At 60.1% G+C, this 359282-nt stretch carries 305 protein-coding genes, 3 tRNA genes and 8 pseudogenes; 149 read left to right on the plus strand and 167 right to left on the minus strand.

The window, feature by feature from the left end:
- Positions 1 to 148 precede the first annotated feature (148 nt).
- The 8 genes from BFL40_RS02145 to glnE are packed head-to-tail and all read right to left on the minus strand — an operon-like array spanning position 149 to position 10101.
- Complete coding sequence (locus BFL40_RS02145) at positions 149 to 1600, minus strand: lipopolysaccharide kinase InaA family protein (RefSeq protein ID WP_071482721.1); 1452 nt, start codon at positions 1598 to 1600, stop codon at positions 149 to 151.
- Positions 1600 to 2352, minus strand: coding sequence for a lipopolysaccharide kinase InaA family protein (locus BFL40_RS02150; protein WP_071482720.1), 753 nt, complete (start codon positions 2350 to 2352; stop codon positions 1600 to 1602). Before BFL40_RS02150 ends, BFL40_RS02145 begins: the two co-directional genes overlap by 1 nt.
- Positions 2349 to 3083: a lipopolysaccharide kinase InaA family protein gene (locus BFL40_RS02155; protein WP_071482719.1), complete on the minus strand. Its 735-nt coding sequence runs from the start codon at positions 3081 to 3083 to the stop codon at positions 2349 to 2351. Before BFL40_RS02155 ends, BFL40_RS02150 begins: the two co-directional genes overlap by 4 nt.
- A complete protein-coding gene (gene rfaP, locus BFL40_RS02160) occupies positions 3083 to 3889 on the minus strand; it encodes a lipopolysaccharide core heptose(I) kinase RfaP (protein ID WP_071482718.1) in 807 nt (268 codons plus the stop codon). Before rfaP ends, BFL40_RS02155 begins: the two co-directional genes overlap by 1 nt.
- Entirely contained in the window at positions 3886 to 5010 is a 1125-nt protein-coding gene (locus BFL40_RS02165) for a glycosyltransferase family 4 protein (protein WP_071482717.1), read from the minus strand. Before BFL40_RS02165 ends, rfaP begins: the two co-directional genes overlap by 4 nt.
- Complete coding sequence (gene waaC, locus BFL40_RS02170; protein ID WP_071482716.1) at positions 5010 to 6071, minus strand: lipopolysaccharide heptosyltransferase I; 1062 nt, start codon at positions 6069 to 6071, stop codon at positions 5010 to 5012. The genes BFL40_RS02165 and waaC overlap by 1 nt, the downstream gene beginning before the upstream one ends.
- Position 6072: 1 nt before the next feature.
- Positions 6073 to 7107, minus strand: a complete 1035-nt coding sequence (gene waaF, locus BFL40_RS02175) for a lipopolysaccharide heptosyltransferase II (RefSeq protein ID WP_071482715.1) — start codon at positions 7105 to 7107, stop codon at positions 6073 to 6075.
- Positions 7108 to 7161: 54 nt separating this feature from the next.
- Entirely contained in the window at positions 7162 to 10101 is a 2940-nt protein-coding gene (gene glnE / locus BFL40_RS02180; RefSeq protein ID WP_071482714.1) for a bifunctional [glutamate--ammonia ligase]-adenylyl-L-tyrosine phosphorylase/[glutamate--ammonia-ligase] adenylyltransferase, read from the minus strand.
- A gap of 383 nt (positions 10102 to 10484) precedes the next feature.
- Between glnE and aceE the strand changes: the two genes are divergently transcribed.
- The 4 genes from aceE (at position 10485) to msrA (ending at position 18502) form a co-directional block, all read left to right on the plus strand.
- Entirely contained in the window at positions 10485 to 13130 is a 2646-nt protein-coding gene (aceE, locus tag BFL40_RS02185; protein ID WP_071482713.1) for a pyruvate dehydrogenase (acetyl-transferring), homodimeric type, read from the plus strand.
- 11 nt (positions 13131 to 13141) lie between these two features.
- Entirely contained in the window at positions 13142 to 14773 is a 1632-nt protein-coding gene (gene aceF, locus BFL40_RS02190) for a dihydrolipoyllysine-residue acetyltransferase (RefSeq protein WP_071482712.1), read from the plus strand.
- 315 nt (positions 14774 to 15088) lie between these two features.
- Positions 15089 to 17782 (plus strand): putative bifunctional diguanylate cyclase/phosphodiesterase, encoded by a 2694-nt coding sequence (locus tag BFL40_RS02195; RefSeq protein ID WP_071482711.1) that lies wholly within the window; start codon positions 15089 to 15091, stop codon positions 17780 to 17782.
- Between the two features lie 72 nt (positions 17783 to 17854).
- Positions 17855 to 18502, plus strand: coding sequence for a peptide-methionine (S)-S-oxide reductase MsrA (msrA, locus tag BFL40_RS02200; RefSeq protein ID WP_063033432.1), 648 nt, complete (start codon positions 17855 to 17857; stop codon positions 18500 to 18502).
- Positions 18503 to 18578: 76 nt separating this feature from the next.
- Here the strand turns inward: msrA and BFL40_RS02205 are convergent, their stop codons facing one another.
- The 7 genes and pseudogenes from BFL40_RS02205 to BFL40_RS33560 all read right to left on the minus strand — a co-directional run bounded on the left by BFL40_RS02205 (position 18579) and on the right by BFL40_RS33560 (position 27041).
- Entirely contained in the window at positions 18579 to 19415 is an 837-nt protein-coding gene (locus BFL40_RS02205) for a 23S rRNA (adenine(2030)-N(6))-methyltransferase RlmJ (RefSeq protein ID WP_071482710.1), read from the minus strand.
- 86 nt (positions 19416 to 19501) lie between these two features.
- Positions 19502 to 20221: a DUF4123 domain-containing protein gene (locus BFL40_RS02210; RefSeq protein WP_071482709.1), complete on the minus strand. Its 720-nt coding sequence runs from the start codon at positions 20219 to 20221 to the stop codon at positions 19502 to 19504.
- Positions 20222 to 20279: 58 nt separating this feature from the next.
- Complete coding sequence (locus tag BFL40_RS02215) at positions 20280 to 20615, minus strand: hypothetical protein (RefSeq protein WP_071482708.1); 336 nt, start codon at positions 20613 to 20615, stop codon at positions 20280 to 20282.
- 922 nt (positions 20616 to 21537) lie between these two features.
- Complete coding sequence (locus tag BFL40_RS02230; protein WP_139213520.1) at positions 21538 to 21936, minus strand: hypothetical protein; 399 nt, start codon at positions 21934 to 21936, stop codon at positions 21538 to 21540.
- A 981-nt stretch (positions 21937 to 22917) separates the two neighbouring features.
- A pseudogene (locus BFL40_RS02235) lies at positions 22918 to 24921 on the minus strand (type VI secretion system Vgr family protein); the annotation flags it as partial.
- Between the two features lie 204 nt (positions 24922 to 25125).
- Positions 25126 to 26610: a sodium/proline symporter PutP gene (gene putP / locus BFL40_RS02240; RefSeq protein ID WP_071482704.1), complete on the minus strand. Its 1485-nt coding sequence runs from the start codon at positions 26608 to 26610 to the stop codon at positions 25126 to 25128.
- Positions 26607 to 27041 (minus strand): hypothetical protein, encoded by a 435-nt coding sequence (locus BFL40_RS33560; protein ID WP_139213519.1) that lies wholly within the window; start codon positions 27039 to 27041, stop codon positions 26607 to 26609. Before BFL40_RS33560 ends, putP begins: the two co-directional genes overlap by 4 nt.
- 29 nt (positions 27042 to 27070) lie before the next feature.
- On the opposite strand from BFL40_RS33560, the gene putA reads away from it, so the two are divergent.
- Complete coding sequence (putA, locus tag BFL40_RS02245) at positions 27071 to 31024, plus strand: trifunctional transcriptional regulator/proline dehydrogenase/L-glutamate gamma-semialdehyde dehydrogenase (RefSeq protein WP_071482703.1); 3954 nt, start codon at positions 27071 to 27073, stop codon at positions 31022 to 31024.
- Positions 31025 to 31249: 225 nt separating this feature from the next.
- Positions 31250 to 33052, plus strand: coding sequence for an acyl-CoA dehydrogenase (locus BFL40_RS02250; RefSeq protein ID WP_071482702.1), 1803 nt, complete (start codon positions 31250 to 31252; stop codon positions 33050 to 33052).
- Here BFL40_RS02250 and BFL40_RS02255 read toward each other — a convergent pair.
- Together BFL40_RS02255 and BFL40_RS02260 are read right to left on the minus strand one after the other, a co-directional pair.
- Entirely contained in the window at positions 33049 to 33342 is a 294-nt protein-coding gene (locus tag BFL40_RS02255; protein ID WP_071482701.1) for a cell division protein ZapA, read from the minus strand. The two genes, BFL40_RS02250 and BFL40_RS02255, sit on opposite strands and share 4 nt — an antisense overlap.
- On the minus strand, positions 33339 to 33569 hold the full coding sequence (locus tag BFL40_RS02260; protein ID WP_071482700.1) for a hypothetical protein: 231 nt from the start codon (positions 33567 to 33569) through the stop codon (positions 33339 to 33341). The genes BFL40_RS02255 and BFL40_RS02260 overlap by 4 nt, the downstream gene beginning before the upstream one ends.
- 343 nt (positions 33570 to 33912) lie before the next feature.
- On the opposite strand from BFL40_RS02260, the pseudogene BFL40_RS34520 reads away from it, so the two are divergent.
- From BFL40_RS34520 to selO, 5 genes and pseudogenes are all read left to right on the plus strand, one after another.
- Positions 33913 to 34569, plus strand: a pseudogene (locus BFL40_RS34520) (MCP four helix bundle domain-containing protein); the annotation flags it as partial.
- Positions 34570 to 34872: 303 nt separating this feature from the next.
- Positions 34873 to 35472, plus strand: a pseudogene (locus BFL40_RS34525) (methyl-accepting chemotaxis protein); the annotation flags it as partial.
- A gap of 214 nt (positions 35473 to 35686) precedes the next feature.
- The gene (locus BFL40_RS02270) at positions 35687 to 37429 is read left to right on the plus strand and encodes a potassium/proton antiporter (RefSeq protein ID WP_071482698.1); all 1743 of its coding nucleotides are present in this window, start codon (positions 35687 to 35689) and stop codon (positions 37427 to 37429) included.
- Between the two features lie 57 nt (positions 37430 to 37486).
- Positions 37487 to 40825 carry a mechanosensitive channel MscK gene (gene mscK, locus BFL40_RS02275; RefSeq protein WP_071482697.1) on the plus strand — a complete coding sequence of 1113 codons (3339 nt, stop codon included), beginning with the start codon at positions 37487 to 37489 and terminating at the stop codon, positions 40823 to 40825.
- A 48-nt stretch (positions 40826 to 40873) separates the two neighbouring features.
- On the plus strand, positions 40874 to 42337 hold the full coding sequence (gene selO / locus BFL40_RS02280; RefSeq protein ID WP_071482696.1) for a protein adenylyltransferase SelO: 1464 nt from the start codon (positions 40874 to 40876) through the stop codon (positions 42335 to 42337).
- A 5-nt stretch (positions 42338 to 42342) separates the two neighbouring features.
- Here the strand turns inward: selO and BFL40_RS02285 are convergent.
- Positions 42343 to 42615 (minus strand): annotated as a pseudogene (locus tag BFL40_RS02285) (helix-turn-helix domain-containing protein); the annotation flags it as partial.
- Positions 42616 to 42804: 189 nt separating this feature from the next.
- Between BFL40_RS02285 and trxC the strand changes: the two are divergent.
- Positions 42805 to 43239, plus strand: a complete 435-nt coding sequence (gene trxC / locus BFL40_RS02290; protein ID WP_071482695.1) for a thioredoxin TrxC — start codon at positions 42805 to 42807, stop codon at positions 43237 to 43239.
- Between the two features lie 269 nt (positions 43240 to 43508).
- Here the strand turns inward: trxC and BFL40_RS02295 are convergent, their stop codons facing one another.
- Positions 43509 to 44279: a ParA family protein gene (locus BFL40_RS02295; protein WP_071482694.1), complete on the minus strand. Its 771-nt coding sequence runs from the start codon at positions 44277 to 44279 to the stop codon at positions 43509 to 43511.
- A gap of 348 nt (positions 44280 to 44627) precedes the next feature.
- On the opposite strand from BFL40_RS02295, the gene BFL40_RS02300 reads away from it, so the two are divergent.
- Genes BFL40_RS02300 through BFL40_RS02395 form a run of 20 tightly spaced genes read left to right on the plus strand, consistent with a single transcriptional unit; the run spans position 44628 to position 61885 of the window.
- The gene (locus BFL40_RS02300) at positions 44628 to 45347 is read left to right on the plus strand and encodes a beta-ketoacyl synthase chain length factor (RefSeq protein WP_071482693.1); all 720 of its coding nucleotides are present in this window, start codon (positions 44628 to 44630) and stop codon (positions 45345 to 45347) included.
- Positions 45323 to 46135: a lysophospholipid acyltransferase family protein gene (locus BFL40_RS02305; RefSeq protein ID WP_071482692.1), complete on the plus strand. Its 813-nt coding sequence runs from the start codon at positions 45323 to 45325 to the stop codon at positions 46133 to 46135. Before BFL40_RS02300 ends, BFL40_RS02305 begins: the two co-directional genes overlap by 25 nt.
- Entirely contained in the window at positions 46113 to 46382 is a 270-nt protein-coding gene (locus BFL40_RS02310) for a phosphopantetheine-binding protein (RefSeq protein ID WP_071482691.1), read from the plus strand. The genes BFL40_RS02305 and BFL40_RS02310 overlap by 23 nt, the downstream gene beginning before the upstream one ends.
- 9 nt (positions 46383 to 46391) lie before the next feature.
- Positions 46392 to 46646: an acyl carrier protein gene (locus BFL40_RS02315; RefSeq protein ID WP_016979215.1), complete on the plus strand. Its 255-nt coding sequence runs from the start codon at positions 46392 to 46394 to the stop codon at positions 46644 to 46646.
- Positions 46643 to 47188 carry a COG4648 family protein gene (locus tag BFL40_RS02320; RefSeq protein WP_071482690.1) on the plus strand — a complete coding sequence of 182 codons (546 nt, stop codon included), beginning with the start codon at positions 46643 to 46645 and terminating at the stop codon, positions 47186 to 47188. The genes BFL40_RS02315 and BFL40_RS02320 overlap by 4 nt, the downstream gene beginning before the upstream one ends.
- Positions 47185 to 48855, plus strand: a complete 1671-nt coding sequence (locus tag BFL40_RS02325; RefSeq protein WP_071482689.1) for an acyl-CoA synthetase family protein — start codon at positions 47185 to 47187, stop codon at positions 48853 to 48855. Before BFL40_RS02320 ends, BFL40_RS02325 begins: the two co-directional genes overlap by 4 nt.
- Positions 48848 to 49582 carry a glycosyltransferase family 2 protein gene (locus BFL40_RS02330; RefSeq protein WP_071482688.1) on the plus strand — a complete coding sequence of 245 codons (735 nt, stop codon included), beginning with the start codon at positions 48848 to 48850 and terminating at the stop codon, positions 49580 to 49582. The genes BFL40_RS02325 and BFL40_RS02330 overlap by 8 nt, the downstream gene beginning before the upstream one ends.
- Complete coding sequence (locus tag BFL40_RS02335; protein ID WP_071482687.1) at positions 49579 to 50514, plus strand: lysophospholipid acyltransferase family protein; 936 nt, start codon at positions 49579 to 49581, stop codon at positions 50512 to 50514. The genes BFL40_RS02330 and BFL40_RS02335 overlap by 4 nt, the downstream gene beginning before the upstream one ends.
- Entirely contained in the window at positions 50498 to 52039 is a 1542-nt protein-coding gene (locus BFL40_RS02340) for an HAL/PAL/TAL family ammonia-lyase (RefSeq protein ID WP_071482686.1), read from the plus strand. The genes BFL40_RS02335 and BFL40_RS02340 overlap by 17 nt, the downstream gene beginning before the upstream one ends.
- On the plus strand, positions 52032 to 52457 hold the full coding sequence (locus BFL40_RS02345) for an acyl-CoA thioesterase (RefSeq protein WP_071482685.1): 426 nt from the start codon (positions 52032 to 52034) through the stop codon (positions 52455 to 52457). The genes BFL40_RS02340 and BFL40_RS02345 overlap by 8 nt, the downstream gene beginning before the upstream one ends.
- Positions 52454 to 53044, plus strand: a complete 591-nt coding sequence (locus BFL40_RS02350; RefSeq protein WP_071482684.1) for an outer membrane lipoprotein carrier protein LolA — start codon at positions 52454 to 52456, stop codon at positions 53042 to 53044. The genes BFL40_RS02345 and BFL40_RS02350 overlap by 4 nt, the downstream gene beginning before the upstream one ends.
- Positions 53034 to 55346: an MMPL family transporter gene (locus BFL40_RS02355; RefSeq protein WP_071482683.1), complete on the plus strand. Its 2313-nt coding sequence runs from the start codon at positions 53034 to 53036 to the stop codon at positions 55344 to 55346. The genes BFL40_RS02350 and BFL40_RS02355 overlap by 11 nt, the downstream gene beginning before the upstream one ends.
- A gap of 33 nt (positions 55347 to 55379) precedes the next feature.
- Positions 55380 to 56627, plus strand: coding sequence for an NAD(P)/FAD-dependent oxidoreductase (locus BFL40_RS02360; protein WP_074851667.1), 1248 nt, complete (start codon positions 55380 to 55382; stop codon positions 56625 to 56627).
- Positions 56624 to 57358: a class I SAM-dependent methyltransferase gene (locus BFL40_RS02365; protein WP_071482681.1), complete on the plus strand. Its 735-nt coding sequence runs from the start codon at positions 56624 to 56626 to the stop codon at positions 57356 to 57358. The genes BFL40_RS02360 and BFL40_RS02365 overlap by 4 nt, the downstream gene beginning before the upstream one ends.
- Positions 57355 to 57837, plus strand: coding sequence for a hypothetical protein (locus BFL40_RS02370; RefSeq protein ID WP_071482680.1), 483 nt, complete (start codon positions 57355 to 57357; stop codon positions 57835 to 57837). Before BFL40_RS02365 ends, BFL40_RS02370 begins: the two co-directional genes overlap by 4 nt.
- Positions 57834 to 59000 (plus strand): beta-ketoacyl-[acyl-carrier-protein] synthase family protein, encoded by a 1167-nt coding sequence (locus BFL40_RS02375; protein WP_071482679.1) that lies wholly within the window; start codon positions 57834 to 57836, stop codon positions 58998 to 59000. Before BFL40_RS02370 ends, BFL40_RS02375 begins: the two co-directional genes overlap by 4 nt.
- Positions 58997 to 59458, plus strand: a complete 462-nt coding sequence (locus BFL40_RS02380) for a hotdog family protein (RefSeq protein ID WP_071482678.1) — start codon at positions 58997 to 58999, stop codon at positions 59456 to 59458. The genes BFL40_RS02375 and BFL40_RS02380 overlap by 4 nt, the downstream gene beginning before the upstream one ends.
- Complete coding sequence (gene fabG / locus BFL40_RS02385) at positions 59455 to 60183, plus strand: 3-oxoacyl-ACP reductase FabG (RefSeq protein ID WP_071482677.1); 729 nt, start codon at positions 59455 to 59457, stop codon at positions 60181 to 60183. Before BFL40_RS02380 ends, fabG begins: the two co-directional genes overlap by 4 nt.
- Positions 60183 to 61409: a beta-ketoacyl-ACP synthase gene (locus tag BFL40_RS02390; RefSeq protein ID WP_071482676.1), complete on the plus strand. Its 1227-nt coding sequence runs from the start codon at positions 60183 to 60185 to the stop codon at positions 61407 to 61409. Before fabG ends, BFL40_RS02390 begins: the two co-directional genes overlap by 1 nt.
- 26 nt (positions 61410 to 61435) lie before the next feature.
- A complete protein-coding gene (locus BFL40_RS02395) occupies positions 61436 to 61885 on the plus strand; it encodes a hypothetical protein (protein ID WP_071482675.1) in 450 nt (149 codons plus the stop codon).
- A gap of 204 nt (positions 61886 to 62089) precedes the next feature.
- On the opposite strand, the gene BFL40_RS02400 is transcribed toward BFL40_RS02395, so the two are convergent.
- Entirely contained in the window at positions 62090 to 62476 is a 387-nt protein-coding gene (locus BFL40_RS02400) for a type II toxin-antitoxin system PemK/MazF family toxin (RefSeq protein ID WP_071482674.1), read from the minus strand.
- An 86-nt stretch (positions 62477 to 62562) separates the two neighbouring features.
- Positions 62563 to 63456, minus strand: a complete 894-nt coding sequence (locus tag BFL40_RS02405; RefSeq protein WP_071482673.1) for a LysR family transcriptional regulator — start codon at positions 63454 to 63456, stop codon at positions 62563 to 62565.
- 172 nt (positions 63457 to 63628) lie between these two features.
- Between BFL40_RS02405 and BFL40_RS02410 the strand changes: the two genes are divergently transcribed.
- A complete protein-coding gene (locus tag BFL40_RS02410; RefSeq protein WP_408003980.1) occupies positions 63629 to 64855 on the plus strand; it encodes an MFS transporter in 1227 nt (408 codons plus the stop codon).
- Positions 64856 to 64930: 75 nt separating this feature from the next.
- Here the strand turns inward: BFL40_RS02410 and hemE are convergent, their stop codons facing one another.
- The 10 genes and pseudogenes from hemE to pilM form a co-directional block, all read right to left on the minus strand.
- Entirely contained in the window at positions 64931 to 65998 is a 1068-nt protein-coding gene (gene hemE, locus BFL40_RS02415; protein ID WP_071482671.1) for a uroporphyrinogen decarboxylase, read from the minus strand.
- A 223-nt stretch (positions 65999 to 66221) separates the two neighbouring features.
- Positions 66222 to 67640 carry an FAD-dependent oxidoreductase gene (locus tag BFL40_RS02420; RefSeq protein WP_071482670.1) on the minus strand — a complete coding sequence of 473 codons (1419 nt, stop codon included), beginning with the start codon at positions 67638 to 67640 and terminating at the stop codon, positions 66222 to 66224.
- 32 nt (positions 67641 to 67672) lie between these two features.
- Positions 67673 to 72118, minus strand: a complete 4446-nt coding sequence (gene gltB / locus BFL40_RS02425) for a glutamate synthase large subunit (protein ID WP_071482669.1) — start codon at positions 72116 to 72118, stop codon at positions 67673 to 67675.
- A 352-nt stretch (positions 72119 to 72470) separates the two neighbouring features.
- The gene (locus BFL40_RS02435; RefSeq protein WP_071482668.1) at positions 72471 to 74033 is read right to left on the minus strand and encodes an SPOR domain-containing protein; all 1563 of its coding nucleotides are present in this window, start codon (positions 74031 to 74033) and stop codon (positions 72471 to 72473) included.
- Positions 74034 to 74043: 10 nt separating this feature from the next.
- Positions 74044 to 75144, minus strand: a complete 1101-nt coding sequence (gene aroB / locus BFL40_RS02440) for a 3-dehydroquinate synthase (protein WP_071482667.1) — start codon at positions 75142 to 75144, stop codon at positions 74044 to 74046.
- Between the two features lie 124 nt (positions 75145 to 75268).
- Complete coding sequence (gene aroK / locus BFL40_RS02445; protein WP_071482666.1) at positions 75269 to 75787, minus strand: shikimate kinase AroK; 519 nt, start codon at positions 75785 to 75787, stop codon at positions 75269 to 75271.
- Between the two features lie 4 nt (positions 75788 to 75791).
- Positions 75792 to 77045 (minus strand): annotated as a pseudogene (locus BFL40_RS02450) (type IV pilus secretin PilQ); the annotation flags it as partial.
- A gap of 141 nt (positions 77046 to 77186) precedes the next feature.
- A complete protein-coding gene (locus BFL40_RS02455; RefSeq protein WP_071482664.1) occupies positions 77187 to 78158 on the minus strand; it encodes a pilus assembly protein PilP in 972 nt (323 codons plus the stop codon).
- The gene (locus BFL40_RS02460; protein WP_071482663.1) at positions 78155 to 78706 is read right to left on the minus strand and encodes a PilN domain-containing protein; all 552 of its coding nucleotides are present in this window, start codon (positions 78704 to 78706) and stop codon (positions 78155 to 78157) included. The genes BFL40_RS02455 and BFL40_RS02460 overlap by 4 nt, the downstream gene beginning before the upstream one ends.
- Positions 78706 to 79359, minus strand: coding sequence for a type IV pilus assembly protein PilM (pilM, locus tag BFL40_RS02465; RefSeq protein WP_071482662.1), 654 nt, complete (start codon positions 79357 to 79359; stop codon positions 78706 to 78708). The genes BFL40_RS02460 and pilM overlap by 1 nt, the downstream gene beginning before the upstream one ends.
- Positions 79360 to 79577: 218 nt before the next feature.
- Between pilM and BFL40_RS02470 the strand changes: the two genes are divergently transcribed.
- Positions 79578 to 82043, plus strand: coding sequence for a penicillin-binding protein 1A (locus tag BFL40_RS02470; RefSeq protein ID WP_071482661.1), 2466 nt, complete (start codon positions 79578 to 79580; stop codon positions 82041 to 82043).
- Positions 82044 to 82150: 107 nt separating this feature from the next.
- Here BFL40_RS02470 and BFL40_RS02475 read toward each other — a convergent pair whose 3' ends face one another.
- Both BFL40_RS02475 and rpmE read right to left on the minus strand, forming a co-directional pair.
- Positions 82151 to 83419 (minus strand): malic enzyme-like NAD(P)-binding protein, encoded by a 1269-nt coding sequence (locus BFL40_RS02475; RefSeq protein ID WP_071482660.1) that lies wholly within the window; start codon positions 83417 to 83419, stop codon positions 82151 to 82153.
- Between the two features lie 288 nt (positions 83420 to 83707).
- Positions 83708 to 83941 (minus strand): 50S ribosomal protein L31, encoded by a 234-nt coding sequence (rpmE, locus tag BFL40_RS02480; RefSeq protein WP_071482659.1) that lies wholly within the window; start codon positions 83939 to 83941, stop codon positions 83708 to 83710.
- 226 nt (positions 83942 to 84167) lie between these two features.
- Here rpmE and BFL40_RS02485 point away from each other — a divergent pair, with 226 nt between their 5' ends.
- From BFL40_RS02485 to BFL40_RS02530, 10 genes are all read left to right on the plus strand, one after another.
- The gene (locus BFL40_RS02485) at positions 84168 to 86387 is read left to right on the plus strand and encodes a primosomal protein N' (protein ID WP_071482658.1); all 2220 of its coding nucleotides are present in this window, start codon (positions 84168 to 84170) and stop codon (positions 86385 to 86387) included.
- Positions 86388 to 86583: 196 nt separating this feature from the next.
- Entirely contained in the window at positions 86584 to 88320 is a 1737-nt protein-coding gene (gene argS / locus BFL40_RS02490; RefSeq protein WP_071482657.1) for an arginine--tRNA ligase, read from the plus strand.
- Position 88321: 1 nt separating this feature from the next.
- Positions 88322 to 89023: an SPOR domain-containing protein gene (locus BFL40_RS02495; RefSeq protein ID WP_016972721.1), complete on the plus strand. Its 702-nt coding sequence runs from the start codon at positions 88322 to 88324 to the stop codon at positions 89021 to 89023.
- 245 nt (positions 89024 to 89268) lie between these two features.
- Complete coding sequence (gene hslV, locus BFL40_RS02500; protein WP_017738857.1) at positions 89269 to 89799, plus strand: ATP-dependent protease subunit HslV; 531 nt, start codon at positions 89269 to 89271, stop codon at positions 89797 to 89799.
- 38 nt (positions 89800 to 89837) lie between these two features.
- Positions 89838 to 91175, plus strand: coding sequence for an ATP-dependent protease ATPase subunit HslU (gene hslU, locus BFL40_RS02505; RefSeq protein WP_071482656.1), 1338 nt, complete (start codon positions 89838 to 89840; stop codon positions 91173 to 91175).
- 94 nt (positions 91176 to 91269) lie between these two features.
- Positions 91270 to 91647, plus strand: coding sequence for a gamma-butyrobetaine hydroxylase family protein (locus BFL40_RS02510; protein WP_071482655.1), 378 nt, complete (start codon positions 91270 to 91272; stop codon positions 91645 to 91647).
- 249 nt (positions 91648 to 91896) lie between these two features.
- A complete protein-coding gene (phaC, locus tag BFL40_RS02515; protein WP_071482654.1) occupies positions 91897 to 93576 on the plus strand; it encodes a class II poly(R)-hydroxyalkanoic acid synthase in 1680 nt (559 codons plus the stop codon).
- Between the two features lie 104 nt (positions 93577 to 93680).
- The gene (gene phaZ, locus BFL40_RS02520) at positions 93681 to 94526 is read left to right on the plus strand and encodes a poly(3-hydroxyalkanoate) depolymerase (protein WP_071482653.1); all 846 of its coding nucleotides are present in this window, start codon (positions 93681 to 93683) and stop codon (positions 94524 to 94526) included.
- A gap of 91 nt (positions 94527 to 94617) precedes the next feature.
- On the plus strand, positions 94618 to 96300 hold the full coding sequence (gene phaC / locus BFL40_RS02525) for a class II poly(R)-hydroxyalkanoic acid synthase (protein WP_071482652.1): 1683 nt from the start codon (positions 94618 to 94620) through the stop codon (positions 96298 to 96300).
- 27 nt (positions 96301 to 96327) lie between these two features.
- A complete protein-coding gene (locus BFL40_RS02530; RefSeq protein WP_071482651.1) occupies positions 96328 to 96948 on the plus strand; it encodes a TetR/AcrR family transcriptional regulator in 621 nt (206 codons plus the stop codon).
- Positions 96949 to 97029: 81 nt separating this feature from the next.
- Here BFL40_RS02530 and BFL40_RS02535 read toward each other — a convergent pair whose 3' ends face one another.
- The 3 genes from BFL40_RS02535 to BFL40_RS02545 form a co-directional block, all read right to left on the minus strand.
- Complete coding sequence (locus BFL40_RS02535) at positions 97030 to 97992, minus strand: phasin family protein (RefSeq protein ID WP_071482650.1); 963 nt, start codon at positions 97990 to 97992, stop codon at positions 97030 to 97032.
- 12 nt (positions 97993 to 98004) lie between these two features.
- On the minus strand, positions 98005 to 98427 hold the full coding sequence (locus BFL40_RS02540; RefSeq protein ID WP_071482649.1) for a phasin family protein: 423 nt from the start codon (positions 98425 to 98427) through the stop codon (positions 98005 to 98007).
- A 105-nt stretch (positions 98428 to 98532) separates the two neighbouring features.
- Positions 98533 to 98808, minus strand: a complete 276-nt coding sequence (locus BFL40_RS02545; protein WP_071482648.1) for a polyhydroxyalkanoic acid system family protein — start codon at positions 98806 to 98808, stop codon at positions 98533 to 98535.
- A 144-nt stretch (positions 98809 to 98952) separates the two neighbouring features.
- On the opposite strand from BFL40_RS02545, the gene ubiE reads away from it, so the two are divergent.
- The 12 genes and pseudogenes from ubiE (at position 98953) to BFL40_RS02600 (ending at position 109000) form a co-directional block, all read left to right on the plus strand.
- Positions 98953 to 99723: a bifunctional demethylmenaquinone methyltransferase/2-methoxy-6-polyprenyl-1,4-benzoquinol methylase UbiE gene (gene ubiE, locus BFL40_RS02550; protein ID WP_003171186.1), complete on the plus strand. Its 771-nt coding sequence runs from the start codon at positions 98953 to 98955 to the stop codon at positions 99721 to 99723.
- Entirely contained in the window at positions 99723 to 100346 is a 624-nt protein-coding gene (locus BFL40_RS02555) for a ubiquinone biosynthesis accessory factor UbiJ (RefSeq protein ID WP_071482647.1), read from the plus strand. Before ubiE ends, BFL40_RS02555 begins: the two co-directional genes overlap by 1 nt.
- Complete coding sequence (gene ubiB, locus BFL40_RS02560; RefSeq protein ID WP_071482646.1) at positions 100343 to 101947, plus strand: ubiquinone biosynthesis regulatory protein kinase UbiB; 1605 nt, start codon at positions 100343 to 100345, stop codon at positions 101945 to 101947. Before BFL40_RS02555 ends, ubiB begins: the two co-directional genes overlap by 4 nt.
- A 41-nt stretch (positions 101948 to 101988) precedes the next feature.
- Positions 101989 to 102381 carry a phosphoribosyl-AMP cyclohydrolase gene (hisI, locus tag BFL40_RS02565; RefSeq protein WP_012721796.1) on the plus strand — a complete coding sequence of 131 codons (393 nt, stop codon included), beginning with the start codon at positions 101989 to 101991 and terminating at the stop codon, positions 102379 to 102381.
- 2 nt (positions 102382 to 102383) lie between these two features.
- Positions 102384 to 102716 (plus strand): phosphoribosyl-ATP diphosphatase, encoded by a 333-nt coding sequence (locus BFL40_RS02570; RefSeq protein WP_027605032.1) that lies wholly within the window; start codon positions 102384 to 102386, stop codon positions 102714 to 102716.
- 25 nt (positions 102717 to 102741) lie between these two features.
- Entirely contained in the window at positions 102742 to 103020 is a 279-nt protein-coding gene (locus BFL40_RS02575; protein ID WP_071482645.1) for a twin-arginine translocase TatA/TatE family subunit, read from the plus strand.
- A 10-nt stretch (positions 103021 to 103030) separates the two neighbouring features.
- Entirely contained in the window at positions 103031 to 103456 is a 426-nt protein-coding gene (gene tatB / locus BFL40_RS02580; RefSeq protein ID WP_071482644.1) for a Sec-independent protein translocase protein TatB, read from the plus strand.
- Entirely contained in the window at positions 103453 to 104241 is a 789-nt protein-coding gene (tatC, locus tag BFL40_RS02585) for a twin-arginine translocase subunit TatC (protein WP_071482643.1), read from the plus strand. The genes tatB and tatC overlap by 4 nt, the downstream gene beginning before the upstream one ends.
- Positions 104238 to 104945, plus strand: coding sequence for a 16S rRNA (uracil(1498)-N(3))-methyltransferase (locus BFL40_RS02590; RefSeq protein WP_071482642.1), 708 nt, complete (start codon positions 104238 to 104240; stop codon positions 104943 to 104945). The genes tatC and BFL40_RS02590 overlap by 4 nt, the downstream gene beginning before the upstream one ends.
- 97 nt (positions 104946 to 105042) lie before the next feature.
- Positions 105043 to 106101, plus strand: a pseudogene (locus BFL40_RS34530) (methyl-accepting chemotaxis protein); the annotation flags it as partial.
- A gap of 144 nt (positions 106102 to 106245) precedes the next feature.
- Positions 106246 to 106959: a methyl-accepting chemotaxis protein gene (locus BFL40_RS34535; protein WP_439896719.1), complete on the plus strand. Its 714-nt coding sequence runs from the start codon at positions 106246 to 106248 to the stop codon at positions 106957 to 106959.
- A 133-nt stretch (positions 106960 to 107092) separates the two neighbouring features.
- Positions 107093 to 109000 carry a HAMP domain-containing methyl-accepting chemotaxis protein gene (locus BFL40_RS02600; RefSeq protein WP_071482640.1) on the plus strand — a complete coding sequence of 636 codons (1908 nt, stop codon included), beginning with the start codon at positions 107093 to 107095 and terminating at the stop codon, positions 108998 to 109000.
- Between the two features lie 116 nt (positions 109001 to 109116).
- Here the strand turns inward: BFL40_RS02600 and BFL40_RS02605 are convergent, their stop codons facing one another.
- The 22 genes and pseudogenes from BFL40_RS02605 to hutC all read right to left on the minus strand — a co-directional run bounded on the left by BFL40_RS02605 (position 109117) and on the right by hutC (position 135507).
- Positions 109117 to 109851, minus strand: a complete 735-nt coding sequence (locus tag BFL40_RS02605; protein ID WP_071482639.1) for an amino acid ABC transporter ATP-binding protein — start codon at positions 109849 to 109851, stop codon at positions 109117 to 109119.
- Positions 109844 to 110803 (minus strand): amino acid ABC transporter permease, encoded by a 960-nt coding sequence (locus tag BFL40_RS02610; protein WP_071482638.1) that lies wholly within the window; start codon positions 110801 to 110803, stop codon positions 109844 to 109846. The genes BFL40_RS02605 and BFL40_RS02610 overlap by 8 nt, the downstream gene beginning before the upstream one ends.
- Before the next feature lie 144 nt (positions 110804 to 110947).
- A complete protein-coding gene (locus BFL40_RS02615) occupies positions 110948 to 111745 on the minus strand; it encodes a transporter substrate-binding domain-containing protein (RefSeq protein ID WP_071482732.1) in 798 nt (265 codons plus the stop codon).
- 199 nt (positions 111746 to 111944) lie between these two features.
- Entirely contained in the window at positions 111945 to 112745 is an 801-nt protein-coding gene (locus BFL40_RS02620; protein WP_071482637.1) for a transporter substrate-binding domain-containing protein, read from the minus strand.
- A 168-nt stretch (positions 112746 to 112913) separates the two neighbouring features.
- Positions 112914 to 115501, minus strand: a pseudogene (gene mdoH / locus BFL40_RS02625) (glucans biosynthesis glucosyltransferase MdoH); the annotation flags it as partial.
- Complete coding sequence (locus BFL40_RS02630; protein WP_071482731.1) at positions 115494 to 117230, minus strand: glucan biosynthesis protein G; 1737 nt, start codon at positions 117228 to 117230, stop codon at positions 115494 to 115496. The gene BFL40_RS02630 and the pseudogene mdoH, both read right to left, overlap by 8 nt.
- 267 nt (positions 117231 to 117497) lie before the next feature.
- On the minus strand, positions 117498 to 117935 hold the full coding sequence (dtd, locus tag BFL40_RS02635) for a D-aminoacyl-tRNA deacylase (protein ID WP_071482635.1): 438 nt from the start codon (positions 117933 to 117935) through the stop codon (positions 117498 to 117500).
- The gene (pip, locus tag BFL40_RS02640; RefSeq protein ID WP_071482634.1) at positions 117932 to 118903 is read right to left on the minus strand and encodes a prolyl aminopeptidase; all 972 of its coding nucleotides are present in this window, start codon (positions 118901 to 118903) and stop codon (positions 117932 to 117934) included. The genes dtd and pip overlap by 4 nt, the downstream gene beginning before the upstream one ends.
- 103 nt (positions 118904 to 119006) lie before the next feature.
- Positions 119007 to 119936 (minus strand): alpha/beta hydrolase, encoded by a 930-nt coding sequence (locus BFL40_RS02645; RefSeq protein WP_071482633.1) that lies wholly within the window; start codon positions 119934 to 119936, stop codon positions 119007 to 119009.
- A 58-nt stretch (positions 119937 to 119994) separates the two neighbouring features.
- Positions 119995 to 120942, minus strand: a complete 948-nt coding sequence (locus BFL40_RS02650) for a choline ABC transporter substrate-binding protein (RefSeq protein ID WP_071482632.1) — start codon at positions 120940 to 120942, stop codon at positions 119995 to 119997.
- 151 nt (positions 120943 to 121093) lie between these two features.
- Entirely contained in the window at positions 121094 to 121894 is an 801-nt protein-coding gene (hutG, locus tag BFL40_RS02655; RefSeq protein ID WP_071482631.1) for an N-formylglutamate deformylase, read from the minus strand.
- A gap of 11 nt (positions 121895 to 121905) precedes the next feature.
- Entirely contained in the window at positions 121906 to 123111 is a 1206-nt protein-coding gene (gene hutI, locus BFL40_RS02660; RefSeq protein WP_071482630.1) for an imidazolonepropionase, read from the minus strand.
- A 15-nt stretch (positions 123112 to 123126) separates the two neighbouring features.
- Entirely contained in the window at positions 123127 to 124536 is a 1410-nt protein-coding gene (locus BFL40_RS02665) for an amino acid permease (protein WP_071482629.1), read from the minus strand.
- Positions 124537 to 124682: 146 nt separating this feature from the next.
- Positions 124683 to 126221, minus strand: a complete 1539-nt coding sequence (gene hutH / locus BFL40_RS02670) for a histidine ammonia-lyase (protein ID WP_139213518.1) — start codon at positions 126219 to 126221, stop codon at positions 124683 to 124685.
- A gap of 115 nt (positions 126222 to 126336) precedes the next feature.
- Entirely contained in the window at positions 126337 to 127860 is a 1524-nt protein-coding gene (gene hutH / locus BFL40_RS02675) for a histidine ammonia-lyase (protein ID WP_071482729.1), read from the minus strand.
- Between the two features lie 84 nt (positions 127861 to 127944).
- Positions 127945 to 128769 carry a quaternary amine ABC transporter ATP-binding protein gene (locus tag BFL40_RS02680; protein WP_071482628.1) on the minus strand — a complete coding sequence of 275 codons (825 nt, stop codon included), beginning with the start codon at positions 128767 to 128769 and terminating at the stop codon, positions 127945 to 127947.
- The gene (locus BFL40_RS02685; RefSeq protein ID WP_071482627.1) at positions 128766 to 129617 is read right to left on the minus strand and encodes an ABC transporter permease; all 852 of its coding nucleotides are present in this window, start codon (positions 129615 to 129617) and stop codon (positions 128766 to 128768) included. The genes BFL40_RS02680 and BFL40_RS02685 overlap by 4 nt, the downstream gene beginning before the upstream one ends.
- A 71-nt stretch (positions 129618 to 129688) precedes the next feature.
- Positions 129689 to 130654 (minus strand): ABC transporter substrate-binding protein, encoded by a 966-nt coding sequence (locus BFL40_RS02690; protein ID WP_071482626.1) that lies wholly within the window; start codon positions 130652 to 130654, stop codon positions 129689 to 129691.
- A 69-nt stretch (positions 130655 to 130723) separates the two neighbouring features.
- On the minus strand, positions 130724 to 132181 hold the full coding sequence (locus tag BFL40_RS02695; protein WP_071482625.1) for a purine-cytosine permease family protein: 1458 nt from the start codon (positions 132179 to 132181) through the stop codon (positions 130724 to 130726).
- 43 nt (positions 132182 to 132224) lie between these two features.
- Positions 132225 to 133895, minus strand: coding sequence for a urocanate hydratase (gene hutU / locus BFL40_RS02700; protein ID WP_016972277.1), 1671 nt, complete (start codon positions 133893 to 133895; stop codon positions 132225 to 132227).
- A 344-nt stretch (positions 133896 to 134239) separates the two neighbouring features.
- Positions 134240 to 134800 carry a HutD/Ves family protein gene (locus BFL40_RS02705; protein WP_071482624.1) on the minus strand — a complete coding sequence of 187 codons (561 nt, stop codon included), beginning with the start codon at positions 134798 to 134800 and terminating at the stop codon, positions 134240 to 134242.
- Positions 134797 to 135507 (minus strand): histidine utilization transcriptional repressor HutC, encoded by a 711-nt coding sequence (gene hutC / locus BFL40_RS02710; RefSeq protein ID WP_173668614.1) that lies wholly within the window; start codon positions 135505 to 135507, stop codon positions 134797 to 134799. The genes BFL40_RS02705 and hutC overlap by 4 nt, the downstream gene beginning before the upstream one ends.
- A gap of 147 nt (positions 135508 to 135654) precedes the next feature.
- Between hutC and BFL40_RS02715 the strand changes: the two genes are divergently transcribed.
- Positions 135655 to 137019, plus strand: coding sequence for a formimidoylglutamate deiminase (locus tag BFL40_RS02715; protein ID WP_071482623.1), 1365 nt, complete (start codon positions 135655 to 135657; stop codon positions 137017 to 137019).
- Positions 137020 to 137148: 129 nt separating this feature from the next.
- On the opposite strand, the gene BFL40_RS02720 is transcribed toward BFL40_RS02715, so the two are convergent.
- From BFL40_RS02720 to BFL40_RS02745, 6 genes are all read right to left on the minus strand, one after another.
- Complete coding sequence (locus tag BFL40_RS02720) at positions 137149 to 137718, minus strand: lipocalin family protein (RefSeq protein WP_071482622.1); 570 nt, start codon at positions 137716 to 137718, stop codon at positions 137149 to 137151.
- A 30-nt stretch (positions 137719 to 137748) separates the two neighbouring features.
- Complete coding sequence (locus tag BFL40_RS02725) at positions 137749 to 138003, minus strand: hypothetical protein (protein ID WP_071482621.1); 255 nt, start codon at positions 138001 to 138003, stop codon at positions 137749 to 137751.
- Positions 138004 to 138179: 176 nt separating this feature from the next.
- The gene (locus BFL40_RS02730; RefSeq protein ID WP_003237460.1) at positions 138180 to 139190 is read right to left on the minus strand and encodes a class 1 fructose-bisphosphatase; all 1011 of its coding nucleotides are present in this window, start codon (positions 139188 to 139190) and stop codon (positions 138180 to 138182) included.
- A 96-nt stretch (positions 139191 to 139286) separates the two neighbouring features.
- Positions 139287 to 140636: a DUF3999 domain-containing protein gene (locus BFL40_RS02735; protein ID WP_071482620.1), complete on the minus strand. Its 1350-nt coding sequence runs from the start codon at positions 140634 to 140636 to the stop codon at positions 139287 to 139289.
- The gene (locus BFL40_RS02740; protein ID WP_071482619.1) at positions 140636 to 144190 is read right to left on the minus strand and encodes a DUF2339 domain-containing protein; all 3555 of its coding nucleotides are present in this window, start codon (positions 144188 to 144190) and stop codon (positions 140636 to 140638) included. The genes BFL40_RS02735 and BFL40_RS02740 overlap by 1 nt, the downstream gene beginning before the upstream one ends.
- 171 nt (positions 144191 to 144361) lie before the next feature.
- The gene (locus tag BFL40_RS02745) at positions 144362 to 146812 is read right to left on the minus strand and encodes a glycogen/starch/alpha-glucan phosphorylase (protein WP_071482618.1); all 2451 of its coding nucleotides are present in this window, start codon (positions 146810 to 146812) and stop codon (positions 144362 to 144364) included.
- 239 nt (positions 146813 to 147051) lie between these two features.
- Between BFL40_RS02745 and BFL40_RS02750 the strand changes: the two genes are divergently transcribed.
- Positions 147052 to 147486, plus strand: a complete 435-nt coding sequence (locus BFL40_RS02750) for a YkgJ family cysteine cluster protein (RefSeq protein WP_071482617.1) — start codon at positions 147052 to 147054, stop codon at positions 147484 to 147486.
- Between the two features lie 178 nt (positions 147487 to 147664).
- Here the strand turns inward: BFL40_RS02750 and typA are convergent, their stop codons facing one another.
- Together typA and thiI are read right to left on the minus strand one after the other, a co-directional pair.
- Complete coding sequence (gene typA / locus BFL40_RS02755) at positions 147665 to 149485, minus strand: translational GTPase TypA (RefSeq protein WP_003217997.1); 1821 nt, start codon at positions 149483 to 149485, stop codon at positions 147665 to 147667.
- A gap of 139 nt (positions 149486 to 149624) precedes the next feature.
- A complete protein-coding gene (gene thiI, locus BFL40_RS02760) occupies positions 149625 to 151079 on the minus strand; it encodes a tRNA uracil 4-sulfurtransferase ThiI (protein ID WP_071482616.1) in 1455 nt (484 codons plus the stop codon).
- Between the two features lie 333 nt (positions 151080 to 151412).
- On the opposite strand from thiI, the gene glnA reads away from it, so the two are divergent.
- From glnA to ntrC, 4 genes are all read left to right on the plus strand, one after another.
- On the plus strand, positions 151413 to 152819 hold the full coding sequence (glnA, locus tag BFL40_RS02765) for a glutamate--ammonia ligase (protein ID WP_071482615.1): 1407 nt from the start codon (positions 151413 to 151415) through the stop codon (positions 152817 to 152819).
- Positions 152820 to 152991: 172 nt separating this feature from the next.
- Positions 152992 to 153528, plus strand: coding sequence for a chorismate mutase (locus BFL40_RS02770; RefSeq protein ID WP_071482614.1), 537 nt, complete (start codon positions 152992 to 152994; stop codon positions 153526 to 153528).
- Positions 153529 to 153853: 325 nt separating this feature from the next.
- Complete coding sequence (gene glnL, locus BFL40_RS02775) at positions 153854 to 154939, plus strand: nitrogen regulation protein NR(II) (RefSeq protein WP_024072896.1); 1086 nt, start codon at positions 153854 to 153856, stop codon at positions 154937 to 154939.
- A complete protein-coding gene (ntrC, locus tag BFL40_RS02780; protein WP_071482613.1) occupies positions 154936 to 156372 on the plus strand; it encodes a nitrogen regulation protein NR(I) in 1437 nt (478 codons plus the stop codon). Before glnL ends, ntrC begins: the two co-directional genes overlap by 4 nt.
- A 122-nt stretch (positions 156373 to 156494) precedes the next feature.
- On the opposite strand, the gene BFL40_RS34000 is transcribed toward ntrC, so the two are convergent.
- Together BFL40_RS34000 and BFL40_RS02785 are read right to left on the minus strand one after the other, a co-directional pair.
- Entirely contained in the window at positions 156495 to 156674 is a 180-nt protein-coding gene (locus BFL40_RS34000) for a hypothetical protein (RefSeq protein WP_176999959.1), read from the minus strand.
- A 314-nt stretch (positions 156675 to 156988) separates the two neighbouring features.
- Positions 156989 to 157429 (minus strand): hypothetical protein, encoded by a 441-nt coding sequence (locus tag BFL40_RS02785; protein WP_071482612.1) that lies wholly within the window; start codon positions 157427 to 157429, stop codon positions 156989 to 156991.
- Here BFL40_RS02785 and BFL40_RS02790 point away from each other — a divergent pair.
- Positions 157428 to 157883, plus strand: a complete 456-nt coding sequence (locus BFL40_RS02790) for a tRNA (cytidine(34)-2'-O)-methyltransferase (RefSeq protein ID WP_003171120.1) — start codon at positions 157428 to 157430, stop codon at positions 157881 to 157883. The genes BFL40_RS02785 and BFL40_RS02790 overlap by 2 nt on opposite strands.
- 145 nt (positions 157884 to 158028) lie before the next feature.
- Here the strand turns inward: BFL40_RS02790 and secB are convergent, their stop codons facing one another.
- From secB to BFL40_RS02805, 3 genes are read right to left on the minus strand one after another with little or no spacing between them, the layout of a single operon-like run.
- The gene (secB, locus tag BFL40_RS02795; RefSeq protein ID WP_071482611.1) at positions 158029 to 158508 is read right to left on the minus strand and encodes a protein-export chaperone SecB; all 480 of its coding nucleotides are present in this window, start codon (positions 158506 to 158508) and stop codon (positions 158029 to 158031) included.
- A gap of 42 nt (positions 158509 to 158550) precedes the next feature.
- The gene (gene grxC / locus BFL40_RS02800) at positions 158551 to 158805 is read right to left on the minus strand and encodes a glutaredoxin 3 (RefSeq protein ID WP_010213876.1); all 255 of its coding nucleotides are present in this window, start codon (positions 158803 to 158805) and stop codon (positions 158551 to 158553) included.
- Position 158806: 1 nt separating this feature from the next.
- A complete protein-coding gene (locus tag BFL40_RS02805) occupies positions 158807 to 159220 on the minus strand; it encodes a rhodanese-like domain-containing protein (protein WP_071482610.1) in 414 nt (137 codons plus the stop codon).
- Positions 159221 to 159370: 150 nt separating this feature from the next.
- Between BFL40_RS02805 and gpmI the strand changes: the two genes are divergently transcribed.
- The 6 genes from gpmI to BFL40_RS02835 all read left to right on the plus strand — a co-directional run bounded on the left by gpmI (position 159371) and on the right by BFL40_RS02835 (position 167299).
- Positions 159371 to 160897 (plus strand): 2,3-bisphosphoglycerate-independent phosphoglycerate mutase, encoded by a 1527-nt coding sequence (gene gpmI / locus BFL40_RS02810; RefSeq protein ID WP_071482609.1) that lies wholly within the window; start codon positions 159371 to 159373, stop codon positions 160895 to 160897.
- 252 nt (positions 160898 to 161149) lie between these two features.
- Positions 161150 to 162445 (plus strand): murein hydrolase activator EnvC family protein, encoded by a 1296-nt coding sequence (locus BFL40_RS02815; protein WP_071482608.1) that lies wholly within the window; start codon positions 161150 to 161152, stop codon positions 162443 to 162445.
- A 30-nt stretch (positions 162446 to 162475) separates the two neighbouring features.
- Entirely contained in the window at positions 162476 to 163792 is a 1317-nt protein-coding gene (locus BFL40_RS02820; protein WP_071482607.1) for a S41 family peptidase, read from the plus strand.
- A 1-nt stretch (position 163793) separates the two neighbouring features.
- Positions 163794 to 164579, plus strand: a complete 786-nt coding sequence (locus tag BFL40_RS02825; protein ID WP_071482606.1) for a divergent polysaccharide deacetylase family protein — start codon at positions 163794 to 163796, stop codon at positions 164577 to 164579.
- Positions 164580 to 164611: 32 nt separating this feature from the next.
- Positions 164612 to 165943, plus strand: a complete 1332-nt coding sequence (locus BFL40_RS02830) for a Vps62-related protein (protein WP_256254330.1) — start codon at positions 164612 to 164614, stop codon at positions 165941 to 165943.
- 63 nt (positions 165944 to 166006) lie between these two features.
- Positions 166007 to 167299, plus strand: a complete 1293-nt coding sequence (locus BFL40_RS02835) for a Vps62-related protein (protein WP_071482604.1) — start codon at positions 166007 to 166009, stop codon at positions 167297 to 167299.
- Here the strand turns inward: BFL40_RS02835 and BFL40_RS02840 are convergent.
- The 7 genes from BFL40_RS02840 to BFL40_RS02870 all read right to left on the minus strand — a co-directional run bounded on the left by BFL40_RS02840 (position 167252) and on the right by BFL40_RS02870 (position 173051).
- Entirely contained in the window at positions 167252 to 168007 is a 756-nt protein-coding gene (locus tag BFL40_RS02840; RefSeq protein ID WP_071482603.1) for a substrate-binding periplasmic protein, read from the minus strand. The genes BFL40_RS02835 and BFL40_RS02840 overlap by 48 nt on opposite strands.
- Before the next feature lie 66 nt (positions 168008 to 168073).
- Complete coding sequence (gene hisF, locus BFL40_RS02845; protein WP_003171107.1) at positions 168074 to 168844, minus strand: imidazole glycerol phosphate synthase subunit HisF; 771 nt, start codon at positions 168842 to 168844, stop codon at positions 168074 to 168076.
- Positions 168845 to 168854: 10 nt separating this feature from the next.
- The gene (gene hisA / locus BFL40_RS02850) at positions 168855 to 169592 is read right to left on the minus strand and encodes a 1-(5-phosphoribosyl)-5-[(5-phosphoribosylamino)methylideneamino]imidazole-4-carboxamide isomerase (RefSeq protein WP_029295899.1); all 738 of its coding nucleotides are present in this window, start codon (positions 169590 to 169592) and stop codon (positions 168855 to 168857) included.
- Positions 169593 to 169631: 39 nt separating this feature from the next.
- Entirely contained in the window at positions 169632 to 169889 is a 258-nt protein-coding gene (locus tag BFL40_RS02855) for a DUF2164 domain-containing protein (RefSeq protein WP_071482602.1), read from the minus strand.
- Positions 169890 to 170528: an imidazole glycerol phosphate synthase subunit HisH gene (gene hisH, locus BFL40_RS02860; RefSeq protein ID WP_071482601.1), complete on the minus strand. Its 639-nt coding sequence runs from the start codon at positions 170526 to 170528 to the stop codon at positions 169890 to 169892.
- A complete protein-coding gene (gene hisB, locus BFL40_RS02865) occupies positions 170528 to 171121 on the minus strand; it encodes an imidazoleglycerol-phosphate dehydratase HisB (RefSeq protein ID WP_003218037.1) in 594 nt (197 codons plus the stop codon). The genes hisH and hisB overlap by 1 nt, the downstream gene beginning before the upstream one ends.
- Positions 171122 to 171389: 268 nt before the next feature.
- Complete coding sequence (locus BFL40_RS02870) at positions 171390 to 173051, minus strand: OFA family MFS transporter (RefSeq protein WP_071482600.1); 1662 nt, start codon at positions 173049 to 173051, stop codon at positions 171390 to 171392.
- Between the two features lie 325 nt (positions 173052 to 173376).
- Here BFL40_RS02870 and BFL40_RS02875 point away from each other — a divergent pair, with 325 nt between their 5' ends.
- The 4 genes from BFL40_RS02875 (at position 173377) to BFL40_RS02890 (ending at position 177099) form a co-directional block, all read left to right on the plus strand.
- Positions 173377 to 175587, plus strand: a complete 2211-nt coding sequence (locus BFL40_RS02875) for an AsmA family protein (RefSeq protein WP_071482599.1) — start codon at positions 173377 to 173379, stop codon at positions 175585 to 175587.
- Positions 175584 to 176651 (plus strand): A/G-specific adenine glycosylase, encoded by a 1068-nt coding sequence (mutY, locus tag BFL40_RS02880; RefSeq protein WP_071482598.1) that lies wholly within the window; start codon positions 175584 to 175586, stop codon positions 176649 to 176651. The genes BFL40_RS02875 and mutY overlap by 4 nt, the downstream gene beginning before the upstream one ends.
- On the plus strand, positions 176648 to 176920 hold the full coding sequence (locus BFL40_RS02885; protein WP_071482597.1) for an oxidative damage protection protein: 273 nt from the start codon (positions 176648 to 176650) through the stop codon (positions 176918 to 176920). Before mutY ends, BFL40_RS02885 begins: the two co-directional genes overlap by 4 nt.
- A 103-nt stretch (positions 176921 to 177023) precedes the next feature.
- Positions 177024 to 177099: transfer RNA gene (locus tag BFL40_RS02890), tRNA-Phe, on the plus strand.
- Positions 177100 to 177202: 103 nt separating this feature from the next.
- Here the strand turns inward: BFL40_RS02890 and BFL40_RS02895 are convergent.
- The 3 genes from BFL40_RS02895 to BFL40_RS02905 form a co-directional block, all read right to left on the minus strand.
- On the minus strand, positions 177203 to 178027 hold the full coding sequence (locus tag BFL40_RS02895) for a class I SAM-dependent methyltransferase (protein WP_071482596.1): 825 nt from the start codon (positions 178025 to 178027) through the stop codon (positions 177203 to 177205).
- Between the two features lie 192 nt (positions 178028 to 178219).
- Positions 178220 to 179860, minus strand: coding sequence for an ArnT family glycosyltransferase (locus BFL40_RS02900; RefSeq protein WP_071482595.1), 1641 nt, complete (start codon positions 179858 to 179860; stop codon positions 178220 to 178222).
- Between the two features lie 87 nt (positions 179861 to 179947).
- Positions 179948 to 180913 carry an arsenic resistance protein gene (locus BFL40_RS02905; RefSeq protein WP_071482594.1) on the minus strand — a complete coding sequence of 322 codons (966 nt, stop codon included), beginning with the start codon at positions 180911 to 180913 and terminating at the stop codon, positions 179948 to 179950.
- A gap of 171 nt (positions 180914 to 181084) precedes the next feature.
- Between BFL40_RS02905 and BFL40_RS02910 the strand changes: the two genes are divergently transcribed.
- Both BFL40_RS02910 and BFL40_RS02915 read left to right on the plus strand, forming a co-directional pair.
- Positions 181085 to 182005, plus strand: a complete 921-nt coding sequence (locus BFL40_RS02910) for an alpha/beta hydrolase family protein (protein WP_071482593.1) — start codon at positions 181085 to 181087, stop codon at positions 182003 to 182005.
- 70 nt (positions 182006 to 182075) lie between these two features.
- On the plus strand, positions 182076 to 182489 hold the full coding sequence (locus BFL40_RS02915) for a hypothetical protein (protein ID WP_071482592.1): 414 nt from the start codon (positions 182076 to 182078) through the stop codon (positions 182487 to 182489).
- A 74-nt stretch (positions 182490 to 182563) separates the two neighbouring features.
- Here the strand turns inward: BFL40_RS02915 and gabP are convergent, their stop codons facing one another.
- Positions 182564 to 183955: a GABA permease gene (gene gabP / locus BFL40_RS02920; RefSeq protein WP_071482591.1), complete on the minus strand. Its 1392-nt coding sequence runs from the start codon at positions 183953 to 183955 to the stop codon at positions 182564 to 182566.
- A 555-nt stretch (positions 183956 to 184510) separates the two neighbouring features.
- Here gabP and BFL40_RS02925 point away from each other — a divergent pair.
- The 5 genes from BFL40_RS02925 to BFL40_RS02945 all read left to right on the plus strand — a co-directional run bounded on the left by BFL40_RS02925 (position 184511) and on the right by BFL40_RS02945 (position 188671).
- Positions 184511 to 185284, plus strand: coding sequence for an ABC transporter ATP-binding protein (locus BFL40_RS02925; RefSeq protein ID WP_017138656.1), 774 nt, complete (start codon positions 184511 to 184513; stop codon positions 185282 to 185284).
- Between the two features lie 13 nt (positions 185285 to 185297).
- On the plus strand, positions 185298 to 186050 hold the full coding sequence (locus BFL40_RS02930; RefSeq protein WP_071482590.1) for an ABC transporter substrate-binding protein: 753 nt from the start codon (positions 185298 to 185300) through the stop codon (positions 186048 to 186050).
- 71 nt (positions 186051 to 186121) lie between these two features.
- On the plus strand, positions 186122 to 186814 hold the full coding sequence (locus BFL40_RS02935) for an ABC transporter permease (protein ID WP_071482589.1): 693 nt from the start codon (positions 186122 to 186124) through the stop codon (positions 186812 to 186814).
- Positions 186814 to 187503: an ABC transporter permease gene (locus BFL40_RS02940; RefSeq protein ID WP_071482588.1), complete on the plus strand. Its 690-nt coding sequence runs from the start codon at positions 186814 to 186816 to the stop codon at positions 187501 to 187503. Before BFL40_RS02935 ends, BFL40_RS02940 begins: the two co-directional genes overlap by 1 nt.
- A complete protein-coding gene (locus tag BFL40_RS02945) occupies positions 187484 to 188671 on the plus strand; it encodes a methyltransferase (RefSeq protein WP_071482587.1) in 1188 nt (395 codons plus the stop codon). The genes BFL40_RS02940 and BFL40_RS02945 overlap by 20 nt, the downstream gene beginning before the upstream one ends.
- Positions 188672 to 188912: 241 nt before the next feature.
- On the opposite strand, the gene bcsQ is transcribed toward BFL40_RS02945, so the two are convergent.
- Entirely contained in the window at positions 188913 to 189818 is a 906-nt protein-coding gene (gene bcsQ / locus BFL40_RS02950; RefSeq protein WP_071482586.1) for a cellulose biosynthesis protein BcsQ, read from the minus strand.
- Positions 189819 to 190279: 461 nt separating this feature from the next.
- Between bcsQ and BFL40_RS02955 the strand changes: the two genes are divergently transcribed.
- Both BFL40_RS02955 and BFL40_RS02960 read left to right on the plus strand, forming a co-directional pair.
- Positions 190280 to 190355 (plus strand) — tRNA-Thr (locus tag BFL40_RS02955).
- A gap of 207 nt (positions 190356 to 190562) precedes the next feature.
- Positions 190563 to 190817, plus strand: a pseudogene (locus BFL40_RS02960) (DUF3077 domain-containing protein); the annotation flags it as partial.
- A 47-nt stretch (positions 190818 to 190864) separates the two neighbouring features.
- Here BFL40_RS02960 and BFL40_RS02965 read toward each other — a convergent pair.
- The gene (locus BFL40_RS02965) at positions 190865 to 191350 is read right to left on the minus strand and encodes a hypothetical protein (protein WP_071482584.1); all 486 of its coding nucleotides are present in this window, start codon (positions 191348 to 191350) and stop codon (positions 190865 to 190867) included.
- Positions 191351 to 191484: 134 nt separating this feature from the next.
- Between BFL40_RS02965 and BFL40_RS02970 the strand changes: the two genes are divergently transcribed.
- Positions 191485 to 192390 (plus strand): AraC family transcriptional regulator, encoded by a 906-nt coding sequence (locus BFL40_RS02970; protein ID WP_071482583.1) that lies wholly within the window; start codon positions 191485 to 191487, stop codon positions 192388 to 192390.
- 103 nt (positions 192391 to 192493) lie between these two features.
- Positions 192494 to 194623 (plus strand): M48 family metallopeptidase, encoded by a 2130-nt coding sequence (locus BFL40_RS02975; protein ID WP_071482582.1) that lies wholly within the window; start codon positions 192494 to 192496, stop codon positions 194621 to 194623.
- 73 nt (positions 194624 to 194696) lie between these two features.
- Here the strand turns inward: BFL40_RS02975 and BFL40_RS02980 are convergent, their stop codons facing one another.
- Complete coding sequence (locus tag BFL40_RS02980) at positions 194697 to 195983, minus strand: OprD family porin (RefSeq protein ID WP_071482581.1); 1287 nt, start codon at positions 195981 to 195983, stop codon at positions 194697 to 194699.
- A 410-nt stretch (positions 195984 to 196393) separates the two neighbouring features.
- Here BFL40_RS02980 and BFL40_RS02985 point away from each other — a divergent pair, with 410 nt between their 5' ends.
- A complete protein-coding gene (locus tag BFL40_RS02985) occupies positions 196394 to 198481 on the plus strand; it encodes a TonB-dependent receptor (RefSeq protein ID WP_071482580.1) in 2088 nt (695 codons plus the stop codon).
- Positions 198482 to 198542: 61 nt separating this feature from the next.
- Here the strand turns inward: BFL40_RS02985 and BFL40_RS02990 are convergent, their stop codons facing one another.
- The 3 genes from BFL40_RS02990 to BFL40_RS03000 form a co-directional block, all read right to left on the minus strand.
- Positions 198543 to 198755 (minus strand): hypothetical protein, encoded by a 213-nt coding sequence (locus BFL40_RS02990; RefSeq protein ID WP_071482579.1) that lies wholly within the window; start codon positions 198753 to 198755, stop codon positions 198543 to 198545.
- 235 nt (positions 198756 to 198990) lie between these two features.
- Complete coding sequence (gene aguA / locus BFL40_RS02995; protein ID WP_071482578.1) at positions 198991 to 200097, minus strand: agmatine deiminase; 1107 nt, start codon at positions 200095 to 200097, stop codon at positions 198991 to 198993.
- A gap of 121 nt (positions 200098 to 200218) precedes the next feature.
- Positions 200219 to 203122: an aminotransferase gene (locus BFL40_RS03000; RefSeq protein ID WP_071482577.1), complete on the minus strand. Its 2904-nt coding sequence runs from the start codon at positions 203120 to 203122 to the stop codon at positions 200219 to 200221.
- Positions 203123 to 203273: 151 nt separating this feature from the next.
- On the opposite strand from BFL40_RS03000, the gene rfbB reads away from it, so the two are divergent.
- From rfbB to BFL40_RS03020, 4 genes are all read left to right on the plus strand, one after another.
- On the plus strand, positions 203274 to 204356 hold the full coding sequence (gene rfbB, locus BFL40_RS03005; protein WP_071482576.1) for a dTDP-glucose 4,6-dehydratase: 1083 nt from the start codon (positions 203274 to 203276) through the stop codon (positions 204354 to 204356).
- A 61-nt stretch (positions 204357 to 204417) separates the two neighbouring features.
- Positions 204418 to 206226 carry a sensor histidine kinase gene (locus BFL40_RS03010; RefSeq protein ID WP_071482575.1) on the plus strand — a complete coding sequence of 603 codons (1809 nt, stop codon included), beginning with the start codon at positions 204418 to 204420 and terminating at the stop codon, positions 206224 to 206226.
- Positions 206223 to 207608, plus strand: a complete 1386-nt coding sequence (locus BFL40_RS03015; RefSeq protein WP_071482574.1) for a sigma-54-dependent transcriptional regulator — start codon at positions 206223 to 206225, stop codon at positions 207606 to 207608. The genes BFL40_RS03010 and BFL40_RS03015 overlap by 4 nt, the downstream gene beginning before the upstream one ends.
- A gap of 26 nt (positions 207609 to 207634) precedes the next feature.
- Positions 207635 to 208090 carry a YiiD C-terminal domain-containing protein gene (locus BFL40_RS03020; protein ID WP_071482573.1) on the plus strand — a complete coding sequence of 152 codons (456 nt, stop codon included), beginning with the start codon at positions 207635 to 207637 and terminating at the stop codon, positions 208088 to 208090.
- A gap of 64 nt (positions 208091 to 208154) precedes the next feature.
- On the opposite strand, the gene cysQ is transcribed toward BFL40_RS03020, so the two are convergent.
- On the minus strand, positions 208155 to 208991 hold the full coding sequence (cysQ, locus tag BFL40_RS03025; protein ID WP_071482572.1) for a 3'(2'),5'-bisphosphate nucleotidase CysQ: 837 nt from the start codon (positions 208989 to 208991) through the stop codon (positions 208155 to 208157).
- Positions 208988 to 209554 carry an ADP compounds hydrolase NudE gene (gene nudE, locus BFL40_RS03030; RefSeq protein ID WP_071482571.1) on the minus strand — a complete coding sequence of 189 codons (567 nt, stop codon included), beginning with the start codon at positions 209552 to 209554 and terminating at the stop codon, positions 208988 to 208990. The genes cysQ and nudE overlap by 4 nt, the downstream gene beginning before the upstream one ends.
- An 87-nt stretch (positions 209555 to 209641) precedes the next feature.
- Here nudE and yrfG point away from each other — a divergent pair, with 87 nt between their 5' ends.
- The gene (yrfG, locus tag BFL40_RS03035) at positions 209642 to 210304 is read left to right on the plus strand and encodes a GMP/IMP nucleotidase (protein ID WP_071482570.1); all 663 of its coding nucleotides are present in this window, start codon (positions 209642 to 209644) and stop codon (positions 210302 to 210304) included.
- Between the two features lie 109 nt (positions 210305 to 210413).
- Here the strand turns inward: yrfG and lysM are convergent, their stop codons facing one another.
- Positions 210414 to 210854, minus strand: a complete 441-nt coding sequence (lysM, locus tag BFL40_RS03040; RefSeq protein ID WP_071482569.1) for a peptidoglycan-binding protein LysM — start codon at positions 210852 to 210854, stop codon at positions 210414 to 210416.
- A 130-nt stretch (positions 210855 to 210984) separates the two neighbouring features.
- Here lysM and BFL40_RS03045 point away from each other — a divergent pair, with 130 nt between their 5' ends.
- The 4 genes from BFL40_RS03045 to BFL40_RS03060 all read left to right on the plus strand — a co-directional run bounded on the left by BFL40_RS03045 (position 210985) and on the right by BFL40_RS03060 (position 215831).
- Entirely contained in the window at positions 210985 to 211872 is an 888-nt protein-coding gene (locus BFL40_RS03045; RefSeq protein ID WP_071482568.1) for a LysR family transcriptional regulator, read from the plus strand.
- 97 nt (positions 211873 to 211969) lie between these two features.
- Positions 211970 to 212809 carry a formate dehydrogenase accessory sulfurtransferase FdhD gene (gene fdhD / locus BFL40_RS03050; protein WP_071482567.1) on the plus strand — a complete coding sequence of 280 codons (840 nt, stop codon included), beginning with the start codon at positions 211970 to 211972 and terminating at the stop codon, positions 212807 to 212809.
- On the plus strand, positions 212806 to 215154 hold the full coding sequence (locus tag BFL40_RS03055) for an FdhF/YdeP family oxidoreductase (protein WP_071482566.1): 2349 nt from the start codon (positions 212806 to 212808) through the stop codon (positions 215152 to 215154). Before fdhD ends, BFL40_RS03055 begins: the two co-directional genes overlap by 4 nt.
- A 200-nt stretch (positions 215155 to 215354) precedes the next feature.
- Complete coding sequence (locus BFL40_RS03060; protein WP_071482565.1) at positions 215355 to 215831, plus strand: glycine zipper domain-containing protein; 477 nt, start codon at positions 215355 to 215357, stop codon at positions 215829 to 215831.
- 146 nt (positions 215832 to 215977) lie between these two features.
- On the opposite strand, the gene BFL40_RS03065 is transcribed toward BFL40_RS03060, so the two are convergent.
- The 3 genes from BFL40_RS03065 to BFL40_RS03075 all read right to left on the minus strand — a co-directional run bounded on the left by BFL40_RS03065 (position 215978) and on the right by BFL40_RS03075 (position 219769).
- A complete protein-coding gene (locus tag BFL40_RS03065) occupies positions 215978 to 216409 on the minus strand; it encodes an acyl-CoA thioesterase (RefSeq protein WP_071482564.1) in 432 nt (143 codons plus the stop codon).
- A 23-nt stretch (positions 216410 to 216432) separates the two neighbouring features.
- Positions 216433 to 218370, minus strand: a complete 1938-nt coding sequence (locus BFL40_RS03070) for a RecQ family ATP-dependent DNA helicase (protein WP_071482563.1) — start codon at positions 218368 to 218370, stop codon at positions 216433 to 216435.
- A gap of 223 nt (positions 218371 to 218593) precedes the next feature.
- Entirely contained in the window at positions 218594 to 219769 is a 1176-nt protein-coding gene (locus tag BFL40_RS03075) for a tetratricopeptide repeat protein (protein WP_071482562.1), read from the minus strand.
- A gap of 175 nt (positions 219770 to 219944) precedes the next feature.
- On the opposite strand from BFL40_RS03075, the gene BFL40_RS33570 reads away from it, so the two are divergent.
- From BFL40_RS33570 to BFL40_RS03105, 7 genes are all read left to right on the plus strand, one after another.
- Positions 219945 to 220115: a YhfG family protein gene (locus BFL40_RS33570; protein WP_139213517.1), complete on the plus strand. Its 171-nt coding sequence runs from the start codon at positions 219945 to 219947 to the stop codon at positions 220113 to 220115.
- On the plus strand, positions 220115 to 220714 hold the full coding sequence (locus tag BFL40_RS03080) for a putative adenosine monophosphate-protein transferase Fic (RefSeq protein WP_071482561.1): 600 nt from the start codon (positions 220115 to 220117) through the stop codon (positions 220712 to 220714). Before BFL40_RS33570 ends, BFL40_RS03080 begins: the two co-directional genes overlap by 1 nt.
- Positions 220715 to 221014: 300 nt before the next feature.
- On the plus strand, positions 221015 to 221311 hold the full coding sequence (locus BFL40_RS03085) for a hypothetical protein (RefSeq protein WP_071482560.1): 297 nt from the start codon (positions 221015 to 221017) through the stop codon (positions 221309 to 221311).
- Between the two features lie 295 nt (positions 221312 to 221606).
- Entirely contained in the window at positions 221607 to 222089 is a 483-nt protein-coding gene (locus BFL40_RS03090) for a hypothetical protein (RefSeq protein ID WP_071482559.1), read from the plus strand.
- 4 nt (positions 222090 to 222093) lie between these two features.
- Positions 222094 to 222738, plus strand: a complete 645-nt coding sequence (locus BFL40_RS32715; protein ID WP_074851658.1) for a DUF1493 family protein — start codon at positions 222094 to 222096, stop codon at positions 222736 to 222738.
- Between the two features lie 185 nt (positions 222739 to 222923).
- Entirely contained in the window at positions 222924 to 223280 is a 357-nt protein-coding gene (locus tag BFL40_RS03100) for a DUF1493 family protein (RefSeq protein ID WP_071482558.1), read from the plus strand.
- Positions 223281 to 223297: 17 nt separating this feature from the next.
- Positions 223298 to 224161 (plus strand): EamA family transporter, encoded by an 864-nt coding sequence (locus BFL40_RS03105; RefSeq protein ID WP_235864707.1) that lies wholly within the window; start codon positions 223298 to 223300, stop codon positions 224159 to 224161.
- Positions 224162 to 224218: 57 nt separating this feature from the next.
- Here BFL40_RS03105 and BFL40_RS03110 read toward each other — a convergent pair whose 3' ends face one another.
- The 3 genes from BFL40_RS03110 to BFL40_RS03120 all read right to left on the minus strand — a co-directional run bounded on the left by BFL40_RS03110 (position 224219) and on the right by BFL40_RS03120 (position 227357).
- On the minus strand, positions 224219 to 225760 hold the full coding sequence (locus BFL40_RS03110) for a phosphoenolpyruvate carboxykinase (protein WP_071482557.1): 1542 nt from the start codon (positions 225758 to 225760) through the stop codon (positions 224219 to 224221).
- Positions 225761 to 225939: 179 nt separating this feature from the next.
- Positions 225940 to 226842 carry an Hsp33 family molecular chaperone HslO gene (gene hslO / locus BFL40_RS03115; protein ID WP_071482556.1) on the minus strand — a complete coding sequence of 301 codons (903 nt, stop codon included), beginning with the start codon at positions 226840 to 226842 and terminating at the stop codon, positions 225940 to 225942.
- A gap of 107 nt (positions 226843 to 226949) precedes the next feature.
- Positions 226950 to 227357, minus strand: coding sequence for an RNA-binding S4 domain-containing protein (locus BFL40_RS03120; RefSeq protein WP_071482555.1), 408 nt, complete (start codon positions 227355 to 227357; stop codon positions 226950 to 226952).
- Between the two features lie 299 nt (positions 227358 to 227656).
- Here BFL40_RS03120 and rimB point away from each other — a divergent pair, with 299 nt between their 5' ends.
- Both rimB and rimK read left to right on the plus strand, forming a co-directional pair.
- Complete coding sequence (gene rimB, locus BFL40_RS03125; RefSeq protein WP_032884940.1) at positions 227657 to 228139, plus strand: retropepsin-like aspartic endopeptidase RimB; 483 nt, start codon at positions 227657 to 227659, stop codon at positions 228137 to 228139.
- A complete protein-coding gene (gene rimK / locus BFL40_RS03130) occupies positions 228136 to 229041 on the plus strand; it encodes a 30S ribosomal protein S6--L-glutamate ligase (protein ID WP_003187674.1) in 906 nt (301 codons plus the stop codon). The genes rimB and rimK overlap by 4 nt, the downstream gene beginning before the upstream one ends.
- A 62-nt stretch (positions 229042 to 229103) precedes the next feature.
- On the opposite strand, the gene BFL40_RS03135 is transcribed toward rimK, so the two are convergent.
- Entirely contained in the window at positions 229104 to 230417 is a 1314-nt protein-coding gene (locus BFL40_RS03135; RefSeq protein ID WP_071482554.1) for an ATP-binding protein, read from the minus strand.
- A gap of 117 nt (positions 230418 to 230534) precedes the next feature.
- A complete protein-coding gene (gene ompR, locus BFL40_RS03140; protein WP_053255745.1) occupies positions 230535 to 231275 on the minus strand; it encodes an osmolarity response regulator transcription factor OmpR in 741 nt (246 codons plus the stop codon).
- Between the two features lie 355 nt (positions 231276 to 231630).
- On the opposite strand from ompR, the gene BFL40_RS03145 reads away from it, so the two are divergent.
- The 7 genes from BFL40_RS03145 (at position 231631) to tauD (ending at position 239781) form a co-directional block, all read left to right on the plus strand.
- The gene (locus BFL40_RS03145; RefSeq protein WP_071482553.1) at positions 231631 to 233967 is read left to right on the plus strand and encodes a Tex family protein; all 2337 of its coding nucleotides are present in this window, start codon (positions 231631 to 231633) and stop codon (positions 233965 to 233967) included.
- Positions 233967 to 234350, plus strand: coding sequence for a PaaI family thioesterase (locus BFL40_RS03150; RefSeq protein WP_071482552.1), 384 nt, complete (start codon positions 233967 to 233969; stop codon positions 234348 to 234350). Before BFL40_RS03145 ends, BFL40_RS03150 begins: the two co-directional genes overlap by 1 nt.
- Before the next feature lie 214 nt (positions 234351 to 234564).
- Positions 234565 to 236148 (plus strand): glutamate--cysteine ligase, encoded by a 1584-nt coding sequence (gene gshA, locus BFL40_RS03155; RefSeq protein WP_071482551.1) that lies wholly within the window; start codon positions 234565 to 234567, stop codon positions 236146 to 236148.
- A 176-nt stretch (positions 236149 to 236324) separates the two neighbouring features.
- The gene (gene tauA, locus BFL40_RS03160) at positions 236325 to 237302 is read left to right on the plus strand and encodes a taurine ABC transporter substrate-binding protein (RefSeq protein ID WP_071482550.1); all 978 of its coding nucleotides are present in this window, start codon (positions 236325 to 236327) and stop codon (positions 237300 to 237302) included.
- Between the two features lie 18 nt (positions 237303 to 237320).
- Positions 237321 to 238100, plus strand: coding sequence for a taurine ABC transporter ATP-binding subunit (gene tauB / locus BFL40_RS03165; protein ID WP_071482549.1), 780 nt, complete (start codon positions 237321 to 237323; stop codon positions 238098 to 238100).
- Positions 238097 to 238933, plus strand: coding sequence for a taurine ABC transporter permease TauC (tauC, locus tag BFL40_RS03170; protein WP_071482548.1), 837 nt, complete (start codon positions 238097 to 238099; stop codon positions 238931 to 238933). Before tauB ends, tauC begins: the two co-directional genes overlap by 4 nt.
- A gap of 11 nt (positions 238934 to 238944) precedes the next feature.
- A complete protein-coding gene (gene tauD, locus BFL40_RS03175) occupies positions 238945 to 239781 on the plus strand; it encodes a taurine dioxygenase (protein ID WP_071482547.1) in 837 nt (278 codons plus the stop codon).
- Positions 239782 to 239901: 120 nt separating this feature from the next.
- Here tauD and mgrA read toward each other — a convergent pair whose 3' ends face one another.
- The 4 genes from mgrA to epsC form a co-directional block, all read right to left on the minus strand.
- Positions 239902 to 240939, minus strand: coding sequence for an L-glyceraldehyde 3-phosphate reductase (gene mgrA / locus BFL40_RS03180; protein ID WP_071482546.1), 1038 nt, complete (start codon positions 240937 to 240939; stop codon positions 239902 to 239904).
- Between the two features lie 108 nt (positions 240940 to 241047).
- A complete protein-coding gene (locus BFL40_RS03185; protein WP_083374580.1) occupies positions 241048 to 242376 on the minus strand; it encodes an OprD family outer membrane porin in 1329 nt (442 codons plus the stop codon).
- A gap of 188 nt (positions 242377 to 242564) precedes the next feature.
- Positions 242565 to 244526 (minus strand): choline BCCT transporter BetT, encoded by a 1962-nt coding sequence (gene betT / locus BFL40_RS03190; protein WP_218027751.1) that lies wholly within the window; start codon positions 244524 to 244526, stop codon positions 242565 to 242567.
- 401 nt (positions 244527 to 244927) lie between these two features.
- On the minus strand, positions 244928 to 245854 hold the full coding sequence (epsC, locus tag BFL40_RS03195; RefSeq protein WP_071482543.1) for a serine O-acetyltransferase EpsC: 927 nt from the start codon (positions 245852 to 245854) through the stop codon (positions 244928 to 244930).
- A gap of 166 nt (positions 245855 to 246020) precedes the next feature.
- Between epsC and BFL40_RS03200 the strand changes: the two genes are divergently transcribed.
- From BFL40_RS03200 to BFL40_RS03255, 12 genes are all read left to right on the plus strand, one after another.
- Positions 246021 to 247016 carry a D-cysteine desulfhydrase gene (locus BFL40_RS03200; RefSeq protein ID WP_071482542.1) on the plus strand — a complete coding sequence of 332 codons (996 nt, stop codon included), beginning with the start codon at positions 246021 to 246023 and terminating at the stop codon, positions 247014 to 247016.
- Positions 247017 to 247246: 230 nt separating this feature from the next.
- Positions 247247 to 248041, plus strand: a complete 795-nt coding sequence (gene tcyJ, locus BFL40_RS03205; protein ID WP_071482541.1) for a cystine ABC transporter substrate-binding protein — start codon at positions 247247 to 247249, stop codon at positions 248039 to 248041.
- Entirely contained in the window at positions 248041 to 248706 is a 666-nt protein-coding gene (gene tcyL / locus BFL40_RS03210; RefSeq protein ID WP_071482540.1) for a cystine ABC transporter permease, read from the plus strand. Before tcyJ ends, tcyL begins: the two co-directional genes overlap by 1 nt.
- A 3-nt stretch (positions 248707 to 248709) precedes the next feature.
- Entirely contained in the window at positions 248710 to 249456 is a 747-nt protein-coding gene (gene tcyN, locus BFL40_RS03215; protein ID WP_071482539.1) for an L-cystine ABC transporter ATP-binding protein TcyN, read from the plus strand.
- A 313-nt stretch (positions 249457 to 249769) separates the two neighbouring features.
- Positions 249770 to 250540, plus strand: coding sequence for a hypothetical protein (locus tag BFL40_RS03220; protein ID WP_071482538.1), 771 nt, complete (start codon positions 249770 to 249772; stop codon positions 250538 to 250540).
- Positions 250541 to 250727: 187 nt separating this feature from the next.
- Positions 250728 to 251969, plus strand: a complete 1242-nt coding sequence (locus BFL40_RS03225; RefSeq protein WP_071482537.1) for an SfnB family sulfur acquisition oxidoreductase — start codon at positions 250728 to 250730, stop codon at positions 251967 to 251969.
- A 24-nt stretch (positions 251970 to 251993) separates the two neighbouring features.
- Positions 251994 to 253187 carry an SfnB family sulfur acquisition oxidoreductase gene (locus BFL40_RS03230; protein WP_071482536.1) on the plus strand — a complete coding sequence of 398 codons (1194 nt, stop codon included), beginning with the start codon at positions 251994 to 251996 and terminating at the stop codon, positions 253185 to 253187.
- Complete coding sequence (locus BFL40_RS03235) at positions 253188 to 254540, plus strand: LLM class flavin-dependent oxidoreductase (RefSeq protein ID WP_071482535.1); 1353 nt, start codon at positions 253188 to 253190, stop codon at positions 254538 to 254540.
- A gap of 149 nt (positions 254541 to 254689) precedes the next feature.
- A complete protein-coding gene (locus BFL40_RS03240) occupies positions 254690 to 255499 on the plus strand; it encodes a MetQ/NlpA family ABC transporter substrate-binding protein (protein ID WP_071482534.1) in 810 nt (269 codons plus the stop codon).
- Positions 255500 to 255501: 2 nt separating this feature from the next.
- On the plus strand, positions 255502 to 256617 hold the full coding sequence (locus BFL40_RS03245) for a methionine ABC transporter ATP-binding protein (protein WP_071482533.1): 1116 nt from the start codon (positions 255502 to 255504) through the stop codon (positions 256615 to 256617).
- Positions 256607 to 257251, plus strand: a complete 645-nt coding sequence (locus tag BFL40_RS03250) for a methionine ABC transporter permease (RefSeq protein WP_071482532.1) — start codon at positions 256607 to 256609, stop codon at positions 257249 to 257251. The genes BFL40_RS03245 and BFL40_RS03250 overlap by 11 nt, the downstream gene beginning before the upstream one ends.
- Before the next feature lie 39 nt (positions 257252 to 257290).
- Positions 257291 to 257917 carry a class I SAM-dependent methyltransferase gene (locus BFL40_RS03255; protein ID WP_071482531.1) on the plus strand — a complete coding sequence of 209 codons (627 nt, stop codon included), beginning with the start codon at positions 257291 to 257293 and terminating at the stop codon, positions 257915 to 257917.
- 105 nt (positions 257918 to 258022) lie between these two features.
- On the opposite strand, the gene BFL40_RS03260 is transcribed toward BFL40_RS03255, so the two are convergent.
- From BFL40_RS03260 to BFL40_RS03275, 4 genes are all read right to left on the minus strand, one after another.
- A complete protein-coding gene (locus BFL40_RS03260; protein WP_071482530.1) occupies positions 258023 to 260218 on the minus strand; it encodes a glycoside hydrolase in 2196 nt (731 codons plus the stop codon).
- A 115-nt stretch (positions 260219 to 260333) separates the two neighbouring features.
- Complete coding sequence (locus BFL40_RS03265; protein ID WP_071482529.1) at positions 260334 to 263387, minus strand: efflux RND transporter permease subunit; 3054 nt, start codon at positions 263385 to 263387, stop codon at positions 260334 to 260336.
- Entirely contained in the window at positions 263384 to 264454 is a 1071-nt protein-coding gene (locus tag BFL40_RS03270) for an efflux RND transporter periplasmic adaptor subunit (RefSeq protein WP_071482528.1), read from the minus strand. The genes BFL40_RS03265 and BFL40_RS03270 overlap by 4 nt, the downstream gene beginning before the upstream one ends.
- Positions 264451 to 265533 carry an efflux RND transporter periplasmic adaptor subunit gene (locus BFL40_RS03275; RefSeq protein ID WP_071482527.1) on the minus strand — a complete coding sequence of 361 codons (1083 nt, stop codon included), beginning with the start codon at positions 265531 to 265533 and terminating at the stop codon, positions 264451 to 264453. Before BFL40_RS03275 ends, BFL40_RS03270 begins: the two co-directional genes overlap by 4 nt.
- Positions 265534 to 265653: 120 nt before the next feature.
- Here BFL40_RS03275 and BFL40_RS03280 point away from each other — a divergent pair, with 120 nt between their 5' ends.
- Complete coding sequence (locus tag BFL40_RS03280; protein ID WP_071482726.1) at positions 265654 to 266814, plus strand: AAA family ATPase; 1161 nt, start codon at positions 265654 to 265656, stop codon at positions 266812 to 266814.
- Between the two features lie 99 nt (positions 266815 to 266913).
- Here BFL40_RS03280 and BFL40_RS03285 read toward each other — a convergent pair whose 3' ends face one another.
- The 4 genes from BFL40_RS03285 to BFL40_RS03300 are packed head-to-tail and all read right to left on the minus strand — an operon-like array spanning position 266914 to position 269849.
- A complete protein-coding gene (locus tag BFL40_RS03285) occupies positions 266914 to 267774 on the minus strand; it encodes a transporter substrate-binding domain-containing protein (RefSeq protein ID WP_071482526.1) in 861 nt (286 codons plus the stop codon).
- A complete protein-coding gene (locus BFL40_RS03290) occupies positions 267771 to 268547 on the minus strand; it encodes an amino acid ABC transporter ATP-binding protein (RefSeq protein ID WP_071482525.1) in 777 nt (258 codons plus the stop codon). The genes BFL40_RS03285 and BFL40_RS03290 overlap by 4 nt, the downstream gene beginning before the upstream one ends.
- A complete protein-coding gene (locus BFL40_RS03295; protein ID WP_071482524.1) occupies positions 268544 to 269203 on the minus strand; it encodes an amino acid ABC transporter permease in 660 nt (219 codons plus the stop codon). The genes BFL40_RS03290 and BFL40_RS03295 overlap by 4 nt, the downstream gene beginning before the upstream one ends.
- Positions 269184 to 269849 carry an amino acid ABC transporter permease gene (locus BFL40_RS03300; RefSeq protein WP_071482523.1) on the minus strand — a complete coding sequence of 222 codons (666 nt, stop codon included), beginning with the start codon at positions 269847 to 269849 and terminating at the stop codon, positions 269184 to 269186. The genes BFL40_RS03295 and BFL40_RS03300 overlap by 20 nt, the downstream gene beginning before the upstream one ends.
- Before the next feature lie 209 nt (positions 269850 to 270058).
- Between BFL40_RS03300 and BFL40_RS34240 the strand changes: the two genes are divergently transcribed.
- Entirely contained in the window at positions 270059 to 270190 is a 132-nt protein-coding gene (locus tag BFL40_RS34240) for a hypothetical protein (protein WP_256254324.1), read from the plus strand.
- A 133-nt stretch (positions 270191 to 270323) separates the two neighbouring features.
- On the opposite strand, the gene BFL40_RS03305 is transcribed toward BFL40_RS34240, so the two are convergent.
- The 7 genes from BFL40_RS03305 to BFL40_RS03335 form a co-directional block, all read right to left on the minus strand.
- Complete coding sequence (locus BFL40_RS03305) at positions 270324 to 271106, minus strand: MetQ/NlpA family ABC transporter substrate-binding protein (RefSeq protein WP_071482522.1); 783 nt, start codon at positions 271104 to 271106, stop codon at positions 270324 to 270326.
- Between the two features lie 127 nt (positions 271107 to 271233).
- Positions 271234 to 272160, minus strand: a complete 927-nt coding sequence (locus BFL40_RS03310; protein WP_071482521.1) for a sigma 54-interacting transcriptional regulator — start codon at positions 272158 to 272160, stop codon at positions 271234 to 271236.
- Positions 272161 to 272209: 49 nt separating this feature from the next.
- On the minus strand, positions 272210 to 272791 hold the full coding sequence (locus BFL40_RS03315) for an alpha/beta hydrolase (RefSeq protein ID WP_071482520.1): 582 nt from the start codon (positions 272789 to 272791) through the stop codon (positions 272210 to 272212).
- A gap of 230 nt (positions 272792 to 273021) precedes the next feature.
- Positions 273022 to 273423, minus strand: a complete 402-nt coding sequence (locus BFL40_RS03320) for an ExbD/TolR family protein (RefSeq protein WP_060755558.1) — start codon at positions 273421 to 273423, stop codon at positions 273022 to 273024.
- Position 273424: 1 nt separating this feature from the next.
- On the minus strand, positions 273425 to 274147 hold the full coding sequence (locus BFL40_RS03325; RefSeq protein ID WP_139213569.1) for a MotA/TolQ/ExbB proton channel family protein: 723 nt from the start codon (positions 274145 to 274147) through the stop codon (positions 273425 to 273427).
- A gap of 51 nt (positions 274148 to 274198) precedes the next feature.
- Positions 274199 to 275011, minus strand: a complete 813-nt coding sequence (locus tag BFL40_RS03330; protein ID WP_071482518.1) for an energy transducer TonB — start codon at positions 275009 to 275011, stop codon at positions 274199 to 274201.
- 240 nt (positions 275012 to 275251) lie between these two features.
- Positions 275252 to 276103, minus strand: coding sequence for a LysR family transcriptional regulator (locus BFL40_RS03335; protein ID WP_071482517.1), 852 nt, complete (start codon positions 276101 to 276103; stop codon positions 275252 to 275254).
- A gap of 106 nt (positions 276104 to 276209) precedes the next feature.
- Between BFL40_RS03335 and BFL40_RS03340 the strand changes: the two genes are divergently transcribed.
- Together BFL40_RS03340 and BFL40_RS03345 are read left to right on the plus strand one after the other, a co-directional pair.
- Positions 276210 to 276671 (plus strand): nucleoside deaminase, encoded by a 462-nt coding sequence (locus BFL40_RS03340; RefSeq protein ID WP_071482516.1) that lies wholly within the window; start codon positions 276210 to 276212, stop codon positions 276669 to 276671.
- Entirely contained in the window at positions 276658 to 277830 is a 1173-nt protein-coding gene (locus tag BFL40_RS03345; protein WP_071482515.1) for a CynX/NimT family MFS transporter, read from the plus strand. Before BFL40_RS03340 ends, BFL40_RS03345 begins: the two co-directional genes overlap by 14 nt.
- On the opposite strand, the gene BFL40_RS03350 is transcribed toward BFL40_RS03345, so the two are convergent.
- A complete protein-coding gene (locus BFL40_RS03350; RefSeq protein ID WP_071482514.1) occupies positions 277827 to 280142 on the minus strand; it encodes a TonB-dependent receptor in 2316 nt (771 codons plus the stop codon). The genes BFL40_RS03345 and BFL40_RS03350 overlap by 4 nt on opposite strands.
- A gap of 155 nt (positions 280143 to 280297) precedes the next feature.
- Between BFL40_RS03350 and BFL40_RS03355 the strand changes: the two genes are divergently transcribed.
- Positions 280298 to 281242, plus strand: a complete 945-nt coding sequence (locus BFL40_RS03355) for a LysR family transcriptional regulator (protein ID WP_071482513.1) — start codon at positions 280298 to 280300, stop codon at positions 281240 to 281242.
- 125 nt (positions 281243 to 281367) lie between these two features.
- On the plus strand, positions 281368 to 282975 hold the full coding sequence (locus BFL40_RS03360; protein ID WP_071482512.1) for an alkaline phosphatase family protein: 1608 nt from the start codon (positions 281368 to 281370) through the stop codon (positions 282973 to 282975).
- 25 nt (positions 282976 to 283000) lie between these two features.
- Here the strand turns inward: BFL40_RS03360 and BFL40_RS03365 are convergent, their stop codons facing one another.
- Positions 283001 to 283906, minus strand: a complete 906-nt coding sequence (locus tag BFL40_RS03365) for a TauD/TfdA dioxygenase family protein (protein WP_071482511.1) — start codon at positions 283904 to 283906, stop codon at positions 283001 to 283003.
- A 182-nt stretch (positions 283907 to 284088) separates the two neighbouring features.
- Here BFL40_RS03365 and BFL40_RS03370 point away from each other — a divergent pair, with 182 nt between their 5' ends.
- Entirely contained in the window at positions 284089 to 285009 is a 921-nt protein-coding gene (locus BFL40_RS03370) for a LysR family transcriptional regulator (RefSeq protein WP_071482510.1), read from the plus strand.
- 57 nt (positions 285010 to 285066) lie between these two features.
- On the opposite strand, the gene BFL40_RS03375 is transcribed toward BFL40_RS03370, so the two are convergent.
- Entirely contained in the window at positions 285067 to 286068 is a 1002-nt protein-coding gene (locus BFL40_RS03375; protein WP_071482509.1) for an ABC transporter substrate-binding protein, read from the minus strand.
- Positions 286069 to 286356: 288 nt separating this feature from the next.
- Here BFL40_RS03375 and BFL40_RS03380 point away from each other — a divergent pair, with 288 nt between their 5' ends.
- From BFL40_RS03380 to BFL40_RS03390, 3 genes are read left to right on the plus strand one after another with little or no spacing between them, the layout of a single operon-like run.
- Positions 286357 to 287955, plus strand: a complete 1599-nt coding sequence (locus BFL40_RS03380) for an ABC transporter permease (RefSeq protein ID WP_071482508.1) — start codon at positions 286357 to 286359, stop codon at positions 287953 to 287955.
- Complete coding sequence (locus BFL40_RS03385) at positions 287952 to 288767, plus strand: ABC transporter ATP-binding protein (protein ID WP_071482507.1); 816 nt, start codon at positions 287952 to 287954, stop codon at positions 288765 to 288767. Before BFL40_RS03380 ends, BFL40_RS03385 begins: the two co-directional genes overlap by 4 nt.
- Positions 288768 to 288797: 30 nt before the next feature.
- Positions 288798 to 290408, plus strand: coding sequence for an arylsulfatase (locus tag BFL40_RS03390; protein ID WP_071482506.1), 1611 nt, complete (start codon positions 288798 to 288800; stop codon positions 290406 to 290408).
- Here the strand turns inward: BFL40_RS03390 and BFL40_RS03395 are convergent.
- A complete protein-coding gene (locus BFL40_RS03395; RefSeq protein ID WP_071482505.1) occupies positions 290380 to 291459 on the minus strand; it encodes a fatty acid desaturase in 1080 nt (359 codons plus the stop codon). The two genes, BFL40_RS03390 and BFL40_RS03395, sit on opposite strands and share 29 nt — an antisense overlap.
- 100 nt (positions 291460 to 291559) lie before the next feature.
- Here BFL40_RS03395 and BFL40_RS03400 point away from each other — a divergent pair, with 100 nt between their 5' ends.
- On the plus strand, positions 291560 to 292564 hold the full coding sequence (locus BFL40_RS03400; RefSeq protein ID WP_071482504.1) for an AraC family transcriptional regulator: 1005 nt from the start codon (positions 291560 to 291562) through the stop codon (positions 292562 to 292564).
- An 88-nt stretch (positions 292565 to 292652) separates the two neighbouring features.
- Here BFL40_RS03400 and BFL40_RS03405 read toward each other — a convergent pair whose 3' ends face one another.
- A complete protein-coding gene (locus BFL40_RS03405) occupies positions 292653 to 293018 on the minus strand; it encodes a response regulator (protein WP_071482503.1) in 366 nt (121 codons plus the stop codon).
- A 38-nt stretch (positions 293019 to 293056) separates the two neighbouring features.
- Positions 293057 to 293743, minus strand: a complete 687-nt coding sequence (locus BFL40_RS03410) for a Crp/Fnr family transcriptional regulator (protein WP_071482502.1) — start codon at positions 293741 to 293743, stop codon at positions 293057 to 293059.
- Between the two features lie 83 nt (positions 293744 to 293826).
- On the opposite strand from BFL40_RS03410, the gene BFL40_RS03415 reads away from it, so the two are divergent.
- Complete coding sequence (locus tag BFL40_RS03415; protein ID WP_071482501.1) at positions 293827 to 294393, plus strand: Mpo1 family 2-hydroxy fatty acid dioxygenase; 567 nt, start codon at positions 293827 to 293829, stop codon at positions 294391 to 294393.
- Positions 294394 to 294446: 53 nt separating this feature from the next.
- Here the strand turns inward: BFL40_RS03415 and BFL40_RS03420 are convergent, their stop codons facing one another.
- From BFL40_RS03420 to dibA, 6 genes are all read right to left on the minus strand, one after another.
- Entirely contained in the window at positions 294447 to 295427 is a 981-nt protein-coding gene (locus tag BFL40_RS03420) for a sulfate/molybdate ABC transporter ATP-binding protein (RefSeq protein ID WP_071482500.1), read from the minus strand.
- A gap of 3 nt (positions 295428 to 295430) precedes the next feature.
- Positions 295431 to 296303 carry a sulfate ABC transporter permease subunit CysW gene (gene cysW / locus BFL40_RS03425; RefSeq protein WP_071482499.1) on the minus strand — a complete coding sequence of 291 codons (873 nt, stop codon included), beginning with the start codon at positions 296301 to 296303 and terminating at the stop codon, positions 295431 to 295433.
- A gap of 13 nt (positions 296304 to 296316) precedes the next feature.
- The gene (cysT, locus tag BFL40_RS03430) at positions 296317 to 297135 is read right to left on the minus strand and encodes a sulfate ABC transporter permease subunit CysT (protein WP_071482498.1); all 819 of its coding nucleotides are present in this window, start codon (positions 297133 to 297135) and stop codon (positions 296317 to 296319) included.
- 77 nt (positions 297136 to 297212) lie between these two features.
- Positions 297213 to 298223, minus strand: coding sequence for a sulfate ABC transporter substrate-binding protein (locus BFL40_RS03435; RefSeq protein WP_016975030.1), 1011 nt, complete (start codon positions 298221 to 298223; stop codon positions 297213 to 297215).
- A gap of 79 nt (positions 298224 to 298302) precedes the next feature.
- The gene (oscA, locus tag BFL40_RS03440) at positions 298303 to 298485 is read right to left on the minus strand and encodes a sulfur starvation response protein OscA (protein WP_010565387.1); all 183 of its coding nucleotides are present in this window, start codon (positions 298483 to 298485) and stop codon (positions 298303 to 298305) included.
- 300 nt (positions 298486 to 298785) lie between these two features.
- Positions 298786 to 300699 carry a phosphodiesterase DibA gene (gene dibA / locus BFL40_RS03445; RefSeq protein ID WP_071482497.1) on the minus strand — a complete coding sequence of 638 codons (1914 nt, stop codon included), beginning with the start codon at positions 300697 to 300699 and terminating at the stop codon, positions 298786 to 298788.
- A gap of 166 nt (positions 300700 to 300865) precedes the next feature.
- On the opposite strand from dibA, the gene desA reads away from it, so the two are divergent.
- Both desA and BFL40_RS03455 read left to right on the plus strand, forming a co-directional pair.
- Positions 300866 to 302050, plus strand: coding sequence for a delta-9 fatty acid desaturase DesA (desA, locus tag BFL40_RS03450; protein WP_071482496.1), 1185 nt, complete (start codon positions 300866 to 300868; stop codon positions 302048 to 302050).
- A gap of 333 nt (positions 302051 to 302383) precedes the next feature.
- The gene (locus tag BFL40_RS03455; protein ID WP_071482860.1) at positions 302384 to 303397 is read left to right on the plus strand and encodes a sensor domain-containing diguanylate cyclase; all 1014 of its coding nucleotides are present in this window, start codon (positions 302384 to 302386) and stop codon (positions 303395 to 303397) included.
- An 87-nt stretch (positions 303398 to 303484) separates the two neighbouring features.
- Here the strand turns inward: BFL40_RS03455 and BFL40_RS03460 are convergent, their stop codons facing one another.
- From BFL40_RS03460 to gabD, 3 genes are all read right to left on the minus strand, one after another.
- Positions 303485 to 304696, minus strand: a complete 1212-nt coding sequence (locus BFL40_RS03460; protein ID WP_071482861.1) for an HDOD domain-containing protein — start codon at positions 304694 to 304696, stop codon at positions 303485 to 303487.
- A 140-nt stretch (positions 304697 to 304836) separates the two neighbouring features.
- Positions 304837 to 306114, minus strand: a complete 1278-nt coding sequence (gabT, locus tag BFL40_RS03465; RefSeq protein WP_071482862.1) for a 4-aminobutyrate--2-oxoglutarate transaminase — start codon at positions 306112 to 306114, stop codon at positions 304837 to 304839.
- Positions 306115 to 306299: 185 nt separating this feature from the next.
- A complete protein-coding gene (gene gabD, locus BFL40_RS03470) occupies positions 306300 to 307742 on the minus strand; it encodes an NADP-dependent succinate-semialdehyde dehydrogenase (protein ID WP_071482863.1) in 1443 nt (480 codons plus the stop codon).
- Positions 307743 to 308113: 371 nt separating this feature from the next.
- Between gabD and BFL40_RS03475 the strand changes: the two genes are divergently transcribed.
- Positions 308114 to 308190: transfer RNA gene (locus BFL40_RS03475), tRNA-Arg, on the plus strand.
- A 58-nt stretch (positions 308191 to 308248) separates the two neighbouring features.
- Here the strand turns inward: BFL40_RS03475 and BFL40_RS03480 are convergent.
- Positions 308249 to 309172 (minus strand): LysR family transcriptional regulator, encoded by a 924-nt coding sequence (locus tag BFL40_RS03480; RefSeq protein WP_235864706.1) that lies wholly within the window; start codon positions 309170 to 309172, stop codon positions 308249 to 308251.
- Between the two features lie 131 nt (positions 309173 to 309303).
- Here BFL40_RS03480 and BFL40_RS03485 point away from each other — a divergent pair, with 131 nt between their 5' ends.
- Together BFL40_RS03485 and BFL40_RS03490 are read left to right on the plus strand one after the other, a co-directional pair.
- Positions 309304 to 310341, plus strand: a complete 1038-nt coding sequence (locus tag BFL40_RS03485) for an SDR family oxidoreductase (protein ID WP_139213568.1) — start codon at positions 309304 to 309306, stop codon at positions 310339 to 310341.
- Between the two features lie 17 nt (positions 310342 to 310358).
- Positions 310359 to 310901: a histidine phosphatase family protein gene (locus BFL40_RS03490; RefSeq protein WP_071482905.1), complete on the plus strand. Its 543-nt coding sequence runs from the start codon at positions 310359 to 310361 to the stop codon at positions 310899 to 310901.
- A gap of 82 nt (positions 310902 to 310983) precedes the next feature.
- Here the strand turns inward: BFL40_RS03490 and BFL40_RS03495 are convergent, their stop codons facing one another.
- The 3 genes from BFL40_RS03495 to BFL40_RS03505 are packed head-to-tail and all read right to left on the minus strand — an operon-like array spanning position 310984 to position 313823.
- Positions 310984 to 311589: a hypothetical protein gene (locus BFL40_RS03495; protein ID WP_071482865.1), complete on the minus strand. Its 606-nt coding sequence runs from the start codon at positions 311587 to 311589 to the stop codon at positions 310984 to 310986.
- Entirely contained in the window at positions 311586 to 312158 is a 573-nt protein-coding gene (locus BFL40_RS03500; protein ID WP_071482866.1) for an RNA polymerase sigma factor, read from the minus strand. The genes BFL40_RS03495 and BFL40_RS03500 overlap by 4 nt, the downstream gene beginning before the upstream one ends.
- A 21-nt stretch (positions 312159 to 312179) precedes the next feature.
- Complete coding sequence (locus BFL40_RS03505; RefSeq protein WP_071482867.1) at positions 312180 to 313823, minus strand: vWA domain-containing protein; 1644 nt, start codon at positions 313821 to 313823, stop codon at positions 312180 to 312182.
- Between the two features lie 481 nt (positions 313824 to 314304).
- Between BFL40_RS03505 and BFL40_RS34245 the strand changes: the two genes are divergently transcribed.
- A complete protein-coding gene (locus BFL40_RS34245; protein ID WP_235864705.1) occupies positions 314305 to 314892 on the plus strand; it encodes a hypothetical protein in 588 nt (195 codons plus the stop codon).
- Positions 314889 to 315629, plus strand: a complete 741-nt coding sequence (locus BFL40_RS34250) for a M10 family metallopeptidase C-terminal domain-containing protein (protein ID WP_071482869.1) — start codon at positions 314889 to 314891, stop codon at positions 315627 to 315629. The genes BFL40_RS34245 and BFL40_RS34250 overlap by 4 nt, the downstream gene beginning before the upstream one ends.
- Before the next feature lie 52 nt (positions 315630 to 315681).
- Here the strand turns inward: BFL40_RS34250 and BFL40_RS03520 are convergent, their stop codons facing one another.
- From BFL40_RS03520 to BFL40_RS03535, 4 genes are read right to left on the minus strand one after another with little or no spacing between them, the layout of a single operon-like run.
- On the minus strand, positions 315682 to 316332 hold the full coding sequence (locus BFL40_RS03520; protein ID WP_071482870.1) for a DUF799 domain-containing protein: 651 nt from the start codon (positions 316330 to 316332) through the stop codon (positions 315682 to 315684).
- Complete coding sequence (locus BFL40_RS03525) at positions 316329 to 316691, minus strand: DUF4810 domain-containing protein (protein ID WP_071482871.1); 363 nt, start codon at positions 316689 to 316691, stop codon at positions 316329 to 316331. The genes BFL40_RS03520 and BFL40_RS03525 overlap by 4 nt, the downstream gene beginning before the upstream one ends.
- Before the next feature lie 29 nt (positions 316692 to 316720).
- Entirely contained in the window at positions 316721 to 317401 is a 681-nt protein-coding gene (locus BFL40_RS03530; RefSeq protein ID WP_071482872.1) for a CsgG/HfaB family protein, read from the minus strand.
- 41 nt (positions 317402 to 317442) lie between these two features.
- Positions 317443 to 318024 carry a hypothetical protein gene (locus BFL40_RS03535; RefSeq protein ID WP_071482873.1) on the minus strand — a complete coding sequence of 194 codons (582 nt, stop codon included), beginning with the start codon at positions 318022 to 318024 and terminating at the stop codon, positions 317443 to 317445.
- 172 nt (positions 318025 to 318196) lie between these two features.
- Between BFL40_RS03535 and BFL40_RS03540 the strand changes: the two genes are divergently transcribed.
- Together BFL40_RS03540 and BFL40_RS03545 are read left to right on the plus strand one after the other, a co-directional pair.
- Positions 318197 to 318808 carry a hypothetical protein gene (locus tag BFL40_RS03540; RefSeq protein ID WP_071482874.1) on the plus strand — a complete coding sequence of 204 codons (612 nt, stop codon included), beginning with the start codon at positions 318197 to 318199 and terminating at the stop codon, positions 318806 to 318808.
- Between the two features lie 16 nt (positions 318809 to 318824).
- Positions 318825 to 319412 carry a hypothetical protein gene (locus BFL40_RS03545; RefSeq protein WP_071482875.1) on the plus strand — a complete coding sequence of 196 codons (588 nt, stop codon included), beginning with the start codon at positions 318825 to 318827 and terminating at the stop codon, positions 319410 to 319412.
- A 42-nt stretch (positions 319413 to 319454) separates the two neighbouring features.
- Here BFL40_RS03545 and BFL40_RS03550 read toward each other — a convergent pair whose 3' ends face one another.
- The 15 genes from BFL40_RS03550 to BFL40_RS03620 all read right to left on the minus strand — a co-directional run bounded on the left by BFL40_RS03550 (position 319455) and on the right by BFL40_RS03620 (position 337600).
- Complete coding sequence (locus BFL40_RS03550) at positions 319455 to 319667, minus strand: hypothetical protein (RefSeq protein WP_139213515.1); 213 nt, start codon at positions 319665 to 319667, stop codon at positions 319455 to 319457.
- A gap of 155 nt (positions 319668 to 319822) precedes the next feature.
- The gene (pgaD, locus tag BFL40_RS03555) at positions 319823 to 320305 is read right to left on the minus strand and encodes a poly-beta-1,6-N-acetyl-D-glucosamine biosynthesis protein PgaD (RefSeq protein ID WP_071482877.1); all 483 of its coding nucleotides are present in this window, start codon (positions 320303 to 320305) and stop codon (positions 319823 to 319825) included.
- Between the two features lie 2 nt (positions 320306 to 320307).
- A complete protein-coding gene (gene pgaC / locus BFL40_RS03560) occupies positions 320308 to 321648 on the minus strand; it encodes a poly-beta-1,6-N-acetyl-D-glucosamine synthase (RefSeq protein ID WP_071482878.1) in 1341 nt (446 codons plus the stop codon).
- Positions 321649 to 321650: 2 nt separating this feature from the next.
- Positions 321651 to 323648 (minus strand): poly-beta-1,6-N-acetyl-D-glucosamine N-deacetylase PgaB, encoded by a 1998-nt coding sequence (gene pgaB / locus BFL40_RS03565; protein WP_071482879.1) that lies wholly within the window; start codon positions 323646 to 323648, stop codon positions 321651 to 321653.
- Positions 323649 to 323660: 12 nt separating this feature from the next.
- Complete coding sequence (gene pgaA / locus BFL40_RS03570) at positions 323661 to 326141, minus strand: poly-beta-1,6 N-acetyl-D-glucosamine export porin PgaA (RefSeq protein ID WP_071482880.1); 2481 nt, start codon at positions 326139 to 326141, stop codon at positions 323661 to 323663.
- A 289-nt stretch (positions 326142 to 326430) separates the two neighbouring features.
- A complete protein-coding gene (locus tag BFL40_RS03575; protein WP_071482881.1) occupies positions 326431 to 327927 on the minus strand; it encodes a YdgA family protein in 1497 nt (498 codons plus the stop codon).
- A gap of 147 nt (positions 327928 to 328074) precedes the next feature.
- Positions 328075 to 328707 (minus strand): NADH:ubiquinone oxidoreductase subunit N, encoded by a 633-nt coding sequence (locus BFL40_RS03580; protein ID WP_071482882.1) that lies wholly within the window; start codon positions 328705 to 328707, stop codon positions 328075 to 328077.
- 96 nt (positions 328708 to 328803) lie between these two features.
- Complete coding sequence (locus BFL40_RS03585) at positions 328804 to 330252, minus strand: efflux transporter outer membrane subunit (protein WP_071482883.1); 1449 nt, start codon at positions 330250 to 330252, stop codon at positions 328804 to 328806.
- A complete protein-coding gene (locus tag BFL40_RS03590; RefSeq protein ID WP_071482884.1) occupies positions 330249 to 331151 on the minus strand; it encodes an efflux RND transporter periplasmic adaptor subunit in 903 nt (300 codons plus the stop codon). The genes BFL40_RS03585 and BFL40_RS03590 overlap by 4 nt, the downstream gene beginning before the upstream one ends.
- Positions 331148 to 331357 (minus strand): DUF1656 domain-containing protein, encoded by a 210-nt coding sequence (locus BFL40_RS03595; protein ID WP_003218193.1) that lies wholly within the window; start codon positions 331355 to 331357, stop codon positions 331148 to 331150. The genes BFL40_RS03590 and BFL40_RS03595 overlap by 4 nt, the downstream gene beginning before the upstream one ends.
- Positions 331354 to 333432 (minus strand): FUSC family protein, encoded by a 2079-nt coding sequence (locus tag BFL40_RS03600; protein ID WP_071482885.1) that lies wholly within the window; start codon positions 333430 to 333432, stop codon positions 331354 to 331356. The genes BFL40_RS03595 and BFL40_RS03600 overlap by 4 nt, the downstream gene beginning before the upstream one ends.
- A complete protein-coding gene (locus BFL40_RS03605; protein ID WP_071482886.1) occupies positions 333429 to 333848 on the minus strand; it encodes a MarR family winged helix-turn-helix transcriptional regulator in 420 nt (139 codons plus the stop codon). Before BFL40_RS03605 ends, BFL40_RS03600 begins: the two co-directional genes overlap by 4 nt.
- A 204-nt stretch (positions 333849 to 334052) precedes the next feature.
- On the minus strand, positions 334053 to 335522 hold the full coding sequence (locus BFL40_RS03610) for a Fic family protein (protein ID WP_071482887.1): 1470 nt from the start codon (positions 335520 to 335522) through the stop codon (positions 334053 to 334055).
- Between the two features lie 88 nt (positions 335523 to 335610).
- The gene (locus BFL40_RS03615) at positions 335611 to 335865 is read right to left on the minus strand and encodes a DUF2789 domain-containing protein (RefSeq protein ID WP_071482888.1); all 255 of its coding nucleotides are present in this window, start codon (positions 335863 to 335865) and stop codon (positions 335611 to 335613) included.
- Between the two features lie 121 nt (positions 335866 to 335986).
- Entirely contained in the window at positions 335987 to 337600 is a 1614-nt protein-coding gene (locus BFL40_RS03620) for a glycosyltransferase family 39 protein (protein ID WP_071482889.1), read from the minus strand.
- 238 nt (positions 337601 to 337838) lie between these two features.
- Between BFL40_RS03620 and BFL40_RS03625 the strand changes: the two genes are divergently transcribed.
- The 5 genes from BFL40_RS03625 (at position 337839) to BFL40_RS03645 (ending at position 342840) form a co-directional block, all read left to right on the plus strand.
- Positions 337839 to 340010: a PA5441 family protein gene (locus tag BFL40_RS03625; protein WP_071482890.1), complete on the plus strand. Its 2172-nt coding sequence runs from the start codon at positions 337839 to 337841 to the stop codon at positions 340008 to 340010.
- Positions 340007 to 340711: a DUF3142 domain-containing protein gene (locus tag BFL40_RS03630; protein ID WP_071482891.1), complete on the plus strand. Its 705-nt coding sequence runs from the start codon at positions 340007 to 340009 to the stop codon at positions 340709 to 340711. Before BFL40_RS03625 ends, BFL40_RS03630 begins: the two co-directional genes overlap by 4 nt.
- Positions 340712 to 340781: 70 nt before the next feature.
- Positions 340782 to 341471 (plus strand): hypothetical protein, encoded by a 690-nt coding sequence (locus BFL40_RS03635; RefSeq protein ID WP_071482892.1) that lies wholly within the window; start codon positions 340782 to 340784, stop codon positions 341469 to 341471.
- 14 nt (positions 341472 to 341485) lie between these two features.
- Positions 341486 to 342172 carry a hypothetical protein gene (locus BFL40_RS03640; RefSeq protein WP_071482893.1) on the plus strand — a complete coding sequence of 229 codons (687 nt, stop codon included), beginning with the start codon at positions 341486 to 341488 and terminating at the stop codon, positions 342170 to 342172.
- Between the two features lie 131 nt (positions 342173 to 342303).
- Positions 342304 to 342840 carry a protein phosphatase 2C family protein gene (locus BFL40_RS03645; protein WP_235864704.1) on the plus strand — a complete coding sequence of 179 codons (537 nt, stop codon included), beginning with the start codon at positions 342304 to 342306 and terminating at the stop codon, positions 342838 to 342840.
- A 3-nt stretch (positions 342841 to 342843) separates the two neighbouring features.
- Here BFL40_RS03645 and BFL40_RS03650 read toward each other — a convergent pair whose 3' ends face one another.
- From BFL40_RS03650 to BFL40_RS03700, 11 genes are all read right to left on the minus strand, one after another.
- Positions 342844 to 344289 carry an efflux transporter outer membrane subunit gene (locus BFL40_RS03650; protein ID WP_071482895.1) on the minus strand — a complete coding sequence of 482 codons (1446 nt, stop codon included), beginning with the start codon at positions 344287 to 344289 and terminating at the stop codon, positions 342844 to 342846.
- Positions 344286 to 345344 carry an HlyD family secretion protein gene (locus BFL40_RS03655; protein ID WP_071482896.1) on the minus strand — a complete coding sequence of 353 codons (1059 nt, stop codon included), beginning with the start codon at positions 345342 to 345344 and terminating at the stop codon, positions 344286 to 344288. The genes BFL40_RS03650 and BFL40_RS03655 overlap by 4 nt, the downstream gene beginning before the upstream one ends.
- Before the next feature lie 15 nt (positions 345345 to 345359).
- Positions 345360 to 346895, minus strand: a complete 1536-nt coding sequence (locus tag BFL40_RS03660) for an MFS transporter (protein ID WP_071482897.1) — start codon at positions 346893 to 346895, stop codon at positions 345360 to 345362.
- 134 nt (positions 346896 to 347029) lie between these two features.
- Positions 347030 to 347950, minus strand: coding sequence for a LysR family transcriptional regulator (locus tag BFL40_RS03665; RefSeq protein ID WP_071482898.1), 921 nt, complete (start codon positions 347948 to 347950; stop codon positions 347030 to 347032).
- A 65-nt stretch (positions 347951 to 348015) separates the two neighbouring features.
- Positions 348016 to 348864 carry an ABC transporter permease gene (locus BFL40_RS03670; protein ID WP_071482899.1) on the minus strand — a complete coding sequence of 283 codons (849 nt, stop codon included), beginning with the start codon at positions 348862 to 348864 and terminating at the stop codon, positions 348016 to 348018.
- Positions 348865 to 348875: 11 nt separating this feature from the next.
- Positions 348876 to 349727, minus strand: a complete 852-nt coding sequence (locus tag BFL40_RS03675) for an ABC transporter ATP-binding protein (RefSeq protein ID WP_071482900.1) — start codon at positions 349725 to 349727, stop codon at positions 348876 to 348878.
- A gap of 1 nt (position 349728) precedes the next feature.
- Positions 349729 to 350754, minus strand: a complete 1026-nt coding sequence (locus BFL40_RS03680; protein ID WP_071482901.1) for an ABC transporter substrate-binding protein — start codon at positions 350752 to 350754, stop codon at positions 349729 to 349731.
- A 14-nt stretch (positions 350755 to 350768) separates the two neighbouring features.
- Entirely contained in the window at positions 350769 to 351662 is an 894-nt protein-coding gene (locus tag BFL40_RS03685) for a TauD/TfdA dioxygenase family protein (RefSeq protein WP_071482902.1), read from the minus strand.
- A 215-nt stretch (positions 351663 to 351877) separates the two neighbouring features.
- The gene (locus tag BFL40_RS03690) at positions 351878 to 353242 is read right to left on the minus strand and encodes an HlyD family type I secretion periplasmic adaptor subunit (protein WP_071482903.1); all 1365 of its coding nucleotides are present in this window, start codon (positions 353240 to 353242) and stop codon (positions 351878 to 351880) included.
- Positions 353232 to 355388, minus strand: coding sequence for a type I secretion system permease/ATPase (locus BFL40_RS03695; protein WP_071482906.1), 2157 nt, complete (start codon positions 355386 to 355388; stop codon positions 353232 to 353234). The genes BFL40_RS03690 and BFL40_RS03695 overlap by 11 nt, the downstream gene beginning before the upstream one ends.
- A 42-nt stretch (positions 355389 to 355430) precedes the next feature.
- The gene (locus tag BFL40_RS03700; RefSeq protein WP_071482904.1) at positions 355431 to 356789 is read right to left on the minus strand and encodes a TolC family outer membrane protein; all 1359 of its coding nucleotides are present in this window, start codon (positions 356787 to 356789) and stop codon (positions 355431 to 355433) included.
- A gap of 339 nt (positions 356790 to 357128) precedes the next feature.
- Between BFL40_RS03700 and BFL40_RS03705 the strand changes: the two genes are divergently transcribed.
- Positions 357129 to 359282, plus strand: a 2154-nt coding sequence (locus tag BFL40_RS03705; RefSeq protein ID WP_143088327.1) for a retention module-containing protein, incomplete at its 3' end; no start/stop codon positions are given.

A 359282-nucleotide genomic window follows, 5' to 3' on the forward strand; every position in this document is an offset into this window, starting at 1 on the left:
TCGCAGCCCAACGCGGGCGATGCGGCGACCCGACAAGCCCGCTCGCCACAGGTTACTTATTGCCTGTTCTACCTAAAGACCTTGAAAGGGCTGGCTGTAAGAGCGAAACCATAAGCAGCCGTTACCTAAATAACGGATATGCACCCAATCAAACCGACCCACCAACCAACTTGGGCAACCGCTGATCAATCACCTGATACAACGCACTACCCACCGGCCAATTACGCATAAACCGCGCCCGGTCCCTGGCAAACGCCGGAGCAAAACTCGCAGCAGACCCATGCTGACGCATAGCATCCAGATCGATCAAAACCCATCGATCCCGATCCCAAAACAAGTTGTGCCCCTTGAAATCCCCATGGCTGATCCGCTCACGGATCAACTCCGCAAACAACCGATCCAACGCCACCAGCTCAGCCTCAGGCGCATCCCCGCCCTCAACATACGGCGCAAAACGCTCAATGAGATCCGGCCCCGGCAAATACTCAGTAACCAGATAAGCCCGACTGCGCAGCCATAAAAACCGCTTCTCCAACACCGCCAACGGCTTGGGCGTAGCAATCCCAAGAAACGCCAGGCGATTGCCCTCGTACCAGGAATGCCACGCACGGCTGGGCCGCCAGAAGCGCCTGAGCCAGTGGGTAAAACCCTTGATGTTGTAGCGTTTGATCACCAGCGGCCGACCGGCCACCTCGACCTTGGCCACAGTAGCCGAGCCACCGGTCTTATACAGATGCCCCTGGTCCAGCAACGCATCAGCACGCTCCAGCACCGGCAACATCGCAGCCTCTTCCTCGCGACGAATTGCGCGCAAGGCAAAGGCGCCACGCACCACGCTGAACAGCGTGCATTCGCGGCCGACCTTGTTCAAAAAGTCCTTCAAACGCCAGGCGCTGACCTTGCGTACCTGCTTTTCCAGGGCTTCCAGCGGCAGAGCGTGCTCGCCGTTGGCCAGGAGGTAATACACGAGCAGTTCTTCGGTAAACGGCTCAAGATTCTTCGGCAACTGGGCAAAAAATACACCGAGGTTTTCCAACACCCGGTTGCGCGACAGCGGCTTGCCCGCGTCTTCGACGCGAATCCCGGCACCATCGATCAAGTACAGCTTGCCGCCCTGGCGCAGCAGGTTGTCCAGGTGCAGGTCTTCCTGCCACAGCCCTTTGGCGTGCATCTGGGCAATCGCACCCAGTGCTTCGGCCAGTACGGCGGTCTGTTCATCCGCCAGCGGCGGCAAACCTTCGACCGCCTGCCAAGCATCGGCGAGGCTTTCAGCGCCTTCAATAAACTCAAACAGCAGCCACCCACCCTCGCCTTCCTGCAAGCCATCGGCCAGCAACAACGGCGTGATCAAGCCTTGCTCAGCCAGTAGGCGCACACCGTTGCGCTCTCGCTGAAAATGCCGCGCGGCCTTGCTGCCCACCAATAATTTGGCCAGCACCGGGCGCCCGCGCCAGACCGCCGCGCCCACATAGCGCTCGCCCGGCAATACTCGCAGCAGGCTGAGCAATTGCAACTGCCCTGGGCCTGCCGCGTCCGCCAATTCGATAGTCAGCGGCAGGCTGGGGGTGCGGCCGGCGGTTTTCAGCTCGGACAAACGCATCAGCGGTTCTCCTTGCGACTGCGGCGGGCCGTCAGGCGCTGGAACCAGGCGCCTACCAGCGAGCTGTCTTCAGGCTGTTCCAGGTAGGCTGCCAGCAGTTGCCGCACTTGGGTGTCCGACCACTGCGGCGCACGCCGCAACAGCGGCTCCAGATCCTTGACCCGATCGCGCACGCCGAACAACAGCGGGCGGGTTTTTTCCAGGTCGATCAACTGCGCGGTGTAACCGTCGCCGGCGGCCTGCAGGAAAATATGTTTAGGGTAAAAACAGCCGTGCACCTGACCCACATTGTGCAGGTGGCGAGCCAACTGACCACAAGCCAACAGGATCGCCCGGTGCTGGGCGTCGCTCAATTGCGACCACTGCTCCAGCAACGAATCCAAGTCGTTCCAGCCGTCGAGCGCGCGGGTCAACAACATCGCGCGGCGCGCGCCATTGACCTTGCGCTCACCGAAGAACGCGGCCTGCAACGCAGGGATACCGAGCTTTTGGTAACGGCTGATATTGCGAAATTCACGGGCAAAGCTGGGCTCGCCAAACGGCTTGTACAACGTACGTGTCAGGTAGTTGCTCTGGCGCTTGAGGTAGTACCCCTGGCCTTCGAGCTCCAGGCGAAACACGCTGCTCCAGCCGCCATCACTGGTATTGGGCTCATCCACCGCCTCCAGTTGCCGGGCCCACAGGGCGTCGAAGGTTGCGAGGCCGTTGCGCTCCAGCAGAGCGCGGTCTTCGGCCGCCAGAAAATCACTCATTCGCGCCCCTCGAAAAACTTCACCACGTGGCGAATTCGCTGTTTGTCCGACGCCGTCAGGTGCGTGCGTTGGCGATATTGCATGTAGAAGCGCAGGCGCTGGGTGGCCGACAAGTGATACTTGGCAACCTTGTCCAGGCAGGCCAGGTCTTTGGTAATACGGTATTTGAGCCAGAAACCGCGCCAGAAATCACCGTTGGGGCAATCGATCAGGTACAGGGTTTTCTGGTCATCGACCAAAAGATTGCGCCACTTCAAGTCGTTATGGGTGAAGCGATGTTCGTGCATCGTTCGGGTGTATTCGGCGAGCTGACGACTGACCACATTGACCCACTTTGGGTCTTTCAAGCAGGCGTCGTTACGGTCGGCCAACACTGACAAGTCTTCGGTTTTCGGCAGCTCGCGGGTGATCATCGCGCCACGGTCATAGGCCAGTCCCTTGCGCTCCAAACCCCAGGCCACCACGTCAGCGGTGGGAATACCCCACTTGGCGAAGCGCTTGAGATTCTGCCATTCGGACTTCACTCGAGGTTTGCCCACGTAGCGGCGCAAGCCTTTGCCGGCACCAATGTAGCGCTTGACGTAATAGTTGACCCCACCACGCTCCACCCGAATCACTTCCGACAACGGGTCGCGCGTCAGTTGTTCGCCTTGCAAGGCAAACACTGCCTCAAGGCTTCCAAAATCATCTGCCAGGTTGGCGTAAGCCGGTTCGAGGTTCCAACCAGCCATCAGATCGCATCCCCCAAGCGTTGCTTACGCGCGTAAAGCTTGTCGGCCTTGCGTTGCAACACGCTCAGGGACGCCGACTGCTCGGCGAGAATCTGGCGTAGCGGCTGACGGAAGTAACCTTTGAGAAAACGCAACTTGTCACGCAGGGTCAGGCCAATTTCCATCGCTGAGTAATACAGCGCGGACAGGTCTTTGTTGCGCCAGCGCAGCGGCAGATGGGCACGCAGTTGGGCGCGGTGCAGGTCGATCACCGACAGCTTGATGTCGCGGGCGTCGATCGGTTTTGCGGTGTCCAGCAGAAAGTGGCAGAGGTAGCAGTCGCGGTGATTCACACCGCCACGGTGCATATCGCCAATCATACGCGCCAGTTCCGCCGTCAATGCATGGCGCAGGGCGGGCGTGGGCGGCTGCGTGACCCAGTTGATGGTCAGGTCTTCCAGGCTGATGGTCGGGGCCAGTTCCTCGGTGATAATGAACGAGTGTTGGTTCGCCGGGTTGCTGCCTGTTTCGCCGAATGCCACGCCGGTCATGGTCGGTACGCCGAGCTGTTGCAGACGGTGGATGGCCGCCCACTCAAGGCCTGCGCCCAGTACTGGCAACTTGACAGTAATCAGATTCTTGAAAATTTCGCCCCAGCCGACGCCGCGGTGGATTTTCACGAAATACGGGCGCCCCTCCACCTCGGTGCGCAAGGTGCGACGCGCCGCCAGTTCACGAAACACTTGGCCTTGCAGTTTCTCGACTTCGGCGAAGGCATCACGCCCGGCCCATAAGGTCTTGAACGGTTCGGCAAGAATCAACTTCATCGCTTTGGCTCCGCCAGAATCACATCCGCAGCGTGCTGCGGCATGCTATAGAGGTCAGCCGTCTCGGCGAAGGCCAACCCATTGCGGCCCCAGGCCGCGCGCTGTTCAGTGTCGGAGAGCATTTGCGCCAGGTATTGGTTGAGCTGCGCTTGTTCAAACGGCTCATCCAGCACCCGACCGCTGTCGGCTTCGGCGATGTAATGGGCATAACCACACACGGCCGAAACCAGCACCGGCAACCCGGCCACCACGGCCTCGAGCAACACGGTGCCGGTATTTTCGTTGTACGCCGGGTGGATCAACAGATCGGCGCCCAACAGGAAACGCGGGATGTCGCTGCGGCCCTTGAGGAACTGCACATTATCGCCGAGCCCCAATGTGGCGCTCTGCAGTTGGAATACTTTGGGGTCGTCCTGGCCAATTACAAACAGGCGCGTACGTTTTTTTAGTTCCGCCGGTAGAGCGGCCACGGCCTTTAGGCTGCGATCGACGCCCTTGGTCTTGAAGCCGGAACCGATTTGCACCAGCAGCAGGTCGTCATCACCCAGGTTGAATTCCTTGCGGAAACCTTCGCGAATCTCGGCGGCGTTCGGCGGTGCGCGACGGTCCAGGGCAATGCCCGGCGGCAGCAGGTGGAAACGCTCAAGCGGGGTGTCGTAATGCTTGATGAACAGCGGCTGTTGCACTTCGGAGATCATCAAGACTTCGGTCTTGGCGTCCTTGGCAAACACCGCGCGCTCGTACTCGGCAAAGTGCCGATAACGGCCAAAGCTGCGGTACAGCGAGTGACGCAGGTTTTGCGCCTTGTCTTCATAGCAGCCGTCGGCGGCGTAGTACACGTCCAGGCCGGGCATTTTGTTGAACCCGATCAAGCGGTCCACCGGGCGCTTGGCCAGGTCGGCTTCCATCCAGGCGCTGAGCTTCTCGTTGCGCCGATGGTTGAAGAACGCCTTGACCGGCGCCACCAGCACTTCGAAACCGGGCGGGATGTCGCCTTCCCAGATCAGCGTGTAGACACGAATCTGATGGCCGCGCTGCTGGCACTCCAGGGCGATGCGCATGAAGTCACGCTGCAGACCGCCGAAGGGGAAATATTTGTACAAAACAAAAGCCAGTTGCATCAGTGCAGTTCCTCAGCCAGTAACAACGTGCTCAGTCGGCTTGCCACACGCTCAGGGTTCAGGCGCGTGAAGCACAGGGGCGACTCGCGCTTGATGTCGAACCGACGCAGGTCGTCGGCCGTCGGTTGATAGGTACATTGCTTTTGCAGACACGGCGCGCATGGGAAGTCGCTGGCCAGGTGAATCTGGCCCTTGCCGTAGGCACCGGTCAGGCCTGGGTTGGTCGGGCCGAACAAAGAAATGGTCGGCACATCCAACGCGGCGGCCAAGTGGCCGAGCCCCGTGTCCACCGCCACGCAGGCGCGGGCGCCCGCCAATACACGGGCGACACCGGCCAGGTTGAGCTTGGGCAGCACTTCAGCGTGTTGCAGGCCTTGGGCCAGGCGTTCGGCTCGGGCCTTTTCGGCGGCGTTGCCCCATGGCAACTTCACGTCCACACCCAGGCGTCCCATGCGTTCGGCCAGCTCGCGCCAGTAGGCTTCAGGCCAGTGCTTGGTGTCCCAAGTGGTGCCGTGCAGCAACAGAACGAAGGGTTTCGTTGGCGGCAGGCCGAGCAGCTTGTCGACGTTCAGGCCATAGTCGCCCAGGCCTTTGGGCAAGTCGTAGCCGAGGGCCACGGCGAACAGCTGGCGCAGACGCTCCACCGCATGTTGCCCGCGCGCCACGGCCAGGCGTCGCGAATAAAAGCGGGCGGCGATGGGCTCGCGGGCAGAATTTTTATCGAAGCCCGCCACCGGAGCGCGCACGTAGCGCGTCAGCCAGGCGCTTTTGAGCAGGCCCTGGGCGTCGATCACCAAGTCGTATTTGGTCGACTGGATGCGCTGCTTGAAGCGTCGCCACTCACCACTTTTGATGGTCTGCCAGATGTTTTTGCGCCAGCGACGAATCGCCACCGGGATCACCTTGTCCACCGCCGGGTGCCAAGTGGGGATCTCGGCAAAACCTTCTTCCACCACCCAGTCAAAGCGAATGCCGGGGATCGCCCGCGCCGCGTCAGTCAGTGCCGGCAAGGCGTGGATCACGTCACCCAGGGACGAAGTCTTGATTACCAGTACTCGCAAACTAACGGACCTCGACCACAGAGCCCTGCAACCGCTGCAAGGCATCGCTGACCGGTTGCGGCAGCAACTGGCGCAGACAATTGTAGTGGCCGAATCGGCAAGTGCGATCGAAACACGGGCTACATTCCAGACCCAAGCGTACCACTTCGACCTTATCAGCCAATGGCGGGGTAAAGCCTGGAGAGGTCGAGCCGTAGACCGCCACCAGCGGACGGTTCAGCGCAGCGGCCACATGCATCAGGCCGGAGTCGTTGGACACCACCGAGTCGGCACAGGACAACAGGTCGATGGCTTCAGCCAGGGACGTGTCGCCACTGAGGTTCACCGCCTCCTCGCGCAGGCCGGGAATCAAACGCTGGCGGATGTCTTCACCCACCGAATGATCGTTCTTCGAGCCGAACAGCCACACCTGCCAACCTTCGCGGATCTTCATCTCGGCGACTTTGGCGTAGTGCTCCGACGGCCAGCGCTTGGACTCGCCAAACTCAGCGCCTGGGCACAGTGCCAGCACCGGGCGGTCGAGCATCAAGCCGAACTTGGCCAGGGCCGCGTCGCGAGTCACCGGGTCGATCTGTAGGCTGGGGCGCGGGTAAGGCGTGGGCAATTCGGCACCCGGCTCATAGGCCAGAGCCATGAAGCGCTCGATCATCAGCGGGTAGCGCGCCTTGTCGAGCGTGCGCACATCATTGAGCAGGACATAGCGAAACTCGCCGCGCCAGCCGGTACGTTTAGGAATGCCGGCGAAATACGGCACCAGCGCCGACTTGAGCGAGTTGGGCAACAGGATGGCCTGGTCGTACTGCCCGGCCAGGGATTTACCGATACGACGACGGGTTGCCAACTCCAGGGCGCCATGGCCGAGCGGAAAGCTCAAGGCCTGGCGCACTTCGGGCATGCGCTCGAGGATCGGCCGGCTCCACTCAGGGGCGAGCACGTCGATTTGGCAGTCGGGATGACGTTGCTTCAAACACTGGAACAGTGTCTGTGCCATTACCATGTCACCGACCCAACTGGGCCCAACGATCAGAATATTCATCTAGTTTCCACAAACGATGCGGGGAGGCTTATGCCTCCCCGCCCTAATAGTGTTTCAGCTCAACCCCAGCTCCTGCCAGATTCGCATTACCTGACGCCGTTCGTCGGCGAACTGATCCCCGGTGACCGTACCGGCCTCATTTTGCAAAGCCTGTCGATGCGCGGCGGAACGGTAGGCCTTATACACCTCGCGCAGCAAATGGGCATCGGCGGCGGGCATCAACCCCACCTGCTCCAGGCCTTCCAGAATGCGGATATTGTCGGTATAGCGCAGCAACAATGGATGCTGCGCAGACCACGCCAAAGCCGCGTATTGCACCATAAATTCAATATCGACGATACCTCCGGCGTCCTGCTTGAGGTCGAACACGACGGTAGGTTCGAAGGCATTGGCGCCGGTACCGGCCGCCGTGCTCTTGGTCCCCAGGTTGTCGCGCATCTTCGCACGCATCTCGCTGACCTCTTGGCGCAGCTTTTCCAAGTCGCGTTCACGCCCTAACACTGTAGCGCGTACTTGCTCAAACGCATGGCCCACATCCTGACTACCCACCAGCACCCGCGCGCGGATCAGCGCCTGGTGCTCCCAGGTCCAGGCTTCATTTTGTTGATAACGCTCGAAAGCCCCCAGGGAGCTGACCAGCAAACCGGATGCACCTGAGGGCCGCAGCCGCATATCCACTTCATACAGTTGCCCGGAGTTGGTCTGGGTGGTCAGCAAGTGGATGATCCGCTGGCCCAGGCGCGTGAAGAACTGCGCACCGTCAATCGGTTTGGCACCATCGGTCTCGGCCTGCGGATCACCGTCGTGGATAAACACCAGATCCAGGTCCGAACCATGCCCCAGTTCGATGCCGCCCACTTTCCCATAACCGACAATGATGAACCCAGGGTCGCACAAGGTGCCGTCCACCCGTTGTGGCGAGCCGTGGCGGGCCACGGTCTGGCGCCAGGCCAGGGCCAGCACTTGCTCGAGAATGGCTTCGGCGAGCCAGGTCAGGTAGTCGCTGACCTTCATCAGCGGCAAGCTGCCGGCGATTTCCGAGGCAGCGACGCGCAAGCGGTGGGCCAGCTTGAAATGGCGCAGGGCTTCCATCTGCTGCTCAAGGTCATCCTCGGGGATACGCGTCAGGCGCTCGCGCAGCTCGGCGGCCAGCTCCGGCGCCAATGGCGGTTTGAACAGGCGACCTTCATTGAGCAGTTCGTCGAGCAACAGCGGAAAGCGGGTGATCTGTTCGGCGATCCAGGGACTGGCGGCACACAAGGTCAGCAAGCGACGCAGGGCGCCGGGGTTTTCCGTCAGCAGCACCAGGTAGGCGGAACGACGGGCGACCGCTTCCACCAGCGGCAGCACGCGCTCCAACACCAAGTCAGGGTTGGCGTGCTCGACGGCTTGAGCCAACAACCGCGGGATAAATGCATCCAGCCGCTCACGGCCCAGACGCTGCATGGCGCGCAATTGCGGACTGTTTCGCAGGCCGGCCAAGGCTTTGAGGGCTTTGGTCGCGTCGGTAAAACCGCCTTCGGCCAGTTGGCGACAAGCGGCCTCTTCGTCCTGAGACTCTTCCCACAACGGCAACCATTCACCGCCCACCACCAGCTCGCTTTCTTCGCCCTCTTCTTCGTCCGGATCAGCGATGACTTGGCGGAAGTGCCAGTCCACTCGGCCACGCCAGTACATCAAGCGCTCGTGGAAAGCGGCCCAATCAGCGAAGCCCAACATAAAGGCAATACGCGCCTGGTCTTCCGGGCTGTCCGGGAGCATTTGCGTCTGCCGGTCGGCAATTGCCTGGATCGCGTGCTCGGTGTAGCGCAGGAATTCATAGCCATTGCGCAACTCGGCGATCACCGCCGGTGGCAAATAACCTTGACCTTCCAAGGTGCCCAGCACCTTGAGCAGCGGCCGCTGTTGCAGGCTCAGGTCGCGGCCACCGTGGATCAACTGGAAGGCCTGGGCGATAAATTCAACTTCGCGGATGCCACCCGAACCCAGCTTGATGTTGTCGGCCATACCCTTGCGCCGCACCTCCTGCTGGATCAACTGCTTCATGGTGCGCAGCGCTTCGATGGCGGAAAAGTCCAGGTAACGCCGGTAGACGAACGGCCGCAGCATCTCCAGCAATTGCGCACCGGCGACTTGGTCGCCGGCGACTACGCGCGCCTTGATCATGGCGTAGCGCTCCCAGTCGCGGCCCTGGTCCTGGTAATACTGTTCCAGCGCGTTGAAGCTGAGCACTAGGGCGCCGGCCGAACCGTAGGGACGCAGGCGCATATCGACGCGGAATACAAACCCGTCGACGGTCATCGGGTCGAGGGACTTGATCAATTTCTGACCAAGCCGGATGAAAAACTCCTGGTTATCCAGGGCACGCTTGACCCCTACCGTCTCGCCACCTTCGGGGTAGGCGAAGATCAGGTCGATATCCGAGGACAGGTTCAGCTCCACGGCGCCGAGCTTGCCCATGCCGAGGATGACCATGTGCTGCGCTTCACCGCTGCGCCGGCCGGTGGGTGTACCGAATTGCACGCAGTGGCGCTGGTACAACCATTGGTAAGCCTGGTCGATGCTCGCGTCGGCCATGTCGGAAAGGTCACGGCAGGTTTGCACCAAGTCAGCCTGGCGTGTCAGGTCGCGCCAGATGATGCGCACTTGTTGGCGTGTGCGCTGGCGACGCAGCACACGACCCAACTCATCTTCCGTTTCAGCTTGTTGCACGACGCTGGCGATCTGCCCGCACAGCTCGCCGGGCGCAAAGCTGCGGTCCAACTCGCCCCAGGCCACCAGCTCGAGCAACATCAAAGGGTCACGAAGGCTCTGTTCAATGACGAAATCACTGGCGGCGCACACGCGGGCAAACTCAGCCCACCGTTGCGGCGTCCACGCAGAAAGGCCATGATCGTCGCCCAGCGCGGCCACTGCGTCACGAAATGACTGCTCGGCCCGCTTGGCGTATGGCAAGAGAATGGCCGGCAATTGGGCCAGTGTTGGAAGGCTCATGGTCTATCCTTGATCGGCGCGTAAATGGCTTGTTGCTGTGAACGCAAGAGGCACGCTCGGTGAAGGAGTGTCGAACAAAGGTTATAAATAGCTGAAATTAATTTAATCTTGGCAGGCAACATCAAACTTTCACCTTTTCTTGTTCGCAATAGATCAACAATAACGATTATGCTCACCAGCCAGACCGAGCCATACGCTCAGTCTTGTGTAGTTTTACTACTCGTATATACATTCGAAAGGCTGAAATGGCCGACGATTTGTAGTAAAACTACAGGACGCCGAAGCAACCTTCGGCCATCCAAGAATTTATGTCGTCTGCCCACAAGGCCAGTCGCAAACTTCAGGCAACCGATTCTGGTAGCCTTTCCGCCCTGGAGCAAGCCATGCAAGACCTCGATCCCGTCGAAACCCAGGAATGGCTGGACGCCCTGGAATCGGTTCTCGACAAAGAAGGCGAAGACCGTGCTCACTACCTGATGACCCGTATGGGCGAACTCGCGACCCGCAGCGGCTCGCAACTGCCCTACGCCATCACCACGCCATACCGCAACACCATCCCCGTTACCCACGAAGCACGCATGCCTGGCGACCTGTTCATGGAACGCCGCATTCGCTCGCTGGTACGCTGGAACGCCATGGCGATGGTAATGCGCACGAACTTGAAAGATTCGGACCTGGGCGGTCACATCTCCAGCTTCGCTTCCAGCGCAACGTTGTATGACATCGGCTTCAACTACTTCTTCCAGGCCCCGACCGACGAACACGGCGGCGACCTGATCTACTTCCAGGGCCACACCTCGCCAGGCGTCTACGCCCGCGCGTTCATGGAAGGCCGCATCAGCGAAGACCAGATGAACAACTTCCGCCAGGAAGTCGACGGTCAGGGCCTGTCGTCCTACCCGCACCCTTGGCTGATGCCTGACTTCTGGCAGTTCCCGACCGTATCCATGGGTCTGGGCCCGATCCAGGCGATCTACCAGGCACGCTTCATGAAGTACCTGGAAGCACGCGGTTTCATTCCGGAAGGCAAGCAGAAAGTCTGGTGCTTCCTGGGCGACGGCGAGTGTGACGAGCCGGAATCCCTGGGCGCCATCTCCCTGGCCGGCCGCGAGAAGCTGGACAACCTGATCTTCGTCATCAACTGCAACCTGCAGCGCCTCGACGGCCCGGTTCGCGGCAACGGCAAGATCATCCAGGAACTCGAAGGCGTGTTCCGCGGTGCTCAGTGGAACGTGACCAAAGTCATCTGGGGCCGTTTCTGGGACCCACTGCTGGCCAAAGACGTCGACGGCATCCTGCAACGTCGCATGGACGAAGTCATCGACGGCGAGTACCAGAACTACAAAGCCAAAGACGGCGCGTTCGTACGTGAACACTTCTTCAACTCGCCTGAACTCAAGGCGATGGTTGCTGATCTGTCCGACGACGAGATCTGGAAACTCAACCGTGGCGGCCACGACCCGTACAAGGTCTACGCGGCGTACCACGAAGCGGTCAACCACAAAGAACAACCGACCGTCATCCTGGCCAAGACCATCAAGGGTTATGGCACCGGTGCCGGCGAAGCGAAAAACACCGCACACAACACCAAGAAAGTCGATGTCGACAGCTTGAAGTTGTTCCGCGATCGCTTCGACATCCCGGTCAAAGACGACGAGCTGGAAAACCTGCCGTTCTTCAAGCCGGAGCCGAACAGCGCCGAAGCCCGTTACCTGAGCGAGCGCCGCACCGCGCTGGGCGGTTTCGTGCCACAGCGTCGCGCCAAGAGCTTCGACATCCCGACACCACCACTGGATACCCTCAAGGCAATCCTGGACGGCTCGGGCGACCGTGAAATCTCCACCACCATGGCTTTCGTGCGGATCCTCGCGCAGCTGGTCAAGGACAAGGAAATCGGTTCGCGTATCGTACCGATCATCCCGGACGAAGCTCGTACCTTCGGTATGGAAGGCATGTTCCGTCAGTTGGGCATCTACTCCTCCGTCGGCCAGCTCTACGAGCCAGTCGATAAAGACCAGGTGATGTTCTACAAGGAAGACAAGAAGGGCCAGATCCTCGAAGAAGGCATCAACGAAGCGGGCGCCATGAGTTCCTTCATCGCTGCCGGTACTTCGTACTCCAGCCACAACCAGCCGATGCTGCCGTTCTACATCTTCTACTCGATGTTCGGCTTCCAGCGTATCGGCGACCTGGCTTGGGCAGCAGGCGACAGCCGTACCCGTGGCTTCCTGATCGGCGGCACCGCCGGCCGTACCACGCTGAACGGCGAAGGCCTGCAACACGAAGACGGTCACAGCCACATCCTGGCTGCCACCATCCCGAACTGCCGCACCTTTGATCCAACCTACGGCTATGAGCTGGCGGTGATCATCCAGGACGGCATGAAGAAGATGACCGAAGAGCAGCAGGACGTTTTCTACTACATCACCGTGATGAACGAGTCCTACCAGCAACCCGCCATGCCGGCCGGTGTTGAAGAAGGCATCATCAAGGGCATGTACCTGCTCGAAGAAGACACCAAGGAAGCGGCGCACCACGTGCAGCTGATGGGCTCCGGCACCATCCTGCGTGAAGTCCGTGAAGCGGCGAAGATCCTGCGTGAAGAGTTCAACGTCGGCGCTGACGTATGGAGCGTTACCAGCTTCAACGAACTGCGTCGCGACGGCCTGGCCGTAGAGCGCAACAACCGCCTGCACCCAGGTCAGAAGCCTGCCCTGAGCTACGTCGAAGAGTGCCTGGCCGGCCGTAAAGGTCCGGTGATCGCCTCTACCGACTACATGAAACTGTTTGCTGAACAAATTCGCCAGTGGGTCCCGTCCAAGGAATTCAAAGTCCTGGGCACCGACGGTTTCGGCCGCAGTGACAGCCGCAAGAAGCTGCGTCACTTCTTCGAAGTTGACCGTCACTTCGTGGTGTTGGCAGCCCTGGAAGCCTTGGCTGACCGTGGTGAGATCGAACCTAAGGTGGTGGCTGACGCTATCGTCAAGTTCGGGATCAACCCGGAAAAACGCAACCCACTGGACTGCTGAGGAGATTTTTTGTGAGCGAACTCATTCGCGTACCTGACATCGGCAGCGGTGAAGGTGAAGTAATCGAGCTGTTTGTGAAGGTTGGCGACAAAGTCGAAGCCGACCAGAGCATTCTGACCCTGGAATCGGACAAGGCGAGCATGGAAATCCCTGCTCCCAAGGCCGGCGTGGTCAAGAGCCTGAAAGTGAAGCTGGGCGACCGCCTGAAAGAAGGCGACGAACTGCTGGAGCTGGAAATCGAAGGTGCCGCTGCTGCGGCCCCTGCGGCTCCTGCTACTGCACCCGCTGCTGCTGAAAAGCCAGCCGCTGCCGAGGCCCCTGCGGCCCCGGCTGCTGCACCTGCCGCAGCCAGTGTTCAGGACATCCATGTTCCGGACATCGGTTCGTCGGGCAAGGCCAAGATCATCGAGCTGCTGGTCAAGGTCGGCGACACCGTCGAAGCCGACCAGTCGCTGATCACCCTGGAGTCCGACAAGGCCTCCATGGAAATCCCATCGCCGGCTGCCGGCGTAGTGGAAAGCATTGCAGTCAAACTGGAAGACGAAGTCGGCACTGGTGACTTCATCCTCAAGCTGAAAGTACAAGGCGCTGCGCCTGCTGCTGCTCCAGCTCCGGCCGCTGCACCGGCGGCCAAGGCTGAAGCGGCTCCGGCCGCCGCTGCTCCGGCACCTGCTGCAAAAGCCGAGGCCGCACCAGCCCCTGCTGCTGCACCTGCGCCTAGCGGTGCCAAGGTTCACGCCGGCCCAGCCGTACGCCAACTGGCACGTGAATTCGGTGTTGAGCTGAATGCCGTATCGGCCACTGGCCCTCACGGTCGCGTACTGAAAGAAGACGTGCAGGCTTACGTCAAAGCCATGATGCAGAAAGCCAAGGAAGCTCCGGCTGCAGGCGGCGCTACCGGTGGTTCGGGTATTCCTCCGATCCGCACCGTGGACTTCAGCCGCTTCGGCGAAATCGAAGAAGTGCCGATGACCCGCCTGATGCAAATCGGCGCGGCAGGTCTGCACGCCAGCTGGCTGAACATCCCGCACGTGACTCAGTTCGACCAGGCCGACATCACCGACCTTGAAGCTTTCCGCGTTGCGCAGAAAGCCGTGGCCGAGAAGGCCGGCGTGAAACTCACCGTGCTGCCACTGCTGCTCAAGGCGTGTGCTCACCTGCTCAAGGAACTGCCGGACTTCAACAGTTCGCTGGCACCAAGCGGCAAAGCGATCATTCGCAAGAAATACGTGAACATCGGCTTTGCCGTCGACACCCCGGATGGCCTGCTGGTACCGGTCATCAAGAACGTCGACCAGAAGAGCCTGCTGCAACTCGCTGCCGAAGCCGCTGCACTGGCAGCCAAGGCCCGCGACAAGAAGCTCACCCCGGACGACATGCAGGGCGCGTGCTTCACCATCTCCAGCCTCGGTCACATTGGCGGCACTGGCTTCACGCCAATCGTCAACGCGCCGGAAGTGGCAATCCTGGGTGTTTCCAAGGCCACTATCCAGCCTGTATGGGACGGTAAAGCGTTCCAGCCGAAGCTGATGTTGCCGCTGTCGTTGTCCTACGATCACCGCGTGATCAACGGCGCCGCTGCTGCACGCTTCACGCAGCGCCTGAGCCAACTGCTCAACGACATCCGCACCATCCTGCTGTAAGCCACAGCGGGCCTCCCCTTCACCGGGGAGGCCTGGTTGCAACGATTTCCGAGCGCCACGCTCGTACCTCAACCCCGCCAATTGGCGGGGCTTTTTTTGGTCTATTTTCAAGCAAGAACTTGGACATAAAAAAAGAGGTTGTACACCCCCTTCACCCAGATTGTAGAAATCCCCCGCCCGGCCGATAACAGCCTTATAGCACTTAGCCTTTATCCTCTCTTGTCAGTCCGTGCTGCATGATGCAACCTTGCCGCAAACGACAGTAAAGAGGGCGTAAGCCCGGCGCCGTAGGCATCTTCCCAAGCGAGTTTCCCCATGAAAAGCCAATCCGATGTCGCCCGAATGGCGGCCGAGGTAGTGACGCAGTTACCGGTGCCTTCGCGCCTCGGTATGTTGCGTTTCGAACGGCTTAATGAGGCTAGCTGGGCTCTTTTGTACCTCGACCCCAATTGCGAGCGCCAATTCGGCCTGCCGGCGGTCGAACTGTGCGCCTTGATCGGCACGCCCTACGCCAGCCTGATGGAACCCCAGGCGCGCTATCAGTTGCACGACACCATCCAGCAGCAACTGACCCAGAGCCCGCATTACCTGGTGCGCTACACCCTGCACACCAACGACGGCCCGCTGAGCCTGCTGGAAATGGGCGAGGCCTACAAACAACACAACCGCCATCTGTTGCGCGGCTACCTGATGGTAGTCGATGGGCTGTTCAGCGAGATCCCTGCACCCGCGCCGACCGCAGACCTGGAAAACCAGAACAGCCGCCTGCAAATTGCGTTGGAACTTAATCAACGTGCCCAGCAGGAACAGTTGCAGCACCTGGAACGCGTGCGCGCCCAACAGGAGCTGATTCTGTTGCTGGCGCGCCAGCGCTACACCACCCCCAACTCGCTGCAGGAAGCTGCCGAGCTGATCACCCGTAGCGCTTGCGACATCTACCAGATTGACTGCGCCAGCATCTGGAACCTCGAAGGCCAGCGCCTGGTGCCGATCTCGGCGTACCAGCGTACCGAACAACAGCACCATCTGCCTGAACCGATCGACGCCAGCAGTTTCCCGGACTACCTGGAAGCCCTGCATTCCAGCCGCGCCATCGACGCCACCCACGCGATGCGAGACCCGCGCACCCGGGAAATGGCCGAGAGCCTGCGCGCCAAGGATGTTCACGCGATGCTCGACGCCAGTATCCGCGTCGACGGCCAAGTCGTCGGCGTGTTGTGCCTGGAACAAAGTGGTAGCCCGCGGGACTGGCAATCGGATGAGATCGCCTTTGCCGGAGAGTTGGCGGACCAGTTTGCGCAAGTGATCAACAACCACAACCGCCGTACCGCCACCAGCGCCCTGCACCTGTTCCAGCGCGCCGTGGAACAAAGCGCCAACGCCTTTCTGCTGGTCAATTGCGACGGCGTGGTGGAGTACGTCAACCCAAGCTTTACCGCAATCACCCAGTACAGCGCCGAAGAAGTCCATGGCCATCGCCTGGCGCAACTGCCGGCCCTGGAGAACCTCAGCGAGTTGCTGTTCGATGCGCCGTCGAGCCTGGCCAAGAGCAACAGTTGGCAAGGTGAATTCAAGAGCCGTCGCAAGAACCTGGAACCCTACTGGGGCCAGTTGTCGATCTCCAAGGTCTATGGCGACAACCGTGAGCTGACCCACTACATCGGCATCTACGAAGACATCACGCAGACCAAGCTGGCCCAACAGCGCATCGAACGCCTGGCCTACACCGACAACCTGACCAACCTGGGCAACCGCCCGGCATTCATCCGCAACCTCGATGAACGCTTTGCCCGAGACAGCGATACCCCGATCAGTCTGTTACTGGTGGATATCGACAACTTCAAGCGGATCAACGACAGCCTCGGCCACCAGACCGGCGACAAACTGCTGATCAGCCTGGCCCGCCGCCTGCGTAACAGCCTGAGTGCCGGTGGGAGCCTGGCGCGCTTTGCCAGTAACGAATTTGCGGTGCTGTTGGACGACGCCGACCTGGAGACGGGCCAACAAGTCGCCAGCCAGCTGTTGACTACCCTCGACAAACCGATGTTCGTCGACAACCAGTTGATCAGCGTTACCGGCTCCGTGGGCTTGGCCTGCGCTCCGCTGCATGGCCGCGACCCGCAGACCCTGATGCGTAACGCCGGCTTAGCCCTGCACAAGGCCAAGGCCAACGGCAAACACCAGGTGCAGGTGTTCACCGAAGCGCTGAACGCCGAGGCCAGTTACAAACTGTTCGTGGAAAATAACCTGCGCCGCGCCTTGACCCAGAACGAGTTGGACGTGTTCTACCAGCCCAAGCTTTGCCTGCGCAGCGGTCGCTTGCTGGGTATGGAAGCGCTGCTGCGCTGGAACCATCCGGAAAAGGGCATGATCCGCCCCGACCAGTTCATCAGCGTGGCCGAAGAAACCGGGCTGATCATCCCCATCGGCAAATGGATCGCTCGCCAGGCCTGCCGTATGAGCAAGCAATTGAGCGCCGGTGGCATGGGCAACTTGCAGGTGGCGATCAACCTGTCACCCAAGCAGTTCTCCGACCCCGACTTGGTGGCCTCGATCGCCACCATCCTCAAAGAAGAGCAGCTACCGGCCAACCTGCTGGAGCTGGAGCTGACCGAAGGCTTGCTGCTGGAAGCCACCGAAGACACGCGCCTGCAACTGGACCAGCTCAAAAGTTTTGGCCTGACCCTGGCCATGGATGATTTCGGCACCGGTTACTCGTCGCTGAGCTACTTGAAAAAATTCCCCATCGACATCATCAAAATCGATCGCAGCTTTATCCACGAAATCCCGGATAACCAGGACGACATGGAAATCACCTCGGCAGTGATCGCCATGGCCCACAACCTCAAGCTCAAGGTGGTGGCCGAAGGTATCGAGACAGGCGAGCAGCTCGCGTTCTTGCGTCGACATCGCTGCGATGTGGGCCAGGGCTACTTGTTCGACCGGCCGATCCCCGGTGCAGACCTGATGAAGATGCTTAAACGCTACCCGCGCGGGCCAATCGCCTGACAGCGCTGTAACACTCGGGCACACTGGCTACCTGACTACTTACCTAACTCAATCTGACTGAGAGGACTGATCATGGTCTTGCGCTCGGAAATTCTGGTGAACAAAAACGTGCTTCCTACTCAAGAACAGGCCTTGCCTGGCCGTGAAACGCCGATGTCTTTACCCGAGACTCATTTCGTCAACGGCAACCCGCTGCTGGGCCCATTTGTCGACAACGTAGAGTTTGCGATCTTTGGCCTGGGTTGCTTCTGGGGCGCAGAGCGCCGTTTCTGGCAGCGCGAAGGCATCGTCAGCACGGTGGTGGGTTATGCCGGCGGCTACACGCCGAACCCGACCTATGAAGAAGTTTGCTCGGGCCTGACCGGCCACAGCGAAGTGGTTCTGGTGGTGTTTGACCAGGACAAGATCAGCTACGAAGAGCTGCTGAAAATGTTCTGGGAACTGCACAACCCAACCCAGGGCATGCGCCAGGGCAATGATATCGGCAGCCAGTACCGTTCGGTGATCTATGCGGTCAAGCCGGAGCATCTGGAGGCGGCGAAAGCCAGCGCCCAGGCGTATCAGAATGAACTGACCAAGGCTGGCCTGGGCACCATCACCACGGAAATCGAAGAAGCACCGACCGTGTACTTCGCCGAGGCGTATCACCAGCAGTATTTGGCGAAGAATCCACAGGGTTACTGCGGGATCGGCGGCACAGGCGTGACCTGCCCGATCTAAGAGTGACGCTGATCTAAAAATGTGGGAGCGGGCTTGCTCGCGCCCACATTTGCTCTGTGCATGGCTGTAGATCGGATTACTCAGCGATCAACCAATCCATCTGCCACCCGCCCTGGGTCTGGCCAAGTTTCTTGGACAGCCACGGCAGCAGCTCGCGCAACTCCTCCTCCAAACCCCACGGCGGGTTGGCAATCGCCAGGCCCGAACCGGTCAAGGTGTTGGGCGTGTCCAGCGGATGCACCAATAACTCCACCCGCAACAACTTCGGCGCACCAGTACCGGCCAGGTCCTGGTAGAAGCGGCGCAACATGCGCTGGTCCTTCACCGGATACCAGATCGCCGCGACGGTCTGGCGCATGCGGCTGACCGCTTCCTTGAGGGACGCCGCGCAGCGCTGCATCTCGTCGAGCTTTTCGAACGGGGGGTCGATCAGCATCAACGCGCGCTTTTCCGGCACCGGCAGCAAGGCACGCGGAACATGCCAGCCTTCGCCCAGGTGCACTTTGACCCGGCGATCGCCTTTCATGTTGTCCTTGAGCAGCACACCGTCTTCCGGGTGCTTTTCATTGAGCAACACACGGTCCTGGGGCCGCGTGAGGCGCCGCGCCAGCTCCGGCGAGCCCGGGTAGTAGCGCAACTGGCCATCCGGGTTCATCTCATGCAGCACGCGCATGTAATCGGCGGTCAACGGCGGCAGGTCGTTCTCGCCCCACAGACGGGCGATGCCTTCCAGGTATTCACCGGTGCGATTGGCCTGGTCGCCTTGCAGGTCGTACAGACCGATCCCGGCGTGGGTGTCGAGGTAGGCGAACGGCTGCTCCTTGCGCGACATCAGGGCGATGAGACGGGTCAAGGTCAGGTGTTTGAAGACATCGGCGTGGTTGCCGGCGTGAAAGGCGTGACGATAATTCATGGTTGCTCCTGCGCAGGGGGCGAAGTTTACCTTCTACGGGGGCAAAGGTGCAGAGTTGTGGTGAGCGGGCTTGCCCCGCGTTGGGCTCACCTCAACTCTAAAGCCAGATAGTCGGTCAGCGCTTTGTGGCCGATATCCGGCATTCGCGCAAAATAGGCGACCTTGTGCTGCAAGGTCGTTGGCGTGAAGGCGGTGTACAGATCCGGGCGCTGCTCTTCGAGCCATTGCAGCAGGTTGTCGATCAGCACTTGCGGTGATTGCTCCGCCAGGTGTTCCAGAATCGGTGCCGGAACTCGCCACCATGGACTGGTTTTGGCAGCCGTAACCTCGCCCGTCGCCACCGACAGTGCCTGGCCATTGATCAGGTAACGTTGGAACACCGGCAACACCTTTCCCGCCTCATCGCCCAGCGTTTGCAACATCGGCAAAAACTGAGCGCCATCCCAGAAGCGTAAAAAGACCTGCTGGTCATCCGGCAAATACACCTTGGTCAGGCTTTGCAAGTGCGCCACCACCGTTTCCAGTGGGCTCGACGACACCGCCAGCCAGCCCCAGTCTGTCGACTCGGTCGTTGCTATCCAATCGAGAAAGGGGCTGTCGGGTTCGACGATGCCGACATAGGGCATTACTTCATCCCACTCGGCGTAGGCCGTGCCTGCCCAAATTGGTTGGGGTAGGATCCCGGCGGCTGTGCTTCGCCAGGTATCGAGAGGTTTGGCGTCGCTGGCGTTACTAAGAATGGCGAAGAGGTGTTCGGTAGACTGGAAGGAGATTAGCCACTCGCGAGGCAATAATTGTTTCGGCATTGGAGATACTCCTATTACAGTAAGACGTGAGCAAATAAAGCAAATTCAAAAATACAATCTAAAACCAGTCAACATCTTGCCACCCCATGAAATCGCCAATTGCGAGTAAGATAAAAATTCCAAAAAAAGCTCCCACCGTAGATCCACCTAAACACCTCAAATTCAGCTTTAGCCCCTTGGGAAATTCAGCATAATCTTCAGCACTGAGGCGCCCAAGATTTATCGCCTGGGTCGGAAAGGCGAAAGCACCAATCACATCCCTAACCGCCCACGATCGACTTATAGGGTCCCAACCAATACTTACATCTGCATCTATAAGATGCCCGCTACGCCTTAAATGCAGACTTATTTTTTCAACTTTGAAATAGGCAATATATAAAGCCCACACAGGCATTAAAACCACCAGCAAAAAAAACACAAACAAAAAATAGAGTATACGTCTTGCGCGCCATATATTTGCACTGTAAATCCTCCCTCCGTTAGCCTGACCTTCTTACACTTAGCCTCACGACGGACCTGCTATCAGACTGCGAAAATACTCCTCACGCTTGGGAGATAAATAATCAGCATTAATACCTGCGACCCTCGAATGGGTTACTTAATCCAACCCATATATTTACCGACGACCCATAACGTTATGGCGTACACCCCAACCAACATCAAGAAAAAACCCCACAGCCTCAACTCACGCATTAGCTTGCAGGGAACACTTTCAAGCTCCTCACGAGTAACCGCCCCATCATTAATATGTATTCTCTGGAAGACAAACATTCCCGAAACCGCATTTACGAAAAACACCCTACCGAAAAAGCTAGAGCCGACGAATCCCTTCCGATACGACACTAACTTACAGGACCCTAAACATTTAAAAATCTCGTCAACTTTAAAATAGGCAATGTAAACCTGAGCCAAAAAAACGATAACAACCAAGATAGCTAACACCCCAACGCAGTACATATAGACAGTTCGACCGTCGCCCATGACTACTGAGTCCTCTCGTAAATATATTCCCCAAAACTTTCTCCAACACTGGCCAGGCCCTTTCCGCCTAAGGCGCTGGCAGCGCCGACTACAACTAAACCGCAAACTAATCCGCCTACTCCGACCGTCGCAACCCCAATTCCGGCGCAAGCGGCTGAAGCCCCATAAGCACCCAAAGGCTTGGCAACGATGGAGCTGCTAAAAATGACGAAAATGTTTTCGGTCGATTGAATCGGGGAGTGGAATAGCCATCTGCGGGGTATGGACTGCATTAGCATTAAAGAATACTCCTTCACGATAAAATATGGGTAAATAATCCACCAATAACCGAGCCTCTAAAAATTTTTATCAAGCCACCCCATATACTTACCAACACCCCACAAAGCGATACACACTCCAACCAAGAAAAACAAAACATATACCAAAGCCTTTAGTTGAAATTTAAGCCGATAAGGAACTCCTTCAAACTCCTCACGAGTAAACCCACCGTCTTTTATATGTGTTTCAGGAAACACAAGCATCCCCGCAATCGTCAGTACAAAAAACGACCTACTAAAAAATCCTCTCCCAAGAAGACATTTACGAACTAAAACAACATTTGAATTACCTAGGCACTCCAATATCTCATTAACTTTAGAATAAGAAAAATAAACTTGAACCAAGAAGGTCAAAAAAATAAACATAAATACGCCTAACCAGCACCACATATAAAACGCGTAAAACTCACCTTTCATTACTTCCCCCCTCATAAATAAAATCTCCGATCCTCTCTCCAGCTAACGCCCCACCCGCACCACCGAGAGCAGTGCCTGCACCTATAGCAACACAAACTGTGCCCGCACTCGCCGCTGCTGAAGCACCACCTAACCACCCCCCCCAGCGCTCCCGACAAAATTGCCACCTTCTGTATATTTCACTCTTTGACAATCATCCTCACTTCCAACTCGACACGTTTCCCTCACCTTCAATGCCGAGGCTGATGCCCCTAGTCCAATTCCAACAAACCCGCCGACCTTCATATACTGACTCGCTCGAGCAACACCCCGAATGTGTGTTGCATATCCAGGAATACCTTCTGATACACCGGCCTTACTCCAATGATGAACCAAGCTGCGACTGGAAATCCCTAATACGCTTTTGAGCTTTGGGTGATCGGCAATACCAACACCTTTTCGCACCAGTGGTCCGAGGCTATTATCCAACTGAGTTAGCAATCGCTTACGCTCAGCGAGAAACTCAGCACCTTGCAAATTGCCCTGTATTTTGAAGGTTTTGACGTGCAACTTTTCGATATCCACGAGGATGGACTGGGTTCGCGTCAAGTGACTCGCAACCATTGACGACCCAACCCCCACCGCCATCGAACTCTGCGCCAAAAACGCACCAATCTCCTGCTGGTGTTCAACCATAAACGCCGCCTCGTCATCACTCATTGGCTTCAGCGCTTCATTCACCTCCTGCGCCGCTTCCATGAGCAACGCCTCTTCGCGGGTGCATTGGCTATTGAGCGGATCACTGAGTACGAGCATTTGCCCCGGCCTGGTGTATTGCGTGAGCTGTGGATTGAGGCTACGAAAACGCTCCAAGACGATCGCGCTGGGCGATTCGAACAGCGACTTTTCCAACGCATCCCGAGACATCGCACGCTGCACAATATGGAACCCCGGCTCGACGCCCGAGGTTTTACCAGCAGTGGCTCCCGCCCCCTTACCGCCGTGTTGCGTGAGATCACACTGACCGTTTTTGCAGCGCTCACATTCTTCACAAAACGGCGCGCTGCGCCTCAGGCTGGTCACTTGCACGGGGCTTAGCGGTGCAGGGATAACCGCCAGCAGCTTTTCCTTGATTCCCGGCATTACCGGGGCAGCTGTGGGAGCAGGCGCACCGCCGAGCTGGATCGGCACGCTGCTGAATATGCCGCCCGCCGACAGCGTGATCGACTGCCCGCCCGCCTGGATCGTAACGGTGGCACCCGCATCGATAACGACACTTTGCCCTGCACCTATTTGAATAGTCCGCCCGGCACGCATCTGCTGCGAACCACCGACCACCAGATGATCATCCTGCTTGAGCTCGGTCAGGCGGTTGCCATGGGTAATACGTTGCTCTTCGCCTCGCAGCTCATGGTGCGACTCCCCTCCCACCTTCACCCGACGCTGGTTATCGACCTGCACCTGCTGGTCATGCAACACATGTTGAGTCCAATCACGCTGGGCCCGCAGGTAGATTTCTTCAGCGCCCTTGCGGTCTTCGATGCGCAGTTCGTTGTAGCCACCGCCGCCGGGGCTGCTTTGACTGCGGAAAATACTGCGGGTCATGGCGGCTGGCAGGTCGAGCGGCACGGGGGTCGCCGCATTGGGCAGGCAACCCACCACCAGCGGCATGTCCAGGTCGCCATTGACGAAGCCCACCAGCACCTCCATACCGACCCGTGGAATCAGCACCGAACCGTAACGGTCATGGGCCCAGCCGCTGGCAACGCGCAGCCAGCAACTGGAGTGGTCGTCGTGCTTGCCATTGCGGTCCCAGGCCATTTGCACTTTCACCCGACCGTATTCGTCGCAATGGATTTCGCTGTTAGCAGGGCCGGTGACTACCGCGTTCTGATAGCCCGAGATAGTTGGGCGCGGCTGCTCAGGCAGTGGCGGTCGAAAGATCACGTCCCACGGTGCGGCGACAAACTCGTTGCGATAGCCCTGGCGAAAATCCCCTCCTGATACTTCGGTTACGGCCTCCTCCAGCACTTGGGGCTGCTTGCCTTCGTGGGTGACTTGCGTCACCAGCCATAAGTCATTCCAGCCCTCGCGTGAATGCCCGCTCAGCTTGAGGAAGCGGCCGCTGACCAGCGCAGGCTCGTCACCCTCGCCATGGGCAATTCGGTAGTCACTGCGATGGCGCTCCAGCCCACGTTGAGCGAGGTATTTGCCGTGGGGTCGATCGCTGAAACCACCGGGGTAATCCTGCTCTTCGAGGTTCGGGAGCTGCTCGCCAGCCACCGCACTTTCCAACCCCAGGCGCGGCTTGCGGAAGTCGTAATCGCGCAGGTTCACCGCCGTGGTGCGGGTCTGCAATTGCACGGTAAATCGCTTGATCGCCGGGGTGCCGGCCACCATCCCGGAACCGGCAGTGTAGGGGGTTGGCTGGTCGGGCTCGGCAAACACCGTCTGGTCATCGCCAAACACCAGCAGGTGTCCCTCGGGCGAATGCTGGAAGTGATAGTGGATGCCAAGCTCGGCACACAACCGCTGAATGAACGCGAGATCAGTCTCACCGAACTGCACACAGTACTCTCGCGCAGGATAAGTACCGCTCAGGCGAAACTCGAATCGGTCACTCTGAATCCCCTGCCCCACCAGCACTTGCGCGACAATCTGCGGCACCGTCTTGTGCTGGAAAATGCGCTGGTGACTGCTGTGTTTCAGATACGCCAATTGCGGCACCAGACTGATCTGATAACGCGTGAGGCGCCGCCCGGAGTCGCCTTGCGCCACTCGGCAAACCAGGCCGTGGATGCCATGGCCCTGATCATCAAAACCGAGATACGCCTGGCGATGCAGCAAGCTTTCCAGGTCGAGATCAGGCTGCTCACTGACCAGCTCAAGGTCAAAACGGTAGGGCTGACTGATGATTTCGGCCCCCTTGAACTCAAACACCTTAAGTTCAATGGGCCCCCCGTCGAGGGTCAGGGTAAAAGCACTTTGATTGGCAGGAGCGAACATCCGGTGTTTCTCTGCGAGGAGTAGGCGGCCGATTCTGCACCACTGTTCCACCCTACTGAGCACACCCAAAACAAATCAGTAAATACCTACAAATAAGCGTCCGAACTTTCTTCAGACCGGCGTAAATCACACGCAAAAAAAGGCCCGCCATCCGTAGGACGCGGGCCTTTTTTCCAACTCAGCGGGTGCTTAGCACCCGACGAATTACTTGTTGAGGTTGTAGTCTTTTTCCGCTGCATCAAAGCGCTCGACCATGCCCGCAGTCGGTGCGCCCAGCTTGCTCACGAAGTAGATCGCCAGGCTGGCGAAAATGAAGCCTGGAATGATTTCGTACAGACCCAGCAGGTTAAAGTGCTTCCAGACGATCACAGTGGTCGCGCCAACCAGAATGCCGGCGAGTGCGCCGTTACGGGTCATGCCTTTCCAGATCACCGAGATCAGCACCACAGGGCCGAATGCTGCACCGAAACCGGCCCACGCGTAGCTGACCAGGCCGAGTACGCGGTTATTTGGGTTGGCCGCCATGGCGATGGCGATCAGGGCGACCAGCAGCACCATAGCGCGGCCAACCCACACCAGTTCAAGCTGGGAGGCATTTTTGCGCAGGAAGGTTTTGTAGAAGTCTTCGGTCAGGGCACTGGAGCACACCAGCAATTGGCAGCTCAGGGTGCTCATGACGGCCGCGAGAATGGCCGACAGCAGCACACCCGCAATCCATGGATTGAACAGCAACTTGGCCAGCTCAATGAACACACGCTCATGGTTCTCGTTGACGGGGCCAGCCACTTCCGGGTGCGCCGAGAAGTAAGCGATACCGAAGAAGCCCACGGCCACGGTGCCACCCAGGCACAGGATCATCCAGGTCATGGAAATGCGACGCGCGTTGGCGATCGACTTCACCGAATCCGCCGCCATAAAGCGCGCGAGGATGTGCGGCTGGCCGAAGTAGCCCAGGCCCCAACCCATCAGCGAGATGATGCCGATGAAGCTGGTGTTTTTCAGCATGTTGAAGTTGTCAGGGTTCTTGGCTTCGATCGCCAGGAAGGTGGTGTCGACGCCGCCGGTGGCCAGCAGCACGATGATCGGCGTAAGGATCAGCGCGAAAATCATCAGCGTGGCTTGTACGGTGTCGGTCCAGCTGACTGCCAGGAAACCACCGACGAAGGTGTAGGCAATGGTCGCAGCAGCACCGGCCCACAGCGCAGTCTCGTAGGACATGCCGAAGGTGCTTTCAAACAGGCGGGCACCGGCGACGATGCCGGAGGCGCAATAGATGGTGAAGAACACCAGGATCACCACCGCGGAGATGATCCGCAGCAGGCCGCTTTTATCTTCGAAACGGCTGGAGAAGTAATCCGGCAGCGTCAGGGCGTCGCCGTTGTGCTCGGTCTGCACCCGCAGGCGACCGGCCACGAACAACCAGTTCAGGTAAGCACCGACGATCAGGCCGATGGCGATCCAGCTTTCCGAAAGGCCTGACATGTAGATCGCGCCCGGCAACCCCATCAACAACCAGCCGCTCATATCGGAAGCGCCGGCCGACAAAGCTGTCACCACGCTACCGAGGCTGCGACCGCCGAGGATGTAATCGGAAAGGTTGTTGGTGGAGCGATAGGCCATGAAGCCGATCAGCACCATTGCTGCGATGTAGATCACAAACGTGATCAGGGTTGGATTACTAACGCTCATAAGAGTGACGCCCTGGCTTTGTTTTTATGTAGCAGCGGTCTGTCAGACGACCACCCGTTGGTAACCGGGTAGACGAAACTGTGTGCCGCGCATTTATGACTGACGTTTCCCCAGGAAAGCCGCCAGCCGATGAACCGAACCTTTGAGGCGGTTGCACCTTGGGCGCGAATGCTATTCAACAAAGCAAATAAGGTGCAACCAGTTTCTTGAGAATAAGTTGCACCTAAGCGTGTTTTGCGTAAAACACCGTGTTTTTGCTCCTTTTCGGAGCAAGAACAGCCGATATAAGAAGTAAATGCACCAAGGCGAAGCGGATTCCGTCGAAGGCCGGATTTTTTCCTGTTGAGCTTCAAAAAATTCATGAACAAAAGGGTTGCACCCGGTTGCACCTCTTCATGGGCAAAGCTAATCTTGCCGCCAGCAGATGCCACTCGGTAGTGGCACCCATGAGGATAAAAAGATGGCAACGACCACCCTTGGGGTCAAACTCGATGACCCGACCCGCGAGCGCCTTAAGGCCGCCGCGACCTCCATTGATCGCACGCCGCACTGGCTGATCAAGCAGGCAATTTTCAATTACCTGGAGAAACTGGAGGGTGGTGCAACCCTGACCGAGCTCAATGGCTTGAGCACCAAGGACGCTGAAGACGCAGGCGAAGTCCAGAACGACCACGCCCACCAGTGTTTCCTGGAGTTCGCCGAAAGCATCCTGCCGCAGTCGGTACTGCGCGCCTCGATCACCGCTGCTTACCGTCGCCCCGAGCCGGAAGTGGTGCCGATGCTGATCGAACAGGCTCGCCTGCCGGCCGCGATGGCCGAAGCGACCAATAAGCTGGCCGCCTCGATTGCCGAGAAGCTACGCAATCAGAAAAGCGCTGGCGGCCGTGCCGGTATTGTTCAGGGCCTGTTGCAAGAATTTTCCCTGTCGTCCCAGGAAGGCGTGGCACTGATGTGCCTGGCCGAAGCGCTGCTGCGCATCCCGGACAAAGGCACCCGCGACGCGCTGATCCGCGACAAAATCAGCACTGGCAACTGGCAGCCGCACCTGGGCAACAGCCCGTCGCTGTTCGTCAACGCCGCCACCTGGGGCCTGCTGCTGACCGGAAAACTGGTCGCCACTCACAATGAAAGCGGCCTCACCTCGTCCCTGAGTCGCATTATTGGCAAGAGCGGCGAGCCGATGATCCGCAAGGGTGTCGACATGGCCATGCGCCTGATGGGCGAGCAGTTCGTCACCGGCGAAACCATCGCCGAAGCCCTGGCCAATGCGAGTAAGTTCGAAGCCAAGGGCTTTCGATATTCCTATGACATGCTCGGTGAAGCCGCACTCACCGAACACGATGCGCAGAAGTACCTGGCGTCGTACGAGCAAGCCATTCACTCCATCGGCAAAGCTTCTCACGGCCGTGGGATTTATGAAGGCCCGGGCATCTCCATCAAACTCTCGGCACTGCACCCGCGTTACAGCCGCGCGCAGTACGAGCGCGTGATGGACGAGTTGTACCCGCGTCTGCTGTCCCTGACCTTGCTGGCCAAGCAATACGACATCGGCCTGAACATCGATGCCGAAGAAGCCGACCGCCTGGAGCTGTCGCTGGACCTGCTGGAACGCCTGTGCTTCGAGCCGCAACTGACCGGCTGGAACGGCATCGGTTTCGTGATCCAGGCTTACCAGAAGCGCTGCCCGTATGTGATCGACTACGTCATCGACCTGGCGCGCCGCAGCCGCCACCGCCTGATGATCCGCCTGGTGAAAGGCGCGTACTGGGACAGCGAAATCAAGCGCGCCCAGGTCGAAGGCCTGGAAGGCTACCCGGTCTACACCCGCAAGGTGTACACCGACGTTTCCTACATCGCCTGTGCACGCAAACTGCTGTCGGTGCCGGAAGTCATCTACCCGCAGTTCGCCACGCACAACGCCCACACCTTGTCGGCCATCTACCATATTGCCGGTCAGAACTATTACCCCGGCCAGTACGAGTTCCAATGCCTGCACGGCATGGGCGAACCGCTATACGAGCAAGTGGTAGGCAAGGTCGCCGATGGCAAACTGAACCGTCCGTGCCGCGTGTACGCCCCGGTCGGCACTCACGAAACATTGCTGGCTTACTTGGTACGCCGCCTGTTGGAAAATGGCGCGAACACCTCGTTCGTCAACCGTATTGCCGACCAATCCATCTCCATTCAGGAGCTGGTAGCCGATCCGGTGGCCAGCATCGAACAAATGGCCACGCTGGAAGGCGGCTTCGGTCTGCCACACCCGCGTATTCCATTGCCGCGTGACCTGTACGGCAGCGACCGCGCCAACTCGGCGGGTATCGATCTGGCGAACGAACATCGCTTGGCGTCACTGTCTTGCGCCCTGCTGGCCACTGCTCACAACAACTGGAAAGCTGCGCCGATGCTCGGCTGTACATCCAGTGAGCAGCCGGCTGCACCCGTGCTGAACCCGTCCGATCTGCGCGACGTGGTCGGCCACGTACAAGAAGCCACCGTCGAAGACGTCGACAATGCAATTCAGTGCGCAATCAATGCTGGCCCGATCTGGCAGGCCACCCCGCCCGCTGAGCGCGCAGCCATCCTGGAACGCGCCGCCGACTTGATGGAAGGCGAGATCCAACCGCTGATGGGCCTGCTGGCCCGCGAGGCCGGCAAGACCTTCGCCAACGCCATCGCCGAAGTGCGCGAAGCCGTGGACTTCCTGCGTTACTACGCGGTGCAGGCCCGCAACGATTTCACCAACGACGCCCACCGCCCATTGGGCCCGGTGGTCTGCATCAGCCCGTGGAACTTCCCGCTGGCGATCTTCAGCGGCCAAGTGGCTGCTGCTCTGGCCGCCGGTAACCCGGTATTGGCCAAGCCTGCGGAACAGACTCCGCTGGTTGCAGCCCAAGCCGTGCGTATCCTGTTGGAAGCCGGTATTCCGGAAGGCGTGCTGCAACTGCTGCCGGGCCAGGGAGAAACCGTCGGTGCTCGCCTGGTCGGCGATGATCGCGTCAAAGGCGTGATGTTCACCGGCTCCACCGAGGTGGCGCGCCTGCTGCAACGCAATGTCGCCGGTCGCCTGGACGCCCAGGGCCGTCCGATTCCGCTGATCGCCGAAACCGGTGGCCAGAACGCGATGATCGTCGATTCCTCGGCACTGACCGAACAAGTTGTGATCGACGTTGTGTCGTCAGCCTTCGACAGCGCCGGCCAGCGTTGCTCGGCCCTGCGCGTGCTGTGCCTGCAGGAAGATTCGGCAGACCGCGTGATCGAAATGCTCAAGGGCGCCATGGCGGAATGCCGTCTGGGCAACCCGGAGCGCCTGTCGGTCGACATCGGCCCGGTGATCGATGCCGAAGCCAAGGCGGGTATCGAGAAACACATCCAGGCCATGCGCGACAAAGGCCGCAACGTCTACCAAGTCGCCATTGCCGATGGCGAAGAGATCAAGCGCGGCACCTTCGTGATGCCGACCCTGATCGAGCTGGAAAGCTTCGACGAGCTGCAACGGGAGATCTTCGGCCCGGTGCTGCACGTGGTGCGCTACAAGCGTAAAGAGATCGACCAATTGATCGGCCAGATCAACGCTTCGGGCTACGGCCTGACCCTGGGCGTGCACACTCGCATCGACGAGACCATCGCCAAGGTGATCGACAACGTCAATGCCGGTAACGTCTACGTGAACCGCAATATCGTGGGTGCCGTGGTCGGCGTGCAGCCGTTCGGCGGCGAAGGCCTGTCGGGTACTGGCCCGAAAGCCGGTGGTCCGCTGTACCTGTACCGCCTGCTGTCAACTCGCCCTACGGATGCAATCGAGCAATCCTTCGCTCGGGGCGACACGTTAGTCGCACCGGATGTACGCCTGCGCGATGCCATGAGCCAACCGCTGACAGCCCTGAAAACCTGGGCAGACAGCAATAAGCTCAGCGACCTGAGCGCGCAGTGCAGCCGATTCGCCGCGCAATCGCAAAGCGGTATCACCCGCCAACTGGCCGGCCCGACCGGCGAGCGCAACAGCTATGCGATCCTGCCCCGCGAGCACGTGCTGTGCCTGGCGGAAGTGGAAGGCGATCTGCTGACCCAACTGGCGGCGGTACTGGCCGTCGGTGGCTCGGCGGTATGGCCGGAAACTGACCTGACCAAGGCCTTGTTCACACGCCTGCCGAAGGAAATTCAGGCGAAGATCAAGCGTGTGGCCGACTGGACCAAGGACGAGGTGGTATTCGACGCGGTCTTGCACCACGGCGATTCCGACCAACTGCGTGCGGTGTGCCAGCAAGTGGCGCAGCGTGGCGGGGCAATTGTCGGGGTGCATGGTTTGTCGCAGGGTGAGACAGCGATTGCGCTGGAGCGTTTGGTGATTGAGCGTGCGTTGAGCGTCAACACCGCTGCGGCGGGTGGTAACGCCAGCCTGATGACCATCGGCTAACTACCCCTTCAGTGATCGTTCCCACGCTCTGCGTGGGAATGCAGCCAGGGACGCTCCGCGTCCCAAAGCGTGACGCAGAGCGTCACAAGAGGCATTCCCACGCGGAGCGTGGGAACGATCTCGTACTCTTCCTTGTTTTGCCCTTCCATCACGCAAATCAATCTTGCTATCCAGCCTCTATTCGCGCACTTAGACTCAGGCCATTCCCTTAGAAGGTAAGCCGCCATGTCCGAGACGCTGCTCAGTTCCCGCAATCTGGCTTTCGAGCTGTACGAAGTCCTCGATGCCGAGAGCCTGACCCAGCGCGAGCGGTTTGCCGAACACAATCGCGAAACGTTCGATGCCGCCATCAGCACCGCGCGCAGCATTGCGGAAAAATATTTCGCGCCCCACAACCGCAAAAACGACGAAAACGAACCGCGCTACGAAGACGGCAAGGCGATCCTGATTCCAGAAGTGAAACCGGCGGTTGATGCGTTTCTTGAAGCGGGCTTCCTCAACGCCGCTCGCAGCTTCGAAGCGGGTGGCATGCAGCTTCCGACGCTTTTGTCGCAAGCCTGTTTCGCGCACTTCCAGTCCGCCAACGCGGCCTCCACGTCCTACCCGTTCCTGACCATGGGCGCCGCCAACCTGATTGAAAGCTTCGGCACCGAGGAGCAGAAACAACGCTTCCTGCAACCGATGATCGACGGCCGCTTCTTCGGCACCATGGCCCTGACGGAGCCGCATGCGGGATCTTCTCTGTCGGATATTCGTACGCGTGCAGAACCTGCAGCTGACGGCAGTTATCGCCTCAAGGGCAACAAGATCTTCATCTCCGGCGGCGACCACCCGCTGTCGGAAAACATCGTACATATGGTGCTGGCCAAGTTGCCGGATGCACCGCCTGGGGTGAAAGGTATTTCGCTGTTTATCGTGCCAAAGTTTCTGGTCAACGATGACGGCAGCCTCGGCGAACGCAACGACGTGCTGCTGGCCGGGTTGTTTCACAAGATGGGATGGCGCGGTACTACGTCCACCGCGCTGAACTTCGGCGATAACGGTAACTGTGTCGGCTATCTGGTGGGCAAGCCGCATCAGGGTCTGAGCTGCATGTTCCAGATGATGAACGAGGCGCGCATTGGCGTGGGCATGGGCGCAGTCATGCTCGGTTACGCGGGCTACCTGTATTCACTGGAATACGCCCGCGAACGGCCGCAAGGTCGCCTGCCCGACAGCAAAGACCCAACCACCGCACCGGTCTCAATCATCCAGCACGCCGATATCAAGCGCATGCTATTGACCCAGAAAGCCTACGTTGAAGGCGCCTTCGATCTGGGGCTGTACGCCGCACGCCTGTTCGACGACACCACCACCCTGGAAACCGATACCGAACGCAAGAGAGCCCACGAATTGCTGGACCTGCTTACGCCCATCGTCAAATCCTGGCCGTCGGAGTTCTGCCTCAAGGCCAACGAACTGGCGATCCAGATTCTCGGCGGCCACGGCTACACCCGTGAATACCCGGTAGAGCAGTATTACCGTGACAACCGCCTGAACCCGATCCATGAAGGCACCCACGGCATCCAGTCCCTGGACTTGCTGGGGCGAAAGTTGGCGCAAAACGGCGGCGCAGGCTTGAAGCAACTGATCCGCCTGATCGCCGAAACCGGCGCGCGGGCACAGGAGTATCCATCACTGACTGCACTGCGAGAGCCGCTGGAGCATTTGGTCGGCCGCCTGCAAAGCGTGACGATCGGCCTGTTGACGGATCTCGCCCAAGGCAAGGTCAACAGCAGCCTGGCAAACTCGGCGCTGTACTTGAAGGTGTTCGGGCATACGGTGATTGGCTGGCGCTGGCTGGAGCAGGCGATCCGCGCCGAGGAAGGACTGGCCAAGGGCAATGCGGCCGATGTCGCCTTCTATAAAGGCAAGCTCCAGGCCGCTCGGTACTTCCTGACCTGGGAAGTGCCGAGCTGCCATCATGAACTGGCGATTCTGGAGGCACGCGACGATACGTGCCTGGGGATGCAGGACGCGTGGTTCTAAGGCTGTCCAATCGCCTTGGAAATCACATCGACCGTGGCGCTGACTTGCTCTTGGTAACGGTCGAGTTCCTGCTGGTGATGCTTTTGCATTTCGATCTGCTCGGCGCACAGGTTCAGCGCAGCCAGTACCAATAGTTTGTCGCCGATCAGGGTCGGGTACTTTTTCTTGGTGGTGGCCAGGGAGGCCTTGAGCATGGTCACGGCGTGCATCAGGGTTTGGTCTTCCCCGGCCGGTGCCTTGATCGAGTAATCCTCTCCGAGAATCGAAACGACCTTTATCCCTTCATTCATGCGCCGACAGGACCTGCGCTCACACGCTCAACCAACGCCTGGATGCGCGCGGCGGTGGCGCCGTTCTTTTCTTCCTGCTCCATCAGGTTCAATTGCAGGCTGTCATTTTCATCTTTGGCACGGGCCAGTTCTGCCTTGAGGGATTCGTTGCTGCCCAGCAGGTCCTGATTCTGCTGTACCAGGTCGCTGACCAGTTGTTCCAATTGGCTCAGGGATGTTTCTAACATTTTGATTTCTCGGGCTTTTTCAAAGGGCGGTGACGATAAAGAATATTCACCTCGGATGCCAGGGTTATCCCAGGCGCGCAGCCCGTTTTTTAAGGGCCGGGCCGCACTTTCGAGCCTTAGTGACTCCAATTCCCCCTTCTGGTTCCTGAGCCCACCCAAACCTCCGCCAGATGCGACAAAAGCGCGCACTGCCTTAAGACTTTAGTCGCATGGCCGATAGGTGACTTACACCTCGTCTCATGGCCGCACGGATCGCGCTTCCCCCCAGGACTCCAGCATGTCTCTTCGTAATATGAATATCGCTCCGAGGGCCTTCCTCGGCTTCGCGTTTATTGGCGCATTGATGTTGTTTCTCGGTGTGTTCGCCCTGAACCAGATGGGCAAGATCCGTGGTGCGACCGAAGACATCACCCTGTCCAGCGTGCCGAGTATTCGCGCCCTCGACGAATTCACCCAACTGACCCTGCGCCTGCGGGTGCTGTCGTACCGCTTGCTGACCAACCGCGAGCCGGACGTGCAGCAAAAGACCCTGGAAGCCTTCGAAGTACGCAACCAGCAAATCCGCACCGCCCAGGGCATCTACGAAAAGCTGATCGACAGCGGCGAAGAACGCGCAGCCTACGATGAATACGTGCGCCTGCTCGGCCAGTACCATCAGATCGAAGAGCGCATGAAGAGCCTCTCGCGGGCCAATCAGGTAGAGGAGTTGCGCACCCTGCTTAACACCGAACTGCTGGCCAACTCGGAGCAGGTCAACGCGGTACTGACGCGCCTGGTGGAGATCAACAACAAGGCAGCCGACGCTGCCAACCAGCAAGCCGAAGACCAATACAACATGGCGTTTGACCTGGTGGTCGGCCTGTTGATCGTGGCCACGGCGCTGACCCTGTTGTTCGCCTGGCTGCTGACCCGCAGCATCACCCTCCCTATTTCCCAAGCCCTGGAAGCGGCTGAAGAAGTGGCCGAAGGCAACCTGACGCGCCCGATCAAGGTTGACGGTAACGACGAAGCTGGCCGCCTGCTGGCCGCCATGGCCAAGATGCAGGACAAGCTGCGCGACACCCTGCAACGCATCGCAGGCTCCGCCACTCAGTTGGCGTCCGCCGCCGAGGAACTGAACGCCGTCACCGACGAAAGCGCCCGCGGCCTGACCCAGCAAAATAACGAAATCGAACAAGCCGCAACCGCCGTCAATGAAATGACCAGCGCCGTCGAAGAAGTCGCGCGCAACGCGGTAAGCACCTCCGAAGCCTCGCGTAACGCTACCACCTCCGCCGGTGACGGCCGCGACCTGGTGCAGGAAACCGTCAGCGCCATCGAGCGCATGAGCGGCGATGTGCAAGCGACCGCCACGCTGATTGGTGATCTGGCCAATGAGTCCCGTGATATCGGCAAGGTGCTGGACGTGATTCGCGGCCTGGCCGACCAGACCAACTTGCTGGCCCTGAACGCGGCGATTGAAGCCGCGCGCGCTGGTGAAGCGGGCCGAGGGTTTGCGGTGGTAGCCGATGAAGTGCGGGCCCTGGCCCATCGCACTCAGCAATCGACCAGTGAAATCGAGCGGATGATCGGCAGCATTCAGACCGGCACCGAGCACGCGGTGGACTCGATGCGTAACAGCACCGAGCGCGCCGAATCGACGTTGAACATCGCCAAAGGCGCAGGGATGTCGCTGGATACCATCAACACGGCCATTATCGAGATCAATGAGCGCAACCTGGTGATCGCCAGCGCGGCGGAAGAACAGGCGCAAGTGGCGCGGGAAGTGGACCGTAACCTGGTGAACATTCGTGATTTGTCGGTGCAGTCGGCGACCGGTGCCAGCCAGACCAGTGCGGCGAGCAGCGAGTTGTCGCGCCTGGCGGTGGATTTGAATGGGATGGTGGGGCGATTTCGTCTCTAACTCCCCTTGATCGCTCCCACGCTCCGTGTGGGAATGCCTCTTTGGATGCCCTGCGTCCGCTCCAGGGCGTGACGCGGAGCGTCACAAGCTGCATTCCCACGCAGAGCGTGGGAATGATCTTTTGACAGCGCAGCAATTCAACAGGTTAGAATCGCTGGCACGCAGACTGCATGGTCAGTTTGTGCCTGTTTTTCCTGCTCATGGAGTACTGCCTTTGAATGCGACGACCATCAACAGCCTGTTCTTGATCGGCGCGTTGCTGGTGGGTGCGAGCATTCTGGTGAGTTCTCTTTCGTCCCGACTGGGCATCCCGATTCTGGTGATCATCCTGGCTGTGGGCATGGTCGCCGGTGTCGACGGCGGCGGCATCATCTTCGATAACTACCCGACCGCCTACCTGGTGGGCAACCTCGCCTTGGCCGTGATTCTGCTCGATGGCGGTTTGCGCACACGGGTGGCGAGTTTCCGCGTGGCACTGTGGCCGGCGTTGTCGCTGGCCACCGTGGGGGTGTTGATTACCACCGGCCTCACCGGCATGGCGGCGGCCTGGCTGTTCGACCTCAATATCATTCAAGGCTTGCTGATCGGCGCCATCGTCGGCTCCACAGACGCCGCCGCCGTGTTCTCGCTGCTGGGCGGCAAGGGCCTCAACGAACGGGTGACCGCCAGCCTGGAAATCGAATCCGGCAGCAACGACCCGATGGCGGTGTTTCTCACCGTTACCCTGATCGACATGCTCGCCAGCGGCCAGACCGGGCTGCACTGGAGCCTGCTGGGCCACCTGATCCGCGAATTCGGCATCGGCGGCATCATCGGCCTCGGCGGCGGCTGGTTGATGTTGCAGATGGTCAACCGCATCAACCTGGCCAACGGCCTGTACCCGATCCTGGTGATTTCCGGCGGTCTGGTGGTGTTCGCCCTGACCAACGCCCTGCACGGCAGCGGCTTCCTCGCGGTGTACCTGTGCGGCCTGGTGATCGGTAACCGCCCGGTGCGCAGTCGTCATGGCATTTTGCATATGCTCGACGGCATGGCGTGGCTGGCGCAGATCGGCATGTTCCTGGTGCTGGGCCTACTGGTCACACCCCATGATTTGCTGCCAATCGCATTGCCGGCCTTGGGCCTGGCGTTGTGGATGATCCTGTTTGCACGGCCGCTGTCGGTAATGGTCGGCCTGCTGCCGTTCAAGGCCTTCCACGGTCGTGAAAAAGCCTTTATCGCCTGGGTCGGCCTGCGCGGTGCGGTCCCGATCATTCTGGCGGTGTTCCCGCTGATGGCCGGCCTGCCCCATGCACAGCTGTACTTCAACCTGGCGTTCTTTATCGTGCTGGTGTCGCTGCTGGTGCAGGGCACGAGCCTGCCGTGGGTGGCCAAGCTGCTGAAAGTGACCGTACCGCCAGAACCTGCGCCGATTTCCCGCGCGGCGCTGGAAGTGCACGTTACCAGCGCATGGGAGCTGTTCGTCTACCGACTGGGTGCGGAAAAATGGTGCATCGGCGCGGCACTGCGCGAACTGAAAATGCCCGAAGGCACACGCATCGCCGCACTGTTCCGTGGGCAGCAACTGCTCCATCCGTCGGGTAGTACGGTGCTGGAAGTCGACGATTTGCTCTGTGTAATCGGCCATGAACACAACCTTGCGGCCCTCGGCAAACTGTTCAGCCAGGCACCGCAACGCGGCCTCGACCTGCGCTTTTTCGGCGACTTCGTACTGGAAGGCGACGCCCAACTGGGCGCGGTTTCCGCCCTGTACGGGCTCAAGCTCGAGGGTATCGACCCGGATATGCCACTGAGCAGCTTCATCACCCAGAAAGTTGGCGGGGCACCGATCGTCGGCGACCAAGTGGAATGGAACAACACGATCTGGACCGTCGCCGTCATGGACGGGAACAAGATCGGAAAAGTCGGCGTCAAATTCCCCGAAGGGAGTCGCCCAGGTCCTGGGCTCTTCCTCTAAACTGCGGGGCTATTGGCGCCACGCCCCCACCTTCTTTGCCTAGCTAGACCGGTACCCATGACACTACTGCGCACCTTCTTAGCCACCACCTTGCTGGGCCTGACCCTTTGTGTCGGCAACGTTTACGCCGCCGACCCGCCCAGCGCCGACGCCATCCAGCAAACCCTGGACAAGCTGCCCGACCGCAAGCTGCCCGACGCCGACATGAAGGCGCTGCAAACCATCCTGCAACAGACCCTGACCTACCTGGGCAACAAGCAGGATTACGAGCAGCGCCTCGTCGACCTCAAGCGCCAGCTGGAAGACGCCCCGCGCCAGACCACCGATAACCAGCGCGAACTGGTCCGGCTCAAGGCCACCAAGGTCATCCCGGTGGCGCAGCGCTACGCCACCCTGCCGGTACCGCAACTCGAGCAATTACTGGTGCAACGCACCACCCAGCAAGGCGACCTGCAAAAAGAACTGGCCGACGCCAACAGCCTGACCATCGCCGCCCAGACCCGCCCCGAGCGCGCGCAAACCGAAATCAGCAACAGCCAGACGCGCATCCAGCAGATCAACACGACCCTCAAGCTCGGTAAAGACAACGGCAAAACCCTCAGCGGTGACCTGCGTAACCAGTTGAACGCGGAACTCGCCGCGCTGAACGCCCTGATCCCCCTGCGCCGCCAGGAACTGGCCGGTAACAGCCAATTGCAAGACCTGGGCAACAGCCAACATGACCTGGTGGTAGAAAAGACCGCGCGCCTGGAGCAAGAGATCCAGGACCTGCAAACCCTGATCAACCAGAAACGCCTGGCCCAGTCCCAGCAGACCGTTACCCAACAGTCCATCGAAGCACAGAAAGCCGGTGGCAGCAGCCTGCTGGCCTCGGAAAGCGCCGACAACCTCAAGCTGTCCGACTATCTGCTCAAAAGCACCGACCGTCTCAATGAGCTGACCCAGAAAAACCTGCAAACCAAGCAGCAACTGGACACCGTAACCCAAAGCGACTCGGCCCTGGACGAGCAGATCAACGTGCTCAAGGGCAGCCTGCTGCTCTCCAAGATTCTCTATAAACAGAAACAAGCACTGCCACGCCTCACCGTGGACCGTAACCTGGCAGACGATATCGCCAACATTCGTCTGTACCAGTTCGAGGTCAACCAGCAACGCGAGCTGATCAGCTCCCCCGCCACCTATGTGGATAACTTGCTGGCCAACCAGCCGCCGGACGACGTCACCCCGCAACTGCGGCGCACCTTGCTGGAACTGGCAGTCACCCGTAGCGATCTTCTGGAACGCCTGAGCCGTGAATTGAGCGCACTGCTGAACGAATCCATCACGTTGCAGTTGAACCAGAAACAGTTGCTCAGCACCGCCACCACCTTGCGCGCGACGCTCGACGAGCAGATGTTCTGGATCCCCAGCAACAAGCCGCTGGACACCGAATGGCTGGAAACCGTACCGGATCACCTGAGCAGGCAGGTCACTACGTTGCCGTGGGCCTCCAGCGTCAGTGAACTGTATGACGGCCTGACCCAGCGCCCGCTGCTGTTCCTGCCGTTGCTGCTGTTGATCGGTGCCCTGTTGTGGCGTCGCAGCTACCTGTACCTGCGCCTGAAAAAGATCCACCTCGATATCGGCCACTTCAAGCGCGACAGCCAATGGCACACGCCAGTGGCGATCCTGGTGAATATCCTGCTGGCGTTGCCGGTGACCCTGGGCCTGGCGCTGTGCGGTTATGCGTTGCAGATCGACGCCCGTGGGCAAAACGCCAACCTCGGCGCGGCGCTGTTGCAGATCGCCCAGGCATGGCTGGTGTTCTACACCGCCTACCGCATCCTCGCGCCGGGTGGCGTGGCGGAACTGCACTTCCGTTGGGAACGACCTCAAGTGGCCTTTCTCCAAGCGTGGATACGCAAACTCGGGTTGGTGGTCCTGGCCCTGGTGGCCGTGGTGGCCATCGCTGAACATCAGCCTGCGGCGCTGTCCGACGACGTGCTGGGCATCGGCGTGGTGCTGACCTGCTACGCGCTGATGGCCTGGCTGCTGGGGCGCCTGCTGCTGAACAGCCCGACTCACGAAAAAGCCTCGTTGTTCCGTAAAGCCATGGGTTTGCTGTTTACCGCCCTCCCGATAGCCCTGTTTATCGCAGTGTGCTTTGGCTACTACTACACCGCGCTCAAACTCAGCGACCGGTTGATCAATACCCTGTACCTGCTGATGTTCTGGCTGGTGATCGAAGCCACCTTCGTACGGGGCCTGGGGGTTGCCGCACGGCGCCTGGCCTATGCCCGGGCTTTGGCCAAACGCCAGGCCGCCAAGGAGGCCGGCGATGGCGAAGCGGTGATCGAGGAACCGACCCTGGACATCGAACAGGTCAACGAACAGTCGATGCGACTGATCCGCCTGGCCTTGCTCGGCGGCTTTATCGCGGCGCTGTATTGGGTGTGGAAAGACCTGATCACGGTGTTCTCCTACCTGGACAACATCACACTCTACGAATACACCAGCGGCACCGGCGCCAATATCAGCATGGTGCCGATCAGCATCGGCGACTTGCTCGGGGCGTCGATCATCGTCGGCATCACCTTCGCCCTGGCGCGCAACTTGCCCGGTTTGCTGGAAGTGTTGGTGCTGTCCAAACTGGACCTGGCCCAAGGCAGCGCCTACGCCACCACGACCTTGCTGTCCTATGTGATTGCCGGCGTCGGCTTTGTCTCAACCCTGTCCACCCTCGGCGTGAGCTGGGACAAGTTGCAATGGCTGGTCGCAGCGCTGTCGGTGGGATTGGGCTTCGGGATGCAGGAGATCTTCGCGAACTTTATCTCCGGCATCATGATCCTGTTCGAGCGTCCGGTACGGATCGGCGACACCATCACCATCGGCAACCTGTCGGGTACGGTGAGCAAGATTCGTATCCGCGCCACAACCATTACCGACTTTGATCGCAAGGACATCATTGTCCCGAACAAGACTTTCATCACCGGGCAACTGATCAACTGGTCGCTGACCGACACCATCACCCGCGTCACCCTGAAGCTGGGTGTGGATTACGGCTCCGACCTGGATCTGGTGAAGGAACTGTTACTTCGGGCCGCGCGAGAAAACCCGCGGGTGCTGAAAGAACCGGAACCCCATGTGTACTTCCTCAACTTCGGCGAAAGTACCCTCGACCACGAACTGCGCATGCACGTGCGCGACCTCGGTGACCGTAACCCGGTGATCGACGAGGTGAACCGCTTTATCAACCGCGAGTTCAAAAACCACCACATCAACATCTCGTTCCGCCAGATGGAGGTCTACCTCAAGAACCTTCACGGCCAGGAATACAAACTGGTGGAAGTCGACACCCCGGCCAAGCCCGCCAACGACGGCGGCGTGCAAGCACCACCGCCGAGCAAACTCGACTAAAACGCCTATCCCCAGCAGAATGCTCGGACATTCTGCTGGAGATGGCCGGTGAAAGCCCTCGACGAACTGACCTTCGACAACCGCTTCGCACGCCTGGGCGACGCGTTCTCAACCCACGTATTGCCCGAACCCCTCGACGAACCGCGCCTTGTGGTGGCGAGCAATGCCGCCATGGCCCTGCTCGACCTCGACCCGGCGGTGGCTGAAACGCCGGTATTCGCCGAGCTGTTCAGCGGACACAAGCTGTGGGCGGAAGCGGAACCGCGGGCGATGGTCTATTCAGGGCATCAGTTTGGCGGCTACACGCCGCAACTGGGCGATGGCCGAGGGTTGTTGCTGGGCGAGGTGTATAACGAAGCGGGCGAGCATTGGGACCTGCACCTCAAGGGCGCCGGGATGACGCCTTACTCGCGGATGGGCGATGGCCGCGCCGTGCTGCGCTCATCAATTCGTGAGTTTCTCGCCTCTGAAGCGCTGCAGGCGCTGGGCATCCCCAGCAGTCGCGCGTTATGTGTGATCGGCTCCAGCACCCCCGTGTGGCGTGAGAAGCAGGAACGCGGCGCGATGGTGTTGCGCCTGGCTCACAGCCATATCCGCTTCGGGCATTTCGAATACTTCTATTACACCAAGAAGCCTGAGCAACAGGCAGAGCTGGCGGAACACGTGTTGAAACTGCACTTCCCCGAGTGCCAGGAACAGCCTGAGCCGTACTTGGCAATGTTCCGTGAAATCGTCGAGCGCAACGCCGAGCTGATCGCCAACTGGCAGGCGTATGGCTTCTGTCATGGGGTGATGAACACCGACAACATGTCGATCCTCGGCATCACCTTCGACTTCGGGCCATTTGCGTTTCTTGATGATTTTGACGCGCACTTCATCTGTAACCATTCCGACCATGAAGGGCGTTATTCCTTCAGCAATCAGGTGCCGATTGGGCAGTGGAACCTCAGTGCGCTGGCCCAGGCATTGACGCCGTTTATCAGCGTCGATGCCTTGAAAGAAGCGCTTGGCCTGTACCTGCCGCTGTACCAGGCACATTACCTGGACCTGATGCGTCGCCGGCTGGGGCTGACTACCGCCGAAGAGGATGACCAGAAGCTGGTGGAGCAGTTGTTGAAACTGATGCAGAACAGCGGCGTGGACTACACGCTGTTCTTCCGCCGCCTGGGGGATGAGTCAGCGGCGTTGGCTGTGGCGCGGTTGCGTGATGACTTTGTCGACCTTGCCGGGTTTGATGCCTGGGCCGAGCTGTACAAAGCCCGCGCAGCGCGGGACGGCGATGACAGCGAAGAACAGCGCCGTGAGCGGATGCACGCGGTAAATCCGCTGTACATCCTGCGCAACTATCTTGCGCAGAACGCCATCACCGCCGCAGAGTCAGGGGATTACAGCGAAGTGCGGCGGCTGCATGAAGTGCTGTCCAAGCCGTTTGAAGAACAGCCGGGGATGGAACAGTACGCCCAGCGGCCACCGGATTGGGGCAAACATTTGGAGATTAGTTGTTCGTCGTAAAAGCCTCAGATAAAGGTTTCTACTGAAACGCCAAAACGCTCGGCTAGCCAACGAATTTGCCGCAGGTTGAGCTGGCGCTTGCCGCTCAAGACCTCAGAGACGACCGACCGGGCGCCAACGCCTGGCAGGTCGCTCTGGGTGAGATTATGTTCGCGCATCATGTAGCGCAGCACATCGACACCACTGGCGACAGGCATGGGGCGATGCTCATGATCGTAAGCCTCGATCCAGTCACTGAGGATATCCACCAGGCTCATCAGCGGGCTGTCCTCGTCCTGAATATCGCAATTTGCTATAGCTCAAAACAGACCAATGGTTCAAAACAAAACAGGCTCTAACAGCCTAGATTGGCGACTCACATCAGCACGGGCGAAACTGTGAGTGGATGAGTCATCCTCCTACACGCCTTGATAAACCCAGTATCCGGCTCCAAATACACTCCATTGGCCACATCAGAGGAGCCCTCCATGTCCGAACCTTTTGTAATCCCCTGCCCGCATTGCAACGGCCTCAACCGCATCCCCGGCGAGCGCCTGGGCGATGCGCCGAAATGTGGGCGCTGCAAACAACCAGTTTTATTGAACAAGCCTTTTGAGCTGAAACAAGGCGACTACGCCAGCCAGATCAAGGGCGACCTGCCGTTGCTGGTGGATGTGTGGGCCGATTGGTGCGGGCCGTGCAAGTCGTTCGCGCCAGTGTTCGAGCAGGCGGCTGGACAGTTAGAAGGTAAGTGCCGGCTAGCCAAGCTCGACAGCGAAGCCAACCAGCAGTTGTCGGCGCAGCTGGGGATTCGCTCGATTCCCAGTTTGATCCTGTTCAAGAACGGCCGCGAAGTGGCGCGCCAAAGCGGGGCGTTTGCGCTGCCGCAATTGATGAGTTGGCTGCGTAGCCAGGGCGTGTAAACACGGTCAAATGCGGGAGATTCTATGTTCAGTGACCGAAGAACCTTAGAAATGCCCATCCAGACGCACAAGCCGGGCGACTCTGGCTTACCTGTAGGCAACGATAAAGGCCACACCCTTCTTGCCAGATCGTTCCTACGCTCTGCGTGGGAATGCATACCGTGACGCTCTGCGTCACCCATGCGCAGATCTTAAGGTGTGCGGCGTCAGGCGGGACGCGGAGCGCCCCAGGCGGCATTCCCACGCAGAGCGCGGGAACGATCAGTGCATCAGGCGTTTTCCAGCAGGTTATGCAACTCCACAAACTGCTGTGTCAGCTTATGCCGAGGGTCCAGGTGGATCAGCGGCTTGCTCTCCTGGTGCGACTCGCGCATGCGCACGGAACTGGCCAGGTACACCGGCAGCACCGGCAGGCCTTCAGCAATCAATTCATCAAGCATTTGCTGCGGCAGGCTCGCCCGAGCCTGGAACTGGTTGACCACGATGCCTTCCACTTCGAGGCCTTCGTTGTGGTCTTCCTTCAACTCTTCAATTTCAGCCAGCAGGCCGTACAGGGCCTGACGAGAGAAGCTGTCGCAGTCGAAAGGGATCAGCACTCGATCAGCGGCAATCAGCGCTGAAACCGCGTAAAAATTCAGCGCCGGCGGCGTATCCAGGTAGATCCGATCGTAATCTTCGCTCAGCTCATCCAGCAGCTTTCGCAGCTTGTTGATCTTGTGCTTGGCCTCAAGTTTGGGCTGCAGGTCTGCCAGTTCTGCGGTAGCGGTGATCACGTGCAGGTTGTCGAACGGGGTTTCGTAGATATCCACCTGGTTTTTCTTGGAAAACGGCCCGGAAGACAGGGTTTGCTTGAAAAAATCTGCGATCCCCATGGGGATATCGTTGCCGGTCAGCCCGGTGAGGTACTGGGTTGAGTTGGCCTGTGCATCGAGGTCCACCAACAGGGTTCGATAGCCTTCACTGGCACTGACCGCCGCCAGGTTGCAGGCAATGCTGGACTTGCCAACGCCGCCTTTCTGATTGAACACCACACGCCGCATGGAAAAACCTCCGTGTATCAATGAATGTCCGAGTGTAGAGGGCAAAAGCGCCTGTTAGCTACCTCGTTCATCCATGCACTGCTGCATCACAGGCACTCTGCGCACCGACGGCGATCCGAACCCGACAAATTAAAAGGAAGAGTCCGACAATCCAACCCACCCTCCGGTAAAGGACAATCTGTAAATCTTCACCATCTATTTGTAATCAGCCGTGAACAATTCTTTACCAAAGTTTGCTAGAACCCCACAGCACCGGGATAATGCGCGCCATTCGGCCATTGTTCCCTGTCCCGGTATTCGGGGCCAACGACCGCACATGGAAGCCCGCAGGGGCGGGATAACTTCTCAGTGATCACTTTCAACATCGCCCAATGGCGTGCGTGGGCGCCTGGCCTTGACAGCGCGGACGACTGGCATGCCTGGTGCCGAGCCCCGGTGGTGCTGCCTGCCAGCGACGCCTCTCCCGACGTGTCATTCCTGCCGGCCATGCAGCGCCGGCGCCTGAGCCGCCTGGCGCGCATGGCGTTCAGCGTGGGCTGGCCGCTGGCCGAGGGGCTGGAAGACCTGCCGCTGGTGTTTATTTCCCGGCACGGTGAGACCCCGCGCACCCTCGATATCCTCAGCGACCTGGCCAACGACCAACCGCTGTCGCCCACCCAGTTCAGCCTGTCGGTGCATAACGCGGTGATTGGCCTGTGGTCGATCCTGCGCAATGAAACCAGTGAAATGACCGCCCTCGCGGCCGCCGGTGATGGCCTGGAGCACGGCATGCTTGAAGCCGCCGCACTGCTTAACGAAGGTGCTCCGGCGGTATTACTGGTGATCACCGAAGAACAGCCACCCGAGACCTATGCCAGCTGGATCCACGATGTACCGTTCCCCTATGCCCTTGGCCTGCTGCTGACACCGGGCGACGAGTGGCAACTGGAACTCACAACCGGCGCTGTCCAACCCACTCAAACCCAGTGGCCTCACGCCCTGAACCTGCTGCGCACCCTGCTCACTGAACAGGCCGCCTGCCAACATGCCTGGAAGAACCGCGTATGGAACTGGCAACGCAAGCCCTGACCGACAAGCCACGGGACGCCTATTACTGGCGCCTGTTCGCCACCGCCGCGAGCTTCTTCCTATTCGGCGTGGGCGGACTGTGCCTGCGTTTACTAGTGTTTCCATTGCTCGGTTGCCTGCCAGGCAGCGCTGAAAAGCACCAGCGCCGCGCCCGCCACACCATCAGTTGGCTGTTCTGGTGCTTTGTTCGCCTGATGCAACGCGCCGGCGTGTTGACTTACAGCGTCGAAGGCGCCGAAAAGCTTGGTCGTCCGGGCCAGATGATCATCGCCAACCACCCGTCGCTGATCGACGTGGTGTTCCTGATCGGCCTGGCGCGCCAGGCCAACTGCGTAGTTAAGCAGAGCCTGTGGCAAAACCCCTTCACCCGTGGCCCGGTGCGTGAAGCCGGCTACATCAGCAACGATGGCAGCGCCGAAATGCTCGATGCCGCCGCCGCGGCCCTGCGCGAAGGCCAAACCCTGATCATTTTCCCCGAAGGCACCCGCACCCCACCCGGCGCAGCGCCTGCCTTTCATCGCGGAGGCGCCGCCATCGCGCTGCGCGGTGCGACAATCATCACCCCCGTGGTGATCAAGGTCAGCCCCACCACCCTGACCAAGGCCGAACCCTGGTATCGCATCCCAAAATGCCGCGTGCACTTCAGTTTGCGGGTGGGTGCCGATATAGAACCACAGGCGTTTGCCGCACTCGGGCCCGCGCCCCAGGCTTCACGCAAGCTCAACGATTACCTGCACCACTATTTTATTAAGGAGCTCGCCGAAGATGAGCGACAGACACCGCCTTGAGCACGACATAAAGACGCTGATCATCGAGGCCCTGGGCCTGGAAGACATCAGCGTCGACGACATCGGTAGCGACCAAACCCTGTTCGGCGAAGGCCTGGGCCTGGATTCGGTAGACGCCCTGGAATTGGGCCTGGCGATCCAGAAAAAGTACGGCATCAAGATCGATGCCGACGCCAAGGACACCCGCAATCACTTCACCAACGTGGCCAGCCTTGCGGCGTTTGTCACGGCCAGACAGGCAGCTTGAGACCGGACCATGCAAACTCGTGACGATATTTTCAACACCCTGCGCGATGCCTTGGTGGAACTGTTTGAACTCCCCCCGGAGCGTGTCACCCTCGATGCCAATCTGTATCAGGACCTGGAAATCGACAGCATTGATGCCGTGGACCTGATCGACCATATCAAGCGCCAGACCGGCAAGAAGATCGCCGCCGAAGAGTTCAAGGCGGTGCGTACCGTAAACGACGTGGTTGAGGCGGTGTACCGTCTGGTCACGCCCGCCGCATGAGTCGGCTGATCGGCCTTGGCCTGTTGTTGGCGGGGCTGCTGTACCCCTTCGCGGTGTATTACGGCACCGAACACTTTGCACCGTGGCAATTCGGCCTGCTGCTGGGCAGCCTGTGGCTGATGCGTGCGCTGACGGGTGCACGTCGCCCCGGCAGCCGCTGGATGGCCGTGGCGGTGATCGTGTTCTGCTTGGTGCTGGCATGGTTCGATAACCCGCACCTGCTGCGTTGGTACCCAAGCCTGGTCAGCGCCTTCATGCTGGCGCTGTTCGGTTTGAGCCTGAAATACGGCCCGCCGATGGTCGAGCGCCTGGCGCGCATGACCGACCCGGTACTGCCACCGCACGCGATTGTGTATACGCGCCAGGTCACCGTGGTGTGGAGCGCGTTTTTTCTATGTAATGGCCTGCTCGCCGCCGCTCTCACCCTGTGGGCGCCGCTGAGCTGGTGGACGTTGTACAACGGCCTGATCGCCTACGGGCTGATGGGGCTGTTGTTTGCCGTGGAATGGCTGGTACGACAAAGGGTTCGAGGCCGCGTATGAATGGGTTGAAACTTGAGCACGTGTTGCTTGAGCCGCTGGAACAGCGTTTGGTCACCACCGAGCCTGCGATGAATCACGCTCAACTGTGGGCGCACTCCCTGAGCCTGGCCGCAGGCCTGCAAGCACGTGGCATCCAGCGTTTGGCGGTGCATCTGGAAGATGCCGGCTTGCTGGCCATTGCCTTGCTAGGCGCTTGGCGGGCCGGGGTCAGCGTGTTGCTGCCCGCCGACTTGCAGCCTCAGACCCGACAGCGCTGGGATGATGCCGTTGACGCATGGCTGATCGAGGCCACTGACCTCGACGCGCTGTATCAGGCACCTTTGAGCCCTGCCGAACTCGATCTGGACACTTGCCAACTGAGCCTGTGCACCTCCGGCTCCAGCGGCGAGCCCAAGCGTATCGACAAGACCCTGCGCCAACTGGCCAACGAAGTTGAGGCCCTGGAAGCCCTGTGGGGCGCGGACCTCAAGGGCGCCTGCATCATCGGCAGCGTCGCCACACAGCATATCTACGGCTTGCTGTTCCGCGTGCTGTGGCCGTTATGCGCCGGTCGCACCTTTGTGCGCCAACAGTTGGCCTTCCCTGAAGATTTACAACGCGCCAGTCGCGAACACCCGCAGTTCGCCTGGGTCGCCAGCCCCGCGCTGCTCAAGCGCATGGGCGATAACCTCGATTGGCCTGCGCTGAGCAAAGTGGCGCGGGTGTTCTCGTCTGGCGGCGCCTTGCCTATCGAGGCCGCAGGTGAGCTTTATGATCGCTTGCAACAATGGCCGACGGAAATCCTCGGCAGCTCGGAAACCGGCGGCATCGCCTGGCGCCAAGGTGCACAACCCTGGCAGCCTTTTGCTGACGTTCAACTGAGCCAGGACGCCGACGGCGCCCTGCGCATTGCTTCGCCCTACCTGCCCGACGGGCATATCGAACAGACCGCTGACGCTGCGCGCATCCACGCCGATGGGCGCTTCGAACTGCTCGGTCGCCTGGACCGCATCGTCAAACTGGAAGAAAAACGCATCTCCCTGCCGATGCTGGAACAGGCGCTGATGGCCCACCCGTGGGTCACCGAAACCCGCCTGGGCGTGGTGCAGGAAAACCGCGCTTCCCTCGGCGCGCTGGTAGTGCTCAGTGCCGACGGCCTGCATGCCTTGCGCAACCAGGGCCGCCGCGCCGTCACTCAAACCCTGCGCCAACACCTGAGCCAACACTGCGAAGCCCTGGCCCTGCCCCGCCGCTGGCGTTTGCTGCGCCAGTTGCCACTGAATGCCCAAGGCAAACTGCCCCAGGCCGATGTCGCCGCACTGTTGCTCGCGCCCCGGCCGAAAACGCCGGAAGTGCTGGAGCAGGTCGAAGCCGACGGTGAATGGACCTTGCAACTGAGTATCCCGCCGGACCTGGCCTATTTCAGCGGCCACTTCCCGGCAACGCCGGTACTTCCGGGCGTGGTTCAGGTGGAATGGGCGTTCAACCTGGGCCAACAACTGCTCGATTTGCCGGCGACCTTTGCCGGCATGGAAGTGCTCAAGTTTCAGCAACTGGTGCGCCCCGGCGACAAAATCGAGCTGCACCTGCGCTTCGACCAGGAACGCAGCAAGCTGTACTTCGCCTACCGCAACGGCGTTGCAGCTTGCTCCAGTGGTCGAATTCAACTGGTAGCCGCCCATGCATAACCCCTGCGCACTGATTCCGGTCTATAACCATGAAGCCGCCGTGCCGGCCGTGGTTCACAGCCTGTTGAACAGCGGCCTGCCGTGCCTGTTGGTGGACGATGGCAGCAGCCCGGCTTGCGCAGCGGTACTCGCACAATTGGCGACGCTTGAAAACGTCACCTTGCTGACGTTGCCAAACAACCAAGGCAAGGGCAGCGCGGTCATGGCCGGTTTCCGCGAAGCCGCGCGCCAGGGCTTTACCCACGCGTTGCAAGTGGACGCTGACGGCCAGCATGACCTGCGCGAAGTCGAAGCCTTTATCGATGCCTCGCGCACCCATCCAACCGCCATCATCTGCGGCTACCCCGAATACGATGAGAGTGTACCCAAGGGCCGTTTGTACGCGCGCTACCTGACCCACGTGTGGGTATGGATCAACACCTTGTCGCTGCAGATTCGCGACTCTATGTGTGGCTTTCGCGTGTACCCGCTCGCGCCCACGCTGGCGCTGATGGACTCGGCCTACATCGGCACGCACATGGATTTCGACTCGGACATCCTGGTGCGCCTGGCCTGGCGCAACCAACCGATGCGCTGGCTGCCGACGAAGGTGCATTACCCCGCCGACGGCCTGTCGCATTTCCGCCTGTTCCGCGACAACGTGCGCATCTCCGTCATGCACACCCGCCTGTTCTTCGGCATGTTGGTGCGCGCGCCGATGATTCTGTGGCGACGGTGGCAGGCATGAGCGACAGCACCAAGCACTGGGCCGACCGCGAGGAGCGCGGCAGTTTCTGGCTGATGAAACTCACCGCCGTCGCCGCCAAGGTGCTCGGCCGTCGACTGCTGAGCCCGGTGCTGTACGGCATCGTTCTGTACTTTTTCCTGTTCGGCCGCACCGCGCGCCAGAGCGCCTGGGAATACCAGCAGCGCCTCGCGCAATGGAGCGGTCGCGATGAGCTGCGCCCTACCCACAGAAGAGTCTTCGGCCAATTCATGGCCTTCGCCGACGCCTTGCTCGACAAGCTCGACGTGTGGAACGGCAAGCTGCGCATCGAGCAAATCGAAATCAACGACCCCGCGCAATTGCGCGGGCAACTGCGCGGCGAACGTGGGCAGATGCTGGTGGGTGCGCACCTGGGCAACCTGGAAGTGTGCCGAGCGCTCGCGGAGATCGGTGAACAAGTCACCATGAACGTGCTGGTGCACACCAAGCACGCCGAACAATTCAACCGCCTGCTGGGCGAGGCCGGGGCCACCCATCTGCGCCTGATTCAAGTCAGCGAGTTGGACCCGGCCACCATGCTGCTGCTCAGCCAGCGCCTGGACGAGGGCGAGTGGCTGGCCATCGCCGGCGACCGCGTGCCGCTGCATGGCGGGCGCACGGTGCGCGTGGATTTCCTCGGCGTTGACGCCGCCTTCCCCCAAGGCCCGTGGCTGCTGGCCGGCCTGCTCAAATGCCCGGTCAACCTGCTGATGTGCCTGAAACACAACGGCCGCTATCGCCTGAGCATCGAGCCGTTCGCCCAATTGATCGAATGGAAGCGCAGCACCCGCGAGCAGGTGATCGCCCAGTGGACCGCATGCTACGCCGCGCGCCTGGGCCAGTTCTGCCTGGAAGCGCCCCAACAATGGTTCAACTTTTACCCTTTCTGGAAGACCGATGACGACGCATCTTGAGCCGGTAACCTTTGGCGAACGCCCATTGCGCATTGAAGACGTGCTGGCCCTGGCCAACCGTCAGGCGCCCACGCAGTTGCAAGATGACGCGGCGTATCGCCAGCGCATTGCCAAAGGCGCGCAGTTCCTCGACTCGCTGCTGGACAAGGAAGGCGTGATCTACGGCGTGACCACCGGCTACGGCGACTCGTGCGTGGTGGCGGTGCCGTTGCAACACGTCGAAGCGTTGCCGCGTCACCTCTACACGTTCCACGGTTGCGGCCTGGGCAAGTTGCTCGATGCACAAGCCACCCGCGCGGTACTGGCGGCGCGTTTGCAGTCGCTGTGCCACGGCGTGTCCGGCGTGCGCGTTGAGTTGCTGGAGCGCCTGCATGCGTTTCTCGAACACGACGTTCTACCGTTGATCCCGGAAGAGGGCTCGGTGGGCGCCAGCGGCGATCTGACCCCGCTGTCCTATGTGGCCGCGACCTTGTCCGGCGAGCGTGAAGTGATGTTCCGTGGCGAGCGTCGCCAGGCCGCCGACGTGCACCGTGAGCTGGGCTGGGACCCGCTGGTTTTGCGCCCAAAGGAAGCCCTGGCGCTGATGAACGGCACCGCCGTGATGACCGGCCTGGCCTGCCTGGCGTTCGCCCGTGCCGACTACCTGCTGCAACTGGCCACACGCATCACCGCGCTGAACGTGGTGGCGTTGCAAGGCAACCCGGAACACTTCGACGAGCGCCTGTTCGCCGCCAAGCCGCACCCGGGGCAAATGCAAGTCGCCGCCTGGCTGCGCAAAGACCTGGCGATTGATGCACCCACCGCACCGCTGCATCGCTTGCAGGATCGCTACTCGCTGCGCTGTGCACCCCACGTCCTCGGCGTGCTGGCCGACAGCCTGAACTGGCTGCGTTCGTTCATCGAGATCGAACTGAACAGCGCCAACGACAACCCGATCATCGACGCCGAAGAAGAACGTGTGCTGCACGGCGGCCACTTCTACGGCGGCCATATCGCCTTCGCCATGGACAGCCTCAAGACCCTGGTGGCCAACGTCGCCGACCTGCTCGACCGTCAACTCGCGCTGCTGGTGGACGTGCGCTACAACCACGGCCTGCCGAGTAACCTGTCGGGCGCGCCGGCCGACCGCGCGATGATCAACCACGGCTTCAAGGCGGTGCAGATCGGTACCAGCGCCTGGACCGCCGAAGCACTGAAAAACACGATGCCGGCCAGCGTGTTCTCGCGCTCCACCGAGTGCCATAACCAGGACAAGGTGAGCATGGGCACCATCGCCGCGCGCGACGCAATCCGCGTGCTGGAGCTGACTGAACAAGTCGCCGCGGCCACCTTGCTCGCCGCCAACCAAGGTGTTTGGCTGCGTGCCCAAGCTGAAGATGCGCGCGCCCTACCGCCGGCCTTGGCCGCCATGCATGCAGAACTCGCCAAGGACTTCCCGCCGGTCATCGAAGACCGTGCCCTGGAAGGCGAGCTTCGCCTATGCCTGAAGCGCATTGCAGAACAACATTGGAGGCTGCATGCGTAGCCAGGGCGTACTGCACAGCGACACCGAAATCCTCGTGCCATTTTTCGACGTCGACACCATGAACGTGGTGTGGCACGGGCATTACGTGAAGTACCTGGAAGTGGCGCGCTGCGCACTGCTGGATAAGATCGGCCACAACTACACGGCGATGCTCGAGTCGGGCTACGCCTGGCCGGTGATCGATATGCAGCTGCGCTACGTGCGCGGCGCGATGTTTGGCCAGACGATCAATGTGCGCGCCAGTTTGGTGGAGTGGGAGAACCGCTTGAAGGTCAATTACCTGATTACCGACCTTGCCAGCGGCGAGCGCTTGACCCGTGCCAGCACCGTGCAGGTAGCGGTGGACGTCGCCAGCCGTGAGATGCAATTGGCGTCGCCGACAGTATTTGTGGAAGCGGTTGAGAGGGCCTTGGCATGAGAGTATTTCTCCTGTTGGCGGGCCTATTGCTGAGCCTCAGCGCCCATGCCTTCGACCTGCAACAACTCAGCGATCAATTGGCGAAACCGTCAGTGATCCACGGCAGCTTCATTCAAGAAAAACACCTCCGTGCCCTGCCCCAACCCTTGGTCAGCAAAGGCACCTTCGTGCTCGCCAAAGACCACGGCCTGCTGTGGCTGCTGAAAACCCCGCTGCAACAGGACTACCGCATCAGTGCTCAGGGCATCGCCCGCCGTGACGCCAATGGCTGGCAACTGCTGCCGAACAAGAGCGCCGGTGCCGAGCAGAATCGTCTGTTCCTCGCCGTGCTCCAAGGCGACAGCAGCGGCTTGCAGCGTGATTTCGAATTGCAGCTGCAAGGCGAAGCCAGCCAATGGAAGCTGACGCTGATCCCGCGTTCGCTGCTGTTAAAACAAGTCTTCACCCAGATCAACATCGACGGTGGCGAGCGGGTGCAAAAAATCGAACTGCTGGAGACCCAGGGCGACAGCACCGTGCTGCGTATGCAGGACAGCACTGCAGCTCTTCCACTGAGTGACGCGGAGCAACACGACTTTGCCCAGTGAGCGCCTGCTGCCGCGCCTGTTCCTGATTCTGCTGGTAGGCGTGCTGGCCCTGGCCGGCTGGCAATGGCGCCACGGTGCACCGCTGTCGGCCAACCTGATGGAGCTGGTGCCGGGCAACACGCCGGACGCTCTGGAGCAGCTAGCCGAGCAGCGCATGCAGGAACCGCTGAACCGCGAGATGCTGGTGCTGGTCGGCCATACTGACCGCCAGCAAGCAGTGTCCATCGCGCAGCAATTGAGCGAGCGCTGGCAGGCCAGTGGCCTTTTTGAAAAGGTCCAGTGGAACCTGCAAGCCGACTTGCCGGCACTGCGTGAGCAACTGCTGCGCGGGCGTCTGGCAATGCTGTCGGCCAAAGACCGCGAGCAACTGATCGACCACCCCGACGCATTCATCCAACAGCGTGTGCAGTCGCTGTTCGACCCTTTCACCGGATTCAGCCTGGTCCCGAGCCAGGACGATTGGCTGGGCCTGACCGGACGCATCCAAAACAGCCAGCCGCAGCACGGGTCGGTGCAGCTGGATATCGGCAGCGGCGCATTGATCGCCGACGCCGACGGCAAGAGCTGGGTGTTGCTGCGGGCGCGTACTACCGGCAATGCCTTCGATATGAAACTGCCGGTGCAAGTGGCGGACTTACTTAAAGCGAGCCGTGAGCAAGCCAGCCAGCAAGGCGCACAACTGCTCGCGGCCAGTGGATTGCTGTATGCGGCGAATGGTCAGCAGCAGGCCACGCGGGAAATCACCTGGGTCGGTGGCGGCGCCACCCTTGGCATTCTGTTGCTGCTGTTGTTGGCCTTCCGCCGCTGGCGCGTACTGCTGGCGTTTGTGCCGGTGTTGGTGGGCATGCTGTTTGGCGCGGTGGCCTGTGTGGCGCTGTTCGGCCATATGCATGTGATGACACTGGTGCTGGGCTCCAGCCTGATCGGCGTGGCGGTGGATTACCCGCTGCACTATCTGTCGAAAAGCTGGAGCATGAACCCGTGGCGCAGTTGGCCTGCGCTACGCCTGACACTGCCAGGGCTGAGCCTGAGCCTGGCCACCAGTTGCATCGGCTACCTGGCGCTGGCGTGGACGCCCTTCCCGGCGCTGACGCAAATCGCCGTGTTCTCCGCAGCCGGCTTAGTCGGTGCCTACCTGTCGGCAGTGTGCCTGTTACCGGCGCTGCTCAAGGGCATCGAATTGCGCCCGGCGCAGTGGCCGCTGCGCATCGCCGAATGCCTGTGGCTAGTGCGTGCTTCGTTGATCAAACGCGTGCCGAGCCCGGTGCTGCTGGCGTTGGTACTGCTGTTCTGCGCCGGTGGCCTGTGGCACTTGAACAGTAAAAACGATATTCGCCAATGGATCGGCGCGCCGCCGCAATTGCTGCAAGAGGCGCAGGCCGTAGCCCGCATCACCGGCTTCCAACCCACCAGCCAGTTCTTCCTGGTGCGAGCGGACAATCAGCAGCAGTTGCTGGAACGCCAAGCCGCCCTGGGCCAACGCCTGGACCAATTGGTGAACATGGACAAGCTTCAGGGTTACCTGGCGCTCAATCAGATCGTCAACCTCCCTGCCGAACAACAACGGCTGCGTGATGCGCTGAACACGCTGCCGCAACACTGGCAGCCGCTGCTGGACCTCGGCGTCCCCGCCAGCGCCCTGCAAGCGGAGCTTGGACACTTGCAGGCGCTGCCCATCGAAAACATCGATGCCGCGCTGATCGGCCCATTGGCCGAGCCTTGGCGCATGCTGTGGCTGGGCCCGGTGGACAGCGGCGTGGCGGCGATGGTCAGCCTGCAAGGCTTGAATAACCCGGCGCTGCTGCGAGTCCAGGCCGTGGATTTGCCGGGGGTGCAGTTGGTGGATCGCTTGGGGGACTTGAACCGGGTATTCGCCGACACGCAGATCAGCGCCGCTGAACTGAAATTGATGTCCTGCGTGCTGATCGTACTGCTGCTGATCCTGCCCTTCGGTTTTGGCGGTGCCTTGCGTATCGTCGCCCTGCCATTGCTCGCCGCACTGTGCAGCCTGGCCAGCCTGGGTTGGCTGGGCCAGCCGCTGACCCTGTTCAGCCTGTTTGGCCTGCTGTTGGTCACGGCCATCAGCGTCGATTACGCGATTTTGATGCGCGAGCAGATCGGCGGTGCCGCCGTGAGTCTTTTGGGTACGCTGCTGGCAGCGCTGACGACCTGGTTGTCGTTTGGCCTGCTGGCGGTATCGAGTACGCCGGCTGTGAGTAATTTCGGCTTATCGGTCAGCCTGGGCCTGGCATTCAGCTTTATGCTGGCGCCCTGGGCCGGGCAACAGAAACACGCCTTATGAATGAGATTATCGCCAAAGTGGCAAGGAGCCCTCGTGCCCACAGTTGAAATGGAACGTCGCCAGGTGGTGGTGATCGGTGCCGGGCCGTCCGGTGCCATCGCCGCCGCGCTGTTAAAGCGCAACGGGCATGATGTATTGATTATTGAGCGCCAGCATTTCCCACGCTTCTCGATTGGCGAAAGCCTGTTGTCCCACTGCATCGACTTTATCGAAGAAGCCGGCATGCTCGACGCCGTGCAGGCGGCGGGCTTCCAGGTGAAAACCGGTGCCGCGTTCGCTTGGGGCGAGCACTACAGCGCGTTTGATTTCGGTGACACGTTCAGCAACGGCAAGCCCACTACCTTCCAGGTGCAGCGCGGCGAATTCGACAAGTTGCTGGCCGATCAGGCCAAGTTGCAAGGTGTGGACATTCGCTACGGCGAAACCATCGTCGGTGTGGATCTGGGTGGCGAGTGCCGCTACCTGCACGTACGCCGAGAGAACGGCAGCGAGTACCACCTCAAGGCCAAGTTCGTGCTCGACGCCAGCGGCTATGGCCGCGTGCTGCCACGCTTGCTGGACTTGGACATGCCGTCGAATTTCCCGGTGCGCCAGGCGGTATTCACCCACATCGAAGACCGCATCGAACACTCAGGCTTCGACCGCACCAAAATTCTCGTAACGACCCACCCGACGAAGCGCGATATCTGGTTCTGGACGATCCCGTTCAGCAACGGCCGCTGCTCGGTGGGCGTAGTTGCCGCCAAGGAACACTTCGATGGCCGCGACAGCGATCTCGACGCCTGCCTGCGTGGATTTATCGACGAAACCCCTAGCCTGTCCGGCGTGCTACAAAACGCCGTTTGGGATACGCCCGCGCGCACCATCGGCGGCTATGCAGCCAATGTCAAAACCCTGCACGGCCCAGGCTTTGCGCTGCTGGGCAACGCGGCGGAATTCCTCGACCCGGTGTTCTCCTCCGGCGTGACCATTGCCATGCGTTCGGCGAGCATGGCCGCAGGCCTCCTGCATCGCCAGCTAAAGGGCGAAACGGTGGATTGGCAAACCGAGTTTGCCGAACCTTTGAAGCGCGGCGTCGATACCTTCCGCTGCTACGTCGAAGGCTGGTACGCCGGGACCTTCCAGGATGTGATTTTCCACCCCGGCAGCTCGCCGGAGATTCGCCGGATGATCTGTTCGATCCTCGCGGGTTACGCCTGGGATGAGCGCAACCCGTTTGTCAGCGAGCCCAAGCGGCGGCTACGGATGTTGTCGGAGATTTGTGCAGGGGATGCAGTGTGAGCAGTCAGTACCTGAGTAAAAACTACGTCGAAGAAACCAAGTTCGGTTTCTGGTTCCTGCGCAGCCACACTTGGCAGCACCACGTGTTGCGCGTGGCGATCAACGACCTGCGCAGCCTGTTCAGCGACCCGCTGCCGGTGGCGCCAGTATTGCTGGACGCCGGTTGCGGCCAGGGCAAGTCGTTCCGATATTTGCAGCAAGTGTTCACGCCAGAGCGCCTGATCGGCCTGGATGCCGACCCCCACAGCCTGGAACTGAGCAAGGCCGAAGCGGAACGCCAAGGTTTGGCCATCGAACTGATCGGCAGCGACTGCGCTACGCTCAACGTACCGGACGCCAGCGTCGATATCCTGTTCTGCCACCAAACCTTCCATCACCTGGTTGAACAGCATCGCGCACTCAAAGAATTTTATCGGGTACTCAAGCCGGGCGGCTATTTGCTGTTTGCCGAGTCAACTGAAGCCTATATCGACACCTGGGTGATTCGCTGGCTGTTCCGCCACCCGATGCACGTGCAAAAAAGCGCCGAAGAGTACCTGGAAATGATCCGCGAACAGGGCTTTGAATTCGGCCCGCAGAATGTCTCGTACCCGTACTTGTGGTGGAGCCGTTCCAGTGATTTCGGCCTGCTGGAGCGCTGGGGCCTGCGCAACCCGCCGCCGGTGGGCCAGCGCGAAGAAACCCTGGTCAACTGCGTGGCGCGTAAACCCTTGGAGAGCGTCGCCCCATGATCCGCTTGCTGTTGATGGGTTGCCTGTTGCTGCTGAGCGCTTGCGCCAGCCAGCCACCGCTGCCCGAAAAAGTCCCGGCCCTGGCCTTGCCGATGCAACTGCATGTGCAGCGCCTGGCGGACGGCCAGAGCCAGGACTGGTTGCTGGTGATCCAGCATGAAGGTGGCGGGATTCGCTGGTCGATGATGGACCCGTTGGGCATTCCCCAGGCACGGCAAAAGCTGATCAATGGCGAGTGGCAAGCCGATGGACTGTTGCCGCCCAACCCCCAGGCACGGGAGTTGTTTGCCGCGCTGCTGTTTGCCCTGACCTCGGCGGATGACGTGCCTGCGCTGTATCCGAACGCCCAGGCGATGGACCTCACACGCACCCTGCCGGGTCATTGGCAAATCGTGTATCAGTCCTCAGAGGTGTTCAGCGTGAACATGGCGGGGCAGCCGTTGAGCTATCGCATCACGCCGCTGGGTGCTGCCCGATGACCGCCTATCTGAATGCGCTCGGCGTGATTTGCGCCTTGGGCCGTGGCCAGGCCGAAGTCAGCCGCAGCCTGTTTTCCGGTGACTGCTCCGGTATGCGCGCCGAAAGCGGCTGGGTGCCGGATCGCGTGCTGCCGGTGGCCGGTGTACATGGCGAACTGGCGACCATCCCTGTGGAACTGAACCAGCAAAGCAGCCGCAACAACCAGTTGCTGCTGGAAGCGGCGCTGCAGATTGAGGATGAGATCCGCCAGGCGATCCACACCTACGGCGCCTCGCGGATCGGCATTGTGCTGGGCACCAGCACCTCGGGTATCGACGAAGCGAGCCGTGGCATCGCGCATTACCTGCGCGACAAGCAGTTCCCCGGCGACTACGACTACCAGCAACAGGAACTCAGCGCCCCGGCAAACTTCCTTGCCGACTGGCTGCAACTGAGCGGCCCGGCCTATGTGATTTCCACCGCCTGCACCTCCAGCGCTCGCGCACTGATGAGTGCCCAGCGCCTGCTGGATCTGGGCGTGTGCGACGCGGTGATCTGCGGCGGTGTCGACAGCCTCTGCAAGCTGACCCTCAATGGGTTTAGCTCGCTGGAAGCGGTGTCGAGCGAGCGCTGCAATCCGTTTTCGGTGAACCGTAATGGCATCAATATCGGCGAAGCGGCCGTGCTGTTTCTGATGACTAAACAGCCAGCACCTATTGCCCTGTTGGGCAGCGGAGCCAGTTGCGACGCGCACCATATTTCCGCGCCAGAGCCTACCGGCAAAGGCGCGTTGCTGGCGATGCGCAAGGCCCTGGCCAGCGCAAAACTTGCGCCTGAACAAATCGGTTACCTGAACCTGCACGGCACCGCGACCCAACATAACGACGCCATGGAAAGCCTGGCGGTAGCCAGCCTGTTTCCGAATGGCGTGGCCTGCTCGTCGACCAAACCCATGAGCGGCCACACCCTCGGTGCAGCCGGTGCGTTGGAAGCGGCGTTCTGCTGGCTGAGCCTGACCCACGGTGTGGTACCGCCGCATGTGTGGGACGGCAACGCCGACCCGACGCTGCCTGCCTTGCAATGGGCGCACACCGGCGACACCTTGAAAAAACGCTGCCTGATGAGCAACTCGTTTGCCTTCGGTGGTAACAACGTCAGCCTGATAATCGCAGAGGCCCCATGATCAACTGGCCACTCGCCGAACTGCTGCCCCATGCGGGCGACATGATCCTGATCGACCAGGTGCTGTCGTTCGATGAAGAGCAGATTCACACCCGCGTCACCGTCACGCCCGGCGGCCTGTTCAACCAGCCCGACGGCAGCCTGCCGGCCTGGGTCGGCATTGAGTTGATGGCGCAAAGCGTCGCCGCCTACGCCGGTTGCCGCGCCCGCCAAAAAGGCGAAGCGGTGGAACTGGGTTTCCTGTTGGGCACACGTAAGTTCGAGTGCAATGTGGAGCACTTCCCGGCAGGCGCCGAGCTGACCATCCACGGCCTGCGCTCCCTGGAAGACGATAACGGCATGGGTGTGTTCGAATGCCACCTCACCGGCGACGGTATCCAGGCCAGCGCCCGCTTGAACGTATTTCGACCGCCCCAGGCGGCCAACTATTTAGATGAATCGAAGGACGAAACGCCATGACTGAATCCGTACTGGTCACCGGCTCCAGCCGTGGCATCGGCCGCGCCATTGCCCTGCGCCTGGCCCAGGCCGGGCATGACATCGTGCTGCATTGCCGCAGTGGTCGTGCTGAAGCGGAGGCGGTGCAGGTCGAAATCGAGGCACTGGGGCGTAAGGCGCGGGTGCTGCAATTCGACGTGGCGGATCGCGCAACCTGTAAAGAAATCCTGGAAGCCGATGTGGAGCTGCATGGTGCCTACTACGGCGTGGTGCTCAATGCCGGCCTGACCCGCGACGGCGCGTTCCCCGCGTTGTCCGAAGACGATTGGGATGTGGTGATGCGCACCAACCTCGACGGTTTCTACAACGTGCTGCACCCGGTGATGATGCCGATGATTCGTCGTCGCGCTGCCGGGCGCATCGTGTGCATCACCTCGGTCTCCGGGTTGATCGGCAACCGTGGCCAAGTCAATTACAGCGCTTCGAAAGCCGGCTTGATTGGCGCCGCCAAGGCCCTGGCCATTGAGTTGGGCAAGCGCAAAATCACCGTCAACTGCGTGGCACCCGGGCTGATCGACACCGCGATGCTCGATGAAAACGTACCGGTGGATGAACTGATGAAGATGATTCCCGCGCAGCGTATAGGTACGCCGGAAGAAGTGGCCGCAGCGGTGAACTTCCTGATGTCGGCCGAAGCCGGCTATATCACTCGCCAAGTCTTGGCCGTGAATGGAGGTCTGTGCTGATGAAGCGCGTCGTAGTGACCGGCATGGCCGGCGTCACCTCCCTGGGCAGCGATTGGGACAGCATCGCGGCCAACTTTCGCGCCAACCGCAGCGGCATTCGCCGTATGGATGAGTGGGACCGCTTTACCGAATTGAACACCCGCCTGGCCGGGCCTATCGACGACTTCGCCGTGCCCGCCCACTGGACCCGCAAGCAACTGCGCAGCATGGGTCGCGTCTCGCGCCTGGCGGTGTGGGCAGCGGAGCAGGCGCTGAAGGACGCGGGTTTGCTCGGTGACGAATCGATCAAGGACGGGCGCATGGGCGTGGCCTGCGGCTCGTCCACCGGCAGCACCGACGAGATCAAGGCCTTCGGCAATATGCTGCTGAACTCGGTGGCCGAGGGGCTGAATGCCAACTCCTATGTACGGATGATGCCGCACACCACGGCAGCGAATATCAGCATCTTCTTTGGCCTCACCGGGCGCTTGATCCCCACGTCCAGCGCCTGCACCAGTGGCAGCCAGGGCATCGGCTATGCCTACGAGGCGATCAAGTTCGGTCGCCTGCCCTTGATGCTCGCCGGCGGCGCCGAAGAACTGTGCCCCACCGAAGCCATGGTGTTCGATGCGCTGTACGCCACCAGCCTGAAAAACGACGCCCCTCAAACCAGCCCGCGCCCTTACGACAGTGCTCGTGACGGCCTGGTGATCGGTGAAGGCGGCGGCATGCTGGTGCTTGAAGAACTGGAGCACGCCTTGGCGCGCGGTGCGCACATCCACGCCGAGCTGGTCGGTTTCGGCAGCAACGCCGACGGCCAGCACACCACTCGCCCTGAGCAGAAAACCATGCGTCGCGCGATGGAACTGGCCCTGGAAGATGCCGGGCTGGAGCCCTCCGCCATCGGCTACGTCAACGGCCACGGCACTGCCACCGACCAAGGCGACATCGCCGAGACCCTGGCCACCAGCAGCCTGTTTGGCAGCCGCATGCCGATCAGCTCGCAGAAGAGCTTCCTCGGCCACACCTTGGGCGCGTGCGGGGCGTTGGAGTCTTGGTTCAGCATCGAGATGATGAACCGCGATCAATACGTGCACACCTTCAACCTGGATTCGGTCGACCCGCAGTGCGGCGAGCTGGATTACCTGCAAGGTGAATTCCGCGAGATGCACCACGACTACGTAATGAACAACAACTTTGCCTTTGGCGGCGTCAACACGTCGCTGATCTTCCGCCGCTGGTCTTGAATTTTTAATCGATTGGAGAAAACGGAATGTCTTCCTTGCTACGCGCCACCCTGATCACCCTGGCCCTGCTGACCACCGCCGGTTGCACCAACAAACCGGTACTCAATACCCAGCATGAGCTGCCGGTCGATACCCAGGTCAGCGAAGAAAAAATGAAAACGGTCATCATCAACGCCCTGCAAAAACGCGAGTGGACGGTGCAGCGCCTGAGCCCGCAATTGGTGCAGGCCGAGATCAACGTACGCAACCAGTACTACGCCGCAATCGACATCCGCTACACCCGTAACAGCTACGCTATCACCTACCGCGACAGCCGCGATCTGGGCTACAAGGACGGCAAGATCCACCGCAACTACAACCGCTGGGTAAGCATGCTGGACCGCGACATCATGGCCGCGCTGCACAGCAATGGCGTGAACGAAGCGGGCTCGGCGGCGCAGTTGTTTGAGCAGACGGGGACGTCGAAGCAGAATTGAGGCTCGCTGCTCTCCAGAAACGACAAAGGGCGCCTTTCGGCGCCCTCTTCACAAACAGGTTGGCTTGTCATCGCCGCTTCCTGCCTGGCTCTGCGATGGCTGGTTGCCCAGGATCCTCAGAGTCTCACAAGCCCCTTTCGGGAACGTGGGCAGTATGCCTGAAAACGGCTTCCCTGCAATCCGTGGCAATGTGCCGCTCATTACTCATCGCAACCCTAGCGCACTGCGTACCGCCGCTTTTATCGCGAGAAACTGATCATTGGTGAGCTCAGCGATTGTGTAAGTTCGTTTGCCATGACGGTCCTTACTTTTGATTCGATCAAGTCGGCCCAAGCTGACGGTGGCGACAATGTCGCATTTTGCCCAGCAGATTGGACTCGCGCCTTGAAGATGACTGTCGAGTTGTAAATGATGCTCCAAAACCGTCTGCGGAGCGGTAGTGCTCAAGGGCACAACCGTCACCAGCAGCTTATTGGTTCGGTGCTTGCGTATCACAATGACGGGCCGGATCTTGATAATTTCCGGGACTTCATAGCCTCGAAAATCACAAATCAACACGCTGCCCTCCTTGGGCTGGTAGAGAAGTGCCATCCATATCACTCGCTTGAAAAAAGCGATTCTGCGCAAGTTTCTTGCGAATCACTAAGCCGGTTGCGTTACCTGATATGTGACGATACCTACAGCTCCGCCTTACGTGTCAGCAACTCCACAAACGCTTTCGCCATCGGCGTTTGCGCGCCCTTGCGCTGCACCAGCCAGACTGACGTCACCGCCTCCTGATCCAGCAAGGTGCGATACACCACGCCATCGATACGGATGCGCTGGTATGAGGCCGGAAGCACCGACACCCCCAAACCCGCCGCCACCAAACCGATGATGGTCATCGCCTCCCCGGCTTCCTGGGCGAAACGCGGGCTGAAACCCGCGTCACGAGCCAAGTTGAGCAGTTGGGCATAGAGACCACTGCCGTAGGTGCGAGGGAAGAATACAAACGGCTCGTCGGCCAGTTGCGCCAGGTGCAAGCCACGCTCGGTGCCCTCAACCAGCGGATGACCGGCGTTCAGCACCGCGACCAAGGGCTCACGCATCAACTCAATAACGCTCAGCGAATCCGGCAACGGCAGCGGGCGCATCAAGCCTACTTGAATCGACTCATCCACCAACGACTCTGCCACCTCAGTGCTACTCATCTCCTGCAAGTTCAGGTGCACCGCCGGGAAGGCCTGGCGAAACGCAAAAATCGCCTGCGGAATGCTGGAGTTGAACGGTGCCGACGAGGTGAAGCCAATCTTCAGCTCCCCGAGTTCCCCCAACTGCGCACGTCGGGCCACATCTGCCGCCTTGTCGACCTGCGCCAGCACCAATCGCGCCTCTTGCAAGAACAGTCGACCGGCCTCGCTCAGCTCGACCCGACGATTGGTACGCTCAAACAAGCGCGCGCCCACCTCCTGCTCCAGCGCCTGGATCTGCTGGCTCAGCGGTGGTTGCGAGATGCCCAGCACCTGTGCGGCGCGGCCAAAATGCAGTTCTTCGGCGACGGCGATGAAGTACCGCAGATGACGCAATTCCATGCAAGCCTCATTAGGTCGTAAAAGCTATCAAACAGGTCGAACAATATATTGGAAAGAATCATTAGGCAGCTATATTCTTTTTTTCATTGCCAGTCCTGGCAGGCTTTCCCTCGCCGAGGTCCCCGTGAAATCTGCTGTCGCGCCATTTGCTCAAGAAGTCCCGCCTACCGCCCTGGATGAGGTGGTGGCCCAGCTCAACGAGCAGTACATCGAAAAAGACACGCCGATGTTCATGCGCACGGTGCTGGCGCTGTTCTCCGGCGGGTTTGCCACGTTTGCCTTGCTGTATTGCGTGCAGCCGATGATGCCGGCGCTGTCCCACGAGTTTTCCATCAATGCGGCGCAAAGCAGCCTGATCCTGTCAGTGGCCACGGCGATGCTTGCCCTGGGCTTGCTGGTCACTGGGCCGATTTCCGACAGATTGGGACGCAAGCCGGTAATGGTTTCGGCACTGTTCTGCGCCGCACTCGCGACCATCGCCAGCGGCTTGATGCCGACCTGGGAAGGCATTCTGCTGATGCGGGCGCTGGTGGGCCTGTCGCTGAGCGGGCTGGCTGCTGTGGCGATGACCTACTTGAGCGAAGAGATCCACCCGCAACACATCGGCCTGGCCATGGGCTTGTACATCGGCGGCAACGCAATTGGCGGTATGAGCGGGCGCTTGATCATCGGCGTATTGATCGACTTCGTCAGTTGGCACACCGCGATGCTGATCATCGGCGCCCTGGCCCTGATCGCGGCCACGGTGTTCTGGAAAGTCCTCCCCGAATCACGCAACTTCCGCACCACCAGCCTCAAGCCGCGCAACCTGCTGAACGGGTTTGTCATGCACTTCAAAGACGCGGGCCTGCCCTGGTTGTTCCTTGAAGGTTTCCTGCTGATGGGCGCCTTCGTCACGATGTTCAACTACATCGGTTATCGCCTGCTGGCAGAACCGTACGGGTTGAGCCAAGCGGTGGTCGGCCTGCTCTCGCTGGTGTATCTCACCGGCATCTACAGTTCGGCCAAGATCGGCTCCCTGGCCGACCGCCTCGGCCGCCGCCGCGTGCTGTGGGGCACCCTCGTATTGATGCTCGCCGGCATGGCCCTGACCCTGTTCACGCCGTTGTGGCTGGTAGTGCCCGGCATGCTGATCTTCACCTTCGGTTTCTTCGGCGCCCACTCGGTGGCAAGTAGCTGGATCGGTCGCCGCGCGGTGAAGGCCAAGGGGCAGGCGTCGTCGTTGTACTTGTTCTGCTACTACGTGGGATCGAGCATTGCCGGTACGGCGGGCGGGTTCTTCTGGCACTTTGCAGGCTGGAACGGGATTGGCGGATTCATCATCGCGCTGCTGATCGGCGCGTTGCTGGTGGCGTTGAAGCTGGCGAAATTGCCGCCACTGGGAGAAGTAAAGGCCTGACGCGATCCCATATTTGTTTTGTATTAACCCCAATAAAAAGCCCGGCATTTGGCCGGGCTTTTTATTGAGCAGCGATCACTCGTGATACTGCGCCGACAACTCATGCACTGCGCGCAGGAACGCACCGGCATGTTCCGGGTTCACTTCCGGCGTGATGCCATGGCCCAGGTTAAACACGTGCCCGGTGCCCTTGCCGTAGCTGGCCAGAATGCGGCCGACTTCGGTGCGGATTGCTTCGGGCTTGGCGTACAGCACGGTCGGGTCCATGTTGCCTTGCAGCGCTACGCGGTTGCCCACGCGTTGACGGGCTTCACCCAGATCGCAGGTCCAGTCCAGGCCCAGTGCATCGGCGCCAGCGTCGGCAATGCTTTCAAGCCACAGGCCGCCGCCCTTGGTGAACATGATAACCGGCACTTTGCGGCCTTCGTGTTCGCGGATCAGGCCACTGACGATTTTGCGCATGTAGGCCAGGGAGAACTCCTGGTATGCCGCCGCCGACAGGTTCCCGCCCCAGGTATCGAAAATCTGCACCGCTTGGGCGCCGGCCATGATCTGGCCGTTGAGGTAAGAGGTGACCGACTGCGCCAGCTTGTCCAGCAGCAGGTGCATGGCTTGCGGGTTGTCGTAGAGCATGGCCTTGGTCTTGCGGAAGTCTTTCGACGAGCCACCTTCGACCATGTAGGTGGCCAGGGTCCATGGGCTGCCGGAAAAGCCAATCAGCGGCACGCGGCCGTTCAGCTCGCGGCGAATGGTGCTCACGGCGTCCATCACATAGCCGAGGTCTTTGTGCGGATCGGGGATCGGCAGGGCTTCGATGTCGGCCAGGGTGCTAACGACTTTCTTGAAGCGCGGGCCTTCGCCGGTTTCAAAGTACAGGCCTTGGCCCATGGCGTCAGGGATGGTGAGGATGTCGGAGAAGAGGATGGCCGCGTCCAGTTGTGGGTAGCGGTCCAGCGGCTGCATCGTGACTTCGCAGGCGAACTCCGGGTTCATGCACAGGCTCATGAAGTCGCCGGCGTTGGCGCGACTGGCGCGGTATTCCGGCAGGTAGCGACCGGCTTGACGCATCATCCACACGGGCGTGACGTCTACAGGTTGCTTGAGCAGGGCACGAAGGAAACGGTCGTTCTTGAGGGCAGTCATGTCGGCATCCGCAAAAAAAGTGCGGGCATTTTCTCAGAGCGCGACGCAAAAGGCACGGTATGAGCCGTGCCTTTTGTCTATCGGGTCAATTTGTCGCGGTAATGCCGCTGCAAGATCGTTCCCACGCTCCGCGTGGTAACGCCTCCTGTGACGCTCCGCGTCACGCCAGTCGGGACGCAGAGCGTCCCTGGCTGCATGCCCACGCAGAGCGTGGGAACGATCATCAGACCTGCAGGTAATCCAGGATGCCTTCAGCGGCATTACGCCCTTCGAAGATCGCCGTCACCACCAAGTCAGAACCACGAACCATGTCGCCACCGGCGAAGATTTTCGGGTTGCTGGTCTGGTGCTTGTACTGGCCTTGTTCCGGGGCCACAACGCGGCCCTGGCTGTCGGTCTGGATCTCGAACTGCTCAAACCACGGCGCCGGGCTTGGGCGGAAACCGAAAGCAATCACTACGGCGTCAGCCGGGATGATCTCTTCGGAACCCGGGATCGGCTCAGGGCTGCGACGACCACGGGCATCCGGCTCGCCAAGACGGGTCTCGACCACCTTCACGCCTTCAACACGATCTTCACCGACGATAGCAATCGGCTGACGGTTGTAGAGGAATCGCACGCCTTCTTCCTTGGCGTTCTTCACCTCTTTGCGCGAGCCGGGCATGTTGGCTTCGTCACGACGATAGGCACAGGTCACCGACTTGGCGCCCTGGCGAATCGAGGTACGGTTGCAGTCCATCGCGGTGTCACCACCGCCCAGCACCACGACCTTCTTGCCTTTCATGTCGACGAAGTCTTCCGGCGACTTTTCAAAGCCCAGGTTGCGATTCACGTTGGCGATCAGGAAGTCCAAAGCGTCATAAACGCCCGGCAAATCCTCACCGGCAAAGCCGCCCTTCATGTAGGTGTAGGTACCCATGCCCATGAACACGGCATCGTATTCGGCGAGCAGTTGCTCCATGGTGATGTCTTTGCCGATTTCGGTATTGAGACGGAACTCGATACCCATGCCGGTGAACACTTCACGACGGTTGCTCAGGACGGTTTTTTCCAGCTTGAACTCGGGGATGCCGAAGGTCAGCAGGCCGCCGATTTCCGGGTTCTTGTCGAACACCACCGGGGTCACACCACCACGCACCAACACGTCGGCACAGCCCAGGCCCGCTGGGCCCGCGCCGATGATCGCAACACGCTTGCCGGTCGGCTTGACCTTGGACATGTCCGGGCGCCAGCCCATGGCGAACGCGGTGTCGGTGATGTACTTCTCCACCGAACCGATGGTCACCGCGCCGAAGCCGTCGTTGAGGGTGCAGGCACCCTCGCACAGACGGTCTTGCGGGCACACCCGGCCGCAGACTTCCGGCAGGGTGTTGGTCTGGTGCGACAGCTCGGCGGCGGCGAGGATGTTGCCCTCGGCTACAAGCTTCAGCCAGTTGGGAATGAAGTTGTGCACCGGGCACTTCCATTCGCAATACGGGTTACCGCAACCCAGGCAGCGGTGGGCCTGGTCGGCCGAGTGCTGGGGCTTGAAGGGTTCGTAGATTTCCACGAACTCTTTCTTGCGTTGACGCAACAGTTTCTTCTTCGGATCTTTGCGCCCGACATCGATGAACTGGAAGTCGTTATTCAGACGTTCAGCCATGTTAAAACCTCATCAAACTGTTCAGGCGCATATCACTGCGGGTTGGCACGGATGCTGGAAAGCAACGATTTCAGGTTGGCAGCCTTGGGCTTGACCAGCCAGAAACGACGCAGGTAATCATCAAGGTTTTCAGCGAGGTTACGACCCCATTCGCTGCCTGTTTCCTCGACGTACTCGTCCAGCACGTGTTGCAAGTGGTTCCGGTAGGATTCCATGGCTTCGCCGCTGATCCGCTGGATCTCGACCAACTCGTGGTTGACCTTGTCGACGAAGGTGTTGTCCTGGTCAAGCACATAGGCGAAACCGCCGGTCATGCCCGAACCGAAGTTGTAACCGGTCTTGCCCAATACTGCGACAAAGCCCCCGGTCATGTACTCGCAGCAGTGATCGCCAGTGCCTTCCACCACGGTGTGAGCACCGGAGTTACGCACGGCGAAACGCTCACCGGCAGTACCGGCGGCGAACAGCTTGCCACCCGTGGCGCCGTACAAGCAGGTGTTACCGATAATGGCACTGTCCTGGGTCTTGTAGACGCTGCCTTTAGGCGGAACGATCACCAGCTTGCCGCCGGTCATGCCCTTGCCCACGTAGTCGTTGGCGTCGCCTTCCAGGTACATGTGCAGGCCACCGGCGTTCCACACGCCGAAGCTCTGGCCCGCAGTGCCCTTGAAGCGGAAGGTGATCGGCGCTTTCGCCATCCCCTGGTTGCCATGCTTGCGAGCGATTTCGCCGGAGATGCGGGCGCCGATGGAACGGTCGCAGTTGCAGATATCCAGGACGAATTCGCCACCGCTGGCGTCGTTGATCGAGGAGCTGGCCATCTCGACCATCTTCTCGGCCAACAGGCCTTTGTCGAACGGTGGGTTGCGGTCAACCTGGCAGAATTGTGGCTTGTCTGCCGGGATGTGGTCGCTGCCCAACAGCGGCGTCAGGTCCAGATGCTGTTGCTTGGCGGTCTGGCCTTCGAGGATGTCCAGCAGATCGGTACGGCCGATCAGCTCTTCCAGCGAGCGCACGCCCAGCTTGGCCAACCACTCACGGGTTTCTTCGGCGACATAGGTGAAGAAATTCACCACCATGTCGACGGTGCCGATGTAGTGATCTTTACGCAGCTTTTCGTTCTGCGTCGCAACGCCGGTGGCGCAGTTGTTCAGGTGGCAGATGCGCAGGTATTTGCAGCCCAGGGCGATCATTGGCGCAGTACCAAAACCGAAGCTTTCGGCGCCAAGGATCGCAGCCTTGATCACGTCGAGGCCGGTTTTCAGGCCGCCGTCGGTCTGTACCCGAACCTTGCCGCGCAGGTCGTTGCCGCGCAGGGTCTGGTGAGTTTCAGCCAGGCCGAGTTCCCACGGTGCGCCGGCGTACTTGATGGAGGTCAGCGGCGATGCGCCGGTACCGCCGTCGTAGCCGGAGATGGTGATCAGGTCGGCATAGGCCTTGGCCACACCGGCGGCGATGGTGCCCACGCCAGCTTCTGCTACCAATTTCACCGAGACCAGGGCCTGCGGGTTGACTTGTTTCAAGTCGAAAATCAGCTGCGACAAATCTTCAATCGAGTAGATGTCGTGGTGCGGTGGTGGCGAAATCAGGGTCACGCCCGGTACTGCATAACGCAGTTTGGCGATCAAACCGTTGACCTTGCCGCCTGGCAGCTGGCCGCCTTCACCGGGCTTGGCGCCCTGGGCAACCTTGATCTGCAACACTTCGGCGTTGACCAGGTATTCCGGGGTCACACCGAAACGGCCAGTCGCCACCTGCTTGATTTTCGAGCTCTTGATGGTGCCGTAGCGCGCCGGGTCTTCACCGCCTTCACCGGAGTTGGAACGCGCACCCAGGCGGTTCATGGCTTCGGCCAGGGCTTCGTGAGCCTCAGGCGACAAGGCGCCCAGGGAAATACCGGCGGAGTCGAAGCGCTTGAGGATCGACTCCAGTGGTTCGATTTCGCTGATAGCCAGAGGCGTGTCCAGGGTTTTCACCTTGAACAGGTCACGGATCATCGACACCGGGCGGTTATCCACCAGCGCGGTGTATTCCTTGAACTTGGCGTAGTCGCCCTGCTGCACGGCGGCTTGCAGGGTGTTGACCACGTCCGGGTTGTACGCGTGGTATTCGCCACCGTGCACGAACTTCAGCAGGCCGCCTTGCTGGATCGGCTTGCGCGCGCTCCAGGCTTCGGCCGCCAGGGCTTTCTGTTCGGCCTCAATGTCGACGAAACGTGCGCCCTTGATGCGGCTTGGTACGCCACGGAAGCTCAGGTCGCAAACTTCTTCGGACAAGCCGATCGCTTCGAACAACTGAGCGCCGCGATAGGACGTGACGGTGGAGATGCCCATCTTCGACAGGATCTTCAACAGGCCCTTGGTGATGCCCTTACGGTAGTTCTTGAACACCTCATAGAGGTCGCCCAGCACTTCACCGGTACGGATCAGGTCACCCAGCACTTCGTACGCGAGGAACGGGTACACCGCCGAGGCGCCGAAACCGATCAGCACCGCAAAGTGATGCGGGTCGCGGGCGGTGGCGGTTTCCACGAGGATGTTGGAGTCGCAACGCAGACCTTTTTCGGTCAGGCGGTGGTGTACCGCGCCGGTGGCCAGGGATGCGTGGATCGGCAACTTGCCTGGGGCGATATGGCGGTCGGTCAGTACGATCTGGGTACGACCGGCGCGCACGGCTTCTTCGGCCTGGTCGGCGACGTTGCGCACAGCGGCTTCAAGGCCGAGGCTCTCGTCGTAGTTCAGGTCGATGATCTGGCGGTCGAAGCCTGGGCGATCCAGGGTCATCAACGAGCGCCACTTGGCCGGAGAAACCACAGGCGAACTGAGGATTACGCGGGACGCATGCTCAGGCGATTCCTGGAAGATGTTGCGCTCGGCACCGAGGCACACTTCCAGGGACATCACGATGGCTTCGCGCAGCGGGTCGATCGGTGGGTTGGTCACCTGAGCGAACTGCTGGCGGAAATAGTCGTACGGCGTACGCACGCGCTGGGACAGCACGGCCATCGGCGTGTCATCGCCCATGGAGCCGACGGCCTCGTAGCCTTGCTCGCCAAGCGGACGCAGCACTTGGTCGCGCTCTTCGAACGTGACCTGGTACATCTTCATGTACTGCTTGAGCTGGTCGACGTCATAGAAAGCCGAACCGTGGTCGTTGTCTTCCATGGTCGCCTGGATACGCAGGGCGTTCTTGCGCAGCCATTGCTTGTACGGGTGACGCGACTTCAAGCGGTTGTCGATGGCATCAGTGTCGAGGATCTGACCGGTTTCAGTGTCCACGGCCAGGATCTGGCCAGGGCCTACGCGACCTTTGGCAATAACGTCTTCGGGCTTGTAGTCCCACACGCCGATTTCCGACGCCAGGGTGATAAAACCGTTGGTAGTGGTAACCCAACGCGCCGGGCGCAGACCGTTACGGTCGAGCAGGCACACCGCGTAGCGACCGTCGGTCATTACCACGCCGGCCGGGCCGTCCCACGGTTCCATGTGCATCGAGTTGTACTCATAGAACGCCCGCAGGTCGGGGTCCATGGTCTCAACGTTCTGCCACGCTGGCGGAATGATCATGCGCACGCCACGGAACAGGTCGATGCCGCCGGTGACCATCAGTTCGAGCATGTTGTCCATGCTGGAAGAGTCGGAACCCACGCGGTTAACCAGCGGGCCGAGCTCTTCGAGGTCCATCAAATCGTTGGCGAACTTGGTGCGACGGGCCACAGCCCAGTTGCGGTTGCCGGTGATGGTGTTGATCTCGCCGTTGTGGGCGAGGAAGCGGAACGGCTGAGCCAGCGGCCATTTCGGCAGGGTGTTGGTGGAGAAGCGCTGGTGGAACACGCAGATTGCGGTTTGCAGACGCTCGTCTTTAAGGTCTGGATAGAAGGCGGTCAAATCCGCCGGCATCATCAGGCCTTTATAAATAATGGTCTTGTGGGAAAAGCTGCAGATGTAGTGGTCGGTGTCGGCGGCGTTGGCCACGGACGAACGACGACGCGACGTGAACAGCTTGATCGCCATGTCCTGATCGCTCAGGCCGTCGCCTGCGATGAACACTTGTTCGATCTGCGGCAGGCGCTCGAGGGCCAGGCGGCCAAGCACGCTGGTGTCGATCGGCACTTTGCGCCAGCCGACAAGTTGCAGGCCGGCGGCGAGGATTTCGCGGTTCATGTTTTCGCGAGCGGCTTGTGCTTTAACCGGGTCCTGGTTAAAGAACACCATGCCCACAGCGTATTGCTTGGGCAGGTCGACAGCAAAATGCTCTTTTGCGACAGCGCGCAGGAACTGGTCGGGCTTTTGAATCAGCAAGCCACAACCGTCACCGGTCTTGCCGTCGGCGTTGATCCCACCGCGGTGGGTCATGCAGGTCAGGGCCTCGATGGCCGTTTGCAAAAGGGTATGACTGGGCTCGCCCTGCATATGGGCTATCAGGCCGAAACCGCAGTTATCCTTGAATTCATCGGGTTGGTACAGACCTGCTTTCATAGACACTTTCTCACCAGGCTGCCTCTTATATCGAGGCAAATTTCTTTTCAATTCAACCGGTTACCTTCCACGCCGAACGTACGCCGGCTTAGCGGGGGCAAAAGGGAGGTCATTGTACACACCGACACGGACGCTCACAAATTTAGCGACGAAATGTCGCAAATCTATGTCGCATTTATGAAAGGTTTAAAGCGATATGCTGTGCTAGTCAAAACTTTTTTAGTTCGGACCGCTACGACTCAAAAGCCACTGTGACGCAGACACCACAAAGCGCGCGGCCTTGAGGGCAGCACGCACTTGCGGATTTTTTTGAGGTGCCGGGAGAGGCGGCCTGGGTAAGGCCGCCGAATCTTCAGCGAGTTGTTGCCAGTTCCTGTTGGACGCTGGCGACAGTGCGAGGCCAAGGTTTACCAGCCTGAACCTTCGCTGGCAAGGCCTTGATAGCGGAATCGGCTGCTGCACGGCTTGGGAAGCTACCGTAGGTGATCACGTAGAGAGGCTTGCCGTTGAGCACTTTCTTGAAATAACGGTACTCGCCGCCCTGCTCTTTTACGAAGGCCTGGGCATTGGCTTCGGAACTGGTGCCGAGGATCTGCACCACAAAATGGCCAGCAGGTTGGCTGGTGTACCAGCTGCTGCCGGTAGCGCCAGCCTTGGCAACGGTGGCGGCTGGTTTTTCAATCGGCTTGGCCGCTGGAGCAGGCTTGGCCACTGGTGCAGGTGCGACAGGCTTAGCGACCGGAGCCGGCTTCGCGGCGGCGACAGTCGGTGCAGGAGTCGGCTTGGCAGCTGGGGTCGCTGCCGGGCCAGCCGGAACGCCTGCAGGCGGTGCGGTAGTGGTCACGGTCGGAGGTGTAGCACTGGAGCCTGCCACCGGCACACCGTCGTCGCCTTCGGAGATACCACCGGCTTCTTCGGCGAGCGGGCCGCGCATCACCGGTTGGCCGACCATCGGCAGGTTGGTCGGTTGGCCGGAGTTGGCGAACTCGACGTTTGGCGTAGGCTTGCCCAGTGGCAACTGCGCCTGTTCGGTTGGCGCGCCAGCGGTGGCGGGGGCCTTGCTACGACCTGGGATCAACCAGGCGGCGGCGACAGCGACCACGACAACGGCAGAAATCGCCAATACGTGCTTCTTAGGCATAGTGAACCCCATCTTTGGACGCTTGACCGCAGAGCGGCTAGCAATCATGGCTTCGATCAAGGCATCCCGGGCGACCTGGTTGATGGTGCCAGGCCAGCCGTCGGAGCTTTCGTGAATATCAGAGATCTGCGAAGCGGAGAAAAGTTCGATACCGGCCCCTGCGCCCTCAAGGCGTTGAGCCAGGTATTCGCGGGTTTCTTCCTCTTCGTATGGCTGCAATTCGATGACGTGGAACAGTTCCTGTTCGCCGCTGATCTGCTCCAGATCGGCGATCAACGACGATTCACCAAACAGGAACACGTGCGGGCGACCTTCCGGCGTGCCCGCCGCCAGCGCCAACAGCGCTTCCAGGGCAGATTCGTCGAGCTGCTCGGCGTCGTCCACCAGCAAGTAGACTTCCTGACCGGTCAAGCCAAGCTGCACGACTTGCTTGAGGATCGCGTTCGGCTCAGCCGTGGACACACTCAGGGCTTGGGCCACTTGGCGCAACACACCTGCCGCATCACCCGCACCACGGGCCGACACCACCACGCTCTGCACCGATTGCTTGTTGGTGCTGGCGACCAGCGCCTGACGCAGCAAGGTCTTGCCACTGCCCAGCGGGCCTGTCACCACCAACAGCAGCTGGCTGTAGCGCGCCAGATGGTGCAATTGGCCAAGTACCGGCTTGCGCTGGGCAGGGAAAAATTTGAAGCCCGGCACCCGAGGAGCAAAGGGGTCGTGGCTTAACTGGTAATGGCCGAGGAAGGCCTCGTCGGCATGCAAACTAGTCATCGGGATCTTATTAACCTTTAAGCTGGGCCAGGGCGCGGTAATCCGCTCCCAGCGTGGCCTGTAAAATCTCTTTCGGATAATCGTCGGTCACCACCGCTTCGCCCATATGGCGCAGCAGCACCAGTCGCAGTCGACCGTCGATCACTTTCTTGTCTATTGCCATATGTTCGAGGAAATCCGCCTCGGTCATCTCTTCCGGAGGGATGACCGGCAAGCCGGCGCGCAGGAACAGGCGGATGCCGCGATCCCGCTCCTGGGCGCTGATCCAGCCCAGGCGCTGCGACATTTCCAATGCCATCACAGTGCCAGCCGCTACGGCTTCCCCATGCAACCACACACCATAGCCCATGTGCGTTTCGATCGCATGGCCGAAGGTATGGCCCAAGTTCAAGGTGGCCCGTACGCCGGACTCCCGTTCGTCGGCATTCACCACCAGCGCCTTGGCGGCGCAAGAGCGGGAAATCGCTTCGGTCAGCGCCACCTGGTCCAGGGCGCGCAGAGCATCTACATGCTCTTCGAGCCAGGTCAGGAAGGGCTCGTCGCAGATCAGTCCGTATTTGATGACTTCCGCCAAGCCCGCCGACAGCTCGCGCGGCGGCAAGGTGTTGAGGGTCGCGGTGTCAATCAGCACGGCGTTGGGCTGGTAGAACGCGCCAACCATATTCTTGCCCAGCGGGTGGTTGATACCGGTCTTGCCGCCCACCGACGAATCGACCTGGGACAACAAGGTGGTCGGCACCTGGATAAAGTCCACACCACGCTGGTAGCAGGCTGCCGCAAAACCGGCCATATCGCCGATCACACCGCCGCCCAGAGCGATCACGGTGGTTCGACGATCATGACGAGCGGTCAGCAGGCCATCAAAGATCAGTTGCAGGGTTTCCCAGTTCTTGTGGGCTTCGCCGTCAGGCAAGATCACCGAGATCACCGAATAGGCAGCAAGGCTGCGGCTCAGACGCTCAAGATACAGCGGCGCGACCGTTTCGTTGGAGATGATCGCCACTTGCCGCCCGGCAATATGCGGTGCAAGCAACTCGGGTTGGTCCAACAAACCTTCGCCAATATGGATTGGGTAGCTGCGCTCGCCTAGATCAACCTTAAGTGTCTGCATGTGTCCCCGCGTGAAGATATATTTACGATCGGCAACGCTCGGATCTGACGTTGCCTGATGGCTCTACGCCACACCTCAAAGGGTGATGACGCGCCGCCGAGAATAGCGCATTTCTGGCCTGGCTTTAACGGGGTGGCAATTGCTGCAAGCGCTCGAGAATGTCGAGAACGACCATCCGTGGCGGCCGCTCATCGGTTTCCACCACCAGATCGGCGATTTCCCGATAGAGCGGATCGCGCAGCGCCAGCAAGTCCCGCAAGGTTTTTGCAGGGTCCGCTGTACGCAGTAACGGGCGATTACGATCACGGGCGGTGCGACCCACCTGCTGCTCAACCGAGGCATGCAGATAGACCACGCGACCACCGGCGTGCAGCGCCCGGCGGTTTTCATCGCGCATGACTGCGCCACCGCCGGTGGCCAATACCACGCCATCGCAGCCGCACAGCTCGGCAATCATCGCCTGCTCGCGGTCGCGAAAGCCCAGTTCACCTTCTTTATCGAAGATCCACGGGATATTGGCGCCCGTGCGCAATTCAATTTCCTTATCGGAGTCTTTGAATGGCAGGCGCAGCTCTTTGGCCAGCAAACGGCCGATGGTGCTTTTTCCAGCCCCCATCGGTCCTACAAGAATCAAATTTCGCACAGAATCAACGACTCACAGCAATCGCCTGGTTATTCATAATACGCGGAGTCAGGAATACCAGCAGCTCGGATTTTTTCTCCGCCAGCACATCGCGCCGGAAAAGGCGGCCAAGATACGGCACATCGCCCAAAAATGGCACTTTATCTACCACTTTGCTTTGGGTATTGGAGAAAACCCCGCCAATGACGATGGTCTCGCCATCCTTGACCAACACCTTGGCGTTGACTTCGTTTTTCTTGATCGGCGGTACGTCGTTGAGCTTGTTCAGATAATCGGGCTCATCCTTGGTGACCTTGACCTCCATGATCACCCAATTGTCGGGGGTGATTTGCGGGGTCACCTCCAGCGAGAGCGAGGCCTCTTTGAAAGACACGGAGGTGGCACCGCTGGAACTGGACTCCTGATAGGGAATTTCGGTGCCCTTGAGGATGCGCGCAGTTTCTTTGTCGGAGGTAACTACCTTGGGCTGCGAGACAATTTCACCGTTGCCGGTTTTCTCCATGGCGGTCAGTTCGAGGTCCAGCAACAGGTTGTCTGTGATAAAGGCGATGCCCACACCAGAAGTACCGGTGAGTGAACCCAAGTCGACAAACGGTGAGCTGGGCGAATTTTCCGGTGGCTGCGCACCTTCGGCCAAGGGCTTGCCGATACCACCCGCGCCCCAGTTTCCGGGATTGAGTCGCCCACCCCAGCGCACGCCCAGGCTTTTGTCGTAATCGACATTGGCTTCGACGATCCGCGCTTCGATCATCACTTGGCGCACTGGAATATCCAGTTGCGCCACGATCCGCCGCAACTCTTCCAATCGTTCGCTGGTCTGGTAGGCGATGATGTTATTGGTGCGGTCATCCACTGCCACCGAGCCGCGCTCATCGGTGACGCCTTCAAAGCCCGTCACAGATTGGAACAACTTGGCCAAGTCCGCCGCCTTGGCGTAATTGACCTGCAACAACTCCCGACGCAGTGGCGCCAACTCGGCCATCTGCTTGCGCGACTCCAGTGTCAGCCGTTCGCGAGCCGCCAACTCGTCGGCGGGCGCTACCAGCAAGACACCGGCTTTTACCCGTTTATCCAACCCCTTGGTCTGCAATACCAGGTCCAGCGCCTGATCCCAAGGTACATCCCTGAGTCGCAGGGTGATTGAACCCTGCACCTCGTCGCTGGCGACCAAGTTAAGGCCCGCCACATCGGCGATCTGCTGCAGCACCGCGCGCAGTTCGATATTCTGGAAGTTGAGGCTCAGCTTGTCGCCGGTATAAACGCCCGAAACTGCCTTGCCTGGCGGCGGCAGTTGGATCAGGTCCACACGATTGGGCACAGCAAAAGCCATCGGTGCCGTGAACGCTATCCATAGCGCCACACCGAAGGACGAGAAAGTCCTTTTCATTGTTTGATTCCGTTATGAGTTGACGTTCAACACGAGGGTTCGCGAGCGCACCAGCCATGCGCCTTGTTCATCGGGGAACAACTCGGCCAGCTCGATGTGGCCGTCATGAATAGCCGTTACTCGGCCGTGGTTCGGCCCCACATAGTCGCCGACCGCAAGCCGATGCACCGTTGAGGCTACGCGTAATAATGCGAAGGACTGCACGCCTCGGGACAACGTGCCGACCATTTCGAACTGATCGACCGCCAGACCTTCCAGCAAACCCCTTGGCCGAGTTAGATCTGGCGCAAGAGCTGGCTGGCCGCCAAGGTGCTCAGCCTGCAATGCGGGCAGCTGAAACGGGTCACGCAGGGAGGATGGGTCGTAGACAAAGCCCGACCCTTGTTTGGCGGCGTAGCCAGATTTATCGCCTAGCGAAGCACTTCGATAAATCTTGGCCAGCAATTCAAGCCGCAGTAGCGCCCCATCACGCCGAAGCGCGACATCATGCACAGTGACGATTCGCGCCAAGCCACCCAAAGCATTCACGAACGTCACCAGATCGTGAAAAGCCCCAGAAGCGCCAATCTGCATGGGTTGCTCGACATAGTACGGCCGAATCTGCTCATCCAACACCGCGATGCTCTCAACCATCAAGCCATTGGCAACGGCCAGCCGAGCAATATCTTCCAGCAAGCCCGGCACCTCGGACTCGCTCGGCAACTGCCGCAATAGCTCGGCAACCCCTGCCTGATTCAGCTGGAGCTGACGGGTGCGCTCTTCAAGGCTGGCGGACAAACCAGTTTTTTCCACGAGTTGTTGTTGCAGGGCCATTTCCTGCGCCCCTAACGCGCGCTGGCGCTCACGTGATGGGGCCAGCAGCAAACTATCGCCCACCACCAGTACCAAGCCTGCCAGCGCGCAGCCCAACAGTGCCTTGCCTGGCAAGGGCCATTTGGCAGCGTTGTGAGTCAGCGTGGAAAAATCGAGCCTGGGCAGGCTCATGGTTGGGCCTCGGTGGATTCCCCTTGGCGCACCATCAGTTGAAACCCGTTGCTACCCTGTTCATCGTCCGCCCGCACATGCTGCAACCGAGTGGCGTGGGCACCTTGCGAGGCCTCCAGACGACGCATCAGCTCGGCGATATCCTGGCTGGTTTCAGCACTGCCACTGACACTCACCGTATCACCCTTCGCTACAACCTCATGCAAATGCACCCCATCGGGAACTGCACGGGCCAATTGATCCAACAACTGGGCGCCAGCCGAGCGGGCTTCGTGGAGGTCCTGCACGACTTTCATGCGTTCCGCCAATTGCTGGCTTTGTTCTTGAAGGTCGTCGATGGTCTTGATGCGCGAATCCAGGACGCTGACTTCCTTGCCCAAGTGATTATTGCGCGTCACTTGCCGGTCGATAGCCTGGCCAATCACTTGATCCGCCAGCCACACCGCCGCGAGCGCCGCACAGGCTAACGCCAGCAGAAATATCAGGAAGTACTTGCGCCGCCGCTCCGCCAGCGCCTGGCGCCAAGGCAAAAGGTTGATTCGTGTCATCAAGCGAAACTCCTCAGGGCCAACCCGCAAGCAATTCCCATCCCTGGTGCATCCATGGCCCATTGCGTGCCATCGACTCGATGACCCGGCATGAAGCTGGCAAAATCCTGACTGCAAGCGCGCTCCAATGCAAACCCTTCGACGTCCACCACCCGTGGCACAAGCCCAGCCAGGGCCAAAACCGCTTCGCGAGCCTCTACGTGCTCCTTGAGACACGCCGCCAGCAACACCTCGACCCGAGCCGGGTCCTGGGCCGAAAGGCCGCGAACCTGAAAGTCGATAGCTACGTCATCCAATGGGTAAGGAACATACTGATCGGCTTCCATCTGGATCTTCCAGGCCATCTCTTCATCACTGAGCCCTGCCTCCATTTCGATCACCCGTGTGATGACCGACGGGCCCGCTACAGCCACCGCCGCCTGCCGCGCCGACGTACGCAACCGAGATAACGCCTGCTGCAGCGCGCGCCCTATGCCCTCGAGGTCCAGCAATGCGCCATCGACTACCGCCAGGGTTGGCAGCACCTGCGTGGCATAGCCTTCAACGGTGTACCCGCGGGCTGAGCGACTCAGCTCTATCAGCTTGATGCCTGTGCCATTGATGTCGACGCCCAGAAGGGTGTCGACTTTTCGCCTGAAAATTCCCTTTCTCATAAAACTCCCCAAAACTTTCCTTGTCATACCGGCTGATTGCCGCAGGGCGTCGTGCATTCGGTCGACTTGTTTGAGTGGCACGAATGACGCCCCAAGCCGAAAAATGCTTTAATGCCCAGCGTTTTTTCCCGCTTTTTATCTGCAGCTCGGGTCGATCCATCGTTTGCCATGCATGCCCCGACGCCTAACTCATTCTTTTCTCTGGAAATCCAAAAGCCTTGATTCGTCTGCTGAAGTTTTTCGGGTACTCCATTGTCGCGATCGTCTGCGGGCTACTGCTCGTACTCAGCGGTGCTTACCTCTACCTTAGTCCGGGTTTGCCTTCCGTAGAGGCACTCAGAAGTATCCAGTTGCAGATTCCTTTGCGGGTTTACAGCAGCGATGAAAAACTGATCGCGGAGTTCGGCGAAATGCGCCGCACCCCGATCCGTTTCGCCGACATTCCACCCAACTTCATCAGTGCTCTGCTGTCGGCTGAAGACGACAATTTCGCCAATCACTACGGCGTCGACCCTAGCAGCCTGGTGCGCGCAGCCACCCAGTTGGTAAAAAGCGGACACATTCAATCCGGCGGCAGCACCATCACCATGCAGGTGGCGAAGAACTTCTTCCTCACCAGCGAGCGTAGTTTTTCGCGTAAAGCCACCGAGATCCTGCTGGCACTGCAAATCGAACGTCAGTTGACCAAGGACGAGATCCTCGAGCTGTACGTTAACAAGATCTATCTGGGCAACCGCGCCTACGGGATCGAGGCCGCTTCCCAGGTGTACTACGGCAAGTCCATTCGTGATGCCAGCCTGGCGCAGATGGCGATGATTGCCGGCCTGCCCAAGGCCCCTTCGCGCTTCAACCCGTTGGCTAACCCGGCGCGCAGCAAAGAGCGTCGTGACTGGATCCTGGGCCGTATGTACAAGCTGGGCAAGATCGACCAGGCCGCTTACGACAGCGCCGTGGCCGAACCGCTGAACGCCAGTTACCACGTGCCGACGCCGGAAGTGAACGCACCGTACATCGCCGAAATGGCGCGTGCCGAGATGGTCGGCCGTTATGGCAGCGAGGCCTACACCGAAGGCTTCCGCGTGACCACCACCGTTCCGAGCAGCCTGCAGGACATCGCCAACAATTCGGTGCATTCCGGCCTGATCGCCTATGACCAGCGCCACGGCTACCGCGGCCCAGAATCGCGCCTGCCGGGCAAGACTCTGAGCGCCTGGACCACCGAGCTGGGCAAACAGCGTGCGATCAGCGGACTGGAACCCGCCATCGTCACCCAAGTGACGAAAGATGGCGTGCAAGTGCTGACCCGCTCCGGCGAAGCCCATGTGGCGTGGGACAGCATGAAGTGGGCGCGCCCCTTCCTGAACACCAACAGCATGGGCCCGATGCCCAAGCAGCCGTCGGACGTGGCCCAAGTGGGCGATTTGATCCGCGTGCAACGCCAGAAAGACGACAGCCTGAAATTCAGCCAAGTGCCGTTAGCCCAGGGCGCCCTCGTTTCCCTGGACCCGCAGAACGGTGCGATCCGTGCCTTGGTCGGCGGCTTTGCCTTCGAGCAAAGCAACTACAACCGCGCCACCCAGGCCAAGCGTCAGCCGGGTTCGAGCTTCAAGCCATTTATTTATAGTGCCGCGCTGGATAACGGCTACACCGCCGCCAGCCTGGTCAACGATGCACCGATCGTGTTTGTCGACGAGTACCTGGACAAGGTCTGGCGCCCGAAGAACGACACCAATACCTTCCTCGGCCCGATCCGCGTGCGCGAAGCGCTGTACAAGTCGCGTAACCTGGTGTCGATCCGCTTGCTGCAAGCGATGGGCGTAGGCAAGACCATCGACTACATCACGCGCTTTGGCTTCAACAAATCGGACCTGCCACCGAACCTGTCGCTGGCCCTCGGCACCGCGACCCTCACGCCGATGGAAATCGCCACCGGCTGGAGCACCTTTGCCAACGGCGGCTACAAAATCACGCCTTACTTGATCGACAAGGTCGAAAGTCGCAATGGCGACACCCTGTTCACCGCCAACCCGCCACGCGTGCCGGGTGACGTGGTCAACGGTGTGGCAGCCACGGATGGCCTTGCGGCACCGAGCCACGGCGGCATCACCATCGAGCCGACCCCAGGTGCAGCGCCAGCCACAAATGCCGCGGCTCCAACTGAGCCACAAGCGCCAGCGGTCGCTGAGCGTGTAGTGGATGGCCGTACCACCTATATCCTCAACAGCATCCTGGAAGACGTGATCAAGAAAGGTACCGGCCGTCGTGCACTGGCCCTGGGCCGTGCCGATATCGCGGGCAAAACCGGTACCACCAACGACTCCAAGGATGCCTGGTTCTCCGGCTACAACGGCGACTACGTGACCACCGTATGGACCGGCTACGACCAGCCGGAAAGTCTTGGCCGCCGCGAGTTCGGTGGCACCGTCGCGCTGCCGATCTGGATGAGCTACATGGGCGCAGCCTTGAAGGACAAGCCGTTGAACACCCAACCGGAACCGGAAGGCATTCTCAGCCTGCGGATCGATCCGGTGAGTGGCCGTGCAGCATCGCCAAGCACACCAAACGCATACTTCGAGCTGTTCAAGAGCGAAGACACACCGCCGTCGGTCAACGAGCTGGGCAATGGCGTTGTTCCGGGCAGCCCGCTGCCGGCGGATGAGGCGGCGCCAATCGATTTGTTCTGATGGAGTCTGTGGCCTAGCCCCCACAGGTTTCACCTTTAAATCCGGACAGCCACAAAAAAGCCCCGGCTCGTGAGAGCCGGGGCTTTTTGTTGGTGCGCTACAACGGCTTAGCCGTTGAACACATCATCCACGCTTTTCAGCGGGTAGTGCTTCGGATACGGCAGGGTAGCCACACCGGTCTCGATGGCGGCTTTGGCCACGGCATCGGAGATCAGGGTGATCAGACGCTTATCCATTGGTTTCGGGATGATGTACTCACGACCGAACTCCAGCTTGGCGCCGCCGTAGGCATCGCACACGTCCTGAGGTACCGGCAGCTTGGCCAGTTCACGCAGGGCGTTGGCGGCAGCCACTTTCATCTCTTCGTTGATGCGCTTGGCGCGAACGTCCAGGGCACCACGGAAGATGAACGGGAAGCCCAGTACGTTGTTGACCTGGTTCGGGTAGTCCGAACGACCGGTGGCCATGATCACATCGCTACGGGTAGCGTGAGCCAGTTCCGGAGAGATTTCCGGATCAGGGTTGGAGCAGGCGAACACGATCGGGTTAGCCGCCATGGTTTTCAGGCCTTCAGCGCTCAGCAGGTTCGGGCCGGACAGGCCAACGAACACGTCTGCACCGTTCAAGGCGTCAGCCAGGGTGCGCTTCTCGGTCGCGTGGGCAAACATCGCCTTGTACTGGTTCAGGTCGGTACGCTCGGACTGAACGACGCCCTTGCTGTCGACCATGAAGATGTTTTCCAGCTTGGCGCCCATGCTCACCAGCAATTTCATGCAGGAGATGGCCGCAGCGCCGGCGCCCAGGCAAACGATCTTCGCGTCAGCCAGGGTTTTGCCGGCGATTTCCAGGGCGTTGATCATGCCTGCCGCAGTAACGATCGCGGTGCCGTGCTGGTCATCGTGGAATACCGGAATGTCGCACTGCTCGATCAGGGCCTTTTCGATCTCGAAGCACTCAGGTGCCTTGATGTCTTCCAGGTTGATGCCACCGAAGGTGATGGAGATGCGCTTTACGGTGTCGATGAAAGCTTGCGGGCTCTCGGAGTCGACTTCGATGTCGAAAACGTCAATGCCGGCGAAGCGCTTGAACAGCACGCCTTTACCTTCCATGACTGGCTTGGAAGCCAATGGGCCGAGGTTACCCAGGCCGAGAATCGCGGTGCCATCGGAAATCACTGCAACCAGGTTGCCTTTGCCGGTGTACTTGTACGCCAGTTCAGGGTCGCGGGCGATTTCACGTACGGGCTCGGCAACGCCAGGGCTGTAGGCCAGCGACAAGTCGCGAGCGGTGGCAGTGGCTTTGGTGAGCTCTACACTCAGCTTTCCTGGACGAGGATGGGCATGATATTCGAGAGCGGCAGTTTTCAAATCAGACATATCGGCATTCCGCTTTTACTGTTGGTCGACGGACCGCCGAGGATACGCGTGTCGCAAAGTCCCTACAAGACTGGGCAGTCACAGGTGTCAAGGGCCCTGCACTAAGACTTTTGGCCAAGAGCCACGGGATACAAGGGCTCAACTGTTCACAATTGAATTAAAAAATGTCTACAATTTTTTCTTGAAAGTCTACTTATCCAGTCCACAGCCAAATTCCAGGTACAAAAAAGGCGTCCACTAGGGACGCCTTCTTGAACAGCAAGCAAAAGCCCAAAAGGCTTTTGAGCCTTACTCTGCTGGAGTAGCAGCAGGCTTCTTGCCGAAAGTACCGAAACGATCAGCAAAGCGCTGTACACGGCCGCCGGTGTCCAGAGTTTTCTGCTTACCGGTGTAGAACGGGTGGCACTCGTTGCATACGTCAGTACCCAGTGGCTTGCACAGGTTCGAACGGGTCTGGAACTTGTTGCCGCAGCTGCAAGTTACGTCGATGACTTCGTACGCTGGATGGATATCGGCTTTCATGGTGACTTCCTCGGGCTAGCGTGCCGCCACTCGACACTATTGTCGAATACCGCACGTAATTAGGCCGCGGATTCTACCAGACCTTTTTAAACACGCAAGCAGCCCTTGCGGCCGATTCCCCACGTAAAAGCCCCTTTCATCAGAAAACCACGGCATACCCAAGCCTTCCCCTGTCTGCTAGGCTCCCGCCCCTGCACCACCGCCTGCCTTATATGAGACCCTCCGCGTGCCCGACGCCATTTTGCGCCTAGCCCTGCCCTCGCCCCTGCGCCGCCTGTTCGACTACCGTGCCCCGGCCGGCGTGTTGCGGGCACAGTTGCAGCCGGGCATGCGTGTGCGTGTGCCGTTTGGGCGCAGGGAAATGATCGGCATCCTGGTGGAAGTCGCCGACCACAGCGAAGTCCCGGCTGAAAAACTCAAACCAGCCCTGGCGATCCTCGACGCCACGCCGCCACTGCCGCCGGCGCTGTTCAAGTTATGCCTGTGGACCGCCCAGTATTACCAACACAGCCTGGGCGATACCTTGAGCTGGGCGCTCCCGGTGCTGCTGCGCCAGGGCGAACTGGCCGAATCGCGCCAGGAACGCTTCTGGTCGACGGTGCCCGGCGCACGCCTCGACGACCCGCGCATCGCCCGCGCCCCACGCCAACGTGAAGCCCTGGCGACCCTGGCCCAGCACCCCCACGGCGTGGCGCATCAGCTATTAAGTAAGCTGATGCTGAGCAAAGACAGCCTCGACCTGTTGCTCGCCAAGGGCCTGGTACAGGTAGAAATCCGCAAGCACGCACCCGATGCTCGCCATGAACATTGGCTGGCCCAACCGGAATTGCCGCTGAACACCGAGCAACGCGCTGCGTATGAAGCGATCCGCGCAGGCTTCGACAGTTTCCACGCCTTTCTACTGGCCGGCGTAACAGGCAGCGGCAAGACCGAAGTCTATTTGCAGTTGATCCGCGAAACCCTGCAGGCCGGCAAACAAGCGCTGGTGCTGATCCCGGAGATCAACCTGGGCCCGCAAACCCTGGCGCGCTTCGAGCAACGCTTCAATGCCCGCATCGCCTTGGTGCATTCGGCGGTCAACGACCGCGAGCGCCTGGAATCCTGGCTGGCGGCGCGGGACGGCGACGCCGACATTATTATCGGCACCCGTTCGGCACTGTTCACCCCGATGAAAAACCCCGGGCTGATCATCATCGACGAGGAGCACGACGGCTCCTATAAACAGCAGGAAGGCCTGCGCTACCACGCCCGCGACTTGGCGCTGGTGCGGGCGCGCCAGGAAGACATCCCGATTGTGCTGGGCTCGGCGACCCCATCCCTGGAAAGCCTGCACAACGCCTACACCGGCCGTTACGGCCTCCTACGCCTCAACGAACGCGCAGGCGGGGCCAAGCAGCCACGTTTCCTGCGCCTGGACGTAAAAAGCCGTCCACTGGACAGCGGTATTTCCGGGCCTATGCAGCAAGCCATTGGCCAGACCCTTGCCGCCGGCCAGCAAGTCTTGGTGTTCCTCAACCGCCGCGGCTTTGCGCCGACACTGCTGTGCCACGACTGCGGCTGGATGTCCGAGTGCGAGCGCTGCGATGCGCGCATGACCGTGCACCAGCGCCACGGCGAGCTGCGCTGCCATCACTGCGGTCATGTGGAGCGGTTGCCGCGCCACTGCCCGCAGTGCGGCAAGGTGGATTTGCGCCCGGTTGGCGCGGGTACCGAACGCGCCGAAGAGCGCCTGGGCATTCTATTCCCGGATTACCCGGTGCTGCGGGTCGACCGCGACAGCACCTCGCGCAAAGACGCGATGACCCAACTGTTCGCCACCATCCAGAAAGGCCAGCCGTGCATTCTGATCGGCACACAGATGCTTGCCAAAGGTCATCACTTTCCACGGGTGACCCTGGTGTCAATTCTGGATGCCGACGGCGGCCTGTTCTCCGGCGACTTCCGCGCCAGCGAACGCATGGCGCAGTTGATCGTGCAGGTCGCAGGCCGCGCCGGGCGGGCCGAAGAACCGGGCAGAGTGATTATCCAGACGCACCTGGCCGATCATCCGCTGCTGATTCAGCTGACCGAACAAGGCTACTTTGCTTTCGCCGAACAGGCATTGAGCGAACGCCGCTCCGCCGGCCTGCCGCCCTTCTCTCATTTGGCGCTACTGCGCGCAGAAGCGCATAAGCCGGGGCAAGCCGAAAGTTTTCTCGATGAAGCGTGCAGCGCCGCCGAACGTTTGCTCGGCGAACTGAGTCTGACCGGCATCGAATTGCTCGGCCCGGTGCCCGCCCCCATGGAACGCCGCGCCGGACGTTATCGCGCTCAGCTACTCTTGCAGGCAACGTCGCGTGCACCGCTGCATCGGCTATTAAGTAGCTGGTTGCTTGCCTTGGAGCAAATGCCCAGCGGTCGGCAAGTGCGATGGTCGTTGGATGTGGACCCGGTAGATTTGTATTGATAACGATCTCAGGCAAACCAGCGCCCACATGTAGAAGTATTCACACGTTAAAATGTGGCAGCGGGCTTGCCCGCGATGAGGCCCGCAGGTCCGCCATCTGGCCTGAACGGTTGGCAAGCCCGCCCTCGCCACGGATAATGCCCAGTTTTTCCACCTGCGCATCGCGCGCCGCCGCTTGCGGTCGAAAGAGAACACCATGAAAGACACCATTCGCCAGCTGATCCAACAAGCCCTCACCCAACTCGTCAACGAAGGTGTGTTGCCTGAAGGCCTGACGCCGGCGATCCAGGTGGAGAACACCCGCGACAAGACCCACGGCGACTTCGCCAGCAACATCGCGATGATGCTGGCCAAGCCTGCGGGCCTGAAACCGCGCGACTTGGCGGAGAAAATCATCGCCGCCCTGCCTGCCGACCCACAGGTCAGCAAAGCTGAAATCGCTGGCCCTGGCTTTATCAATTTCTTCCAGAACACCCAGGCCCTGGCTTCGCGCCTGGACGCGTCACTGGCCGACGCCAAGATCGGCGTGCGCAAGGCTGGCGCGCTGCAACGCGTGGCTGTCGACCTCTCTGCGCCGAACCTGGCCAAAGAGATGCACGTGGGCCACCTGCGCTCGACCATCATTGGCGACGGCGTGGCACGCGTGCTGGAGTTTCTCGGCGACACCGTAATCCGTCAGAACCATGTGGGCGACTGGGGCACCCAGTTCGGCATGCTGATGGCTTACCTGCAGGAAAACCCGATCACCAGCAATGAACTGTCGGACCTGGAAAACTTCTACCGCGCGGCCAAGAAGCGCTTCGACGAATCCGAAGAGTTCGCCGACCGTGCCCGCGGCTTGGTGGTCAAGCTGCAAGCCGGTGACAAGGAATGCCTGGAACTGTGGGGCCGCTTCCGTGAGATTTCCCTGTCCCACTGCCAGGAAATCTACGAGCTGCTCAACGTTAAATTGACCATGGCTGACGTAATGGGCGAAAGCGCCTACAACGACGACCTGATCAACGTGGTCAACGACCTCAAGGCCAAGGGCCTGTTGGTTGAAAGCAACGGCGCGCAATGCGTGTTCCTCGAAGAGTTCAAGACCGCCGATGGCGAGCCGCTGCCGGTGATCATCGTCAAGGCCGATGGCGGCTACCTCTACGCCACCACCGACCTGGCGGCCGTGCGCTACCGCAGCGGTGTGCTCAAGGCTGATCGTGCGCTGTATTTTGTCGACCAGCGCCAGGCCCTGCACTTCCAACAGGTGTTCGAAGTGGCGCGCCGCGCCGGTTTCGTGACCCACCCGATGCACATGGAACACATGGGCTTCGGCACCATGAACGGCGCCGACGGCCGCCCGTTCAAGACCCGCGACGGCGGCACCGTGAAGCTGATCGACCTGCTGAACGAAGCCCAGGAGCGTGCCTACAACCTGGTGAAGGAAAAGAATCCGGAGCTGGCCGAAGCCGACCTGCGCAACATCGCTCGCGTGGTGGGGATTGGCGCGGTGAAATACGCCGACCTGTCCAAGCACCGCACCAGTGACTACAGCTTTAACTTCGAACTGATGCTCAACTTCGAAGGCAACACCGCGCCGTACCTGCTGTACGCCTACACCCGCGTGGCGGGTGTGTTCCGCAAGCTGGGCAAAGACTTCAGCGAAGTCGAAGGCCAGATCGTCCTGGATGCACCGCACGAACAGGAACTGGCGGCGAAACTGGCGCAGTTCGGCGAAGTGTTGAACAGCGTCGGCGAGAAAGGCACGCCGCATATCCTGTGCACCTACCTGTACGAGGTCGCCGGCCTGTTCTCCAGCTTCTACGAGAACTGCCCGATCCTCACCGCCGACGACGAAGCCCAGAAGCAAAGTCGCCTGCGCCTCGCCGCACTGGCTGGACGGACCCTCAAGCAAGGCCTGGAATTGTTAGGCCTGGAAACCCTGGAGCGTATGTAAGTTGGCTGCCAAGAAAAAACCAGCACCCAAGCGCGGCGCCAGCCGCTACCAGGCACCCGCGAAGAAGCCAATTCCGGGCTGGCTGTGGATGGCCATCGGCCTGGCGGTCGGTGCGTTTGTCGTGATTCTGATGAAGCTGGAGCCGGGCAAGGGCGATGACGTCAAACGCGTCAAGCAAGAGCAGCAGAAGGCCACAAAAATTGCCGAGGCCAACAAGACTGCGCCGAGCCCAACGGCTCCGGTGAAGCCGAAGTACGATTTCTACACACTGCTGCCGGAATCGGAAGTGATTGTGCCGCCTGACGCCGTGCCGGAGAAAACCCTGCCGACGCCGCAAGTGCCGACCACGCCGGTCACCCCAGCGGAAGCGGCAAAAATCGACACCGCACGCGCCCAAGCCGCGCTGGCAGGAATTACCCCACCGCCACCGCCGCCGGTGGCGACCACCAAGGCTGCACCGGTGACCAAGTTCTTCCTGCAAGCGGGCTCGTTCCCGAAACAGGCGGATGCGGATCGGGTGCGCGCGCAGATCATTCTGCTGGGCCAGGCCGTGACGGTGGAGTCCGGCACGGTGAAGGACGCGACGTGGTATCGCGTACTGGTAGGGCCGTTCAGCAACCGTGAACAACTGACCGTGGCGCAGAAGCAATTGGCTGGCGCAGGGTTTAGCAACCTGTTGTTACAACAACGCCAGAGCCGGTAATTTCGTAATCGCTCAATGGACGAGCAGTTGTGGCGAGGGGGCTTGTCCAGCGTTGGGCTGCGCAGCAGCCCCTCAGATCCAGCATCACCGCCTGTCTGAAAAATGCGTCGCTCCTATTCGGGCTGCTACGCAGCCCAACGCTGGACAAGCCCGCTCACCACAGTCCTACAGTTGAAATCCCCCCCGCCACCCCCATATGAGTTTCCATCAGGGCATTTTCGCCCCGCTGCGTGGAGACTCTCCCCTTGACCACCATCGTTTCAGTTCGTCGCCACGGCAAAGTCGTCATGGGCGGCGACGGCCAGGTTTCCCTTGGCAACACCGTGATGAAAGGCAACGCCAAAAAAGTGCGTCGCCTGTACCACGGCCAGGTTCTGGCAGGCTTTGCCGGCGCCACCGCCGACGCCTTCACCCTCTTCGAGCGTTTCGAAGGCCAGCTGGAAAAACACCAGGGCCACCTCGTACGCGCCGCTGTCGAACTCGCCAAAGAATGGCGCACCGACCGCTCCCTCAGCCGCCTCGAAGCCATGCTGGCTGTTGCCAACAAAGACGCCTCCTTGATCATCACCGGCAACGGCGACGTGGTAGAGCCGGAAAACGGCTTGATCGCCATGGGTTCCGGCGGTGGCTATGCACAAGCTGCAGCCAGCGCGCTGTTGAAGAAAACTGACCTGTCAGCCCGGGAAATTGTCGAGACTGCCCTGGGTATCGCCGGCGATATCTGCGTGTTTACCAACCACAATCTGACCATTGAGGAGCAGGACCTCGCCGAGTAAGCCGTAGGCTTATTCCCGCTTGAGGACCGCCAAATACTATGTCCATGACTCCCCGCGAAATCGTCCATGAACTCAATCGCCATATCATCGGCCAGGACGATGCCAAGCGCGCTGTTGCCATTGCGCTGCGTAACCGCTGGCGCCGGATGCAACTACCCGAAGAACTGCGCGTTGAAGTAACGCCGAAAAACATCCTGATGATCGGCCCGACCGGCGTCGGTAAAACCGAAATCGCCCGACGCCTGGCCAAACTGGCCAATGCACCGTTCATCAAGGTCGAAGCCACCAAGTTCACCGAAGTGGGCTACGTAGGCCGCGACGTTGAGTCGATCATTCGTGACCTGGCCGACGCCGCCCTGAAGCTGCTGCGCGAACAGGAAATGACCAAGGTCAGCCACCGCGCTGAAGACGCCGCCGAAGACCGCATCCTCGACGCCCTGCTGCCACCGGCACGCATGGGTTTCAACGAAGACGCCGCCCCAGCCTCGGATTCCAACACTCGCCAACTGTTCCGCAAACGCCTGCGCGAAGGCCAGCTGGACGACAAGGAAATCGAGATTGAAGTCGCCGAAATCTCCGGCGTGGATATCTCTGCCCCGCCTGGCATGGAAGAAATGACCAGCCAGTTGCAGAACCTGTTCTCCAACATGGGCAAGGGCAAGAAGAAAAGCCGCAAGCTCAAAGTGAAGGAAGCACTGAAATTGGTGCGTGACGAAGAAGCCGGACGCCTGGTGAATGAGGAAGAGCTCAAAGCCAAGGCCCTGGAAGCAGTTGAGCAGCACGGTATCGTGTTTATCGACGAGATCGACAAGGTGGCCAAACGCGGCAACTCCGGCGGTGTCGATGTGTCCCGTGAAGGTGTGCAGCGCGACCTGCTGCCGCTGATCGAAGGCTGCACCGTGAATACCAAGCTGGGCATGGTCAAGACCGACCACATCCTGTTTATCGCCTCTGGTGCGTTCCACTTGAGCAAGCCAAGCGACCTGGTGCCGGAGCTGCAAGGCCGTCTGCCGATTCGCGTGGAACTCAAGGCACTGACGCCGGGCGACTTCGAGCGCATCCTCAGCGAGCCGCACGCGTCGCTCACCGAGCAATACCGCGAGCTGTTGAAAACCGAAGGTTTGGGGATCGAGTTCCTGCCAGACGGTATCAAGCGCCTGGCGGAGATCGCCTGGCAGGTCAACGAAAAGACCGAGAACATTGGTGCTCGTCGCCTGCACACCCTGCTTGAGCGTCTGCTTGAGGAAGTGTCCTTCAGTGCTGGCGATTTGGCCGGTGCGCAGAATGGCGAAGTGATCAAGATCGACGCCGACTACGTCAACAGCCACCTGGGCGAATTGGCGCAAAACGAAGATCTGTCTCGTTATATCCTGTAAGCCTCACACAGGACCGCTTTGCTTTAATGTGGGAGCAAGCCCGCTCCCACATTTTTGAGCCGGTTCCTTCAGGATCATCTTTGGGCGGTTCACTATGTCTAAACTCCCTACCGCTATAAACCTGCACAAAACCTCCAACACCCTCGGCCTCACCTACGGGCCCGACGAGGTCTATCAGTTGCCCGCCGAACTGTTGCGGGTGCACTCACCTTCCGCCGAGGTCCAGGGCCACGGCAAACCCATTCTCCAGTTCGGCAAGCTCAACGTCCGGTTGACCAAGATAGAACCGGCCGGGCAGTACGCACTGAAATTGACCTTCGACGACGGGCATGACAGCGGACTGTTCACCTGGGACTACCTTTACCAGTTGGCCATGCGCCAGGATGCGTTGTGGGCCGATTACCTGGCTGAGCTCAAAGCCGCTGGAAAAACCCGCGATCCGAGTGAGTCGATCGTGCGGCTGATGCTCTAGTCCAGGCTTCTTGCTCTTTAGAGGGCATTTTCTAATTTCATCTGCTTGAATGCCCTCTCTCGTGGCCAACGATTGGCCCGCTTGCGAAAAAAATTAAACTCGGGTAACCAATGGAACTGGCAAGTTCCCTGCATTTGACGATGCGGTATCAACGGTCACCCGAGTCGCAGTACCAGGCTTGTGTTGTGTATCGAAATTGGGTGCACAGCAGTACCCGGTACTCGTCTTTCGGACAATGGAGCGTCGTAGATGAGTAACAAGAACAACGATGACTTGAAACGCCAGGCCTCAGAAAACACCCTGGGGCTGAACCCGATCATCGCGTTACGTAAAAAGGATTTACTGGCCTCGGCGAAGATGGTGCTGACCCAGGCCATCAAGCAACCGTTGCACAGCGTCAAGCACGTCGCCCACTTTGGCGTCGAATTGAAGAACGTGATGTTCGGCAAATCGCAACTGGTGCCCGAAAGCGACGACCGCCGCTTTCATGACCCTGCGTGGAGCCAGAACCCGCTCTACAAACGTTACCTGCAAACCTACCTGGCGTGGCGCAAGGAACTCCACGACTGGATCGGTGACAGCAACTTGTCGGAACAGGACATCAGCCGCGGTCACTTCGTGATCAACCTGATGACCGAAGCCATGGCCCCCACCAACAGTGCGGCCAACCCGGCGGCGATCAAACGCTTCTTTGAAACCGGCGGCAAAAGCCTGCTCGATGGCCTGTCCCATCTGGCCAAGGACATGGTGCACAACGGCGGCATGCCGAGCCAGGTCAACATGGGCGCCTTTGAAGTCGGCAAGACCCTGGGCACCACCGAAGGCGCGGTCGTGTTTCGCAACGACGTGCTGGAGCTGATCCAGTACAAGCCCATCACCGAGCAGGTGCACGAGCGCCCATTACTGGTGGTGCCGCCGCAGATCAACAAATTCTACGTATTCGACCTGAGCCCGGATAAGAGCCTGGCGCGCTTTTGCCTGCGCAACGGCCAACAGACTTTTATCGTCAGTTGGCGCAACCCGACCAAGGCCCAGCGCGAATGGGGCCTGTCGACCTATATCGAGGCACTCAAGGAAGCCGTCGATGTGGTCACCGCCATTACCGGCAGCAAGGACGTCAACATGCTTGGCGCCTGCTCCGGCGGCATTACCTGCACCGCGTTGCTCGGCCACTACGCGGCACTGGGAGAGAAGAAGGTCAACGCCCTGACCCTGCTGGTGAGCGTGCTGGACACCACTCTGGACACCCAGGTGGCGCTGTTCGTCGACGAGCAAACCCTGGAGGCCGCCAAGCGCCACTCCTACCAGGCTGGCGTGCTGGAAGGCCGCGACATGGCCAAGGTGTTCGCGTGGATGCGCCCCAACGACCTGATCTGGAACTACTGGGTCAATAACTACCTCCTGGGCAACGAGCCGCCGGTGTTCGACATCCTGTTCTGGAACAACGACACCACGCGCTTACCTGCGGCATTCCACGGCGACTTGATCGAACTGTTCAAGAACAACCCGCTGGTGCGCGCCGATGCACTGGAAGTGTGCGGCACGCCGATCGATCTCAAGAAGGTCACCGCCGATATCTACTCATTGGCCGGCACCAACGATCACATCACACCATGGCAGTCCTGCTACAAATCAGCCCAGCTGTTTGGCGGCAAGGTTGAATTCGTGCTGTCCAGCAGTGGTCACATCCAGAGCATCCTTAATCCGCCGGGCAACCCCAAGGCGCGCTACCAGACCAGTGACAGCCTGTCGGGCAAAGCGCTGGAATGGCAGGAGAATGCCACCAAGCACACCGACTCCTGGTGGCTGCATTGGCAGGTTTGGCAGGCAGAGCGCGCGGGTAAGTTGAAGAAAGCGCCGACGAGTTTGGGTAATAAAGCCTATGGCGCAGCTGAGGCGGCGCCGGGTACATATGTGCATGAACGATAAGCAAATTTTGTGGTTGAAATGAGGTCAGTGTGGGGGCCGGCTTGCCTGCTCCCACATTGACCGAGTTCCTACAGACAAGTAGTGCCACTTCACAGGGCTTGAGCATGCCGCAACCGTTCATCTTCCGTACCATCGACCTGGATGGCCAGACCATCCGCACGGCGGTACGCCCGGGCAAGCCTCATTTGACGCCGTTGCTGATCTTCAACGGCATCGGCGCCAACCTTGAGTTGGTGTTTCCGTTCGTCCAGGCCCTGGACCCGGACCTGGAAGTGATCGCCTTCGATGTGCCAGGGGTGGGCGGGTCCTCGACACCCAATCGGCCTTATCGATTTCCCGGCCTGGCCAAACTCACTGCGCGCATGCTCGATTACCTCGACTACGGCCAGGTTAACGTGGTGGGAGTTTCCTGGGGCGGGGCTTTGGCGCAGCAATTTGCCTATGACTACCCGGAGCGCTGCAAGAAGCTGATCCTGGCGGCCACGGCGGCGGGCGCGGTGATGGTGCCGGGCAAGCCGAAGGTGCTGTGGCTGATGGCAAGCCCTCGGCGCTACATCCAACCCTCCCACGTGGTGCGCATTGCGCCGATGATTTATGGCGGCTCGTTCCGCCGCGATTCGAAATTGGCCGCCGAGCACGCCAGCAAAGTGCGCTCGGCCGGCAAGCTGGGTTACTACTGGCAGCTGTTTGCGGGGCTGGGCTGGACCAGCATCCACTGGCTGCACAAGATCCGCCAACCGACCCTGGTGCTGGCGGGGGACGACGACCCGCTGATCCCCCTGATCAACATGCGCATGCTGGCCTGGCGCATTCCCAACGCACAGTTACACGTCATCGATGACGGCCACCTGTTCCTGATCACCCGCGCCGAAGCCGTAGCGCCGATCATCATGAAATTTCTCGAGGAGGAGCGCATGCGGGCAGTGATTCACCCGCGACCCGCGGTGTAAGGACCACACCGCCGCGCAACTTGCCAAGAACCGACTATGGTTCTGAATTGGCGTGCCTGTTGATGATGGCTTGACGAAGGAGTGTTGGCTCATGCGAGAAAGACCCGTGACGAACCCGGCGCCCACCCCGGCGGCGTTCATCAATGCGCAAAATGCGATCACCGGCCTGCGCGGTCGAGATTTGCTGTCGACCCTGCGCAGCGTAGCCGCCCACGGCTTGCGCAACCCGGTGCATACCGCCCGTCATGCCCTGGCCCTGGGCGGACAACTGGGCCGCGTCTTGCTGGGTGAAGCCGTGCATGAACCCAACCCCCACGACAGCCGCTTCAGTGACCCCACCTGGAAGCTCAACCCGCTGTACCGGCGTAGCCTGCAAGCCTACTTGAGCTGGCAAAAGCAAGCCCGCCACTGGATCGACGACAGTACGCTGAGTGCCGATGACCGGGCCCGTGCGCACTTTGCTTTTTCCCTGCTCAACGATGCGGTCTCTCCCTCAAACACCCTGCTCAACCCGCTGGCCATCAAGGAGCTGCTCAACTCCGGCGGCAACAGCGTGGTGCGCGGCGTGAGCAACCTGTTCGAAGACCTGCTGCACAACAATGGCCTGCCGCGCCAGGTGAGCAAGCACGCCTTTGAAGTGGGCAAAACGGTCGCTACCACCCCAGGCTCAGTGGTGTTTCGTAATGAGCTGCTGGAGTTGATCCAGTACAAGCCCATGAGCGAAAAACAGTACGCCAAACCGCTGCTGATAGTGCCGCCGCAAATCAACAAGTACTACATCTTCGACCTCAGCCCAGCCAACAGCTTTGTGCAGTTCGCCCTGAAAAACGGCCTGCAGACGTTCATGGTCAGTTGGCGCAACCCGGATGTGCGCCACCGTGAATGGGGGCTCTCCACCTACGTTGCGGCCTTGGAGGAAGCACTCAACGTATGCCGAGCCATCACTGGCGCCCGCGAGGTCAACCTGATGGGCGCTTGCGCAGGCGGCCTGACCATTGCCGCCCTGCAAGGTCACCTGCAAGCCAAACGTCAACTGCGGCGCATCTCCAGTGCCAGTTACCTGGTGAGCCTGCTGGACAGCCAGATCGACAGCCCCGCCACCCTGTTCGCCGACGAACAGACTCTGGAAGCCGCCAAGCGTCGTTCCTACCAGCAAGGCGTGCTGGACGGCCGCGACATGGCCAAGGTGTTTGCCTGGATGCGCCCCAACGATCTGATCTGGAACTACTGGATCAACAATTACCTGTTGGGCAAGGAGCCGCCGGCCTTCGACATCCTGTACTGGAACAACGACAACACGCGTCTGCCCGCCGCGCTGCATGGCGACCTGCTGGACTTCTTCAAGCACAACCCGTTGAGCCATCCCGGCGGCCTGGAGGTATGCGGTACACCGATTGATTTGCAGAAGGTCACGGTGGACAGCTTCAGCGTGGCCGGGATCAACGACCACATCACGCCATGGGACGCGGTGTATCGCTCGACCCAACTGCTGGGTGGTGACAAGCGCTTTGTGCTGTCCAATAGCGGGCATATCCAGAGCATCCTCAACCCGCCGGGCAACCCCAAGGCTAACTACGTCGAGAACCCCAAGCTAAGCAGCGACCCGCGCGCCTGGTACTACGACGCCAACCACGTCGAAGGCAGCTGGTGGCCGCAGTGGCTGGAGTGGATTCAGCAACGCTCAGGCGTACAGCGCGAAACCCTGACTGCCCTGGGCAACCAGAATTACCCACCGATGGAAGCGGCGCCAGGCACTTACGTGCGTGTGCGCTGAGCTCAACGATCACATTAAGAAGACTGGATGAAGACCCGCGACCGTATCCTTGAATGTGCCCTGCAGTTGTTCAACCAGAAGGGCGAACCGAACGTGTCGACCATGGAGGTGGCCAATGAAATGGGGATCAGCCCGGGCAACCTCTACTACCACTTCCATGGCAAGGAGCCGTTGGTGCTCGGATTGTTCGAGCGCTTTCAATGTGAGTTGGCACCGCTGCTCGACCCACCGGCGGATGCGCAGTTGGAGGCCGAGGACTATTGGCTGTTCCTGCACTTGATCGTCGAGCGCATGGCCCATTACCGGTTTCTGTTCCAGGACCTGTCGAACCTGGCCGGGCGCCTGCCAAAACTGGCCAAGGGTATTCGCAACCTGCTGACGGCGCTCAAGCGCACCCTGGCGTCATTGCTCGCGCGGTTGAAGGCATCGGGGCAGTTGGTCAGTGGCACCCAGGCGTTGGGGCAACTGGTGGAGCAGATCACCATGACCTTGCTGTTTTCCCTGGATTACCAGCGGATTCTGGACCGTGAAGGTGAAGTGCGAGTGGTGGTGTACCAGATCATGATGCTGGTGGCGCCACATCTGTTGTTGCCGGCACGGCTGGCAACCGAGAAATTCGCGCTGAAATACCTGGATGACATAGATTAAAAATGTGTGGCGTTGAAGAAGCTGCGCCATAAAAAAATGCCCGACCTTTGCAGGCCGGGCATTTTTTACGCCCTGATAAAATCAGGACTGACTGGATGGCGTCGGGGTTACCGGCGTTGCAGTCGAGGTTGCAACAGCGTGTGTCGGTGCGGAAACCGAGTTGGCTGTCGAAGCGGTTGGCGCCGAGGTAGCAGGCTTGGCCGCAACAGCAGGTTTGGCGGCTGCTGGTTTTTTGGCTACCGCTGGTTTCTTCACTGCAGCAGGTTTTGCCGCCGGCTTGGCAGCCACAGGTTTTGCCGCAGCTGGCTTGACGGCTGGTTTTGCAGCAGCCGGCTTGGCGGCAGGTTTGGCGGCGGCGGTTTTAGCCGCTGGTTTGGCGGCTGGTTTTGCAGCAGGCTTGGCAGCAGCTTTAGCGGCCACGGGTTTAGCGGCAGGCTTGGCAGCCGGTTTGGCGGCTGCGGTTTTCGCAGCAGGCTTGGCGGCAGGTTTTGCTGCTGCTTTGGCTGGAGCCTTGGCCGCAGGTTTTGCAGCAGGCTTGGCCGCGGCTTTCACCAGAGGCTTGGCCGCAGGTTTAGCCGCGGGTTTGGCAGCTGCGGTTTTAGCGGCAGGCTTGGCAGCAGGTTTTGCAGCGACAGCTTTCACGGGAGCCACTTTAGCGCCGGTGAGTTTTTCGATTTGCTTGGTCAGGGTATCGACCTTGCTGTGCAGCGTTTTGAGCTCTGCTTTGCTAGGTACGCCCAGTCGCGAAATGGCACTGTTGAGGCGCTTGTCGAAAGTTTCTTCCAACTTGCCCCAGGTGTCAGAAATGCTCGACTTGGCGGAACCGGCAGTTGCCTTGGCCGCTTCAACTTTTTTACCAACCGTGCTCTTGGTCAACTTCTCGGCCTTCTCGCCGTCCTTGACCAAAGTATCGAAGTATTTGCCGCCGTCACTGCTAACCTTCGAATACACGCCTAAACCAGCCAGCCAGATCTTACGGGAATATTTTTCAACTTCCCCGATCCACGAGCTGTTTTCTTTCTGAGTAGTCTTCTTAACAGCCATCCCGATGTCTCCTTAGTGTTTACGCGCGACACGTTCTAGCAATGCCGTCAGCTCTTCGAGCTTAGCAGAGAGTGTCTCAACGTCATGTTTAGACGCAATGCCGATCCGATTCAAGGCACTTGCAACACGCGTGTCAAAAGCTTTTTCAACTTTATCCAGTTGAACTTCAACCAAACCTTTGACGCTCGAGACGTTACTCTTTACTTGGTCAATCTGACTGTTGGCGGCATCAAGTTGTTCAACCACAACTTTTTTGCCTTTACTTTCAACATGTTGACCGGTCTTAACCAGCTCTTTGAAGTACTCGCTGCCCTCGCTGCCGACCTTGGCATAGGCGCCAAGTCCCGCCAGCCAGATCTTGCGGGCATAGCTTTTAACGTCACTCAGGGCGGTGGATTGAACGTCGATTTTTTTCTTCAAAATAACTTTGGCCATGGTGCACCTCACGCAAAATAGGGTGGAGGAACGGCCCACAGGAGTTGAGGGCTTGGGCACAAAGTAGGGTGAAAAATTAGAATCGGCACCCTAAGAACACATCGATCAGGCCAGTGCCTTATCCAGGGCCTTCTCGATTTCGGACTTGATGGTGCCACTCATGGCCGACATCAACAGGCCCAGTTCCACATCAATGCGCAGTGAGTCATCGGCGACTAATACCGTGCCTTTAACCCCCGAACGCTTGAGGTTCAAGGTATCGCCGGACCACGACGGCTCCAGGCCATATTGTTCCTTGAGTTTGTGCGCCAACTTCTCGGCCTTTGCCCGCGCGCCTTCTTTACCCAGGGTATGTGCACGCTCAACGGTAATACGGGCCATTGCTATGACTCCTCTTTATAACGACTGGAACACCTTCCGTGCGGCAAAAGGTCTCGGTGACCGCCTATCTTACCTTCAGCCTTGCCAAGACAAAGCAGGCCTTGGGGATTATCATGTCCCGCATTCTCTTTTGGTGACAGCGATATGACTGATCAGCGCAAAGGCAGCGATGCCGAACCCACCACTCACTTCGGCTTCAAGAACGTCCCGGAAAGCCAAAAAGCGGAAAAAGTCGCTGAGGTGTTCCACTCCGTAGCCGCCAAGTACGACCTGATGAACGACGTGCTGTCGGGCGGTATGCACCGCCTGTGGAAGCGTTTCACCATCGAGCTGTCGGGCGTACGCACCGGCAACCGCGTACTGGATATCGCCGGTGGTACGGGCGACCTGGCAGCCAAGTTCTCCAAGCTCGTCGGCCCCACTGGCCAAGTGGTGCTCGCGGACATCAACGGCTCGATGCTCAAGGTCGGTCGCGATCGCCTGCTGGATAAAGGCGTGGCCGGCAATATCGAATTCGTCCAGGCAGATGCTGAAAAGCTGCCGTTCCCGGACAACCATTTCGACTGCGTGACCATCGCCTTCGGCCTGCGCAACGTGACCCACAAGGAAGACGCGATCCGCTCGATGCTGCGCGTACTCAAGCCGGGTGGCCGTCTGTTGGTGCTGGAGTTCTCCAAGCCGACCAACGCGCTGATGTCCAAGGTCTATGACACCTACTCCTTTGCCTTCATGCCGTTGATGGGCAAGCTGATCACCAATGACGCCGAAAGCTATCGCTACCTGGCTGAATCGATCCGCATGCACCCCGACCAGGAAACCCTGAAGTCGATGATGGTAGAGGCCGGCTTCGACCGCGTGACCTACCACAACATGACCTCGGGCATCGTCGCCCTGCACCGCGGCATCAAGCCCTGATGCTGCTCAAAGGTCTTCTGGCCAGCGTTGAACACGGCCTCAATCGTGTACTGCGCCTGGACAGCACCGCCCTGGCGCGGCTCGCGCACTTGAACGGCAAGGTGATTGCCGTCGACTGCCGCAGTCCCGCCTTGCAACTGTTTATCCTGCCCAGTGATGAAGGCCTGCTGCTCGCGACCGACTGGGCCGCCGAGGCCGACTGCACGCTACGCGCACCGGCGTCGAGCCTGTTGCACCTGGCCCTGAGCCGCAACAAGACCGCCATACTGCACAGCGCCGAAGTGGAACTGGAAGGCGACAGCGCGGTGCTGATGGACCTGGCCGCCGTGCTGCAAGACCTGGAGTTGGACTGGGAATACGAGCTGTCACGCTGGATCGGCCCTGTGGCCACCCAGTTGATCAGCGGGCACCTGCGCAGCCGCGCACGCTGGTACCAGCAAGGATTCGCCAGCCTCAACCAGAACCTCGCCGAATACTTGAGCGAAGAATCGCGCACCCTGGTCGGAGAACGGGAAGCGCAAGCGCGCTTTCGTGAACTCGACAAGGCCAAAATCGACCTGGAACGCCTTGAGGCGCGCTTCGAGCGCCTGAGCCGTTCCCTTGATCCAAGCGATAACGCATGAAGCTGCTCGCCGTCCGCCGTTTGTTTCGTATCCAGCGCGTCGTAATCCGCTACCGCCTCGATGACCTGCTGTTCGCCCTGCCCCTGCCGTGGTTCCTGCTGGCGGTGCGCTACGTGCTGCCGTGGCGCTGGTTCCCGCGCAAACAGCTGGAGCTGAGCCGTGGTGCGCGCCTGCGCCTGGCGTTACAGGATTTGGGGCCGATCTTTATCAAGTTCGGGCAAATCCTCTCCACGCGCCGCGACTTGCTGCCTGAAGACATCGCCGACGAGCTGATGCTGCTGCAAGACCGCGTACCGCCGTTCGACTCCCAGCAATCGGTCAACCTGATCGAAGAGCAGCTTGGTAAAAAAATCAGCGAAGTGTTCAGCCGCTTCGACATCGAACCGCTGGCCTCGGCCTCCGTGGCGCAAGTGCACGCCGCGCAGCTCAAGACCGGCGAAGAAGTGGTGGTAAAGGTGATCCGCCCGGGTCTCAAGCCGATTATCGGCCAGGACCTGGCGTGGCTGTTTATCCTCGCCCGCGCCGCCGAGCGTTTCTCGGCCGACGCGCGCCTGCTGCACCCGGTGGATGTGGTCGCCGACTACGAAAAAACCATCTACGACGAACTCGACCTGCTGCGCGAAGCCGCCAACGCCAGCCAGCTCAAGCGCAACTTCGAAGGCTCGCCGCTGCTGTACGTGCCGCAAGTGTATTGGGACTGGTGCCGCCCGAAAGTGCTGGTGATGGAGCGTATCTATGGCGTACAGGTCACCGACCTCGCCACCCTGGCCGACCAGCGCACCGACATGAAGATGCTCGCCGAGCGCGGCGTGGAGATTTTCTTCACCCAAGTGTTCCGCGACAGCTTCTTCCACGCCGACATGCACCCGGGCAACATCTTCGTCAGCACCGTCAACCCGTGGAGCCCGCAGTACATTGCGATCGACTGCGGCATCGTCGGCAGCCTGACCCCGGAAGACCAGGACTACCTGGCCCGCAACTTGTTCGCTTTCTTCAAGCGTGACTACCGCCGCGTGGCGCAGTTGCACATCGATTCGGGCTGGGTGCCGGCGGAAACCAAACTCAACGAATTCGAAGCGGCGATTCGCACCGTGTGCGAACCGATCTTTGAAAAACCGTTAAAAGATATTTCCTTCGGCCAAGTGCTGATGCGCCTGTTCCAGACCGCGCGCCGCTTCAACATGGAAGTACAGCCGCAGCTGGTACTGCTGCAAAAGACCTTGCTGAATATCGAAGGCCTGGGTCGCCAGCTGTATCCGGACCTCGACCTGTGGAACACCGCCCAACCGTTCCTGGAACGCTGGATGCGCGAGCGCGTCAGCCCGAAAACCCTGATCGGCAACCTGCACAGCCAGTTCGAACAGCTGCCACACTTGGCCAACATGACCCGCGACCTGCTGGAACGCATGTCCCAGCCCCACGCCGAGGACCCTGCGCCGCCGTGGCACAAGCGCAAGGACGATTGGTTCCTGCGTCTGCTGGGCGCCGCGCACCTGGTGGGCGGCGTAATTTTGGCCATTGGCGGGCCACTGAATGAGCTGGGCCACTGGCCCGCTGGCATCATGGTCGCCGTGGGTGTTTATCTGATCGTGCGTCGATAGCCAATCCGGTTATACACTGTCGCAAATTGCCGGAGCCGAACATGAAAGACTGGCTGGACGAGATCAAGTGGGACAGTGACGGCCTGGTGCCGGCCATTGCCCAGGACTACAAGACCGGGCGTGTGCTGATGATGGCCTGGATGAACCGCGAGGCCCTGAGCCTGACTGCCACTGAGCAGCGCGCCATCTACTGGTCACGCTCGCGTGGCAAACTATGGCGTAAGGGCGAAGAGTCCGGGCACGTGCAAACCCTGCACGAGATGCGCATCGACTGCGACGCCGACGTGGTGATCCTCAAGGTCGAGCAAATCGGCGACATCGCCTGCCACACCGGTCGCCACAGCTGCTTCTATCGCGTGTTCGAGAACGGCGAATGGAAGGTTGTTGAACCGGTACTCAAAGACCCGCACGCTATCTACTCGGCAGGACACTGAACATGAGCGATACCCTGAACCGTGTGGCCCAGGTGTTGGAAGACCGCAAAGGCGCGGATGCCGACAGTTCCTATGTCGCCAGCCTGTACCACAAAGGTCTGAACAAAATTCTGGAAAAGCTCGGCGAGGAATCCATCGAGACGATCATCGCAGCCAAGGACGCGCAGATCAGCGGCGACTGCAGCGATGTGATCTACGAAACTGCCGACTTGTGGTTCCACAGCCTGGTCATGCTCGCCCAACTGGGGCAGCATCCACAGGCAGTGCTGGATGAACTGGACCGTCGCTTCGGCTTGTCCGGGCATGCCGAAAAGGCCTCGCGCCCGTCCGCCTGAATAACTTTCACAGAGGAATTGCAGCATGGGCATTTTTGACTGGAAACACTGGATCGTCATTCTGGTGGTAGTTGTACTGGTGTTCGGCACCAAGAAACTCAAGAACCTGGGCACCGACGTAGGCGAGTCGATCAAGGGCTTTCGTAAAGCCATGAACGACGATGAAAAACCTGCTGACCCCGTAGTTAACCCAGCGCCGCCGGTCCAGCCTGTGCACCCGCAGGCCGCCCAGCCAATCACCGAGCGTCGTACCTTCGACGTGCAGGCTGAGAAAGTCGAAGAGCCGACCCGCAAAGACTCGTGAGCACTGACTAATGTTTGGTATCAGCTTCTCTGAACTGCTCCTCGTCGGCCTGGTTGCCCTGTTGGTGCTGGGGCCGGAACGCCTGCCCGGTGCCGCGCGCACCGCAGGCCTATGGATCGGGCGCTTGAAGCGCAGCTTCAACGCCATCAAACAGGAAGTTGAACGGGAAATCGGCGCCGACGAGATCCGTCGGCAACTGCACAACGAACATATCCTGTCGTTGGAGCAGGAAGCGCGGAAGATTCTTTCCCCGGTCCAGGAGCCCGCCAAACCGGCCGAACCTGTGGCCGAGCACAGCATCGCGCCGACACCTGTGGTTGAAGCCCCACCTGCTGCTCCGATCCCGACCGCTCCAACCGCGACAGAGCCCGCCGCGCCGACGCCCGTTGCGTCGCCCGCGCCCCATGACCCTACATTGCCGCCGCGAGCCCCATGAGCGCTGATAAACCGGAAAACGACCAGCACATGCCGCTGGTCTCGCACCTCACCGAGTTGCGTACCCGCCTGCTGCGTTGCGTGGCGGCGATCTTCATCATCTTTGCCGGGCTGTTCGCCTTTACCCAGCAGATTTATACCTTCGTCTCCACCCCGCTGCGCCACTACCTGCCGGCCGGCGCGACGATGATCGCCACCGACGTGTCGTCGCCGTTCCTGACACCGTTGAAGCTGACCATGATGGTGTCGTTGTTCCTGGCGATTCCGGTGATCCTGCATCAGATCTGGGGCTTTATCGCACCGGGCCTGTACAAGCATGAGAAGCGCATCGCGGTGCCATTGCTGGTGTCGAGCATCCTGTTGTTCTACACCGGCATGGCCTTCGCCTACTTCCTAGTGTTCCCACTGATCTTCAAGTTCTTCGCCTCCGCCACCCCGGCCGGCGTTGAAATGATGACCGACATCACCAGCTACCTCGACTTCGTGATGACGCTGTTCTTCGCCTTTGGCGTGGCCTTCGAAATCCCGGTGGCGGTCGTACTGCTGGTGTGGATCGGTGTGGTCAACGTCCAATACCTGAAGAAGATCCGCCCATACGTGATCATCGGCTGCTTCGTGGTCGGCATGATCCTGACGCCGCCGGACATCTTCTCCCAGACCCTGCTGGCCGTGCCAATGTGGATGCTCTTCGAGATCGGTATCCTGTTCGGCAGCCTGATCAGCAAACGTGGCGATCATCCGGATGACCAACCCGACGACGACCAGCCGCCAGCGACCCAACCGTGAACCTGCTGCTGCTTGAAGAGGCCGACTTTGTTGCGGCCGACCGGGTGGTCCTGCGAGATCGGCGCCTGGTGCATATGCAGGAAGTCCACCGCGCCGTGGTGGGCGACAACCTGCGGGTTGGGCGCATCGGCGGGCTGATGGGCAACGCGCAACTGCTGCGCCTGGAAGCTCGCGAAGCCGAGTTGCAAGTCAGCTTTGACCTGCCGCCTCCGGCCAAACTGCCGCTGACTCTATTGCTGGCCCTGCCGCGCCCGAAAATGCTGCGCCGGGTGCTGCAAACCGTGGCCGCCATGGGTGTGCCCAAGGTAGTGCTGGTCAACAGTTACCGGGTGGAAAAGAGTTTCTGGCAAACCCCGTTCCTGGAGCCTGAAGCGGTTCGTGAGCAATTGATCCTCGGCCTGGAACAGGCCCGGGACACCGTGCTGCCCGAAATCATCATTGAAAAACGCTTCAAGCCCTTCGTCGAAGACCGCCTGCCGGCCATGACCGAAGGCACTCTGGGCCTGATCGGCCACCCCGGCGATTACCCGCCCTGCCCGCGTGGGCTGGATGAGCCAGTCACACTGGCCATCGGCCCGGAAGGTGGCTGGATTCCCTACGAAGTGGACCTGCTGGCCAAGGCCGGCTTACAACCGGTGCAGTTGGGTGCACGCATCCTGCGCGTCGAAACCGCCGTAACCGCACTGCTCGCGCGCCTGTTCTGACAACACGCCCACAATGGATTTGCGTCACTACAGAATCTCCCTACGCTGCCGATAACCTTTGAATAAGTCCAAGCCTTGTTCCAAAGGAGATCGCAGCATGTACCGTTGGTTAGCCGAAAATCTGGGGAATGTGAGCGTCAATCGCAAGCTGAGCATTGGCTTTGGCTTGGTGTTGATCCTGACGCTGCTGATCACCTTCACCGGTTGGACCGGCCTGGGCGACGTGACCAGTCGTGGCGACAAGCTGGGCTTTATCTCCAGCCTCAACAGCCTGACCAAAGACCTGCGCCTGGCGCGCCTGGACTTCGAAATGCGTCGCGGCGAACAAGGCACGGGCGCGGTCAACGACCTGATCACACAACTGGACAGTGGCCTGAAAACCGCCGAAGGCCTGATCGAGCAACCCGACGACAAGGCCCTGGTAGAGCAACAACTGGACGCCTTGAATCAATACAAAAAAGCCTTTGCAACCATGGTCCAGGCCGGCCTCAAGCGTGAAGGCGCGCGCAGTAAGCTCGGAGATACGGCCGATAACGCTGTGGCCAAAACCAGCGAAATTGAGAAATCTCTGCTGCAAGGCGATAGCGTCATCCAATTCAACAGCGTGGTCGACCTGAGCAAGCTGATTCAGCAAGCGCGCTTCCAGGTTCGCGGCTACACCTACAGCGGCAAGACCGAAGCCGAGCAGCCCGCGCTGGATGCCATCGACAACGCCCTGAAGAAAATCACCGAACTCCAAGGCCAACTGCCAGCGCAGTACCAGGCCAACCTGCAAGAGGCCAGCACCTCGCTGCAAGCCTACCGCGCCGCCGTCAGCCAGTACCGTGACTCCCAAGTTGCAACAGCGGCAGCCCTGAAAATCACGACCGAACAAGGCGCCATCCTGCTGGGCAACAGCGACAAACTCACGATTTCCCAGACCGTGGTGCGCGACACCGATGCCGCCCATGCCAAACAACTGTTGCTGCTGGCCACAGTATTGGCGCTGATCTTCGGCATGGTCGCCGCCTGGGCCATCACCCGTCAGATCGTCATACCGCTGAACCAGACCCTCAAAGTGGCTGAGCGCGTGGCCTCCGGCGACTTGAGCCACAACCTCAACTCCGGACGCCAAGACGAACTGGGCCAACTGCAACGTGCCATGCAGAGCATGACCGTGGGCCTGCGCGAGCTGATCGGCGGCATCAGTGACGGCGTCACTCAGATCGCCAGCGCCGCCGAGCAACTGTCGGCCGTGACCGAGCAGACCAGCGCCGGGGTCAACAGCCAAAAAGTGGAAACCGATCAGGTAGCCACCGCCATGAATGAAATGGCCGCCACCGTACAAGAGGTCGCGCGTAACGCCGAGGAAGCCTCCGAAGCCGCCGTAGCCGCTGATCAACAAGCCCGTGAAGGCGATAAGGTGGTGGGTGAAGCCATCGCCCAGATCGAGCGCTTAGCCACTGAAGTCGGCAACTCCACCGAGGCGATGGGCCATCTGAAACGCGAGAGCGACAAGATCGGCAGCGTACTCGACGTGATCAAGTCCGTAGCTCAACAAACCAACCTGCTGGCGCTGAACGCGGCGATTGAGGCGGCACGTGCAGGTGAGGCCGGACGTGGCTTCGCGGTGGTGGCTGACGAGGTGCGCAGCCTGGCCCAGCGCACCCAGAAGTCCACCGAAGAGATCGAAGAACTGATAGTCGGCCTGCAAAGCGGCACCCAACAGGTGGCGACCATCATGGACAACAGCCGTGGCCTCACAGAGAGCAGCGTGGAGCTGACCCGCCGCGCCGGCAATGCGCTGGGCAATATCACCCGCACGGTCTCGACCATCCAGGCAATGAACTCGCAGATCGCCACCGCCGCCGAGCAACAAAGCGCCGTGGCTGAGGAGATCAACCGCAGCGTGCTGAATGTGCGAGACGTGTCTGAACAGACCTCTTCGGCCAGTGAAGAAACCGCCGCGTCCAGCGCCGAGCTGGCACGCCTGGGGATTTATTTGCAGACGCTTGTAGGGCGCTTCCGCGTCTGATCGGCCCTTTGCGGCGGCTAATCGAGGCCGCCGAACACAGCACCTTGTGAAACGTCCTACGCAATTATCAGCCCGCCATGACTCCGAATCGAATTAGCGTTCCCAAGCGCTCTTTCTGATTTGGAGGCTCCTCATGTTTCCTCGGCTGACCCGCCTGCTGGGTAACACCAGCGTCACGCTTAAACTGGCCCTAGGCTTCGGCCAGGTGCTGCTCCTCAGCGTCATCATCGCAATTACCGGCTGGCAAGCCGTGAATGCTGTACTCAGCCGTTCGAACAATTTGATTGTGTTGGGGCAACTCGCCGTAGTGGCAGAGGCTATGCGCGCCGATCGCATCGTGTATCGCACCCTCACGGACACTGCCAGTCTCAGCAAGATGAGCACTCAGATTAAAAAGATCGACCAGTATCTCGCCGACCTCTCCAGCAACCTGAAAGACCCGAACAACCAACTGAGCGTCCAAGAGGCGACTCAGTCGATCAACAGCTTCAAGGCTGGGCTGGCGCAGCTGCCACCCTTGATCGAGAGACGCGAGAACACCCGCACCCTACTGAAAAATGCTGCGCTCCAGGCGGGTGATACCCTCGCCCAGCTGGCCAGCAAGTTGCCCGACCAGCAGGACCAAATGGCCCTGGATACATTAGAAAACCTGCGTCAAGCCATCGCACTGGCGCAGGACCGTACACAAAGCCCGGCCTGGTCAGCCGATTCGCTGAACGCCTACGAACAGGCCGTGAGCCAAACCCTCGACGCATTGGAAATCTCCCTGGCCGCCGTTACAACGCTCCCCGTTGACTCCACCCTGCTCAAAACCGACCTGGCGGACTATCGCGTGCAACTCAATGCCCTCAAGGAGACCCAGCTCACCACCGAAGCCGTGCAAAATCGCCTAGAGCAACAGCTCAACCAATTGCTCGAACAAAGCGACCTGCTAAGCCAGGACCAGACCCTCAAGCGCGACAACGAAGCGAGCCAAACCCGCACGCTGCTGGTGGGTGTCACCCTGACCGCGCTTCTACTAGGCAGCCTGGCCGCGTGGTGGATCGCCCGGCAAATCGTGGTGCCATTGCGTAAAACCCTGACCACCGCCAACCGTATCGCCGACGGCGACTTGAGTGACAACCCTCAGGTCGAACGCCATGACGAACTCGGTCAGTTGCAGCAGAGCATCGCGCAAATGACGCTCAATCTACGCAGCCTCATCGGGGGTATCAGCGATAGTGCCCGGCAAATAGCCGGTGCTGCCAACCAACTGTCAGCCGTCACCGAACAGACCCGCAGCGGGATCAACTATCAGAAAGAGGAAACCGACCAGATGGCCACGGCCATGAATGAAATGCTCGCCACTGCGCAAGAAGTCGCTCGTCACGCGGAACAGGCATCCACAGCCACCAGCGAGGCGGACCAACAGGCAAGCGCGGGAGAACAGATTGTCACGCAGGCCGTTGAGCAAATCGATCATCTGGCCCATGAGATGGCACGCTCCAGCCAGGCGATGCTCGCGTTGCAGCGCCAGAGCCAAAAGATCGGCAGCGTGCTGGACGTTATCAAGTCAGTGTCCCAGCAGACCAACTTGCTGGCACTGAACGCCGCGATCGAGGCGGCGCGCGCAGGCAGCGCCGGTAGAGGTTTCGCCGTGGTGGCCGATGAGGTTCGCAGCCTGGCCCAACGTACCCAAGAGTCCGCCGAAGAAATCGAAGGGCTGATCCTCCGCCTGCATAACGACACACAACAGGTCGCCGACATCATGGACAACAGTCGTACGCTGACCGACAACAGCGTCGGCCTGACCCGAGACGTCGGCGACGCGCTGGCGGCGATTGCGCGAACCGTGTCGCTCATCCAGGAAATGAACCCGCAGATTGCTGCCGCTGCCGAGCAGCAAAGTGCGGTGGCCGCGCAGATCAATCGCAGTGTGTTGACGGTGCGGGATGTGTCGGAACAAACGGCAGTCGCCAGTGAGGAAACCGCAACTGCGAGCGTTCAGTTGACGAGGCTGAGCCTGGACTTACAGACGCTGGTTGGCAAATTCAGGCTCTAGCCACCGTAGCAGCTGTCGAGCCCCAGCGAGGCTGCGTGAGGCGCGACACGCGCCTGTATCGGCAGCGCGCCCGACGCAGCCTCGCTTAAGCTCGACAGCTGCTACGGGTGAGGTGATTACAGGACTTGGCGTAGGAAGGCCTGGGCCCGTGGGTCTTTCGGCGCATCGAAGAATTCGGCTGGGGAAGCGTCTTCGAGCAGCTTGCCGTGATCGAAGAACAGCACACGGTCCGCGACTTCGCGGGCAAAACCCATCTCGTGGGTGACGCAGACCATGGTCATGCCTTCCAGGGCCAGGGTCTTCATCACGTCCAGTACTTCGCCGACCATTTCCGGGTCGAGGGCCGAAGTCGGTTCGTCAAACAACATCACCTTGGGTTCCATGGCCAGGGCCCGGGCAATCGCCACCCGTTGTTGCTGACCGCCAGACAGGCGTGACGGGAATTCGTTGGCCTTCTGCGCGATCCCGACCTTCTCCAGTAGCGCCAGGGCCTTGGCCTCGCGCTCTTGCTTGCCGCGCTTGCGCACGACTTTTTGCGCAAGGCACAGGTTTTCCAGCACGGTCATGTGGGGAAACAGGTTGAAGTGCTGGAACACCATGCCGACTTCACGGCGGTAGGCGTTCACATCGGTTTTCGGGTCGGCCAGTTGCAGGCCGTCGATGCTCACCGAGCCGGAATCGAATTCTTCCAGCCCGTTAAGGCAGCGCAGGAACGTTGACTTACCGGAACCCGACGGGCCAATCACAACCAACACTTCGCCCTTGGCGACTTGGGTGGTGACGTGGTCCACCGCGCGCACCACATGGCCACGGGTGTCGAAGACTTTTACCAGATCGCGAACTTCAATCACTTTGCGCGAGCCTCCGCTCAAGCCGGCTGGCCATTTTCGACAGCGGCAGGTTGATCAGCAGGTACAGGCCTGCCACACAGAACAGGATTTCAAACGGCGAAAACGAGGTGGTGATCACTTCGCGACCGCTTTTGAGCAGCTCAGTAATGGCGATCACCGAGACCAGGGACGTGTCTTTCACCAGACTGATAAATTGCCCGGCCAGCGGCGGTAGCACGCGCTTGAAGGCCTGCGGCAACACCACGTGGCGCATAGACTGACTGGCACTCAGGCCCAGGGAGCGCGCGGCTTCGTTCTGACCACGGGTGATGGACTGCACGCCGGCGCGGACAATTTCCGCCACGTAGGCGCCGGTGAACAGCGACAGTGCGGCGATCCCGGCGAATTCCCGAGACAGGTTGAGCACCGTGCCGATGAAGAAATAGAAAATGAAGATCTGCACCAAAAGCGGCGTGCCGCGCACCAGCTCGACGTAGATCGTCGACAGGTCGCGCAGGGTCGGGTTACTGGAGAGACGGCACAACCCCGTCGCCAAACCAATCGCCAAGCCCAGAATCCCGGACACCACCGACAGCCACAACGTGGTCCACAAGCCCCACATCAGCGGGCCCAGCGCCCAATGGCGGGTCACGCCCACCACATCGCCTTCGGCCACGTCATCGCCACGTGCAACTTGCAGACTGTTGTCGGCAACGGTCAGTTTTTGCTCCACTCCGGCGTCGTTGCGCAGGGTGACTTCGGCTACATCGCCTTTGCGTACCAACTCAACGACGGTGGAAATGTCGGCGGCACGCTGCGACGTTTCGGCCTGATAGGCGAAGTACTGCGGCACGCGGTTCCAGCGCCATTCGTAGGACATCAGCGAGGTGGCGTAGTACAACGCGCCAGCCAGGCCAACCAACACGACCACGGTCAGCAGGTGCCAGGGCCATTGGGCTTTTTTCTGTTTCATTGCGAATTCCGGGATTGATTGAGATCGTTCCCACGCTCTGCGTGGGAATGCCTCACTAGACGCTCTGCGTCCGCTTTGTGACGCGGAGCGTCACGGGCTGCATTTCCACGCAGAGCGTGGGAACGATCGACTCGATGTCAGCCCTTATTCCATGTCCTTGAGCCACTCGGAGCTCTTGAACCACTTGTCATGGATGCGATCGTAGGTGCCGTCGTTGCGGATCTGGTGCAGGAAATTATTGATGTAGTTGAGGCTGTCGTAATCGCCTTTTTTCAGGCCGAACGCCAGAGGCTCGAAAGTGAAGGGTTCGTCGAGGAACACCAGCTTGCCGTTGCCGACTTTCTTCTCAGCCACTACGTTGTACGGCGCGTCATAGACGAAGGCGTCGGCTTTGCCGTTGACCACGTCCAACACGCCTTCTTGCTCGTTGTCATAGCCGTGGTACTTGGCTTTGGAGATCATCTTCTTGGCGATCATTTCACCCGTGGTGCCAAGCTTGGAGGTCAGGCGATATTTCTCGTCGTTCAGGTCTTTGTAAGACTTGATGGTGCCTTCCAGGTCCTTGCGGATCAGCAAAGTCTGGCCGACCACAATGAAGGGTTCGCTGAAGTTCAGGCGCAGGTTACGTTCCTGGGTCAGGGTCATGCCGCTGCCGATCATGTCGAACTTGCCGGTCAGGAAGGCCGGGATGATGCCATCATAACCGGTGGACACCAGCTCCAGCTTGACGCCCATGGACTTGGCCATGGCCTTGAGGATGTCGACTTCAAAACCGATGATTTCACCGCGTTTATCTGTCATTTCGAACGGCATGTAGGTCGGGTCCATGCCGACTTTCAGCGTGCCGCGCTTGACCGCATCATCGATGGCTCCGGCTTGGGCCGCAGCTGCGGCGACCAGCGTAGTGACGCCTAGCAGCAGCATCGAAAGATACTTTTTCATCATCAAGTCCCCTGAACGATTCTTGTAAGGCCGGTGCGCAAAAGGGCTGCACCATTGCGGGGTGCGATCCTAACTCACTCGTCCCCCGTCACAAAGGTTTCACGGGTAAATGTTATCGGCGTATGTCGGAAAAGCCCCACAACGGTGCAGCCAAGAGCCTGTGTTCGGCAATTGATTGATGTGTAAGCAGTTATGACACTCAATCGATCTCCGCCATCCAGGTGGTGTCCTTAAACCACTTATCGTGCAGGCGATCGTAGGTGCCATCCTGTGCCACCTGATTGAGGAAATGGTTGATCCAGTTAAGGCTGTCGTAATCACCTTTTTTCAGGCCGAACGCCAGGGGCTCGAAGGTAAAGGGTTGTTCAAGCGCCAATAACGTGCGGTTTTCCGGCCGGGTCATCGCGATCAGGTTGTAGGGCGCGTCATGAATAAAGGCATCGGCCTTGCCCTCGACTACCTGCCGTATAGCTTCTTCCGAGGTGGTGAAACTACTTAGACGAGCCGCCCCCAGAAAGCGTTGTGCAGCAGCCTCTCCAGTGGTGCCTTCAGTGGCAACGATCCGGTATCCAGCCTCGTTCAGGTCTTCAATACTCGAAACCATGCCGGCCAGGCGGGGGTGCAACAGTACCGTTTGGCCAACCACGATGAAGGAGTCGCTGAAATTCAGCTTCAGGTTGCGCTCCTGAGTAACCGTCATGCCGCTGCCAATCAGATCAAACTTCTTCGCCATCAGACCCGGCAGCAACTCGGTATAAGGCACCGCAATCAGTTCAAGCTCAACGCCCAACGCGCGGCTCATCGCCTGGAGCAAGTCGATCTCAAAACCGACGATGCGCCCCTGTTTATCCGTCATTTCAAAGGGGACGTAAGTGGGCGTGGTGCCGACTTTAAGCACACCGCGTCGAACGGCGTCGTCAAGGGCGCCAGCATTCACCAGACCTGCGTAAATCAATACGACAGCGCCGATCAGCCATGCCAAACAATACCTTTTGCTCATGAATCCCCCGTGGCAAATCAAATTTGGGGGGCGATGCTAACCCAGGCACGGGCACGGCAATACGTCTCGAACAAAGGTCTTTTGTTTCGAAATAACAAGGAGTTAGCGTTAAATGGAAGAGGCGGGGAACGCTGTAGGATCAGCGCTTCGAACGCCCCCGAGATGAACACTCGGGGGCGTCTGAATCAGGCCGGTTGAGCCTGGGACGACAGCGGTTGCAGCGGCAGCAACGGCGCGTGAGGATCAGCTTTGATCGATTCACGCCAAGCGCCGAGCCACTCGGCATGACCTTCGCTCCAGACCTGCTCATGCAGGCGAGCCAGGGCCACCGGGTCGCTGAGCAAGGCCAGGCGCTCGCTGTTGTTGAGGCCGGCAGGGCCGACTTTCAACGCGTGGCGAACACGCTCAAGGCGCAAGTACTCGATCGGCTCCGCCTCGCGGTGACGCGAGGTCGCCAGGGCACAGGCCAAGGCGTTCTGCTGCGGATCGACTACCGAACGCACAAACCCATCATTCAGGGCGTGCCAACGATTTTCGTGGGTGTACTTCTCGGTCGACAGCAACGCTTGCGGCGGATTGTATTCCTCAGGAATCAGGAACAGGCTCTCGTCGCGAGACTTGAGGCCCAGCTTGACCCGGCTGGAAATCACCGACACCGGGATCGACAGCATCAGCGAACCGACGATCGGAATCAGCCACCACAGGAAGCTTGGGTTCAACCACACCACCAACAGCGCCCACAGGAAGCCGAGCACGGTTTGCGGACCGTGGCGCTTGACCGCTTCACTCCATGGCGTGGAGTCGTCGTCACGCTGCGGCGAGTTCCAGGTCGCAGCCCAGCCGAGGAACGCGGCGAGTACGAAGCGGGTGTGGAAGATCATCCGCACCGGCGCCAGCAGCATGGAGAACAGCATCTCCAGCAGCATCGACAAGGTCACCTTGAACTTGCCGCCGAACTCTTTCGCGCCCTTGGCCCAGATCAGGATGATGCTCAGCAACTTCGGCAGGAACAGCAGCACGATAGTGGTGGAGAACAGCGCCACCGCCTTGTCCGGATGCCATTGAGGCCACAGTGGGTACAGCTGGCGTGGTGCCATGAAGTACTGCGGTTCCATCAAGGTGTTCACCGCCAGCAACGCCGTCGACAGCACCAGGAAGAAGAACCATAAAGGCGCCGACAGGTAGGACATCACGCCGGTCAGGAACACCGCACGGTGCACCGGGTGCATACCCTTGACCAGGAACAGGCGAAAGTTCATCAGGTTGCCGTGGCACCAGCGACGGTCACGCTTGAGTTCATCCAACAGGTTCGGCGGTAGCTCTTCGTAACTGCCCGGCAAGTCGTAGGCAATCCACACGCCCCAGCCGGCACGGCGCATCAGCGCAGCTTCAACGAAGTCGTGGGAGAGGATCGCACCGGCGAACGCGCCTTTCCCCGGCAATGGCGCCAGGGCGCAGTGCTCGATAAACGGCTTCATGCGGATGATCGCGTTGTGACCCCAGTAGTGGGATTCACCCAGTTGCCAGAAGTGCAGGCCGGCCGTAAACAGCGGGCCATACACGCGGGTGGCGAACTGCTGCATGCGCGCATACAGGGTGTCCATGCCCGACGCCCGTGGCGCGGTCTGGATAATCCCGGCATCCGGCGTGGCTTCCATCAAGCGCACCAGGCTGGTCAGGCATTCGCCGCTCATCACGCTGTCGGCGTCGAGAACGACCATGTACTTGTAGTCACCGCCCCAACGACGGCAGAAGTCGTCGAGGTTGCCGCTCTTGCGCTTTACGCGACGGCGACGGCGGCGATAGAAGATCTTGCCGAAACCACCGGCTTCGCGGCACACGTCGAGCCAGGCTTGCTGCTCGGCGATACAGATATCAGCGTCGTTACTGTCGCTGAGCACGAAGAAATCGAAGCGATCCAGGTCACCCGTGGCGGCCACCGATTCGAACGTCGCACGCAGACCGGCGAATACCCGGGGCACGTCTTCGTTGCAGATCGGCATCACCAGCGCGGTGCGGGCGTCTTTCGGAATTGGCTCGTCGCCGGCACTTTTACCGGAGATTCGGTATTTATCGTGACCGGTGAGCAACTCCAGGAAGCCCATCAATGCAGTCCAGAAACCAGCCGACACCCAGCAGAACAAGATCCCGAACATGATCAGGATGCTGGTTTGCAGGGCGTAAGGCAGTACTTGGGTGGCGGTTTGCAGCAGCGTCTGGTTACGAACTTCGTCGAAGTCGACCAGCGACCAGCCTTGGTACGGCATGATGCCTTTCATGTACCAGCCGGCAATGATGGTCTGGCCGAGCATCAGCACCAGCAGGATGTAACGACGGATCGAACCCACGGTGCGCCAGCGCGCCGCCGGCAATACACGTTCATCCTTCGGCGGGGCCGGAGGGTTGGTACGACCGGTCAGCCGGCGCCAACCGCGCACCAGAATGTTGGTACGCCAAGGCTCAGGCACCACTTTGGTCCGACGAATCGGCGGCGTGGCCTTCAGGCAAACCCGACCACTGGCGTCGAGCGCCAGCATTTCCGCGTCTTGCAGCTCTTCGGCGGTGTTGAGGGTCAGCCGGCGGCCAACCGACGCTTGGGCAGCGTCGGTCGGTGCGTCGAAGGCCTTGGACGACAAGCGTTCGTGCAGTTCGCTGAAGGATGTGCAGCCCGCCAGTTCGGCGCGCTGCTCAGCAGTCATCGGGAGATGCGCCAGGTACTCGGACAGAGTCTCGGGCGTGGCTTGGGAATTACTCATCGGCAGGCAACTGATAGCTCCAGGTTTCGGTCAGGACTTGTTCTGTCTTGGCCGGCTCCGGTGTGGCTGGGGCAGCTTCTGGCTGCTTGGCTTCCTTGTCTTTCGCGTCTTTCTTGGCCTGCTTTTCGTGCTGTTTAGCGAGCACTTTGTCAGCCTTGAGCACTTGGGTCGAAACCTTCTCAGGCTCAGGCTTCACGATGTCCTGGACCAGGGCCGCACGCATTTCGGTCGGTTTGCCTGCGTCCTTGATCTTCATACGCAGGGTCAGACGCCAGCCTTTGGTGTGCTCGTTGTAGCGCACGCTGTTCTCAACGATCTCGGCGTTGTCGCCAACGCTGACCTGGCTGCGAACCGGCGCATCAGACGGCAGGGCTTTCAGGGACGGGCCCTCGAAGTCCACCAGGTAGGCCACGCTGCCATCGGGTTGACGGATCAGGTTGGACTGTTTCACGTCACCGGTGGAACGCAGGGTCTGCTTGACCCAGGCGCTGTCGGTCGGGTGCAGGGCCTTTTCGTCCATGGTCCAGTGCAGGCGGTAGCTGACGTTCAGCGGTTCGCCGACTTTAGGCAGCTCGGCCGGGCTCCAGAACGCAACGATGTTGTCGTTGGTTTCATCGGCGGTCGGAATCTCTACCAGGTCGACGGAACCCTTGCCCCAGTCGCCTTCAGGCTCGATCCAGGCGCTTGGGCGCTTGTCGTAGTTGTCGTCCAGGTCTTCGTAGTGGCTGAAGTCGCGGCCACGCTGCAGCAAGCCGAAACCACGCGGGTTCTCTACGGCGAAGTTGCTGACCGACAGGTGTTTAGGGTTGTTCAGTGGGCGCCAGATCCACTCGCCGTTACCGGCATGGATCGACAGGCCGCTGGAATCGTGCAGTTCACGACGGTAGTTGAGCACCTTCGACGGCTGGTTCGCGCCGAACAGGTACATGCTGGTCAACGGAGCAACGCCCAGTTTGGTGACCTTGTCACGCAGGAACATCTGCGATTTGACGTCGACAATGGTGTCGGTGCCAGGGCGCAGGGTCAGGCGATAGGCACCGGTAGCCCGAGGCGAGTCCAGCAAGGCAAAGATCACCAGCTGTTTTTCACCCGGTTTTGGACGCTCGATCCAGAACTCAGTGAAGCGCGGGAATTCTTCGCCGGACGGCAATGCCGTGTCGATCGCCATGCCACGGGCGGACAGGCCATAGGACTGGCCCTTGCCAACGACGCGGAAGTAGCTGGCGCCGAGCATGGTCATGATTTCGTCTTGCTTGTCAGCCTTGTTGATCGGGTACAGCACACGGAAACCGGCATAACCCAGTTGTTCGGTGGCTTTAGGATCAAACTTCACGTCGCCGAAATCGAAACGAGTCGGGTCGTATTTGATTTCCTGGACGCTGTCGGCAGTGACTTCGTTGATTTTCACCGGCGTGTCGAAGTGCATGCCCTGGTGATAGAAGGACAGCTTGAACGGCGTGTTCTGATCAGCCCACTCGGCTTTCTCGTTGCGGAAACGAATTTTTTGGTAGTCAGCGAATTTCATTTCGCGGAATTCGTTTGGCAGATTGCTGCGCGGAGCTTCGTATTTCTGCCCGGCCAGCTCTTTTGCCTTGGCCGACACATCATCCAGACTGAATGCCCACAGTTGACCCGCGCCGAACAGGCAAAACAGGGCAGAGCCCGTCACCAGTGCGTTTCGTAACCGTTTGGCAGACAATTTTGGTGCATTACAGGGACTAACAATCACGAGCAACCCTCGCCGAAAACAGATCAAAAAACCAACGGCCAGCTATCTATATGCCAGGTTGGCGAGCATTGTTCCGACTCCCCTGGGGCTAAATGATTCCCCAACGGCTGCCGGACAAGTCTCTACCTAAGTCAAAAATGGACCAAACAACGCTGATCCCCGTAGCGCGCGATTATCTAGTAGCCCGCGAGACAACGCATCAGGGACAACGAAGTATTTGTAGCGAAATCCTGCGTTTTTAGGCATTAAAAGTCGTTTTTAATACATTCACGTCTGTAAGAGGAAGGTCACAGGGCCATCATTGACCAAATGCACCTGCATATCAGCGCCAAAACGCCCCGACGCCACCTTGCCATGCAATTGTTGCGCTTGTAACAGCAAGTGATCGAAAAGCGCTGCACCCAAGGCCGGTGGGGCCGCAGTAGAGAAGCTCGGACGCAGCCCGCTTTTGGTATCCGCCGCCAGAGTGAACTGTGACACCAGCAGCAAACCGCCGCCGATGTCCTTCAAGGACACGTTCATCTTGCCCTCTTCGTCGCTGAACACCCGATAGTTAAGCAGCTTGTGCAAAAGTTTGTCGGCGCTCTCGGGCGTATCGCCAGGTTCGACGGCCACCAACACCAGCAAACCCTGATCGATCGACCCCACTACTTCGCCCGCGACCTCAACCCGGGCGCCACGCACCCTTTGCAACAGGCCCTTCATGCTTCTTCTGGCGGCAAGTCAAGCAGGCGCCGTGCCATCTCGCCGGTCGCACGCACCAACGCATCAGTGATTCCCGGCTCGGATGCCGCATGGCCAGCCTCGCGGATCACTTGCAGTTCGCTGTTGGGCCACGCCTGATGCAGCTCCCAGGCGTTATCCAGTGGGCAGATCATATCGTAGCGGCCGTGAATGATTACGCCAGGCAGATGGGCGATCTTGTGCATATCGCGAATCAGCTGGTCAGGTTCCAGGAAGGAGTTGTTGGTGAAGTAGTGGCACTCGATACGCGCGATGGACAGGGCGCGCTGGGGCTCGGCAAACCGCTCGACCTGCTGAGGGTTCGGGCACAGGCCCAACATGCGACCTTCCCAGGTGGACCAGGCCTTGGCCGCATGCATCTGGGCAATCTGGTCGTTGCCGGTCAGGCGCTTATGGTAGGCCGTGAGCAGGTCGTGGCGTTCTTCTTGAGGGATCGGGGCAAGGTAGTCCTGCCAGTAATCCGGGAACATACGGCTGGCGCCGGCCTGGTAGAACCACTGAATGTCTTGGGGACGGGCCAGGAAAATACCGCGCACGATCAGGCCATGGACCCGCTCTGGGTGGGTTTGCGCGTAGGCCAGGGCCAGGGTCGAACCCCAGGAACCGCCGAACAACACCCATTTCTCGATGCCCAAGTGTTCGCGGATGCGCTCGAGGTCGGCGACCAGGTCCCAGGTGGTGTTGTTTTCCAGGCTGGCGCGAGGGGTGGAGCGACCGCAACCACGCTGGTCGAAGGTGACAATGCGGTACAGGCTCGGATCAAAGTAGCAGCGACTGTTGGCATCACAACCGGCACCAGGGCCGCCGTGGATGAATACGACGGGCAAACCTTCGGGGGAGCCACTTTCATCGACATACAGCGTGTGGGTTTCATCGACTGCCAGATCGTGCCGGGCGTAGGGTTTGATCTGCGGGTACCAAGTCTGCATTGCGCGCTCCGTAGGGTGTCGGGTTCATCCCTGGGGGGACGTCTATTATTTTGCCGTCTGGCATCATAAACCCGAATTGTGCAATGAGCATGTCCTTGAGCGCTTAGACCTGTGTCAGCCCTTCGCTCCTCAGGTAATACAACAGATAGTCGTACAACTGATCCACCTCCGGCACTTGGCCGCGCGCCCTTAGGCAGCCATGGATCAGGCCTTTCCCGGGATAAAGCACCGCTGCTACGCCCGCCGCCTGAAGGCGTTCGGCGTAGAGCATGCCGTCATCACGCAGCGGGTCAAACTGCGCCACGGCGATCAATGCCTTGGGCAAATCGCTGAAGTCTTCAGCCAGCAGCGGCATGGCATAGGACGACGGCTGGCCCGCACCCAGCAGGTAGAGCGCCAGATAGCAGTCTGTGTCGGCGGTGGTGAGCAATGGCGCATCCCTGCAATCGCGGCGTGATGGCAAATCGGCCGGGCCACCCAAGCCTGGATAGATCAACACTTGGGCCCGGGGCCGCGGCTGGCCGTCATCCCGCAGGCCCAGGCACAACGCCGCCGCCAGATTGCCGCCCGCGCTGTCACCTGCCACCACCAGACGCCGGAGATCAATGGCGTACGGCCCCTGCCCCGCCTGGATCGCTTGCCACACCGCGCGGCAATCTTCGTAAGCCGCTGGGAATGGGTGTTCAGGCGCCAGGCGGTAATCGATGGCGATCACCAGCACCTGTAACGCGCTGGCCAGTTCGAAGCAAATGAAGTCATGGGAATCCAGCCCGCCGACCACCCAGCCGCCGCCGTGCATATAAAGGAGGCAGGGCCAGCCATCAACCGGAGTGGGAGTCGTAGGCTTATAGCTACGCACCTTCACCCCACCCAGTGAAAAGTCCGAAACTTGCAGTCCTGGCGGCTGTGGCGGGGTAAATGCTTGGCACATGCGGTCGTAGCCTTGGCGTAATCCTGCCAGCGACGAGTCGTCACTGGTGAAGGACTCGGTTTTGGCGACAAAGGCGGCAAGCTGCGGAGAGATCGAATACATGCGCAAATATCCCTGACGCTGGAGATCCAAACGTGTTGTTTTATCTGACAAGTTCGGCTCAGGGTTTGAGGCTGGCCTGCACCGCTGCCACGCCATCCTTGCCATCAAACGCCGTGACCCCGGCCAACCAGCGCTGCAAATCCTCAGGGTGATCACGCAGCCATTGCTTGGCCACATCCTGGGGCGACTGGCGCTCCATGATCGGCACCATCAACTGGCTTTCCTGGGCGGCGGTGAAGGTCAGGTTTTCCAACAGTCGATTGGCGTTGGGGCAGCGCTCTGCGAAGTCCGGCGCGGTGACGGTGGAGACCGTGGCGCGACCTTCGTCAGGGCCGAACACATCTTCACTGCCGGTGAGGTAGGCCATTTTCATGTTGATGTTCATCGGGTGCGGGGTCCAACCGACAAACACCACGAACTCCTTGCGGTTCACCGCGCGTTGCACCGCCGCCAGCATGCCCGCTTCACCCGAGGCGACCAGCTTGAAGCCGCCGAGGCCGAAGTGGTTGGTGTCGATCATTTTCTGGATATCGGTATTGGCGCCGCTACCGGGCTCGATGCCATAGATCTTGGCGCCCAACTTGTCTTTGAAGCGGGCGATATCGGCAAAGGTCTTCAACCCGGCATCGGCCACGTATTGCGGCACGGCCAGGGTGGCCTGGGCGTCGGCAAGGCTGGGTTTATCGAAGACTTTGACCTGTTTGGCCGCCAGGAACGGTGCGATGTTGTTATCCATCGCCGGTTTCCAGTAGCCGAGGAAAACATCCAGACGCTTGTCGCGGATGCCCGCGAAGATGATCTGCTGCACAGCGCTGGTCTGTTTGCTGTCGTAGCCCAGGCCGTTGAGTAACACATCAGCCATGCCCGAGGTGGCGATCACGTCGGTCCAACTGACCACGCCCATGCGCACGGCTTTGCAGGAGGCCGGCTCGGCGGCCATGGCGTGTGCACTGAGCAGTGCGGCGCCGGTGAGGGTCAACAGGTAACGGTTGAACAGTCTTTTCATGAAAGAGGTCTCACTCGGCAGCTTTTATTGTGGGGAGTGGCGTCTGACGCGCCGTACCCACAACCTTACCCAGCGAGACCTCTATCAACACGACCTGTGGCGACCGGCAGTTGCACTGCGGCGACTGTGAGGCTTGCCGGCGATAGCCATTTCAGCCGTAGCGCTTTTGCCCCCAAGCCAGGAACCCTTCCAGCAACTGCTTCAACACCACCTGGGTTGGCTCGGCCAAATCCGTCCGATAACGGAACGGCTCGAACTCTTCCATATAAGCGCTCTGGCACAACTCCAACTGCACGGCGTGGATGTCCTGCGCCGGGTTGCCGTAGTGCCGGGTGATATGGCCACCCTTGAAGCGCCCGTTCAGCACATGGGTGTACTGGGGATATTTGGCGCAGATGGCTTCGAGCTGGCTGGCCAACTCGGCGTCGCAGGCAGCGCCATTGAAGGTGCCGAGGTTGAAGTCCGGCAGTTTGCCATCGAACAGGTGCGGGATCACCGAGCGGATCGAGTGCGCATCGAACAGCAGCGCATAGCCGAACTCGGCCTTGAGCCGGGCCAGTTCCTCTTGCAGCGTACGGTGGTATGGGCCCCAGACCTTTTCCAGGTAGGTTGCGCGCTCTTCCTTTGACGGCTCCAGACCTTCGCGGAACAACGGCACGCCGTCAAACAGCGTCGCCGGGTACAAACCGGTGGTGGCGCCGACATACAACGGTTTGTCGTCGGACGGCCGGTTCAGGTCGATCACAAACCGCGAGTACTCGGCCGCCAAGGTGCTGGCACCGAGCTCTTCGGCAAAGTCATACAGCGTGGGGATGTGCCAGTCGGTATCCGGCAGGCTCTGCGCCTCGGGGATCAACCCGGCCTGCACCGCAGGCGTGAGACGCAGCCCGGCGTGGGGCATGCTGATCAGCAGCGGCACGCGGCCTTTTTTGAAGTTCAGAACCTTGTCCACAGCATTGCTCCTCAAACAGTGACGTCGACGCCGTGGCGCACGACGCGTTTATCCAGCTCGCCGCCCAGCCAGTAGGCAAGGTCGGCGGGGCGATCAATCTGCCACGCGACAAAATCCGCGACCTTGCCCACTTCCAGAGACCCATGGGTGTCACCCATGCCCAGCGCGGTGGCCGCATGCTGGGTGGCGCCGGCCAGGGCTTCTTCCGGGGTCATGCGGAACAAGGTGCAAGCCATGTTCAGCATCAAGCGCACCGACAACGCCGGTGAGGTGCCGGGGTTGAGGTCGCTGGCTATAGCGATCTTCACACCGTGCTTGCGCAGGACCTCCATCGGCGGCAACTGGGTTTCACGCAGGAAGTAGAAAGCGCCCGGCAGCAAGACGGCGACGGTGCCAGAAGCGGCCATGGCGATGGCGTCTTCTTCGGTCATGAACTCCAGATGGTCCGCCGACAACGCGTGGTAACGCGCCGCGAGGCTGGAACCGTGCAACGACGACAGCTGCTCGGCATGCAGTTTCACCGGCAGGTCCAACTGCTGGGCAACCTTGAACACGCGCTCCACCTGTTCGGTGGAAAACGCTAGGTACTCGCAGAAAGCGTCGACCGCATCCACCAGCCCTTCCGCCGCCAAGGCTGGCAACATCTCGGCGCAGATGTGATCGATGTAGTCATCGGCACGGTCCTTGTACTCCGGCGGCAACGCGTGCGCCGCGAGGCACGTGGCGCGCACGCTGACTGGCAGCGCTTCGCCGAGACGACGCGCAACCCGCAACATCTTGCGTTCATTGGCCAGGTCCAAGCCGTAGCCGGACTTGATCTCAACCGTGGTCACGCCGTCACGCAGCAAACTGCGCAGGCGCTTTTCAGCGCTGGCAAACAGTTCATCTTCTGTCGCGGCGCGGGTGGCGCGCACCGTGCTGGCAATACCGCCCCCTTTGGCCGCGATTTCGGCGTAGCTCACCCCTTCAAGGCGCTGCTCGAATTCGCCGCTGCGATTGCCGCCAAACACCGTGTGCGTGTGGCAGTCGATCAGCCCGGGGGTAACCCACGCGCCTTGCAGGTCGTGAACCTGCGCATAGTCTCCCTCCGGCAGATCGGCCAAGGGGCCGATCCACTCGATGAGCTGACCTGCGGTGACCATGGCGGCATCCTCGATGATCGAGTATTTGCCGTGGGCCATGGTTGCGACGTGGCAGTGTTGCCAAAGCGTTTTCATCAACGCCTCCCTAAGTTATCGATGAGACAAAACCGGGTCGTAATGGACCTTGGCCGCTTGCCCGGCAGCGGGTTTGACCCACAACAGGTAGGCGACGACCAACAGCACGATCCACACGGCGCCGACCAGCAATGCAGCCTGGGTGTCCGGGAAGTAGCCCAGCACGCCAAATACAAACAACATGAACACGATGGCCGCCGCAGGCGCATAAGGCCAGAACGGTACCGGGAATTTCAGCTCGGCGACTTGCTCTTTAGTCATCGAGCGGCGCATCGCGACCTGGGTGAACAGGATCATCAGCCAGACCCATACGGTGGCGAAGGTGGCAATCGAGGCAATCACCAGGAACACGTTTTCCGGGATCAGGTAATTGAGCACCACGCCGCCGAGCAGCGCCGCGCCCATCACCACCACGGTCATCCACGGCACGCCTTGTTTGGACAGCTGGGCAAAACCCTTGGGCGCCTGCCCTTGCTGGGCCAGGCCGTACATCATGCGGCCGGCGCCAAAGATGTCACTGTTGATGGCCGACACCGCCGCCGAGATCACCACGATATTGAGAATGGTCGCCGCCGAGCCGATGCCCAGGTTGCTGAATATCTGTACGAACGGGCTGCCCTGGGTGCCGATCTGCGGCCACGGGTAGATCGCCATCAACACAAACAAGGTCAGCACGTAGAACAACAGGATGCGCAGCGGCACGGCGTTGATCGCCTTGGGGATCACACGTTGCGGGTCCTTGGCTTCACCGGCGGTGATGCCGATGATTTCGATGCCGCCAAACGCGAACATCACCACCGCAAACGAGGCGATCAAACCGCCAACGCCGTTGGGCATAAAGCCGCCGTGGGCCCACAGGTTGCTGAGGCCGCTGGCTTGGGTGTCGCCGGCAGTGTGAATGCCGAACAGCATGATGCCGAAGCCGCCCAGGATCATCGCGACAATCGCGCCAACCTTGAGCAGCGACAGCCAGAACTCCATCTCGCCAAACACTTTGACGTTGCACAGGTTCAGGCCGCCGATCAAAAACACGATGCCGAGCACCCAGACCCAACGTGCGACTTCGGGAAACCAGAAGCCCATGTAGATGCCGAAGGCGGTCACGTCGGCGAGGCAGACGATGATCATTTCAAACGCGTAGGTCCAGCCGAGGATAAAGCCGGCCATGGGGCCCAGGTAGGTGCTGGCGTACTGGCCGAAGGAGCCGGCCACCGGGTTGTGCACGGCCATTTCACCCAGGGCGCGCATCACCATGAATACCGCGGCGCCGCCGATCAGGTAGGCCAACAACACGGCGGGACCGGCCATCTGGATGGCGGACGCGGAGCCATAGAAAAGCCCGGTACCGATCGCCGAGCCCAGAGCCATAAAGCGAATATGTCGGGCGTTGAGCCCGCGTTTCAAACCCTTTTCTTGCGTGTGCATTTCTCGTCCCTAATTATTTTTATAAGAAGAGGATCGTTCCCACGCTCTGCGTGGGAATGCATCCTGTGACGCTCAGCGTCACGGCTCTAAAAGTAGACGCAGAGCGTCCAGGGCGGCATTCCCACGCAGAGCGTGGGAATGATCAGTTACAGGCTTGGCAGCAACTTGGCCGGCACCAGTTCATTCAGGCAGCGGCTGGCAAGCAGCTCGCTGGCGGCGTTGATGTCAGGTGCAAAGAAGCGGTCCTTTTCATAGAACGCCACTTTGTCGCGCAGAATGCCGCGAGCCTTTTCAAGCTTGGTCGAGGTTTTCAAGCCGTCGCGCAGGTCCAGGCCCTGGCACGCTGCCAGCCACTCAACCGCCAACACACCACGGGTGTTCTCGGCCATTTCCCACAGGCGCTTGCCCGCAGCCGGCGCCATCGAAACGTGGTCTTCCTGGTTGGCGGAAGTCGGCAGGCTGTCCACGCTATGCGGATGAGCCAGCGCCTTGTTCTCACTGGCCAACGCTGCTGCTGTCACCTGGGCGATCATGAAACCGGAGTTCACCCCGCCATTGCCCACCAGGAACGGCGGCAATTGCGACATGTGCTTGTCCATCATCAGCGAGATACGGCGCTCGCTCAGGGAGCCGATTTCCGCGATGGCCAGCGCCATGTTATCAGCGGCCATGGCCACCGGTTCCGCGTGGAAGTTACCGCCGGAGATCACGTCGCCTTCGGCTGCAAACACCAGCGGGTTATCCGACACGGCGTTGGCTTCCACCACCAGCACTTCGGCGGCCTGGCGGAACTGGGTCAGGCAGGCGCCCATGACTTGCGGCTGGCAGCGCAGGGAGTACGGGTCTTGTACTTTGTCGCAGTTCTGGTGCGACTGGGAGACCTGGCTGCTTTCGCCCAGCAGGTCACGATAGGCCGCAGCCGCATCGATCTGCCCACGTTGGCCGCGAGCGGCGTGAATACGTGCGTCAAATGGCGAACGCGAGCCCAGCACCGCTTCCACGGTCAGGGCGCCGCAGGCCAGGGCGCCCGCGAACAAATCTTCGCCTTCGAACAGGCCACGCAAAGCATACGCGGTAGATACCTGGGTGCCGTTGAGCAGCGCCAGACCTTCTTTGGCGGCGAGGGTCAGCGGGGTCAGGCCGGCGACTTTCAGCGCTTCGGTGGCCTCAAGCCATTCGCCCTTGTAGCGCGCCTTGCCTTCGCCCAGCAGCACCAGGGACATGTGGGCCAATGGCGCCAAGTCACCGGAAGCACCCACTGAACCTTTCAGAGGAATATGCGGATACACCTCGGCGTTGATCAGCGCGATCAGTGCGTCGATCACCTGGCGGCGAATCCCGGAGAACCCACGGCTCAGGCTGTTGACCTTGAGCACCATGACCAGCCGCACCAGCGCATCGCTGATCGGCTCACCGACACCGGCGGCATGGGACAGCACCAGCGAACGCTGGAGGTTTTCCAGGTCTTCGCTTGCGATGCGGGTCGAGGCCAGCAGGCCGAAACCGGTGTTGATGCCGTAAGCGGTGCGGTTCTCGGCGAGAATCTGCTCCACGCAGGCAACACTGGCTTCGATCTGCGCCGTGGCGCTGTCATCCAGGCTGAGGGTTACCGGCTGCTGGTAGATGGCCCGCAGTTGGGAGAGGCTCAGTTGGCCTGGAATCAGATTTAGCGCAGTCACATTCATGCTCCTTTTGAGAGTGTTGTTAACTACCAGTCGCTCCGGATGCTTCCGTTATCCGCCGCGGTGTTCTTTTAGAACGACTCGCGGCTTGGCACGCTGGTTATTGTTGGAAAAACGTTCAGTGCAAATTCGGCAAGGTGCGGTGCAGCAGGTTGGCATCCTTGAGCAGTGCGGCCGCCGTCGCGATGTCCGGCGCCAGCCAGCGGTCTTGTTCGTAAGGCGAGACCTTTTCACGCAACAGGCGCCAGGCGCTGTCAGTACCCGCGCCGAAACGCTGGTCCTTGAGAAACTCAAACGCCTGGGCCGCCAGCAGGTACTCAATGGCAAGGATCTGGGTGACGTTGGCCAACAATTGATGCAGCTTGAGCGCGGCATTGGTGCCCATGCTCAGATGGTCTTCCTGCAGGCCCGAGGTGACAAAGTTGTCGAGCACCGCCGGTTGCGCCAACTGGCGGTTTTGCCCACACAGGGAGGCGGCGACGTACTGCACGATCATCATCCCGGAGTTGACCCCGGGGTTGCTGACCAGGAACGCCGGCAGACCACTGACGTGCGGGTTGATCAGGCGGTCCAGGCGACGCTCGGCCACGGAGCCGATTTCGGCCATCGCGATGGCGAGCATGTCGGCCGCCAGCGCCACGGATTGTCCGTGGGGGTTGGCCTGGGACACCACGCGGTAGTTGTCCGGTGTGCCGAGCACCAACGGGTTATCGGTGGCGCTGTTGAGTTCGGTCTCGATCTGACGAGTGGCGTGTTCCACCTGGTCGCGCGCCGCGCCATGAATCTGCGGGATCGAGCGGATGCTCAGCGCGTCCTGGGTACGGATGCCTTTGCTGCTGGCGATCACTTCACTGCCGTCGAGCAAGGCGCGCAGGTTGATGCCGACTTGTTGCATGCCCGGGTGCGGCTTGAGGGCGATGATGGCTTCGTCGAAGGCGTCAATCTGACCGCGCTGGGCCTCAAAGCTCATGGCACCGATCACGTCGGCCCATTGCAGCAAATGATGCGCGTCAGCCAAGGCCAGGCAGCTCAGGCCGGTCATGCACGGCGTGCCGTTGACCAGGCACAGACCGTCCTTGGCACCCAGTACCACCGGCTGTAAACCTTCGGCGCTCAGGGCCTGTTGCGCCGGGACGACCTGGCCCCGGTAGCTCACATTGCCAACACCCAGCAAGGTCACGCCGACATGCGCCATGTGGGTCAGATAACCCACCGAGCCCTGGGACGGCACTTGCGGCGTGATGCCGTGGTTGAGCAGCGCCAGCAACGAATGCACCACCTGCGGATGCAGGCCGGATTTGCCGTGGCTGTAGTTGATAATTGCCGCACAAATGATCGCACGCGTTTGCTCATCGCTGAGTACCGGACCGACGCCGCAGGCGTGGCTCAGCAAGGTATTACGCGACAGTTGGCTGAGTTGCTCGCCCTTGAGCGACACATTGCACAGCGCGCCCAGACCGGTGTTCACGCCATAGGCGCGCTCACCGCTGGTGACGATGCGCTGCACGATGGCCTGGGCATTGTCGATACGCGCCCAGGCGTGGCCCGAGAGTTCGAGAACAGCACCGTGACGGGCCACGGCGACCACGTCCTGCCAGCGCATGGGGACGTCGGCGATGATGATTTTTTCAGCCAGGGACATCTTCATACCTTCTTCAATTTGATCGTTCCCACGCTCTGCGTGGGAATGCCACCTGGGACGCTCTGCGTCCCGCTGTCATCCGGATCAGACCACCGCCGCCCGCCGCTGTACAAACCGATCCACATACTCATCCGCCGGCGAATGCAGGATCTCGCGAGGCGTGCCGACCTGGATCAGCTTGCCGTCCTTGAGAATTGCAATGCGATTGCCGATGCGCACGGCCTCGTCGAGGTCGTGGGTGATGAACACGATGGTTTTGTGCAGGGTCTTTTGCAGCTCCAGCAATTGGTCCTGCATCTCGGCACGAATCAGCGGGTCGAGGGCACTGAACGCTTCATCCATCAGGATGATGTCGGTGTCGGCCGCCAGGGCGCGGGCCAGGCCGACGCGCTGACGCATGCCGCCGGAGAGCTGATGCGGGTATTTGTTTTCGTAGCCTTTGAGGCCCACGGTTTCGATCCAGTGCAGCGCGCGTTCGGCGCAGACCTGCTTGGTTTCGCCGCGCACTTTCAGGCCGTAGGCAACGTTGTCGAGCACGCTCTTGTGGGGCAACAGGCCGAAGCTCTGGAACACCATGCTGATCTTATGTCGACGGAATTGGCGCAGGGCTTCCATGTCCAGTTTCAGGATGTCTTCGCCGTCCACCAGGATCGCGCCGCTGGTGGGGTCGATCAGGCGGTTGAAGTGACGCACCAGGGTCGACTTGCCGGAGCCCGACAGGCCCATGATCACGAAGATCTCACCGGTGCCGATGCTCAGGGACAAGTCGTTCACGCCGACCACGCAACCGGTCTCGGCCAGTACCTGGTCCTTGGTCTTGCCCTGGCCGACCATGGCCAGTGCATCCTTGGAACGGGCGCCGAAAATCTTGAAGACGTTTTTTACTTCAATTTTGCTGACAGTAGTCATTTGCTCGCCTCGTGCCGTGGACGACCATAGGCCTGGGTAATGCGGTCGATGACCACTGCAAGAATCACGATCGCCAGCCCGGCTTCGAGCCCACGGCCAACGTTGAGAGTCTGGATGCCGACGAGTACGTCTTCACCCAAGCCACGGGCGCCGATCATCGAGGCGATCACCACCATCGACAACGCCATCATGGTGGTCTGGTTGATACCGGCCATGATGCTTGGCAGTGCCAGCGGCAGCTGCACGCCGAACAGTTGCTGCCAGCGGTTGGCACCGAAGGCATTGATGGCTTCCATGACTTCGCCGTCGACTTGGCGAATACCCAGATCCGTCAGGCGAATCAGCGGCGGCGCGGCGTAGATCACCGTGGCGAAAATCGCCGGGACCTTACCGAGGCCGAACAGCATCAGCACCGGGATCAGGTACACGAAGCTGGGCATGGTTTGCATGATGTCGAGCAGCGGCATCAGCACCGAACGCAGGCGATTGCTACGCGCCGAGAGGATGCCCAAGGGAATGCCGATCAGCACCGAGATCACTGTGGCGACCATCATCAGTGCCAAGGTTTGCATCAGCTTGTCCCACAGGCCAACGGCGCCCACCAGGAACAGCAAACCGACGATCACCGCCGTGGTCACCACCTTGCGGGTGGCGTGCCAGGCGACACCACCGACGATGGCCAACATCAGCCACCAAGGCGCCGCGCGTAGCAACCCTTCCAGGTTGACGATGGCCCATAACAGGGTGTCGGAGATGTGCCGGAACACATCGCCGTAGTTGGTAACCAGTGAATCCACCCAACCGTTGACCCAGTCGGCAATGGAAAACGTAAAACGCTCAGGAAACATATCGTGCTCTCGATCCAGTGGGTTGTGGCCGGGCGCCCGGTTGCCTGTTAAAGCAACCGGGAACGCTCAACCTACAAGGCCGCGTCGATTTTCTTGGCTGCGTCGTCGCTCACCCATGCGTGCCAGACTTCAGGATGTTCCTTGAGGAAAATTTTCGCCAGTTTTGGCGATTCAATTCGCTCTTTAGCCATGCGACCGAGGTTCTGGTTCAGCAGGTCGATCGGCAGGTTGACCTTTTCCAGCACCGCCACCAGTTCCGGGGCTTGCTCGTGGAACGTCTTGGACAAGCCGACCTTGATGCTCACGCTTTTATCCACACCGGGCTTTTCTTCCAGCTTCACCAGATCAACCTGGCCCATCAGCGGGGTAGGCGACCAGTAATAGAACAGGATCGGTTCGCCACGCTTGTAGCTCGACAGCACCGCTGCATCCAGCGCCGGGCCGGTGCCAGGGCGGAAGTTGGTGTAGGTGCTTTCCAGGCCGTAGCTTTTCAGCATCTCGCTGTTGTCCAGCTCGCAGGTCCAACCGGCCGGGCAGTTGTAGAAACGGCCTTTGGAAGGTTCTTCCTGGTCCTTGAACACCGAGGCGTACTTGGCCAGGTCGGCGATGTTTTTCAGGTCCGGCGCCTTGGGTTCCAGCTTGCGCTTGGCGTCGCCTTCGATCACATAACGCGGCACGTACCAACCTTCGACAGCGCCGATAACAGGGGCACCGACGCCGACGACTTTGCCGGCCTTCTCGGCCTTGTTCCAGACTTCGCTGCGGCCGACCCACTCTTCGGCAAACACTTGAATGTCATTGCTGCTCAGGGCGTTTTCCATAGTGATGGAGTTACCCGGCAGGCTGTCGGTTTTGCAGTCGTAGCCTTTTTCCAGAACGGTTTGCAGGATGTCCGTGAGCAACATGCCGCTTTCCCAGTTCAGACCGGCAAATTTCACCGGTTTACCCGATTCGCACCAACCTGCCGCCTGGGCGCTTGCACTTGCCAGTACGCCTGCTGAGAACAATGTGGCCAACAGGGTCTTATTCATTTTCATTGTTGTGACGCTCCCAATCTTGAAATGGATTACGGCAGTCAGTAGGCATCCTGCCCTGTCCACGTCCCATCAGGCCTGTGCAGCCAGCCCGTTTGTCGTTGGTATAGCGCCCTGCTCTACCGGCAGGATCAGTTTTTCAGGTATTGCGCTGTGCCACTTTTTCGCGGCCCAGTAATAAAGCGCAGCAGGCACCACCAGGCCGATGATCCAGGAGATATCGGTGTCGCCAAGGCTGGCGACCAGTGGGCCGGTGTAGAAATGCGTGGAGATGAACGGCATCTGGATCAGCACGCCGAACACATAGATGCTGATGCCCATCAGGTTCCAGCGGCCGTACCGACCATTGGGATTGGACAGCGCCGGAATGTCGTAGCGCTCTTTGGTGATGCAGTAGAAGTCCACCAGGTTGATCGCGCTCCATGGCGTAAAAAACGCCAGCAGGAACAGGATGAACGCGGAGAAATCCTTGAGGAACGAGTCCTTGCCCAGCAACGCCAGCGCGGCGGCAATCGACACCATCAGGAAGATGTACAGCAGGCGCACCGCACTCGAAATGTGCCGGCTGCCACGAAAGCCGCTGATGATCGTCGCGATCGACATGAAGCTGCCGTAGGCATTGAGCGTGGTCACGGTGACCTTGCCGAAGGCGATGCTGAAATACAGCAGCGCCGCGACAATGCCGGTGCCACCCAGGCCGACGATAAACGAGACTTCGTGGTGGGCGAATTGCGAACCGGCCAAGGCCGCTGCGAACACACCGAACACCATCGACGCCTGCGCACCGATCACTGAACCCAGGCCAACCGCCCAGAAGGTTTTCTTGGCCTCAGTGCTGCGCGGCAGGTAGCGCGAGTAGTCCGCCACATAAGGGCCGAACGCAATCTGCCAGGACGCCGACAGCGAAATCGCCAGCAGGAAACTGCTCAGGGAAAAGTGCTTGTTGCCCAACAACGCGCCGATGTCGTTACCGGCCAACAGCTTGTAGAACAGGTACGCGAACGCAATCACGCCAAGCACGCTGGCAATGCGGCCGATGCCATGGATAACCCGGTAGCCGAAGATGGTGAACACCATGATCAGCCCGGCGAACAACACAATGCCGACCCAGTCTTCCACGTGCAGCAGCTGCGCCACCGCCTGCCCCGCCAGCAATGAGCCGCTGGCCGAGAAACCGATGTACATCAGGCACACCAGCACCAGCGGGATCACCGCTCCATACACACCAAACTGCACCCGGCTGGAGATCATCTGCGGCAAGCCCAATTGCGGGCCTTGCGCCGCATGCAGCGCCATGACGCCGCCGCCCAGCAGTTGACCGATCAACAGACCGATCAACGACCAGAACACATCACCGCCCAGCACCACGGCCAAGGCCCCGGTGACGATGGCAGTGATCTGCAGGTTGGCACCCAGCCACAGGGTGAACTGGCTCAATAGACGACCGTGTCTTTCCGCTTCCGGGATGTAGTCGATCGAACGCCTTTCGATCAACGGGGTGGTGCTTGCACGTGCGTCATTTGCAGCCATGTGTGTTCAACCTCTGATGGATTGTTTTTCGGGTGGTGCCGGCTTACTTGATCATTGGGAGATTGAGGCCCTGCTCCTTGGCGCAGTCGATCGCGATCTGGTAACCGGCGTCTGCGTGACGCATCACACCGGTGGCCGGGTCGTTGTGCAGCACGCGGGCAATCCGCTCGGCCGCTTCGTCGGTACCGTCGCAGACGATCACCATGCCGGAGTGCTGGGAGAAGCCCATGCCTACGCCGCCGCCGTGATGCAGCGAAACCCAGGTCGCGCCGCTCGCGGTGTTGAGCAAGGCGTTGAGCAGTGGCCAGTCGGACACGGCGTCGGAACCGTCCTGCATGGCTTCGGTCTCGCGGTTCGGGCTGGATACCGAGCCGGAGTCCAGGTGGTCACGGCCGATCACAACCGGCGCCGACAGCTCGCCGCTGCGTACCATTTCGTTGAATGCCAGGCCCAACTTGGCGCGCTGACCCAGCCCAACCCAGCAGATACGCGCCGGCAGGCCCTGGAAGCTGATGCGCTCGCGCGCCATGTCCAGCCAGTTGTGCAGGTGGGCGTCGTCGGGGATCAGTTCTTTGACTTTGGCGTCGGTCTTGTAGATGTCTTGCGGGTCGCCCGACAGCGCAGCCCAACGGAACGGGCCGATGCCACGGCAGAACAGGGGGCGGATGTAGGCCGGTACGAAACCTGGGAAGTCGAATGCGTTTTCCACGCCCTCTTCCTGGGCCATCTGACGGATGTTGTTGCCGTAGTCGAAGGTCGGGATGCCTTGCTTCTGGAATTCCAGCATGGCTTTTACATGCACGGCCATCGACTGCTTGGCGGCCTTGATCACGGCGGCAGGCTCGGTCTTGGCGCGGGCGCGATATTCGTCCCAAGTCCAGCCGGCCGGCAGGTAGCCGTTGAGCGGGTCGTGGGCGCTGGTCTGGTCGGTGACCATATCGGGGCGCACGCCGCGCTTGACCAGTTCCGGCAGGATTTCAGCCGCGTTGCCGAGCAGCGCGATGGAGATGGCCTTGCCTTCTTTGGTGTATTTGGCGATGCGAGCCAGTGCGTCGTCGAGGTCGGTGGCTTGCTCGTCGACATAGCGGCTGTTCAAGCGGAAATCGATACTGACCTGCTGGCATTCAATGTTCAGCGAGCAGGCGCCGGCCAGGGTTGCAGCCAATGGCTGGGCGCCGCCCATACCGCCGAGGCCGGCGGTGAGGACCCAACGGCCGGTCAGGTCGCTGTTGTAATGCTGGCGACCGGCTTCGACGAAGGTTTCGTAGGTGCCTTGGACGATGCCCTGGCTACCGATGTAGATCCAGCTGCCGGCGGTCATCTGGCCGTACATGGCCAGGCCCTTGGCATCCAGTTCGTTGAAGTGTTCCCAACTGGCCCAGTGTGGCACCAGGTTGGAGTTGGCGATCAGTACGCGTGGTGCGTTGCTGTGGGTCTTGAACACGCCGACCGGTTTGCCGGATTGCACCAGCAGGGTTTCGTCGTCGTTCAGGTTGGTGAGGCTTTCGACGATCTGGTCGTAGCACTCCCAGTTGCGCGCTGCACGGCCGATACCACCGTACACCACCAGTTCTTTCGGGTTCTCGGCCACTTGTGGGTCGAGGTTGTTCATCAGCATGCGCAGCGGCGCTTCAGTCAGCCAGCTTTTGGCGGTGAGCTTGTTACCGCGAGCGGCGCGGATTTCAACGTCACGGTATTTTGTAGGCTTGGTCACAACTCAGACTCCTCAGCGATCGATGCGCGAACATGATTGGTGCGAAGAGTACTCTTACGCACACATCTCTACTTGTACATACAAGCATATGCAATCAAGCGGCCAACTTTCTGCGCGAGCTGTTGAGAATTTTTTGGAATGGGTGTGCGAGCCTTGAAAAATAAGGCTTAGGGGTTTGATGAAATTTCTTTCGGAGGAGTTTTGCAGCAGAGGAGGTTTGTCACTTCAGCATGGTTTTGCGCCACGCTGGGGCGTTCGGTAACAAATTGGTGCGCAGGCTGGAAACAAATCGTGTGAACACCACAAAACAAATGTGGGAGCGGGCTTGCTCGCTCCCACATTTTTTAACCGCGTGTAGTCAGTTCGATAATGCAGCTGCGGCCAGCTACGGCGATGTCCAACAGCCCAGTGTTACCGTCCACCTGCAGACAGTCGTGATGGCCCAGCACCTGGTCCAACACCTTCACTTCATCAGCAACGCTGAACACCAATACAGTCTGCGCCGTGCTGAAAAAGCGCTGCACGCCATCCACCCACTGCAACCGCGCGTGGTAACGCTGCGGCGAGTAGATCAGGTTGAAATCGCGAATCGGCCCGGAGATCAAGCGGCAAGACACTTGGCTTTCACCCTTGAAGGCGAAAGGTTGCAGCGGTAACAACCCACGCTGCTCTTCGCCATCCACCGTCAGGACCATGCCCGCGCCTTTGATCACCGTGATAACGCGCTGATAGCCGGCGAATGTGGAGAACCCACCCGACTCACCAATGTCGGCAATCGACAGGCGCCAGCCAAAACCATCCAGGCCTGTGCCTGCGTCACGGGTAATTTCTTCGGTGCTGCCGCCGCCGTTTTTCCACGGCATGCGCACGTAATCGGCGGCGCGCCAGACTTTCACTGCACTCATTTACTGAAACGTCCTTCCAGGCTGTGACGGGAACCGGGGTGGATCAAACGCGCAGCGGTCACCGGCTGGCGACCCGACCAGGTACGTCGACGAATCAACAGGCACGGCTCGCTCGGCTCGATCTGCAACAACTTGCACTCGGCGGCATCGGCGAGGATCGCTTCGACCACGTGCTCGCCTTCAGTCAGCGGTGCCACTTGGTTCAAGTAGGCGTAGGGGGTTTGCTGGGTGAAATCCTGCTGCAGGTATTCCGGTGCAACCAGGGCGTTGACGAAGCGGTCTTCGATTTGCACGGGAATGTCGTTTTCGAAGTGCACGATCAGCGAATGGAATACCCGCCCGCCTTCGCGCATTTCCAGGGCAACCGCGCGCTCGGAGCCGGCGGCCTCTTCGCCCAGCGTGATGACTTGGCAGGTATGGCGATGACCGCGGGAAGCGATCTCATCGGCAATGTTGTGCACTTCAAACAGCGCCGACTGGCTCTTGGGCTCAGCGACGAACGTACCGACGCCTTGCATACGCACCAGCAAACCTTCGGCGGTAAGCTCGCGCAAGGCGCGGTTGATGGTCATGCGGCTAAAGCCCAACTGGCTGACCAGTTCGCTTTCGGACGGCACGCGGTAATGCGGCGGCCAGTTGCCGTTGAGGATCTGCTGGCTGATCATCTGTTTGACGCGGGCATACAAGGGCGCCGGACTTTCGTCCATGTGGGCAGCCAGCGAAGACTTGGCAGGCGGAGTCGGCACAGGGAATCCTTGCAGGTTGAAAAGATGCATAGATTGCCGGAGTTTACCGAGCAGGCAAACGTCTGTATATGTATATACAAATAAACACACGACCGGGGTGCCTTGATCATGTCCGCTTTCTTTGCCGAACGCGCGCTGCTGCCTAATGGATGGGCCAACGATGTACGCTTTGAAGTCAGCGCCGACGGCCTGCTGACCCACGTTGAACCCAATGCCAGTGCAGACGGCGCCGAACGGCTCAGAGGCCCGGTGTTGGCGGGCATGCCGAATCTGCACTCCCATGCGTTCCAACGCGCCATGGCCGGTTTGGCCGAAGTGGCCGGCAACCCGAATGACAGCTTCTGGACCTGGCGCGACTTGATGTACCGCATGGTCGGCAAGATCAGTCCCGACCAACTGCACGTCATCGCGCGCCAGCTGTATATCGAGATGCTCAAGGCCGGCTACACCTCGGTGGCCGAATTTCATTACGTGCACCACGACGTCAGCGGCCAGCCGTATGCCGACCGCACTGAGTTGTCGCGACAAATCAGCCAGGCAGCCGCCAGCAGTGGTATCGGCCTGACGCTGCTGCCGGTGCTCTACACCCACTCCGGGTTTGGTGGCCAGCCTGCGAATGAAGGCCAGCGACGGTTTATCAACAGCACTGAAAACTATCTGGAGCTGCAAGCGCAACTCAAGCCAATCCTCGCCGCGCAACCGACGCAGCAGTTGGGCCTGTGCTTCCACTCCCTGCGCGCCGTCACGCCGCAACAAATCAATGAAGTCCTGGCCGCCAGCGACAAGGCTTGCCCGGTGCACATCCACATCGCCGAGCAGCAGAAAGAAGTCGACGACTGCCTGGCCTGGAGCGGCAAACGTCCGCTGCAATGGCTGTATGACAACGTCGATGTCGATGAGCGTTGGTGCCTGGTACACGCCACTCACGCCAACCCCGAAGAAGTGACGCGCATGGCCAAGAGCCGCGCAATTGCCGGTTTGTGCCTGACCACTGAAGCCAACCTGGGCGACGGGATTTTCCCGGCGGTGGATTTCCTCGCCCAAGGTGGGCGTATGGGTATCGGCTCCGACAGCCATGTATCACTGAGCGTGGTGGAAGAACTGCGCTGGCTGGAATACGGCCAACGCCTGCGTGATCAGCGGCGAAATCGCCTGTATCGCAGTGATCAGCCGATGGTCGGCCGCACGCTGTTCGATGCCGCGCTGGACGGTGGTGCCCAGGCGCTGGGCCAGCCAATTGGTCGGTTGGAAGTGGGCAAGCGCGCAGACTGGCTGGTGCTGGATGGCAACGATCCCTACCTGGCGACGGCGACCGAGGATGGGATTCTCAATCGTTGGTTGTTCGCCGGTGGTGATCGGCAGGTCCGCGATGTGCTGGTAAACGGAAAGTGGGTGGTGCGGGATGGGCGCCATGCTGGCGAGGAAGAAAGCAGCCGGGCGTTCACTCAAGTATTGAGAGATCTGCTGGGCTAACAGGCAACACATAACAAATGTGGGAGCGGGCTTGCCTGCGATGCAGTTACCTCGGTACATCAGGTACACCGAGTTGATGCCATCGCAGGCAAGCCAGCTCCCACATTTTGATTGGCGGCGATCGCAAAATTACTGCGAGGTTTTGGCCATCTGCTTGTCCGACGTACGCCAGATCAAACGAGTCGTGTCATAACCCTGCTGACGCGCCCTGCTTTGCAGGTCTTCGAGGGTATCGGCGCTGACCGTCGGGGTCCGGGACAACAACCACATATAGCGCCGGTTCGGGCTGCCGACGATGGCGGTCTTGTAGTCATCGCTGACGTACAACACCCAGTAATCGCCCTTGGCGACGCCCGGCAGCAGCGACGTAAACCAGTTATTGAATTCCACCCAGAGCTTGTCGGTCTTGCCGGACACTTGCGGCGTGGCCGTGCCCTTGGCCTCTTCCCATTTCCATTCGGTCGTCAGGCAGCGGTTGAACACCGACATGTCGCCATCAGGCAGCAAGGTATAACGGGCTTCGGACTGCGCGCAATTGCGCTGGAAGTACATCGGCAATCGGGCCAACTCATACCAGGTGCCCTGGTAACGCTTGAGGTTGACGTTGCCGGCTGTCTTGGGTTGCAGATCATCGCCAGAATGGCTGGCGCAGCCCGCCAAAAACAGGCTGGCACAAAGGTATAAAACAAAACGCATCATTCTTTTTCTCCCGTAGGCTCGCGCCCCGGTTTACTTCAGGCCTTGCCCGGAAAACATCAGAACTTTGTCACCGGCGTACTGCACGCTGATAAAGCTGTTTTTATCGCCCCAGGTGCAACTGGACATGCCCAGTGCGCCGGAACAATCGCTCGGCTTGCCCAGCAACGACTCCACCTCAGCCTTGGCCATGCCAGCCGAGAGCTTCGCGTAATTTTCTTGGTTGACCTTGCTGCAAGCGGCCAATAGCACGCAAAAAGCCAGCAAAGCGAGACGGCGTAACGACATGGAAAAACTCCTGGAGAGAAGAAGCAGCTGGGGTGTCTGCCAGAAGCTTAGAAGGGAAAAGGGGTGTCTGGTTCCCGACAAGCAAAAACAAAAAAGCCCCGAAAACGCTGAAACGTTTCGGGGCTTTTTTAAGGGTGAACCGGCTCACAACAACGCCGGCCACTTATCGCACAGACTTACTTCTTGTGATAAGCCGTCACACGCTCAACTTCTTCCTTCGAACCCAGGAATACCGCCACACGCTGGTGCAGGCCTTCCGGCTGGATGTCGAGGATACGCTGGTGGCCGTCGGTGGACGCACCGCCCGCCTGCTCAACCAGGAACGACATCGGGTTGGCTTCGTACATCAGGCGCAGTTTGCCCGGTTTGGACGGCTCGCGGCTGTCACGTGGGTACATGAACAGGCCACCACGGGTCAGGATACGGTGCACATCGGCCACCATCGCGGCGACCCAGCGCATGTTGAAGTTTTTCTTCAACGGGCCTTCCTCGCCGGCCATCAGCTCGCCCACGTAGCGGGTGACGGGTTCTTCCCAGTGACGCTGGTTGGACATGTTGATCGCGAATTCCTGGGTGGAGGCAGGAATGGTGATGTCTTCGTGGGTCAGTACGAAGCTGCCCATTTCACGGTCCAGGGTGAAGCCTTTGACGCCGTCGCCCAGGGTCAGCACCAGCATGGTCTGTGGGCCGTAGATTGCGTAACCGGCAGCCACCTGCTCGGTGCCTGGCTGCAGGAAGGCCTTTTCGTTCAGGGCTTCGTTCTGGCTCAGGTATTCGTTCGGGCAACGCAGTACGGAGAAGATGGTGCCGACCGGTGCGTTGATGTCGATGTTGGACGAACCGTCCAGTGGGTCAAACACCAGCAGGTAGGCGCCTTTCGGGTATTTACCCGGGATCTGGTAGGCATTGTCCATTTCTTCGGACGCCATGCCGGCCAGGTGACCGCCCCATTCGTTGGCTTCGAGCAGGATCTCGTTGGAGATCACGTCGAGCTTCTTCTGCACTTCACCTTGGACGTTTTCAGTGCCCATGCTGCCCAGGACACCACCCAGTGCGCCTTTGGACACGGCGTGGCTGATTTCCTTGCAAGCACGCGCCACCACTTCGATAAGGAAGCGCAGATCGGCAGGCGTGTTGTTGCTGCGGGTCTGCTCGATCAAATAGCGACTCAGGGTAACGCGGGACATGGAAGGCTCCGGAAAATGGGGGGCTTAAAAACCCGCGCAGTTTAACGCGAGTCGAGGGTTATTTCCTCTAATCAGAGGATTTAACGCCAACAGAGTTCACGGTTTGACCTGTGGCTTGCGCAACAAACTGTAGGCCATGGCCCCCAGTGCCGCCACACCCAGCAGAAGCACGGCCCACAGGCCGAGTTTCTTCCAGTTGGGGCCAACCTCAGGCGATGTGGCAACGGCGAGAGCTTTCACCACTGCCTCCCCCGCGACTTTGGCCTGGCCCAACGTCTTCAGACGCTCGGTGCTGTAGTCGGGGATCAGGGTGGATAACGGCAGATTGGCAGCTTTCACCGACGCATTACCCAATGCCAGGGTGAACGGCGGCTCACCCCGCGCCAGGAACACCAACTGCGTGGAGCGCACGGCAAAGCGCAGCGCCGGCGCTTCTACACCCAGGCCACCACCGCGTTCATCTACCTGCAATTTGAGTTCAGCAACGGTTACACCGGGCAGTTGCAGTTCGTCTTGCACCACATCCTGGCCGTTCTGGGTCAGGCGGTAGAGCAAGCCATTGCTCAGCGGCTGCCAGGCTTGATTGGCTTCCCGACGCCCCGACAAGGTCACCGGCGCCAGCGTGTTCGGCTGCTTCAACTCGATACGCAAGCGCTCGACATTCAGTCCTGTAGGCAACTGCCAACTGTATTCCCCGGCCTTGAGCCGCGCACCGGCCAACGGCTGCGACCACACCAGTGGCATCGGCAAACTGCTGCTGATGGCGCTCACCAGCTTGGCCGAGGTCAGCAAAGGCGCCTCCTGGCCTTGCCACACCAGGCGCAGGTAACGCGCCGATTGCCCCGGCAGGCTCACATCATGTTGCTCGACCCGCTCGTCGGCAAACGACAGGCGCGCTACCTGGCCGTCGCCCCAAGACTCCCAGTGTTGCAGGTCATCACTGGCTTCAATGCTGAAACGCTGGAAGCCGTCTCTTTCGCGGCTCCAATCCAGGCTCAGTTGCTGCAAAGGCGCCTTGATCGCGCTGGCGTCCAGCACCCAGCCACGCAGCACTTGCTTGCCCGCCTTGGTGGATGGGCGCACTTCCAGCAACGTGCCTTCAGACGTGGACTTCATCACCACGCCAGGCAACGCGGCCTGCGTGTCGACGGCGTACAGCGGAAACCACTTCACGTCAGTAACGTTTCGGTTCTCGGAGCGTTGCGCCGATTGACGGGATAGCGCATAGGCCTGCTGCTCGCCGGCAGCGTTGAACACGCGCACGTCGCTGAGATCAGCCTGGCGTGCACTCAATTGCACCGCCAAGGGCAGCTCCAGCCGATACCAAGGGCCGCTGCCACTCACGGCCAGCGGCACTTGCGTGGTGAAGTCAGCCGGACCTTCCTGCGCGTATACCGCCGAACACACCAGCCATACCGCCCACCCGCTCAGACTCAGCTTGCCCATCAAGAAGACGCTCCCTCAGTTTCAATCACAGGTTCGGCACGTTTCGGCGGCAGCGGTGCAAAGTAACCCACCACCAGCAGCAACCCGCCCACGCCGATAAACGACACGATCCGCGCCAGGCCACCACGGTTGCTCAGCTCGACAAAGAACAGCTTGGCGACCACCACCGCAATCAACGCGGCACCGATCAGCCACACTTCGCGACGATGGCGCAGGTGGCCGCCGATCATCAGACCGAGGGCGATCAGGGTCCAGACAATCGACAAACTGGCCTGTACCAGCATGGATTCCAATAGCGCATCCAGATGAAACGGCACGTCGCCCCAATGATGAGCCGCGCGCATCACCAACGCAGTAAAGAAGGCAAACAGCGAAACACCTGCGACACCTTGGGCGACCAGCTCAGCACGCGGCCCACGCTGTGGCGCCACGCTGCGCGACCACAAATACACACCCAGCAGCGCAAACAGCAGGCCCAGATCCAACGGGTTAAGCAGCGGCACATACGGCAGTGGCTTGGCCGTGCCATCGCTGAAAATATTCGCCAGCCAGAACCAACCAAGCATCAACACCGCCAATGGCAGCGCCGCCAGCACGCGGTATTCACGCGGGTAAGCCGACACAGGCCATGGCCAACTGCGCGGCGCGGCGGCCAGCACCAAATAGACACTCGGCAGAATCGCCCAACCCAACCAGCGCCAGGCGTTGTACTCGCTCGACAGCAACAACAAGCCGTAACGCAGCTCCAGCGCCAACACACCGATCAGCATCCAGCAGCCCAGCACGTGTGCCACGCTCAGCACTTTGGCGGGAACCACCGTCGCCAAACGACGCAACGAGATGAAATGCACCCCAAACACCGCCAACCAGGCCAGCCAACCGAACTGCGCCGCCGGGTGGTAATACGCGTGGGCAGATACCAGCAATACCAACCCCGCCGCCGGCATCAGCAAGGTGCACAGCATGCCCATCGACGCCCAACGCAAGCGTTCGGCCAACAACGCCCAGATCGCCACGCTCACCGCCGCGATCGCCAGCAGGCACTGCCCTTGCAACTCATCAGGAATAAACCGCAGCACTTCACTGATCAACGCCAACGCCCACCATGCCGCCCCCCACACCAGCAACAGGTCGGACAGGCGTTGCAGTTGCAACACGGCAAACACCGGAGCATGTGGCTCACGCTGCAAGCGCCAGGCGCCGACCAAGGCGGCCAGGCCGAGCACCATTGGCGTCCAGAAACCGCTGTGCGCCAATGGGCGCAGGCCCTCGCCGGTCAACGGCCCCAACAACTCCGGCACCGCGAGCAAGAACGAGCCGCCGCCGATCAGTTGCAGCAGCAAGCCAAACACAAAACTGACGCGCTGTTGCAGGTACAGGCTCAGCCAGATGATCAACAACCCACTGGCCGCCCACACGCCGCTCGCACTCTCCCATGGCAGTACAAACAGCACGGCCAGATTGATCAATGCCAAGCCCGCGAGCAGCACCACCGACAACCCGCGCAGCAGGCGTACATCGCTGCGCACCATATCGTCGCGCGCAGCCAGCAACATGCCGCCGACCAACGCCAAGCCGATCAGGGAAGCGGTCAGCAAGCCGGTCCAACCGGCACTGAATACCGCCCCTCCTTCACCCCCTTGCAAGCGCAACAGGAACAACGCACCGCCCAACAACTGCACGGCGAACGCGCTGAACAGGAAGGTGCGAGAGCCGATACGCAGGCCGACAAACAGGGTCACCAGACCGGCGATTGCCCAACTGATGGCAGTGCCTTGGGTCAGCAACAGTAACGGTGCGAGCAGGTACAAAAAGCCCAAACCGAGACTCGCCAGCACCGGCAAGCCTTGGCGCTCCCAATCCGCCGCCTGTTCGGTCGGCGCCTTGCGCAGTTGATGGAAGCTGAACAGTAACGCCGCGCCCAGCAGCAACGCGCCCAATGGCGCACCGTCGAGCAAGGTGCGTTCGCCAACGCGTAGCTCGCTGAGGAATGCCAGCGCCGAGCCCAACTGCAACAATAAGCCGAATGCTCGCGCCAACGGCCGCTGCTGACGCAAACCGAGCCAGAAGATCCCGGCGCCTTCAACGGCCCAGGCAGCAGCGGTCCAGCGGGCATCGAGACCCAGCGGGATAGCGAGACTGGCAAAGATCACGCCCAGCGCCAGGCAGGTTTCCGCCAGCAGCAAGGCGCGCCCGCCACTCAGCAACCGCGCCAGGCCCATATAGATAATGCCCAGGCCCAGCGCACTGAACGCCGCAGCGAACTCCATGTGCTGAACCAACGCGAACTGCAATCCAAAGCCCACCAGCGGTGGCCCGAACAACATACTGCCATCGACATAATCGCCTTTGGCCGCCGACCAACGCAGCAACGCGCCACGGCTGTCATCTTCGGGTGCATCGCTCATCTCCAGCAATTTGCGCCGGGCGAACAACAGGCCGATGGCCAGGTACATCAGGAAAAACACAATCAGGAACGGCTCGGTGCTCCACAGCAACTCCGGCGTATAGGAGCGCATGCCCCAAGCGAAACCGATGCCGAAGGTGCCGACAAACCCGATCAGGTTGAGCAAGCGCCAGGCCTTGAACCAGGCGATGCCGAGGATGCCGGCGTTGAGCAGGGCAAAGTAGCTGAATAGCGCCACATGGTTACCCGCGCCGGTGGAGGTAAGGATCGGCGCCGCAAAGCCGCCCAGCGCCGCCGCGCAAGCCAACCCCAACGCATCCTGGGTGATCGCCAGAATCGCGGAAAATACTGTGACCGCCACCAACAAGCCCAGAGCGGCACCCGGATCGATCAGCGGATGCAGGCGCATCGCGGCGAACACCGTCAGGTACAACACGGCAATACCGGTGCCTTGCAGCATCAAACCGTAATTGCTGTTACGCAGCCGCAGCCACCAACCCAGACCCAACAGGCCCACTGCGGCAGCGGCAACGCCTGCATAACGCAGTTCAATCGGTACCACCATGCCTTCGGTGGCATAGCGCAGCAGGAAGGCCAGGCCGAGGAACAACAACACCACACCGACCCGCAACACGGTATTGCCGCCAAACAGCCAATTGCGCGCGCCGCTGATAGCCCGTTCGATGAAGTTGGGGCCACGGGGGACAGCAGGTTCCGTAGGGCGCGGGGTCGGGGCAGGCGCCCAGACATCAGCCGGCAGCGGCTGGCTCGGCTCGGTTTCCATGGCAACCGGTGCGGGTATCAATTCGGCAGGCAGTTCCCAGACAAGATCGGGCGCCTTAGCCTCAGGTCCAGGTTCAACGACGGGGGATTGCGCAATGGCGGGGCCGACAAACACACCGCGCGCCAGCGGCGCAGGCTCTGGTTCGGAGGTTTCCAGTTGTGCCAGGCGTTGCTCCAGCGCTTTCAACGCCTTCTGCGCGGCCTCCAACTGACGACCCTGCTGATTCGCTTGAGTCGACAGCATCGACAAGCGAATCGCCTGGCCAATGCCCAACCCCAGCAGCGCGCCGAAACCGGCCTCCATGAGCGACTCATCGAGTGTCCAGCCGAGCGCCAGGCCAATCAGCATGAAAATCCATTGCATGGTCGATATCCCTAAGCAGCCCGAAGCGGGCAAACCGAGGCCTAGTATATCGACGCGGGAGCAATGTGGGAGCGGGCTTGCCCGCGAATGCGGTGTATCAGTCGACATATTCGTTAACTGACACACAGCATTCGCGAGCAAGCCTACTCCCACATTTTGGATCTGCGGTGTTTAGTCGAGGGCTTTCCAGATCTCGGTCGCGTACTCACGGATAGTCCGGTCGGACGAGAACCAACCCATGCGCGCCGTGTTGAGCACCGCCGACCGCCACCACGCCTTAGAGTCGTGCCAATGTTTTTCGACCGCGGCCTGGGCGTCCCAGTAGGAATCGAAGTCGGCACACACCAAGAAGCGGTCGTAATCAATCAACCCGTCGATCAACCCCACATAACGGCCCGGGTCATCCGGCGAGAACACCCCACCCCGAATTGCTTGCAGCACATCGTTGAGGCGATGGGACGCAGCAATATCCGGCCCGGCGTTGAATTCGCCGGCATGCTTGCGGGCTTCCACCTGCTGGGCGCTGAGGCCGAAGATAAACATGTGCTCGGCACCCACACGCTCGTGCATCTCCACGTTGGCGCCGTCCATGGTGCCGATGGTCAGCGCGCCGTTGAGGCCGAACTTCATATTGCTGGTGCCCGAGGCTTCAAAGCCGGCGGTGGAAATCTGCTCCGACAAATCCGCCGCTGGAATAATGCTTTCCGCCAGGCTGACGTTGTAGTTGGGCAAAAACACCACCTTGAGCAAACCGCGTACGGTCGGGTCGTTGTTGACGGTGCGGGCGATGTCGTTGGTCAGTTTGATGATCAGCTTGGCCTGGTGATAACTGGCCGCCGCCTTGCCGGAGAAAATCTTCACCCGAGGCACCCAGTCGGTGCCAGGCTCAGCACGGATCGCCTGGTACAGCGCCACGGTGTGCAGCAGGTTCAGCAGTTGGCGCTTGTACTCGTGGATACGCTTGACCTGCACATCGAACATCGCCGCCGGGTTGACCGAAATACCCAGGCGCTCATGGATGATGTCCGCCAGCGCACGTTTACTGTGCAGGCGCTGATCGGCGAAGGCTTTGCGGAACGCCTGTTTCTCGGCGAAGGTTTCCAACTCCGTCAGGCGGGTTTCCATGGTGTCGAGAATGTCCGGGCCCAGCGCTTCTACCAGCATCTCGGTGAGCTTGGGATTGGCCTGGTACAGCCAGCGGCGGAAGGTGATGCCGTTGGTTTTGTTGTTGATGCGCTGCGGGTACAGCTTGTGCAACTCGGAGAACACCGTGCTGCGCATCAGTTGGGTGTGCAAACCGGACACGCCGTTGACGCTATGGGAGCCGAGGAACGCCAGGTTACCCATGCGCACGCGGCGGCCGTTGTCTTCTTCGATCAGCGACACGGCACGCAATACGTCGAAGTCATGAATGCCCTTGGCGCGCAGCGAGTCGATGTGCTGAGCGTTGATCAGGTAGATGATCTGCATGTGCCGAGGCAGCATGCGTTCCATCAGGCCGACAGGCCAGGTTTCCAAGGCTTCGGGCAACAGGGTGTGGTTAGTGTAGGAAAGGGTTTCAACCGTGACATCCCACGCGGCTTCCCAAGGGATGTCGTGCAAGTCCACCAGTTGGCGCATCAACTCGGCCACGGCAATGGACGGGTGGGTATCGTTGAGCTGGATGGCGGCGTGCTCGCCCAGGCTCAGCACCGAACCGTGCATATTCTTGTGGCGGCGCAGCAGGTCTTGCAAGGAGGCTGCGACGAAGAAGTACTCCTGGCGCAGGCGCAATTCCTGCCCCGCTTCGGTGCTGTCGGCCGGGTAAAGCACCCGCGAGATGCTTTCGGCACGGGCCACTTCGGCTACGGCGCCCAAATGGTCACCGGCGTTGAAGCGCTCCAGGTGCAGGTCTTCCACCGCCCGTGCACGCCAAAGGCGCAGGGTGTTGACGCTAGCACCGCGCCAGCCGACCACCGGGGTGTCATAGGCGACGGCGCGCACGGTTTCACCGGGCGTCCACACCTGAATCATCTTGCCGGAGGCGTCCGCCAGGGTTTCGACGCTGCCGCCAAAGCCAATCGGGTAAATCACTTCGGCTCGCTCGAACTCCCATGGGTTGCCGAAATCCAGCCAGCGCTCGGTCTGCTCCTGTTGCCAGCCATCGACAATCGCCTGGCGAAATAAGCCGTGCTCATAACGGATGCCATAACCATGGCCGGCAATGCCCAAGGTCGACATGCTTTCCATAAAGCACGCGGCCAGGCGGCCCAAGCCACCATTGCCGAGCGCCGCGTCGGGCTCCAGCAGGCGGATGCGCTCCAGGTCGACGCCCAGCTCCACCAGCGCTTCGCGGGCGATCTCCAGCAAGCCGAGATTGCTCAGGCTGTCGTAGAGCAAACGGCCGATAAGGAATTCCAGGGAGAGGTAATAAACCCGCTTCTGACCTTTGCGGTAGATGTGCCGCGTATGGTTCATCCAGTGGTCGACCATCTGGTCGCGCGCGGCCAGGGCAATGGCTTCGAACCAGTCATGGTCGAAGGCGTGATCCGGGTCCTTGCCCACCGCGTAGGTGAGTTTGGTCAAGACGGCATCGCGAAATGCGGCTACCTCTGCTTCTCGTGCAAGCGGTTCCTGAGACATCGATGCGACCTCGGGCGAGATTGAAGGAGTTGCTAGAGCCTAGTCGGTCTGACAGACGGTAGACGCTCTGGTTCGGCAGTTTTTTAACTCATTCAGGGTTGCGTGGTTTTAATGCATTGGCCGTGCCTGCTTTTCACTCACGCGCACCTTTTGGCTGAAACCCAGAAAATATTGTTCAAAAAATCACCAATCCCGGTATGATCGCGCGCCCGGATACAGCCCCACCTTTTGGAACCCTGATGAAGCCTCAACTGATCGCCGCCGCGGAACTCGACCGACTTGAAACGTGGCAGAAATATTCCGCGCATATGTGCGGTGGCTGCGTGTCCAGCTGCTGCACGCTGCCGGTCGAAGTGAAGATCAAGGACCTGATCCGCATTGGCATCGTCGATGAGTTCGAGCTCGGCGACCCGCCGAAGAACATCGCCAAGCGTTTGCAGAAAGAAGGCATCGTCGAGCGCTTCAATTCCAAATCCGAAATTTTTACCCTGCAGCGCATGAGCAACAACGACTGCCTGTACCTGGATCGTAAGACCCGCTTCTGCACTATTTATGACAAGCGCCCGGATACCTGCCGCAACCACCCGAAAATCGGGCCGCGCCCAGGGTATTGCGCGTACAAGCCGAAGGAAGTGGTGCGCGAGACCAAGTTCAAGACCCTCGATAAGTTCTGATCCGATCGTTCCCACGCTCTGCGTGGGAATGCAGCCCTGGACGCTCTGCGTCCGCTCTTGAAAGCGGGACGCGGAGCGTCCCATGAGGCATTCCCACGCAGAGCGTGGGAACGATCAGGCATAAAAAAACGCCCCCGGCCTTTCGACCGGGGGCGTTTTTCATTCAGCCTGAGTTAACTCAGTTCTTGGCTTTCTTGGCAGCGCGGGTACGCTCGCCTTCGTCCAGGATCTTCTTACGCAGACGAATGGACTTCGGCGTCACTTCGCACAGCTCGTCGTCCTGGATGAATTCCAGAGCCTGTTCCAGGGTGAAGCGAACAGGTGGAACCAGGGCGATGGTTTCGTCTTTACCCGAAGCACGCATGTTGTCGAGCTTCTTGCCTTTGGTTGGGTTGACGCCCATGTCGTTGTCACGGCTGTTCAGACCAACGATCTGACCGTTGTAGATCTCTTGACCGTGTTCAACGAACAGCTTGCCACGCGCCTGCAGAGTTTCCAGGGAGTAGGTCAGTGCCTTACCGGTTTCTACCGATACCAGAACACCGTTCTGACGGCCGGACATGTCGCCGGACTTCATGGTGTCGTAGCGATCGAAGATCGAGGTCAGGATGCCAGCACCGTTGGTCAGGGTCAGGAACTGGTTACGGAAACCGATCAGACCACGAGCAGGGATGTTGTATTCCAGACGCACACGGCCTTTGCCATCCGGCACCATGTTGGTCAGGTCGCCTTTACGCAGACCCATCTCTTCCATCACCTTGCCCTGGGATTCTTCCGGGGTGTCGATGGTGACGTTTTCGAACGGTTCCTGCTTCACGCCGTCAACCTGACGGATGATCACTTCTGGACGACCAACGCCCATTTCGAAGCCTTCGCGACGCATGGTTTCGATCAGTACCGAGAGGTGCAGCTCACCACGGCCGGAAACTTTGAACTTGTCAGCCGAGTCGCCTTCTTCAACGCGCAGTGCAACGTTGTACAGCAGCTCTTTGTCCAGACGTTCCTTGATGTTACGGGAAGTCACGAACTTGCCTTCTTTACCGCAGAAAGGCGAGTCGTTTACCTGGAAGGTCATGGAAACGGTTGGCTCGTCAACGGTCAGAGGCTTCATCGCCTCGACGTTGTCCGGCTGGCACAGGGTGTCGGAGATGAACAACGAGTCCATACCGCTCACGCATACGATGTCGCCTGCGAAAGCTTCTTCAACGTCGATACGGTGCAGACCGTGGTGACCCATCAGCTTCAGGATACGACCGTTGCGTTTCTTGCCGTCGGCGCCGATGGCGACAACTGGAGTGTTCGGCTTGACGCTACCACGAGCGATACGGCCAACACCGATAACGCCCAGGAAGCTGTTGTAGTCCAGTGCCGAGATTTGCATCTGGAACGGGCCTTCACGGTCAACTTTCGGCGCAGGTACGTTGTCGACGATCGACTGGTACAGCGGGGTCATGTCTTCAGCCATGTCGGTGTGTTCCAGACCGGCAATGCCGTTCAGGGCCGAGGCGTAGACGACTTTGAAGTCCAGCTGTTCTTCGGTAGCACCCAGGTTGTCGAACAGGTCGAAGATCTGGTCCAGAACCCAGTCCGGACGCGCGCCTGGACGGTCAACCTTGTTGATGCACACGATCGGACGCAGGCCGGCTTCGAAAGCCTTCTTGGTCACGAAACGGGTTTGCGGCATAGGGCCGTCTTGGGCATCAACCAGCAGCAGAACGGAGTCAACCATCGACATTACACGTTCAACTTCGCCGCCGAAGTCGGCGTGGCCCGGGGTATCCACGATGTTGATGTGGTAGCCGTTCCAGTTGATAGCGGTGTTTTTAGCCAGGATGGTAATACCGCGCTCTTTTTCCTGGTCGTTGGAGTCCATCACGCGCTCGTCGTTGAGCTCGTTGCGCTCCAGGGTGCCGGATTGACGCAGGAGTTTGTCTACCAGGGTGGTTTTACCATGGTCAACGTGAGCAATGATGGCGATGTTACGTAGATTTTCGATCACTTGTGTATCTCGATCAGAGGATTCGGTGTGCTGACAGGTCGTGGCAGCGATTAACAGTAGAGTCAGGCCTTGCCGTTACAGCTTGACGGCAGAGTCGGGGGGCCGGTGACGCAGGCCACAGGCAAACAGCCCCGGGCTCTTAGCTCGGTCGATAAACGCGCACATTGGCATGCCCCTCACTGAGCAAATGGTGGGCATGCAGGCGACTCATCACGCCTTTGTCGCAATACAGCAGGTACTGACGGCTGTTATCCAGTTCCTTGAAACGCGCGTTCAGTGCGTAGAACGGCAGCGTTTGCACGTCGATGCCAGCGATTTCCAGCGGCTCATCTTCAGCAGCATCCGGGTGACGGATGTCGACGACGATCTGACCCGCCAGGGCTTCGCTGACTTCTTCGATTTTCACATCCTGGCCCAATTCGTCGATTACACGATCGATCGGCACCATTTTGGCGTTCTCGAGCGCACGCTCCAGAATCGCCATGTCGAACTGTTGTTCTTCGTACTCCACGCGGTTGCGCTTGGCGTGGGTCTTGGGGTTCACCGAGATGACCCCGCAATATTCAGGCATGTGCTTGGCAAAATCCGCCGTGCCGATTTCCTCGGCCAAGTCGATGATGTCCTGCTTGTGACTGGCGATCAGCGGGCGCAGCACCAGCTTTTCGGTCACACAGTCGATCAGCGACAGGTTCGGCAGCGTCTGGCTGGACACCTGGGAAATCGCTTCACCGGTCACCAGCGCGTCAATCTGCAACTGGTCGGCGATCCTGGACGCGGCGCGCAACATCATACGCTTCAATACCACGCCCATATGACTGTTATCGACTTTGCCGAGAATTTCGCCGAGCACTTCTTCAAACGGCACACTGACAAATAACACGCGCTGGGAGCTGCCGTACTTCTTCCAGATGAAGTGCGCGACTTCCATCACGCCCAATTCATGTGCGCGCCCGCCCAGATTAAAGAAGCAGAAGTGGCTCATCAGGCCGCGGCGCATGATCTGGTAAGCGGCAACCGTGGAATCGAAACCGCCGGACATCAGTACCAGGGTCTGTTCCAGGGCGCCCAAGGGGTAGCCGCCGATGCTGTTGTGCTGGCTGTGGATCACAAACAACCGTTGGTCGCGAATTTCCATGCGCACTTCAATTTGCGGCGCTTTCAGGGAAATTCCGGCGGCGCCGCACTCGCGACGCAGCTTGCTGCCGACGTATTTTTCGACATCCATGGAGCTGAAGGTGTGCTTGCCGGCACGCTTGCAACGCACCGAAAAAATCTTCCCCTCCAGCGCACTGCCGTAGTGCTGCTTGCACTTCTCGGTGATGTCGTCGAAGTCGCCCAGCGGGTACTCATCCACCTGCAGGAAATGCGCGATGCCCGGCATGCAGCTCAGGCGCTCGGTCATGTCCTTCAAGGCTTTGGCGTCGGTGATACGGGTTTCCAGCTCGAGGTTATCCCACACACCGTTCACCACCACAGCCGGGTCCAGATCGCGGAGCACGGCACGGATGTTCTTCGCCAATTGACGGATGAAACGCGTCCGTACCGGTCGGCTTTTGATGGTGATCTCGGGGAAGACTTTTACGATTAATTTCATGGAAACAGCGCGCGCCGGGCCTGCTGAAAAAGGGGGGCGCGGATTATAGCGGAAATCGCTCAAGGTTTAACCAGTTAATATGCATCGCACTCAATGCGCACCAAAACAGGTCATTTGCACAAAATGACGCTACATTGCAGTGCGTTATTTATTCCGTTTCAACGGATTGCACCTTTATAGGGGCCATTTTGAGGCAAAAAGGCCATGTTGGCGCACTGGCATGCAATTTGCTCTCTTGTGAGGCAGGTTGCCTTGGTCGAGTATTCGCGCCGGCATCACCCACATTCTAAGGGCTAACTCCACTACCCAGCCCGAAGCCACCCGGAGGACACCATGTCGAAGTCGGTTCAACTCATCAAAGATCATGACGTTAAATGGATTGATCTGCGCTTCACGGACACCAAAGGTACTCAGCACCACGTGACCATGCCGGCTCGTGATGCTCTGGATGACGCTTTCTTTGAAGAAGGCAAGATGTTCGACGGCTCCTCCATTGCCGGCTGGAAAGGCATCGAAGCTTCCGACATGATCCTGATGCCGGACGACAGCACTGCCGTTCTCGACCCTTTCACCGAAGACCCAACTCTGATCATCGTCTGCGACGTGATCGAACCTTCGACCATGCAAGGCTACGACCGTGACCCACGTGCGATCGCCAAGCGTGCCGAGGAATACCTGAAATCGACCGGTATCGGCGACACCGTATTCGTAGGCCCTGAGCCAGAATTCTTCATCTTTGATTCGGTCAAGTTCAAGTCCGACATCTCCGGCTCCATGTTCAAAATCTACTCCGAACAAGGTTCGTGGATGTCCGACCAGGACGTGGAAGGCGGCAACAAAGGCCACCGTCCAGGCGTCAAAGGTGGCTACTTCCCAGTTCCGCCATTCGACCACGACCACGAAATCCGTACCTCCATGTGCAACGCCATGGAAGAAATGGGCCTTGTCATCGAAGTTCACCACCACGAAGTGGCGACTGCCGGCCAGAACGAAATCGGTGTGAAGTTCAACACCCTGGTTGCCAAGGCTGACGAAGTTCAGACCCTGAAGTACTGCGTACACAACGTGGCTGATGCCTACGGCCGTACCGCTACCTTCATGCCTAAGCCTCTGTACGGCGATAACGGTTCGGGTATGCACGTTCACCTGTCCATCGCTAAAGATGGCAAGAACACCTTCGCCGGCGAAGGTTATGCCGGCCTGTCCGACACTGCCCTGTACTTCATCGGCGGTATCATCAAGCACGGTAAGGCCCTGAACGGCTTCACCAACCCAGCGACCAACTCCTACAAGCGTCTGGTCCCAGGTTTCGAAGCACCGGTAATGCTGGCCTACTCGGCCCGTAACCGTTCCGCCTCGATCCGTATTCCTTACGTGTCCAGCCCTCGCGCTCGCCGTATCGAAGCTCGCTTCCCGGACCCGGCAGCCAACCCGTACCTGGCCTTCGCAGCCCTGGTAATGGCTGGCCTGGACGGTATCCAGAACAAGATCCACCCTGGCGACGCCGCCGACAAAAACTTGTACGACCTGCCGCCTGAAGAGGCCAAAGAGATCCCACAAGTGTGCGGCAGCCTGAAAGAAGCCCTGGAAGAGCTGGACAAGGGCCGTGCGTTCCTGACCAAAGGCGGCGTATTCAGCGACGACTTCATCGATGCCTACATCGAGCTGAAAAGCGAAGAAGAAATCAAAGTACGCACCTTCGTACACCCACTGGAATACGAGCTGTACTACAGCTGCTGATCCGGTAGCGCCGCTTAACGTGGCGTGATGAAAAAAGACCTCCTTCGGGAGGTCTTTTTTTGTCCGGAGTTTTTAAAAAATGCTGCAGAAGGTTTGCCCGCGATTGCGCGGCATCAGGCACCTGTTGTATTGACTGACACACTGCCCACCGCCGCCCCACAGGAGATCACCTTTGAAGCTACGACTTGCATACGCTTTGTTGTTTGTCAGCGGCAGCGCACTCGCTGCACCGCCCACCCTGGAGCCCCTGCTCAACAGCATCGCCGAACGCCTGGCCATCGCCGACCAGGTGGCCCTGAGCAAATGGGACAGCCACAAGCCCGTAGAAGACAAGAAACGGGAACAGGAAGTGATTGCCAGCGTCGTCGCCCAGGCGCTCACTTACAAATTGGACCCCGCCGCTGCCGAGCAATTTTTTTCGGCGCAGATCGAGGCCAATAAACTGGTGCAATACACCCACCTTTCCGACTGGCAGTTCCAAGGCCAAGCGCCCGACGACCCGCGCCCGGATCTGGTAAAGCAAATTCGCCCGCAGCTGGACCAACTGCAAAAGCGTCTGCTCCAGCAACTGGCCGACTTCACCCCGCAGCGCACCGACCCGCAGTGCCCCCAGTGGCTGGCCGCAGCCGTTCATGAGCCGCTGAATGACCCGACGCGCCAGCTCGCGATGATCCGCGCCACTGCCGAGCTGTGCATCTACAAAGGTTAAAGACTGCAAACCCAATCAAAACTGTGGGAGCGGTCTTGCTCGCTCCCACATTTGGATTGCGGGCATTCAGATGCGCCCTCCACGCTTTCCTGAACAATCGTCACAAAACCGCACTATATTGGTGCGACAGCCTGCACTCTTCCCACCTTCCCAGCCCATTTTGGTTCGATTCTTCCCGAGCAAGCTGGCAGAACGCCACAGTTTCGCGCCTGAAACACCCATTTCAAGGCTTTCGCGCTTCTTTTCGGAGCCTTGGTTTGGTTTTTGCATTTTCCTTGTATCAGCGTGTGCCTCAAGCCCGCGCCTTGCTCCAAAAGAGGTCCTGATGACCATCAGCGATGCACTGCACCGTTTGTTACTCGACAACCTGACCACCGCGACCATCCTGCTCAATGACGATCTGCGTCTTGAGTATATGAACCCGGCGGCGGAGATGCTCCTGGCCATCAGCGGCCAGCGCAGCCATGGGCAGTTCATCAGCGAATTGTTCACCGAGTCGGCCGAAGCCTTGAGCTCGCTGCGCCAGGCAGTGGAGCAGGCACATCCGTTCACCAAGCGCGAGGCGATGCTCACGGCCCTCACCGGCCAGACCCTGACCGTCGACTACGCCGTGACCCCAATCCTGAGCAACGGCGCCACCCTGCTGCTGCTCGAAGTGCACCCCCGCGACCGCCTGCTGCGCATCACCAAAGAAGAAGCGCAATTGTCCAAACAGGAAACCAGCAAGATGCTGGTGCGCGGGCTGGCCCACGAGATCAAAAACCCGCTCGGCGGGATTCGCGGCGCCGCGCAATTGCTCGCTCGAGAGCTGCCGGACGAGCACCTCAAGGACTACACCAACGTCATCATTGAAGAAGCCGACCGCCTGCGCAACCTGGTGGACCGTATGCTCGGCTCCAACAAGCTGCCGTCGCTGGCGATGACCAATGTGCACGAGGTACTTGAGCGCGTCTGCCAGTTGGTCGAGGCCGAAAGCCAAGGCTGCATCACCTTGGTGCGCGACTACGACCCAAGCATTCCCGACGTGTTGATCGACCGCGAGCAAATGATCCAGGCCGTGCTCAACATCGTGCGCAACGCCATGCAGGCCATCAGCAGCCAGAACGAGCTGCGCCTGGGGCGCATCAGCCTGCGCACCCGCGCCTTGCGCCAGTTCACCATCGGCCACGTGCGCCATCGCCTGGTGACCAAGGTCGAGATCATCGACAACGGCCCAGGCATTCCTGCGGAACTCCAGGAAACCATTTTCTTTCCCATGGTCAGCGGCCGTCCGGACGGTACCGGGCTGGGCCTGGCCATTACCCAGAACATCATCAGCCAGCACCAGGGTCTGATCGAATGTGAGAGCCATCCTGGCCACACCACCTTCTCGATCTTTCTGCCTCTGGAACAAGGAGCCCCATCGACATGAGCCGTAGTGAAACTGTCTGGATCGTCGATGACGACCGTTCTATCCGCTGGGTCCTCGAGAAAGCCTTGCAACAGGAAGGCATGACCACCCAGAGCTTCGACAGCGCCGACGGGGTGATGAGCCGCCTGGCTCGCCAGCAGCCGGACGTGATCATTTCCGACATCCGCATGCCCGGCGCCAGTGGCCTGGACTTGCTGGCGCGGATTCGCGAACAGCACCCACGCCTGCCGGTGATCATCATGACCGCGCACTCCGACCTGGACAGCGCTGTCGCGTCCTATCAGGGCGGCGCGTTTGAATACCTGCCCAAGCCGTTCGATGTGGACGAGGCGGTAGCGCTGGTCAAGCGCGCCAACCAGCACGCCCAGGAACAGCAAAGCCAGGAAGCCCCGCCGACGCTGACCCGGACCCCGGAAATCATCGGCGAAGCCCCGGCGATGCAGGAAGTGTTTCGCGCCATCGGACGCTTGAGCCACTCCAACATCACCGTGCTGATCAACGGCGAGTCGGGTACCGGTAAAGAGCTGGTAGCCCACGCCCTGCACCGTCACAGCCCACGGGCGGCCTCGCCGTTTATCGCACTGAACATGGCGGCGATTCCGAAGGACTTGATGGAGTCCGAGCTATTCGGCCATGAGAAAGGCGCGTTCACCGGTGCAGCCAACCTGCGTCGCGGTCGTTTTGAACAGGCGGACGGCGGCACGCTGTTCCTCGATGAGATCGGCGACATGCCGGCCGACACCCAAACCCGCTTGCTGCGCGTATTGGCGGACGGTGAGTTCTACCGCGTCGGCGGGCACACGCCGGTCAAGGTCGACGTGCGCATCATCGCCGCGACCCACCAGAACCTGGAAACCCTGGTGCACGCGGGCAAATTCCGTGAGGATTTGTTCCACCGCCTCAATGTGATCCGCATCCACATTCCACGCATGTCGGACCGCCGCGAAGACATTCCGACCCTCGCCCGCCACTTCCTCAGCCGCGCCGCCCAAGAGCTGGCGGTTGAGCCGAAGCTGCTGAAAAGCGAGACAGAGGAATACCTGAAGAACCTGCCGTGGCCGGGTAACGTGCGCCAGCTGGAGAACACCTGCCGCTGGATCACCGTGATGGCGTCCGGGCGCGAAGTGCATATCAGCGACCTGCCGCCGGAGCTGTTGAGCCTGCCGCAGGATTCGGCGCCGGTCACCAACTGGGAACAAGCGTTGCGCCAATGGGCCGACCAGGCCCTGGCACGCGGCCAATCGAACCTGCTGGACAGCGCCGTGCCGGCCTTCGAGCGGATCATGATCGAGACCGCCTTGAAGCACACAGCCGGCCGCCGTCGCGACGCCGCCGTGCTGCTGGGCTGGGGCCGCAATACCCTGACTCGCAAAATCAAGGAGCTGGGTATGAAGGTCGATGGTGGGGATGATGATGAGGGGGATGAGGGCTGATCACCGCCCGTGATCGTTCCCACGCTCTGCGTGGGAATGCCGCCCTGGACGCTCTGCGTCCGCTTTTAGAGTCATGACGCGGAGCGTCACAGGATGCATTCCCACGCGGAGCGTGGGAACGATCAAACCCGATCTTCGTGCACCGCTTCAATGCACCACGAACCGGCATCGCGCACGGATGCAATGCTTAAAATCTCGGCCACGCTGAGAAAAATCTGAAAACCAAAAACACCAAAGCCCCGTATTCCGGGGCTTTGCGCTTTCTGGGAATTTTTTTCGGTACAAATTGCAAGTTCTGGCACGCGCCCTGCAATAACCCTTGTACAACCCAGTTTCGGGGACCTTGGTACAGGCAGGCCGAGAATCCCCTCTTTACACCCGGAGTGCTTGATGCGAACCGCGTCGCGCTCCACACCGCTTTGGGGAACCTCGGTACAGGCAGGCCGGGGACTCCCTCTTTAACACCGAAGCCTTTAAAGCTTCACCCCGTTTTGGGAGCCCTGGTACAGGCAGGCCGGGAACTCCCTTCTTTACACCCGGGGCTTATGCGGCACGCCGCCCATAGCCCCAGCCCGTTTTGGGAACCTTGGTACAGGCAGGCCGGGGATTCCCTCTTTTATTGCTCTTGGAGACGGATCTCCAGCCGCCAGCGGCCATCGACCTTCTCCCCTTTCCAGTCCCCGCGCAACGGCCGAGCCGCCACCAGGTTCAGCAGCAACCCGCCGTCGGTCTTGCGCACGCGCCAGTTCACATCCTTGTCATTGACCTTGAGTTGCCCGCTGGCAGCCTTGCCTTGCGCGTCGAACAGCAGCGCCACGGTGCCGTCGATATGCTCACCGTGCAGCTTGGGTTCGCTGTTGAACCACACCATCATCCCATCCGTCGCCGTCTCTACCTGTTGCAGCTCAACCGGGTCCGGGGTGGTCAGGCGGCCGATCATCAAGCCGATCATCAGGCCGACAATCGCCAATGAGCCCATAACCCTCGGCAATAGCTTCGGCCTTGGGTCCTCTTCGGGGGTAGAATGCAGCGCATCTTTGCCTTCGGAGCCGTGCATGTTTCACGTCATCCTTTTTCAACCAGAAATTCCGCCGAATACCGGCAACGTTATCAGGCTGTGCGCCAACAGTGGCTGCCACCTGCATTTGATCGAGCCTCTGGGCTTCGACATGGACGACAAGCGCCTGCGCCGCGCCGGGCTGGACTACCACGAGTACGCCACCCTCAAGCGCCACGCCGACCTGGCCAGCTGCCTGGAAAGCCTGGGCCACCCACGCCTGTTCGCGTTCACCACCAAGGGCTCGCGGCCGTTTCATGATGCCAGCTTCGCCGAAGGCGACGCCTTCCTGTTCGGCCCGGAAAGCCGTGGCCTGCCGGCCGAAGTGCTCGACGCCCTGCCCGACGGCCATCGCCTGCGCTTGCCGATGCGCGAGGGTTGCCGCAGCTTGAATTTGTCCAACACCGTCGCCGTTGCCGTCTACGAAGGCTGGCGCCAGCTAGGCTTTAAATAACACCCTCTCACTCTGTAGGAGCCGGCTTGCCGGCGATAGCGACCTCGAACATTACATCGATTTCAAGGGCCTCATCGCCGGCAAGCCGGCTCCTACAAGGGCATAAAAAAAGCGCCGGTTATGGCGCTTTTTTTACATCGTCGGCTTACTGAACGGTCGACGAACCTTCCTGTTGCATGCGCTGCAGCTCTTGAGCGTACAGGGCATCGAAGTTCACCGGAGCCAGCATCAGCGCAGGGAACGAGCCACGGGTGACCAGGCTGTCCAGAGTCTCACGGGCATACGGGAACAGGATGTTCGGGCAGAACGCGCCCAGGGTGTGGCTCATGGACGCTTCGTCCAGGCCCTGGATCAGGAAGATACCGGCCTGTTGCACTTCAGCGATAAAGGCCACTTCGTCGCCGTTCTTGACGGTAACCGACAGGGTCAGCACGACCTCGTGGAAGTCACCTTCCAGGGCTTTTTGGCGGGTGTTCAGGTCCAGCGCAACGCTTGGAGTCCATTCCTGGCGGAAGATAGCCGGGCTTTTCGGCGCTTCGAACGACAGGTCACGCACGTAGATCCGCTGCAGCGAAAACTGTGGGCCTTGAGCTTCTGCTGCTTCGGTGTTCTGTTGGTCAGTCATCGCAGATCCTTCTTGATCTTGGGGTCTTTTAGGGTTTAGGAGTCAGACGAGCAGCAGCGCATCGAGTTTACCGGCGCGCTCCAGGGCAAACAGGTCATCGCAGCCACCGATGTGCTTGGCGCCGATCCAGATCTGCGGCACGGACGTGCGTCCCGCCTTCTGGGCCATTTCGGCGCGCACTTGAGGTTTGCCGTCGACCTTGATCTCTTCGAAGGCAACACCCTTTTTCTCCAGCAAGGCCTTGGCCCGCATGCAGTAAGGGCACCAATCGCTGGAATACACGACAACCTGGCTCATATCACTTCACCAGCGGCAGGTTATCGGCCTTCCAACTGCCGATACCGCCGGACAGTTTGGCGGCGGTGAAACCGGCCTTGAGCATTTCGCGGGCGTGGGTGCCGGCGTGCTGGCCTTGGGCGTCGACCAGGATGATGGTCTTGGCTTTGTGTTTTTCCAGCTCGGCCAGGCGTGCGATCAGCTTGTCCTGTGGAATGTTCAGGGCACCGACGATATGGCCGGCGGCAAAATCCTTGACCGGGCGAATATCAACGACAACGGCCTCATCCTTGTTGACCAGCGCGGTCAGCTCCGACGTGCTCAGGCTGCGGCCACCACGGCTCATTTCATGAGCGATCAGCAGCGCCAGCAGGATGACGAAGGCACCCGCGAGCAGATAGTGGGCAGTGGCAAATGCAATCAGGTGATCAACCATCAAGGAGGTTCCAGGGCGTTAAAATGGCGGTAAGTATACACAGCCGCCGGGGGCGGCCAACCCCCGTAAAGCGGTGACGTGGTCGGAACTTCGCTTTAAACTGCCACTCCCTTTTCAATTGTCTTCCTTATTAGCGCCGCGAGAGGATCTATGACTACTACGCCTAAACCTTTGGTCCTGATAATTCTCGATGGCTTCGGACACAGTGAAAGCCACCACGACAACGCCGTGTACTCGGCCAACAAGCCTGTACTGGACCGCCTGACCGCCACCGTGCCTAACGGTTTGATCTCCGGCTCCGGCATGGACGTCGGCCTGCCGGACGGCCAGATGGGCAACTCGGAAGTCGGCCACATGAATCTTGGCGCCGGACGAGTGGTCTATCAGGACTTCACCCGTGTCACCAAATCGATCCGTGACGGCGAGTTCTTCGAGAATCCGACCATTTGCGCGGCGGTAGATAAAGCAGTCGCCGCCGGCAAGGCCGTGCACTTCATGGGCCTGCTGTCCGATGGTGGTGTACACAGCCACCAGGACCACCTGGTCGCCATGGCCGAACTGGCCTTCAAGCGCGGCGCCGACAAGATCTACCTGCACGCCTTCCTCGACGGCCGCGACACCCCACCGAAAAGCGCGCAATCGTCCATCGAACTGCTCGACGCCACCTTCGCAGCCCTGGGCAAAGGCCGCATCGCCAGCCTGGTAGGCCGCTACTTCGCCATGGACCGTGACAACCGCTGGGACCGTGTGTCCCAGGCTTACAACCTGATCGTCAACGGCCAGGCCGAATTCAACGCCGCCACCGCCCAGGAAGGCCTCGAAGCCGCCTACGCCCGTGGCGAGAGCGATGAATTCGTCAAAGCCACCACCCTCGGCGAGCCGGTGAAAGTGGAAGACGGCGACGCCGTGGTGTTCATGAACTTCCGCGCCGACCGTGCCCGCGAGTTGAGCCATGTGTTCGTTGATGCCGGCTTCAAGGACTTCGAACGCGCACGCCAGCCGAAGGTCGAGTTCGTGATGCTCACCCAATACGCCGCCAACATCCCGGCCCCGTCGGCTTTCGCCCCGGGCAGCCTGGAAAACGTGCTGGGCGACTACTTGGCAAAAAACGGCAAGACCCAGCTGCGCATCGCCGAAACCGAGAAATATGCCCACGTCACCTTCTTCTTCTCCGGCGGGCGTGAAGAACCGTTCCCAGGGGAAGAGCGCATCCTCATCCCGTCGCCAAAAGTCGCCACCTACGACCTGCAGCCGGAAATGAGCGCGCCGGAAGTGACCGACAAGATCGTCGACGCCATCGACAATCAGCGTTATGACGTGATCGTGGTCAACTACGCCAACGGCGACATGGTCGGCCATAGCGGCAATCTGGAAGCGGCAATCAAGGCCGTGGAATGCTTGGACCTGTGCGTCGGCCGCATCGTCGACGCCCTGGAAAAAGTCGGCGGCGAAGCGCTGATCACCGCTGACCACGGCAACTGCGAGCAGATGTCCGACGAATCCACCGGCCAAGCCCACACGGCCCACACCACCGAGCCGGTGCCGTTCATCTATGTCGGCAAGCGCGACCTGAAAGTGCGTAAAGGTGGCGTGCTGGCGGATGTGGCGCCGACCATGCTGAAACTGATGGGCCTGGAGAAGCCGGCCGAGATGACTGGCACTTCGATTCTGGTGTAACCGCTGATCGTTCCCACGCTCTGCGTGGGAATGCCGCCGGGGACGCTCTGCGTCCCACTTGCAATACCAAGCCCGAATTCTGCGCATTGGTGACGCAGAGCGTCACGCGATGCATTCCCACGCAGAGCGTGGGAACGATCAATATGCCCACCACTCGGCACCTATCTTGCTCCTCCGCCCGAATTGGGCGTTTTTTTTGCCGCGCTTGGCGGGCATACTAGGCCGTCCCTTTCCCTGGTGTCGCCCGCCTCTATGCTTCGCGCCTTGATTACCCTCGCTCTTGTCTGCCTGCTCCAACCGGCTTTTGCCGATGAGCGCGCGCAAACCCAACAACAGTTGGACGCTACGCGTCAGGACATTACCGAGCTGAAAAAACTGCTCGGCAAGCTCCAGGAAGAGAAATCCGGGGTGCAGAAAGACCTGCGCGGCACGGAAACCGAGATGGGCAAGCTGGAGAAGCAGGTCCAGGAGCTGCAAAAAGAATTAAAGAAGAGCGAGTCGGAACTGGAGCGACTCGACGCTGAGAAAAAAAAACTCCAGAGCGCCCGCGTTGAACAGCAACGCCTGATCGCAATTCAGGCTCGCGCCGCCTACCAGAGCGGCCGCCAGGAATACCTCAAGCTGCTGCTCAACCAGCAGAACCCGGAAAAATTCGCCCGCACCCTCACCTACTACGACTACCTGAGCAAGGCACGCCTGGCGCAACTAAAGGGTTTTAACGAAACCCTGCGGCAACTGGCCAATGTCGAGCAAGAAATTGCCGACCAGCAGTCACAGTTGCTCGACCAGAAAAGCAACCTTGACGCCCAGCGCGACCAGTTGGACACGGTGCGTAAGGACCGCCAGTTGGCCCTGGCCAAGCTCAATAACGACGTGAAAGCCCGTGACGCCAAACTCCAGGCCCGCGAGCAGGACCAGGCCGACCTGGGCAAAGTCCTCAAAACCATCGAAGAAACCCTGGCCCGCCAGGCACGTGAGGCCGAAGAAGCGCGGCAAAAAGCGCTGGTCGCCCAGCAGGAAGCCGAAAAAAAGCGCCAGCGTGAGGCCGAACTGGCAGCCACCACCGACGCCCCGGCGCCCCGTAAACCGGCGCATGCAGCCCCTGGCCCACTGGTTTCCAGCAGTGGCGAGTCGTTCGGCGGCCCTTTTGCTTCAGCTCGCGGCAAACTTCCATGGCCAGTTGATGGTCGACTGCTGGCACGCTTTGGTGAAACCCGTGGCGATGACACCCGCGCCAAGTGGGATGGGGTGATGATCAGCGCCGCCGCCGGCAGCCAGGTCCACGCCGTTCACGGCGGGCGTGTGGTGTTTGCTGATTGGCTGCGCGGTGCCGGTTTGTTGGTGATTCTTGACCACGGTAATGGCTATTTGAGCCTTTACGGCCACAATCAGACTTTACTCAAGTCGGCAGGTGATGTTGTAAAAGCCGGTGAATCCATCTCCACTGTCGGTAACAGTGGTGGCCAGGACACTCCGGCGCTGTACTTCGCTATTCGTCAGCAGGGTCGCCCGAGCGATCCCGCACAATGGTGCCGTTCCCAAGGATAGGGTCGCATCTACATTAGGAGTTCGTTCGACATGCTGCATTTGTCCCGCCTCACTTCGCTGGCCCTGACGATCGCCCTGGTGATCGGCGCGCCTCTGGCTTTTGCCGACCAGGCCGCTGTGGCTGCACCCGCCGCCACGGCCGCGACCACCAAGGCGCCGCTGCCGCTGGACGAGCTGCGCACCTTTGCCGAGGTCATGGACAGGATCAAGGCTGCCTATGTCGAACCCGTAGACGACAAGACCCTGCTGGAAAATGCCATCAAGGGCATGCTCAGCAACCTCGACCCGCACTCCGCCTACCTGGGCCCGGAAGATTTTGCCGAACTGCAGGAAAGCACCAGCGGTGAGTTCGGTGGCCTGGGCATCGAAGTGGGCTCCGAAGACGGCCAGATCAAAGTAGTTTCGCCAATCGACGACACTCCGGCGTCCAAGGCCGGTATCCAGGCCGGCGACTTGATCGTGAAGATCAACGGCCAGCCGACCCGCGGCCAGACCATGACCGAAGCCGTCGACAAGATGCGCGGCAAGCTCGGCCAGAAAATCACCCTGACCCTGGTACGCGACGGCGGCACCCCGTTTGACGTGACCTTGGCGCGCGCGACCATCACTGTCAAAAGCGTGAAGAGCCAATTGCTTGAGTCAGGCTACGGCTACATCCGTATCACCCAGTTCCAGGTCAAGACCGGCGACGAAGTAGCCAAGGCCCTGGCCAAGCTGCGCAAAGACAACGGCAAGAAGCTCAACGGCATCGTGCTCGACCTGCGTAACAACCCAGGCGGCGTGCTGCAGGCGGCGGTGGAAGTGGTCGACCACTTCATCACCAAAGGCCTGATCGTCTACACCAAAGGCCGTATCGCCAACTCCGAGTTGCGCTTCTCGGCCACTGGCAATGACCTGAGCGAAGGCGTACCACTGGCCGTGCTGATCAACGGCGGCAGCGCCTCGGCGTCAGAAATCGTCGCCGGCGCCCTGCAAGACCAAAAACGTGGCGTGCTGATGGGTACCACCAGCTTCGGCAAAGGCTCGGTGCAAACCGTGTTGCCGCTGAACAACGACCGCGCGTTGAAGATCACCACGGCGCTCTACTACACGCCAAACGGTCGCTCGATCCAGGCCCAGGGCATCGTCCCGGACATCGAAGTGCGCAAGGCCAAGATCACCAACGAGGCCGACAGCGAGTACTACAAGGAAGCTGACCTGCAAGGTCACTTGGGCAATGGCAACGGCGGCGCCGACCAGCCGTCCGGCAGCAGCACCAAAGCCAAGCCGATGCCGCAGGACGATGACTACCAACTGGCCCAGGCGCTGAGCCTGCTCAAAGGCCTGAGCATCACCCGCAGCCGTTGATATGCGTTTTGCACTGATCATCGCTGCGCTGCTCAGCCTGGCAGGGGTCGCCCAAGCGGCCCCTGCCGATGAGCCTCACAAAGCCTACCTGACCCTCATCATCGACGACCTGGGGCAAAACCTGCCCAGGGACCGTCGTGTGCTGGCCCTGCCTGGGCCGGTGACCACGGCAATCATGCCCGACACGCCCCACGCCGCCGAATTCGCGCGTGAAGCGCACAAGGCCGGCAAAATCGTCATCCTGCACATGCCCATGGACCCGGCCACTGGCCCCTTCGCCTGGCACCCCGACCTGCCTATCGAAGAACTCGGCAAACGCTTGGACGCCGCCTTCAAGGCTGTGCCCTACACCGCAGGCATCAACAACCACATGGGCAGCCGCATGACCGCGCAACCGGCGGCGATGGCCTGGTTGATGGCTGAACTGCAACGGCGTAACAAGTTCTTTGTCGACAGCCGCACCAGCGCGCAAACCGTCGCGGCCGCCGAGGCGCAGAAGATTGGTTTGGCCCATGTCTCGCGGGATGTGTTCCTCGATGACGAACGCACTGAAGGTGCAATTACCACGCAGCTGCAAACCGCAATCAAGCTGGCCCATAAACAAGGCTCGGTGGTGATGATCGGCCACCCTTACCCGCAAACCCTGGCGGTGCTTGAGCGCGAACTGCCCAAGCTCAAGGCCCAGGGCATCGACTGGATTGATATCAAGTTGATGATCAGCGTGCGCAGTAACCAGGCGATGGCTGGACATGGGAAAAACGGCACGTATTTCCCGGTGCCTAGATAAATACCCTTCTCGGCACGCACGTTCCTGAATAGTTGGCCCTTACGGTTCACCCATTCAGGACTCGCTTTGCCATGGAATCAATCCGCTATTCAAACCTACTGATCAACTTCACCACCGAGTTCAGCCCGCTCTGGAACGACAAAGGCGCGGGCAGTGAAAACCCGGTCAGTTTCTGGCGCCCCGTCCCGTCCTCAGACTTTCTCAATGACTTTTTCCCCCTCGGGGACTTGGTGGTTGGCGGCTACGACAACGTCAACAAACACCGTATTGTCGCTGTTGTCAGCGAAACACACGTTGTCGGGCTGCAAAGGGCTCTCAGTGCGCCCGTTGAATACGACCTTGTGTGGAAAGACTCAGGCTCAAACGCCTATGCCGACGGCTCCATATGGCGCCCTATTCCGCCCCAAGGGTACGTCGCGCTTGGTCTGGTGTGCGGCATCGGTCATGACAAGCCGTCGCGCAATGCCATCCGCTGTGTCAGAGCTGACTTGGTCATCGCTTCCTACATCAGCGATCTGGTCTGGAACGACAAAGGCAGCGGTGCCCTCAAGGACTTCAGCGCCTGGAACATTGCCCCGCCAGGCGCCGCTTCAGGGGAAGCGTATTTTTCGGCAGGTACGTTTGTGGGTGCCGACAGTTACACCAAGCCCACAACCCATATTGCCGCTTACTCATTGCGCATGCAGATACAACAGACTGTCAGCAACGCACCACCCGCCCCCGCACTCCCTGGCTATCGGCAACCCTCGCCGTTCGAGGCCGCCCACCTCACACACACCTGCGAGATTGCCTGGTTTACGGTAAAAGACCCTAATTTGCACCCGATCGAACAGTTGCGCACATCGCCCACCTATCGGTTGGAGCGCTCGGACCGGTACGTGTTGGTCGGGTTCGGGCATAACCAGACTTCGGTTAACCAGACCTTTAAATGGACTGCCACCCGAGGAGAAAACGGCGCAAATTCGACGACCCTCACCAACACCACCGCGATCGAAGTCGGCGGAGAATGGCAGTTTTCACTGTTAGGCTCCTCGATAAAATTCTCAGCCAAGTTGAGCAAGAGCCTGACGCATACCGAAACGTCGTCGAATGGATGGACCACGTCAACCGCGTTCGAAATTGCCGCCGCAGTCCCGGCAAACAAAGCTGTGGCGGTTTACCTGATCCAGAGTGACTACCGACTGCTGCGACACAACGGTACTCAGGTCGCTTCTGACGTCAGCTACACCGACGGCGACAGTGTGTACTGGAGCGAATACCCACCCACCCGCGAGTGCACGGTCACCTGTACACCCTTGCCCGACCAGGCTTTACGTGGCGCAAGTAAAACGCCAACACAGGCCCCACGCCCACCCGCTATATAACTACCGCTCTGCGCCAGACGAACTACTCGATAGTTGATGCTCCAATCAACTGGAGAGCCCTCCATGAAGCCTCTGCAATTCAACGACCTGCTCATCAGCTTTACCAGCGAGTTTCTACCTCTGTGGAACGACAAGGGGTCCGGCGCGCACAAAGCCGTCGGCCTCTGGAGGCCGAGCACTGCATCCGATGAACTGAGCCCGTTTTACTCCTTGGGTGATATTGCGGTGGATCACTATCGCAATATCAACCATGACAAGATCGTCGCAGTCGTCAGCGACACGAATAAGGTCAATGGCACGGCCCTGCGTCCGCCGGTCGATTACCACTTGGTGTGGCAGGATGAAGGAACGGGCGCGCGAAGCAACGCGTCCATCTGGCGCCCGATACCGCCAGAAGGCTATGTGGCGATGGGGCTGGTGTACGGCATGAACTACGACAAACCCTCGCGCCATGCTGTGCGCTGTGTACGAGAAGACCTGGTGGTGACGGCTCAAGCGGGCGAACTGATCTGGAACGATAAAGGTAGCGGCTCCGCCAACGATTTGAGCGCCTGGTCGATTACCCCTCCCGATGCATCAGTTGGCGAACTCTACCTGGCCCCCGGCACGTTCATCGGCAGTGACAGCTACGCCAAGCCAAGCCTTGCGGTCTATTCGCTACGCCTGACGCTGTCAGCGCAATTCAGCGACCTGCCACCACCGCCCGCCCTCACCGGGCATGAAAGCCCAACCCTTGATGAAACCACCCCCACGATCCAGGTGTGCGAACTGCCGTGGTTCTGTGTAAAAGACCCGGAACTGACTGCGATCGAACAGTTTCAGTCTTCGCCCACTTATCGGCTGGAGCGCATGGATCGTCACCTTTTCACAGGCTTCGGGCATAACACCGAAGCGACCAGTCAGCCGTTCATGTGGACCGCCACTAAAGGCGAAATAGGAGGACATGCCAAAGCTCTGGCAGCTAATACCAGCATCGACCTGTGCAACGAGTGGCCTGTGAGCGAACACGCCTTCGCGTTGAATTTTTCGGCGCACTTGGGTCGTGACTTCACACACACCCAACGCTCGGCGAAAGGCTGGAGCCATTCCTCGCCGCTGGAAATCATCACTTACGTTCCGCCGAAGAAAGCCGTTGCGGCTTACCTTCTGCAAAGTGAATACCGCCTGTTGCGCCAGGACGGCAGCCAAGTGTCAGGCGCCGTCTGCTACAACAATGGCGATCACGTTTATATGAGCGAGTCTCCAAACGCTGAGCCACTAGCCGATGAGGCGCATCAACCGGTAGAACGCCCTCAAGCAGAGCCTGAGCTAGAGGTAACGAGCCATGATTTGATCGACAACACCCTCACCCCGTAACTGATCGAGTGCCGCCTGAAGCTTGGTCACCACTTCATCCGGCACGTCTTTGTTCAGGGCCAGGTACAACTGGGCACTGTTGAAACGCAGGACCGTCTTGAGCTGGGTCACGCCGACTTGGCGTGCCAGATAGCGGCCCGCCGGATCACCGGTCGCCCACAAATCTATCTGGCCATCCACCAGCTTTTGCGCATTGTCCTGGTCACGTAGCGCAATGACCGGGTTGAGGCCCTGCTTCTCGAGGGTCTCGGCAATGGCATCGCCCTTATAGGCGCCGATCTTGTAGCGGCGGGCGTGCTCGAGGTCGTCCAGTTGAATCTTGCTGTCGGCCTTGGCCAGCATCACCCAATCGTCCGGACCGATGGGGCCGACCCATTTGAACAACGCTTCGCGATCCGGTAAACGCGCCATCACGAACACACCATAGCCAGGTTTTTCCAGGGCGAGTTTGTAGATTCGTTCCCAAGGAAAACGCAGGGTCAGGTTGTAGGAAACACCGGCACGCTTGAAGGTCTCGCGCACGATGTCCACGGCGATGCCTTCGATGTTCTCGTCCTTAGCGAAGTTCTTGCCGTTTTTCGCCATGTTGTAGGGCGGGAAGTTTTCCGTCAGCAACACAAGGGAGGCTTCGGACGGTTCTTCGGCGTGGGCAGTACCGACCATAAGCACGGAGGCACTGGCGAGGGCGAGCAACAAGGTCTTGAACATGAAGGCTACCGGAATCCATGGCAAGCGCAGAGAGTGCCGCGCGCCCGCCATGGTGTCCAGCAGCGTTTAGCGAACGACGATACCGCGCGCCGCCATGTAGGCCTTGGCCTCGGGAACGGTGTATTCGCCAAAGTGGAAAATACTCGCCGCCAGCACCGCGCTGGCGTGGCCTTCGATCACGCCGTCGGCCAAGTGTTGCAGGTTACCAACGCCGCCGGAAGCGATCACCGGAATACCCAGTGCATCGCTGATGGCGCGGGTGACGCCCAGGTCGAAGCCATTTTTCATGCCGTCCTGGTCCATGCTGGTCAGCAGGATTTCACCGGCGCCCAAACCCTCCATCTTCATCGCCCACTCCACCGCATCCAGGCCGGTCGGCTTGCGACCGCCGTGGGTGAAGATCTCCCAACGCGGGGTTTCACCCGGGCCGGAGACTTTCTTGGCGTCGATGGCGACCACGATGCATTGCGAGCCAAAGTGCTGCGCGGCTTCGCCGACGAATTCCGGGTTGAACACCGCAGCGGTGTTGATCGAAACCTTGTCCGCGCCGGCATTGAGCAGGTTGCGAATGTCTTGCACAGTGCGCACGCCACCGCCCACGGTCAGCGGGATAAACACTTGGCTGGCCATGCGTTCGACGGTATGCAGCGTGGTGTCGCGGCCGTCGACGCTGGCGGTGATGTCGAGAAAGGTAATCTCGTCGGCACCTTGCTCATCGTAGCGACGGGCGATTTCCACCGGGTCGCCGGCGTCACGGATGTTCTCAAACTTGACGCCCTTGACCACGCGACCGTTGTCGACGTCCAGGCAAGGGATGATGCGTTTGGCCAGCGCCATGGTCAGTTCCTCAGCCGTTGTAGGCGTCGCAGTAAGCCTGGGCTTCAGCGACGTCCAGGGTCCCTTCGTAGATCGCGCGGCCGGTGATGGCGCCGATGATGCCGGGGGCCTTGGCGTCCAGCAGCGACTTGATGTCGCCCAGGTTGTGAATACCGCCGGAGGCGATCACTGGAATTTTGGTAGCGGCAGCCAACGCAGCGGTGAACGGTACGTTGCAGCCCTGCATCATGCCGTCTTTGGCAATGTCGGTATAAACGATGGCGGACACACCGTCGGCTTCGAACTGCTTGGCCAGGTCGATCACTTGGATGGTGCTGATTTCAGCCCAACCGTCGGTGGCGACGAAACCGTCTTTAGCGTCCAGGCCTACGATCACTTTGCCCGGGAACGCGCGGCAGGCTTCGGCAACGAAGGCCGGGTCTTTCACAGCCTTGGTGCCGATGATCACGTAGCTCACGCCGGCTTTGACGTAATGCTCGATGGTTTCCAGGGAGCGGATACCGCCGCCGATCTGGATCGGCAGGTTCGGGTAGCGCTTGGCGATCGCAGTGACCACCTCGCCATTGACCGGCTGGCCTTCGAAGGCGCCGTTCAAGTCCACCAGATGCAGACGACGGCAACCACCCTCCACCCATTTGGCAGCCATGCTCACCGGGTCATCGGAGAACACGGTGGAATCTTCCATGCGGCCTTGGCGCAGGCGGACACAAGCGCCGTCCTTGAGATCGATAGCGGGGATAATCAGCATCTGGCAAACCTTATTCGATATTCAGCAATGCTTGGGAAATCAGGGTTTCTCAAGCGACCACAAGTCGCTTTCGATGCTTTCGAACCTTTCTTTAAGGAGCGTCTGCGTGTCGAAAATCGCCTTGTTGTAATAGTGCGGCGCAACTTCGGTAGTAAACAGCTCAAGAATCTCGGCGACCTCGAACGAGCCCAGCTTGAGCTCGAAACGGTCCTCCATGAAACGCTTGATCTTGAGGGTAGCCTCACTCTCCTGTTCGGGCGTGAGGTTCAAGACCGGCAATTTCGGCTTCTTGGTCATTTACCAACGCCCATCCCAGGCGGCGAAGTTCTGCAGCAATTGCAGGCCATGGGTATGGCTCTTCTCCGGGTGGAACTGCACGGCAAAGCGCGAACCTTCGGCCAGCGCGGCGGCGAAGTCGACGCCGTAGTGCCCGCCACCCACCACCTGGCGCGGGTTACCGGCGGCGATGTAGTAGCTGTGTACGAAATAGAAACGCGCCATGTCCGGCACGTTGTGCCACAGCGGGTGATCCACGGTCTGACGGACTTCGTTCCAGCCCATGTGCGGGACTTTCAGGTGGGCACCGTCTTCATGCAGGTCCTTGCCGAAGAACTTCACCTGGCCAGGGAAGAGGCCGATGCAATCAACGCCGTCGTTCTCTTCACTGCTGTCGAGCAAGGCTTGCATGCCTACGCAGATGCCGAGGAAGGGGCGATCCTGGCTGACTTCACGCACCAGGCTGTCAAAGCCCAGGCGGCGGATTTCGGCCATGCAATCGCGAATCGCACCAACGCCGGGAAACACCACCCGGTCGGCTTCGCGAATCACCTTGGCATCGCTGGTGATCAACACCTTACCGGCACCTACGTGCTCGAGGGCCTTGGCCACCGAGTGCAGGTTACCCATGCCGTAATCGATAACCGCGACCGTCTGCATTACAAGACGCCCTTGGTCGATGGCATTTGCCCGGCCATGCGGTCATCAAGCTCCACGGCCATGCGCAGCGCGCGGCCGAAAGCCTTGAACACGGTCTCGATCTGGTGGTGGGTGTTGGTGCCGCGCAGGTTGTCGATGTGCAGACTGACGAGTGCGTGGTTAACAAAGCCCTGGAAGAATTCCTGGAACAGGTCGACGTCGAAGCCGCCCACGGTGGCGCGGGTGTAGGGCACGTGCATCTGCAAGCCAGGGCGGCCGGAGAAGTCGATAACTACACGCGACAGTGCCTCGTCCAGCGGGACATAGGCGTGGCCGTAGCGACGGATGCCTTTTTTGTCGCCGATGGCCTTGGCAAAAGCCTGGCCGAGGGTGATGCCTACGTCTTCCACCGTGTGGTGGTCGTCGATATGCAGGTCGCCCTTGCTGACGATATCCAGGTCGATCAGCCCGTGACGGGCGATCTGGTCCAGCATGTGCTCAAGAAAAGGTACACCGATATCAAATCGGGCCTTTCCGGTGCCATCCAGGTTGATCGAGGCTTTGATCTGGGTTTCCAGAGTGTCGCGCTCGACGGACGCCTTACGTTCGGCCATCACCAGCTCCGCAAAATCATTGGGCGAAAAAGGCAGCCATTATAGGGGCGCGGGCGCTAAACAGAAACATCGGAGGGGATAAGACTGACGAGTTGATTCAGGCGCCCCAGCATGGTGCACAAAGATCGCTCCCACGCTCTGCGTGGGAGTGCCACCAGGGACGCTCTGCGTCCCAGTCACATCGCAAGGTTCAAGCCTAGCGCAAGGGTGACGCAGAGCGTCACGGGAGGCATTCCCACGCAGGAGCGTGGGAACGATCAGTACGGAGTTAGTGGAACAGCACTGCCGTCTTCTGCAGGGTCACCCACACACCCCACGCCAACGGAATACCCACCACCAGCCAGGCTGCGACCGCCAACGGCACGCTACCGGACGCTGCTTTCCACTCCAGAGAAGTGGAGGCATCAGCGCCTTTGTCATGGCCCAGCGCTTGTTCAGCGGCCAATTCTGCGTCGGTCATGAAGTACTTGTCGGCCACCGGGCGAACCAGCAGGTTGCAGATGAAACCCAGTACCAGCAGGCCTGCGAGGATGTACAAGGTGATGTCGTAAGCCGCAGCGCGTTCAACGCCGATGCTCAGCTGATACTCACGCAAGTAGTTCACCAACACCGGGCCCAATACGCCCGCCGCCGCCCATGCGGTCAGCAGGCGACCATGGATCGCGCCAACCATCTGGGTGCCGAACAGGTCGGCCAGGTAAGCCGGAACGGTCGCAAAACCACCGCCGTACATCGACAGGATGATGCAGAACGCCGCCACGAACAGCGCCACGTTGCCCAGGTGCCCCAGGTTCGGGATCAGCGCATACAAGGCAAAGCCCAGCGCGAAGAACACAAAGTAAGTGTTTTTACGACCCAGGTAATCGGAAAACGACGCCCAGAAGAACCGGCCACCGATGTTGAACAAGCTCAACAAGCCGGTGAAGCCTGCGGCGATGGCCGCAATGGAGGCCAGTTGACCGGCATCCAGTTGGCCAAACGTCAGGCCATTACCCAGCAACTTGCCACCGAACACTTCCTGCAGCAGCGGCGAAGCCATGCCGAGGATGCCGATACCGGCGGAGACGTTCAGGCACAACACCAGCCATACCAGGCGGAATTGCGGGGTTTTCCAGGCCACGTTCACGTGGACATGACGATGGGTGATCATCGCGTTGCTGGCTTTTTTCGCCGGGGCGGTCCAGCCCTCAGGCTTCCAGCCGGTCGGCGGAACGCGGTACGACAGTGCACCACCGATCATGAACACGAAGTAGATCACGGCCATGACCGCGAAACTCTGCCACACGCCCACGCTGGTCGGCGAGGCGAAATGCCCCATCAGCGCTGCAGCCAGGGGAGCACCCACCATCGCGCCGCCACCGAAGCCCATGATCGCCATGCCGGTAGCCATGCCACGCTTGTCCGGGAACCACTTGATCAGGGTCGACACGGGCGAGATATAGCCCAGGCCCAGGCCAATACCGCCAATGACGCCGGAGCCGATCCACATCAGCCAAATCTGGTGGGTATAGATACCCAACGCCGAGATCAGTAGGCCGCCGCACCAGCACAACGCCGATACAACGCCAGCCTTACGTGGCCCGGCATGTTCCAGCCAGCCACCCCAGATCGCTGCCGAGCAGCCCAGGAAAATGAAGAACAGGGTGTAGATCCAGCCCAGCATGGAGATGGGCCAGTCGCATTGGGACGAGAAGATTTGCGCGATGAAGCTCATGTCCGGCGCGCAGGCGACCGGTGACGTGATACCCAACGCTTTGGACAGCGGCAGCCAAAACACCGAGAAACCGTAGGCCATGCCGATGCACAGGTGGATGGCCAGGGCGGCCGGTGGAACCAGCCAGCGGTTGAACCCCGGCTTGGCGATGATGCGCTCCTTGGACAGGAACGCAGGCTGTGCGGCGCTAATACCTGCCGCAGTGCTAGTGCTCATTGGTGTTTCCCCCAGTTATTAGTATGTGTCCGTCAGGCGCTCTCTCCCTCGGCCTTGCACGCAAAGCGTTGGCCGTTGTTGTTGAGTAAAGCTCCTTTAAACGCGACGTTGTGTCGCAGACGACAGACGAACGTGCGCAGATTAGCACCAGTGGATGACAGAAAAACCAAACTGATATCACCTTTTTCGCGCAATCTGGTTTGTTTGACGCCAAAATCCCGTTTTGCCGCGGCTAGATACAATGTAACGATGCGTGAACTGACGTAAGCCGTCGGGCGTTATACTCTGCGGCTAATTTTTGAAATCGACATACAAGGACTCGCCCATGAAAGCGTTCGGCAAAATCCTGGGTCTGGTACTTCTCGGGCTGTTGCTGATCATTGTGGCCCTGGGCTTTGCCCTGACCCACCTCTTCGATCCCAACGATTACAAAGACGAGATCCGCCAGATTGCCCGCGACAAGGCCCACATCGAGCTGACGCTCAATGGCGATATCGGCTGGAGCCTGTTCCCCTGGCTTGGCCTGGAATTGCACGAAGCCAGCGTGGCGACCCTGACCAATCCGACCAAGCCCTTCGCCGACCTGCAGATGCTCGGCCTGTCGGTGCGTGTTTTGCCGCTGCTGCGCCGTGAAGTACAGATGAGCGACGTACGTGTAGAAGGCCTGAACCTGCGCCTGAACCGCGACAAGCAAGGTCACGGTGACTGGGAAGACATCGGCAAGATCGCCCCCGTGGCGAGCGTCGATGCCCCCGCCCCGGTGGAGCAGCCTGCCGCCGAGGAGCCTGAAAAGCCGCCAAAGCCGATCCGCCTGGACATCGACAGCCTGACCATCAACAACGCCCGCGTCGAATACAACGATGAGCAGACCGGCAAGCAGTTCAGTGCCGAAAGCATCCAACTGAGCGCCGGCGCAGTACACGAAGGCGCCAGCATTCCGCTGAAACTCACCGCATTCTTCGGCAGCAACCAGCCGCTGATGCGCGTCAAGGCCGAGCTCAACGGCAACCTGCGCATCCAGCGCGCCCTCAAGCGCTATCAGTTCGAAGACATGAAGCTCAGTGGCGAAGTCACTGGCGAGCCACTGCAAGACAAGACCGTGAGCTTTTCCACACAAGGTCAACTGCTGGTGGACCTGGCGGCCAACATCGCCGAATGGACCAACCTGAAACTCTCCGCCAACCAACTGCGTGCGTTGGGCGAGCTGAAGGTCAACGACCTGAACAAAACCCCGCAAATCAGCGGCGCCTTGTCCATCGCCCAGTTTGACCTGGCCAAGTTTCTCGACAGCGTCGGCCACCCGCTGCCGGCCATGGCCGAGGGCAGCCTGAGCAAGGTCGAGTTGGTCAGCCGACTCAAGGGCACGCCCACCAGCGTTGCTCTGGAAGACCTGAACCTGAAGCTTGATGGCAGCACCTTCACCGGTCGCGTCGCGGTGGATGATTTCGCCAAGCAATCCCTGCGCGTACAGCTCAAAGGCGACACTTTCAACGCCGACAATTACCTGCCGGCCAAGTCCGAATCCGCCAAAGGTGCAGCCGCTGCCCGCCAGGCCGAAGTACAGAACAGCGAAATGGGTGCCATGGCCGCCGGTGGCACTACACCGCTGCCGGACGCCCCCACCAAAGGCGCGTGGAGCACCGACAAACTGCTGCCATTGACCCGCCTGCGCACGCTCGATATAGACGCCGACCTGGCCTTTGGCCAACTGACCCTGAGCAAGCTGCCGATCCAGAATGCTGCACTGAAAGCATCCGGCATCGACGGCCAGCTCAAGCTCGACACCCTGAGTGGCGGTCTCTACAACGGTACGTTCCAGGCCAACGGCACGCTCGATGTACGCCAGGACATCCCGGTGCTAGCGCTGCAAAGCCACATCAAGCAAGTGCCGGTTGAACGCATCCTGCAAGCCCAGGGGCAAAACCCGCCGGTGAAAGGCCAGATCACTCTGGACAGCAACCTCAGCGGCCGTGGCAACAGCCAAAAAGCGCTGATCGACAGCCTCAATGGCACGGCGAGCTTCGTGATCAACAACGGCATGTTGCTCAACGCCAACCTTGAACAACAACTGTGTACCGGCATCGCCCTGCTCAACCGCAAAACCCTGAGCAGCACGCCGCAAGGCAAAGACACGCCATTCCAGGAACTGCGCGGCAACCTGACTTTCCGTAACGGCGTGGCCAGCAACCCTGACCTGAAAGTGCGCATTCCGGGCCTGACGGTCAACGGCAATGGTGACGTCGACCTGCGCGTGCTGGGCATGGATTATCGCGTCGGCATCATCGTCGAAGGCGACCAACGCGATGTGCCGGACCCGGCCTGCCAAGTCGGCTCCAACTTCCAGGGCATCGAAGTGCCGCTGCGCTGCCGTGGCCCGCTGGAGCTGGGCGCCAAGGCCTGCCGCCTGGACAAGGACGGCTTGACCCAGGTCGCAATCAAGGCGGCCGGCAACAAGCTCAGCGAGAAACTTGAAGAGAAGCTCGACAAGGTCAACCCGCAGCTCAAAGACGCTCTGAAAGGCCTGTTTAAACGATGAGAAACGAGCAGTTTTCACAGGCGGTGCTGGACTGGTACGACCGCCACGGTCGCCATGACCTGCCCTGGCAACAGGGCATCACGCCTTACCGGGTGTGGGTCTCGGAGATCATGCTGCAACAGACCCAGGTCAGCACCGTGCTCAATTACTTCGACCGTTTCATGGCCTCCCTGCCAACGGTCGAAGCCCTGGCCGCCGCGCCGGAAGACGAAGTGCTGCACCTGTGGACGGGCCTGGGTTACTACACCCGCGCGCGCAACCTGCAGAAAACCGCCAAGATTGTCGTCGCCGAATACGCTGGCGAGTTTCCCAGGGATGTCGAAAAACTCACCGAGCTGCCCGGCATTGGCCTTTCCACCGCCGGTGCGATTGCCAGCCTGAGCATGGGCCTGCGTGCGCCGATCCTCGATGGCAACGTCAAGCGCGTGCTGGCACGCTTTACGGCGCAAGAGGGTTACCCGGGCGAACCCAAGGTCGCCAAGCAGCTGTGGGCCACTGCAGAGCGCTTTACGCCTCACGACCGCGTCAACGCCTACACCCAGGCGATGATGGACATGGGCGCCACGCTCTGCACGCGCAGCAAGCCCAGCTGCCTGCTGTGCCCACTGGAAAAAGGCTGCGAAGCCCATATGCTCGGCCTGGAGACGCGCTACCCGATCCCCAAGCCGCGTAAAACCATCCCGCAGAAGCGCACGCTGATGCCGCTGCTGGCCAATGCAGAGGGCGAAATTCTGCTTTATCGCCGCCCTTCTACGGGCCTGTGGGGCGGTTTGTGGAGCCTGCCGGAACTGGACGACCTGCAAGACCTGGAACACTTGGCCGACCAGCACGCGCTGGAACTGGGCAAGCACCAGGAACTGCCTGGGCTGATCCACACCTTCAGCCACTTCCAACTGGCTATCGAACCCTGGCTGGTGCACGTCGAGGAATCCGCCCATCACGTGGCCGAGGCCGACTGGCTCTGGTATAACCTCGCCACCCCGCCGCGCCTGGGCCTTGCCGCCCCGGTGAAAAAACTGCTGAAGCGCGCGGCCGATGTATTGAACGCAGGAGTTTTGTCATGACCCGCACCATCATGTGCCGCAAATACCACGAAGAATTACCCGCCCTGGAGCGTGCCCCGTTCCCGGGTGCCAAGGGCCAGGACATTTTCGATCACGTCTCCGCCAAGGCCTGGGCCGACTGGCAAAAACACCAGACCCTGCTGATCAACGAAAAGCGCCTGAACATGATGAACGCCGAAGACCGTAAATATCTTCAAGGCGAGATGGACAAGTTCTTTTCCGGCGAGGATTACGCCAAGGCTGACGGCTACGTGCCGCCTGCTCAATAATTGATCAAAATCCGGGGTCGGCACGTAAGCGACGGTAATAATTAAATATTTTTTGAAAACTTGCTTGACGACCCCCCGAAAAACCCGTTTAATGCGCCCCGTTGCCCAGATAGCTCAGTCGGTAGAGCAGGGGATTGAAAATCCCCGTGTCGGCGGTTCGATTCCGTCTCTGGGCACCACTAATTAGTTTCAGGTGGTGCAAATGTCATCTGAAACACACAAAAAACCCGCCTAGTGCGGGTTTTTTGTTGCCTGCGATTTGTCCTGCCGAGCAGGGGAAACTCACGAGCCCTTGATCGCTTGCAGGGTATAGCTCAGCGGCAACCGCCACGGCGCCTCATTCAGTCGCCACTCACCGTGACTGTCGCAGCTCATCTGACCCGGCAACGCCTCCCAAGGCACGCTCTGGTGCTCAGTCAGCCCAGTTATCTGCAGGCCGTGCTTGAGCAGCGCGCTGATGATTTCCCCCAACCCATGGTTCCATTGGTGAGTCACCGACGCCGTCAGCGTTTTATCGGTTTGCACATAGGTGTTCGCGTCATCCCACACCAGCGGTTCTTCTCGCTCGAAATACGGCAGCGTGAGGGACAAAAGGTCATCACGACGTTCGTCGACCGCCCACATCACCGGATGGCCTTCGCGAATGAACAACCGGCCGCCCGGCTTGAGCAGCTCACTGACGTTGCGAGCCCAGTCGTCAATGCTGGGTATCCAGCACAGTGCGCCGATGCCGGTGTACACAAAGTCAAAGCTACCGGCCGGCAGCACCGTCGAGGCGCTATAAACGTCCGACTCGACGAAGTCGATGTGCGCGCCGGCGCGCTCTGCCAGCGCACGCGCCTCGGCCAATGCCGCCGCAGAGAAGTCGAGCCCGCTCATCTGCGCGCCCAACCGGGAGAGCGACAAGGTATCGGTGCCAATGTGGCATTGCAGGTGAACACCGCGCAGGCCGGCAATACTTCCCAGCAGCGGCAGGTCAAAACGCACGACTTCGGAGAGGAAGCCTGGGTCTTCGACGAAGGCTTGAAAGGCATAGTCGGGCGACTCGGCGTGCAGCGCAGCGCGCTCATCCCAATTGGCCCGGTTCAGGTGCAGATAGTTGGTCATGTGAGTTCCCGGATTCAGGTTTGTGTCTAAACGACGCCGGGATTCTGGGACAGAGTTACGCTGCGAAAATAGGGGAGATTTGTAAGCACAGCGACTAAGGCGAAAGCATGGAGCCAGCGTCCCGTTGCGCGACAACGGGACTATTTACCCAAAGGCCTAGCCCTAACCGCCATGATGAGTACGGCGACTGACTCACTGCACCTGGAAAACCAACAGCGGATTGTCATTCAGTCGCCCATTGAATACCGGCGCAAGATGTTCCAGCGGCGTACCGCGCAGCAGCTCGGTTTCTTTGCGCGCCACAATGACCCAGGCCGGACGAGGTAATGTCTGCAACCGCTCTAACTGATTGCCACCAATAAACAGCGGCTGCTCGTCGTGATCCAGGTTCATGATGTAGCGAATCGCCCAGGTGTCTTTGTTGAGGTTGAGGAACACCAGCGTCCCCGGGTTCCCGGCCCGCAGTTTTTCTACCGCACCCACAAAGCTGCGGGTGTCGAATTGCAGGTCCTTGGACGGCTCAACCGCCTTGACCAGCACCAGCCACTGGGTGGCCAGGGCGATCAAACTGAGTATCACCAGGCGCTGCGCCACACGGCCCTGTAAACGCTGCCAGACAAGGATGGCAGCCAACTGCAAAACAATCAGCACGCCCACCAATACCGGCACGGAAACGTCAGGCCAGTAACCGTGCTTGTTCCACAAATAGCGGCAAACAAACACCGCGAGGATCGCCAGAGCCGGTAACAGCGCCACCAGCCACTCATAACCGCGGCGTACGCTAAGCAGCCAGCCTTGAGCCTGAAGCAGGCCATACGCAGCCACAGCGGCAAACATGGGCACCATGGGCACAATGTAATAGGCCCGCTTGAAGTGCGGGACCGACAACCCCAACAGAATCATCAGGCCACAGGCGCCCAGGCGCAGCATTAGCTGTACGTCGGCATCCGCATGACGCAGCGACCATTTGTGACGCAGGGCAATCAGCGTCGCCAGCGCCAGGGGTACCACCGGGAAATAGCGGTACAGGCTCAGCTTGAAGTAGAAGTAAAACGGCTCGCCGGTTTCGTCGAGGCGACCGGCCACCTGCATCCTGAGCACGTCATCGGCAAAGCTGTCACCCCCGCTGAACCGGGCCAGCTTCAACAGTACCCACCAGCAACCGGCGAGCAGGATCAGGCCGATAACACCGTGGGCAATCACCTTTTTCAGCAGGAAAATCCTGTCTTCCCGAGTACCGGCCGGGCTTAGCGCCCAATACACACAGGCAACCCCACAGACCTCGATCAACCCCAGCGGCCCACGAATAGCGAACGCCACCACAAACAAGGGGAAGACCGCATACTGCCGGAGCTTCGAGCCGGTGCGCTCACCGGTATGCAGTAGGTAGAAACACCCCAGGCACAGCAAGGAAACCATTTGATCCAGGCATACCGAGCGCGACTTTTCCAACAACTGAGCAGTCAATGCGGTAAGCAATACCGTCAGCAGCGCCCATGCTCGGCCGGAAGGCACCAGCAAGCGGTAGATCAGCGCCATCACCCCAGCAGAAGCCAAGGCGGTGGGCATGATGTTGGCCAAGACGTTGGGCGCTCCGAACAAGCGGGCGAAGAGAAAACTGAAATAGGTCGCGGTACCCGGGTAATCCGGATAAGGCTCGCCATAGGTGCTAGGAAAGAGACTCGCGCCGTGACGAAACATCTCTTGCATGAACACGGCCCAGCGGCCGTCAAAGCCCTGCGGGGCCTGATCCCAGATCCCCAGGGTAAACAGCAGCAAGGCAATCAGAAAAATACCCAGCGATTCCATTCGAAAGCGATTGTGTTGATCCATTGTTAAGCCTGTCAGGTGAAATGAGCCGCGCCATGTTGCCCGCCCCATCCCTGAATAGCGCCTGAACGAAGTCAAACATTCATCGCCCTAGCGATCGACGGGCCATACCAGCCGTGGCACCCAGCGCACGTAGATGAACTCGCCAATCAGCTCGAGCAAGGTCTGCAGGATCACCGCGGCAGCGGCCAACCCACGAATATCTTCAGGCAGCGCCAAGGCCAGTGGTAGCACCACCAGCGAGTTGCGCGTGGAAGCGCTGAACGTGACCGCCCGGGCCGTGACGGCCGGCAACTTGAACAGCCGCGCTGCCAGCGCTCCCATCAGCGGCGCCAGCAGCAAGAAGCCGACATACACCGGGATCACTGGAGCCAGCAGGGCTATATCGCGCACCACGGTAGTGATTTGCGAACCGATCACCACCACCAACACCAGCGCCATGGCCGGAACAGGCAGCCAGGCCCAGGCCTCGCTCCATGCGCCGATGACACGCGATCGCCGGGACAGGGAAGCGGTCAACACCGCCAGCACCATCGGCGCTACGATCAGCAACAGGAACGCCTCAATAAACGGCCCCGCCGAAACAACCACTTGCGACTGCGCCCCGAGCATCACCCCCAGATACACCGGCAACAGCACCAGTTGCAGCAGTAACAGAATCGGCGTCGCCGCCAGGATCAGCCGCGAATCGCCCTTGCCGATATGCGTAAACACCACCACGTAGTCGATACACGGCGTCAGCAGCACCAACAGCGCCCCCACCAGAATCGCCGGGTGGTCGACCAGCCCCCGCGTCAGCGCCCAGACCAGCAGCGGGATCAAAACGAAGTTGGCCAGCAACAATGCCGACATGAAGCGCTTGTTGCCCAAGCCTTGGCGCAGGTCCAGAAACGGGATTTGCAGGAACATCGCGTACATCAGCACCGCAATCGCGGGGGTGACCAGTACGCTCAGGCCATGCGCCAACGAGGGGGCCAGCACGCCGAACGCGACAGCCAGGAGGACTGCGACGAAGTAGATCGGGATCTGGTTGTGTTCGAGGGTGTCGCGGGTCATGGGCTGACTCTGGTCGATCAAAAGACCGTAAGCCTAAGCACCCAAGCAGATAAGGTCGAGCATCGCGACAATCCTTACGCCCACGCCGCGCTAAATTTGTTAATTTCGGTTTCTTATAAAAGCGCGCGGGCCTTCAAGCCCATACCGAAAGCGCAAGCACCGAGCCGCCCCATGAACCTGCCCACACGACCCGCTCCAGAAACATTCCGCGAGCCCGCTGCCGACGGCTACCTCCTGGGCGGCTTCACCTGGCGCCATATCAGAACCGACCCGACACGCCCCGTGGTGATCATCAACGCCGCCACCTCTGTGCGCTGCCGCCACTATTCGCGCTTCGCCGACTACCTGTTTGCCAATGGCTTCGACGTCATTACTTACGATTATCGCGGCATCGGTGAATCCAGAAGCGGTTCGCTGCGAGGCTTCAAGGCGTCATGGTCGGATTGGGGCGTGCTGGATTTCGAAGCGGTGCTGCAGCGGGCGCAACGGGAGTTTGCGGGGCAGCCAATTGACGTGGTCGGCCACAGTTTTGGTGGTTGTGCAGCGGGGTTGGGGGCGTCGGGCGCGGTGATTCGACGGATTGTGACAGTGGGCGCTCAGTTCGCTTACTGGCGCGATTACCAGGCGAGTGGGCGCTGGCGGATGTTTGGCAAGTGGCATGTGATGATGCCGCTGGTGACCGCGCTGTGCGGGTACTTCCCAGGCAAGCGACTGGGCTGGCTGGAAGATACGCCGGCAGGCGTGGTGCGCGACTGGGCAACACCGACGCCGACGTATGAAACACGCCCTAGCGGACGCACCTTGAGTGAGTTGCCATTTGGCCGCGTGAAGGCGCAGGTGCTGGCCGTCAGTATCACCGATGATCCATTCGGAACGGTGGCCGCAATTGAGCGCTTACTGAGCTATTTCAAAGGCAGCGTGCGCACTCATCTACGGATCGCCCCGGAAGATATTGGCGAAAAAGGCGTCGGACATTTTGCATTCTTTCGCAGTGAGTATCAGGACCGGTTGTGGCCGATTGCATTGGCATGGCTGCAACAAGGCGAGTTGGCGCAAGGCACACCAGGGCACCGTGTGACGGAACGCACTTAGATTCCCTTGGGATTTCCCCCAACCTGCGCTTCAATACGCCACCCAGATCCTGAACCAAGGACGTGAGCCCATGGCCTCGCCGAACAAGCAGCAAAAACGTGCCCACCGGGCAAAGGCCAAGGCCAAGCAGAACCGTACCCAGCGCGCCGTCGCGACCAAGCCGGATGCGTTTGCCGGCGATGACAGCCGCATTGACCTTGAGTCGGTGGACTTGACCGAGTTGTTTGTCGAGATGCGCACGGCGGGCGAGACCAGCCAGCAGGCGCTGTGTGCGGTATTCCTGGCGCACCCGTTGCTGGCACTGGTGCTGGAGCAGGAAGGCGAAGAGGAAGCCACCGACTTTATCCTGGCGGCGCTGATCGAATATCGGCAGTGGGCCACGGATAGCGATGATGAAGCGGCCGCGCTGGCGTGGATTGAATCGCCGCAGTTCCAGGCGGATTACGTTGCGGCGTCCCAGGCGCTGGTCAACTCGCAAGACTGACGCATAAGCAAATGTGGGAGCCGGGCTTGCCCGGCTCCCACATGGTTTAGCTGCGCTCTAACAACCGCACGCCATCAGTTCAGCACCGCAGCGCCTACTCTCTGGGCCTTGCGACGGCTCGCCACAAACAACCCCGCCAACACCACCAGCAAGCTCAGGATACCGGTTGCGATAATCTCGACCCGGTGCGCTTCCTGGAACAGCATGATGGTCAACGTGCCGACGATGAACACCATCACCGCGTAGGTCAGGCCCGGGAACAACCACATCTTGAACACAATTTTCTCGCCCGCCGCCGTGCGCTTCTGGCGCATACGCAGTTGCGATACCGCGATCACCAGGTACACCAGCAACGCGATGGCGCCGGAGCTGGCCAGCAGGAACTCGAATACCGCCGCCGGGGCCACGTAGTTAGCGAATACCGCCAGGAACGCTGCGCCAGTGGACAGCATCACCGCCCAGTAAGGTGTGCCGCTTTTGTTGGTGCGCTTGGCCACGGCCGGTGCATCACCGCGACGCCCCAGGGAAAACAGCATGCGCGAGGCGGTGTACAGCGCCGAGTTGAGGCAACTGGTCACGGCAACCAATACCACCAGGTCGACGATCAGCTTGGCATTCGGGATGCCCATGCGCTCCAGCACGGTTTGGTAGGAACCTACGGCCGCCAGGGTCGGATCGTTCCAAGGCACCAGCGACACAACGATGAAGATCGACAGCAGGTAGAACAAACCAATCCGCCAGATCACCGAGTTGGTGGCCTTGGTGATTTGCTGGCCAGGGTTCTTCGACTCAGCCGCCGCGATGGTGACAATCTCGGTGCCCATGAAGGAGAACATGGTGGTCAGGATCGCAGCCAATACTGCGCCCATGCCATTGGGCATGAAGCCTTGGGTGTCAAATAAGTGCGAAACGCCGCTGACCTGGCTGGTCGGCAGGAAGCCAAAGATCGCGGCCAGGCCAAGGATCACAAAGCCGACAATCGCCACGACTTTGATCAGCGCAAACCAGAACTCGAACTCACCGTAATTCTTCACGCTGAACAGGTTCGTCGCCGTCAGCAGCAAGGTGATGATCAGGGTAAACGCCCATATCGCCACGTCAGGGAACCAGGCATGCAAGATGGTCGCAGCGGCGTTGGCTTCCAACGGAATCACCAGCACCCAGAACCACCAGTACAGCCAGCCGATGGTGAAACCGGCCCAGTGACCGATCGCACGGTCGGCGTAGGTGGAAAACGAACCGGTGTCCGGCGAGGCCACGGCCATCTCGGCCAGCATGCGCATCACCAATACCACCAGCGTACCGGCAGCCGCATAGGCCAACAGCACAGCAGGCCCGGCGGCGGCAATCGCGTGGCCGGAGCCGACAAACAAACCGGCACCAATAACGCCGGCAATCGACAGCATGGTGACGTGACGCGGTTTGAGCCCCTGTTCGAGGTCATTGGAGCTTTGCGTACTACTCATTGACACACCTTTACGAGGAATTGCGAAAACAGTCCGCCCGGCCTGCGATCTTTCTCGTGAAAAGAAACCAACAGGGCGTTCTTTATTTTTTACGCAAGATTTGCGCCAAAATATTACAAAGCCACGATTGACGCGGGCTGTAGGACAACTCAACAGCTGTCGCAAGTCATTGAGAATAATGGCATTCCGCTATAGCGTTACCGGGCGACTCACTTTCAAGACGAGATTGCGCACCAAAAACGCACACGAAAAGTACGTGACGCTCCATAAAAGTGCTGATAAGCACCGTTTACCCGGTTAACCCTTCCAACACCCGGCCAAAGCTGGCACCATCGCGCCCTTTTTTACGCGAAGCCTGTGGATTTTCGGGTTCAAACGGCTGTTGGGTTGTTGATGGCGCGACACGCTGCTGTGCCGATGCGACACCCTGCCGCAGACCACCCGTTAACCGTCCGCAGCGCTGTTGGCTGTCATCCGAACGCTATGCTAGCTTGGCGCCTCGCCAGGAAGGCGGCCCAACAGCGTCGAACGCAATGAACACAATGAGGACCGCACATGGCCGAGGCCGCGCCCGCACTTGAAATCCGCAACTTGCATAAACGCTATGGTGAGCTGGAGGTACTCAAAGGTATCTCGCTGACCGCTCGCGACGGCGATGTGATCTCGATCCTGGGTTCCTCCGGTTCCGGCAAGTCCACGTTCCTGCGTTGCATTAACCTGCTGGAAAACCCGCACCAGGGGCAGATCCTGGTCGCCGGTGAAGAGCTCAAGCTCAAGGCTGCAAAAAACGGCGAACTGATGGCCGCCGATGGCAAACAGATCAACCGCCTGCGCAGCGAAATCGGTTTTGTGTTTCAAAACTTTAATCTGTGGCCGCACATGAGCATCCTCGACAACATCATCGAGGCGCCCCGCCGTGTACTTGGCCAGAGCAAGGCCGAAGCGATAGAAGTGGCCGAAGCCCTGCTGGCCAAGGTCGGCATCAGCGATAAGCGCCACGCCTACCCCGCGCAATTGTCCGGCGGCCAGCAACAACGGGCGGCCATTGCGCGCACCCTGGCGATGCAGCCCAAGGTCATCCTGTTCGACGAGCCCACCTCGGCCCTTGACCCGGAAATGGTTCAGGAAGTACTTAATGTGATCCGCGCGCTGGCCGAAGAAGGCCGCACCATGCTGCTGGTCACCCATGAAATGGGCTTCGCCCGTCAGGTTTCCAGTGAAGTGGTGTTCCTGCACCAGGGCCTGGTCGAAGAGCAAGGATCGCCACAGCAGGTGTTTGAAAACCCGCTTTCGGCGCGCTGCAAACAATTCATGTCCAGCAACCGCTAACGGAGCAACATGCATGCAGAACTATAAAAAATTCCTTCTGGCCGCGGCCGTCTCGATGGCGTTCAGCGCCACGGCCATGGCAGAAACCTTGAAAATGGGGATCGAAGCGGCGTACCCGCCCTTCAACAATAAAGACGCCAGCGGCAACGTCGTGGGCTTCGACAAAGACATCGGCGACGCCCTGTGCGCCAAGATGAAAATCGAGAAGTGTGAAGTGTATGTGTCCGACTGGGACGGCATCATCCCGGCCCTGAACGCCAAGAAGTTCGACTTCCTGGTGTCCTCGCTGTCCATCACCGATGAACGCAAGCAAGCTGTCGACTTCACCGACCCGTACTACTCCAACAAGCTGCAATTCATCGCGCCTAAAGCCACCAAAGACTTCAAGACCGACGCCGGTTACCTGAAAGGCAAGATCATCGGCGCCCAACGCGCGACGCTCGCCGGTACCTACCTGGAAGACAAGCTGCCGGAAACCACCGCCAAGCTCTACGACACCCAGGAAAACGCCTACCTCGACCTGACTTCCGGCCGTTTGGACGGGATCCTCGCCGACAAGTACGTGCAGTACGAATGGCTCAAGAGCAAAGACGGTTCCGCCTACGAGTTCAAAGGCGACCCGGTGGTTGAAAGCGACAAGATCGGTATCGCCGTACGCAAAGGCGACCCGCTGCGCGAGCGCCTGAACAAAGCCCTGGCAGAGATCAAGGCAGACGGCACCTACAAGAAGATCAACGACAAGTACTTCCCGTTCAGCATCGAATGATCTGAGCGACTTGCCCGGCGCGCACCTTCAGCGCGCCGGCTTTTAGCAATGCCTTGCGATATGAAAACACCATGAATTTCGATCTCTACGGGTTCGGCCCGGCGCTGCTTGCCGGCGCGCTGATGACCGTCAAACTGGCGCTCACGGCTCTGTGCCTGGGGCTGATACTCGGCCTTGCCGGCGCCTTGGCCAAGACTTCTGCGTACAAGCCATTGCAATGGCTGGGCGGTGCCTACTCGACCATCGTTCGCGGCGTACCGGAACTGCTGTGGGTCTTGCTGATTTATTTCGGCACGATCAATGCGATGCGTGAACTGGGTGAAATTTTCAACATCCCCGATCTTTCGCTCAGCGCCTTCGCTGCGGGCGTGATCGCCCTGGGGCTGTGTTTTGGTGCCTACGCCACCGAGGTATTGCGGGGCGCGATCATTGCCATTCCCAAGGGCCACCGCGAAGCCGGTGTGGCGTTGGGCCTGTCAAAGTTTCGCATCTTCACCCGCCTGATCATGCCGCAGATGTGGCGCATCGCCCTGCCGGGCCTGGGCAATCTGTTCATGATCCTGATGAAAGATACCGCGCTGGTCACGGTCATCGGCCTCGAAGAAATCATGCGCCACGCGCAGATCGCCGTCACCGTGACCAAGCAGCCGTTTACCTTCTATCTCGTCGCCGCGTTCATTTACCTGTGCCTGACGTCGCTATCGATGGTGGGTATGCACTTCCTGGAAAAACGCGCCGCCCGCGGCTTCGTGAGGACGACGTAATGGAATGGGAAGTCATCTATAAGTGGCTGCCGAAGTTTATCCAGGGCGCCGTCCTGACTCTGGAACTGGTGAGCATCGCGGTAATTCTCGGCCTGATCCTGGCGATCCCACTGGGCATCGCTCGCTCGTCCAAGCGCTGGTATGTTCGCTCACTGCCCTACGCCTACATCTTCTTCTTTCGTGGTACGCCGCTGCTGGTACAGTTGTTCCTGGTCTACTACGGCCTGGCCCAATTCGATGCTGTACGCGCAAGCTTCATGTGGACTTACCTGCGCGATCCTTTCTGGTGCGCCACGGCCACCATGACGCTGCACACCGCGGCTTACATCGCCGAGATCCTGCGCGGCGCCATCCAGGCCATCCCGCCGGGTGAAATTGAAGCGGCCCGGGCGCTGGGGATGTCCAAGCCGAAAACGCTGATCTACATCATCCTGCCTCGCGCAGCGCGCATCGGACTACCGGCTTACAGCAACGAAGTCATTTTGATGCTCAAGGCCAGCTCCCTCGCGAGTACCGTGACCCTGCTGGAACTGACCGGCATGGCCAGGACCATCATTGCGCGCAACTACCTGACGGTTGAGATGTTCTTCACCGCCGGCGTGTTCTACCTGCTGATCTCCTACCTCCTGGTGCGCGCCTTCAAACTGCTGGAACGCTGGCTGCGCGTCGATGCTTGCCAAGGACGTTGAAGCACGCTTCCAGGCGCTGGATGCGTTCCTGACTGAACATCAAGGGCTGTGGCGACCACGGCCCTTTGTTCACCTGCAATTACCCTGGGAAACCCTGCATCCCGAGCTGGCCCAGTGGCTGCGTCAGCGCTCGCTGGCTGACGCCGAAAGCAGTAACAACCTGCCCCATGACCTGCCGGCGCCAGCGCCTTTTCCACAGTTGGCCGCACAAGCCCTGCACCTCAGCGCTGTGGATAAGTTACCTGCGCATCCCCTGGAACCTGCCCGCCACCGCCTCAACGTCGATGTACCCGGCCGCAAGTGGCAACAGATCGAAGCGTTCGGCGCCGCCCTGCAGTTTGCTGAAACACCCATGCACTGGCTGGACTGGTGCGCCGGCAAAGGTCACCTCGGCCGACGCCTGCTGCAACCTGGCCAACAACTGACCTGCCTGGAATACGACCCAGCCTTGATCGCCTCCGGCCAAGCCTTAAGCGACCACCACGGTTTGCCCGTCACCCATCGCCTGCAAGACGTGATGGCCGATGTGTCGATCGGCCCGGAATACACCCCTATCGCCCTGCATGCCTGCGGCGACCTGCACGTACGCTTGCTGCAATTGGCCAGCGCTGCCGGCTGCAAACAACTGGCATTGGCGCCTTGCTGCTACAACCGCATCAACGCCGACACCTACCAAGCACTGTCCGGCGCAGGCCGCGCATCGGCCTTGCAGTTGTCGATCGACGACTTGGGCCTGCCGCTGAGCGAGACCGTCACCGCAGGCAAACGGGTGCGCCAGCAACGAGACACCTCCATGGCCCGGCGCCTGGGCTTTGATCAGTTGCAACGGCAATTGCGCAACTGCGACGAATACTTGCCCACGCCGTCCCTGCCTGCCAGTTGGCTGGATAAACCCTTCGCCGACTATTGCCGAGAGCTGGCTGGCCTCAAGGGCTTATCCACAGGTGAGCAGGATTGGCTGGCGCTGGAGGCACACGGTTGGCGCCGCCTGGCCGAAGTCCGCAATCTAGAGTTGGTACGGGGTCTGTTTCGGCGGCCGCTGGAAATGTGGCTGGTGCTGGATCGGGCCTTATTCCTGTCAGAGCAAGGCTATAAGGTCGAGATAGGCAGCTTCTGTGAACCGGCGCTGACTCCGCGCAACTTGATGGTGCTGGCCGAGCGCGATTAGGGGGCAAATTTTCCTACGCGTGCCCTGTGGATAACTCTGTTGATGAATTCTTTACAGAAGCTGTAGCAATCAACGCTACAGGCCAAAAGCCACGCTGGTCATTTTTTGTTCACAAAATAAAACGCACACAAAACAGGCAGTTGCAGCACATTGAGAACGGCTCCACAAAATGGCTGTTTCGTGACAGTCGCAACCAACCGATTGTGCATAAGCATCTGGCGTTAAGCGTATAAACCGCGCTTTATGCGTTTCTTCTCGACGCTTTCAACAGCAGGCAAATTTCGTTGAGATCGTCACTGGCCATCCGCTTCGTCACGCTGTCCAGCGGGTCGGCAGCAAACGCCAACGCCTCGTTGATCGCCATATCGCGATGAACCTCCAACGGCGCTTTTCCCAGGCGTAGTTTGAACGCGTCGACCATGTCCAGGCTAAAAGCATTGCTCTCATCCAGTTGGTTGACCACCACATGCACACTGGGTGGGCGCTCGCCCTCAAGGTGCGGGGCCAGCAATAGATCCAGAGGGTCCAGCGTGCCAAGGCACGCAGCATCAGCTTGTACGATGACCAACACCACATCGGCAACGCTCAGGGCTTGATGAAAATAGACGTTATTACCGGCGGGCGTATCGATGATCACCGTGTGCTGCTCGCTCAAGCCCAAAGACGAGAGACGCCGCGCCAGCCAGATAGGCTCATGCTTGAGCCAGCGCTCCAGGCTTTCCTGCTGCTGGACGTCGGTATCGCCGAAGGTAATCACCTGGCAACCGGCAAAGCCCTGTTGTTGCAACGGGCTCCATTGCCCATGCTCCAGGCTGGTGCGCCCAATACCGGGCAATGTCGAACTGACGCCGAAGTGACGATGCAAGGCATTTTGCGGGTCCAGATCCAGCGCCACCACCGATTCGCCATGGCGCTGCAAACCGCTGCTCAAGGCCGTGACCAAGGTGCTACGCCCAACACCGCCATTCATCGACACCAGCGCCACGACTTTAGGGCGCAGCACGACGGTATCAGTGGATTGGGATTGTGGGTGGGCGCCTTCGTCGCCAGGAACGCTGCCAAAAAAGTGCATCCGCGCATCAATCCCTTGTGCATCGTGGGTGACATTTTTGCCGAACAACGCCAAAAGTTCATCGCTAAGGCTCATAGCCTGCTCCTCACGACGCAGCTCAAAGACGTGAAGGGCGGCAAGCAGTTCTCACCGGAGGTCTTCTTGAAGGCGTCGCAGTTAAAGCATTCTGTGACAGCAATGGTAAAGTGTCATTATTTTGATGTTTTTATTGGTTATTTTTTAGATGAACGGTAAATAGTCAATTTAATGACCAGCATCCGGACAGCTGAAACCCCTCTGTCGCCACCAAACTGGGTGGATGCACAGATTCTGTAGCTGGGATTGAAGGGATGGAGCCAGATGTCAGTTTGCGGACAATTGTGGGATGGAAATTGGCCCGGTTTAAAGGCCCTCGGCACACCCGGGGCCCCGGCTGTAGAGCACCCTTATGGCGATGAAAAAGCAGCGATCGCAAAAAAACATTCATTTCTGCAAAAATAGTCAGAATTCAGGGGTTTACAGAAGCTTGCCAATCGCTATAATCGTCGCCCTAACACGCCGGTATAGCTCAGTTGGTAGAGCAACTGACTTGTAATCAGTAGGTCCCGGGTTCGACTCCTGGTGCCGGCACCATATAAGACGAAGCCCTCGCAGAAATGTGAGGGTTTTGTTGTTTCTGGCGCTTGAATCTCGATCGTGCAGTGAAGTAGACCGGTTCCCCCCCCGCAGCTACTCCCTTTCACCAACCTCTCAACCTTTATGCGAAATTATGGGTGGCCAATAATTATGGCGCCCTCATAAAACAGATAATCACATCAGCCGCTAGCTCCCCCCTCCAACACCCTCGGCGTCACCCCCTTCGCCTTTCACTCCGACCAACCTCTGTTCCGCGTCAACAGCGGTGTTTCCCTGCATGAAGCCTTGCACCACGTTTCCGATTTACTCCACGTCGCCAAGTTGCTCGCAGAAGATGCGGCGATGACGAAGGAGACGGACCGTTATGCCTGGGCGTCGCATTATTTGCAGGAGATGAGCAAGGCGGTGATTGATGATGTAGTGAAGGTATTGGAGTCGCCCTGTAATAACGGGCAATAAGCAAAACGCCCCAGCGTGTGAATGCCGGGGCGTTCTTATTGGCGGTGTTAGGCCAACCGACCGCCTTTCCTGCGCAAGTACAGCATCTGCGCGCCCAGCCCAATGACGAGCGCCAGCGCAATACTGCCTTGCGCGCCAATCAGCACTGGCGAGTGCAGGTCGGTGACTATTGGGTGGCCGTCGGGGACTCGGCGCAATGTCTCGGAGACTGTGGGCACCATCAGGAAAAAAGCGGTCAGGCTCAAGAAAATGGTTTCCAGGTACGCGCGCGCTCGCCCCAGCCAGGCGATATGCCCCACGCCATAACCGGCCAGCAGCAGTGCAAGGGTAATGACGCCAATGATGTTGCTGACGGGTTGGTGCGCGACCAGGAACACAGTGAAGGCACCGATCAGCATCGACGCCAGGTAGAGCAAACCTGGCGTTGAGCGGGGGACGATGCGTCCGTGTCGAATGAACATATAAGCCGCCAGGGGAATGGCGGGCAGGCTGCCGAGGGTGTGTATCCAGCCAAGGGCGGAGATTCCGAACATTTGATGTGTTCCCATGTGATTGGATGATGTGCATAAACGATCAGTGCCGGAAACGGCCTCGACGGTTTCGTTTTGGTTGCATCAGCACGCTATGATCTCGGGAGTCAGCTTAGAGAAAGCGTGGGCAACCAGACATGATGAATCCCCTCGAAAATTTGATCATTCATCCGGAAATGAAGCTGGAAGGGCTTGCCAAGGGTGATTTGCTGTCTCAGGTTTTGGCGCAAATTCGCCTGACTGGAGACCGTGTTTACTCAACCGCGCTGAGCAATGCGCAATGCCTCGAACTCGACCGGCAGAGCGCTCATATTTGCGTGGTTCAGCAAGGTCGGCTACATCTCGAAGACGTCGATCAGCCGGCAGTGACGCTGGAGCAAGGCGATATCATCTTGCTTCCCCACAACCCTTCAGGGGTCAGGATCACCGCCTGTGATGGGCCGGCGGCGGTTGTGATCTGTCGGTTCTGGTTCGATGCGAGCAGTTTCCAGGCAATGCTGTTTGCCCTGCCCCGACTTATCCACATCCGAAAAACCCAGGCGGCAGATTGGGCGGAAGGCATCCTGCATTTCATGTTGCTTGAAGCCAATGACACGCAACCGGGCGGAGCGCTGATGATCTCGCGCCTTATAGATCTGACGGTTATTCGTATCCTGCGAACCTGGGTGCATCAAAACGCTGCTTCCGGTTGGCTGGGCGGGTTATCGGACGCACGTATAGCTCGGGCACTGAAAGCCATTCACGAAACGCCGGGGCGGCAGTGGCGTATCGATTCGCTGGCTGAAATTGCCGGCATGTCACGGTCCAATTTCTGCGACCGATTCAGCTCGCTGGTAGGACGCTCGCCGTTGCGTTACCAAAATGAATGGCGGTTAACACTGGCGAAAACGATGCTGGCGAAACACGACAGCCGCATCGGAGAAATCGGCTTTGCCATTGGCTATGAGTCCGAAGCGGCTTTCAGTCGCGCCTATAAAGCCTTTTTCGGTCGCTCGCCACGTGATGACAACGCCCCGAGCAGTAAAGGCCGGGGCGTGCTCTGATCAGTGCCCGGCGTTTTGAATCCGCCCAGTTGCTTGCCTCCCTCTATCTGCGCTACAGACCTTTTCGGTATAACCAAGATCTCTGCGTTGTGAACGGACTCCCATGAACGCCCTGAAGCTGATTTGCCTGCTCGTCATTTTCCCGCTGCTGCTGGCCGCCCTCGGTGGCTGGGAGCGCCAGCGTGCTGCCGAGTCAAACAGCGCATTGATCGATTACAGCGCCGACGTGGTCGTCGCCAAACTCCAATTGCGGAAGCTGGCGACGCAAGACCCGGCAGCTCAGGTCGACTTGGGCAAAGAAAAAATCAGCGTGCCGCTAGCACTCTCACGGCTGGATAAAATTGAAGCCGAGTTGCCCACTGCGCATCGCGTAAACCACGCGTTGCGTGCGCTGGCGCCGTGGGTGATTGGCCTTGGGCTGATCGCGGCCTTCATCGGTGTGGCCGCGCTGGCCGGCACGCACTGGGCGGGTTTGCGCGCGCAACAGTCGCGGGAAAAGTTGTTGCAGGTGTTCTCCCTCGGTAGCCGGCTGTTGCCTTATGTGCTGGTGAGCCATGTGATGGCAATGGCATCGACGGTAGCACTGGTGTTGAGTTTCGAAGGCTTGGCGTTGTGGCATATCGGCCGTCTGGGCAGTGGCGAGGTCAAGCTGATGGCCGTGCTGGGGGTGATTGCCGCGTTCAGCGTGTATTCGATCTGGCAGTTGCTCAAACAACTGCGGCACATGCTGGCGATGTTCGAACCCACGCCGGTTGAGATGTTCGGGCAGGTGGTGACGCCCGAGCAGGCGCCCGAGTTGTGGCGCCGTGTGCGCGAGCTGGCACACACACTGGGCGCGTTGCCGCCGGACCATATCGTGGTAAGCCTGACCCAGGGCTTTTATGTGACCTCCAGCCCAGCCACCGTGATGCCGGCCGAGACGCCGTTGAGCGGTCGCACCCTGCATGTGCCGTTGCTGTACCTGGGGCTGCTTAGCCAGGAGGAAATCGGCGCCGTGATCGGTCACGAGCTGGCGCATTTTGTAGGTGAAGACACTGAATACAGCCTGCGCTTCGTGCCGATCTACGACGGCGTCAATCGCAGCTTGGGCGCCTTGGTCGCAACGATGATGGTCAGCGACCTGATCCAGGGTTGGTTGATGCGGCCTTCGTTCATGTTCGGCGTGTTTTTCATGCAGCGTTTTGATCACGCGGTGAATCATTGGAGCCGAGAACGGGAGTTGTTGGCGGATGCCGCCGGGGCCCGGCTGGTGGGCAATGCAGCGGCCGCCTCGGCGTTGTTGCGGGTGTCGGTGTTGCATCCGCATGTCGAAGACTCATTAGGGGTGCTCTGTGAAGAAACCTCAGCAGTCGACCTGCCCGGCGCCGTGCTTGTTGCATTGCGAGGCAGTGAGTTGCAACTGCCGCCCGAGGCGCTGGAGATTCATCAGCCCCACCCTACCGATTCCCACCCTTCAAATGGCGAGCGCCTGCAAGCGTTGCAGGCGCACTTGGAGGACGCTGTGCGCAGCGCCCTTCGGGCCGTGGATGTCGACGCCGCCAATGCGCAAATCGACGCCTGTTTCAACGCGCCGCACTGCGTACGAGAACAGCTCTCCCGCGACTTGCTTGCCGTGTCGGTCTCCGAAAACACGGCCCACACCCACCTGCTGGAAACCATGGCCGCTTCGACCGAGGGCGAGCGTGCGCTGCATGAAGGTGGCCGTTGGCGCGGCACGCTGATGGCGGTGCTGGCCCTACCTTTTGTGTTGCTTGGGCTGGGCATCATGAGTCGGCCCTGGTTTGCTCCGGAACGCTTGAAGGGTACACCCTTGTCGGCCGTGGGCGCGGGGGCAGCGATCGGCAGCATCGCGTTGATCTTTCTGTGGATGGGCATCCGTCGCTTCAAGCGCGCACCGCAGACCGCGTTGCGCCTGACGCCGGAGCACTTTGTGTTCGCCAACCTGGCGCAGCCTTTACCGATCGAACACATCGCCAATGTCACACTGCAATTTGCCCAGGGGATCTGGGTGACCGTGGAGCTGACGCCGGAAGCACCGTTGCCCGAGCGACGTAAAACCGCGTTCGGTGTGCCCGGTGCGCGGGTCAACAAGAAGAAGCGCCAGGTACTGTTGCTGATGGCGCAGCTGTGTATCGACAACAAGAAAATCGAGCCCTTCGAAGGGCTGTCGCTGATGCTTGATTATGTGAACGCTTGTAACGCCCGCAAGATTTTGCAAAGCCGCCAGGACTAGGCCACAGGCATAAAAAAACCCCGAACCAGTCGGGGTTTTTTATCGCCTGGAAACAGGCGCGACGCCGGATCAATTAGAAAACGTTGATCGGGTAGTCGGCGAACAGGCGGATCTCGTTACCACCAACGTTGTAGTTGCTGGCGTTGTTGGAGACGCGCAACCAGGACGCACGAGCGCGCAGGCTCAGGTCTTTGGCTGGGCCGCTCTGAACGACGTATTTGAACTGGTTGAAGATTTCACGCTCGGTGCCACTGCCGCGGTTGGAACCGTCGTCAATGTTGGTGCCGCGCACGTAAGCGATGTTGTAGGTCAGGCCAGGCACGCCGAACGCACTGAAGTCCAGGCCGTAGCCTGCTTGCCAGGAACGCTCATCCTTGCCGTTGAAGTCGGACCAGTAGGAGTTGGCCAGCAAGATGGTGTTGCCACCGTCGCCGATGCCGCCAGCGTTGCGGTAGCCGCCGTACAGGTAGCCGGTGTCGCCGGTGCTGCGCTGGTGAGCGACGGTGAAGCTGTGCGGGCCAACAGCCCACGTGGCGCCCAAGCTCCAGATTTTGTTGTCGCGGGCGTCCGCATCACCTTGGTTTTCCAGGGCGAAGCTGCGGTCCAGCTTGGTTTTGTAGCCGTTGAAGTCAAAGGTCAACGATTGTTTCTCTGGCAGTGCCAGCACGTAGTTGACGTTGACGTATTGCTTCTTCAGCACGTCTTGCATGTTGGAGGCGTACAGAGCCGCCGACAGGCTTTCGGTGAATTTGTAGCTACCACCGATGTAGTCGATGCTTTTCAGGCCACCGCTGTCAGTGCCTTCGGCACTCTTGCGCGCTTCCTTGGTGAAGTGACCAGCGTCCAGTTGCAGGCCAGCGATCTCTTTGGAAACGATCGAGGTGCCAGTGTAGGTTTCCGACAACAGGCGAGAGTTGTCGTACTGCAGGACAGGCACGGCCGGGAACTGATCACCGTACTTGAGCACAGTGTTGGATACGCGGAACTTCACGGCAGCGCCGCCTTTGGACAGGTCACGTGCAGCTTCGCCGTCGGAACCTTGTTTGAAGAAGTCGATACCGCCCGCGCCACTGCGACCTTTACCACCGTCCAGACGGATAGCGTATTGGCCGATTGCGTCCACACCCACACCGACGGTGCCTTGGGTGAAGCCGGACTCGAACTTGCCGATGAAGCCTTGGCCCCATTCGGCTTTGTCTTGCTTGCCGTTTTTGTAATCACGGCTGATGTAGGCGTTACGTGCTGCGATATTCAGGTGGCTGTCTTCAACGAAACCCTTGGATTGCTCCTGGTCGTTTGCCATTGCCTGAGTTGCGCTCAAAATCCCCAGAGCGATCAGACCCATCCGTTGCTTCAACATTTCTTATATTCCTTATTACTGGTTGAGTACGCGCTGTGACACCAGGCTCCGTGTTGCTTTTCTGGTGTCGACTTTTTCCAGAAAAAAGAAGGCCCGCGGACGACTGAACTGCCGCGGGCCTTTTTTTATTGGATGAGTCATGGCGGTTAGCCACAGGCGTTGGGCGCAATCCTATGCGCGCGTTGAACTGTGTGTCAATTTCGTGAATCGTCTGTATTTAGGCGAAAAAAGTCTAAGGAGCGCTCTGCAGAGCCTTCGCGAAAGTCTGTAAAACCCTTCAGCCCGCCTAAAAAACACATCACGTAACATTTTTTGTACTCTGCATATTTGGTAATAGATAACGTGCGCAAATGCAAAGCATTACCATTAGCGCATCATTTTCTTTCCAAACCTTTCGGATACATGCCCCCATGTCTGCCTCTCGCCTGACGCCCATCACCCTAGGGCTTTCTGTTCTGCTGTCCTCTGGTTTTGCCTGTGCCGCCACCGTTTTGCCTGAAACCTCTATCAGCGCCGAAGCTGATGAAGACGACCCGCGCGTCAAGGAGACCAACACCGCCACCCGCACCGCAACCTCAGTGCGATATGTGCCCCAGGCCATCGACTCAGTGAAAACCGAAAGCCTGCGTTCCTACGGCACCAACGACCTGGGCCAGGCGTTAAGCGGTATTCCCAACGTGAGCAGCGGCGCGGATACACGCTTTGACAGCCTGCGCATCCGCGGTTTCGACGCGAGCAACGACTTTTATCTGGACGGCATTCGCGACGACAGCCAATACGTGCGCGACCTGCATAACATCGAGCGCATCGAAGTACTCAAAGGCCCGGCAGCGGTGCTTTATGGGCGAGGCGGCCAGGGAGGGATCGTCAACCGCGTGAGTAAATTGCCCCAGGCAGGCCACAAATCCAGCATCGAAGCCCAAGGCGGCAGTAATGATTTGCGCAGCCTGTATGCGGACCTCAGCACCGATCCCACCGATAACATCAGCCTGCGCCTAAACATGGGTAACCAGGACAACAACAGCTTTCGCGACGGCGTCAGTGGCAACCGCCAGCTGTTTGCGCCGTCCATGAGCTGGCAACTGACGCCCGATCTGAATTGGTTGGTGCAATACGAATACAGCCGTTACAACCGCACGCCGGATCGCGGCATTCCCGGGGTCAACGGTCGCCCGGCGGATGTGAGCCGCAGCGCCACTTACTTTGACAGCCGCGATTACATCGACGACAAATCCCAGTCCCTGCGTTCCAAGCTCGCTTATGAGCTAAACAACAATTGGCAACTGCGCCACACGCTCGGTGTATTCAAGCTCGATAGCGATTTCGACAACACCTACCAGACCGGCTACACCGCCTCGACGAAACAGGTGACACGCCAACGCTGGCAGCAGGACCTGAGCACCCGTAACGTCTTCAACAACCTGGAATTGGAAGGTGGTTTCGACACCTTCGGCCTGGAACACCGCCTGCTCACCGGCCTTGAGCTGGGCAGCCAACGCCGCGATCCCAAGCTGTACACCGCTACCGCCGTCGGCCGGGGTGGCCAGGCTGTACCGAGCCTGGACCTCAACCAGCCCAATCGCCACCTGAGCCACACCGGGCGCATGAGTCTTTCCAGTTACAACCACACTGAAGTCGAGAGCCGCGCCCTTTACGTGCAGGATCAACTGCGCCTCAACGATCAATGGCAAGTGCTGGCCGGCCTGCGTTACGACCACTTCGACGTCGACACCACCAGCAAAGTGCTCAACACCCAGCAGGACGTTCAGAGCCGCAGCACCAGCCCGCGCATCGGCGTGGTGTGGACGCCGGTGGAGCATCACTCGTTCTACGCATCCTGGAGCAAGACCTTCTCGCCAGCAGGCGGCGGCTTGATTGGCATCACTCCGAACGCTGCAGGCAGCGTCAACGACCTGAGCCCCGAGCTGACCCGGCAAAAGGAAATCGGGGTCAAGAGCGACTGGCTCGACGACCGCCTGAGCACCACCCTGGCCGTGTACGAACTGGAACTCTACAACCGCCGCACCACCGACCCGCTGGACCGCACTATCACCCTGCTGACTGGCGTACAACGTTCACGCGGCCTGGAGCTTACGGCCACCGGCAAGATCGTCGGTAATTGGTATATGCGCGGTGGTGTCGGCCTGCAGGATGCCAAGGTCGAGAAGGATAACAACGGCTTTGAAGGCAAGCGCATCAGCGATGTGGCCAAGCGCAATGCCAGCCTGTTTATCACATGGAAGCCGGAAATGGGCTGGTACGCGGAAACCGGGCTGACCCTGGTCGGTGACCGCTATGCCGACAACCTCAACACCGTGGTACTGCCAGGTTATGGCCGCTGGGATGCGTTGGCCGGTTTCCGCCATAAGGAATGGGATGTACGCGCGGCGCTGAACAACATCGCCGACAAAAACTACTACGCCTCGGCGACCAGCGCGGCGCAGATTCAGCCGGGCGAGCCACGTAGCCTCGTCGTTACAGGCACTTACAGCTTCTAAGTTTCACCGGGTCAATGTGGGAGCAGGCAAGCCAGCTCCTACATTTTGATCGCCGAGCTCTTCAGCTTTTCATCAGCTCACACAACACCCGCACTTCATCCTCACTCAACAACCCCACTGGGTACCGTTCACTTATCACGCTGCGTAGATCAGGTTGCCTGACCTGTCGCGAGCCGTTTGCCTTCAACCAGAGCGCCAGCGCATGGATCGCATCACCGTTGACCCGCGTCGGGTGGAACGGGCGCGTATAGATCAGGTTGATATCGGCATTCATTTCAGCGCTCTCTCCTACTGCGTGAGCGGCTAACTTACTCAAGGTTTGTGACAGAACTGTGCAGTCATCACCCTCGGTTACTGTGGCAACACCGATACAAGAGCTATGCCAATGTCCCGTGTTTATAGGCATTCGGACACAAAAAAGCCCGCGACCTTGCTGGGCCGCGGGCTTGCTGTGAGCACTATCAGGAGTGTGGCGCTAGGCCATCACCCAGATGTTGTTACAACTGCACTCAGTTTTTGTGCGGTGCCGGCTGTTGTTGGGTCAGGCAATGGATGTTGCCACCGCCCAGTAACAGTTCGCGGCCCGGCACCATCACCACCTCATGCTGCGGGAACAGGTTCTGCAGGATCTCTTTGGCCTGGCTGTCCAGCGGGTCATCGAAGCTTGGCGCGATGATGCCGCCGTTGACGATCAGGAAGTTGACGTAAGAGCCGGCCAACCGCACGGTTGGGTTACGCTCCTGGCTGCCATCCACCAAGTCGACACCGGCGCATTCTTCTTCAGTGGCATACAGCGGCCCCGGGATCGGCATTTTATGCACTGTGAACGAGCGCCCTTGGGCATCCGTGCTGCTTTGCAGCACGTCCATGGCGGCGTGGCAGCGCGCGTAGTTCGGGTCTTGCGGGTCATCGGTCCAAGCCAGCAACACCTCGCCCGGACGCACGTAGCAGCAGAAGTTATCTACATGACCATCGGTTTCATCGTTGAACAGGCCATCCGGCAACCAGATGATCTTATCCACAGCCAGATTGGCGCTGAGCACCGCTTCGATGGCCGCGCGATCGAGGTGCGGGTTGCGATTGCGGTTCAGCAGGCATTCTTCAGTGGTGATCAGCGTGCCTTCACCGTCGACATGAATCGAACCGCCTTCCAGCACAAAACCTTCAGTGCGGTAGCGCGGCGCGCGCTCGATCTCAAGGATCTTGCCGCCCACCTGCGAGTCACGGTTCCATGGCGCATAGAGGCCGCCGTCAAAACCACCCCAGGCGTTGAAATCCCAGTTCACACCGCGCACTTCGCCGCTGTGGTTGATGACGAAGGTCGGACCAGTGTCCCGTACCCAGGCGTCGTCGTTGGACATTTCCACCACGCGGATATTGGGCACGTCCAAATGCGCGCGGGCATTTTCATACTGACCGGCAGAAACGGCCACGGTCACCGGCTCAAAACGCGCAATAGCCTTGGCCACCGCCACGTGAGCCGCCTGCGCCGGCTTGCCGCCCAGGCGCCAGTTGTCCGGGCGCTCAGGCCAGATCATCCAGGCTTGGGTCTGTGGTGCCCATTCGGCAGGCATATGGAAGCCATCGGCGCGAGGTGTGCTGTGCAGGGTGGTCATGGCGATCAGGACTCCGAATGGGGTGATGGACGACTTTATAACGGATAAAAATCGGCCTTAAAAGCGATAAAAGATCATGGATGGTAAATATTACAAAAAACAGTCGATAACAATCGATTATCTACAACTGCTCATCCAGCACCTTCGACAGCATGTCGACAAAGAAATCCACGCTGTGTCTGGACGTGACCATCGGCGGCTTGATCTTCAGAATGTTGAGATAATCGCCGGTCGGCTGCATGAAAATCCCCAGTTCCCGCAGGCGGTCACACAGCAGCGCGGTTTCTTCGGTGGCAGGCTCCAGGGTTTGTCGATCACGAACCAACTCCAGGCCCAGATAGAAGCCGGAACCGTGAACGGCACCCACCAACGGGTGACGATCAATCAACTCTTCCAGGCGTGCCTTGAAATGCCCACCCACGACTTGGGCGTTTTCCCACAGTTTTTCTTCCTCCATCACATCCAGCACTGCCATGCCGATACGGCAACTGACCGGACTGCCCCCCGAGGATGAGAAGAAATACCCCTCGGCCTCCAGCGCCTCGGCGATTTCTCGCCGGGTGATCACCGCGCCCAGCGGTTGGCCGTTCCCCATGCCTTTGGCCATGGTGATGATGTCCGGCACCACGCCTTGCTCTTCAAAACCCCAGAAAAAATGCCCCATGCGGCCGTAGCCCACCTGCACCTCATCGGCGATGCACACACCGCCCTGGGCGCGCACCAATCCATACACCTGCTGCAAATAGCCCGGCGGCAGGGAAATACCACCCGCATTGCCGTACACCGGTTCACAGATGAAACCGGCCAATTGGCGTTTGCTCGCAGCGATTTTCGCCAGATTGTGCTCCACGCTTCGTACGTAATCCGGCGCACTGTCCTGCCCGCGGAACTCACCGCGATAGGTATTCGGCGCGGTCACCGGGTGTACCCAGTCCGGCCGGCTGATCAACGCCTTGGGGTTATCGGCAATCGAGGTGGACACCGCGTCTGCCGCCACCGACCAACCGTGGTAAGCCTCAAGCACGCTGAGCATGTCGCGCCCGCCGCTGTAGGCCCAGGCCAGGCGAATCGCCAGGTCATTGGCCTCGGTGCCGCTGTTGACCAAAAACACCCGGTCCATACCCTCCGGCGCCAACGCCAGCAGACGCTCGGAAAACTCGGCAATCGCCGCGTAGTGGAAGCGCGAGTTGGTGTTGAGCAGCGACCACTGGCGCGCCGCCACCGCCGCCATGCGCGGGTGACCATGGCCTAGTACGGCAACGTTGTTGAGCATGTCCAGGTAGGAACGGCCCTGCATGTCGATCAGATGATTGCGCCAACCGCGCTCGATACGCGGCGGGTCGACGTAATAATGCTTCTGCGAGCGAGCGAAACTGGCGTCTCGCCGGGCCAGCAGGGCATCGGGGTCCAACTCCGGCTCGGCATCACACGCCAGCCCAAGTAACGAAGCCGGTGAGGGGCACAAGGCCTGCCACGCCAACGCCCGAGAGGGTGTGCAGAACAACGGCGGCTCAAGATCGGCACGGCATAACTGTACGGTGAGTGGTGCATGGACCTCGCCCAGTACTTGCCCTTTCACCAGCACCGAGCCAGGCTTCAACGACGTTTTCACGCCCCATAAACGCACACTCAACTGGGCGTCATGCAAACACAGCAAGCCATCGGCGCCCTGGCGCAGCGTCCCGGCGAAAGGCGCTTCCAACACGGTACCGTGGGGAAGGTGCAACTCCACGTGAAGTGGGAATGTGTCCGGCTCGATAGCACTGTCGGGGCAAGTGCGCGACAACCGGTATTGGCCATATCGACTCGCCGCCAGCCCATGCACCGCCGCCGCTTCATCCAGCAGCCGTCGGTCTATACCGGGCAACGCCCAATTACCGGCCTCGAAGTGCGGGCTGAGCACGCCCAGGTCGATCAACGCGAACTCACGCCCCACCAGACCCGGCAGCAACGGGGCGAAGTCTTGGCTGGCAATCGGCGGCAATATCTCACCGACGCAACGCAGAATCGCCGCGTTCATCAACTCAAATGGCACCGACGTCGCCACATGGAAAATTTCCCACTCATGCTCGGCGTTTTTCAATAAGTAAGTGTTATCCGGGTCCAGGCGTTGCTGTTGTTCGCTGCTGAGCACCAGCACCGCCGCACGGGCGACGATCAGCGGCCACAGCGCCTGCAACTCCTCAGGCTGCAACGGTGTTACCGCGTGAAAGGCCTGGATCGCCGGCAGGATGGCAAAGGGATCGCCGTCAGCATGGTGTAACAGCGCCGCGCAGGTCACCGACAGGTCGGCAATACGCCAGGTGTGCACCAAGTCGCCGAAATCAATGACACCCTGGACCTGCCAATGCCGCTGGGCATCGCGCTGCCAGACGACGTTGTCATCGGTGATGTCCATGTGTACCGCTTGCCAAGGCAAACGCTGCGCCAAAGGTCGAATGTGCGCCTCAACCTGCTCGGCCACCTGCTCCAACGCGGCGCGATGGGGCAGGTTTTCCAAGGTTGCCAATAAGTGGGTGATCAGTTCCTGGGCGTGGCGCGGGTCCCATTGCAGGGTGCGCTCCAGGCCCGGATGCTCGAAACGGGCCAATTCGCGGCTCATCCGCCCGCACAGCTCACCAAAGCCTGCGATCACGTCGCGGCCAAGGTGCGGCTGATGGGTCAGGGGCTGGCCGTCGATATAGTCCAGCAGCCGCAGGTGCACCGTTTGCCCGTCGACGTTCACGGTCAGCAGCTCCTCACCCGTGCGGGCGCGGATAACCTTGGGTACGCGCACGTGCGCTTGCAGGTCATTGAGGGCCGCATGCTGCGCCTGCAGCTCAACAGCCGCGTAGTCACCCCGGCAAATTTTCAGAACAAACCGGCCACGTTCACTGTCGATTCTGTAGTTGAGGTCTTGTTGGCTGCCCAGCGACTGCAAGGCGCCAGTAAGGCCGTAATGCTGCTCGAGTAATCGCGCCGCGTGATCAACGCTCACTTGTGGGCAGGGCAAACTGGCACGATGGATCAACGTGGCGAGCAACATTGTGACGACCTCTGTTTTTTTAGGTGTCTATATCGCCATTGTTCGGGGGCGTTAATCAACCCCTCACGCATACCGCGCTTGCACCGGTCCGATTCACAACTCAAGCTATGCTTCATTCGCCCAATGTCCGTCTAAGGAAAAGGCCCTCGACATGCGCATTCTCATTACCGGCGGTGCGGGATTCATCGGCTCTGCCCTGATCCGACACCTGATCCAACACACCGAGCACGAAGTGCTCAACCTGGACAAGCTCACCTACGCCGGCAACCTGGAGTCGCTGACCAGCATCGCGTCCAATAGCCGCTATGAGTTCGTGCAGGCCGATATCATCGACCAAGCCACCGTCAGCGCCGTGCTGGCACGCTTTGAGCCCCAGGCAATCATGCACCTGGCCGCCGAGTCGCATGTCGACCGCTCCATTGACGGCCCGTCGGATTTTATCCAGACCAACATCGTCGGCACCTATAGCCTGCTGGAAGCCACGCGCGCCTATTGGCAGACGCTGGCAGAACCTGCCAAGAGTGCGTTCCGCTTCCACCATATCTCTACGGATGAGGTGTATGGCGACCTCCATGGTGTGGACGACCTGTTCACCGAAACCACACCTTACGCGCCCAGCTCGCCGTATTCCGCCAGCAAAGCGGCCTCCGACCACCTGGTCCGCGCCTGGCAGCGCACGTATGGCCTGCCGGTGCTGCTGACCAACTGCTCGAACAACTACGGGCCGTTCCACTTCCCTGAAAAGTTGATCCCGTTGGTCATCCTCAACGCCCTCGCGGGCAAGCCGCTGCCGGTCTACGGCGATGGCTTGCAGGTGCGCGACTGGCTGTTCGTCGAAGATCACGCCCGCGCGTTGTTGAAAGTGGTCACCGAAGGTGTGGTCGGCGAGACCTACAATATCGGCGGTCACAATGAGCAGAAGAACATCGACGTGGTGCGCGGTATTTGCAGCCTGCTGGAAGAGCTGGCACCACAACGCCCGGCCGGCGTGGAGAAATTCACCGACCTGATCACTTTCGTCAAAGATCGCCCAGGCCACGACCAGCGTTATGCGATCGACGCCAGCAAAATCGAACGCGAGCTGGGCTGGGTACCGAAAGAAACCTTTGAAACCGGCTTGCGCAAAACCGTGCAGTGGTACCTCGACAACCTGGAATGGTGCCGCAGGGTCCAGGACGGCAGCTATCAAGGTGAACGTCTGGGCAACACCGAGCCAAAAGACCTGATCGCATAACCAAGGCAACGCGCACTACAGCTAGGCATAATGCGCCTGTACCCACAGGCGCATGACTCCCATGACTCCACCCCTTCCGCGAAGACCCCGCTGGCGCAGCCTCGCCCTGTTGGCGTTGTGCCTGGCACCGCTGCTGTGGCCGCTGGAGCACTTGGCCGAGCGCTATTACCGCAGTGAACTGGCCGGGCAAAACCGCCAGACCCTCGACCTGTACGTCGCCAACCTGCTCGGCACCTTGCACCGCTATGAAGTGCTGCCGCAGATCCTCGGTGATCTACCCGCCCTGCGCACCGCACTGGATGCGCCTCAGGTGAGCACCAACCTGACCAACGCCAACCTGCTGCTCAAGGACGTCGCCGCCCAGGCCGGTGTGGAAGTGATGTACCTGATGGACACCACCGGCAAGACCCTCGCCGCGTCCAACTGGGACAAGCAAGACAGTTTTGTCGGCCGCAACTTCTCGTTCCGGCCCTATTTCAGCGAAGCCATGGCCGGGCGCCTGGGGCGGTTTTTCGGCCTGGGGACCACCTCGGCCAAGCGCGGTTACTTCTTCGCCGCCGCCGTGCGCGATGGTGACAAGATCATTGGCGTGCTGGTGGTCAAGGTCGACCTGGACCACACCGAAAGCCTATGGGGCAACACCCCGGAACAACTGCTGGTCACCGACCACAACGGCGTAGTGATCCTGACCTCACGCCCGCAATGGCGATTCCGCGCGACCCGACCGCTGACTGCCGAAGAACGCCAAGCCATCATCGCCATCCAGCCCTACCCGACCCGCGACCCACAACCGCTGACCCTGAGTTCCACCGCGTGGCTGCGCCAATCCACAGCCATCGCCGAAACCGGCTGGAACGTGGAGATCCTCGCGCCACGCTCGCTGATCAATCGCCCGGTGCGCACCGTGGTGGCCGTCGGTGGCGCCACGTTGCTGGTGGTGATGCTGTTGCTGGGTTTGATGATGCAGCGCCGTCGGCATTACCTGGAACGCATCGCCTTCGAAGCCAAGGCGCGCCGCGAACTGGAAATGCGTGTGGTCGAACGGACCAGTGACCTGGAGGGCCTTAACCGACGCCTGAAACAGGAAGTGCTGGAGCGCGAACACGCCCAACAGGAACTGGTGCGCGCCCAGGATGACCTGGTGCAAGCCGGCAAACTGTCGGCGCTGGGCACCATGTCGGCGAGTATCAGTCACGAACTCAATCAGCCCCTCGCAGCAATCCGCAGCTATGCGGAAAACGCCGAAATCCTGCTCGACCATGAGCGCACCAACGACGCTCGGGGCAATCTCAAGCTGATCAGCGAACTGACCGGGCGCATGGCCTCGATCATCGCCCACCTGCGCGCCTTCGCCCGGCGCGACCGCCATGCGCCGGAAAGCGTGGCCCTGCAACCGGCGCTGGACGATGCGTTGGCGTTGCTGGCCAAGCGGCGGCGGTCGATGGAAGTCGAGCTGATCCGCGACTTGCCGGAGGCGACGCTGTGGGTACAGGCTGGCGAAACCCGCCTGCGCCAAGTACTCGGCAACTTGCTGGCCAACGCCCTCGACGCCCTCACCGAAAAAGGCCCGCCGCGCAAACTCTGGCTGAGTGCCCAAACCACCGAACAGGGCGTCAACCTGTACATTCGCGACAACGGCCCGGGGTTTTGTATGGAAGCGTTAGGCCGCGCCAGCGAGCCGTTCTACACCACCAAGACCCGCACCCAGGGCCTCGGGTTGGGCCTGGCGATTTGTGACACCCTGATGCGCGCCTTTGGCGGCGAACTGCTGTTCGCCAACCACAAGGAAGGCGGCGCGCTGTTAACCTTGAAATTGCGTGCCGGCTCGCCGGGCGTCAGTCTGCAACCGTCCGAGGACCGCAGTGTATGAGTATCGAGAACCAGATTCAGGTGGTGTTGATCGACGACGATCCACACCTGCGTCAGGCCCTGTGCCAGACCCTGGACCTGGCTGGGCTGAAAGTCCTGCCCCTGGGTGAAGCTACCGGCCTCACCGCACGCCTGTCACGGGACTGGCCGGGCGTGGTGGTCAGCGATATCCGCATGCCCGGCATGGACGGCCTGGAGCTGCTCGCCGAACTGCACGGCCAGGACCCGGAGTTGCCGGTGCTGCTGATCACCGGCCACGGCGATGTGCCGCTGGCGGTGCAAGCCATGCGTGCCGGTGCCTATGACTTCCTGGAAAAACCCTTCGCCAGCGACGCCCTGCTCGACAGCGTACGCCGCGCCCTGGCCCTGCGCCGCCTGGTGCTGGACAACCGCAGCCTGCGCCTGGCCCTCAGCGACCGCCAGCAACTGAGCACGCGCCTGGTGGGGCACTCGCCGCAAATGCTGCGCTTGCGCGAGCAGATTGGCGCCCTGGCCGCGACCAGGGCCGATGTGCTGATCCTCGGCGAAACCGGCGCAGGCAAAGAAGTGGTTGCCCGCGCACTGCACGACCTGTCGAGCCGGCGCAGTGGACCGTTTGTGGCGATCAACGCCGGGGCGCTGGCCGAATCGGTGGTGGAAAGCGAGCTGTTCGGCCATGAGCCCGGCGCCTTTACCGGTGCGCAAAAACGCCGTATCGGCAAGTTCGAATTCGCCAACGGCGGCACACTGTTCCTCGATGAAATTGAAAGCATGAGCCTGGATGTTCAGGTCAAACTGCTGCGCTTGTTGCAGGAGCGGGTGGTAGAGCGGCTGGGCGGCAATCAACTGATCCCGTTGGATATCCGCATCATCGCAGCCACCAAGGAAGACCTGCGCCAGTCCGCCGATCAGGGCCGCTTTCGTGCCGACTTGTACTACCGCCTCAACGTTGCGCCACTGCGCATTCCGCCGCTGCGCGAGCGTGGTGAAGACGCGCTGATGCTGTTCCAGCACTTCGCCGACGAAGCCAGCAGCCGCCACGGCTTACCGCTGCACGAGCTGCAACCGGGCCAGCGCGCGCTGCTCTTGCGTCACAGCTGGCCGGGCAATGTACGGGAATTGCAGAACGCCGCCGAACGTTTTGCCCTCGGGCTGGAGCTGGCCCTGGATGCCACGGCGGACAATCCCTCCGCCAGCGTCCTGACCTCCACCCCGGGCGGTTTGAGTGAACAAGTCGAGCAGTTCGAGAAAAGCCTGATTGCCGCCGAACTGACCCGCCCGCATAGCTCCGTGCGCAGCCTCGCTGAAGCCTTGGGCCTGCCGCGCAAGACTCTGCACGACAAACTGCGCAAGCACGGCCTGAACTTCGCCGACAGCGGCAACCACAGCGCAGACGACGAATGACCCTGCCCACCCGCCAAGAGGCCCCCATGAGCCGCGATAGCCGTTACCTGGAATCCGTTCTTCACCACGACATCCCCCTCACCCGGGAAATGGGCCTCAAGGTGCTCGATTGGCAACACGGCCAGCTGCAGTTGCACCTGCCCTTGCAAGCCAATATCAACCACAAGAGCACCATGTTTGGCGGTAGCCTCTACCGCGGCGCAGTGCTGGCGGGCTGGGGCTGGCTACACCTGAAACTGCGCGAAGAAGGGATTGAAGACGGGCACATCGTGATCCAGGAAGGGCAGATCAGTTATCCGCTGCCGGTCACGCGGGATGCGACAGTGGCCTGCCAGGCGCCGGAGGAGAAGGTGTGGAAGCGCTTTGTGGCGACGTACAAGCGGTATGGCCGAGCGCGGTTGACACTGGAGACGTGGATTGTGAATGAGGGCGGTGAAGAGCGGGCGGTGGCGTTTACGGGCCAGTACGTCCTGCACCGCTAACCGTCACAACACAAAACAACTGTGGGAGCTGGCTTGCCTGCTCCCACATTGATCTATGCCAGACTCAAGATCTGGCCAGAGTCAGCAACCGCTCACGCCACGCGGCTTTCGCCGGCAGCGCCAGGAAAAACGGATTCAACAATGAAGCCCGCGCCGGATAACTAAACGGCTCACCACTCAGCTCCAACACTTCACCTCCCGCCCCTTCCAGCACACCTTGAGCCGCAGCAGTGTCCCACTGTGATGTCGGTGCCAGGCGCGGATAGCAATCCGCGCTGCCTTCGGCCAGCAGGCAAAATTTCAGCGAGCTGCCGATGTTCGCCAGCTTCAACTCACCCAACCCCTCGCTCAAACCGTCCAGCAAACGCTCCTGCTCAGGGCTCGTATGCCGACGGCTGGCAACCACGGTAAACGCCTCACCCGCTGCCGGAGTCTGGCGCACCTGAATCTGCTTGGGTGCCTCATTCACATCGGAACGCCACGCCCCGAGGCCCGCCCCACCGAAGTAGCAACGCCCGCTGGTGGGCATCGAAACCACGCCAAACACCACGCGACCTTGTTCGATCAAGGCGATGTTGACGGTAAATTCTTCGCTGCCGGAGATAAATTCCTTGGTGCCATCCAACGGGTCCACCAACCACCAGCGCTGCCAGCCGGCGCGCACGTTCTGGTCGATGTCGGCATCTTCTTCCGACAGCACCGGGATACTCGAGTCAAGAGCCGTAAGGCCTGCGAGGATCAGATGGTGAGCTGCCAGGTCTGCTGCCGTCACGGGCGAATCATCGGCCTTGGAGGTCACGGCCACATCGGCGCGCCAATACGGCAAGATGACTTCACCTGCCTGGCGAGCCAACTCAATCACAGGGGCGATAAACGGATGGCCTAAAAACAGTTCGCTCATGCGGTAAAAGCTCCACGCTGGGTCAACAGGTCACGCACCAGATACAAGGCGGCCAGGGCACGGCCTTCACTGAATTGCTCGTTTTGCGCCAGCATCGACAGCTCACGCAGATTGACCTTGTCCACACGCATCGGCTCAGGTTCATCGCCTTCCAGGCGCTCCTCGTACAGGTCAGTGGCCAGTACCACTTGGATTTTCTGGCTCATATAGCCAGGCGACAGCGAGAGTTCAGTGAGATGTTCCAATTGACGTGCGCCATAGCCTGCCTCTTCCTTGAGTTCGCGGTTGGCCGCCGCCAATACGTCCTCACCGGGCTCGATCAACCCTTTGGGCAAGGACAATTCATATTCGTCAGTGCCGCCGCAGTACTCTTCCACCAGCAGTGCGTGGTCGGCATCGATCATCGCCACAATCATCACCGCGCCGTAGCCGGCACCGCGGCCCACCAAGCGCTCGTAGGTCCGCTCAACGCCATTGGAAAAGCGCAATTGCACCTCCTCCACGCGGAACAAACGGCTACTGGCGACAATTTCGCGGGCGAGGACGGTGGGTTTCTGGCGCATGAGCGGCTCCTTGGCGTGATCGGGTTACTATACCGTGGCTTTTCCGATTGTCTGTGTCGGATATCTTTACTTACATGAGAACGCCCCATGCCCTCTTTGCCCTGGCACGCCATCGACACTGTCCTGCTGGACATGGACGGCACCCTGCTCGACCTGCATTACGACAACCACTTCTGGATGGAGCACTTGCCCCAGCGATACGCCGAACTGCACGGGGTGAGCCAGGCCATGGCCGAAATGGAATTGCAGCCACTGTTCGAGCGTAACGCCGGACAGTTGCAATGGTATTGCCTGGACTTCTGGAGCACTGAACTGAAGATTCCGGTACGCGAACTCAAGCTGGAGACCGCCCACCTGATCGCACTGCGCCCCGACGCGGATACCTTTCTGGCGGCGATCAAACAGGCCGGCAAGCGCGTGATCCTGATCACCAACGCTCATCGTGATTCGTTGTCTTTGAAGCTGGAACGCATTGAGCTGGCACCGTATTTCGAACGGTTGATCAGTTCCCACGACTACGGCTTCGCCAAGGAAAACCCGCAGTTCTGGGACGCCCTGCAAGCAGACATCAACTTCGACCCGGCCCGCAGCCTGTTTATCGATGACACCTTGCCGATCCTGCGCAGTGCACGGGATTTTGGCGTGGGGCATTTGCTGGCGGTGAAAGAGCCGGACAGTAAGAAAGGGCCAAAAGATACGGCAGAGTTTGCGGCCGTCGAGAACTACCGAGACCTAATTGCCGGACTCTAAACCAATGCGGGAGCGGGCTTGCTCGCGAAAGCGGTGGGTCAGTCAATACATACTCTGACTGACACTCCTCCTTCGCGAGCAAGCTCGCTCCCACATTTTGGCCTGCGTTTTACTCAGGAATACGCAGCGTCTGCCCTGGGTAAATTTTGTTCACATCTTTGAGCAACGGCTTGTTGGCCTCAAAGATTTTGTTGTACTTGTTAGCGTCGCCGTAGACCGTTTTAGAGATCGCGCTCAGGGTGTCACCGCTTTTCACCACGACAAACCGCGAGGCTACAACCACTGGGCCAGTAACAGTAATCTGGTCCTCTACGCTGGCAACCCCGGCAATATTGCCCGCGGCCAGAATGATTTTTTCTTTCTCTTCCTGGCTGGCAACTTCACCGGTGATCGTCACCTTGTCACCGTCAACGGTAGCGTGAACGTTCGGGTTACCCAGCCCCACATCTTCAATATGCTTTTTCAACTCATCGCTGGCGTTAGCGTTACCCGGCGTCAGTAGATCGATCAGCTTTTCGCCTGCTTCCTTCACAAAACTTAAAATACTCATGGTTTGCTCTCCTTGGGATTTGATTTCCAGATGCCCAAGACTAGACCAGTCCTACGGAGTTGGGTTCCAAATCGACCAAAGACCCAAACGCGCTAGAATCCCTCGCCATTGGAATAAGCCCGGAGCGAAGATGGACATCAAACAGCTGAAATTCCTCATCGCCCTCGACGAGACCCGTCATTTCGGCCAGGCGGCAGCGCGTTGTCACATCACCCAACCGACCCTGTCGATGCGCCTGCGCAGCCTCGAAGAAGAGCTGGACTTGCCCTTGGTCAATCGCGGCCAACGCTTTGAAGGCTTTACCGCGCCGGGCGAACGGGTATTGGCTTGGGCGCGGACCGTCCTGGCGGCCTATGACGGCTTGCAGGCCGAGGCGGCGGCCTGTCGCGGCAACCTGGTGGGTACGTTGCGCTTGGGCGTGGTGCCACTGTCGAGCTTCGACCCCTTGGCGTTGATGCAACAACTGCACAAAGAACACCCGAGCCTGCGCTTTGAACTCTCGGCATTAAGCTCCGAACAAATCCTCGAACAACTGGCGAGCAATCGCCTGGACCTGGGCGTGTCCTACCTGGAACGTCTGGACAACGAACGTTTCGACTCGCTGGCCCTGGGCGAAACCCGCATGGGCTTGCTCTACGACCAGCGGTTTTTCAGCTTTGGCGATAAGCCGTTGAGCTGGGAAGCGCTGATCGAACTGCCGTTGGGCATGCTCACCAGCGGCATGCACTTTCGTCAGTCCATCGACCACAACTTCCACAGCCGTGGACTCAATCCACAACCGCTGCTGCAAACAGATGCGGTCCATCAATTGTTACAAGCCGTGCACGGCGGCCTGTGCTGCGCCGTGATGCCTTTGGACGGTGGTCTCGATGCGCTGACCGAGCACCTGCGCCTGCAACCCATTGAAGACGCACACACACTGGCGCGCCTGGGGCTGATCATGCGTCGCAGCGCACCCCGCTCGGCCCTGGCGGAAGCCTGTTTTGCACTGTTTCAAAAATTGCAGCAAGACTCTTGATCGACGCCATCTATCGATAGATCAGTACTGATGATTAGACGCGACCCTTTGTCGCGCCTAGTCTAAACATTGATCAATCCGCCGGTGGTACTGCCCCATGAACGCCAAGCGCCCAGTCTGCGCGGCACCCGCCCTCGAAACGCCCGCGCCCGCCGCCAGCCAGAGCTACCAGTATTGCAATCTTGAACACACCGAATTCGCCAGCACGGCCTTGGCGGAAGAAGTGGCGTTGGCGATTGCCTACAACGACATCAGCCAGGCGGTGATGCTGGTAACGCCGACGGATCTGGAAGACTTCATTGTCGGCTTCAGCATCGGTAGCGGCATTATCACCGACGTTAGTGACATTTATGACCTGAAACTCAGCGGGTCAGGCTCAGCTCAATATGCTCAAGTGCAGATTTCAAGCCGCGCCTTCTGGAACCTCAAGCAGCAGCGCCGCCAGTTGGCAGGCACCAGCGGCTGCGGTTTGTGCGGCGTAGAAGCGGTAGAACAAGCCTTGCCAGACCTTCAGGTGCTGCCCGGCGCGCCATTGCCGCCCGCCGAATGGCTCGACGGCCTGCGCCAACGTATCAGCGCGTTCCAGCCCTTGGGCCAGTACAGCGGCGCGGTACATGCGGCGGTCTTTATGAACAGCCAAGGCGAATTGCTGATGGGCCGTGAAGACATCGGCCGGCATAACGCCCTGGATAAATTGATCGGCGCACTGATCCGCCAAAAAATTCCGACCGACGGCGGCCTGGCGATCGTCACTAGCCGCTGCAGCCTCGAACTGATCCAGAAAGTGCTGCGCGCAGGCATCCAGACCCTCGTCAGCCTGTCGTCGCCCACCGGCCTGGCCCTGCAATGGGCCCGCCGGCACAACCTCAATCTCATTCACCTGCCGCAAAAAAGTGCGCCGCGGGTCTACAGCCCCGCGATGGAGAACCAGCCGTGAGCAATCATCATCAAGCCGACCAAACCCCGACCCCGCGCTACAAGCCGTACAAAGGCCCGGCCGGCGGCTGGGGGGCACTGATCAGCGTGGCGCAAGCCTGGCTGACCAGCGACAACGCGCTGAAAAACCTGCGCATGATGCTCAAGACCAACCAGAATGGCGGCTTCGACTGCCCGGGCTGCGCCTGGGGTGATTCGCCGGAAAGCGGCATGGTCAAGTTCTGCGAAAACGGCGCCAAGGCGGTCAACTGGGAAGCCACCAAGCGCCGCGTAGACGCTGCGTTCTTCGCCAAGCACAGCGTCAGCGCACTGCTGGAGCAGAGCGACTATTGGCTGGAATACCAAGGCCGCCTGACCGAGCCGATGCGCTATGACGCCGAGACCGACCACTACAAGCCCATCAGTTGGGAAGCGGCATTCGACCTGGTCGGCAAGCACCTCAACGCACTGCCCAACCCGGACATGGCCGAGTTCTACACCTCGGGCCGGGCCAGCAATGAAGCGGCGTACCTGTATCAGTTGTTTGTGCGTGCCTACGGCACTAACAACTTCCCGGATTGTTCGAACATGTGCCACGAAGCCAGCGGCGTGGCCCTCGCGCAGAGCGTGGGTGTCGGCAAAGGCACTGTGACCTTCGACGACTTCGAACACGCCGATGCGATTTTCGTCTGGGGCCAGAACCCCGGCACCAACCACCCGCGCATGCTCGAACCGCTGCGCGAAGCGGTTAAACGCGGCGCCCAAGTGGTGTGCATCAACCCATTGAAAGAACGCGGCCTGGAACGTTTCCAGCACCCGCAACACCCACTGGAAATGCTCACCAACGGCGACAAACCGACCAACACTGCGTACTTCCGTCCGGCGCTGGGTGGCGACATGGCTATCCTGCGCGGTATGGCCAAGTTCCTGCTGCTGTGGGAACGCCAGGCCCAGGCCGAAGGCAAAGAAGCCGTGTTCGACCACGGTTTCCTCAACGAACACACGGCCAACGTGCTGGATTACCTGGGGCAGATCGACGACACCTCATGGGATGAAATCGTCGAGCAGTCCGGCTTGACCCTGGTTGAGATTGAGCAAGCGGCGCGCATGTACGCCAAAGGCAAGAACGTGATCATGTGCTGGGCGATGGGCATCACCCAGCACCGCCACTCGGTGCCGACCATCCAGGAAATCGCCAACCTGATGTTGCTGCGCGGCAATATCGGCCGCCCGGGCGCTGGCCTCTGCCCGGTGCGTGGCCACAGTAACGTACAGGGCGACCGCACCATGGGCATTAACGAGCGCCCACCGGTGGCGTTCCTCGACTCCCTCGAACGTCGTTTCCAATTCCAGGTGCCACGCGACAATGGCCACAACGTGGTCGAAGCCATTCACGCCATGCTCGAAGGTCGCTCTAAGGTGTTTATCGGCCTGGGCGGCAACTTTGCCCAAGCCACCCCGGACAGCCCGCGCACTTTCGAAGCGCTGCGTAATTGCGACCTGACCGTGCAGATCAGCACCAAGCTCAACCGCAGTCACCTGACCCACGGTAAAGACGCACTGATCCTGCCGTGCCTGGGCCGTACCGACATCGACATCCAGGCCGACGGCCCGCAAGCCGTGACGGTGGAAGACTCGTTCAGCATGGTTCACGGCTCCAACGGCCAACTGCAACCGCTGTCGAAGCTGATGAAATCCGAGCCCGCCATCCTCGCCGGTATTGCCGCTGCGACCCTGGGCAGCAAGCCGGTGGATTGGAACTGGCTGGTGGCCGACTACGGGCGCATCCGCGACCTGATCGCCGACACCATCCCAGGTTTCAAGGACTTCAACGAGAAGATCAAACACCCAGGCGGGTTCTATCTGGGTAACTCTGCCGGCGCACGCCGCTGGAACACCCCATCGGGCCGCGCCAACTTCCGCCCGAACATCCTGCCCAAAGACCTGATCCACGAACGCACCCACGCCACGGGCCGGGTGCCGGACCTGATCATGCAATCAATGCGCTCACACGATCAGTACAACACCACTATTTATGGGTTGGACGACCGCTATCGTGGGGTTAAAGGTCAGCGTGATGTGCTGTTCGTCAACGAAGCCGACATCATCCGCCTGGGCTTCAAACCGGGGCAGAAGGCCGACATTGTGTCGCTGTGGGAAGACGGTCGTGAGCGCCGCGTAAAGGGTTTCACCTTGTTGGCGTTTGATATTCCGGCGGGGCAGGCAGCCGCCTATTACCCGGAAGTGAACCCGCTCGTGCCGCTGGAAAGCACCGGGGATGGCAGCCATACGCCGACGTCGAAGTTCGTGGCGATTCGCCTCGAAGCGGCGAGTGACAATGGGCTGATCATGGCGCGTTCAGCGTAAATCTTCGGGCACAAAAAAGGCCGCTTTTGCATAAAAGCGGCCGTTCCGAAGTAGCTAAAGACCTGCAACAACAACTTAAGTTCCCCATACAAAACAGTAACTTATATAATTGTATACAACCGCTGCCACCGGTCGGATTTCGATTGTCAGCGTCTCGATACAACCTCAGGATCGCGCCGTCATCCTCTTGAGGTCTCCCTATGAAGTTCTCCTCGATTCTCTTGTTGTCCCTTGGCCTGGTCAGTGGCGCAGCCATGGCCGGTGGCACCACCGAAGCCGGTGTGGGCGGCGCATTGGGCGGGGTTTTAGGTTCGGTTGTCGGGCAGCAACTCGGCGGCAATACCGGTTCGACCATCGGCGCAGCCCTGGGTGGCGCGGGTGGCAGTGCGGTCGGCGCTGACAAGCGCAGCCGCGGCCAGGCGGCCATTGGCGGCGCGCTGGGTGCAGCAGGTGGCAACGTGGTCGGCCGCAGTGTCGGCGGTAGCACCGGCAGCCTGATCGGCGCAGCCGCCGGCGGTGGCGCGGGTGGCGCACTGGGCAACTACATGGGCAACCAGAGTAACGACGACGATCGGCGTTACCGTGGGCGCGATAACCGCCGTTATGACCGCGATGACCATCGTGGACGCGGCCATGCCTATGGCCATCGCAAGAACAAACACCACTATCGTGACTAAGCCCACGGCCTAAAGAGCACCGTAGCCCCCTGTAGGAGCCGGGTTTACCCGCGATAGCGTAGTGTCAGGCAAGCTATCTAAACCTGACCCACCGCTATCGCAGGCAAGCCACACACATTTGATCTCTATTGATCACAATGGCCGTGTCAGACCACCAACCGCTGCAAGGCCTCGCGCAACATCCCCGGAATCGTCACCGGCTGGTTCGACGCGCGATCCACAAATACATGCACAAACCGCCCCGCCGCACAGGCCTCTTCCTCGCCGGCCTTGAACACCGCCAACTCGTACTGCACTGAGCTGTTGCCCAACTTGCCCACCCGCAGGCCAATTTCTATGCGGTCAGGAAACGCGATCGACGCGAAATAATCACATGCCGAACTCACTACAAACCCCACGATCTCACCGTCGTGAATATCCAACCCCCCTTGTTCGATCAGGTAGGTATTCACCGCCGTGTCGAAAAAGCTGTAGTAGGTGACGTTGTTCACATGGCCATACACATCGTTGTCGTGCCAACGCGTGATGATCGGCTGAAAGTGACGGTAATCGGCGCGCTGGGGCATTGAGTCAGACATGTGCAGGTCTCGTGAAAGTGGGTTTACAGGTCATTCAAATGGGCCTCGGCCCACTCGCGTACCTCGGCGTACGGGTACTCCTCCAGCGCTGCAAAACCGGGAATACCCCGCGCTTTCAGCTTGGTAAACAACGGCACGCTGATACCGCCGAGGAAACGCGCCAGCCGCTCCGCTCCAGGCAGGTTCGTGGTGAGCTCATGATGCCTGTGGATAAAATCACCGCACAGCCCCATGAAGTTTTTATCCACAAGCGGCGGCAAGCTGGGTGGCGGTGGCAGATGCGCAACCTGGCCATGGCATACCGAGCAATGGCCACAGCGCTGGGGCGCGTTTTCATCCCCGAAATACTGCGCCAGGCGTTGCCCCAGACAATGCTCGGTGGCAAAAAGGTCGAGCATGGCGTGAATCCGCGCCACCTCTCCCACTTCGTGCTGCTTAAAGCCTGTGTATAACTCGGCGCTCAACGCCTGTGGATCGAAGTTGGTGTTCAACAAGCTGTAGACCTCCGTCATCTGCTTGCTTTCCAGCTCGATCAAGCCCTGCTCCTGGAAGTAATCCAGCGCTTTCACTACCCGACTGCGCTCGGCATTATGCTGCTGATACAACGCGTCGAAATCCACGGTTGCCCAGGTTTTCGCCCGCTTGCACACCTGGATAATCGCCGCGACAAACTGCTGCCGTTCGCCGGAAAACCGCGCCAGCAAAGCTTCGGGTTCGATCAGGTATTTGAAGCGGTATTCGGCATAAAACGCGTAGCGCGGCGCGATCACGCCCTTGAGTTCCAATTGCACCAGCAGCGTCTTGAGCGGCAGCTCGCGGATGTTGCTATGGTCCGACAACGACCTCAGCAAGAACTCCCACTGCCCATCGCCACGCGCCGCCTGCAATTCCTCCAGGACACGACGAATGCCGTCCTGCTCAGGCGTGTCGCCGTACACAAAGTTCTCCAGCACATTCAGGCTGTCACGGTTGGCCAGCACCAGGCAGTCGGACGGCTGCCCATCACGCCCCGCGCGACCGATTTCCTGGCTGTAGTTCTCAATGGATTTGGGCAGGTCAAAGTGCACCACATTGCGGATATCACTCTTGTCGATGCCCATGCCGAACGCGATGGTGGCAACGATGCAATTGGAACGCCCGCCCATAAAGCGCTGCTGGATACCCTCGCGTTTATCGTGGGGTAAACCGGCGTGATATGCCTCGGCCTGAATGCCGTTGCGGTTCAGGTGCTCGGCAATTTGCTCAGCGGTTTTTTGCAGGGTGACATAGACGATGCTCGGCTGATTGGCCCGCTCGCTCATCCACTCGACCAAGCGCCCGCGTTTGTCCGCACCACTGACCGGCTCAACCAACAAGTTGAGATTCGGCCGGTAGAAGCCCGTGGTGACCACATCGTCCGGCGCAATGGCGAACTTGGCCTGCATGTCGGCAATCACCTTGGGCGTGGCCGTAGCGGTCAACAGCAGCGCTTGTGGGATATTGAACTGACGCTGGTAGTCCGGCAGCTTCAAATAGTCCGGCCGGAAGTTGTGGCCCCACTCGGAAATACAGTGCGCCTCGTCCACCACCAGCAGTGAAATCTGCACGCTTTGCAGGAAGTTACGGAAGCGCTCGTTCTTCAAACGCTCTACGGAAATCATCAGGATTTTCAGCTCGCCGGAGCGCGCACGGGCCATCACCTCATTGGCCTCATCGCGGCTCTGGGCCGAATCGATACTGCCCGCCGAAATACCGTGGCGCTGCAGGAAACCCAACTGATCCTGCATCAACGCCAACAACGGCGACACCACCAGCGTCAGATGCGGCAGCAGCACCGCCGACAGCTGATAACACAGGGACTTGCCCGACCCTGTCGGGAAAATTGCGGCGGCCGAGCGCCCGGCCAGCACAGCGCTGACCGTTTCTTTCTGACCTAAACGAAACTGTGAAAAACCAAAGACCTGTTGGAGGGTGTCGTGCATAAGCTGTCACTCCATTGACCGCTGAGTTGGCTCAAAAACATAGCCCAAGGCATTCAGCGAATCGAGAAAGGTCGTGAGGAAAAAAGAGACAGGATGATACACAGAGTGGGGGATGGCCTAGGGCCGAAGTGGGATGCTTCGCTCGATTTTGTGAGATGAATACAAACCAAGTGTGGGAGCTGGCTTGCCTGCTCCCACACTTTAGAGCTGTGTTAAACCGGAATCAGCGATTCTGCACCCGCTCAATCGCCGTGTCATACACCGGATTGGCCTTCTGCTCTTTCGCCAATTGGTAGTGACGCAAGGCGTCCGAGAACTGCCCCGCCGCTTCGTAGATACGCGCAATGTTGTAGTAAGCCCCAGCACGTACGGTCGCAGCATTGGCGCCGGTAGCCAGCGCGATAGCCTTGCGATTGGCCCAGATCGACTCGGCCGTGTTGCCCGCTTTCTGATACGCCAGGCCCAAGTTGCCGTAGGCCTTACCGAAGCCATTGTCCAAGTCGATTGCCTGGCGGAACAGGTCAATGGCCTGGTCCAGATTGCCAGCCTGGTAGGCCGCTTCACCTTGCACGTTCAGACGCTTCGCATCAGTTTGTGCGGAGGAGCTGACGGCCACGGCTGTCACCGCAACGCTGTCATCCAGCAAGGCTTTGACTTCGTTGAGCACATTCGGCGCATCAACCGTCACATCGCTGAAATTGTTGATGTCCTGGAAGTCGCCGCTGCCGGTCATGCGGAACACGGTCCACAGGTTGCCGGTACGGTTTTTCGGTACGTAGTAGGTACGCACCAGAGACTGGCCCATGTACACAAACACCTTGGCTTCACTGTTGGACAGCTGGTTCGACCCCAGATGGCCACCGTTGGTGTAGTCATGCACGGCATAAACGTAGCTTTCGCCGTAGTGCTTTTTCTGCAGGGTGATGGTTTCCGGACCATAGCTGTCGGTGTCATCCACATCCAACTCGGCGTCGGTACCCTTCTGGTTATCGAAGTAAATATTGTTGCCAGGGAAAATCATGTGGGAGTCGAGGTCTGCCGGGGTCTTGCCCCAGGTCAGCACGACGCGCAGGCCGTCGAGATTTTCCATGACTGGGCTGACAGCATAAGTCATACCCTTGCACGGGCACTTCACCACCAGGTTGGAGTAACCAGGCTTCTTGATAATCAGCAAGTTGCTGGCGTCATCCGCAGCTTCGCTGGTCAGCGTCACTTGGCCCTGGGCGTTGGTACGGCCCACCACGTTTTGTGCACCGTTACGTTGCAGCAGTACTTCGGCGTCGGCGATTTTCTGGTCCTTGACCACGGCGCTGAGTACTTCAATCGGCAATTGCTCAGCCTGGATTGAAAAAGCCACCGCACACAATGACATCGCCGAGGCGATACGAAGCAAACCCATGCTCAACTCCCTTTAAGTAGTGGGCGGAATCGCCCTACAAGATTTCGCGGTGGAACATACGCTGAATTCAGAGCGTAGGCGCAATTTTTGTACAGAATGTGACATGGTTTTTATCCCACCTGCCCGCTGACGCATTGCGCTACAATCAGGCCTTGCGACCCAGGAGTACGCTGCGATGAGCGAACCGACGTTTGAGCAAAAACAGGATCACTACCACAAGATCCGTCGTTCCAACTACTTGGCCAGCTTGCGGCTGGAAGGGTTCGACACCCAACCGACCGATGTCGACAAGCCCTTGCCGACCCGTGAAGCAGTCCTTGCCAAGTACCGCAACACCTCGCGCTGATGCTCGACAAATACGGGGTGGGCCAGGATCCTTACTGCTATCCCGGTAGCAGCATCCTGCGCAACCGCCTCGACTTGCTCGACGAAACGCTCCTGCACCAGGCCGAGCGAGAATTATCCGAAATCGCCTTAGGCAACCTTCCCCTCTTCCCACCGCCCTACGACCTCGGCCGCCTGCAACACATCCACCGCACCCTGTTCGGAGACATTTACGACTGGGCCGGTGAGCTGCGCAGCGTCAACATCCAGAAAGGCGACACGCTATTCTGCACCCCGGAGCGCATTCCACCGGAAGCAGCGAAAATTATCCGCCACATGGAGCAGGCCAACTGGTATGTCGGTGTGAGCCAAGATGAATTGGTGGTGCAAATTGCCGAAGCCTATGGCGACCTCAACGTCATCCACCCCTTCCGCGAAGGCAACGGCCGCGCACAGCGGATTTTGTTTGAGCAAGTCATCGTGAATGCGGGGTTTTCGGTGAACTGGTGGTTGGTGAAAGATGCAGCGTGGATACCGGCGAATATTGATGCAGTGGCGTGTGATTACCGGGGGTTGGAGGCGATTTTTGAGCGGTGTATCAGTAGGCCTGTCAGCGCTTGATAGAACCGCAAACGGATAAACAATCTGTTTATTGCTCCAAATAACGCTCGCTTTTAAGGTTCGCTCCGTCGCTGCCAACTCAGCGACCGGGCTTGGTCACCCGAAAACAGCACACATAAGTGCCATTACTTGCTCTACGAACGTCTATCGTCTCGTAACACGCTGCCATGGCGGCTGTGTGTGGGACGTCTTCGGACGTGTCGGAGTGCTGTTTCCGGCTGGCCAACCCGCGCACAGTCCGCCACCCATCGTTTGGCCACGGTGATGTCGGTTACCTAACAGCAAACCGAGTACCTTCAAATGCAAATACCTGAAACGATGGATCGCTATCGTCACCTACGCACCAACTTCACCGACACCCACCCTCTCGTCATAGACACCGAAGCCAAAGCCGAAGACATCCAGTCCGCCGCACATCAGCGCATCCGTGCTGCCACCGACTTACTGGAAACCTTCTCCTGCCTGACCTTCGAACACGCCGACCTCAAAGACATTTCCCACATCACCAATGCCCTGTACCTGCTCGTCCAGGATGGCTGTGATTTACTGGAGGCGGCACAGCATGCTCAGCTACAACCTCAACAGCCATACACCTAAGCTGTAACCTTTTGTAGGAGCGAGCTTACCCGCGAAGATCGTCAACGATGACGCGGTAACTCTGTATAACCGTGGCGTACTTGAGCTCTTCGTGAGCAAGCTCGCTCCTACAACTGAACGCGTTAACAACCAAAAATCACTGCCAAGCCAAAAATCCCGGAAAACCCTGTAAGAAACCTCCAAAAGCCGAGACATCCCCTTCCGAAACTGCTTAAAACTCCTGCCCGCCCCTCTACAAAACTCACCTTTCTCTGACTGAAACTAGCGCCCTTTCAACAGCCCCCAGAAAATACCCGTGAACATCGAAAGGACTCAACATATCGGCCATTACGGGGTCACCTTCACGGTGCTACGTTTTGTCGTCTCGCCTGCCAATCACTCTGCACTGACAAACCTCTGCCTGTTGGAAGCAGGTGCGCCTGCAAATGAGGTGCGCCAAAGACTCGTAGATCTCTACAGAAAAATGCTTGCTCGAGATTTACCTTGCAAAATGACTGTTGCTATCTCCAAACCGCTGACCCGGCAACAAGCTGACTTACTCAACATTCGTGGGGAGATCGTTGCAGGATTAATCAGCGGCGCCGTGTCAGCACCAATGAGCCTTGCATCTCCTGCCGCTGGGTTCGCCTCTGGTGCAGCTGCCGGCCTAATTATTAAAGGGGTCATTCGCAGCTATCACGCCGGTGATGTGGTAATCGGCCTCGACGCACAGGTCAACGGCGGAATTGGTCCCCAGCGATCACTGTCGGCCATGGTCCGGCAGTTCCAGGGTGGCTAATGCAATGAATGAATACCTTCAATGGATCAACCTGCTGCCTCTTCTCGCACTGGCCGTCATAGTCGACAGAACAATAAAGAGGCCCTTACTCAGAAGATGGCTTGGACTCTGCCTATTGGTAGCGGGCCCAACGCTTCTGTTATATGCCACCTCCTGGATCAGAGAGGCACAGCTTGAAAGCCTGCCGATAGTCGCCTTCGTGACAGGCATCGGGTTATTGAGCACCCAAAATATCTATTGCAGGGCTAAAACCACTCACCCTTTATTCATCGCCCCAACCTTGAACCTTGCGCCGGGTTTTCCTGATGACCCGCTCATGCTCCATCTCTTGCAAATTTTGCATGAGGGTATCGGTCTGCCCAAACACAAAACCATCTCCCTCGACACGTCAGTCAATCACGATCTCGGGTGTAATCGTGTCGAAGCCAAGCAATTGATGGCATTACTGAAGCTGGATTTCGGTATGAGACTAGGTGACTACAACAGCAACCGCTACTTCAAGCGTCGCGGCTTTGATGCATATTTGCGATATGTGGAAAAAGGCAGCGCGAGAAAGCGCCCTCTAACCATCGAAATGCTCTACCAAGCCGTCAAAGCCAAGTACTGGGACACCCGGAAACTCGAAGCGAAGGCGTACCAGGAACCATGAATTTCTGCCTGCAATTAGTATGTTTTCTCGGGTTCTACCTGTTACTTCATTATCAAATTACTGACTGCCCCCTCAGAATGCCCTTCCTCCCTGTCCTTCGTATTCTTGATAGGTTTGGCACTCTTCATCACCCGAAACAAATACCGCCACCAACGCCCCCCTCACCCATTCCTGCGTGCCCCACCATGAATCTCGCCCCCAACTTCCCCGAAGACCCTGTCATGCAGCAACTCCTGCAACTGCTGCACGAAGAAATCGGCCTACCGAAACACAAGACCCTCCGCCTGCAAACCTCAATCAATTTCGACCTCGACTGCGACGGCAGTGAGGCCAAGCAACTGATGGAAGCACTGGAGCAGGAATTTGCGCTCGACCTGGGCGACTTCGACACTTATCGTTACTTCAACCCGCCGGGGTTTGATGTGTTTCTCAAGCGTCGGGCCAAGGGGCGCGGCGAAAAAGTGCCGCTGACCCTCAGCATGCTCTACCTGGCCATCAAGACCCACAGCTGGGATACGCAGACGCTGGAAAACCTGAGCTAAAACACTAAGGACCTTACATGGACGTAATGATGGGCCTGCTGGCCGCCCTGCTCTGGGGCGGCACGGATTTTCTCGTGGGCCTCAACGCCCGAGCCGTAGGCGTTAAACGCGCGGTGTATTTCGGCCAAGCCCTGGGCTTCCTGATCATGACCCTGCTGCTGGTCATTCTCCCAAGCTTGCTGTTCAAATCCCTGGAAGCTCCACTGAGCATCTGGCTCCTCGGCATCGCCGCCGCCCTGCTCACCGTCTCCGGCGCCCTGGCGCTGTCCAAGGCCTTCGCCCTTGGCAAAGCCGCCATTGTCGCGCCGCTGGTGACGTCCTACGGCGTGGTGACCACCTTGCTGTCCTGGGCCAGCGGTGAGCACATCAGCCTGACACAACTGGGCTGCATCGCCGTGTGCGTGATCGGCGTGATCCTCTCCAGTATCCACAAGGACAACGGCGTCCCCCACAACAACCCACGCCTGTCCATCGCCTACGCCATGCTCGCTGCTTTGCTGTATGGCACCAGCTTCTGGCTCCAAGGCCGCTATACATTGCCGGCGCTGGGGCCGATCACCATGCTGTGGTTGGGTTACCTGGTGGGCCTCTGCGTGCTGGTGATGATGGTGCTTAAGATCAAAGACGGCCTGAAGATCCCGCCGCTGAAAAACTGCGCGACGTTGACCGGGGCAAGCCTGATGAACCTGGGTGGATTCTCGGCGTTTTCGTGGGGGGCAATGGCCGGGTCGGTTTCGGTGGTGACGGTGATCAGTACGTTATCGGGTGGGATTGCGGCGATTTTGGGGTTTGTATTTTTCAAGGAGCGGCTGTCGGCCGTGCAAGTGCTGGGTGTGGTGTTGGTGCTGGTCGGCGCGGTGGTGTTGCACATCGCCGACTAAACCCTGCGCGCACAAAAAAGCCGCCTCTAGAGGCGGCTTTTTCACAACGGCTAAGTCTTACAACTTAGGACCCGCAGCCTTGATCGCATCGCTCACTTCAAACTTCTTGAAGTTCTCAACGAACAGACCCGCCAGCGCCTTCGCCGCTTCGTCGTACGCAGCTTTGTCAGCCCAGGTGTTACGTGGGTTCAACAGGCCTGTATCAACACCCGGTACGGCCAATGGCACGTCCAGGTTAACGGTGTCGAGGTGTTCGGTTTCAGCACCGATCAACGCACCGCTCTGGATCGCTGCGATTACGCCGCGAGTGGTCGGGATGTTGAAGCGTTTGCCGACGCCGTAGCCGCCGCCGGTCCAGCCGGTGTTGACTAGGTAGACCTTGGAGCCGAAGCCGCGGATGCGCTTGATCAGCAGCTCTGCGTATTCGCCGGCCGGGCGCGGGAAGAACGGTGCGCCGAAGCAGGTGGAGAAGGTCGACTTGATGCCGGTGCCGGAACCCATTTCGGTCGAGCCCACCAGAGCAGTGTAGCCGGACAGGAAGTGATAGGCCGCTTGTTCTTCGCTGAGGATCGACACTGGCGGCAGTACGCCGGTCAGGTCACAGGTCAGGAAGATCACCGCGTTTGGCTCACCACCGAGGTTTTTCTCGGAGCGCTTGGCAACGTGTTCCAGCGGGTAGGCGGCGCGGCTGTTCTGGGTAAGGCTGACGTCGGCGTAGTCGGCGTGCTTGGCATCGTCGATTACAACGTTTTCCAGCACGGCACCGTGCTTGATGGCTTTCCAGATAACCGGCTCGTTCTTCTCGGACAGGTCGATGCACTTGGCATAGCAACCACCTTCGATGTTGAACACTACGCCCTCGCCCCAACCGTGTTCGTCGTCACCGATCAGGTAACGGCTTTCGTCGGCGGACAGGGTGGTCTTGCCAGTGCCGGACAGACCAAAGAACAGGGTCACGTCGCCTGCTTCGCCGATGTTGGCGGCGCAGTGCATCGGCAGTACGTCGGCGGCCGGCAGCAGGAAGTTCTGCACCGAGAACATGGCTTTCTTCATTTCACCGGCGTAACGCATGCCGGCGATCAGCACTTTTTTCTGGGCGAAGTTGAGGATCACGCAACCGTCGGAGTTGGTGCCGTCACGCTCTGGCACGCATTCGAAGTTGGCCACGTTGAGTACTTGCCACTCTTCACGGCCGGCCGGGTTGTACTGGGCCGGGTTGATGAACAGGCAACGACCGAACAGGTTCTGCCAGGCAGTCTGGGTGGTCATCTTCACGGCCAGGTAGTGGTCTTGCGCAGCACCTACATGAACGTGGGAAACGAAATGCTCTTGCGCGTTGTTGAATGCCTCGACGCGAGCCCACAGGGCATCGAACTTGTCGGCCGGGAACTTGCGGTTGATCGGGCCCCAGGCAATGGAAGCCTGGGTGGACGGCTCTTCAACGATGAAACGGTCGACCGGCGAACGGCCGGTACGGTGACCGGTACGTACGACCAGCGCGCCGGTATCGGCAAGCTCGCCCTCACCACGGCTCAGGGCTTCTTTAACCAGATCGTCAACACTCAGATCGGTGTATACGGCGTTATTGGCTTGCGTCATGAGGTTCCCCGTCGGCCTAAGGCCGAGTGCTCCGAACGTTTTGTAGTAGAAAGTTGCGCACTACTACCGCGAAAAAAGTGGGCCGGATTATGCCAGAAAAGCCCAAAAAGAGTAGGGCCCTCCCGTCAGAACTGCGCTAATCCGGCGTTTGTCAGGTGATTTACCTGTGCTTAAACGTTTTAGTGGCGGGTATCGGAAGGGGTGTCGATGCCTGCTCCGGCGAACAATTGGGCTACATCAGCCGCATCGAACAGGTAGCGCTGGTTACAGAACTGGCAGTCGATCTCGATATTGCCACCGTGTTCCACCACCAGATTCTGCGCATCTTCCAGGCCCAGGCTGACCAAGGCATTGGCCGAGCGCTCACGCGAGCAACTGCAGCGAAAGCGCAGACCCTGTGCGTCAAATAGACGCACGGCCTCCTCATGGTAGAGGCGGTGCAGGATGGTTTCGTTGTCCAGACCCAGCAGTTCTTCAGCGGTCAGGGTACCGGCCAGGGCGGTCAGCTTGCGCCAGCTATCGGTGCGCTCATCGTCGTCCTTGATGCGGTCAGCCGGCAATTGCTGCAACAGCAGGCCACGGGCGCGCTTGCCATCGGCGTTGAGCCAGAACTTGGTGCCGACTTGCTGGGACATCACGAAATAGTTGGTGAAGCAGTCCGACAGGGTTTCACCGTCGAGGTCGACGATGCCCTGGTAGCGCTGGCCTTCCGTCGGATCGACGGTGATCGCCAGCACGCCGTTGGCCATCAGGTCGCTCAGGGTCGCGTCCGGGGCGATCCGATCGGCGTCGTAACGGGCCAAGCCACGGATTTCACGCTCGCTGGAGCATTCGATCATCAGCATCGGGACCGGGCCTTCGGAACGGGCCTGCAGGATCAGCAAACCGTCGAACTTCATGGTGCCTACCAGCAGCGCCGCCGCCGCCATCAGCTCACCGAGCAGTTGCGCGACCGGCTCCGGATAGGGGTGCTTGGCAAGGACTTCGGCATAGCTGCGCTCCAGCGAGACCAGTTCGCCGCGGGCGTCGCTGTCGTCGAAGATGAAGCGTTGGGTGAAGTCGGTATCCGGTAGATCAGTCATAGGTCTGGGTATCTGAATTGAAGAGTGTTGACGCAAAGATGGTGCAGTTTATGAACAATCCGGGTTTCTTCCAAGCCAAGCGACGGCTCGGGCGATTACCGGTGGCCTCAATCGTCGTTGCCGCTGCCGCGAAACTTGAACAGGTCGCGGCGCTGTTTTTTGCTGGGTTTGCCATCAGTCGTCATGCCCACAGCGCCTGCTTTGCGCATCGCCGCAGCATTTTCGCGTTTGGCGATACTGGCTTCTGTTTCGGTGTACAGCGCCTGCGCCTCGGGCGCGCCACGGCGCACGATGGAAAGTGCCTGGACCACAACGGTCTTTTCATCAAACCCGGTACGAATCTGAAACTCATCACCGACGCGCGGTTCCTTGCCCGGCTTGCAGCGTTCACCGCGATGGTGCACCTTGCCACTCTCGATGGCGGCCTTGGCCAGGGCACGGGTTTTATAGAAGCGCGCAGCCCATAGCCACTTGTCCAAACGGACCTTTTCTTCCTCTTCCTGCTTTTGAGCCACTTGAATTCCTCGCTTTGAAAAATGTCGCAACTTTACCGTTGAAACCCTTCGACGCATAAACCCCAAGGCTCACCTAAGATACGCCAAGCACCACGGGATTTGCGTGACTTTCCCTTACCCCCGATTGATTTCAGAGGCCTGAGAGATATCTGTCGCCATTTCCGGAATATTCTGCGTGAATACCGCGAAATCGGCGCCGAACCCTCGATAAAGGTTTGGGGATTGTCACAATCCATGCGCAGTTGGGCGTTACTGTCCTCGACGACTACGAAACATTTCTGAATGACCGGTTACCCATATTGAAGACATTTGACCATTTGACCGTTGTCGGTCTGCGTGAGTGGGTGGCACTTCCCGACCTGGGAGTGGCTGGCCTGCGCGCGAAGATCGACACCGGTGCCAGCACCTCGAGCCTGCATGCCACCGATATCGAGCCCTTTGAGCGCGACGGTGAGAAGTGGGTGCGCTTTACCGCGCACCTGGGCAGCGTGGTGCAACTGCGTCACCGCCGCTGCGAAGCGCCCCTGGTGACGATGAAAACCATCAAGAGCTCCAACGGCCATGCGCAGGTGCGCTACGTGATCAGCACCACCCTGGCACTGGGTGATCGGGTATGGCGGGTGGAATTCACCCTAGCCTGCCGCAAAGCCATGCGTTACCGCCTGCTGCTCGGCTCCAAAGCGTTGATTGACGGCCAGTTGGTGGTCAATCCCGGTATCAAGTACGTTCAAGACAAGCCGGTGTTCCCGGTCTCTACTATTTCTGCCCCAGGTGCTGCATGAAGATTGCTGTGCTGTCGCGAAACCCGCGTCTGTATTCCACCCGCCGCCTGGTCGAGGCCGGCACCGAACGTGGCCATGAAATGGTGGTGATCGACACGTTGCGTGCCTACATGAACATTGCCAGCCACAAGCCGCAGATCCACTACCGGGGCAAACCGCTGGAGGGGTTTGATGCAGTAATCCCGCGTATCGGCGCTTCGGTGACGTTTTACGGCTGCGCTGTGCTGCGCCAGTTTGAAATGATGGGGGTGTTCCCCCTGAATGAGTCCGTGGCCATCGCGCGCTCGCGGGACAAGCTGCGCTCGCTGCAGTTGCTGTCGCGCCGGGGCATCGGCCTGCCGGTCACCGGTTTCGCCCACTCCCCGGATGACATCCCCGACCTGATCGAAATGGTCAACGGCGCGCCGTTGGTGATCAAGGTACTGGAAGGTACCCAGGGCATCGGTGTGGTGCTGTGCGAGACGGCAACAGCAGCTGAGTCGGTGATCGAGGCCTTTATGGGCCTCAAGCAGAACATCATGGTGCAGGAATACATCAAGGAAGCTGGTGGTGCGGATATCCGCTGCTTCGTGGTGGGCGACAAGGTCATCGCAGCGATGAAACGCCAGGCCAAGCCAGGCGAGTTCCGCTCCAACCTGCACCGTGGCGGCAGCGCCAGCCTTATCAAGATCACCCCGGAAGAACGCATGACCGCGCTGCGGGCGGCCAAAGTGATGGGATTGAGCGTAGCGGGTGTGGATATCTTGCGATCCAACCATGGCCCCCTGGTGATGGAGGTGAATTCATCGCCGGGTCTGGAGGGGATTGAGACCACTACAGGTAAGGATGTCGCGGGGATCATCATTCAGCATCTGGAGAAGAATGGCGGGCCGAATATGACGCGGACGAAGGGCAAGGGATAAGCACTCGGTTAACCCGTGTGGGAGCAGGCAAGCCAGCTCCCACATTTGATTCGTGTTGTTTATCAGACCGCGTCTCTGGGCAACATCAAGCCTAGCGGCAACCGCACGCGCGCTTCCAGGCCACCCTCTTCCCGGTTACGCAATTCAACATTGCCGCCATGCATCGACGCGATCCGCCGAACAATCGCCAAACCCAGGCCAGTGCCCTTTCCACCCCGAGCACGATCGCCACGGGTGAAGGGGTTGAAGATACCTTCCAGCTCCGCCGGGTCGATACCGGCGCCACGGTCCATCACGCTCAACACTACATAGGGCGCGGTGCTGTCGCCTGACACATACGCCGCCACTTCCACATCCGAACCGGCGTGATGCAAGGCGTTGCCAATCAGGTTGTTCAGCAGGCGCTTCATCGACACCCGACGCAACGCAAACGGCTGGATCGGCTCCAGACGCATGCGTACCTGTTCGCCGTTCTGGTTGTAGGGCGCCACTACTTCACGGACCAAATCCGTCAGATCGACTTCCTCCACCACCTCATCACGGCCATCGCGGATAAACGCCAGGAACTGGTCGAGAATCGCGTCCATGTCCTCGATATCACGAACCATGTCGTCAGTCAGGTCGTTATGGTTGCCCATCAACTCAAGTGAAAGCCGCAATCGCGTCAGCGGCGTGCGCAGATCATGGGACACGCCCGCCAGCATCAGCTCGCGCTCGCGCCCCGCCTGTTCGACATCCTCCGCCATCTGGTTGAACGCGCCATACACCTCAGTCATCTCGCTGGGCGTATCGCTGACCGGCAGGCGCACACTGCGCCCTTGCCCCAATTGGCGTGCAGCAAACACCAGGCGTTTAAGCGGTTGATTGAGTTGGCGCACGAAAATCCATGCAGATGCCGTTGAAAGCAGCCCGATGGCCAGGAACCAGCCCAGCACGTTCCAGATCTTCTGCCCTCGCAACGGGTGCGGATACAACGGCACTTTCAGCCAATCCTGCCCCAGGCTCGGCGCTCGCACCCACAACGCGGGGGACACGTGCATGCGCAGGCGCACCTCGGTGTCTTCGCCCAACTCGGCCTGCATCTGGCGCTGGTAAATCTCACTGTAGGGCCAATGCTGCTCGCCCTCCGGCACGCCCGCCCCGGCTACACGAACCAGTGTGGCGGCCTTGGCGATCTTCTCGCGATTCTCAGGGTCTGCAGCCCAATAAGCCCGCAGCGTCAGGGCAACGCCGTGGCTGTACTGTCGATCCACCAGCACGTCTTCGTTCATCAGCAGATAAACCAGCGTGAGCGCCTTGGAAAACAGAACGACGATCAGCACCAGCCAAAGGGTGCGAGAGAAGAAACTTTGTGGGAACCACAGCGGGGTTTTCATAGGAGACAGCTAGACACCTTACAAGAACGAGCGGCGCTCGCAGAATTGCAGACGCCGGGCAGCCCGTCGACTCTCATGGAGCCAAACGCCGGGATGCCCGTGCCTGCAAAACATCGGTCACTTGGTTGCAGTGCCATCCGGCACAAACACATAACCCACGCCCCACACCGTCTGGATATACCGCGGCTTGGACGGGTCCGGTTCGATCATCCGGCGCAGACGGGAAATCTGCACGTCGATGGAGCGCTCCAGGGCGTCCCACTCACGGCCACGGGCCAGGTTCATCAGCTTGTCGCGGGTCAGCGGCTGGCGAGCATTCATTACCAGAGCCTTGAGCACGGCAAACTCGCCGGTGGTCAACATGTGCACTTCTTCGCCACGCTTGAGCTCACGGGTCGCCAGCGACAGTTCGTAGTCGCCAAAGGTGACGCTTTCGTCTTCGCTGCCTGGCGCGCCGGGTACTGGAGCAGCCTGGCGACGTAATACGGCTTTGACCCGGGCCATCAACTCATCAGGGTTGAACGGTTTGGCCAGGTAGTCATCAGCGCCCAATTCGAGGCCCTTGATGCGGCTCAGTTCATCGCCCTTGGCGGTGAGCATGATGATTGGAATCTGGTTGTTCGCGCCGCGCAGGCGTTTGCAGGCGGTCAGGCCGTCTTCGCCAGGCAACATCAGGTCGAGCACGACCAGGTTGAACACTTCGCGCCCCAACAGGCGGTCCATCTGCTCGGTGTTTGGCACCGCGCGGGCACGGTAGCCCTTGGAGTTGAAGAAACGCTCCAGCAGGCTGCTCAGCCCCGGATCGTCGTCAACGATGAGAATTTTTTCGCCTTCAGCAGTTTGTGCAGTGCTGCTCATTAGATGCTCCTCTTATCTCGGCGCGCATTATGGCGTAGCTGCCGTTATACGCACCGTGTGCATTGTTAGCAGATTTTTCCTCCAGTGCCAGTCAACCCGCGCCCTACAACCATCGGCAAGGTCCCCCCAAGGGCAGAACGCTGGTTATAATGCGGCGCCTTTGTGCAGGGCGACATCAGATATTTCCCGTTCACTGCACGGCTTTTTTTCACCCGTTCTCCGTGACTTTTTCGATTTCGAGGGTCAATAGGCTGCCTCTTGACCCAGGCAGCGGCGCCAGTCGGGCCGCTCAACCAGCCTTGCAAGGCCTTGTTTTCCGGGCCTGCGAGCTGCTTTCAGAATTTCAGGTGGTTTTATGGACAGCATCAACAGCCGCATCGCCGAGGAACTCGGTGTACGCCCGCAACAGGTCGAAGCGGCCGTCGCTCTACTGGATGAGGGCTCCACGGTGCCTTTCATCGCCCGTTACCGTAAAGAAGTGACCGGCAGCCTCGACGATATCCAATTGCGTCACCTGGAAGAGCGTCTGCGCTACCTGCGAGAACTCGACGAACGGCGCATCAGCATCCTCGCCAGCATCGAAGAACAGGGCAAGTTGACCCCACAACTTGAACGCGACATCAAGCTCGCCGACACCAAGACCCGCCTCGAAGACCTTTACCTGCCCTACAAACAGAAACGCCGCACCAAGGGCCAGATCGCCCTGGAAGCCGGCCTGGGTGACTTGGCCGATGGTTTGTTCAACGACCCATCGCTGACCCCGGACACTGAAGCCGCACGCTTCATCGACGCAGAAAAAGGTGTCGCCGACGTCAAGGCCGCGCTCGAAGGCGCCAAGTACATCCTGATGGAGCGCTTCGCCGAAAACGCCAGCCTGCTGGAAAAACTGCGTACGTACCTGAAGCAGGAAGCCACCCTCAGCGCCCGCGTGATCGCCGGCAAAGAGGAAGAAGGCGCCAAGTTCCGCGACTATTTCGAACACGACGAACCGCTCAAGAGCATGCCGTCCCACCGTGCGCTCGCCATTTTCCGTGGCCGCAACGAGGGCATTCTCAGCTCCGCGCTGAAAGTCGGCGACGAGCTGCCGGGCACCATGCACCCGTGCGAAGGCATGATCGGTCAACAATTCGGCATCCAGAATCAGAACCGTCCTGCGGACAAGTGGCTCGGTGAAGTCGTGCGCTGGACCTGGAAGGTCAAGCTCTACACTCACCTGGAAACCGACCTGCTCGGCGAGCTGCGCGACGGCGCCGAAACCGAGGCGATCAACGTCTTCGCCCATAACTTGCACGACCTGCTGCTGGCGGCGCCGGCCGGCCCGCGCGCAACCCTGGGCCTCGACCCGGGCCTGCGCACCGGCTGCAAGGTCGCCGTGGTCGACGCCACCGGCAAGCTGCTGGACCACGCGACGGTTTACCCGCACGTGCCGCATAACAAGTGGGACCAGACCCTCGCGATCCTGGCCGCTCTGTGCGCCAAGCACGCGGTAGACCTGATCGCTATCGGCAACGGCACCGCCAGCCGTGAAACCGACAAGCTGGCCGCTGAACTGATCAAAAAATACCCAGCTATGAAGATGACCAAAGTCATGGTCTCCGAGGCCGGCGCTTCGGTGTACTCGGCGTCGGAGCTGGCTTCCAAGGAATTCCCGGACCTCGACGTGTCGATCCGTGGCGCGGTATCCATCGCCCGCCGCCTGCAGGACCCACTGGCCGAGCTGGTGAAGATTGACCCGAAATCCATCGGTGTCGGCCAGTACCAGCACGACGTGTCGCAGCTGAAACTGGCGCGCGGCCTGGATGCAGTGGTGGAAGACTGCGTGAACAAGGTCGGCGTGGATGTGAACACTGCCTCGGTCGCGCTGCTGGCCCGTATCTCTGGCCTCAACACCACCCTGGCGCAGAACATCGTCACCCATCGCGACGAAAACGGTGCGTTCAAGACCCGCGCCGCGCTGAAAAAAGTCGCACGCCTGGGTGAAAAGACCTTCGAACAAGCCGCTGGCTTCCTACGTGTGATGAACGGCGACAACCCGCTGGATTCTTCGGCCGTTCACCCGGAAGCCTACCCGCTGGTGCAGCGTATTGCCGCCGAGACCGACCGCGACATCCGCTCGCTGATCGGCGACGCCGCGTTCCTCAAGCGCCTGGACCCAAAGAAGTACACCGACGAAACCTTCGGCGTTCCGACCATCACCGACATCCTGCAAGAGTTGGAAAAACCCGGCCGCGACCCGCGCCCCGAGTTCAAGACTGCGGAGTTCCAGGACGGCGTCGAAGACCTCAAGGACCTGCAACTGGGCATGATCCTCGAAGGTGTGGTCACCAACGTGACCAACTTCGGTGCTTTTGTGGACATCGGCGTGCATCAGGACGGTTTGGTACATATCTCTGCGCTTTCGGAGAAATTCATCAAGGACCCTCGCGAAGCGGTGAAAGCCGGTGACGTGGTCAAGGTCAAGGTCATGGAAGTCGACATCCCACGCAAACGCGTAGGCCTGTCGATGCGCATGAGCGACACCCCCGGCGAGAAAATCGACGGTGCCCGTGGTGCACGCCCAGGCTCAGCGCCTCGCCAGTCGCAGAACCGCTCCGAAAACAGCGCACCGCGCAAAGAAACAGCGACAGCTGCCCCGAGCAATAACGCCATGGCGTCGTTGTTCGCCAATGCCAAACAGCTGAAGAAACGCTGATGGAGATCCCAGCCGGTTTGACCCAGAGCGCGTTCAGCGAACTGATCGGCTGCCGCCTGCAACGCCTGGACGAGGGCGTTGCCGAGGTGGCCCTGACCCTGGAGCCGCAATTGCGCAACCGCGCGGGCAAGCTCCATGGCGGGGCGATTTTCAGTCTGGTGGACATTACGATGGGGCTGGCCTGCTCCAGCTCCCATGGTTTCGACCAGCAGAGCGCGACTATCGAGTGCAAAATCAACTACATCCGCGCCGTGTCTGACGGTGATGTGCTATGCACCAGCCGGGTGATTCATGCCGGTCGTCGCACGCTGGTGGTCGAGGCGGACGTGTATCAAGACGAAAGACTTGTCGCAAAAGCACAGGGCACCTTCGCTGTCCTATAGCTCCTCACCCTCGATTTGAGTTAATTTCGGCGCTGCAATAACAGCGTCGGAATTTTCTTGCTGCGCTATAGCCCAATTCATGGAGTGAAGTAGGCTTTTTCAAAGCGGGTCAAATCGACTCAAAACCAGGCGATAACGCCAGTTTTAACTTCACCCTTGTAGACCGTCCTGCCCACCCCCATATTGGGGCGACTGACGCGTGAAGGAATCCAACTTGAGCGAACTTCTCAACCGCCGCCTGGCCCTGCTCGGCAAGCGCGAACACCTCTCCCTGCTAGAGCAGTGCTTGCACGGCATCGAGCGCGAATGCCTGCGCGTCACCGGTGAGGGTCGCCTGGCGCAAACGCCGCACCCTGAAGCCCTGGGCGCCGCGTTGACCCACGAACAGATCACCACCGACTACTCGGAATCGCTGCTGGAGTTCATTACCCCAGCCCTGCCCAACCCGGCCGATACCCTGAGCAGCCTGGACAAGATCCATCGCTTTGCCTACAGCAAGCTTGGCAGCGAATACCTGTGGAGCCCCTCGATGCCGTGCCCGTTGCCGGCCGAGGAAGACATTCCGATCGCCTACTACGGCACTTCCAATATCGGACAGCTCAAGTACGTGTACCGCAAGGGCCTGGCCCTGCGTTACGGCAAGACCATGCAGTGCATCGCAGGCATCCACTACAACTTCTCACTGCCGGAACAGTTGTGGCCGCTGCTCAAGGAGACTGAAGGGTTTGTCGGCACCGACCGCGACTACCAGTCTTGCGCCTATATCGCGCTGATCCGCAACTTCCGTCGCTACAGCTGGCTGCTGATGTACCTGTTTGGCGCCTCACCGGCCCTGGACGCGGGTTTCCTGCGCGGCCGCTCACACCAACTGGAAGTGCTGGACGCCGACACCCTGTACCTGCCGTACGCCACCAGCCTGCGCATGAGTGACCTGGGCTACCAAAGTAATGCCCAGGCCGGCCTCACGCCTTGCTACAACGATTTAAACAGTTACACCGACAGCCTGCGCGAAGCGGTAGCAACGCCCTACGCGCCGTACGTCGAAGTCGGCACCCACAAGGACGGTGAGTGGGTGCAGCTCAACACCAACATCCTGCAGATCGAAAACGAGTACTACTCCAACATTCGCCCCAAGCGCGTGACCTACACCGGCGAGCGACCGATCCAGGCGCTGATGGCCCGTGGCATCCAGTACATCGAAGTGCGCTGCCTGGACATCAACCCGTTCCTGCCGATGGGTATCGACCTGCCGGAATCGCGCTTCCTCGACGCGTTCCTGCTGTATTGCGCGTTGAACGATAGCCCGCAACTGGCCGACAACGAGTGCGGTAACGCCACATCCAACTTCCTCAGCGTAGTCAAGGAAGGCCGCCGTCCGGGCCTGCAATTGCAGCGTCAGGGGCAGCCTGTGGACCTGAAGGAATGGGCGGCCGAGTTGCTGGAGAAGATTGCACCGTTGGCTGCCCTGCTCGATGAGAGCCATGGTATTCAGGAACACAGCCAGGCGTTGGACGCTCAGTTGGCGAAGGTCAAGGACCCGTCCCTGACGCCTTCGGCCCAAGTGTTGGCGGCGATGAGTGAGCGTAAAGAGAGTTTTGCGCAGTTCTCCCTGCATCAAAGCCAGGTGCATGCCGAGCATTTCCGTAAAGAGCCTTTGCCGGCCGAAGAGCAAGCGCGCTTTGAAGAACTGGCGCGTAATTCGCTGGCGCAACAGGCTGAGCTGGAACAGAACGAAGTGGGTGACTTTGACGTGTTTGTTGGCTCCTACCAAGCCAGCATCCTCTCCATCAGTAACTGACACCCAACCCCTGACTGATCGTTCCCACGCTCTGCGTGGGAACGATCAGATTAGTCGGCGCGTCGAAAGCGCATCTCCTCATAAGCTAATTCGAAAACGTTATTTATTTTCTGATTCTTAGATCATTTAGTCTCCTCAAACGCCGACCCTCGGCCGCCTGATTGAGGAGCTTCCCCTTGAAACTTTTAACCCCTCTGCGCCTCTTGGCCGCATTGTCCCTGGCCGGTGCCAGCCTGTTTGCCCAGGCGGCGGATGTAACCATTGCTTACCAAACCACCGTGGACCCGGCCAAAGTCGCCCAGGCCGACGGCGCGTATGAAAAAGCCACCAAGGCCAAGATTGATTGGCGCAAATTCGACAACGGCGCCGACATCATCGCCGCCATCGCCTCCGGTGACGTACAGATCGGCTACCTCGGTTCCAGCCCGCTGACTGCGGCCGTTACCCGCAAAGTGCCGGTAGAAACCTTCCTCGTCGCCACCCAGATCGGCGGCGCCGAGGCCCTGGTGGCCCGTAACGGTTCGGGGATCAACAGCCCGCAGGACCTGGTCGGCAAGAAAATCGCCGTGCCGTTCGTTTCCACCGGCCACTACAGCCTGTTGGCCGCGCTGAAACACTGGAACATCGCCCCCTCGAAAGTCACCATCCTCAACCTCGCGCCACCGGCAATCATCGCCGCCTGGAAACGCGGTGATATCGACGCAACCTACGTATGGGACCCCGCTTTGGGTGTGGCCAAGGAAAACGGCAAGGTGCTGATCACCTCCGGCGAACTGGCCAAATTCGGCGCACCGACCTTCGATGCGTGGATCGTGCGCAAAGACTTCGCCGAGAAACACCCGGAAATCGTCACTGCTTTCGCCAAGGTCACGCTGGATGCCTACGCCGCGTACCGCAAAGACCCACAAGCCTGGATCGCCGACAAAACTAACGTCGACAAACTGGTGAAGCTCTCCGGCGCCAAGGCCAGTGACATCCCGCTGCTGCTGCAAGGCAACGTCTACCCGCTGGCAGCTGACCAAGTGACCCTGCTGGGCGCACCGACCACCAAGGCGGTGACTGACACTGCTGCGTTCCTCAAGGAACAAGGCAAGGTTGACGCCGTGCTGCCGGACTACGCCCCTTACATCAGCGCCAAGTTCATCACTAACTGATTCAAGGAGTTCATTGCGATGGCCTTGCTACAACTGGAGCGCATCAGCGCACAGTACCCAGGCGCCACAGAACCGGTACTGTCTGACATTTCACTGGACCTTGGGCCCCAGCAATTGCTGGTGGCCCTCGGCCCGTCCGGCAGTGGCAAAACTTCGCTGTTGAACCTGATTGCCGGTTTTGTCGAACCGTCTGCCGGGCGCATCACCCTCGATGGCGTGCCGGTCAAAGGCCCCAGCGCGGAGCGTGGCGTGGTGTTCCAGGACGACGCCCTGCTGCCTTGGCAGGACGTGCTGGCCAACGTTGGCTTCGGCTTGGAGTTGGCCGGCATACCCAAAGCGCAACGCGAAATACGCGCCCGGGAAATGCTGGCGCTGGTAGACCTGGCCGGTTTCGACAGCCGGCGTATCTGGCAGCTCTCCGGCGGCCAGAAACAACGCGTGGGCCTGGCCCGCGCCCTGGCAGCAGACCCTCGGGTTTTGCTGATGGACGAGCCCTTCGGCGCCCTCGATGCCTTCACCCGCGAACAGATGCAGGAGTTGCTGCTGCAAGTGTGGCGGCGCACGGCCAAGCCGGTGTTCCTGATTACCCATGACATCGAAGAAGCGGTATTCCTCGCCACCGACCTGATCCTGCTCGCACCCAACCCTGGCCAAATCGTCGAGCGCCTGAGCCTGGACTTCGGCCAGCGCTACGCCGCCGGTGAATCGGCACGGGCGATCAAGTCCGACCCGCGCTTTATCGAAACCCGTGAACATGTGCTGGGCAAAGTGTTCTCCCAACGGCAGGTGTCCGCATGAGCAGCTACGAACTTCCCGCCACCGCCTCAAAGCCGGTGGCGCACGCGGTTATCCCGGTGCGTCGCAGCTTGAGCACACGTTGGATCAGCGTGCTGACCCTGGTCACCTTGCTGGCAATCTGGTGGGCGGTGACCGCCACCGGTTTGATCGAACCCCTATTCCTGCCACCGCCATCCGCCGTACTGCAAAAAGGCTGGCTGCTGGCGACCACGGGCTACATGGACTCCACTTTGTGGCAGCACTTGGGCGCGAGCCTCAGCCGTATCGGCCTGGGCCTGGGTTTTGCGGTTCTGACCGCCGTGCCGGTGGGCATCGCCATCGGTTCCAACCGTATTGCGCGCGGCATTCTCGACCCGCTGATCGAGTTCTACCGGCCGATTCCACCCTTGGCCTATCTGCCGCTGATCGTGATCTGGTGCGGCATCGGCGAGCTGTCCAAGGTGTTGCTGATTTACCTGGCGATCTTTGCGCCAATCGCCATCGCCACCGCAACCGGCGTGCGCACCGTCGACCCCGCCAAATTGCGTGCCGCGCAGTCGCTGGGGGCCACTCGCGCCCAACTGATTCGCCATGTGATTCTGCCGAGCGCCCTGCCTGACATCCTCACCGGCGTGCGTATCGGTTTGGGCGTGGGCTGGTCGACATTAGTCGCCGCCGAGTTGATCGCGGCCACCAGCGGCCTGGGCTTCATGGTGCAGTCGGCGGCGCAATTCCTGGTCACCGATGTGGTGGTGCTGGGGATCCTGGTGATCGCCCTGATCGCCTTCGCCATGGAAATGGGCCTGCGTGCCCTGCAGCGTAAACTGGTGCCGTGGCATGGCCAGGCACATTGAGTGAGAACAGCATGAGCAGCCTGACCGTTACCCCGCTAAGCACCGCCCTGGGCGCCCTGATCAGTGGCGTCGATATCACCCAGCCGTTGAACCTCAAAGACCGCGATGCCATTGAACAGGCGTTGCTCGCGCACTCGGTGCTGTTCTTCAGAGACCAGGCCATCAACCCGCAGCAGCAAGCACGGTTCGCGGCGAACTTCGGCGACCTGCATATCCACCCAATCTACCCCAACGTGCCGGAACAGCCCGAAGTGCTGATCCTCGACACCGCCGTGACCGACGTGCATGATAACGCCGTGTGGCACACCGACGTGACCTTCCTGCCGACGCCGGCTCTCGGCGCGGTGCTCAGCGCCAAGCTGTTGCCGGCGTTTGGTGGCGATACGCTGTGGGCCAGTGGCATTGCTGCGTATGAGGCGTTGTCCGAGCCGCTCAAACGCCTGCTCGATGGCCTCACCGCCACTCACGACTTCACCAAATCCTTCCCGCTGGAGCGCTTTGGCAACACTGCCGAAGACCTGGCGCGCTGGGAAGAAACCCGCAAGAAAAATCCGCCGCTGTCACACCCGGTGGTGCGTACGCATCCGGTGAGTGGCCGCAAGTCGCTGTTTGTCAGTGACGGGTTTACCACCAAGATTAATGAGCTGGAACCGGCGGAGAGCGAGGCGATTTTGAAGCTGTTGTTTGCTCATGCGACACGGCCGGAATTCACCATTCGCTGGCGCTGGCAGGAAAACGATGTGGCGTTCTGGGACAACCGCGTGACGCAGCATTACGCGGTGGATGATTATCGGCCGCAGCGGCGGGTGATGCATCGGGCGACGATTCTTGGAGATGTGCCGTTCTAGCGAGCAGATCATTCCCACGCTCTGCGTGGGAATGCAGCCATGGGCGCTCCGCGTCCGCTCTTGAAACCGTGACGCGGAGCGTCACAAGAGGCATTCCCACGCGGAGCGTGGGAACGATCATTACTCAGCGGTCGATGGCTTTTCCCACAAGTTAATCCCGCCTTCCTGCGCAAACCGATCGATTTCCGCCAGTTCTTCTGCGCTGAAACTCAGATTCTTCAACGCCCCGACGTTTTCAATGATTTGCTCTGGCCGGCTCGCACCGATCAGCGCACTGGTCACTCGCGGATCGCGCAGGGTCCAAGCCAACGCCAATTGCGCCAGACTCTGACCACGACGCTTGGCGATTTCATTCAAAGCACGCACATGGGCAATGTTCGCTTCGGACAAGTGCTTGGCCTGCAGCGAGCCGCCACCTGGGCGGTTCACCCGCGCATCAGCCGGTACACCATTGAGGTACTTGTCGGTCAACAAGCCCTGGGCCAGCGGCGTGAACGCAATCACACCGGCACCGAGTTCTTCGGTGGTATCCAGCAGGTCTTTTTCCACCCAGCGGTTGAGCAGGTTGTAGGCCGGCTGATGGATCAGCAACGGCACTTTCCACTCTTTGAGCAGCGCTGCTATTTCGCGGGTTTTTACGCCCGAATAAGACGAGATACCGATGTACAACGCCTTGCCTTGTTGCACGGCGGTGGCGAGGGCGCTGGCGGTTTCTTCCAGGGGGGTGTCGGCGTCAAAACGGTGGGAGTAGAAAATATCCACGTAGTCCACGCCCAGGCGTTGCAGGCTCTGGTCCAGACTCGCCAGTACGTACTTGCGTGAACCGCCGCCCTGGCCGTAAGGGCCGGGCCACATGTCCCAACCGGCCTTGCTGGAGATGATCAATTCGTCGCGGTAGTGCTTGAAATCTTCGCGCAGCAAACGACCGAAGTTGATCTCGGCGCTGCCGTAAGGTGGGCCGTAGTTGTTGGCCAGGTCGAAGTGGTTGATCCCTAGGTCGAACGCGGTGCGCAACAGGGCGCGCTGGGTGTCGATCGGGGTGCTGTCGCCAAAGTTGTGCCACAACCCCAGGGACAGTGCCGGTAGCACCAATCCACTGCGGCCTACGCGGCGATACGGGATAGATTCATAGCGGTTTTCGGCAGCAATGTACGTCATCGAATCCTCTCTGGGCTTAGGGCAAATAAGGCCTGGGAATAACCTTATTCCCAGGCCTTTTAACCAGCTGAATCGCTTAAGTCTGCCCTTCCGTTTTACAGCAATTTCCTACCAGAGTGGAACGACATAGCTGACATAGAAGCGGTTTTCATCTTGCACAGTGGCACCCGTAATATCCGGGCTGGCGTGAGCATTTTTCCAGGTCACGCCCAGGCCTTTGAGGGTGCCGGTCGGTACTTGGTAAGCCACCGCAATGTTACGTTCCCATTCGCTGGTGGTGCCCTGCACCGTGCGAATGTCATCACCGTGTGCATAAGCGGCGGAGAACGTCAGGCCGGTGAGGCCAAGCTTGCCGAAGTCATACTTGTACTGCGCCAGCCAAGTACGTTCACCCGCGTGCTGGAATTTGTTCAATTGCATGTTGGTCAGCGCCGGGGTGTCGGCACCTGAACCCGGACCCTGGCGGTTGTCGCCGCTGTTCAGGCCGGAGTCGAGGTACGGAAAGTCACTGTCGCCGCTGTTTTTCTGGATGCCCAAGCCGACGGTATGGCCGTCCAGGCTGTAGCTTTCAAGCAAGCTGGCGGTGGTTTGGTTGATGCGGCCCTTGCTCGTGCCGTCGCCGTAGAGACCGCTGGCGGAATAGTCTTTGTCGCCATCGGCGTTACCGCCCACACCCAAGCTGCGGAATACCCGCACATCGGTGTCGATCGCGCCTACCGACAAGGCGTCATGGCGTTTGGCACCGAGGAAGAACTGTTGGTAGTAATCCTCAAGGTTCGAATACCACAGGCTGACCGTGGTGTTCTGGATGCCGGTGTAGTCGGCCCCGCCGAAGAGAAAGCGATCGCTATCTTTAGTGCCACCGGCGGTGATCATGCCTTGGTCACTGGATTCGTTACGAATCTTGGTCTTGAAGATATCGCCGCCGGTGAAGGTGAAGTCAGAGACATCCTTGGACACCAGTTGCACGCCGGTGTTGGTCTGCTGGTACAGACGACCGTCGGTGTTGGCCAACACCGGGTTGTTGCCGTAGAGCGTGCCGACGCGTAGTTCATCCTTGGCAAAGCGCATCTTGAACGTCGGGCTCAATACACCGAACTGGTCAGCCGACTTGCCGTTGTCCAGCGGGAACATACTGCCGGGGTAACGGCCCTGATGATCCTTGTCGTTGAGGTCGCCACCGGAATCCAGTTTCAAACCGTAGAACGCCTGCAAGTCCAGGCCAAAACCGACTGGCCCTTCGGTGTAGCCGGACTTGAAGTTGAACTCGAAACCCTGGCCCCAATCACGAATGCTGTGGGCCTTGGCGGTGCTGTTCACCACATCACGCCCCTGCTGGTTGAGATAGCGATTGAGCAGGGTCACATCGGCATGGCTGTCATCGATAAAATCGGCGTGGGCGGACAGCATAAAGCTCGCCATGGCGGCACCCACCATAGGGCTTATTAACGTCTTCATTGTTACCGGTCTCCGTCACTGTTCTGAAATGAAAGCGTCAAACGCTTCACACAATTACGCAGTGGCCAGATGACAGTTCCGCGTCAAAGAGGGGCTTTGACGGATGAAATTAAGTTTAAGAAAGCCCCGTAGGACGGGGCTTTCAGGCTCTTTTGTGGGACTGGTGACTAGCGCACCAGGTGCAGGAACTGCAGGTGTCGCTCGTACTGGTCAAGGATGTCGTTGATGATCTGCTCCTTGGTGTAGCCCACCAGATCGTAGTCCTGGCTGCCCTCACTCAAGTGCACTTCCGCCCGATAATAGCGGCGGTTGTTGATCTCTTTTTTGCCCATGCCGCCCCGCGCAAACGACGGCGTAAAATAGCCGCGCATCTGTACCTGGTAGACAAACGGGCGCTCCTCGCCATGGCCGATTTCCAGGCTGACGCTGTCGTTGGCCGGGTCCGGTTGGGTCACGACATTCAGGCCTTTCTCGACAAACACCGCCGTCACTTCTTCGATCGCCGGGCGCACTGTCGATTCAAGGAAACGGTACACCTCATCTCGCGATGGGAAGTGCACGGCCTGACTCAAACGTTGGCGCCAGCCGCCTCGGCCCTTACGCGCAGCCGACACCGGTGCCAACGAATGCAGTTGGGCGATCTGCTTTTGCGACTCGAGATAGAAGGCCTTGTGCAGCCCCCACATCATCAGCAACAGGATCAGCGAGAACGGCAGCGAGGTCAGTACCACGGCGGATTTCAGCGAATCGATACTGCCGGCAAACAGCAACGCACTGGTGACCAATGCAGTCATCGCCCCCCAGAACACGCGCAGCCATTTCGGGCCGTCTTCATCGGCGTTGCCGCCTTTGGACGACAGGGTCGACAGCACTACAGTGCCGGAGTCAGCCGAGGTGACGAAGAACACGAAGCTGATAAACACCGTGACCGCGATTACCGTCTTGCTCCACGGGTAGGTTTCCAGCAGCAGGTAGAGGCTCATCGACGGGTCATCGATGGCCGACTGACCGAGCGCCGTCATCCCGTGGTTAAGCACTTGGTCGATGGCGCTGTTGCCGAAGATCGACATCCACGCCAACGTGAACCCCAACGGAATCAGCAGCACGCCAAACACGAATTCACGGATGGTACGGCCACGGGAAATACGCGCGATAAACAGGCCCACGAACGGCGACCATGCAATCCACCAGGCCCAGTAGAACACCGTCCAACCGCCCAGCCAGTCGCTGGGTTTGTCGTAGGCGTACACGTCGAAGCTCTTGGTCGGCAAGGCGCCCAGGTAGTCACCCAGGTTCTGAATCAGTGTGTTGAGCAGATGCTGGGTGGGGCCTGCGAACAACACAAACAGCAGCAGCGCACAGGCCAGCAGCATGTTGATGTCGGACATCACCCGCACGCCTTTGTCGACACCGGCGACTGCGACGAGGATCGCGGCACCCATCATCAGCGTGATCAGGCCGACCTGGATCCACTGGGTGTGGGCAATACCAAACAGGTAATCCAATCCGGAATTAAGGTGCAACACACCAAATCCCATGTCGGCACCCAGGCCGAACACCGTGGCGATGATGCCGAAACCGTCCACCGCGTAACCGATGGGGCCGTTGATGCGCTTGCCGATCAGCGGGTACAGCGCCGAACGCAACGCCAGCGGCAGGTTATGCCGATAGGCAAAATACGCCAGGGCCATGCCGACAAAGGCAAACACACCCCAGCCGTGCAGGCCCCAGTGCAGAAACAGAATCTGCATGGCTTGGCGTGCAGCGTCGGCGTTCATCGGCGCGCCCTGGGGCGGTTGCACCAGGTGCGTCAGCGGCTCGGAGACACAGAAGAAAAACAGCGTGATGCTGATCCCGGCGGCGAACAGCATGCCGGCCCAGGACAGGTAACTGAATTCGGGCTCGTCGTGGTCGGCACCGAGTTTTATCTTGCCGTAGCCCGATAGCGCGGTGACCACCACGAAGACCAGATACAGGGTCATCGCCAACATGTAGTACCAGCCGACCGTATTGGCCGCCCAGTTTTGCGCCGCCAGCAGCCAGGCACCGGCCTGTTGCGGGATAGCGATGACCGTGAGGCCGAACAGCAGAATGACGGTGGCGGCAAAGTAGAAAACCGGCGCATTCATGCGCACTTGGCCGCTGGATGGGGTGGACGATGCACTCATGAACGATGCACCCCGAGGAAGTGGGATGTGGCTGTCAATAACGGACTCAGCAAAGGTAAGCCTCCTGTTGTGAGCGGGCAGCGAACCACCGGATTTAACTTGAACGAGCATTCAAGTTAAACATGGATAAGCGGTCCGGGACTAATCGCAGGGCTGAGTGGTAGACAATTCCTACACTAGCTCAAGGAAAGGTATGACGGGTGGGGATGGCAAAACGTTCAGTGATTACTGAACGTAATACGCCTGATCATTCCCACGCTCTGCGTGGGAATGCAGCCTTGGACGCTCTGCGTCTGCTTTGAAGTCGTGACGCGGAGCGTCACGAGAGGCATTCCCACGCAGAGCGTGGGAACGATCAAATACTATTTCTGCGCCCCATCCTCATGCTGCAAATTCGCCTGGGTGATGTTCGCCCCTGCCGGCACGCTGCGGGTCAGCCATACATTCCCGCCAATCGTCGAACCCTTGCCGATGGTGATGCGCCCCAGGATCGTCGCCCCGGCATAGATCACCACGTCATCCTCAACAATCGGGTGCCGTGGATGGCCCTTCTGCAATTGCCCATCTTCATCTGCCGGGAAACGTTTGGCGCCCAGGGTCACCGCTTGGTAGATACGCACACGCTCGCCGATGATCGCGGTCTCGCCAATCACCACACCCGTCCCGTGGTCGATAAAGAAACTCGGGCCAATTTGGGCGCCCGGGTGGATATCAATACCCGTGGCCGAGTGAGCAATTTCCGCGCTGATCCGTGCCAGCAACGGCAAGCCGGCACGATACAAATGGTGGGCCAGACGATGGTGAATCACCGCCAGGATTCCCGGATAGCAGAGCAGCACTTCATCCACACTGCGCGCAGCCGGGTCGCCGTGATAGGCGGCCAACACATCGGTATCCAGCAGGCTGCGTAGCGAAGGCAAGGCCAGGGCGAAATCCTGGATCAGCCGAATGGCAAGCGCATCGACTTCGCTGTCATCCTTGGCGCCCTGGCGTGCGGCGTAACGCAACTCCAGACGGGCCTGGGCGAGCAAGGCATTCAATGCAACATCCAGGGTATGGCCGACGTAAAAATCTTCACTTTCTTCACGCAGGTCCACCGGCCCCAGGCGCATCGGAAACAGTGCCCCGCACAACGCTTCGAGAATCTGCGCCACCGCTTCACGCGACGGCAACTCGCGGCCGCCATGCTCACCACTCAACCGGCCATTGCGCGTTCGCCACTGGTCCCGGGCGTCGCGCAGTTGGCTGACGATGGTCTGTAATTGCCAATGACTGGAACGCTCACTCACGGTATTCACTCCTGACGAAATGGCCATCACTTTACGGTATGCACCCTGGCCGCCCTTAAGAACCAATGGTGTGATATTAAGAACTATCCGGAATAAGCGATTGGCGGTTGCCCGATGAAAAGTGCCTGCCTATAGTCGCCCCATCACTTAGCCACCGTGCGTAGCCATGATCAAACAACAGCTCGACCGCTTTAACCGTCTGGAACTGCTCGGCGGCGCCACCGCCCTGGAAAAACTCGAGCGGCTGTCGGCCTGGCTGGGCAGGGATATCTACGTCAAGCGCGACGACACCACGCCGCTGGCCATGGGCGGCAACAAGCTGCGCAAACTTGAATACCTGGCCGCCGATGCCATCGCTCAGGGGGCCGACACGCTGGTGACCGCCGGCGCGATTCAGTCCAACCACGTACGCCAGACTGCCGCCCTCGCCGCCAAACTCGGTTTGGGTTGCGTTGCCCTGCTGGAAAACCCCACCGGCACCGAAGACCCGAACTACCTGAGCAACGGCAACCGTCTGCTGCTGGAGCTGTTCGACGCCAAGGTGGAATTGGTGGAAAACCTCGACAACGTCGACGACCAACTCAACGCTCTCGCCGACCGTCTGCGCAGCAACGGCAAGAGACCGTACCTGGTGCCTATCGGTGGCTCGAATGCGCTGGGCGCCTTGGGGTATGTACGCGCAGGCCTGGAACTGGCCGGGCAGATCGAAGACAGCGGGATTAAATTCGCCGCCGTGGTGCTGGCGTCCGGCAGTGCAGGCACCCACAGTGGCCTGGCACTGGCCTTGAGTGAAGTGCTGCCGAACTTGCCGGTGATCGGCGTCACCGTGTCGCGCACCGACGAAGCCCAGCGCCCGAAAGTACAAGGCCTGGCCGAGCGCACTGCCGAGTTGCTGGGTGTGGATATCCCCGAGGCGTTCAAGGTGATCCTGTGGGACGAATACTTCGGCCCACGCTACGGCGAGCCCAATGCCGGCACCCTGGCGGCAGTCAAGCTGCTTGCCAGCCAGGAAGGCCTGCTGCTGGACCCGGTCTACACTGGCAAGGCCATGGCCGGCTTGCTGGATGGTATCGGGCGTCAGCGGTTTGAGGACGGTCCGATCATTTTCCTGCACACCGGGGGCGCGCCAGCGCTGTTTGCTTACGGCGCCGCATTCAACTGAATGAACGCGGGTTAAATGTGGGAGCTGGCTTGCCTGCTCCCACATTTGATGTTCATTGCTAACAACCAGTTATTCCAGATGGAAATAACAAATTGTTTTTATATTATTTTCAAGTCTTAAAAAGCGGCTTTATAGTCGCGCCGTAAGCGAAGACGCGCATCGCGCTTTAAGGCAGGATACGACTACTGCGTCACCTGCTTCGCTCAACATAAAAAACACAGGGGCTCTTCATGACTATTTCTGTATTCCGTCGCACATTATTAGTTGGCACTTTGGGTCTGGCGCTCGGCGCGGGTTGGTTGGGCCAGGCAGTTGCCGGCGAGCAGTTGGACAACATCAAGAAGGCTGGCGAGATCAAGGTTGGCCTGGAAGGCACCTACCCGCCGTTCAGCTTTGTCGGTGAAGACGGCAAACTCACCGGTTTCGAGGTCGAGTTCTCCGAAGCTCTGGCCAAGAAGCTGGGCGTCAAGGTCAAGCTCAGCGCTACTCCGTGGGACGGCATCCTCGCCGCCCTGGAATCCAAGCGCCTGGACGCGGTGATCAACCAGGTGACCATCTCGGAAGAACGCAAGAAGAAGTACGACTTCTCCAAGCCTTACACCGTTTCCGGTATTCAAGCGCTGACCCTGAAAAAGAACGTCGGCACCATCAAGACCGCCGACGACCTGGCCGGCAAGAAAATCGGCGTAGGCCTGGGTACGAACTACGAGCAATGGCTCAAGGACAACCAGCCTAAAGCCATCATCAAGACCTATAACGATGACCCAACCAAGTTCCAGGACCTGCGCATCGGCCGTACCGACGCCATTCTGATCGACCGTCTGGCGGCTCTGGAATATGCCAAAAAAGCCACCGACACCGCCGCCTCTGGTGATGCTTTCTCCCGCCAGGAAGCCGGCATTGCCCTGCGCAAAGGCGAGCCTGAGTTGCTCGCTGCTGTGAACAAGGCCATCGACGAACTGCGTGCCGACGGCACCTTGAAGAAGCTGTCCGAGAAGTACTTCAACGCTGACGTCACTCAATAATGGAAGCAGGTTTCCAACTCGCGCTGGACTCCGCGCCCTTTCTGCTCAAGGGCGCGTACTACACGGTGATTCTTAGCCTCGGCGGGATGTTTTTCGGCTTGCTGCTGGGCTTCGGCCTGGCCTTGATGCGCTTGTCACGTTTCAAGCTGGCAAGCTGGATCGCCCGGGTCTATGTGTCGTTCTTTCGCGGCACGCCCTTGCTGGTGCAGCTGTTCCTGATCTACTACGGCTTACCGCAAGTGGGCATCGAGCTGGATCCGATTCCGGCGGCCTTGATCGGCTTTTCGCTGAACATGGCCGCCTACGCCTGTGAAATCCTGCGCGCCGCCATCGCCTCCATCGAGCGCGGCCAGTGGGAAGCTGCAGCCAGTATCGGTATGACCCGTGCGCAGACCCTGCGCCGGGCCATCCTGCCACAGGCCATGCGCACGGCGTTGCCGCCGTTGGGCAACAGCTTTATTTCGCTGGTCAAGGACACGGCGCTGGCCGCTACCATCCAGGTGCCGGAGCTGTTCCGTCAGGCCCAATTGGTGTCTGCGCGGACCTTCGAAATCTTCACCATGTATCTCTCCGCCGCCCTGATCTACTGGATCCTGGCGAGCATCCTGGCGCATTTTCAAAATCGCCTGGAAGACCGGGTCAACCGGCATGACCTGGAGTCTTGAAGCATGATTGTGGTTGAAAAACTGACCAAACAATTCAAGGGGCAGGTGGTACTCAACGGCATCGACCTCGAGGTCAAGGAAGGCGAAGTCGTCGCCATCATTGGCCCCAGCGGTTCCGGCAAGACCACCTTCCTGCGCTGCCTGAATTTACTCGAAGAACCCACCAGCGGCCGCATCAAGGTGGGTGACATCGAGATCGACAGCAGCAAGCCGCTCAACCAGCAACAAGGCCTGGTGCGGCGCTTGCGCCAGCACGTCGGCTTTGTGTTCCAGAACTTCAACCTGTTCCCCCACCGCACCGCGCTGGAAAACGTCATCGAAGGCCCGATCGTGGTCAAGAAGATGTCGCGCGAAGCGGCGACCGAGCTGGGTCGCAAGCTGTTGGCCAGGGTCGGCCTGGCGGGTAAGGAAGCGTCGTACCCTCGGCGCTTGTCCGGTGGTCAGCAACAGCGCGTAGCGATTGCCCGTGCGCTGGCCATGGAGCCGGAGGTGATCCTCTTTGACGAGCCCACCTCGGCCCTCGACCCGGAATTGGTCGGCGAAGTGCTGGCGACTATCCGCAGCCTGGCCGAAGAAAACCGCACCATGGTCATCGTCACCCACGAGATGAGCTTTGCCCGTGATGTGGCGAACCGGGTGATCTTCTTCGACAAGGGCGTCATCGTGGAACAGGGCGAAGCCAAGGCGTTGTTTGCCAACCCCAAGGAAGAACGCACGCGACAGTTCTTGAGCAAGTTTTTGGCCCACTGACTCTCTTTGTGGGAGCTGGCTTGCCTGCTCCCACACAAGCGCGCTCCTACAGGGAGTACTTATTACCCCCCGTAAAACAACCCGCCACCCCCCCCTTAAAATCCCTCCTCCAGTCAGACTCTTCTGAATCTGCTCCAACCCACCGTTTAGCCTTTTGCCGCCATTGACGCCTCCTGCCCAACCCTCTTATCTAGCGCCCAGAGGATTGGATCCTATCCCGGCTATTCACTGAATCGTTCCTTTCGGCACCTCGCGCACAACTGCGCTTCGGGCGCCGGAACGATTGCTGCTGGCTGCATCAAGGAGATTACTTATGACGCGCATACTCACCGCCCCGACTTTGCCCCAGGCCGTTCGAAACGGCATCAATGCCCTGGCCGCCACACAACTGCAGGTCGACATCGCCCCCTACACCGGCATGGATGAGGGCGACGTGATCGAGCTGTTCTGGAACAACTGCTTTGCCGCTGCACGGCGGGTGACCTCATGCAAGGTCGGTACGCCCACCCATCTGCGAATCCCCGAGAGTTTTGTGCAAGACGGTCTGGCACGCGTTCACTATCAGGTCATGCAGATCGGCCACGGCCCTGCACGCTCGGCGGTTACCACTGTGCGGGTGAAGACCAACTTCCCAGGCGGCCAACCTTCGAACCTGTACAACGATGAAAACCAGAACCTCTCGCCCATCAGCCTGCCCGAAACCATCCGACGCTACGGCGTCAACGGCAGCCAGGTAAGGCGCGGCATCCCGCTGACCATCGAGCCTTACCTGAACATGGCCACCGGCGACGCCATTACCCTGCGTTGGGGTGACGTGCGTGTGGACCTGCCGAAAATCCAGGCCAAAGGCGTCGGCCTGGCGGTGCAGGTGTGGGTGTCCTCGGCGGTGATTATCGAGGCCGGCGACGACTGCCGCCTGGACGTGACGTACTGCATTCTTGATCGCGTCGGCAATAATTCACGCTGGGCCCCGGCCCGCACCTTGAACATCGCCGCCTGCTCGCCCCAGGCGCCAGCCCGCCCGGCCGGGCCCGCGTCGACTTATCAACCGCGTGCCCCCGGTTCTCCTTGCGAACCGGGGTGACAGCCCTTCTATGCATATTCCAATAAGTTAGTTTATTTAAAGAATTAACACGCTTAGGGTATATGCACCGGACCACCGGACATCTCTGATTTTTCTGTTTTTATTTCATTGAATGCGAGGTCGGTATGGTCAGAATTACCCCGGTGCATAACGCCAGGGCATTACGTGCAGCCAAGGAGCGGCGCTGATGTCTAACTTGGCTCTAACCCCCCCCCAGAGTGATCTGGATGTAGCCCCACTGCTGTTGCCGGCTGCGGTGCTGCGCAACGACACCGAAGCGTTGAGCGCAGCCCATGAATTGGCTCAGGCCGCGCGCCTGCAAGCCGCGAAGCGCGATCAGCAACGCAAGTTGCCGTGGGCGCAGATTGAACAGTTCACCCGCAGCGGGCTGGGCAGTATTTCAATTCCCCGCGAATACGGCGGCCCACAGGTATCGTTCGTCACCCTGGCCGACGTGTTCGCGATCATCAGTGCGGCAGACCCGGCCCTCGGGCAGATCCCGCAGAACCATTTCGGCATCCTGCACCTGTTGCAAGGCGCAGCCACCGAGCGCCAGAAAAAGCAGCTGTTCCAAAGCGTGCTCGACGGTTGGCGCATCGGTAATGGCGGCCCGGAACGCGGTACCAAGAACACCCTGGAGCTCAAGGCACGCATCACCGCCGAAGGCGACGGGTATGTGATCAGCGGCCAGAAGTTCTATTCCACCGGCGCGCTGTTTGCGCATTGGGTCGCGGTAAAAGCGCTGAACGATGACGGCAAGCAGGTCATGGCGTTTGTGCGCCGTGGCACCGAAGGGCTGCGCATCGTTGACGACTGGTCGGGCTTCGGCCAACGCACCACCGCCAGCGGCACTGTGCTGCTGAACCAGGTGCCGGTCGACGCCGAATTGGTCGTCGAAAATTGGCGTATCGGCGAAACCCCTAATATCCAGGGCGCCGTCTCGCAACTGATCCAGGCGGCCATCGACGCCGGCATCGCTCGTGGCGCTCTTGATGACACCATCGCGTTCGTACGTGAGCGCTCGCGCCCATGGATCGACGCCAAGGTCGAGCGGGCCAGTGATGACCTGTATGTGATCGCCGATATCGGCAAGTTGAAAATCGAACTGCACGCCGCCGAGGCGCTGCTGCGCAAGGCCGGTAAGCTGCTGGACGAGATCAGTGCGGCGCCGATCACCGCGCAATCCGCCGCCCGTGCGTCGATTGCCGTGGCCGAGGCGAAAGTGCTGACCACCGAAGTGTCGCTGCTGGTCAGCGAAAAACTCTTCGAACTGGCCGGCAGCCGCGCCACCCTCGCCGAATTCAACCTCGACCGTCACTGGCGCAACGCCCGGGTGCACACCCTGCACGACCCGGTTCGTTGGAAATACCACGCCATCGGTGCCTATCGTTTGAACGGCACGTTACCTGCTCGTCACTCCTGGATTTAACCGACCAGACCTCTGGAGAACAAAATGACTGTCTCTACTCTCGTCGCGGTTATCACCAGCGACGAACAAGCCCTTATTGTCGCCAGCGACCTGGCCGAAGACTTGCGCCGCGACAGCGCCCAACGCGACCGCGAGCGCCGTCTGCCCCTGCCTGAACTGGACGTATTTTCGCGCTCCGGCCTGTGGGGTATCAGCGTGCCAAAGGAACACGGCGGCGCGGGTGTGTCCAACGTCACACTGGCCAAGGTCATCGCGCTGATCGCCCAAGCGGATGCCTCGCTGGGTCAGATCCCGCAAAACCATTTCTACGCCCTCGAAGTGCTGCGCGTGAATGGCAGCCCCGCGCAGCAAAAACGCTTGTATGCCGAAGTCCTCGCCGGCCAACGCTTCGGCAATGCCCTGGCGGAACTGGGCACCAAGACTGCCCACGAACGCGTGACCTCCATCACCCGCGACGGCGACGGTTTCCGTATCAGCGGCCGCAAGTTTTACTCCACCGGCGCGATCTATGCGCAACGCATCCCCACCTCGGTGGTGGATGAACACGGCGTGCAGCAACTGGCGTTCGTGCCGCGCGACAGCGAAGGCTTGACCGTGATCGACGACTGGAGCGGCTTCGGCCAGCGCACCACCGGCAGCGGTTCGGTGGTGTTCGACAACGTGTGGGTCGCCGCCCAGGACGTGATCCCATTCCAAAGCGCCTTCGAGCGTCCGACCACCGTCGGCCCGCTGGCACAAATTCTTCACGCCGCCATCGACACCGGTATCGCCCGCGCCGCCTTTGAAGATGCGTTGCACTTTGTGCGCACCAAGACCCGCCCGTGGATCGATTCCGGCAACGACAAAGCCACCGAAGACCCGCTGACCCTCAAAAGCTTCGGCCACCTGAGCATCCGCCTGCACGCTGCCGAAGCGCTGCTGGAACGCTCCGGTGAATTCCTCGACCGCGCCCAAGCCGACAGCAACGCCGAGACCGTCGCCGCCGCCTCGATTGCCGTCGCCGAAGTTCGCGCCTTGAGCACCGAAATTTCCCTGGCCGCCGGCAGCACCCTGTTCGAACTGGCCGGCAGCCAAGCGACCCTGGCCGAACACGGCCTTGATCGACACTGGCGCAACGCCCGCGTGCACACCCTGCACGACCCGGTGCGCTGGAAGTACCACGCGGTGGGCAATTACTACCTCAACGATGAAAACCCGCCACTGCGGGGGACCATCTGAATGGCCAAGAAAAAGATCCTGCTCAATGCCTTCAACATGAACTGCATCGGGCATATCAACCACGGCCTGTGGACGCATCCACGGGATACATCCACCCAGTACAAGAGCATTGAGTACTGGACTGATTTGGCGAAAACACTGGAGCGTGGACTATTCGACGGCTTGTTCATCGCCGACATCGTCGGTGTGTACGACGTCTATCAAAACTCCATCGACGTACCGCTCAAGGAGTCGATCCAGTTGCCGGTCAATGACCCGTTGCTGCTGGTGTCGGCAATGGCTGCCGTCACCAAGAACCTCGGCTTTGGCCTCACCGCCAACCTCACCTACGAGCCGCCCTATCTGTTCGCCCGGCGCATGTCCACACTCGACCACCTGAGCCGGGGCCGGGTGGGCTGGAACATCGTCACCGGCTACCTCGACAGCGCCGCCAAGGCCATGGGCCTCACCGAGCAGGTCGAGCATGACCGCCGTTATGACCAGGCCGATGAATACCTGGAGGTGCTGTACAAACTCTGGGAAGGCAGTTGGGAAGACGACGCGGTGGTCAACGACCCACAAGCACGGGTCTATGCGCAGCCGGGCAAGGTGCACAAGGTTGAGCACCACGGCGAGTTCTACCAAGTGGAGGGTTATCACCTGTGTGAACCGTCGCCGCAGCGTACGCCGGTGCTGTTCCAGGCCGGCAGTTCAGACCGTGGTTTGCTGTTCGCCGGGCGGCATGCCGAGTGCGTGTTTATCAGCGGACAGAACAAGGCCGCCACTAAAGTCCAGGTGGACAAGGTGCGCGCCAGCGCCGTGGAAGCCGGGCGCAACCCGGATGACATCAAGGTGTTCATGGGCCTCAACGTGATCGTGGGCGCCACCGAAGAGCTCGCCTGGGCCAAGCACGCCGAGTACCTGAACTACGCCAGCCCGGAAGCAGGTGTAGCGCATTTCTCGGCGTCCACGGCGATCGACTTTGCCCAGTACGAACTGGACGAACCGATCCAGTACGTGAAGAGCAACGCGATCCAGTCGGCCACCAAGAACCTGCAAAACAACGACTGGACCCGGCGCAAATTGCTCGAGCAGCACGCCCTCGGTGGTCGCTACATCACCCTGGTCGGCTCGCCTGAGCAGGTGGCTGATGAACTGGAGTCGTGGATCAGCGAAACAGGGCTGGATGGTTTCAACCTGACGCGGATTGTCACGCCGGAAAGCTATGTGGACTTCATCGATCTGGTGGTGCCGGAGTTGCAAAAGCGTGGGTCGTATAAGACCGCCTATGACACCGGCACGTTGCGCGAAAAAGTCTTCCACAACAGCGCCCGCCTACCCGAACAACACACCGGCTCCACCTACCGACACTAACTGATCGTTCCCACGCTCTGCGTGGGAATGCAGCCCGGGACGATCCGCGTCCCAAGAGCGGACGCAGAGCGTCCAGAGAGGCATTCCCACGCGGAGCATGGGAACGATCTCAGTGGTTGAAACCTACACCTTATGACTGGAAACCCATTATGAAAAAGACACTACTCACCCACCCAGTCAAAGCACTGGCCCTGGCTTTTGGTTTATTCAGCTCGGCGGTGTTCGCCGCCGACGCGCCACTGAAAATCGGCACCACCGCCGCCTTCGCGATTCCCCTCGAAGCCGCCGTTGCAGAAGCGGGCAAGCAAGGCCTGAAAGTTGAACTGGTGGAGTTCACCGACTGGATCGCACCGAACGTCAGCCTGGCCGCCGGCGACATCGACGTGAACTACTTCCAGCACATCCCATTCCTGGAAAACGCTAAAGCTGCCGCAGGTTTCAACCTGGTGCCGTACGCGCCGGGCATCATCAACAACGTTGGCCTGTACTCGAAGAAGTTCAAAAGCCTCAACGACCTGCCTCAAGGCGCCAGCGTGGCGATTGCCAACGACCCGATCAACAGCGGCCGCGGTCTGCAACTGCTGGCCAAGGCCGGTTTGATCACCCTCAAGCCTGGCGTGGGCTACAAGGCCACCGAAGAAGACATCGTCAGCAACCCGAAGAAGATCAAGATTCTGCAAGTCGAGGCCGTGCAACTGGTACGCGCCTATGACGACGCCGACCTGGTGCAGGGCTACCCGGCGTATATCCGCCTGTCCAAGACCTTCGATGCAGAGTCGGCGTTGCTGTTCGACGGCCTCGACCACCCGGAATACGTGATCCAGTTTGTGATCCAGCCGAAAAGCAAAACCGACCCGCGCGTGATCAAGTTCGTCGACATCTACCAGCATTCGCCGGTGGTACGCGCCGCCCTGGATAAATCCCTCGGCAAACTCTACCAAGTCGGCTGGGAAGGCTAAGCATGAGCGCCGCCAACTCTCAACTGCGCGACCTGGGCTTAGCGCCCAGGGACGCCGAGCAGACAGAACTGCACCCTGATTTGAACCGCGCCCACGTGCGCTTTATCAACCTGGGCAAGACCTACGACGGCACCGTGCATGCATTGCAAGGCATTGACCTGGCGATCCAGCGCGGCGAAGTGTTCGGCATCATCGGCCGCAGCGGCGCCGGTAAGTCTTCGCTGATCCGCACCATCAACCGCCTTGAGCAACCCAGCAGCGGGCGTGTGCTGATCGATCAGGTGGACATCGGCGACTTCGACGAAGACCGTCTGGTGGCACTGCGTCGGCGCATCGGCATGATCTTCCAGCACTTCAATTTGATGTCGGCCAAGACTGTGTGGCAGAACGTCGAGTTGCCGCTCAAAGTCGCCGGCGTGCCCAAGCCGCAGCGTGAACAAAAAGTACGCGAGCTGCTGGAATTGGTAGGGTTGCAGGACAAGCACAAGGCCTACCCGGCGCAGCTTTCCGGCGGGCAAAAACAGCGCGTGGGCATCGCCCGCTCGCTGGTGCACGACCCCGAGATTCTGCTGTGCGACGAGGCCACCTCGGCCCTCGACCCGGAGACCACGCAATCGATCCTCGGCCTGCTGCGTGAGATCAACAAGCGTCTGGGCCTGACCATCGTGTTGATCACCCATGAGATGGCCGTGATTCGCGACATCTGCGACCGCGTCGTGGTGCTCGAACACGGGCGCATCGTCGAGCAAGGCCCGGTGTGGCAAGTGTTTGGCAACCCGCAGCACGACGTCAGCAAAACACTGCTGGCGCCGCTGCAACATGGCTTGCCGGAAGAATTGCAAAGCCGCTTGCAGGCCCTGCCCTCATCATCTGAGGCGTCAGTGGTGCTGCGCTTGAAGTTCACCGGCAGCGACACCGATGAACCGGACCTGGCCGCGCTGTTCAGAGCCCTGGGCGGTCGCGTGCGCTTGCTGCAGGGTGGTGTGGAACGGATTCAGGGGCATGCGCTGGGGCAACTGCTGCTGGCGGTGAATGGCTCTCCTCACGACGCCGAAGACCTGTGCAAGCGCGCCGCGCGCTGGGCGCAAAACGTGGAGGTGCTGGGCTATGTGGTTTGATCGTTTATTGCAGGGCGCCATCGACACCTTGTTGATGGTCGGTGTGTCATCGCTGATCGCGTTGCTGGTGGGGATTCCGTTGGCGGTGTTTTTGGTCACCAGCGACAAGGGCGGCATCTACCAGGCACCGGCGCTGAACCGCGTGCTGGGCGCGTTTGTGAACCTGTTCCGCTCGATTCCGTTTCTGATTCTGATGGTGGCACTGATCCCATTTACCCGGCTGATCGTCGGTACCACCTATGGCGTGTGGGCTGCTGTGGTGCCGCTGACCATCGCCGCTACGCCATTCTTTGCGCGCATCGCAGAAGTGAGTCTGCGCGAGGTCGACCACGGTTTGATCGAAGCCGCGCAGGCCATGGGCTGCCGCCGCTGGCACATCATCTGGCACGTGTTGTTGCCGGAAGCGCTGCCGGGGATTGTGGGCGGGTTCACCATCACCCTGGTAACCATGATCAACTCGTCGGCCATGGCCGGGGCGATTGGCGCGGGTGGTTTGGGGGATATTGCGTACCGGTACGGCTATCAGCGGTTTGATACGCAGATCATGCTGACCGTGATCGTGCTACTGGTGATTCTGGTGGCGGTGATTCAGTTGGGCGGCGATCGGTTGGCGCGGGTGCTGAACAAGCGGTGAGGTATAGTCGGGCCATCTCAGCGCCCGGTAATACCCGCCATGACTCTCAAGCCCGACGACCTCAACCAGATCACCTCCACCACCCTCGGCCACTACAACAAGGTGGCCGAGGATTTCCGTGAAGGCACCCGCGATCACGATGTGAGCCAGAACATCGACGCATTGCTGCGGCATATCCAGGGTACAGCGCCGTTTACCGTATTGGATTTTGGCTGCGGGCCTGGGCGGGATTTGCAGACGTTTACCCGTATGGGGCATATCGCCGTGGGGCTGGATGGCTCCGAACGGTTTGCGCAGATGGCACGCGAGGACAGCGGTTGTGAGGTATTGCAGCAGGACTTCCTGAAGCTGGACCTGCCTCCCGAGCGCTTTGACGGGGTATTTGCCAACGCGGTGCTGTTTCATATTCCCAAGCAGGAATTGCCGCGTGTGCTGAAACAGCTGCATGGGGCGTTGAAGCCGGGGGGCGTGTTGTTCAGCTCCAATCCGCGGGGTGAGAATCAGGAAGGGTGGAATGGGCCCCGGTACGGGTCTTATCACGACCTGGAGGCGTGGCAGGCGCTGCTGACAGCGGCCGGGTTTGTAGAGTTGGAGCATTACTATCGGCCAGCGGGGTTGCCACGGGAGCAGCAGCCTTGGTTGGCGAGTGTGTGGCGTAAAACATAGAGATGTGTTGGCTGATCTGGCCCCATCGCAGGCAAGCCAGCTCCCACAGGGGAATGCATTCCAAGTGTGGGAGCTGGCTTGCCTGCGATTGAGGCCTGCGCGGCGCTACTGATCCACCTGATACACCACAGGTTTGTGCCCCACCAGCAACGCCGTCACACTGCGCCCAGCGTACCCCTCTCTTCCTTCTGCAGAAAAATTCGCCACCAACCGCGTGCCATCGGCAAACGTGGTCTCCTGCACCTGCCGATCCGTCGTCAGCCAACGAAACCCCGTCATAGCCTGGGTTGCCAAACGCTGATGCAACGGGCGGAAAAAAACGTCCTGGCGCTGGATCACCGGCAACCGCTGCTTGAGGGTCGCGGCACTCAGGTGATACAGCGGCGGCACGTTGTAGAGCAATTGGGTCAGCTCATTCTCAGCCTGCACATTGCTCAGTTTGAGGCTGTCGAACAGCCAGTGGTGGGTGGTAATCACAGAACCGTGGAACACCGTCTGGTAAAGCGGCAGGCGCATCGTCGGCTCGAAATACACCGTGCGAAACGGTTCTTTCAACGGAACGGGTTTGAAGAACACCGTCGGCTGCTCCGGCGGGTACCAGTTGCCTACGTAATAGGGCGACTGCTTGTCCTTGGTCATTTCACGGTCGCCCCAACCCATCACCGGCGTCTGCATGCCATGGGCGAACAAGATGCCTTGGGTGGTGATGGCATTACCGTCCTCGGAACCGGCGGGCAGCTTGAGCACAGTATTGAGCCAACGGGACGCATCGATATTGCCTTCGGCGTTTTGCGCCTGGGTCATTGGGGCGCCGTCACGGTAGCTGTCAAAAACCATGCTGGTGGCGTAGGCATCAAGGAACCAGGCGTTAAAGCCCGCCCTGGCTTGGACTGCTTGCACCCGCGCTTCCAGCAAAGGCCGTACGCAGCGGGGGTCGGTGTAGTGACCGGATTGCTGGAAGCCGGTTTTCAGCTTGCCGTCTTTCAACACAATCGCGCAGTTGCGATAGGCCTTGCTGCCCAGGTGGGCGGTGGTCCAGTCCGGGTTTTCGGTGGCGGATAACGCGGTTTCATAGGAGTCGTAGGGCGCCATCAGGTAACCCGCGTCGACACCTGCGCGAATCGCCTCGGGGTGCCAGAGGCCGCCTTCCCAGCCTTCGCCCAAGGTCAGCAGTAAACGCTGGAGCCCGGCGTCCTTGAGGGATTTAACGGTCTTGGCCGACAGGGTGCTGCCCCAGGCCTCAGGGGTGTTGCTCAAAGCTCCCGCAAACGCCACAGACAATTCATGGCGCAGCTCACCGTAGCGGGCGGCGAGGCGTGTCATGTCCGGTTCATCCACTTGCCAAGCCTGTCGGGCCTTCTTGTTGATCGCCGCGTTGAGGCTGCGCAGCAACACGGTCTGCTCATAGCGATTCAACGCAGTGGTCTGCGCCAGGACCTTTGCGGCTTCCTTATCCAACAAACCCTTGAGTTCATGACCGCGCAAGCGCTCGAGCAGCAGCGGCCAATCACGCACATCATCCAACCCCAGCAGGTCATTGCCCCACAGATACACATGGCTGGCGCCCAGCAGTTTTTCAGCCTCGGGCGTTTGCCGCAGTTTGTCTGCCAACGGTTCATAACGGCCCTGCTCCACCAGCCACTGGAGATAACGCTTGGCACCGGCCAATGGGTCGGCGCCGCCCAGGTGCAGGCTGAGGGTCATGGGTGCCGTAGGTTCAAGACGGGTAAATTCATGGGCCAAGGAAAGCGCCAGCCCCTCACCGTCGGCCTGCCACTGCAAACGGTTGTTGTAAGGGTTGGTCAGCAGCCAGCTCAAGGTGAAGCTGCCGTGATCCACGCCCCACAACGGCAGGCTAAGGTCCTGCGTGGTGTTGACCTCGCCCTGCTCCAGCAAAAACGCCTTCCACACGGTATTGCCTGCGGGTACGTAATGCCCTTCGGCCAAGGGCCAGATCAAGCCTTTTCCCATGGCCTGGGCGGGTTGATGCAGCAGGGGCAATTCGCCCGGCTCGCGTGCATTGATAGTCAGGTGAAGGTCGCGCTGCTCAAGGCGCGCGGTCAGGCGATAGGCGCCGCTGTCCCATTGCCAAGTGGCCTGCTCAGCAGCGGCCTGCAGTTCGCTGACGGCATGCGCCGTAATACCGTTGGAGGCCTGCACCGAGGCCTCACCGGCTGGCGTGACGCGCAGCGCCAGCGTGGCGGGGTCGAGGTCGACGCGCCACAGGGCGTTTTCCAACACCGTATCGGCAAAGGCCAAAGGCGAAAGCAGCAGGCTAAATATCAGAAAAATAAAGCGCATGACGCAGGCCTTCCAAACAGGAACAGGCCCGGAGGGTAAAACAAATAGCGGCAGGAAAATGTCTCGAAAGTGTTTCCAAGAGCCTTCCCACATCCTTGCAGGAAGGCTTAACAGGTCAAACCTCTTGTTTTTTCGGCTCGCGAATCTTGTACCAGGCCACATACAGCGCCGGCAGGAACAGCAGCGTCAGCAAGGTCGCGATGATGATCCCGCCAATCATCGCGTAAGCCATCGGCCCCCAGAACACTTCACGGGCGATGGGGATCATGCCCAGGCTGGCTGCGGCTGCGGTGAGCAGGATCGGCCGGCGCCGATGCTCGGTGGCTTCCACCACGGCATCCCACGGCGTGTAACCCGCCAGCTCAAATTCATGGATCTGCGTCACCAGAATCACCGAGTTGCGGATGATGATGCCGATCAGCGCCAGAATACCCAGGATCGCCACAAAGCCCATGGGCGTACCCGTCGGGATCAGCGCCAGCACCACGCCGATGAGTCCCAACGGCGCGACACTCGCCACCAGGAACATTTTCTGCACGCTGTGCAGTTGAATCATCAGGAACGTGGCCATCAGAAACAGCATCAGCGGCACCACCTTGGCGATAGGCCCCTGGGCCTTGCCGCTTTCTTCCACGGTACCGCCAGTGGCGACCTTGTAGCCCACCGGCAGGCCCTCGCTGAATTTCTCAATGGTCGGCGCCAGCTGTTTCACCAAGTCGGTGGGCTGCATCTCATCGCGCACCGAGGCCTTGATGGTGATGGTCGGTTTGCGGTCACGGCGCCACACCAGCGGCTGCTCCAATTCATAGCGCACGGTGGCAAAAGCCAGCAGCGGAATCGAGGTGCCGTTGGGCGTGACGATCTGCAGGTTCTGCAAGGTTTCCGGCGTACCACGCTCGGCATCTTCGGCACGGCCGACCACGTTGATCAGGTAAATATCGTCGTGCACCTGGGTCACCGAAGCGCCGCTGACCACGCTGTTCATCAGTTGCGCCACGTCTTCCGATGACAGCCCCAGTTGCCGCGCCTTGTCCTGGGCAATGTCGACCCGCAGCACTTTGCCCGGCTCGTTCCAGTCGTAGATGATCTCGCCCATGTGGGTGTTCTGATCGAGCAGGGTCGCCAGTTCGATGGCGTGCTTGCGTACCTGGTCGATGTCTTTGCCGGAGACGCGATACTGAATCGGCCGCCCAACCGGTGGGCCCATTTCCAGCGGCTGCACAAAGCCACCAATGCCGACAAAATCATCGCGCAGGTGCTTTTGCAGACGCTCAATCAAGGCGCCGCGCTCTTTCAGGCCCTTACTCACAATGACCAGCTGCGCGTAGTAGGGGTTTTCCAGTTGCTGGTCGAGGGGCAGATAAAAACGAATCGCGCCCTGGCCGATGTAGGTACTCCAGCGCGCGATATCCGGGTCGTCCTTGATGATCGCTTCAAGTCGATCGACGACTTTGCGGGTTTCATTGATCGAAGCGTTTTGCGGCAGGTCGAGGTCGACCAGAATTTCCGGGCGGTCCGACGACGGGAAGAACTGGTTCTGCACAAACTGCATGGAGAACACCGACGCCACAAACAGCGCCACGGTGATGCCGATCGCCCACCAGCGGTTGCGCATGGCCCAGAGCATGCCGCCATTAAACACACGGCCAATGCGCCCAGGCTCGGCGTCATGCGGCTTCACGTTGGCGCTGAGGATATGCACGCCAATCACCGGCGCAAACAGCACCGCCACCACCCACGACACCAACATGGCCACGGCAATCACCGCGAACAGGGTGAACGTGTATTCGCCCGCCGAACTGGCGTTGAGGCCGATCGGCACGAAACCGGCCACGGTCACCAGCGTACCGGTGAGCATCGGGAACGCCGTAGAGGTGTAGGCGTAAGTGGCGGCCTGCTCCTTGGTTTCGCCTTTTTCCAGGCGCGTGATCATCATCTCCACCGTGATCATCGCATCGTCCACCAGCAAGCCGAGGGCGATGATCAGCGCGCCCAGCGACACGCGCTGCATGGTGATGCCGCTGTACTCCATAAACACAAACACCAGCGCCAGCACCAACGGGATCGAGCACGCCACCACCAACCCGGCGCGCATGCCGAGGCTGACAAAGCTCACCACCAGCACGATGATCACCGCTTCAAACAGCGCGCTGGTGAAGCCGCCGACGGCCTCCTCCACCACCTCCGCCTGGTCGGAAACCTTGTGCACGCCGACGCCCACCGGCAGGTCAGCCGTCAGCTCGTCCATGCGTTCGTGCAGAGCCTTGCCGAACGACTGGATATTGCCGCCCTTCTGCATGGCAATGGCCAGACCGATCGCCGGTTTACCGTTGAAGCGAAACAGCGGCCGCGCAGGATCGACGTAGCCACGGCTGATATCGGCGATATCTGCCAGCCGGTAGAAACGGTCATTGAGCCGCAGGTTGACGTTGGCCAGGTCCTTCTCCGAAGCGAACTGCCCCGAGGTGCGCACGGAAATCCGCTCCGGCCCGGCCTCGATCACCCCGGCCGGGGTCACGGCGTTTTGCGATTGCAGGCTTTGTACGACTTGGCGCTGATCAATGCCCAGTGCCGCGAGTTTGCGCGTGGAGAAGTTCAGGTAAATCACTTCGTCCTGCTGGCCGATCATCTCGACCTTGCCCAGCCCCGGCACCGAACGAATCTCGGCGCGCACCTGCTCTACATAGTCGCGCAGTTGGCGCATCGACAGGCCGTCACCGGTAAAGGCGTACACCGAGCCGAACACATCACCGAACTCATCGTTAAACGACGGCCCCTGCAACCCCTGGGGGAAGGTGCCGCGAATATCGTCGATCTTCTTGCGCACCTGGTACCAGATCTCGGGAATGTCCTTGGCGCTGGTGGTGTCCTTGAGGAACACAAACACCGTGGACTCACCCGGCCGGGTGTAGCTTTTCACGTAGTCGAGGGAGTCCAGCTCTTCGAGTTTTTTCTCGATGCGGTCGGTGACCTGCTTGAGGGTTTCTTCCTGGGTCGCGCCCGGCCAGCGGGTCTGAATCACCATGGTCTTGATGGTGAACGAGGGATCTTCCTCACGGCCCAGGTTCATGTACGAGAACACGCCCATCAGCAGCGCGACGAACATCAGGTACCAAACGAAGGACTGATGCTTGAGGGCCCAGTCGGATAAGTTGAAGCTCCCTTTCATCGCGGGCTGTCCTCGTCGATTTTGACTTTTTGCCCAGGTTTCAGGCTGTTCACGCCAGCGGTAACGATGCGCTCGCCGGGTTTGACGCCGCCGTTGAGAGAGGCACTGTCGGCGTCGCGGCTGATCAGCGTGACGTCGCGCGGTTGCACGGTTTGGCTTTGGGTGTCGAGGAGCCAGATGCGGGTCTTGCCGTCGACTTCCTGCAAGGCACTGAGGGGCACTTCGATGCGTGGCGCGATGGCCGTGCTCAAGGTCACGCTGATCGCCGTGCCAAGGCGAAACGCAGCAGGCGTTTCGGCCAGGGTCAGGCGGGCGCGGCGAGTGCGTGTGGCGCTTTGAGCCTGGGGCTCAATCTCGCGCACGATGGCGGTAGTGTTGACGCTCGGGTCGAGCTGCCCGGCAACCAGGAACACCACGTCCGGTGGCAGGCGTTCGGCCAGCCCGGCGGGCAGGTCGATCACCGCTTCCTTGATATCCGGGCGGGCCAGGGTCACCACTTGCTGACCGGCATTGACCACCTGGCCGGCCTCGGCGCTCCAAGCGGTGACGATGCCGGCGTGGTCGGTGCGCAGTTCGGCGTAATTGAGTTGGTCTTTAGCTTGGTTGACTGATGCTTGGGCTTGATCAAGGGAGGCTTGAGTGGTTTTCAGGTCAGTCTGGGCCACATCCAGTTGAGCTTGAGCGCCGACACCACGGTTGAACAACTCCTGCTGGCGACGGGCGTTGGCTTGGGCATTGATGAACTGCGCTTGCACGCGGGCAAGATCGCCTTGGGCGACACGCAGTTGGTTTTGTTGATCGGTGGGGTCGAGCACCGCGAGCAAGGCGCCCTTCTGCACCTCGGCACCCACATCCACGGCGCGGCGGGCGATGCGGCCGGGCACGCGAAAACCCAAGTTGCTTTCGTAGCGGGCCTGGATGGTACCGGCGAAGCGGCCAAGGTTTTCCTGGTCTTCGGCCTTCACTTCCATGGACAACACCGGGCGCACAGGTTCGGCTGGTGGTTCTTGCTTGGAGCAGGCCACCAGCAACAAGCTGGCGGCGAGTATGACCGTCAGGCGCTTCATGGCTGAACTCCTTGCTGGGCGATCTCGACGATCATCCCCGGATGGAGCAATTGCCCACCGGCCACCACGACTTTTTCGCCACCTTTAAGGCCATCGCTAATAATCACCTTGCCGGTGAGGTAGCGCGCCACAGTGACCTTGTGCAGTTGCGCCTGGCCATCGCCGTCAATCAGCCACACGGCGGGTTCGTTGAGGTCTTTGGTCAACGCCGACCACGGCAATTCGATGCTGGGCTTGGCCGGGCCATTGGCGGTGGCACTCACCACCGAACCCAGTTCCATGCCTTTGGGCAAGGCTTGCAGGGCGATTTTCACTTGTACGGTGCCGGTATTGGCGGCCACGGCGGGGGTGACTTCGCGGACTTTGCCCACGGCCTTGATGCTGGGGTTATCCAGCAGGCTGACGGTGATCGGCGCATCCGGCGGCGGCTCCACCAGCAGCGATTCATAGACATTGAACACCGCATCGCGCTCGCCATCGCGGGCCAGGCTGAAAATCGGCACGGTGGCCTGCACTACCTGGCCGACTTCGGCCTGGCGCGCGGTAATCACGCCAGGCGCCTCGGCGATCAGCGAGGTATAGCCGAGTTGTTCGCGGGCATTGGCCAACTGGGCCTGGGCGGCAGTCAGCGCGCTTTGGCTACTGCGTAGCGCGGCCTGGGCGGCGTCGTATTCGCTGCGGCTGGTGTAGCCCTTGGGCAGCAGTTTTTCCTGGCGCACAAACGCGGCAGCCGTCTGCTTGACCCGCGCCTGCTCGGCCACGACCTGAGCCTGGGCGGAATCGACGTTGGTCTGCAAATCCTTGGGATCGAGCTTGGCCAGCACTTGCTTGGCGCTCACCCGGTCACCCACATCCACCATGCGTTGGATGATCTTGCCACCCACGCGGAAGGATAAATCGGTTTGCACACGAGCCTGGATGTCCCCCGTCAGGGTGACCGCCGCGGCAAAATCCGTCGATTGCACGGTCTGCACAAACACCCGTGAATGTTCTTTGGGTTCGGCCTTTTTCTCACCACAGCCGCTCAGTAGCGTCAGTAGGCCAAGTCCGAAGATAAGTGTGAAAGTACGACCGCCCATGCAGGCTCCTTTTGCGTGACGCGATGTGCCAGAGTGTATGCGATTGTGAGCTTAGATCAGGGTTCCTTATCTGCATGGAGGATCCCATACTCCAAAGGTTCCCACGCTGACTAAATGCCCATGCTCAAGACCCTCGCGGTAGCCAACTACCGCTCGATCAATAAATTAGTGGTGCCCCTGGACCGACTGAACCTGGTCACCGGCCCCAATGGCAGCGGCAAGTCCAACTTGTACCGCGCCTTGCGCCTGCTGGCGGAAACCGCCCAGGGCGGGGTGATCAATGCGCTGGCGCGTGAAGGCGGGCTGGATTCTACGTTCTGGGCCGGGCCGGAAACCATCAACCAACGCATGCCCAATGGTGAAGTGGCGGTACGGGCGGCGGTTCCACAGCCCAATAAACGCTTGCGACTGGGGTTCGCCGGCGAAGATTTCAGCTACGCCATCTCCTTGGGCTTGCCGCCAAAAGCTATGTCCGCTTTTATCCTGGACCCGGAGATCAAAAAAGAATGCATCTGGGCCGGCCACCTGTACCGACCGGCCAGCCTGCTGGTGCAGCGCTCAGGCCCAATGATCCGCGCCCGCGACGGTCGCGCCTGGGATGTTTTGGCCCAACACACGCCGGAGTACAGCAGCCTGTTCGACCAGGTCGGCAGTTTACGCGGTTCGCCGGAAGTGCTGGTGCTGCGGGAAAGCATTCGTCGCTGGCGCTTCTATGATCACTTTCGCAGCGACGCCGATGCACCCGTACGCCAACCGCAGTTGGGCACGCGCACGCCGGTGCTGCATCACGATGGGCGTGACCTGGCGGCGGCGTTGCAGACCATCCGCGAAATTGGCGATCCCGAGGCCTTGCAACGGGCGGTAAGCGATGCGTTTCCGGGGGCGCGCCTGGAAATCCAGCCGTTGCAGGGTGCGCGCTTTGCCATTGAGTTTTATCAGGAAGGTTTGCTGCGGCCGTTATCAGCGGCGGAGTTATCGGACGGCACCTTGCGTTACCTGCTGCTGATCGCGGCACTGCTGACGCCGAGGCCACCGACGATGATGGTGCTGAACGAACCGGAGACCAGCTTGCATCCGGATTTGCTGCCTGCGTTGGCGCGCTTGATTATTCAGGTGTCCCAACACTGTCAGGTGTGGGTGGTGTCCCACGCCAGTCGGTTGATTGCGGCGTTGCAACAGGATGAAGGGTGTAATTCGATTGTGTTGGAGAAGGTGCTGGGGCAGACCCAGATTGTTGGGCAGGGGATTTTGGATGCGCCGGCTTGGCAATGGCCCGAATAGGTGTTGCCTGTACCGGCCTCATCGCAGGCAAGCCAGCTCCCACATTTGAATGTATTCACACATCAAACTGTGGGAGCTGGCTTGCCTGCGATAGCTATATCAGCCCTGCCACTTACCGCCCTCAACAATCACACTCTCAGGCTTGGTGTCATCGCTCAGCTCTTTACGCACGTACTGGTCGTAAAGCTTGAGCAAAAACTTCTCCTCACCCAGCTTCGCCAACTCGGCATTCACCCAGTCGCGCAGTTCGATATTGCCCTTCTTCACCGCCGGAGCAATCGGCGCTTCATCACCGAGTTTCTGATCCAGCACGCGGTAGCCCGGGTTCTGCTTGGCCCAGCTGAACAGCACCAGGTTGTCTTGCGCGTAAGCATCACCACGGCCAGCGGACAACGCTTGCAACGACTCGGAGTTTTTCTCGAACTTGAGCAGTTTCCAATCCGGGTGGTTCTTGGTCAGCCAGATATCGGCGGTGGTGCCGGTGGTCACGATGGTGGTGCGGGTGGCCAAGTCATCCAGGCTTTTCACCGCGCTGTCCTTCGGCACCAAAGCCTGTACCGCAACTTTCAGGTTGGGGTTGGTGAAGTCCACCGCTTCTTTGCGCTCAGGCGTCACGGTCATGTTGGCGAGGATCAGGTCGACCTTGTCGCTTTGCAGGAACGGAATACGGCTGGCCGGTTCCACGGCAACGAACTCAACCTTGTTTTCATCACCCAGCAAGTCCTTGGCAAATTGGCGGCCGATGTCGGTATCAAAGCCAACATAACGACCCGCTTCGTTCACAAAGCCGAACGGCGGTTTGTCGGTAAACACGCCGACGATCAGCTTGTCGCGCGCCTTGATTTTGTCGATGTAGCTCGCCGCAGCAGCAACTGGTTTTGCGGGCTCTTCGGCCTTTTTATTGCAGCCAGCCAGCAATGCGAGGGCAAACAATGGGAATAACAACTTGGCAGTTTTCATATCAGCTCCAGTTCCTTGGTTTTCTTGGGCAGTGTTGAAACAAAGGAGAACTTCTCCAGGAACTGCTGCGCGCGTGCGGTTTGCGGGTTCGTAAAGAATTCTTCGGGGGTGTTTTGTTCGAGGATGCGACCGGCCTCCATAAACACCACGCGGTCGGCGACCGCGCGGGCGAAGGCCATTTCGTGGGTGACGATCAGCAAGGTCATGCCATCGCGCGCCAAGCCCTGGATCACTTCCAGCACCTCCTTGACCATTTCCGGGTCGAGGGCGGCGGTGACTTCATCAAACAGCATCACCTGGGGGTTCATGCACAGCGAGCGGACGATAGCGATGCGCTGCTGCTGGCCGCCGGAGAGCTGACGCGGGAAGGCGTCGCGCTTGTCGGCAAGGCCTACGCGCTCCAGCAATTTTTCTGCCTGGTCGCGGGCTTCGCGCGGGTCGCGCTTTTGCACTTTCAGCGGGCCGAGCAGGATGTTGTCGAGCACGCTCATGTGCGGGAACAGGTGGTAGCTCTGGAACACCATGCCGATGTCCTGGCGCACTTGGCGCCAGTCGGTGGCCTTGTTCAACAACTCTTTACCGGCGAAGCGCAGGCTGCCGCTGTGGGCCACTTCCAAACCGTTGAGGCAGCGCAACAAGGTGCTTTTGCCGCAACCGCTGGGGCCGAGGATCACCACCACTTCGCCGCTTTGCACACTCAGGTCGATGCCCTTGAGCACCTGCTGTTCGCCGAAAAATTTATTGAAACCCTGGAACTCGATCAATCCACTCATGCTTGGGCCCAGCGCCGTTCCAGCACCTTGGAGGCGGCCGACAACGGGTAGCAAATAAAGAAGAAAAACAGGAATAGCACGCCGTAGATCAGTACCGACTCATAGGTGCGTTCGATGATTTGCTGGCCGACCTTGATCACGTCCACCACGCCGATCAGCACCGCCAGCGAGCTGGTCTTGATGATCCGCGTGTAGACGTTGATGGTCGGTGGCGTCATGCGTTTCAGCGCCTGGGGCAGCAGCACGTAGCCGTACAACTGCGGGTCGGACAGGCCAATCGACAACCCAGCCTCACGCTGGCCTCGCGGCAGCGAATGCAACGCACCGCGCACCACTTCGCCCACCTCGCTAGCGCCCCACAACGACAGCACCAGCACTGCGCACCAGAAGCTCGGGATGCTCAACCCGAAGAAAATCGGCAGGCCGAAAAACAGCAGGTACAACCACACCAGCACCGGAATCGCCCGGAACAGCTCCAGGTAAATCCGCAGCACCAGGTTGATCGCCTTGTTATTCAAGGTGCGCAGCACGCCATACAACACGCCGCCAACGGTGCTGAAGGCGATGCTCAAAAAAGAAATCGACAGGGTTTGCGCAGCGCCCTTGCCCAACTGCGGCAACGACACCCACAACAACTCAAGACCCGAACTGGCCATGCTGGAGCCTCCTTTCCAGGCGGCTGAGCAGCAGCGACAGCGGCAAAAACAGCAGCACGCAAATCAACGTCAGCACGGCGAGCATTTCGTAGGTCTTGTAGTAGAGGGCGATGTAGCTCTTGATGGTGTAGAGAATCTCCGGCACCGCCACGGCGGAGACCACGGTGGTCTCCTTGAGCAGGAAGATGAAATTGGCGAACAGCGCAGGCAGGCTGAGGATGCCGGCCTGGGGCAGGATCACGTGGCGCAACAACTGCCAGTCAGACAAGCCGATGGATTTGCCCGACTCGATCTGCGCCAACGGCACCGCTTCCACACCGGCGCGCAGCACCTCGGTGAGGTAGGCGCCACCCAGAAAGGTCATGGTGATGATAGCCGCCCAGAACCCAGAGATATTGAAACCCAGGGCCGGCAAGGCGAAGTACACGAAGAACAGTTGGATCAGCAGCGGCGTGTTACGCGCCAGCTCCACATACAACGCCACCAGGCGCGACAGGTACGGCGTGCGAAACACCAGCAGCGCCGCGTTGATCAGCGCCACCAGCAACGAGGTGGCAATGGCGATCAGGCCCACTTGCAGCGTCACCCCCACGGCCTTGAGAAACGCCGGCAAGGTGCTGAGGATAAATGCGAAATCGAAGGTCATTTGCAGTCCATATCGCCGCAAGGGTAATGCAGCGAGCGCAGTTCAATCCGGCGTGGGTAACGCCGGGTAGCGCGAACTTTAAAGGTATAAAAAGTAAAATTTAAATACCCAAATAGCATATTGATATCACCCAAAAAGATAACCCCCGGATTCGCGGGTTTGCTGGGTGACGGCTATGGTAGGGGGTCAATGATTCGAGGGAACGAATGATGAACGAAGCGAAACCGATTGATCCGCAGGAGCTGGTGAAGTGGTTGGTGGCGTTGAGCAGAGCCATTCACCCTGATCGTTCCCACGCTCTGCGTGGGAATGCAGCTCAGGACGCTCTGCGTCCGCTCTAACGTCGTGACGCGGAGCGTCACAGGAGGCATTCCCACGCAGAGCGTGGGAATGATCATTTCAGGGCGGCCATAAAAAACGCCGACGCTATAAAAGCCGTCGGCGTTCAAACCTTGAAGGGGGTTTGGGGTTACATCAGAACGCAGGCACTACAGCGCCGTTGTACTTCTTGTCGATGAAGGCTTTGACTTCCGGGCTGGTCAGGGCTTTGGCCAGTTTCTGGATAGCGTCGCTGTCCTTGTTGTCTGGGCGGGCGACCAGGAAGTTCACGTATGGCGACTTCGAGTCTTCAATGATCAGTGCGTCTTTGGCTGGGTTCAGGCCAGCTTCCAAGGCGTAGTTGGTGTTGATCAAGTCCAGGTCAACCTGGTCCAGCACGCGTGGCAGCAGGGCCGATTCCAGCTCTTTGAATTTCAGGTGTTTCGGGTTGCTGGCGATGTCTTTCGGCGTGGCCAGGGCATTGGTCGGGTCTTTCAGGGTGATCACACCAGCCTTCTGCAACAGCAACAGAGCGCGGCCGCTGTTGGAGCCTTCGTTCGGGATGGCAACGGTGGCGCCATCTTTGAGCTCAGAAATATTTTTGATCTTTTTCGAGTAACCGCCGAACGGTTCAACGTGCACGCCGACCACGGTGACCAGGTTGGTGCCCTTACCCTTGTTGAAGTTTTGCAGGTACGGCAGGGTCTGGAAGTAGTTGGCGTCCAGGCGCTTCTCGGCCACTTGCACGTTTGGCTGTACATAGTCGGTGAAGACTTTGATTTCCAGGTCCACGCCTTCTTTGGCCAGGGTCGGCTTGATCAGCTCAAGGATCTCGGCGTGCGGAATTGGGGTCGCGGCTACGACCAGTTTCTCGTTGGCTTGCGCAAAGCTTGCAGTCAGGGCAGCCGCCAGTGCGGTAAACAACAGAACCTTTTTCATGCAGTGTCCTTATCGGAATTCCGGGGGCGTCTCTGACGACCATTTTTATGAGGTGTGCCAGCGAAGTGCTATCGCGGCGTGGGAGTGACAATACCTAGATTTTTTATTCCCGAACAATATCTTTTATTCACGTTGATATTCCATTTTGTTCATACAGAAATTTACGCAATATGTCCTGCTCCGCAGGGCTGGCGCTCTCGAAAATCCGCTGCACTTGCTCCAGCGGCGAACCCGCCACCGGCAAATTCAGATGCTCGGGCAAAATCTCATCGCCGCTGCTGACCAGTAACGCAAAGTGAATAACGTTTTCCAGCTCGCGGGTATTGCCCGGCCAACTGTGGTGTTCCAGCACGTGCTGGGCGGCATCGCTGATCAGCGGCACCGGCAGGTCCAGACGCTGGCTGTAGATGCCAAGAAAATATTCAGCCAGGGATAGGATGTCGCCGACACGCTCGCGCAGCGCAGGCAGGTCCAGTTGACCTTCGCTCAAGTAGTGGAACAAACGCTCATGAAACTTGCCTGCCGCCACGGCCTGAGCCAAGTCGATGCTGGTCGCCGCGACCAGGCGCACGTCCACCGGGCTTGGCTGATGGGCACCGACGCGGGTGACTTCGTGGTTCTCTAGGGCCGCGAGCAATTTGACCTGGATCGGCAACGGCAAATCGCCGATCTCATCCAGGTACAAGGTGCCGCCGTTGGCCGAACCAAACCACCCCGCCCGGCTGCTGGCCGCACCACTGTGACTACCTGCGGCATAGCCGAACAACTCCGCATCGGCGTAAGTGGGGCTGATCGCACCACAATTGACCGAGACAAACAGCCCGGTACGATCGCTGCCACGGTGGATATGCCGCGCCAGCAACTCTTTACCGCTGCCGGTCTCGCCACGAATCAGCACGGGCAAGGCACGCGGTGCGAGGCTTTCCAGGTCTTCGCGCAGTTGGCGCGAACGCGGGTCGACGAATACCAGCGCCTTGGCGCGGATGCTCAACGGGCTTTTTTCGGCGTCGGGGAAGGTCAGCAGTGGCTGACCGTAGGTTTCATGCAGACTCATGGCAGGCTCCCGCCCCAAATCCACTCAGGGACGGGGCGTTGAAAAATTTTTAGGCACTGCGCCGAGCATGATGCTCGAGGCGGTTTTGCAGGCGATAGAGGTAAGCGAAGCCCTGCTCCCAGCGCTGGTGACCGGACTTCACATTGATATGGCCGGCACCGGACAAAATGCCGGCTTCGGCGCCCCAGTAACGCGCCAATTCCAGGGCCCGGGGGGCGCTGACGGCGCTGTCGTTGTCGGAACTGACGACCTGGCTGGGAAACGGCAACAGATGGGTCGGAATCGGCGCAAAGTTACGTAAGGCCGGTGAGCAGGCAGGGCGTTCGACATCCGCCGGGGCCACCAGCAAGGCGCCGCGTACTTGACGCAAAAACTGCACGGGAGCGGTGGCAGCCCAATGGGCAACGGTGATGCAGCCCAGGCTGTGGGCGATCAGGATAACGGGAGTACTGTCGGCGGCGATGGCCTCGGCCAGCGCGGCCACCCAGTCTTCGCGGCGCGGGGTCAGCCAATCGGCCTGCTCCACGCGCGCACTGTTGGGCAGGCTGTTCTGCCAATGACTTTGCCAATGATCTTCTGGCGATCCTTGCCAGCCCGGCACGATCAGATAACGAATCGACTCGCTGTGCATGGGTGTGCCCTCCTGCAGCGTTTAACGTTGCTGAACAGTATAGGGACGCGGTTTATATTCGTTAAGGAATAAGAAGCTATTTATTAATAACCAAAAACTCAAAAACACCCAGAATCAAAAATGTGAGCGCTGGCTTCACATTGTGGATCGCGGCGTTTGTTAAATCGCAGGCAAAAAAAAGGCCGCACCCTGCCAAGGAGACGGCCAAAAAATTGTCGAGGCATTTGAAACTAACGTGCAGTAATCACCGACAGCTTGGTAATCCCCGCGCGCTCGATAGACGCCATGGCTCGCGCCACTTCGCCGTAGTTCACTCCATCATCGGCCTGCAGTTGCACCCGCACATCGGGGTCCTTGGCCTTGGCCGCCTGCAGGTTGAATTCCAGCAAGTCCGGCTGGATTTCGTCCTTGTTGATAAACAGTTTGCCGGCGCCATCGATGCTTACCACCAGCGGGTCCTTCTGCTCCACCGGGGCCACAGCCTGGGTCTTGGGCAGGTTGATTGGAATCGCGTTGGTCAGCAGCGGCGCGGTGACGATAAACACCACCAGCAGTACCAGCATCACGTCCACCAACGGTGTGACGTTGATTTCGCTCAGCACCTCATCGCTGTCTTGCGTGGAGAAGGCCATCTCAGGACGCCTCCTTCACTTTTTGCGGGTTGCCGGCAGCGGTTTTGTTCAGCGTCGGGTGCAGCAGTACTCGGAAAGAGTTCTTCTGCGCCAGGCTGTAGAAGTCGTGGGCAAAGTCGTCCAGGTCGGCAGCCGTCAGCTTCAGGCGACGCAGGAAGTAGTTGTAAACCAGCACCGCAGGCACCGCGACGGCGATACCCACGCCGGTGGCGACCAGTGCCGCACCAATCGGGCCGGCCACGGTTTCCAGGCTGGCGGAACCGGCCGCGCTGATCCCCTTCAGCGCTTCCATGATCCCCCACACGGTGCCGAACAGGCCGATAAACGGCGAGGTGCTGCCGATACTGGCGACCACGGCCAAACCGGTTTCCAGGGAGCGACGCTCACGTACGATCTGCTGGCGCAGGGCGCGTTCGAGACGGTCCTGGTGATTAATCGCCTGACTCAAGTCCGCAGCGTGCGGCGCATCGCCCACCTGGATCGCGGCATAACCGGCCTGGGCCACCCGTGCCGCAGCGCCGGGCTGGGTTTCAGCCAGTTCGGCGGCAGAGTCGAGACTCGACGCCGCCCAGAACTGTTTGTGGAATTTGCGATCCTGCGCCTTGAGGCGACCGAACTGCACGCCCTTCAATAAAGCCAGGCCCCAAGTGGCGACCGAAAAGACCACCAGCAGCCAGATCACCGCGCTTTCGATGGATTCAAGTGGAGATGCTAATGCCATGATGTTTTCCCTCTGTGCAGGTCGCGGCGTGTCCAACACACCGCAGCCGAATAGTTAGTGAATCTTGAAATCGATCGGTACGCTGACCCAGCCGTCCTGCGCCACTTCGCCCTGCTTGGCCGGCACGAAGCTCCAACGCTTCACGGCGGTCAGTGCGGCGTCGTCGAGTTGCTGGCGACCGCTGCTTTTCTGAATCTGGATCTCACCCGGCTTGCCGCTGGCCAGTACATGCACCCGCAACAACACCGTGCCTTCCCAACCCCGGCGCTGGGCCAGTGACGGGTATTCGGGCGCCGGATTTTTCAAGTAAGCGGCGTTGGCCGAAGCCGGTGTAACCGGCGCTGGCGACGGCGGAGCTGGCGGTGCAGGTGGCGCTGGAGTCGGTGGTGCGGGCGGCTGCTCGACCGGTTTCGGTGCGGGCTTGGGCTCAGGCTTCGGCACGGGCTTTGGTTTGGGTTTTGGAATCGGTTTAGGCGGCGCCGGTTTGGCGGCCAACTCATCCACGACCGGTGGTGGTGGCTCGACCACAGGCGGCGGTGGTGGTGGCGGCACAGGCGGTGGCGGTTCAACCACCGGCGGCGCCGGCTGAGAAAATTCGATGGTCATCGGCGGAATTTCCGGCGGCACAATCGGCAGCACCGGGGTGGGCTTCTGGCTCACCCAATAGATCACCGCACCGTGCAGGGCCAGCACCAGCAACCCCAGCAGAATCCCTTCGCGACGACTCGAGAAGCGCTTCGGGGCTTGCTGCAAACGCTGTTGCCCCAACGGCGCGCGGTGCGGCCGGCCAAGGTCGACCAACTCACCACTCGGTGCCTGGCGCCACTGCGCCTCTTGTGCACTGGCGGCGGTCTGGACATTGCCCATTGATTCACTCCCTACGGTTTTGAAACAAAAAAACCGACAGGCCTGCGTGGGAGGCCGTCGAGGGCTGAATCATCGGGGCCAGACGCTTATCTCTTAAAGTAATCTTTAAAGTTATACATAGACCTAAATTGAATAAACGAAACATCCAGAAACGTCAAAGCCACGTCCTGCGTGGCCTAGAGCAAAGGCGCTGTTTTTCAATGCTTTTAAGGCATACAAAATATTCCGCAAAGGCATGGATCAGCGTGGGCTGTTTGCGCATAAATTGAGCAATTGGTCCTGCAACGCCTGCCCCGCCGCACCCAAGCCACTGCGGCCATACAACGCCAGCCGTACGCCCTGTATCGCCGGCAAACCACTGTCTTCGCCCAGCACCACATGCCCGACCTGCACCACCCGTTGCGGCAACAAGCTGATGCCTAACCCCGCCGCCACCGCCGAACACACGCTGGCCAGGCTGGCGCTGGAATAGCCGATGCGCCAACGCCAGCCGCCCACTTCCAGGTGATGGAGCATTTCATTGCGATACAAGCCGCCCACCGGAAACGCCACCAATGGCAGCGGGTCACGGCTAAGGGACGGCGTGCTACGGCTGTCTACCCAACACAACGGTTCCGGCCACGAGGCCACGCAGTCGTCGCTGTCACCCATCTGCTTGACCAGCAGCACGTCGAACTCGCCGCCACGGTACTGGCGCTGCAATTCAGGGCCGAGGCCACTGGTGACTTCCAGGCGTACCCGTGGGTAAGCCACGACAAACGCCGACAGCAACGGCATCAGTCGTTCGGCGGCAAAATCCTCCGGCACGCCGAGGCGCAACACGCCGTCGCTTTGCTGGTTGATCAACACGTCGGCGGCCTCTTCATGCAATGCGAGGATGCGCCGTGCATAGGCCAGCAAGCGTTCACCTTCTGCGGTGGCCACCACACGGCGCTGATCGCGATCCAGCAACTGGCACGCCACCACCTCTTCCAGGCGGCGGATCTGTTGGCTCACGGTGGATTGGGTCAAGTGCAGGCGCTCGGCGGCGCGGGTGAAATTGCCGCAGTCCACTACGGCGACAAAACTGCGCAACAGCACGGGATCGAACATGGGCGTCACCATTCTGTTTACCACTGGTTAGCATGGTTATATTTAATTTCAGAATACCTTGGCGGCTGCCCATACTTCACCCTCCATCCTGCCCAGAGGGACTTTCATGAGCGACGATCAACAGTATCTGCAACGCGCTATCGCCCTGGCCCACGCCAACGTGGCTCAAGGTGGCCGGCCGTTTGGCGCGGTGCTGACGCGCAACGGCGACGTACTGGTGGAAGCCGTGAATGAAATCCACCTGACCCAGGACCCCACCGCCCACGCCGAGTTATTGGCGATCCGCGCGGCGAGCCGACAGCTCGGCGCGCGCCTGGAGGGTTGCGTGATCTACGCCAGCGGCCAGCCCTGCCCGATGTGTCTGAGCGCCATGTACCTGTGCGGCGTAGAACGGGTGGTGTTTGCCGCCAGCAATGAAATGGCCGAGCCTTTCGGCCTGTCGACGGCGACGATTGGTCAACAGCTCGGCTTGCCGCTGAACGAGCAACGCCTGCCAAGCCAGCACCTGCCAGACCCAGCCATGACCCACCTGTACCACCAGTGGAAAACCCTGCATGACCCTCAATAAATCCCTCGCCGGCTGGGGCCTGCTGGTGGTGCTCGGCCTGAACCTGCGGCCGCTTCTCAGCTCCATCAGCCCACTGTTGGGCGAGATTCGCCAGGCCACCGGCTTGAGCTTCCAAAGCAGCGCCCTGCTCACCAGCCTGCCGGTGGTGTGCATGGGCCTGGTGGCGCTGGTCGGCATACGCGTGGAAGCGCGACTGGGCGAACGGCGCGGCATCGCCCTGGGCTTGATGATGATTCTGCTGGCGTGCCTGGCGCGCTGGCTGATGGGGCAGGCGTCGACGCTGCTGGTCACCGCATTGCTTGGCGGTGCCGGTGTGGCGCTGATTCAGGCGTTGGTGCCGGCGATGATCAAGCGCGAATTTCATCACCGTGTGCCGGTGGCGATGGGCGTGTACTCAGCGTCGTTGATGGCGGGGGGCGGATTAGCGGCGCTGCTCAGCCCCGTGGTAGCCACGCATTTTCAGCAATGGCAGGCGGGGTTGGGCATTTGGCTGCTACCGGCGTTAGCTGCGTTGTTGCTGTGGGTTTTTTTACCGCTGGGTGCGGCAAAGAGCGCCACAGTGATCCCCGCGTTCAAGGGCCTGCGCAATCGCCGCGCCTGGTTGTTGGCGCTGTACTTCGGCCTGGTGAATTGCGGCTACATGAGCATGGTGGCGTGGCTACCCGCCTACTATCAGCAACTGGGCTGGGGCGTGTTGCCCAGCGGGTCGTTGCTGGCGTTCATGACTATTTTCCAGGTGATCGCTGCGCTGTTGATGCCGGTGCTGGCGCAACGCGGTATCGACCGACGCCCACTGCTCGGTATCAGCCTGCTGGCGCAGACTGTGGGTTACCTCGGCCTGTTGCTGGCGCCGCTGCACTTTCCGCATCTGTGGGTGGCATTGGCCGGCTTCGGCCTGGGCGCGTGTTTTGCCCTGAGCCTGCTGCTGACCCTCGACCACCATCGCGACCCTCGGCAAGCCGGGCAACTGGCGGCCTTCGTGCAAGGCGTGGGCTTTTTGATCAACGCGATTTCGCCGTGGATGACCGGCTGGCTGCGCGAACTCACCGGCAATTTCGCCAGCGCCTGGGTAGTGCTGACGGTGACGGCGGTGGCGATGCTGGTGGTGACGCGAGTATTCAGCCCGACCACCTACCGCACCGCCGCCGTGCCCGGTTAGAAGTCGTAACGCCCTGTCACACCCAACGTGCGGGGCGTGCCCAGCAGGCCTTCATAGCCGCCATTCGAGGCGGTCCACAGGGTGGTGTAGTAGGTTTTGTCGAAGGCGTTTTTCAGCCACAACGACACATCCCACTGCCCCTGTTGATAGTTGCCGCGCAGGCCCGTCGACAGGTTAACCACCGCGTAGGCAGGAATCTGCCCGTAGCTGGAATCCTCAACCGTGCCCACGGCCTTGGAGCGGAACGCATAGCTGGCGGTCACGTAAGGTTCTAAGCCGTTATCCAGGTTCCACTTGTACTCACCGTTTGCGTTGGCGATCCACTTCGACGCACCGACCACTTGATGGCCCGTCAGGTCGCATGACGCCGGTGCACCTGGACGCAGGCTCACTTCCGGCGGGCACGGCGCATCCTTGTAAGACAGGTAACGCACATCGTTGAACGAGCCGTTGAGGTTCAGCGTCAGGCCCTTGATCGGCACCAAGGTGCTTTCCACTTCAACGCCACGCGAGCGCACCGACCCGGCGTTGGTCAGGTACTGCACACGGTTGTCCTGGTCGTAGGCATTGGTCTGGTAGCCGTTGACCTGGGTCCAGAACAGGTTGGCATTGAGCTGCAAGCGACGGTCCCACAGCGTGCTCTTGAAGCCGAGTTCGGCGTTATTGGCGCGCTCGGTGCCGATCAGCAATGAGTCGGCCCCGGCAGTCGGCGCAGACCCCACCGCCAAGTTGACCCCGCCGGATTTTTCGCCGTGGGACAAGGTCGCGTAGCCCAGCAGGTTTTCGTTGAAGTGATAGCTGAGGTTCAGCAGCCCCGACGGCGTGGCGCTGTACTGATTGAGGTCGCCCGAGTCATACGCACCGGCACGCCCACGCCGCGCGGTGGCCGCAGCGCCCGTGACTGTCGCGCCACCCACCGGGGCATTGCGAGTGACCCAGGCGCTTTTCTCTTCATAGGTGCCGCGCAAACCGGCAGTGAAATCCAGACGTTCGGTCAGGTGCCAAGTGCCTTGGGCGAACAGCGCAAAACTGTCGGTGCGGATATGCCCGTTGCCGACGCTGCTCACATTATTCAGCGCGCCGGTGGGCGTGCCGTTCCAGATATCGGCCTTGGGTCCGTAATAGGCGAAGGATTTGTTATCCAGCGAGTTGCCGAAGTAATAGGCACCTAGCACGTAATCGAAGAAACCACCGGTAGGCGAGGCCAACCGGAACTCCTGGGACCACTGTTTATCTTCCACCGACACGCCGGCGTTGTAGGCTGCCGGCACGTTGAGACCGTCATCGTTGCGTGGGGTGAAATTCCACCAGCGATAGGCGCTGACCGAGGTCAGGGTGAAGTCACTTGGCAGGGTCCAGTTGGCCTCCAGCGACGTGCCGCCCTGGAACACAGTGACGTGCTGGTCGCTGTCCAGGTTGACCTTGCGCTGGGTGCCATCTACCAATGTCGCCCCCGCCGCCGCTGCCCGGGATTGATAGAGGTTGGTACCGTTGATGGTCGGCCCGGTGCTGTACAGCACGCGGGTGCCGGCGCTGGAATCTTCCTCGTTGTAGTCACCAATCCAGCGCGCGTTGAACGTCTCGCTGGGCTTGTACAGCAGTTGCCCACGAAAGCCCTGGCGTGAGCCGCCGTTGAGATCATGGCCGTCGTATTCGTTCTTGATGTCGCCATCGCTGCGCGTGCGATAGGCCGAGAAGCGCCCCGCCAAATCCTCTGTAAGTGGGCCGGAAAGGGTGCCCTTGGTCTGGAAATAACCGTCCTCGCCCAACGAGGTTTCGATGCTGCGCTCCGGGGTAAAACTCGGCGCGCGGGTGCTGATATTGATCACACCCGCCGTGGTGTTTTTGCCGAACAACGTACCTTGCGGTCCCCGCAACACCTCAAGCTGCTCGATGTCCATCAAGTCAAACACCGCCATCCCCGGCCGCCCGAGGTACACGTTGTCGATGTACAGCCCCACGCTGCCTTCCAGGCCATCGCTGGCCGGGTTGTTGCCCAGGCCGCGAATCGACACGCTGGATTGACGCGCATGCATATAGGCGACGTTGACGCTGGGCACCAGTTGCTGCAAATCCTGAATCCGATAAATCCGCTGGCTCTCCAGCGCCTGGCCGCCGATCACACTCATGGGCGTCGGCACTTCCTGGGCGCTTTCGGTACGCCGCCGGGCGGTCACGGTGACCGTCTCAAGCTGGCCGCTGGCATTTTCGCCCTTGCTTGCCGGCGCGGGTGTTTCGGCGGCCTGGGTCGGCGACCAACTGGTGCTACCGGCCACCAACATGGCCAGGGGCAAGGACTTCAACAGACTCATAAGCGGCTCCGGAACCCGGAAATATCCAACAACCGATATTCCCTTAGGTTATTTATTTATGTTTTTACGAACATTTACTGCATAAGAGATAGCCTTTATAAGGAGTCGACCTAATGCATAGCCAATGCATTTCCCCGATATTTTTGATGTGAAAAATGCATATCGATTTGCGCCAGCTTCGCCACTTCATCGCCCTCGCCGAACAACGCAGTTTTGTCGCGGCGGCGTTGGCCGTGAACCTGTCGCAATCGGCGTTCAGTCGCAGCATCCAGGCGTTGGAACACAGCGCCGGTTGCCAACTGGTAGATCGCGGGCGCAAGGACCTGGCGCCGACCAAACAAGGCCAGGTACTGCTCGAACATGCGCGGCGTCTGGTCAGCGGCGCGCAGCAACTGGCCAACGAGATCAGCCAGTTCAATGGCCTGGAGGCGGGTGAGTTGCGCTTCGGCTGTGGCCCGGCACCGGCGGCCGGGTTGATCCCCCGCGCCATCGGCAGTTTTATCGGGCGTTACCCCAAGGCCCGCGTACAGTTCCAGGTGGATGACTGGCAAAGCCTGAGCAAACGCCTGCTGAGCGAAGAGTTCGAATTCTTCGTCGCCGACACCCGCCACTTCGAAGCCAACCCCGACTACCACACCCACCGCCTGCGCGCGCGCCGTTGGTATTTTTGCTGCCGCGCCGGTCACCCGTTGGCCGGGCGCGACAGCGTGAGCGCCGCCGAACTGATGAGTTACCCGCTGGCCGTGACCATTCGCCCGCCGAACCTGCGCAAGGTCATCGTCGACCTCAGCGGTCGCCCCGATTACCTGCCGAATGTGGAATGCGAAAACGGCTATAGCCTGATGGGCGTGGTGTTGCGCTCCGACGCTATCGGTATCGTCAGCGCCAACAGTGACGTGTTGCACATGGCGAGGGGTGAGCTGGTGTGTTTGAAGATTGATGGGCTGGCTGAGGACCTGGAGGAACGGTATACCCGCTATGGCATCGTCAGCCGTGCGGGGTATCGGTTGTCACCGTTGGCGGAGGCGATGATCGAGCAAATCAAACAGATTGATGAGCAAGATGAGGATGTGTGCGCGCTGGAGAATGTCGCTGTTTGACCTGGCGCTATCGCTGGCAGCCGCACCCATGCACTCACTGCATAAAACCCAGTCCCCGAATGCACTTGCCAGCACCCCATCCGAGCGGCGAAAAACGCTGCCTGTCCTCCGTTCGGTGAAACCCCATGTCTCAACCAAAACCCGTGCGCAACGTGCTGTACATCATGTGCGACCAACTGCGCCGCGATTACCTGTCGTGCTATGGCCACGCCCATTTGCACACGCCGAATATCGACCGGCTGGCCGCTGCCGGTGTGCGTTTCAGCCGCGCCTACACCCAAGGCACGATTTGCGGGCCGTCGCGGATGTCGGCGTATACCGGGCGTTATGTCAGCAGCCACCAGGTAGCGTGGAACGCAGTACCACTGCCGCTGGAAGAGCTGACGATTGGCGATTATCTGCGCCCCCACGGCATCCGCACTGCGTTAGTGGGCAAGACTCACGCCACGCCGAATCTGGATGCCTTGCAGCGCTTGAACATCGACCCCGACAGCGCCCAGGCCGAGCCGCTGAATGAAGTCGGGTTCGATGCCTATTTCCGTCACGACGGCATCTATCCCGACAGCCCGCTGTTCGACGACAAACGCGAGTCCGCGCCCTACACCCACTACCTGCGCGAGCAAGGCTACAGCGGCACCAACCCGTGGCATGAATGGGCCAACGCCGCAGAGGGCGAAGGCGGCGAAGTGCTCAGCGGCTGGCACATGCGCAACGCCGGGTTGCCCGCACGCGTGGCGCAAGAACATTCGGAAACCGTCTACACCACTGACCGCGCCATCGACTTTATCGACGAGCAAGGTGAGCAACCGTGGTGCCTGCACCTGTCCTACATCAAACCGCACTGGCCCTATATTGCACCGGCGCCGTATCACGCGCTGTATGGCGCAGAGCACATCCAAGCGCCCATTCAACCTGGAAACGCCAGCGACCACCCGGTGTACCAAGCGTTCCGGCAGCATCAGGAGAGTTTGAATTTTTCCCGTGACGAGGTGCGGCTCACGGTAATTCCAACCTACATGGGCCTGATCAAACAGATCGACGATCAATTGGGGAAGTTGTTCGACTTTCTGCAAAGCAACGGCCGCTGGGACGACACGCTGATCGTGTTCACCAGCGACCACGGCGACTTCCTCGGCGATCATTTCCTCGGCGAAAAAGAATTTCTGCTGGAGCCTGCCGTGGGCGTTCCATTGATCGTGCGCGACCCACGCGCCAGCGCCGATATCAGCCGTGGCACAGTGGACGCGCGTCTTGTCGAAACCATCGATGCCCTGCCGACCTTCCTCGATGCCTTAGGCCTGCCCGCTGCCGACCATCGCCTAGAAGGCCGCTCGCTGATCCCGCTGCTGCACGGTGAACACACCCCCTGGCGCAACTATGCCATCGCCGAATACGACTACGCCTTCCAGGCCCCGGCCCGCGAGCGCCTGGAGCAACCCATCGACCGCTGCCGCATGACCATGGTGCGCAGCGAGCGCTGGAAATACCTGGCCTATGACGGCTTCCGACCGCAACTGTTTGACCTGGAAAACGACCCGCAGGAATTACACGACCTGGGCACCGATCCGGCGTATGCCGAGGTACGCGAGACCCACCTGGGTTATCTGTTCGAATGGTTGCGCGGGCTGAAGCGACGCACCACCATCAGCCACACAGAAATCGATCTACGTGGCCAACGGTTTCGTTATGGTGAGCCGGAGGCGGAGAAAGTGGTGCAGATAGGCGTCTGGTAAACACCACATTTGGACCTGTGCTCGCTTAAAGACCTTTGGTGGTTTTGCTGGTTTGCCCTTGCACGCCCACCGGCACATCACCCTTGAGCGTGACCCGACGCACGATGCGCTCCTGAGTACCGTAGTCGTCCACCGCGTAGTGCTGGGTGGCGCGGTTATCCCAAATCGCTACATCGCCCGCGCTCCAGCGCCATCGCACGGTATTTTCCAGACGGGTAACGTGGCTTTGCAGTAGGTTGAACAACTGTGTCGAATCCGCCTGGGAGTAGCCTTTCAGGCGCTTGACGAAGTGCCCCAGCAACAAGGTTTTCTCGCCGCTGACCGGGTGCACACGCACCACCGGGTGCTCGGTTTCGTACACCGTCGAGGTAAATATTTTGCGGTACTCCTCAAGCTTTTCCGCCGACACATCCGGCTTGCGTCCGGCGTAGTCGTATTCGTTGCTGTGCACCGCCCACAGGTTGTCCGCCAACACTCGCAGCTCGGCGCTGAGGTCGTTGTAGGCACTGGCGGTGTTGGCCCACACCGTGTCACCACCGGACTTGGGCGCCAGCACCGAACGCAAGATCGAGGCTTTCGGGTAGGCGTCGACGAAGGTCACGTCGGTGTGCCACGAGTTGGCACGCTGGCCACGGGTGCCATCGAGCTCCAACAGGAATCGCGTGCCGTCACGCACCGGTACCGTCGGGTGGGCAATCGGCTCGCCGAGCAGGTGAGCAAAGGCTTCCTGGCGCTGGTCATCGAGGTGGGTTTGCTCACGAAAGAAGATCACTTTGTACTGCACCAGCGCCTGCTGGATGGCCTCGACGGTGGCGGCATCCAGGTCACCGGACAGTTTGATGCCACGGATCTCGGCGCCGATGCGGCCGGCAACCGGGTGGATGTCCAGCGCTTGGGCGATGGGTTGAACAGCTAATGCGGCGTTGCTCATTGTGATGACCCTCTGGTGCCTGCTGATGATGGGGACGCTTTCCAGCAACGCTCTATTCATATGCAATTTAGGTCTAGCAAGTGAACAAATGCTTCGTTGACGGAATAAGAGCTTGCATTTAAAACCTCAGCTCCCTCGGTCGCAAATGCCTTCGACCTATTTTTCAGATGCCGGGAAAGCATATGGATCTTCGCCAACTGCGGTACTTCATCGCCCTCAACGAACACCGCAGTTTTGTCCGCGCGGCGGACGCGATGGGCATCACGCAACCCGCGTTCAGCCGCAGCATCCAGGGGCTGGAGCAAGAGTTCGGTTGCGTGCTGGTCGACCGCGGCAACAAGGATTTGCGCCCCACGCCCGAGGGCCAGGTGGTGCTGCAACACGCCCTGAGCCTGGTACATGGCGCCGCCTTGCTGAGCAGTGAAGTCACGCGCATGACCAAACTCGACGCCGGCGACCTGCGCTTTGGTACCGGCCCGGCGCCTGCGGTAAAACTGGTGCCGGATGCGGTGGCGCGCTTTATCAGCGCCCACCCGAAAATCCGCACCAGTTTCCAGGTGGATAACTGGGAAAAACTCAGCCGCGCCCTGAGCCGTGAAGAGATCGAATTTTTTATCGCCGACATTCGCCAGTTCGAAAACGATCCGAACTTCCAGACCCGTGCGCTGACGCCCAAGCGCGGGGTGTTTTTCTGCCGCCCAGGGCACCCGTTGCTGGCCAAGGACAGCCTGTCGACCAACGACATGTTTGACTACCCGCTGGCGTCGCCGCTGATCTCCCAGGGCATTCGCAAACTGTTGGCGAACCTCAGCGGGCGCATGGATTTTTCGCCGAGTATTCAGACCGAGCATTTTCCGGCATTGGTGAAGATCGTGTTGCAGTCGAACGCGATCGGCGTAGGCACCGAAGAAGCATTTGCCGAAGACATCGCCAGGGGCGCGCTGGTGCTGCTGCACTGGCGCAACCTGCCGCAGAACTTGGAGACCATGAGTGCGCGGTGCGGGATTGTCAGCCGCACCGGCTCACGCTTGTCGCCGGCGGCGAAGGCGATGATTGAGACGTTGGTGGAGGTGGACCGCCAGGAGGTTAGTGTGGCGGTTTAAAGGACCTCATTGATCATTCCCACGCAGAGCGTGGGAATGATCGGGTCGCCAAAAACCTTAGAGCCCGGCAGCCGCCAGATTCGGCGCCACCCAATCACTCACCTGAAACGACTTGCGAATCAGCTTTTCTTTCGAAGCCAAATCCACCGCATCCTGCAATTTTCCAAGGAACACCGGGTCCAGAGTCGATGGAAAAATCTCGCTGAGTTTCTCGTTTTTCAAATCACTGCTCAGGATCACCGGTGGATAACTCGCCAGTCCCGACACCAACTCGATGTAAGCCTGCTTGTTGTTGTCATCGGTCAGCCATTGCACAGCCTGCTGTTGGGCCTTGAGCAGTTGGGTGATGACCTCGGGATGCTCATCGACAAATTTGGCGCTGCCCACCAGCACCGCCTGGATGCTGCCCGCTCCTCCGAGATCCTTGGTGGTCAGCGGCAGCTCAGCCAAGCCCTTGGCTTGCAATGCACTCAAGTTCGCACCGCCCCAGGTGGCATCAATCTGCTTGGCGGCCAGCGCGGCACCGGCAGCGTTGAAGTCCAGGTTGATAACTTTCAGGTCTTTCTCACTCAAGCCCTGGCTGGCCAACGCGCTGTCGAATGACAACTGGCTGGCCGTGCCACGAAACACCGCAACGCGTTTGCCCTTGAGGTCTTGCAACGTCTTGATACCGGAACCCGGCACCACACCGAGGTACTGTTTCACGTCGCGTGCCGTGGCACTGAGCAAGCGAGTATCCAGGCCATTGGAGCGGCCGATGATCGCCGCCAGATCGCCAAGATAGGCTAGGTCCACCTGGCCATTGGCGAAGGCTTCATTGATCACCGGGCCTGCGCCCTTGAAGTAATTCCACTGGATCTTGATGCCCTGATCGGCGAAGGCTTTCTCAAAGATCTGCTGTTGGCGCAACACGTCCGTTATACCGCCGCCGCTGTGCTGACTGCCCGCGCTGAGATCGGGCACGGCAATCCGGATTTCCTTGAGGTCGGCAGCGTGTACCAACCCGGCCAGGGCGGTGCCCGCGAACAGGGTGATCAGACGTTTGAAGGGCAGTTTCATAAGCGCAGCTCCTTGTGGGCGAGGGTCGCCTGGGGAGCAGAAAGTAGGCACAACCGAGTCAAAACTTTAAATACTATAAATTCACAATTTAATAGCTTTTTGGACTATGCGAGCTAAAACGCAGGCTCCAGAGGGCTATGCATAAACAGCATCGAAAATATTCTCCGAATGCATTGGATGCGCATTGAGCTGCGGCTTTAAATGACTTTTCTTATCCCTCAATCATCTTGATTACGTTTTTATAAGATCAAAATCACATAACGCCCTCGGCGACAACGGAGGTCCTCCATGGCCCGAATTTCACTTTTGAGCCTACCTCTCGCGGCCCCCTCCAACGGCACTGCGCCGCGCTGGCCGAAGCTGGGCGAGCGCCTACTGCCGTGGCTGCTGCCGCTGGCGCTGTTTGCGCTGTGGTGGCTGGCCAGTCGCAATCATTGGATGAGCGAACAGATTCTGCCGCCGCCGTCGCTGGTATGGAGCAGCGCGGTGGAGTTGGCTGGCGGCGAGTTGTGGAGCCACCTGGCGATCAGCTTGCAACGCTTGTTCTGGGGGTTGCTGGCCGGTATCGGCGCCGGGGCTTTACTCGGTGCTCTGTTGGGTTTCAGTGCACGGGCCGAGCGCCTGATATTCCCGACGTTCAGCGCGCTGTCGCAAGTGCCGACCCTGGCCTGGATCCCGCTGTTCATGGTGTTTTTCGGCATTGGCGAAACCTTGAAACTGGTAGTGCTGGTGAAGGCGATTGTGGTGCCGGTCACCCTGCATACCCTGGTGGGCGTGCGCGACGCCCAGCCCAATTTGCGTGAAGCCGCACGCGTGCTGCGCCTGCCCACTCACCTTTTGATTCGCCGCCTGATCCTGCCCGCCGCGCTGCCGGCATTCATGGCCGGGGTGCGCCTGGCGCTGGCAGCCGGATGGACGTCGTTGCTGGCGGTGGAGTTGCTGGCCTCCAGCGAAGGCATCGGCTACCTGATGGTGTGGGCGCGGCAGTTGTTCATGCTCGATATCGTTTTCGTGTGCATCGTGGTCATCGGCGTACTGGGTGTGGTGATGGATCGCGGCATCGGCTGGCTGGACCGCAAATGGGTGCACTGGCCGCACCCGGCCACCGCGCAGATTCGTCGCGGCCCGCGCTATCAAGGCTGGCAGCACCTGCAACCGTGGTTGCCACCGCTGCTGTTGTTCGCGCTGTGGCAAACAGCGACACACCACGGTTGGGTCGACCCGAACATTCTGGTCAGCCCGTGGGCGGTGCTGCAAACCACCGCAGCGGGCGTCTTGGATGGCAGCCTTTGCGGCGCCCTTGGCAAAAGCCTCGGGCGCACCTTGGGTGGGTTGATTCTGGGCGGCGGCTTGGGCTTCGTCATGGGGCTGTGGCTGGGGCTGTCGCGGCGCAGTGAGCGGGTACTCGGCCCGACCCTGGCCGCGCTGCGCCAGATCGCGATTTTTGCCTGGGTGCCGTTGCTCACCGCCTGGTTTGGCCTGGGCGAATTGGCTAAATGGGTGTTTATCGCCCTCGCCGCCTTCTTCCCGTTGTTTATCGCCACCCAACGCAGCGTGCTGAACCTGTCGCCGCAGCTGCGCGAGGCGGCGCAAGTGCTGCGCCTGAACCTGTTCCAACGGCTACGGCGACTGGTGTTGCCAGGCGCCGCAGCGGGCATTTTCGCCGGCCTGCGCCTGAGCCTGATCTATGCCTGGCTGGGCACCATCGGCGCGGAATATTTCATGCCGTCCAACGGCGGTATCGGCAGCCTGATGATCGGCGCCCAACAACTGCTGCGCATGGACCTGATCATGAGCGGCATGCTCTTGGTCGGCCTTACCGGCGCAGCCCTCAACCTTATCGGCCAACGCATCGAAACCCGCGCCACCCGCTGGAGACACGCATGAACGCACCTATCGTCAGCTTCAACCATGTGGGCAAGACCTTCGATGTCGACGGCTTCGAACTGGAGGCCATTCGTGAATTCAACCTGGAGATTGCCGAGGGCGAATTTGTCGCTATCGTCGGCTCCAGCGGTTGCGGTAAATCCACCCTGCTGCGTCTGCTGGTGGGCCTTGATACGCAGTTTCGCGGCGAGATCCAAGTCGACGGCAAAGCCGTCAGCGGCATCGGTGGCGAGCGTGGCATTGTGTTCCAGGAACACCGTTTGTTCCCCTGGCTGACGGTGGCGGAGAACATCGGCCTGGGCCTGGTCAACGAGCCGCTAAGCGAAGCCGAGCGCAACCGGCGCATCAGCGATTTTATCGAGCTGGTAGGCCTCACTGACTTCACCCGCGCTTATCCGCATCAACTGTCCGGCGGCATGGCGCAACGGGTGGCGATTGCCCGTGGTTTGGTGGCGAGCCCACGCATTCTGTTGTTGGACGAGCCGTTCGGCGCCCTCGATGCATTGACCCGCCAACAGATGCAGGACGAACTGTTGGCAATCCGCGCTCGCGCCAAGATCACCACGGTGCTGGTGACCCACGATGTGGAAGAGGCGATTTTCCTCGCCGACCGTGTGGTGGTGATGGAGCCCCGCCCCGGGCGGATCAAGCAAGTGGTGGACATCGCCCTACCCCATCCGCGCCAGCGCAGCAGTTTCGAATTCCACCAATTGCGCGAAGAACTGCTGCACGAACTGATCAGCGACGACCACTACCAGCCGCCGCTGCGCGAGCAGATCCGCGACCTGCCGCTGGCCTTCATTGCCTGCTAAAAAACCGCCTGCCAGAAAAGGAGTGCCTTAATGCCGCAACGTCCCAATTTCCTTGTGATCCTGGCCGATGACATGGGTTTCTCCGACCTCGGCGCGTTTGGCGGGGAAATCTCCACGCCGCACCTCGACGCCCTGGCGCTGAACGGCCTGCGCCTGACCGACTTTCACACCGCACCCACCTGCTCACCCACCCGCTCAATGCTGCTGACCGGCACCGACCACCATATCGCCGGTATCGGCACCATGGCCGAGGCACTGACCCCGGAGCTGATCGGCAAACCCGGTTACGAGGGCTACCTCAACGATAAGGTGGTAGCCCTGCCGGAACTGCTGCGCGAGGCCGGTTACCAGACCTTGATGAGCGGCAAATGGCACCTGGGCCTGACCGCCGAACTGGCGCCGCATGCCCGTGGCTTCGAGCGTTCGTTCTCGCTGTTGCCGGGGGCGGCCAACCACTATGGTTTCGAGCCGACCTACGATGACACGACGCCCGGCCTGCTCAAGTCCACCCCGGCGCTGTACATCGAGGACGACACCTTCGTCGAGCAACTGCCAGAGGGTTTCTACTCATCGGATGCGTTTGGCGACAAGCTGCTGCAGTACCTCAAGGAGCGCGACCAGGCGCGGCCGTTCTTCGCCTACTTGCCGTTTTCCGCGCCGCATTGGCCGTTGCAGGCCCCCGCGGACATCGTCGATAAATACCGTGGCCGCTACGACGCAGGCCCCGAAGTGCTGCGCCTGGAGCGCCTGGAAAAACTCAAGGCACTGGGGCTGATCGACGCCGATGTGGAGCCGCATCCGCTGATCGAACTGAACACCCAATGGGCCGCCTTGAGTGACGAACAGCGCCAAGTGTCGGCGCGGGCGATGGAAGTGTATGCGGCGATGGTCGAGCGCATGGACTGGAACATCGGTCGGGTGGTGGAGTACCTGCGCAAGCAGGGGCAACTGGATAACACCTTCATTGTGTTCATGTCCGACAACGGCGCGGAAGGTGCGCTGCTGGAAGCTTTCCCCAAGTTCGGGCCAGAACTGCTGACCTACCTGAACCAGCATTACGACAACCGCCTGGAGAACATCGGGCGCGCCAACTCCTACGTCTGGTATGGCCCGTCGTGGGCGCAGGTGGCGACCGCGCCGTCACGGCTGTTCAAGGCGTTTACCACTGAGGGCGGAATTCGCGTGCCAGCGCTGGTGCACTACCCCCGGCTGTCGCTCAAGGGTCGCATCAGTCACGGGTTTGGCACGGTGATGGATATCACGCCGACTATTCTGGATTTGGCCGGTGTGCGCCACCCTGGGAAACAGTGGCGCGGCAAGCCGGTGGCACCGTTGCGGGGTAAGTCGTGGCTGGGCTTCTTGTCCGGCGAAACCGCCGAGGTGCACGACGAGCACACCGTCACCGGCTGGGAGCTGTTCGGCCGCCGCGCGATTCGCCAGGGTCAGTGGAAAGCCGTGTACATCCCCGGCCCTGTGGGGCCGGCGACTTGGCAGCTGTATGACTTGGGCCAAGATCCGGGAGAGATCCATGACTTGGCCTTGAGCCACCCGGACAAACTGGCGACGTTGATCGGCCACTGGCAGCAGTACGTGGACGAAACCGGCGTGATACTCAGCGCATCGCCGTTTCAGCCGGATTGAGCTGGGCGTCGGGGCGCTCCTGGCGCTCAAGTCGATTGGCCCGGGCGAACGTGCCGAAATCATTGAAGCGCACACCCATCTGCGCCATCACTTTGTGCGCCACCTTGGCCGTCATCTGCCGGATGTAAAACGGCTCCTTCACCACAAAATGGTGGATGCCGTGGGTGCTGCCGAAGTTGAAGCAGAACGCTTGCAACGGCCACATCCACCACGGGTTGAGCACCTGGGTTTGCTGGATCACATTGCCCAGCTCCACATCGCCGTAGTAGTGCATGTTGGAGCTGACAAAGTGCAGGCAAAAGGTGCGCAGCACGTTGGGGCCGATGATCACCACGGCGGCGATATCGATCACCTGCATCATCTGTAAGGTGCCGGCGGACCATTCAATCGGCGTGCCCATCAGGCTGGCGATGCCATTCGCCGCATGGAAGCCGAGAAACACATACCACGCGCCCCAATGCAGCAACGCCAGCGGCGCATACACCAGCAGCGAGCGCTTGAGAATCTTGAGTTTGTGGTTCCAGGTCTTGGCGCGCAGCATGCGAATAAACGCCGACATCACGTTATCGCCCACCATCAGCAAACGCGCGAAGCCCCAGGGCTCACCGTTGGTGATGGCGCGCTCTTCCATATCGGTCTCGGTGCCGGAAACCTTGTGATGGTTAAGGTGCAAATGGCGACGTATCCACGGGTTGATGGTGCTCGGCCTCGCCAGCCACACCAGCCCCATCATCAGGTTGTGCGGCACGCGCTGTTTGCGAAAGTACATGCTGTGGATCAGGTCGTGTTCCAATTCGTGGGTCAGCGAGGCGAGGAAGGCGTTGAGCAACAGGCAGGCCCACCACGCCATATGCCCGGTGATGTAGAGGGCCGCCGAGCCGAGCATGCCGACTAACGCAAACGCCAGGATGCCCGCGCCCAGCGCGTCCTGATGCAGCAGCCAGGGGTGTTGCTGGCGCAACCTGACGCCTTCGGCCAGCACCACTTCACGGATTTGCGCTGAACGTTGTTGCGCGTTCATCTGTTGGGGACTTGCAGAAGTACCGTCCATGCTTCCATCCTCTGGTTATTGATGTGTCTATCCTGCCCCAAGCGATCCGGCAGGACGCTAGCTCCGGACGCCAACCTGTTGACCGCAAGCGCCAATCGCCATGACTGAACCCACCTCCCTCGCCAGCTGGACCCGCGCCTTGCGCAAACAGCTCGACGCCCTGGACCTCGACAGCGCGGCGCTGTGCGCCCAGGCCGGGCTCGACCCGCAACTGATGGACGACCCCAACGCGCGCTACCCGTTGTCCGCTACCACGCGCCTGTGGGAGCTGGCGGTACAGGCCAGCGGCGATCCGGCGATTGGTTTGCGAGTGTCGCGGTTTGTCAGCCCCACCACCTTTCATGCGCTGGGCTATGCCCTAGTGGCCAGCGGCAGTTTGCGCGAAGTGTTCGAGCGCATCGTGCGCTATCACCAGGTGGTCAGCGATGCCCTGACGCTGGAGCTTAGTCGAGACGGCGAGCGCTATCGTTTTCGCCTGCTGCAACCCACGGGGAGCCCGGCGCCGGCGCGAGAGGCCATCGATGCGTTTGCGGCGATCTACGTGCGCACCTGCCGCAACCGTCTAGGCCGCGACTATGCGCCGCTGGCGGTGTACTTGCAGCGGCCGGAACCGGCTGATCCCAAGCCATGGCACAGCGTGTTTCGTGCGCCGGTGTTTTTTGGTGCCCAAGAAGATCGGCTGGAATTTGCGGCCCATGACTTCGACAGCCATCTGGATGACGCCAACCCGGAGTTGGCCGAACACAATGAAACCGTGCTCAAGCGCACCCTCGCCCAACTGCAACCGCTGACCTGGGAGCGCAAGGTGCGCAGGGTCATTGAGGCGCAACTGCCGGATGGCGAGCCGAGTGCCGAACGGGTTGCCCAGGCGCTGCACCTGAGCCTGCGCAGCTTGCAGCGGCATCTGGCGGATGAAGGGTGTCGGTTTGATGCGTTGCTTAATGAGTGCCGGGAGAATTTGGCGTTGTTGCACCTGCGAGACCCACAGTGTTCGTTGGCCGAAGTCAGTCATTTGCTGGGGTTTGCCGATACCAGCAGTTTTAATCGGGCATTCAAGCGGTGGACGGGGATCACGCCAGGGCAATTTCGGGATGGGTTGCGATAGATGGATTTGTGGTGGTTATGAGGGCCATATCGCGGGCAAGCCCGGCTCAAATGTGGGAGCTGGCTTGCCTGCGATGGCGCCAAATCAATCAGCGCGCACGATCGCGCCGCAATAATTTCTTAACCCGTGCCACTAATGCCTTGGCCTCAAACGGCTTGAGCAAATAATCATCCTCATGCAGCTCCAACCCGCGCAAGCGGTCCTCAATCCCGCCCGGCGTGGTCAAGAACAACACCGGCGTTTCACCCTTCAACCGAATCGCCTGCTGCAACTTCCAGGCATTCAACCCGGGCAGCATCACATCCAGGATCACCAGGTCGTACTCGGTGCTTTCAACAAAGCGCAACGCCGCCATGCCATTGGCCGCGACTTCCACGGTGTAGCTGGCCTCGTTCAAGCCTTGGGCCATCCGCAGCGCCTCGTCGGATTCATGTTCCACTAACAGCACGCGCATAACACACCTCGATTAATCAGGCATGCAGGCTAACACTCTCAGGTGTGCGCCGCCTCACGCAGCCGCTGTATGTCGAGAATCTCAATCTCGCCATAGCCCAAACGCACGACGCCTTGAGCTTGCAGGTCCTTGAGCAACGCATTGGCAGTCTGGCGCGACAGGCTCAACATCGCCGCCAGGTCTTCCTGGGGCAGTTGCAGCACGCGGCGCGAGTGTTCGATGTCGCCATAGCCTTCAACGATCATCAATAACCGATGGGCCAATCGAACCGACGCAGGCATCAGGCTCAGTTGCTCGATGTTGATAAAGCTCAGGCGCAGTTTCTGGCTCATCAGCAACGCCAGGTCGCGCCAATACTGCGGGGTTTCATCGAGAATGCTCAGCAGTGCCTGCTGCGGCACCTGCAACAGCGTGCACGACCCCACGGCGCAGGCGTCATGGGTACGCGGTAAGCCGTCGAACAGGCAAATTTCGCCGAACCAGTAAGGCAACTCCACCAGGCTCAATATCGCTTCCTTGCCGTGCTCATTCACCGCGCTGATGCGCAGGCTGCCGTCGAGCACCGCATACAAGCCACAGGGCGGGTCGCCGCGTTTGAACAGGTATTGCCCCGCCGTCAGCTGCCGCAGCCGGGCCTGGGCCAGCAAGCTATTCTGAAACGCTACAGGCAGGTGGCTGAACCAATGACCGGTGGCCAGCTGTGGGTGCCATTTCTCTGCGTCCATGAGAACTCCGAAGATTGTCGCCCAGCTGACAGTCAGTCGCAGGCTGACAGGGCATGATCAAACATCCTACAGGAGGAACAACAATGAAAAGCCTCGTCGACCACCTCAGTCAATACGCCGCCTACCACCGCGACCCGCGCAATATTGCCAGCCACTTTATCGGCATCCCGCTGATTGTGGTGGCCGTGGCGGTGCTGCTATCACGCCCCGAATGGGCGGTGGGCGGGCTCTGGCTCTCGCCGGCAGTGATTTTGGCGCTGTTTTCGGCGTGGTTTTACCTGCGCCTGGAACTGGCGCTGGGCGTGCTGATGACGGTGCTGATGGGCTTGTCGGTATGGGCGGGGCATGTGCTGGCGGCGCAAAGCACAATGGTGTGGCTCAGCAGCGGCATCGGGATGTTTGTGGTGGGCTGGGTGATTCAGTTTGTCGGGCACTACTACGAAGGTAAAAAGCCGGCGTTTGTGGATGACGTGTCGGGGCTTATCGTCGGGCCGCTGTTTGTGGTGGCTGAGTTGGCGTTTCTGGTGGGGTTGCGGGGGGATTTGAAACAGCAAATTGAGGCGCGGTCCGGGCCGGCGGCTCGCCGGGTTGATCGTTCCCACGCTCTGCGTGGGCATGCAGCCCAGGACGCTCCGCGTCCCAAAGCGTGACGCAGAGCGTCACAAGAGGCGTTCCCACGCGGAGCGTGGGAACGATCTTTATGTCAGGCTTTTTGCCACACCTTGGGTTTGAAGAACAGGGTCTCGCCACGGGCCAGGCCGGTCAGGCTGTCGTGGTCTTTCACCACTTCGGCTTCGATCAGCTCGCTTTGGCCTTCGACCTTCAAGGTCACCCGAGTCGTTGCACCGAGTGGGCGGATATCCCGCACCTCAGCCGCATGGTGATCTTCCAGTTCATGGCGCGACAGCGACACTTCATGCGGACGGAACAACACGTGGTTGTCTTCACCCAGGTGCAGACGGTTCGAATCACCGAGGAAGTGGTAAACAAAGTCGCTGGCCGGGTTTTCGTAGACTTCACCCGGTGAGCCGATCTGCTCGATCACACCCTTGTTCATCACCACGATACGGTCGGCGACTTCCATGGCCTCTTCCTGGTCGTGAGTCACGAACACCGAGGTCAGGTTGATGTCTTCGTGCAGGCGCGCCAGCCAGCGGCGCAGCTCTTTACGCACCTTGGCGTCGAGGGCGCCGAACGGTTCGTCCAGCAGCAACACTTTTGGTTCTACCGCCAGTGCACGGGCCAGCGCGATACGCTGGCGCTGGCCACCGGAGAGTTGCTCCGGGTAGCGATCGGACAGCCAATCCAATTGCACCATGTTCAGCAGTTCGTGAACCTTGCTCGCGATCTGGCTTTCAGTCGGGCGCTGGTTTTTCGGCTTCATGCGCAGGCCGAAGGCGACGTTGTCGAACACGGTCATGTGGCGGAACAGCGCGTAGTGCTGGAACACAAAACCGACGTTGCGATCACGCACGTCGTGGCCGGACACGTCTTCACCGTGGAACACGATGCTGCCGGCATCCGGGGTTTCCAGGCCGGCGATGATGCGCAGCAAGGTGGTCTTGCCGCAGCCGGACGGGCCGAGCAACGCCACCAGCTCGCCACTCTGGATATCCAGATTGATGCTGTTCAGGGCCTTGAAGGCGTTGAAATTCTTGCTGACATTACGGACTTCGATCGACATGACTTATTCCTCAGCCGCACCGGCGCGCAGGCGATTTATACGGTTCTCGCTCCACTGCTTGAGCAGCAGGATGAAGAGCGCCAGGATCAGCAACAGACTCGCCACCGCAAACGCGGCAACGTGGTTGTATTCGTTGTAGAGAATCTCGACGTGCAGCGGCAGGGTATTGGTCACGCCGCGAATGTGGCCGGACACCACCGACACCGCGCCGAACTCACCCATCGCCCGTGCAGTACACAACACCACGCCGTAGATCAGGCCCCATTTGATGTTCGGCACGGTCACATGCCAGAACATCTGCCAGCCATTGGCGCCCAGCAGGCGCGCTGCCTCTTCTTCCTGGGTGCCCTGTTCCTGCATCAGCGGGATCAGCTCACGGGCTACGAAGGGCACGGTGACGAAGATGGTCGCCAGCACGATGCCGGGCAAGGCGAACACGATCTGGATGTCATGCGCTTGCAGCCATGGGCCGAAGAAACCCTGGGCGCCGAACATCAGCACATAGACCAAACCTGCGATCACTGGCGATACCGAGAACGGCAGGTCGATCAGCGTCACCAGGATGCTCTTGCCACGGAACGAGTACTTGCTCACGCACCAGGCGGCGCTGACCCCGAACACCACGTTGAGCGGCACTGAAATCGCCACGGCGATCACCGTGAGTTTCAGCGCCGACAGCGCGTCGGGTTCGAGGATCGCCGTGAAGAACGCGCCGAGGCCATTCTTCAAGCCCTGGGTCACCACGATCAGCAGCGGCAGTAGCAGGAACAGCGCGAACACCAGCCAGCCAAGGCTGATCAGGATGCGTCGGGACACCGCGCTGCCACGACGGGCAGCGTTGGCCGAGGACGCGGCGGAAATAGACGATTGGGACATGTTCCGCGCCTCCTTATGGACGTTCGATGCGCCGCTGCAACAAGTTGATCAGCAGCAGCAGGACAAAGGAAACCACCAGCATCAGCACGCCGATAGAGGTGGCGCCGCGGTAGTCGTACTGGTCGAGTTTGACCATGATCAGCAGCGGCAGGATCTCGGTTTTCATCGGCATGTTGCCGGCGATGAAAATCACCGAACCATACTCGCCGACACCGCGGGCGAAGGCCAGCGCAAAGCCGGTCAGCCAGGCGGGTAGCAACGCGGGGACGAGGATGTAGCGGAATACCTGCAACGGCTTGGCGCCCAGGCAGGCAGCGGCTTCTTCGATTTCCCGGGGGATATCGGCCAGTACCGGCTGCACCGTGCGCACCACGAATGGCAGCGTGACGAAGGTCAGTGCCAGGGTGATGCCCAACGGGGTGTAGGCGATCTTGAAGCCCAAGTCCGCAGCAAACTGGCCGACCAGACCGTTGGGTGTGTACAACGCGGTCAGCGCGATACCGGCGACGGCGGTGGGCAGCGCGAACGGCAAGTCGATCATCGCATCGATGATCTTGCGGCCGGGGAAGGTATAGCGCACCAGCACCCAGGCCAGCAGCGTGCCGATCACACCGTTGATGATCGCGGCGTACAACGCCGTGCCGAAGCTCAGTTTCAACGCCGCCAGCACGCGCGGGGCGGAAATGATGGCCCAGAACTGTTCCCAGGTGAGTTGAGCGGCATGTACAAACATCGCCGCGAGGGGGATGAGTACGATCAGGCTGAGGTACACCACGGTGTAGCCCAGCGTCAGCCCGAAGCCGGGTATGACGGGGGAAATACGACGCGACATAAGAGTCCTTGGTTAGCGGAACGGACACGCAAAGCCCGCAGGTGAATGCGGGCTCTGTGGGCTGCTTAGTTCACGGCTTACTGCGCCGTGTAGATCTGGTCGAACACGCCACCGTCATTGAAGAATTTCGGTTGGGCAGTTTTCCAGCCGCCGAAGTCTTTGTCGATAGTCACCAGGTCCAGTTTCGGGAACTGCTGAGCGTATTTGGCGGCAACTTTTGCATCGCGTGGGCGGTAGAAGTTCTTCGCCGCAATCTCCTGGCCAGCCGGGCTGTACAGGTGTTTCAGGTATTCAGTCGCGATCTCGGTGTTGCCCTTTTTCTCGGCGTTCTTGTCGACCACGGCCACCGGCGGCTCGGCCAGGATCGACAGGGAAGGCACGACGATGTCGAACTTGTCAGCGCCGCCATCTTCTTTCAGGGCCAGAAAGGCTTCGTTTTCCCAAGCCAGCAACACGTCACCTTGACCGTTGTTGACGAAGGTGATGGTCGAGCCGCGAGCACCGGTGTCCAGCACAGGCACGTGTTTGAACAGCTCTTTCACGTATTCCTGGGCCTTGGCTTCGCTGCCACCGGCTTTCAGGCCGTAGGCCCAGGCGGCGAGGAAGTTCCAGCGTGCACCGCCGGAGGTTTTCGGGTTCGGGGTAATCACCGAGACGTCTTTCTTGATCAGATCGCCCCAATCCTTGATGCCTTTAGGGTTGCCCTTGCGCACCAGGAACACGATGGTCGAGGTGTACGGGGTGCTGGCGTCCGGCAGACGGGTTTGCCAGTTTTCCGGCAAGGTCTTACCCAACTTGGCGATTTCGTCGATGTCGCCGGCCAGGGCCAGGGTCACTACGTCGGCGCGCAGGCCGTCGATCACCGCCCGGCCTTGTTTGCCCGAACCACCGTGGGATTGCTGGATCTTGACGTTGTCACCTGGGTGCGACTGTTTCCAGAAGTTGGTGAACTCAGCGTTGTAGTCCTGGTACAGCTCACGGGTAGGGTCGTACGAGACGTTGAGCAACTCGTAGTCCTTGGCAACGGCGGAACCGGCAAACACGGCACTGGCCAGTGCAGCCAGGGCGTAACGGCGAATCGACGACATAGAAGGCTCCTGAAATTCTTGGGTGTTGGCTTTTTCTTATAGTTGCGGGTCTAGCTAGCATGCGAATCGCCGGTGGTGCTTAAGCCGGTTTGTTACCTGGGTTCTGCAAACGGAATTTTTCTTTGCGTTCGATCTGAACCACTTGGGCGTTGTGCACAGTGATTTCCACCGCGCCAAACCGCAGATCGCGCAAGGCGCTCTGGATCTCACGCAAAATAGCTGCTTCGTCCTGGCCGTCGACGCTACGTAGAGATGCGCTCATGGTCTCGCTCCTGAAATGAATAGTGCCTCGCAGTGGCGGCACTGCTTGTGGCGTGAGGGCGATAGTAGATAAGCGGGGATATTCTTAAAAATACTATTTAAGAATGTTTATATAACCAGAAAGAATTTTCTGGCAGGACGTGGGGTTGCGAGGGGTTTCAGCGTGAAAATACTGATACATGGTCACTGCTGAACCCTGTGGGAGCTGGGCTTGCCCGCGATGGCGGTGTGTCAGGCACTGTATATTTCGACTGAAAGTCCCTCATCGCGGGCAAGCCCGCTCCCACATTTTGAGCGCATTTCAAATTCGGATGGCGGGCGCCCTCGCCCAATCAATCTCCTGAGCCGGCATCGGCCGCCCAAACCAATACCCCTGCCCCATATCGCACTCCTGATCCAACAGGAACCGCGCCTGGTCCATCTGCTCAATGCCTTCTGCTTGCACCTGCATGCCCATGCTTTTGGCCAGAGCAATCACTACACGCACGATAGCCGCGTCATCCTCATCCCACGGCAACCCGGCGACAAAGCCCTGGTCAATCTTGAGCTTCTGTACCGGCAAGCGCTTGAGGCGCAGCAGCGAGGAATAGCCGGTGCCGAAGTCGTCGATGGCCAGGCGTATGCCAAGCTCACGTAGGCGGTGCATCTGCTCAAGGGCCACTTCGGGGTCGTGCATCACCGCGCTTTCGGTGACCTCCAGTTCAAGGAAGGCCGGATCAAGGCCGGTAGCGTGCAGCACTTGGGCGACTTGCTCGTACAGCTCGCGCCGGGCAAACAAACGGCTGGAGACATTAACGGCAATAAAGCTCAGTGGCACACCGTCAGCCAGCCATTGGCACATCTGGCGGCAGGCCTGATCCATGACCCAGGCGTCGATGTCGGCAATCAGCCCGGTGCGCTCAGCGATGGGGATAAATTCGCCAGGCGGCACCAGACCGCGCCCCGGGTGTTGCCAGCGCACCAGCGCTTCGACGCCAATCAGGCGGCTGCCTTGCAGGTCATGCACGGGTTGGTAATAGACGCGCAGCTCTTGCTGATCGAGGGCACGACGCAGTTCACCGGCGATTTCCACGCGGTTCTGGGCGTGAGCCGTCAGCTCTTCGGTGTACAACGCATAGCCTTCACGACCGGCGCTCTTGGCCTTGAATAGCGCGGAATCCGCGTTGCGCAGCAGTTGCTCGGCGCTCAGGGCGTCGCTGGGGAACAGGCTGATACCAACGCTGACGCTGATAAACAGTTGATGGCCGTCAAAAATGAACGGCTGCTTCATTGCATCAAGAATGCGTTGTGCCAGTGCGGCCGCCTGCACCACTTGTGGACAACTTTCCGCCAGCACCGCGAATTCGTCCCCACCCAGGCGTGCCAGGGTCACTCCGGAGCCGAACAGGCCTTTGAGCCGCTCGCCGACTACCTTGAGCAACTGGTCGCCGACGTTATGACCGAGGCTGTCGTTGATGATTTTGAAGTGATCCAAGTCCAGCAACAGCAAAGCGCAGCCGCGTTTGTGCGCTTGCGCCGAGGCCAGTGCCTGCTCGGCGCGGTCGGTGAACAACAGGCGGTTGGGCAGGTCGGTCAGCGGGTCGTGGTGAGCGAGATGCGCCAGCTCGTGCTCGGAATCCTTGATGGCGCTGATATCGGAAAACACCGCGACGTAATGGCTGACGTTGCCTTGATCATCGTGGATCACGCGGATGGTTTGCCACTGTGGATAAATTTCACCGCTTTTGCGTCGGTTCCAGATTTCGCCGCTCCATTCACCCGTGCTTCCCAGGGTCTGAAACATTTGCTGGTAAAAATTCGACGAATGGCGCCCTGATTTGAACAGACTTGGCCGCTCCCCGATGACGTCTTCGCGGCGATAGCCGGTGATCTCCATAAACGCCCGGTTGACGTGCACGATCAGCCCCTGGGCGTCGGTGACCAGCACCCCTTCGCGGGTGCAATCAAACACGGCAGCAGCCTGTTGCAGGCGCTCGCGGTTTTCTTTCAAGGGTTGTTGCAGTTGATGGGCACGAGCAAAACGGGCGCACATCAGATAAATAGCCAGCGCGCTGAGGGCCACCCAAACATAGCCGCGTATCTGCAGCCAGTGCCCTAACTCCTGCGGCTCATCGAGAAAGTTGATCAATAGTTGGTTGCTGAGCTGGAGCCACACAATGGAAACCAGCAGGTATACCAGCCCCGTACGTAGGGCACCTCGGTATGAAAACAGCATATGGTCAGTAATCCTTACCAAAAAAACAGCATCGCCCTACAAAGGCTGCGGATTATAGAATAAGAAACATCCAGTCACTCCTATCTGAAAGGGTGGCTGGTTTTATCTGTGGGCTTAGTGATAATGCGTGAGCTGTTTTTTTCTTTATCTGAGGGCCATACAGCCTATGTGGTACAACGGTTTTCTTGACCTGTCAGCCTGGCAACTGGTGGCAGTCACGCTGTTGATGACCCACGTGACCATCGTTGGGGTCACCGTCTATCTGCACCGTTATTCAGCCCACCGCTCCCTGGAGCTTAACGCCGGCCTGAAACACTTCTTCCGCTTCTGGCTGTGGCTGACCACGGCGCAGAACACCCGCGAGTGGACCGCCATCCACCGCAAACACCACGCCAAATGCGAAACCGTCGACGACCCGCACAGCCCGGTCATTAAAGGTCTGTCCACCGTGCTGCGCAAAGGTGCCGAGCTGTACCGTGCCGAGGCGGAAAACCCCGAGACCCTGCGTATCTACGGCAAGAACTGCCCGGACGACTGGATCGAACGCAAAATCTACACGCCCTACCCGCTGCTGGGCGTGGCGATCATGGGCGTGATCGACCTGCTGCTGTTCGGCACCATCGGCATCACCATCTGGGCGATCCAGATGATGTGGATTCCCTTCTGGGCTGCCGGCGTGATCAACGGCCTGGGCCATGCCGTGGGCTATCGCAACTTCGAATGCCGTGACGCAGCGACCAACCTGGTGCCGTGGGGCATCATCGTCGGCGGCGAAGAGCTGCACAATAACCACCACACCTACCCCAACTCGGCCAAGCTGTCGGTGAAAAAATGGGAGTTCGACCTGGGTTGGGCGTGGATCAAGGTGTTCAGCTTCCTGCGCCTGGCCAAGGTGCAGCGCGTCGCGCCTATTGCCCACCGCGTGGAGGGCAAGGGCCATCTGGACATGGACACCGCCATGGCGATTCTCAACAACCGCTTCCAGATCATGGCCCAGTACCGCAAGTTGGTCATCGGCCCGCTGGTCAAGCAGGAGCTGGAGAAAGTCGATCATTCGGTACGCCACCAGTTCCGCCGTGCCAAGCGCCTGCTGTCGCGTGAAACCAGTTTGCTGGATGACCGCCACCATGTGCGTATCCAGAGCATGCTGGAACACAGCCAATCGCTGAAAGTGATCTACGAGAAGCGTCTGGCGCTGCAACAGATCTGGCTCAAGACCAGCTCCAATGGCCACGATATGTTGGCCGCGATCAAGGAATGGGTGCACGAGGCCGAAGCCAGCGGTATCCAGTCCCTGCGCGATTTTGCCCACCAATTGAAAACCTACTCACTGCGTCCCGCGGCGGTCTGACTGGGTGCCCGCTCGCCCAATGTGGCGAGCGGGCTTGCCCCGCGTTGGGCTGCGAAGCGGCCCTAATAATGACGAATGCGGTGCATCAGGCATTCCTCTGGCCCTGGTTTTGGGGCCGCTACGCAGCCCAACGCGGGGCAAGCCCGCTCGCCACACCACGCCCATCCCCCCACAGAGCTTGGCTTGGCACCGATTTCTGACGCCATTTCTTAGTCATCCCATTGACGGAACTTCACCGCATTTACCCTCTCTCAATGAACACTTCGCCATCATGGTGACCCCTTGTTGTGACCGCTGCTCCATCCTGCGGCGCGCCCAGAGAGAGTTGTACCGATGGTTCACGAGAAGCCCTACCTGCCCGAGGCCCCCACAGCTGAGCCGCCGCGTCCGGCCGCGGCGGCAACCCTGTTGGCGCTGATGCACGCCCAGGGCGAAGTCGAAAGGTTGAGCGAGCGCGAGCAGTTGCTAAGCTCGCTGCTGGTCAGTGTGAATGCCGTGCTCTGGGCTATCGATTGGGAAACGCGTCGCGTGCTGTACGTGAGCCCGGCCTACGAACGGGTATTTGGCCGTTCGGCCTGTTTGCTGCTCGCTGATCACCGGGAATGGCGCAACAGCATTCACCCCGAAGACCTCGACTACGCCGAACAGAGTCTCGCCCGTGTGCTGGAACTGGGTGCCGTGGAAGACCGCGAGTACCGCATCATCACCGCCGACGGGCAGATTCGCTGGCTGAGCGACAAGTGCTACATCAACCAACACGTGGAGCCCGGCGCGCCGATGATCGTGGTCGGCATGGCTGAAGACATCACCGAAAAGAAACAGTTGGAATTGGAGTTGCATCGCCTCGCCACCACCGATGTGCTGACCCAGAGCAGCAACCGTCGGCACTTTTTCGAATGCGCCAACCTGGCCTTCGACAGCGCTTACGCCCAAGGCGCACCGCTGGCATTTCTATTGCTGGACATCGATGACTTCAAGGACGTCAACGACACCTACGGCCATCTGGAGGGCGATCAGGTGTTGCGGCGTATCGCCGAGAGCGGTCGAGGGGTATTGCGCCGTGGCGACCTGTTCGGGCGTATTGGCGGCGAAGAATTCGCCGCCGTGCTGCCCGGTTGTGCGCCTGAAATGGCGTTGCAGGTGGCCGAACGGCTGGGCAAGGAAATCCAGGCACTGAGTTTCAGCTATGAGGGGTGGGGGTTTACCGTGACCATCAGCCAGGGGCTGGCCAGCCTGCGCGAAGAAGACTCAACCCTGGACAGCCTGTTCGCACGGGCCGATGCCGCCATGTACGAGGCCAAGCGCCTGGGCAAAAACCAAATTATCGTAGCAACTGACGAGCTTTAGCGAGGCTGCGTCCGGGGCGACTCGGTCCAGTGCCTGGCATAAGAATGGCGGTGTGGCTACCGCAGCCTCGCTATAGCTCGACAGCTGCTACGGGGTTTTGCGAATCCGCGTGAGCTCCGACAACCCGACTTTCAACAAGCGCGCAGTCTTGCTCCCTGCCAGTACTTGCAACCCTTCATGTTCGGTCAGGCGTGCCATTTGCGCCGCCAGGTTCACCACCAGCGCTTCTCGCGAATACACCCCGCCTTCGAGCGAATAGATCGCCGCGATCAGTTGGCGCAGCTCCAACGGCAGGCGCCAGCGCGCACGCAACGCCGACCCATAGGCCGCGCCGAAGGTGGAGAGGGACTCACCAATCGCTTCGTCATCCAACGCGCCGCCGCCCTGGCGCCAGTCTTCCAGGCAGCGCAACAACGCCAAGTCACCCAATCGGTGCAGGATGCCGGCGCTGTAACAGCGCTCGTGGTCCAATTCCAGCATACGTGCCAAGCGCCGAGCATAGTCGGCGGTGTCCTCGGACAACTGCCAGTGACGCTCGGCGTAGGCAACCAGGGCCGGATCGCCCAACACCACGTTGTGTTTGAGGGCCAAGCCCAGGATCAGGTTCATGCTCTGCCCGGCCACCAGCTTGTGCAACGCCGCTTGCAGGGTCTGCACCGGCGTGCCGTGATAACCGGCGCTGTTGGCGGCGGCGATCAGCACAGCGGTGATTTGCGGGTCCATGCGCACCTGGTCTTCCAGGCGCTTGAGGTCCAGGCCATCATCCCCGAGGCTGTGTTGCACGGCGGCCTTCACGTCGACCCGCAACGGCGCACCGTCGCAGGTGTCGCGGCGGCGCTCCAGGAACACCGGTAACGTCATGCCGGGTGCCAGCGGCGGAATCTCGCAATACACGGTTTCGCCTTCGTTGAGCAGCAGGTCTTGCAGACGCTGGGTCAGGCCTTCCATGTTCAGGGGTCTGGTCAGGTAAGCCGTAGGCGCCAGGGGCAAGGCCTCACGCACGCTGGCGCTGTCATTGCGACTGCTCAGCAGAATGAATGGCAGCGCGGGCGAGCGGCGCTTCTGGCGCACACTGCGCAGTAGACTCAGGCCATCGATGCCCGGAAGCTCCCAATCCGCCAGGATCAGGTCGTAGGTTTTTTCTCGCAGCAGCTCGGCTGCTTGCTGCCCATCTGCACACACATCCAGCCGTGCGTCGCAGCGCACATTCAACAACACTTGCTTGAGCAGATCCCGCGACCAAGGGTCCGCTTCAGCGATTAGAACTCGGGGTACAGCCGGTAAATCAACAGCAGTCATCCAGCACGCTCCATCGGCAATCCTGCAACCTTAGACAATCAAGCCGCCTACGTACAATGAACAAGGCCTTAATGTGCCGAACCGGGCACAAAAAAACCCGCCGAGGCGGGTTTTTTTATGTCGATCAAGTCAACATTCGTTTACAGCTCGGAGAAGCACTCTTCGATGATCGCCAAGCCTTTGTCCAACTGCTCGTCCGGCGAGGTCAGCGGAACCAGTACGCGCAACACGTTGCCGTAGGTGCCGCAGGACAGCAGGATCAGGCCTTTGTCGCGTGCCTTGGCCACCACGGAGGCAACGGCAGCAGCGTTCGGCTTGTGGCTGTCGCCATCTTCGAACAGTTCGACCGCAATCATCGCGCCCAGGGCACGCACTTCACCGATCACCGGGTACTTGGCCTGGATAGCTTTCAGGCCAGTGACCAAGCGCTCGCCGACAGCCTTACAGCGGTCCAGCAAGTGCTCTTCTTCGAACACTTCCATCACCGCCAAAGCCGCGGCGCAAGCGATCGGGCTACCGGCGTAGGTGCCGCCCAGGCCGCCTGGGGCGATGGCGTCCATGTATTCGGCCTTGCCGCACACACCGGCCAGCGGGAAGCCGCCAGCGATGGATTTGGCGAAGGTGGTCAGGTCGGCGGCAACGCCCATCTGTTCCATGGCGAAGAAGGTACCGGTACGGCCGGCGCCGGTTTGCACTTCGTCGGCTATCAGCAGAATGCCGTGCTTGTCGCACAGCTCGCGCAGGCGCTTCATGAAGGTTTTAGGCGCGACGTAGAAACCGCCTTCACCCTGGACCGGCTCGATGATGATGGCAGCGATATCACGCGGCTCGGCATCGTTCTTGAAGATGCGCTCGATGCTGGCGATGGAGTCGTCATCGCTCACACCGTGCAGTTCGTTCGGGAACAGCGCGCGGAACACGCCGCCTGGCATCAGGCCCATGCCGGCCGAGTAAGGCACGACTTTACCGGTGAGGCCCAGGGTCATCATGGTGCGACCGTGATAAGCGCCGGTGAAGGCGATCACGCCGGCACGGCCAGTGGCGGCGCGGGCGATTTTCACGGCGTTCTCTACGGCTTCGGAACCGGTAGTGACCAGCAGGGTTTTCTTGGCGAAATCACCTGGAACCTTGGCGTTCACTTTTTCGCACAGTTCCACGTAAGGCTCATAAGCCAGAACCTGGAAGCAGGTGTGAGTCAGTTTGTTCAACTGCTCGGTCACGGCGGCGATGATTTTCGGGTGCACATGACCGGTATTCAGCACGGCGATACCGCCGGCGAAGTCGATGAACTCGCGACCTTCAACGTCGGTCACGGTGGCGTTCTTCGCGGATTCGGCGAAGATCGGGTGAATCTGGCCAACACCGCGCGGTACAGCGGCTTCACGGCGTTTCATCAGGGATGCATTGGTCTTGCTCATAAAGTCCTCATTCGCCACTCATCGGGTGGCGTGGTCCAAGGAATACGTGGCGGGGAGGCAACTACGGCAGCATGCGATGATCGACTGCCACAGCTTTCCCGGCCACTACGAATAACGTCTTGAAACACACAAAGGGTCAGCGCTCTCGTGCCCTTTGCGTTTGCAGCAATGCCTTGCCGGGCGTGTTAAATGCCCAGGCAGAGGTATTTGATTTCCAGGTAATCCTCGATCCCGTACTTGGAGCCTTCACGGCCCAGGCCCGAGGCCTTGATGCCGCCGAACGGCGCCACTTCGTTGGAGATCAACCCAGTGTTGACGCCGACCATGCCGTATTCCAGTGCTTCAGCCACACGGAACACACGGCCCAGATCGCGGGCATAGAAGTAGGAAGCCAGACCGAACTCGGTGTCGTTGGACATCGCGATCACTTCGGCTTCGTCTTTGAAACGGAACAGCGGCGCCAGTGGGCCGAAGGTCTCTTCCTTCGCGACAGCGGCGTTTTTCGGCACGTTAGTGAGGATAGTCGGCTCAAAGAAGTTGCCTTCCATGACCTTGCCACCGGCCAGCAACGTGGCGCCTTTGCTCAGGGCGTCAGCGATGTGTTCCTGCACCTTGGCCACGGCTTTTTCGTCGATCAGCGGGCCAGTGGTGGTGCCTTCTTCCAGACCGTTGCCGATCTTCAATTTAGCCACGGCCACTTTGAGCTTCTCGGCGAACACGTCGTACACCGAATCCTGGATATACAGGCGGTTGGCGCAGACGCAGGTCTGACCGTTGTTGCGGTACTTGGAGATGATCGCGCCTTCGACGGCCTTATCCAGGTCCGCGTCGTCGAACACGATGAACGGCGCGTTGCCGCCCAGTTCCAGAGAGACTTTCTTGATGTCCTTGGCGCATTCAGCCATCAGTTGGCGACCGATTTCGGTCGAACCGGTGAAGGACAATTTACGCACGATCGGGTTGCTGGTCAGCTCGCTGCCGATGTCGCCGGCGCTGCCGGAGACCACGCTGAACACGCCTTTCGGAATGCCCGCACGCTGGGCCAATTCAGCCAGGGCAAACGCCGAGAACGGGGTCTGCGAAGCAGGCTTGAGCACCATGGTGCAACCGGCGGCCAGGGCCGGGCCGGCTTTACGGGTGATCATCGCGGCCGGGAAGTTCCACGGAGTAATGGCCGCGGTCACGCCAATCGGTTGCTTGATAACGATCAGCCGCTTGTCCGGCTGGTGGCCAGGAATCACGTCACCGTAGACACGCTTGGCTTCTTCGGCGAACCACTCGATAAACGAGGCGGCGTAGACGATTTCGCCCTTGGCTTCAGCCAGCGGCTTACCTTGCTCCAGGGTCATCAGGCGAGCCAGGTCTTCTTGGTTCTCGATGATCAGTTCGAACCAGCGACGCAGCTTGTTCGCGCGGTCCTTGGCGGTCAGTGCACGCCAGGCCGGCAGAGCCTTGTCGGCGGCTTCGATAGCGCGACGAGTCTCGGCGGCGCCCATCTTCGGCACGGTACCGAGAATTTCGCCCGTGGCAGGGTTGTTGACCTTGATGGTTTGACCGTTGTCCGCATCGACCCAAGCGCCATCGATAAAGGCTTGCTGGCGAAACAACTGGGCATCTTTAAGCTGCATGTCGGCTTTCCTTAACAGCACCGCGCGCACGCGGAGCGAATTAGAGTTGTTGAAAGGCGCCTTGTGGGCTGCCGTCAGGGAAATCAGCCCCAGCACGCGAGAATAAGTGAATAGCGCACGGGAGACAGAGCGTTTGAAATCTCAAACGAATCCTAGGATCAATGGGGGTGCAGGGCAATAGTCTGTTCGAAAAAAAGAACGAAAACGGCGCATTTGCCGAATCTTTCTGATCAGCGTCATCCGACCGGGCTCCACCGCCCCGCCCCCTACCGCCCGGCGCAGGGCCCCGGCACGCCCATTTCCTACCCACCAGCGGCCAAAAACCAGCATGGACGCCCAAGGTCGACATGGGTATGATGTCGCCCGCACAAGCATCCGTAGCTCAGCTGGATAGAGTACTGCCCTCCGAAGGCAGGGGTCGTGGGTTCGAATCCCGCCGGGTGCACCAGATACAGATGAAAAAGCCCCAGGTCGAAAGACCTGGGGCTTTTTTGTGGGCGTCCATTTCAATGGGGGGAGAATGCCCCTGGCTGAACTGAGCGGTCTAAATTAGACAGCTCCGGCACGTCGGAAAAAGACTCGAGCAGCACCTGCTCCAGGATGGCAAAGAAACATTTGATGTGGGCCTGTTTCAACGCCTGAGGACGGGTGACCAGATAGACCTCCATATCGGGAAGTCGAAGATCCAGGAACAACTCCGTCAGGCCCTGCGCCAGAATACGTGGCAGCACCGCCACTCCCATGCCTCGTCTCACAGACTCAAGTTGTACGGCAAACGAATTCACGCTGATCTGCGCACGGTCCAACCCCGCAGCCTTTGCAGCACGCATTTGCGGCAGCATGTCCAGCGGAGGAAGCAGGGCAATATTGACCGCCGTAGCCGGAGTCACCCCTGGAAACCGCTTCAGGTACCCCGCGTCAGCGAAGACACCATAGGCGAGCCTGCCTACCGGTCGATAAATCAGCGATGGCTCGCCGAGGTGAGCGGTGCGTACAGCAATGTCTGCCACGCCACGGACGATCTTGTGAAAGTCGGCGGCTACCAGTAACTCAACGGAGCAACGTGGGTGCAGGGCAGTAAAGCGACTCGCGGCCTCCAACACGCAAGACGAGAACCCCTCTCCCGCACTGACCAGGACACTGCCAACCAGCTCCTCTTGCAACCCGGTCAAGTCCGCGGCTGCCTGGCGCCTCAGCCCCGCTTCCGCTGTCAAAGCAACTTCCACCAGGGATTGGCCCCGCGCGGTCAACCAGCATCCTTCAACGCCCCGCTCGACCAGTGGCTCACCTAGGGCGGCCTCCAACTGGGTCAGGCGACGCGAGACGGTAGACGCCGCGATACCCAGCAGTTGGCCCGCTTGAAGAAAGCTGCCACGCCGCGAGACGGCCAACAGCAGACGAAGATCGTCCCAATTTGCTTGCAACGCCATACCGCTTAGCCTTCCTGGTCTGCATATGTGCAAAACGATTATGCAGCAGTCGCTGTTTTTCCGCAGAGGCCTCAGCGGTATATCTACAGGCCTTCGAAACGACTGGAATGGAATGTATGACTATGGGCCCCCTGCGCAACACATTCGTTACCGGCGCAACCGGATTGTTGGGCAACAACCTGGTACGGGAACTGGTCGCGCGTGGCTATGCGGTCAAAGCGCTGGTTCGCTCAAGGGCCAAAGGTGAACAGCAGTTCAACGATTTGCCGAGTGTGGAATTGGTCGTTGGCGACATGGCCAATGTCGACGCGTTCGCAGCGTCGCTGCAAGGCTGCGATACGGTGTTTCATACGGCGGCGTTCTTTCGCGATAACTACAAGGGTGGCAGCCACTGGGAGGCACTCGAAAAGATCAATGTCGCCGGTACGCGAGACCTGATTCACCAGGCCTACCGCGCGGGGATACGCCGGTTTGTCCATACGTCTTCGATTGCCGTGCTCGACGGGGCGCCTGGCACCGCTATCGATGAGACATGCCTGCGGGCCGAAGCTGATGCGGATGACTACTACCGCAGCAAGATCCTCGCCGACCATGTCGTGCTGACGTTTCTGGAAACCCATCCCCAGATGCATGCCTGCATGGTGCTGCCGGGCTGGATGTGGGGGCCTGGCGACATTGGCCCGACCTCCTCGGGACAGTTGGTCAAGGATGTCGTCAACGGCAAGCTGCCCGGACTGATTCCCGGCACCTTCTCCGTGGTCGATGCCCGTGATGTGGCCTGGGCGCAGATTGCTGCAGCCAAACATGGACGGCGAGGAGAGCGCTATCTCGCGGCAGGTCGGAACATGACCATGCGCCAGTTGGTACCTGCTCTGGGACGTGTAGCAGGCGTCAAGACACCCGCTCGGCAACTGCCACTGCCCGCGTTATACGTCTTGGCGGCGGTGCAGGAAGTCTATGCGCGCTTGACCGGCAAGCCCATTTTGCTGAGCATGGCGACGCTGCGACTATTGATACGAGAGGAGCACCGTACCTGCTTTAACCACCGCAAAAGCGAACAAGAACTTGGCCTGAGTTTTCGAGTGCTGGAGCAGACCATTTCTGACACGGTGACGTGGTACCGGGAGCATGGCGGGTTTAGAAAAAACAAGGACGAAAACAAACGGTGAGCAAGACAATAATCCTGATGCGTCACGGCGAGCCAGCGCTGGCTGCAACCCATAAAATCTCAATGTCCGAGATGAAAGACTGGATCGAGCACTACAACCGATCCGAAATCACCCGCCAGCCCGTCCCGGATGCCAGCACGCAACTCGCCGCAACCGCCACGGTGATCGTTTCAAGTAACGCACCGCGTGCGCTGACTTCCGCCCAGGCGCTAGGACTGGAGCCCGCTGTGGTTGACGCGCTGTTCTGCGAGGCGCAATTGCCTCACGGTGATTGGCGACTTCCCCGACTATCGCCGTTTACCTGGGCATTTATCTTTCGCGTCTTATGGCTGTGCGGTTACTCACGCAATGTCGAATCCGCCGGCGCCGCGAGGCTGCGCGCCAGCACGGCGGCTCAACGACTGCAGTCCCTTGCCGGTGAAGGGCCGGTTCTGCTGCTCGGTCATGGCGTTATGAATCGAATGATCGCCAAACAGCTGCTCGCAGACGGGTGGACTCGCCAACAGCGTAACGGCAGCCAATATTGGAGTGCGGCGGTGTATCGATATGGCGATGTATAAGCGGTGATACCGGCCGGCAGCCAGAGGGCTTAAATGAAAAGCCCCAGGCCGAAAGACCTGGGTTTTTTTTGTGGGCGTCGACTTAACGCTTTTGTAAGGCCTCCAACCGCGCCGGCAAGTCTTCCTCGGGAAAGCGCGTATACAACGCCAGCAGCTTTTCATCCGCCGCCTTCGCCTCGCCGGCCTCACGCAGGTTCACGATTTCCTGCAACCCCTCCTCCAACGAAGGCAATATAACCGGCGCCCGCTTACTCAGTTTCGCTGTCGACTTTTGCGCCAACGAACCCGCGATTTCGGCTTGAACCGGCGCACTTTCAACCCTGGGTGCGACGGCCATCCGGGCCATCGGTGCCGGTGCGGAGAACGCCTGCGGTGCCGGGCGCGCAGCCTCATCATGAAGCGCGGAAAACGTCGCTGTGGATATTTCCGGTTGCGGCACGGGCGAGCGCATGACCACGCCGATCATCAGCGCCACACCGGCGACGGTCGCAAATGCCATCTGCCAGCGTGGTTGTTGGCAGGCGTGCAGCCAGCGTTGCCACAGGCTCAGTTGCGGTGCCGGGGCTTCGCAGCGGGCGGCGTTGAGGATGAAGGCGTCGAGGGACGCAGGCGGTTCGCCGGTGGTGTGTTGACGAAAATGTTGGAGCAACACGTCGTCGGGGTCCGGTGTGTGTCGGGAGTCGGTCATGCGGATATCTCCTCGGCCAGCAGGCGGCGCAGTTTCTGCTGGGCATAACGCAGGCGGCTTTTTACGGTTTCCAGCGGGGCTTTGGTGAGGGCGGCGATTTGCGGCACTTCGAGGTCGCCATGCAGGCGCAGCAGGAAGACTTCACGCTGGTCTTCGGGCAAGTCTTGCAGCGCGGCGTCGAGTCGGGCCTGGTCGCGGCTCAAGCTCAGTTGCTGTTCAGGGCCGGCGCTATCGTCGGGCTGAGCATGCAGTTGTTCGTCGTAGCTGTCGTGCAGTGGGTTGTGAATTCCGTGCTTGCGCCAATGATCGATTAGCCGGTTGCGGGCAATCTGGAACAGCCAAGTACGAAAACTCGCGCGCCCCTCTGGCTGCGTGCTGCTTCGAATCAGGCTGAGCCAGGTCTCCTGATAGATTTCCTCGGCCAGTTCAGCCTTGTTGCTCAGGGACACAAGGAACCGATACAGGCCCTGGCGGTGCCGCGCGTACAAAACCTCGAACGCAGCACCGTCACCGGTTCGGTAGCGAGCCAGCAGCGACTCGTCGCTGGGTAAATCGTTTGGAGCGGGCATATCGATGGCTAACTCCCTTTATCAATGTTTGGCAGGGGTCTTGAGGCCCTGCGCCAATTCCACCAATTGCACGAACTCGTTGCGCAACCCAAACGGGTCATCCCCTCGCGCCGAGCGGGCCAGTGCGGCGGTGTCCTGCAAACTCATGCTGCCAGTGTAGCGGCCATCGCCTTTGAGCTGTTGAGCGAAGGCAGCCACTGCCGCCGAGAAACGCAGGTCGTCGCTTGCCTTGGTGGACTCGTTGCTGATGGGCCGCTCAATCAGTTGACTCTCACCCCCCGCCGCAGGCTTGTAGCGCACCCGCAACATCGCCAGCTCAGCGGATGTGCTTTCAACCGCAGGCGCGGCGGCGTAACGCAACGGCTCCAACCACCCCTGCTCGCCCTTCGGCACAATTTCGTACAACGCGGTGACCGTATGCCCTGCACCGATTTCACCGGCGTCGACTTTGTCGTTGTTGAAATCCTCACGCTTCAAGGCGCGATTTTCATAGCCCAGCAGGCGATATTCGCTGACGCGTGCCGGGTTGAACTCCACCTGCAATTTCACATCCCGCGCCACCACCGTCAGGGTCGAGCTGAGTTGGTCCACCAGCACCTTGCGCGCTTCGCGCAGGTTATCGATGTAGGCGTAGTTGCCGTCGCCCGCGTCGGCCAGTTGCTCCATCAGGTGTTCGTTGTAGTTATCCACACCAAACCCCAGGGTGGTCAGGGATACACCGCTTTTGCGCTGCTCGACGGCCATTTGCTTGAGGCTGTCGAAGTCGCTGATGCCCACGTTGAAGTCACCGTCGGTGGCCAGCAGGATGCGGTTGATGCCCTTGTCGATGAAACCTGCGCGGGCCATCTGGTAGGCCAGTTCGATGCCGGAAGCGCCCGCAGTTGAGCCGCCGGCGGTGAGTTGGTCAATAGCGTTGCGGATCTTCGTCTTGTCGCGACCGGAAGTGGGTTTGAGCACCACACGGGACTCACCGGCGTAGACCACCAGCGACACACGGTCCTGAGTCCGCAACTGGTCTACCAGCAATTTCAGGGTGCTTTTCACCAACGGCAAGCCTTCGCGGCGGTCCATGGAGCCGGACACATCCACCAAGAACACCAGGTTGGCCGGCGCCAGGTCCGCCACGGCGCGGTCGGACGCTTTGATGCCGATGCGCAGCAGTTGGGTGTGCGGGTTCCAGGGTGTGGCGGCGACTTCGGTGGTCACGCCAAAAGGCGAACCATCGGTGGGCAATGCGTAGTTGTAAGGGAAGTAATTGACCATTTCCTCCAGTCGCACAGCCCCCTCAGGCGGCAAGCTGCCTTGGTTGAGGAAACGTCTTACATTGGCATAACTGCCGGTGTCGACGTCGACGCTGAAGGTGGAGACGGGAGTTTCGGCGACGCGATGCACCGGGTTGTCCGGCAGGTTTTCGTATTGCTCGCGCGGCTCGCTGCGGTACGCCATCGCCGCCGAGTCCTGCATCACCAAGCCCGTGGCCATGGGTGCAGGCAAGGCCATGCGTTTGCTGAGCGCAGGGTAGCTTTTCAGCTCGGAAACAGGGGCTGCTTCGACAGGCTTTTCCACATCACGGGAGGAAGGCAACCCACAACCCGCCAGCGCTACCAGCAAGGTAACGGCGAAGCCCTGGGCAGCAGGACGCACGTGCAGAAGAGGACGGGACATTGGCTTAACCTCGTGTGTGAATAATCCGTTCACAAGGTCAGACGCAAGGCTTCAGGGATTCGGGTTAAAGACCGGTGTTTGTGGATAGGTCGAAACGGGCTACAACTGGCAATTCAACCGACTGACGCCCATCCAGCAGCGACGGGGTTAAGTGATTAAATTAAACATTTCGTCTATAAAAAACATCAACTTCAACACCTTATAAACTTCATACGCAAGACTTACGCAGTCACATATCGACCTTTGGAAATCTATTCTCACACTGGCAGTTTTGCACTTAGCAACATGGAGTTTGCGGATTCGTTCAAGAAAGGAAAAGTGCAATGACCCACTGAGAGTTACCACATTGAGAATAGATTCCAGACCCTCTTTTTATCCCCTCCATCCGCATGCCGCCCAACAGACTCGGCACTCCTCCCGCCCCTCACCTTTACAGATGATCTTCCGACCGCTCTTTCAACCTTTCATCCGGCACCGCTTTGTGCGTCCAGCTCAACAGCAATACAACCAACAGAATCGCCGCTGGGACGCCCCCGCTACAGGCAACCGCACCGCAAGCAGCGGTTACTATGACGCTACTCAGCGCTCGGACGATCCGCATATAAGCAAGATCAACAAGCAGTCTTTTGATAAACAACGGGCAGTTGAGCAACTCACACAAGGCACGAGTAAATGGCAGGACTGGAACCGAAATGGCAAGACAGAGATTTCCTACCACTTCAAAAACGACCGAGATGGCAGTTTTAACGAAACGCAAAAACAAGAAGCCCGACGCTCCATCCAATCCTGGAGTGATGTGGCTAACCTGGCCTTCACTGAAAACGGCCGCCTGGCAGAGGGACGATTGTCCTTCCGGATTTCTAACAACGAAACCGCTGCCCAAGGTTTCTATCCCAGCCCCAATGCCGATGGCGGCGATACCGTTTACAACCCAAGTTTTGTCGCGCGCCCGGTGATAACCCACGAAATCGGTCACACCCTCGGCCTGACGCATCCGGGTCACTACAACGGCCAAGCTTCAGAGGAGCAGCGTGTCTACGCACAGGACTCGAAGCCCATACCGTCATGAGCTATTTCGAGGCTCAAGGCAGCGGCAAACTGCTTGGGGAACGACCGAAAGCCCCCATGATGGATGACATCAGCGCCGTTCAAAACATGTACGGCGCCAATCATCAAACCCGTCGAGAAAACAACACCTACGGTTTCAACGCCAATAGCGGAAGGGACTACTACTCCCTAAAAAACCACCTTGATACCGCCGCCTTTTGCATATGGGACGGCGCCGGTAACGACACCCTGGATGTCTCGGGTTACGGCAACAACCAAGTCATCAACCTCAGGGCTGGCTCGTTCTCCGATGTCGGTGGCTTGCAAGGTAATGTCTCGATCGCCCGGAATTGCCTCATCGAAAATGCCATTGGCGGCTCCGGCCACGATGCACTGATCGGTAACGACGCCGATAACCGGCTCACGGGCGGGGGTGGCGCCGATCGGTTGCGTGGCGGCAGAGGCGCCGACACGTTCGTCTACAACCGCGCCAGCGACTCAGCCCCTGCAGCCCCGGACGAAATCATGGATTTCACCAGCGGCATCGACAAAATTGATCTGCGCGCAATAGAGAAAGAAGCCAATACACACCTCACCCTCGTGACTGAATTCACCGGGCGTGCTGGAGAGACAATCGTGAGTTACAACCCGCAAACCTATCGCTACTTCGTCGCCATAGACCTGACGGGCAACCGCAACCCGGACTTCCTGGTGAACAGCACGCAAGTGATCAAGCCCAAGGATATTTTTGTGAACTGAGGGTGTAGAAAGCCTTTGCTGACATGTGGTCAGCAAAGGCTGTTTCGACAAATCAATCCGTACCGTACTTCGGATTACGCGGACCATACAGGATCCCGGTGCGTTGCCCCGCTGACAGCAGGCGCGCACTGGTGATACCGGCAATCGGATGCGCCGCATCGGTGGAGCTGTTGATCACCTGCTTGACCGCCGCCGAGATCAACATGCCCACCAGGCCACCATTGTTGTTATTGCCTTCTTCGCTGGAAGCCCGTGCAGAACCGGTCCACAGGGTGGTGCCGGTACGCAGGTCTACCAGTTTGGCCGAGGCCGTCACGGCAGTGTCGCTGGAGATCAGCATGTACTTGGTGCCGTACTCGCTGACGGTGATGTACAGCGCCGCATCCGCACCAAAGATGTCATGCAGCTTGCCCGGCGCCACAGCCTGAATATCGTTGGCGGTAGTCAGGCCGTTCTGGCGGAAGGTTTCGTCCACCAAGGCAATCGGCAACACGTAGTAACCGGCTTCGGCCAACGGGTAGGTGACCTGGGAAACCATGCTGTACGACGCCTGCACTTCCGGCGATTCGTTGACCGGCGGCAGTACCAGGATCGACTTCGGTCGCGACTGCTTGTACGCCGTGTAGTCGATGGTCTTGGGGGCCGCGCAACCGCCGAGCAAGGCCAGGGCCAGCAAGGCACCAGTGAGTTTTAATAGGCTCATTTAGTGGCGACTCCGGTCTTGGCGTTTTTCAACAGAAAGTCCATGTACGAGGCGGACTCAGGGAACAATGCCTTCTCGGTACGGAACTCCTGCACCATCTGGTCATCCTTGCCCATGCTCAGGTACAGCATGCCCAGGTGGGCGTGGTACCCCGGAGGCGCCTTGCGGCCACTGGCGTTGATCTTTTGCAGATCGCGCTCCAGAGCCTCGACCTGCGCTTCCTTCGGCTCGCCCTTGAAGTACTCGTAAACCTGCGGTTGGTAGCTTTCCCATTGATACAGGGGTTGGGGCGCCGTGTGGCACCCGGCGACCGTCGCGATTGTTGTCAGCATCAGCGCCAACTTCACTGCCTTGCTCATCCGTGTACTGCTCCTTGAGGTGTTGCTGATCAGTTACGCGGGTTCCAGGCGCCGGCGTTGATGCCGTCGACGAGGCGGTTGATCGCTTCGCGCATGGCCAGGTCCAGGACCTTGCCATTGAGGGTGGAGTCGTAGCTGGCGGTGCCGCCGAAGCCCACGATTTCACGGTTGGACAGGGCGTATTCACCGGCGCCCTGGGTGGAATACACCACTTCGGAAGTACTGATGTTGACGATATTCAGCGCGACTTTGGCGTAAGCCACCTGGGTCTTGCCACGGCCGAGGATGCCGAACAGCTGGCGGTCGCCGGTTTCTTTACGGCCGAATTCGGTCACGTCGCCAGTTACCACAAAATCAGCGCCTTTGAGCTTTTGCACGGTGCCTTTGATCGCGGCTTCCTGGGAGATTTCGCCCATGTTGTCGCGGTCCAGCACGCTGAAGCGGTTGGTCTGCTGCAGGTGGGTGATCAGGATCGTCTTGGCCTGGCCACCGAGGCGGTCGACGCCGTCGGAGAAGATGCCGCGCATGTAGCTGGAGCGGTTATCGAACTTGCCCACGGCAATCGGCACGCGTACGCCGGAATAAGCGACATTGGCGCTGGCGACTTGCTCCACCGGCATGGCGCGATTGCTCTCCGTGGCACAACCGGCCACGGTCAGCAGCGCTGCGGCGGTGAGGCCCGACAGCAGGATTTTGGACAGTGTTTTCACGTAGTGCTCCTGGGGTGAGAGATCTGTTGCGGCAGATGAAACTAGCGGGATGGAATGTTGCGTAAATCATCGACGATAAAGCGGCTCAACAGCCCCGTGTAGAAGCCCTCGACGTTGGAGTTGCCGCTGCGGGTAAGAATCCCGCCGACCGTCTTGAGGTTCTGCCAATTCCCCGCGCCCCCTGCAGGCATCAGACCTTCACGCGCCTGGGCAAAGTGCAAGACTTCGGCGTTGCCTTTCCTGACTTTGACCTTGTAGTTGAAGTCGACACCGACCAGGTATTTGTTGTCTTCGATAAGCGTGCTGATCAAAGCACCCTGGGTGTCCTGAATACGCCGCGCGTAGATGACATCCACATCCAGGATGTAGTCAGCGGAAGCTTTGCTGGTGGCATAGCGCTTGGCCTTGAGCAGACGGTCCACCAAATCGATACCCAATTGCTGGCGAACTTTGTCATCCGGCAAAAAGCGCTCGTTCTGCCCCTTAACATCAACGTCAAAAGTGTCGAGCCAGTAGGTAGCAGTCTTGGGAATGGTGACCGGCGCCGGGGAGATGTAGTAATCCGGCTTGGAGGCGCAGCCTGCCATTAGGCAGACGGCAAGGAATACGGCAAACGCGCGCATGTCTGATTTCGTCCCTGAAAAGTATCGTGTTTTAAACAACCGCGGCATTTTACGGGGTTGAGAGGGCTTCTCAAGTTGTTTCGGTGACCGCTGTGCCGTAACGCACACACCTCAAGTTATGCGCCGCCCGGTCGAGACACTGGCTTGATTCGCTCATTAATAGGGAAATAGTGTGTTGAAAAGCCTCTACCGCGCTGCGGCCCTGGTCGCTGCGCTGTCGATGACAGGATGCGTGTCCTACACCGTCACCGGCCCCATCGGCGCCCCGCTCCAACCCGCGTCAGTCAGCAGCCCGCGCAGCGCGCAAATCGCCGATGTGACGGTGAACGCCGCCGACGTCAACGATGCCAACAAAACCGCGATCAGCCGCTCGCTCACGGTCCAGCTCAACCAGTACGTGCGCACGGCGGGCTACTTCAAGCAGGTCACCGAGTACCCGGTGCGGCTAGAAGAAAACGACGTATCGCTCAAATTCAACATGACGTCCCTCAAGGGCCATCGTGGCGTGCACCCTGCCTACGTGCCCGGTGCGCTGCTAACGCTGACAATCTGGATCTGGGTCAACGGCCCGATTTTCGTCGACACCTTCGACGTGGCCGGCGACCTGGTGATCGTCGACCGCGACGGCAAGGAACTGGCGAGCGCCAAGCAAGAGGTCAAGTTTGAACGCAACGTGGGCCTCTACGGCCGTGAATACTGGGCCCCAACCATGGGCGCCAAACAGTTGAACGAACTGGTCGCACAACTGCTCGACAACGCCACCGCCAAACTGGCCAAACCGTAAATTCAAGGAGCACCACATGAAAGGACTGATCAAGCACAGCGTGGTACTGGCAGCGTTATTGTTGGGCGGTTGCGTGTCCTACTCGCAACACGAACTGCCACCGGTACAAACCTGGCCGCCGACCGCCAACGCGCCAGCGCAAAAACCCACGGCGTACGTGCGCACCACAGCGTTGAACCAGGTCAACAGCGGCCCCGGCAACACCGCCCCCGGCGCCCCCGCCGCCTTGTGGGAAAAAGCGGTGGCTGACTCGTTCCGTCAGTCCAACCGCTTCTCGCGGGTGAGCACTGACAAGGTCGACTCGGACATCTACGCCGAAGCCACGCTGTACAACAACGAACAGTTCAGCATGGCCTCGGCGATCATCACTGGCGTCACGTTCTTCATCATCCCATCCACGGCGAAGAACACCTTCACCCTGCAGACCGTGTTCAAGGACAAGGACGGTAAAGAGTTGGGCCGGGTCAGCAAAAGCGAATCCGTGCGCACCTGGATGCACCTGGTGCTGATCGTGGGCATCCCGTTCCAGACGGACACGCGGCAAGTGGTTGAAGCACTGACGCGCAGCACGCTGGATGAGGCCGTGCAACGCAAGTTGCTTTGATAGTCACTCGGTAGGCGCCGGCGAGCCGACGCCCACCTTCCCTTAATCGACAGCAACCGTTACCGCCACCGAATACGTCACGGGGTTGTCCCCTGCGCCGCCCTTGGTGCGGAACGTCAGGCTGGCTTGTTGGTCATTGGTAACCAGCGGAACCACCGGCTTCGAGAAGTTTTGCTCGGCTAGCCGATGGCTGCTGCAACCGGCCATTAACACAGCGAACGCCATGGCTACGGGGAACGCGAAAGTGGCTCTCATAAGAGTCCCGAGAATGAACAAGCGGGATTCAGGGCCAGCACAGCGCCCGGCCCGATAAGGGCCTTTGCATGGCATTGGCTAGATGCTGGCCAAAATGGTCGGTTCGCCCCTGATGGCATTCAAGTGCAAGGATCGCCACAGAAACCCGAGGGCATTCAGCCAATGTCTTTGTCTTTTCCCGGTCCCGGCACCAAGGTCAGCCCCGGGTGCTCCACATCGCGGGAAACATGCGATTTCACGCCCTCCACGCCGCCCTCTTCGTCGTTGTGGATGACCAACACACCGGGTCGGCGCAACTGCTCCAGTTCGCCGTCCCCCAACTTGAAGCTTTCACTCAGGTGCTTATCGCTGAGCGCATTGGCCTCGGCGCGGCGCTGGGCGAACTTGCGGCCGCGGTGTTGTTGATAACGTGCCCAACTGATCAGGATCACTGCATTGAACAAGGCAATCCACAGGTACACCTGCAAGGTGTTGAGCGCCGAAAAAATCGGCGCGTCCAGGCGTGGGCCGCCATGGGTTTCAAGCATCGCGGTAATCCCGCGGGCCAGCAGCCAGATCAGCCCGCCCCAGGCCAGCAGCGTCAGCAGTACATCGATGATCCACATCACTGAGTTTTGGCGAGTTCTGACCAGTTTCATGGTCACGCCTCCTCTTCACTAGGTTTAATACCGCGATCCGGGCTGACCCAGCGCGCGCGCTTCTGGTGCTGACTGAAGAGCACCTTGGGAAAGCTGACCAGGGTGGTCAGCAAACTGACCAGCCAGAACACCATCGGGTACCACACGGTCCAGAACAGGGTTTTCCACAGGTCTTTCTCGTAGCGCCGGTCGATCAGGATGCTGACCGCAAACTGCAGCAGACACACCATCGCCAGCACCAGGCCGGTAAACGCGGGGGGCACCAGGGACTCCACGACAAGTGCCGGTGGCAGTACCACGAACTTACCCACGCCCCAGAAGATGACAGAGAGCAGGAAGGTGAAAGCCCAACCGGTGGACAGGCAGTATTCGAACAATAGCGGCCACAGGTAACGATGGCGCCATTGCCAGATGCCACGGATATTTTTGAACAACACCTCGGCGCCTCCCTGGGCCCAGCGCAAGCGCTGTTTCCACAGGCCGCCGACCGTCTCGGGCATCAGGATCCAGCACAAGGCGCGGGGCTCGTAGAAGATGGCCCAGTGATCGAGTTGCAGCTTCCAACTGACATCGATGTCCTCGGTGATCATGTCGGTGCTCCAGTAGTCGATGCGGTCCAGCGCCTTCTTGCGAAACGCCACCACCACACCCGAGACCGTGAAGATCCGGCCGAACACCCGCTGGGTACGCTTGATCAACCCAATGATCGAGGAGAACTCGCCCACCTGCACCCGGCCGATCAGCGTCGAGCGCGTACGAATACGTGGGTTGCCGGTCACGGCACCCAGGCGCGGGTTATCGAGCATCGGTGCAACCATGTAGGCCGCTGCATTTTTGTCGAGCAATGCGTCGCCATCGATGCACACCAAGTACTCACTGCGCGCGGCCACAGCGCCCATGCGCAAGGCCACGGCCTTGCCCTGGTTCTGCGCCAGGTGCAGCACCCGCAGGCGAGGATTCTCCAACGCCAGGGCATCGAGTACCGCAGCGGTGTTGTCTTGGGAGCCGTCGTTGACAGCGATCACTTCGATGTTCGGGTACAACTGGTTCAGTGCCGCATGAATGGTGTCACCGACGTTATCACCCTCGTTGTAGCAAGGAATGATGATCGAAATCAGCGGATTTCCAGCCAAGGTCGGCGCCGGCGTGTCTTCCTTCCAGGGCCAGTGACGCTCCCAGTGCAACCAGAAGTACAGGCCACCAGAGATCCACAGCGCCGACATGAACAGCGGGTAGAAAAACACGAAGTCCATCAGGAATTGCCCGGTGACCAGGAAGATCAGGCCAAGGGGTACGCCCAACACCAGTGCCAACACGAATAAAGCCAGGATTCTGTCGAACATGGTCAAGGGTTCCATTGATTGGAAAGGGCCGGACGTACCGTCTTCAGGTCCGGCGAGTTTTCCAGGAAGTTGTCCGGGTAGTAGCCAAAACTCCTGACCCCCTGGCGTTTGAGTACACCCATCCATTCGGCCATCTGCACGCCATCGATATTGGGTGCTTCCTTGGTACGCCAGTCTTTGGCTTGCAGTTCAAACACAGTGCGCTGCAACGCGCCGGGGCGTGCCTTGACCGTGGCCACCAGTTTTTCCAGCCAGCCGTTGGAGTTTTTCAGCGTCTCGCCTTCCATCAGCGGCATGGCCATCGGCGCGGTCCAGTCATAAGTCTGGAGGAAGTCATCGAGGTTCTGTGCGAACCAGGTTTCGCTGGCCGGGTTGAGCATCGGCTCAGCGAAAATATTGCGTGCGGTATCAACTTGCGGCCCACGTATGGCGCGGACCTTGCCCGTCAATTCCTTGGTGAAATCAATCAGGTAACGGCTCTTGAAGCGCGTCCAGCGTTGCATCACCGCTGGGTCCGCACGCAGTGCTGCAATGCTGCCCGGCAGGCCGTTGGCGGCATAGGCCTTGAGCGCCGCGGGGCTGGCATCTTCGAAGTCCGAGAGGATCGCGTCGTCGTGGAACAGCACGCCGTCAATCAACGTGTTGCGCGCCAGGTCTTCGTAGATCTCACCGATCTGCTGGCGCACTTTCGGATCAAACGGCGACAGACGCTTGTATTGGTCCGGGTCGACGCCGACCTGGCCGGTTTTCGGGTCCCAGCGGGTGACGCGCGGCAGCGCCGGGTCCAGGGCAAAACTGAGCACCGGCATCCACGCAAAAATTGCCACATGACCACGGGTATGCAGTTGCCAGGTGACGCGGTTGAACAGGTCCTGGCGCACCGGGAGGTGACGGTTGGGGAAGTACAGCGAATGCACCAGGCCGTCACCCTTGGGGTCAGCGAAGGCTTGCAGGAACACCGTGTTGACGCCCATGTCCGCCACGCGCTGGATCAACTGGTCGAGGTTACGCGCCTCTTGGGCCGGGTCCGGGTCGTAGACATTGTCCAGGTCGACGTGCAGCACGCGCATCGAAGTCTTGGCCTGGGTGCCGACGATGGCGTTGGCATAATGCTCGCTATCCGGGTCAGAGGCCACCAGAAAGCGTGGGCTGCTCATGAGGTTAGTGAGGTTGTCCAGGCCGTCGTCCAGGGTCAGTGCCATCTTGTAACCCTGCTCGTCGACCACCGCCAGCGAGGTGCCGTCGGCAGCCCCGTAAGGCCAGACCCACACCCGTGGGGCCTTGCCGGTGACCGCTCGGAGTTTGTTAGTAATGGCCGTCACGTCGGCGCGCATCCGCGCCTGGAACTGGGCTTCAGTCTCATATTTGCCGGTGGCGGCATCATAGCGGCGCGTTGCGGCGGCGGGTTCCAGGTTGCCCTGGGGGTTGGCCAATATGCCGGTGTGGCTGGCGTCAGTGTGGGCGGCGATTTCCACCAGGCCCGACTTGGAAATCTCCCGCACCTGCTCCCAGGTGAGGAAGTCGGAACGGGCTCGCGGCGTGCCGGCAAAATCCACCGGTTTGTTCAACGGGGTGTCGATCCAATAGCCCACCGGGGCCAGGATCGCCGGCCAATGATAGGCACGCAGGACCGGCAGCACACGGGTGTAGAAACTCGAATAGCCGTCGTCGAAACTCAGCATGATGGCCTTGGGCGGCAACTCACGCCCACCACTGCGCGCCGCCAGGATCTGGTCGACGCTGACCGGCTGATAGCCGTTCTCACGCAGCCAGGCCAACTGATCAATCAACCGCGCGGTGCGTGCCGCCACTACCGTCTGATCGGGGTCGCTATCTTCGATGTCGTGGTAGGCAATGCCCAGGAAGTGGTTTTTCGGCCACGGCGTTTCGTTGGGCGGTGTCGGCCGCTCGGCAGGTGGGGTGTATGGCGCGGGTTGCTGGGCGCAGGCACCGACCAACAATACACCCAGGACCAATAAACAACGACTGAGGACGGTCATGATCAGGCTCTTCTAGAAACGGTAAATGAGGTCGACGAGCAGGCGCAGATCGCGTTCGCGATCGCCGTCATAAGGTCGGCTGATCAGGCTAAGGTTGGCGCCGGCTTCCAGCACGTCGTTCCAACGAACGCGTTGGCCGTAACCGATCAAACCGACAGCACCCGTGGAATAATCTTGCTGGCTATACGTACCTGCACCGACCTGGAATTGCTGGCTCCACTGGGTCTCGTAGCGGTGATAGAGCACATGATTGACCGTGACGGTAGGCAACACGCTGAAGTCGGACTTGGGGTTGAAGTACACCGTGTCGTCTTTGGTGTTACGGCTGGCGCCGACTTCCAGGCCCAGGTCCACTTGCACGTGTGGTGAGCTGTAGATGCCCTCGCGGCCAGTGAGCAAAGCTTCAAGCCGGTTGTTGCCGTCACTGAAATGGGACGGGCTCAACGACAGCTTCCACTCGCGGCTTTCATTCTCGCGCCAGCGGATAAAGCCACTGCCGCCATTGGCCGTCACGTCGGCATTCAACGCCCGTAGCGGGGTGGTGGCCAGGAGGTAGCCGAGGCTACCGCCGTACTGCCAGTTGTCATTGATGTCGCGGGTAATCGACACCGCTGCGCCTTGCTTGGACCCATAACCGAAGGAGTGGTTGGAGACCTCAGCCGTCAGGGTCATGTCGCGGGTACGCCGCTCCACGCCGACGCGCTGCGAACGGTCCTGGCCGGTGCCTTCGGTAAAGTCTGCGGTGGCGTAACCCACACCTGCGAACACACGCCAGTCTTCATCGATGGGCGGGCTGTAGAGCACGCTTTCGATGCCCCAGTCTCGGCTGCCCGCTACCGCGCCAACATCGCCGCTATTACCGCCGCCGTAGCTTTTACCGGTGTAGGCCTCGACACGTAGCTCGGCCATGTCGTGTACATCACGCAGGCGGCTGAGGCGCTGCACCTGGCGGCTGTCCGGGTTGCGGGCAAGCACGTCATCGGTCAGCGCGTCCATTTGGCGCCACTCCTGAAGGTCCATGGCGGTATACGCTTGGGACACTTCCAGACCTATATCGCGCGGGACCTGGGCTTCGACTTCCTTGAGGCTACCTTCGGCGCGGCGCGGCCAATCTCGGGCGCGGTACATGTCGGCCTGGGCCAGGCGCAGGCCGACATTACCCGGGGCTTTTTGCACCAGTGCGTCCAGACCGGTTTCACTGCCCGGCAGGTCACCGCTGTTGGCACGGGCCTGGGCCGCCAGTTGTTGGGCGTCCATCCAGTTGTCGTTGGGGTTGCCAAGGGGCAGGCCCTTGAGAAAGACGCGAGGTTTCTCGGTGTTGGCCAAGTTGTCGGCGACGTCGCGAGCCTCCTGCACTTTGTCACTTTCCAGCAAGGCATAGTACAGCGCGGTGCTGTCACCGAAGTGACCGTCAGGGTCGGCGTCCGGCGCGGTCATTACCTGGCGATACAGCTGTTCGGCTTTTTCCGGCTGACGTTGGTCGAGGTAGGCGCCAGCCGCCCAGCGCACAGCATAGCTCGGCAATTGCACGCCTTCGCCTTTGAGGGTTTCGTACTCACGGATTACGTCAGCGGTGCGCGCCCGCGCCTTGAGGGCACCCAGGCGATCGATACGCCAACGCACCACGTCATCATGGGCGCTGGGGTCCGGGGTCCAGCGAGCAAGCAGTTGGTCATAGTCGTTGAGGGCCCGGTCGGCGATCACATAGCGTTCTTTCTCGGTGCGCGTGGCGACATCGGCCAAGCGCACGCGCTCGGCGGCGAGGTCGCCTTCCAGGCGGCGCTGGGTGACAGCGTCCAACACACCCGGATGCGCGGCCGACAGGCGCAACGCCGGTTCCGGCAGGCGGGCCCTTTGCAGAGCGACGATATATTCACGAACGACTTCGGGTTTATCACCGGCGCGGATAAAAGCCTGGTCGAACTCGAACAGGGCGTCGTAGTTCAAGCCCGCGCGGGTCAGCGCATAGCCGAGGGCCATGCGGCGGTTCGGGTCATTGGGTTGCGCTGCCACCAGTGCACGCGTGCGTTGCACCGCGTCGTTGGCTTGACCGCCATCGGCCTCGGTCAGGGCTTGGCCCAATTGCAGGTCGACATTATTCGGCTCACGCAGCAGTGCCTGCTGGTAGACCGCCAAGGCTTGCGGCCACTGCTTTTGATTGCGATACGTACGCGCCACCGTGGCGAGCGCCTGGGCCGTCAGGTTGCGATTCTTGCCCTGAGCCTCGTACACCTTCAGCACTTCGGCGTCTTGCCCGGCCCAACCGGCGATCACCAGATGATCGCTGATCTGGCCCGGGGTCTGGCGTTCGGCGGGTAGTTGCCGCAATTGGGTGAGGGCGGGTGTGAAATTGCCGTTGCGCGCCTGGATGATCAAGGCGTCGTAGGCAGGATCGGCCAAGGCAGAAGCGGGCATCAGCAGTTGACTGCACAAGGCGGCCCCGATGAGCAGTCGCAACCGGCCTGAAGCACTGATTGGAAGGTTTCGCAACATACCGTGAGCTTCCCTACATACTGAAAGCTATAACGATAGGTGGTCCTGAGCAATTTGCATCAGGGCGCCGGCGTCTAGTGACCCGACTTAGCTTTCCTGTGGGAACTATCCCTTAGGAAAGTAGGGAAAAGGCTCATTCAGAACAATTATTCAGAATTGTCCGCGGGACGAAAAAGCCAATGTGGGAGCGCACTTGCCTGCGATGACAGGGTCTCGTGCCGATGGCTTGACCCTCATCGCGGGCAAACCCGCTCCCACACTATTTTATTTCTTGCTGGTGTAAAAATTTTTACTGCGCGCCGCCGACTGCACCCACCTTGGCCATCACAAAACCAATGAATTGTTCGACGGTCATCTTCTGGCCGTTGAAGGTCACTTCATTGTTGGCGTAATGCAACTTGGAGACGATGTCGGTGCCCACCAGGGTCGCCAGTTGAGTACCGACCGCCACGCCGCTGACCATCTCGGCGGCCATCTGCGATTGCTGCTCGATGGCTTTAGGGTCGGTCACGCCACTCACCTGCGCTTGCAGGCCAGCAACGTCGCCAATCATTGGCTTGGACAAGCTCAGGTTGGCATCCAGCAATGCGATGACCTGCTTGCCCAGTTCAACCGGTGGCAGTTCCATGGACGCAGGCTTGGTCAGGTCCAGCACCAGGTTGAACTTGCTTTCGCCATGGGTGGTTTTCAACGACAGGTTTTCCACAGCCACTTGCGGCTTGGCGGCCAGCACTTGGTTGACGTTGGCCTCGGCCAGGGCCTGCTCGGCTTCGGTCAGTTGCAGCTCAGGCACCGGTTGACCGGCAGCGGCAGCGGCTTGCACCGGCTGCATCTTGTCCTGGTAGAGCTTGGTCAACACCAGTGTCGCCGGAATGTCGACGTTCTTCATGCTCAGGGCCATGGCTGCCGAACCGACAGGTTTACCCTGGTAACCAATTTCGTCGATCTTGTAATCGACGCGGCCTGCCAGGTTGTTGTCCTTGGTCTCGCTGGTGTCTTTCTGCTCGAAGCCCTTGAAGGTCAGCACGGCTTTCTGCGGGCCGAAGGTGACCTTGGTGTCGGTCAGCTCAACGGTGTTTTGCCCGGTGTAGAAACCGAAGGTGGATTTTTCCAGATTGCTGGCCACCGTCAGGCCGGACAGCTCGGCTTCGAACGGCGCGCCGTTGGCATCGATCACCGCGACTTTAAGGCTGTTCATGTAGCCGCTGGCCTTGACCTTCTGGCCTTCGGCGGTGCTGTCGAAGTCCAGGTTGGCGCCGGAGAAGCTCACCGAGGACTTGTCGTCCTTGAGTTCCAGGGGCAGCAGTTCGACGTTGCCGTTGACCGAACGGTTATAGCCGATATTGGCCACGCCTTTGAGTGGCGATACGTCTTTGCTGGCAGCGAACCATTTTTCAGTGGTGGCGTTCTTTTCCAGCGCGTAGTGACTGGTGGCCATGACGGGCAGCCACTTCAGCGACACCAGGCGCGAGAACGGCAGCGGGCCGTGCTCGATATGGTCAACGAACAGCAACTCAGGGTTCGGGTTGTCTTGACCGAACACCGTGCCTTGCCCCTTGAGGCGGTAGTGAGCGGTGCTGCTGAACAGGCCACGGTCCAGGGACACCAGCTCCAGGTTCACGGTGCTATCGGTGCCGGCCATGGAGGTCTGCAGTTCTTTGTTGGCGTTCAGGATCGCGGTTTGCAATACCGGCTCCAGCTGCTTACCGGTGTACCAGGCGCCGCCTGCACTGACGACGCCGACGGCGACAACAAAACCCAAGAAAACAACTGCTGGCTTATTCATGAAGTGACCTGATCAAATCCTGTGAGAAGTGGGCTGTCTTCCTTGAACCCTGAGGGGGTTGGCTCAAGCCCGCCGAAAACGGGGGAAGATTAGCACTGGCGGCCGCGAACGGCCCAGCTTTTCAGAGGGGTCAAGTCAGCAGTTGGTTCAGGTGTATTCGGTATCGATCTCATCGAGTTGATGATCAAAACTCTTCAAACGGGCCGTCCAGGTGTACACCAGCACCTCAAACTCGCGGTGTATAACGGCATTGCCCGGGGTGTCGGCCTTCGGATCGCAGAAGTCCAATTGGTAGCGCTCACGGGCCATGGCATTGGCCACATCGGACAATTCCCGCGCATTGTCCAGCCAATGCCTACCGTCGGCGACCTGCTGGTCGAGCAGTACACATTGCTTTTTCAGGGCCTCGAGGCTTTTTTCCAGAGGCGTACCGGTGAGTTCGCCCATGACCTCCTGGAAGGTGCGCCCCGGCTGCCAGTAGCTGCCCCAGAAATAGCGGTCGAACACGGTTTCGACGCGGCGCAGGGCGACCTTGGTGTCCCAGATCGCTACGCGGGTCTTGCCTTGTTCAAGCAGCTTTTTCTTCACGCGTTGATTTTGATAGGACGCCCACGCCACCACGCCGATGGACAGCGTGCCGATCACCAGGCAGGCGCTATCGAGAAACACCATCGCCTTGTCGATCTGATGGGCGAGCATGACGCCGTAGAAATAGGCAGCCGATAACAACACCAGTGCGAAGAACACACACCAGAAAGCGGGAGCATAAGGGTTTTTCATTATTGGAATCCCCATGAGCAAACGCGAGCAGTGACAGGCAGGTCGCTTTTCAACCAAAAGGCAGGGCGACCCACCTGTCAAAGCATAGCTTTTCGCTCAGGGTTTGCTGGGCTGTGACGCTTGCGTTCGTCCGCTTTCCCAACCGCCGCCCAAAGCCAGGAACAGATCGATCTGGCTCATGGCAACCTGGGTGTTGGCCGCCGCCAGTTGCGCCCGCACATCGGTGTAGGTGCGGGTGGCTTGCAGGTCGGCGAGGAACGACGCCCGGCCGGCCTGGAAGAAGCGATGCGTTTGCCCCGCCGCTTCCTTGGCCGACTCACCGGCATCCGCCAGGGCGTCGCGGCGTTGCAACTGCGCGGTGTACTGCGCGAGGCCTGTTTGGGTCTCGCGGATGGCATTGAGCACCACACCGTCGAAATGCGCCAGGGCGCCCTGGGTCGCGGCTTCAGCTTCGTGGATGCGCGCGCGCGCGCCGTTGGTCGGCACCGACCAACTGATCAGCGGGCCAAAGCCCCAGCGGTTGGTGGGCGCCGTGCCCAGGTCATCAAGGATACCGACCGTGCCGATCGTGGCGCCGATGCTGATATCCGGGTACAACGCGCCGGTGGCCACACCGATACGCGCGGTGGCGGCGGCCAGTTGGCGCTCTGCTTGGCGTACATCAGGGCGACGCTTGAGCAGTGCGGCGCCATCGCCCACGGGCAGCAGTTGGGCGATGTGCGGCAGTTCGGCGCAAGTGCCGGTGCCCGCCGGCAGTTGGTCCACTGGCTTGGCCAGCAACATCGACAGACGGAACAACCCGGCCTGGCGCGCGGCTTCGTAGCGCGGCATGTCGGCACGCAAGGATTTGTATTGGGTTTGCGAACGGGTGACCTGGGTTTCATCGCCACGCCCGGCGTCGCGCAGACGCTGGGTCAGTTTTGTGCTCTGGCCTTGCAGGTCGAGGGACTCGTTGGCGATCGCCAGCTCTTCGTTGGCCGCGCACACCTGGGTGTAGGAACGCACCACATCCGCCACCAGCGTTATGCGCGCGATGTCGGCGGCGGCCTGGGCGGCGTCAGCACTGGCTTGCGCGCTTTCGATCCCACGCTGCAAGGTGCCGAATAGATCGAACTGATACGAGGTGCTGATACCGACGCTGCCAATGTTCGCCACCGGGACTTTTTCCGTCAGCAAAAACGCCTCACCGGACTCCTGCAAGCGTTGGGCTTCGGCCTTCACGCCAGCATTCCAGCCACCGGCGGATTCAGCTTGCTGCACCTGATAACGCGAACGCTGCAAATTGGCGGCGGCGACGCGCAGGTCGGTGTTGGAGGCCATGGCCTGGCGCACCAACTCATCCAGGCGCGCGTCGTTGTAAAGCTTCCACCAGTGCGCCGGCACCGGCGCCGACACCACATTATTGCCCTCGCCCGCGATTTGCCCTTGCAGGTCACCACGGTTGATGGCGGATTTTTCCGGCAGTTTGTAATCCGGGCCCACCACTTGGCAGGCCGACAGCAGCAAACCCAGGCCGGCCGTGGCTAACAGCGCCGCCGGTTTCATGGTTTTTCTCCCTGCTGTTGTTTGGCTGCGGTTTTGTCATCGATGATCGACACCGTCGCCGTACGCCCGGCGATCATGCGGAAATCCGCCGGCACATCGTCAAAGGCAATCCGCACCGGAATCCGCTGAGCCAGGCGCACCCAACTGAAGGCCGGGTTGATGTTGGGCAACAGGTTGGAGCCGCTGCTGCGGTCGCGGTCCTCGATACCGGCGACGATGCTCTGCACATGACCGCGCAAGCGCGCGTTGTCGCCGATCACACGGATATCGACCGCCATGCCGACGTGGATGCCGTCGAGCTTGGTCTCTTCGAAGTAGCCATCAATGTGGAAGGAATTGCTGTCCACCACCGACAGCACCGGGCGCCCAGCCGTGACGAACTCCTGGGTGCGCGGCGCGCGGTCGTTGACGTAGCCGTCCACCGGGCTGCGGATCACAGAACGATCGAGGTTGAGTTGAGCGGCGTCCACCGTCACTTGTGCTTCGGCCAGGGCCGACTGGGCGCGGGCGACGCGGGACTGGCTTTCTTCCAGTTGCTCGCTGGGCACCAAGTTGCCGAGGCCACGGTTTCGCTTGTTCTCGCGCTGGGCCTGGGCCAGGGTTTCCTGGCGGTCGGCCACGGCAGCCTGGGCTTGGCGCAGGGCCAGCTTGAAGCGATCCTGGTCGACGGCAAACAGCACCTGGCCCTTGGTCACCAGTTGGTTGTCGCGCACGTCGACCTGCTGAATCAGCCCGGACACGTCCGGGGCGATCTGCACGATGTCGGCACGGATATGCCCGTCACGGGTCCAGGGCGCAAACATGTAGTACATGACCATGCGCCAGACAACGACGACCGCAAACGTCACGATCAACAGCGTCAGGACTACACGGCCGATGGTCAAAAAAGGTTTTTTCATGTCATCAGGTATCGACTGAGTGAGTCCACAGCGCCCAGCAACAGCGCATAGAGCCCCACATTGAACAATGCCCGGTGCCAGACCAGGCGATAGAAGTGGACGCGGGTCAACAGCCCGTGCACCACCAGGTACAACACATACGTAATGCCCATCAGCACCAGCAGCGTGGGCAGGAACACCCCGCTGATATCCAGATCACCGATCATAAAGGCGCTCCATCAGGTAGCGGCGCTTCCATTTCGGTGCCGCCAATGAATTCCACGCCGGGCAACAGCGCCAGGCGCAGGCCGGCCAGCGCGTGCAGCAGGTGCACGCGGGTGTCGTCTTCGTCTTGCAGGCCTTGGCCGTTGAGGGCGCGGCGCGTACGGTCCAGCGTCATCAGCAGACCACTGGGCGCGGGCAAGCGTTCGCCCGCCTTCAGGCACGCTTTGAAGTAGCCGCCCACGCCTTCTACGACTTGGTTGAGCAACACCCGCGGCACGCCGAGGATGCGCGGCGAGTACGCCAGCAAATCGAGCAGGTTCAGTGCCACGCGCAAGTCGCGCAGGGCGATCCCGGTGTCTTGGTTGGTCAGGGCCAGGCGCGGCAGGTGCTGCATCACGCGGTCAAGCATTTGCACGGCCATGTACCGGTGTTCGGCCAGGGTCGCAGGCTCGGTCATGCCGACGATGTCACGCCAACTGAAACGCGTCAGGCGCTTGGCAGCCAGCTCGGCGCCGAAAGGCCGTGAGATCAACGTCCACACAAAGGCGAACAACAGGCCCATGGGCCCGGCCAGGTTGACGTTGGCGAAGTTCAAGAAGTCCGCGTCGTAGGCACCCTGGATGCTGATGAACGACGAGGTATTCACCAGCGTCAGCAACATGCCCAGGTAAAAACGTGGTTGAACGGTCAGTGTGCCGATGCAGATAAACGGCACGGCAAACGCCAGCACCAACATCGGGAAATCGTGCAGGTTGGGCAGTACCAGAAACAGATAGAGGCTGGCGAACAGTACCGACATCGCGGTCCAGAAAAAGAACCGGTAGATCTGCGGTGCCGGGTCGTCCATCGAGGCGAAAAAACTACAGGCGACGGCCGCCAGAATCACCGCGCTGCCGCCGTCGGTCCAGCCGAGCAGAATCCACAACACCGAAGCGACCATGATCGCGGTGACGGTGGAAAACGCCGAGTAGAACATCAGGCCGCGGTCGAGAAAGGGCGTGAGCCGACCCAGGCGCCAGTGGCGGTACACGGCGCGCCAAGTGTCCTGGCTTTCGCACTGGATGGCGGCTTGCAGGCTGCGGCAGTCTTGCCACAGGTCGATCCATTCACCCAGGCGATACAGGGCGTTGGAGAACAGCAGCGTGTGGCGGTCATCCAGCGCTTCGCCTACGGGTTGCAGGGCTTCGATCTGGTCACGCAGGGCGCGCCAGCTTTCCAGGGACGCACTTTCGGTGGTGTTTTCCAGCCAGTGGTTGGCCGCCTCCAACAGTGGCGTGATCCGGTCGAGAAACTCCGGGGCGCGGTGTTCGATGGAGTACAGCGCATCGTCGAGTTCCTCCACCACCGGCAGCAAGTGAATCATCCGCCCGCGCAGTTCCTTGGTGTTACGTACCGTCTGTGGCCGCGCGCCTTCGTGGGGCAGCTGGCCAATCATCAATTCCAGGGTGTTGAAGGTGGCGACCATGCCGCCGCGCAAAGTGCTGACCTCTTCAGGCTGCACATTGCGCGTCAGAAAGCGCTGACTGTAGACCTGGGCATCGGCAAACCATTTAGCCACCGAGCCGTCGAACACCGGTGCCAAGCGACGCGGCCAGAACATCGCACCCACCACCGACGCTACCGCGATACCCAGGAAGATTTCTTCGGTACGCGCCTCGGCCACGTCCCACACCGCCAGCGGGTTATCCACCACCGGCAAAGCGATCAGCGGCAAGGTGTAGCCGGCCAGCATCAGGGCGTAGTTATTCGCGGTGCGCAGGTGCATGGAGAGGAACAGCAAGATGCCCGTCCACAACGCAATCACCACCACCAGCACATAAGGCGACTGCACAAACATCGGCACAAAAAACACCGCCGCCGCCGCGCCCATAAAAGTGCCGATGGCGCGGTACAACGCCTTGGAACTGGTAGGGCCGACAAACGGGCTGGAAACGATGTAAACCGTAGCCATCGCCCAATACGGACGCGGCATTTGCATAAGCATGGCGATGTACAACGCGATCATCGACGCCGCAAAGGTTCTAACGCCGTAGAACCAGTCTTTCGCGGGGGGCATACCGGTGAAAAAACCGTTCAAGGGGTCATCACCTCGGCCGCTTCGAAGGCGCGCAGTACCCGCAATGCCGCTTCAAGGTCGCTGTGGGCAATGTCAGACAGCACTTCCTGGCGCAGGCGCACCAATTGCACTTCCACCGCGTGCACCAACTCGCGGCCACGCTCGGTGAGGCTCAAGGCCTTGGCGCGACGATCATGGATATCTTCGGTGCGGCACACATAGCCGCCGCTGCACAGTTGATCCAACAGACGTACCAGCGACGGGCTTTCCATCCCCGACGCCTGGGCCACTTTTACCTGATGCACACCATCGCCCAAGCGGCCGATCATCAACAACGGCACGGCGCAGGCTTCGGAGATGCCATAGCTCACCAGCGTGGTCTGGCAGATTTTGCGCCAGTTACGGGCGCCCACCACCATGCTGCTGCTGAGGTTCATCTGGAGTTGTTCGAGGGTCTGGGACACTGGATTTTTCGCATACAGTTAGTTTGCTAACTATCAATATGGTGGAGGGATCGAGTGCCGTCAAGTTTTGATACAAATTAGTGACGGGGGGGGGAGGAGGTGTAGGTAAGTAAAGCGGGTTTGAGCGTGAGCGTTGAATTTTCGGCATTACACAATAAGTGGCTGACCGCTCCCACGTTAGGCAATCACCCTCCCTACCTCCTCCTCAATAAACTCAAACACTTCCTCCGGCACGCTGTACTGAAACTGCTTGCGCCGGTGCTTTGAAACCTTGCCCTCGTTATCCAGGCACATCATCACCAGCTTCGACAGATCACTGCCACGCACGTCATAGCGCTGGTTCACGGCCTTGATCACTCGGTCGTAGCGGTCGAGAAATTCGGTCTCTTCGCGCAATTCCACTTCCAGCGCACGGCGGGCCATTTGCAGGGTGAATTCGACGCAGCGGGTGGCGTCCCAGTAGCGGTAGATCGACGGATGGCCGGTGAAATCGAAGGCCATACGATCGCCGTCCAGCCACGTGACATTCCAGAATTCCCGCGTCGGCTGGGAGAAGGCTTTGAGTGCTTCCAGATACGCCTGCTCTTCGTGTTTCATTGCGACGGAAACCGGTAACAGCAGCCCGTTCTCCAGCGCGCCGTAGTGACAGAGCGTCTGGTGGATCAGGAAGCGCGACAGGCGCCCATTGCCGTCCATGAAGGGGTGCAGGAACACAAAGCCGAACGCGGTGACGGCGGCCGCAACAAGGGGGTCAACCTCGCGCACAGGTTGATTGGCAAAAGCCATCAGCTCTTCCATCAATTCCTGGCAAAGCTCAGGAGATGGCGGCACGTAGCTGACGCCCGCAGCGCCGCGCAAACCATTGTGCAGATGGTTTTGCTCATGACGAAACGCGACGGCTTTGTCGAAGGGATTGGAGACGGTGCTGTTTTGCAGCTCGACCAGATAGTCTTCAGTGAGCAGTCGACCTTCGTGGGCCTGGCGTAGCAGTTGGACGAAGCGACGGGATTTTTCTTCGCTGGGTTGTTCTTTTTCAATGGCGAACGAATCGCGGGTCTCGTGGAGGTAGGCCCACTGGATGGCGCGGTCCATCATTTCGGGTGGGAGAGTGGCCATGAAGGATTTGGCCCGGCCCAAAGTATCGAGACTCAACAAGGCATCAATTTCAGGCGTTCGTTCTACCGTTGCGCAATAGGCCAACGAGCCCAAACCGTTGAAGTCGATACGCCAACGGGAATTACGCGTAGACGGCCCTGTTACGTAGCGTTGCGGATCAAACAGAGGTGAAACACGGCTGTTGATCGGCTTGCTGTAATCCAGCCGTTGAAGGGTTAGGCCTTCCCACAGATAACAAACCTTACGGATGAATACACCGTTGGGTGCTTTCTCCAGCTCTGACAGTAACTGGTCTTGACTGACGGCTTCGAGCGCCTGAGCCAGAATGCCGAGGTTGATGCCTTCGTGCTTGAGTGCAAAAAGAATATGGTCGAGTACTGAGTCTGCAGAGGGTGCAACGGCGTGGGGAACGGCCAGGCATTCACCAATCATCGAGATTCGCGTGACGGGCTTGATCATCGCGACACAGGTGGGCGCAATGGCTTTCAACCCGAGAGATTGATGGAGATGGGCATAGCCAACCAAAGACATCGCGCAACCTCAGAAAAAGTTCACTTGCGCGATTAAAGCTCAGTTTTTTTCAACCCACACCAGATTTTTTCAACTTTAAGCCTTCTCGCTAAGTTTTTTGCACCCCTCGCCCGCTGCGCAGCAGCACATTCAACTCATCCACTACTTCCGCCCAATCCGCGTCCTCGCGAATTTCATCGCGCAAAAAAGCTCTCTGGCTGTCAGTCCAGAAAAACGCATCCTCAAGATGCAGATCCGGCTTGAGCGGTGAATGAACGGCCACAAACTGCTCAATGCTGACCGGGTCATCCGGCAGCCCCAGCTGTTTGAACAGAGACGGCAAGCTGTGCACAGGCGATTCCATGGCTGGCTCCTGAAAAGACGATTCCCAGGAGTCTAGCCCAACCGCATGGCCCGCTCAGGGGCCTGGGACAGAACAGTGGTCATTGGCCACTGTCTGGTATTGGCTTAATGCCGACTCGCAATCAGCGACAACCCTCTGGCTGCGCGGGTTCTGGCCCGAGGCACAGCACAAATAACCGCGCCCGCGCACCGCCGCCGTCCTGCTGCAACAGTTGGCGCCAGCCTTCTGGAATCGGTGCGAAATCATCCGGCGGCTCACTGCTGCTGATCAGCCAGACGCGTCGCGTATCGGCCGGTAATGCCGATAAGCGGTCAAGGTAAATACGCCCACCGTCCTGGTCCACCAGGGTGCCGAAGCCGTAGGCGTTCGGCCGGGTCGGCGTGCCGTCCGGTTTAGGCGGGGTGTAGAGCTGCAGTTGGGCGTCAGTCTGGTCGTAATACACATAGCTGAGGTACCACATCATGTCGCTGAGGACGATGCGGTCGTCTTCCTGGTAATTGCGATTGATGAACTCCACCGGCACGTTGAATTGGTCATGCACATCCACGGTGGAGTTGTTCTTCAGGCCCAGCAACTCCACGCCGACGAACAGCACGAACAACGCCGCGCCCAGCAACGACAGGCGCGCCGGCAGGCGGTCGATGGCCAGGGCCACGAGGATCGGCAAGCCCAGGGCATAAACCGTGAGGTAGCGCTCGATAAACACCGGGGAGATAAACGACACCGCATACACCAGCAGCAGCGGCAACAGAAAGAACAGCGCCAACAAGCAAGCCGACCGATAGCGTTCGCGATCACGCCAGGCGGTGATGCACACAACGGCGATCAACAGCAGCGGGAACAACCAGAACAGCGGCCGCCAGAAGCCGATACCTTCATCCTGGAGCATGAACTGCCAGATCATCGAGGGTACGGAAATCAGCGTGACCGGGTCTTCCCAGCCTATATCACCGCCGACCTTGAGCTGTTCGACGTGCTGGATCAGGTCCATCAAGTTCGGCAGCCAGGGCAGGTACAACGCCACAATCACTGCGTTGGCGCACCACCAGGAAGGACGAATGATCAAGCGCTGGCCGGGTGCTTGGGAGGTGCACAACAACCCCAGATAGACCCAATGCACCAGCACGCACAGCGCGGTGAAGTAGTGGGTATAGAAACCCGCGGCCATCAGCAGCACATAGGCCACCAGATAGCGCGTGCGCTCGGGCCGGCGTACCCAGTACACCAGCGCCAGCGTGGCGGCCAGCAGCCACACGGCCAGCAGCGAGTACATCCGCACTTCCTGGCTGTAGCGCACCGCCGTAGGAAACAGTGCCAGCAGGATGCCCGCCAGCACCGCCGCACGACGGGTGGACAGTTGCCGCGTGAGCCAGATGCCCATGCCCACTGCGACCACACCGGGGATCGCACTCATGCCGCGAATCGACCAGATGCCGTCGCCAAACAGCTCGATCCAGCCGCGCAACATGAAGAAGTACAGCGGCGGGTGCACATCGTGGGCCGCGTGGTACCAAAGGTCGGCCATCGCGTATTCGCTGAGCAGCAGGCTCGAGCCTTCGTCACCCCAGATCGCCGAAGCCGTCAGGCAATAGAAACGCACAGCCATGGCCAGCGCCAGAATCGGCACCCACCATAACCGGCTGAGCCAACCAGCACCTTCCCAGGCGCCCGAGAGGCGATTCACTGCGGGAAATACCCCAACTTTGTCGTCTTGTTCCACCACAGACCGTCGCACCTCAATTCCCCTGACATTGCCCGTTTCCGAGGCAAAACCCACGCTTGCGCAAATAAGCGCCACTCTAGGACAAAAGCCCCGGTTTCGCTCGCTGTTTCGCAAATGTCAGGCGGCAGCGAGGTTAAATTGCCACTATCCAAATCGGACCAATCGGCGATTTGTGTAGGCCTTCACCGAAGCTTTTGTCGGATCACGCTATGATTGGCACCCTCCAAGGACTCAGGATCAAGGACACGTCATGCGCATCGGTTTTCTGTCACCCCTGGCACTGGCTCTGCTTGCCGCAATTCCCCTACAGGCCCAGGCCAGCTCGGACGACTCGTGCTACCCCGACTGGCGGGTGTCGCGTGACACGCTGGACCCGTGCAACAACTTGCCGTTCCTGAGCCCTGGCAATGACAGCCGGGCCAACCTGCGCCTGCTGCTGGCCGATAAAAAGGCCGCGCCCCTGACACCGAATGCCTTGAGCAAAGATGATCTGTCCCAGGGCTTTGGCCCGGTGCCGTTCCCGGTGTATCGCCTCACCCCGTTTGCCGGCACCGATGCCGAGCCCGACAACGCACCGGACGACTCCCGTACCGCTGAACTCGACACCCTGCTCCAGCCCCTGGGCATCAAGCGCGACAACTACAAGACCGCCGGTGAAGCCTTCCTCAATGGTGAAGGCAGTCGCTGCCGCAGCAACGACGACGACAGCGCCACCGCGTTTATCAGCCAAGTAATCAAGGCCGACATGCCAACGGCCGAGCGCGATCTGCTGGTGAAGGCGCGCCTGCAATTACTCACCACCTGTGAGTGGGTGGGCCCGGTCGTGGCGCCGCCGCAGGACATTCAGTCGACCGAAGGCCAAGTGTTCCGCGCCTACCTGCAAGCCGCCGCCGACTTCTACACCGGCCGTTTTACCGATGCAGGGCCTGGCTTCGTGGCCACTCAAAACGCCTCCTCGCCCTGGCTGAAAGAGACGTCGCTGTACATGACCGCGCGCAACGCGCTGAACCTGGCCCAGGCCAATACCTATGACGAATACGGCGTGCCGAATCTTGAACGTGTGGATAAACCCGCACTGGCCGACGCCGAGAAAGGTTTTGACACCTACCTGAAAACTTATCCACAGGGCGAATACGCCACGTCTGCGCGCGGCTTACTGCGCCGGGTGTACTGGCTGGCGAACGACAACGACAAACTGGCCGCGGCCTATGCCTGGCAACTGACCCAGGCGACGGATAAACAGCGCAATGTGTCGGTGGATGAACTGGTGGAAGAGGCCGACCACAAGCTGTTGATGGTCAACCGCCAGACCGTCCAGAGCCCGATGATCCAGGTCGTCACCGACCTGATGGCAATGCGCGCCCACACCCCACCAACCCTGACCCGCGAAGACCTCGACGCGCAAAAAGCCGTCTTTGCAAACGAGCCAGCTCTGTACGACTACGTGCAAGCCGTCTACGCGCTGTACGTCGAGCATCAACCCGACAGCGCCTTGAAGCATCTGCCGCAGGACGTGCCATCGAACCTGGACTATTTCGCCTTCAGCCAACAGACCCTGCGCGCGTTGGCGCTGGAAGACAAAAAAGACTGGAAAGGCGCCGAAGCCCTGTGGCTCAAATTGTTGGCGCAGGCTAAGTTGCCGTTGCAACGCGACCAGCTGGAACTGGCCCTGGCGATGAACTACGAGCGTAGCGACCAGTTGGCTAAGGTGTTTGCCGTCGACTCGCCGATCAGCGCCAAACAAGTGCGTTACATCCTGCTGCGCAACGTCGCAGGTCCCGACTTGCTGCGCCAGCAGATCGCCAAGGCCAGTGACCCCGTGGAACGCGAGACCGCGCAATTTGTGCTGCTCTACAAAGACTTGCTGCGCAGCCAGTTCGCCACCTTCGCTGAAGACCTCAAGCAACTGCCGGTTCCGGCGTCGGAAGAAAAGCTGGGCACCAGCCTAGGCTACATCTACAGCGCCGGCCAGACATTGAAGCTGTTCCAGTGGAACGGTGACAAAGCCGAGTCCGGCTATGCCTGCCCGACCATCGCGCAAACGGCTGCTACCTTGCAAAACGACGCGAAAAACCCGCAAGGCCTGAATTGCTTTGGCGAGTTCATCTTGCGCAACGGCCTGGACGGCATGCCTCTGGAACAGGCGCGCGCCGCCGGCAGCCTGGGCAGTACCGCATCGCAGTTCCCAGGTGAAACCTTCTCGCGGCTCGACGGCTACAAACGGGTCATCGCCAACGCCAAGGCGCCGAAGAACGACAAGGCTTACGCGCTGTTTCGCGCCATCAATTGCTACGCACCTGCCGGCTATAACAGCTGCGGCGGCCAGGACGTCGAACCGGCCGTGCGCAAAGGTTGGTTCCGCCAGCTGAAAAGCGGCTTCGCCGACACCCAGTGGAGCAAATCGCTGCAGTACTACTGGTGAAGTCCCTGTGGCTGGGCTTGCTGCTGCTGGCAAGCCCGGCCTTCGGCGCCGTTGACGCCCGCGACTACGAGGCCTTCTGGCTATGGAGCGGCGTCACGCCCCAGCCTGTGCTCAAGCAGGCGAAAACCCTGTACATCCTCCAAGGCCAGATCAACTCCACCCGCCGCGCGCCAGAGCGAGGTGTGCAATTGATCGCCCAAGGCATGAGCGTGCCGCGCCTTACTCGTGGCGAGATCTGGGTGGTCTACCGCGCCCACACCCTGCACTGGCCGGAACAGGTCTACACCCAACTGTTCGGCCAAGTGCAACGTTGGCGCGATGCAGGTAACCCGGTCATCGGCATCCAGATCGACTTCGACGCACGCACCCAATACCTGCACGAATACACAAGCTTCCTGCGCGACCTGCGCCAACGCCTGCCCGCCGACCTGCGTCTGAGCATCACCGGCCTGATGGACTGGAGCAGCAACGCCGACCCAGCCGCCATTGCCCAGCTCAAAGGCGTGGTCGATGAAGTGGTGGTGCAGACGTATCAAGGGCGCCACAGCATCCCGGATTACGCGGCGTATTTGCCACGGATGAATCGCATGGGGGTGCCGTTCAAGGTTGGGTTGATTCAAGGTGGACTGTGGGAAGAACCGGGGTATTTGAAGCGGAATGAGTGGTTTCGGGGGTATGTGGTGTTTTTGCAGAATCGTTGACATTGATGTCAACTCTATGCAAGAAAGTGTCCTCTGTCCGCGGACAGAGGACACTTACCTTTGGAGCCCCATGAAAAGTCAAGACATCGTGGTCCTATTCAAATTAATAAGCCTGGAGCTCCAAGCCAAAGGGGAGCGCGTGAAAAAGCGAGAGTTCTCTGTAGAAAAAGAGAACGCGTCCCTCGGGTTTCAAAGTCTTCCGGAATACATTCAAAATTTCGAGACCATTCTACTTTCCTCATTTGATGACTGGCGGGGCTGGGATGACGTTGATGAAGACTCCGAAAAAAGCAACCCACACAATTACTCGGTGAGGGCTTTGTCTTCTGCACTGGGTCTCAGCAAAACCGAAGTTTCTTCGTCCCTGAATCGCTGCAGGGACATTGGATTGATTTACACGAACCACACTGACGGCCTACCTCTGGTAAGAAACAAAGCGCTGCTTGACCTGGTCACCTACAGCATTCGCTATATTTTCCCGGTTAAACCAGGCCCTATCGTTCGTGGCATTCCAACCGCCTTCGCTGCGCCCATCCTCGCAGGCAAAGTGATGAGCGGCGGTGATCTCATTCCCGTCTGGCCAGATGCATACGGAAAAAGCAAAGGCCAAGAAATCACGCCGTTATATAAAACTGTCCCCGGCGCTGTGAAAAAAGACGAGCTTCTTTACCATTTCCTGGCCCTCGTTGACGCCATCCGCATCGGCGGCCCACGCGAAACCAAAGTTGCCGATACCATGCTGCGGGAGTGGATCCTGTGACGTCCAACCGCGCAATGATGCTGCAAATGCTCGAAGAGGTTGCCGAGGCACTGGGTGAGGACTTGCGTGAGCAAGTCGCTTTTGTCGGCGGATGCACCACCGTTTTGCTCATCACCGACGAATACACTCTGGAGTCAATTCGCGGCACGGATGATGTGGACCTCGTCATCCATCTGACGGGCACCACTGACTGGTATCGGTTGGAAGAAAGCCTGAAATCCAGAGGTTTCAAGAATACCGGCCAGGATTCAGTCACCTGTCGTTTACGGCTGGGCGCCTTGAAAGTAGATTTCATGCCGACCGATGAAAAGGTATTGGGCTTTTCCAATACCTGGTTTGTCGGAGGGCTGGAAAATGCCGTCGACTACACACTGCCCAACGGAACGGCCATCAAGGTATTTGCCGCGCCGTGGTTTCTCGCCGCAAAACTGCAGGCTTATCGGGGACGAGGTCATGGCGATGTGCTGATGTCCAATGACATTGAAGACACCATTGCCTTGCTGGATGGCCGGGAAGAACTCATGGAGGAAGTGAAACAAGCCCCGATCCAACTGCGGCGCTTCGTGAGCGAACAGTTCACGGAGTTGCTGAAGCTGCCCGCATTTCAAGACGTCATCCAAAGCACTGCTCAAGATCCTGCTCGTGAGGCGTTGATTCACGGGCGGCTGAAGGTATTGATTGGCTTCGGAGTGCCTATTTGATTCGGCACTTGAGCCTCAGTCGGCAAGGAGCCGACACAACAGAGAACCGCGACGTCAGTGGCTCCGCGGAAAATACAGGTGCCTACCTCTACGTCATTGCCGACGGTACCTCCAAGCCAGGGAGCGGCGAATTGGCGCGTGCTCTGACCCACCATCTTCTTGATGTCTTTTCCCGCACGGCACCCTCTATTGCCTCATGCCCCGATAAGGCCCTGCGGCTGACACTTACCTCACTCAACGAAGTGCGTTCAAACCTTTGCCCAGTCTTTCCATTTGCCTCCACCAGCTACCTTGCACTGTTGGTTGTTGGTCAAACGGCCGCCTCCATTCACGCAGGTGACTGCTGCCTGGGACACCTGGGCGAAGATCAACGGATAAATTGGCTGAATCCGCCACACTGTGGTCCCAACTGGAAAGGTGACCTGAGCCATTCATTCATCGCCAGCAGCCCTGCTCGCAAAAGGCTGCTCAATTGCATGAGCTACCGCCGTCCTCACGAGCCAGCTGTTCAGTCCATCCAAACAACTGCGGACACAACATGGATTTTGGCAACAGACGGGTTCTGGGCCGAGCTCTCAATCGAACACCAGCTCAACGCTATCGCGCAGCGAAGCCTTGACGGGCACTCAACCGAAGACGATGTCACTTTCATGCTGTTGCAGATGTAGAGATCAGCGCTCCGCCGCTTGCAACGGATACACCGACTCCCATCCACCCCCCAAGGCCTTGTACAACCCAACCATCGCCAGCGACACGCCGGTGGAGCTTTCCACCCACTGCTCCTGCGTCGCCAACAGCGCGCTTTGCACGGTGAGCACGTTGACGAAATCCACCACGCCTTCCACGTACTGATGTTGCGCGGTGATCAGGGCGATTTGGTTCTGGCGCACCGCTTCAGCGAGGCTGTCGCGACGCAGTTGGCTGGCGTTGTAGCGGGTCAGTTGATCGTCGATTTCATGCCAGGCACGCAGCACGGTTTGCTGGTACGCCAGCGCCGCTTCCTGTTGCTGGGCCTCGCGCAGGTTCAACATGCCTTGCAGGCGCCCGCCATTAAACAGCGGCAGGCTGAATTGCGGGCCAAAGGCAAACGCGCGGGAACCCCAGGAGCCGAAATCCGAGAGTTGCATGGCTTGTGATCCGAGGCTGCCGGACAAGGTGATACGCGGGTAAAAATCACCTTTGGCCACGCCGATGCTGGCGGTGGCGGCGTGTAGGCGGGCCTCAGCCTGGCGGATGTCGGGGCGGCGTTCGGCCAACTCGGACGGTAGGCCGATAGCGACCTGGCGTTGGGTTTGCGGCACGGCGGCGTCCTTGGACAGTTGCGCGTGCAGGGCTTGCGGCGGCTCGCCCATCAGCAGGCTCAAAGCGTTGATCAACTGGTCTTGGCGTTGCTGCAAATCCGGCAGGCGCGCTTCGATAGCGGCCACTTGGGCGGCGGCTTCGGCTACGTCCAGATCTGTCGCCACGCCGTCGGCCAAGCGCAGTTGCGAGAGCTTGAGGCTATGGCGGGCGACGTCGAGGTTTTGCTCGGTGACGGCGCGAGTGTTCTGCACGCCGCGCAGTTGAATATAGTCCTGGGCGGTTTCGGCGAGTACCGACAGCAACACGGCGCGGCGATCGTTTTCTGCGACTTGCAGGGTGGCATCGGCGGCTTCGGTTTCGCGCTTGACCCGGCCCCAGAAGTCCAGCTCCCAGGAGGCCGAGAAGCCCATGTCCCACTGGTTGTACGCCGAGCGGCCATTCTCGCCAGACGGGTCACTCAAGCCCTTGCCACTGTTGCGTTGGCGCAGGTAATCACCCGTAGCGCTGACGTTGGGATAGCGCTCGGCGGTGGTCACCTGGCGTACGGCGCGGCTTTGTTGCAAGCGGCTGCTGGCCAGTTTCAGGTCGAGGTTGTCGGTCAGGGCACGGCGTGTAAGTGCCGAGAGTTGCTCATCGTGGAACACATCCCACCAGCGCTCCTGCAAAGGGTCCGTCACGGCGCGGCTGGCGGCCTGACGGCCCTGGGGCTCGGACCACTGCGTAACGTTCGGCCCCTGGGGCTTCTGGAAATCCGGGCCGACGGTGCAGGCGCTCAGGCTGATAAGGCTCAAGGTGAGCCAGGCAAGCTGTCTCATTGCTGGGCCACCTCACGCTGCCGCGCGACCGGTTGGGTATCGACGCTGGCTTCCACCGACATGCCGACGCGCAGGCGCTCGGTCAGCGCCTGGTTAGGTTCGAGGACGATCTTCACCGGAATGCGCTGCACTACCTTGGTGAAGTTGCCGGTAGCGTTGTCGGGTTTGACCGAGGCAAAGGTCACCCCGGTAGCAGGCGCCAGGCTTTCCAGATGGCCGTTGAGCAGTTCGCCGTCGAGGCTGTCGACGCGCACCTGCACGGCCTGGCCGGCGTGCATATGGGACAGCTGCGTCTCTTGGAAATTGGCAACCACATAGGCCTCGGCCAACGGCACCACCGCGAGGATCTTGCTGCCCGGCGTCACATAGGCACCGACCCGCACGGCGCGCTCACCGACCATGCCATCCACCGGCGCCACGATGCGGGTGTAGGACAGCTGATAACTGGCCATTTCCAGCGCAGCCTGGGTACGTTTGAGCCCACCTTCGGCGGCATCGCGCTGGGCGCTGAGGATTTCTACCTGCTTGCGTTCGGCCGCCAGCACCGCCGTAGCATTCGCCAGGCGCGCGGTGGCCTGGTCGATGCGGGTTTTGGCTTGCTGGGCGTTCTGCACGGTGCCCGCGCCCACACCGGCGAGGTGGTTGTAGCGGTTCAGTTCGTGTTCGGCAAAGGCGACTTCGGCGCGGTCTGCCGCCACCGTGGCTTGGGCCTGGGCGATCACCGAGCTTTGGCGTTCGAGGGTGGCGGTGGCATTTTTCAGCTGGGCTTGGGCAACCAAAGTATCCGCATCGGCAGCTTGGGCGGCGGCACGAAAATCGCGGTCGTCGATCAGCGCCAACAGTTGGCCAGCCTTGACCCGCTGGTTGTCTTCCACCAGCACTTCCTTGATAAAGCCGGCCACACGCGGCGCCACCAGGGTGAAGTCGGCGGCGACGAAGGCGTCGTTGGTGGTCTGGCGCTTGCTGCCCAACAGACCAGGTGCGACCAGGTACACCAGCACGCCGACAGCAAATACGGCGATAACGGAGACGGCAATTTTGTCTTTGCGTTTCATGAAAAATCCTTTTGGCTAGGTCGGTGCGCGCGGTGGAAAAATCCGCGTCGGCATCCAGAAAATCAGCAGAATCAACGCCACCGCGACGGCGGCCATGACGTAATAAAGGTCGGAAGACGTCAGTACCACGGCCTGCTCGTGCAGACGGTGGGCCAGGCCCGGCGCGTCGCCGTCGGCCAGGGGCGAGTTGCCGAGGCTGTCCACTAACATCGTCGAGTGGAAGTGCAGGCGCTGGGTGGTCAGCGTGTCCAACACGGCGGTGGCGATCACGGCGGCAAGGCCCTTGATGGTGTTGAACCACGCCGAGGCGAACGGCCCATCCATTGGCTGAATGCTGCCGGTGGAAAGCATCAGCAACGGCAGCACGGCCATCGGCTGACCGAAGATTTGCAGCAGGTACAGGCCATAGAAATCGTCACGAATCCACGCCGATGTCAGCTGCGCACTGCCGACACAACACAGCACCAACATGCTCAGGCCGATCCCCAGCACCCAACGGCAATCGACCCAACGCAGGTTGCACAACGCAGCCACCAGCGGCAGCGCGATCAGTTGCGGCAACGCCATCAGCAGCATCACGGGCGCGGTTTGCAGCGGGCGATAACCCTGCACCTGGGCGAGGAAGCTCGACGGGATGATGATCACCGAGGTCAGCACCATCAACACGCCCGCCAACACAATCAGGGCAAATGCCAGGTTGCGCAGGCCGAGCATCTGCAACTTGAAAAACGGCATCGGGTGCGACCACTCATTGAACATGAACAACACCAGCAACAGCGTGCCGCCACTCAGCAGGAAGGTGATCAAGCCCGACTCGAACCAGTCCAGGCGGTTTCCCTGCAACAGGCCGATCACCAGCATGCAGATCGCCGGAAATCCCAGCAGCAGGCCGCGCCAGTTGAACTGTTTGAAACGCTCCAGGCGCAGCGGGTCTTGCGGCAAGCCATAGGCCACGGCGGCCATGGCCAGCAGGCACGGCGCAACGATCTGCCAGAACGCCCATTGCCAGCCGACGTATTCGGTCCACAGCGCCGCCAGCGGCGTACCCAGGCTGGGGCCGAACGTGGCGGTGAGTGCGTAGCCGGCCAGCCCATACAGCTTGACGTTGGCCGGCAGGAAGCGCAGCGCCACGGTCATCAGCATCGGCGGCAACGCGCCACCGGCCAGGCCTTGTACGGTGCGCAGCACCAGCAGGCTTTCGTAGTTCGGTGCAAACGGGCACAGGATGCCCAGCACGGTGAACAAGCCGATAGCGCACAGCGTGAAGCGGCGCAGGGAAAAGGTCACCGAACACCAGGGTGCAAAGGCCATGGCCGCCACGGAGGTGGCGGTGTAGGCCGCGACCAACCAGGTGCCTTCGTCAAAGCCGATGTACAGCGCACCGCGAATATCGGCGAGGGCGACCTTGGTGACCATCTCGTTGAGACCGGACACCAGCACCGCCAGCAACACGCCGACCAGACCAATGATGATGCGCGGGCCGAACGCCGCCGGGCTTAAAGCTGTGGGTTTGGCTGCGGCCTGGAGGGCGGGAGCAGCGAGGGAAGTCATGAACACGTAACTCGGAATTATAAATACCCGAGCAGTTTAATCAGGCACACACATGACAAAAAGTTACTTGCTGGAAGCTTATAAGTGCACCAGACGCAACTATCGGATTGGCTCCTACAGGGAGGGGTGGTGTGTCAGGTGGGTTGGGCTTCGAGCCACGTAGCGTGACAGCTCTCGCGCATGGTTTCGCGCAGCCATTTATGGGCCGGGTCTTTGTCGAAGCGCGGGTGCCAGGATTGAGCCAGGACCAGTGTCGGCAGGGAGATGGGCAAGGCGAACGCGCGCAATGGCAATTTCAAGCGGTTGGCGCTCAACAGTGCCTCTTTGGGCACCGGCAAGATCAGGTCGGAATCAGGCAGCATGAACATCGCGCCGTGAAAACCTGGGGCGATCATCGCTACGCGGCGCTCCAGACCCAGGGCACTCAGCGCGGTATCGATCGGCCCACGGGCAAGGCCGCGCCGGGAGATGCTGATATGGGAATAGCTGGCGAAACGTGCGGCGGTAATCTCGCCATCGAACAACGGATGGTCTTCCCGCGCGAGGCCGACGAAGGTGGTGGAGAACAGGGTTTGTACTTTCACTTCAGGGCTGGGGGGCATGGTGTTGCTCACCCGCAAATCCAGCCGCCCTTCGCGCAGCGCTTCGTCGTCAGTGTCGCCTTCGGGCACAAAGCACAGCTCGCACAGCGGTGCCACGCGCTCCATCGTGTCAAACAGCCGACCGCCATACACACCGATAAAAAAGTCATTGGCCCGCACGCTGAAGCGACGGCGCAAGGTGCTCAAATCCACTTGATCCGCCGAACGAAACAGCAGCGCCGCCTGCTCCACCACGTTGCGTACCTGGCCTTGTAACTGCAACGCCTTGGGCGTCGGTACCAGGCCACGACCGGCGCGCACCAGAATCGGATCCCCCACCGCCTCGCGAATGCGCGTGAGGGTGCGGCTCATGGCCGCCGGGCTTAAGTTCATCCGCCGCGCAGCACCCACCACGCTACCTTCGTCGAGCAAAGCGTCGAGGGCGACCAGCAGGTTCATGTCCGGTAGTTGCATGCCAAGCACTCGTGATCAGTCGGGAGTGAACTGGGCGCAATCGTAGCAGGATTAAAACCAAGGGTTCAGCGCTGCATGCCCCAGCGTTTCACCGTCAGCCGCTCGAAGGTGTCGAACACCAGGTTTTCCACAAGCAAGCCGATCAGGATCACCACGGCCAAGCCGGCAAACACTTTGTCGGTGTACAGCTCATTGCGGTTCTGGAAGATGTACCAGCCCAACCCGCCTTTACCACTGGTGGCGCCGAACACCAGTTCGGCGGCGATCAACGTACGCCAGGCAAATGCCCAGCCGATTTTCAGGCCGGCGAGAATCGACGGCAGCGCCGCCGGAATCAGGATGAACAATACAAAACGCATGCCCTTGAGGCCGTAATTGCGACCGGCCATGCGCAGGGTTTCTGACACCCCGAGAAACCCGGAATAGGTGTTCAGTGCCAAGGCCCACAGCACTGAATGCACCAACACGAAGATCAGACTGTTCTGCCCCAGGCCGAACCACAGCAACGCCAGCGGCAGTAAAGCAATCGCCGGCAGCGGGTTGAACATCGAGGTCAGGGTGCTCAGCAGGTCGCGACCCAATTGGGTCGACACCGCCAACGTGGTCAAGGCGAACGCCAGCACGATGCCGATCAGGTAACCCTTGATCAGCACCACCAGCGAGATGCTGACCTTGCTCAGCAATTCGCCACTGAGCAGGCCGTCATAGAGCGCGTGAGAGGTCTGCAAAAAGCTCGGCAACAGCAGGTCGTTGTTCTGGTAACGGGCGACCGCCTCCCAAAGGATCGCGAGCACGATAAGGATCAGCCCCTTGCGTAGCCAGCCTTGTTGCCACAGGCGTTGACGCAGGGGTAGTTCGCGCTCAACGGGGACGCTGAGCAGCGGTTCGAGGGTAATTTCGTATTCCTGGCGCATGGGAGGCCCCTTCAATATGCAATGCGGATATCGGCGAAACCCAACGCTTGTTCGGCCTCGGGCGCTTCATCGAACAGCAGGCGATGAATGCGCCGCGCCGACGCCTGGAACTCCACACCGCCGAGGCTGTGCAGGTCGTATTGATGGCTGTGGATTTCGGCGCGCACCCGCCCAGGATGGGGCGACAGCAGCAGGATACGATTGCCCACCACCAGTGCTTCTTCGATGGAGTGGGTGACGAACAACAGGGTGAAGCGCACCTCTTCCCAGAGCAGCAGCAATTCTTCCTGCATCTTGCGTCGGGTCAGGGCGTCCAGGGCGGCGAAGGGTTCATCCATCAGCAGGATTTTCGGCTGCATGGCCAAGGCGCGAGCAATCGCCACCCGGGCTTTCATGCCACCGGAAAGGGTGTGGGGGTAAGCGTCGGCGAAGGCACTGAGGCCGACTTTGTCGAGGTAGTGCAACGCGCGTTCTTCGGCTTCGCGGCGCTTCAGGGTTCTGGACGCTAGCAACGGGAACATCACGTTCTGTTTGACGGTTTTCCACGGCGGCAGTTGGTCGAATTCCTGGAACACCACAATACGATCCGGACCGGGTTGTTCGACCTTTTGCCCCAGCAGGCGAATCTCGCCTTCGCAGGGTTTGATAAACCCGGCGATGGATTTGAGCAAAGTGGATTTGCCGCAGCCCGAGGGGCCCAGCAGCACGTAACGGTCGGCCGGGTCGATCTCGAAACTGACCTGGTGGGTGGCCCGCACCACGCGTTCGGGGGTGCGGTATTCAAGGCTGACTTTATCCACCGCCAGCAACGGGGCGGTGGTGTGCAGGTTGCTGGCCGTGTGGCCTTGCAAGGGCGCGTTCATCTCAACTTCCTTGCAGGGGCTTGGCGTCCTGGAAGAAATAGTCCTTCCACGATTCAGGCTTGTTCTTGATGGCGCCGACGCGGTAAAGGAATTCCGCCAGCGGGTAGGTGTTTTTCGGCGTGACGCTGAATTCGAACTGCGGGTTGTCGATGATTTTCAGCAGCGCGGCACGGTCGATCTTGGCTTTGGTCACGCGGATGTAAGTATCGGCGGCGGCGCCTTTGTCGTTCTGGGCGAACTGCGCGGCTTCGGTCAGCGCCTCAACGAACGCCTTGTAGGTTTTCGGGTTGTCGTTGCGGAATTTCTCAGTGGCGAACAGCACCGTCGGCGAGTTCGGGCCGAACAGGTCGTAGGTGTTCAACACCACGTGCACGTTAGGGTTCGCCAGGGCCTGATCCTGGAACGGTGGGTTGGAAAAATGCCCGGTCAATTCGGTGCCGCCGGCGATCAACGCAGCGGTGGCATCAGGGTGTGGGATGGCCACGGTGTACTTGTCGAGGCGGTTGAACTCCTTGTCGCCCCACTGTTTGGCGGCGGCGTATTGCAGGAAGCGCGACTGTACCGACACGCCGACCGCAGGCACGGCGATACGGTCTTTTTCGGTGAAGTCGGCGATGGTCTTGACCTTGGGGTTGTTGCTCACCAGGTAGTAGGGGAAGTTACCCAGGGACGCGACAGCCTTGACGTTCTGCTTGCCGCGGGTGCGGTCCCAGATAGTCAGCAGCGGGCCAGTACCGGCACCGGCGATGTCGATGGAGCCGGAGAGCAGCGCGTCGTTGACCGCTGCGCCGCCGGACAGTTGGGTCCAATCGACCTTGATGTCGATACCTTCCTGCTTGCCATATTTTTCGATCAGGTTCTGGTCACGCACCACGTTGAGCAGCAGATAAACGATGCCGAACTGCTCGGCGATACGAATCTCGCCTTCGGCCTGCGCAGCGGCCGGTGCGACCAGGCTGCCGGCCACCAGGCTGATGCCCAGGCCTATCGTCGCGGCCAAGCGTGCAAATGGAATGTTCCTGGACATGGTCATGCTCCGAATCAGAAAGGCGCGTCGCCCTGGATGGTGGTGCGAAACAGCTTGCGGCGCAGATGGCTAGGGCAACCGGCGGCCAGGTGGATCAGCGAGCGGTTGTCCCAGAACACCAGGTCGTGGGGCTGCCACTGGTGGCGGTAGATGTTTTCCGGCAGCACGCTGTGGGCGTAGAGCTGGGCCAACAGGTCACGGCTTTCGTCGTCCGGCAGGCCGACGATGCGGGTGGTGAAACCTTCACTGACGAACAGCGCTTTGCGGCCGTTTTCCGGGTGGGTGCGCACGATCGGGTGCACCACTTCGGCGACTTGGGCCAGCTGTTCAGGGGTCAGGGTTGGGCGCCAATTGCCTTCGAATTTGGTCTCGCTGTAGCGCGCGGTGTAGGAATGCGCGGCGCTACGACCTTCAACCGCTTTACGCAGGTGCTCGGGCAGTTGGTCCCAGGCTTTGTGCATGTCGGCGAACAGGGTGTCGCCGCCTTCGGAAGGCAGCTCCTGGGCGTGCAGCATCGAACCCAGGCTTGGCAGTTCTTTATAGGACAGGTCGGAGTGCCAGAACTTGCCCGCGTCGCCCAGGCCGATGGATTGGCCGTTTTCGATGATGTTGGAGACGATCAGGATTTCCGGGTGGTTGGCCAGCAGAAACTGTTTGAGCACGTGGATTTGCAGCACGCCGAAACGGCGGCTGAAAGCGATCTGTTGTTCGGGGGTGATGCGTTGGTCACGGAAGACCACGACGTGGTGGTCCAAGTGCGCACGGTGAATGCGCGCGAAGTCTTGGTCGTTCACCGGGAGGGACAAATCCAGGCCAATGATCTCGGCGCCGACGCTGCCGGGGAGTGGACGAATCTCGAAGGTTTGCGCGGTTGGGGTCGCTGTTGGAACAGTAGAGGTGGCGGACATGAGGTCACTCCCGGTCGGACAGGGAAGTAACTTTATAGGCATAAGAATTGTAATTTAAATACCGTTAATGAATAACGATATGGCGTTTTGCGGTAGCCATTGGGAATGTGGTGATACTGATGACGCTATCGCAGGCAAGCCAGCCCCCACAGGGAAACGCATTCCAATGTGGGAGCCGGGCTTGCCCGAGATGAGGCCCGTACAGCCGACGAGGGCTATCGCTCGTGCAACGCCTCAGCCCGCGCCTTGATGATCGGCTTGAGCAGGTAGCTCAGGATGCTTTTCTTGCCGGTGATGATATCCACCGAGGCCACCATGCCAGGGATGATCAGCAACGGTTTCTCATCCGTGCCCAAATGGCTGCGGTCGGTACGCAGGGTGATCATGTAGTAGGTGGTTTTCTTGTCTTCATCGGTGATGGTGTCGGCGCCGATGCGTTCGAGCTTGGCTTTCAGGCCGCCGTAGATGGTGTAGTCATAGGCGGTGAATTTGACGATCGCTTCTTGCCCCGGGTGCAAAAAGGCAATGTCTTGCGGACGGATCTTGGCCTCCACCAGCAGGGTGTCGTTGAGCGGCACGATTTCCACCATGTCGCTGCCCGGCTGAATCACGCCGCCGACGGTGTTGACCAACAACTGCTTGACGATACCGCGCACCGGTGAGGTCACCAGCGTACGGCTGACCCGATCTTCCAGGGCACGACCCGTGGATTCGGCCTTGTTCAGCTCGGTGCGCGCTTCGTTGAGTTGAGTCAGGGCTTCACTGCGGAATTTGCCACGGGTTTCGTCGATCTTGCGCTGCACTTCCTTGATCGCCGATTCGGCGCGGGGAATCGCCAGGGTGGTGGCGTCCAACTGGCCACGGGTTTCCATTTCGGCACGCTTGAGGCGCAGCACTTCCACCGGTGACACCGCACCCTGGGCCACCAACGGCTCGGACATGTTGATTTCCTGGCGCTGCAAGGACAACTGGCTGCGGTACTGGCCTTGTTTGGAGCTGAACTCGCGCAGTTCCTGCTGGCGCTGTACCAGTTGCTCTTGCAAGCCGCCGACCTCGTCCTTCAATTGCTGGCGGCGGCTGTCATACAAGGAGCGCTCGTTGGCAGCCTGGCTTGGCGCGGCCTTGAGCACGTCGTCGGGGATGTTCAGCGGGCGATCGTCCACCTGCGCACTCAGACGCTCAACGCGCAGTTGCATGGCCAGGCGCAGGGCTTCGGTTTCACCGGCGTTGGAGACAAACCGCGTGTCATCGAGACGAATCAACGGCGCACCGGCTTCTACGATCTGGCCTTCCTTGACGTACAACTCGGAGACGATACCGCCTTCCAGGTTCTGGATTTTCTGCAACTTGGACGACGGAATCGCTTTGCCGTCGCCACGGGTGACTTCGTCGATGCTGGAGAAGCCTGCCCACGTCACCAGGAATACGAAGAACGCGATGATTGCCCAGATGGTCAGGCGAATAACTCGCGGCGCATCTTCGATCAGCGCTTTATTGACCTCAGGCAGTGGCTGGCCCTGTAACGAGTCGGTGCCTTTGAAATAGCGGCCGACCGCACTCTTGATGGAGTTAAGCAACACTGATCTGCCCCTTCTTCAACGCTTCCATAACCACGGCTTTCGGGCCGTCCGCGAGGATCTGCCCACGGTCGACCACCAACAGACGGTCCACCAGGGAGAGCAGTGAGGCACGGTGGGTGACCAGCACCACGGTCTTGTTTTGCACCACGGCTTGCAGGCGTTGTTTCAAGCGTTCTTCACCGGTGTTGTCCATGGCGCTGGTGGGTTCGTCCAACAGCAGGATGGGCGGGTTGAGCAATAGCGCACGGGCCAGGGCGACGTTTTGCCGCTGACCACCGGACAGGTTCTGCCCACGCTCGCCGACTTGCAGCTCATAACCTTGGGGGTGCAGCCGGGCGAATTCGTGCACGCCGGCCAGTTCGGCGGCTTGCAGGACCATTTCGTCCTCGACATAACGCGCACCGGACACCAGGTTGTCGCGCAGGGTGCCGGCCAGCAATTGGATGTCTTGGGCGACGTAGCCGATGTTGTGGCGCAGTTCGCTGACATCGATCTGGCGCACATCCACGCCGTCCACCAACAAGGCACCGGAGTCAGGCTGGTAAAGGCCGACGATCAGTTTGGCGAGGGAGCTTTTACCCGAGCCGCTGCGGCCGATGATGCCGATTTTCTCGCCAGGCTTGACCACCAGGTTGATGTTTTTCAGCGCGGGGTTCTGCTGGTTCGGATAGGTGAAGTTCAGGCCACGGCACTCGATGGCACCTTGCAAGGTGCGGCGGCTCATGGGGCGCTCTTCGAAGTTGCGCTCTTGGGGCAGCTCCATCATCTGGTCCACCGAGGTCATGGTGACCTTGGCTTGCTGGTAACGGGTCAGCAGGCCCGACAGTGAGGCCAGAGGGCTCAAGGCGCGACCACTGAGCATGTAGCAGGCAATCAGGCCGCCCATGCTGAGGTTGCCGTCGATGATTTGGTACACACCGAAGACGATCATGATCACGCCGGCCAATTGCTGGATGAGCAGGGTCATGTTCATCGACAGACCCGACAGCAGCTTAACGCGCAGCTCAAGTCGGCTGAGGGTGCCGATAGTCTGCTCCCAGCCATACTGGCGTTCGCTCTCGGCGTTGTTGACCTTGACCGCGTCCAGCCCGGCTAGGGTTTCGATCAAACTCGACTGGCGCTCGGCGGCCAAGGCCATGGTTCGTTCCATGGTCGCCACCAGCGGTTTTTGCAGGGCGTAGCCGATGCCCAGGGCAATCGGGAACGCCAACACCGGAATCCACACCAAGTGCCCGCCGAGCATGGCGATCACCAGGAAAATCAACAGGGTGAACGGCAGGTCGATCAAGCTGGTGAGGGTCAGTGACGCCAGGAAATCGCGCAGGCTCTGAAACTCGTGGATGTTCTGGGCGAAGCTGCCGACCCGTGCCGGGCGGTACTTCATGGACATGCCGACGATGCGCTCGAACAACGTGGCCGAGATGATCAGGTCGGTCTTTTTACCGGCCAGGTCCAGGCACAGGCTGCGCAGGCTTTTGAGCACTAGGTCAAACAGGTACGCACCGCAGATACCCACGGCCAGCACCCACAAGGTGGCCGTGGCCTGGTTCGGTACCACGCGGTCGTAGACGTTCATCACGAACAACGGCGCGGCCATGGCAATGATGTTGATCAGGAAGCTCGCGGCGATGGCGTCGGTATAGAGCCAGCGCGAACGCTTGAGCGTGTCACGAAACCACGAGCGCGCCCGAGGAATCAGGGTGCCGTGGTTAACGTCGAATTTGTGCTGAGGCTGGGCGAAGAAGACCTTTCCGATGTAGTCGTCAGCCAACACTTCACGCTTGATGAGCACTTCACCGCCGTCGCTTTCGCTGAGCAGGACCCGTGCTTCATCTTCGCCTTGCCACCCCACCAGCACGGCGCTGCGACCGTCCTTGAGCAACAGCAGCGCCGGCAGTGCGATCACCGGGATCTGTTCGAGCTTGCGCTGCAGCACCCGGCCTTGCAGCCCGGCACGCGCTGCTGCACGCGGCAGCAGCTCGGCACTCAAGCGCTGTGAAGGCAGCGGCAGGCCGGTGGTAAGCATGGCCGCGCTGGCGGGTTTCTGATGCAGGGCACAGAGCGTCAACAACCCGTCAAGTAACGGGTCGTCGTGCAGCGTGCGCGGATCATGACTGAGATGAACTCGACTGACTTCGGATTCCACGCGGTGCACTCTCGACTAACAGATGGGGCTATTTGGGGTGGCTCAATTCATCCCGGGCAGTTGGACTTTAGGCTTCACGTCAGTCTGCACGACGGAGGCCATCGGTGCGACCACTCCCTGGCTCTTGAGCAATTCACCCATGGTCGCCTTGATTCGATATTGAGTAAATAACTGAATGTTCTTGATCTCTTCCAGACGACGGGAAGCGGTGAACAATTCGTTCTCACTGTCGAGCAAATCCAGCAGGGTACGTTGGCCCAGACTAAACTGCTGCTGGTAAGAAGTACGCACCCGGGTGCTGTGGTCCACATATTGCTGGGCCACCGGCAACTGGGCATTGGCGTTGTTCAAGGCGTTCCAGGCCAAGCCTAGTTCTTCGTTGAGTTGGCGCAAGGCGTTGTTGCGGATATCCAGGGCCTGGCTGGCCTGGTACGACTTGGATTGCAGGTCAGCTTTGTTGCTGCCACCGGCGAACAGGTTGAAGCGCATGCGTACCATGGCTTCCCAACCGTTGTTGTGGCTGGCATCGCCGGAAACGTTGTTGTCGGCATTGGTGCCAAGCTCAGCATCAAAGCGCGGGTAGAACGTGGACTTGGCGGCTTCGTACTGGCTCTCGGCGGCGGAGATATCCGACTCGGCCGAACGCAGGATCGGGCTGTTGTCGAGCATCTGACGACGCGCTTCGTTCAGGTCAGCCGGCAGCATGGCCATGAACGGGGCCGGGCGCTCGAGCTGGTCGGGCATCTGGCCGACGGCGCTGAGGTAGTTGACCTGCGAGTCGGCCAGGTTGGTCTGCTCGGTGATCAGGTTGTTGCGGGCCTGGGCGAGACGCGCCTCAGCTTGGTCCTGGTCGGCACCGTTGCCGACGCCACGCTGGGTGCGCAACTTGATCTGGTCGTAGATGCGTTCGTGGTTGCGCAGGTTTTCTTCGGCCAGGCGCACGTACTCACGACGGGTCAGCACATCCAGGTAAACCTGGGCGACGGTCAAGCCGGTGCGCTCGGACGTACCCAGCAACGAGTAGGCGCGGGAGTTGACGTTGGCTTGTTGACGCCCGACTTCACTGGAGGTGGCGAAACCGTCAAAAATCATTTGCTGCAGGCGCAGACTGGATTCGCCGCGATTCAGCGTGTCCCAGTGGTTGCCGTTTGGGCCGTTGGCGGCGCGCGTGGTGGAGTTATCGGTGCCTTCGCGGCCGTAGCCGGCGTTCAGGTCAACGCGAGGCAGGTAGCCGCCTTGTGCAGCGCGCAGTTGGTAATCGGCGGCGATGCGGCTGTTTACACCGGCTTGAATTTCCGGGTGCACGTCCAGTGCCTGCTGCATGGCCTGGGGCAATGTTTGGGCTTGTACGAAACTGGCGGCGAGAACGAACGGTATTGCCTTAAGCAGATGCAAACGCATTTAAAGAATCCCCAGTACTTCTTGTCTCAAATCACAGCAATTTATGTCGCTGCGTCGGAAAATGGCTACCGTAATGACCGTACGTCGGAAAGTTCAAAAAGCGGAACTGCTTCACACATGTAGGACGGTTCGCCGCATAAATATCAATGTGACATTACGGGGGCGATTGTTTAGGATGGCGACCATAAGGTCAATAGTTTGGCATAAACTAGATCGCTAAAAAATCTAGTCAACTATTTGACGCCATCACTTACATAGACTATGTACCTCCAGTTTGGCGCTCTCCCCGCGAGCAGCCACATGGAACTCATCAGAAACGGATCGCCGGAGAAATCTTCAATGAGCAGTGTTGTTGCCATCGTCAAAAGCATTGTTGGTCAAGTTTTCGTTGTTTCTCCGGAAGGGGCACGCCGCGTCCTCGTAGAAGGCGATCGGCTGTTCGCGGGCGACCAGGTGGATACTGGCATGTCAGGTGCTGTCAGCCTGGAACTGGCCGACGGCCGCACGCTGGACCTGGGCCGGGAGACCCAGTGGAGCGCCGACTTGCCGGACTCCAGTCTCGACCTGGCTACTGCCGCTGAAAACGCTGCGCCGTCTGTCGCCGAGCTGCAGCAAGCCATCGTTGCCGGCGCCGACCCGACCACCGACCTGGAAGCCGCTGCCGCAGGCCCGACCGCAGGCGGTAATGGCGCCGCAGGGGGTGGACACAGTTTCGTGGTACTGGATGCGACCGCAGGCCGTGTCGACCCAACGATCGGCTTCCCGACCGCAGGCCTGGGCCAAGCCACCTCAGCCCTGACCCAGAACGTCGGCGCCCAACCCAACACCGCAGGCGGTGGTGGCCTGGTCCTGCAAACCGCCACACTGACACTGGGCGCCACACCGACCATCACTGAAGCCGGCGGCGTGCTGACCTACACCGCCACCGTGACTCAGCCGCCCGTCGGCAACCTGATCATTACCCTGTCCAACGGTGCGGTGATCACCATCCCGTCCGGCCAACTGACCGGCACCGTCAACGTGCCCCTGGCCCCTAACGACAGTCCGTACATCGACCCAAGCCAGATCAGCGTCAACGTCACCGGCACCACCGGCGGCAACAATTTGGTCCTGACCATCAACCCGGCGCCGGCCGTTACTCAGGTTACCGATACCATCGACACCACGACCGTGACGTTGACGGCTGGTGGGACTGTGACCGAGGGCGGTCAGATCACTTACACCGCCACTCTGACCAATCCAGCGCAAACGCCGGTAACTGTCACTTTGAGCAATGGCTCGGTGATTACTATCAAGGCTGGTGAATCCGTGGGCACGGTGGTCGTGGATACCCCGGCTAACGATGTCTATAACAACGGTTCCACTGTCAGCACTACGATTACGGGTGCAACTGGCGGCAACTTTGAAAACCTGGTGCCGAACACTACGCCTGCGGTCACCACGATTACTGATTCGATCGACACCACTACCGTTACGTTAACGGCTGGTGGGGCTGTGGTCGAGGGCGGTCAGATCACTTACACCGCCACCCTGACTAATCCAGCACAAACGCCGGTAACTGTCACTTTGAGCAATGGCTCGGTGATTACTATCAAGGCTGGGGAGTCCGTGGGCACGGTAGTCGTGGATACCCCGGCTAACGATGTTTACAACAACGGTTCCACTGTCAGCACCACCATCACCAAGACCGATGGCGGTAACTTCGAGAACCTGGTCACCGACCCTAAAGCAGCAGTGACTACGATCACCGACTCGGTCGATAACACCACCGTGACCCTGTCCGCCGATAAAGGAACCGTGCTTGAAGGCGGTGATATCACTTACACCGCGACGCTGACTAACCCGGCGCAAACTGCGGTCACCGTGACTCTTTCGAACGGTCAGACGATTACCATCAAAGCCGGTGAATCCACAGGCTCGGTGGTGTTCCACACCCCAGCCAACGACGTTTACAACAACGGTTCCACCGTCAGCACCACCATCACCAAGACCGATGGCGGCAACTTCGAAAACCTGGTCACCGACCCTAAAGCAGCAGTGACTACGATCACCGACTCGGTCGACAACACCACCGTGACGCTGTCTGCCGATAAAGGGACCGTGCTTGAAGGCGGTGACATCACCTACACTGCGACGCTGACTAACCCGGCGCAAACTGCGGTCACCGTGACTCTTTCGAACGGTCAGACGATTACCATCAAAGCTGGTGAATCCACAGGCTCGGTGGTGTTCCACACCCCAGCCAACGACGTCTACAACAACGGTTCGACCGTCAGCACCACCATCACCAAAACCGACGGCGGTAACTTCGAGAAGTTGGTGACAAATCCTGATGCAGCTAAAACTGTCATCACCGATTCGATCGATACCACCACCATCACTCTGACCGCTGACAAAACCGTGGTTGAAGGCGGTGACATCACCTACACCGCGACCCTGACCAACAAGGCGCAAACTGACGTCACCGTAACGTTGAGCAACGGCCAAACCATC

It is taken from the genome of Pseudomonas costantinii (genome assembly GCF_001870435.1).
GTDB classification, from domain to species: Bacteria; Pseudomonadota; Gammaproteobacteria; order Pseudomonadales; family Pseudomonadaceae; genus Aquipseudomonas; species Aquipseudomonas costantinii.

Coding starts and splice junctions, on each gene's coding strand:
- BFL40_RS02145 (WP_071482721.1), bottom strand. CDS start 1,600: ATGCGTTTGTCCGAGCTGAAAACCGCCGGCCGCACCCCCAGCCTGCCG.
- BFL40_RS02150 (WP_071482720.1), bottom strand. CDS start 2,352: ATGAGTGATTTTCTGGCGGCCGAAGACCGCGCTCTGCTGGAGCGCAAC.
- BFL40_RS02155 (WP_071482719.1), bottom strand. CDS start 3,083: ATGGCTGGTTGGAACCTCGAACCGGCTTACGCCAACCTGGCAGATGAT.
- rfaP (WP_071482718.1), bottom strand. CDS start 3,889: ATGAAGTTGATTCTTGCCGAACCGTTCAAGACCTTATGGGCCGGGCGT.
- BFL40_RS02165 (WP_071482717.1), bottom strand. CDS start 5,010: ATGCAACTGGCTTTTGTTTTGTACAAATATTTCCCCTTCGGCGGTCTG.
- waaF (WP_071482715.1), bottom strand. CDS start 7,107: ATGAATATTCTGATCGTTGGGCCCAGTTGGGTCGGTGACATGGTAATG.
- glnE (WP_071482714.1), bottom strand. CDS start 10,101: ATGAGCCTTCCAACACTGGCCCAATTGCCGGCCATTCTCTTGCCATAC.
- aceE (WP_071482713.1), top strand. CDS start 10,485: ATGCAAGACCTCGATCCCGTCGAAACCCAGGAATGGCTGGACGCCCTG.
- BFL40_RS02195 (WP_071482711.1), top strand. CDS start 15,089: ATGAAAAGCCAATCCGATGTCGCCCGAATGGCGGCCGAGGTAGTGACG.
- msrA (WP_063033432.1), top strand. CDS start 17,855: ATGGTCTTGCGCTCGGAAATTCTGGTGAACAAAAACGTGCTTCCTACT.
- BFL40_RS02205 (WP_071482710.1), bottom strand. CDS start 19,415: ATGAATTATCGTCACGCCTTTCACGCCGGCAACCACGCCGATGTCTTC.
- BFL40_RS02210 (WP_071482709.1), bottom strand. CDS start 20,221: ATGCCGAAACAATTATTGCCTCGCGAGTGGCTAATCTCCTTCCAGTCT.
- BFL40_RS02215 (WP_071482708.1), bottom strand. CDS start 20,615: ATGCCTGTGTGGGCTTTATATATTGCCTATTTCAAAGTTGAAAAAATA.
- BFL40_RS02230 (WP_139213520.1), bottom strand. CDS start 21,936: ATGAAAGGTGAGTTTTACGCGTTTTATATGTGGTGCTGGTTAGGCGTA.
- putP (WP_071482704.1), bottom strand. CDS start 26,610: ATGAGCGTTAGTAATCCAACCCTGATCACGTTTGTGATCTACATCGCA.
- putA (WP_071482703.1), top strand. CDS start 27,071: ATGGCAACGACCACCCTTGGGGTCAAACTCGATGACCCGACCCGCGAG.
- BFL40_RS02250 (WP_071482702.1), top strand. CDS start 31,250: ATGTCCGAGACGCTGCTCAGTTCCCGCAATCTGGCTTTCGAGCTGTAC.
- BFL40_RS02255 (WP_071482701.1), bottom strand. CDS start 33,342: ATGAATGAAGGGATAAAGGTCGTTTCGATTCTCGGAGAGGATTACTCG.
- BFL40_RS02260 (WP_071482700.1), bottom strand. CDS start 33,569: ATGTTAGAAACATCCCTGAGCCAATTGGAACAACTGGTCAGCGACCTG.
- mscK (WP_071482697.1), top strand. CDS start 37,487: ATGACACTACTGCGCACCTTCTTAGCCACCACCTTGCTGGGCCTGACC.
- trxC (WP_071482695.1), top strand. CDS start 42,805: ATGTCCGAACCTTTTGTAATCCCCTGCCCGCATTGCAACGGCCTCAAC.
- BFL40_RS02295 (WP_071482694.1), bottom strand. CDS start 44,279: ATGCGGCGTGTGGTGTTCAATCAGAAAGGCGGCGTTGGCAAGTCCAGC.
- BFL40_RS02305 (WP_071482692.1), top strand. CDS start 45,323: ATGGAACTGGCAACGCAAGCCCTGACCGACAAGCCACGGGACGCCTAT.
- BFL40_RS02310 (WP_071482691.1), top strand. CDS start 46,113: ATGAGCGACAGACACCGCCTTGAGCACGACATAAAGACGCTGATCATC.
- BFL40_RS02315 (WP_016979215.1), top strand. CDS start 46,392: ATGCAAACTCGTGACGATATTTTCAACACCCTGCGCGATGCCTTGGTG.
- BFL40_RS02320 (WP_071482690.1), top strand. CDS start 46,643: ATGAGTCGGCTGATCGGCCTTGGCCTGTTGTTGGCGGGGCTGCTGTAC.
- BFL40_RS02325 (WP_071482689.1), top strand. CDS start 47,185: ATGAATGGGTTGAAACTTGAGCACGTGTTGCTTGAGCCGCTGGAACAG.
- BFL40_RS02330 (WP_071482688.1), top strand. CDS start 48,848: ATGCATAACCCCTGCGCACTGATTCCGGTCTATAACCATGAAGCCGCC.
- BFL40_RS02335 (WP_071482687.1), top strand. CDS start 49,579: ATGAGCGACAGCACCAAGCACTGGGCCGACCGCGAGGAGCGCGGCAGT.
- BFL40_RS02340 (WP_071482686.1), top strand. CDS start 50,498: ATGACGACGCATCTTGAGCCGGTAACCTTTGGCGAACGCCCATTGCGC.
- BFL40_RS02345 (WP_071482685.1), top strand. CDS start 52,032: ATGCGTAGCCAGGGCGTACTGCACAGCGACACCGAAATCCTCGTGCCA.
- BFL40_RS02350 (WP_071482684.1), top strand. CDS start 52,454: ATGAGAGTATTTCTCCTGTTGGCGGGCCTATTGCTGAGCCTCAGCGCC.
- BFL40_RS02370 (WP_071482680.1), top strand. CDS start 57,355: ATGATCCGCTTGCTGTTGATGGGTTGCCTGTTGCTGCTGAGCGCTTGC.
- BFL40_RS02375 (WP_071482679.1), top strand. CDS start 57,834: ATGACCGCCTATCTGAATGCGCTCGGCGTGATTTGCGCCTTGGGCCGT.
- BFL40_RS02380 (WP_071482678.1), top strand. CDS start 58,997: ATGATCAACTGGCCACTCGCCGAACTGCTGCCCCATGCGGGCGACATG.
- fabG (WP_071482677.1), top strand. CDS start 59,455: ATGACTGAATCCGTACTGGTCACCGGCTCCAGCCGTGGCATCGGCCGC.
- BFL40_RS02390 (WP_071482676.1), top strand. CDS start 60,183: ATGAAGCGCGTCGTAGTGACCGGCATGGCCGGCGTCACCTCCCTGGGC.
- BFL40_RS02395 (WP_071482675.1), top strand. CDS start 61,436: ATGTCTTCCTTGCTACGCGCCACCCTGATCACCCTGGCCCTGCTGACC.
- BFL40_RS02400 (WP_071482674.1), bottom strand. CDS start 62,476: ATGGCACTTCTCTACCAGCCCAAGGAGGGCAGCGTGTTGATTTGTGAT.
- BFL40_RS02405 (WP_071482673.1), bottom strand. CDS start 63,456: ATGGAATTGCGTCATCTGCGGTACTTCATCGCCGTCGCCGAAGAACTG.
- hemE (WP_071482671.1), bottom strand. CDS start 65,998: ATGACTGCCCTCAAGAACGACCGTTTCCTTCGTGCCCTGCTCAAGCAA.
- BFL40_RS02420 (WP_071482670.1), bottom strand. CDS start 67,640: ATGGCTGAACGTCTGAATAACGACTTCCAGTTCATCGATGTCGGGCGC.
- gltB (WP_071482669.1), bottom strand. CDS start 72,118: ATGAAAGCAGGTCTGTACCAACCCGATGAATTCAAGGATAACTGCGGT.
- BFL40_RS02435 (WP_071482668.1), bottom strand. CDS start 74,033: ATGACTAGTTTGCATGCCGACGAGGCCTTCCTCGGCCATTACCAGTTA.
- aroB (WP_071482667.1), bottom strand. CDS start 75,144: ATGCAGACACTTAAGGTTGATCTAGGCGAGCGCAGCTACCCAATCCAT.
- BFL40_RS02455 (WP_071482664.1), bottom strand. CDS start 78,158: ATGAGCCTGCCCAGGCTCGATTTTTCCACGCTGACTCACAACGCTGCC.
- BFL40_RS02460 (WP_071482663.1), bottom strand. CDS start 78,706: ATGACACGAATCAACCTTTTGCCTTGGCGCCAGGCGCTGGCGGAGCGG.
- pilM (WP_071482662.1), bottom strand. CDS start 79,359: ATGAGAAAGGGAATTTTCAGGCGAAAAGTCGACACCCTTCTGGGCGTC.
- BFL40_RS02475 (WP_071482660.1), bottom strand. CDS start 83,419: ATGTCTGATTTGAAAACTGCCGCTCTCGAATATCATGCCCATCCTCGT.
- rpmE (WP_071482659.1), bottom strand. CDS start 83,941: ATGAAAGCCGATATCCATCCAGCGTACGAAGTCATCGACGTAACTTGC.
- argS (WP_071482657.1), top strand. CDS start 86,584: ATGAAAGACACCATTCGCCAGCTGATCCAACAAGCCCTCACCCAACTC.
- hslU (WP_071482656.1), top strand. CDS start 89,838: ATGTCCATGACTCCCCGCGAAATCGTCCATGAACTCAATCGCCATATC.
- BFL40_RS02510 (WP_071482655.1), top strand. CDS start 91,270: ATGTCTAAACTCCCTACCGCTATAAACCTGCACAAAACCTCCAACACC.
- phaC (WP_071482654.1), top strand. CDS start 91,897: ATGAGTAACAAGAACAACGATGACTTGAAACGCCAGGCCTCAGAAAAC.
- phaZ (WP_071482653.1), top strand. CDS start 93,681: ATGCCGCAACCGTTCATCTTCCGTACCATCGACCTGGATGGCCAGACC.
- phaC (WP_071482652.1), top strand. CDS start 94,618: ATGCGAGAAAGACCCGTGACGAACCCGGCGCCCACCCCGGCGGCGTTC.
- BFL40_RS02530 (WP_071482651.1), top strand. CDS start 96,328: ATGAAGACCCGCGACCGTATCCTTGAATGTGCCCTGCAGTTGTTCAAC.
- BFL40_RS02535 (WP_071482650.1), bottom strand. CDS start 97,992: ATGGCTGTTAAGAAGACTACTCAGAAAGAAAACAGCTCGTGGATCGGG.
- BFL40_RS02540 (WP_071482649.1), bottom strand. CDS start 98,427: ATGGCCAAAGTTATTTTGAAGAAAAAAATCGACGTTCAATCCACCGCC.
- BFL40_RS02545 (WP_071482648.1), bottom strand. CDS start 98,808: ATGGCCCGTATTACCGTTGAGCGTGCACATACCCTGGGTAAAGAAGGC.
- ubiE (WP_003171186.1), top strand. CDS start 98,953: ATGACTGATCAGCGCAAAGGCAGCGATGCCGAACCCACCACTCACTTC.
- BFL40_RS02555 (WP_071482647.1), top strand. CDS start 99,723: ATGCTGCTCAAAGGTCTTCTGGCCAGCGTTGAACACGGCCTCAATCGT.
- ubiB (WP_071482646.1), top strand. CDS start 100,343: ATGAAGCTGCTCGCCGTCCGCCGTTTGTTTCGTATCCAGCGCGTCGTA.
- hisI (WP_012721796.1), top strand. CDS start 101,989: ATGAAAGACTGGCTGGACGAGATCAAGTGGGACAGTGACGGCCTGGTG.
- BFL40_RS02570 (WP_027605032.1), top strand. CDS start 102,384: ATGAGCGATACCCTGAACCGTGTGGCCCAGGTGTTGGAAGACCGCAAA.
- BFL40_RS02575 (WP_071482645.1), top strand. CDS start 102,742: ATGGGCATTTTTGACTGGAAACACTGGATCGTCATTCTGGTGGTAGTT.
- tatB (WP_071482644.1), top strand. CDS start 103,031: ATGTTTGGTATCAGCTTCTCTGAACTGCTCCTCGTCGGCCTGGTTGCC.
- tatC (WP_071482643.1), top strand. CDS start 103,453: ATGAGCGCTGATAAACCGGAAAACGACCAGCACATGCCGCTGGTCTCG.
- BFL40_RS34535 (WP_439896719.1), top strand. CDS start 106,246: ATGAATGAAATGGCCGCCACCGTACAAGAGGTCGCGCGTAACGCCGAG.
- BFL40_RS02600 (WP_071482640.1), top strand. CDS start 107,093: ATGTTTCCTCGGCTGACCCGCCTGCTGGGTAACACCAGCGTCACGCTT.
- BFL40_RS02610 (WP_071482638.1), bottom strand. CDS start 110,803: ATGAAACAGAAAAAAGCCCAATGGCCCTGGCACCTGCTGACCGTGGTC.
- BFL40_RS02615 (WP_071482732.1), bottom strand. CDS start 111,745: ATGAAAAAGTATCTTTCGATGCTGCTGCTAGGCGTCACTACGCTGGTC.
- BFL40_RS02620 (WP_071482637.1), bottom strand. CDS start 112,745: ATGAGCAAAAGGTATTGTTTGGCATGGCTGATCGGCGCTGTCGTATTG.
- dtd (WP_071482635.1), bottom strand. CDS start 117,935: ATGAAGGGCCTGTTGCAAAGGGTGCGTGGCGCCCGGGTTGAGGTCGCG.
- pip (WP_071482634.1), bottom strand. CDS start 118,903: ATGCAGACTTGGTACCCGCAGATCAAACCCTACGCCCGGCACGATCTG.
- BFL40_RS02645 (WP_071482633.1), bottom strand. CDS start 119,936: ATGTATTCGATCTCTCCGCAGCTTGCCGCCTTTGTCGCCAAAACCGAG.
- BFL40_RS02650 (WP_071482632.1), bottom strand. CDS start 120,942: ATGAAAAGACTGTTCAACCGTTACCTGTTGACCCTCACCGGCGCCGCA.
- hutI (WP_071482630.1), bottom strand. CDS start 123,111: ATGAAAACGCTTTGGCAACACTGCCACGTCGCAACCATGGCCCACGGC.
- BFL40_RS02665 (WP_071482629.1), bottom strand. CDS start 124,536: ATGCACACGCAAGAAAAGGGTTTGAAACGCGGGCTCAACGCCCGACAT.
- hutH (WP_139213518.1), bottom strand. CDS start 126,221: ATGAATGTGACTGCGCTAAATCTGATTCCAGGCCAACTGAGCCTCTCC.
- hutH (WP_071482729.1), bottom strand. CDS start 127,860: ATGTCCCTGGCTGAAAAAATCATCATCGCCGACGTCCCCATGCGCTGG.
- BFL40_RS02680 (WP_071482628.1), bottom strand. CDS start 128,769: ATGACTACTGTCAGCAAAATTGAAGTAAAAAACGTCTTCAAGATTTTC.
- BFL40_RS02685 (WP_071482627.1), bottom strand. CDS start 129,617: ATGTTTCCTGAGCGTTTTACGTTTTCCATTGCCGACTGGGTCAACGGT.
- BFL40_RS02690 (WP_071482626.1), bottom strand. CDS start 130,654: ATGAAAATGAATAAGACCCTGTTGGCCACATTGTTCTCAGCAGGCGTA.
- BFL40_RS02695 (WP_071482625.1), bottom strand. CDS start 132,181: ATGGCTGCAAATGACGCACGTGCAAGCACCACCCCGTTGATCGAAAGG.
- BFL40_RS02705 (WP_071482624.1), bottom strand. CDS start 134,800: ATGAGTGCAGTGAAAGTCTGGCGCGCCGCCGATTACGTGCGCATGCCG.
- hutC (WP_173668614.1), bottom strand. CDS start 135,507: ATGGACGAAAGTCCGGCGCCCTTGTATGCCCGCGTCAAACAGATGATC.
- BFL40_RS02715 (WP_071482623.1), top strand. CDS start 135,655: ATGTCCGCTTTCTTTGCCGAACGCGCGCTGCTGCCTAATGGATGGGCC.
- BFL40_RS02720 (WP_071482622.1), bottom strand. CDS start 137,718: ATGATGCGTTTTGTTTTATACCTTTGTGCCAGCCTGTTTTTGGCGGGC.
- BFL40_RS02725 (WP_071482621.1), bottom strand. CDS start 138,003: ATGTCGTTACGCCGTCTCGCTTTGCTGGCTTTTTGCGTGCTATTGGCC.
- BFL40_RS02730 (WP_003237460.1), bottom strand. CDS start 139,190: ATGTCCCGCGTTACCCTGAGTCGCTATTTGATCGAGCAGACCCGCAGC.
- BFL40_RS02735 (WP_071482620.1), bottom strand. CDS start 140,636: ATGGGCAAGCTGAGTCTGAGCGGGTGGGCGGTATGGCTGGTGTGTTCG.
- BFL40_RS02740 (WP_071482619.1), bottom strand. CDS start 144,190: ATGCAATGGATTTTCATGCTGATTGGCCTGGCGCTCGGCTGGACACTC.
- BFL40_RS02745 (WP_071482618.1), bottom strand. CDS start 146,812: ATGTCTCAGGAACCGCTTGCACGAGAAGCAGAGGTAGCCGCATTTCGC.
- BFL40_RS02750 (WP_071482617.1), top strand. CDS start 147,052: ATGAAGCCTCAACTGATCGCCGCCGCGGAACTCGACCGACTTGAAACG.
- thiI (WP_071482616.1), bottom strand. CDS start 151,079: ATGAAATTAATCGTAAAAGTCTTCCCCGAGATCACCATCAAAAGCCGA.
- glnA (WP_071482615.1), top strand. CDS start 151,413: ATGTCGAAGTCGGTTCAACTCATCAAAGATCATGACGTTAAATGGATT.
- glnL (WP_024072896.1), top strand. CDS start 153,854: ATGACCATCAGCGATGCACTGCACCGTTTGTTACTCGACAACCTGACC.
- ntrC (WP_071482613.1), top strand. CDS start 154,936: ATGAGCCGTAGTGAAACTGTCTGGATCGTCGATGACGACCGTTCTATC.
- BFL40_RS02790 (WP_003171120.1), top strand. CDS start 157,428: ATGTTTCACGTCATCCTTTTTCAACCAGAAATTCCGCCGAATACCGGC.
- BFL40_RS02785 (WP_071482612.1), bottom strand. CDS start 157,429: ATGCACGGCTCCGAAGGCAAAGATGCGCTGCATTCTACCCCCGAAGAG.
- secB (WP_071482611.1), bottom strand. CDS start 158,508: ATGACTGACCAACAGAACACCGAAGCAGCAGAAGCTCAAGGCCCACAG.
- grxC (WP_010213876.1), bottom strand. CDS start 158,805: ATGAGCCAGGTTGTCGTGTATTCCAGCGATTGGTGCCCTTACTGCATG.
- BFL40_RS02805 (WP_071482610.1), bottom strand. CDS start 159,220: ATGGTTGATCACCTGATTGCATTTGCCACTGCCCACTATCTGCTCGCG.
- gpmI (WP_071482609.1), top strand. CDS start 159,371: ATGACTACTACGCCTAAACCTTTGGTCCTGATAATTCTCGATGGCTTC.
- BFL40_RS02815 (WP_071482608.1), top strand. CDS start 161,150: ATGCTTCGCGCCTTGATTACCCTCGCTCTTGTCTGCCTGCTCCAACCG.
- BFL40_RS02820 (WP_071482607.1), top strand. CDS start 162,476: ATGCTGCATTTGTCCCGCCTCACTTCGCTGGCCCTGACGATCGCCCTG.
- BFL40_RS02825 (WP_071482606.1), top strand. CDS start 163,794: ATGCGTTTTGCACTGATCATCGCTGCGCTGCTCAGCCTGGCAGGGGTC.
- BFL40_RS02835 (WP_071482604.1), top strand. CDS start 166,007: ATGAAGCCTCTGCAATTCAACGACCTGCTCATCAGCTTTACCAGCGAG.
- BFL40_RS02840 (WP_071482603.1), bottom strand. CDS start 168,007: ATGTTCAAGACCTTGTTGCTCGCCCTCGCCAGTGCCTCCGTGCTTATG.
- hisF (WP_003171107.1), bottom strand. CDS start 168,844: ATGGCGCTGGCCAAACGCATCATCCCTTGCCTGGACGTCGACAACGGT.
- hisA (WP_029295899.1), bottom strand. CDS start 169,592: ATGCTGATTATCCCCGCTATCGATCTCAAGGACGGCGCTTGTGTCCGC.
- BFL40_RS02855 (WP_071482602.1), bottom strand. CDS start 169,889: ATGACCAAGAAGCCGAAATTGCCGGTCTTGAACCTCACGCCCGAACAG.
- hisH (WP_071482601.1), bottom strand. CDS start 170,528: ATGCAGACGGTCGCGGTTATCGATTACGGCATGGGTAACCTGCACTCG.
- hisB (WP_003218037.1), bottom strand. CDS start 171,121: ATGGCCGAACGTAAGGCGTCCGTCGAGCGCGACACTCTGGAAACCCAG.
- BFL40_RS02870 (WP_071482600.1), bottom strand. CDS start 173,051: ATGAGCACTAGCACTGCGGCAGGTATTAGCGCCGCACAGCCTGCGTTC.
- BFL40_RS02875 (WP_071482599.1), top strand. CDS start 173,377: ATGAAAGCGTTCGGCAAAATCCTGGGTCTGGTACTTCTCGGGCTGTTG.
- mutY (WP_071482598.1), top strand. CDS start 175,584: ATGAGAAACGAGCAGTTTTCACAGGCGGTGCTGGACTGGTACGACCGC.
- BFL40_RS02885 (WP_071482597.1), top strand. CDS start 176,648: ATGACCCGCACCATCATGTGCCGCAAATACCACGAAGAATTACCCGCC.
- BFL40_RS02895 (WP_071482596.1), bottom strand. CDS start 178,027: ATGACCAACTATCTGCACCTGAACCGGGCCAATTGGGATGAGCGCGCT.
- BFL40_RS02900 (WP_071482595.1), bottom strand. CDS start 179,860: ATGGATCAACACAATCGCTTTCGAATGGAATCGCTGGGTATTTTTCTG.
- BFL40_RS02905 (WP_071482594.1), bottom strand. CDS start 180,913: ATGACCCGCGACACCCTCGAACACAACCAGATCCCGATCTACTTCGTC.
- BFL40_RS02910 (WP_071482593.1), top strand. CDS start 181,085: ATGAACCTGCCCACACGACCCGCTCCAGAAACATTCCGCGAGCCCGCT.
- BFL40_RS02915 (WP_071482592.1), top strand. CDS start 182,076: ATGGCCTCGCCGAACAAGCAGCAAAAACGTGCCCACCGGGCAAAGGCC.
- gabP (WP_071482591.1), bottom strand. CDS start 183,955: ATGAGTAGTACGCAAAGCTCCAATGACCTCGAACAGGGGCTCAAACCG.
- BFL40_RS02925 (WP_017138656.1), top strand. CDS start 184,511: ATGGCCGAGGCCGCGCCCGCACTTGAAATCCGCAACTTGCATAAACGC.
- BFL40_RS02930 (WP_071482590.1), top strand. CDS start 185,298: ATGCAGAACTATAAAAAATTCCTTCTGGCCGCGGCCGTCTCGATGGCG.
- BFL40_RS02935 (WP_071482589.1), top strand. CDS start 186,122: ATGAATTTCGATCTCTACGGGTTCGGCCCGGCGCTGCTTGCCGGCGCG.
- BFL40_RS02940 (WP_071482588.1), top strand. CDS start 186,814: ATGGAATGGGAAGTCATCTATAAGTGGCTGCCGAAGTTTATCCAGGGC.
- BFL40_RS02945 (WP_071482587.1), top strand. CDS start 187,484: ATGCTTGCCAAGGACGTTGAAGCACGCTTCCAGGCGCTGGATGCGTTC.
- bcsQ (WP_071482586.1), bottom strand. CDS start 189,818: ATGAGCCTTAGCGATGAACTTTTGGCGTTGTTCGGCAAAAATGTCACC.
- BFL40_RS02965 (WP_071482584.1), bottom strand. CDS start 191,350: ATGTTCGGAATCTCCGCCCTTGGCTGGATACACACCCTCGGCAGCCTG.
- BFL40_RS02970 (WP_071482583.1), top strand. CDS start 191,485: ATGATGAATCCCCTCGAAAATTTGATCATTCATCCGGAAATGAAGCTG.
- BFL40_RS02975 (WP_071482582.1), top strand. CDS start 192,494: ATGAACGCCCTGAAGCTGATTTGCCTGCTCGTCATTTTCCCGCTGCTG.
- BFL40_RS02980 (WP_071482581.1), bottom strand. CDS start 195,983: ATGTTGAAGCAACGGATGGGTCTGATCGCTCTGGGGATTTTGAGCGCA.
- BFL40_RS02985 (WP_071482580.1), top strand. CDS start 196,394: ATGTCTGCCTCTCGCCTGACGCCCATCACCCTAGGGCTTTCTGTTCTG.
- BFL40_RS02990 (WP_071482579.1), bottom strand. CDS start 198,755: ATGAATGCCGATATCAACCTGATCTATACGCGCCCGTTCCACCCGACG.
- aguA (WP_071482578.1), bottom strand. CDS start 200,097: ATGACCACCCTGCACAGCACACCTCGCGCCGATGGCTTCCATATGCCT.
- BFL40_RS03000 (WP_071482577.1), bottom strand. CDS start 203,122: ATGTTGCTCGCCACGTTGATCCATCGTGCCAGTTTGCCCTGCCCACAA.
- rfbB (WP_071482576.1), top strand. CDS start 203,274: ATGCGCATTCTCATTACCGGCGGTGCGGGATTCATCGGCTCTGCCCTG.
- BFL40_RS03010 (WP_071482575.1), top strand. CDS start 204,418: ATGACTCCACCCCTTCCGCGAAGACCCCGCTGGCGCAGCCTCGCCCTG.
- BFL40_RS03015 (WP_071482574.1), top strand. CDS start 206,223: ATGAGTATCGAGAACCAGATTCAGGTGGTGTTGATCGACGACGATCCA.
- BFL40_RS03020 (WP_071482573.1), top strand. CDS start 207,635: ATGAGCCGCGATAGCCGTTACCTGGAATCCGTTCTTCACCACGACATC.
- cysQ (WP_071482572.1), bottom strand. CDS start 208,991: ATGAGCGAACTGTTTTTAGGCCATCCGTTTATCGCCCCTGTGATTGAG.
- nudE (WP_071482571.1), bottom strand. CDS start 209,554: ATGCGCCAGAAACCCACCGTCCTCGCCCGCGAAATTGTCGCCAGTAGC.
- yrfG (WP_071482570.1), top strand. CDS start 209,642: ATGCCCTCTTTGCCCTGGCACGCCATCGACACTGTCCTGCTGGACATG.
- lysM (WP_071482569.1), bottom strand. CDS start 210,854: ATGAGTATTTTAAGTTTTGTGAAGGAAGCAGGCGAAAAGCTGATCGAT.
- BFL40_RS03045 (WP_071482568.1), top strand. CDS start 210,985: ATGGACATCAAACAGCTGAAATTCCTCATCGCCCTCGACGAGACCCGT.
- fdhD (WP_071482567.1), top strand. CDS start 211,970: ATGAACGCCAAGCGCCCAGTCTGCGCGGCACCCGCCCTCGAAACGCCC.
- BFL40_RS03060 (WP_071482565.1), top strand. CDS start 215,355: ATGAAGTTCTCCTCGATTCTCTTGTTGTCCCTTGGCCTGGTCAGTGGC.
- BFL40_RS03065 (WP_071482564.1), bottom strand. CDS start 216,409: ATGTCTGACTCAATGCCCCAGCGCGCCGATTACCGTCACTTTCAGCCG.
- BFL40_RS03070 (WP_071482563.1), bottom strand. CDS start 218,370: ATGCACGACACCCTCCAACAGGTCTTTGGTTTTTCACAGTTTCGTTTA.
- BFL40_RS03075 (WP_071482562.1), bottom strand. CDS start 219,769: ATGGGTTTGCTTCGTATCGCCTCGGCGATGTCATTGTGTGCGGTGGCT.
- BFL40_RS33570 (WP_139213517.1), top strand. CDS start 219,945: ATGAGCGAACCGACGTTTGAGCAAAAACAGGATCACTACCACAAGATC.
- BFL40_RS03080 (WP_071482561.1), top strand. CDS start 220,115: ATGCTCGACAAATACGGGGTGGGCCAGGATCCTTACTGCTATCCCGGT.
- BFL40_RS03085 (WP_071482560.1), top strand. CDS start 221,015: ATGCAAATACCTGAAACGATGGATCGCTATCGTCACCTACGCACCAAC.
- BFL40_RS32715 (WP_074851658.1), top strand. CDS start 222,094: ATGAATGAATACCTTCAATGGATCAACCTGCTGCCTCTTCTCGCACTG.
- BFL40_RS03100 (WP_071482558.1), top strand. CDS start 222,924: ATGAATCTCGCCCCCAACTTCCCCGAAGACCCTGTCATGCAGCAACTC.
- BFL40_RS03105 (WP_235864707.1), top strand. CDS start 223,298: ATGGACGTAATGATGGGCCTGCTGGCCGCCCTGCTCTGGGGCGGCACG.
- BFL40_RS03110 (WP_071482557.1), bottom strand. CDS start 225,760: ATGACGCAAGCCAATAACGCCGTATACACCGATCTGAGTGTTGACGAT.
- hslO (WP_071482556.1), bottom strand. CDS start 226,842: ATGACTGATCTACCGGATACCGACTTCACCCAACGCTTCATCTTCGAC.
- rimK (WP_003187674.1), top strand. CDS start 228,136: ATGAAGATTGCTGTGCTGTCGCGAAACCCGCGTCTGTATTCCACCCGC.
- BFL40_RS03135 (WP_071482554.1), bottom strand. CDS start 230,417: ATGAAAACCCCGCTGTGGTTCCCACAAAGTTTCTTCTCTCGCACCCTT.
- ompR (WP_053255745.1), bottom strand. CDS start 231,275: ATGAGCAGCACTGCACAAACTGCTGAAGGCGAAAAAATTCTCATCGTT.
- BFL40_RS03145 (WP_071482553.1), top strand. CDS start 231,631: ATGGACAGCATCAACAGCCGCATCGCCGAGGAACTCGGTGTACGCCCG.
- BFL40_RS03150 (WP_071482552.1), top strand. CDS start 233,967: ATGGAGATCCCAGCCGGTTTGACCCAGAGCGCGTTCAGCGAACTGATC.
- tauB (WP_071482549.1), top strand. CDS start 237,321: ATGGCCTTGCTACAACTGGAGCGCATCAGCGCACAGTACCCAGGCGCC.
- tauC (WP_071482548.1), top strand. CDS start 238,097: ATGAGCAGCTACGAACTTCCCGCCACCGCCTCAAAGCCGGTGGCGCAC.
- tauD (WP_071482547.1), top strand. CDS start 238,945: ATGAGCAGCCTGACCGTTACCCCGCTAAGCACCGCCCTGGGCGCCCTG.
- mgrA (WP_071482546.1), bottom strand. CDS start 240,939: ATGACGTACATTGCTGCCGAAAACCGCTATGAATCTATCCCGTATCGC.
- BFL40_RS03185 (WP_083374580.1), bottom strand. CDS start 242,376: ATGGTGGGTGCCGCCATGGCGAGCTTTATGCTGTCCGCCCACGCCGAT.
- betT (WP_218027751.1), bottom strand. CDS start 244,526: ATGAATGCGCCGGTTTTCTACTTTGCCGCCACCGTCATTCTGCTGTTC.
- BFL40_RS03200 (WP_071482542.1), top strand. CDS start 246,021: ATGATCAAACAACAGCTCGACCGCTTTAACCGTCTGGAACTGCTCGGC.
- tcyJ (WP_071482541.1), top strand. CDS start 247,247: ATGACTATTTCTGTATTCCGTCGCACATTATTAGTTGGCACTTTGGGT.
- tcyL (WP_071482540.1), top strand. CDS start 248,041: ATGGAAGCAGGTTTCCAACTCGCGCTGGACTCCGCGCCCTTTCTGCTC.
- tcyN (WP_071482539.1), top strand. CDS start 248,710: ATGATTGTGGTTGAAAAACTGACCAAACAATTCAAGGGGCAGGTGGTA.
- BFL40_RS03220 (WP_071482538.1), top strand. CDS start 249,770: ATGACGCGCATACTCACCGCCCCGACTTTGCCCCAGGCCGTTCGAAAC.
- BFL40_RS03225 (WP_071482537.1), top strand. CDS start 250,728: ATGTCTAACTTGGCTCTAACCCCCCCCCAGAGTGATCTGGATGTAGCC.
- BFL40_RS03230 (WP_071482536.1), top strand. CDS start 251,994: ATGACTGTCTCTACTCTCGTCGCGGTTATCACCAGCGACGAACAAGCC.
- BFL40_RS03235 (WP_071482535.1), top strand. CDS start 253,188: ATGGCCAAGAAAAAGATCCTGCTCAATGCCTTCAACATGAACTGCATC.
- BFL40_RS03240 (WP_071482534.1), top strand. CDS start 254,690: ATGAAAAAGACACTACTCACCCACCCAGTCAAAGCACTGGCCCTGGCT.
- BFL40_RS03245 (WP_071482533.1), top strand. CDS start 255,502: ATGAGCGCCGCCAACTCTCAACTGCGCGACCTGGGCTTAGCGCCCAGG.
- BFL40_RS03250 (WP_071482532.1), top strand. CDS start 256,607: ATGTGGTTTGATCGTTTATTGCAGGGCGCCATCGACACCTTGTTGATG.
- BFL40_RS03255 (WP_071482531.1), top strand. CDS start 257,291: ATGACTCTCAAGCCCGACGACCTCAACCAGATCACCTCCACCACCCTC.
- BFL40_RS03260 (WP_071482530.1), bottom strand. CDS start 260,218: ATGCGCTTTATTTTTCTGATATTTAGCCTGCTGCTTTCGCCTTTGGCC.
- BFL40_RS03265 (WP_071482529.1), bottom strand. CDS start 263,387: ATGAAAGGGAGCTTCAACTTATCCGACTGGGCCCTCAAGCATCAGTCC.
- BFL40_RS03270 (WP_071482528.1), bottom strand. CDS start 264,454: ATGAAGCGCCTGACGGTCATACTCGCCGCCAGCTTGTTGCTGGTGGCC.
- BFL40_RS03275 (WP_071482527.1), bottom strand. CDS start 265,533: ATGGGCGGTCGTACTTTCACACTTATCTTCGGACTTGGCCTACTGACG.
- BFL40_RS03280 (WP_071482726.1), top strand. CDS start 265,654: ATGCTCAAGACCCTCGCGGTAGCCAACTACCGCTCGATCAATAAATTA.
- BFL40_RS03285 (WP_071482526.1), bottom strand. CDS start 267,774: ATGAAAACTGCCAAGTTGTTATTCCCATTGTTTGCCCTCGCATTGCTG.
- BFL40_RS03290 (WP_071482525.1), bottom strand. CDS start 268,547: ATGAGTGGATTGATCGAGTTCCAGGGTTTCAATAAATTTTTCGGCGAA.
- BFL40_RS03295 (WP_071482524.1), bottom strand. CDS start 269,203: ATGGCCAGTTCGGGTCTTGAGTTGTTGTGGGTGTCGTTGCCGCAGTTG.
- BFL40_RS03300 (WP_071482523.1), bottom strand. CDS start 269,849: ATGACCTTCGATTTCGCATTTATCCTCAGCACCTTGCCGGCGTTTCTC.
- BFL40_RS34240 (WP_256254324.1), top strand. CDS start 270,059: ATGAACGAAGCGAAACCGATTGATCCGCAGGAGCTGGTGAAGTGGTTG.
- BFL40_RS03305 (WP_071482522.1), bottom strand. CDS start 271,106: ATGAAAAAGGTTCTGTTGTTTACCGCACTGGCGGCTGCCCTGACTGCA.
- BFL40_RS03310 (WP_071482521.1), bottom strand. CDS start 272,160: ATGAGTCTGCATGAAACCTACGGTCAGCCACTGCTGACCTTCCCCGAC.
- BFL40_RS03315 (WP_071482520.1), bottom strand. CDS start 272,791: ATGCACAGCGAGTCGATTCGTTATCTGATCGTGCCGGGCTGGCAAGGA.
- BFL40_RS03320 (WP_060755558.1), bottom strand. CDS start 273,423: ATGGCCTTCTCCACGCAAGACAGCGATGAGGTGCTGAGCGAAATCAAC.
- BFL40_RS03330 (WP_071482518.1), bottom strand. CDS start 275,011: ATGGGCAATGTCCAGACCGCCGCCAGTGCACAAGAGGCGCAGTGGCGC.
- BFL40_RS03335 (WP_071482517.1), bottom strand. CDS start 276,103: ATGTTCGATCCCGTGCTGTTGCGCAGTTTTGTCGCCGTAGTGGACTGC.
- BFL40_RS03340 (WP_071482516.1), top strand. CDS start 276,210: ATGAGCGACGATCAACAGTATCTGCAACGCGCTATCGCCCTGGCCCAC.
- BFL40_RS03345 (WP_071482515.1), top strand. CDS start 276,658: ATGACCCTCAATAAATCCCTCGCCGGCTGGGGCCTGCTGGTGGTGCTC.
- BFL40_RS03350 (WP_071482514.1), bottom strand. CDS start 280,142: ATGAGTCTGTTGAAGTCCTTGCCCCTGGCCATGTTGGTGGCCGGTAGC.
- BFL40_RS03355 (WP_071482513.1), top strand. CDS start 280,298: ATGCATATCGATTTGCGCCAGCTTCGCCACTTCATCGCCCTCGCCGAA.
- BFL40_RS03360 (WP_071482512.1), top strand. CDS start 281,368: ATGTCTCAACCAAAACCCGTGCGCAACGTGCTGTACATCATGTGCGAC.
- BFL40_RS03365 (WP_071482511.1), bottom strand. CDS start 283,906: ATGAGCAACGCCGCATTAGCTGTTCAACCCATCGCCCAAGCGCTGGAC.
- BFL40_RS03370 (WP_071482510.1), top strand. CDS start 284,089: ATGGATCTTCGCCAACTGCGGTACTTCATCGCCCTCAACGAACACCGC.
- BFL40_RS03375 (WP_071482509.1), bottom strand. CDS start 286,068: ATGAAACTGCCCTTCAAACGTCTGATCACCCTGTTCGCGGGCACCGCC.
- BFL40_RS03380 (WP_071482508.1), top strand. CDS start 286,357: ATGGCCCGAATTTCACTTTTGAGCCTACCTCTCGCGGCCCCCTCCAAC.
- BFL40_RS03385 (WP_071482507.1), top strand. CDS start 287,952: ATGAACGCACCTATCGTCAGCTTCAACCATGTGGGCAAGACCTTCGAT.
- BFL40_RS03390 (WP_071482506.1), top strand. CDS start 288,798: ATGCCGCAACGTCCCAATTTCCTTGTGATCCTGGCCGATGACATGGGT.
- BFL40_RS03395 (WP_071482505.1), bottom strand. CDS start 291,459: ATGGACGGTACTTCTGCAAGTCCCCAACAGATGAACGCGCAACAACGT.
- BFL40_RS03400 (WP_071482504.1), top strand. CDS start 291,560: ATGACTGAACCCACCTCCCTCGCCAGCTGGACCCGCGCCTTGCGCAAA.
- BFL40_RS03405 (WP_071482503.1), bottom strand. CDS start 293,018: ATGCGCGTGCTGTTAGTGGAACATGAATCCGACGAGGCGCTGCGGATG.
- BFL40_RS03410 (WP_071482502.1), bottom strand. CDS start 293,743: ATGGACGCAGAGAAATGGCACCCACAGCTGGCCACCGGTCATTGGTTC.
- BFL40_RS03415 (WP_071482501.1), top strand. CDS start 293,827: ATGAAAAGCCTCGTCGACCACCTCAGTCAATACGCCGCCTACCACCGC.
- BFL40_RS03420 (WP_071482500.1), bottom strand. CDS start 295,427: ATGTCGATCGAAGTCCGTAATGTCAGCAAGAATTTCAACGCCTTCAAG.
- cysW (WP_071482499.1), bottom strand. CDS start 296,303: ATGTCCCAATCGTCTATTTCCGCCGCGTCCTCGGCCAACGCTGCCCGT.
- cysT (WP_071482498.1), bottom strand. CDS start 297,135: ATGTCGCGTCGTATTTCCCCCGTCATACCCGGCTTCGGGCTGACGCTG.
- BFL40_RS03435 (WP_016975030.1), bottom strand. CDS start 298,223: ATGTCGTCGATTCGCCGTTACGCCCTGGCTGCACTGGCCAGTGCCGTG.
- oscA (WP_010565387.1), bottom strand. CDS start 298,485: ATGAGCGCATCTCTACGTAGCGTCGACGGCCAGGACGAAGCAGCTATT.
- dibA (WP_071482497.1), bottom strand. CDS start 300,699: ATGCTGTTTTCATACCGAGGTGCCCTACGTACGGGGCTGGTATACCTG.
- desA (WP_071482496.1), top strand. CDS start 300,866: ATGTGGTACAACGGTTTTCTTGACCTGTCAGCCTGGCAACTGGTGGCA.
- BFL40_RS03455 (WP_071482860.1), top strand. CDS start 302,384: ATGGTTCACGAGAAGCCCTACCTGCCCGAGGCCCCCACAGCTGAGCCG.
- BFL40_RS03460 (WP_071482861.1), bottom strand. CDS start 304,696: ATGACTGCTGTTGATTTACCGGCTGTACCCCGAGTTCTAATCGCTGAA.
- gabT (WP_071482862.1), bottom strand. CDS start 306,114: ATGAGCAAGACCAATGCATCCCTGATGAAACGCCGTGAAGCCGCTGTA.
- gabD (WP_071482863.1), bottom strand. CDS start 307,742: ATGCAGCTTAAAGATGCCCAGTTGTTTCGCCAGCAAGCCTTTATCGAT.
- BFL40_RS03480 (WP_235864706.1), bottom strand. CDS start 309,172: ATGGCGTTGCAAGCAAATTGGGACGATCTTCGTCTGCTGTTGGCCGTC.
- BFL40_RS03490 (WP_071482905.1), top strand. CDS start 310,359: ATGCGTCACGGCGAGCCAGCGCTGGCTGCAACCCATAAAATCTCAATG.
- BFL40_RS03495 (WP_071482865.1), bottom strand. CDS start 311,589: ATGACCGACTCCCGACACACACCGGACCCCGACGACGTGTTGCTCCAA.
- BFL40_RS03500 (WP_071482866.1), bottom strand. CDS start 312,158: ATGCCCGCTCCAAACGATTTACCCAGCGACGAGTCGCTGCTGGCTCGC.
- BFL40_RS03505 (WP_071482867.1), bottom strand. CDS start 313,823: ATGTCCCGTCCTCTTCTGCACGTGCGTCCTGCTGCCCAGGGCTTCGCC.
- BFL40_RS34250 (WP_071482869.1), top strand. CDS start 314,889: ATGAGCTATTTCGAGGCTCAAGGCAGCGGCAAACTGCTTGGGGAACGA.
- BFL40_RS03520 (WP_071482870.1), bottom strand. CDS start 316,332: ATGAGCCTATTAAAACTCACTGGTGCCTTGCTGGCCCTGGCCTTGCTC.
- BFL40_RS03525 (WP_071482871.1), bottom strand. CDS start 316,691: ATGAGCAAGGCAGTGAAGTTGGCGCTGATGCTGACAACAATCGCGACG.
- BFL40_RS03535 (WP_071482873.1), bottom strand. CDS start 318,024: ATGCGCGCGTTTGCCGTATTCCTTGCCGTCTGCCTAATGGCAGGCTGC.
- BFL40_RS03545 (WP_071482875.1), top strand. CDS start 318,825: ATGAAAGGACTGATCAAGCACAGCGTGGTACTGGCAGCGTTATTGTTG.
- BFL40_RS03550 (WP_139213515.1), bottom strand. CDS start 319,667: ATGAGAGCCACTTTCGCGTTCCCCGTAGCCATGGCGTTCGCTGTGTTA.
- pgaD (WP_071482877.1), bottom strand. CDS start 320,305: ATGAAACTGGTCAGAACTCGCCAAAACTCAGTGATGTGGATCATCGAT.
- pgaC (WP_071482878.1), bottom strand. CDS start 321,648: ATGTTCGACAGAATCCTGGCTTTATTCGTGTTGGCACTGGTGTTGGGC.
- pgaB (WP_071482879.1), bottom strand. CDS start 323,648: ATGACCGTCCTCAGTCGTTGTTTATTGGTCCTGGGTGTATTGTTGGTC.
- pgaA (WP_071482880.1), bottom strand. CDS start 326,141: ATGTTGCGAAACCTTCCAATCAGTGCTTCAGGCCGGTTGCGACTGCTC.
- BFL40_RS03575 (WP_071482881.1), bottom strand. CDS start 327,927: ATGAATAAGCCAGCAGTTGTTTTCTTGGGTTTTGTTGTCGCCGTCGGC.
- BFL40_RS03580 (WP_071482882.1), bottom strand. CDS start 328,707: ATGAAAAACCCTTATGCTCCCGCTTTCTGGTGTGTGTTCTTCGCACTG.
- BFL40_RS03585 (WP_071482883.1), bottom strand. CDS start 330,252: ATGAAACCGGCGGCGCTGTTAGCCACGGCCGGCCTGGGTTTGCTGCTG.
- BFL40_RS03590 (WP_071482884.1), bottom strand. CDS start 331,151: ATGAAAAAACCTTTTTTGACCATCGGCCGTGTAGTCCTGACGCTGTTG.
- BFL40_RS03595 (WP_003218193.1), bottom strand. CDS start 331,357: ATGATCGGTGATCTGGATATCAGCGGGGTGTTCCTGCCCACGCTGCTG.
- BFL40_RS03605 (WP_071482886.1), bottom strand. CDS start 333,848: ATGAACCTCAGCAGCAGCATGGTGGTGGGCGCCCGTAACTGGCGCAAA.
- BFL40_RS03610 (WP_071482887.1), bottom strand. CDS start 335,522: ATGTCTTTGGTTGGCTATGCCCATCTCCATCAATCTCTCGGGTTGAAA.
- BFL40_RS03615 (WP_071482888.1), bottom strand. CDS start 335,865: ATGGAATCGCCTGTGCACAGCTTGCCGTCTCTGTTCAAACAGCTGGGG.
- BFL40_RS03625 (WP_071482890.1), top strand. CDS start 337,839: ATGCGCATCGGTTTTCTGTCACCCCTGGCACTGGCTCTGCTTGCCGCA.
- BFL40_RS03635 (WP_071482892.1), top strand. CDS start 340,782: ATGAAAAGTCAAGACATCGTGGTCCTATTCAAATTAATAAGCCTGGAG.
- BFL40_RS03640 (WP_071482893.1), top strand. CDS start 341,486: ATGATGCTGCAAATGCTCGAAGAGGTTGCCGAGGCACTGGGTGAGGAC.
- BFL40_RS03650 (WP_071482895.1), bottom strand. CDS start 344,289: ATGAGACAGCTTGCCTGGCTCACCTTGAGCCTTATCAGCCTGAGCGCC.
- BFL40_RS03655 (WP_071482896.1), bottom strand. CDS start 345,344: ATGAAACGCAAAGACAAAATTGCCGTCTCCGTTATCGCCGTATTTGCT.
- BFL40_RS03660 (WP_071482897.1), bottom strand. CDS start 346,895: ATGACTTCCCTCGCTGCTCCCGCCCTCCAGGCCGCAGCCAAACCCACA.
- BFL40_RS03665 (WP_071482898.1), bottom strand. CDS start 347,950: ATGCAACTACCGGACATGAACCTGCTGGTCGCCCTCGACGCTTTGCTC.
- BFL40_RS03670 (WP_071482899.1), bottom strand. CDS start 348,864: ATGCGCCAGGAATACGAAATTACCCTCGAACCGCTGCTCAGCGTCCCC.
- BFL40_RS03675 (WP_071482900.1), bottom strand. CDS start 349,727: ATGAACGCGCCCTTGCAAGGCCACACGGCCAGCAACCTGCACACCACC.
- BFL40_RS03680 (WP_071482901.1), bottom strand. CDS start 350,754: ATGTCCAGGAACATTCCATTTGCACGCTTGGCCGCGACGATAGGCCTG.
- BFL40_RS03685 (WP_071482902.1), bottom strand. CDS start 351,662: ATGTCCGCCACCTCTACTGTTCCAACAGCGACCCCAACCGCGCAAACC.
- BFL40_RS03700 (WP_071482904.1), bottom strand. CDS start 356,789: ATGCGTTTGCATCTGCTTAAGGCAATACCGTTCGTTCTCGCCGCCAGT.